At 44.7% G+C, this 461,373-nt stretch carries 441 protein-coding genes, 22 tRNA genes, 3 rRNA genes, 1 other RNA gene, 4 pseudogenes, 6 riboswitches and 2 other annotated features (1 of these 479 running past the window's edge); of the genes and pseudogenes, 337 read left to right on the forward strand and 134 right to left on the reverse strand.

Annotation, left to right across the window (positions count from 1 at the left end):
• Positions 1-1,063, reverse strand: the 5' portion of a protein-coding gene (gene rsbP / locus ACQVGS_RS03870; RefSeq protein WP_474393402.1) for a phosphoserine phosphatase RsbP. The gene continues 137 nt to the left of window position 1, outside the view; only the first 1,063 of its 1,200 coding nucleotides appear in the window; it begins with the start codon at positions 1,061-1,063; its stop codon lies beyond the left edge, outside the window.
• 29 nt (positions 1,064-1,092) lie between these two features.
• A complete protein-coding gene (locus tag ACQVGS_RS03875) occupies positions 1,093-1,905 on the reverse strand; it encodes an alpha/beta fold hydrolase (protein ID WP_095712984.1) in 813 nt (270 codons plus the stop codon).
• Positions 1,906-2,211: 306 nt separating this feature from the next.
• On the opposite strand from ACQVGS_RS03875, the gene ACQVGS_RS03880 reads away from it, so the two are divergent.
• The 9 genes from ACQVGS_RS03880 (at position 2,212) to ACQVGS_RS03920 (ending at position 11,819) form a co-directional block, all read left to right on the forward strand.
• Complete coding sequence (locus ACQVGS_RS03880; RefSeq protein WP_095712985.1) at positions 2,212-3,114, forward strand: ABC transporter ATP-binding protein; 903 nt, start codon at positions 2,212-2,214, stop codon at positions 3,112-3,114.
• Between the two features lies 1 nt (position 3,115).
• Positions 3,116-3,853: an ABC transporter permease gene (locus ACQVGS_RS03885; protein WP_024122909.1), complete on the forward strand. Its 738-nt coding sequence runs from the start codon at positions 3,116-3,118 to the stop codon at positions 3,851-3,853.
• Between the two features lie 3 nt (positions 3,854-3,856).
• Positions 3,857-4,987 carry a sensor histidine kinase gene (locus ACQVGS_RS03890; RefSeq protein WP_142396177.1) on the forward strand — a complete coding sequence of 377 codons (1,131 nt, stop codon included), beginning with the start codon at positions 3,857-3,859 and terminating at the stop codon, positions 4,985-4,987.
• Positions 4,988-5,590, forward strand: a complete 603-nt coding sequence (yvfU, locus tag ACQVGS_RS03895) for a two-component system response regulator YvfU (protein WP_024122907.1) — start codon at positions 4,988-4,990, stop codon at positions 5,588-5,590. It begins immediately after the preceding gene.
• A 433-nt stretch (positions 5,591-6,023) separates the two neighbouring features.
• Entirely contained in the window at positions 6,024-6,740 is a 717-nt protein-coding gene (lutA, locus tag ACQVGS_RS03900) for a lactate utilization iron-sulfur protein LutA (protein WP_106019580.1), read from the forward strand.
• A 27-nt stretch (positions 6,741-6,767) separates the two neighbouring features.
• A complete protein-coding gene (gene lutB, locus ACQVGS_RS03905; protein WP_188323316.1) occupies positions 6,768-8,207 on the forward strand; it encodes a lactate utilization iron-sulfur protein LutB in 1,440 nt (479 codons plus the stop codon).
• Entirely contained in the window at positions 8,207-8,929 is a 723-nt protein-coding gene (gene lutC, locus ACQVGS_RS03910; RefSeq protein ID WP_491831005.1) for a lactate utilization protein LutC, read from the forward strand. Before lutB ends, lutC begins: the two co-directional genes overlap by 1 nt.
• A gap of 106 nt (positions 8,930-9,035) precedes the next feature.
• A complete protein-coding gene (locus ACQVGS_RS03915) occupies positions 9,036-10,070 on the forward strand; it encodes a glycosyl hydrolase family 18 protein (protein ID WP_106019578.1) in 1,035 nt (344 codons plus the stop codon).
• Between the two features lie 97 nt (positions 10,071-10,167).
• Positions 10,168-10,406 (forward strand) — a binding site (T-box leader).
• Positions 10,407-10,475: 69 nt separating this feature from the next.
• The gene (locus ACQVGS_RS03920; protein ID WP_151174520.1) at positions 10,476-11,819 is read left to right on the forward strand and encodes an amino acid permease; all 1,344 of its coding nucleotides are present in this window, start codon (positions 10,476-10,478) and stop codon (positions 11,817-11,819) included.
• Between the two features lie 42 nt (positions 11,820-11,861).
• Here ACQVGS_RS03920 and ACQVGS_RS03925 read toward each other — a convergent pair whose 3' ends face one another.
• Positions 11,862-12,779 carry a DMT family transporter gene (locus ACQVGS_RS03925; protein ID WP_151174519.1) on the reverse strand — a complete coding sequence of 306 codons (918 nt, stop codon included), beginning with the start codon at positions 12,777-12,779 and terminating at the stop codon, positions 11,862-11,864.
• A 98-nt stretch (positions 12,780-12,877) separates the two neighbouring features.
• Here ACQVGS_RS03925 and ACQVGS_RS03930 point away from each other — a divergent pair, with 98 nt between their 5' ends.
• Complete coding sequence (locus tag ACQVGS_RS03930) at positions 12,878-13,759, forward strand: LysR family transcriptional regulator (RefSeq protein WP_188323313.1); 882 nt, start codon at positions 12,878-12,880, stop codon at positions 13,757-13,759.
• Between the two features lie 62 nt (positions 13,760-13,821).
• Here ACQVGS_RS03930 and ACQVGS_RS03935 read toward each other — a convergent pair whose 3' ends face one another.
• Positions 13,822-14,235 (reverse strand): hypothetical protein, encoded by a 414-nt coding sequence (locus ACQVGS_RS03935; RefSeq protein ID WP_103671304.1) that lies wholly within the window; start codon positions 14,233-14,235, stop codon positions 13,822-13,824.
• 227 nt (positions 14,236-14,462) lie between these two features.
• Between ACQVGS_RS03935 and ACQVGS_RS03940 the strand changes: the two genes are divergently transcribed.
• A complete protein-coding gene (locus tag ACQVGS_RS03940) occupies positions 14,463-15,473 on the forward strand; it encodes an LLM class flavin-dependent oxidoreductase (protein WP_188323312.1) in 1,011 nt (336 codons plus the stop codon).
• Positions 15,474-15,521: 48 nt separating this feature from the next.
• On the opposite strand, the gene araR is transcribed toward ACQVGS_RS03940, so the two are convergent.
• Positions 15,522-16,610, reverse strand: coding sequence for an arabinose utilization transcriptional regulator AraR (gene araR, locus ACQVGS_RS03945; RefSeq protein ID WP_263463498.1), 1,089 nt, complete (start codon positions 16,608-16,610; stop codon positions 15,522-15,524).
• A gap of 203 nt (positions 16,611-16,813) precedes the next feature.
• Between araR and araE the strand changes: the two genes are divergently transcribed.
• The 17 genes from araE (at position 16,814) to ACQVGS_RS04030 (ending at position 36,488) form a co-directional block, all read left to right on the forward strand.
• Complete coding sequence (araE, locus tag ACQVGS_RS03950) at positions 16,814-18,208, forward strand: arabinose-proton symporter AraE (protein WP_024122896.1); 1,395 nt, start codon at positions 16,814-16,816, stop codon at positions 18,206-18,208.
• A gap of 297 nt (positions 18,209-18,505) precedes the next feature.
• Positions 18,506-19,528: a gapA transcriptional regulator CggR gene (gene cggR / locus ACQVGS_RS03955; protein ID WP_106019573.1), complete on the forward strand. Its 1,023-nt coding sequence runs from the start codon at positions 18,506-18,508 to the stop codon at positions 19,526-19,528.
• 46 nt (positions 19,529-19,574) lie between these two features.
• Positions 19,575-20,582 carry a type I glyceraldehyde-3-phosphate dehydrogenase gene (gap, locus tag ACQVGS_RS03960; protein WP_010331916.1) on the forward strand — a complete coding sequence of 336 codons (1,008 nt, stop codon included), beginning with the start codon at positions 19,575-19,577 and terminating at the stop codon, positions 20,580-20,582.
• Positions 20,583-20,895: 313 nt separating this feature from the next.
• Complete coding sequence (locus ACQVGS_RS03965; protein ID WP_095712992.1) at positions 20,896-22,080, forward strand: phosphoglycerate kinase; 1,185 nt, start codon at positions 20,896-20,898, stop codon at positions 22,078-22,080.
• Between the two features lie 30 nt (positions 22,081-22,110).
• A complete protein-coding gene (gene tpiA, locus ACQVGS_RS03970) occupies positions 22,111-22,872 on the forward strand; it encodes a triose-phosphate isomerase (protein ID WP_010331914.1) in 762 nt (253 codons plus the stop codon).
• The gene (gene gpmI, locus ACQVGS_RS03975; RefSeq protein WP_326374207.1) at positions 22,865-24,400 is read left to right on the forward strand and encodes a 2,3-bisphosphoglycerate-independent phosphoglycerate mutase; all 1,536 of its coding nucleotides are present in this window, start codon (positions 22,865-22,867) and stop codon (positions 24,398-24,400) included. The genes tpiA and gpmI overlap by 8 nt, the downstream gene beginning before the upstream one ends.
• Before the next feature lie 27 nt (positions 24,401-24,427).
• On the forward strand, positions 24,428-25,720 hold the full coding sequence (gene eno, locus ACQVGS_RS03980) for a phosphopyruvate hydratase (RefSeq protein WP_491831012.1): 1,293 nt from the start codon (positions 24,428-24,430) through the stop codon (positions 25,718-25,720).
• A 182-nt stretch (positions 25,721-25,902) separates the two neighbouring features.
• Positions 25,903-27,180 carry a M20/M25/M40 family metallo-hydrolase gene (locus tag ACQVGS_RS03985; protein WP_101864767.1) on the forward strand — a complete coding sequence of 426 codons (1,278 nt, stop codon included), beginning with the start codon at positions 25,903-25,905 and terminating at the stop codon, positions 27,178-27,180.
• Between the two features lie 261 nt (positions 27,181-27,441).
• Positions 27,442-28,776 (forward strand): nucleotide sugar dehydrogenase, encoded by a 1,335-nt coding sequence (locus ACQVGS_RS03990; protein ID WP_106019571.1) that lies wholly within the window; start codon positions 27,442-27,444, stop codon positions 28,774-28,776.
• Positions 28,777-28,839: 63 nt separating this feature from the next.
• Positions 28,840-29,955 carry a DegT/DnrJ/EryC1/StrS family aminotransferase gene (locus ACQVGS_RS03995; RefSeq protein ID WP_491831767.1) on the forward strand — a complete coding sequence of 372 codons (1,116 nt, stop codon included), beginning with the start codon at positions 28,840-28,842 and terminating at the stop codon, positions 29,953-29,955.
• The gene (locus ACQVGS_RS04000) at positions 29,952-30,881 is read left to right on the forward strand and encodes an NAD-dependent epimerase/dehydratase family protein (RefSeq protein WP_095713000.1); all 930 of its coding nucleotides are present in this window, start codon (positions 29,952-29,954) and stop codon (positions 30,879-30,881) included. Before ACQVGS_RS03995 ends, ACQVGS_RS04000 begins: the two co-directional genes overlap by 4 nt.
• Entirely contained in the window at positions 30,847-32,088 is a 1,242-nt protein-coding gene (locus ACQVGS_RS04005; RefSeq protein WP_491831015.1) for an aminotransferase class V-fold PLP-dependent enzyme, read from the forward strand. The genes ACQVGS_RS04000 and ACQVGS_RS04005 overlap by 35 nt, the downstream gene beginning before the upstream one ends.
• A gap of 16 nt (positions 32,089-32,104) precedes the next feature.
• Positions 32,105-32,986, forward strand: a complete 882-nt coding sequence (locus ACQVGS_RS04010) for a GNAT family N-acetyltransferase (protein WP_229043962.1) — start codon at positions 32,105-32,107, stop codon at positions 32,984-32,986.
• The gene (locus ACQVGS_RS04015; protein ID WP_101859935.1) at positions 32,959-33,717 is read left to right on the forward strand and encodes a WbqC family protein; all 759 of its coding nucleotides are present in this window, start codon (positions 32,959-32,961) and stop codon (positions 33,715-33,717) included. The genes ACQVGS_RS04010 and ACQVGS_RS04015 overlap by 28 nt, the downstream gene beginning before the upstream one ends.
• Entirely contained in the window at positions 33,680-34,357 is a 678-nt protein-coding gene (locus tag ACQVGS_RS04020) for a PIG-L deacetylase family protein (RefSeq protein ID WP_151174517.1), read from the forward strand. Before ACQVGS_RS04015 ends, ACQVGS_RS04020 begins: the two co-directional genes overlap by 38 nt.
• A 3-nt stretch (positions 34,358-34,360) precedes the next feature.
• Positions 34,361-35,278, forward strand: a complete 918-nt coding sequence (locus ACQVGS_RS04025) for a TIM barrel protein (RefSeq protein WP_095713004.1) — start codon at positions 34,361-34,363, stop codon at positions 35,276-35,278.
• Positions 35,256-36,488, forward strand: a complete 1,233-nt coding sequence (locus ACQVGS_RS04030) for an MFS transporter (RefSeq protein WP_151174516.1) — start codon at positions 35,256-35,258, stop codon at positions 36,486-36,488. The genes ACQVGS_RS04025 and ACQVGS_RS04030 overlap by 23 nt, the downstream gene beginning before the upstream one ends.
• 45 nt (positions 36,489-36,533) lie before the next feature.
• Here ACQVGS_RS04030 and ACQVGS_RS04035 read toward each other — a convergent pair whose 3' ends face one another.
• Positions 36,534-37,001 carry a GNAT family N-acetyltransferase gene (locus ACQVGS_RS04035; protein WP_081638366.1) on the reverse strand — a complete coding sequence of 156 codons (468 nt, stop codon included), beginning with the start codon at positions 36,999-37,001 and terminating at the stop codon, positions 36,534-36,536.
• 126 nt (positions 37,002-37,127) lie between these two features.
• On the opposite strand from ACQVGS_RS04035, the gene ACQVGS_RS04040 reads away from it, so the two are divergent.
• Positions 37,128-38,945, forward strand: a complete 1,818-nt coding sequence (locus tag ACQVGS_RS04040) for a zinc ribbon domain-containing protein (RefSeq protein ID WP_491831019.1) — start codon at positions 37,128-37,130, stop codon at positions 38,943-38,945.
• Between the two features lie 39 nt (positions 38,946-38,984).
• Here ACQVGS_RS04040 and ACQVGS_RS04045 read toward each other — a convergent pair whose 3' ends face one another.
• The 3 genes from ACQVGS_RS04045 to opcR all read right to left on the reverse strand — a co-directional run bounded on the left by ACQVGS_RS04045 (position 38,985) and on the right by opcR (position 41,201).
• A complete protein-coding gene (locus tag ACQVGS_RS04045; protein WP_268511331.1) occupies positions 38,985-39,686 on the reverse strand; it encodes a zinc ribbon domain-containing protein in 702 nt (233 codons plus the stop codon).
• Between the two features lie 161 nt (positions 39,687-39,847).
• Positions 39,848-40,462: a PH domain-containing protein gene (locus tag ACQVGS_RS04050; RefSeq protein WP_024122878.1), complete on the reverse strand. Its 615-nt coding sequence runs from the start codon at positions 40,460-40,462 to the stop codon at positions 39,848-39,850.
• A 181-nt stretch (positions 40,463-40,643) separates the two neighbouring features.
• The gene (gene opcR, locus ACQVGS_RS04055) at positions 40,644-41,201 is read right to left on the reverse strand and encodes an opuC operon transcriptional regulator OpcR (RefSeq protein ID WP_044159138.1); all 558 of its coding nucleotides are present in this window, start codon (positions 41,199-41,201) and stop codon (positions 40,644-40,646) included.
• A gap of 262 nt (positions 41,202-41,463) precedes the next feature.
• Between opcR and opuCA the strand changes: the two genes are divergently transcribed.
• The 6 genes from opuCA (at position 41,464) to ACQVGS_RS04085 (ending at position 46,022) form a co-directional block, all read left to right on the forward strand.
• Positions 41,464-42,603 carry an osmoprotectant ABC transporter ATP-binding protein OpuCA gene (gene opuCA / locus ACQVGS_RS04060; protein ID WP_101859940.1) on the forward strand — a complete coding sequence of 380 codons (1,140 nt, stop codon included), beginning with the start codon at positions 41,464-41,466 and terminating at the stop codon, positions 42,601-42,603.
• 21 nt (positions 42,604-42,624) lie between these two features.
• Positions 42,625-43,278: a glycine betaine/carnitine/choline/choline sulfate ABC transporter permease OpuCB gene (opuCB, locus tag ACQVGS_RS04065; RefSeq protein ID WP_024122875.1), complete on the forward strand. Its 654-nt coding sequence runs from the start codon at positions 42,625-42,627 to the stop codon at positions 43,276-43,278.
• A gap of 64 nt (positions 43,279-43,342) precedes the next feature.
• Positions 43,343-44,209, forward strand: coding sequence for an osmoprotectant ABC transporter substrate-binding lipoprotein OpuCC (gene opuCC, locus ACQVGS_RS04070; protein ID WP_185848924.1), 867 nt, complete (start codon positions 43,343-43,345; stop codon positions 44,207-44,209).
• A gap of 17 nt (positions 44,210-44,226) precedes the next feature.
• Complete coding sequence (gene opuCD, locus ACQVGS_RS04075; protein ID WP_024122873.1) at positions 44,227-44,916, forward strand: glycine betaine/carnitine/choline/choline sulfate ABC transporter permease OpuCD; 690 nt, start codon at positions 44,227-44,229, stop codon at positions 44,914-44,916.
• A gap of 219 nt (positions 44,917-45,135) precedes the next feature.
• On the forward strand, positions 45,136-45,408 hold the full coding sequence (gene sdpR / locus ACQVGS_RS04080; RefSeq protein ID WP_024122872.1) for a sporulation delaying system autorepressor SdpR: 273 nt from the start codon (positions 45,136-45,138) through the stop codon (positions 45,406-45,408).
• Complete coding sequence (locus ACQVGS_RS04085; protein WP_024122871.1) at positions 45,405-46,022, forward strand: SdpI family protein; 618 nt, start codon at positions 45,405-45,407, stop codon at positions 46,020-46,022. Before sdpR ends, ACQVGS_RS04085 begins: the two co-directional genes overlap by 4 nt.
• 52 nt (positions 46,023-46,074) lie before the next feature.
• Here the strand turns inward: ACQVGS_RS04085 and sdpC are convergent, their stop codons facing one another.
• The 4 genes from sdpC to ACQVGS_RS04105 form a co-directional block, all read right to left on the reverse strand.
• Positions 46,075-46,689, reverse strand: a complete 615-nt coding sequence (gene sdpC, locus ACQVGS_RS04090) for a sporulation delaying protein SdpC (RefSeq protein ID WP_024122870.1) — start codon at positions 46,687-46,689, stop codon at positions 46,075-46,077.
• A gap of 42 nt (positions 46,690-46,731) precedes the next feature.
• Positions 46,732-47,703: a sporulation-delaying protein SdpB gene (sdpB, locus tag ACQVGS_RS04095; RefSeq protein ID WP_024122869.1), complete on the reverse strand. Its 972-nt coding sequence runs from the start codon at positions 47,701-47,703 to the stop codon at positions 46,732-46,734.
• Positions 47,700-48,179, reverse strand: a complete 480-nt coding sequence (gene sdpA / locus ACQVGS_RS04100) for a sporulation-delaying system protein SdpA (RefSeq protein WP_049809963.1) — start codon at positions 48,177-48,179, stop codon at positions 47,700-47,702. Before sdpA ends, sdpB begins: the two co-directional genes overlap by 4 nt.
• Before the next feature lie 214 nt (positions 48,180-48,393).
• Positions 48,394-48,927, reverse strand: a complete 534-nt coding sequence (locus tag ACQVGS_RS04105) for a GbsR/MarR family transcriptional regulator (protein WP_106019566.1) — start codon at positions 48,925-48,927, stop codon at positions 48,394-48,396.
• A gap of 284 nt (positions 48,928-49,211) precedes the next feature.
• On the opposite strand from ACQVGS_RS04105, the gene opuBA reads away from it, so the two are divergent.
• The 4 genes from opuBA to ACQVGS_RS04125 are packed head-to-tail and all read left to right on the forward strand — an operon-like array spanning position 49,212 to position 52,653.
• Positions 49,212-50,357, forward strand: a complete 1,146-nt coding sequence (gene opuBA / locus ACQVGS_RS04110; protein ID WP_101864778.1) for a choline ABC transporter ATP-binding protein OpuBA — start codon at positions 49,212-49,214, stop codon at positions 50,355-50,357.
• A 14-nt stretch (positions 50,358-50,371) separates the two neighbouring features.
• Complete coding sequence (locus ACQVGS_RS04115) at positions 50,372-51,025, forward strand: ABC transporter permease (protein WP_095713009.1); 654 nt, start codon at positions 50,372-50,374, stop codon at positions 51,023-51,025.
• Between the two features lie 11 nt (positions 51,026-51,036).
• Positions 51,037-51,957, forward strand: coding sequence for a choline ABC transporter substrate-binding lipoprotein OpuBC (gene opuBC, locus ACQVGS_RS04120; protein ID WP_263463500.1), 921 nt, complete (start codon positions 51,037-51,039; stop codon positions 51,955-51,957).
• 15 nt (positions 51,958-51,972) lie between these two features.
• The gene (locus ACQVGS_RS04125) at positions 51,973-52,653 is read left to right on the forward strand and encodes an ABC transporter permease (RefSeq protein ID WP_255002008.1); all 681 of its coding nucleotides are present in this window, start codon (positions 51,973-51,975) and stop codon (positions 52,651-52,653) included.
• A gap of 45 nt (positions 52,654-52,698) precedes the next feature.
• Here ACQVGS_RS04125 and ACQVGS_RS04130 read toward each other — a convergent pair whose 3' ends face one another.
• From ACQVGS_RS04130 to rghR, 4 genes are all read right to left on the reverse strand, one after another.
• Positions 52,699-54,399 (reverse strand): HAMP domain-containing methyl-accepting chemotaxis protein, encoded by a 1,701-nt coding sequence (locus ACQVGS_RS04130; RefSeq protein WP_024122862.1) that lies wholly within the window; start codon positions 54,397-54,399, stop codon positions 52,699-52,701.
• A gap of 126 nt (positions 54,400-54,525) precedes the next feature.
• Positions 54,526-54,852 (reverse strand): catDE operon transcriptional regulator CatR, encoded by a 327-nt coding sequence (catR, locus tag ACQVGS_RS04135; RefSeq protein WP_010331897.1) that lies wholly within the window; start codon positions 54,850-54,852, stop codon positions 54,526-54,528.
• 91 nt (positions 54,853-54,943) lie between these two features.
• Positions 54,944-55,363 (reverse strand): helix-turn-helix domain-containing protein, encoded by a 420-nt coding sequence (locus ACQVGS_RS04140; protein ID WP_024122861.1) that lies wholly within the window; start codon positions 55,361-55,363, stop codon positions 54,944-54,946.
• A gap of 28 nt (positions 55,364-55,391) precedes the next feature.
• Positions 55,392-55,799 (reverse strand): transcriptional repressor RghR, encoded by a 408-nt coding sequence (rghR, locus tag ACQVGS_RS04145; protein ID WP_024122860.1) that lies wholly within the window; start codon positions 55,797-55,799, stop codon positions 55,392-55,394.
• A 151-nt stretch (positions 55,800-55,950) separates the two neighbouring features.
• On the opposite strand from rghR, the gene ACQVGS_RS04150 reads away from it, so the two are divergent.
• Positions 55,951-56,184, forward strand: coding sequence for a helix-turn-helix domain-containing protein (locus tag ACQVGS_RS04150; RefSeq protein WP_024122859.1), 234 nt, complete (start codon positions 55,951-55,953; stop codon positions 56,182-56,184).
• Positions 56,185-56,227: 43 nt separating this feature from the next.
• Here ACQVGS_RS04150 and ACQVGS_RS04155 read toward each other — a convergent pair whose 3' ends face one another.
• Complete coding sequence (locus ACQVGS_RS04155; protein WP_059353555.1) at positions 56,228-56,992, reverse strand: alpha/beta fold hydrolase; 765 nt, start codon at positions 56,990-56,992, stop codon at positions 56,228-56,230.
• Positions 56,993-57,144: 152 nt separating this feature from the next.
• Here ACQVGS_RS04155 and secG point away from each other — a divergent pair, with 152 nt between their 5' ends.
• From secG to ssrA, 5 genes are all read left to right on the forward strand, one after another.
• The gene (gene secG, locus ACQVGS_RS04160) at positions 57,145-57,375 is read left to right on the forward strand and encodes a preprotein translocase subunit SecG (RefSeq protein ID WP_003220028.1); all 231 of its coding nucleotides are present in this window, start codon (positions 57,145-57,147) and stop codon (positions 57,373-57,375) included.
• A gap of 131 nt (positions 57,376-57,506) precedes the next feature.
• Positions 57,507-58,247: an alpha/beta hydrolase gene (locus tag ACQVGS_RS04165; RefSeq protein ID WP_044159124.1), complete on the forward strand. Its 741-nt coding sequence runs from the start codon at positions 57,507-57,509 to the stop codon at positions 58,245-58,247.
• A gap of 18 nt (positions 58,248-58,265) precedes the next feature.
• Positions 58,266-60,602, forward strand: coding sequence for a ribonuclease R (gene rnr, locus ACQVGS_RS04170; protein WP_254517879.1), 2,337 nt, complete (start codon positions 58,266-58,268; stop codon positions 60,600-60,602).
• A gap of 143 nt (positions 60,603-60,745) precedes the next feature.
• A complete protein-coding gene (gene smpB, locus ACQVGS_RS04175; RefSeq protein WP_010331890.1) occupies positions 60,746-61,216 on the forward strand; it encodes an SsrA-binding protein in 471 nt (156 codons plus the stop codon).
• A gap of 175 nt (positions 61,217-61,391) precedes the next feature.
• Positions 61,392-61,754, forward strand: a transfer-messenger RNA (tmRNA) gene (gene ssrA, locus ACQVGS_RS04180).
• A gap of 74 nt (positions 61,755-61,828) precedes the next feature.
• Here ssrA and ACQVGS_RS04185 read toward each other — a convergent pair.
• A pseudogene (locus tag ACQVGS_RS04185) lies at positions 61,829-62,130 on the reverse strand (site-specific integrase); the annotation flags it as partial.
• Between the two features lie 628 nt (positions 62,131-62,758).
• Entirely contained in the window at positions 62,759-62,959 is a 201-nt protein-coding gene (locus ACQVGS_RS04190; protein ID WP_024122855.1) for a hypothetical protein, read from the reverse strand.
• Between the two features lie 474 nt (positions 62,960-63,433).
• Here ACQVGS_RS04190 and ACQVGS_RS04195 point away from each other — a divergent pair, with 474 nt between their 5' ends.
• The 8 genes from ACQVGS_RS04195 to azoRB all read left to right on the forward strand — a co-directional run bounded on the left by ACQVGS_RS04195 (position 63,434) and on the right by azoRB (position 70,182).
• The gene (locus tag ACQVGS_RS04195) at positions 63,434-64,228 is read left to right on the forward strand and encodes an SDR family NAD(P)-dependent oxidoreductase (protein WP_106019561.1); all 795 of its coding nucleotides are present in this window, start codon (positions 63,434-63,436) and stop codon (positions 64,226-64,228) included.
• Between the two features lie 113 nt (positions 64,229-64,341).
• Entirely contained in the window at positions 64,342-64,896 is a 555-nt protein-coding gene (locus ACQVGS_RS04200) for a TetR/AcrR family transcriptional regulator (RefSeq protein WP_044159119.1), read from the forward strand.
• 15 nt (positions 64,897-64,911) lie between these two features.
• Positions 64,912-65,265 carry a DMT family transporter gene (locus tag ACQVGS_RS04205; RefSeq protein WP_106019560.1) on the forward strand — a complete coding sequence of 118 codons (354 nt, stop codon included), beginning with the start codon at positions 64,912-64,914 and terminating at the stop codon, positions 65,263-65,265.
• Between the two features lies 1 nt (position 65,266).
• On the forward strand, positions 65,267-65,656 hold the full coding sequence (locus tag ACQVGS_RS04210; RefSeq protein WP_095713018.1) for a YvaD family protein: 390 nt from the start codon (positions 65,267-65,269) through the stop codon (positions 65,654-65,656).
• A 94-nt stretch (positions 65,657-65,750) separates the two neighbouring features.
• Positions 65,751-66,698 (forward strand): EamA family transporter, encoded by a 948-nt coding sequence (locus ACQVGS_RS04215; RefSeq protein ID WP_106019559.1) that lies wholly within the window; start codon positions 65,751-65,753, stop codon positions 66,696-66,698.
• 6 nt (positions 66,699-66,704) lie between these two features.
• Complete coding sequence (locus ACQVGS_RS04220) at positions 66,705-67,361, forward strand: GntR family transcriptional regulator (RefSeq protein ID WP_127696471.1); 657 nt, start codon at positions 66,705-66,707, stop codon at positions 67,359-67,361.
• A 134-nt stretch (positions 67,362-67,495) separates the two neighbouring features.
• The gene (locus tag ACQVGS_RS04225; protein ID WP_400153266.1) at positions 67,496-69,394 is read left to right on the forward strand and encodes an FUSC family protein; all 1,899 of its coding nucleotides are present in this window, start codon (positions 67,496-67,498) and stop codon (positions 69,392-69,394) included.
• A 161-nt stretch (positions 69,395-69,555) separates the two neighbouring features.
• Positions 69,556-70,182 carry an FMN-dependent NADH-azoreductase AzoRB gene (azoRB, locus tag ACQVGS_RS04230; protein ID WP_101864801.1) on the forward strand — a complete coding sequence of 209 codons (627 nt, stop codon included), beginning with the start codon at positions 69,556-69,558 and terminating at the stop codon, positions 70,180-70,182.
• 34 nt (positions 70,183-70,216) lie between these two features.
• On the opposite strand, the gene ACQVGS_RS04235 is transcribed toward azoRB, so the two are convergent.
• Positions 70,217-71,263, reverse strand: a complete 1,047-nt coding sequence (locus ACQVGS_RS04235; protein WP_283912592.1) for an oxidoreductase — start codon at positions 71,261-71,263, stop codon at positions 70,217-70,219.
• Positions 71,264-71,420: 157 nt separating this feature from the next.
• Here ACQVGS_RS04235 and csoR point away from each other — a divergent pair, with 157 nt between their 5' ends.
• The 7 genes from csoR to ACQVGS_RS04270 all read left to right on the forward strand — a co-directional run bounded on the left by csoR (position 71,421) and on the right by ACQVGS_RS04270 (position 78,811).
• A complete protein-coding gene (gene csoR / locus ACQVGS_RS04240) occupies positions 71,421-71,723 on the forward strand; it encodes a copper-sensing transcriptional repressor CsoR (RefSeq protein WP_024122845.1) in 303 nt (100 codons plus the stop codon).
• A gap of 75 nt (positions 71,724-71,798) precedes the next feature.
• The gene (copZ, locus tag ACQVGS_RS04245) at positions 71,799-72,008 is read left to right on the forward strand and encodes a copper chaperone CopZ (protein WP_044159112.1); all 210 of its coding nucleotides are present in this window, start codon (positions 71,799-71,801) and stop codon (positions 72,006-72,008) included.
• Positions 72,009-72,091: 83 nt separating this feature from the next.
• On the forward strand, positions 72,092-74,503 hold the full coding sequence (gene copA / locus ACQVGS_RS04250) for a copper-exporting P-type ATPase CopA (protein WP_487446347.1): 2,412 nt from the start codon (positions 72,092-72,094) through the stop codon (positions 74,501-74,503).
• Between the two features lie 168 nt (positions 74,504-74,671).
• Positions 74,672-76,783: a heavy metal translocating P-type ATPase gene (locus ACQVGS_RS04255; RefSeq protein WP_491831035.1), complete on the forward strand. Its 2,112-nt coding sequence runs from the start codon at positions 74,672-74,674 to the stop codon at positions 76,781-76,783.
• 118 nt (positions 76,784-76,901) lie between these two features.
• The gene (gene bdbD / locus ACQVGS_RS04260) at positions 76,902-77,570 is read left to right on the forward strand and encodes a disulfide bond formation protein BdbD (protein WP_095713025.1); all 669 of its coding nucleotides are present in this window, start codon (positions 76,902-76,904) and stop codon (positions 77,568-77,570) included.
• 4 nt (positions 77,571-77,574) lie between these two features.
• Positions 77,575-77,991 (forward strand): disulfide oxidoreductase, encoded by a 417-nt coding sequence (locus ACQVGS_RS04265; protein ID WP_095713026.1) that lies wholly within the window; start codon positions 77,575-77,577, stop codon positions 77,989-77,991.
• A gap of 208 nt (positions 77,992-78,199) precedes the next feature.
• A complete protein-coding gene (locus tag ACQVGS_RS04270; protein ID WP_044159108.1) occupies positions 78,200-78,811 on the forward strand; it encodes a trimeric intracellular cation channel family protein in 612 nt (203 codons plus the stop codon).
• A 100-nt stretch (positions 78,812-78,911) separates the two neighbouring features.
• On the opposite strand, the gene ACQVGS_RS04275 is transcribed toward ACQVGS_RS04270, so the two are convergent.
• Positions 78,912-79,346 (reverse strand): hypothetical protein, encoded by a 435-nt coding sequence (locus ACQVGS_RS04275; RefSeq protein WP_024122837.1) that lies wholly within the window; start codon positions 79,344-79,346, stop codon positions 78,912-78,914.
• A 581-nt stretch (positions 79,347-79,927) separates the two neighbouring features.
• Between ACQVGS_RS04275 and helD the strand changes: the two genes are divergently transcribed.
• From helD to ACQVGS_RS04295, 4 genes are all read left to right on the forward strand, one after another.
• Positions 79,928-82,252 carry an RNA polymerase recycling motor HelD gene (gene helD, locus ACQVGS_RS04280; RefSeq protein ID WP_491831039.1) on the forward strand — a complete coding sequence of 775 codons (2,325 nt, stop codon included), beginning with the start codon at positions 79,928-79,930 and terminating at the stop codon, positions 82,250-82,252.
• Positions 82,253-82,425: 173 nt separating this feature from the next.
• Positions 82,426-84,240, forward strand: a complete 1,815-nt coding sequence (locus ACQVGS_RS04285) for an assimilatory sulfite reductase (NADPH) flavoprotein subunit (RefSeq protein ID WP_101859955.1) — start codon at positions 82,426-82,428, stop codon at positions 84,238-84,240.
• A 25-nt stretch (positions 84,241-84,265) separates the two neighbouring features.
• Positions 84,266-85,984 (forward strand): assimilatory sulfite reductase (NADPH) hemoprotein subunit, encoded by a 1,719-nt coding sequence (gene cysI, locus ACQVGS_RS04290; RefSeq protein WP_491831041.1) that lies wholly within the window; start codon positions 84,266-84,268, stop codon positions 85,982-85,984.
• A 251-nt stretch (positions 85,985-86,235) separates the two neighbouring features.
• Positions 86,236-88,248, forward strand: a complete 2,013-nt coding sequence (locus tag ACQVGS_RS04295) for a Na+/H+ antiporter (RefSeq protein ID WP_024122834.1) — start codon at positions 86,236-86,238, stop codon at positions 88,246-88,248.
• Between the two features lie 46 nt (positions 88,249-88,294).
• On the opposite strand, the gene yvgO is transcribed toward ACQVGS_RS04295, so the two are convergent.
• Entirely contained in the window at positions 88,295-88,780 is a 486-nt protein-coding gene (yvgO, locus tag ACQVGS_RS04300; protein ID WP_024122833.1) for a stress response protein YvgO, read from the reverse strand.
• A 243-nt stretch (positions 88,781-89,023) separates the two neighbouring features.
• Between yvgO and pgoN the strand changes: the two genes are divergently transcribed.
• Complete coding sequence (gene pgoN, locus ACQVGS_RS04305) at positions 89,024-89,854, forward strand: glyoxal/methylglyoxal reductase (protein ID WP_044159103.1); 831 nt, start codon at positions 89,024-89,026, stop codon at positions 89,852-89,854.
• A gap of 33 nt (positions 89,855-89,887) precedes the next feature.
• Here pgoN and modB read toward each other — a convergent pair whose 3' ends face one another.
• Positions 89,888-90,580, reverse strand: coding sequence for a molybdate ABC transporter permease subunit (modB, locus tag ACQVGS_RS04310; RefSeq protein ID WP_255001990.1), 693 nt, complete (start codon positions 90,578-90,580; stop codon positions 89,888-89,890).
• Complete coding sequence (gene modA, locus ACQVGS_RS04315) at positions 90,552-91,334, reverse strand: molybdate ABC transporter substrate-binding protein (protein WP_255001988.1); 783 nt, start codon at positions 91,332-91,334, stop codon at positions 90,552-90,554. Before modA ends, modB begins: the two co-directional genes overlap by 29 nt.
• 110 nt (positions 91,335-91,444) lie before the next feature.
• On the opposite strand from modA, the gene ACQVGS_RS04320 reads away from it, so the two are divergent.
• On the forward strand, positions 91,445-92,371 hold the full coding sequence (locus tag ACQVGS_RS04320) for a substrate-binding domain-containing protein (protein ID WP_255002630.1): 927 nt from the start codon (positions 91,445-91,447) through the stop codon (positions 92,369-92,371).
• A 26-nt stretch (positions 92,372-92,397) separates the two neighbouring features.
• Here the strand turns inward: ACQVGS_RS04320 and ACQVGS_RS04325 are convergent, their stop codons facing one another.
• The gene (locus ACQVGS_RS04325) at positions 92,398-94,254 is read right to left on the reverse strand and encodes an LTA synthase family protein (protein WP_326374553.1); all 1,857 of its coding nucleotides are present in this window, start codon (positions 94,252-94,254) and stop codon (positions 92,398-92,400) included.
• Between the two features lie 102 nt (positions 94,255-94,356).
• On the reverse strand, positions 94,357-94,839 hold the full coding sequence (locus ACQVGS_RS04330) for a metal-dependent hydrolase (RefSeq protein WP_326374554.1): 483 nt from the start codon (positions 94,837-94,839) through the stop codon (positions 94,357-94,359).
• A gap of 166 nt (positions 94,840-95,005) precedes the next feature.
• Here ACQVGS_RS04330 and sspJ point away from each other — a divergent pair, with 166 nt between their 5' ends.
• Positions 95,006-95,146 (forward strand): small acid-soluble spore protein SspJ, encoded by a 141-nt coding sequence (gene sspJ / locus ACQVGS_RS04335; protein WP_010331863.1) that lies wholly within the window; start codon positions 95,006-95,008, stop codon positions 95,144-95,146.
• A gap of 116 nt (positions 95,147-95,262) precedes the next feature.
• Positions 95,263-95,442, forward strand: a riboswitch (Lysine riboswitch).
• 104 nt (positions 95,443-95,546) lie between these two features.
• Positions 95,547-96,956: an amino acid permease gene (locus tag ACQVGS_RS04340; protein ID WP_024122826.1), complete on the forward strand. Its 1,410-nt coding sequence runs from the start codon at positions 95,547-95,549 to the stop codon at positions 96,954-96,956.
• A gap of 364 nt (positions 96,957-97,320) precedes the next feature.
• On the opposite strand, the gene ACQVGS_RS04345 is transcribed toward ACQVGS_RS04340, so the two are convergent.
• Entirely contained in the window at positions 97,321-98,268 is a 948-nt protein-coding gene (locus ACQVGS_RS04345; protein WP_024122824.1) for an iron-hydroxamate ABC transporter substrate-binding protein, read from the reverse strand.
• Between the two features lie 213 nt (positions 98,269-98,481).
• Here ACQVGS_RS04345 and ACQVGS_RS04350 point away from each other — a divergent pair, with 213 nt between their 5' ends.
• The 6 genes from ACQVGS_RS04350 to ACQVGS_RS04375 all read left to right on the forward strand — a co-directional run bounded on the left by ACQVGS_RS04350 (position 98,482) and on the right by ACQVGS_RS04375 (position 104,607).
• The gene (locus tag ACQVGS_RS04350; protein WP_369810958.1) at positions 98,482-99,522 is read left to right on the forward strand and encodes a FecCD family ABC transporter permease; all 1,041 of its coding nucleotides are present in this window, start codon (positions 98,482-98,484) and stop codon (positions 99,520-99,522) included.
• Positions 99,522-100,526: a FecCD family ABC transporter permease gene (locus tag ACQVGS_RS04355; protein WP_106019549.1), complete on the forward strand. Its 1,005-nt coding sequence runs from the start codon at positions 99,522-99,524 to the stop codon at positions 100,524-100,526. The genes ACQVGS_RS04350 and ACQVGS_RS04355 overlap by 1 nt, the downstream gene beginning before the upstream one ends.
• A 14-nt stretch (positions 100,527-100,540) precedes the next feature.
• Positions 100,541-101,350, forward strand: coding sequence for an ABC transporter ATP-binding protein (locus tag ACQVGS_RS04360; RefSeq protein WP_024122821.1), 810 nt, complete (start codon positions 100,541-100,543; stop codon positions 101,348-101,350).
• 171 nt (positions 101,351-101,521) lie between these two features.
• Complete coding sequence (locus tag ACQVGS_RS04365; RefSeq protein WP_024122820.1) at positions 101,522-102,715, forward strand: efflux RND transporter periplasmic adaptor subunit; 1,194 nt, start codon at positions 101,522-101,524, stop codon at positions 102,713-102,715.
• Complete coding sequence (locus ACQVGS_RS04370; protein WP_024122819.1) at positions 102,699-103,385, forward strand: ABC transporter ATP-binding protein; 687 nt, start codon at positions 102,699-102,701, stop codon at positions 103,383-103,385. Before ACQVGS_RS04365 ends, ACQVGS_RS04370 begins: the two co-directional genes overlap by 17 nt.
• Positions 103,378-104,607 carry an ABC transporter permease gene (locus ACQVGS_RS04375; protein WP_101859963.1) on the forward strand — a complete coding sequence of 410 codons (1,230 nt, stop codon included), beginning with the start codon at positions 103,378-103,380 and terminating at the stop codon, positions 104,605-104,607. The genes ACQVGS_RS04370 and ACQVGS_RS04375 overlap by 8 nt, the downstream gene beginning before the upstream one ends.
• Before the next feature lie 33 nt (positions 104,608-104,640).
• Here ACQVGS_RS04375 and rsiO read toward each other — a convergent pair whose 3' ends face one another.
• From rsiO to ACQVGS_RS04390, 3 genes are all read right to left on the reverse strand, one after another.
• A complete protein-coding gene (gene rsiO / locus ACQVGS_RS04380; RefSeq protein WP_101859964.1) occupies positions 104,641-105,042 on the reverse strand; it encodes an acid stress-sensitive anti sigma factor RsiO in 402 nt (133 codons plus the stop codon).
• Between the two features lie 64 nt (positions 105,043-105,106).
• The gene (gene oxdC / locus ACQVGS_RS04385; protein WP_010331853.1) at positions 105,107-106,264 is read right to left on the reverse strand and encodes an oxalate decarboxylase; all 1,158 of its coding nucleotides are present in this window, start codon (positions 106,262-106,264) and stop codon (positions 105,107-105,109) included.
• A 119-nt stretch (positions 106,265-106,383) separates the two neighbouring features.
• Positions 106,384-106,539: a YvrJ family protein gene (locus ACQVGS_RS04390; RefSeq protein ID WP_024122815.1), complete on the reverse strand. Its 156-nt coding sequence runs from the start codon at positions 106,537-106,539 to the stop codon at positions 106,384-106,386.
• 205 nt (positions 106,540-106,744) lie between these two features.
• On the opposite strand from ACQVGS_RS04390, the gene sigO reads away from it, so the two are divergent.
• The 5 genes from sigO (at position 106,745) to ACQVGS_RS04415 (ending at position 111,074) form a co-directional block, all read left to right on the forward strand.
• On the forward strand, positions 106,745-107,275 hold the full coding sequence (gene sigO / locus ACQVGS_RS04395; RefSeq protein ID WP_105954123.1) for an RNA polymerase sigma factor SigO: 531 nt from the start codon (positions 106,745-106,747) through the stop codon (positions 107,273-107,275).
• Between the two features lie 3 nt (positions 107,276-107,278).
• Positions 107,279-107,515: a sigma-O factor regulator RsoA gene (rsoA, locus tag ACQVGS_RS04400; RefSeq protein ID WP_024122813.1), complete on the forward strand. Its 237-nt coding sequence runs from the start codon at positions 107,279-107,281 to the stop codon at positions 107,513-107,515.
• Between the two features lie 152 nt (positions 107,516-107,667).
• On the forward strand, positions 107,668-108,387 hold the full coding sequence (gene yvrH / locus ACQVGS_RS04405) for a two-component system response regulator YvrH (RefSeq protein WP_024122812.1): 720 nt from the start codon (positions 107,668-107,670) through the stop codon (positions 108,385-108,387).
• The gene (gene yvrG, locus ACQVGS_RS04410; protein ID WP_491831051.1) at positions 108,384-110,126 is read left to right on the forward strand and encodes a two-component system sensor histidine kinase YvrG; all 1,743 of its coding nucleotides are present in this window, start codon (positions 108,384-108,386) and stop codon (positions 110,124-110,126) included. Before yvrH ends, yvrG begins: the two co-directional genes overlap by 4 nt.
• A 69-nt stretch (positions 110,127-110,195) precedes the next feature.
• Positions 110,196-111,074, forward strand: coding sequence for an SMP-30/gluconolactonase/LRE family protein (locus tag ACQVGS_RS04415; RefSeq protein ID WP_101864063.1), 879 nt, complete (start codon positions 110,196-110,198; stop codon positions 111,072-111,074).
• 57 nt (positions 111,075-111,131) lie between these two features.
• Here the strand turns inward: ACQVGS_RS04415 and ACQVGS_RS04420 are convergent.
• Both ACQVGS_RS04420 and ACQVGS_RS04425 read right to left on the reverse strand, forming a co-directional pair.
• A pseudogene (locus ACQVGS_RS04420) lies at positions 111,132-112,282 on the reverse strand (IS3 family transposase).
• A 117-nt stretch (positions 112,283-112,399) separates the two neighbouring features.
• Positions 112,400-113,191, reverse strand: a complete 792-nt coding sequence (locus ACQVGS_RS04425; protein WP_024122809.1) for an SDR family NAD(P)-dependent oxidoreductase — start codon at positions 113,189-113,191, stop codon at positions 112,400-112,402.
• Between the two features lie 154 nt (positions 113,192-113,345).
• Positions 113,346-113,484: riboswitch (cobalamin riboswitch) on the forward strand.
• Between the two features lie 102 nt (positions 113,485-113,586).
• Between ACQVGS_RS04425 and ACQVGS_RS04430 the strand changes: the two genes are divergently transcribed.
• The 11 genes from ACQVGS_RS04430 to liaR all read left to right on the forward strand — a co-directional run bounded on the left by ACQVGS_RS04430 (position 113,587) and on the right by liaR (position 123,625).
• Positions 113,587-114,540: an ABC transporter substrate-binding protein gene (locus ACQVGS_RS04430; RefSeq protein ID WP_491831054.1), complete on the forward strand. Its 954-nt coding sequence runs from the start codon at positions 113,587-113,589 to the stop codon at positions 114,538-114,540.
• Positions 114,503-115,564: a FecCD family ABC transporter permease gene (locus ACQVGS_RS04435; protein WP_491831056.1), complete on the forward strand. Its 1,062-nt coding sequence runs from the start codon at positions 114,503-114,505 to the stop codon at positions 115,562-115,564. The genes ACQVGS_RS04430 and ACQVGS_RS04435 overlap by 38 nt, the downstream gene beginning before the upstream one ends.
• Positions 115,561-116,901, forward strand: a complete 1,341-nt coding sequence (locus tag ACQVGS_RS04440) for an ABC transporter ATP-binding protein (protein ID WP_127696486.1) — start codon at positions 115,561-115,563, stop codon at positions 116,899-116,901. The genes ACQVGS_RS04435 and ACQVGS_RS04440 overlap by 4 nt, the downstream gene beginning before the upstream one ends.
• Before the next feature lie 22 nt (positions 116,902-116,923).
• Complete coding sequence (locus tag ACQVGS_RS04445) at positions 116,924-117,505, forward strand: cob(I)yrinic acid a,c-diamide adenosyltransferase (RefSeq protein ID WP_185848642.1); 582 nt, start codon at positions 116,924-116,926, stop codon at positions 117,503-117,505.
• 175 nt (positions 117,506-117,680) lie between these two features.
• On the forward strand, positions 117,681-118,949 hold the full coding sequence (locus ACQVGS_RS04450; protein ID WP_024122804.1) for an MFS transporter: 1,269 nt from the start codon (positions 117,681-117,683) through the stop codon (positions 118,947-118,949).
• Positions 118,950-119,110: 161 nt separating this feature from the next.
• Entirely contained in the window at positions 119,111-119,491 is a 381-nt protein-coding gene (gene liaI, locus ACQVGS_RS04455; protein WP_095714047.1) for a cell envelope stress-induced membrane anchor protein LiaI, read from the forward strand.
• A gap of 26 nt (positions 119,492-119,517) precedes the next feature.
• On the forward strand, positions 119,518-120,198 hold the full coding sequence (gene liaH, locus ACQVGS_RS04460; protein ID WP_446837948.1) for a stress responsive protein LiaH: 681 nt from the start codon (positions 119,518-119,520) through the stop codon (positions 120,196-120,198).
• A gap of 99 nt (positions 120,199-120,297) precedes the next feature.
• Positions 120,298-121,170 (forward strand): LiaG family protein, encoded by an 873-nt coding sequence (liaG, locus tag ACQVGS_RS04465; RefSeq protein ID WP_106021997.1) that lies wholly within the window; start codon positions 120,298-120,300, stop codon positions 121,168-121,170.
• A gap of 34 nt (positions 121,171-121,204) precedes the next feature.
• Positions 121,205-121,933, forward strand: coding sequence for a cell wall-active antibiotics response protein LiaF (gene liaF, locus ACQVGS_RS04470; protein ID WP_024122800.1), 729 nt, complete (start codon positions 121,205-121,207; stop codon positions 121,931-121,933).
• Entirely contained in the window at positions 121,930-123,012 is a 1,083-nt protein-coding gene (gene liaS / locus ACQVGS_RS04475; protein WP_024122799.1) for a two-component system sensor histidine kinase LiaS, read from the forward strand. Before liaF ends, liaS begins: the two co-directional genes overlap by 4 nt.
• Positions 122,990-123,625, forward strand: coding sequence for a two-component system response regulator LiaR (gene liaR / locus ACQVGS_RS04480; protein ID WP_106019536.1), 636 nt, complete (start codon positions 122,990-122,992; stop codon positions 123,623-123,625). Before liaS ends, liaR begins: the two co-directional genes overlap by 23 nt.
• Before the next feature lie 7 nt (positions 123,626-123,632).
• Here the strand turns inward: liaR and gerAC are convergent, their stop codons facing one another.
• From gerAC to gerAA, 3 genes are read right to left on the reverse strand one after another with little or no spacing between them, the layout of a single operon-like run.
• Positions 123,633-124,748, reverse strand: a complete 1,116-nt coding sequence (gerAC, locus tag ACQVGS_RS04485) for a spore germination receptor protein GerAC (protein ID WP_326374557.1) — start codon at positions 124,746-124,748, stop codon at positions 123,633-123,635.
• A complete protein-coding gene (gene gerAB / locus ACQVGS_RS04490; RefSeq protein WP_188323290.1) occupies positions 124,745-125,842 on the reverse strand; it encodes a spore germination receptor protein GerAB in 1,098 nt (365 codons plus the stop codon). Before gerAB ends, gerAC begins: the two co-directional genes overlap by 4 nt.
• Complete coding sequence (gerAA, locus tag ACQVGS_RS04495) at positions 125,811-127,259, reverse strand: spore germination receptor protein GerAA (protein WP_101859972.1); 1,449 nt, start codon at positions 127,257-127,259, stop codon at positions 125,811-125,813. The genes gerAB and gerAA overlap by 32 nt, the downstream gene beginning before the upstream one ends.
• Before the next feature lie 117 nt (positions 127,260-127,376).
• On the opposite strand from gerAA, the gene ACQVGS_RS04500 reads away from it, so the two are divergent.
• Together ACQVGS_RS04500 and fumC are read left to right on the forward strand one after the other, a co-directional pair.
• Positions 127,377-127,562, forward strand: coding sequence for a YvzF family protein (locus tag ACQVGS_RS04500; protein ID WP_010331829.1), 186 nt, complete (start codon positions 127,377-127,379; stop codon positions 127,560-127,562).
• Between the two features lie 66 nt (positions 127,563-127,628).
• Entirely contained in the window at positions 127,629-129,017 is a 1,389-nt protein-coding gene (gene fumC, locus ACQVGS_RS04505; protein WP_010331827.1) for a class II fumarate hydratase, read from the forward strand.
• Positions 129,018-129,054: 37 nt separating this feature from the next.
• On the opposite strand, the gene ACQVGS_RS04510 is transcribed toward fumC, so the two are convergent.
• The gene (locus tag ACQVGS_RS04510; protein ID WP_106019535.1) at positions 129,055-129,930 is read right to left on the reverse strand and encodes a TetR/AcrR family transcriptional regulator; all 876 of its coding nucleotides are present in this window, start codon (positions 129,928-129,930) and stop codon (positions 129,055-129,057) included.
• Positions 129,931-130,098: 168 nt separating this feature from the next.
• Between ACQVGS_RS04510 and spxO the strand changes: the two genes are divergently transcribed.
• Positions 130,099-130,263 carry an anti-adapter protein SpxO gene (gene spxO / locus ACQVGS_RS04515; RefSeq protein ID WP_003221681.1) on the forward strand — a complete coding sequence of 55 codons (165 nt, stop codon included), beginning with the start codon at positions 130,099-130,101 and terminating at the stop codon, positions 130,261-130,263.
• Positions 130,264-130,290: 27 nt separating this feature from the next.
• Here spxO and cssS read toward each other — a convergent pair whose 3' ends face one another.
• Together cssS and cssR are read right to left on the reverse strand one after the other, a co-directional pair.
• Positions 130,291-131,646 (reverse strand): two-component system sensor histidine kinase CssS, encoded by a 1,356-nt coding sequence (gene cssS / locus ACQVGS_RS04520; RefSeq protein WP_105953859.1) that lies wholly within the window; start codon positions 131,644-131,646, stop codon positions 130,291-130,293.
• On the reverse strand, positions 131,643-132,320 hold the full coding sequence (gene cssR / locus ACQVGS_RS04525) for a two-component system response regulator CssR (RefSeq protein WP_024122792.1): 678 nt from the start codon (positions 132,318-132,320) through the stop codon (positions 131,643-131,645). The genes cssS and cssR overlap by 4 nt, the downstream gene beginning before the upstream one ends.
• Before the next feature lie 275 nt (positions 132,321-132,595).
• Here cssR and ACQVGS_RS04530 point away from each other — a divergent pair, with 275 nt between their 5' ends.
• Positions 132,596-133,972: a S1C family serine protease gene (locus ACQVGS_RS04530; RefSeq protein WP_487446334.1), complete on the forward strand. Its 1,377-nt coding sequence runs from the start codon at positions 132,596-132,598 to the stop codon at positions 133,970-133,972.
• Positions 133,973-134,012: 40 nt separating this feature from the next.
• Here the strand turns inward: ACQVGS_RS04530 and mrgA are convergent, their stop codons facing one another.
• Both mrgA and ACQVGS_RS04540 read right to left on the reverse strand, forming a co-directional pair.
• Positions 134,013-134,474, reverse strand: a complete 462-nt coding sequence (gene mrgA / locus ACQVGS_RS04535) for a Dps family protein (RefSeq protein WP_024122790.1) — start codon at positions 134,472-134,474, stop codon at positions 134,013-134,015.
• 77 nt (positions 134,475-134,551) lie between these two features.
• Entirely contained in the window at positions 134,552-135,406 is an 855-nt protein-coding gene (locus ACQVGS_RS04540; protein WP_283912578.1) for an oxidoreductase, read from the reverse strand.
• A gap of 135 nt (positions 135,407-135,541) precedes the next feature.
• Between ACQVGS_RS04540 and ACQVGS_RS04545 the strand changes: the two genes are divergently transcribed.
• The 4 genes and pseudogenes from ACQVGS_RS04545 (at position 135,542) to ACQVGS_RS04560 (ending at position 139,230) form a co-directional block, all read left to right on the forward strand.
• Positions 135,542-137,326 (forward strand): M3 family oligoendopeptidase, encoded by a 1,785-nt coding sequence (locus tag ACQVGS_RS04545; RefSeq protein ID WP_263463683.1) that lies wholly within the window; start codon positions 135,542-135,544, stop codon positions 137,324-137,326.
• A 108-nt stretch (positions 137,327-137,434) separates the two neighbouring features.
• Positions 137,435-137,872 (forward strand): YusW family protein, encoded by a 438-nt coding sequence (locus ACQVGS_RS04550; protein ID WP_095714038.1) that lies wholly within the window; start codon positions 137,435-137,437, stop codon positions 137,870-137,872.
• A 214-nt stretch (positions 137,873-138,086) separates the two neighbouring features.
• A complete protein-coding gene (locus tag ACQVGS_RS04555; RefSeq protein ID WP_095714037.1) occupies positions 138,087-138,914 on the forward strand; it encodes an ABC transporter ATP-binding protein in 828 nt (275 codons plus the stop codon).
• 27 nt (positions 138,915-138,941) lie between these two features.
• Positions 138,942-139,230 (forward strand): annotated as a pseudogene (locus ACQVGS_RS04560) (YusU family protein).
• Positions 139,231-139,274: 44 nt separating this feature from the next.
• On the opposite strand, the gene ACQVGS_RS04565 reads toward ACQVGS_RS04560, so the two are convergent.
• On the reverse strand, positions 139,275-140,141 hold the full coding sequence (locus tag ACQVGS_RS04565) for a LysR family transcriptional regulator (RefSeq protein ID WP_127696491.1): 867 nt from the start codon (positions 140,139-140,141) through the stop codon (positions 139,275-139,277).
• Between the two features lie 142 nt (positions 140,142-140,283).
• Between ACQVGS_RS04565 and ACQVGS_RS04570 the strand changes: the two genes are divergently transcribed.
• Together ACQVGS_RS04570 and ACQVGS_RS04575 are read left to right on the forward strand one after the other, a co-directional pair.
• A complete protein-coding gene (locus tag ACQVGS_RS04570; protein ID WP_151174501.1) occupies positions 140,284-141,024 on the forward strand; it encodes an SDR family NAD(P)-dependent oxidoreductase in 741 nt (246 codons plus the stop codon).
• Positions 141,025-141,044: 20 nt separating this feature from the next.
• Positions 141,045-141,428: a tautomerase family protein gene (locus ACQVGS_RS04575; RefSeq protein ID WP_101859977.1), complete on the forward strand. Its 384-nt coding sequence runs from the start codon at positions 141,045-141,047 to the stop codon at positions 141,426-141,428.
• Positions 141,429-141,462: 34 nt separating this feature from the next.
• On the opposite strand, the gene mdtP is transcribed toward ACQVGS_RS04575, so the two are convergent.
• The 4 genes from mdtP to ACQVGS_RS04595 all read right to left on the reverse strand — a co-directional run bounded on the left by mdtP (position 141,463) and on the right by ACQVGS_RS04595 (position 144,312).
• Complete coding sequence (mdtP, locus tag ACQVGS_RS04580; RefSeq protein ID WP_106019528.1) at positions 141,463-143,076, reverse strand: multidrug efflux MFS transporter MdtP; 1,614 nt, start codon at positions 143,074-143,076, stop codon at positions 141,463-141,465.
• 25 nt (positions 143,077-143,101) lie between these two features.
• Positions 143,102-143,548 (reverse strand): MarR family transcriptional regulator, encoded by a 447-nt coding sequence (locus tag ACQVGS_RS04585; protein WP_024122780.1) that lies wholly within the window; start codon positions 143,546-143,548, stop codon positions 143,102-143,104.
• A 173-nt stretch (positions 143,549-143,721) separates the two neighbouring features.
• A complete protein-coding gene (locus ACQVGS_RS04590; protein WP_487446333.1) occupies positions 143,722-144,054 on the reverse strand; it encodes a spore coat protein in 333 nt (110 codons plus the stop codon).
• Positions 144,055-144,066: 12 nt separating this feature from the next.
• Positions 144,067-144,312, reverse strand: coding sequence for a hypothetical protein (locus ACQVGS_RS04595; protein ID WP_010331808.1), 246 nt, complete (start codon positions 144,310-144,312; stop codon positions 144,067-144,069).
• A 98-nt stretch (positions 144,313-144,410) separates the two neighbouring features.
• Here ACQVGS_RS04595 and ACQVGS_RS04600 point away from each other — a divergent pair, with 98 nt between their 5' ends.
• Entirely contained in the window at positions 144,411-145,319 is a 909-nt protein-coding gene (locus tag ACQVGS_RS04600; RefSeq protein ID WP_188323283.1) for a proline dehydrogenase family protein, read from the forward strand.
• A 27-nt stretch (positions 145,320-145,346) separates the two neighbouring features.
• Here the strand turns inward: ACQVGS_RS04600 and ACQVGS_RS04605 are convergent, their stop codons facing one another.
• Positions 145,347-145,490, reverse strand: coding sequence for a YuzL family protein (locus ACQVGS_RS04605; protein ID WP_010331806.1), 144 nt, complete (start codon positions 145,488-145,490; stop codon positions 145,347-145,349).
• A 175-nt stretch (positions 145,491-145,665) separates the two neighbouring features.
• Here ACQVGS_RS04605 and ACQVGS_RS04610 point away from each other — a divergent pair, with 175 nt between their 5' ends.
• The 19 genes from ACQVGS_RS04610 to sufB all read left to right on the forward strand — a co-directional run bounded on the left by ACQVGS_RS04610 (position 145,666) and on the right by sufB (position 162,664).
• A complete protein-coding gene (locus ACQVGS_RS04610; protein WP_188323281.1) occupies positions 145,666-148,035 on the forward strand; it encodes a 3-hydroxyacyl-CoA dehydrogenase/enoyl-CoA hydratase family protein in 2,370 nt (789 codons plus the stop codon).
• A gap of 10 nt (positions 148,036-148,045) precedes the next feature.
• Positions 148,046-149,221: an acetyl-CoA C-acetyltransferase gene (locus ACQVGS_RS04615; protein ID WP_106019525.1), complete on the forward strand. Its 1,176-nt coding sequence runs from the start codon at positions 148,046-148,048 to the stop codon at positions 149,219-149,221.
• 14 nt (positions 149,222-149,235) lie between these two features.
• Positions 149,236-151,020: an acyl-CoA dehydrogenase FadE gene (gene fadE, locus ACQVGS_RS04620; protein WP_127696495.1), complete on the forward strand. Its 1,785-nt coding sequence runs from the start codon at positions 149,236-149,238 to the stop codon at positions 151,018-151,020.
• A 111-nt stretch (positions 151,021-151,131) separates the two neighbouring features.
• Positions 151,132-151,488 carry an arsenate reductase family protein gene (locus tag ACQVGS_RS04625; RefSeq protein ID WP_024122775.1) on the forward strand — a complete coding sequence of 119 codons (357 nt, stop codon included), beginning with the start codon at positions 151,132-151,134 and terminating at the stop codon, positions 151,486-151,488.
• 66 nt (positions 151,489-151,554) lie between these two features.
• Positions 151,555-151,938, forward strand: a complete 384-nt coding sequence (gene gcvH / locus ACQVGS_RS04630) for a glycine cleavage system protein GcvH (RefSeq protein WP_010331800.1) — start codon at positions 151,555-151,557, stop codon at positions 151,936-151,938.
• A gap of 55 nt (positions 151,939-151,993) precedes the next feature.
• Positions 151,994-152,230, forward strand: coding sequence for a YusG family protein (locus tag ACQVGS_RS04635; RefSeq protein ID WP_010331799.1), 237 nt, complete (start codon positions 151,994-151,996; stop codon positions 152,228-152,230).
• Positions 152,231-152,307: 77 nt separating this feature from the next.
• Positions 152,308-152,661 carry a toprim domain-containing protein gene (locus ACQVGS_RS04640; RefSeq protein ID WP_255002628.1) on the forward strand — a complete coding sequence of 118 codons (354 nt, stop codon included), beginning with the start codon at positions 152,308-152,310 and terminating at the stop codon, positions 152,659-152,661.
• An 11-nt stretch (positions 152,662-152,672) separates the two neighbouring features.
• On the forward strand, positions 152,673-152,993 hold the full coding sequence (locus ACQVGS_RS04645) for a thioredoxin family protein (RefSeq protein WP_024122773.1): 321 nt from the start codon (positions 152,673-152,675) through the stop codon (positions 152,991-152,993).
• 107 nt (positions 152,994-153,100) lie between these two features.
• Positions 153,101-153,445 (forward strand): SCP2 sterol-binding domain-containing protein, encoded by a 345-nt coding sequence (locus tag ACQVGS_RS04650; protein WP_024122772.1) that lies wholly within the window; start codon positions 153,101-153,103, stop codon positions 153,443-153,445.
• Positions 153,446-153,559: 114 nt separating this feature from the next.
• Positions 153,560-153,666, forward strand: a riboswitch (SAM riboswitch).
• 105 nt (positions 153,667-153,771) lie between these two features.
• Complete coding sequence (metN, locus tag ACQVGS_RS04655; protein ID WP_105991683.1) at positions 153,772-154,797, forward strand: methionine ABC transporter ATP-binding protein MetN; 1,026 nt, start codon at positions 153,772-153,774, stop codon at positions 154,795-154,797.
• Positions 154,790-155,458 (forward strand): methionine ABC transporter permease MetP, encoded by a 669-nt coding sequence (gene metP, locus ACQVGS_RS04660; protein ID WP_010331792.1) that lies wholly within the window; start codon positions 154,790-154,792, stop codon positions 155,456-155,458. The genes metN and metP overlap by 8 nt, the downstream gene beginning before the upstream one ends.
• 13 nt (positions 155,459-155,471) lie before the next feature.
• Positions 155,472-156,293, forward strand: coding sequence for a methionine ABC transporter substrate-binding lipoprotein MetQ (metQ, locus tag ACQVGS_RS04665; RefSeq protein WP_095714027.1), 822 nt, complete (start codon positions 155,472-155,474; stop codon positions 156,291-156,293).
• A 283-nt stretch (positions 156,294-156,576) separates the two neighbouring features.
• Positions 156,577-156,954 (forward strand): carboxymuconolactone decarboxylase family protein, encoded by a 378-nt coding sequence (locus ACQVGS_RS04670; RefSeq protein WP_038954281.1) that lies wholly within the window; start codon positions 156,577-156,579, stop codon positions 156,952-156,954.
• Positions 156,955-157,146: 192 nt separating this feature from the next.
• Positions 157,147-157,299 (forward strand): YuzK family famiily protein, encoded by a 153-nt coding sequence (locus ACQVGS_RS04675; protein WP_010331789.1) that lies wholly within the window; start codon positions 157,147-157,149, stop codon positions 157,297-157,299.
• Positions 157,300-157,476: 177 nt separating this feature from the next.
• The gene (gene sufC / locus ACQVGS_RS04680) at positions 157,477-158,262 is read left to right on the forward strand and encodes a Fe-S cluster assembly ATPase SufC (protein ID WP_010331788.1); all 786 of its coding nucleotides are present in this window, start codon (positions 157,477-157,479) and stop codon (positions 158,260-158,262) included.
• Between the two features lie 17 nt (positions 158,263-158,279).
• Positions 158,280-159,593, forward strand: a complete 1,314-nt coding sequence (sufD, locus tag ACQVGS_RS04685) for a Fe-S cluster assembly protein SufD (RefSeq protein ID WP_491831076.1) — start codon at positions 158,280-158,282, stop codon at positions 159,591-159,593.
• Positions 159,593-160,813 carry a cysteine desulfurase SufS gene (sufS, locus tag ACQVGS_RS04690; RefSeq protein WP_095714025.1) on the forward strand — a complete coding sequence of 407 codons (1,221 nt, stop codon included), beginning with the start codon at positions 159,593-159,595 and terminating at the stop codon, positions 160,811-160,813. Before sufD ends, sufS begins: the two co-directional genes overlap by 1 nt.
• Positions 160,803-161,246 (forward strand): Fe-S cluster assembly sulfur transfer protein SufU, encoded by a 444-nt coding sequence (gene sufU / locus ACQVGS_RS04695; protein WP_003222809.1) that lies wholly within the window; start codon positions 160,803-160,805, stop codon positions 161,244-161,246. Before sufS ends, sufU begins: the two co-directional genes overlap by 11 nt.
• Before the next feature lie 20 nt (positions 161,247-161,266).
• Entirely contained in the window at positions 161,267-162,664 is a 1,398-nt protein-coding gene (gene sufB / locus ACQVGS_RS04700; RefSeq protein ID WP_024713611.1) for a Fe-S cluster assembly protein SufB, read from the forward strand.
• Between the two features lie 232 nt (positions 162,665-162,896).
• Here the strand turns inward: sufB and ACQVGS_RS04705 are convergent, their stop codons facing one another.
• The gene (locus tag ACQVGS_RS04705; RefSeq protein ID WP_240671123.1) at positions 162,897-163,112 is read right to left on the reverse strand and encodes a hypothetical protein; all 216 of its coding nucleotides are present in this window, start codon (positions 163,110-163,112) and stop codon (positions 162,897-162,899) included.
• 864 nt (positions 163,113-163,976) lie between these two features.
• On the opposite strand from ACQVGS_RS04705, the gene ACQVGS_RS04710 reads away from it, so the two are divergent.
• Genes ACQVGS_RS04710 through ACQVGS_RS04725 form a run of 4 tightly spaced genes read left to right on the forward strand, consistent with a single transcriptional unit; the run spans position 163,977 to position 170,499 of the window.
• Entirely contained in the window at positions 163,977-164,555 is a 579-nt protein-coding gene (locus ACQVGS_RS04710; RefSeq protein ID WP_127696496.1) for a restriction endonuclease subunit S, read from the forward strand.
• Between the two features lie 4 nt (positions 164,556-164,559).
• Entirely contained in the window at positions 164,560-167,616 is a 3,057-nt protein-coding gene (locus ACQVGS_RS04715) for a type I restriction endonuclease subunit R (RefSeq protein ID WP_127696497.1), read from the forward strand.
• Between the two features lie 42 nt (positions 167,617-167,658).
• On the forward strand, positions 167,659-168,864 hold the full coding sequence (locus ACQVGS_RS04720) for a restriction endonuclease subunit S (RefSeq protein ID WP_127696498.1): 1,206 nt from the start codon (positions 167,659-167,661) through the stop codon (positions 168,862-168,864).
• Positions 168,865-168,882: 18 nt separating this feature from the next.
• On the forward strand, positions 168,883-170,499 hold the full coding sequence (locus ACQVGS_RS04725; protein ID WP_127696499.1) for a type I restriction-modification system subunit M: 1,617 nt from the start codon (positions 168,883-168,885) through the stop codon (positions 170,497-170,499).
• 358 nt (positions 170,500-170,857) lie between these two features.
• Here ACQVGS_RS04725 and ACQVGS_RS04730 read toward each other — a convergent pair whose 3' ends face one another.
• A complete protein-coding gene (locus tag ACQVGS_RS04730) occupies positions 170,858-171,130 on the reverse strand; it encodes a hypothetical protein (protein ID WP_127696500.1) in 273 nt (90 codons plus the stop codon).
• Positions 171,130-171,279 (reverse strand): hypothetical protein, encoded by a 150-nt coding sequence (locus ACQVGS_RS04735; protein ID WP_003240873.1) that lies wholly within the window; start codon positions 171,277-171,279, stop codon positions 171,130-171,132. Before ACQVGS_RS04735 ends, ACQVGS_RS04730 begins: the two co-directional genes overlap by 1 nt.
• A 158-nt stretch (positions 171,280-171,437) precedes the next feature.
• Here ACQVGS_RS04735 and ACQVGS_RS04740 point away from each other — a divergent pair, with 158 nt between their 5' ends.
• The 7 genes from ACQVGS_RS04740 (at position 171,438) to ACQVGS_RS04770 (ending at position 178,294) form a co-directional block, all read left to right on the forward strand.
• Positions 171,438-172,556, forward strand: a complete 1,119-nt coding sequence (locus tag ACQVGS_RS04740; RefSeq protein WP_487446331.1) for an NAD(P)/FAD-dependent oxidoreductase — start codon at positions 171,438-171,440, stop codon at positions 172,554-172,556.
• A 102-nt stretch (positions 172,557-172,658) separates the two neighbouring features.
• Positions 172,659-173,033 carry a nucleotide excision repair endonuclease gene (locus ACQVGS_RS04745; protein WP_024122762.1) on the forward strand — a complete coding sequence of 125 codons (375 nt, stop codon included), beginning with the start codon at positions 172,659-172,661 and terminating at the stop codon, positions 173,031-173,033.
• Positions 173,034-173,248: 215 nt separating this feature from the next.
• Positions 173,249-174,235 carry a fructosamine deglycase FrlB gene (gene frlB, locus ACQVGS_RS04750; RefSeq protein ID WP_263463687.1) on the forward strand — a complete coding sequence of 329 codons (987 nt, stop codon included), beginning with the start codon at positions 173,249-173,251 and terminating at the stop codon, positions 174,233-174,235.
• A gap of 80 nt (positions 174,236-174,315) precedes the next feature.
• Positions 174,316-175,584: an ABC transporter substrate-binding protein gene (locus ACQVGS_RS04755; RefSeq protein WP_024122760.1), complete on the forward strand. Its 1,269-nt coding sequence runs from the start codon at positions 174,316-174,318 to the stop codon at positions 175,582-175,584.
• A gap of 57 nt (positions 175,585-175,641) precedes the next feature.
• Positions 175,642-176,520 (forward strand): carbohydrate ABC transporter permease, encoded by an 879-nt coding sequence (locus ACQVGS_RS04760; protein WP_263463688.1) that lies wholly within the window; start codon positions 175,642-175,644, stop codon positions 176,518-176,520.
• A gap of 3 nt (positions 176,521-176,523) precedes the next feature.
• Positions 176,524-177,426: a carbohydrate ABC transporter permease gene (locus ACQVGS_RS04765; protein WP_151174497.1), complete on the forward strand. Its 903-nt coding sequence runs from the start codon at positions 176,524-176,526 to the stop codon at positions 177,424-177,426.
• 13 nt (positions 177,427-177,439) lie between these two features.
• Positions 177,440-178,294, forward strand: coding sequence for a fructoselysine 6-kinase (locus ACQVGS_RS04770; protein WP_491831083.1), 855 nt, complete (start codon positions 177,440-177,442; stop codon positions 178,292-178,294).
• Between the two features lie 24 nt (positions 178,295-178,318).
• Here ACQVGS_RS04770 and frlR read toward each other — a convergent pair whose 3' ends face one another.
• A complete protein-coding gene (gene frlR, locus ACQVGS_RS04775; RefSeq protein WP_142396180.1) occupies positions 178,319-179,047 on the reverse strand; it encodes a transcriptional regulator FrlR in 729 nt (242 codons plus the stop codon).
• Between the two features lie 183 nt (positions 179,048-179,230).
• On the opposite strand from frlR, the gene ACQVGS_RS04780 reads away from it, so the two are divergent.
• Complete coding sequence (locus tag ACQVGS_RS04780; RefSeq protein WP_106019517.1) at positions 179,231-180,334, forward strand: ABC transporter ATP-binding protein; 1,104 nt, start codon at positions 179,231-179,233, stop codon at positions 180,332-180,334.
• Positions 180,335-180,367: 33 nt separating this feature from the next.
• On the opposite strand, the gene ACQVGS_RS04785 is transcribed toward ACQVGS_RS04780, so the two are convergent.
• Positions 180,368-181,234 (reverse strand): endonuclease I family protein, encoded by an 867-nt coding sequence (locus ACQVGS_RS04785; RefSeq protein ID WP_283912573.1) that lies wholly within the window; start codon positions 181,232-181,234, stop codon positions 180,368-180,370.
• Between the two features lie 456 nt (positions 181,235-181,690).
• Here ACQVGS_RS04785 and allC point away from each other — a divergent pair, with 456 nt between their 5' ends.
• Both allC and ACQVGS_RS04795 read left to right on the forward strand, forming a co-directional pair.
• Positions 181,691-182,929 (forward strand): allantoate deiminase, encoded by a 1,239-nt coding sequence (gene allC / locus ACQVGS_RS04790; RefSeq protein ID WP_487446330.1) that lies wholly within the window; start codon positions 181,691-181,693, stop codon positions 182,927-182,929.
• 16 nt (positions 182,930-182,945) lie between these two features.
• Positions 182,946-184,196: a pyridoxal-phosphate-dependent aminotransferase family protein gene (locus tag ACQVGS_RS04795; RefSeq protein WP_127696506.1), complete on the forward strand. Its 1,251-nt coding sequence runs from the start codon at positions 182,946-182,948 to the stop codon at positions 184,194-184,196.
• Positions 184,197-184,256: 60 nt separating this feature from the next.
• On the opposite strand, the gene ACQVGS_RS04800 is transcribed toward ACQVGS_RS04795, so the two are convergent.
• Positions 184,257-185,407 (reverse strand): IS3 family transposase gene (locus ACQVGS_RS04800; RefSeq protein WP_188323054.1). Its coding sequence is split into 2 segments (ribosomal slippage): positions 184,257-185,134 and positions 185,134-185,407, totalling 1,152 coding nucleotides; the frame shifts between segments, so codons are not numbered across the junction.
• Between the two features lie 295 nt (positions 185,408-185,702).
• Between ACQVGS_RS04800 and ACQVGS_RS04805 the strand changes: the two genes are divergently transcribed.
• The 5 genes from ACQVGS_RS04805 to pucE are packed head-to-tail and all read left to right on the forward strand — an operon-like array spanning position 185,703 to position 190,927.
• Positions 185,703-186,704 carry an XdhC family protein gene (locus ACQVGS_RS04805; RefSeq protein WP_151174493.1) on the forward strand — a complete coding sequence of 334 codons (1,002 nt, stop codon included), beginning with the start codon at positions 185,703-185,705 and terminating at the stop codon, positions 186,702-186,704.
• A complete protein-coding gene (pucB, locus tag ACQVGS_RS04810; protein WP_106019513.1) occupies positions 186,701-187,366 on the forward strand; it encodes a xanthine dehydrogenase accessory protein PucB in 666 nt (221 codons plus the stop codon). The genes ACQVGS_RS04805 and pucB overlap by 4 nt, the downstream gene beginning before the upstream one ends.
• Positions 187,305-188,138 carry a xanthine dehydrogenase subunit C gene (gene pucC / locus ACQVGS_RS04815; protein ID WP_400153327.1) on the forward strand — a complete coding sequence of 278 codons (834 nt, stop codon included), beginning with the start codon at positions 187,305-187,307 and terminating at the stop codon, positions 188,136-188,138. The genes pucB and pucC overlap by 62 nt, the downstream gene beginning before the upstream one ends.
• A complete protein-coding gene (gene pucD, locus ACQVGS_RS04820; protein WP_487446328.1) occupies positions 188,139-190,376 on the forward strand; it encodes a xanthine dehydrogenase subunit D in 2,238 nt (745 codons plus the stop codon).
• Entirely contained in the window at positions 190,367-190,927 is a 561-nt protein-coding gene (pucE, locus tag ACQVGS_RS04825) for a xanthine dehydrogenase subunit E (protein WP_487446327.1), read from the forward strand. The genes pucD and pucE overlap by 10 nt, the downstream gene beginning before the upstream one ends.
• Before the next feature lie 577 nt (positions 190,928-191,504).
• On the opposite strand, the gene ACQVGS_RS04830 is transcribed toward pucE, so the two are convergent.
• The 6 genes from ACQVGS_RS04830 to pucR all read right to left on the reverse strand — a co-directional run bounded on the left by ACQVGS_RS04830 (position 191,505) and on the right by pucR (position 198,105).
• Positions 191,505-191,582: a YjcZ family sporulation protein gene (locus tag ACQVGS_RS04830; RefSeq protein WP_072175780.1), complete on the reverse strand. Its 78-nt coding sequence runs from the start codon at positions 191,580-191,582 to the stop codon at positions 191,505-191,507.
• A 281-nt stretch (positions 191,583-191,863) separates the two neighbouring features.
• Positions 191,864-192,217 (reverse strand): hydroxyisourate hydrolase, encoded by a 354-nt coding sequence (gene uraH / locus ACQVGS_RS04835; protein WP_106019509.1) that lies wholly within the window; start codon positions 192,215-192,217, stop codon positions 191,864-191,866.
• Positions 192,217-193,701 (reverse strand): factor-independent urate hydroxylase, encoded by a 1,485-nt coding sequence (pucL, locus tag ACQVGS_RS04840; protein ID WP_400153332.1) that lies wholly within the window; start codon positions 193,699-193,701, stop codon positions 192,217-192,219. Before pucL ends, uraH begins: the two co-directional genes overlap by 1 nt.
• Positions 193,702-193,714: 13 nt before the next feature.
• On the reverse strand, positions 193,715-195,007 hold the full coding sequence (locus ACQVGS_RS04845; protein ID WP_400153334.1) for a nucleobase:cation symporter-2 family protein: 1,293 nt from the start codon (positions 195,005-195,007) through the stop codon (positions 193,715-193,717).
• A 6-nt stretch (positions 195,008-195,013) separates the two neighbouring features.
• On the reverse strand, positions 195,014-196,309 hold the full coding sequence (locus ACQVGS_RS04850) for a nucleobase:cation symporter-2 family protein (protein ID WP_400153662.1): 1,296 nt from the start codon (positions 196,307-196,309) through the stop codon (positions 195,014-195,016).
• A gap of 200 nt (positions 196,310-196,509) precedes the next feature.
• Positions 196,510-198,105, reverse strand: a complete 1,596-nt coding sequence (pucR, locus tag ACQVGS_RS04855) for a purine catabolism transcriptional regulator PucR (protein WP_024122741.1) — start codon at positions 198,103-198,105, stop codon at positions 196,510-196,512.
• Positions 198,106-198,285: 180 nt separating this feature from the next.
• Between pucR and ACQVGS_RS04860 the strand changes: the two genes are divergently transcribed.
• From ACQVGS_RS04860 to yunB, 7 genes are all read left to right on the forward strand, one after another.
• Positions 198,286-199,629: an allantoinase gene (locus tag ACQVGS_RS04860; protein ID WP_491831091.1), complete on the forward strand. Its 1,344-nt coding sequence runs from the start codon at positions 198,286-198,288 to the stop codon at positions 199,627-199,629.
• Positions 199,630-199,727: 98 nt separating this feature from the next.
• Positions 199,728-200,075 (forward strand): YunG family protein, encoded by a 348-nt coding sequence (locus ACQVGS_RS04865; RefSeq protein WP_106022028.1) that lies wholly within the window; start codon positions 199,728-199,730, stop codon positions 200,073-200,075.
• A gap of 37 nt (positions 200,076-200,112) precedes the next feature.
• Complete coding sequence (locus ACQVGS_RS04870) at positions 200,113-200,961, forward strand: DUF72 domain-containing protein (RefSeq protein ID WP_106019932.1); 849 nt, start codon at positions 200,113-200,115, stop codon at positions 200,959-200,961.
• Positions 200,962-200,978: 17 nt separating this feature from the next.
• Positions 200,979-201,800 (forward strand): sulfite exporter TauE/SafE family protein, encoded by an 822-nt coding sequence (locus tag ACQVGS_RS04875; RefSeq protein WP_101860000.1) that lies wholly within the window; start codon positions 200,979-200,981, stop codon positions 201,798-201,800.
• Between the two features lie 20 nt (positions 201,801-201,820).
• Complete coding sequence (locus tag ACQVGS_RS04880) at positions 201,821-203,209, forward strand: bifunctional metallophosphatase/5'-nucleotidase (protein ID WP_106022005.1); 1,389 nt, start codon at positions 201,821-201,823, stop codon at positions 203,207-203,209.
• Between the two features lie 64 nt (positions 203,210-203,273).
• Positions 203,274-203,579: a YunC family protein gene (locus ACQVGS_RS04885; protein ID WP_010331750.1), complete on the forward strand. Its 306-nt coding sequence runs from the start codon at positions 203,274-203,276 to the stop codon at positions 203,577-203,579.
• Between the two features lie 71 nt (positions 203,580-203,650).
• The gene (gene yunB / locus ACQVGS_RS04890; RefSeq protein ID WP_106019503.1) at positions 203,651-204,418 is read left to right on the forward strand and encodes a sporulation protein YunB; all 768 of its coding nucleotides are present in this window, start codon (positions 203,651-203,653) and stop codon (positions 204,416-204,418) included.
• A 27-nt stretch (positions 204,419-204,445) separates the two neighbouring features.
• Here yunB and lytH read toward each other — a convergent pair whose 3' ends face one another.
• Positions 204,446-205,426: an L-Ala--D-Glu endopeptidase gene (gene lytH / locus ACQVGS_RS04895; RefSeq protein ID WP_106019502.1), complete on the reverse strand. Its 981-nt coding sequence runs from the start codon at positions 205,424-205,426 to the stop codon at positions 204,446-204,448.
• A 237-nt stretch (positions 205,427-205,663) separates the two neighbouring features.
• Here lytH and lipA point away from each other — a divergent pair, with 237 nt between their 5' ends.
• On the forward strand, positions 205,664-206,560 hold the full coding sequence (gene lipA / locus ACQVGS_RS04900) for a lipoyl synthase (protein WP_010331747.1): 897 nt from the start codon (positions 205,664-205,666) through the stop codon (positions 206,558-206,560).
• A gap of 15 nt (positions 206,561-206,575) precedes the next feature.
• On the opposite strand, the gene ACQVGS_RS04905 is transcribed toward lipA, so the two are convergent.
• The gene (locus ACQVGS_RS04905; RefSeq protein ID WP_101864115.1) at positions 206,576-207,205 is read right to left on the reverse strand and encodes a YhcN/YlaJ family sporulation lipoprotein; all 630 of its coding nucleotides are present in this window, start codon (positions 207,203-207,205) and stop codon (positions 206,576-206,578) included.
• Positions 207,206-207,317: 112 nt separating this feature from the next.
• Here ACQVGS_RS04905 and ACQVGS_RS04910 point away from each other — a divergent pair, with 112 nt between their 5' ends.
• From ACQVGS_RS04910 to nucF, 3 genes are read left to right on the forward strand one after another with little or no spacing between them, the layout of a single operon-like run.
• Entirely contained in the window at positions 207,318-207,593 is a 276-nt protein-coding gene (locus ACQVGS_RS04910) for a YutD family protein (RefSeq protein WP_003228682.1), read from the forward strand.
• A 24-nt stretch (positions 207,594-207,617) separates the two neighbouring features.
• Positions 207,618-208,052: a DUF86 domain-containing protein gene (locus tag ACQVGS_RS04915; RefSeq protein ID WP_105953817.1), complete on the forward strand. Its 435-nt coding sequence runs from the start codon at positions 207,618-207,620 to the stop codon at positions 208,050-208,052.
• Positions 208,053-208,081: 29 nt separating this feature from the next.
• On the forward strand, positions 208,082-208,852 hold the full coding sequence (gene nucF, locus ACQVGS_RS04920) for a 5' nucleotidase NucF (protein ID WP_044158995.1): 771 nt from the start codon (positions 208,082-208,084) through the stop codon (positions 208,850-208,852).
• A 26-nt stretch (positions 208,853-208,878) separates the two neighbouring features.
• On the opposite strand, the gene ACQVGS_RS04925 is transcribed toward nucF, so the two are convergent.
• Positions 208,879-209,379, reverse strand: a complete 501-nt coding sequence (locus ACQVGS_RS04925) for a phosphatidylglycerophosphatase A family protein (RefSeq protein WP_491831773.1) — start codon at positions 209,377-209,379, stop codon at positions 208,879-208,881.
• A gap of 153 nt (positions 209,380-209,532) precedes the next feature.
• Between ACQVGS_RS04925 and cotNH the strand changes: the two genes are divergently transcribed.
• From cotNH to ACQVGS_RS04950, 5 genes are all read left to right on the forward strand, one after another.
• Positions 209,533-210,546 (forward strand): spore coat-associated protein CotNH, encoded by a 1,014-nt coding sequence (gene cotNH / locus ACQVGS_RS04930; RefSeq protein WP_400153663.1) that lies wholly within the window; start codon positions 209,533-209,535, stop codon positions 210,544-210,546.
• 204 nt (positions 210,547-210,750) lie between these two features.
• Positions 210,751-212,052: a homoserine dehydrogenase gene (locus ACQVGS_RS04935; RefSeq protein WP_044158994.1), complete on the forward strand. Its 1,302-nt coding sequence runs from the start codon at positions 210,751-210,753 to the stop codon at positions 212,050-212,052.
• Positions 212,052-213,110, forward strand: coding sequence for a threonine synthase (thrC, locus tag ACQVGS_RS04940; RefSeq protein WP_024122727.1), 1,059 nt, complete (start codon positions 212,052-212,054; stop codon positions 213,108-213,110). Before ACQVGS_RS04935 ends, thrC begins: the two co-directional genes overlap by 1 nt.
• Complete coding sequence (gene thrB / locus ACQVGS_RS04945) at positions 213,107-214,036, forward strand: homoserine kinase (RefSeq protein ID WP_101860004.1); 930 nt, start codon at positions 213,107-213,109, stop codon at positions 214,034-214,036. The genes thrC and thrB overlap by 4 nt, the downstream gene beginning before the upstream one ends.
• Positions 214,037-214,144: 108 nt before the next feature.
• A complete protein-coding gene (locus ACQVGS_RS04950) occupies positions 214,145-216,121 on the forward strand; it encodes a S9 family peptidase (RefSeq protein ID WP_106019498.1) in 1,977 nt (658 codons plus the stop codon).
• A 39-nt stretch (positions 216,122-216,160) separates the two neighbouring features.
• Here the strand turns inward: ACQVGS_RS04950 and ACQVGS_RS04955 are convergent, their stop codons facing one another.
• Positions 216,161-216,496: a NifU family protein gene (locus ACQVGS_RS04955; protein WP_174754433.1), complete on the reverse strand. Its 336-nt coding sequence runs from the start codon at positions 216,494-216,496 to the stop codon at positions 216,161-216,163.
• A 101-nt stretch (positions 216,497-216,597) separates the two neighbouring features.
• On the opposite strand from ACQVGS_RS04955, the gene ACQVGS_RS04960 reads away from it, so the two are divergent.
• Positions 216,598-216,924, forward strand: coding sequence for a YuzD family protein (locus tag ACQVGS_RS04960; protein WP_024122724.1), 327 nt, complete (start codon positions 216,598-216,600; stop codon positions 216,922-216,924).
• Between the two features lie 20 nt (positions 216,925-216,944).
• Here ACQVGS_RS04960 and ACQVGS_RS04965 read toward each other — a convergent pair whose 3' ends face one another.
• Positions 216,945-218,012 carry an NAD(P)/FAD-dependent oxidoreductase gene (locus ACQVGS_RS04965; RefSeq protein WP_024122723.1) on the reverse strand — a complete coding sequence of 356 codons (1,068 nt, stop codon included), beginning with the start codon at positions 218,010-218,012 and terminating at the stop codon, positions 216,945-216,947.
• Between the two features lie 263 nt (positions 218,013-218,275).
• Here ACQVGS_RS04965 and ACQVGS_RS04970 point away from each other — a divergent pair, with 263 nt between their 5' ends.
• From ACQVGS_RS04970 to ACQVGS_RS04985, 4 genes are all read left to right on the forward strand, one after another.
• A complete protein-coding gene (locus tag ACQVGS_RS04970) occupies positions 218,276-218,512 on the forward strand; it encodes a YuzB family protein (protein WP_010331736.1) in 237 nt (78 codons plus the stop codon).
• 136 nt (positions 218,513-218,648) lie between these two features.
• On the forward strand, positions 218,649-219,863 hold the full coding sequence (locus ACQVGS_RS04975) for a NupC/NupG family nucleoside CNT transporter (protein ID WP_103671357.1): 1,215 nt from the start codon (positions 218,649-218,651) through the stop codon (positions 219,861-219,863).
• A gap of 122 nt (positions 219,864-219,985) precedes the next feature.
• Positions 219,986-220,840, forward strand: coding sequence for a diaminopimelate epimerase (gene dapF / locus ACQVGS_RS04980; RefSeq protein WP_487446321.1), 855 nt, complete (start codon positions 219,986-219,988; stop codon positions 220,838-220,840).
• A gap of 78 nt (positions 220,841-220,918) precedes the next feature.
• A complete protein-coding gene (locus tag ACQVGS_RS04985) occupies positions 220,919-221,281 on the forward strand; it encodes a HesB/IscA family protein (RefSeq protein ID WP_010331733.1) in 363 nt (120 codons plus the stop codon).
• A 52-nt stretch (positions 221,282-221,333) separates the two neighbouring features.
• Here the strand turns inward: ACQVGS_RS04985 and guaC are convergent, their stop codons facing one another.
• Positions 221,334-222,314: a GMP reductase gene (guaC, locus tag ACQVGS_RS04990; protein ID WP_487446320.1), complete on the reverse strand. Its 981-nt coding sequence runs from the start codon at positions 222,312-222,314 to the stop codon at positions 221,334-221,336.
• Between the two features lie 279 nt (positions 222,315-222,593).
• On the opposite strand from guaC, the gene ACQVGS_RS04995 reads away from it, so the two are divergent.
• Positions 222,594-222,734, forward strand: coding sequence for a hypothetical protein (locus ACQVGS_RS04995; RefSeq protein WP_106019495.1), 141 nt, complete (start codon positions 222,594-222,596; stop codon positions 222,732-222,734).
• 40 nt (positions 222,735-222,774) lie between these two features.
• Here ACQVGS_RS04995 and yumC read toward each other — a convergent pair whose 3' ends face one another.
• Complete coding sequence (gene yumC / locus ACQVGS_RS05000) at positions 222,775-223,773, reverse strand: ferredoxin--NADP reductase 2 (protein ID WP_024122718.1); 999 nt, start codon at positions 223,771-223,773, stop codon at positions 222,775-222,777.
• A gap of 330 nt (positions 223,774-224,103) precedes the next feature.
• Here yumC and ACQVGS_RS05005 point away from each other — a divergent pair, with 330 nt between their 5' ends.
• The 4 genes from ACQVGS_RS05005 (at position 224,104) to spsC (ending at position 226,778) form a co-directional block, all read left to right on the forward strand.
• On the forward strand, positions 224,104-225,324 hold the full coding sequence (locus ACQVGS_RS05005; RefSeq protein ID WP_049809958.1) for an NAD(P)/FAD-dependent oxidoreductase: 1,221 nt from the start codon (positions 224,104-224,106) through the stop codon (positions 225,322-225,324).
• Positions 225,325-225,498: 174 nt separating this feature from the next.
• Positions 225,499-225,642: a YuiA family protein gene (locus ACQVGS_RS05010; RefSeq protein WP_024122716.1), complete on the forward strand. Its 144-nt coding sequence runs from the start codon at positions 225,499-225,501 to the stop codon at positions 225,640-225,642.
• A gap of 51 nt (positions 225,643-225,693) precedes the next feature.
• Positions 225,694-226,014, forward strand: a complete 321-nt coding sequence (locus ACQVGS_RS05015; protein ID WP_024122715.1) for a YuiB family protein — start codon at positions 225,694-225,696, stop codon at positions 226,012-226,014.
• 104 nt (positions 226,015-226,118) lie between these two features.
• Complete coding sequence (gene spsC / locus ACQVGS_RS05020; RefSeq protein WP_106019494.1) at positions 226,119-226,778, forward strand: stationary phase survival protein SpsC; 660 nt, start codon at positions 226,119-226,121, stop codon at positions 226,776-226,778.
• Positions 226,779-226,810: 32 nt separating this feature from the next.
• Here spsC and ACQVGS_RS05025 read toward each other — a convergent pair whose 3' ends face one another.
• Complete coding sequence (locus tag ACQVGS_RS05025) at positions 226,811-227,287, reverse strand: divergent PAP2 family protein (RefSeq protein ID WP_106019493.1); 477 nt, start codon at positions 227,285-227,287, stop codon at positions 226,811-226,813.
• Between the two features lie 155 nt (positions 227,288-227,442).
• Here ACQVGS_RS05025 and ACQVGS_RS05030 point away from each other — a divergent pair, with 155 nt between their 5' ends.
• Positions 227,443-228,945, forward strand: coding sequence for a leucyl aminopeptidase (locus ACQVGS_RS05030; protein WP_095713992.1), 1,503 nt, complete (start codon positions 227,443-227,445; stop codon positions 228,943-228,945).
• A gap of 144 nt (positions 228,946-229,089) precedes the next feature.
• A complete protein-coding gene (locus ACQVGS_RS05035; RefSeq protein WP_127696521.1) occupies positions 229,090-230,418 on the forward strand; it encodes a Na+/H+ antiporter family protein in 1,329 nt (442 codons plus the stop codon).
• A gap of 71 nt (positions 230,419-230,489) precedes the next feature.
• Here ACQVGS_RS05035 and ACQVGS_RS05040 read toward each other — a convergent pair whose 3' ends face one another.
• A complete protein-coding gene (locus ACQVGS_RS05040; RefSeq protein WP_024122710.1) occupies positions 230,490-231,092 on the reverse strand; it encodes a biotin transporter BioY in 603 nt (200 codons plus the stop codon).
• A gap of 100 nt (positions 231,093-231,192) precedes the next feature.
• Here ACQVGS_RS05040 and ACQVGS_RS05045 point away from each other — a divergent pair, with 100 nt between their 5' ends.
• The 8 genes from ACQVGS_RS05045 to ACQVGS_RS05080 all read left to right on the forward strand — a co-directional run bounded on the left by ACQVGS_RS05045 (position 231,193) and on the right by ACQVGS_RS05080 (position 245,050).
• Positions 231,193-231,789 (forward strand): sulfite oxidase-like oxidoreductase, encoded by a 597-nt coding sequence (locus ACQVGS_RS05045; RefSeq protein WP_095713990.1) that lies wholly within the window; start codon positions 231,193-231,195, stop codon positions 231,787-231,789.
• A gap of 212 nt (positions 231,790-232,001) precedes the next feature.
• Positions 232,002-232,865, forward strand: a complete 864-nt coding sequence (gene besA / locus ACQVGS_RS05050) for a ferri-bacillibactin esterase BesA (RefSeq protein WP_316961102.1) — start codon at positions 232,002-232,004, stop codon at positions 232,863-232,865.
• Positions 232,866-233,052: 187 nt separating this feature from the next.
• Positions 233,053-233,838 carry a 2,3-dihydro-2,3-dihydroxybenzoate dehydrogenase gene (locus tag ACQVGS_RS05055; protein ID WP_024122707.1) on the forward strand — a complete coding sequence of 262 codons (786 nt, stop codon included), beginning with the start codon at positions 233,053-233,055 and terminating at the stop codon, positions 233,836-233,838.
• Between the two features lie 25 nt (positions 233,839-233,863).
• Entirely contained in the window at positions 233,864-235,060 is a 1,197-nt protein-coding gene (dhbC, locus tag ACQVGS_RS05060; RefSeq protein WP_188323263.1) for an isochorismate synthase DhbC, read from the forward strand.
• Between the two features lie 28 nt (positions 235,061-235,088).
• The gene (locus ACQVGS_RS05065) at positions 235,089-236,708 is read left to right on the forward strand and encodes a (2,3-dihydroxybenzoyl)adenylate synthase (RefSeq protein WP_106019490.1); all 1,620 of its coding nucleotides are present in this window, start codon (positions 235,089-235,091) and stop codon (positions 236,706-236,708) included.
• 25 nt (positions 236,709-236,733) lie between these two features.
• A complete protein-coding gene (locus tag ACQVGS_RS05070) occupies positions 236,734-237,669 on the forward strand; it encodes an isochorismatase (protein WP_106019489.1) in 936 nt (311 codons plus the stop codon).
• Positions 237,670-237,687: 18 nt separating this feature from the next.
• A complete protein-coding gene (locus ACQVGS_RS05075) occupies positions 237,688-244,827 on the forward strand; it encodes an amino acid adenylation domain-containing protein (protein WP_491831106.1) in 7,140 nt (2,379 codons plus the stop codon).
• Positions 244,828-244,840: 13 nt separating this feature from the next.
• Positions 244,841-245,050 carry an MbtH family protein gene (locus ACQVGS_RS05080; protein WP_283912559.1) on the forward strand — a complete coding sequence of 70 codons (210 nt, stop codon included), beginning with the start codon at positions 244,841-244,843 and terminating at the stop codon, positions 245,048-245,050.
• A 53-nt stretch (positions 245,051-245,103) separates the two neighbouring features.
• On the opposite strand, the gene ACQVGS_RS05085 is transcribed toward ACQVGS_RS05080, so the two are convergent.
• The 3 genes from ACQVGS_RS05085 to adeR form a co-directional block, all read right to left on the reverse strand.
• Positions 245,104-245,781 carry a YukJ family protein gene (locus ACQVGS_RS05085; RefSeq protein WP_010331713.1) on the reverse strand — a complete coding sequence of 226 codons (678 nt, stop codon included), beginning with the start codon at positions 245,779-245,781 and terminating at the stop codon, positions 245,104-245,106.
• Between the two features lie 113 nt (positions 245,782-245,894).
• Positions 245,895-247,028 (reverse strand): alanine dehydrogenase, encoded by a 1,134-nt coding sequence (gene ald / locus ACQVGS_RS05090; RefSeq protein WP_283912558.1) that lies wholly within the window; start codon positions 247,026-247,028, stop codon positions 245,895-245,897.
• Between the two features lie 101 nt (positions 247,029-247,129).
• Positions 247,130-248,353 carry a sporulation transcriptional activator AdeR gene (gene adeR / locus ACQVGS_RS05095; protein WP_106019485.1) on the reverse strand — a complete coding sequence of 408 codons (1,224 nt, stop codon included), beginning with the start codon at positions 248,351-248,353 and terminating at the stop codon, positions 247,130-247,132.
• 507 nt (positions 248,354-248,860) lie between these two features.
• On the opposite strand from adeR, the gene ACQVGS_RS05100 reads away from it, so the two are divergent.
• From ACQVGS_RS05100 to ACQVGS_RS05175, 16 genes are all read left to right on the forward strand, one after another.
• Positions 248,861-249,154, forward strand: a complete 294-nt coding sequence (locus tag ACQVGS_RS05100; RefSeq protein WP_003220661.1) for a WXG100 family type VII secretion target — start codon at positions 248,861-248,863, stop codon at positions 249,152-249,154.
• 69 nt (positions 249,155-249,223) lie between these two features.
• Positions 249,224-249,463: an ESX secretion system protein YukD gene (gene yukD / locus ACQVGS_RS05105; RefSeq protein WP_010331710.1), complete on the forward strand. Its 240-nt coding sequence runs from the start codon at positions 249,224-249,226 to the stop codon at positions 249,461-249,463.
• Positions 249,464-249,477: 14 nt separating this feature from the next.
• On the forward strand, positions 249,478-250,833 hold the full coding sequence (gene essB, locus ACQVGS_RS05110) for a type VII secretion protein EssB (protein ID WP_101860017.1): 1,356 nt from the start codon (positions 249,478-249,480) through the stop codon (positions 250,831-250,833).
• Between the two features lie 60 nt (positions 250,834-250,893).
• The gene (essC, locus tag ACQVGS_RS05115) at positions 250,894-255,381 is read left to right on the forward strand and encodes a type VII secretion protein EssC (protein ID WP_106019484.1); all 4,488 of its coding nucleotides are present in this window, start codon (positions 250,894-250,896) and stop codon (positions 255,379-255,381) included.
• The gene (esaA, locus tag ACQVGS_RS05120; RefSeq protein WP_106022006.1) at positions 255,378-258,575 is read left to right on the forward strand and encodes a type VII secretion protein EsaA; all 3,198 of its coding nucleotides are present in this window, start codon (positions 255,378-255,380) and stop codon (positions 258,573-258,575) included. Before essC ends, esaA begins: the two co-directional genes overlap by 4 nt.
• A 31-nt stretch (positions 258,576-258,606) precedes the next feature.
• Positions 258,607-259,059, forward strand: a complete 453-nt coding sequence (gene essA, locus ACQVGS_RS05125; protein ID WP_082687825.1) for a type VII secretion protein EssA — start codon at positions 258,607-258,609, stop codon at positions 259,057-259,059.
• A gap of 63 nt (positions 259,060-259,122) precedes the next feature.
• Positions 259,123-259,854, forward strand: coding sequence for a (S)-benzoin forming benzil reductase (locus ACQVGS_RS05130; RefSeq protein ID WP_106019482.1), 732 nt, complete (start codon positions 259,123-259,125; stop codon positions 259,852-259,854).
• Positions 259,855-260,051: 197 nt separating this feature from the next.
• Entirely contained in the window at positions 260,052-260,582 is a 531-nt protein-coding gene (locus ACQVGS_RS05135) for an HD domain-containing protein (RefSeq protein WP_024122693.1), read from the forward strand.
• A gap of 185 nt (positions 260,583-260,767) precedes the next feature.
• On the forward strand, positions 260,768-261,004 hold the full coding sequence (locus ACQVGS_RS05140; RefSeq protein WP_024122692.1) for a YuzF family protein: 237 nt from the start codon (positions 260,768-260,770) through the stop codon (positions 261,002-261,004).
• A gap of 436 nt (positions 261,005-261,440) precedes the next feature.
• Positions 261,441-262,550, forward strand: a complete 1,110-nt coding sequence (locus ACQVGS_RS05145; protein WP_059292639.1) for an AI-2E family transporter — start codon at positions 261,441-261,443, stop codon at positions 262,548-262,550.
• 59 nt (positions 262,551-262,609) lie between these two features.
• A complete protein-coding gene (locus tag ACQVGS_RS05150) occupies positions 262,610-262,831 on the forward strand; it encodes a spore germination protein (protein WP_044158952.1) in 222 nt (73 codons plus the stop codon).
• A 73-nt stretch (positions 262,832-262,904) separates the two neighbouring features.
• A complete protein-coding gene (locus tag ACQVGS_RS05155) occupies positions 262,905-263,153 on the forward strand; it encodes a YueH family protein (RefSeq protein ID WP_024122689.1) in 249 nt (82 codons plus the stop codon).
• 109 nt (positions 263,154-263,262) lie between these two features.
• Positions 263,263-263,622: a YueI family protein gene (locus tag ACQVGS_RS05160; protein ID WP_420867036.1), complete on the forward strand. Its 360-nt coding sequence runs from the start codon at positions 263,263-263,265 to the stop codon at positions 263,620-263,622.
• A 96-nt stretch (positions 263,623-263,718) separates the two neighbouring features.
• Positions 263,719-264,270 carry a cysteine hydrolase family protein gene (locus ACQVGS_RS05165; RefSeq protein WP_106019480.1) on the forward strand — a complete coding sequence of 184 codons (552 nt, stop codon included), beginning with the start codon at positions 263,719-263,721 and terminating at the stop codon, positions 264,268-264,270.
• A gap of 15 nt (positions 264,271-264,285) precedes the next feature.
• Positions 264,286-265,755 carry a nicotinate phosphoribosyltransferase gene (locus ACQVGS_RS05170; protein ID WP_024122686.1) on the forward strand — a complete coding sequence of 490 codons (1,470 nt, stop codon included), beginning with the start codon at positions 264,286-264,288 and terminating at the stop codon, positions 265,753-265,755.
• 135 nt (positions 265,756-265,890) lie between these two features.
• Positions 265,891-267,120, forward strand: a complete 1,230-nt coding sequence (locus ACQVGS_RS05175) for an EAL and HDOD domain-containing protein (protein ID WP_127696527.1) — start codon at positions 265,891-265,893, stop codon at positions 267,118-267,120.
• On the opposite strand, the gene ACQVGS_RS05180 is transcribed toward ACQVGS_RS05175, so the two are convergent.
• A complete protein-coding gene (locus tag ACQVGS_RS05180; RefSeq protein ID WP_491831113.1) occupies positions 267,096-267,464 on the reverse strand; it encodes a YuzC family spore coat inner layer protein in 369 nt (122 codons plus the stop codon). The two genes, ACQVGS_RS05175 and ACQVGS_RS05180, sit on opposite strands and share 25 nt — an antisense overlap.
• A 460-nt stretch (positions 267,465-267,924) precedes the next feature.
• Between ACQVGS_RS05180 and degQ the strand changes: the two genes are divergently transcribed.
• From degQ to ACQVGS_RS05210, 6 genes are all read left to right on the forward strand, one after another.
• Positions 267,925-268,065, forward strand: a complete 141-nt coding sequence (gene degQ / locus ACQVGS_RS05185) for a degradation enzyme regulation protein DegQ (protein WP_024122683.1) — start codon at positions 267,925-267,927, stop codon at positions 268,063-268,065.
• 184 nt (positions 268,066-268,249) lie between these two features.
• On the forward strand, positions 268,250-269,119 hold the full coding sequence (locus ACQVGS_RS05190; protein ID WP_101864136.1) for a polyprenyl synthetase family protein: 870 nt from the start codon (positions 268,250-268,252) through the stop codon (positions 269,117-269,119).
• Positions 269,116-269,337: a competence pheromone ComX gene (comX, locus tag ACQVGS_RS05195; protein ID WP_059292642.1), complete on the forward strand. Its 222-nt coding sequence runs from the start codon at positions 269,116-269,118 to the stop codon at positions 269,335-269,337. Before ACQVGS_RS05190 ends, comX begins: the two co-directional genes overlap by 4 nt.
• Before the next feature lie 15 nt (positions 269,338-269,352).
• A complete protein-coding gene (locus tag ACQVGS_RS05200) occupies positions 269,353-271,659 on the forward strand; it encodes a sensor histidine kinase (protein WP_254517859.1) in 2,307 nt (768 codons plus the stop codon).
• 80 nt (positions 271,660-271,739) lie between these two features.
• Positions 271,740-272,384 carry a two-component system response regulator ComA gene (gene comA, locus ACQVGS_RS05205; RefSeq protein WP_024122680.1) on the forward strand — a complete coding sequence of 215 codons (645 nt, stop codon included), beginning with the start codon at positions 271,740-271,742 and terminating at the stop codon, positions 272,382-272,384.
• A gap of 17 nt (positions 272,385-272,401) precedes the next feature.
• Positions 272,402-272,782 carry a hotdog fold thioesterase gene (locus ACQVGS_RS05210; protein WP_044158943.1) on the forward strand — a complete coding sequence of 127 codons (381 nt, stop codon included), beginning with the start codon at positions 272,402-272,404 and terminating at the stop codon, positions 272,780-272,782.
• A 38-nt stretch (positions 272,783-272,820) separates the two neighbouring features.
• Here ACQVGS_RS05210 and mnhG read toward each other — a convergent pair whose 3' ends face one another.
• The 7 genes from mnhG to ACQVGS_RS05245 are packed head-to-tail and all read right to left on the reverse strand — an operon-like array spanning position 272,821 to position 278,589.
• A complete protein-coding gene (gene mnhG, locus ACQVGS_RS05215; protein ID WP_059292644.1) occupies positions 272,821-273,195 on the reverse strand; it encodes a monovalent cation/H(+) antiporter subunit G in 375 nt (124 codons plus the stop codon).
• The gene (locus ACQVGS_RS05220; protein WP_151174478.1) at positions 273,179-273,463 is read right to left on the reverse strand and encodes a Na(+)/H(+) antiporter subunit F1; all 285 of its coding nucleotides are present in this window, start codon (positions 273,461-273,463) and stop codon (positions 273,179-273,181) included. Before ACQVGS_RS05220 ends, mnhG begins: the two co-directional genes overlap by 17 nt.
• The gene (locus tag ACQVGS_RS05225; protein WP_185848675.1) at positions 273,463-273,939 is read right to left on the reverse strand and encodes a Na+/H+ antiporter subunit E; all 477 of its coding nucleotides are present in this window, start codon (positions 273,937-273,939) and stop codon (positions 273,463-273,465) included. Before ACQVGS_RS05225 ends, ACQVGS_RS05220 begins: the two co-directional genes overlap by 1 nt.
• Positions 273,940-273,944: 5 nt before the next feature.
• A complete protein-coding gene (locus ACQVGS_RS05230) occupies positions 273,945-275,426 on the reverse strand; it encodes a Na+/H+ antiporter subunit D (RefSeq protein WP_151174477.1) in 1,482 nt (493 codons plus the stop codon).
• A complete protein-coding gene (locus ACQVGS_RS05235; RefSeq protein ID WP_024122674.1) occupies positions 275,419-275,760 on the reverse strand; it encodes a Na(+)/H(+) antiporter subunit C in 342 nt (113 codons plus the stop codon). The genes ACQVGS_RS05230 and ACQVGS_RS05235 overlap by 8 nt, the downstream gene beginning before the upstream one ends.
• Positions 275,760-276,191 carry a Na(+)/H(+) antiporter subunit B gene (locus tag ACQVGS_RS05240; protein WP_255001771.1) on the reverse strand — a complete coding sequence of 144 codons (432 nt, stop codon included), beginning with the start codon at positions 276,189-276,191 and terminating at the stop codon, positions 275,760-275,762. Before ACQVGS_RS05240 ends, ACQVGS_RS05235 begins: the two co-directional genes overlap by 1 nt.
• Positions 276,184-278,589 (reverse strand): Na+/H+ antiporter subunit A, encoded by a 2,406-nt coding sequence (locus ACQVGS_RS05245; protein ID WP_491831120.1) that lies wholly within the window; start codon positions 278,587-278,589, stop codon positions 276,184-276,186. Before ACQVGS_RS05245 ends, ACQVGS_RS05240 begins: the two co-directional genes overlap by 8 nt.
• A 234-nt stretch (positions 278,590-278,823) precedes the next feature.
• Between ACQVGS_RS05245 and ACQVGS_RS05250 the strand changes: the two genes are divergently transcribed.
• On the forward strand, positions 278,824-279,039 hold the full coding sequence (locus tag ACQVGS_RS05250) for a hypothetical protein (protein WP_099043587.1): 216 nt from the start codon (positions 278,824-278,826) through the stop codon (positions 279,037-279,039).
• Positions 279,040-279,076: 37 nt separating this feature from the next.
• Here the strand turns inward: ACQVGS_RS05250 and maeN are convergent, their stop codons facing one another.
• The 7 genes from maeN to maeL form a co-directional block, all read right to left on the reverse strand.
• Positions 279,077-280,423, reverse strand: coding sequence for a sodium/malate symporter MaeN (maeN, locus tag ACQVGS_RS05255; protein ID WP_024122670.1), 1,347 nt, complete (start codon positions 280,421-280,423; stop codon positions 279,077-279,079).
• 153 nt (positions 280,424-280,576) lie between these two features.
• Positions 280,577-281,536 carry a guanosine ABC transporter permease NupQ gene (gene nupQ, locus ACQVGS_RS05260; protein ID WP_024122669.1) on the reverse strand — a complete coding sequence of 320 codons (960 nt, stop codon included), beginning with the start codon at positions 281,534-281,536 and terminating at the stop codon, positions 280,577-280,579.
• Positions 281,537-282,583: an ABC transporter permease gene (locus ACQVGS_RS05265; RefSeq protein ID WP_106019474.1), complete on the reverse strand. Its 1,047-nt coding sequence runs from the start codon at positions 282,581-282,583 to the stop codon at positions 281,537-281,539. It lies immediately after the preceding gene.
• Positions 282,576-284,108, reverse strand: coding sequence for an ABC transporter ATP-binding protein (locus tag ACQVGS_RS05270; RefSeq protein WP_106019473.1), 1,533 nt, complete (start codon positions 284,106-284,108; stop codon positions 282,576-282,578). Before ACQVGS_RS05270 ends, ACQVGS_RS05265 begins: the two co-directional genes overlap by 8 nt.
• 132 nt (positions 284,109-284,240) lie before the next feature.
• The gene (nupN, locus tag ACQVGS_RS05275; RefSeq protein ID WP_188323255.1) at positions 284,241-285,320 is read right to left on the reverse strand and encodes a guanosine ABC transporter substrate-binding protein NupN; all 1,080 of its coding nucleotides are present in this window, start codon (positions 285,318-285,320) and stop codon (positions 284,241-284,243) included.
• A gap of 471 nt (positions 285,321-285,791) precedes the next feature.
• Positions 285,792-286,499 carry a two-component system response regulator MaeM gene (gene maeM / locus ACQVGS_RS05280; protein ID WP_024122665.1) on the reverse strand — a complete coding sequence of 236 codons (708 nt, stop codon included), beginning with the start codon at positions 286,497-286,499 and terminating at the stop codon, positions 285,792-285,794.
• The gene (maeL, locus tag ACQVGS_RS05285; RefSeq protein ID WP_024122664.1) at positions 286,492-288,093 is read right to left on the reverse strand and encodes a two-component system sensor histidine kinase MaeL; all 1,602 of its coding nucleotides are present in this window, start codon (positions 288,091-288,093) and stop codon (positions 286,492-286,494) included. The genes maeM and maeL overlap by 8 nt, the downstream gene beginning before the upstream one ends.
• Positions 288,094-288,270: 177 nt before the next feature.
• Between maeL and ACQVGS_RS05290 the strand changes: the two genes are divergently transcribed.
• The gene (locus ACQVGS_RS05290; RefSeq protein WP_095713969.1) at positions 288,271-288,828 is read left to right on the forward strand and encodes a YufK family protein; all 558 of its coding nucleotides are present in this window, start codon (positions 288,271-288,273) and stop codon (positions 288,826-288,828) included.
• 17 nt (positions 288,829-288,845) lie between these two features.
• Here ACQVGS_RS05290 and ACQVGS_RS05295 read toward each other — a convergent pair whose 3' ends face one another.
• The 3 genes from ACQVGS_RS05295 to ACQVGS_RS05305 all read right to left on the reverse strand — a co-directional run bounded on the left by ACQVGS_RS05295 (position 288,846) and on the right by ACQVGS_RS05305 (position 292,455).
• Positions 288,846-289,259, reverse strand: coding sequence for a thiol-disulfide oxidoreductase DCC family protein (locus tag ACQVGS_RS05295; protein ID WP_024122662.1), 414 nt, complete (start codon positions 289,257-289,259; stop codon positions 288,846-288,848).
• Between the two features lie 20 nt (positions 289,260-289,279).
• A complete protein-coding gene (locus ACQVGS_RS05300; protein WP_024122661.1) occupies positions 289,280-291,154 on the reverse strand; it encodes a transglycosylase domain-containing protein in 1,875 nt (624 codons plus the stop codon).
• 92 nt (positions 291,155-291,246) lie between these two features.
• Entirely contained in the window at positions 291,247-292,455 is a 1,209-nt protein-coding gene (locus ACQVGS_RS05305; RefSeq protein WP_373370492.1) for a multidrug efflux MFS transporter, read from the reverse strand.
• Between ACQVGS_RS05305 and ACQVGS_RS05310 the strand changes: the two genes are divergently transcribed.
• Positions 292,358-292,561: a hypothetical protein gene (locus ACQVGS_RS05310; protein ID WP_044160312.1), complete on the forward strand. Its 204-nt coding sequence runs from the start codon at positions 292,358-292,360 to the stop codon at positions 292,559-292,561. The two genes, ACQVGS_RS05305 and ACQVGS_RS05310, sit on opposite strands and share 98 nt — an antisense overlap.
• Before the next feature lie 119 nt (positions 292,562-292,680).
• Positions 292,681-293,256, forward strand: coding sequence for a 3'-5' exonuclease KapD (gene kapD, locus ACQVGS_RS05315; protein WP_233403574.1), 576 nt, complete (start codon positions 292,681-292,683; stop codon positions 293,254-293,256).
• 26 nt (positions 293,257-293,282) lie between these two features.
• On the opposite strand, the gene kapB is transcribed toward kapD, so the two are convergent.
• The 3 genes from kapB to ACQVGS_RS05330 all read right to left on the reverse strand — a co-directional run bounded on the left by kapB (position 293,283) and on the right by ACQVGS_RS05330 (position 296,290).
• Positions 293,283-293,669: a kinase-associated lipoprotein KapB gene (kapB, locus tag ACQVGS_RS05320; RefSeq protein WP_106019470.1), complete on the reverse strand. Its 387-nt coding sequence runs from the start codon at positions 293,667-293,669 to the stop codon at positions 293,283-293,285.
• Between the two features lie 45 nt (positions 293,670-293,714).
• Entirely contained in the window at positions 293,715-295,001 is a 1,287-nt protein-coding gene (locus ACQVGS_RS05325; RefSeq protein WP_024122657.1) for an ATP-binding protein, read from the reverse strand.
• A gap of 125 nt (positions 295,002-295,126) precedes the next feature.
• Positions 295,127-296,290, reverse strand: a complete 1,164-nt coding sequence (locus tag ACQVGS_RS05330; protein ID WP_106019469.1) for a MalY/PatB family protein — start codon at positions 296,288-296,290, stop codon at positions 295,127-295,129.
• An 87-nt stretch (positions 296,291-296,377) separates the two neighbouring features.
• Between ACQVGS_RS05330 and ACQVGS_RS05335 the strand changes: the two genes are divergently transcribed.
• Positions 296,378-296,638 carry a YugE family protein gene (locus ACQVGS_RS05335; RefSeq protein ID WP_024122655.1) on the forward strand — a complete coding sequence of 87 codons (261 nt, stop codon included), beginning with the start codon at positions 296,378-296,380 and terminating at the stop codon, positions 296,636-296,638.
• A gap of 26 nt (positions 296,639-296,664) precedes the next feature.
• Here ACQVGS_RS05335 and ACQVGS_RS05340 read toward each other — a convergent pair whose 3' ends face one another.
• Positions 296,665-297,489 carry an alpha/beta fold hydrolase gene (locus tag ACQVGS_RS05340; protein ID WP_095713965.1) on the reverse strand — a complete coding sequence of 275 codons (825 nt, stop codon included), beginning with the start codon at positions 297,487-297,489 and terminating at the stop codon, positions 296,665-296,667.
• A 149-nt stretch (positions 297,490-297,638) separates the two neighbouring features.
• Between ACQVGS_RS05340 and ACQVGS_RS05345 the strand changes: the two genes are divergently transcribed.
• From ACQVGS_RS05345 to yugI, 3 genes are all read left to right on the forward strand, one after another.
• Positions 297,639-298,139, forward strand: coding sequence for an Lrp/AsnC family transcriptional regulator (locus ACQVGS_RS05345; protein ID WP_487446308.1), 501 nt, complete (start codon positions 297,639-297,641; stop codon positions 298,137-298,139).
• On the forward strand, positions 298,140-299,300 hold the full coding sequence (locus tag ACQVGS_RS05350; RefSeq protein ID WP_024122652.1) for an aminotransferase: 1,161 nt from the start codon (positions 298,140-298,142) through the stop codon (positions 299,298-299,300).
• Positions 299,301-299,502: 202 nt separating this feature from the next.
• A complete protein-coding gene (gene yugI, locus ACQVGS_RS05355; RefSeq protein WP_019259312.1) occupies positions 299,503-299,895 on the forward strand; it encodes a S1 domain-containing post-transcriptional regulator GSP13 in 393 nt (130 codons plus the stop codon).
• 46 nt (positions 299,896-299,941) lie between these two features.
• On the opposite strand, the gene ACQVGS_RS05360 is transcribed toward yugI, so the two are convergent.
• The gene (locus tag ACQVGS_RS05360; RefSeq protein WP_003220771.1) at positions 299,942-300,178 is read right to left on the reverse strand and encodes a DUF378 domain-containing protein; all 237 of its coding nucleotides are present in this window, start codon (positions 300,176-300,178) and stop codon (positions 299,942-299,944) included.
• 241 nt (positions 300,179-300,419) lie between these two features.
• On the opposite strand from ACQVGS_RS05360, the gene ACQVGS_RS05365 reads away from it, so the two are divergent.
• The 5 genes from ACQVGS_RS05365 to ACQVGS_RS05385 all read left to right on the forward strand — a co-directional run bounded on the left by ACQVGS_RS05365 (position 300,420) and on the right by ACQVGS_RS05385 (position 305,217).
• Positions 300,420-301,583, forward strand: coding sequence for an iron-containing alcohol dehydrogenase (locus ACQVGS_RS05365; protein ID WP_487446508.1), 1,164 nt, complete (start codon positions 300,420-300,422; stop codon positions 301,581-301,583).
• Positions 301,584-301,685: 102 nt separating this feature from the next.
• A complete protein-coding gene (locus ACQVGS_RS05370) occupies positions 301,686-302,858 on the forward strand; it encodes an iron-containing alcohol dehydrogenase (protein ID WP_024122650.1) in 1,173 nt (390 codons plus the stop codon).
• Positions 302,859-302,969: 111 nt separating this feature from the next.
• A complete protein-coding gene (locus ACQVGS_RS05375) occupies positions 302,970-304,322 on the forward strand; it encodes a glucose-6-phosphate isomerase (RefSeq protein ID WP_101864150.1) in 1,353 nt (450 codons plus the stop codon).
• A 58-nt stretch (positions 304,323-304,380) separates the two neighbouring features.
• Positions 304,381-304,752, forward strand: coding sequence for a hypothetical protein (locus tag ACQVGS_RS05380; RefSeq protein WP_106019929.1), 372 nt, complete (start codon positions 304,381-304,383; stop codon positions 304,750-304,752).
• A 60-nt stretch (positions 304,753-304,812) separates the two neighbouring features.
• Positions 304,813-305,217 (forward strand): YugN-like family protein, encoded by a 405-nt coding sequence (locus ACQVGS_RS05385; RefSeq protein ID WP_106019467.1) that lies wholly within the window; start codon positions 304,813-304,815, stop codon positions 305,215-305,217.
• On the opposite strand, the gene ACQVGS_RS05390 is transcribed toward ACQVGS_RS05385, so the two are convergent.
• Both ACQVGS_RS05390 and ACQVGS_RS05395 read right to left on the reverse strand, forming a co-directional pair.
• Complete coding sequence (locus tag ACQVGS_RS05390; RefSeq protein WP_024122646.1) at positions 305,214-306,200, reverse strand: potassium channel family protein; 987 nt, start codon at positions 306,198-306,200, stop codon at positions 305,214-305,216. The two genes, ACQVGS_RS05385 and ACQVGS_RS05390, sit on opposite strands and share 4 nt — an antisense overlap.
• Positions 306,197-306,451 carry a protein mistic gene (locus tag ACQVGS_RS05395; protein WP_024122645.1) on the reverse strand — a complete coding sequence of 85 codons (255 nt, stop codon included), beginning with the start codon at positions 306,449-306,451 and terminating at the stop codon, positions 306,197-306,199. The genes ACQVGS_RS05390 and ACQVGS_RS05395 overlap by 4 nt, the downstream gene beginning before the upstream one ends.
• Before the next feature lie 132 nt (positions 306,452-306,583).
• Here ACQVGS_RS05395 and ACQVGS_RS05400 point away from each other — a divergent pair, with 132 nt between their 5' ends.
• From ACQVGS_RS05400 to ACQVGS_RS05430, 7 genes are all read left to right on the forward strand, one after another.
• Positions 306,584-306,847: a YuzI family membrane protein gene (locus ACQVGS_RS05400; protein WP_106019928.1), complete on the forward strand. Its 264-nt coding sequence runs from the start codon at positions 306,584-306,586 to the stop codon at positions 306,845-306,847.
• Between the two features lie 44 nt (positions 306,848-306,891).
• Positions 306,892-307,569, forward strand: a complete 678-nt coding sequence (locus tag ACQVGS_RS05405) for a zinc metallopeptidase (RefSeq protein WP_024122643.1) — start codon at positions 306,892-306,894, stop codon at positions 307,567-307,569.
• 43 nt (positions 307,570-307,612) lie between these two features.
• Positions 307,613-308,902, forward strand: a complete 1,290-nt coding sequence (locus ACQVGS_RS05410) for a hemolysin family protein (RefSeq protein ID WP_024122642.1) — start codon at positions 307,613-307,615, stop codon at positions 308,900-308,902.
• Positions 308,903-309,087: 185 nt separating this feature from the next.
• Entirely contained in the window at positions 309,088-310,752 is a 1,665-nt protein-coding gene (locus ACQVGS_RS05415) for a glycoside hydrolase family 13 protein (RefSeq protein ID WP_106019466.1), read from the forward strand.
• 116 nt (positions 310,753-310,868) lie between these two features.
• Complete coding sequence (locus ACQVGS_RS05420; protein ID WP_103672547.1) at positions 310,869-311,267, forward strand: secondary thiamine-phosphate synthase enzyme YjbQ; 399 nt, start codon at positions 310,869-310,871, stop codon at positions 311,265-311,267.
• 14 nt (positions 311,268-311,281) lie between these two features.
• On the forward strand, positions 311,282-312,313 hold the full coding sequence (locus tag ACQVGS_RS05425; RefSeq protein ID WP_106019464.1) for a nitronate monooxygenase: 1,032 nt from the start codon (positions 311,282-311,284) through the stop codon (positions 312,311-312,313).
• Positions 312,314-312,337: 24 nt separating this feature from the next.
• Positions 312,338-312,592, forward strand: a complete 255-nt coding sequence (locus ACQVGS_RS05430; protein ID WP_024122638.1) for a protein YuzH — start codon at positions 312,338-312,340, stop codon at positions 312,590-312,592.
• Positions 312,593-312,604: 12 nt separating this feature from the next.
• Here the strand turns inward: ACQVGS_RS05430 and ACQVGS_RS05435 are convergent, their stop codons facing one another.
• The gene (locus ACQVGS_RS05435; RefSeq protein WP_106019463.1) at positions 312,605-313,342 is read right to left on the reverse strand and encodes a protein-glutamine gamma-glutamyltransferase; all 738 of its coding nucleotides are present in this window, start codon (positions 313,340-313,342) and stop codon (positions 312,605-312,607) included.
• Positions 313,343-313,496: 154 nt separating this feature from the next.
• On the opposite strand from ACQVGS_RS05435, the gene ACQVGS_RS05440 reads away from it, so the two are divergent.
• The 10 genes and pseudogenes from ACQVGS_RS05440 to rhaA all read left to right on the forward strand — a co-directional run bounded on the left by ACQVGS_RS05440 (position 313,497) and on the right by rhaA (position 327,991).
• Complete coding sequence (locus ACQVGS_RS05440; protein WP_106019462.1) at positions 313,497-315,485, forward strand: HAMP domain-containing methyl-accepting chemotaxis protein; 1,989 nt, start codon at positions 313,497-313,499, stop codon at positions 315,483-315,485.
• Positions 315,486-315,659: 174 nt separating this feature from the next.
• Positions 315,660-317,648 carry a methyl-accepting chemotaxis protein gene (locus ACQVGS_RS05445; protein WP_127696541.1) on the forward strand — a complete coding sequence of 663 codons (1,989 nt, stop codon included), beginning with the start codon at positions 315,660-315,662 and terminating at the stop codon, positions 317,646-317,648.
• 270 nt (positions 317,649-317,918) lie between these two features.
• Positions 317,919-318,767: pseudogene (locus tag ACQVGS_RS05450) on the forward strand (cache domain-containing protein); the annotation flags it as partial.
• A gap of 42 nt (positions 318,768-318,809) precedes the next feature.
• Positions 318,810-319,760 (forward strand): methyl-accepting chemotaxis protein, encoded by a 951-nt coding sequence (locus ACQVGS_RS05455; protein WP_369810968.1) that lies wholly within the window; start codon positions 318,810-318,812, stop codon positions 319,758-319,760.
• 112 nt (positions 319,761-319,872) lie between these two features.
• Positions 319,873-321,861 carry a methyl-accepting chemotaxis protein gene (locus ACQVGS_RS05460; protein ID WP_127696542.1) on the forward strand — a complete coding sequence of 663 codons (1,989 nt, stop codon included), beginning with the start codon at positions 319,873-319,875 and terminating at the stop codon, positions 321,859-321,861.
• Between the two features lie 143 nt (positions 321,862-322,004).
• Positions 322,005-324,074 (forward strand): bifunctional aldolase/short-chain dehydrogenase, encoded by a 2,070-nt coding sequence (locus ACQVGS_RS05465; protein WP_491831134.1) that lies wholly within the window; start codon positions 322,005-322,007, stop codon positions 324,072-324,074.
• Between the two features lie 57 nt (positions 324,075-324,131).
• Positions 324,132-324,917 (forward strand): DeoR/GlpR family DNA-binding transcription regulator, encoded by a 786-nt coding sequence (locus ACQVGS_RS05470; protein WP_127696544.1) that lies wholly within the window; start codon positions 324,132-324,134, stop codon positions 324,915-324,917.
• A complete protein-coding gene (rhaB, locus tag ACQVGS_RS05475) occupies positions 324,914-326,371 on the forward strand; it encodes a rhamnulokinase (protein ID WP_400153393.1) in 1,458 nt (485 codons plus the stop codon). The genes ACQVGS_RS05470 and rhaB overlap by 4 nt, the downstream gene beginning before the upstream one ends.
• A gap of 15 nt (positions 326,372-326,386) precedes the next feature.
• A complete protein-coding gene (gene rhaM, locus ACQVGS_RS05480; RefSeq protein ID WP_059292671.1) occupies positions 326,387-326,701 on the forward strand; it encodes an L-rhamnose mutarotase in 315 nt (104 codons plus the stop codon).
• 15 nt (positions 326,702-326,716) lie between these two features.
• On the forward strand, positions 326,717-327,991 hold the full coding sequence (gene rhaA / locus ACQVGS_RS05485; protein ID WP_095713953.1) for an L-rhamnose isomerase: 1,275 nt from the start codon (positions 326,717-326,719) through the stop codon (positions 327,989-327,991).
• 40 nt (positions 327,992-328,031) lie between these two features.
• Here the strand turns inward: rhaA and ACQVGS_RS05490 are convergent, their stop codons facing one another.
• Complete coding sequence (locus ACQVGS_RS05490) at positions 328,032-329,018, reverse strand: Gfo/Idh/MocA family protein (RefSeq protein WP_283912549.1); 987 nt, start codon at positions 329,016-329,018, stop codon at positions 328,032-328,034.
• Between the two features lie 180 nt (positions 329,019-329,198).
• Here ACQVGS_RS05490 and ACQVGS_RS05495 point away from each other — a divergent pair, with 180 nt between their 5' ends.
• The 3 genes from ACQVGS_RS05495 (at position 329,199) to ACQVGS_RS05505 (ending at position 331,468) form a co-directional block, all read left to right on the forward strand.
• Positions 329,199-330,365, forward strand: coding sequence for an AI-2E family transporter (locus ACQVGS_RS05495; protein ID WP_024122625.1), 1,167 nt, complete (start codon positions 329,199-329,201; stop codon positions 330,363-330,365).
• 92 nt (positions 330,366-330,457) lie between these two features.
• Positions 330,458-331,288: an undecaprenyl-diphosphate phosphatase gene (locus ACQVGS_RS05500; RefSeq protein WP_010331630.1), complete on the forward strand. Its 831-nt coding sequence runs from the start codon at positions 330,458-330,460 to the stop codon at positions 331,286-331,288.
• A gap of 107 nt (positions 331,289-331,395) precedes the next feature.
• Positions 331,396-331,468: transfer RNA gene (locus ACQVGS_RS05505), tRNA-Ala, on the forward strand.
• Between the two features lie 204 nt (positions 331,469-331,672).
• On the opposite strand, the gene cdoA is transcribed toward ACQVGS_RS05505, so the two are convergent.
• Positions 331,673-332,158, reverse strand: coding sequence for a cysteine dioxygenase (gene cdoA, locus ACQVGS_RS05510; RefSeq protein WP_106019455.1), 486 nt, complete (start codon positions 332,156-332,158; stop codon positions 331,673-331,675).
• A gap of 540 nt (positions 332,159-332,698) precedes the next feature.
• Between cdoA and ACQVGS_RS05515 the strand changes: the two genes are divergently transcribed.
• The 3 genes from ACQVGS_RS05515 to ACQVGS_RS05525 all read left to right on the forward strand — a co-directional run bounded on the left by ACQVGS_RS05515 (position 332,699) and on the right by ACQVGS_RS05525 (position 335,631).
• On the forward strand, positions 332,699-334,261 hold the full coding sequence (locus ACQVGS_RS05515) for an MFS transporter (protein WP_106019454.1): 1,563 nt from the start codon (positions 332,699-332,701) through the stop codon (positions 334,259-334,261).
• Between the two features lie 150 nt (positions 334,262-334,411).
• Positions 334,412-335,260, forward strand: coding sequence for a glucosaminidase domain-containing protein (locus tag ACQVGS_RS05520; protein WP_106019453.1), 849 nt, complete (start codon positions 334,412-334,414; stop codon positions 335,258-335,260).
• Positions 335,261-335,367: 107 nt separating this feature from the next.
• Positions 335,368-335,631, forward strand: coding sequence for a YiaA/YiaB family inner membrane protein (locus ACQVGS_RS05525; RefSeq protein WP_024122620.1), 264 nt, complete (start codon positions 335,368-335,370; stop codon positions 335,629-335,631).
• A gap of 35 nt (positions 335,632-335,666) precedes the next feature.
• Here ACQVGS_RS05525 and ktrB read toward each other — a convergent pair whose 3' ends face one another.
• The 4 genes from ktrB to gbsR all read right to left on the reverse strand — a co-directional run bounded on the left by ktrB (position 335,667) and on the right by gbsR (position 339,347).
• A complete protein-coding gene (ktrB, locus tag ACQVGS_RS05530; protein WP_106019452.1) occupies positions 335,667-337,004 on the reverse strand; it encodes a Ktr system potassium transporter KtrB in 1,338 nt (445 codons plus the stop codon).
• A 6-nt stretch (positions 337,005-337,010) separates the two neighbouring features.
• The gene (gene ktrA / locus ACQVGS_RS05535; RefSeq protein ID WP_024122619.1) at positions 337,011-337,679 is read right to left on the reverse strand and encodes a potassium uptake protein KtrA; all 669 of its coding nucleotides are present in this window, start codon (positions 337,677-337,679) and stop codon (positions 337,011-337,013) included.
• 71 nt (positions 337,680-337,750) lie between these two features.
• Positions 337,751-337,900: riboswitch (cyclic di-AMP (ydaO/yuaA leader) on the reverse strand.
• Positions 337,901-338,051: 151 nt separating this feature from the next.
• Entirely contained in the window at positions 338,052-338,597 is a 546-nt protein-coding gene (gene bslA, locus ACQVGS_RS05540; RefSeq protein WP_101864219.1) for a biofilm surface layer hydrophobin BslA, read from the reverse strand.
• Positions 338,598-338,804: 207 nt separating this feature from the next.
• Positions 338,805-339,347: a transcriptional regulator GbsR gene (gbsR, locus tag ACQVGS_RS05545; protein WP_106019451.1), complete on the reverse strand. Its 543-nt coding sequence runs from the start codon at positions 339,345-339,347 to the stop codon at positions 338,805-338,807.
• A 200-nt stretch (positions 339,348-339,547) separates the two neighbouring features.
• Here gbsR and betB point away from each other — a divergent pair, with 200 nt between their 5' ends.
• From betB to ACQVGS_RS05560, 3 genes are all read left to right on the forward strand, one after another.
• Complete coding sequence (gene betB, locus ACQVGS_RS05550; RefSeq protein WP_151174471.1) at positions 339,548-341,020, forward strand: betaine-aldehyde dehydrogenase; 1,473 nt, start codon at positions 339,548-339,550, stop codon at positions 341,018-341,020.
• 16 nt (positions 341,021-341,036) lie between these two features.
• A complete protein-coding gene (gene gbsB / locus ACQVGS_RS05555; protein ID WP_024122615.1) occupies positions 341,037-342,245 on the forward strand; it encodes a choline dehydrogenase in 1,209 nt (402 codons plus the stop codon).
• Positions 342,246-342,334: 89 nt separating this feature from the next.
• Positions 342,335-342,913, forward strand: coding sequence for an MOSC domain-containing protein (locus ACQVGS_RS05560; RefSeq protein WP_106019450.1), 579 nt, complete (start codon positions 342,335-342,337; stop codon positions 342,911-342,913).
• 5 nt (positions 342,914-342,918) lie between these two features.
• Here the strand turns inward: ACQVGS_RS05560 and ACQVGS_RS05565 are convergent, their stop codons facing one another.
• On the reverse strand, positions 342,919-343,407 hold the full coding sequence (locus tag ACQVGS_RS05565) for a DinB family protein (protein WP_106019449.1): 489 nt from the start codon (positions 343,405-343,407) through the stop codon (positions 342,919-342,921).
• Between the two features lie 168 nt (positions 343,408-343,575).
• Here ACQVGS_RS05565 and ACQVGS_RS05570 point away from each other — a divergent pair, with 168 nt between their 5' ends.
• Genes ACQVGS_RS05570 through ACQVGS_RS05580 form a run of 3 tightly spaced genes read left to right on the forward strand, consistent with a single transcriptional unit; the run spans position 343,576 to position 346,157 of the window.
• Positions 343,576-344,100, forward strand: coding sequence for an NfeD family membrane protein (locus tag ACQVGS_RS05570; protein ID WP_106019448.1), 525 nt, complete (start codon positions 343,576-343,578; stop codon positions 344,098-344,100).
• A gap of 18 nt (positions 344,101-344,118) precedes the next feature.
• Complete coding sequence (gene floT, locus ACQVGS_RS05575) at positions 344,119-345,648, forward strand: flotillin lipid rafts scaffold protein FloT (protein ID WP_059292679.1); 1,530 nt, start codon at positions 344,119-344,121, stop codon at positions 345,646-345,648.
• A gap of 26 nt (positions 345,649-345,674) precedes the next feature.
• Positions 345,675-346,157, forward strand: a complete 483-nt coding sequence (locus ACQVGS_RS05580) for a GNAT family N-acetyltransferase (RefSeq protein WP_106019447.1) — start codon at positions 345,675-345,677, stop codon at positions 346,155-346,157.
• 82 nt (positions 346,158-346,239) lie between these two features.
• Here the strand turns inward: ACQVGS_RS05580 and thiT are convergent, their stop codons facing one another.
• Positions 346,240-346,818 carry an energy-coupled thiamine transporter ThiT gene (gene thiT / locus ACQVGS_RS05585; RefSeq protein ID WP_106019446.1) on the reverse strand — a complete coding sequence of 193 codons (579 nt, stop codon included), beginning with the start codon at positions 346,816-346,818 and terminating at the stop codon, positions 346,240-346,242.
• A gap of 100 nt (positions 346,819-346,918) precedes the next feature.
• A riboswitch (TPP riboswitch) is annotated at positions 346,919-347,020 on the reverse strand.
• Between the two features lie 472 nt (positions 347,021-347,492).
• Between thiT and ACQVGS_RS05590 the strand changes: the two genes are divergently transcribed.
• The 29 genes from ACQVGS_RS05590 (at position 347,493) to glgP (ending at position 362,437) form a co-directional block, all read left to right on the forward strand.
• A 16S ribosomal RNA gene (locus ACQVGS_RS05590) occupies positions 347,493-349,042 on the forward strand.
• 169 nt (positions 349,043-349,211) lie between these two features.
• A 23S ribosomal RNA gene (locus ACQVGS_RS05595) occupies positions 349,212-352,139 on the forward strand.
• Positions 352,140-352,193: 54 nt separating this feature from the next.
• Positions 352,194-352,309 (forward strand): 5S ribosomal RNA (rrf, locus tag ACQVGS_RS05600).
• Together the 16S, 23S and 5S rRNA genes with 21 tRNA genes alongside form the textbook arrangement of a ribosomal RNA operon.
• Positions 352,310-352,331: 22 nt before the next feature.
• Positions 352,332-352,407 (forward strand) — tRNA-Val (locus ACQVGS_RS05605).
• A 31-nt stretch (positions 352,408-352,438) separates the two neighbouring features.
• Positions 352,439-352,514 (forward strand) — tRNA-Thr (locus ACQVGS_RS05610).
• Positions 352,515-352,551: 37 nt separating this feature from the next.
• A tRNA-Lys gene (locus tag ACQVGS_RS05615) sits at positions 352,552-352,627 on the forward strand.
• Positions 352,628-352,637: 10 nt separating this feature from the next.
• A tRNA-Leu gene (locus ACQVGS_RS05620) sits at positions 352,638-352,724 on the forward strand.
• Between the two features lie 5 nt (positions 352,725-352,729).
• A tRNA-Gly gene (locus ACQVGS_RS05625) sits at positions 352,730-352,804 on the forward strand.
• Positions 352,805-352,818: 14 nt separating this feature from the next.
• Positions 352,819-352,904: transfer RNA gene (locus tag ACQVGS_RS05630), tRNA-Leu, on the forward strand.
• 9 nt (positions 352,905-352,913) lie between these two features.
• A tRNA-Arg gene (locus ACQVGS_RS05635) sits at positions 352,914-352,990 on the forward strand.
• Positions 352,991-353,005: 15 nt separating this feature from the next.
• Positions 353,006-353,082: transfer RNA gene (locus ACQVGS_RS05640), tRNA-Pro, on the forward strand.
• Between the two features lie 5 nt (positions 353,083-353,087).
• Positions 353,088-353,160: transfer RNA gene (locus ACQVGS_RS05645), tRNA-Ala, on the forward strand.
• 21 nt (positions 353,161-353,181) lie between these two features.
• Positions 353,182-353,258: transfer RNA gene (locus ACQVGS_RS05650), tRNA-Met, on the forward strand.
• A 2-nt stretch (positions 353,259-353,260) separates the two neighbouring features.
• Positions 353,261-353,337: transfer RNA gene (locus ACQVGS_RS05655), tRNA-Ile, on the forward strand.
• 6 nt (positions 353,338-353,343) lie between these two features.
• Positions 353,344-353,436, forward strand: a tRNA-Ser gene (locus ACQVGS_RS05660).
• 23 nt (positions 353,437-353,459) lie between these two features.
• A tRNA-Met gene (locus ACQVGS_RS05665) sits at positions 353,460-353,536 on the forward strand.
• Positions 353,537-353,590: 54 nt separating this feature from the next.
• Positions 353,591-353,667: transfer RNA gene (locus ACQVGS_RS05670), tRNA-Asp, on the forward strand.
• 12 nt (positions 353,668-353,679) lie between these two features.
• Positions 353,680-353,755, forward strand: a tRNA-Phe gene (locus ACQVGS_RS05675).
• Positions 353,756-353,776: 21 nt separating this feature from the next.
• Positions 353,777-353,852 (forward strand) — tRNA-His (locus ACQVGS_RS05680).
• A 7-nt stretch (positions 353,853-353,859) separates the two neighbouring features.
• Positions 353,860-353,933: transfer RNA gene (locus ACQVGS_RS05685), tRNA-Gly, on the forward strand.
• Between the two features lie 15 nt (positions 353,934-353,948).
• A tRNA-Ile gene (locus tag ACQVGS_RS05690) sits at positions 353,949-354,025 on the forward strand.
• Between the two features lie 17 nt (positions 354,026-354,042).
• Positions 354,043-354,117 (forward strand) — tRNA-Asn (locus ACQVGS_RS05695).
• A 3-nt stretch (positions 354,118-354,120) separates the two neighbouring features.
• Positions 354,121-354,211, forward strand: a tRNA-Ser gene (locus tag ACQVGS_RS05700).
• Positions 354,212-354,215: 4 nt separating this feature from the next.
• Positions 354,216-354,287: transfer RNA gene (locus tag ACQVGS_RS05705), tRNA-Glu, on the forward strand.
• A gap of 237 nt (positions 354,288-354,524) precedes the next feature.
• A complete protein-coding gene (glgB, locus tag ACQVGS_RS05710) occupies positions 354,525-356,408 on the forward strand; it encodes a 1,4-alpha-glucan branching enzyme (RefSeq protein WP_487446258.1) in 1,884 nt (627 codons plus the stop codon).
• Complete coding sequence (locus ACQVGS_RS05715; protein WP_491831145.1) at positions 356,405-357,547, forward strand: glucose-1-phosphate adenylyltransferase; 1,143 nt, start codon at positions 356,405-356,407, stop codon at positions 357,545-357,547. The genes glgB and ACQVGS_RS05715 overlap by 4 nt, the downstream gene beginning before the upstream one ends.
• Positions 357,548-357,571: 24 nt before the next feature.
• Positions 357,572-358,603, forward strand: a complete 1,032-nt coding sequence (gene glgD / locus ACQVGS_RS05720; protein WP_491831147.1) for a glucose-1-phosphate adenylyltransferase subunit GlgD — start codon at positions 357,572-357,574, stop codon at positions 358,601-358,603.
• Positions 358,600-360,054, forward strand: a complete 1,455-nt coding sequence (gene glgA / locus ACQVGS_RS05725; protein WP_188323246.1) for a glycogen synthase GlgA — start codon at positions 358,600-358,602, stop codon at positions 360,052-360,054. Before glgD ends, glgA begins: the two co-directional genes overlap by 4 nt.
• Positions 360,041-362,437: a glycogen phosphorylase GlgP gene (glgP, locus tag ACQVGS_RS05730; RefSeq protein WP_491831149.1), complete on the forward strand. Its 2,397-nt coding sequence runs from the start codon at positions 360,041-360,043 to the stop codon at positions 362,435-362,437. The genes glgA and glgP overlap by 14 nt, the downstream gene beginning before the upstream one ends.
• Before the next feature lie 30 nt (positions 362,438-362,467).
• On the opposite strand, the gene ACQVGS_RS05735 is transcribed toward glgP, so the two are convergent.
• Positions 362,468-362,935 carry a TspO/MBR family protein gene (locus ACQVGS_RS05735; RefSeq protein WP_151174464.1) on the reverse strand — a complete coding sequence of 156 codons (468 nt, stop codon included), beginning with the start codon at positions 362,933-362,935 and terminating at the stop codon, positions 362,468-362,470.
• Positions 362,936-363,088: 153 nt separating this feature from the next.
• Positions 363,089-363,808 carry a yteA family sporulation protein gene (locus tag ACQVGS_RS05740; RefSeq protein WP_024122606.1) on the reverse strand — a complete coding sequence of 240 codons (720 nt, stop codon included), beginning with the start codon at positions 363,806-363,808 and terminating at the stop codon, positions 363,089-363,091.
• A gap of 291 nt (positions 363,809-364,099) precedes the next feature.
• Here ACQVGS_RS05740 and ACQVGS_RS05745 point away from each other — a divergent pair, with 291 nt between their 5' ends.
• The 10 genes from ACQVGS_RS05745 to ACQVGS_RS05790 all read left to right on the forward strand — a co-directional run bounded on the left by ACQVGS_RS05745 (position 364,100) and on the right by ACQVGS_RS05790 (position 375,742).
• Entirely contained in the window at positions 364,100-365,515 is a 1,416-nt protein-coding gene (locus ACQVGS_RS05745; RefSeq protein ID WP_106020318.1) for an isochorismate synthase, read from the forward strand.
• Positions 365,512-367,254, forward strand: a complete 1,743-nt coding sequence (menD, locus tag ACQVGS_RS05750) for a 2-succinyl-5-enolpyruvyl-6-hydroxy-3-cyclohexene-1-carboxylic-acid synthase (RefSeq protein ID WP_101863550.1) — start codon at positions 365,512-365,514, stop codon at positions 367,252-367,254. Before ACQVGS_RS05745 ends, menD begins: the two co-directional genes overlap by 4 nt.
• Positions 367,242-368,066 carry a 2-succinyl-6-hydroxy-2,4-cyclohexadiene-1-carboxylate synthase gene (gene menH, locus ACQVGS_RS05755; RefSeq protein ID WP_491831153.1) on the forward strand — a complete coding sequence of 275 codons (825 nt, stop codon included), beginning with the start codon at positions 367,242-367,244 and terminating at the stop codon, positions 368,064-368,066. Before menD ends, menH begins: the two co-directional genes overlap by 13 nt.
• Before the next feature lie 34 nt (positions 368,067-368,100).
• A complete protein-coding gene (gene menB / locus ACQVGS_RS05760) occupies positions 368,101-368,919 on the forward strand; it encodes a 1,4-dihydroxy-2-naphthoyl-CoA synthase (RefSeq protein WP_010331603.1) in 819 nt (272 codons plus the stop codon).
• A 91-nt stretch (positions 368,920-369,010) separates the two neighbouring features.
• A complete protein-coding gene (locus tag ACQVGS_RS05765) occupies positions 369,011-370,471 on the forward strand; it encodes an o-succinylbenzoate--CoA ligase (RefSeq protein WP_474393353.1) in 1,461 nt (486 codons plus the stop codon).
• Positions 370,468-371,583, forward strand: a complete 1,116-nt coding sequence (menC, locus tag ACQVGS_RS05770) for an o-succinylbenzoate synthase (RefSeq protein WP_216394984.1) — start codon at positions 370,468-370,470, stop codon at positions 371,581-371,583. The genes ACQVGS_RS05765 and menC overlap by 4 nt, the downstream gene beginning before the upstream one ends.
• 274 nt (positions 371,584-371,857) lie before the next feature.
• Positions 371,858-372,781, forward strand: coding sequence for a metal ABC transporter solute-binding protein, Zn/Mn family (locus tag ACQVGS_RS05775; RefSeq protein WP_095714582.1), 924 nt, complete (start codon positions 371,858-371,860; stop codon positions 372,779-372,781).
• 18 nt (positions 372,782-372,799) lie between these two features.
• The gene (locus ACQVGS_RS05780; RefSeq protein WP_474393351.1) at positions 372,800-373,552 is read left to right on the forward strand and encodes a metal ABC transporter ATP-binding protein; all 753 of its coding nucleotides are present in this window, start codon (positions 372,800-372,802) and stop codon (positions 373,550-373,552) included.
• Between the two features lie 5 nt (positions 373,553-373,557).
• Positions 373,558-374,865 carry a metal ABC transporter permease gene (locus tag ACQVGS_RS05785; RefSeq protein WP_491831157.1) on the forward strand — a complete coding sequence of 436 codons (1,308 nt, stop codon included), beginning with the start codon at positions 373,558-373,560 and terminating at the stop codon, positions 374,863-374,865.
• The gene (locus ACQVGS_RS05790; RefSeq protein ID WP_254517846.1) at positions 374,855-375,742 is read left to right on the forward strand and encodes a metal ABC transporter permease; all 888 of its coding nucleotides are present in this window, start codon (positions 374,855-374,857) and stop codon (positions 375,740-375,742) included. Before ACQVGS_RS05785 ends, ACQVGS_RS05790 begins: the two co-directional genes overlap by 11 nt.
• Positions 375,743-375,764: 22 nt before the next feature.
• Here ACQVGS_RS05790 and ACQVGS_RS05795 read toward each other — a convergent pair whose 3' ends face one another.
• The 3 genes from ACQVGS_RS05795 to ACQVGS_RS05805 are packed head-to-tail and all read right to left on the reverse strand — an operon-like array spanning position 375,765 to position 378,394.
• Complete coding sequence (locus ACQVGS_RS05795; protein ID WP_010331596.1) at positions 375,765-375,923, reverse strand: DUF1540 domain-containing protein; 159 nt, start codon at positions 375,921-375,923, stop codon at positions 375,765-375,767.
• A gap of 53 nt (positions 375,924-375,976) precedes the next feature.
• Positions 375,977-377,020, reverse strand: coding sequence for a cytochrome d ubiquinol oxidase subunit II (locus tag ACQVGS_RS05800; protein WP_024122596.1), 1,044 nt, complete (start codon positions 377,018-377,020; stop codon positions 375,977-375,979).
• Positions 377,021-377,062: 42 nt separating this feature from the next.
• Entirely contained in the window at positions 377,063-378,394 is a 1,332-nt protein-coding gene (locus tag ACQVGS_RS05805) for a cytochrome ubiquinol oxidase subunit I (RefSeq protein ID WP_106020311.1), read from the reverse strand.
• Positions 378,395-378,595: 201 nt separating this feature from the next.
• On the opposite strand from ACQVGS_RS05805, the gene ACQVGS_RS05810 reads away from it, so the two are divergent.
• Complete coding sequence (locus ACQVGS_RS05810) at positions 378,596-378,844, forward strand: type B 50S ribosomal protein L31 (RefSeq protein ID WP_010331593.1); 249 nt, start codon at positions 378,596-378,598, stop codon at positions 378,842-378,844.
• Positions 378,845-378,954: 110 nt separating this feature from the next.
• Positions 378,955-379,518: a beta-class carbonic anhydrase gene (locus ACQVGS_RS05815; protein WP_491831161.1), complete on the forward strand. Its 564-nt coding sequence runs from the start codon at positions 378,955-378,957 to the stop codon at positions 379,516-379,518.
• Here the strand turns inward: ACQVGS_RS05815 and yidD are convergent.
• Entirely contained in the window at positions 379,515-379,742 is a 228-nt protein-coding gene (yidD, locus tag ACQVGS_RS05820; protein ID WP_010331591.1) for a membrane protein insertion efficiency factor YidD, read from the reverse strand. The two genes, ACQVGS_RS05815 and yidD, sit on opposite strands and share 4 nt — an antisense overlap.
• A 127-nt stretch (positions 379,743-379,869) precedes the next feature.
• Here yidD and ACQVGS_RS05825 point away from each other — a divergent pair, with 127 nt between their 5' ends.
• Positions 379,870-380,343, forward strand: coding sequence for an S-ribosylhomocysteine lyase (locus ACQVGS_RS05825; RefSeq protein ID WP_010331590.1), 474 nt, complete (start codon positions 379,870-379,872; stop codon positions 380,341-380,343).
• Positions 380,344-380,464: 121 nt separating this feature from the next.
• Positions 380,465-380,878, forward strand: coding sequence for a FixH family protein (locus tag ACQVGS_RS05830; RefSeq protein ID WP_283912538.1), 414 nt, complete (start codon positions 380,465-380,467; stop codon positions 380,876-380,878).
• A gap of 23 nt (positions 380,879-380,901) precedes the next feature.
• Here ACQVGS_RS05830 and ytzI read toward each other — a convergent pair whose 3' ends face one another.
• Positions 380,902-381,051, reverse strand: a complete 150-nt coding sequence (ytzI, locus tag ACQVGS_RS05835; protein ID WP_044153683.1) for a YtzI protein — start codon at positions 381,049-381,051, stop codon at positions 380,902-380,904.
• A gap of 124 nt (positions 381,052-381,175) precedes the next feature.
• On the opposite strand from ytzI, the gene ACQVGS_RS05840 reads away from it, so the two are divergent.
• The 3 genes from ACQVGS_RS05840 to ytkD all read left to right on the forward strand — a co-directional run bounded on the left by ACQVGS_RS05840 (position 381,176) and on the right by ytkD (position 382,865).
• The gene (locus ACQVGS_RS05840) at positions 381,176-381,613 is read left to right on the forward strand and encodes a Dps family protein (RefSeq protein ID WP_010331587.1); all 438 of its coding nucleotides are present in this window, start codon (positions 381,176-381,178) and stop codon (positions 381,611-381,613) included.
• Positions 381,614-381,771: 158 nt separating this feature from the next.
• Positions 381,772-382,176: a phage holin family protein gene (locus ACQVGS_RS05845; protein ID WP_024122591.1), complete on the forward strand. Its 405-nt coding sequence runs from the start codon at positions 381,772-381,774 to the stop codon at positions 382,174-382,176.
• Positions 382,177-382,388: 212 nt separating this feature from the next.
• Complete coding sequence (gene ytkD / locus ACQVGS_RS05850) at positions 382,389-382,865, forward strand: RNA deprotection pyrophosphohydrolase (protein WP_202852646.1); 477 nt, start codon at positions 382,389-382,391, stop codon at positions 382,863-382,865.
• Positions 382,866-382,888: 23 nt separating this feature from the next.
• Here the strand turns inward: ytkD and ACQVGS_RS05855 are convergent, their stop codons facing one another.
• From ACQVGS_RS05855 to ACQVGS_RS05865, 3 genes are read right to left on the reverse strand one after another with little or no spacing between them, the layout of a single operon-like run.
• A complete protein-coding gene (locus ACQVGS_RS05855; RefSeq protein ID WP_024122589.1) occupies positions 382,889-383,701 on the reverse strand; it encodes an ABC transporter permease in 813 nt (270 codons plus the stop codon).
• Positions 383,676-384,458, reverse strand: coding sequence for an ABC transporter ATP-binding protein (locus ACQVGS_RS05860; RefSeq protein ID WP_024122588.1), 783 nt, complete (start codon positions 384,456-384,458; stop codon positions 383,676-383,678). The genes ACQVGS_RS05855 and ACQVGS_RS05860 overlap by 26 nt, the downstream gene beginning before the upstream one ends.
• A gap of 12 nt (positions 384,459-384,470) precedes the next feature.
• Positions 384,471-385,475, reverse strand: coding sequence for an ABC transporter substrate-binding protein (locus ACQVGS_RS05865; RefSeq protein WP_106020307.1), 1,005 nt, complete (start codon positions 385,473-385,475; stop codon positions 384,471-384,473).
• Between the two features lie 149 nt (positions 385,476-385,624).
• On the opposite strand from ACQVGS_RS05865, the gene ACQVGS_RS05870 reads away from it, so the two are divergent.
• Together ACQVGS_RS05870 and ACQVGS_RS05875 are read left to right on the forward strand one after the other, a co-directional pair.
• Entirely contained in the window at positions 385,625-386,398 is a 774-nt protein-coding gene (locus tag ACQVGS_RS05870) for an alpha/beta hydrolase family protein (RefSeq protein WP_024122586.1), read from the forward strand.
• Between the two features lie 51 nt (positions 386,399-386,449).
• Positions 386,450-386,692: a DUF2584 domain-containing protein gene (locus ACQVGS_RS05875; protein WP_024122585.1), complete on the forward strand. Its 243-nt coding sequence runs from the start codon at positions 386,450-386,452 to the stop codon at positions 386,690-386,692.
• Between the two features lie 39 nt (positions 386,693-386,731).
• Here the strand turns inward: ACQVGS_RS05875 and pckA are convergent, their stop codons facing one another.
• Entirely contained in the window at positions 386,732-388,315 is a 1,584-nt protein-coding gene (pckA, locus tag ACQVGS_RS05880; protein WP_487446262.1) for a phosphoenolpyruvate carboxykinase (ATP), read from the reverse strand.
• A gap of 197 nt (positions 388,316-388,512) precedes the next feature.
• A riboswitch (SAM riboswitch) is annotated at positions 388,513-388,652 on the forward strand.
• Positions 388,653-388,820: 168 nt separating this feature from the next.
• Between pckA and metK the strand changes: the two genes are divergently transcribed.
• From metK to alaP, 3 genes are all read left to right on the forward strand, one after another.
• Positions 388,821-390,023, forward strand: coding sequence for a methionine adenosyltransferase (metK, locus tag ACQVGS_RS05885; protein WP_010331578.1), 1,203 nt, complete (start codon positions 388,821-388,823; stop codon positions 390,021-390,023).
• A gap of 149 nt (positions 390,024-390,172) precedes the next feature.
• Positions 390,173-392,071, forward strand: a complete 1,899-nt coding sequence (asnB, locus tag ACQVGS_RS05890) for an asparagine synthase (glutamine-hydrolyzing) (protein WP_024122583.1) — start codon at positions 390,173-390,175, stop codon at positions 392,069-392,071.
• Between the two features lie 136 nt (positions 392,072-392,207).
• On the forward strand, positions 392,208-393,599 hold the full coding sequence (alaP, locus tag ACQVGS_RS05895) for an alanine permease AlaP (RefSeq protein WP_106020306.1): 1,392 nt from the start codon (positions 392,208-392,210) through the stop codon (positions 393,597-393,599).
• Between the two features lie 255 nt (positions 393,600-393,854).
• Here alaP and ACQVGS_RS05900 read toward each other — a convergent pair whose 3' ends face one another.
• Positions 393,855-394,370, reverse strand: coding sequence for a gamma carbonic anhydrase (locus tag ACQVGS_RS05900; protein WP_491831170.1), 516 nt, complete (start codon positions 394,368-394,370; stop codon positions 393,855-393,857).
• Positions 394,371-394,420: 50 nt separating this feature from the next.
• Here ACQVGS_RS05900 and ACQVGS_RS05905 point away from each other — a divergent pair, with 50 nt between their 5' ends.
• A complete protein-coding gene (locus ACQVGS_RS05905) occupies positions 394,421-395,200 on the forward strand; it encodes an alpha/beta hydrolase (RefSeq protein ID WP_106020304.1) in 780 nt (259 codons plus the stop codon).
• A 19-nt stretch (positions 395,201-395,219) separates the two neighbouring features.
• Positions 395,220-396,323: a tetraprenyl-beta-curcumene synthase gene (gene tbcS, locus ACQVGS_RS05910; RefSeq protein ID WP_106020351.1), complete on the forward strand. Its 1,104-nt coding sequence runs from the start codon at positions 395,220-395,222 to the stop codon at positions 396,321-396,323.
• On the opposite strand, the gene mnmM is transcribed toward tbcS, so the two are convergent.
• Entirely contained in the window at positions 396,313-396,897 is a 585-nt protein-coding gene (mnmM, locus tag ACQVGS_RS05915) for a tRNA 5-(aminomethyl)-2-thiouridylate-methyltransferase MnmM (RefSeq protein ID WP_106020303.1), read from the reverse strand. The genes tbcS and mnmM overlap by 11 nt on opposite strands.
• Positions 396,894-397,862, reverse strand: coding sequence for a tRNA modification radical SAM protein MnmL/YtqA (mnmL, locus tag ACQVGS_RS05920; RefSeq protein ID WP_106020302.1), 969 nt, complete (start codon positions 397,860-397,862; stop codon positions 396,894-396,896). Before mnmL ends, mnmM begins: the two co-directional genes overlap by 4 nt.
• A gap of 161 nt (positions 397,863-398,023) precedes the next feature.
• Here mnmL and ACQVGS_RS05925 point away from each other — a divergent pair, with 161 nt between their 5' ends.
• The 12 genes from ACQVGS_RS05925 (at position 398,024) to bceB (ending at position 408,471) form a co-directional block, all read left to right on the forward strand.
• Positions 398,024-398,296, forward strand: a complete 273-nt coding sequence (locus tag ACQVGS_RS05925; protein ID WP_010331570.1) for a YtzC family protein — start codon at positions 398,024-398,026, stop codon at positions 398,294-398,296.
• A 156-nt stretch (positions 398,297-398,452) separates the two neighbouring features.
• A complete protein-coding gene (locus tag ACQVGS_RS05930) occupies positions 398,453-398,590 on the forward strand; it encodes a hypothetical protein (RefSeq protein ID WP_491831174.1) in 138 nt (45 codons plus the stop codon).
• A 33-nt stretch (positions 398,591-398,623) separates the two neighbouring features.
• Complete coding sequence (gene ytrA, locus ACQVGS_RS05935) at positions 398,624-399,016, forward strand: GntR family transcriptional regulator YtrA (protein WP_024122575.1); 393 nt, start codon at positions 398,624-398,626, stop codon at positions 399,014-399,016.
• The gene (gene ytrB, locus ACQVGS_RS05940; protein WP_127696617.1) at positions 399,009-399,887 is read left to right on the forward strand and encodes an ABC transporter ATP-binding protein YtrB; all 879 of its coding nucleotides are present in this window, start codon (positions 399,009-399,011) and stop codon (positions 399,885-399,887) included. Before ytrA ends, ytrB begins: the two co-directional genes overlap by 8 nt.
• The gene (locus ACQVGS_RS05945; protein ID WP_127696618.1) at positions 399,881-400,867 is read left to right on the forward strand and encodes an ABC transporter permease subunit; all 987 of its coding nucleotides are present in this window, start codon (positions 399,881-399,883) and stop codon (positions 400,865-400,867) included. Before ytrB ends, ACQVGS_RS05945 begins: the two co-directional genes overlap by 7 nt.
• Before the next feature lie 31 nt (positions 400,868-400,898).
• The gene (ytrD, locus tag ACQVGS_RS05950) at positions 400,899-401,876 is read left to right on the forward strand and encodes an ABC transporter permease YtrD (RefSeq protein ID WP_127696619.1); all 978 of its coding nucleotides are present in this window, start codon (positions 400,899-400,901) and stop codon (positions 401,874-401,876) included.
• A 14-nt stretch (positions 401,877-401,890) separates the two neighbouring features.
• Positions 401,891-402,586 carry an ABC transporter ATP-binding protein YtrE gene (gene ytrE, locus ACQVGS_RS05955; RefSeq protein WP_024122571.1) on the forward strand — a complete coding sequence of 232 codons (696 nt, stop codon included), beginning with the start codon at positions 401,891-401,893 and terminating at the stop codon, positions 402,584-402,586.
• On the forward strand, positions 402,576-403,886 hold the full coding sequence (ytrF, locus tag ACQVGS_RS05960) for an ABC transporter permease YtrF (protein ID WP_188323237.1): 1,311 nt from the start codon (positions 402,576-402,578) through the stop codon (positions 403,884-403,886). Before ytrE ends, ytrF begins: the two co-directional genes overlap by 11 nt.
• A gap of 99 nt (positions 403,887-403,985) precedes the next feature.
• Positions 403,986-404,681, forward strand: a complete 696-nt coding sequence (gene bceR / locus ACQVGS_RS05965; RefSeq protein ID WP_024122569.1) for a two-component response regulator BceR — start codon at positions 403,986-403,988, stop codon at positions 404,679-404,681.
• Complete coding sequence (locus tag ACQVGS_RS05970; RefSeq protein ID WP_491831178.1) at positions 404,674-405,678, forward strand: sensor histidine kinase; 1,005 nt, start codon at positions 404,674-404,676, stop codon at positions 405,676-405,678. Before bceR ends, ACQVGS_RS05970 begins: the two co-directional genes overlap by 8 nt.
• 101 nt (positions 405,679-405,779) lie before the next feature.
• On the forward strand, positions 405,780-406,541 hold the full coding sequence (gene bceA, locus ACQVGS_RS05975) for a bacitracin ABC transporter ATP-binding protein BceA (RefSeq protein ID WP_024122567.1): 762 nt from the start codon (positions 405,780-405,782) through the stop codon (positions 406,539-406,541).
• Positions 406,531-408,471 (forward strand): bacitracin ABC transporter permease BceB, encoded by a 1,941-nt coding sequence (bceB, locus tag ACQVGS_RS05980; protein WP_106020297.1) that lies wholly within the window; start codon positions 406,531-406,533, stop codon positions 408,469-408,471. Before bceA ends, bceB begins: the two co-directional genes overlap by 11 nt.
• 36 nt (positions 408,472-408,507) lie before the next feature.
• Here bceB and ACQVGS_RS05985 read toward each other — a convergent pair whose 3' ends face one another.
• The gene (locus ACQVGS_RS05985) at positions 408,508-409,191 is read right to left on the reverse strand and encodes a sunset domain-containing protein (protein WP_254517842.1); all 684 of its coding nucleotides are present in this window, start codon (positions 409,189-409,191) and stop codon (positions 408,508-408,510) included.
• A gap of 189 nt (positions 409,192-409,380) precedes the next feature.
• Here ACQVGS_RS05985 and ACQVGS_RS05990 point away from each other — a divergent pair, with 189 nt between their 5' ends.
• A complete protein-coding gene (locus ACQVGS_RS05990) occupies positions 409,381-410,574 on the forward strand; it encodes an MDR family MFS transporter (protein ID WP_474393343.1) in 1,194 nt (397 codons plus the stop codon).
• A 30-nt stretch (positions 410,575-410,604) separates the two neighbouring features.
• Here ACQVGS_RS05990 and ytvA read toward each other — a convergent pair whose 3' ends face one another.
• The gene (ytvA, locus tag ACQVGS_RS05995) at positions 410,605-411,390 is read right to left on the reverse strand and encodes a YtvA family blue-light photoreceptor (protein WP_105990175.1); all 786 of its coding nucleotides are present in this window, start codon (positions 411,388-411,390) and stop codon (positions 410,605-410,607) included.
• Between the two features lie 402 nt (positions 411,391-411,792).
• Here ytvA and ACQVGS_RS06000 point away from each other — a divergent pair, with 402 nt between their 5' ends.
• From ACQVGS_RS06000 to ACQVGS_RS06010, 3 genes are all read left to right on the forward strand, one after another.
• Positions 411,793-412,128, forward strand: coding sequence for a DUF4257 domain-containing protein (locus ACQVGS_RS06000; protein WP_003223352.1), 336 nt, complete (start codon positions 411,793-411,795; stop codon positions 412,126-412,128).
• Positions 412,129-412,231: 103 nt separating this feature from the next.
• Positions 412,232-412,446, forward strand: a binding site (T-box leader).
• A gap of 110 nt (positions 412,447-412,556) precedes the next feature.
• The gene (gene leuS / locus ACQVGS_RS06005) at positions 412,557-414,971 is read left to right on the forward strand and encodes a leucine--tRNA ligase (protein ID WP_106020295.1); all 2,415 of its coding nucleotides are present in this window, start codon (positions 412,557-412,559) and stop codon (positions 414,969-414,971) included.
• A 116-nt stretch (positions 414,972-415,087) separates the two neighbouring features.
• Positions 415,088-415,399, forward strand: coding sequence for a rhodanese-like domain-containing protein (locus ACQVGS_RS06010; protein ID WP_024122561.1), 312 nt, complete (start codon positions 415,088-415,090; stop codon positions 415,397-415,399).
• A 24-nt stretch (positions 415,400-415,423) separates the two neighbouring features.
• On the opposite strand, the gene melA is transcribed toward ACQVGS_RS06010, so the two are convergent.
• The 5 genes from melA to ACQVGS_RS06035 are packed head-to-tail and all read right to left on the reverse strand — an operon-like array spanning position 415,424 to position 420,821.
• Positions 415,424-416,722: an alpha-galactosidase MelA gene (gene melA, locus ACQVGS_RS06015; protein ID WP_188323235.1), complete on the reverse strand. Its 1,299-nt coding sequence runs from the start codon at positions 416,720-416,722 to the stop codon at positions 415,424-415,426.
• A gap of 21 nt (positions 416,723-416,743) precedes the next feature.
• Positions 416,744-417,574, reverse strand: coding sequence for a carbohydrate ABC transporter permease (locus ACQVGS_RS06020; RefSeq protein WP_188323234.1), 831 nt, complete (start codon positions 417,572-417,574; stop codon positions 416,744-416,746).
• Complete coding sequence (locus ACQVGS_RS06025; RefSeq protein ID WP_188323233.1) at positions 417,571-418,482, reverse strand: carbohydrate ABC transporter permease; 912 nt, start codon at positions 418,480-418,482, stop codon at positions 417,571-417,573. Before ACQVGS_RS06025 ends, ACQVGS_RS06020 begins: the two co-directional genes overlap by 4 nt.
• Positions 418,475-419,752 carry an ABC transporter substrate-binding protein gene (locus tag ACQVGS_RS06030; RefSeq protein ID WP_188323232.1) on the reverse strand — a complete coding sequence of 426 codons (1,278 nt, stop codon included), beginning with the start codon at positions 419,750-419,752 and terminating at the stop codon, positions 418,475-418,477. The genes ACQVGS_RS06025 and ACQVGS_RS06030 overlap by 8 nt, the downstream gene beginning before the upstream one ends.
• A 10-nt stretch (positions 419,753-419,762) precedes the next feature.
• Positions 419,763-420,821 carry a LacI family DNA-binding transcriptional regulator gene (locus ACQVGS_RS06035; protein WP_059291799.1) on the reverse strand — a complete coding sequence of 353 codons (1,059 nt, stop codon included), beginning with the start codon at positions 420,819-420,821 and terminating at the stop codon, positions 419,763-419,765.
• A 246-nt stretch (positions 420,822-421,067) separates the two neighbouring features.
• On the opposite strand from ACQVGS_RS06035, the gene ACQVGS_RS06040 reads away from it, so the two are divergent.
• The 10 genes from ACQVGS_RS06040 to ACQVGS_RS06085 all read left to right on the forward strand — a co-directional run bounded on the left by ACQVGS_RS06040 (position 421,068) and on the right by ACQVGS_RS06085 (position 431,924).
• The gene (locus tag ACQVGS_RS06040; RefSeq protein ID WP_024122555.1) at positions 421,068-421,967 is read left to right on the forward strand and encodes a dienelactone hydrolase family protein; all 900 of its coding nucleotides are present in this window, start codon (positions 421,068-421,070) and stop codon (positions 421,965-421,967) included.
• A 266-nt stretch (positions 421,968-422,233) separates the two neighbouring features.
• Complete coding sequence (bioW, locus tag ACQVGS_RS06045) at positions 422,234-423,028, forward strand: 6-carboxyhexanoate--CoA ligase (RefSeq protein ID WP_101860091.1); 795 nt, start codon at positions 422,234-422,236, stop codon at positions 423,026-423,028.
• Positions 423,000-424,346, forward strand: coding sequence for an adenosylmethionine--8-amino-7-oxononanoate transaminase (gene bioA / locus ACQVGS_RS06050; protein ID WP_216394418.1), 1,347 nt, complete (start codon positions 423,000-423,002; stop codon positions 424,344-424,346). Before bioW ends, bioA begins: the two co-directional genes overlap by 29 nt.
• Entirely contained in the window at positions 424,336-425,508 is a 1,173-nt protein-coding gene (bioF, locus tag ACQVGS_RS06055) for an 8-amino-7-oxononanoate synthase (RefSeq protein WP_491831186.1), read from the forward strand. Before bioA ends, bioF begins: the two co-directional genes overlap by 11 nt.
• Positions 425,505-426,200 carry a dethiobiotin synthase gene (bioD, locus tag ACQVGS_RS06060; RefSeq protein ID WP_106020287.1) on the forward strand — a complete coding sequence of 232 codons (696 nt, stop codon included), beginning with the start codon at positions 425,505-425,507 and terminating at the stop codon, positions 426,198-426,200. Before bioF ends, bioD begins: the two co-directional genes overlap by 4 nt.
• A 2-nt stretch (positions 426,201-426,202) precedes the next feature.
• A complete protein-coding gene (gene bioB, locus ACQVGS_RS06065) occupies positions 426,203-427,210 on the forward strand; it encodes a biotin synthase BioB (RefSeq protein WP_106020286.1) in 1,008 nt (335 codons plus the stop codon).
• Between the two features lie 89 nt (positions 427,211-427,299).
• Positions 427,300-428,484 carry a biotin biosynthesis cytochrome P450 gene (bioI, locus tag ACQVGS_RS06070; RefSeq protein WP_491831189.1) on the forward strand — a complete coding sequence of 395 codons (1,185 nt, stop codon included), beginning with the start codon at positions 427,300-427,302 and terminating at the stop codon, positions 428,482-428,484.
• An 86-nt stretch (positions 428,485-428,570) separates the two neighbouring features.
• On the forward strand, positions 428,571-429,341 hold the full coding sequence (locus ACQVGS_RS06075; protein WP_101863524.1) for an NAD-dependent epimerase/dehydratase family protein: 771 nt from the start codon (positions 428,571-428,573) through the stop codon (positions 429,339-429,341).
• Between the two features lie 208 nt (positions 429,342-429,549).
• On the forward strand, positions 429,550-430,410 hold the full coding sequence (locus ACQVGS_RS06080; protein WP_081638357.1) for a carbohydrate ABC transporter permease: 861 nt from the start codon (positions 429,550-429,552) through the stop codon (positions 430,408-430,410).
• A 23-nt stretch (positions 430,411-430,433) separates the two neighbouring features.
• A complete protein-coding gene (locus ACQVGS_RS06085) occupies positions 430,434-431,924 on the forward strand; it encodes an extracellular solute-binding protein (protein ID WP_491831192.1) in 1,491 nt (496 codons plus the stop codon).
• A gap of 39 nt (positions 431,925-431,963) precedes the next feature.
• Here ACQVGS_RS06085 and ACQVGS_RS06090 read toward each other — a convergent pair whose 3' ends face one another.
• On the reverse strand, positions 431,964-434,279 hold the full coding sequence (locus tag ACQVGS_RS06090) for a helix-turn-helix domain-containing protein (protein WP_491831194.1): 2,316 nt from the start codon (positions 434,277-434,279) through the stop codon (positions 431,964-431,966).
• A gap of 207 nt (positions 434,280-434,486) precedes the next feature.
• Here ACQVGS_RS06090 and rmgP point away from each other — a divergent pair, with 207 nt between their 5' ends.
• From rmgP to ACQVGS_RS06120, 6 genes are all read left to right on the forward strand, one after another.
• Positions 434,487-435,452: a polygalacturonan/rhamnogalacturonan ABC transporter permease gene (gene rmgP, locus ACQVGS_RS06095; protein WP_491831196.1), complete on the forward strand. Its 966-nt coding sequence runs from the start codon at positions 434,487-434,489 to the stop codon at positions 435,450-435,452.
• Positions 435,453-435,459: 7 nt separating this feature from the next.
• Complete coding sequence (locus ACQVGS_RS06100; protein ID WP_142396191.1) at positions 435,460-436,581, forward strand: glycoside hydrolase family 88/105 protein; 1,122 nt, start codon at positions 435,460-435,462, stop codon at positions 436,579-436,581.
• A complete protein-coding gene (locus ACQVGS_RS06105; protein WP_095714544.1) occupies positions 436,578-437,081 on the forward strand; it encodes a lipoprotein YteS in 504 nt (167 codons plus the stop codon). Before ACQVGS_RS06100 ends, ACQVGS_RS06105 begins: the two co-directional genes overlap by 4 nt.
• A 12-nt stretch (positions 437,082-437,093) precedes the next feature.
• A complete protein-coding gene (locus ACQVGS_RS06110; protein ID WP_491831198.1) occupies positions 437,094-438,383 on the forward strand; it encodes a Gfo/Idh/MocA family protein in 1,290 nt (429 codons plus the stop codon).
• Positions 438,384-438,404: 21 nt separating this feature from the next.
• On the forward strand, positions 438,405-439,073 hold the full coding sequence (locus ACQVGS_RS06115; RefSeq protein ID WP_255004732.1) for a YesL family protein: 669 nt from the start codon (positions 438,405-438,407) through the stop codon (positions 439,071-439,073).
• A gap of 64 nt (positions 439,074-439,137) precedes the next feature.
• Positions 439,138-439,320: a sporulation protein Cse60 gene (locus tag ACQVGS_RS06120; RefSeq protein ID WP_003325003.1), complete on the forward strand. Its 183-nt coding sequence runs from the start codon at positions 439,138-439,140 to the stop codon at positions 439,318-439,320.
• Positions 439,321-439,363: 43 nt separating this feature from the next.
• Here the strand turns inward: ACQVGS_RS06120 and opuD are convergent, their stop codons facing one another.
• Both opuD and ACQVGS_RS06130 read right to left on the reverse strand, forming a co-directional pair.
• Positions 439,364-440,896: a glycine betaine transporter OpuD gene (opuD, locus tag ACQVGS_RS06125; protein ID WP_024122541.1), complete on the reverse strand. Its 1,533-nt coding sequence runs from the start codon at positions 440,894-440,896 to the stop codon at positions 439,364-439,366.
• Between the two features lie 193 nt (positions 440,897-441,089).
• Positions 441,090-442,352 (reverse strand): BaiN/RdsA family NAD(P)/FAD-dependent oxidoreductase, encoded by a 1,263-nt coding sequence (locus ACQVGS_RS06130; RefSeq protein WP_127696635.1) that lies wholly within the window; start codon positions 442,350-442,352, stop codon positions 441,090-441,092.
• A gap of 204 nt (positions 442,353-442,556) precedes the next feature.
• Between ACQVGS_RS06130 and murJ the strand changes: the two genes are divergently transcribed.
• Together murJ and ACQVGS_RS06140 are read left to right on the forward strand one after the other, a co-directional pair.
• Positions 442,557-444,194 carry a lipid II flippase MurJ gene (gene murJ, locus ACQVGS_RS06135; RefSeq protein ID WP_024122540.1) on the forward strand — a complete coding sequence of 546 codons (1,638 nt, stop codon included), beginning with the start codon at positions 442,557-442,559 and terminating at the stop codon, positions 444,192-444,194.
• 65 nt (positions 444,195-444,259) lie between these two features.
• Positions 444,260-444,979, forward strand: a complete 720-nt coding sequence (locus ACQVGS_RS06140) for a pseudouridine synthase (RefSeq protein WP_188323224.1) — start codon at positions 444,260-444,262, stop codon at positions 444,977-444,979.
• A 125-nt stretch (positions 444,980-445,104) separates the two neighbouring features.
• On the opposite strand, the gene ACQVGS_RS06145 is transcribed toward ACQVGS_RS06140, so the two are convergent.
• The gene (locus ACQVGS_RS06145; RefSeq protein WP_003152337.1) at positions 445,105-445,326 is read right to left on the reverse strand and encodes a DeoR family transcriptional regulator; all 222 of its coding nucleotides are present in this window, start codon (positions 445,324-445,326) and stop codon (positions 445,105-445,107) included.
• Positions 445,327-445,613: 287 nt separating this feature from the next.
• Between ACQVGS_RS06145 and ACQVGS_RS06150 the strand changes: the two genes are divergently transcribed.
• Both ACQVGS_RS06150 and ACQVGS_RS06155 read left to right on the forward strand, forming a co-directional pair.
• On the forward strand, positions 445,614-446,324 hold the full coding sequence (locus tag ACQVGS_RS06150; RefSeq protein WP_188323223.1) for an ABC transporter ATP-binding protein: 711 nt from the start codon (positions 445,614-445,616) through the stop codon (positions 446,322-446,324).
• Positions 446,321-447,478 carry an ABC transporter permease gene (locus tag ACQVGS_RS06155; RefSeq protein ID WP_491831203.1) on the forward strand — a complete coding sequence of 386 codons (1,158 nt, stop codon included), beginning with the start codon at positions 446,321-446,323 and terminating at the stop codon, positions 447,476-447,478. The genes ACQVGS_RS06150 and ACQVGS_RS06155 overlap by 4 nt, the downstream gene beginning before the upstream one ends.
• 35 nt (positions 447,479-447,513) lie before the next feature.
• Here ACQVGS_RS06155 and pbuO read toward each other — a convergent pair whose 3' ends face one another.
• Entirely contained in the window at positions 447,514-448,812 is a 1,299-nt protein-coding gene (pbuO, locus tag ACQVGS_RS06160) for a hypoxanthine/guanine permease PbuO (RefSeq protein WP_095714540.1), read from the reverse strand.
• Positions 448,813-448,908: 96 nt separating this feature from the next.
• Here pbuO and pepV point away from each other — a divergent pair, with 96 nt between their 5' ends.
• Positions 448,909-450,300 carry a dipeptidase PepV gene (pepV, locus tag ACQVGS_RS06165; RefSeq protein ID WP_491831206.1) on the forward strand — a complete coding sequence of 464 codons (1,392 nt, stop codon included), beginning with the start codon at positions 448,909-448,911 and terminating at the stop codon, positions 450,298-450,300.
• A gap of 33 nt (positions 450,301-450,333) precedes the next feature.
• On the opposite strand, the gene cysK is transcribed toward pepV, so the two are convergent.
• Positions 450,334-451,269, reverse strand: coding sequence for a cysteine synthase A (gene cysK, locus ACQVGS_RS06170; protein ID WP_029441392.1), 936 nt, complete (start codon positions 451,267-451,269; stop codon positions 450,334-450,336).
• 148 nt (positions 451,270-451,417) lie between these two features.
• On the opposite strand from cysK, the gene thpR reads away from it, so the two are divergent.
• The 5 genes from thpR to ACQVGS_RS06195 all read left to right on the forward strand — a co-directional run bounded on the left by thpR (position 451,418) and on the right by ACQVGS_RS06195 (position 457,043).
• On the forward strand, positions 451,418-451,969 hold the full coding sequence (gene thpR, locus ACQVGS_RS06175; RefSeq protein WP_127696641.1) for an RNA 2',3'-cyclic phosphodiesterase: 552 nt from the start codon (positions 451,418-451,420) through the stop codon (positions 451,967-451,969).
• Between the two features lie 23 nt (positions 451,970-451,992).
• On the forward strand, positions 451,993-452,907 hold the full coding sequence (locus tag ACQVGS_RS06180) for a hypothetical protein (RefSeq protein WP_151174451.1): 915 nt from the start codon (positions 451,993-451,995) through the stop codon (positions 452,905-452,907).
• 48 nt (positions 452,908-452,955) lie between these two features.
• Positions 452,956-453,885, forward strand: coding sequence for a YegS/Rv2252/BmrU family lipid kinase (locus tag ACQVGS_RS06185; protein ID WP_188323221.1), 930 nt, complete (start codon positions 452,956-452,958; stop codon positions 453,883-453,885).
• Positions 453,886-453,910: 25 nt separating this feature from the next.
• Positions 453,911-456,067, forward strand: a complete 2,157-nt coding sequence (gene pulA, locus ACQVGS_RS06190) for a type I pullulanase (protein ID WP_106020274.1) — start codon at positions 453,911-453,913, stop codon at positions 456,065-456,067.
• A gap of 181 nt (positions 456,068-456,248) precedes the next feature.
• Complete coding sequence (locus ACQVGS_RS06195; RefSeq protein WP_038954258.1) at positions 456,249-457,043, forward strand: phosphotransferase family protein; 795 nt, start codon at positions 456,249-456,251, stop codon at positions 457,041-457,043.
• A gap of 3 nt (positions 457,044-457,046) precedes the next feature.
• Here the strand turns inward: ACQVGS_RS06195 and ACQVGS_RS06200 are convergent, their stop codons facing one another.
• Positions 457,047-457,325, reverse strand: a complete 279-nt coding sequence (locus ACQVGS_RS06200; RefSeq protein ID WP_024122528.1) for a YtzH-like family protein — start codon at positions 457,323-457,325, stop codon at positions 457,047-457,049.
• Positions 457,326-457,533: 208 nt separating this feature from the next.
• Between ACQVGS_RS06200 and trmB the strand changes: the two genes are divergently transcribed.
• The 3 genes from trmB to ACQVGS_RS06215 all read left to right on the forward strand — a co-directional run bounded on the left by trmB (position 457,534) and on the right by ACQVGS_RS06215 (position 460,874).
• The gene (trmB, locus tag ACQVGS_RS06205; RefSeq protein WP_038954257.1) at positions 457,534-458,175 is read left to right on the forward strand and encodes a tRNA (guanosine(46)-N7)-methyltransferase TrmB; all 642 of its coding nucleotides are present in this window, start codon (positions 457,534-457,536) and stop codon (positions 458,173-458,175) included.
• Between the two features lie 70 nt (positions 458,176-458,245).
• Positions 458,246-459,091: a YtnP family quorum-quenching lactonase gene (locus ACQVGS_RS06210; protein ID WP_024122527.1), complete on the forward strand. Its 846-nt coding sequence runs from the start codon at positions 458,246-458,248 to the stop codon at positions 459,089-459,091.
• Between the two features lie 82 nt (positions 459,092-459,173).
• Positions 459,174-460,874 carry an NAD-dependent malic enzyme gene (locus ACQVGS_RS06215; RefSeq protein WP_151174447.1) on the forward strand — a complete coding sequence of 567 codons (1,701 nt, stop codon included), beginning with the start codon at positions 459,174-459,176 and terminating at the stop codon, positions 460,872-460,874.
• A gap of 54 nt (positions 460,875-460,928) precedes the next feature.
• Here the strand turns inward: ACQVGS_RS06215 and ACQVGS_RS06220 are convergent, their stop codons facing one another.
• Positions 460,929-461,246 (reverse strand): PepSY domain-containing protein, encoded by a 318-nt coding sequence (locus ACQVGS_RS06220; protein WP_010331516.1) that lies wholly within the window; start codon positions 461,244-461,246, stop codon positions 460,929-460,931.
• Positions 461,247-461,373 lie beyond the last annotated feature (127 nt).

Consider the following 461,373-nt stretch of genomic DNA (forward strand, 5'->3'; position numbering starts at 1 on the left):
CCGTCGGGTCCATCACACCGTCTGTATACAGAAGCAGCCTTCCGCCGCGTGTATAGTGAAGGCTGCTTGACTGAAACACCGCTTCTTCAAACATCCCAATCGGCGGTGCGGTTGCGTCCAGCGTTGATTGGGTTCCCTCGGCATCCTGCCATAACGCGGGCGGATGGCCCGCGTTGACATAATCAATTCTTTGCCGGTCTGTATCAATGATGAGGCAAATAGCGGTACAGTAATGCCTTGCTTTCTCGTCGTTTTGAAACAAACTGTGAAGATGGTAGTCTAGTTCCTTCATGACTTTGTCGGGACTGATCCCTTGTGTCATTAATCGCTGGAATAAAGGATGGAGGGACATCGTAACTAATGCAGAAGAAATGCCGTGTCCCATTACATCAAGGAGGATCAAGCCGTAGCGGTGCTCATCGATTTGATAAAATCCATATAAGTCGCCTGATAAGTCACTGGATGCTTTATAATACGAATCAATCTGAATTTGATCATTCAAGATCGGCTCGGTCAATGAATTTTCTTGAATCTTTCTGGCGAGTTCAAGCTCTCTTTTTGTATTCGATCTGAATTGCTGATTTTGCTTATTGATCGCAAGAAGCTCTTCTTGTTTCACCTTCAGCGTCTGCAAAGCAATTTCCAGCTCCGCATTTGCTTTCTGTTTGGCGAGCAGTGCTTCCTCAGCCGCGTTTCTGGCAATCAGCAGCTCATTTTCATATTCGTTTCGCTTCCGCATCGGAATGACAACGCATTCTGTTACAGCGGCTTCCTGATCCGCTCTCCGAACTGCGTTTACAAGGACGGGGACTTCTTCCCCATTGTTTGTTTCCAGGGAGATGTACATTTCTTCAATGTGTTGTTCAAGCTGCAAAAGCGGAACAAAATAAAGCTGATAAAAAAGCTTTGCAGGAACGGTTAAAAGAGCATTGACATGCTGGCCGATCACCTGTTCCGATTCGTAATCAAGAATCTTAAGCAAGGTGTGATTGACAGCTAAAATTGTACCCTCTTCAGATAAAGTAAGGAAACCGCATGGTGCATAATTCAATTGTTGATCCATTCAGAGGGTCACCTCTATCCCTTTCGTTCCTAAATCACGTATGCGTTCAAATAATCGCTGATCAGCTGTATTGTCTCTTCGGGATGGCTCATATGCGGGCAGTGCCCGTTGGCTTTCATCTGTATGAGTGTGCTGTAAGGGAGATGCTTTTGCATATACTCACCTACTAATGACGGTGCAATGACATCATTCGAACATTGCAGGATAAGCGAAGGCACGGTCACCTTTGGAAGATCTTTTCGATGATCTGAAAAAAACGCCGCCTTCGCGAATTGCCGTGCGATGATAGGATCAGTAGAACAAAAACGGCTTTCCAGCTCTTCCTTAATTTCTGGCCGATCCGGCTGATTCACTACGGTCGCCGCAAAAACGGTTGCCCAGCCTATGTAGTTTTTCTCCATCATATCTATTAACCCAAGGAGCTGCTCTTCCTCAAAACCCCCGTAATACTCAGGCGGATCATTTAAATAGCAAGGAGAAGGCCCCACCATAATCAGTTGTGAAAAAAGCTCGGGACGTCGTAATGATGCAAGCATGCCAATCACAGCCCCCACAGAATGCCCCACAAAAACGGCTTTTGACAGATCTAACGCTTCACAAACATCCAGAACATCCTGGGCATAGCCGTCAAGTGTGCGGTAACGAACCATATCATATGCGTGCAAATCAGAATTTCCCGCACCTACATAATCAAATAGAATCAGCTGGTATTCGTCTTCAAAGGCAGGAACTACGGCATCCCACACGCTTTGATCACACCCGAATCCAGGTGCAAATACAATTGGTGTTGTGCCGTTCCCCCTCACCTTCACATGATTCCTAGTCAAAATAGCTTGATCCATAGTCGGCTCCTTTCAGCTAAAACGACATGAAGATTAATATGTATATCATACCACTTCAAGGCGTGAATTGCGGGCTTTCTATGAAAGTAAATAGGCGTCTTGCAGAAAGAGGACATGCGGCATGGAGAGCTGGATTGATTGGAAGATGTAGCGGAAGGATTGCCTAGGGCCGGATATAATATAAAGCGGTAATATCATCTGAATGACACAAATGACATTTGTCATCTCAAATCATGACATCCCTTACTAAAATCATCTGATCCGGTATTTTACAATCAATGTAAGCAATCAGGAGGTGCTCATAAAATGAATGAGGTTGTGTCAGTAAGAAATGTCACAAAACATTTTCAGCAAAAAACAGCAGTGAAGAACATTCATTTCAGCATAGGAAAAGGAGAGATCGTGGCCATCCTTGGCCCGAATGGCGCAGGGAAGACAACAGCGATCTCTATGATGCTGGGATTGCTGAAGCCAAGTGAGGGTGAAATCAAATTATTTAACCGTCAGCCTGATGAAAAACAGGTGCGTGAAAAAATCGGTACCATGCTGCAGGAAGTAAGTGTCATGCCGGGATTAAAGGTCTGCGAAACCCTCGAGCTTATCCGCAGTTATTATCCCCATCCATTATCCATGAAAGAGCTTGTCTCACTGACAGCACTCACAAAAGAAGATTTGAAAACACCGGCAGAGAAATTATCCGGCGGACAAAAACGCCGTCTGAGCTTTGCTTTGGCACTTGCCGGCAATCCGGAGTTACTTGTATTTGATGAACCGACTGTCGGAATGGACACGACATCAAGACACCAGTTTTGGAAGACAGTGAACAGCTTGGCGGATCAAGGAAAGACCATTATTTTTTCAACTCATTATTTACAGGAAGCAGATGATGCCGCGCAGCGCATTTTGTTTTTTGCTGAAGGACGGCTTGCCGCAGACGAAACGCCGAAACAAATCAGAGCAAGGATTCAGAAGCAGTCTGTTTCCTTTAAGGTTTCATCGGATGAATCATTGGAAAAGCTCTATCGGCATCCGGAAGTAGAACGAGTGACTCAAAAGCATCAGCGAGTCAGCATTCAAACGTCAAATACTGATAAAGTGTTAGGGCTCATCTTTCAAGAAAACATCAATGCACATGATATTCGAATCGAACAAGGAACGCTCGATGAGGCATTTCGACAGCTTGCTGACGGGAACAGGGAGGCGATGTGAGATGAACATGCTGCGGAAACAGTGCATAGCTGAAATGAAAAGGGTGCTCAGGAATAAATACTTTGTGTTTTGGTCGCTTGTTATGCCGATTGCCTTTTACTATCTCTTTACAAACGTAGTGAATACCAATGTTCCTGACAAGGATGCCTGGAATGCCCATTATTTAATGTCAATGACCACCTTCAGCGTAATGGGTTCGTCTATGATGACGCTTGGAATCCGTTTGGTACAAGAACGGGCACAAGGCTGGTCAGTTTTTATCCGCATCACGCCTCTGCCGGATCATATTTATTTGGCGGCTCAGATGATCGGGCAAAGTGTCATTCATCTTTTATCTATTACTGTCATCTTTCTTGCCGGCGCCATCATAAACGGCATTGACTTGTCACCGTTTGAATGGGTCATGAGCGGGCTTTGGATTTTAATTGGGGCATTTCCGTTTTTAGCGTTAGGGACATTAATCGGTCTCATGAGAAAAGTAGAAACGGCAGCCGGGGTCAGTAATGTGCTTTACATGCTGCTGGCGATAAGCGGGGGCATGTGGATGCCGATCGAGGTCATGCCGGACATATTGAAAAACATAGGTCAATGGCTCCCGTCTTATCATTTTGGGAGCGGAGCGTGGGCTCTTGTTCAAGGCGAGCTTCCAACCTGGAAAAATATTCTGATGTTAATCGCTTATTTAGTGATCTTCATGCTACTATTTAAGTATATAAGAAGAAAACAAGAAGCGGTGTAATACATGAAACTCATAAATTCCATATTTCCAAAGCATTTCGGTTTTTTCCCTTATATCTTTTTGGTGTATACCATTATGCCGTTTCTTTCTTTATTGAGAGAATCAGGCAGCAAACAAGTGCTGGGATATGGCATGCTGCTCCTATTTGTTGTGACATATCGTCAATTGTTCGTCAGTGCGGACAGACCTTCATTTACGTATTGGTTATGCGCGCAAATGGCCATTATTTTTATTTATAGTTTGTTTTATCATATCAGCTATATTTATTTAGGCTTTTTCCCGGCAAACTTTGTAGGCTATTACCGTGAGAAAACGAAGTTCAACCGTGCTTTCTTTGGGCTTGTCTTCATGCTGATATTTCCTTGCGTGTATCATTTTCTGGCGGATTTGGCCTCGATCAGGGAGCTGTTTTCTGTTCTTCCGTTTCTGGTCATTATGCTGATTTCTCCCTTCGGAATTCGTTCCATGTTTCGAAGAATAGAGCTTGAAAAAAAGCTTGACCAAGCCAACGAACATATAAAGGAACTCACCAAAAGAGAGGAACGTGTTCGGATAGCCCGCGATCTTCATGATACACTCGGCCATACCCTCTCGCTCCTCACGTTAAAAAGCCAGCTGATTCAGCGGCTGGCGGCAGCAGATGCAGAACGGACCAAGCTTGAAGCGAAAGAAATAGAAACAAGCTCGCGTGCGGCACTCAAACAAGTTCGTGAGCTTGTAGCGGATATGAGAACGGTCACCATGACGGAGGAGCTAGCCAACATTCGGCACATTTTAAGAGCGGGTAATATTACCTTTCAATACGAAGGGGCCGAAGATTTTACAGACATATCTCCCGTCACTCAAAATATTGTCAGTATGTGTATGCGGGAGGCAGTGACAAATATCATCAAGCACAGCAAAGCGACCCATTGTGCAGTCACCATTTCTCAATATGCCGACAAAATGACCGTTCTCATAAGGGATGACGGAACAGGAGCGGTGAAGGAGAAGATGTTTGGGAATGGATTGCGGGGAATGGAAGAGCGGCTGATGTTTATTGACGGAGAGATGACTCTTTCAGACCATAACGGAACGGTGTTGACACTGACGATTCCGCTCATTAGAAAAGCAGATGATAGGAGGACGAAATAGATGATTCGTCTGTTTATTGCTGAGGATCAGCGAATGCTTTTAGGCGCTCTGGGATCCTTGCTTGACCTGGAAGAGGATATGAAGGTCATCGGACAAGCGTTAAATGGAGAAGAGGCGCTGAAAGCCATTCTCAGGCTGGAGCCGGATGTCTGCATCATGGACATTGAAATGCCGGTTCACAGCGGGCTGGAGGTTGCAGAGGAGCTAATGAAAAAAGGCTGTAAAAGCAAGGTCATTATTCTGACAACCTTTGCCCGCCCAGGATATTTTGAACGCGCCGTCAAAGCCGGCGTACACGGATATCTTTTGAAGGATGGGGAAATTGACGATCTGGCAGATGCCATACGAAAGTGTGTAAAGGGAAAACGGATGTTCAGCCCGGAATTAACCTTCAACATGATTCGTGATGAAAATCCGCTGACTGTAAGAGAACAAGAAATACTGCGGCTGGCTGCTTTAGGCAAGACAACAAAAGACATCACACTTGAACTCTATTTATCTCAAGGCACAGTCCGAAACTATATTTCAGAAATCATCCAAAAACTGAATGCGAAAAACCGGACAGAAGCGGCTAGTATTGCTGAGGAGAAAGGATGGATTTAATGAGGAACCTGGTTAATCATACATAACCAGGTTCCCTTTTATTTACATGGTTATTTTTGGTTGGTCTATTTGTCCGCAAAGCTGGTACTATACACCAGGGTTATGGGATATGTCAGGTTCAGCGTTCATCGGTGCTTTTTTGTTTGAAACCCTTTTGCGCTAATGAGGGGAGGCGCGGGTTGGATCGTCCTTCTCAGTGCTCTTTCGTTCCTTTATCTCTTTGTGAAAACATATAAGAAATACGCAGGAACATTAAAAAGCAATATCAGCCCTTTTGAACGCTCTGTCCTATGTACAGGCGTTTTTTTATTGTTGAAATCATTAGAAAATGCTTTCAATTTTGTGTCCAAATAGTGTACGATATTGGTAAAAGCTTTAACTTCAGGTCATCAGATGACCAGATCATATATTGGGGATGAGAGAGGGGTTCATCATGAAAGTCTCACTTTTTGTCACTTGTCTTGTTGATATGTTTCAAACAAACGTAGGAAAAGCAACGGTGGAGCTGCTTGAGCGGCTCGGATGTGAGGTTGATTTTCCGGAGGGGCAGATCTGCTGCGGCCAGCCGGCTTACAACAGCGGTTACGTCAATGACGCCAAAAAAGCAATGAAACGAATGATTGAAACGTTTCAGGAGTCAGATTATGTCGTCAGTCCATCCGGTTCCTGCACCACAATGTTCAGGGAGTATCCACACCTGTTTAAAAATGATCCGAAATGGGCGGATAAAGCGCAGAAGCTGGCGGATAAAACGTATGAATTAACAGATTTTATCGTCAACGTCCTTGGGGTAGAGGATGTCGGCGCGACCCTTCATAAAAAAGCGACCTTACATACGTCATGCCATATGACAAGGTTGCTCGGCGTATCGGAGGAGCCGATGAAACTGCTGAGCCATGTAAAGGGGCTTGAATTCACGTCACTTCCGGGGAAACACAACTGCTGCGGATTCGGAGGAACATTCTCTGTCAAAATGGCGCAGATTTCTGAGCAGATGGTTGATGAGAAAGTCGCATGTGTGGAGGATACGGGAGCAGAGGTGCTCATCGGCGCTGACTGCGGCTGTTTGATGAATATCGGAGGTCGGCTTGATCGTAAGGACAAGAATGTCAAAGTGATGCACATCGCCGAAGTGCTCAACAGCAGATAACACTGGATACAGAGGGGGAAAAGGATCATGGCGATGAAAATCGGTACTGACGCTTTTAAAGAGCGGGTATCACAGGGGATCGATAATGAATTTATGAGAGGCGCTGTCTCGGGTGCGCAGGAGCGTCTGCGGACGAGACGGCTGGAAGCAGCCGAAGAGCTGGGAAACTGGGAAGAATGGCGTTCGTTATCTGAGGAGATCAGACAGCATGTCCTTGAAAATCTTGATTTTTATTTGGAGCAGCTTGCATCCAATGTATCAAGCAGAGGAGGACACGTTTATTTTGCTGAGACAGCTGAAGAAGCATCCTCTTATATCCGCAGCGTGATTCAAAAGAAAAACGGCAAAAAAATCGTAAAGTCTAAATCTATGGTGACAGAAGAAATCAATCTGAATGAAGTGCTGGAGAAGGAAGGCTGCGAAGTCGTCGAAACTGACCTCGGCGAATATATTTTGCAGATTGATGATCATGACCCGCCGTCACATATTGTGGCGCCGGCTCTTCATAAAAATAAAGAGCAGATTCGCGATGTGTTTAAGGAAAGACTGGATTATAAACAGACAGAAAAACCGGAAGAGCTCGTCATGCATGCGCGCGGCATCCTTCGGAAAAAATTTCTGGAAGCCGATATCGGCATTACCGGCTGCAACTTTGCCATTGCCGACACGGGTTCAGTCAGCCTTGTAACCAATGAAGGAAACGGGCGGCTTGTCACGACATTGCCGAAAACACAAATTACTGTTATGGGAATGGAGCGCATTGTCCCGTCATTTTCCGAATTTGAAGTGCTTGTCGGCATGCTGACAAGAAGTGCTGTCGGACAGCGGCTGACGAGTTATATCACGGCCTTAACCGGCCCCAAACTGGAAGACGAAATCGACGGCCCGGAGGAATTCCATCTTGTCATTGTTGACAATGGCCGGTCCAACATTCTCGGCACCGAATTTCAGTCTGTGCTGCAATGTATCCGCTGTGCTGCCTGTATCAATGTCTGCCCTGTGTACCGCCATGTCGGCGGACACTCATACGGCTCGATTTACTCGGGGCCGATCGGGGCCGTTTTATCGCCGCTGCTCGGCGGTTATGACGATTATAAGGAGCTGCCGTACGCGTCTACACTGTGCGCGGCTTGTTCAGAAGCGTGCCCGGTCAAAATCCCGCTTCATGAGCTGCTTCTCAAGCATCGTCAGAACATCGTCGAAAAAGAAGGCAGAGCGCCGATCAGTGAAAAGCTTGCGATGAAAGCGTTCGGTCTTGGGTCTTCCTCTTTGTCGCTTTATAAAATGGGCTCAAAATGGGCGCCGGCCGCCATGACGCCTTTTACAGAGGATGACAAAATTTCAAAAGGGCCCGGCCCGCTTAAAGGCTGGACGCAAATCCGCGACTTCCCGGCACCGCATAAATCAAGATTCAGAGACTGGTTTTCAGACAGAGAAACAAGTGAACGCACGAAGGAGGAGCAGTGATGACGAAGGGAACCATTCAGAATCAAGAGAGCTTTTTAAACCGGATCGCGTCACGCCTTGGCCGAGACAGAAGAAAGGGTGGCGTGGCCGTCCCTGAGTGGGCGCATCAGCCGCAATATAAAACATTTGAAGGGTATTCGGCCGATGACTTAGTCACGGTGCTCAAAAACCATTGTGTCAAAATCCATACTGAGCTGATTGAGACGGATTCAACCGGTTTGTACGATGCCTTGCGCGAACAAGTCAGCCGGTTTTCCGGAGGGCCTGTCATCATTCCGAAGGACCCCCGGTTTGAGGCTTACGGTTTAAATAGCCTGCTCACCAAAGACTGGCCTGGTGAAGGAACGCAAGTCTGGGAATGGGATGCTGACCAAGGTGAAGAAAATATCAAAAAAGCGGAGCAAGCCAATGTGGGGATTACATTCAGTGAAATCACACTGGCCGAGTCGGGTACGGTTGTCCTTTATTCTTCAAAAGACATCGGCCGCTCTGTCAGTCTTCTGCCGACAACCTATATTGCCATTGTGCCGAAATCAAGCATAGTGCCGAGAATGACACAAGCCAGTGATATCATCCGGCAAAATATAGCTGACGGTATCACGGTTCCCTCATGCATTAACTACATTACAGGACCGAGCAACTCCGCCGACATCGAAATGGATTTGGTGGTCGGTGTTCACGGTCCGGTTAAAGCGGCTTATATTCTCGTATCTGACCGCTGATCTGAAAAAGCCCGGCAACTTATGCCGGGCTTTCTGCTTGAAAAAACTTCATTTTCCAAAAATTTAGCCGATGAGAAGAATATGACGTCAAAAAGGAGGGAACGAAATGAAAAAGTGGCTGATCATAGCTGTTTCACTAGCTATTGCGATCGTTCTGTTTATGTATACAAAAACAGAAGCAAAGGCGGCCGGTATGACATTAGGCTATACAACCGGGGATACGGCATCATACAATTCTCTTACGAAGTACCATAAATATATCAGCTCCATTGCCACTGATACGTTTGCGTTTGATAAAAACGGACGTGTGATTGGCGATGTCCCGAGCAAGCAGCTTACATACGCGAAGAAAAATAAAATCAAAACGTGGGCCGTCATTTCCAATTATAATGACGCTATTTATGATTTTGACGGAAACTTAGCGAATCGGGTCATGACTGACAAAACAGCGAGAAAACGATTCACAGACCAGCTCATTTCTTTGGCAAAAAAGCACCACTATTACGGAGTCAATATTGATTTTGAGGCAGTTAATCCGAAAGACCGTTCTGCATACTCAAGCTTCATTCAATATGTCTCACAAGCTTTGAAAAAGAAACATATCAAAACAATGGTTTCCGTTCCGGCCAAAAGTGCCGATGATAAAAACGATGACTGGAGCTGGCCGTATGATTATGCGAAAATCGGGAAATATGCCGACTATGTGCAAGTCATGACTTACGACGAACACGGCATTTGGGGCGAACCGGGCTCAGTGGCAAGCACAGGCTGGATCAAGCGCTCGCTGCAGTTTTCTGTCAAAAAAATCAAAGCAAACAAAGTGATCATGGGGGTCCCTGCGTACGGCTATGATTGGGATCTGAAAGACGGAAGCAGCAGCTCAGCGCAGGAATGGAATGACATCAAGTCCCTCATTAAGAAGCAGAAAGCAAAGCCGGCATTCAATAAAAAAACAGGTTCTATGACGTTTTCTTACACTGACAAAAAGAAACATAAACATGTCGTTTGGTATGAAAATGAAAAAACAATCGAAACAAAAAGCCGTCTGGCGAAACAATATAAAATAGCCGGTGTCTCTGTCTATGCTTTAGGACACGAATCGGAATCCTTCTGGAAGGCCATTCAGAAAGGGACAAAATAACAATTTCTTTTTTCTCGCAAGTTATTGACAGAGAAAAGAGAAGCACGTATATTATGTTAATATATTCAGATCATAAAATTTAAGTTTTTCAGAAAACTAAAACACATAGATTGGGAGCAGTAAAAGAAAGGTATCAGTACAGAGAGCTGCGGGATGGTGCGACGCAGCCTGATTCTTCTTTGAACTCGCCCGGGAGTGGTAGGACGAAACGGAATAGATTGAATATTCCCCATGTTTTAACGGCTAACCTTCGTTACAGGGTCAAAAAGCTGGATTCTTCTAGGAAGGATCAACAAGAGTGGTACCGCGGTCAGCCGAAGGCTCGTCGTCTCTTTATCTATTCGTATAGATAAGAGACGGCGGGCTTTTTTTGTTTTTGAAGACGAGAAGGAGAGGAAAAAGAGGATGAAAAAGGACAATCAGACGTTAAAACGCACGATGACGTCCCGCCATATTATGATGATGGCGCTGGGCGGTGCAATCGGAGCAGGTTTATTTAAAGGAAGCAGTTCGGCAATTGATGTGGCAGGGCCATCGGTCATTATCGCATACCTGCTCGGCGGCATTATTTTGCTGTTTATAATGCAGGGGCTCGCAGAAATGGCTGTGCGCAACCGAAACGCGAGAACCTTCCGTGATCTTGTGCAGCAGGTGTTAGGAAATTACGCTGCATATTTCTTGGACTGGATCTACTGGAAAATGTGGGTGCTTAACATTGCGGCTGAGGCTGTTGTAGCTGCGATCTTTATTCAATATTGGCTGCCGGGCTGCCCGATCTGGGTGCTGGCATTAGCAATTTCTCTTGTTGTTACGATTGTGAACTTGCTTTCTGTAAAAATCTTCGCCGAAACTGAGTATTGGCTGGCTATGATCAAGATTACCGTTATTGTTATCTTTATTTTATTAGGATTGCTGCTCTTATTTGTATCATTCGGTGATCATACAGCGGCCGGGTTTTCGAATCTGACAGAGCACGGCGGATTTTTCCCGCACGGCGGCACAGGGCTGATTACGGCGATGCTTGTCGTCATCTACTCTTACGGCGGTACAGAAATTATCGGTGTGACGCTTGCTGAAACAAAGAACCCGGAACAGGTTGTTCCGAAAGCTGTCCGCAGCACACTGACACGGATTGTCGCGTTCTACCTGCTGCCGTTTTTCATCATCGTCAGCCTGATCCCGTGGAATCAAGTGAATTCCGTTCCGGAAAGTCCTTTCGTGATGGTCTTTAAAATGGTTGGCATTCCGGGCGCGGATCATATCATGAACGCAGTCATCCTTTTGGCGATCATTTCTTCAATGAACTCAGGTTTATACGGATCGTCCCGCATTTTGTATACACAGGCAACTGACGGAAGACTGCCGCGGATCTTTTCTAAGCTTTCATCGAAAAACGTCCCGATGTTTGCGATACTGATGTGCACTTCTTCTTTATATATTGGCGTATTGATTTCTCTGTTCGCCGGAAGCCAGACATTTAATTACTTAATGGGGTCACTGGGATATACAGTCTTATTTATTTGGCTGATCATCGGATTGGCCCATTTGAAATCAAGAAAACATCAAACAGAAACACCTGCTTATTATGTCAAATGGTTCCCGTACACGACATGGTTTGCGGTTCTGGCATTACTCGCCATTCTGATCGGGGTCATCATGACAACGTCAATTGTCATTACGCTCATCACTGCGGCGATCTACCTTTTGATTACAGTTGCATATTTGGTCAAAGGACGCAAGTATCAGTAAATAAGAAAAACCCTCTTGTCACATCCGGCAAGAGGGTTTTTCTTATTGTGCGGCCTTCTCCTTTACACCAATCGACGCGGTTTTCTGTGCTTTGGATTTCGAATTCACGAGGCAGATGCTCGTGACAATCAGCAGCAGACCCGCCAAGAGGCTTAAGGTGAGCGGTTCATGCAGGAAAATGGAGCTGGCCACGATTGATATGAGCGGGATCAAAAAAGTATATGATGCGACCTTGCTTGCTTCTCCTGAACCGACAAGGGTAAAAAAGACAAGCCAGCCGAGCGCGATGACGAATACAGAGATGAACAGCAGGCTCGTGATAAAAGGAGCTGTCCATTGGATCGCGGAAAAGCTTTCTGTCCCAAAGCCGGATATCAACAGAAACACGCTTCCGATCGTCAGCTGCAAGGCGACCATCCAAATGGAATCGACGCGGCTCCCTGTTTTTTTCATATATACCGTCCCGAACGCCCAGCTGATTGCGGAACCGAGAGCGAGCAGAACCCCAATGACAGAAATATGCCCGCCAAAGCCCGCGGCACTAATGACCGCTACACCTGCAAAACCGAGGATCAGCCCGATCACTTTCATCGCAAACATCGATTCGCCAAGCCACAGCCAAGAAAACACACCCATCAGCACCGGCTGAAAGAAGACGATAGCGGAAAACAAGCCGGCTGGAAGATAATTCAGCCCGATCGTTTGCAGGCCGTAGAATAACGTAATATTTAAAAGAGCAGAAACAAGATAAATCGGCCACGTCTCTTTAAAACGCAGTTTATGAATACGCGGCAATGCGACAATCACTAATAAAAGCCCGCCGATCAGCGTCCGGATGCCCGCAAACAATAAAGGCGGCGAATAGGCGAGCGCGGCTTTCGACAGCGGCCAATTGACCCCCCACATGATAACGAGAAAGGCGAGAAGGAGCGCTGTCCGCGTTTTTGATAGCTGCTTCACTTTTGATCACTCCTTGTAGAACATTTCCATCATATGATACGGTAGAACATAAGATAAATAAAATGAATCTTTTTTATGAGGAGCATAAGTAAATTGTTATGACCATTACACAATTAAGAGTTTTCGTCAAAGTAGCTGAAACGGGGAGTTTTACAAAAGCGGGACAGGCGCTGAACATGACACAGCCGGCTGTCAGCCATGCCATTTCCGCAATTGAAGCCGAGCTTGATGTGAAACTGATCATCCGTGACCGCCGAAACGGCCTGATGCTGACGGACACGGGAAAAAAGATCTTAGTCCATATCAGAGAAGTGTTAAAAGGAATCGAAAAAGTTGAGCAGGTCGCAGCGGCAGAAAAAGGGCTTGAGCTGGGAACGATTCATATCGGCACATTTCCAACCGCTTCCGCTTATTTTATGCCAAAGCTGATCAGCGAGTTTAAACAAAGGTATCCGAAATTAGAGCTTGTTTTGCATGAAGGAACCGTAGATGAAGTCAAGGAGTGGCTTCACACGCGGATGATCGATGCCGGCATTCTTCTCTATCCGGCAAACGAGATGGAGTACATTCGGCTGAAAAAAGACAAAATGGCCGTCGTGCTCAAAGATGATCATCCGCTTTGCAGCCGTTCAGCCATTACGCTGAAAGATCTCGATCATGAACCGATAATCGTCTGTGACGGCGGCTATGAATCACCTTTTCACGATATGTTCAGGCAGGCGGGCGCTACGCTGAACGCCGCTTTTACAGTCTATAACATGAACACCTCGATCAATATGATCAGAGAAGGCTTGGGGCTGGCGATTTTATCAGAAATGTCCATGTCGGGCATGCTGCTGCCGGAGCATGTGGTGACGCGGGATCTGGACCCGCAGGTATACCGCGATGTGCAGCTTGCTGTTCCGTCGCTGAAGGAGGCTTCTTTGGCGGCTAAGCTTTTCATTGAGATGGCACAGGAACTGTTTATTGTGGGAAAATAAGAATGTTAATAAAGGAGCTCATTTTTTTGAGCTCCTTTGCTAATAGATATATATCTTAATTATTATCGATTTATCTTAAAAGTATTGGTAGTATTTGTTGCTTTAGAACCCTGAAAGGTAGCTTTAACACGATAATAGCCTGTTTTACAACCTTTTAGAGAGAATGATTTAGTTACAGATACTTTAAAAGAAAAAGTTGTTTTCTTGCATGTAGTCCATTTACTACCGGACTTTCGTTGTAAGTACAGATTTCCTTTAAATGTATGACCACCTGGATACGGTGATCCAAGAGTAAAATCAACTGTTGTTGCTTTCTTAGTGTAGTAAGAGGCATCAGTAAATCCATTTACATTTAAGTTTTGTTGATTACCAGACCAGATCCAATCAGCAGCTAAGGCTTTATTAGTGTTACCACTTGAAATTAATGTTGCTAATAAGATTACGGTGAACCCCATCAATAAAAATTTTTTAAACATATAAACTTCCTTTCATTTTATTATATTACTTATATTAACATTAGTAACATTTGGTAGCAAGAATGATTAAGAATTTTGTAATTTCTATAGAGAATTGTTCGAATTTCATCGAATCAAATTCTTTTCATCCTAAACGCAGTTGTGTTATGGTGTGATAGAAGTCCTTTCGATAAAGACATAACAGCATGAGGCTGTTTACTTATATCACAACTGCAAAGGAGAACAATATGTCTAACAACCAACGCAAAGATACCTTGCTTTCTGTCTTGAATTTATCTCCTGTTGTTCAAGGGGGAACGATAGCAGAGTCATTCCGAAACAGCATGGACTTGGCGCGCCGTGCAGAGGAGTGGGGCTATCACCGCTATTGGCTTGCAGAGCATCATAATATCGAAGGTGTCGCAAGCTCTGCCACCGCGGTTCTGATCGGCCATATAGCCGGCGGCACAAAGAAAATCCGCGTCGGTTCCGGCGGTATTATGCTTCCGAATCACTCGTCACTTGTCATCGCTGAACAATTCGGCACACTGGAAACACTGTATCCCGGACGGATTGATCTGGGGCTCGGACGTGCACCGGGAACAGACCAATTGACTGCAAGGGCGCTCCGCAGAAACATCGGCAGCGGTGAAGATTTCCCAGAACAATTAGAGGAACTGCGCAATTACTTTAAACCGTCAGGAAACGTGCGCAATCAAGTCCGCGCCATTCCGGGAGAGGGCATAGATGTGCCGATTTGGCTGCTGGGCTCAAGCGATTTTAGTGCCCGTCTTGCAGGTGAGCTGGGTCTTCCGTTTGCATTCGCTGCTCATTTCTCACCGGCGAATACGGTTCCCGCTTTGGAGCTGTACCGCAATTCCTTTACACCGTCAGAAGTGCTCGATGAACCGTATGCGATGGTCGGCGTAACGATTATCGCCGCAGATACAAACGAGAAAGCGCAGCATCTGGCTACATCGCATTACCAGCGATTCCTTGATCTTGTCCGCGGCACGCCGAACCAGCTGAAGCCGCCAGTAGAAGACATGGATCAAATCTGGAGCCCATATGAAAAGGCAATGGTTCATGAGCAGCTTAGTTCAACCATCGTCGGCGGTCCTGAAGAAGTGAAGGAAAAGCTTGAAGACTTTGTCAAAACAACTCAGGCCGATGAAATTATGGTCAACTCAGAAACCTTTGATCACGCTGACAGAATGCGTTCATTTGAAATCGTGGCTGACATTTGGAAAAACAGATAAAGGCCATAAAAAAAAGCAATGTAAAGGGGAAACCCATACATTGCTTTTTTATTCATTCAGCTTTCTTGCGGACTGGCGGATGATCAGCTCAGGCTCAAAAATGACATCTTCCTGCTTAGGCTTTTTATGCTCCAAACAGTCAATAACATATTTTGCAGCCGCTTTTCCCAGCGCAGACTTCGGGTGCTTCACAGAGGTTAATTTCACCTCGGAGATTTGTGCGAAATGGGAATCATCATACCCAACGATGGACATATCCTCAGGCACCTTGATATCCATCTCCCGAAGCATATCAATAACCTTCAGTGCAATTTCATCATTATAGCAAAGAATAGCAGTCGGCATGTTTTTGCTGTTTTTCTCCAGTGTCTCTTTTACTTTCTCCAGCAGCTTTGATTCCTTTTCTTCCGTCGTAAACGTCACAATCATATCCGGAGAAGGAAATAACTCACGCTCGCGATGCGACTGTATAAATCCGTTCATCCGTTTGACACCCTGCGTGTCATCAGCTTTAAAAATACCCATCATGTGCGTATGGCCGAGAGAGAGCAGGTGCTCGGCCGCCATCATGCCGCCTTTCACATCATCCAGAGTAAAACTCGGTGCGGCAAGCTCGGCGTATGACGCATTAATCATCGCAAAAGGAATGCCGTTTTTTTCTAAATTGAGATAGTAGCCAATATTCGGCGTTTGCAGAGCGCTTTTTGTCGGTTCTACAATCAATCCGTCAATATGCTGTGACAGCAGGTTTTCTAATCCTCTGCGTTCATTATCCGGATTGTTGTTTGTGCTTGTCAGAAGCATAGAATATCCCTGCTCGCTTAAATAAGACTCGATTCCCCTAATGATGCTCGGAAAAATATAGTCTGATATGTAGGTCGTCAGAACGCCGATCGTTTTATTGGAATGCAGCGCTGATTTAGCAGAGCGTGAAGCGACAAAGGTGCCCCCGCCTTGCACGCTGTAAAGCAGGCCTTGCGATACGAGGTCTCCAATGGCTTTACGAATGGTATGCCGGCTGACGCCAAATTGCTGCATTAACTCGTTTTCGGTAGGGATCTTTTGATCGGGCAGAATTTTGCCTTGATTAATCCATGAACTGATTTCTTCTTTTACTTGAGCATATTTTGGTAACATATCCATTCCTCCAAAATGTATACGGACAAATTTCAGTATATCACAGTGATCTATACAAGAAAACATTGACAGAAAATGCAAACGGGATTATTCTATATTTGTACGTACTAATAAACAATAATTTTCGTTAAATTTTTAAATAAGTACGTACAATTGGGACGAAAAATGTAAACGCTTTACTCAACTTTCGGGAGGGCAGAGAAATGAAGAATACTCCAACTCAATTAGAACCAAATGCTCCTGTAACAAGAAGCCATTCAATGGGATTTGTGATTTTGATATCATGCGCGGCGGGGCTTGGCGGTTTATTGTACGGCTATGACACTGCAGTTATTTCCGGTGCTATTGGTTTTCTAAAGGATTTATACAGCCTGAGTCCGTTCATGGAGGGGCTGGTGATTTCAAGCATTATGATTGGAGGAGTTGCGGGAGTCGGGGTATCCGGGTTTTTAAGCGACAGGTTCGGGCGCAGAAAAATCTTAATGACAGCGGCCCTGTTATTTGCGGTATCAGCAGTTGTTTCTGCTGTTTCACAAGACGTGTCGACCTTAATCATTGCGAGAATTATCGGAGGTTTGGGGATCGGAATGGGTTCGTCATTATCCGTCACTTATATTACGGAAGCGGCGCCGCCCGCCATACGCGGAAGTTTATCTTCCTTATATCAGCTCTTTACGATACTAGGTATTTCCGCAACGTACTTTATTAATCTCGCTGTCCAGCGCTCCGGAACATATGAATGGGGCGTGCAAACCGGATGGAGATGGATGCTCGCTTACGGAATGGTGCCATCCGTTATCTTTTTCCTTGTCCTGCTGGTCGTGCCGGAAAGTCCAAGATGGCTGGCGAAAGCAGGCAGAACAAAAGAAGCGTTATCGATTCTGACACGCATTAATGGAGAAACTGTCGCAAAAGAAGAATTGAAGAACATTGAAAACTCTTTAAAAATAGAACAAATGGGGTCACTATCACAGCTCTTCAAACCAGGTCTCAGAAAAGCGCTTATCATTGGAATCCTGCTGGCGCTCTTTAATCAAGTGATCGGCATGAACGCCATCACCTACTACGGACCGGAAATCTTTAAAATGATGGGATTCGGACAAAATGCCGGATTTGTGACAACCTGTATTGTCGGTGTCGTGGAAGTCATTTTTACCGTCATCGCAGTTTTATTGATTGATAAAGTCGGGCGCAAAAAACTGATGTCCATCGGTTCTGCTTTCATGGCTATTTTTATGATCTTAATCGGGACGTCGTTTTATTTTCAGTTAACAAGCGGATTTATGCTGATCTTCTTTATATTAGGGTTTGTCGCCGCGTTCTGTGTATCGGTTGGGCCGATCACATGGATTATGATTTCTGAAATTTTCCCGAACCATCTGCGGGCGAGAGCCGCAGGGATCGCCACCATCTTTTTATGGGGAGCAAACTGGGCGATCGGGCAGTTTGTGCCGATGATGATCAGCTCGTTCGGACTGGCCTACACGTTCTGGATCTTTGCCGTCATTAACATTCTCTGCTTCCTGTTTGTCGTCACAATCTGTCCGGAAACGAAGAATAAATCGCTCGAAGAGATTGAAAAGCTATGGATAAAATGAAAACGTTTTAAAATATGTAGCCCTTTCGATTGAGAGGGCTCTTTTATTTTGTGCGCACCATTAACGGTTTGCTGTATAAGATAGAGATATAAAGGAAAAAATATTGAATAAGAAACGCAGCTGCATGAAAACTGCGCGAATATTGTCGATGAATTGGCTCTTAACAGTTGAATAAACATTTCCACCCTGTTAAAATAATTAAAGAAAGCAGAAATGATTTTTTTTGGCTATGATGGGACGTTTTTTGTCATAGCGGGACGTTTGGTGTCCAGCAAAAAAGGAAGGAACGTTTGAGTCATGAACCAGTTAATACAAGCTCAAAAAAAATTATTGCCTGATCTTCTGCTCGTTATGCAAAAGAGGTTCGAAATCTTGCAGTATATCAGGCTGACAGAACCCATCGGCCGCAGAAGCCTGTCTGCCAGTCTCGGAATCAGCGAGCGTGTGCTGAGAGGCGAGGTTCAGTTTTTGAAGGAACAGAATCTGGTCGATATTAAAACAAACGGCATGACGCTGACAGAAGAAGGTTATGAACTGCTTTCCGTTTTAGAAGATACGATGAAAGATGTTTTAGGTTTGACGCTTTTGGAAAAGACATTAAAAGAACGTTTAAATCTAAAGGACGTCATTATTGTATCCGGAGACAGCGATCAATCCCCATGGGTCAAAAAAGAAATGGGAAGAGCGGCTGCCGCATGTATGAAAAAAAGATTTTCAGGCAAAAATATCGTCGCTGTGACCGGCGGTACGACAATTGAAGCTGTCGCCGAGATGATGACGCCGGATTCTAAAAACCGCGAGCTTTTGTTTGTGCCTGCAAGAGGCGGTTTAGGCGAAGACGTAAAAAACCAGGCGAACACCATATGCGCGCATATGGCGGAAAAGGCTTCAGGCACTTACCGGCTTTTGTTTGTTCCGGGACAGCTGTCACAAGGCGCCTATTCATCTATTATTGAAGAACCTTCTGTCAAAGAGGTGCTGAACACGATTAAATCAGCGAGTATGCTGGTTCACGGAATCGGCGAAGCTAAAACTATGGCTGAGCGGAGAAACACACCTTTAGAAGACTTAAAGAAAATAGATGATAACAACGCGGTGACAGAAGCGTTCGGCTACTATTTTAACGCGGACGGCGAAGTGGTCCATAAAGTGCATTCTGTCGGAATGCAGCTGGATGACATAGACGCCATTCCCGATATAATAGCGGTAGCGGGCGGATCATCAAAAGCCGAGGCGATCGAGGCTTACTTTAAAAAGCCGCGCAACACGGTTCTCGTCACTGACGAAGGAGCCGCAAAGAAGTTATTAAGGGATGAATAATCCCTCAATATAAATATCTCTCACTTATTTAAAGGAGGAAACAATCATGGCAGTAAAAGTCGGTATTAACGGTTTTGGTCGTATTGGACGTAACGTATTCCGCGCAGCATTAAACAATCCTGAAGTTGAGGTAGTAGCGGTTAACGATTTAACAGATGCTAACATGCTCGCTCACCTTTTACAATATGATTCTGTACACGGAAAATTAGACGCTGAGGTTTCAGTTGACGGTAACAACCTTGTTGTTAACGGTAAAACAATTGAAGTTTCTGCAGAACGCGATCCTGCTAAACTTAGCTGGGGTAAACAAGGCGTTGAAATCGTAGTTGAATCTACTGGTTTCTTCACAAAACGCGCAGACGCTGCGAAGCACTTAGAAGCTGGCGCGAAAAAAGTAATCATCTCTGCTCCTGCTAACGAAGAAGATATCACAATCGTTATGGGTGTTAACGAAGATAAATACGATGCGGCTAACCACGACGTTATCTCTAACGCATCTTGCACAACAAACTGCCTTGCGCCGTTTGCAAAAGTACTTAACGACAAATTCGGCATCAAACGCGGTATGATGACAACAGTTCACTCTTACACAAACGATCAGCAAATTCTTGATCTTCCGCACAAAGACTACCGTCGTGCGCGTGCAGCAGCTGAAAACATCATCCCAACTTCAACTGGTGCTGCTAAAGCAGTTTCTCTAGTTCTTCCTGAACTAAAAGGCAAACTGAACGGCGGAGCAATGCGTGTTCCAACTCCAAACGTTTCTTTAGTTGACTTGGTAGCTGAACTGAACCAAGAAGTAACAGCTGAAGATGTAAATGCAGCTCTTAAAGAAGCAGCTGAAGGAGATCTTAAAGGAATCCTAGGCTACAGCGAAGAGCCATTAGTTTCTGGCGACTACAACGGAAACAAAAATTCTTCTACAATCGATGCTCTTTCTACAATGGTTATGGAAGGCAGCATGGTAAAAGTAATCTCTTGGTACGATAACGAAAGCGGCTACTCTAACCGCGTTGTTGACCTTGCAGCTTACATCGCTAAAAAAGGTCTTTAATTCATAGCTGAAAAAAGGACCTGACTTGGTTCTTTTGAATAGAAGCGCTATAATGAAAGCGGACAAGGGAAGGGGACGGACTCCCTTTCCCTTTTTCCATGAAGACCGGCTTTCAGAAAACGTTCTGTGAAAGAGAAGCATCTGCGTTTTGCAGCTTTCCGGCGCCTTTGCCTGCGGCCACTGCCCTGGCTTCAGACGATCTGCCCTGTGCCGAAAAGTATGCGATCTGCCCTCGCGGAGTAATCGCTTGATCAGACGGTTTCACGTTTTTCGTGCTGCATGCAAACCATTTTGAAGGAGGATCTCCTAAAGCATGAATAAGAAAACTCTCAAAGACATCGACGTAAAAGGCAAAGTTGTATTCTGCCGCGTTGACTTTAACGTTCCAATGAAAGACGGGGAAGTAACAGACGATACACGTATCCGTGCTGCACTTCCGACAATCAAACACCTTGCAGACCAAGGCGCGAAAGTCCTTCTTGCGAGCCACTTAGGCCGCCCGAAAGGCGAAGTTGTTGAGGAGCTTCGTTTAACTCCTGTTGCTGCACGCCTCGGCGAACTGCTTGGCAAAGAAGTGAAAAAAGCGGATGAAGCATACGGTGATGCTGTAAAATCACAAATTTCCGACATGAAGGACGGAGACGTTCTTGTATTGGAAAACGTACGTTTCTACCCTGGTGAAGAGAAAAATGATCCTGAGCTTGCAAAAGCATTTGCTGAGCTTGCAGATGTATATGTGAATGACGCATTCGGTGCTGCCCACCGTGCTCATGCATCTACAGCTGGAATTGCCGAGCATCTGCCAGCGGTTGCAGGTTTCTTAATGGAAAAAGAGCTTGACGTACTCGGAAAAGCAATTTCCAACCCTGATCGTCCGTTCACTGCCATTATCGGCGGAGCGAAAGTAAAAGATAAAATCGGCGTCATCGAAAGTCTTCTTGATAAAGTAGACAACCTGATCATCGGCGGCGGTCTTGCTTACACATTCGTTAAAGCGCTTGGTTATGAGGTTGGTAAATCTCTGCTTGAAGAAGATAAAATCGAGCTTGCGAAAACATTTATGGATCGCGCGAAAGAAAAAGGCGTTAACTTCTACATGCCTGAAGATGTACTCGTTGCAGATGATTTCTCTAACGATGCAAACGTAAAAATTGTGCCGATCTCTGAAATCCCTAGTGATTTAGAAGCGATTGACATTGGTACAAAAACACGCGAAACGTATGCTGATGTAATCAAAAACAGCAAACTTGTCGTGTGGAACGGACCGATGGGCGTATTCGAAATCGACTTGTTCGCTCAAGGAACAAAAGCGGTTGCGGAAGCATTGGCAGAGGCAAAAGATACATACTCTGTCATCGGCGGAGGAGACTCTGCAGCAGCGGTTGAAAAATTCGGCCTAGCTGACAAAATGAGCCACATCTCAACAGGAGGCGGCGCATCCCTTGAGTTCATGGAAGGCAAAGAGCTTCCAGGGGTAGCTGCACTGAACGATAAATAATTTTAAAACTGCTATAAGGAAGTGGAACAGATGAGAAAACCAATTATAGCCGGTAACTGGAAAATGAACAAAACACTCGGCGAGGCTGTCAGCTTCGTTGAAGAAGTGAAATCTTCCATTCCAGCAGCAGACAAAGCGGAAGCTGTTGTTTGCGCGCCAGCGCTTTTCCTAGAAAAGCTGACTTCTGCTGTTAAAGGCACTGACCTTAAAGTCGGCGCCCAAAACATGCACTTCGAAGAAAGCGGCGCGTTCACAGGCGAAATCAGCCCGGTTGCTCTGAAAGACCTTGGCGTTGACTACTGCGTCATCGGCCACTCTGAGCGCCGTGAAATGTTCGCTGAAACTGATGAAACAGTTAACAAAAAAGCACATGCTGCTTTCAAACACGGCATTGTGCCGATCATCTGTGTTGGTGAAACGCTTGAAGAGCGCGAAGCCGGCAAAACAAATGATCTTGTGGCTGACCAAGTGAAAAAAGGCCTTGCTGGTCTTTCTGAAGAACAAGTTGCAGCTTCTGTTATTGCTTATGAGCCAATCTGGGCAATCGGAACAGGCAAATCTTCTACATCTAAAGATGCGAACGACGTGTGTGCGCATATCCGTAAAACCGTCGCTGAAAGCTTCGGCCAAGAAGCGGCAGACAAGCTTCGCATTCAATATGGCGGAAGCGTAAAGCCTGCAAACATTAAAGAATATATGGCAGAGTCCGATATTGACGGTGCTTTGGTCGGCGGCGCGAGCCTTGAGCCACAGTCATTCGTTCAATTATTGGAGGAAGGTCAATATGAGTAAAAAACCAGCTGCACTCATCATTCTTGATGGGTTCGGATTACGAAACGAAACAGTAGGGAACGCAGTCGCTTTGGCGAAAAAACCGAATTTTGACCGCTATTGGAATCAGTATCCTCATCAGACACTGACTGCTTCAGGCGAGGCTGTAGGTCTTCCTGACGGACAGATGGGGAACTCCGAAGTAGGCCACTTAAATATCGGTGCGGGCCGTATTGTGTACCAAAGCTTAACACGCGTAAATGTTGCCATTCGCGAGGGAGAGTTCGAACGCAATCAAACATTCCTTGACGCGATCTGCAACGCGAAAGAAAACGACAAAGCCCTGCATCTGTTCGGTCTATTATCAGACGGCGGCGTGCACAGCCATATCAATCATTTATTCGCGCTGTTAAAGCTTGCGAAAAAAGAAGGACTGACAAAGGTATATATCCATGGCTTCCTTGACGGCCGTGATGTAGGTCCGCAAACAGCGAAAACGTACATCAACCAGCTGAACGAACAAATCGAGGAAATCGGTGTCGGAGAAATCGCCACCATTTCCGGACGCTACTATTCAATGGACCGCGACAAACGCTGGGACCGTGTAGAAAAAGCGTACCGTGCAATGGCATACGGCGAAGGCCCGACATACCGCAGCGCACTGGATGTTGTTGATGATTCATATGCGAATGGAATCCACGATGAATTCGTTATTCCATCTGTCATCACAAAAGACAACGGTGAGCCTGTTGCGAAAATCGAAGACGGCGATTCTGTGATTTTCTATAATTTCAGACCGGACCGCGCCATCCAGATTTCCAACACGTTCACGAACAAAGACTTCCGCGATTTCGACCGCGGCGAGAATTATCCGAAAAACCTGCATTTCGTCTGCCTGACTCACTTCAGTGAAACAGTTGACGGCTATGTGGCGTTTAAACCGATAAATCTTGATAATACAGTCGGAGAAGTATTATCTCAGCAAGGATTAAAACAGCTTCGAATTGCAGAAACTGAAAAGTATCCGCACGTCACGTTCTTTATGAGCGGCGGCCGTGAAGCTGAATTCCCGGGTGAGGAGCGTATTCTTATCAACTCGCCGAAAGTCGCAACATACGACTTGAAGCCTGAAATGAGTGCGTATGAAGTGAAGGACGCGCTTGTCAAAGAAATCGAAGCTGACAAGCATGACGCGATTATCCTTAACTTCGCAAACCCAGACATGGTCGGCCACTCCGGAATGGTTGAACCTACAATTAAAGCGATTGAAGCAGTGGACGAATGCTTAGGCGAAGTCGTTGACGCGATTCTCGCTAAAGGCGGACACGCTATCATTACCGCTGATCACGGTAATGCTGATATTCTGATCACAGAATCAGGCGAACCGCACACTGCACATACGACAAATCCAGTCCCTGTAATTGTTACGAAAGAAGGCATCACGCTGCGTGAAGGCGGAATCCTAGGCGACCTTGCACCAACGTTATTAGACCTTCTCGGTGTTGAAAAACCGAAAGAAATGACTGGAACATCTTTAATTCAAAAATAAGCTGAAAATCAAAGGAGAGACAAACTCATGCCATACATTGTTGATGTTTATGCACGCGAAGTATTAGACTCCCGCGGCAACCCAACAGTTGAAGTTGAAGTATATACAGAAACAGGAGCATTCGGCCGCGCATTAGTGCCAAGCGGAGCTTCTACAGGTGAATACGAAGCAGTTGAGCTTCGTGACGGCGACAAAGACCGTTACCTTGGAAAAGGCGTGTTAACAGCTGTTAACAACGTAAACGAAATCATTTCTCCAGAGCTTCTTGGCTTTGATGTAACAGAACAAAACGCAATCGACCAGCTTTTAATCGAGCTTGACGGTACTGAAAACAAAGGCAAACTTGGTGCGAACGCAATCCTTGGCGTATCTATGGCTTGTGCACGTGCTGCTGCTGATTTCTTACAGATTCCTCTTTACCAATACCTTGGAGGATTCAACTCAAAAACGCTTCCTGTACCGATGATGAACATCGTCAACGGCGGAGAGCATGCTGACAACAACGTAGATATTCAAGAATTCATGATCATGCCAGTAGGTGCTCCTAACTTCCGTGAAGCACTTCGCATGGGCGCTCAAATCTTCCACAGCCTGAAATCAGTTCTTTCTGCTAAAGGAATGAACACAGCTGTAGGTGATGAAGGCGGATTCGCTCCAAACCTTGGTTCTAACGAAGAAGCGCTTCAAACAATCGTTGAAGCAATCGAAAAAGCCGGCTTCAAACCTGGCGAAGAAGTAAAACTTGCAATGGATGCTGCATCTTCTGAGTTCTACAACAAAGAAGACGGCAAATACCATCTGTCTGGCGAAGGCGTTGTGAAAACATCTGCTGAAATGGTTGACTGGTACGAAGAAATGGTTTCTAAATACCCAATCATCTCTATCGAAGACGGACTTGACGAAAACGACTGGGAAGGCCACAAGCTTCTTACTGAGCGTCTTGGCAAAAAAGTTCAGCTTGTTGGTGATGACCTCTTCGTTACAAACACGAAAAAACTTGATGAAGGTATCAAAAACGGCGTAGGCAACTCTATCCTGATCAAAGTAAACCAAATCGGTACATTGACTGAAACATTCGATGCGATTGAAATGGCGAAACGCGCAGGCTACACTGCTGTTATCTCTCACCGTTCTGGTGAAACTGAAGACAGCACAATCGCTGACATCGCTGTGGCAACAAACGCAGGACAAATCAAAACAGGTGCTCCGTCACGTACGGACCGTGTAGCGAAATACAACCAGCTTCTTCGCATCGAAGATCAGTTGGCTGAAACTGCTCAATACCACGGTATTAACTCTTTCTACAACTTGAATAAGTAATAAAAAGACCGCCGAGATATGTCTCGGCGGCTTTTTTTATGCAAACTTTCCTAGCTGTCATTCTTATTCTCCTTCTATATGATTACCTTGATTTGGTAATTAGTATTCATTTTATTGCTTTTTAAAGGAATCAACACAGCAGAACCGAAAAGAAAGGAGTGAATAAGAGGAGGAATGTAAGAATGAAACTGATATTAATGGCCGCAGCACTGGCCGGAAGCGTCATATGGGGAGCTTCGGCTGAACAGCTGAATGAGAAGCAGCCTCTTTCTGTGTCTGAAATGGCCCCGTTGTTTGATGAAGAGCATGCGTATGAAACCATTCATGAGCTTAGTGAAGTCATAGGTCCGAGAGAAACAGGGACAGAGAAAGAAAAAGAAGCGGCATCATACATATCGAAACGGCTTCAAGATGAGGGGTTAACTGTTCGGATTCAGCCATTTCATGTGAAAACATATTTTACTGGTTCAGTAATGGCAGGCGATCATGAATATCCAATACGCTCAGCAGATAAGAACTTTGTGGAAGATGAAGAAAAAATAGAGGCTGCCGTCTTTGACGGAGGCTATGGGTTAAACCTTGAAGTAAAAGAAGCAAAAGGAAAAATAGCCGTTATTAGAGAGGGGAAAATATCAGTATCTCAAAAAATAAAAAACGCCCAAGATGCTGGTGCGAAAGCTGTCATTATTTATAACCGCAAGACAAAACCTCTCGCGATCCGTCCGGTAAAACCAAAACACACCACAATACCGACAGCGGGAATGAAAAAAGAAGACGGAGAAGCTTTGCTGAAAGAAAAGCAGGCTGTCATTCAATTTAAGAACTATCAAAACCGCACTTCACAGAATATAATAGCGACACGCAAAGCGCAGCACACAAAACACCCGGATATTCTTTATGTAACTGCCCATTATGACACAGTTAAAGGTGCACCTGGGGCTGATGATAATGCATCAGGCACATCTGCTGTGCTGGAGATGAGTAAGCAAAGCAAGGATCTTCCTAAAAACAAAGAAATCCGTTTTATCTTATTCGGAGCTGAAGAGCTGTGGTCAGCGGGTTCCTCATATTATGTCAGTACGCTTACATCAGATGAAATCAAACACAGCCGGGCAAACTTTAACGCTGATATGATTGCGACTGACTGGAAAGAAGCCAGCCAAATGTATATAACCACTCCGGATGGCAAAAAAAATGCAAGTGTCAATTATGCAGTAAACGCTGCCCGGAAAGCACAGCTTGAAGCACCTCGCCTCACACAACTGGGATACTCGGATCACGTGTCTTTTTATGAAGCGGGCATACCTTCAGCTAATTGGATTTGGCTCAGCCCGGATACACAAGAGCCTGGTTCATGGTATCACACTGAAAATGATAATATAACACATATCAGCAAAGATAGATTGAAGGAAGCGGGGCAGCTCTTGCTATCTGCTGTAAAAGAGGCGAATATAGAATAAAAAACAGGCTTCGGCCTGTTTTTTAATTTTTCACTAAATTCTTTCAATTAAGGGAGATCCTCTCACCATTCTCCTAATAAATACCTTATCATAGGTACGTAAAATACCAATTACTAGTAAATCACAACATAATGTCCTACAAAATAAAAGGATACAAAACTCATTTACCGTTTTTTTACTTTTGTTATAATTGCAGTATCGATCGATAATTGTTTAATTTTGTAAAAATATATCCTTTTCTATCTTATAGGGGGTCCAAAAATGAATCCTGTCACACAAGAAGCTCGAAACCTAGGTCATAAGCGGCTTTTAGAATTGATTGAAACAAAACAGGCTGTTGTAGGTGTATTAGGGATGGGATATGTGGGGTTTCCTCTTGCATTGGAATGTGTCAATAAAGGATACAGCGTCATCGGCTTCGATAGGAACAGCGAAAAAGTTTCTTTGCTGAAAGACGGGCACAGCCATATTCGGGATATAGACGATAACCAATTAAAAGCGGTATTACAAACAGAGCGTTTTCAAGTGAGTGAGAATATGTCTCTCATTGAACATTGCGACATTATTGTGATATGTGTTCCGACACCTTTGAACAAAAAAGATAAAATTCCCGATCTAAGCTACATAGACAGTGCAGTTGACAGTATGTTGGCTTACGGAAGAACAAATCAGCTCTTAATTTTAGAAAGTACAACCTATCCGGGTACAACCAAACAAAAAATCGCCGATAGAATGGCAACAGGGCGGCAGGTAAACATAGGCTCAGATTTTTTTATAGCTTATTCTCCTGAACGAATTGATCCTGGGAACAGCCAATATGAAGTTGCCGATATCCCTAAAGTGGTCGGCGGAATGACCCGGAATTGTACAAAACTTGCCTCAGCGTTTTACAACACTATCGTTACAAGCATTCATCCAGTAACCTCACCTGAAGTAGCAGAAACAGCTAAACTCCTAGAGAATACCTACCGTTATGTAAATATAGCTCTCATCAATGAAATGGCACTTAATTGCCGAGAACTCGATATTGATATATGGGAAGTGATCAATGCAGCAGACACAAAGCCGTTCGGGTTTCAAAAATTCAGCCCCGGCCCTGGCGTAGGCGGCCATTGTATACCGATTGATCCTTTTTATTTTAAATGGATAGCCAATCAAAAGGGATTGCAGACAAAGCTGATTGATTTAGCTGATGAAATTAATTCTGAAATGCCGTTTTCAGTGTCCGACTATGCCATGAAGCTGGTTGATAAAGAACCGTGCAGCATTTTATTAATAGGTGCTGCTTATAAAAAAAATACCAATGATTCTCGTGAGTCTTCTGCATTTGCAATTATCGATGATCTGATGAAAAAGGGATGCACGATAGATTACTATGATCCTTTTATCAGTGAAATTCGCCTGGAAGACGGCAGCATCAAGCGCTCCGTCCCTTTCACTAAGGAGAAGATCAACCAATATGATGTCGTCATTATTCATACTGATCATGATGATATAAATTACAGCATATTGCGGGATACAGCCCCTATTATTTTCGATACCAGAAATATTTGCAGAGAAAAAATGGCTGACAATGCAAAGCTTGTCACACTATAGGAGGGAACTACCATTAGTAAACGATTTATCTCTTTTCACAGACCTGATATCACAAACGAAGAACTGGAAACTGTAGCCGAAACAATCAAGTCAGGATGGATTTCAAAAGGTCCGAAAGTGATTGAATTTGAAAAAAAGCTGGGCGAATATCTAGGCGCGGAACACGTAATCAGCTGTAATTCAGGAACAGCTGCCTTACACATGGCATTGCTTGCACTCGGTGTAGGAAAAGGCGATGAAGTTATTGTTCCAAGCTTCACGTTTTGTTCAAGTGTAAACGTCATTTTGCATGTCGGAGCAACCCCGGTTTTTGCGGACATCTGCGAGGATGATTTATGTATAGATCCGGAAGATGTTAGACAAAAGCTTTCACCGCGCACAAAAGCAGTCATTGCGGTCCATTTTGCAGGTTATCCGGCAAATTTGGATGAGCTTAGCAGCATATGCAAGGAAAATGGACTGTACTTGATTGAAGATGCCGCTCACGCGCTTGGGACAAGATATAACGGGAAGATGATCGGCACACATGGAGATGCAGTATGCTTCAGCTTTTATGCAACCAAAAATATTACGACGGGAGAAGGAGGAGCTCTTATTCTTAAGGATGAAGAGGCAGCCGAGAGAGCGAGACTGTATGGGTGGCATGGCATTACAAAAAATGCTTGGAATCGATACGGTGAAAAGGGCAGCTGGCGATATGATGTTTTACTTCCCGGCTTTAAGTACAACATGACAGATATCCAGGCTGCGCTCGGGCTCATTCAATTGAAACGTGCTGCTGAGATCCAAGAAAAACGGACAAGAATCGCAAAGTATTATGCGTCTGAGCTTACAAATCAATCAGAAAGAGCAGAACTTCCTTTGACAGACATCCCCAGCTATATCACCCACTCTTGGCATTTGTTTATTCTGCGGGTGAAAAAACGCGGGGAAATGGAGCGAGACCAGTTTATTGAAAATATGAAAGGGAAAAATATTGGCTTGAGTGTCCACTTTATCCCTGTGCATATGCATCCCTACTATAGTGAGCATTTTCCCGCAAAGCTGCCGGTAACTGAACGCATCTTTCCTGAAATTGTATCACTGCCTCTTTATAGCCAGCTATCGAAGGAAGATTGTCAATATATCGTTCAATCAATTAAAGATGTTTTATCTTTAAGCCAGGAGGTCGGACAATGAAACACATTGCTATCTTAGGTGGAGCAGGCTTTATAGGAAGTGAATTAGCCGGGTTATTACAGAATAAAGGCTATCATGCGATCATCGCTGATCAAAAAAAACCGGATTTTCAGGCGGAGTTCCGACAAACGAATATTTTAGATCGGCAATCGCTTAAGGAATCATTAAAAGGAGCAGATGCTATTGTTCATTTAGCGGCAATGGTCGGAGTAGACAGCTGCCGCAGCAATGAAGAGGACGTCATCAAGGTAAATTTTGAGGGAACGAAAAACGTAACGGAGGTATGCAAGGAGCTAGGCATCAAAACCCTTCTTTTTTCCTCCAGCTCAGAGGTATTCGGGGACTCACCCGATTATCCGTATACGGAATCGAGTAAGAAGCTCCCTAAATCTGCTTATGGAAAAGCAAAATTGAAGTCAGAGGAATATTTGAGGGAGCAGGCATCAAACTCGTTGAATGTCAGAGTTGTCCGGTACTTTAATGTATACGGCCCGAAGCAGCGGGAGGACTTTGTCATTAACAAGTTCTTCAGTTTGGCTGAATCTGGTGCAGAGCTTCCTCTTTATGGAGACGGCGGCCAAATCAGATGCTTCAGCTACATTAGTGATATCGTTAACGGAACATATCTGGCACTTCTGCATAAAGGCAGTGTTTTTGAAGATTTCAACATAGGAAACAATATGCCCATCAGCATAAAAGGGCTGGCAGAGAAAATCAACGTAATGACAGGCAGGAAGAAAGAGAATTACACCTTTAAAAAGCTGGGTGAGGATGGTGTCCGAGGTAAAGACATTGAAATTTTCAAACGTGCTCCTTCCATCGAGAAGGCAAAGCGAATGCTTGGATATGCTCCTAAAGTTCACCTTGATGAAGGCCTGAGGATGATTAAAGTTGAAAGACAAAAACAAAAACTTCCATTATCCTGAGAATCCCAAACAGATCAAGTTTCCCATTTATGCGAGGCAGCTTTCAGGCAGAAGTCTTTTCCCGGCATTCACTCATTTCATCTCAGCTAAAAAAACCAGGTTGGCAGAAAAACTGGAAAAACGCTATGGAAAGGGTATCGAATTGACTTCGAGCGGAAGTGCGGCGTTGGTGCTTGCACTGAAACTTTCCGGAGCGGAGCCTGGAAAAGAAGTTATTTTTTCTTCTTTCAGCTGTCCGAATGTAATTGATGCTGTGCTTCAATCCGGGGCTTCTCCAGTTTTCGCTAATCTGGATGATGATTTATCCTTGTCTTTTGAAGATGTGAAAAACAAAGTGACCGAGAGGACATGCGCTGTCATTTTGACGCACGTCTACGGTCGGAAGGAAAACATGAATCTTATTGAGTGGGCGAAAGCGAAGCGTATTCGTGTCATCGACGATGCTGCTCAGGCTATGTTTACAAAACAAGCCGGAACATTTGCAGGCGGTTTGGGGGATTTTGGTATCTTGAGCTTTGGAATGTCGAAGCCTCTCGGCAGTATAGGGGGCGGAGCATTAATCGCTCGGAAAGATGTGCTGGACAAAATCAGCAGGCTGCCGATGGAACAGCGAAAGCAAGTAGATGCTGATTATGATGCTTATATGAGACAGCAGCGAATGCAGGCCTTGATGAGTTCTAAGGCTCTATCTTTCTTATTCAGAAAAGCAGGTGTTCGTACTTCTTTAAAAGCGAGCAAACTTGAAGTCCTTCCGAAAAAACCTGCTACTGTCCCTTTATTGCGAATGCATCCGGTGAGACAAGCCATTATCGAATACCAGCTGTCCAAGATGGAGCGGTTGGTGAAAGACTCATCAAGAAATTTGGAGACGGCAAGATACATTTTTGCGGAGGCCGAAGAGTTATACGGGATCAAGATGATCCAGCCTCAGGCGGGAGAGAGCCTGAACTATTTGACAATCGTATTTCCTCATGAAGGCGAAAGGTACGATTGCTCCGTTTATTTAGCGGCAAAAGGCATTCAAACATGCTGGAACTACCTTCCTCTTCACCTGATTCCGCTATATCAGCCTTCACAACTTGAGGATGAAAATTCTCTTTGGAAAAGAGTTCTTTCACTGCCGTTCAAACCGCCTCTTGGTACAGAGCAGGTGAAGTATATTGCTGAAACTGTTTTAACGTATGCAAAGCAAAAGAATAAGAAATGAATGTTGGTGATATATCGTGGAAAAAACAGCATTTTCCGTAACTCCTCAAGCATGGGATCGGGCTGCTGACATATTTCAGGCTGGGTTGTTTCAAAGCTATGATTGGGGGAAGCTCATGGAAGAGCTCCCCAATACCTCGTTTCACCCCGTCAGGCTGACATCGGACGGCGGACAAGTGATATATGTTCCGGTGTTTGAGCAGAATGGCTCGCTCAGCGGTAATATGATAGGATACGGCGGCGTCATTTCAGACCGTCCAATTTCATTCGAATGGCTGCAAAGCGAAATCAAAGCATTATTTGGACAGAAACTATCGCGGCTCCTGCTTCCGCATGACCAAACCCCTTTTATCGAAGAAACGGGAGAACAATGGGAAGAGAAAACAACACATATTTTATCGCTTCCCGTTACATTTGAAGAGCTATGGACAAACTGTTCGGGAAAAGCACGGACTGCAGTCAGATATGCGGAAAAGAAAAATGTATCCGTCCGCTTAATCGGACAGGAGTCGATTCATGAGTTTTACGATTTGTATAAGGCGCATATAGCAGCTATCGGCGCAGCATATATGCTAAGCCAGGATTTTTTTCAGAGGCTGCATGAAAGCCTTGGCAGACAAGTCTTTTGGGTAGGGGCATTTCTTGAGAATGAAATGATCAGCAGCAGTATTTTTCTATATGACCATTCTCATTTCTATTATTGGCAGAATGTAAACAGCCCTGCCGGTAAAGAAACGCAGGCTTCTTATCTGTTAATGCGGAACGCTTTATCATTCGCCATCGACAAGAAGCTTCAATGGGTTGATTTTGGATATTCTCACAGTAAAGAAATTGCCAGACCGAAACGATATTGGGGAGCTGAAGAGAAACGATGTCGACATTTCACAGAAACGGAGTAAAAGTGGTAAGCGGCCATCAGTCCAGTTATCTCCCTTGGTATGGTTTTTTTGAAAAAATTCATAAATCAGATGTATTTGCGATTCACGATACAGCCCAGTTTGAGAAAAAAGGATTTCTCAATCGGAACAGGATAAAAACGTCTCAAGGCCCTACGTGGCTGACTGTTCCTCTGCAGATGAAAAATTATAAGGATATTGAGCTACGTGATATGAAAATTGATCAAGAACAAGACTGGCGAAAGAAACACTGGATGGCGATAAAAATGAATTATGCAAAGGCTCCCTATTTCGAGGAATATCAAATGTTTTTTAAAGATGTCTATCAGCAGGAATGGGAGTACCTTCACGATTTGAATATGTACATCATTGATTTTTTTCTGCGTGAACTTCGTATTTCAACGCCAATTTGCTATGTTTCGGAGCTCGAATGCCGGAATGAAAAAAAGAGTGATTTTGTGCTCGCACTTTGTAAGGAACTAGGGGCTGATCATTATTATTCAGGCAGCCAAGGATCAGACTATTTAATAGAAAGTGATTTTGATAGAAGCGGAATTACAATCGAATACCAGCAAATCAGGACAATACATTATCCGCAGTTATTCGGAGAGCACATTCCTCATCTCTCTATGCTTGATATGCTTATGAATTGCGGGGCGGATATTTCCGAAACGTTAATCAAAGGGGGACAATATAATGAAAGTAATGGTATTTGCGGCGCACCCGGACGATGAAATTATCGGCGTCGGCGGAGCTCTGGCGAAACATGTCCGTCAAGGAGACAGTGTGTCGGCTGTCATTATGGCTGAGGGAAAATCGTCCAGAAAAGAAGATTATGAAAAACCTTGTGATTCGCTCATGCAGCATTCCTATAGTGAAACGGAACAAGCGCTTAGCACGCTCGGCATAAGCGATTTTGTCAGATTAAATCTTCCTGATAACAGGCTTGATTCACTGAATTTGCTGGATGTCGTAAAAGAAGCAGAAAAACAAATTGAACGCTTTCAGCCGGATATTGTATATACACAATACGGCGGTGATATTAATATTGACCATACCGTAGTATTCAGAGCGGTGATGACGGCAACCCGCCCGCTTCCAGGTCATTCCGTAAAACAGGTCCTGGCATACGAAACATTATCCTCGACAGAGTGGAACTATTTGAATAAGGATCAATTCCACGCGAATTTCTTCATTAATATAGAAGAAGAGCTTGAACTGAAGCTGAAGGCTATGGCGTGCTACGATTCGGAGCTGAGGGATTTCCCGCATCCGCGGTCCTTGCAAGCGATTGAAAATAATGCATATGTTTGGGGAGCTAAATCCGGTTTTTCTGCAGCAGAAGCTTTTATGCTTGTGAGAGGGACGTGGTGACGGATGATTGCGCAAATACCGTTTTTCGGGTTAGACCCGAAGCAAATTGATAAAAAGTGGGTCGAAGCAGGATATGGCCTTGAAGCCAATATTTTTGACGGAAAATCGTTTGAAGCAACAGATTATGTTAAAACCTTCAAGCGGACACTTGATTACACAAAACAGCTTGAGCCGTCATTATTGACACTTCATTTTCCCACCGACAATGCGGATTATGTTCATGAAGCGCATATAAAGGACCGTCTGCTTCATTTTGCAGAGCTTGCGGATGTATATGGCGCCAAGGGGATAATTGTTCATGCCAATCAATTTATGTCCGTTGAAGAATTTCAAGGCTATGATTTAGAAGGAAACCGCAGAAAAGTCATTGAATTTTTTGCAGAGTTTGATGAAGAGCTAAAAGGAACAGATATATGGATTGGAGTCGAAAATCTGCCGATTATCGGGAATCTGGGCGAAGACTTTGACCCGATATTCATTTATCCTGAGGATTTTGAGGAACTGATTCAGCTCGGTTTAAAACATATCGGGATTACATGGGATCTGTGTCATTGGGCCATTACCTATCAGACACATTTATCATCATCACTTATGTTCAGGAATGAAAAGCTGAGATACCCTGACTTTTTTCAATTTCTTTCCTTAAAGGACAGCATTAAACATTATCATTTCAGTTCGTTTTGCCAGCTAGCCTTCCCGCATGGAGGTGTCCGCTGTTTTGAAGGGCGTCATCCCGCAGAAGGAACGATAGATGAAACATTGCTCAGACAAGCAGCAGAGATGTTAAAAGAGATACACCGCGGTGATGGCACAGGTATCGTATTTGAAGTGATGGAAGAGGATTATACACAAAGAAAAGAATCATGGAGAACATTAGAATGGTTCGGCGGTGCTTCTGATGAAGATCAAAAACGGCCGTGATTCGGCATATCGAACACCAAATTATGCCAAACTTTGGGCTGCACAAGTATTTTCTTCCGCGGCGGATGGCGTCTGGCTCATCGCGCTTCCGCTTCTTGTACTCGATTTGACCGGAAGTAAAATATTGGTCGGGGTGATTTCTTTTATCGAGCTCGTTCCCCTGACCTTCGGAATGTTTACAGGCCCCTTAATTGATTCTTTTCGAAAAAAAACCATATTGTATATGTGTAATACAGGAAGGGCAGTCATTATGATTCTCTTGGCAGTCCTTAGCGCAAATGGTTTTTTAACTGTATGGATCATCGGTGTATGCGCATTTTGTTTATCGCTACAATCGATGCTCTTTTCCCCGGCGAAAGTCGCGCTTATCCCGATACTTGTCCCTCAGAAACATCTAGATCAAGCGACATCTTTAATGAATACAAGCGAACTTATTGGTCTGATCGTCGGAAAGCTGATCAGCGGCGTTTTACTTGCGGCCATTCCGTTCGGGCTGCTGTTTTTCATTAATGGAACCGCCTTTTTTGTATCCGCTGCATTGATTGCAGTTATCCACATTTCAGAACCTGCCGGCCTAAAAAGCAAAGGGGCAGAAGCCCTTAAGACAGGATACAGAATGCTGAAAGGCAACTCATCTTGGATGACTTCTGTCGGTTATTTTTTTATCGTGAATCTTGTCATTGCCGGGTTTATTTCGGTTATGGGGCCGATTCTTGCAGTGGAACGTTTTCATGAAAACTATTCTGTGTGGTTCGCCGTCATGTATGCAATGTTTCAGGGCGGAATGCTCTTAGGTAATCTTGCTGTATTTTTTAAGTGGAATACTAAGCGGCTTGAACGGCTCTATCCCAGAACTTTAACAGCTGTCGGATTGCTCATAATGTTTTTGTTTTTTCAGCTTAGCGGGCTTGAATGTGTCATTTTTTTGATACTAGGTGTTATTATCTCGTATATTGATGTGCAAACAGTTCTGTTTTTTCAAAAGACTGTTCCGACTGAATACTTCGGAAGAATTTTCGCGCTTATTTTTTCTATTGTAAAGATGGGAGAACCTCTTTCAGCAGCTGTTTATACAGTGCTTCTTGTGTTTATGGACGCTGATTATATTTTTCTGGCTGTCGGTCTGACCCTCGTGCTGACTTTTTTCATACTGTCAGTGAGGCAGGGAATGCAACGGGATGCCGGGAAAAAAGCGAATCAGTTTTTTTAATTTCTATATGAAAGAGCTGCCGATTATCATACGGCAGCTCTTTCATTAAAGATCCAAATAAAGTCTCACCATATCACGGCATTGTATGCCGTTTTCAAAAATGTCCTCATCATAATGTCGGGTAAAGAAATCATGATCGATGGCCTGCAGGCGGAAACCGCATTTTTGATAGAGAGAAAGCTGATGAATGCTGGAATTTCCCGTGCCGATTTCAATCGTGTCCGCACCCAGCTCCTTTGCCTTTTCGATGGCGTCATGGACAAGCTGTTTGCCAAAACCCTTCTTTTGAAGAGACTCTTTTACGGCAATATTTACAATTTCAACTGTTTGCGGCCTTGTTTTTAGCAATACATAAACACCGGCAAGTTCATCACCGGCCCAAGCTGTGTAACATTCTCCTCTTTCAAGATATTCATCTACAATGTCTTTCGACGGATCGGCGAGCAGCAATAGATCGTATAATTCGTCATTTGCTTTTTCTCTTATTTGAATCCTGAGCTTTTGCACGTACATTCCACCTTTTCATATGTTTATAGAGATATTTTCATGATTTCCTCCAATTTCATACCATTCTATTATAAAATATGTAACATAGGAAATCTGTACAAAATAGTGGATAAAAAATAGGAGGAAAGTCACATGTTTTGTAAGGAATGCGGTCAAAAAAATAATGAAGGGGCCAAGTTTTGTAAAGAATGCGGCACCCCGATCGGAGGGAGCAGCAGACAGGCAAATCAAGAAACAGCAAGCACTGCTGAAACGAGGCAGGCTCCGCGAAAACCAATCCCTAAGAAAACTATCATTTTGTGGAGCAGCATTGCCGCAGCGTGCGTCATATTCTTCGCTGCATATAAAACCGGAGCGTACCTTACTTCTAAGGACAGGTTAGTCGACAAATTTGAGCAGGCTGTAAATGATGAGGATAAAGACCAAATCGCTTCGCTGCTAACACCGGCAAATGACAGGCTCAAGCTTACTAAACAAAACGTAAAGCCGTTTCTTACATATTTAAAGGATCATCCTGACAAAAAAGATGAGCTTTTTTCATCGCTGCGTGCTGAAACAGTCCAAAAGGATATTGTTTACGCGGAGAAAGACGGGAAAACTTTGCTAGTATTTGACCATTATGATTTAAAGATAGCACCTGTTTATTTTGAAGTAACCAGCAATTATAAACATACGGATCTCTATGTGAATAAAGAGGAAGCCGGATCTGTAAAGAAAGCAGATCAAGCACAAACCCTCGGACCGTACATTCCCGGCGAATATACAGTCTCAGCCAAACTGAAAAACGATGTAGTCGATCTTGTGAAAAAGGAAGACATTCAGGCGGTTGGTGACAACAGCTTTCGTGTTGATCTCTCATTGGAAGCGGATAATGTAACATTCAGCTTAGCGGACGATATTAAGGATGGAAAGGGAGATTTGCTGATTAACGGCAAATCCATCCATAAGGATCCGTTCAAATCTGTCACATACGGCCCGCTTCTGACAGACGGATCAATGACAGCTGCGGTTGAAGCGGAGTTTCCATGGGGAAAAACAAAAACAGCGGGTGTGCCGATTGATAGCAAAGAAATGGAGTTAACATTAATTCCTGACCAAGACACACAAGAAACAATCATGAATACGATTGTCAAAACGACAAAGCAATATTCCAAAGCGCTTTCTGATGGAAATACAGCTCAGATGACAGAGGCAAGTGCCAGTTGGAAAGCCGAAGTAAAAGATAACGTGGATTCGATGAAAAACACGGATTCTTACTTAAAAGATAAATATCTGGAAACAGACTTTGATTTGGATACATTTGCTCTATCCCAGAAAAATGACGGTACATGGCAGGCGTCAGTAAAAGGAAAAGAACTTCACCAGTCGGCTAATTATAATGACTATACTAAACCTGAAATGTCGGATGAGAGCCCGAGCTATGAATATCTGCTTTCATATGATAAAAAACAGAAAAAGTGGATGTTCGAAGATGCAGAATCAACTTTTGATTCTGCCGGCACAAATATAAAGAAAATAAAAAATGATCATGCAGAGACGTACACGTCAGCCTGGGCAGACTCAAAAGGCAAGAAAGCAAGCGTAAGCCCATCGGCCGGCGATGTCACGGATGAACAAGTGACATCATTTATGGTTAGTTATCTGACAAATCAATCAACCGCAGTGAATTTAAATGAATTTGCGGTCATGGAAGGCAATCTGGAAAAAGGAAGTTCATTATATAATGATCAGCAGAAATTGGTTAAGAAGCTGTACAGCGAGGGGACGACTGAAGTATTTATTGATGTAGAGGTAAAAAGCTTTAATCAAAGCGGCTCGAATATCACAATTAAAACATATGAAGAATTTGATATTACAAAATCAGGCGGCAGTACAAAGCGCAGAACATACAACTGGACCTACACCGGCGTAGTGAAAGACGGAAGAATTTATTTAACATCTATTCAATAAAAACAAACCCCCATCACCAGCAGGCGATGGGGGTGTTTTTTAAAAAAAGATATAACGGAAAATCTCTTTGATATAATGTTCGATGATGAACCGAAACGCAACGCACGTGATCAGATAAATCACAATGGTTGAGTAAATGATATCAGCTTTTCCTTTATACGAATGCTGGTAACTGCTCAGCATCGCAGGGGGAATAGCGAAGAATGCGCCGATTAAACCAATCGCTAACACGGTGAAACAAAGATCTGTATGTAATAAAAACAATAGAAGTGCAAGAATCAAAATAGCTGTAAATGGAATAAGAAACGCACCAAATCTGGAGAATGAATCTTTAAATGAGACTTGGTTTCCCGCGATTTTTAAGGAAAAAAAGATCAATGCATGCAACCCGAAAATAAAAAGGGCAAAGTAAATGGTTGGCTTTAAAAAGATTTCTGTAAAGCTCGCACTGCCGGGACCATCTGAAAAAAGAATATAAAACATCAGCGGAGTTAGTAAACTGAAAAGCACCATTGTAATGATTCCGCTGATCAGCTGTTCGCCGCCTGTTGTTTTGCACTCCTGATAAGGGCGTTTCAGAACAGCCAGAACAAATGAACCGAACTGCTTTGCTGCTTGTTTTGCAGCTTCAGCTCCCGCCTGTGCTCCTTGATTTTCGCCGGCTTGGCGTGGAAGAGGCGATCCGCATTTCTCACAAAACTTTCCGCCATCTGCTTGATGGCCGCATTGAGGACAAAACATATGATGACTCCTTTTACATGTAATATAGGGAAAATAGACTAATAATGTCATTATAAAAGAAAAAAGTAGAAAAGTAACCAATATCCAGGTAAAAAATTTTCTCCAAGATTATGTATCAGAAACAAGACACGAGCTGCCAGATGCGAACCCGTGTCTTGTTTCTAGTTATTCATATATTTTTCAAATACGTCACCGAAATCTTTAATATGGTACTGCGAGCGGACGGAAGTGACCCATGTAAACCCGAATTCGGTCAGCTCTTTGTATTGTGTTTCAATATTGACGTGCTCAGGGCGGGTATGCTGAAGGATGGTGACTGCTCGTTCCAGACTTTGCTCAGCCTGATTGATCAAAATGTCATTTTCATAGATCGTTTCAGAGATACGGAGAAGGGCTTTATACAAATCTTTCAGCTTTTCAATTTGCTCTTTATGCACATCGATGTCAAATTGTTCAGAGCCCAGCTTGAACTTGATTTCAACATCCAAATCGACCTTCCCGGCGGTTTCCAGAAAAACATCAGAGATTTTATATTGGGAATAAGGGTAGCGTTTCAGCGTTCGTTTGGAGGAAGTGGCACGTTCGCCGTCAACATGGATCAGCGCCAGATTCGTGAAGCAATATTCATCGGCTTTTGTTTTAATCAGGAAATAAATTTTTTCGTTGTCTTCATGCATGACATAGTCATCAGCATCTGTTTTGTCATAATCCTGAGGTTCGATAATTTTTCCGATATCTGATAATCCGAGTGCATCTGCTGCAATTTTCTTGAACATATAGATACATCCTTCCTATTTACATAGTCACTTCATTGTAGCATGCGGTGTTTCCGAACGGCTATAAACGTTTGCGAAGAATCAGCCTCTGGGTAAGGCCAATGTCACATGGAGGAAGTATACGATGTTCTCATGTATGATGTTTCCAATATTAATCTCATCATGTAGAAAAGCAGTTCCCTTACTTCAGGGAGCTGCTTTCAGCTGTTTTCGGCACGTATTCAAATACTTCTTCACTCTCAAAAAACTCAATTAAGCGGCTCAGCCAATCATAGTAATGAAGCCATTCTCTTAATTCATTCAGCAGCTGATTGACTTTCTCTTCGGCTTCTCGGGGAAGCTCGTCCCTTTGTAAAAGATCCGTCAGTTCCCGGTTTAATTTTTTGTACAGCACTTTGTTTTTGCTCACGACCTTTGTCCAGTTCGCCGCAAATAAAGATATGAAGGTTTGATAATAATCCTGCTCTACGTCGTAAAGATCTTTTCTTACGCCTTTTTCAAACACCTTTTCGGCAATGTTGGCATCAATCATTTCACGGACGACCTGGCTCATCCGTGTTTTGCTCATGCCTGTTGCTTCTGACAGCTCGCTTAACGTCATCGGTTTTCGATTCATATAAATAATCCCGAGCACACGCCCGACAGTAGAAGGCATTCCAAACGTATGCATGTTTTCGGCAATCTTCTCGATGAGATGCTCTTCAGCATGTTCAATGATGTCGAGAGCAGTTTTTTCCACAGCTGATCATCCCTTCAAATGGCAATTGATGGTGTCAATATATCATATTTCTGCCAGTTGTTGAAAACAGCTGTATGCGGAGGAAGCGAGAGGTATCCGGCGTAATTGTAAGAACACCCTCTCTGCCTGAGTCATAACAATAAATAATCTGTAAATAACATATAATTTCAACACATTGTAAACTTTTTATTTTACAAAGTTCAAATTATAATAAAGATTATACTTTTCAGAAAAATTAACGGAACCTGCGGAGGTGCACGGATTGCTGAAATTAGAACAAGTGTCAAAAGTATATAAAGGCGGCAAAAAAGCTGTGAACAGCATTGATTTAGATATTGCCAAGGGCGAATTTATCTGTTTTATCGGCCCGAGCGGCTGCGGAAAAACGACGACGATGAAGATGATTAATCGATTGATAGAACCGTCGTCAGGAAAGATCTTTATAGACGGAGAAAACATAATGGAACAGGACCCGGTTGAACTGCGGAGAAAAATCGGCTATGTGATTCAGCAGATCGGTTTGTTTCCCCACATGACCATTCAGCAGAACATTTCACTCGTTCCGAAACTGCTGAAATGGCCTGAAGAAAAACGGAAAGAACGGGCGAGAGAGCTGTTAAAGCTTGTTGATATGGGCCCTGAATATTTAGACCGTTATCCCCACGAGCTCAGCGGCGGACAGCAGCAAAGAATCGGCGTGCTGCGCGCACTGGCTGCGGAACCCCCTCTCATTTTAATGGATGAACCGTTCGGAGCGCTTGACCCGATCACGCGGGATTCCCTTCAGGAAGAATTTAAAAAACTGCAGAGAACGTTAAACAAAACCATCGTGTTTGTGACCCACGACATGGACGAAGCCATTAAGCTAGCTGACCGGATTGTGATTTTAAAAGCGGGTGAAATCGTTCAGGTCGGCACACCTGATGAGATTCTCAGAAATCCGGCAAATGAATTTGTAGAAGAATTTATCGGGAAAGAGCGCCTGATCCAGACAAGGCCTGAAATTGAGCGGGTTGAGCAGATGATGAACAGAATGCCTGTCACGGTTACAGCGGACAAAACGCTTTCTCAGGCCATTCAGCTGATGAGAGAAAAACGCGTCGACTCGCTGCTTGTTGTAGATGAGCAAAATGTGCTGAAGGGATACGTAGATGTTGAAATCATTGATCAAAACCGCAAAAAAGCGAGCGTTGTTGGTGATGTGTACCGCTCGGATATGTATACCGTGCAAAAAGGAGCCCTTCTCCGCGATACCGTCCGGAAAATCTTGAAGCAAGGAATTAAGTATGTTCCCGTTGTTGATGAAGAGCACCATTTAGCAGGGATTGTGACAAGAGCAAGCCTTGTGGACATCGTATATGATTCCATATGGGGCGAGGAAAACCAGCTAATGACGATCTGATCAGGGGAGGAGCTCTTACACATGAATCAAATGATGACTTTTTTACAGACGAACGGCGGAGAGCTGCTGTATAAAACAGGTGAACATTTATATATTTCTCTTATTGCTGTTGTATTGGGTATTATCGTTGCGGTGCCGCTCGGCGTTCTGCTGACCAGAATGAAAAAAGGCGCAGGCGCGGTTATAGGTGCCGTCAACATTGTGCAAACCTTGCCGAGTCTGGCGATTCTGGCATTTTTTATCCCGCTTCTCGGTGTTGGAAAAGTGCCGGCGATCGTCGCTTTATTTTTCTATTCGGTGCTTCCGATTCTGCGCAATACGTATACAGGCATTAAAGGTGTAAACAAAAATCTGCTTGAGTCAGGAAAAGGGATTGGAATGACCGGCTGGGAGCAGATCCGGCTCGTCGAGATTCCGCTGGCGATTCCGATTATTATGGCAGGCATCCGCACATCCACGATCTATTTAATCGGCTGGGCGACCCTTGCCTCATTTATTGGCGGCGGCGGTCTTGGTGATTACATTTTTATCGGACTGAACCTGTATCAGCCTGAATACATCATTGGCGGTGCTGTGCCGGTTACAATCTTAGCCATTATCATTGATTATTTGCTAGCCGTGACGGAACGAAAAGTGACACCGAAGGGATTGCAAGGGATGAAGGAAGTTTCTTAAGGAGTTGGCTGTATTGAAAACGAAAAAAATCAGATGGATCGGCGCGCTCGCTTTCGCCTTTGTCATGCTGCTGAGCGGCTGTTCTCTGCCGGGACTTGGCGGCGCCTCACAAGATACGATCAAGGTCGGGGCGCAAAGTATAACAGAATCAGAAATTTTAGCGAATATGATTGCGCAGCTTATTGAACACGATACGGATTTAAATACGGCTTTAGTCAAAAATCTCGGATCAAACTATGTTCAGCACCAGGCGATGCTCGGCGGTGACATTGACATATCCGCCACACGCTATTCTGGCACGGATTTAACGAGCACCCTCGGAATGGAGGCGGAGAAGAATCCGGAAAAAGCGCTGAACTTTGTACAGAAAGAATTTGACAAACGTTTTAAATATAAATGGTTTGATTCTTACGGGTTTGATAACACATACGCCTTTACCGTAACAAAAAAGTTTGCGGAAAAGGAGCATGTAAACACCGTGTCTGATCTGAAGAAAAACGCTTCTGAATATAAGCTGGGGGTCGACAATGCCTGGCTGAAACGGAAGGGCGACGGATATAAAGGTTTTGTCAGCACGTATGGATTTGAGTTCGGAACAACCTATCCGATGCAGATCGGACTTGTTTATGACGCAGTCAAAAACGAGAAAATGGACGCCGTTCTTGCTTATTCCACAGACGGCCGGATTAAGGCGTATGATCTCAAAATCCTAGAAGACGATAAACAGTTTTTCCCGCCGTATGACTGTTCGCCGGTGATTCCGGAAAAGGTGCTTAAGGAACATCCGGAGCTTGAAGGCATTATTGATAAACTGATCGGGAAGATTGACACGGAAACCATGCAGGAGCTCAACTACGAAGTGGACGGCAAACTGAAGGAGCCATCTGTTGTGGCAAAGGAATTTTTAGAGAAACATCATTATTTTGACTAAGAAAAGAGGCAGACCAAATGGAAGTATTACAGCAGCTTGGCACTTACTATTCGCAAAACGGCAGTTATGTGCTGCAAGAGTTTTACCGCCATTTTCTGATGTCGGTGTACGGCGTTTTGTTTGCGGCAATCGTCGGCATTCCGCTTGGCATCCTGATTGCCAGGTACAGAACATTAAGCGGCTGGGTTTTCGCCGTCACAAACGTGATTCAGACGGTGCCGGCGCTCGCCATGCTGGCCGTGCTGATGCTAGTGATGGGGCTTGGCGCGAATACGGTCATTTTATCGTTATTTCTTTATTCACTGCTGCCGATCATCAGAAATACGTACACAGGCATTGTCAGCATTGAACATGCCTATCTTGAATCCGGAAAAGCGATGGGTATGACAAAGTTTCAAGTGCTGCGGATGGTCGAGCTTCCGTTGGCGCTTTCTGTTATTATGGCCGGCCTCCGCACCGCGCTCGTCATTGCTATCGGCATTACTGCCATCGGGACATTTGTCGGCGCCGGAGGCCTTGGAGACATCATCGTCAGGGGATCAAACGCAACAAACGGGACCGCGATTATATTAGCTGGCGCGATCCCGACAGCCCTTATGGCGGTGATAGCTGATTTGGTCATGGGCTGGCTTGAACGCGCGTTAAGCCCGATTAAAAATAAAAAAAGAAACTATATTAAAGCTGAAAGAAAAACCACCTCTATTTAAATAAAACAGGGGTGGTTTTTTTAGTAAACAACCTGTGTTAGTCCCTTTAACCGATACTTTCCAGCGTTGAAGTTAGACAAGTATTTTAAAAAAATCTTCAAATATCAGATGGTTATTGCCAATTTTAAGGTTGTTTTGAGAAAAGTTTCAAGTTATAATAATAATACATTTATGCAAACATCTAAATGTCTAAATGTTTTTCGAAAAGGAGAAAACGCTATGAATAATGTTTTCAAAGCTATATCAGATCCAACTAGGAGGAGAATTTTGGATTTGTTAAAAGGAGGGGATATGACTGCGGGAGATATTGCAGAACATTTTAATATCAGTAAACCGAGTATTTCTCACCATTTGAATATTTTAAAACAGGCGGAAGTCATAGCTGACCACCGTAAAGGGCAATTTATTTATTATTCTTTAAATACCACAGTACTTCAAGACTCAATAAATTGGATGCTTAACTTTATAAATAAAGGGGATAACGATTTATGAAGAAAAATATAATTTCCATAATTATTGTTTGTTTGAGTTTCTTGACTTCAATTATATTTTATCAGTACCTTCCGGAAGAAATACCGATACAATGGTCAGGAAATAAGCCGGCTGCCTTTATATCTAAACCTCTAACACTTTTTATTATACCTATTGTTATGCTTATTTATTATCTTACTTTTTATATGTTAACCATTAAGTCAACGCAAAAAAATAAAGCATTGCTTTTTCTAGCTTCTAATAATATGTTAATCCTTTTATATATTTTACAGCTCTCAACCCTTTTAGTAAGTTTAGGATACGAACTGGATATTGATTTAATAATTGGTCTTGCTGTTGGTATCTTTTTAATTATTGGTGGAAATTCCATGCAGTTAGCAGAGCAAAACCATCTTATCGGATTGAGGACACCTTGGACATTAAAAGATGAGACTGTTTGGAAATTGGGTAATCGCTTTGCCTCTAAAGTACTTGTAGCGTGTGGTTTTATCATAGCCATTCTTTCATTTTTTACAGGGGAATATATTATTATGATTATGATTGTGTTAGTGTTGCTAGCATTAGTTATTTCAACGACTGCTTCCTATCTTTATTACAAAAAGTTAAACGGTTAACGTTAAAAAAGTGTCTTGCGGAGTAACCCGCAAGACACTTTTTTTATAATGATTATTGATGAATCAATTTTAGGGTTTTTGCAGCAGCAGCTTCTAGATCAGAATTATTATTAGAAGCTGAAGAGGAATATTTGGCAACGTATTTCCAAACTGCAGTTGTTACGGCGGCAGCGGTTTGCAATGCTACCGCGTTAACGCCTACAACATATAAATATCCAGCTGCTACACAGACGGCATAAAGCCCGCAAGATGGAGTTGCTTTATTGGTAGAGTATTTTACGTTTTGATTTTTCTTGGCATATTTTTGGATAAGTTGATCTGCTTTATTCATATTATCAATGAGTTTTTTAGGGTCTTTACTGTCAATCGATTGTTTCAATTCATCCAGATATTGTGGTTGATCTTTTTTTATAAATTTGACTACATCATTCACTAATTTTTTACCTTCTGTACTATTCGCCTCTTTTACGAGTTTAGGGTCCAAATCGCTAGAAATTAATTTACCAACCTCTCCTTGGCCAAATAAAAGTCCTCTAAAGTAATCTTCTCCAGAAAATGTATTGTTTTCTTTAGCAGATGTACTTGACTCCTTAGAGAATCCTACTAATGAAAAAACCAATATCGTCACCATGGAAACAATCAATAGCCTAAGTAATTTACTTTTCAAATTATTATACCTCCATTAAGTTATTTCTCCATTATCTAAATATTAGTTATGAAACAATTTTGTAAGGAACTTGACTGATTCACCTCCTAATCTTTTGAAATTCCTTTTTCCTTTTACGGATATATATTTAAATAAAGGAGAACACCAATTCAAATTGATATTTTGTTGTATAGGATGTAGATATATAATTAATGCAGATATCATGATTAAGCCGAAACTTACAATACCGATGCTGATTATTATCCCTATGTGAAATATTATTCCTAATATTAATGCAATTTTTTTTATTCTGATATTAGAAACTATACTTGCTGCTAAGAACAGCTCAAAAATAGTTACTAACCAAGTGATGACAACAATATAGTTGCTTTCAAGCAGTGGATTCAATAAATTAAGTTGATAATCAGGCAATCCAAAAACAGGATCAGAAAAGAAATAATAAATTGCTGTCCCTTCAGCCCACTCTTTATTTTTCAAGCGCTCTAAAGCTGCATTTAAATAGATTACAAAAACTTGAATTTTAATTATTGTCACTAAATAAAATAATACTATCTTCTTTGTGAAAGATTCATAATTGATATCTATTATTTTCCAATGATTTTGCCTTGAATCTAATAATGTAACAGGAAATAAAAGAAATGAAAGAACAGTTGCAATTTGTTCACCGCCATCAATAGTTAAAGCTGAAGTTTGAATGCTATAGCAAATATACCAGTGGAAAAAACCGGTAAATCTAGGCCTCCATCCTATAACCACTAAAGCTAATATAAAAATCATTAAGTATCTTATAACCTCAAAACTGATGCTATATTTGTTAGCAAAACAAAAGGCAGTGGGAATATAGACATTTTCACACGTGACATTATTTGCACTATAACTAAATAAAATATCAGCACTATTAAATACTAAAACTAGTAATGTTGAGAAACCAAGTAAACTTCTAGAAAGTGCATATGTATTTTTCCATGGATTATAGGTGTCAATATAACCTTCGAAACTATTTAATATTTTCATATTATTTTTACTTTTAGCACCTTTCTTTCAAAAGAGGTAGTTTGTTTAAAATCTATCCAATACCATGAGAGTGGCTTTTGTCGGTATATAAGGTACTCTCCTTTGCTAAGATGTGTATAGTCCTTGCTTTTTTTTACTTCAATAGGCTTCATTTGTCTCTCTAAATTTGTGCAGGAAGTGTTGTTTTCACATGTTTTCCAATTCTTTGGTTCGATATTCTCAACAATTTTGCCTAATTCTATTGCCTGAACTCTTCCTTCTCTTTTTATCCCGAAAAAATTATTAGGAAGTGCATTAGGTAACTTTAAATTTTCTTTTGTGTGAAACGAAATGTTTTCTTCAGTAGGGCTTTTACTATAAAAGCCAAAGCCTTGGGGAGACAATTGTTGCAAAAAATTTTTTTTAAACAGTGGATTCTGAGGTGAGATATTACTAAAGTAATAGGAAGAAAATGAAAGGAAACATATAGTCGTTATAGTTATAATTGCTCTTTTTTTGATTTGGGTTACCTCCTTTAAGCCAATCTAATCATTTCAAAAAGATTATATAATAACTAGTAAGAATAATCAACAGAAAATGGATAATAAACAAAATATTGTAAATTATATTTGGTTTTGTTTTGTGGGAAAAATTTGATATTTAAAATTTGTATTGTACGTAAAGTTCCCAATATCAATTTTGGGAACTTCTTTACGGTTTCGGCACATATTTAAAAATCTCTTCACTCTCAAAAAACTCAATCAGACGGCCGAGCCAATTGTAATAGTCGAGCCATTCCTTTAATTCCTTCAACAGCTCATTCACCTTTTCTTCCGCTTCAGGAGAAAGCTCTTCATCCAAGATACTGAGCAGCTCCCGGTTGAGTTTTTTATGCATCATTTTATTTTTGCTGACGACTTTGCTCCAAGTGGCTGTAAACAGAGTGATAAAGGTTTGGTAGTAATCCTCTTCAACATCGTATAAGTCTTTTCGCACGCCCTTTTCGAACACCTTCTCGGCGATGTTGGCATCGAGCATGTCCCGCACGACCTGGCTCATTCGCGTTTTGCTCATGCCGGTCGCTTCTGATAATTCCGTCAGCGTCATCGGCTTGCGATTCATATAAATAATGCCCAGCACACGTCCAACGGTAGAGGGCATTCCAAATGCATGCATGTTTTCCGCGATTCTTTCTATGAGGTGGTCTTCAGTCTGTTCAATTATCGTTAACGGATTTTTCTCCAACAGTTTCAATCCTTTCAGCTAACAATTCCGATGTCAATATACCACATTTTTGATGCGGCGGAAATGCTGTAATCATAGAATTTGGCAGGAAATTGGAGCAATAAGGAGATCATTACCGGTCAATACGGGTAAATCAGGGTTTACACATACTTTATAAATAATATGAACAAATTGTAAACTTTTTATTTTATAAACTTTATTCTATAATGGGAAGCATTCAATTGTCTGAAAAATTAAATACAAACTGAACGAATTGAATGAATTTAATTTTGGAGGTGCGATGTTTGCTGACATTAAAAAATGTCTCGAAAACATATAAGGGCGGCAAAAAAGCTGTGAACAGCGTGAATCTGGAAATTGAAAAAGGTGAATTTATTTGTTTTATCGGTCCAAGCGGCTGCGGAAAAACGACAACGATGAAAATGATTAACCGATTAATTGAGCCGTCAGCCGGTCAGATTTTTATTGACGGCGAGAACATGATGGAACAGGACCCGGTAGAACTCAGGCGTAAGATCGGCTATGTCATTCAGCAGATCGGACTGTTCCCCCATATGACCATTCAGCAGAACATTTCACTTGTGCCTAAGCTACTGAAATGGCCGGAGCAGCAGCGGAAAGAACGTGCGCGTGAGCTTTTAAAATTGGTTGATATGGGACCTGAATATTTAGACCGTTATCCTCATGAATTAAGCGGGGGACAGCAGCAGCGAATAGGTGTATTACGGGCACTTGCCGCGGAACCGCCGCTTATCTTAATGGATGAACCGTTTGGGGCGCTTGACCCGATTACGAGGGATTCCCTTCAGGAAGAATTTAAAAAACTGCAAAAAACCTTACATAAAACCATCGTATTTGTTACCCATGATATGGATGAAGCGATTAAGCTAGCAGACCGGATCGTCATTTTAAAAGGCGGAGAGATTGTGCAGATCGGAACGCCTGATGATATTCTGAGAAATCCGGCAAACGAATTTGTTGAGGAGTTTATCGGCAAGGAGCGCCTGATTCAGTCATCAAGTCCTGATGTTGAGCGGGTTGATCAAATTATGAGTACACACCCGGTGACTATTACGGCGGATAAAACGCTCTCTGAAGCGATCCAGCTGATGAGGCAGGAGCGTGTCGACTCGCTCCTGGTTGTAGATGACAGCCATGTTCTTCTAGGCTATGTAGATGTGGAAATCATTGATCAATGCCGGAAGAAAGCCGAGCTCGTAGGCGAGGTCCTGCATCAAGACATCTACACCGTCTTGGGCGCAACACTGCTGCGGGATACAGTACACAAAATTTTAAAACGGGGTGTAAAGTACGTGCCGGTTGTAGATGAAGACAGCCGTTTAATAGGAATTGTGACGAGAGCGAGCCTGGTTGACATTGTGTATGAGTCCATCTGGGGAGAAGAAAAACAGCTCGCAGTATTGTCATAGGGAGGTTGTCAGACATGAATCATATCATTGAATTTTTGCAAACCAACGGAGGCGAACTGCTTTACAAAACATATGAGCATATCACCATTTCTCTCATCGCCGTCATTTTAGGCGTGGCTGCCGCTGTGCCTCTTGGGATTGTGCTTACCAGAATGAAAAAAGGAGCCGGCACCATTATCGGCATTGTGAATATCATTCAGACGCTGCCCAGTCTGGCAATCCTCGCTTTCTTTATCCCGCTCTTGGGAGTCGGAAAAGTTCCGGCTATTGTGGCCTTGTTTTTCTATTCCGTTTTGCCGATCCTGCGCAACACGTATACCGGGATTCGCGGCGTTAACAAAAATCTGCTTGAATCAGGAAAAGGCATCGGGATGACGGCAGCTGAACAAATCCGCCTCGTGGAACTGCCGCTTGCCGCGCCCGTCATCATGGCGGGGATCAGAACATCCACGATTTATTTAATCGGCTGGGCGACGCTTGCATCCTTTATCGGAGGCGGCGGATTGGGTGATTATATTTTCATCGGCCTGAATTTATATCAGCCGGAATATATCATCGGAGGAGCGGTTCCCGTCACGATATTGGCGATTGTCATTGATTATGTGCTTGCGTTGACGGAACGAAAAATCACGCCTGCCGGACTGCAGGGAATGAAGGAAGTTTCATAAGGAGGCTGCTCATGAAAAGAAAACATCTTAAATGGCTGAGCGGTTTTACGCTCGCAGTAATGCTGATGCTAAGCGGCTGTTCGCTTCCCGGGCTCAGTGCCGCTTCAGACCAGACCATTAAAATCGGCGCGCAAAGCATGAGTGAATCAGAAATCATCGCAAGCATGCTTGGCCAGCTGATCGAACACCATACGGATCTAAAAACAACAACCATTAAAAATCTCGGCTCCAACGCGGTGCAGCAGCAGGCCTTAATAAACGGAGAAATCGATATTGCGGCCACAAGATATACAGGTGACGCGCTGACAGGCACGCTGAGGATGAAACCTGAAAAAGATCCGGACAAAGCGCTGGCGCTGACACAGCAGGAGTTTAAAAAAAGATACGATTTAAAATGGTATGACTCCTACGGGTTTGATAATACGTATGCCTTTACCGTCAGCAAGAAGCTTGCAGACCAATATCATTTAGAAAATGTATCAGACGTCAAAAAATGGGCGCCGCAATTAAAGCTGGGCGTCGATAATTATTGGATGAAGCTTAAAGGGAACGGCTATCAGGATTTTACGAAAACCTACGGCATGACATTCGGCGGCACGTATCCGATGCAGATCGGGCTTGTGTATGACGCGGTGAAAAGCGGAAAAATGGACATTGTCCTCGCTTACTCCACGGACGGGAGGATCAAGTCCTATGATCTCAAAATGCTAAAGGATGATAAACAATTTTTCCCTCCGTACGACTGCTCTCCTGTTGTTCCGGAACAGGTGCTTAAAGAACATCCTGAACTGGAAGGCATCATTCAGAAAATGATCGGAAAAATCGATACAGCCACGATGCAGGAGCTTAACTATGAAGTCGACGGTAACCTAAAAGAACCGTCTGTCGTTGCCAAGGAATATTTGCAAAAGCATCACTACTTCGAATCGTGAAAGGAGGATTGACCAATGAATGTACTTGAACAGTTAATGACGTATTATGCACAGAACGGCAGCTATGTAATGGAAGAGTTCGGCCGCCATTTTCTCATGTCGGCTTACGGCGTCTTGTTTGCTGCTGTCGTCGGGGTTCCGGTCGGAATCCTCATTGCGCATTTCAGCCGCTTGTCAGGATGGGTATTCGCCGTAACAAATGTCATTCAGACGATTCCGGCGCTCGCCATGCTGGCAGTCCTGATGCTTGTCATGGGGCTCGGCGCAAACACAGTGATTTTATCATTATTTCTGTATTCCCTGCTACCGATTATCCGAAACACGTACACAGGCATTGTCAGCATTGAACACGCATACTTAGAATCAGGAAAAGCGATGGGGATGACGAAATTCCAAGTTCTTCGGATGGTTGAGCTCCCGCTCGCGCTTTCTGTCATTATGGCAGGCCTTCGAACGGCTCTCGTCATCGCTATCGGCATTACAGCAATCGGCACATTTGTCGGCGCCGGCGGCCTTGGGGATATGATCGTCCGCGGGTCAAACGCCACAAACGGAACGGCGATTATTCTAGCCGGCGCGATTCCGACTGCGGTGATGGCGGTTGCGGCTGATTTGCTCATGGCTTGGGTGGAGCGGGCGTTACATCCGGTCAAGAAAAAAAGAACCAGGGTGAGACGTATTCAAACAGCTGCATAAGAACAAAAAAAGAGGCTTGGATGATTCCAGCCTCTTTTTTCTTATTTAGATTGTAAACTGATCCATTTTCTCATTAAGTTCTTTCGCCAAACGCTCAAGCTCCTCAGCATTTTGAAGCACTTGATCCATTGAATGGGCGGATTGCTCGGTAATGGAAAATGTTTCTTCAATGCCGGCGGCGGATTCTTCAGAAACGGAGGCGATATTTTCAATCGATTGGTTAATTGTGATCGATTGGTTTGTTAACTGCTTTAATCCGTCCGTTACTTCCTTAATACTGTCCGCTACATAGGTGACCGATTGCTTAATGTTCTGCATGGCCTGTCCGGTGTCAGTCAGGTTTTCAGTACCTTTTTCTACTTCGGTAAAGCTGCTTTCCAGGTACTGGATGACAGTGTTGATTTCCTGCTGTGTGCCGCCAACTATTTTAGTGATATCCTGAACGGAGTCAGATACGCCATCTGCGAGCTTTCGGACCTCCTCAGCCACAACGGCGAAGCCTTTGCCGCTTTCTCCTGCGCGGGCTGCCTCAATTGCGGCATTAAGTGACAATAAGTTCGTTTGCTCGGCAATGCCGTTGATGACCTGAACAAGCTTGTTGATGTCCTGAGAATGCTGTTCCAGCGATCTCACTTTATGAACGGCCTCCTGAACGATATGATGGATTGTTTTCATTTGCTGCACTGACGTATCCATATTTTCGTTTCCGTTTACGGCGAGTTCGAGAACGTTTTGAGACGTATCGCTGATCGTCATGCCGTGATTGTAGGCTTTATCAATGCTTTCTGTAAATTCATTCATTGATTCGGCGATTGTCACAGCGTCTTGCGCCTGCTGCTCGGAGCCTTCAGCCATTTCGTTCATCGTTTCGGTAATATGCCTGCTGCCGGTTCTTGTTTCATTCGTTGCAGTGGTCAGCACCTGTGATGAAGAAAGCACGCGGGTGGAGATTTCTTTTGAATATCCGACGATATCTCTTAAATTCCCTACCATTTTCTGAAGCGCTTCGTTCAGATCGCCGAGCTCGTCTTTTGAGGCCAGCGGCTCTATGTCATTTGACAGATTGCCTTCGGCGATCTCATTCGCAGATGACTTCATTCGAATAATCGGTTTTACAATGCTGCGATTGATATAAAGCCAAATACATATGCTGATGGCGATGGAAGCTGCCAGAAGCAAAGCCGTGTAACTGAGACCTTTATGATAAACATCCTTGGTTTCTTTCACCGCCGTGTTGCTGCCTTCTTTATTAAAGTCAACAAGTTCAGTGATTGATTTTTTCATATCCTCAAAGCTTGCTTCAGTCTGTACCAATAACCCCCTTGCTTTATCTATATCATTCGTGCGTCCGCTCTCTAAAATCTGGTTATGAATATTCGTATATGAGTTGACTTCAGTCTTGAGCTGTTCGAAAATGCTGCGTTCTTTGTCATTAGAGATTGTCTTTTCATAGTTATCAAGCTTTTCATTGATATCCTTAAGGATCTGGTTCATATCTTGGTCCAGCGTATCCATTTTATCTTTGTCTGTATAAATCAGGAAATCCTTTTCCTTAGAGGAAAGGTGCTCTGTCAAATAATTAATAGATGTAATTTCTTTAATGCCGTCTATCCATTTCGTGTTGATTTCATCTGTCTTTTTGATGATGTGCTGCATATTGAAAGCGCCTATTCCGCCTATAAGCAGATTGATGAGGATCAGTGTCAAAAATACCAGGCTGAATTTGCGGGAAATCGTCAGTCGCATTTACGTGTTCTCCTTTTAAAAAAGTGATGTGATGTACTATATATCGGCTGAGAAATTGTTTTTTCACCTGGAAATAAAAAATAAAAAACGGCTCTTCTCTCCGTGGAGATAGAACCGTTTTAGCAATTACATATGAAAGGAAGGGTCAATCCATTCAGTCGCCCATTTGGAGATTTCACCCAGAATGGGCGCTAACGCCATTCCTTTGTCGGTTAATGAATATTCGATGCGAACCGGAGTTTCGGGGATGACGTCCCGCTTAACAACTCCTTCAAGCTCAAGTTCTTTCAGCCTTTCTGACAGAACTCTGCCGCTTAGATTTGGAAGTGCTGCTTCTATTTCGCTAAATCGCTGCTGACCGTTCAACAGTTGAAAAACGATTAAAGCAACCCAGCGTTTGCTCAAGATGTCGACTGCTTTTTCAAATCTAGGACACATTTCTGATTGGTTCATACTTTTCACCTCGTCTGTCATTATTATAACGCAAATAACGAGGGAACGTATGCATGCGTGATTGATAAAATGCGGAAAGAGATGCAGAAGATTACGTGGAAGAGGAGCGTTTTTTCGCTTCGGAAGCTAAAAAATCGAAGTATTTGCTGAGATTTTCAATATCCTGCTTGGAGAGATGCCGCCATTTTTCGCTGTTAAAAAGAGACAGGTTCTCCGTTCCTCGAGTGACAGCCGTCTGATAAATCGCATAAATAGACTGATAGCTTTCCGAAGCCTCTCGAATTTCTTCAGGAAAAGCGGTAATGTGCCCTGCGGCTGCCATCAGGTTTTCGTGCGGTATTTTCAGCACCGCTGCGAGCTTTTTTATGGTCGCGGGCTTTGGTGTGCCGCGCTTGCCGTTTTCTATTTTTGAAATGGTCGCTGAGCTGATGCCCGAGTACACCGCAAGCTGGTTTACTGTCAGTTTGCGGGCGCGGCGCAGCGCCCTTAATTCCTGTCCGAATGTTGACATGATGATCGCCTCGCATTTCTGGAAAGAGTTATTGATCAGCAGATCGTTTTTTGGCTTCGTCTGAAATAAAAGAGAAATAATGATCCAGCATGAGCAAATCCTCTTTGTTGAGATACTGCCATTTTTCACTCTCAAGAAGGGCAAGATTTTTCAGGTCATAAGCCTCCGCCTTTTCAAGCAGCTGGCACTTCGTTTCATAAGGCGCTCTGGCTTCATGAATCTCTTCGATATATCCCGCTTTATACATAAGCCCTTCATAAGGAATTTTTAAGGCCTCCGCCAGTTTTTTGATGGTGGCAGGTTTAGGAACGCCGCGTTTGCCGTTTTCAATTCTGGAGATGCCGGCCGCGCTTACACCGGAATAAGTCGCCAGCTGGTTGACTGTCAGCTTTCTCTCCTCACGCAATGCCCGTAATTGTTCGCCGAAGCTTTCCATATGTCTCACCCCGTCCCTCACTGTTACTCATATTTTAGTATGTTTATTGACTAAAGGGAATAGGTGGGCTGGAAATGCATTGACAAAAGTTAACATACGCCGTAATGTAAATGTATAGAAAAAGTTTTTTCATGAACGGAAGGTGAGGAAAGTGCCAGTAGAAAAGATACAGATTAGACGTGATTATGTATTGCAGTATATGGTCAATAACGATTATTCCCTCAATCAGCTTGCGCTGGAAATCGGAGTCTCACCCGCCACACTGAGCCGTGTGCTGAATGGAGAAAGACGGCCGGGGCAGCTTGTGATCGGAAAAATGCTTCACTATTTTGACTTGAAGTTTGAGGATCTTTTTTACTATGATTTTGTTGACAAAAGTCAATAACTTAAGAACGCCTGGGGAACCAAGCGTTTTCTAAGCCTTATCATCAATGTGTCAAAACAAAACCCGTCACAAGTTCATTGCATGTTTTCCATTGTTTTGTCGGCAGCTGATGGCCCTGGTATTCCAGCCTGAAAAATTCAGCGTGGCTGCATGCTTTCCGGTAATAGCCTGCATGTGTAAAGGTCCAGTCGCGCAGGCCGCCATACATAAACAGCATCGGCATGTTAAAACGGGGCAATTGTTCAAGGCAGCTGTAGCGGAGAGAATCCCGATAATATTGATACCAATGGCCGAGGTCAGCTTTTTTCATATGACTCGTTAATAGATTTCGGAGCTGTCTGTTTTTCGTATGGCTGCTGGCGATAATTTTCATCAGCATGCCGGGACTTTTTTCAAGAAGATACATTCCCATTTTGTGAAGCTGCTGACCGGCCATGGTATGAACAGCGGGGTACGCGCCGGCCAACACCAAATGAGATACTTTGTCCGGCCGGGTGAAGCCGATGTGCTGTGCAATTAAGCTGCCGGCGGAATACCCGAATACTGCAGCCTGATCAATGTGCAAACGATCCATAAATTGCACGATCTCGTTTGCGTAATAGGAAATCGAGATTTGCTGGTCTGCATGATCGCTGTCGCCATGTCCGCTTAAATCGGGAAATATCACCCTGAAATGATCCGCCAGAAGGCGCTGATAATAAAAAACCTTGCGGCCCATGCCCGGCGGGTGAATAAAAATGATAGGGATTCCCTGTCCATATTCCTCATAATATAGATGTTTCTTATTGGCTGTGCTGATGATCGGCATTGTTGTTCTCCCTTTTCGCTCAATTCATACGAATAGGCTAACCAAAACAAAATGTCTTATCCGGTCTTTTGGCGTCTGATACGGCGTGACATGGCAAACCTTTTCATGTAAAATAGAAGTAATGTAGGCCAGTGAGTCTGGAGGTGTAAGGGATGCACGCGGTTTTGATTACCTTATTGGTTATCGTCAGTATTGCACTTATTATTGTCGTTTTGCTTCAATCCAGTAAAAGCGCCGGATTATCTGGTGCGATTTCAGGCGGAGCGGAGCAGCTCTTCGGGAAACAAAAAGCAAGAGGTCTTGATTTGATTCTGCACCGCATTACGGTTGTGCTGGCAGTCTTGTTTTTCGTGTTGACGATTGCGCTTGCTTATATCCTATAGGGCAATGTTTGTATAAGGTCTGATGTAAAGTCAGGCCTTTTTCACGTTTCTGGCTGTTATTCAGAGCGTTTTTTTCTGATCAAACTGTGGAAAACTAAAATGATCGTGCAGAAAGAAAGGGAGAAATGAGCATGAAAGTTGTGACACCAAAACCATTTACATTTAAAGGCGGAGACAAAGCGGTGCTTTTGCTGCACGGCTTTACAGGGAATACAGCGGATGTGAGAATGCTGGGACGTTATTTGAATGAACGGGGCTATACGTGCCACGCGCCTCAATATGAAGGACACGGCGTTCCGCCTGAAGAATTGGTACATACGGGGCCTGAAGACTGGTGGAAAAACGTCATGGATGGCTATGAATATTTAAAATCTGAAGGCTATGAGGACATTGCTGCCTGCGGACTGTCGCTTGGCGGGGTTTTTTCGCTGAAATTGGGTTACACTGTACCCATAAAGGGAATTGTTCCAATGTGCGCGCCAATGCATATTAAAAGCGAAGAGGTCATGTATCAGGGCGTCCTTTCCTACGCGCGCAATTACAAAAAATTCGAGGGGAAAAGCCCGGAGCAAATAGAAGAGGAAATGAAGGAATTTGAAAAAACGCCGATGAATACCCTTAAGGCGCTGCAAGACTTGATTGCCGATGTGCGAAAGAATGTCGATATGATCTATTCTCCGACATTTGTTGTGCAAGCCCGTCATGATCACATGATTAATACCGAAAGTGCCAATATTATTTACAATGAAGTGGAAACTGACGATAAACAGCTGAAATGGTATGAGGAATCAGGCCATGTTATCACGCTGGACAAGGAACGGGACATCGTACATCAAGATGTGTATGAATTTTTAGAGAAGCTGGATTGGTAACCAACAGGAGGTCGGATTATGGAAAAAGAAGCATTTATGGATAAGCTTCTCTCGTTTATGAAGGAAGAGGCGTACAAGCCTCTGACTGTTCAGGAACTTGAGGAGATGTTACAGATTACGGATGCCGAGGAATTTAAAGAGCTCGTCAAAGCGCTGGTTGCGCTGGAGGAAAAAGGGCTTATCGTGCGGACGAGAAGCGACCGCTACGGCATTCCGGAAAAAATGAATTTAATTAAAGGAAAGCTTTCTGCGCATCCGAAGGGATTTGCCTTTTTGCTGCCTGAGGATACGTCGTTAAGCGATGTGTTTATTCCCCCTAATGAGCTGAATACAGCTATGAACGGCGATATCGTAATGGTACGCCTGAATTCGCAGTCAAGCGGCTCCAGACAAGAGGGCACCGTCATTCGTATTTTAGAAAGAGCGATTCAGCGGGTAGTCGGAACCTATACAGAAACAAAAAACTTTGGTTTTGTCATTCCGGATGACAAAAAAATCACAAGCGATATCTTCATTCCTAATAGCGGGAAAAATGGCGCGGCTGAAGGGCATAAGGTGGTTGTTAAGCTGACCAGCTATCCTGAAGGCCGAATGAATGCAGAGGGTGAGATTGAATCCATTCTCGGCCATAAAAATGATCCGGGCATTGATATTTTATCAGTCATCCATAAGCACGGACTGCCGGGTGAATTCCCTGCCGATGCAATGGAACAGGCGACAAGCACGCCTGATACGATTGATGAAAAAGACCTGATAGACCGCCGTGATCTCCGTGACCAGGTCATTGTCACCATTGACGGAGCGGACGCGAAGGACTTGGATGACGCGGTTACAGTGACAAAGCTGGATGATGGCAGCTATAAGCTTGGCGTTCACATTGCCGACGTCAGCCATTACGTGACTGAAAACTCGCCGATTGACAAAGAAGCGATGGAAAGAGGAACGAGTGTGTATTTGGTTGACCGTGTGATTCCGATGATTCCGCACAGACTGTCAAACGGTATTTGTTCATTAAATCCGAAGGTTGACCGCCTGACACTTTCTTGTGAAATGACCATCAACAGTCGGGGAGAAGTCACAGAGCACGAAATCTTCCAAAGCGTCATCAAAACAACGGAAAGAATGACATATTCCGATGTGAATCAGATTCTTGTTGATGATGATGAAGAATTAAAGCAAAAATACGAACCGCTCGTGCCAATGTTCAAAGACATGGAGCGACTGGCAGAAATTCTTCGCGAAAAGCGGATGAACCGCGGCGCCGTTGATTTTGACTTTAAAGAAGCAAAGGTGCTTGTTGATGAAGAAGGCGCGGTCAAAGACGTTGTGATCAGAGAACGCTCTGTCGCCGAAAAACTGATTGAAGAATTTATGCTTGTTGCGAACGAAACCGTTGCAGAGCATTTCCATTGGATGAACGTTCCGTTTATTTACCGGATACACGAAGAGCCCAATGCTGAAAAACTGCAAAAGTTTTTAGAGTTTGTGACAACATTTGGCTATGTTGTAAAAGGAACGGCCGGAAATATTCATCCGCGCGCGCTGCAAAGCATTCTTGACGCAGTTCGTGACAGACCAGAGGAAACAGTGATTTCTACTGTCATGCTCCGTTCCATGAAGCAGGCGAAATACGACCCGCAAAGCTTGGGGCACTTCGGCCTGTCAACTGAATTCTATACCCATTTCACATCGCCGATCCGCCGTTACCCGGACTTAATCGTTCACCGTTTGATCAGAACGTACTTAATCAACGGCAAAGTCGATGAAGCGACACAGGAGAAGTGGGCTGAACGGCTTCCGGATATCGCTGAACATACTTCATCAATGGAACGCCGTGCAGTTGACGCAGAGCGTGAAACAGATGATCTGAAAAAAGCGGAATATATGCTTGATAAAATCGGTGAAGAATTTGACGGCATGATCAGCTCTGTGACAAACTTCGGGATGTTTGTCGAGCTGCCGAATACAATTGAAGGACTCGTCCACGTCAGCTTTATGACGGATGACTACTATCGCTTTGACGAGCAGCACTTTGCGATGATCGGGGAGCGAACGGGAAATGTGTTCCGCATCGGGGATGAAATTACAGTCAAAGTCGTTGACGTCAATAAAGACGAGCGCAATATTGACTTCGAAATCGTCGGTATGAAAGGCACCCCGCGCCGTCCGAGAGAAATGGACAGCCGCAGCCGAAAACGCGGAAAACCTGCCAGAAAACGCGTGTTAAGCACAAATACGCCTGTATCTCCTGCTCCTTCCGAGGAAAAAGGAGAGTGGTTCACAAAGCCGAAGAAGAAAAAGAAAAAACGCGGCTTTCAAAACGCACCGAAGCAGAAACGGAAAAAGAAGAAATAGCAGCTCAACCAGCAAATAGGGCCGCAGCGCTCTATTTGCTTTCTTTCGGAAACAGCTTTTCATTGTAGCCATGCGTGACATTTGGTAAAATAGAGCGTATCGCAAAGGTGGACAGTTTTTCCTTAGTGAGAGGAGGTTCTGGCATGCCGAAAGGGTCAGGAAAAGTATTATCACAAAATAAAAAAGCCAATCACGATTATTTTATAGAAGAAACATATGAAACAGGCATTGTATTGCAAGGAACAGAAATCAAAGCGATTCGCGCCGGCCGCGTGAACCTTAAGGATTCCTTCGCCAAAATCGAACGGGGAGAAGTATTTCTCCACAATATGCATGTCAGCCCGTATGAGCAGGGAAACCGCTATAACCACGATCCGCTCCGGACGAGAAAGCTGTTAATGCACCGCAAGGAAATTAACAAGCTGATCGGCTTAACGAAGGAAAAAGGTTATTCTCTCGTTCCGCTCAAGCTATATTTGAAAAACGGCTTTGCCAAAGTTCTTCTCGGTCTGGGTAAAGGGAAGAAAAACTATGACAAACGTGAAGATCTGAAGCGCAAGGATGCCAAGCGTGAAATTGAAAGAGCGTTCAGAGACAGTCAAAAAGGGTTCTAAAAAGCATAACGCTTGATACTGGAATCCAGCCTGTGCTATACTGATTTCACGATAAGATGACACGGTCTTTTCTTGAAGGATTTGTCAATTGAAATGAGCCGTGATCATGTTATAATAAGAATGTAGCCAGTTTGAGTGAGAGCTTGATATTTCTCCCGTATTTCCCTTATAACAAGGGGACGTTACGGATTCGACAGGGATGGATCGAGCTTGAGCTGCGAGCCGAGAGGCGATCTCGTAAACACGCACATAAATATAACTGGCAAAACTAACAGTTTTAACCAAAACGTAGCATTAGCTGCCTAATAAGCGCAGCGAGCTCTTCCTGACATTGCCTATGTGTCTGTGAAGAGCACATCCAAGTAGGCTACGCTTGCGTTCCCGTCTGAGAACGTAAGAAGAGACAAACAGACTAGCTCTCGGAAGGCCCGCCCGCAGGCAAGAAGATGAGTGAAAACACATATATGCAGGCTACGCTCGTAGACGCTTAAGTAATCGATGTTTCTGGACGTGGGTTCGACTCCCACCGTCTCCATACATACTTTGAAACCGCAGTGCTATCAAAGCTTCTAAAGCTTTCGAGGGCCCTGCGGTTACTTTTTGGTAACACTTTTAAAATTTTTCGTTTTCCATGAAGCCAATAACTTCATGTTGTGCAGACGGGTAAAGGTGACTATACCTGTTCAATGCGATGACCAATGGATTGCATTTTTTATTGATCAAGTATGATGCATGTGAAGTCTGAAGTCGTGGAGCACTATTTTTTTAACCCCTGATTTTCTAAGGTATTTTTCGTAGCGTCTATCCATTGCGCTAGTCGCTATGCTATCGTAAAAAGAACCAAAAATCCTATAATCTGATTTTACTGGCGCTGTGTTTTCAGCGCTATTTTTTATGTCTTTTAAAAGAGACAGTTACTCTATCGGCTCTATCTGAATCTGCATGTGAATTTTATCCTTAATCTCAATTATTCGGGAGATGCAATTGAGATGCTATGGGAGGTTTGTGGCTTAGTGTTAGGGGAGCTGTACACATGAAAAAGAACAAAGGAGGTTAAACAAGCTTGTAGGGGCACTGCGTACTCACTGGATTTTAGTAAATATACAGTGTTGCCTGAACTTGATTCAAAGCACCTTTACTTAAGTTAAGTGCATCTTCTAAACATCCTTGAACACTATTGATTTTGACATTCGTATAATTATATTCTTTATTCATATAATAAGCGAAAGCGATCATACCATCTCTTTGACTGTATACCCCGTCTCTTTGTCAAAAACTAAAATCTTAGTAAAGATGTACTCAACTTCTGCTAGAGATTTTTCAATTTGTTATTCAGTTAAGCCATCTAAACCGTCCTCCGAATTCAATTGGGTTGCTGAACTGCTGGTGCTATTGTCGCAATAGCAAGAAAGAAAACCGACGCTAGAAAAAACAATCTTTTCAACATGTGTGAACTCCCCCTTTTTTGAAATGGTAAAAGCAACATACATTTTTCAAAAAAAGGGTTTTAATCATAATAAGTCAAATATCGACAGAAGATTGTTACCACAAATGCAAAGCAAGAAACGAAAACGCCCATGCCAATATGCCGAACATTACAAAGAACCTAAGAAAAGTCTCATATTTTGTTAGTCTTCGTTCTCTTTTTGTTTTACCTAATCTCCAATACAGGGCGTAGCCGGAGAACAATAAAATGATTTGTCCAAATTGCGACACAGATTCTAAAAATTCTATACCATTCATTGATTTTCACCTCGTTTATTTATGAGAAAAAAATAAAGTAGACTTGCAGAGAGTCTACTTACCGCTTATCCAAAGTACCCATTTTCTTCGGTTTAAAAATTGCTAGAGGGTGAAATGGCTTGCACGTCGGTTAATAAAGTAAAGGCTTAATGCTATTGTTTTAAAATGCCATATCCTTATTCGCCCAATTTATCCATTACATATTAGTTTTATTATCGCAAATGGAAAGGGAATTTCCAATATTTATGTGAAAATTAGTAATTTGTAATATGTCTAATGGTATAAAGGAATGTCGTTTCCCTTATCCAGCAGTACCTTTTACAGGTTCTGCTTCATTTTTTTCGTATAACAGGCACCAAAAAGTGCGTACTTCCACTTGAATCCCAGCTGTTTCATACTGGTTTTACAGCAGATGTTTTACCAATCGCATTTCTGTTAATAAATAAGAGGAAACAAAAACGGAGGGATGAACGAATGAAGCTGAATTTACATGGAAAAACCGCACTGGTGACCGGCTCAACGTCGGGGATCGGCAAAGCGATTGCCGCTTCGTTGGCGGAAGAAGGCGCGGCGGTTATCATTAACGGACGCCGGGAAGAAAAAGTGAATCAGACGATAGACGATTTGAAAACACAGCATGCAGAGGCTGTGTTTTATCCGGCCGCATTTGATCTTGGAACCGAAGAAGGCTGCAATGACCTGTTTCAGGCATATCCGCAGGTTGATATTTTGGTCAATAATTTAGGGATTTTTGAACCGGCGGAGTATTTTGATATTCCCGATGATGAGTGGTTCCGATTTTTTGAAGTGAATATTATGAGCGGTGTGAGGCTCACACGCAAGTATTTACACAAAATGATAGAGAAGAAAGAAGGCCGGGTGATTTTTATTGCCAGTGAAGCGGCAATCATGCCTTCTCAGGAAATGGCCCATTACAGCGCGACGAAAACGATGCAGCTTTCCATTTCCCGCAGCTTGGCGGAGCTGGCAACAGGCACAAATGTAACGGTAAATACAGTCATGCCGGGTTCAACCTTAACAGAGGGAGTGGAAACAATGCTGAACTCTCTTTATCCTGGTGAAAACCTGACTGTTCAAGAAGCCGAGACCCGTTTTATGAAGGAAAACCGTCCGACTTCAATTATCCAAAGGCTGATCCGGCCGGAAGAAATCGCCCACTTTGTTACATTCCTAAGCAGCCCGCTGTCTTCCGCGATTAATGGCGCGGCACTTCGGGCGGACGGCGGCTTGGTCCGCAGCGTTTTTTAGAAAACCTCTCCCTTTGGGAAGAGGTTTTTTTATTGTATTGATTTCCAGAACCTGCTGTCGTATAATTTTGGTACCGAAAAAGTTTTTCTAGTACCGAAAGCGAGGTGATTGATTTGGAAAAAAGAATATTGGCGGAAACCATTCGCCTGATCAGACAGAAAGGTTTTTCATTTACAATGAACGATCTGGCGGGAGCGCTTGGAACAAGCAAGCGGACGCTTTATGCGCATTACCCGTCGAAAGATCAGCTTGCGGAGGCCGTCGTGGCGCAGTTTATCGCAGAGATGAAGCAAATGGAAAAAAGCATCTATGAAGATGAGACCCTAGATGCGCTTGAAAAGGTGAAGCAAATGCTGATCGGTCTTCCAAAGGAAATGGAGCTGCTGAACATGGGGTTATTACAAGAGCTGAAGAAATCCCATTACGATGCGTGGCTCAAATTAGACACGTTTATGAAGGAAGAATGGTCAGTTGTTATTGGATTGTTAAACGAGTGCAGGGAGCAAAAGAAGATCAGAAACATCAACATTGATTTATTGGTTCAAATGTATATAGGAAGCATCAACCAAGTATATGATCCTGATTATCCGCTCAAACATCAGTACACGACAGGAGAAGTTCTTGAATCAATCGTAGATGTATTATGTAACGGGATAACAGAAAAATGAGGAGGCTGGTGGCGCGTGCAGTGGATGTTTTTATGTTTGGCCATTTTATTTGAAGTTGCCGGAACAGTCAGTATGAAGCTTTCATCGGGTTTTACGAGGCTTCTGCCGAGTGTGCTATTGCTGTTTTTTTATGGCGGGAGTCTTTTCTTTCTGACGCTTACGCTCAAATCTATCGATGTATCTGTTGCTTACGCTGTCTGGTCGGGGATGGGCATTGTCCTGATCACAGTTGTCGGGTTTTTGTATTTTCAAGAGAATATAAGTGTCATGAAACTGATTTCAATCGGGCTGATTATTGCCGGTGTTGTGTCTTTAAACCTGATCGATCAAGGGGCGGAGCCTCAAACGGTACATAAAAGTGAGCAGTAACATGAGAGTGATGAAACTGTTCTTTCTCGTGACTGATATCGGTTTTATATTGTACTGGCTGTCTGCCGGCTTTTCATTAATGCCGGAAAGCTGGGCCTTTAAACATTATCAAGATCCGTTTATGATCGCCTGGAATTGGTCCTTTTTTCCCTTGGATATCTTAATCTCCATGACTGGTTTGTACAGCTTGTATTTGCAGCGCGTCAAAAGAGCAATATGGAGGCAGCTGGCGCTGATTTCTCTTGTGCTGACCTTCTGTTCAGGCCTTCAGGCTTTATCATTCTGGACATTTAGCGGGGATTTTGATCTTGCATGGTGGCTGTTTAATGGATACCTTTTGATTTATCCTTTATTTTTTATTCACAGACTTTTATCTAAGCAGTGCGAGTAGCACTATTTTTATTTTTTGAAAACACTTTGTTTTCTGAAAAGTAAAACGATATAATATGTAATATATTGCATATTACATGTCAGGAGGATATACGTTGGCGACTCAGAAACAACGGTTGTACGGCTTTTTAATGGTGATTGTCGGAGCTGCTTTTTGGGGATTATCGGGAACGGTTGCCCAGCATTTATTTGAAACGAGTGATGTATCGGTGGAGTGGCTTGTAACGGTGCGTTTACTGTTATCAGGCCTGTTGGTGCTGATTATTGTGTCCGCCGGTAAAAACAGGAGGGCAGTTTGGGGCATATGGAAAGATAAAAAAGCGGCTGTCCAGCTTATTGTTTTCGGGATTGCCGGCATGCTGGGTGTTCAGTATACGTTTTTAGCTTCAATCGGAACCGGAAACGCAGCGGTAGCCACGCTGCTCCAATACTTAGCGCCTGTTCTGATTATGCTGTATTTGCTTCTGACCCGAAAGAATTCATTTCAGTTTTCCGATTTTTTGGGGCTATTATTGGCTTTAACAGGCACTTTTTTGCTGCTGACGAATGGAAACATCAGCAATTTAACAGTTTCTCCTTTATCTGTTGTATGGGGTCTTCTTTCTGCTGGCGCACTTGCCTTCTATACGCTGTATTCCAGTTCTCTTTTGAAAACATGGGGGTCGGCTCTCGTCATTGGCTGGGGGATGCTGATCGGGGGCGTCGGCATGAGCTTTATTCATCCGCCTTGGGCAGTACAGGCAGAAGGCTGGACGGTTTCTGGAATTGTATCGGTGGCTTTTATTGTTATTTTCGGAACGTTATTGGGATTCTGCATGTACCTAGAAAGTTTGAAATATTTATTCCCGCAAGAAGCAAGCATGCTGGGATGCACTGAGCCGGTTGCCGCAGTAGCGTCTTCTATTCTTTGGCTTGGCGTGTCCTTTGGGTTGTTTCAAGCAGCAGGAGCGGCATGCATTTTAGTCATGATTTTTGTCCTTTCACAGAAGAAAAGTGCCGGCAAAACGGCAGCATTAAAAAACCAAACCCATATTCAGAGGTGATGCTTTGTGCCGATACCGTCCAATGCCCCAAAGCCGAAACGGCAGACTGCCAAAAAGCTTGCTTTTGAGCAAATTCAAAAGTGGATCGTGGAAGGAGTGCTTGTGCCCGGAGAAAAATTGAATGACGATGCGTTGGCCAAAGCGCTTGGCGTCAGCAGAACACCGGTCAGAGAGGCTTTGCAATTATTAGAGATGCAGGGGTTTGTTGAAATGTCTCCGGGGAAAGAAACAAGAATTTCACAGATTGAAAAAAATGATGTCTTCAAAGTCTATCCGCCGATGGCGTCTCTCCAGTCCACCGCTGCCGAATTGGCAATTGAAAACATTCATTCGTCTCATATAGAGCAGCTGACAGCCATCAATCACGAAATGAAAGCGGCAATTGACCGAAACGAAATCTATGAAGTGCTTGGCATTGATAAAGCGTTTCATGATGTGATAATTGAGGCGGCTGATAATGAATATATCAGCAATTTTACCTCAGTTCTTCACATGCATATTCTTCGGCTTGAGTATCTCTTTTTCAAGTCTCCGCAGAATTCTATTGAAGAACATAACCAAATCATTCAGGCATATAAGGAGAAAGACCGGAAAAAGGCGGCTGAGCTGACATACAGCAACTGGATCAAACCAATGCATGACATTGCGAAAAAACTTGTGTAATGAAGGCAGAGAAGATATGTCTCTGTCTTTTTTGATGAGAGCATATCCAATGAGAAGATGGGTCTGTTTCTGGGCATACTATGGCGAATAAACGGGAAGAGACCAACATCATGTCGTTAAAGAGGTTATGTAATATGAACAAGTCTTCTGATCAAAATCGAAGAACAGTGCCAAGTGCCGTCAAGGATGCCTTTCGCATTCATGCAACCCCTTTCCCATGGAAAAAGGCAATCGGGTCAGGCGTCGCTTCAGGATTTCCTGTGTTTGTCGGCGCATTGTCGGGACACACGGATTTCGGTTTGACCGCTAGCATCGGCGGCTTTGTTTTTTTATATGCAGGCGGGGAATCGTATACGAAACGTATTCTGAAGCTGCTGTTAGTTTCAATGGGGATCGCCGCATCGTTTGGATTAGGGACGCTTTTGGCAGGGACTTTTTGGAGCATGGCGGCTGTTCTGGGGCTTATCGGGGCAGCTGCAATGTTTATTTTTGGCGCGCTTGGGATACAAGGGCCAGCACCGATGTTTTTTGTCCTTGCCTTTTTGGTGAGCTCGGGTTTGCCGGCAGATCCTTCAGAAGCTCCGTTCAGAGCGGGACTGACATTTGCCGGCGGGCTTTTCGCCACAGGAATCGCCTTGATTGGCTGGATCAATAACAGGCATGGACCGGAAAATACAGTGCTGAATAGAACATACCGCCAGCTTGCATCCTGCCTTTCCGATGTCGGAACTCCTGATTTTCATAACGCGCAGCATCAGACCGTGCTGATGCTGAGAACAGCCCGTCAAACGGTGCTCGGCAAAGGGAATAGATGGAGAAAATCGCCTCATGATGAACGTTTTATCCGCTTGCTGGAAAAAGCGGATGATCTCTTCATCTCGATCATTCATTTTTCTGCCGAAACACCAAACGCAGATAAGGCGCAGATCGCAAAGGCACTTCGCCAAACTGCCGACATGCTGGGGCAATCTCGTGTTTCCGATGCGTTTCCTATTCAGGAGGATGAAGCGGAGCCAGCCCGGAAGCTGTATGAAGAAATCAACGAGGTTTTGAGTATCGCTTCAGGACAGAATGATGATCCATCGGACGCGGAGCCAAGCCGTCTGCCATCCTCCTATTACTTTCTGAGAAATGCCTTTGACTGGGAGTCACCTGTTTTGATTCGGGCATTAAAGTATGGGATTGTGCTGTTTGCGGCGGCTTTGTTTGCCAATGCTTTCGGTTTTCACCGTTCTTACTGGATTCCGCTCTCGGCAGCGGCGGTGATGCTGGGCACGACTGTTGTCTTTACGCTGCAAAGAGCCATTCAGCGTTCGGCAGGAACCGTAATTGGCGTGATGCTGGCAGGAGCGATCCTGTTCTTTAAGCCATCCGGCGTGTATATCGCTTTATGTATCACAATGCTTCAATTTCTTCTTGAAATGCTGATTGTCCGCAATTATGCTTTGGCTGTTCCTTTTCTGACCGCAAACGCGCTTGTTATCACAGAAAGCATGCATGGCGGCTTGGGGGCCGGTTATTTTATAGCGGCGAGGCTGACCGATGTGGCTGTCGGCAGCACAATTGGCCTATTGGGAACAATGCTTTTGTGGAGACGTTTTTCAGCAAAACGCCTGCCTGAATACATGAGGGAAGTGATCAGGCTGGAAGGGCAGTTTATGGAGAAACTGTTAGCCGGACAGCAAATAGACGGACATCAGCTTAGAGTGAGCTTAGTCAGGCTTCGGGATGCATATGATAAAGCACTTGGAGATTTTCCAAAAGCGAAAGCGGATTCGCTGTGGCCGGCGATCTCTGGAGTACAGCACTTAGGTTATTATTTGCTCTCGGCTCAAGCCCATCACCGCCCGTCCTCTCCGGTTTCTGAAGAAGAAATAAACCAATTGAGAGCGTTTTTTGAACAGGCTGAGCAATCAGTACTGATGAAAATGCCGCCCGCTGTTGTAGAAGTGCCGCGTTTTCCGTATTATCCGCGAATCAGCGGGGAGCTCTACACATTGTATACAGGTTTGCGAACAGCTTATGAAAAGTAAGCTGTTCGTACGGGTTTAAAAAAAATCTTTAATTCGAGATATTTTACTTGAAAGCAATTTTTATTGCACCTATAATAAGGTTTAAGAGATAAAGAATAATCATGACGCGTCTGAATGATAATAACGGATGTGTAATTTTAAAATTGAAAGGGCTGGTAAAAATGGCAAAAGTATTGTATATCACTGCTCACCCGCATGATGAAGCGACTTCTTACAGCATGGCAACCGGTAAAGCGTTCATCGAATCATACAAAGAAGCAAATCCAAATGATGAAGTTGTACATATCGACTTGTACAAAGAAAACATTCCTCACATTGATGCTGATGTATTCAGCGGCTGGGGCAAGCTCCAGTCCGGCGATGCACTTTCTGAAAACGAAAAAGAGAAAGTGGGCCGTTTAGGAGAGCTTAGCGATCAATTTGCATCAGCTGATAAATATGTGTTCGTCACACCATTATGGAACTTCTCATTCCCGCCGGTGATGAAAGCGTACCTTGATTCAGTTGCAGTAGCAGGAAAATCTTTCAAATATACTGAACAAGGTCCTATCGGCTTGTTAACTGATAAAAAAGCGATTCACATTCAAGCGCGCGGCGGCTATTATTCAGAAGGCCCTGCGGCTGAAATGGAAATGGGCCACCGCTACATCGGCATTATGATGAACTTCTTCGGCGTTCCATCCTTCGATGGCATTTTCGTAGAGGGTCATAATGCAGAGCCTGACAAAGCACAGCAAATCAAAGAAGATGCGATTGCCCGCGCAAAAGAAGCAGGAAAAACATTCTAATGAAAAAGCCTCCCCGTATAAAGGGAGGCTTTATTTATTGTTCTAACGAAATGGTCCGTTTCTCTTCACTGCTTTTCACAGCCGCTTCAATGATCCGGATGACATCAATTCCCTCTTCAGCTGTGACAGGCAGCGGCGCGCCTTCGCGTATGCTGTCTGCTATTTTGCGGTAATAGGTAAGGTAAGAGCCGTTAACTGATGGAATGGTTTCTGTTTTTTTGTTCTCGCCATGAACAGTTGTCAGCTGACCGTAAGACTCGGGATCATCCGCACCCCAGCTGTCATCCTCCGGTTTTTTCCCGGCTCTGAGGGCATCCTCCTGTCCGTCAATCCCGTATTTGATAAAGCTTGATTGCTGTCCGTGAATTTGATAACGCGGGCCGTTTGCCGGGGCGACTGATCCGGCGTATAGAATGGCTTGGAGCTTGCCGTAATCCATTGTCAGATGAAAATAATCAACGGTTTCAGCATGTTCTCTTTGAGCCATGACTTTTGCGGTTACAGCTTTAGGCATTCCGAATAAATGCAGTGCCTGGTCTATGATATGAGAGCCGAGATCATACAGCGTACCGGTGGCAGCCCCTTCTTTTTCCCGCCATCTTGCTTGAACCTCAGGTTTGTATCGGTCATAGGAGACCTGATATGTATTGATATCTTCTAGAGACCCGTCATCAATGAGTTTCTTAATTGTTAAAAAGTCATTATCCCATCGCCTGTTATGGTATACGCTTAACAAGACGCCTCGTTCGTCGGCCGCTTTTTTTAATTTCTCCCCTTCTTCAGCAGTGGCTGTCATCGGTTTTTCAATAACGACATGTTTGCCCGCCTGAATGCATGCCAATGCGTGCTCGTAGTGGAGGCCGCTCGGAGTGGTGACGATGACAAGCTCAATTGCCGGATCATTTGTCATCTCCTCAAGCTCATGCACTACTTCGGCATCAGGGAAATCACGCTTCACCTCTTCCGTTCGCGATGTCATCACCTTGCTGATATGATACTCGTCCAGAACGGCAAGCAGCGGCGCGTGAAAGACCGAGCCTGACAGTCCGTACCCTAATATCCCTACCTGTATCGTATTCACTTTTCTTCTCCCCTTTTAAAAGTGCTTTGATAAAGGTATATACCCTTATCTTCAAATGGTAAAACCTGCATAGTGAATTTTTTTGCCGCCGCAAGCTTAGACAACGGTTTGGACAATCAGTATAATGGGAATTAATATATGAAACAGAGGTGTGCGCATGGAGAAGCATAATGAACATAAAGCATTAAACCATAAAAGCTCGAAAGAAAAGGATCAAATTACAAACCGATTGAAACGGATAGAAGGCCAGGTCAGAGGCATTCAAAATATGGTGGAAAACGATCGATATTGTGTAGATATTCTTGTACAGATTTCAGCTGTTCAGGCGGCAATGCAAAAAGTGGCTCTCCACTTGCTTGAAGATCACGCCCATCATTGCGTAGCAGACGCCATCAAAAGCGGAGACGGGGACCAAGCCATTTCTGAGCTATTAGACGTATTTAAAAAATTAGCGAAATAATCATGTTTTATTATTGTAATACCCTACGGGGGTATGGTAGGATGAAAACAGATCGAATAAACAGGAGGAATTCATATGGAACAAAAAACATTGCAAGTTGAAGGCATGTCTTGTCAGCACTGCGTCAAAGCAGTTGAAACGAGTGTGGGAGAACTGGACGGGGTTAGTGCTGTTCATGTCAATCTTGAAGCGGGGAAAGTTGATGTCACGTTTGATGCCGGCAAAGTGTCAGTCAAAGACATTACGGATGCGATAGAAGACCAAGGCTATGATGTAGCCAACTGATTCACGGTATCGCGCCTTCATCAAGGCGCGATATTTCTTTCATTTTTATATACCCCCCGGGTGTATATAAAGGAGTGAGTGTATTGAGTGAACAAAAGGAAATTGCGATGCAAGTATCTGGTATGACTTGTGCGGCGTGTGCCGCCAGAATTGAAAAAGGCCTGAAGCGGATGCCTGGTGTCACGGATGCCAATGTGAATCTGGCGACGGAAACGTCAAATGTTACCTATGACCCTACTGAAACAGGAACAGAAGCAATCCAAGAAAAAATAGAAAAACTGGGTTATCACGTCGTAACGGAAAAAGCTGAGTTTGATATTGAGGGCATGACCTGTGCAGCATGCGCCAATCGGATTGAAAAGCGGCTTAGCAAATTAGAAGGCGTTACAAATGCTCCGGTGAACTTTGCTTTAGAAACTGTAACAGTTGAATACAACCCAAAAGAAGCGGCTGTCAGCGATTTTAAAGAAGTCGTTGATAAGCTCGGATATCAACTTAAGCTGAAAGGCGATGAGGATAGCGAAGCCGCTGCTTCCAAAAAGAAAGAAGAACGGCACCAAACAGCGAGACTGATCTTTTCAGCTATTCTGTCATTTCCTTTGCTGTGGGCGATGGTGAGCCATTTTACATTTACTTCGTTCATTTGGGTGCCGGATTTATTCCTCAATCCGTGGATGCAATTTGCCCTTGCGACCCCGGTGCAGTTTTTGATCGGCTGGCCGTTTTACGTCGGCGCATATAAGGCGTTCAGAAATAAAAGCGCCAATATGGATGTATTGGTTGCACTCGGAACAACGGCTGCTTATGCTTACAGTCTTTATCTTACGATTCGAAGCCTCGGTTCCCATGGGCATACTTACGGCCTTTACTATGAAACAAGCGCGATTTTGCTGACGCTCATTTTGTTAGGAAAGCTGTTTGAAACGAAGGCGAAAGGGCGCTCATCAGATGCCATTAAAAAGCTCATGAAGCTGCAAGCCAAAACAGCGGCGGTCGTAAGAGACGGACAGGAGCAAATCATCCCGATAGATGAAGTAGCTGTTGGTGATATTGTTCATGTCAAACCAGGCGAACGAATTCCTGTCGATGGAGAGGTGCTGGAAGGCCGCTCTGCTGTAGATGAATCCATGATTACAGGAGAAAGTCTTCCCGTTGACAAATCTCCCGGTGACAGCGTGACAGGAGCGACTGTGAACTCAAACGGTTTCCTGAAAATCAAGGCTGTTAACGTCGGGAAAGAAACAGCGCTTTCTCATATCATCAAAATTGTGGAGGAAGCACAAGGATCAAAAGCGCCGATCCAGCGTCTCGCCGACCAGATCTCAGGCATTTTTGTGCCGATTGTATTGGGGATCGCCGTCCTCACGTTCCTTATTTGGTATCTTTGGGCGTCTCCAGGTGATTTTGCTGAAGCGATCAGCAAGTTTATTGCGGTTCTCGTCATCGCCTGTCCATGTGCACTGGGTCTTGCCACCCCGACAAGCATTATGGCAGGATCCGGACGGGCGGCTGAATTCGGCATTCTTTTTAAAGGCGGAGAGCATTTAGAAAAAACACATCGCCTTGATACCATTGTTCTCGATAAAACCGGAACAGTGACAAACGGAAAGCCGAAGCTGACTGATGCCATTCCGGCCGATGGCTTTGAAGAAACAGAGCTGCTCCGGTTCGCAGCAGCAGCTGAGACGGGCTCGGAACACCCGCTGGGCGAAGCGATCGTTGCCGGTGTGAAAGATAAAGGGCTGGAGATACCGAAGCTCACCCATTTTGTAGCGAAAGTAGGCGCTGGTATTTCAGCCGAAGCCGGAGGCAAAACGATACTCGTCGGCACAAGACGGTTAATGGAGAGCGAACGGATTGAGCATGAGGCTCTTCTTCCTCGGATGGAGGAGCTTGAAGGAGAAGGAAAAACGGTGATGCTCGTGTCCATTGATGGAGCAGCAGCGGGACTTGTAGCGGTTGCCGACACGATAAAAGACACGTCGCGGGAGGCAGTCACCCGTCTGAAAGAGATGGGTCTGGATGTCATCATGATGACCGGGGACAATCGCAGAACGGCAGAAGCGATAGCAAAGGAAGCTGGAATTGACAGCGTCATTGCTGAGGTCCTTCCTGAGCAAAAGGCAGCGGAAATCTCCCGCCTGCAAAAAGAAGGACGCCAGACGGCAATGGTCGGTGATGGAATCAACGATGCACCCGCGCTTGCCACAGCGGATATCGGCATGGCCATTGGAACAGGCACCGACATCGCGATGGAAACAGCGGACATAACGCTCATTCGCGGCGATCTGAACAGTATTGCGGACGCCATCCGTATGAGCAGACTTACCATGAAAAACATTAAACAAAACTTATTCTGGGCACTTGGCTATAACAGTCTCGGCATTCCAGTCGCGGCCCTTGGATTTTTAGCGCCATGGATAGCGGGAGCGGCAATGGCTTTTAGCTCTGTATCTGTTGTTCTGAATGCGCTGCGTCTGCAAAAAGTAAAATAAAAACCGGTGATTTGCCGGTTTTTATTTTTCATTGACACTTTCTTGGAAAACACCATATAATAGATGTAACTATTATATGAGTATATGCTCATATATGTAATTTTGATACTCACACTCATTCATATGCTTTGATGAGGGAACCCTAAATCGGAAGGTAAGGTGAGACAAATGAAACAAGTGACGCGGGAATATGTTCTGGACGGTTTGGATTGCAGCAACTGCGCACAAAAAATCGAAAATGGCGTCAAAGGCATCAAAGGCGTTGACGGATGCGCGGTTAACTTTGCAGCAAGCACACTGACTGTCTCAGCCGATGGCAAAGAAGAACAATGGGTCACCAATAAGGTCGAGAAAAAAGTAAAATCAATTGATCCTCATGTAACAGTTCGTCCGAAACATAAAAAGAAATCAGCAGATGACGGTTATCGAAAAAGAATGATCAATATGCTGATCAGAATGGCAGCAGCGGTCCTTCTCGGAGCGGCGGCATATTTGATTCATGCCGGCCCAATGCTGGAATTTTTATTATTTTTCGCCGCCTACTTGATAATCGGAGGAGACATAGTCGTTCGAGCGGTCAAAAATATCAGCCGCGGACAAGTGTTTGATGAACATTTTTTAATGGCTCTTGCTACAATCGGCGCTTTTTTAATTCAGCAATACCCGGAAGGCGTTGCTGTGATGCTGTTTTATCAAATCGGCGAGCTGTTTCAAGGAGCCGCGGTCAGCCGTTCTAGAAAATCGATCAGTGCATTAATGGATATCAGGCCGGATTACGCCAATATGAAAATAGGAGACAGCATCAAGACCGTTTCTCCGGAGGGCGTGCAGACAGGAGATATCATTGTCGTCAACCCGGGAGAAAGCATACCGCTGGACGGAAAGGTTGTGCAGGGATCGGCGATGGTTGATACATCAGCGCTGACAGGAGAATCTGTACCAAGAAAAGCGGCAGAAGGACAAGAAGTCATGTCCGGCTTTATCAATCAAAACGGCGTTCTGCATATAGAAGTAACAAAAGGCTATCAGGATTCCGCAGTATCCAAAATATTAGATTTGGTTCAAAATGCGAGCAGCCGTAAAGCGCGGACCGAAAACTTTATCACGAAGTTTGCCAAGTATTATACACCGGCTGTCGTCATTATCGCCGCCCTGCTGGCATTTGTCCCGCCGCTGTTTATTCCTGGCGCTTTACTTTCTGATTGGGTGTACCGCGCGCTTATTTTCTTAGTCATTTCATGCCCATGCGCCCTTGTTGTCTCCATTCCGCTCGGTTTCTTCGGCGGAATCGGCGCAGCTTCGAAGGCCGGGGTGCTTGTGAAAGGAAGCAATTACTTAGAAGCCTTACATCAAGTCAAATACGCTGTGTTTGATAAAACAGGCACACTGACAAAAGGCAGCTTTGAAGTGACAGAGATCAAACCTGCGGAAGGTTTTTCAAAGGAGACTTTACTCGAAGCCGCGGCATACGCTGAGCTCCACTCTCAGCACCCGATTGCAGAATCTGTGCGGAAAGCCTATGGGAAGCCGCTTTCCCCGGACACAATCGAGTCATATGAGGAAATATCCGGGCATGGTATTTTCGCAAAGGTGAACGGAAAAGAAATCCTTGCGGGGAACAAGAAGCTGATGGAAAGAGAACAGATTGAGAGCGTCCCGGATGAAAACGCCGGTACAATTGTTCACGTGGCTATTGATCAGCGCTATGCCGGGGCGATCATCATAGCAGATGAAGTAAAGGAAGACGCAAAACAAGCGATCGCAGATTTGAAATCGCTCGGTATCAAACAGACAGTCATGCTGACGGGCGATTCAAAACAGACAGGAGAAACAGTCGGAAAACAGCTCGGCCTCGACGAGGTTTATGCGGAGCTGCTGCCGGAGGATAAAGTGGAGCGGGTAGAAGCATTGGAATCGAAGCTGCTCCCGAATGAAAAACTCATTTTTGTCGGTGACGGAATTAATGACACTCCGGTGCTTGCACGCGCGGACATTGGAGCGGCGATGGGCGGACTCGGATCAGATGCAGCTGTAGAAGCCGCGGATGTTGTGCTGATGACAGATCAGCCGTCAAAAATAGCGGAAGCGATTCGGATTGCCAAACGGACTCGGCGAATCGTGTGGCAAAACATCGGATTTGCTTTAGGTGTTAAGGCCATTTTCCTCTTACTCGGAGCGTTTGGATTTGCGACCATGTGGGAGGCGGTTTTCTCAGATGTCGGTGTTACGCTTCTCGCTGTTGCAAACGCTATGCGCGTGATGCGCCTCAAAATAAGATAATTGTCGGAGAGAATTCACTATTTCGGGCTTTTCTTATAGACGGTTGTCTTGTTAAAATAAAGAAGTGGGTCAATTGAGATCCGCTTCTTTTTTAATTTTAAAACGATGAGGTGTCGGAGTGAAAAAGAAACAGCAGTCTTCTGCGAAATTCGCGGTCATCCTTACGGTTGTCGTTGTTGTCTTGTTAGCAGCAATTGTCATCATTAATAACAAAACGGAGCAAGGCAACGAAGCAGTGTCAGGACAGCCGTCTATCAAAGGCCAGCCTGTGCTTGGCAAAAATGATGCACCGGTAACGGTAGTGGAATTCGGAGATTATAAATGTCCGTCTTGCAAGATGTTTAACAGCGACATCTTCCCTAAAATCCAAAAAGACTTTATTGACAAGGGCGATGTGAAATTTTCTTTCGTGAACGTCATGTTCCATGGAAAAGGCTCAACGTTAGCGGCTCTTGCCTCAGAGGAAGTATGGAAAGAAGATCCTGATTCTTTCTGGGCATTTCATGAAAAGCTGTTTGACAAGCAGCCGGACACAGAACAGGAATGGGTAACGCCGGCGGTTCTCGGTGATATCGCAAAAAGCACGACAAAGGTAAATCCTGATACGCTGAAGGACAATCTTGATAAGGAAACATTTGCTTCTGCAGTGGAAAAGGATTCGGACCTTAATCATAAAATGAACATAAAAGCAACGCCTACGATTTACGTTAATGATAAAGTGATCAGTGATTTTTCGGATTATGAAGAAATTAAAGAAACGATAGAAAAAGAGCTGAAAGGGAAGTAAGCGAATGAAAAATAGAATTGTTTTTTTATATGCTTCCTGGGTTGTTGCTCTTAGCGCCATGCTGGGCAGCCTGTATTTCAGTGAAATCAAAAAGTTCATCCCGTGTGAACTGTGCTGGTACCAGCGTATTCTCATGTATCCGCTCGTTCTGATTTTAGGAATCGCCACCTTTCAGGGTGACACACGCGTGAAAAAATATGTGCTGCCGATGGCGATTATCGGCGCATTTATTTCGATTATGCATTATCTGGAGCAAAAAGTGCCGGGCTTTAGCGGCATCAAGCCATGTGTAAGCGGTGTGCCTTGCTCGGGCCAATATATTAACTGGTTCGGTTTTGTGACCATTCCGTTTCTGGCCTTGATTGCTTTTATTCTGATCATCATTTTTATGTGCCTTCTAAAAGGCGAAAAATCTGAATAGGAAAAAAGCGCCCGCGAATGCAGGGCGCTTTTTTTACGGTACAAATGATAGGCACTGCCAGCGGCAGACTCAAGCTGATCGGCGTTTACTGTTTTCCCTCTACATTTATCTTTTTTTTATCATAAAAATGTTATTGATTTTAAGCTGAAGCGGTTATAAAATCTAGAGGTCGTCAGAAAATTTAACAAATATAAAGGGAGTCATCAAAATGGCTTGGGAGCTGCTCAGTGTGATCGGCATCATTGCGTTTGCGGTCAGCGGCGCAATTGTTGCAATGGAAGAAGAATATGATATTTTAGGTGTTTATATATTAGGGATTGTCACAGCTTTTGGAGGAGGAGCGATCCGCAATTTGCTGATCGGTGTTCCGGTGTCAGCATTGTGGGAGCAGGGTGCGTACTTTCAAATCGCTCTGATATCCATCACGATCGTTTTTTTGTTTCCGAAGCTGCTGCTGAAGCATTGGAACAAATGGGGAAATTTATCGGATGCGATCGGTCTTGCAGCTTTCGCTATTCAAGGCGCCCTGTACGCCGTCAAAATGGGGCATCCGCTTAGTGCCGTTATCGTGGCTGCGGTGCTGACGGGAAGCGGCGGAGGAATCATCCGAGACCTGCTTGCCGGGCGCAAGCCGCTCGTGCTGAAAGCGGAAATCTATGCGGTATGGGCGGCGCTCGGCGGTTTAATCGTCGGCTTGGGCTGGACCGGAAACTCGATCGGTTTATACGCGCTGTTTTTTGTGCTTGTCGTATGCCGCGTTTGTTCTTATATGTTTAATTGGAAGCTGCCAAACCGTTATTTTCGCTTAGATAGCCAGTAAATAAAAGAAACCTCATCCATGTCGGAGAGGTTTTTTTATTGCAGCCAGCTGGATCAAAGTCTTTTCAAATGCTGACCGCGCAGAGCAAAGTTGTTTGAAATTAATAAGTAGCCCAAAATGTATAGCTGATGGTCTTTTTAGTTCCTGTGTTAGTGAATTTGAATCTGTAATTTGTTTTGTAGCTTTTAGAAGCTTGTTTGTAACTTAAATTTGTAGAGCCTTTTTTCTTTGCATAAAAAGTTTTCACATTTTTCCAGCCTTTATTTGTCTTTTGTTGCAGAGTTGCTGTAATTTTCCCGCTGCCTGATCCGTTTGCCGTAATGTTGGCCCAAGTTCCTTGTCCTGGATAATAAATATGAAAAGTTGGCGAGTAAGTATAGTTTTTAAATGAGCCCGAATGGTAATGAGTACTCCATATTTGACCTTTTTTAACCCAATCTTTAGCTTCTGCTTTGTTGTTTACTAGGTCAATAGCCGTAAAACTTGTTACGGCTACGACGAAAGCCAGCAACATCATATATAGCTTTTTCTTCACTGAGTATTTCCTCCTAGCTTATTCTGGTTCTTTCTTCATGTTCATATCATAAACCGTGAGAAATAATGTAACATCGTCCTAATCTCCCAAATTAGAAACTTCATTTTGTTGAAATATGTCGAAATTGGATAAAAAATGACTATTTTACTGCGTCTATAGGTATGATAGCAAGGATGGTAGGCTATTGATTTTAGTTGCTATATGGATGATAAAACAGCCAGTTTAGTCACTCTTCACGTGAGATGAACTGATAAACACGGCAAAGCTCTGTGTGTTTTTAAAATGAAAAAGATATATTTTCATATGGAAGATTGAATGTTATAAGGAATCGATACTGATGAAAGAGAAGATTCGCAACCTTAAAAAGCACGTACAACAGTGAAATCTTAAAATAAAAAAAACGATTTCGAGTTGAAATCGGTTTTTTTATGCATATAAATAACCCAAACCTTGAACGATGTTGGGTGAATGTGCTATTATAAATTGTATTTGCCTGTTTTTATCATATATTAAATATATATCCAATTCTATTTTACATTATTTCTTCTTCGTTTGTCAACTATTTTCTGGAGGTGCCGTTCATGAATCAGCATGATAAGGAATGGAAAGAAGAGCAGTCAAGAATAGATGATGTACTGCAGGAGCTCGAGAATAAAGAGCGGCTTCTCGAAACGTCCGCGGGCGGATTAAAGCATGATATTATCGGATTACGAAAAAACTTCTGGGAGGATGTCACGGTTAACTTTGATGACGTCCATGAAGCGGTTGAAACGATGGCAAGCATTAAGCAGCAGGCAGAGCTGCTGTCTGATCGGGAACGGAATCACCGGCATATGGATCAGCAGCTCAAACGAATTCATCAATTAAAAGCATCGCCTTATTTCGGCCGGATTGATTTTATTGAAAACGGCGAGAAACAGGCGGAGCAGATCTATATCGGTTTAGCATCCTGTATGGATGAGCAGGAGGAACACTTTCTGATTTATGATTGGAGAGCACCGATATCAAGCCTTTACTATAATTATTCCCCAGGAAAAGCTGAATACGAGGTTCCCGGCGAAACGATAGAAGGGGAAATGGTGCTGAAGCGCCAGTTTATTATTAAAAACGGCGCTCTCAAAGCGATGTTTAATACTGATATGACGATCGGCGATGAAATGCTGCAAGAGGTATTAAGCCATCACTCTGATACACAAATGAAAAACATCGTGTCTACGATTCAGAGAGAACAAAATCAGATTATCCGAAATGAAAAAAGCAAATTTCTGATTGTGCAGGGTGCGGCAGGCAGCGGAAAAACGTCAGCAGCGCTCCAGCGTGTCGCTTATTTGTTATACAGGCACCGCGGTGTAATTGATGCCGGACAAATCGTTTTATTTTCCCCAAACTTTTTGTTTAACAGCTATGTCTCCTCTGTTTTGCCTGAATTAGGCGAAGAAAATATGGAACAGGCGACGTTTCAGGAATATATCGAGCATCGGCTTGGCCGCAAGTTTCAATGTGAAAGCCCCTTTGATCAGCTGGAATATTGCCTGACCAAAACAAAAGATGACAGTTTTCAATCAAGGCTTGCCGGAATCACGTGGAAGGCAGGCTTATCTTTTCAGCAATTTATTGATGAATACGCCAGCAGGCTGTCTTCTGAAGGAATGATCTTTAAAAATATCGTTTTCCGCGGACAAAAACTGATCACAAAGGAACAAGTCCAAGCGTATTTTTACTCGCTTGATCAAAGCCTGTCCATTCCGAACCGGATGGAACAAACGGCAAATTGGCTGCTGAGTGAGCTTAACAAGCTGGAGAAAAAGGAACGGCGAAAGGATTGGGTCGTTCAGGAAGCCGAGCTTCTCGACAAAGAGGAATATTTGGAAGTGTACAAAAAGCTGCAGGCAAAGAAACGGTTTAGTGAGAGTACATTTAACGATCATCAGAGAGAACAGCAGCTGCTTGCCGCCATGATTGTAAAAAAGGCCTTCAAACCAATTAAACAGGCGGTCAGGCAGCTGGCGTTTCTTGATGTCAAACAGCTGTATCTGCAATTGTTTTCTGACTTGGGAAGCAAAGCTCAAACAGAGGATACTGCGGCAATAGGGGAGCTGACAAGATCGGCATTTGGAGAAAATAAACTGCTCTATGAGGACGCGTCTCCATTTCTATATTTGCAGGATTTGCTAGAAGGCAGAAAGAAAAACACGCAGATCAAACATCTATTTATCGATGAAGCTCAAGATTATTCTCCATTCCAGATGGCGTATATAAGGAGTATTTTTCCGTCTGCCAGCATGACGGTGCTCGGTGATATCAATCAGTCTATTTACGCCCATGCGATAAACGGTGCAGCACGTATGGATGCCGGCTTTGAAAAAGAGCAGGCTGAGTGTGTCCGTTTAAAAAGAACGTACAGATCAACGAGACAAATTGTGGAATTGACAAAAGCGCTGCTGCAGGACGGAGCGGACATTGAGCCTTTTAACAGAGATGGGGAAATGCCCTGCGTGTTAAAAAGCGAGGGTCGCGAGGATCTTTGTCAAAAGCTTATGCGAGAAATTGGGCGACTTAGAAAAAAAGGGCATGAAACCATTGCTGTTATTTGCAAAACGGCGCAGCAGTCAAGACAGGCACACGCTCAAATAAGCGAATATACCGATATTCGGCTGATTCATAAAGAAAACCAAACGTTTCAAAAGGGAGTCTGTATTATTCCGGTTTATTTAGCGAAGGGAATTGAGTTTGACGCAGTACTTGTCTATGATGCCTCAGAAGAACAATATAGAACAGAGCACGACCGGAGGCTGCTGTACACTGCCTGCACCCGGGCCATGCACGGGCTGACCGTTTCTTCTATCGGTGAACCAAGTCCGTTTGTGAGTGCTGTGCCCCCTCATTTATATAAGAGTGCTGATTGAAAGAGAAGGGTGCCTTCTCTTTTTTCTTCATTTAAATGAGACAAAGGGGTTTTATCATTAATAATCTTAATCGTTATCATCATGTAAATATATTTTACTTGCGGTGTGTCTTCCGGTAAAGTTCAATTAGATACTATTTCGATCAGTTTATACAATTTTGTGAGGTGGATACGTTGCAACTTCAGGTAATGAACAGTCCGTTTAATCAGGAGCAGGCAGAGCTCCTTAACCGCCTTCTGCCAACCTTGACAGAATCTCAGAAAATCTGGCTGAGCGGCTATTTATCAGCGCAATCTGTTTCCGTCCTGGAAACATCGGGGGCGCCGGCTGCTGTGTCTGCGGGTGTAACGGCACCGGCCATTTCAAAAGAAGTCACCGTCCTTTACGGTTCACAGACGGGAAACGCACAAGGGCTTGCAGAGAACGCCGGCAAGCAGCTTGAGGAGCGAGGCTTTCAAGTCACCGTTTCATCCATGAGCGACTTTAAGCCGAACCAGCTCAAGAAAATTAACAATCTTCTGATTGTCGTCAGTACGCATGGCGAAGGTGAGCCGCCTGATAACGCGCTGTCGTTTCACGAATTTTTGCACGGAAGACGGGCGCCTAAGCTTGATGATCTTCGCTTTTCTGTTTTGGCGCTTGGTGACAGTTCATACGAATTCTTCTGTCAGACAGGAAAAGAATTTGATCAGCGCTTAGAAGAGCTTGGCGGGAAACGAATTTCTCCGCGCGTTGACTGTGATTTGGATTATGATGAGCCGGCTGCTGAATGGCTGGAAAGCGTATTTGAGGGCTTAAGTGAAGCCGAGGGCGGAAGCGCCGCGCCTGCGCCGGCCGCAGCGCCTCAAACTGGTGAATCTGCGTATTCAAGAACAAATCCTTTCCGGGCGGAAGTGTTAGAAAATTTAAATTTAAACGGCCGCGGATCAAATAAAGAAACACGCCATGTAGAGTTGTCTCTTGAAGGATCAGGCCTTACGTATGAACCTGGTGACAGCCTCGGCGTCTATCCGGAAAATGATCCGGTACTTGTCGATTTGCTGCTTCAGGAAATGAATTGGGACCCCGAAGAAATTGTGACGCTGAATAAGCAAGGCGATGTCCGCCCGCTGAAAGAAGCGCTGATTTCTCATTATGAAATTACTGTTCTCACAAAGCCGCTTCTTGAACAGGCTGCTCATTTGACGGGAAGCGAGGAGCTTAGAGAGCTTTTAGCACCGGGAAATGAGGGTAAAGTGAAAGCGTATATTGAAGGGCGCGATTTGCTTGATCTGATCCGGGATTATGGGCCGTTTAGTGTAACGGCGCAGGAGTTTGTATCCATTCTTCGAAAAATGCCGGCCCGCCTCTATTCAATTGCGAGCAGCTTATCCGCAAACCCGGATGAAGTGCATTTAACGATTGGTGCAGTTCGGTACGACGCGCATGGCCGCGAACGAAAAGGCGTCTGCTCAATTTTATGTGCGGAGCGTCTGCAGCCGGGAGACACACTGCCGGTTTATGTCCAGCATAATCAGAACTTCAAGCTTCCGAAGGATCCTGAAACACCGATTATCATGGTCGGCCCTGGGACAGGCGTTGCGCCGTTCCGTTCCTTTATGCAGGAGCGCGAGGAGACGGGAGCTGAAGGAAAAGCATGGATGTTCTTCGGTGATCAGCATTTTGTCACAGATTTCCTATATCAGACAGAGTGGCAGAATTGGCTGAAAGACGGCGTGCTGACAAAAATGGACGTAGCGTTCTCACGCGATACGGAAGAAAAAGTGTATGTGCAGCACCGCATGCTTGAACAGAGCGCAGAACTGTTTGAATGGCTTCAAGAAGGAGCGGCTGTTTACATTTGCGGAGATGAAAAGCACATGGCACACGATGTCCATAACACACTCTTAGAAATTATAGAAAAAGAAGGCAATATGACCCGTGAAGAAGCGGAAGTTTATCTTGCCGATATGCAGCAGCAAAAACGTTATCAGCGTGATGTATACTGATTTGACCTGAAAGGAGTTTTTCAACATGGTGACCAAAATCTTAAAAGCACCGGACGGCTCTCCAAGTGACGTCGAGCGCATTAAAGAAGAAAGCGATTATTTGCGCGGCACACTAAAAGAAGTGATGCTGGATCGGATCAGTGCGGGAATTCCGGATGATGACAACCGCCTGATGAAACACCACGGCAGTTATTTGCAGGATGACCGCGATCTCCGCAATGAACGCCAAAAACAAAAGCTTGAACCGGCTTATCAGTTCATGCTGCGCGTCCGTATGCCGGGCGGCGTATCGACGCCTGAGCAATGGCTCGTGATGGATGATCTTTCGCAGAAATACGGTAACGGCACCCTAAAGCTGACGACGCGTGAAACGTTCCAGATGCACGGGATTTTAAAATGGAACATGAAAAAAACCATTCAGACGATCCATTCGGCTCTTCTGGATACAATCGCGGCTTGCGGGGACGTAAACCGGAATGTGATGTGCGCATCGAATCCTTACCAGTCTGAAATCCATTCTGAAGTATACGAATGGTCCAAAAAATTAAGTGATGATCTCCTGCCTCGAACAAGAGCGTATCATGAAATTTGGCTTGATGAGGAAAGAGTGGCCGGCCCGCCTGACGCAGAAGAAGTCGAGCCGATGTACGGGCCGCTTTACCTGCCGCGGAAATTCAAAATCGGTATTGCGGTTCCGCCGTCAAATGACATTGACGTCTTTTCGCAGGATCTCGGATTCATTGCGATTGTGGAAGATGGCAAGCTCATCGGTTTTAACGTGGCAATCGGCGGCGGTATGGGAATGACGCACGGCGACAAAGCGACATATCCGCAGTTAGCCAAGGTAATTGGATTCTGCCGCCCTGAACAAATGTATGACGTTGCTGAAAAAACAATTACGATTCAGCGTGACTACGGAAACCGTTCCGTCCGTAAAAATGCCCGTTTCAAATACACAGTTGACCGCCTCGGTTTGGAAACAGTGAAAGAGGAATTGGAAAACCGTCTCGGCTGGAGCCTGGAAGAAGCGAAGCCGTACCATTTTGATCATAACGGCGACCGCTACGGATGGGTGGAAGGCATTGAGGATAAATGGCATTTTACGCTGTTTGTCGAAGGCGGCCGTGTGACGGATTACGAGGATTATAAGCTGATGACAGGCTTGCGTGAAATTGCTAAAGTTCATACAGGCGATTTCCGTCTGACAGCCAATCAGAACTTGATTATCGGTAATGTTCCAAGCGAGAAAAAGGATGAAATCAACGCATTAATCGATCAATACGGGTTAACTGACGGAAAGCATTATACAGCGCTGCGCCGCAGCTCTATGGCGTGTGTTGCTCTTCCGACCTGCGGATTGGCGATGGCTGAAGCAGAACGTTATTTGCCGTCCCTTTTAGATAAAGTGGATGAGATTATTGACGAAAACGGTCTTCGTGATGAGGAAATTACCATTCGCATGACAGGCTGCCCGAACGGCTGCGCCCGCCATGCGCTCGGAGAGATCGGATTTATCGGAAAGGCGCCTGGCAAATATAATATGTATCTAGGCGCTGCGTTTGACGGCAGCCGCTTAAGCAAAATGTACCGCGAAAATATCGGAGAAGAAGACATTTTGAACGAGCTGCGCGTCCTGCTTTCCCGCTATGCGAAAGAACGCGAGGAAGGTGAGCACTTCGGTGATTTCGTCATTCGCGCCGGTATCATTAAAGCGACAACTGACGGGATGAATTTTCATAATTGAGATGAGAGACAGGGGGATTGCCCTGTCTCTTTTTGATTTTGCTTTGCGGCAAAAAAGTTCACCATGAGCATATCATGAGAAAAAATACCCTAAAAAGGGTACTATAAAAGAAGACTAGTGTGGAGGAGACTCCTGCGGAATCCAGTATTGGATGTAAGGCCATCCTTTATCTTTTGCAAGCCTCAGCCTCTTCGGACAAATATTGATCAACTCATCATGCAGATACGCAGCAGATTAAGGAGGTTATGCATTTGGACATATTTTTAGTCGTCCTTGTTTTACTGGCTATTATTGCGATTTCTAACATTGTCAATCGGTTTATCCCGTTTATTCCAGTGCCTCTGATTCAGGTGGCGCTTGGGATTATTGCCGCCTCATTTCCACAGGGGCTTCATTTTGAATTAAACACGGAATTGTTTTTCGTCTTGTTTATTGCGCCTCTTCTATTTAATGATGGAAAGAGGACGCCTCGGGCGGAGCTTTGGAATTTAAGAGCTCCCATTTTATTGCTTGCACTTGGCCTTGTATTTGCGACTGTGATTGTAGGAGGATACACGATCCACTGGATGATTCCTGATATTCCGCTGGCAGCGGCCTTTGGGCTGGCAGCCATTCTTTCACCGACTGATGTTGTCGCTGTCAGCGCATTATCAGGAAGGGTGAAGATGCCGAAAGGAATTCTGCGCCTGCTTGAAGGGGAAGGGCTGATGAATGATGCATCAGGTCTGGTCGCCTTTAAATTTGCGATTGCCGCAGCGGTTACCGGGGCATTTTCACTGGCGCAAGCAGCTGTCAGCTTTGTGTTTATTTCTGTTGGCGGCCTTTTGTGCGGGGTTGTCATTTCGTTCTTGATTATCCGCTTTCGTCTATTCCTGCGCCGTCTTGGCATGCAGGATGTCACGATGCACATGCTGATTCAAATTCTGACGCCTTTTGTGATTTATTTGGCAGCGGAGGAAATCGGTGTTTCCGGCATTTTAGCCGTTGTGGCGGGCGGTATTACGCATGCGGTTGAACAGGACCGTCTCGAATCGACGATGGTGAAGCTGCAAATCGTCTCATCGAGTACGTGGAACATTATTTTATTTATTTTGAACGGTCTTGTCTTTGTCATCCTTGGCACACAGATTCCGGATGTCATTTCGGTGATTTTTAACGATACAGCGATCAGTAACATGAAAGTGATCGGCTATATTCTGGTCATTACATTTACGTTAATGCTCCTCAGGTTTCTGTGGGTGCTGTTCTTCTGGAACGGCAAGTGGTTCTTTAATAAAGATCAAACCATTTATAAGCCGGGACTTCGTTCTACATTGTTAATTTCCATTTCAGGTGTGCGGGGAGCGGTTACGCTTGCAGGTTCATTCTCCATCCCATATTTCCTGGAGGATGGCACACCGTTTCCGGAAAGAAATCTGATTCTCTTTTTAGCCGCAGGCGTCATTTTATGCACGCTTGTTATTGCCACCTTCGTGCTTCCGCTTCTGACAGAAAAAGAAGAAGAGGACGAAGAAAAAAATAAGAAGCTGCTGACGGCGAGACGCAAACTGATTAAAACGGCTCTCAAAACGATTAAAGAAGACATGAATGATACAAACAAAACGGCGTCTCTTGCGGTCATTGCCGAATACAATGAGAAAATGAAAAACCTTCGTTTTCAGCAATATACAACGTCAACCCGCATAAAAAAGTATGAACGGAAAGTCCGCGCTCAAGGGATTAAAGCCGAGCAAGAAGAACTGATGAAACTGCTGGAGCGGGGAGACATCCCGGAAGAAACGGCAAATGCTCTGCAAGAACGGTTTAATGAATTGGAAATTTTGTATGCCAACCCGTTTAAAGTCGGTTTATCAAAAACAAGGCTGAAACGTCTGATGTATTGGATTTTCTTCGGAGAACATAAAAAGCCGGAGATGTCGATTTTAAACGAAGAGGGATTAATGAGAGCAACTAGGGTTAAAACGGCTAAAGCTGCGATAGGACATTTGGAAAAGCATATACCGGAAGAACATAAGGAAGTATTTTTATCTGTCATCTCGTTTTATAAACAATTAATTTTCAGATTGGAGCACAGCCATCACGAACATAAATCGAACGCCCATTTTGAAAATCAGAAGCTGGAAGTGAAGCTGAAGGCTGTGCAGGCGATCAGAAATGAGATTCAGACGCTCTTTGAGGAGCGGGAAATTTCCCGGGACATCTCTCATGAGCTTCGCCAATATATTAATGATGTGGAAGCCGCAATGCTAGAAGGCGGCGAATAATTCCAAGAAAAAAAGCTGGCATCGGACGCCAGCTTTTTTCTATAGGTTAGGGGCGATGGAATTCGACAGTGTTGTCGTTTCGGTCGAACCAGCCTCTGAAGGCCCAGTTGATCCAGCCGCCGTCTCCTTTGTTTGTGAAGCTTCCGTCTTCAAATACCCAAATGCCGTACGTAATGCCGTCATAAACGGCCGAGCCGTAAAACTGCACACCATTTAAGTGATCTTCATACTCCTGGCTTAAGTTAAAAACCATGACGTTATATTTTTGGCCGGATGCGTAGAAGGAAGATTCCATGAGATTTTTCACAAAACCGTCCCGGTTCTGGGCTGATTTAATGGCATCTGAGATTTGGTTGGCAATCCCAAGCAAATCAAGGTTGACGTTTAAACCGACTTCTGCGGCAGCTGTTCCGGCTGTTGTTTTCTGTGAGATCTTCGGTGCGGGATTTTCCTCAGCAGAGGCAAGGGACAAAGGGGCAATTGTCAAAGCGGCGCCAAGTGCAAGAGTCATTGGGATACGAATACGTTTCAATTTGTTTCCTCCTCTATGTTTTTGTGGGCTACAGTATTCGCTTACCCTGCTCACTGTCTAAATAATCTTATAATTGATAAAATAGGAAAAAATAGTGCAAATGCGTATTGTTTACTATGAAATAAAAAACGTCCGTATGAAAAAAGAAGCAAAAAGAGGCTCTTAAGCGTATTATTGGTATCTGCTGAGAGGAATGTGAGATAATATAGACGCTTACATTTCGATGAAAGGGTGGATGTTCAAGTGGCAACAAGTTTAAAAGATACTGTAAAGCTACATAACGGAGTTGAAATGCCTTGGTTCGGTCTTGGTGTTTTTAAAGTAGAAAACGGAAGTGAAGCGACTGAATCGGTTAAAGCTGCGATTAAAAATGGCTACCGCAGCATTGATACAGCGGCTGTCTATAAAAATGAAGAAGGTGTAGGCATCGGCATTAAAGAATCCGGTGTTGCAAGAGAAGAGCTCTTCATTACATCAAAAGTATGGAATGAAGATCAGGGCTACGACACAACGCTTGCTGCCTTTGAAAAAAGCCTGGAAAGACTTCAGCTTGATTATTTAGACTTATATTTAATCCACTGGCCTGGCAAGGATAAGTATAAAGATACATGGCGCGCGCTTGAAAAGCTGTACAAAGACGGCAAAATCCGCGCGATCGGCGTCAGCAACTTTCAAGTTCATCATTTAGAAGAGCTTTTGAAAGATGCTGAAATCAAACCAATGGTGAACCAAGTTGAATTTCACCCTCGTTTGACGCAAAAAGAATTAAGAGACTACTGCAAAAAACAAGGCATCCAGCTGGAAGCATGGTCTCCGCTTATGCAGGGCCAGCTGCTTGATAACGAAGTGCTGACACAGATCGCTGAAAAATATAATAAATCTGTAGCACAAGTGATTTTGCGCTGGGATCTTCAGCATGAAGTTGTAACGATTCCAAAATCGATTAAAGAACACCGTATTATCGAAAACGCTGATATTTTTGATTTCGAATTGTCTCAAGAAGACATGGACAAGATTGATGCGTTAAATCAAGATGAACGTGTCGGTCCAAACCCCGATGAGCTTCTGTTTTAATCAAAAACTCCCCGTCTAAGTACGGGGAGTTTTTTAATGTGTTTTTTTCAGTTGAATCAAAAACAGCATCAGAAAAGAAATGACGATGATACAGACGACCCACGCCCATGCAAGTGCGTTGTTGCCGGAATCCAAAGCGACATAAATGGCTGTCGGCAGCGTTTGGGTAACACCCGGGATATTCCCGGCAAACATTAAGGTGGCGCCGAATTCACCGAGCGCCCGCGCCAGACTGAGAATGCTTCCGGTCAGCAACGATGGATACGCCAGCGGAATGGAGATATGGATAAACACCTTCCATCTGCTTGCGCCGTCTACCATTGCCGCTCCCTCTATATCGGGGTCAATATCGGAAAATCCGGTTTTGGCCGATTGATACATAAGCGGAAAAGCCACGATAGCAGAAGCAATCACAGCAGCCCACCAGGTGAAGATCACGGGCTGATGAAAGATCCATTCGATCGCTTGTCCGATGAAGCTGTGCTTTCCAAACATGACGATCAAAATAAAACCGACAACGGTGGGCGGAAGAACGAGAGGAAGCATAAAAATCGTTTCGAGTGCGGTTTTTCCGAAAAATGATGCTTGTGACATCCATGCCCCTGCCAAAGTTCCGAGAATGATCACCGCGATTCCGGCGACCGCCGCCACTTGAAAAGAAAGCATAACCGGCGTGAAAAATTCTGAAGTGCTGATGTTATTCAGCAGTAAAACCATATTTCTCAAACACTTTCATCGCTTCGTCAGTTTGCAGGTAATCGTAAAATTGCTTCGCTTCCTTATGGTGTTTCGTATCTTTTACAATTCCTAACGGGTAAACGATCGGGCTGTGTGTATCAGCTTTTGTCTCATCGACGATTTTGACTTTCTTAGAGATCAGCGCGTCTGTTTTATAAACGACACCTGCGTCTACATTGCCTGTTTCTACATATGAAAGAACCTGGCGAACGTCTTTTCCGTACACGATCTTATCTTTTACTTTGTCCCATAGAGACAGGTTTGTCAGTGATTCTTTTCCATAAGCTCCTGCCGGTACAGATTCTGGAGTCCCGAGAGCAATTTTTTCTGAATCAGTCAGATTGTCAAAGCCTGTGACTGGTGAATCTCCATCCTTAGGCACAACGAGCACAATTTCATTTCCGACTAAATGAGTGCTGTCTTTTTTAGCGATATCCCCATCATCTACAAGCTTTTGGAATTTGTCCTCAGCGGCTGAGAAGAACAGATCGGCCCCGGCTCCTTGAGAAATTTGCTTTTGCAAGGCACCTGATGAGCCAAAGTTATCTTGGATCGTAATATTGTGATGGGTTTTCTCGTAGTTCTTTTGAATTTCCTCGAGTGCATCCTGGGCACTGGCAGCTGCTGAGACAGTTAAGGTCACTTTTTTCTCTTTGTCACTTGATGATTGGCTGGCAGAGCAGCCTGCTGCAAGCAGAAAAACAGTTAATGCTGCGGTCAGAATGGAATACTTCTTAAACATGATTGCACCCCTTATAATTAGTTATATCTAATTATAACTGATTATGTTTGGGTTATGTGGGTTTTTTTACATTCTCCGAAAAGGTATAATGAAATAGGAGAGTGATGATGATGAATGAAACCTCTTCCTATACGATAGAAGAAGTTGCTGGTCTGCTGAAGGTATCAAAGCTGACCGTTTATGATTTGATTAAAAAAGGCATGATCCCTGCTTACCGTGTCGGAAGGCAGATGCGTGTCGATGAAGCAGATTTAAAGCAATATAAGGCGAACATGAGAATGTCTCAGCCTGTGTCTTCACCCGAAGAGCCGAGAAAGGCACAGGAGCCGATGCCGGAGGGAAGGCGGAATGTCGTCATCAGCGGACAGGATATATCGATGGATCTGCTCAGCAAGCATTTGGAAAATGCCATTCAAGAGACGCCGCTCCGCCAATACAAAGGCAGCTTAAACAGCCTCATTGACATGTACCAAGGCAAATGCGACATTGTCAGCCTGCATCTGTACGATGCGGAAACCGCTCAATATAATACGCCTTATGTGAAACGCATTCTGTCAGGCGAACCGTTTTGTCAGATGAATGTTGTCCTTCGCAAAGCCGGCTTATACGTTCAAAAAGGAAATCCGAAAAACATACAAAGCTGGGATGACCTGAAACGAACCGACATCCGCATCATCAACAGAGAAAAAGGATCGGGCGCAAGAGTGCTGCTTGACGAACAGCTTGGTCTGCTTGGTGTGACACCTTCAGACGTCAAGGGCTACAGTGACATTGTGACTGATCATTATGCTGTTGCCTCCCAAGTCTCGAGCGGACAGGCAGACGCGGGAATCGGGGCGCAGCACGCGGCACATATGGGAAGCGTTGATTTTATCCCGCTCATCGAGGAACAATACGACATTGTCATTTTGAAAAAACACCAGCAGCTGCTTGAAGCTGTAAAGAGCATCTTGAAATCGGAAGAATATAAGGCCAACCTGTCTCATCTTAATGGCTATCAAACGAAGCTGACAGGTAAAGTGATATACGAAACATGAAAAAAATCCCTCGTAGAGGGATTTTTTTATTGACCATAAAAACGCAGAAGGTCTCCATTTAACATTTTATCAGAGAGAGACAGCTCTTCATTTGCTTTTTCTTTATAGGGAGCGCACGCATCTTGATTTTCTAACACTTCTCCTGTTTTTTGGCTATAGCATGTATTTTTCGTATATACATAGTCGTTCGTGATAAAGCTGCCGTTTCTCAGCACGGCAAATGGCGTTCGGTTGTTTGACAGCAAATCATTGCCAAACTGAATATCACCTTTTGTATCAATTCCGAGCAGGTGCATCAGAGTCGGCCTGACGTCAACCTGTCCTCCGGCATCGGAGATTGTTTCCGGGTTTTGATCAGTGATTCCAGGAATATGAATGATAAACGGCACCCGCTGAAGCTGGACGGTGTCATATGGCGTAATTTCACTTTTTCCTAAAAACTCAGCCAGGGCTTTATTATGGGCTTCTGATATGCCGTAATGATCTCCCATAAAGACAATCATCGAGTTTTCGTATAAGCCTTCATCCTTGAGCTTTTTGATAAAATGCTTCAGTGCTTCATCCTCATAGCGAACCGTCGTCACATAGCGGTTTAACAGGTCGCTGCTTGAATCATATTCATCAATCAGCTGATCCTTTTCATCAATTTCAAACGGAAAATGGTTCGTCAATGTGATGAAATTGCTGTAGAACGGCTTCGGCAGGCTTTTCAGTTTAGCAGCTGACTGTTCCAGAAATTCCTTATCCTTTAATCCCCAGCTTGTTGAGGTTTCAGGAGTCACATGGAACTCATCGACATCAAAAAAGCGGTCAATCCCAAACGTTTCATACATCACATCTCTGTTCCAAAATGTTTTATGATTGGCGTGAAAGACGGCTGAATAATAATCATTCTGCTTGAGTGATTTGTACATCGTATGAAATTGATGGTCACTTTTCGTAAAAAAGACGGCGCCGCTTAGGGAAGGGTATAGAGAGTTAGCGACGATAAATTCCGAATCAGACGTTTTGCCTTGCTCTGTTTGCTGATAAAAATGATCAAAGGAATAGCTCTTTTTCATCAGGTCATTCATAAACGGGGTAATTTCTTTTCCGTTTACCTTTTCATTCAGAACAAAGCTTTGAGTCGATTCAAGCGTCACAAAAATCACATTCCGTCCCTTTGCCAGTCCGAACTTGCTTGGATCAGGCTTGCTGTAGTCAGCCTCAGTGTAGTTTTTGATTGTAGAGAGGCTGTCTTCATCGGCAAATGCCTTCGCACTCATATTGACAGTCTGAGAAATGGTATCGTAGATGTGGAACTGAAACAGGCCAATACTTTTGACGAGCACTTCCCGGTCGAAGGAATGTGCCAATAGCTTCGGCTGTTCAATTTCTGCAAGTCCCAGCGTACATATAAGAATCCCGCAGGAAGCGGCATAGTACCGCTTGACCGTACGGGGGTTCGCTTTCGACTCGGGACTCTTCTCTTTTCTGGAAAGCAGCAGAAGAAAAGCCAAATCCGCAAACAGAGCGATGAACAAAGGATTGAACAGTTCTTTTACACTGCTGCCCATATCGCTCATGTTGCTGGCCTGAAACAAAACCGGGATGGTAATAAAATCGATATAAAAGCCGTAAAAAATCGTGTTGGAGATCAAAATGGCAGTCAGAACCAAATTGGCAATCAGCAAAAAGATGCGCTGCTTGCTGCCTTTTAAAAGCAGGCCAATCCCAAATAGAGGGAGTATGAAGCTAAGCGGATTGATCAGCAGAATCAGCTCCTGCAATAGAGAGTCGATCTGCAAATCAAAACCCAGTTTATAGATCACATAAGTTTTGATCCACATGAATAAGATGGATAAACTTAAAAAACGCTGATTGTGAAAAAAGGTTCCTTTCATCAATTTATAACTCCTCACGTTTTCTTGAACATCTGCCATGAGATGCTTCTTATGTAAAACCTACTAAAAACAGTCTTCTTAGACAAGCTTCAGCACTCGTGTTTAAAACATGCGCCCATGGAACAGCATATAAAAATAATAGCATGACGCTATTGTCAGACCGGCCAACACAAGCTGTTCGGAAAAACTGCCTGTCTTCATATACAACGGCAGCCGTATGCGAATGGTTGAAGGGAATAACAATTTGATGCCATTCACTGTCCAGGCATCCAGAACCAAGTGGCTTGCCATTCCGATCATCAGCCCTGCTGATATGTTTTTATCTGGAATATATGTGGCTGTGATAAAAAACATGATGAGCAGAAACAGCAGGCTGTGTGTAAAGGTGCGGTGGCCAAATACGGAACTGACAATTTTCGATAAGATAGGAAATTTTCTTCCGATTTTACTTTGCGTGTGGCAGATGTCGGGAATTAATGCGCCAACCGCGCCGGACGCCGCCATGAGTACTGGGTCAAATCCATAATAATAAGCCGCTGCGGTACAAGAAGCGATGCCTCCCATGATGTGTGTTTTTCCTGTCATTTCCCCGCTTCTCCTTTATCTTTTGCAAAAATCTCTGAATTACAAATATATCAAGAGAATGTATGTTTGAGCAACAGAACTTTGGCCGATAAAAAAATGAGCCGCATAATTTCCTGAGAAAAAGGCATCTTAAAGATGTACCTATTTTCTAAAAGAGGTGATACGAATGGCTTTCTTTAATAAAGATAAAGGTAAACGTTCTGAAAAAGAAAAAAACGTAATCCAAGGAGCTCTTGAGGATGCCGGTTCAGCTCTTAAAGATGATCCGCTTCAAGAAGCTGTGCAAAAAAAGAAAAATAATCGCTAACCGCATGCGGATAGGGCTTGGCTCTATCCGCATTTTCCATCTGTTCCCTTTGACAGATCATTCTTTCTTTGATAACCTTCTGGGAGTAACTGAATAAATAAATCCTCACTCTTTCTCAGTGAGGTAGAGGTTGCGCGGATGATGAGTCACACATGCCAGGCTGACAGGAGCTGTTAAACATGTGTAAAAGGCATCAGCGCCGAAGTGTGGAGAAAGCCGATCCTTTTCTATGCTGGGACTGTATCTGAATAAGTGCAGGACTGCCGCGTGCTTTTTCGCGGAGGGCTATCCGGAGATCAAGGGTGTGTGTTTCTTTAAGCATGGACTTTTGTTCAGGCTTTTTTTGTGTTTACATGATCTCGGGTTCTGGTCCGTACAAAGAATCATTGGAGGTACTGGAATGGAACAGACAAAAAAATGGGGTTTTTGGTTATTAACGGCGTTTGTCGTTGGAAATATGGTTGGATCGGGGATTTTCTCCCTGCCAAGTTCGCTTGCTTCGATTGCAAGTCCGCTTGGCGCTACGTCCGCCTGGCTTTTGACAGGTGCGGGCGTGTTGATGATTGCGCTTGTCTTCGGGCACTTGTCTATTCGCAAGCCTGAGCTGACAGCGGGGCCGCAAAGTTATGCGAGAGCGCTGTTTTCTGATCCAAAAAAAGGGAACGCTGCCGGATTCACAATGGTGTGGGGCTACTGGGTGGCCAGCTGGATCAGTAACGTGGCGATTATCACAAGTCTAGCCGGTTACTTGACTTCGTTTTTCCCAATTTTAGTTGATAAACGTGTACTGTTTGCTGTCGGCAGCCAAGAGGTAACACTCGGCCAATTGCTGACGTTTGCTGTATGTACGATTTTGCTCTGGGGAACGCACACGATTCTTGTTGCAAGCATTAACGGTGCTAGTAAATTAAACTTTATCACAACGTTTTCAAAAGTATTAGGTTTTGTTTTCTTTATCATTGCCGGATTGTTTGTGTTTCAAACGACATTATTCGATCATTTTTATTTTCCGATTCAAGGTGAGAACGGCACAAGCATTGGCATCGGCGGACAGGTTCACAACGCCGCCATTTCTACTCTATGGGCGTTTGTCGGAATTGAATCAGCAGTGATCTTGTCTGGACGCGCGCGTACTCAGCGTGATGTGAAACGTGCGACCATCACAGGTTTGTTGATCGCGTTAAGCATTTACATTATTGTCACATTGATCACAATGGGGGTTCTGCCGCACGATAAGCTTGTCGGATCTGAAAAACCGTTCGTTGATGTGCTGTATGCGATTGTCGGAAACGCAGGAAGCGTGATTATGGCGCTACTGGCGATTCTTTGCTTATTCGGAACGATGCTCGGCTGGATTTTGCTTGGCTCTGAGGTTCCGTACCAAGCTGCTAAAGCAGGAGATTTTCCGGCGGTCTTTGCGAAAACAAATAAAAAAGGAAGCCCGGTTATTTCTTTGATCATTACAAATGTGATGTCACAGGTCTTCATATTCTCTGTTATTTCCCGGACAATAAGTGACGCATTTACGTTTTTAACGACAGCGGCAACCCTTGCGTATTTAATTCCGTATTTAGTGTCTGCGATTTACAGCCTGAAGCTTGTTATAAAAGGCGAAACGTATGATCAGCTGAAAGGTTCCCGGGTAAAAGACGGATTGATCGCGATTTTAGCGTGTGTATACTCATTGTTTGTTATCGTAACAGGCACAGCGGATTTAACGACATTTATTCTCGGTATCGGTTTGTTCTTTGTCGGTCTGGCAATTTATCCGTTTGTGATAAAGAAATTCTCTAAAGAAAAACAAGCATAAAAAAAGACACCTGACAATGCAGTCAGGTGTCTTTTTTATAAAAACGTTATTTCTCCTGTTATAAGTCCCATACACAAAATAGCGGACAGGAACGCTGTCAGTGATAGGACATTCGAATATGCAAAAAACGCTTTTTCCGTTTCTTCAGAAAATGAAACAAAGCCAGCACTTAAATAAAAACGAGAAGCACATGAGAAAAAGGCTTTCCGATATAAAGACCGTTGAAAAAACTTACGGCGATGATGATGCAGCTTAATATGAATTGAGAAAGAAAATATGCGATGTGGTTCAATATGAGTTGCTCCGTCCTGTCGGATTCTTTGCAATATAGAAAAGAGCCGCAGATCAGTGCGGCTCTCTTTGTTTATTTTGTTAAGCTTTTCGTGATAAACTTCAGCTGTCCTTCTAGTGAAATCGGGTCTGAGAAATAGAAGCCGATCGGGTCAATTTTATAGACATGATCATTTTTGACAGCATCGAGGTTTTTCCAAATGGAACTGTCAAATACGCCGCCATCGTCTCCGCCTGATTGCCATGGACCCGCGAAAATGTAATCTCCGGCGAAGTCAGGGAGCTTTTCTAAAGAAATGCTGGTATACCCTGGGCCTTGGTCAATCGCTTTTTCCTTTGTCAGCTTTGTGGCCTGTAAACCAAGATCTTTGTAGACGATGCTTCCGCCTCTTCCGAAATCTTTACCGAATACATAAATGTCTTTGCCGTTTGTTTGCATAATAGAAACTGTTTTGTCACCAATGACTTTTTGAATTTTTGTTTTGGCTGCCGCGACTTTTTTGTCCCACTCGGCAAGCCACTTCTCCGCTTTATCTTCCGTTCCTGTCATTTTTGCGAATTCTTTAAACTGTTCGATGTTATCGAGTTTATCGTATTTCACCGCAACAGTCGGCGCGATTTTTTCGAGCTTTTTAATATCGGCGCCTTGTGTAGTCCAAACGATGATCAGGTCAGGCTTTAAATCAATCACTTTTTCAACAGAAGTGCCGTCTCCGATATTTGTGACACCATCGGTTTTACCTTTGTAGTAAGGGTTTTTAAATACATTTTCAGGTGCACCGACGACGTTGATGCCCAGTGTTTTGAAGTCTCCGTAGTAGCCGTCAGCCATGACAACCACCCGTTTAGGATGTTTGGGAATTTTTACATTTCCGTTTTCAGCCTTGTATGTAACGGTTTCTTCGTCTTTTGAATCAGAGGAAGAGCCTTTGCTTTCTGAGTGATTTCCGCAGGCTGCCAGCGCTGCAATCAATAAAAGAGCAAAAAAAGCGGCACCAAGCTTCTTGTATGTATGGGTCATATCTCATACCTTCTTTCCAAATAAATAGATGATAAAGAGAATCATTATCACCTGTGATTATATCATCACAAGTGCCAGTTGACACGATATTTTTGCATTCATATTCTCATTTTTATCAAAACGCTCTATTAAATCAGCAGAAAAAAGTGATATACTGAAACAGCAATTGATAATCATTATCATTATCGAAAGGAAGTACGGCTGTTGAGTCACATGAAAAATAAACAGATGATATCAGATGAAGAAATTCAATGGACATCCCGGTCGTTTGGTGCGGTCATTGTGCTTGTTGCGGGGGTATGTTTATTATGCTTCGGCGCGATGCTGTCCATTTCTCTCGGTGCTGCGGATATCCATTTACGGACTGTGTGGGACGCCATCTTTCATTTCCAGCCAAATGAAACCTCACACCAAATTATACACGATCTTCGGCTGCCAAGAACGGCTGCTGCCGCGCTTGTCGGCGCATTGTTAGCCGTGTCTGGGGCGATCATGCAGGGCATGACGAGAAACCCATTGGCGGAGCCTTCTATTATGGGGATAACATCGGGCTCTGCTTTTGCTATTTCGATTGCGTTTGCTTTTTTTCCAGGACTTTCTGCCTTCGGGCTTGTGCTGTGGTCCTTTGCGGGCGCCGGACTGGGGGCATCGACGGTATTGGGCATCGGCATGTTTTCCAGGGGCGGTCTCACGCCTGTAAAGCTTGCTCTTGCCGGAACGGCCGTCAGTTATTTCTTTACGGGCATTTCAACCGCAATTGCGCTCCGTTTTGATGTAGCACAGGATGTCAGCTTTTGGTACGCAGGCGGGGTAGCGGGTGTGAAATGGTCAGGCGTTCAGCTGCTGGTTATTGCAGGAGCTGTCGGTTTGACGTTTGCGTTTATCATTGCCCGGTCTGTGACGGTGTTAAGCCTCGGTGACGATCTGGCGAAGGGGCTTGGGCAATATACATCAGCGGTGAAACTGGTTGGCATGCTTGTCGTTGTGGTGTTGACGGGAGCTGCTGTTTCCATTGCCGGCACTATCGCGTTTATCGGACTGATCATTCCTCATATCACAAGGTTTTTGGTAGGGGTTGATTATCGGTGGATTATTCCTTGCTCGGCGGTGCTTGGCGCTGTTTTGCTTGTTTTTGCTGACATTGCGGCCAGACTCGTGAACGCGCCGTTTGAAACGCCTGTCGGCGCGCTGACCTCTCTCATCGGTGTTCCCTTTTTCTTTTATTTGGCACGTCGTGAAAGGAGAGGGCTGTAATGAAAACGAAAAAACCTCTTGTTGTGATAGCAGTGACTTTTCTGCTGATCATGTTTGTCTTTTTTATCAGTCTGAATCTGGGTGTCATTAAAATTGCCCCATTGCAAACGCTCAAGGTCTTTTTCGGCCAAGGAACGGCGCGGGATGAGCTTGTCTTATTTGAGTTCAGGCTGCCGCGAATAATTTTGTCGCTGCTTGTCGGGGCGGGTATTGCTGTTGCCGGAGCCATTTTGCAAAGCGTGTCTCAAAATGATTTGGCTGAACCGGGTATTCTCGGGATTAACGCCGGGGGTTCGCTTGCTGTTGTGCTCTTTATTTACTTTTTTCAAGGGTCAGCATCAGATCTCGGCTTTTTAGGGACGTTTATGCTGCCGTTCAGCGCTCTGGCAGGCGCGTTCCTCGCCGCGTTTCTCATTTATCTTCTGGCTTGGAAAAAAGGTGTGACTCCGATTCGGCTGATCCTAGTCGGAATCGGTGTAAATGCCGGATTTAATGCCCTTTTGCTTATTTTTCAGCTCAAAATGGACCCGCATGACTTTATGCAGGCTGCAGTTTGGATATCAGGCTCGATATGGGGGGCCAATTGGAACATGATCTGGGCGGTACTCCCCTGGATTGTGATTTTGCTTCCTTTTACTTTATATAAAGCACGCTATCTGAACATTTTACAGCTGGGAGACCAATTAGCGACCGGACTTGGCACTGCTGTTGAAAAGGAAAGACGGATTCTCCTTCTGGCAGCGGTCGCTCTTGCCGCATCCTGTGTGGCAGCTGCAGGAGGCATCGCGTTCCTCGGATTAATCGCACCGCATGTGGCAAGGAGGCTTACCGGTCCCCGCCACCAGACGCTTATACCGGTTTCCGCCTTTATCGGCGCGTTTCTGTTTCTTCTGGCTGATACGCTGGCGAGAAATGTATTGGCACCGTCAGAAATTCCGGTCGGACTTGTCATCTCCGTTTTAGGTGCGCCTTACTTTATTTATTTATTGATGAAATCGAATTGAGGAGGGGACCGAACTTGAATTCATTATCAACGGAACAGCTTGGGATCGGTTATGGCGACAGGCTGATTGTAGAAGATTTAAATATATCCATTCCTAAAGGAAAAATAACAACCTTAATTGGGCCGAATGGCTGCGGAAAGTCAACGATATTAAAAACGATGTCCAGAATTATGCGCTCACATCAAGGTGCCGTTTACTTAAACGGCAATGCGATTCATAAAATGTCTACTAAGGACATTGCGAAGGATATGGCCATTCTGCCGCAGACGCCTGAGGCTCCGAGCGGTTTAACGGTGTACGAATTGGTGTCGTACGGCAGATTTCCGCATCAATCAGGCTTCGGCAGATTAAATGATGAAGACCGCCGCATCATCAAATGGGCACTCGAAGAAACCGGCATGGCGGAATACCATGAGCGTCCGATTGAGGCATTGTCAGGCGGACAGCGTCAGCGCGTGTGGATTGCGATGGCGCTTGCACAAGGGACAGAGCTGCTTTTGCTTGACGAGCCTACAACATATCTCGATCTCGCACATCAGCTCGAAATCCTGCAGCTGCTTGACAGACTGAACAAGGAGCAAGGACGGACGATTTTAATGGTGATTCATGATCTGAATCACGCGGCCCGTTTTTCCCATTATATGATTGCGCTCAAAAAAGGCACGGTCATCAAGGAAGGGACCGCACTGGAGGTCATGACGCCGGATATTTTGAAGCGGGTATTCCAGATTGATGCCGAAATCGTCACTGATCCTCGTACAAATAAACCAGTATGCTTAACCTACGACCTGATTAAAACTGAAAAACAGCTTGTTTCTGTGTAAGAAAAATCCCGGCATGACGCCGGGATTTTTTATTTTTAACCACAAAAATATAATTTTTCTTGCTAATTCCAGATTTTGAAGAAAAAGATTGAAAGTCTATTTGAATTAATAGATAATATTGGTTAGAATGTTTCGAAAATATTACGAAGATTACAGAAAGAGGAGATCATTGTGTCCAAGAAGAAAAAATGGCTTATTGCCGGTTCGATATGTGCCGGTGTGCTCGTACTGGCGGGGATCGGTGCCGGCGGTTTTTACTTTTTTACTCACATGAACCAAGTTGCCGTATCATCGGAGCCTTATGCTGAATCGGTCGCAGTGTATATGGGCGGTGAATCTGAATCTGCCCAATCGTTTTCGGGAAAAGTTGAGCCAGAGAAACAGCAAAAAGTATACATAGATTCAGAGAAAGGAAGCATTAAAAAAACGTACGTCAAAGAAGGCGATAAGGTTAAAAAAGGCGATAAGCTTTTCGAGTACGAGGGCGAGGATCATTCTGACGAAATTGAGCAAAGCAATTTACAAACCGAAATGACAAACCTTCAAATCAGCCGCTTGCAAAAATCAATAGCAGAAACTGAGAAGAAGCTAAAGACAGCCGGAAAAGACGAGAAAGCACAGCTTCAAGACGAGCTTGACCAGGCCAATTTTGATTTAAAGACAAGCCAGCTTGAACTGAAGCAGCACCAAAAAGAACTGGCTGCACTTACGAAAAACAAAGGTTCAAATGTGATCACAAGCAAGCATGACGGTATCGTTCAAAGCGTCAATCAGGATATTGCGGACGGCGCAACGGGTGATCAGGCAGCAGGCCCGTATATCCAAATCGTTTCAACGGGCAAATACCTTGTGAAAAGCCAAATCAACGAGCTGTTAATGGACACGATTAAAAAAGGCAGCAAAGTCAGAGTTACGCTGAAAACAGGCGGTGAAGGCGAGTGGAAAGGCAAGATTACTTCAATCGGCAAGCTTCCTGCTGGAACAGGCGAGGGGGAAGAGTCAGAAAGTTATGCTGAAGAGGAAATGAATCCCCAATCCTCTAACTATCCTTTCACTGTTTTATTGGACAGCCATAAGGGCCTTGAAGTCGGCTATCATGTCAATATTGAAGTCATGAGTGACGAAGCAGATGCGAATACCATTAAGCTGCCGTCCGACATGATTATCCAGGATGATGGCGAACCATACGTTTGGAAGACGGATGAGGAGCAGAAAGCGGTTAAACAGCCTGTTGAAATCGGGGAGACAGACGAAAGTGACATGGTCGAAATCAAAAGCGGCCTGACACCGGAAGATTATGTGATCTATCCTGATCCCGCGGTCAAGGAAGGAAAGCAGGTTACAGTCAATGCTGACACTGAATAATATTTCTAAATCGTACAAGCTGGGCAAAGAAGAGGTGCCGATCTTAAAGCATATTAATCTCACCGTCAAAGCTGGTGAATTTCTGGCCATTATGGGGCCGTCCGGTTCAGGGAAGTCTACGTTAATGAATATTATAGGCTGTTTGGACAGGCCGACCTCCGGAACCTATATGCTGGACCAAATGGATGTATTAAAAGGGAAAGACGGTGCTTTGGCTGACATTCGCAACGAATCGATCGGGTTTGTGTTTCAAACCTTTCATTTGCTGCCGCGCCTTACCGCACTGCAAAATGTCGAGCTGCCGATGATTTACAATAAGGTAAAGAAAAAAGAAAGAAGGCAAAGAGCCTATGAAGCTCTTGAAAAGGTTGGTTTGAAAGATAGGATCTCTTACAAGCCGCCAAAGCTGTCCGGCGGACAAAAGCAGCGGGTGGCGATTGCCAGAGCCCTTGTCAATCAGCCTCGGTTTATTCTGGCAGATGAACCGACCGGGGCGCTTGATACAAAATCAAGTGAACAAATTTTGTCGCTGTTTTCACAATTGCATCAGGAAGGCACAACGATCATTATGATTACCCATGACCCGGACGTCGCCAGAAAAGCCGACAGAACCGTGTTTATCAGAGACGGAGAATTAGTGTTAGACGAGAGAGGGATTAGCCATGCTTGAACATATTCGGATCTCCTTTCAATCTATTTTTTCACATAAGCTGAGGTCGATTCTTACGATGCTTGGTGTCATTATCGGTATAGCGGCGATCATTGCGATCGTCTCTATGCTGAAAGGCCAAAGCGAGCAATTAAAGCAAAGCATGATCGGCATGGGAAATAACGCGATTAATGTTGTGTACCAGCCAACAGGCGGGGAGGAGGAAGGCGGTTATCAGGAGGTTTCTTACACGTCCGCACCCCCTGTATCTGAAGAGACCATTAAGGCAATAAAATCAGACCCGGTTGTAAAAGGATTATCTTTATATTACTTGTCCGAAGGCGCCACCGTTTTTCACTTAACGAACGTTTCTTATCCTCAAGTGTACGGAGTGGATGCTGATTATTTCAATATGTTCCCGATCAGCATCACTGAGGGGAGAAAGCTGGCGGAAAAAGAATTAAACAGCACACACCAAGTGGTTATGATCAATGAGGCCGCAAGAGATGAGCTGTTTCCTGACGGTGACGCTCTGCACAAAAACATTGAGATGAACGGTGTGCCGTTCCGGGTTGCCGGTGTTTTTCATGAAAAGAAACAGGAAGAAAGCATGTTTGATGGCGACTATGCGAATCCGGTTTTATATGTGCCGAAAAAAGTGTGGCCGCTTATTGAAGGATTCGACGCGCCGACACAGATTGCGGTGCAGGCAGACTCTTCTGAGCATATCCAAGAAGCCGGTGTAATGGCCGCGGACCTTCTAAATCAAGGACTGTCAGATGCTGATTTGGAAAAAGCGGAGTACAGCGTGATGGATCTTCAGGAGGTCGCTCAGGAAGTGGAGTCCTTTAACCAGTCATTTGCTCTGCTGCTTGGCGGAATTGCAAGCATCTCACTTTTGGTCGGAGGCATCGGTGTCATGAACATTATGCTTGTTTCAGTGACGGAGCGAACGCGGGAAATCGGAATTAAGAAGGCGCTCGGTGCCAAGCGGCGCGTGATTTTATTTCAATTTTTAACAGAGGCCGTCGTGCTGACAAGTATTGGCGGAATTCTCGGTGTGCTGGCGGGCTTTGGCATCGCTAAACTTATCACGGTGATCTTTCCGATGCCTTTTATCATCTCCGTTCCGGCAGTTATCGGAGCACTCATTTTCTCAATGGCAGTCGGCATTATTTTCGGCTTGCTGCCGTCCATTAAGGCATCGAAGCTTCAGCCTGTTGACGCGCTTCGATATGAATAAAAAGAACGCATCCAATCGGATGGCGTTCTTTTTTTATTTGGGCAGTGCTGAATTGCATTTATCCAAAATAAGAAAAACGGCTGCGAGGATCATTTCTTCTGTGGTTGACAGCCAAATGTTATGAATCATTTGATCTGCCGTATAAGCGGTCATCCATAAAAACAGCAGCTGGACGGTGCCGGCCATAAGGATAAAAGCTCGTTTTCCAGTCTTAAAAAACGTAAAACTATGTATCATCAGCCGTTCAAAAGGTTCAAAGCATAGTCCGAGCACAAGAAATAACATAGCAAAAAGCAGGACATGAGCAGCTGATCGGTAGCTCGTTCCCGCCAAAGAAAAGACACAGAGAATGATTGTAAAATAGCAAAATAACACAGCCGCCGCTGCCAGCACATACTGTACGGCCTGCCGTAATAAATACTTTTGATGTATCACTGGTTCAGCTCCTTATCAGCGCTTGCAGAGAGAGAACGAGCGCTCTCTGCAAGCTGCCAGTTTTTTATTTACTGCTTTTCTTTTTCACAACCGGATGCTTTTCTTTTGAAAGGACATCCGTAAACTCTTTGCCTAAGTCAAGGTGTTCTTGGACGAAGGTTTCAGGAAGCATTGCGAGCCATTGGTTTAAAGACACATCAGCATAATGGTCATCTTTAAAGATTTCTAAAAAGACGAGCGGTTCATCGCCGAGGTTTTCTACGTAGTGGCCCATCGCAAATGGAACATAACCGACATCACCGGCTTGATAGTTAAAGGTTCTCGCATGGCCGTCAGCAGCAAAAACGGTCATTCTCGCTTTACCGGAGATGTAATATTGCCATTCATGCGTATTCGGATGCCAGTGAAGTTCTCTCATGGCGCCTGGTTCCACGGTTACAAGCGCGGATGCAATGGTTTTAGACACTGTAAAGTTTGTCGAATCCGCAATGTACACCTTTCCTCCTTCTGATGCAATCGGCTCCTGTTCAAGAAGGCGGTACGTAAACGGATAAGGCACTTCGCCGTACGGCCCTTCCACAATGTCATCTTTTAAACAGCCGGGCACAGGTTTTTCAAATATATATTTTTCTTTGCCCGGCAAATTGGCGATTTCTTCTTCTGTTACGCCAAAATTAGCGGCAATCACTTCTTTAGGGGTGTGGGCAAGCCAGTCTGTCAGCTGGAACGTGCTGTTTTCAGAGAATGACCCGTCGTCAAACACGAGCAGGAACTCTGCCCCTTCTTCAAGCGCTTGAATCGAGTGCGGCAGGCCTGACGGGAAGTACCATAAATCTCCTTCGCCTACATCATCAATAAAGCTGCGGCCCTTTTCATCCACAATCGTGACGCGTGCTTTCCCGTAGATCATATAAGCCCACTCTGCTTCCTTATGCCAATGAAGCTCTCGAATGGCGCCAGGCTTCAGCCGCATATTAACAGAAGCCAGGTTTTCTGAAATCGGCAGCTCACGTACGGTAACTTCACGGGCGTACCCGCCTTTTTCCAAACGGTTATGAGTATCTGAGAAAGAAAACTTCATATTTTCAACGGTGCCATGATCGGTTTCCGGCGGTACGAGCATATCGGGATTCTGCCGGTCCCTTTCAATATTACGCGGGATTTTCACTGTCGCTCCCTTATCTCCTCTGATTGGCTGGGGAATGTCGTTTTGTTTTTTCATTTTCCTGTCTCCTCCTTAAAAATAATTGTGGCGCAGAAAGAGAATGTGAAAGGCCTTTCGTTTTCCCTTCTGTCTTGTTAAGTGAAAAAAACCGATGAAAAGTCAACTTCGATACAAAATTAATGTTTCGCTTTCTGATCTTTCAGCTCTGTCATCAGTTCAATGAGCTGATCGAATTTTTTCTCGAAACGGGTCAGCAGGTACATCGCGATCAGTGCCGGGAACCCGAGATTGCTGATCTGCTTGACGACTTCCTCTATAAAAACCTGATCCATGAAAAACACCTCCCTCCTTTTTGTGCAGTCATGTAAGTAAGTGAAGGGAATCCAAGAAATCGTAAACCATGACTGGAAGGTTTGCTTCAGCAAGCGCTAGTCTGAAAGTAGTAGTTTACTTTTTTTTGCTTTCCTTCATTTAATTTAGTAGGGAGGCGGTTTGATGGACTATCAAGGTCTGTTGCGATCGAAATGTAAGGAGATTATGAAGCATCCCATCGTGAAGCATTTTTTGAGCAACCCTCAGCATTACCGTTTGTTCAAAAATGTAATGGAAAACCCGAATGAAAAGGATGCAAAATCGTTGGACGAGCAATTCAAGCAATTTTATAAAGAGATTCGCATCGTCAAGTATATGAATTCAATGATTCGGATTTTTTCCATCGATTTTGATAAGCGGGTTCGCAAAAATCAAAAACGGTATCCGCTGACGGTTGATCATCCGGAAGCAGGAGAACGACTTCCTTCCGAAACGGGAAGTGACGCGTTTGAGGAATTTTTAGACCTGCAGGATGATTTGAGCCAGCATGTCCAGGATTATCAGCTTTATCAAGCGATCCAGAAGCTGACTGACAAACAAAAAAGCGTGCTGACAAAAGTCTATCTTCACGGTGCCACGATGCAGGAAATCGCTGATTCATTAGGTGAGTCCCGGCAAAATATCTCTAATATTCATAAAAAGGGATTAGAAAATATCAGGAAGCAGCTAGAGGCGCAAAAAAAGGGGGAAAAGTAAACTGTGAGCGGCCAGTTTGAACATAATAGGAATAAAGATGAAATGTACGACATTGAGCATCTGATTGCATGCTTTTCACCGATGATCAGAAAAAAACTCAGCAATACGTCCTATCAAGAAAGAGAAGATTTGGAGCAGGAGCTGAAAATCAAAATGTTTGAAAAGGCTGATATGCTTCTGTGTCAGGATGTTCCGGGATTTTGGGAGTTTATTCTGTACATGGTAGACGAGAACTCATAACGATACCTCATTCTAAGAAAAACGGGAACATTTTGCAGGTTCCCGTTTCCTGCTGTTCACCCCCGTCAAGAGCCCTCCTATTCAAAAATGTACCAAAAAGAAACGATATAATGATAAGATGAAAAAAAACAGTGACAGAAAGGAACATAAAAGTGGAAAATGCGTCAATTTTAATCGTAGACGATGAGAAAGCGATTGTGGATATGATCAAACGCGTTCTCGAAAAAGAAGGTTATCGACATATACTGGATGCGGCAAGTGCAGAGGAAGCCATTCCGGTCGTCAAGACAAATAAGGTTGATTTAATCGTATTGGATGTCATGATGGGCGGAATGACCGGTTTTGAGGCGTGCACATTAATCAGGGAGTATTCAGACGCCCCGATTTTTTTCCTGACGGCGAGATCATCGGACGCTGACAAATTATCGGGTTTTGCGGTCGGAGCTGATGATTATATTACAAAACCATTTAATCCGCTGGAATTAGCCGCGCGGATCAGAGCGCATTTAAAGCGTACGTATCAGTCGAATGCAGCTGAATCAAACAAAACCTATACATATGATTACTTTACATTTTCTCCGCAAAATGCCGAGCTGATTGTGGGCGGGGAAACTGTAGCCTGTTCGGCTCAGCTTTTGCAGCTGCTTCAGTATTTTTGCGAACATCCCAATGTGGTGCTTTCTAAAGATCAAATTTATGAAAAAGTATGGGGCTATCCTTCGTACGGAGATAACAATACCGTCATGGTTCATATCCGTAAGCTCCGGGAAAAAATTGAGCGTGACCCGAGCAATCCGGAATATATCGTAACCGTTCGCGGTCTCGGATACCGTTTTATCCCGAGTCCAGAAGGAAACGGAAAGCGCCCATGAGGTTAAGGTGGAAGTTTCTGTTTCACTTTTTCGGGCAGATGCTGATTGTTATCCTTCTTCTTTCGATCATGCTTGTGGCTTCCTTTTTCTATTTAGACGCGCGATTCAGCGATGCGGAATCCAATTCAGGGCTGACAAAGGCAACGACTGACACGCTTGAGGCGTATCTCGATGTAAACGAAGACGGGTCATGGGAAGTGGACGACTTTCTGAAGAAATCTGTTGATAAACAGCACGGATGGATGCAAATCATTGATTCTAATGGGAAAACGGATTATTCCTACAGCGTGCCGAAAGACGTGCCCGGCACCTACACCAAGAAGGAGCTTTTGTCTATTTATAAAAGCAAGAAGCTTGATAACTATAAGCTGAATTATTGGGCAATCAATATTGAAGACAAGTCGTACCTCCTCTTGTTCGGCTGGAAATCAAAGAGCGAACAGCTGCTGACTTCCATTGAAAGCCGTGAACCCTCCATCGACTCTTTGTCACAATATAAGTCCAGTACAATTGACTATATTAAGCGTGAAAAAGGAGCCGTGTATCTGTTAGACAGAAACGGGAACATACTCGACAGCATTAACAGCAAGAAAAGCGAAAGAAAAACGATGAACCAGCTGGAGCTTCTCAAATACAGCTCTAAACCATGGAACTATAAACGGGAGATTTCTGTTAAATTCCTCGATCAAAACAGGTGGATGGTCGCTTCGGTGCCAAACCCTGTCTATATTACTGACCAGGAGTTTAATAAATCGTTTCTGAGGGTTGTCCTGAAAGCAATGTTTCTGATTATGGGCGTTCTGATTCTTTATATATTCTGGATGACTGCCTGGTATATGTTCAGATTCGGCTTGCCGATTTTTCATACAATCAAATGGCTTGTCAATCTATCAAAAGGGAAGCTTGAAGAACCGAAAAACCGTAAAGGGCGCCCTGTCAGTAAAAACAAAAAGGGAAAAATCAAACAGCCGTACCGCTTCTTCGGTGAGATATTTGAATCTATGGATCAGCTGACTGAAACGCTGAGACAGGATAAGACAAACAGAGAAAAAATCCAGGCGACACGGGAAGAATGGATCGCCGGTTTGTCTCATGATTTAAAAACACCCCTCAGCAGCATTTACGGTTATAGCATGATGCTTGAATCGAAGCAATATGACTGGTCTCCTGATGAAGTGAAAGAAATGGGACAGGTTGTCAGAGAGAAATCGGAATACATGTCAAAGCTGATCGAGGACTTAAATTTAACGTATCGTCTGAAAAATGACGCTCTGCCGATGGAGAGAAAGCTCACGAACCTCATTCCGTTTTTTAAAAATGTCATTGAGGACTTCAAGAAAAATCCGTTTTCTGAAGGATATGATATTTCATTTGTATCAAGAGAAGAGCATATTGAATTTGCGCTGGATGAAGCCTGGTTCAGACGCATTCTGGAAAATCTGCTCGGAAATGCTGTGAAGCACAACGATAAAGGAACAGCGATCCAGGTGATTCTTGAACAGACAAAAAATCATATTTCATTGAAGGTCAAAGACAATGGAAAAGGAATGGATGAGGAAACGATTACCCATTTATTTAACCGTTATTACAGAGGAACCAATACGAAAGATCCGGCTGCCGGGACGGGGCTTGGACTGGCGATTGCCAAAGAGCTGGTGCACCTGCATAACGGAACGATTCACGTCAACAGCAGGATCAATATTGGCTCCGTCATTACCATCCTTTTCAAAAAAGAATAAGGCGTGTGGTTTGGACACCTCTTTGCCGGGAATAACAATATATAGACTGAAGCTAAAGAGGTGTTACACATGGATGCAATATTAGAAGCAGACACTAGGGCAGTAATCGGTGAAGGTCCGTTATGGGATGAAGAAAACGGCCGTCTATACTGGGTTGATATTTTAGGAAGCGAGCTCCATATTTTCGATCCTAAAGAAAAAATCAATCGTTCGGTCAAATTTACATCCTTTGTGACGGCGCTTGCGAAATATTCAAAGGATGAGCTGATCATGACGATGAAAGACGGTTTTTACCTGTATCATCTTCATGATGACAGTCTTGAAAAAATCAAACAGCCGAAGGATATGCATGAGAGCCTTCGATTTAACGACGCCAAATGTGATCCGTACGGAAGGCTTTGGGCAGGAACGACGAGCATGGAGGGCGAACAAAAACAAGCCTCGCTTTACCGTTTGGACACAGATGGCAGCCTTGTCAAAATGAAAGATCAAGTTTCAACCTCGAACGGTTTGGATTGGGATCGCGAACGCAGCTTGATGTACTACATTGACACGCCGACGCAGGAGATTGTGTGCTATCAATACGATCCCGAAAGCGGAAACGTCTCAAACCCAGAAACCGTCTACCGTTTTGAAAAATCGGATGGACTGCCGGATGGTATGACAATTGATCAAAACGGCATGCTGTGGGTGGCGCTGTTTGGCGGGAGCCGTGTGGTTCACATTGATCCTTTTCAGAAAAAAGAAATTGGTTCAATAAGTGTTCCGGCCAAATATGTCACGTGCTGTGCGTTCGGCGGCCAGGATATGAAAACCCTTTACATCACAACGGCTACTGAACAAATGACCGAAACAGAAAGATATGAACAGCCTCATGCGGGCGGATTGTTTTCAGCCAAACTTGAAACGGGCGGATACCAGCCGGTTCCATTCGCTGGGGAGTTATAAAAAAAACGCATCCGAAAGGGACTGACCCCTGTTTTTGAGACAGGGATCAAAACACTTTTATACAGCCAATTGCCGATAGCTTATCGGTGATTGGCTGTTTAGTTTCGTTTGAATACGAATGTTGTTATAATAATAAATGTATTCTTTGACAGTGCGTTCTACGATGGCGGTCGTGGTTCGATCAATGCTGTTAAGATAGAACGTTTCAGACTTTAGTGAGGAATGAAACGATTCGATGGAGGCATTATCAGCGGGCGTCCCTTTGCGGGACATGCTCATGGTAATGCCTTTTGTTTTAACAGCTTTCTGATACTCATAAGATGTATACACAGATCCTTGGTCACTATGTAACACGCAGTTCTGAGGCAGTGTTGGCAGCTGATCAAGTGTGTTTAAGACAAAGTCTGTGTCCTGCTTATCTCCAATCGTGAAAGCAATTACTTCTCCATTGTATACATCCAATATACTGGAAAGATACAATTGTTTCTGTCCATAAGGCAAATACGTGATATCCGTTACTAGTTTTTCAAGAGGATGATCGGACTGAAAGTTCCGATCTAATATATTATCAACCACGGCATATGGCTGCCCATTCTTCTTGCGCTTTTTCACCTTAACCCGGCACTGCCACTGATTTTTCTGCATGATACGCTGAACCGTTTTATGGTTAATACGCATTTCCTTTTTTAATATAGCTGTAATTTTTCGATATCCATATCGATACTTGTGCTCTCGGCACAACGTGCCGATTTGTTTTTCAAAATGGCGCTTGGGATGATCTTTCATCAGGTTCTTCTTCCAACGATAATAAGACGCTCGTGAGATACCTAAATGAACACAGATATTCTGTACGGTCATTGTGCCGTGCAATACTTCTACAAGTTAGACTGACGTTTGGCTATCAACTTCCTTTCCAATTCGTTGTACTTTTTTAAAACTTCATTTTGTTGTCTCAGATAACGGTTCTCTGCCTGCAGTTTCTCTAATTCGGAAGAATACTCCGGACCTTTTCCGTAAGTGTATTGCTTACCAACAGGCTGTTCAAATCGATGTGTATCCCCAGCTTTATGCCATCTAACCCATGTCTGAACCTGCGTCTTATTCCTGATATTCAATTCCTGCATGATCTCTTTCATAGGCACGCCTGCCAATCTCATTTCTACAGCCTTCTGTTTGACTTCAATCGGATAACTCATTCTTGTTCCCATACAAAAAACACCTCCAAGTCTTATTTCGGATAACAACTATCCGTTTTCAAACTTGAAGGTGTTTTTTATTTGTCTCATCTTATGGGGTCAGTCCCGAAAACGGATGCGTTTTTGTATTTAAAGTGAACGGATAATTCCGCCTTCCACACGCTGTGCCGTGCCGTTAATGGCAGATGCAGCGTCAGATGCGAGGAATACAATTGTGCTCGCGACTTCTTCGGCTGTTGCGTATCTTTGAATGAGTGAAGTCGGCTCATTCACTTTAAAATAGTCTTTCACAAATGTATCTGTATCCTGGCCGGCTGCCTTTGCGGCGCCCTCCATATAGGAAGCAACGCCTTCTGTCCAAGTAGGACCCGGAAGCACTGAATTAACCGTAACCTTTGTGCCCTTTGTCATTTCAGCCATTCCTCTGGACAGGCTGATCAGCGCTGTTTTGGTCATTGAATAAGGAATCATAGTCGGAAGCGGTTTGACGCCTGCTTCACTTGCGATATTCAAAATGCGGCCGCTGTTTTTGGCAAGCATCTTTGGAAGGAAGTGACGGCTTGTCCGAACAGCGCTCATCACGTTTACTTCAAAATATTGATTCCATTCTTCATCCGTTACCTCGGCGAAATCCTTCACTTCAAAGAAACCGAGATTGTTGACAAGAACATCTATATCACCGATCTGCTTCACTTTTTCAAGAAAAGCTGCTGCTTCATCCGGTTTTGATAAGTCGGCGGCTGCTCCATGCACCGTTCCATATGAAGAAAGCTCTTCAACCGTGCGATCGACTGTCTCTTGTTTTCGGCCATTGACTATAACGGCTGCACCTTCTTGCAAAAAGCTTTTCGCTGCGGCTTTCCCGATGCCGGAAGTTGAGCCTGTGATTAAGACAAGCTTGTCTTTTAGCTGTAAGTCCATAAGAATCATTCCTTTTTTATTGATCATGCTACTTAGTATACAAGATGAAATTTAGTGTTTACGAGAATTTTGCTTCCATACATGCAGCGGCGGAAAAGTCATTCATACTGCATATACAAGCCTGTCAGCCATATAGTATAATAACTCCGAAAAAGGATACGAATGTCAAACAGGTGCCGGTACGTGAAAATAGCCGGCTTAATAGGGAAACCGGTAAAAGCCGGTGCGGTCCCGCCACTGTAATTGGCCTTTGCGCCAAGAGCCAGGATACCTGCCTGTTTGATAAACACGAAGTCTGCGAGGACAGATGATGTGTAAACAATAGGCTTTTTTGTTGTTTACAGCGTCTTTACCATCGTAGAGATGCTTTTTTAGTTCATTTAGGAGGAAAGGATATGAAAAAATTAGCCGGAATATGGACGGCGCTACTGCTGACCGCCATTATGATTTCAGGCTGCGGCAATGCGGCAGGTGAGAAGGATTCCAATGCGAAGCAAAAGACAGCTGCGTCTGAAGCGTTCCCTGTCACAATTGATGATGCGTCAAACCAGAATGTTACCATCAAAAAGGAGCCGAAAAAAATTGTTTCGTTAATGCCGAGCAACACGGAAATTACATATGCTCTCGGACTCGGTGACAAAGTGGTCGGCGTCACCACAAACGATACATATCCAAAGGAAGTCAAACAGGTTGAGAAGGTTGGGGATATGAATGTAAACGTCGAGAAAGTCATTACTCTTAAACCTGATCTCGTTCTCGCTCATGAATCTTCCATGTCAGCCTCAGCAGATGCCATCAAGCAGCTGAAGGACGCTGGCATTGCTGTGCTGACTGTCAATGATGCACAATCATTCGCAGAGGTATACAAATCAATCGAAATGATCGGTGAAGCTGCCGGAGCTGAGAAAAAAGCGGGCCAACTGGTCAACAGCATGAAATCAGACCTGCATGAGATTAAAGAAAAAGCGAAATCCATTTCAAAAGACGAGGAAAAAAGCGTCTTTATTGAGGTTTCGCCTGATCCTGACATTTACACAACCGGAAAAGACACGTTTATGAATGAAATGCTGAATGTCATCCATGCTAAAAACGCTGCAGCGGATCAAAAAGGCTGGGTGCAAATGACAGACGAGGCCATCGTAAAGCTGAATCCAGACGCCATTGTCACAACGGACGGTGTAAAAGCGGATGCGGTGGAAAAACGCGATGGCTGGAGCGGAATCAATGCTGTGAAACATCATCGCGTTTATGATGTTGATCCTGATCTCGTCACACGTTCAGGTCCGCGTCTGATCGAAGGGGTCGAAGAACTTGCGGAAAGCATCTACCCGGATACGTTTAAAGAATAATCGTTTTGCTGCTTATAGCATCAGTTTCTTATTTTTAGCTGCCAGTATCATATTGGGCATTTCCTGCGGCAGTCTGCAAATTCCGATATCCGCCATCTTTCATATCTTTTGGCATGAAGGTTTTGGCGGCTCTGCCGGCACCTATGATCCAATGTATACAAATATTATGATGAATATCAGACTGCCGAGAGTCGTGCTGGCCGCCCTTGTGGGGGCGGCTCTTTCTATCGCAGGGGCTGCTTTTCAGGGGCTTTTGAAAAATCCGCTCGCTGATCCGTATACGCTCGGTGTTTCGTCCGGTGCTTCCGTCGGGGCGGTTTCAACCTTATTTTTTGGACTGCAATTCCCCGTCATCGGAGGCTTTACACTGCCGGTTGTAAGTGTAGCAGCAGCGCTTGTCACGATTGTGGCTGTTCTTTCGTTCAGCCGCCTCGTTCACGCTTCGATGTCTGTCTCTACGCTTATTCTGACCGGTGTCATCATCAATTCATTTTTGGGCGCATTTATTTCTCTCATCATTGCTCTGACAGGTGATAATTTGCTGCCGATTGTGCATTGGCTGCTTGGCAGCGTCTCGATGAGAGGCTGGAGCTACGTTGCCCTGTTTCTCCCGTTTTTTCTTTTAGGAACCGTGATCCTGATCATAAACGGAAGAGAACTCAACGTGATGACCTATGGAGAGGAGAAAGCAAGGCTTCTCGGGGTCAGCGTCCAGCACAGAAAAATGATGATTTTAATTGCAGGGTCACTGCTGACAGGCAGCGCTGTGGCTGTATCCGGCACCATTGGCTTTGTCGGGCTTGTGATTCCGCATATCACAAGATTGCTGTGGGGAACGGATCACCGGCATTTATTGCCGCTGTCTGCCTTGCTTGGCGCGGGATTTCTCGTTTTGGCCGATCTGCTTTCGAGAACAATGATTGAACCGGTTGAACTGCCGATCGGCATTATTACAGCCTTAGCGGGAGCTCCTGTTTTCGCTCTGATTTTAATTCGGCAGCATCGCGGGGGGAGAAGCTTATGATCAAGGCAGAGGGGCTGTCGGGAGGTTACGGAGGCAGCCGGCTGATTAAAAATATCAGTTTAACAGTGAAGAAGGGAGAATTTCTTGGCATTCTCGGACCGAACGGGAGCGGAAAAACAACACTGCTTCACTTGCTGACAGGAACACTTCCGGCAATAGAAGGCTCCGTTTGTCTGGCTGGCAAACCACTCACTGAATATAAACCGAAGAAACTGGCGCAAATGATGGCAGTTCTGCCGCAAAAAACAGAACAAGCCTTTAGCTTCACTGTCAAAGAAACCGTATCCTTCGGCAGATATCCATTTCAAAAAGGGCTGTTCAGCCAGCAGACTGAAGAGGATGAAGCCATTATTCGGAATGCGATGGAACAAACAGGGGTACTCGCTTTCGCTGAGAAATCGATTCGTGATCTAAGCGGGGGCGAACAGCAGCGGGTTTATTTGGCTCAAGCACTGGCGCAGCAGCCGCGCATTTTATTTTTAGACGAACCGACTAATTTTCTGGATTTGGCCTATCAAAAAGAACTGCTCGATCTTATCAAGCGCCTGACGAGAGAAAATGGGCTGACTGCTGTCAGTGTTTTTCACGATCTGAACATCGCTAGCCTGTACTGTGATGAAATCGTCTTTATAAAAAACGGAACAGCCGGACCTAAGCAAAAACCGGAAACCGCCATCACAGAAGAGCACATTAAGGCGTTGTATAACACGAAAGTCAGCACTTTCATCCATCATCAATTGCCTAAACCGCTTATTGCAATTCAGCCTGAAAACAGCGACCTAAAGCAGCAGGCGATTCCGTTTGAAACTTTGCTGCAAGTGCGGCGCGACGAGATCCTCTTGCAAACGGAAATCCCGCTCCGCACGCTGGCTTCTGCTCCTGTCGGTTCAGGCTTTTCTTGGAACCGGACGTTTCTCCATAAACGGCTGCCTGCCCAGTCTGATCAAAAAGAGGAGCTTTCAGCCTATTTATCTGAAAACGGCTTTTATCCGCAGGAAACCTGTGCGATGGCCTCCTCCGGCAGACTTGACCGGCTTGTGTGCCGTACGTTTGAAGACGAAGAGCTGTCGGTATGTATTTGTGTCATGTCCGGCTTTTCGATATGGATTTTGATCAACGGCTTTGCGACAGACCAATTCTTTGTCAAGGCTGTCATGCGGGCGGAAGCTGAGCGGATGAAAGTGCTGGGCGGTGAACAGGATGAACATGGAGAAATCCTCGTTGCAGCGACACAAACTGAAGAGACATCTTCAGAAACCATAGAAAAACGGCTGAATCAATTGATTAGTTTTGGGACTGCTGAATGTGTGCGGGAGGCTGCGGACCTGCTTGAATAAGTCTGTAAAGGAGACAGATATGATGAAACTATATACAAAAACAGGCGATAACGGGCAAACAAGTTTAATCGGAGGCAGAACAGACAAGGACAGCCTCCGAGTAGAAAGCTACGGCACGATTGATGAGCTGAACAGTTTTGTCGGACTGGCTTTGGCTGAGCTTTCCGGGAAGCGTGGCTTTGAGGATCTAACGGCCGAGCTGCTCAACATTCAGCACGAGCTCTTTGACTGCGGGGGCGATCTGGCAATCATCACAGAAAAAAGAGACTATAAATTGAAGGAAGAATCCGTCTCCTTTTTAGAAATGCGCATTGACGCCTATACAGAAGAGGCACCTGACCTAAAGAGATTTATTCTTCCGGGCGGATCAAAGGCCGCTTCGCTTCTCCATGTGGCGCGCACCATTACAAGGCGGGCGGAACGCCAAGTGGTGGCGCTGATGAAAACGGAAGAGGTCCATGAAATGGTGCTCCGTTATCTCAATCGATTGTCCGACTATTTCTTTGCCGCAGCACGGGCTGTCAATGTGAGAAGCGGTATTGACGATGTGGAGTATGAAAGAAGCGCTATTGTGTTTCGCGATCGAAACAGCAGCGGATCATAAAAAACATTATTGAAAGCTGGCATTTTCAGTACATGCCGGCTTTTTATTTTTTTCATTTTGTCAATTTCCCTTTTTACGACAAAAAATGAACCTTATGAATTATTGACTGAAAAATGGAAAAATGAGATATTGTAACAAATTGATGTAAAAAATAGGCAGTGGGGGGCTCTGATAGATGGTGAGACTCATTGAAAGTGATAGCGTCTGGAAGAGAAATTTTAACTTTCTTTTTTTCTCAAGAATAGTCAAGATTTCCGGCGATATGTTCGCATTTAATTCGATATTATGGTTTTTAATTTTTGACGGTGAAGGTGCGATCGGAACTGCTTTATTGATTGCTGTCACCTTTTTGCCGGAAGCCGTTTTAGCACCTGTGACGGGTCCTTTCATGAAGCAGAATACATTGAAATTCTGGATGTACTTTTCAGACCTGACAAGAGCCGCGGTTGTTTTAATCATTCCGATCTGCCATTTCGGCGGATTCTCTCCGCTGTGGTTTGTTATGACTCTTATGATTGTGCATTCAGCTACTGGCGCTGCCTACAATCCTGCTTCCATTGCTTTAATCCCTCAAATTGTAGATGAAAAGGGCATTCAAAAAGCAAATGCTGTGCTGCAGTCGTCCGCCCAAATTGTCCGGCTTGGAGCTGTGACACTATGCGGCGCTCTCCTTACGTTTATCAGTCCTTCATATACAATGCTTATGGCTCTCGTACTTTATCTTATTTCTGGTTTTCTTGTTCTCTTTATCAAATACACTGCTGTTGAAACAAAATCGGAATCAGCGGCCGTTGCACAGAGAGGTACATATTTTGGCAGACTGAAACGCGGTTTTGTCCTTGTCAGAAAACACCAAATCTTATATCCGCTCGCTATCTATTGTATTTTTATGAATTTCGCGGCAGCCCCTTGGGAAGCGCTCTCCGCTGTGTATGTTGCGGAGGATTTAAACGGACAGCCGATTGTATATTCGCTATTAAAAGCCACCACCGCAATAGGCGCGTTTTTATTGGGATTTGTTCTGACAAAAGTAAAAGTAAACAAGTACGGACTGCTCTTCGTAACGGCAGGCATTATTGAAGGGTTCGCATTCTTTATTACCGGAATGAATACCTTTTTGCCGCTCGTCTTTTTCGCCGCCTTTACTTTTGGCGCTGCAGTCAGTGCGATCAATGTTCCCGAGTATACGATTATACAGACATCTGTCGATAGCGAGGACCAGCCGCAAGTTTATGCCGTCATACATATGATCTCAAATATTTCGATTCCGGCCGGCGCTGTCATTTGCGGATATGCAGCAAATGCTTTTGGTTCAGGAAATGTGATCGCTGCCGGGGGAGTTGTGGAAATTATCGCGGGTATCGGAATCCTTCTGTTTACAAAGCTGGCCAAAGCAGAACAATCCGATTTGGTAAAAGAAAGGGAAGCAAGTGTTCATCTGTAAAGGTTTTTGAAGAAGCCATGCCTCGTGCATGGCTTTTTTTATGCCGCTGGGTCCGGTGCTGTCTACGACTCTGGTCTTATCCAAAAATCAATCTCTGATTCGTTTTGCTCATCTGCTGTTTTGTATAAGATGAAGACAAGGAAAACGAAAGGAGGATCTGCATGAAGATCAACAAGAAAACGATAGGCGGATTCTTATTAATTGTATTTGGAATCTCCGTCTTTTTTGGGGGAGGCAGCTTCGGATTTATGATTCCGCTTGTGATCGGAGGCTTGCTGACATACGCGGGAATCAAAAGATTCGCAGCGGGCAAAACCATCACAGGCATCATCTTGGGCGGAATCGGGGCGATGATGCTCATTTGCTCACTGCCGTTTCTCGTCGGAATTGCGCTCGCAGCCGCTATGGTGTATTACGGCTGGAAACTGATGAAAAACGGATCCGCGGAAAGCGATGTGTCAGGCTTTGACCCTGAGCCAGCTTCTGCCGGCTACCAGTCTCATTTTGATGACGAATGGGAAAATTTCTTAAAGAAAAAATAACACATGATATGAGGAGGAATAACGGTATGGTATTAAAAAGAATGAGAGATATGTTTGTTGCGTCAGTTCATGAAGGCTTGGATAAACTGGAGAACCCTAAGGTGATGCTGAATCAATACGTTCGTGATATGGAAAGCGATATTGCAAAAGCAAAACAAACGATCGTCAAACAGCATACGATTGCCTTTCAATTTAAGAAAAAATATGAAGAAGCAAATGAAGTGGCTGGAAAGCGTAAGAATCAAGCTCAGCTCGCTTTTGATGCCGGTGAAGAAGAGCTTGCGAAAAAAGCGCTGACAGAAATGAAGTATTTAGAGGGAAAGGCAGCAGAGCACAAAGCTTCCTACGAACAGGCAAGCAGCCAGCTGGCTGAGCTGAAAGAACAGCTGGCCACACTTGAAACAAGGCTTCAGGACGTAAAGGATAAAAAACAGGCGCTGATTGCCCGGGCAAACGCCGCAAAAGCAAAAGAGCATATGAACGCGACATTCGACAAAATTGACAGTGAAAGCGCGTATCGTGAATTTCTGCGGATTGAAAACCGAATTGAGGAAATGGAAATCCGTGCTGATTATTCGAAATCAGCGCAGGCCGGCACAGAATCGAGCCGAAGTGAATTTGCAGGTGAAGTAGAAGCTGAAATCGAAAAGATGCGGGAACTCTCATTGAAAAAATCAGATCAAACATCACATGCAGCAAATGAATAAGCGGGACAGGGAAGGGTTTTCGTCAAGTCCTTCCCTTCCGCACGTATCAATTCACAGGCTTTTCCTTTATAATAGAATGAATGAGAAGGATGAAAACAAATGAAAAAAATGCTTGGCAAACTGCTGATCATTGCCGGTATTCTTGTTTTTTCCGCAGTTGTTATCAAAGACGTGCTTGCTGAAGGTCTTTCATTCATAAACGGCACTGAAGCTGATTCAGCCAGTGCTTCACCGCATGAGATCGAAAGCGTAATCATTGAATCGGATCACAAGAATGTGAAGATCATAGCGGAAGAGCGTAATGACATATCAGCAAACATCTCAGGTGACTCTGGGAAATTGTTTGTGGCTGAAAAGAGAAGAAAGCTGGAGCTGACGGCAAAGGAAAAAGAATTTCAATTTTTGAATGGATTTCATCGCTCTTCCCTTGTCGTCCGCATTCCATATACGTACAAAGGCGGTTTGGTTGTGAGAACATCAAGCGGCGACGTGTCTGTAGCCGGTAACAAACACCTCACGCTTTCCGAGCTGAACGCAGCATCTGCAAGCGGAAATATGGACGTAACGGGTATCCGCCTCCAGGAGCTGAAGATGAAGGGTTCTTCCGGGGATGTGTCGATATCAAATACAGACGCTAAAACAGCCGGCATCCGGTTAACTTCAGGCGACGCAAACTTGGACGGTGTTTCAGGCTCACTTGATGTACGGATGACATCAGGAAACTTTCGTGCGGATTTAGAAAAGGTAGCAGGCTCTTCAGCTGTCACATTAACGAGCGGTGATGTGTATCTGGAGCTTCCCGAAAACGGCAGTTTCAAAGTTAATGCGGCTTCAGAGAGCGGAAGCGTCAGCTCGGCGTATCCATTTGCTGATACAGCACATAAAGATCATCATCAAATCACAGGCTCACATGGAAGCGGCCAGCATCTAGTCGATATTAAAACAGACAGCGGGGATGTAGCGATACAGTAGCATCTGGCAGAAGAAAGGAGGCGGAACAACCAGAATGACAAAAAAACAGCTTCTCGGACTTATGATTGCTTTATTTGGCATCAGTATGTTTTTGCAAATTATCGGAATAGGCGATCTGCTGTTTTGGCCGCTCTTTTTTCTGATTGCCGGCTATTTTTTAAAAAAGTACTCCCGTGACTGGCTTGGGTCCGTCATGTATATCTTTGCCGCTTTCTTATTTTTAAAAAATCTGTTCAGCATCACCTTTAACTTATTTGGCTACGCGTTTGCCGCATTTTTAATCTACGCCGGCTACCGGCTTGTGAAAGGAAAGCCAATTTTTGAACCGAGTGAGAAGCCTATCGACTTAACGAAAAAAGAAAAACAGTCCGAGCCTCCTAAAGATGTGAAACACCCTGACATGCGAAGCTTTTTTATCGGCGAGCTGCTGATGATGAAGCAGCCGTTTGATCTGAATGATTTAAATGTATCGGGTTTTATCGGCGATGTGAAAATCGACTTGTCAAAAGCGATGATTCCGGAGGGAGAGAGCACGATCGTCATCAGCGGAGTGATCGGAAACGTTGATATTTATGTTCCATCAGACCTTGAAGTGGCTGTCAGCTCGTCTGTTTTTATCGGCGACATTAATCTGATCGGATCGAAGAAAAGCGGATTAGGCACAAAGGTATACGCCGCGTCTTCTGATTTCAGCGAGTCCAAACGCCGGGTAAAGGTATCCGTCTCCCTATTTATCGGTGATGTGGATGTGAAATACGTATGAGAAAAAAACTGCTTGCCAGTCTCCAGTGGCGCGCCATTCGCATGACAACGGGAATCAGTCTGCTCCTTTTTGTCTGCTTGATTTCTTTTATGATGGTTTACTATCGGCTCGATCCGTTTGTGCTGCTGTCGTCAAGCTGGTTCGGGATTCCGTTTATCCTGATTTTGGTGCTGATCAGCCTTACGATCGGTTTTGCGTCAGGCTACATGTACGGCAACCGGCTGAAAACAAGGGTCGATACATTGATCGAATCGATTTTAACATTTGAAAACGGTAACTTCGCTTATCGTATACCGCCGCTCGGGGACGATGAAATTGGGCTTGCAGCCGATCAGCTGAATGAAATGGCGAAGCGGGTTGAACTTCAAGTCGCTTCCCTGCAAAAGCTTTCAAATGAACGGGCTGAATGGCAGGTGCAAATGAAGAAATCAGTCATTACAGAAGAACGCCAGCGATTGGCAAGAGACCTGCACGATGCTGTCAGCCAGCAGCTCTTTGCGATATCCATGATGACCTCCGCCGTATTAGAACACGTAAAAGATACGGATGATAAAACTGTGAAACGGATCAAGATGGTAGAGCACATGGCGGGAGAAGCCCAAAATGAAATGAGGGCGCTGCTGCTCCATTTAAGGCCAGTGACGCTCGAAGGGAAAGGGCTGAAGGAGGGTCTTACGGAGCTTTTGGACGAGTTCCGGAAAAAACAGCCGCTTGATATCGAGTGGGACATACAGGATACACCGATTTCCAAAGGAGTAGAGGATCATTTATTCAGGATCGTACAGGAGGCCCTTTCGAATGTATTCAGGCATTCAAAAGCCTCAAAAGTATCCGTAATCCTCGGTGCAAAGAACAATCAGCTGCGGCTGAAGGTCATTGATAACGGAAAAGGATTTAAGATGGACCAGGTAAAAGCGTCATCCTATGGCTTGAATTCGATGAAAGAACGTGCAAGCGAAATCGGCGGAGTTGCCGAGGTAATTTCGGTTGAAGGAAAAGGCACACAAATCGAAGTAAAGGTCCCGATTTTCCCGGAAGAAAAAGGAGAGAACGAACGTGATTCGAGTATTGTTGATTGATGATCATGAAATGGTCAGAATGGGGCTCGCCGCTTTTTTGGAAGCACAGCCCGATATTGATGTCATCGGCGAAGCATCTGATGGCAGCGAGGGTGTACAGCTTGCTGTTGAATTAAAGCCTGATGTGATTTTAATGGATCTTGTCATGGAAGGCATGGACGGCATTGAAGCGACAAAGCAAATTTGCCAGAAGCTTTCCGATCCGAAAATTATTGTGCTCACAAGCTTCATTGATGATGACAAAGTGTACCCGGTCATTGAAGCGGGAGCGCTCAGCTACTTATTAAAAACGTCAAAAGCGGCCGAAATCGCTGATGCGATCCGTGCCGCAAGCAAGGGAGAGCCAAAGCTTGAATCAAAAGTGGCGGGGAAAGTATTATCCCGGCTGCGCCACTCAGGGGAAAACGCGCACCCGCATGAATCCCTCACGAAACGGGAGCTTGAGATTCTCTGTCTGATTGCAGAAGGAAAAACAAATAAAGAAATTGGGGAGGAGCTGTTTATCACGATCAAAACAGTCAAAACCCACATCACCAATATTTTATCAAAGCTGGATGTCAGCGACCGGACACAGGCAGCCGTCTACGCACACCGCAATCACCTCGTAAAATAGGCGTCCGTTATTTGGACGCGCCCTTCGTTCCGAAGTCTCTGACGACCACATTGACATGATATTCTATTTCCGCATTGCTGAAATAATCATCCCATTTGTTTGAGATCTTTTTCCATTTCTGAGGATAATGGATTCTGACTTCGTTTCCCAGTCCGGTCACGTCTGTTTTGATCTCTTTCTGCAGCGTGCCCTTAATAAATGCTGTGACTGTGTCTTCTAATCGTTTTTCGACTGTTCTTTCAATATCTTTGATATATGAATCCATAAACGAATCTTCATCAGGATTCCAGTCCTCGGATAAACGCCCTTCAATATTGCGTGTGACGGTGAATGTAAACTTTCCGTCCTTGTAGGATGTCTTGACCTTTCGATTGCTGGAATACACTTCGTAAGAAAAAAGATAGCCATTACGTCTCAAATCAATGACGCCGCCTTTGACCGCGCCGGTAAATAAGTTAATATTTTGAACTTCACCCGGTGTTAAATTTCTGCTCCATAACTTATCTTTTATGATAGCAGCTCCGTTTATTGCGAGTTTGCCGTTTTCTACACCGACATGGGGAATGAGGAACGAATCGTCAGAGGTCAAGTGTTCTGAAATCTCCCCCAATGTAACAGGCTCCATCATTCTGATGGTGACCTTGTCATTCTCTGTCAGATCATAAATCACATTGGATGCGGGCTCGCCTTGATCATTCATTTTAAATATGTCCTTCGGGCGTCCATCGGTGACAAACACATACGAACTCCGCCTTGTCCCGTTGTCTCTGACAAATTGATTAATGATCGAGTCCATTCCAATATCAGCAAGCACGTCCTTGGAAAATAAAATGAGACGTAAATGCTGGGAAAATGTAGGATTGTGCTTTAATGCCGACGTTCTCATCATTTGATGAACCGTTTCACCCTTTGTGACAGCAATCTGTGTCGGATCAGATGAAGAGCCTTCCTTTGAACTGATTTTTTTCGGCACAAGAATCTGCTGGGTCAGTTCTAAATTATGATCATCCGGCTTGTCTAAGCCTACTCCGATCACCAAGCTTAATTCTTCGATATTCTTGCTGTCCCAGCATCCGGACAGCAAAAGGGTGCATATGAAAATACATAAAATCCGGATTTTCATTTTGCTGTAATCCTCCTTTTGACAGCTACAATGAAAAAGAGAATGAAGGGAAGTAAAAACACGCAGACGAAAATGTATCCGAGATAATCGCTATACATCATGACCTGATTGGCGTCATCCGGCCACAAAGAAAAATAATAGACAGCCGCGCCAATGAGAACCATGCTTTTTTTAGTCGATAATCCAAACGTCTTCTTCAGCCCGTTAGCGGCAAAATACCCGTAAATGACAAACGTTGTGAAAAATTGAATAATCCAAACGACTAGCAAAAACGATTCAAACCGTTCAATGAATATGCCTTTCAGCTCAAAAGACTGAAAGAGAGAAATGGTCGGCCAGATCAGCGTTTTCACCTCAGGAGCTGTCAAAGCCCCGACAACGATTATATACGTCAGGATATATAAAATAATCGGAATCAGAAATCCGATAGCCGCGTATCTGAATGTGTATTTCTTTTTCTTCATATGTTCAGGAAGAAACAGCATCACTTCCATTCCTAAAAAAGAGATGGAAACGACAGTTAGGGAGTTCGCGATCGGTCCCAATCCTTCACCTAAAACAGGGCGCAAATTATTGATGTCAAAAATTTTAAAACTGATCCCAAACACTATCAGCAAAATAATAATCGTAACCGTTAAATAAAAGGGAAACAGCCGCGAAACATCACTTAGCCCCCCAATGATTAAATAGATGCCGCAGCAGATAAACGTTAAAATAATGATCTGAATCGGCGTTCTCTCCAACAGGAAAAACTTCACCATTTCAGCCATCGCCCTGGTTTCAAAACTGGCCACGCCGATAAAATAGCAGGAGATCAAAAGCCCGATGATGCTGCCAATCCATTTCCCAAGGCCTTCCCGCAAATACTCAAACAGTGAGGGATATTGATGTTTTTTCTGAATGAGCGTGTTTAAATAAATGAAAAAAATAAAAATGACACCTTCTAAGATCAGCACAATCCAGCCGTCAGGAGTATTACCCTTAGTGGTCAGCGCTCGGGGCAATGTTAAAAGACCGGCACCGAGCATTGTATTTGCAACAACAGAAATACCTTGAAAGGTATTAAGTTTGAGTGGAGTCTGTTTTTGGCTCATTTGGATTATTCGCCTCTTTTGGTTTGTTTTTAATTGGGAGACGGATAATGGAATCCTCTGTATTTTTCAGGCTGAAAAATCCATTTGGTGAAAAATATGGAGATCCAAAGCTCGTTTGTCTCGTAAGGTGCGTATAAATGACCAGCATAAATAAAATAATCCCGTACAGCCCGAGTATTGCGGCGGAAAACATCGAAATAAAACGCAGCACCCGGAAAGACAGCCCCATTCCGTATTGGGGAACGGTAAAGGATGCAAGGGCAATGACACTGACGACAATCACCATAATCGAACTGACGAGATTCGCTTCTACCGCCGCTTGTCCGATGACGACACCCCCGACGAGGCCGATCGTCTGGCCAAGTGGGTTGGGAAGACGTAGCCCGGCTTCTCTTAGCAGCTCGATCGTCACTTCCATCAGCAAGGCTTCAAATATCGGAGGAAACGGCACGTTTTCCCTGTTTGCTGAAATTGTGACGGCGAGCGCGGTCGGCAAGAGCCCTTGATGGAATGACACGAGTGCGATATAAATCGATGACAAAAACAAGGTGATGAATATAGAAGCAAAACGCAGCGACCGGATGAGGGATGCCGAGATCCAGCGTTCGTAGTAATCATCCGGAGATTGCATCAGTACACCGAGTGAAACCGGCACCAAAAGCACAAATGGGGAACTGTCCACCAAAATCGCAACCCGGCCGTTGAACAGGGCGGACGACACTTTATCGGGCCTTTCCGTATTTTGAATTTGCGGAAACGGCGAGTATTTATTATCTTCAATAAGTTCTTCAAGCGTTCCGCTGTCCTGGATATCCTCCAGTTTGATATTGTTAAGCCGCGCTTTTACTTCTTTCACAACGGACTTTTTTGCTTTGCCTTCAATGTACATCATCGCCGCCGGCTTCAGTTTGTTATCGCCAATCATGATTTTTTTGGTAATGAGTTTCGGATGAGAGGTCCTTTGCCTGATCAGAGCAAGATTTGTATCGATATCCTCCACAAACGCAACCTTTGGTCCGCGAACCACTTTTTCAGTTGTCGGCTCTGTCAGGCTTCTTGTTTGTTTCTTTCCTGTGGACAGGATATAGGCTTTGTTGAGTCCATTAACAAACACCGCGCAATTGCCGCTGAGAATTTCCTTAACCGTTTTTTCGGACGTTTCTACTGGCCTTGCGTCAATTTGGTCGAGGCGTTTTTTGACCTGGTCAATCGTGAGTGTCTCCTCATCCTTGATTAAGGTTTTGATCGATTCCAAAACCTTCTGCTGGTCATTCAATTCACTAAAGTAGAGATAATAAAAAACAAGTCCGTTCGCCAGCATTTTTTTATTTTTCACCAGATCATCGTTTTCTTTTAATTTTGGAAGCACCAATGCTAAATTATCGTGTATATATTCCTTAAATTCTGTTTGTTCCAACGAGGTCACCTCTTGTCCAAAACCTTAGTAGAGGTTATCTTTTCCTGTTAAAAAAATGATATACTGTGTTACAGTATTTTATGGCAGAAGTTTTTTTATGAAAGCGGAGGATATGAAGTGGCACAGGTAAGACTTGCAGGAAAACAAGAAGAAATAGAACAGCTCATTAAATCATTTGAAAAGCATTACGATGTCTCTTATACATCGAGGGAGTACGGACGAACGAATCCGAAGTACAAATATTCAAAGGACTCCCGAGTATATCTTGAATTAAAATTAAAATCTGCCAAGATCGAAAAATAAAAAGGATTTTTTATATCACTGGCGAATTTGATCTATTGAAGCAACCGTTATGGAGGGATACATAAAATGGACTACAGAATTGAAAGAGACACCATGGGAGAAGTAAAAGTTCCTGCTGATAAATTTTGGGGCGCCCAAACACAGCGAAGCAAGGAGAACTTCAAGATTGGTTCTGAAAAAATGCCGATGCGTGTTGTGAAGGCGTTTGCAATATTGAAACGCAGCACGGCGATCGCTAATAAACGCCTGGGCAATCTAGATGCGGAAAAAGCGGAAGCCATTGCAGCAGTTTGTGATGATGTGCTCAAAGGCAAATACGATGATAACTTCCCGCTTGTTGTATGGCAGACCGGAAGCGGCACACAAAGCAACATGAACATGAACGAAGTGGTGGCCAATCGTGCGACTGCATTATTAAAAGAAAAGAACTCTGATCAAACGATTCATCCAAACGATGACGTTAACCGCAGCCAAAGCTCAAACGATACGTTCCCGACAGCGATGCACGTTGCTGCCGTTTTATCTGTCTATGAACAGCTTGTGCCTGCGCTTGATCAGCTTCGCAATACGTTAGACGAAAAAGCGAAAGCATACAATGATATTGTGAAAATCGGACGTACGCATCTTCAGGATGCCACACCTCTGACTCTTGGACAGGAAATCAGCGGATGGGTGCACATGCTCGATCGTTCGAAGGAAATGATTTTAGAAGCGACAGACAAAATGCGCGCGCTTGCAATCGGAGGTACAGCTGTCGGAACAGGAATCAATGCTCACCCGGAATTTGGAGAGCTTGTTTCAGAGGAGATCACGAAACTGACAGGTCAAACGTTTAACAGCTCGTCGAATAAATTCCATGCGCTGACAAGCCATGACGAAATCACATATGCACACGGCGCTTTAAAAGCTCTTGCCGCTGATTTAATGAAAATCGCAAACGATGTCAGATGGCTTGCGAGCGGGCCTCGCTGCGGCATCGGGGAGATTGTCATTCCTGAAAATGAGCCTGGCAGCTCCATTATGCCTGGAAAAGTGAACCCGACACAAAGTGAAGCACTGACGATGATCGCAGCGCAAATTATGGGGAACGATGCGACAATCGGCTTTGCCGCAAGTCAGGGGAACTTTGAACTAAACGTATTTAAACCTGTGATCATTTACAACTTCCTGCAATCCGTGCAGCTGCTGAGTGACGGAATGAACTCCTTCCATGATAAGTGTGCTGTCGGTATCGAGCCAAATAAAGAAACGATTCAGGAAAACTTGTCGAATTCTTTAATGCTGGTTACGGCGCTGAATCCGCATATCGGATATGAAAATGCCGCAAAAATTGCCAAGCTTGCCCATAAAGAGGGATTGACGCTGAAAGAAGCGGCTTTGAAGCTTGAATTGCTGACAGAGGAACAATTTAACGAAATGGTGAAACCGGAAGATATGGTAAAACCAAAGGCGTAATAGAGAAAAAACGGCTGCTTGTAAAGCAGCCGTTCTTCTAAATATATTGCTGTTTCAAGAGATATGTAAGCTGCTCGGCATCCTCTGCGAGAGCTTCCGACTCCATCAGATTATGGATCATTCCTTTTATGATCACCAGCTTCGGTGTTTTTTTCTTCATTTCTGCTTCAAGTATGTCCAAGCTCTCCGATAATTCAAAAGAGGAGTTTGTATTCAAGTTTTTTATTTTTTCACGAAGGCTTTTCACAATCGATTCAGTCAGCGGGTCAGGCCGTCCGTGAGACAGGGGCCCGAATAAAGAGCTTGCTTCTTCTAATGTAATGAAAGGCTCATCGTTTCGTTCAGACATGCCTTTGACCATATCATCAATTCGGTTAATAACGATATCTGCTAATTGATCCGGCTTCACAGTATACCCGAGCAAAATCATGCATTCCAGGTAAATCTGGCTGATTCCTTCTATTAGAAAACAAAGCTCCGCTGTATAAGGTTCAGCTTTCTCTCCATATATGTTTAACAGACTGTCAATGTGAAATTGAAGGGAAGTCTGGCGGATTTTTTTCGCGCATTGCTCTACTTCATCCGTATAAGGCAGAGAACCTTCCTTCATCTGCATTGTAATAAAGTCTTTGTGTTCAAGGATGTTTTCATAGAACACGGTAAGCTGCTTGCGGTAAGCTGTTCTGGGGCTGTCGCCTTTCGTTTTAATATTTAAAATACGGGTAAACGTTTTATCATAATAGTAATTCAGCATAGACAATAGCAGCGCTTCTTTAGAAGGAAAATAAATATAAAAAGCGCCTTTAGAAATTTTGCATGCTTTGGCAATTTCCTGAACCGATGTTGAGTTATATCCTTTTTGGGCAAACAGTTTAATGGCTGTTTCAATAATCAGCTTCTCTTTTTCCTTCAAATGGTTCCACCCTTTCGGAGCCTGAGGCCTACATAGGATATGACCATATAGTCATACCGTACGTTATAAATTTAACCTTATTGTAACTTGTTTTTTTATCATGTATTATTTATATTATAAATTGAGATGACCGAACGGTCAAAGCTCAAGCGAAAGGGTGAATCTGAAATGAGAGAATTGGACGAAATGATCAGCCGCTTGCGAAACAGAGGAATTAAAGTGGAAAAAGTCAAATATCCGAAGCAGACGTTGTCAGAGAAAAAATGGGTTCATCAATGCAAACAGCCGCTCAAAACAAATTACAGAGATTTTAACGGCTATTCTTTCACATAAAAAATAGACTGCAAAAACATCTACAGTCTATTTTGGCACTGCTATGCGGTATGTTACACCCGTTTTGTCATTTTCAATTGAGATAGACGCCTTATGAAGAGTTAAAATACGTTTTACGATGCTGAGCCCAATGCCGAATTCGCCTTTCTTCCCTTTATTAAAAGGCTCATAAAGGCTGGAAAGCATCTCATCTTCAATATGCGGTCCGTCATTTTTAATGGTGATAAAGATATTCCGATCATCTTGTTTCATGATGATTTCAATCTTTGTTGCGGCATAGCGGATTTGATTTTCCAGTATGTTCTCCAGAAGCTTGTTCCATTGCTCGGGATCACCAGGCATGAGAATGTCTTCTTCTACATCAATTCCCCATGATAATTCTTTTCGCGCCCATTTCAGTCTTTCAATGACTTCTTCTGTCACTTCCATAATACTGAATGTTTCATGTTGTACTTTTTGCTTAGATAAGTAATCGAGCTTTGTTAAATATAATAAATCTTTTATTTTTTTCTCCAGCTTAAGGGCTTCGCCTTCAATGACATCTACTGTATTTTCAAGATCTCCTTTAGGAAAAATCCCATCTTTGATGGACTGGGTATATCCCCTGATCACCATAACCGGCGTTTTTAAATCGTGAGAAATATTTTGTAAAAGGGTTCTTTCTGTTTCATCCTTTTGCACGAGCTTTTGGCGCATCTCTTCGATGGTATGGCCCAATTTGCCGATTTCATCTTTCCGATCCACTATGACAGGATCATCCCAATCCTGTTCTGAAATCCGTTTGACGTGCTTTTCAAACGAAACGAGAGGCCTTGATAAATATTTCGCAAGCCAAATCGCCGGAATCCAGCTTAATAAAATGACAACCGCTATAATAAACAGCAGCTGTTTGAACAGGGTGAAGGCCAGATCGTCCCGATAAGAATCAAGTGCATAGGACAGCATCATGGCGGATTGCCCGTTGACGGAAAGTCCCTTCTTAATGACAAAAAACACTTTTTCGCCATTAATTTCAGCGCTGTATCGTTTCTTTTTGGCTTCCTGTTTATCAGCCAGCTGGTATACCTTATGGATAAAATCAGACGACAGGATTCGTAAATCCTTGTCTGACGAAGCCGCTTCATTTTCGGGCAGAAGCACGTGCTGTACAGAGCGCACGGTCGTCGGCGCCGTGGCTTCCTCACTGTAATAGCGCCTTTCGATTGAACCAGGCAGGCGGTACTCAGTCAGAACATGCTGTTCATTTTCAATGGTGGTGTACGTTTCATTGGTGAAAAAATCACGCAGCGTGTTTGAAAATAAAACAAGCAATAAAATCGATATGGCTAACAGGATGCCGGAGATAACAACCCATATTTGAAACGAGAGCGGCTTGTTTTTCATGATGTCATCATCCTGTAGCCAAACCCGTAAATGGTCTCCACTTTGAGTTCAGGCATCTTTTTACGCAGCCTCCGGACAAGATCATCAACAACGCGGTCAGTTCCAAAGTAATCATGTCCCCATACCTTGACGAGAATATCCTCACGGGAATATGGATGTCCTTTATGATGGATAAATAAGAGGAGGAGATCAAATTCCTTCGACGTTAAATTAATCAAATTGCCGTTTTCATCATAGACCTCACGGGCGTCTTCCGCGACCCGATAGGAGGAGACGACGGTTTCGTTTTTTTGTGCGGCCGGCGCTTCCTTATAGACAAGCTGCAATAGTTTTTGCACACGTATAATCAGTTCCCGCGGGAGAAATGGTTTTGAAATATAGTCATTGCTTCCAAGCTCTAACCCAAGCACTCTGTCAATATCGGCGTCTCGTGCGGAAATAAAAATGACCGGCACGTCAGGGTCTTTCTCTTTGATTTCTTTTATTAATGTATAGCCGTCAGTATCCGGCAGCATGATATCGAGAATCCACAGGTGGGGAGACGGCGTCATTTTTTTTCTGGCGTCTTCGCCTTTCGTAAAAGATGTAATGTTCCAGCCCTCATTCTCTAAATACTTCGTCAGCAATTCATTCAGATTATCCTCATCCTCAACTAGATAAATGGTATATGACAAGGCTCTTCACATCCTTTCAACGTCATTATAAACTAGTTTTAACATACGGCAGGCAATTTTCATAATTTCACATATTCTTTTCATTTTTATCCCACAATGTTTGTTTATGATGTGTATAAGGGAAGAAAGGAAAAGAAAAGAGCGGGGAAGATGTAGGATGATCAAACATATTCTATTTTGGTGCTTTGCTTTTCTCCTCATTATTGGGACAATTGAACTTGTACATGCGATGAATATGTAACGATAAACGAAAACCGAATAAGGAGTGTATGCATATGGATTACAGACGTGATGACCAGAACGGAGAACAACACACAGAACCTTCACATACAGAAAAAATGAAAACAGAAAACCGGAAGCTGATTGAGCATCCTGAACAAGAATTGCTTGATCCGCTTCATTCTGATGAAGCGGGACGAAAAGAAACGGCTTCCGCTTTAGAAATGGAGAAGAAAGAAACAGCTGTAAAAAAAGAGAAGAAGCGGAGAGCCGCATGGCTGAGCCCGATTTTAGGCGGGATCATCGGCGGCGGACTGATGCTCGGCATCGCGCCTTATTTGCCGTCTGACCATAATCAGACGACCGAGACGGCTTCCGCAAATAAACAGGTGCAATCAGACAACTTTACAACGACACCTGTGACAAACGCGACCAACGTGGCTGATATGGTAGAGGACTTAGAGCCGACAATTGTCGGAATCTCAAATATCCAAACCTCTCAAAATAACACATTCGGCACAGAAGGCAGCTCCGGCTCAGAAAGTGAAAGCGGAACGGGGTCAGGGGTCATTTTCAAAAAAGACAATAACAAAGCATATATCATTACAAACAACCACGTGGTGGAAGGAGCGAATAAGCTGACTGTTACTCTGTACAATGGTAAAACGGAGACAGCCAAGCTTGTGGGAAGCGATACAATTACAGATTTGGCTGTTTTGGAAATCAGCGGCAAGAACGTCAAAAAAGTGGCGAGTTTCGGTGACTCTTCGCAGCTGCGCACAGGTGAAAAAGTCATCGCCATCGGTAACCCGCTCGGCCAGCAGTTCTCCGGAACAGTGACACAAGGGATCATCAGCGGACTTAATCGGACGATTGATGTCGATACGACTCAAGGTACGGTTGAGATGAATGTGCTGCAAACAGACGCGGCAATCAATCCGGGGAACAGCGGCGGCCCGTTAATCAATTCAAACGGCCAAGTGATCGGTATCAACAGTTTGAAAGTAAGTGAAAACGGGGTTGAGTCACTCGGTTTTGCGATTCCAAGCAACGATGTAGAGCCAATTGTTGACCAGCTTCTTGAAAACGGAAAAGTGGAACGTCCATTCTTAGGCGTGCAAATGATTGATATGTCACAAGTTCCTGAAACGTACCAGGAAAACACACTTGGCCTGTTTGGCGATCAATTGAGCAAAGGTGTCTACGTCAAAGAAGTTCAATCCAATTCACCGGCGGCTAAAGCAGGAATGAAATCTGAGGATGTGATTGTCAAATTAAACGGCAAAGATATCCAAAGCAGTGCGGATATCCGTCAAATCCTATATAAAGATTTAAAAGTCGGAGATAAAACAACAATTCAAGTGATACGAAACGGAAAAACGAAAAACCTGAACGTGACACTGACCAAGCAGACAGAAAGCCTCAGCAGCTAAATAGCAAAAAAAGCTGAACCCGAAGAGGGTTCAGCTTTTTTTAGCCTAAATAAGAGGAAAGCATCCACACTTGTTTTTCGACTTCATCGATTAATCCGACAAACAAGTCTGCTGTCGCATTGTCTTGATTTTCTTCCGCAAGGCCGATGACGAATTTAGACTCGCTGCTGATTTGTTTGTAGTCGTTCACCAAAGCTTGGACCATTTCTGAAGCTGACGTTTCGTTTCCGCCGTCTGTGATAGATGCTTGCTCAGTGTATTCTTTCAAAGTGGCAACAGGCTGTCCTCCGATAGCCAGCAGGCGCTCAGCAATCGTATCCACAGTTTCCGCCGCGTGGTCATACAGTTCTTCAAATTTTTCATGCAATGTAAAGAAGTGAGGTCCTTTTACATACCAATGAAAACGGTGCAGCTTGGAGTATAGAAGAAACCAGTTTGATAATTGGGTGTTCATTGAATTCTCAACTAATGTCAGGTTTGTTTTTGCGTTTTCGGTTTTCATAATCTTACGTCCTCCTTGTGATCTGTTAATTTAATTATACCACGTATTAATTAAAAATCAATACTAAATTATAATAATTATAATTTAGATCGACTGAATAGTTTTTTCTTCAGGATAGACTCCCATGCGGACCAAGGAAAAAGCGCTCGGAATAACAGGGTGAGCTTGACGCCTTTTCCGATCGGATAACGCAATTTCTTTAAACGCTGTTTCATCGCTAATTGATAAATGAGGTCGGCAACCTCTTGGGGATCTCCGCTTTCATCGGCATTTTTTTCAACATAAGAAAGGATCTTTTTATAGTATTGATGATAAGCTGAATCGTCAGCCGGCACAGTCATGTGATTCGATAACGATGTTGACCAGATCGATGTTTTGTATGAGCCTGGCTCGATCAGAGCGGTTTCAATGCAGAAAGGAAGCAGCTCCAGACGCAGGCTTTCTGAAAACCCCTCCAATGCATACTTGGAAGAGGCGTAAGGCGACAATGCGGGAAATCCGGTTAAACCGCTGATACTGCTTACGTTTATAATCTTTGCCCCGCTATGCTTTCGTATGTAAGGAAGGACGGTTTTTGTGACATTGATTAATCCGAAAACGTTCGTTTCAAATTGCTTTCTGAAATGCTCCATCGGCACATCCTCGATAAATCCTCCGTAAGCTGTCCCCGCATTGTTGACGAGTAAATCAATTGGGGCATACGCACTTATGGTTTTTCCAAAGGCTTCGATCGAGTGTTCATCAGTGACATCGAGAGCGGTGATGTGAATGGAGTCAGCTACATGATGTTTTGCTGCTAAACCGCGCAGCTGTTCCGCTTTCTCGGGCTGCCTTGCTGTGGCAATGACGAAAAATGACTGAGCCAGTTTGACTGCTGCCAGCAGACCGAAACCGCTAGACGCTCCTGTAACGATAGCTATTTTTTTATTCATTTTCCATATCCTCCTGTTCGGCGCTACAGCTATTGTACAATGATGCACAGAGAATGACGCCTATAAAAGAAATTTTTATACTATAATTCAGAATTGTTCTATAATAAAATCAAATAAGTAAAGGGGTTTTGAGGCATGGGATTGCAAGGGGTAAACAAAACATGGGATCTGGACTCGTTTTTTAAAGGCGGGAGCCAGTCAGAAGAATTCAAGGGATATATTGAACAGCTGTCACAAAGCCTGCGTGCATTTCAAGACATGACAGATGCATTTGAGGCGCCAGAAACATCTAATGATGCTGGAAGGCTGACCGCATTGCTTGATGCATTTGAACAAAATTCGGTAAAGCTGCAGCAGGCCGGTGCTTTTGTCTCTTGTCTTCAGGCACAGAACATTAGCGATCAGAAAGCGAATGAACATAAATCATTCATGCATCAGCTAGTCGCAGATTTTCAGTCTTCCCTTGTCACATTGGATCATAAACTTGTGGAGATTGATCAAGGCGTGTGGGAAGAATTGCTCAAAACACCTGGACTGCGAGAGGTATCATACATATTAAATGAAAGAAGAGAACGGGTTGCGGAAAAGCTCAGCCCAGACAAAGAAAAACTGATTGGAAGCCTTGCGGTTGACGGTTATCATGCCTGGGATGATTTATATCATATCGTTGTCGGAAAAATGACCATTCCGTTTGAGGAAAAACAATTATCTGTCGGACAGGCGGAAAACATGATGTCTTCTCAGGACCGTGATGTCAGAAAAACCGTTTTTGAACGCACCAATCAAGCTTGGGAGCGGGAACAGGATATTTTCAGCAGCACGCTGAATCATTTGGCGGGGTTCCGGCTGGAAACCTACAAAGCGAGAGGATGGGAGGACGTTCTGAAGGAGCCGCTGCAAATCAACCGGATGAAAAAAGAAACGCTGGATACGATGTGGCAGGTCATTACTGAAAATAAGCAGCCGTTCGTTCAGTTTCTCAACCGGAAAGCATCCATGCTTGGACTCGAAAAGCTCAATTGGTATGACGTTGAGGCACCGATTGGGTCTGCCGGGAAGGAATATTCATACGATGAAGCCGCAAACTTAATTGTCAGCCAATTTTCTACGTTCGGCCGAAAGTTGTCCGCTTTTACAGAAAAGGCGTTCCGTGACCGCTGGATTGAAGCCGAGGACAGAAGCGGAAAAAGAGTCGGCGGCTTTTGCACGAGCTTTCCGGACAGCGGGGAATCCCGTATCTTCATGACGTTTTCCGGCAGTGCCTCGAACGTTTCAACGCTTGCCCATGAACTCGGGCATGCCTTTCATCAGGAATCGATGCTCAATGTAAGGCCGTTAAATCGATCCTACGCCATGAACGTAGCGGAAACTGCCTCAACTTTTGCGGAAATGATTGTGGCAGACGCGACTGTCAATCAGGCGGAAACAAAGGAAGAAAAGCTTGTGCTTCTGGAGGATAAAGTGCAAAGAAGCGTTGCTTTCTTTATGAATATCCATGCGAGGTTTTTATTTGAAACGAGATTTTACGAGGAACGAAAGCGGGGAATTGTGCCGGCGGACCGTTTAAACGAGCTGATGGAAGAAGCGCAAAAAGAAGCGTTCTGCGGCGCTTTAGGCGAGTATCATCCGCTATTCTGGGCGTCAAAGCTCCACTTTCATATTACGAGAGTGCCGTTTTATAATTACCCTTATACGTTCGGCTATCTGTTTTCTCTCGGTATTTACGCTCTGGCGCTTGAAGAAAAAAACACGTTTGAAGAGAAATATATAGCGCTATTGCGTGATACGGCATCCATGACCGTAGAAGATTTAGCGATGAAGCATTTAGGCGCAGACATCACGAAGAGAGACTTTTGGGAAAATGCCATCAAGCTGGCAGTGCAGGACGCCGAAGCCTTTTTGCAAATGACTGAATCATAAAGGAAAGCCGGGCGCTGAAGCCCGGCTTTTTCTGCTCTTTTCTCTGAATGAGGATTCCATCCCTTGGACATACCTAAAAGAAATGGAATTCTACAGGGGGGAACCATTATGCATTTGATCAGAGCGGCGGGGGCCGTTTGTCTCGCAGTTGTTCTGATTGCGGGCTGCCGTCTCAATGAAGAACAGCAGCAAGCAGAAGGAGAAAATACGGCAGTTACTCATATGAAATCTGTTCCTTACAGCAATTTCTCGCTTCGCGTCAGCTATGGTGACGGTGAGCATAATCGCTATGAAGGGATATACGAAAAAAACGGAACTCATGAAACAGCAGAAATACAAGATAAGCTCTCAGGCATCAATCAAGAGGGAGAAGAAGCGCTGGATGAGATGAAAATGATTCTGAGCGAGCTATCCGTGACAGATCAAATGGCTGAAAAGGAAGTGATTCACAGTGTGCTGGCGGCTTTTAACCTTGACAGCCACTATGATCATATCGACTTAAAACTGAAGCTTAAGAACGGCGCTGTCAGAGAAATTAAAAAATAATCATGTGCTGAAAAACCCATAACCGCCATTTTTGACCAGAAAACTAATTGAAAATGATTTTCAAAGTCACTGTTTTCTGCTACAATGAGGGTATATGACCATATCAGAGACTGAATATTGTATCACTTGCATTGATGACAATTTACTTACATGCATGTCTATATAAAACGTGCGATACATAGAGCTGCTAAAAAGCCAGCAAAAAGGAGCGGTTATGGGTATGAGTGCAATTTCTACAGAAACGCTGAGCTTAGGGTACGGGGATGCCGTTATTATTGATGAACTGAATTTAACGATTCCAAAAGGTGAAATTACCGTATTTATCGGCAGCAACGGCTGCGGAAAATCGACACTTTTACGTTCGTTGGCGCGGCTGATGAAGCCGAGAGGCGGTTCTGTGCTATTGGAAGGAAGAGCGATCGCCAAGCTTCCGACAAAGGAAGTCGCAAAGGAGCTTGCCATCCTGCCGCAGGGGCCTTCTGCTCCGGAGGGACTGACGGTGCATCAGCTTGTCAAGCAGGGAAGATATCCTTATCAAAACTGGCTGAAACAGTGGTCAAAAGAGGATGAGGCAGCTGTTGAGAGAGCGCTTAAAGCCACAAAGCTGGAAGAGATGGCTGACCGCGCCGTCGATTCCTTATCAGGCGGGCAGCGCCAGCGGGCTTGGATTGCGATGACGCTTGCCCAGGAAACGGATATTATACTTCTGGATGAACCGACAACGTATTTGGATATGACGCATCAAATAGAAATTCTTGATTTGCTGTTTGAGCTGAATGAGAAGGAACAGCGGACGATCGTCATGGTGCTCCATGATTTGAATTTAGCGTGCCGCTACGCACATCACCTTGTGGCTATTAAAGATAAACAGATTTACGCTGAAGGCCGTCCGGAAGAGGTCATTACTTGTGATCTGGTGCAAAATGTGTTTTCTATGAACTGTCAGGTCACACAGGACCCGCTGTTCGGAACGCCTCTTTGCATTCCTCATGGCCGGGGCAGATGCATTGTCCGGGAAGCGGCTTTCACATCACATGGATAAATAACACGGCTAAAGGAGCTTTCATCAATGAGAAAGCTCCTTGCTGTTTTTTTGAAAGGAAGATGTATAAATGGAACAAAAACTGCAAGAACAGCTGGATGGATTGTTGGAGAAATATACTGAGCTTCTGCTTGGTGAATCAAACAATGAGCTAAAAGAAGACGTGAAGCAGTGGATCTTGTACACGCATATCGCCAAAAGCATGCCTCCGCTCGCTAAGCATTGGAATACTACATATCCTGACGCAAAGCAGGGCATGAAAGACATCATACAGCATATCAAACAGTTAAACGAAGAGCATCGAAACAAAGAATAGGCTAAAAAGCAGTCTGCCGCTCATGAACGGCAGACTGCTTTTTGTTATGTGGCTGTTTCATTTGGTGCGAAGGAATCCATAAAGGTGCGCAGCGCGCTGCTGATAAACGAATCCTTCCGGAAAATAAACTCCGTTTTCATCTGTCTGAGAGGTTCAGGGAGCGTGTACAATCGGATCGAACCTTCAGACTCGTGTTTTTGTACAACAGTCCGCGGCAGCAATGAGATGCCAAGGCCCGCTGTTACCCCGCCTATAATCGCTTCAAGTGTGCCGAACTCCATAATCACCGGCTGTGTGACGCCGACGGAGTGCAGCCATTTTTCAAGGGTATCTCGGTACGAACAGCCTGTGCTGTAAACGAGAATCGGCTTTGTGATCGCTTCTTCTGCACAGGACACAGAAGAAGCGGACACGACTACGGGCTCCTCCTCAAATGCGGGGAAGGACTGAAGCTCAGGATGATTGCATTCACAGCCGATAAACGCTCCATCGAGTTCATACCGAAGAACTTTATCGATTAAAAATTGTGTATGCCCTGTTGTTAAAGACAGCTGTACGTTTGGATACTCTTCATAATACGAAGCAAGCAGTTTTGGGAGCCTGACTGCGGCGGCTGTCTGAGTGGAACCGATCATCAGCTGTCCGCTCGGCTCAGTTGAGGAAGAGAGCGCTTGGGACGCCTCATCCAGCAGCCCGATAATTTTATCCGTATAATCCAGCAGAAGCTTTCCGCTAGAAGAGAGTATCATCCCTCGATTATGGCGCAAAAAAAGGGTGGTGCCGAGCTCAGCTTCCAATTGCTGAATTCTGGCCGTCACATTTGACTGCACGTAACCAAGCAGCAGTGCGGCTTTCGTAATTGTGCCTTCACGGGCTACCATTTGAAACACACGCAGATCTCCGCTTTCCATGTTGAATCCCCCGTTCTTTTGATATCAATCTAAATGATATCGAGTATCTTTAACAATCATTATACGTAACACCAAACCTCCATTACAATAGAATCAGCAGTTTAGATTTCAAAATATATACAAACAACAAGGAGTGGCGGCAATGGATCTTAAAAACAAAACAGCTCTCGTCACTGGGGGCGGCACGGGAATAGGAAGAGCAGCATGCATTGAATTAGCGAAACGCGGAGCGATTGTTGCGGTGAATTATTCACGCTCGCAAGCTCAGGCGGAGGAAACAGCAGAAATCATCAAAAGCGAGGGCGGGCAGGCCGTTGCTATCCAAGCCGATGTGTCCAAAAACAGTGAAGTGCAGGACATGGTTCAAGCGATAGTAAAGCAATACGGCACGATTGACGTTTTAATCAACAACGCAAGTATTACACGGCATATTCCAATGAGTGATCTCGACGCCGCGACAGAGGACGTATGGGACGAGTTGTATGCAGTCAATGTCAAAGGAATGTTTTTTTGCGCGAGAGCAGCGGCTCCTTTCATGAAAAAAAGCAAGGCTGGGGCGATCGTTAATATCGGCAGTATCGCGGGGTCAACCGGGGCGGGCTCTTCTATGCCTTACGCTGTGTCAAAAGCAGCGGTGCACGGCCTGACAAAATCATTGGCACACGCTTTGGCGCCAGAAATCAGAGTGTGCGGTGTCGCACCCGGAGCTGTCGCGACAAGATGGTGGGCGGGGCGTGAAGAAAAAATGAAAAACATGAGCGGCACTTTGCTGTTGCAGCGAATTGCTGAAGCGAGTGATGTGGCACGGCTGATTTGTTCCGTGCTTGAACAGGAATCCCTGACAGGACAAATCATCACGATTGACAGCGGCCAGACGATGTAAAGAAAGGAGCGGCGTGAGAGATGCCATTTGTACAGATTCATTTACGAGCGGGGAGAAGCAAAGAATGGCTTCAAAAACTGAGCAGAGCCATTCACCAGTCTATGATCGAAGAAATCAATGTACCGGCTGATGATTACTTTCAAGTGATCCGGCAATACCAAAAAAGCGAATTTTTTTATGATCCGTCTTATTTACAGGTAGAGCGTACAGATGAACTGATTTACATCCAATTTACATTGAAAGATTCAAGAACAACAGAACAGAAAAAATCGTTTTACCATTCAGTGGCAAGCCGGATTCATTCGGAGCTCAGTGTAAGAAAAGAAGATGTGTTTATCATACTGGCCGGAAATCAGGATGAGGATTGGTCCTTCGGAAACGGAAGGGCCCAGATGATCGAATAAAAAAGCCCCGCGGTTATGTCCGCGGGGCGCTCTATTAATGAGAAGGGGATTCAACGGCTTGTGCCGCTTTTTCCTTTTGTTCATCCGTTTTCTTATTCGAAAGCTTAATAGGCTTTAAGAATAAGGTAAATACAGCTCCGACTGCGATAAAGATCAGGCCTGTATAAAACACGCTGTGGAGCGAATCCATCAACGATGTTTTTAATATCGGCATAATATGGGATGAGAAAGCCGCAGGGATTTGTTTAATTGCGTCCGGGCTGAACAGTGATTGCAGCAGCCCTTGCGGATTTGTGTCAATCATGCCCTTTAATTGAGATGCAAAGGCGTTTGCCTGTGCCGGGAGCGAGTCTAAATATGGAACCAGTTTATCAGTCAGCAAGCTTCCGGATCTGGCATTCATTACAGCGCCCAGCATGGTAATGCCGAATGTGCCCCCGATAGAACGGAAGAATTGGCTGGAAGAGGTGACGACCCCAAGCTCCTCTTTCGAAAAGCTTTCCTGTAAAGCCAGCGTCAGAATCGGCATAACAAGACCCATTCCAAGACCGATAATGGCCATATAGGATGTTGCGACAAGTTTGCTCGTGTCTAAATCCAAAGTGGTTAACAGAAGGAATCCGCCAGCCATAATCAGCATGCCTGTTATGATTTGCGGTTTAATTCCTATTTTGTAAACAAGCTGGCCGCCGATAATGCTTGTGATGATCATTGAGATCATCATCGGTGTCATAATGGTGCCTGATTCAGATGCGCTTACACCGACAATTCCCTGCATAAAGAAAGGAACAAACGTAATCGCGCCAAACATTCCGATACTCATAAAAAAGCCGATCAGGTTCAAAAACGTAAATGTTCTATTTTTAAATAGATACATTGGAAGGATCGGTTCTTTCGCTTTCGATTCAACAATAATAAAGCTCACAATTCCGATCAGTGCGAGCGCGAACAAGCCGAGAATCTGCCATGAACCCCATGCGTAATCTTTCCCGCCGAAGCTTAGGGCGAGAAGAAGGCTGACAACCCCGACAATCATTGTGAAAATACCGGCGATATCAAAGTTGATCGGACCGGTCTGCTTACGGCCCTGCAATCCTCTGGCAATAAAAATAACTGCGATAATTCCAACAGGAAGGTTAATGTAAAAAACCCATTTCCAGTTTAATGAATCAACGATCCAGCCGCCGATTTGCGGCCCGATAACAGAGGCAAGCCCGTAAATGGCTCCAAAGACCCCTTGGAATTTGGCACGCTGTTTCCCTGTAAATAAGTCACCAATGACAATCATGGCCATCGGCATCATAATACCTCCGCCAATTCCCTGCAAACCGCGGAAAATAATCAATTCTGTCATATTGTTGGCCATTCCGCACAGAGCTGAAGCAGCCATAAAAATAAGCAACCCTGATACATAGACGATCCGGCGCCCCAATAAGTCCGCTAATTTACCGGCAATCGGCACGACCGTTGTTGATGTTAACAAATACGCCGTAGTCAGCCAGGTCATCATGCTCAAACCGCCAAGATCTCCGACGATTTTCGGCATGGCAGTTCCGACAATGGTACCGTCAAGGGCTGAGAAAAACATGGCAATGATTAAGCCTGTTATTAATAAAGTCCGTTTTGATTGTTTTCCTTCATTACTCATTTCATCCGTTTCCTCTTTTCCTATTTTACTTTTCATTGGTTTCGGCAGCGGCTTGTGCCAGCTTTTTCGTCATATGCGCTGCCTGCAGCAGTTCCTCTTCGGTCAGGTAGGAAAGGTATCGTGCCATTATGGCTTTTCTGCCCGCCAAAACGTCCTCGAACTTTCTGTCTCCTTCATCGGTAAGGCTGATATTAATGACTCGCCTGTCTTGGGTATTGTGTTTTCTGACGATCAGATTTTTTTGTTCAAGGCGGTCTGCCATTAACGTTACCGCGCTTGGCTTGACCTCCATCCGTTCGGCAATTTCAGAAATTTTAAGGCTGCCATTCTTTTTTAAGCTTGCGAGCACAAACAGCTGCGCGGGGGTAATCCCCTGTTTCTCCATGCTATCCAGCATTTCAGGCTGTATCTTTTGAAAGAGCGCCTGAAGCGATAATTGAATATCAGACATTAACTGATCCGCACTCTTCATCTTCATTTCTCCTCTTTAATATAATCCGTGTTTATATTTAATGTATTGAAATAGTTAATGCTTATTAAATATAAATAAGCGTTAATAAAAAGTCAACTGATTTTACACACAAAAAAAGGATAGATGCCAGTAAAGCACATCATACCCTTTTTGCGGATCTGATTGATGGAACTTTATTGCTGATAAGGAGACTGCTGCTGAATGGTTTGCTGGAACTTTTTATAGGATTGCTGCAGCTTTTGGGCGTCTTCTGCTTCAACAGTATACCATCCGTATTGGAACATGAGATCATACAGTTTTCTTTGCGCTTTTTGTGACTCATCAAAAATGGATTGAATATCCTGATAGAGAGATTCATGGCTGAACTCATGCAGAGCAGTGCAATACGCAGTGGTCATGTATTTTTCCGTTGTCAAAAGTTCATTGACGAAATCTCTGTCATTCATTTCTGATGTAGTCGGCACAGGTGTTTGCGGGTTGCCGATTTTCTGATTTTGCTGATTCATTTTGGCGCCTCCTTATTGGATATAGCCGGACTGCTGCTGTCCTGGCTGCAGGTGCTTTAATATTCTTTGATAGTGATCGTGATGCATATGTCCGACGCGGTCTAGTTCTTGTTTTAATGTTTGATCCTGGCACTGCTGCGCCATAAAATGCGCTTTTTTCATCGCGAGCAGATTCCAGTTCAGCATGTCATTCAGATACAAATGATCCTTTGTTGAAATGACAGAGGGCGGCATTTGAGATTGCTGCTGATTGTTCATTGTAATCCTCCTTTGCGTTCTATTCGTTTTATGTTTCCTTCAGTATGGGAGTTATATACAGGTGTTTTGAAGAAGGCTGTATCGTCAGGAGGAATTGGATGTTGAGACATATATTTTTATTCTTATCACAAAATAAAACGCTCACTAAACTTGCCAAAGCATACGGATCACGGCTGGGGGCGCGGAGATTTGTCGCGGGGGACACGATTGAATCGGCTGTTCGGACCATTAAAAAGCTGAATCGATCCGGTTTGTGCACAACCATTGATTATTTAGGCGAGTATGCGGCTACACAAAAAGAAGCGAGTCGAGTCGCAGAGGAATGCAAGAAGGCGATTCAAGCGATTGCCGAACACCGGTTAGATTCCGAGCTTTCCCTTAAGCTGACGTCACTGGGGCTCGATATTTCAGAAGAGCTGACCGTTTCACATTTGCGTGACATTTTATCTGCTGCGAAGGAAAATGACGTGGCTGTGACGATTGATATGGAGGACTACTCACATTATGAACAGACGCTTGCCATCTACAGGCAGTGCAAGCAGGAATTTGACATGCTGGGTACGGTGATACAGGCGTATCTTTACCGGGCTGCAGAAGATATCCGAAAGCTGCACGATCTGAAGCCGAATCTCAGACTTGTCAAAGGCGCTTACAAGGAATCTGCGGCCGTTGCATTCCCTGATAAAAAAGGAACAGACCTTCACTTTCAGAGCTTGATTAAACTTCATCTGCTGAGCGGGAACTATACTGCCGTCGCTACACATGATGATGACATTATTGCGTTTACGAAGAAACTCGTTGCCGAGCATCAAATCCCGCTGTCACAATTCGAGTTTCAAATGCTTTACGGGATTAGGCCGGAGCGGCAGAAGGAACTCGTGAAGGAAGGGTACAAGATGCGTGTATATGTCCCGTATGGAACCGACTGGTTTAGCTACTTTATGAGAAGAATCGCCGAAAGACCCGCAAATGCGGCTTTTGTGTTAAAAGGGATTTTCAAAAAGTGAAAGCAGCCGCGAACCGCAGCTGCATTGTTATTGTTCCATGTTGTGTTTCTTATACTGCTGATTTTGGCTTGTCCGTTTTCCGCCGCCGTAATGCTGTGTCGGACCGGCATCTCCTTTCACGCTCGCCGCGCTTACTGCTGCTGAAGACGGGTTCTTTTTCTCTCGCACCATTCCCTTCACCTCCGGGTTTAAGTTTCCCGTCTTCTATCTGCTTCATACAAAAAAATAACAAATTAGCTATTGAAGTCGAAACAAAAATCTTTTATGATGAAAGAAGAAACGAGTTTCCATTTTTTTTGACCAAAAAATGAATGATTATTCATTCAACGTTCAAGGGGGATGTCTCATGCACAAACACATTCAAAAAGCAGCCGTTTTAGGATCGGGGGTTATGGGTTCCGGTATTGCTGCGCATTTGGCTAACAACGGAATTCCGGTCCTGCTGCTTGATATTGTGCCGAACGATTTAACAAAGGAAGAGGAGAAAAAGGGGCTGACGAAGGAAAGTCCGGAGGTGCGCAGCAGGCTGAGCAGATCTGCGGTGAAAAAGCTGCTGAAACAAAAGCCCGCCCCTCTTACGTCAGCACAAAACACCGCTTATATTACTCCCGGCAATTTAGAAGATGATGTCGAGAAGCTGAAGGAAGCTGATTGGATTATTGAGGTCGTTGTCGAAAATCTTGAGGTCAAAAAGAAGATTTTCTCTCTCGTGGATGAGCATCGGAAACCGGGCAGCATCGTCTCGAGCAACACGTCCGGCATCTCAGTGCAGGCGATGGCTGAAGGCAGGTCTGAAGATTTTAAAGCTCATTTTCTCGGAACGCATTTTTTTAACCCGGCGCGATATTTAAAGCTGCTGGAGATCATTCCGATTAAGGAGACTGATCCTGACATCCTGGCGTTTATGACATCCTTCGGTGAAAATGTCCTCGGCAAAGGCGTGGTCACAGCTAAGGACACACCAAATTTTATCGCAAACCGAATCGGGACATACGGACTTCTCATTACGGTTCAAGAAATGCTGAAAGGCGGCTATCAGGTCGGAGAAGTCGATTCCATCACAGGCCCGCTGATCGGAAGACCGAAAAGCGCAACCTTCAGAACGCTGGATGTTGTCGGCCTCGACACTTTTGCCCACGTTGCCCGAAACGTGTATGACAAAGCAGAGGGAGACGAAAAAGAAGTATTTCGCCTGCCTGACTTCATGAATAACATGCTGCAAAAAGGCTGGATCGGAAGCAAATCCGGTCAAGGCTTTTATAAAAAAGAAGGAAAAACGATTTATGAGCTTGATCCGATGACGCTTACTTACGGAGAACGGTCAAAGATGAAAACGCCGGCTCTTGAAGCGGCAAAGCAAGCTAAAGGGACAAAAGCTAAAATGAAAGCGCTTATTTATTCAGAAGACAGGGCTGGCCAGCTGCTGTGGAATGTCACGTCGCAAACGCTGCTTTACTCAGCCCAGCTTCTCGGAGAAATCGCCGACGATATTCATGCAATTGACCAAGCCATGAAATGGGGATTCGGCTGGGAACTGGGGCCATTCGAAATCTGGGACGCAATCGGTGTCAGACAGTCGGCGGAAAAGCTTGAACAGCTTGGAGCGGAGATTCCCGGCTGGATAAAAGATATGCTGGACAAAGGGAATGAGACCTTCTACATCAGAGAAAACGGAACAGTGCTTTATTACGAAAGCGGCGAATACAGAGCTGTAAAAGAAAACAAGAAACGAATCCATTTACAGTCAGTTAAAGAAACAAACGGCGTCATTGCGAAAAACAGCGGAGCGAGCTTGATCGATCTTGGTGACGATGTAGCGCTTCTGGAATTTCACTCGAAAAGCAATGCCATCGGGCTCGACATCATTCAAATGATCAACAAAGCATTGGAAGAAACAGAGCGGAATTACAAAGGGCTTGTCATCGGCAATCAAGGAAAAAATTTCTGCGTGGGCGCCAATCTTGCCATGATCTTAATGGAAGTACAGGATGACAACTTTATGGAAGTTGATTTGGTGATACGGCGTTTTCAAGAGACAATGATGAACATCAAATACAGTGCGAAACCTGTTGTTGCAGCTCCATTTGGCATGACGCTCGGCGGAGGGACGGAAGTGTGTCTCCCTGCTGCACGAATACAAGCGGCAAGCGAAGCCTATATGGGACTTGTAGAATCAGGAGTCGGCCTTATCCCTGGCGGAGGGGGCAATAAAGAGCTGTACATCAATCATCTTCGCCGCGGTCTTGATCCGATGAATGCGGCCATGAAAACATTTGAAACGATCGCAATGGCTAAGGTGTCAACTTCCGCCCAAGAGGCTCGGGAACTGAACATTTTAAAAGAGGCTGACCGTATCAGCACTAACCAGGATCACCTCCTGTACGATGCAAAGCAGTTAGCCGCCTCTTTATACGATACCGGCTGGCGGCCGCCTGTAAAAGAAAAGGTCAAGGTGGCGGGGGAAACAGGTTATGCCGCGCTTCTGCTCGGTGCAGAGCAAATGAAGCTGTCCGGCTACCTATCTGAGCATGATATGAAAATCGCTAAAAAGCTCGCTTTTGTGATTGCCGGCGGAAAAGTGCCGTTCGGAACAGAGGTGGATGAAGAGTATTTATTGGAAATTGAGAGAGAAGCGTTTTTAAGTCTGGCAGGCGAGGCGAAATCTCAAGCGAGAATGCAGCATATGCTGGTGAAAGGCAAACCTTTACGGAACTAGGAGGGAGTTTATGAAAGAGGCAGTTATTGTGGCAGGAGCAAGAACACCGGTAGGGAAAGCGAAAAAAGGTTCATTGGCCACCGTTCGCCCGGATGATTTGGGAGCCATTTGCGTGAAAGAAACGCTGAAACGAGCAGGCGGCTATGAGGGCAATATTGACGATTTAATTATTGGCTGTGCAACACCTGAAGCAGAACAGGGGCTCAATATGGCGAGAAATATCGGCGCGCTTGCGGGTCTGCCATATACGGTGCCGGCGATTACGGTCAACCGCTACTGTTCCTCAGGTCTTCAGTCCATCGCATATGCGGCAGAAAAAATTATGCTTGGCGCCTACGATACGGCCATTGCAGGCGGAGCGGAATCTATGTCACAGGTTCCGATGATGGGGCATGTGACCCGTCCGAACCTCGCATTAGCCGAGAAAGCGCCGGAGTATTACATGAGCATGGGACACACAGCAGAACAGGTTGCGAAAAAATACGGCGTTTCCCGTGAAGATCAGGATGCTTTTGCCGTGCGCAGCCACCAGAAAGCTGCCAAAGCCCTTGCAGAGGGGAAATTTAAAGATGAAATTGTCCCTGTCGAAGTCAAGGTGACAGAAATCGGCGAAAACCATAAGCCGCAGGTAAAACATACTGTTTTTTCTCAGGATGAAGGTGTCCGCCCGCAAACGACCACAGACATTTTAAGCACATTACGCCCGGCCTTTTCCGTTGACGGGACAGTCACTGCCGGAAATTCCTCGCAAACAAGTGACGGGGCGGCGGCTGTCATGCTGATGGATCGCGAAAAAGCGGATGCGCTTGGTTTGGCGCCGCTTGTCAAATTCCGTTCCTTTGCAGTTGGCGGGGTGCCGCCGGAAGTCATGGGCATCGGGCCCGTGGAAGCCATTCCGCGCGCACTGAAGCTTGCCGGGCTTCAATTGCAGGACATCGGGCTGTTCGAACTGAACGAAGCGTTTGCATCACAAGCCATCCAAGTCATCAGGGAGCTGGGGATTGATGAGGAGAAAGTGAATGTCAACGGGGGCGCTATCGCACTCGGGCACCCGCTTGGATGTACGGGCACAAAGCTGACACTCTCACTGATTCATGAAATGAAACGGAGAAACGAGCAATTTGGAGTCGTCACAATGTGTATCGGCGGCGGGATGGGAGCAGCCGGCGTATTTGAATTATGCTAAAGGGGGAAAAACAAATGACGAAAAAAACGGCTGAAGTACTAAAAGGCGGCGGCTTCTTAATCGAGGATGTCACATATGATCAGATGTATACACCGGAGGATTTCACCGACGAGCATAAAATGATTGCGAAAACAACGGAGGATTACATTGAGCAGGACGTTCTGCCGCATATAGATGAAATTGAGAACCATCAATTTGAACATTCCGTCCGGCTTTTGAAGAAAGCGGGAGAACTAGGGCTTCTCGGAGCCGATGTTCCCGAGGAATACGGCGGGCTGGGCCTTGATAAAATCAGCTCGGCGCTGATCACTGAAAAATTTTCGCGTGCGGGAAGCTTTTCACTTTCTTACGGTGCACATGTCGGCATCGGTTCCTTGCCGATCGTATTCTTCGGAACGGAAGAGCAAAAGAAAAAATATCTCCCTGATCTGGCTTCTGGGGAAAAGATCGCTGCGTACGCACTGACTGAGCCGGGTTCCGGATCTGATGCGTTAGGCGCAAAAACGACAGCGGTGCTGAATGAAGCTGGAACGCATTACGTATTAACCGGAGAAAAACAGTGGATTACCAACTCAGCTTTTGCCGATGTCTTTGTCGTTTACGCCAAAGTGGACGGCGAAAAGTTTTCCGCTTTTATTGTAGAAAAAGATTTTCGGGGCGTATCAACCGGACCTGAAGAAAAGAAAATGGGAATTAAAGGGTCATCGACGAGAACCCTTATTTTGGATCAGGCTGAGGTGCCGAAGGAAAACCTTCTTGGAGAAATCGGCAAAGGGCATGTCATCGCTTTTAATATTTTAAATATCGGCCGCTACAAGCTGGCAGTAGGAACGATCGGCGCGTCCAAACGGGTGATCGAGCTGTCTGCAGCTTACGCAAATCAGCGCCGCCAATTTAAAACGCCGATCGCAGGCTTTTCGCTGACCCAGGAAAAAATCGCGACGATGGCATCAAGACTGTATGCGATGGAAAGCTCTGTGTACAGAACTGTCGGACTGTTTGAAGACAATATGAGCCAGTTTACAGCTGAAGACCTAAAGGACGGAAGACAAATTGCGAAGTCCATTGCCGAATACGCCATTGAATGCTCTCTCAACAAGGTGTTTGGCTCTGAAACGCTTGATTATATTGTCGATGAAGGCGTGCAAATCCACGGCGGCTACGGATTTATGCAGGAGTATGAGGTGGAAAGAGCCTATCGGGATTCCAGGATCAACCGGATTTTCGAAGGAACAAATGAAATTAACCGGTTAATCGTGCCAAGCACGTTTCTGAAGAAAGCGATGAAAGGCGAGCTGCCTCTTTTTGAAAAGGCACAGGCGCTTCAAGAAGAACTCATGATGCTTATGCCTGAGGAGCCGGGCACCGGCGTATTAGAGCAAGAGAAATATATCGTCAAGCAAGCCAAAAAAATCGCCCTGTTCGCCGCGGGCCTTGCCGCGCAAAAATACGGAAAAGCGATCGACCGCGAACAAGAAATCCTCGTAAACATTGCTGATATTGTCAGCAATGTATATGCAATGGAATCAGCCGTGCTCAGAACGGAAAAGGCCATTGCCGCGCAAGGAAGCGATAAAGCAGCGCAAAAGCTGCTGTACACAGAAATTTTCGTTCAAGAAGCCTTTAACGAAATTGAAGCCCATGCGAAAGAATCTTTACTAGCAATGGAAGAAGGGGATTCTCTCCGTATGATGCTCTCGGCTCTCCGCAAGCTGACACGCGTGACGCCTAAAAATGTCATTCGGAAAAAACGTGAAGCGGCAGCGGGTGTGTTCGAGGCAGAAAAATATATTGTCTGAGTCCCAAGGAGCTCCGCTCATCCGGAGCTCTTTTTTTATGAAGCACTGTTTTAGGTTTTTAAAACAAACTGTGTTAAAATAACCTCGATTATTTTATTGAGGGGGAAGAAGATGTCGTTAACTTTTTACTGGTACCCTAAATGCGGAACGTGCCGCAAAGCGAAAAAATGGCTTGAAGAACACGGAAAAGAAATCAACGAAATACATATTGCAGAACAGCCTCCAAGCAAAGAGGAGCTAAAATCGCTTTATGAAAAAAGCGGGCTGGATTTAAAGAAATTCTTCAACACAAGCGGCATGAAATACCGTGAACTGAATCTGAAGGAAAAACTGTATCATATGTCAGAAGACGAACAGCTTGAACTGCTGGCTTCAGACGGAATGCTGATCAAGCGCCCGCTCACAACAGACGGCGAAAAAGTGACAGTCGGCTTTAAAGAAGATCAATTTGAAGAAAACTGGTCATGATGTAAATTTTTTTCGAAAAGTGTGGTATCTTCTTATTGTAGTGCTGTAAAAAATGGAGGGATTCAATTGAGCATACCTAAAGATTTGCGTTACTCAGAAGAACACGAGTGGGTAAAAGTTGAAGGAGAAAAAGCCAAAATCGGCATTACCCATTTTGCCCAATCCGAGCTCGGAGATATCGTGTTTGTTGAGCTTCCTGAAGTCGGCGCTGAAATTAAAGCGGACGAGCCTTTCGGAAGTGTAGAATCCGTAAAAACGGTATCTGAGCTTTACGCACCGATTAACGGAACTGTAGTGGAAGTAAACGAAGATCTTGATGACAGCCCGGAGTTCGTCAACGAATCTCCGTATGAAAAAGCATGGATGATCGTCGTTGAACCGTCTGATGCGTCTGAAATTGAAAAACTAATGACAGCAGAGCAATACGAAGAGATGACACAGCAAGACTAAAACCGGATAGCTGAGCAGGCAATTGGATACGCTAACGCTATGGGAGGTGTCCAATATGGCTTTCAGCAAACAAAAGCTCGATGTCACCAATGATGTGACAGGCCGCTTTCAAAATGGCCGGCTCTCGTTATATCATGAAGATGAGATGATCGGCCAAATGACAGGCATGAATGAATATGAGCTTAAGTCCGGTTTTACCTATGAAAATGAAAAGTTTTATAAGACAGCCGACGTGGTTTCAGGAGACGATCAGAAATATGTGGATTGTGACTACGAAAGCGGCTGGTGTTAATGTTGGCGGTGAATTTCACTGCCTTCTTTTACAATCTGAACGTTTCAAATTTGACGCGGCAGGTGAAGCAGATGAACATGGACGAGCTGGGAAAAGTCTTGATTGTTGAAGGGAAATCAGATAAAGAAAAGATTGAAAGCGTCCTGAATGAGCCAGTGCGCATTCTCTGCACAAACGGAACAATCAGCCAGCTGAAGCTGGAGGAATTGGCTGACGAGCTTTACGAGAAGGACGTCTATATTTTGGTTGATGCCGATGAATCGGGCGAGAAATTGAGAAAACAGCTGAAAAGGGAATTTAATGAAGCCTTCCATATACATATCGACAAAGCCTATAAGGAAGTCGCGGCGGCGCCCAGACACCATATAGCATCTGTATTGCTGAGCGCAAATCTGAATGTCCATACGATTTTTCTTGAAAGAAAGACCTGAGGTGTTATAGCATGAAAGAACTCCAAGAACAAGAACTTGAACACATTACTGATGATGTGTATCTCCTATATTTATATACTCCGTTTTGCGGGACCTGCCAGCTGGCAAGCAAAATGCTGACAGTCGTCGAAGAAATGCTTCCGTCTGTCGCCTTCTATAAAAATAATCTCAACTATTCACCGGCGTTTGCTAAAGCATATCAAATTGAAAGCGTCCCTTGTTTTCTGCTGTTTAAGGGCGGGAAAGTAATTGAAAGAGGGTATGCGTTTCATTCCGTTTCTTACTTATATGAGCTGATCAAACAAAAATCATCTTCTGCATCTCATTTATGACATTTTTCTCGGCGCATTCCAATGAAATTGTCGTTCGTTTTATAAAGGGGTTCTTGCGCTGAGGAGAGAAATGTGTATGTATGACCAACAAATAGGAGGTTGTACAAATGGAGAAAGCGGAAGTTTTAGAAGATGATTACCAGCATCTGTTTTTAAAACCCCTTTTGAACACTTCAACATTGCTCATTACCTTCCAAGGAGAAACAGAAGCCTTAACCGTCTCAATAAACGAACAAGGGGAAATGAAAAAGATTTCTCCGCCCCACACGTCCAACCTGACCTTTTATGGAAACCAAACAGAAATCATTGATCTTTTGCATGGAGACATTTCCCTTCAGCACCTGATCCAGAGCGGAAGCCTAAAGGTAAAGGGTTCATTCAGAGCGCTGTTAAAGCTGGAAGCCATTCTGTGGCTGACTAATGGTTTTTTTCAGAGGATTCTAAAGAATTGAAAAATAGTAAATTATTATAATAGTAAAAGTTGACATCATTTATTTTATTGACATTTTATCATTCGCCATGCTATTCTACATTAAGAATTTCCGGACGAAAAAGACTATATATTTCTCTTATCAAGAGAGGTGGAGGGAAGTGCCCTATGAAGCCCGGCAACCATCAACACTGTTGAAATGGTGCCAATTCACACGAAGCGTTCAGCTTTGAAAGATGAGAGAAAGGCGTTTTATATAAGCCTTTCTGCTCAAGTATGCAGAAAGGCTTTTCTTTTGCAGAAAAAACCGGAAGATTTCTTAGAATAGTGTTAAGGCAGGTGATCGCTTTGATCAATCTTCAGGATGTTTCAAAAGTGTATAAGTCGAAACATGGAGATGTCAATGCTGTCCAAAATGTCTCGCTTTCCATAAAAAAAGGTGAGATTTTTGGAATTATAGGATATAGCGGAGCTGGTAAAAGTTCCTTAATCCGTCTGCTGAACGGACTTGAGAAACCGAGCTCAGGAATCGTGGAAGTGGCGGGAACAAAGATTAATGAAGTAAACGGACGCAATTTAAGAAAAGCACGCCATGAAATCAGTATGATTTTCCAGCATTTCAATTTGCTCTGGTCGCGAACTGTCAGAGATAACATCCTGTTTCCTTTAGAAATTGCCGGGGTGAAAAAAAGCGAGCGGATCAAGCGTGCCAATGAACTGATTAAACTGGTAGGTTTAGAAGGAAAAGAAAAATCTTACCCATCCCAGCTGAGCGGAGGACAAAAGCAGCGGGTCGGAATCGCCAGAGCGCTCGCAAACAATCCGAAGGTTCTCCTTTGTGATGAAGCGACATCAGCTTTAGATCCGCAAACAACTGATTCAATCTTGGATCTTTTGTCCGATATTAATGAAAGACTCGGTTTGACGATTGTGCTGATCACACACGAAATGCATGTCATCCGCAAAATCTGCAACAGAGTCGCTGTCATGGAAAACGGAAAGGTTGTTGAAGAAGGAGAAGTTCTCGATGTCTTCAAGAATCCGAAGGAAGAAATGACAAAACGATTTGTCCAGCAGGTGACTGAGCCTGAAGAAACAAAAGAAACGCTTCAGCATCTTCTTGACGAAAAAGCGTCAGGAACAACGGTTCAGCTCACATTTGTCGGCGAAGCGGCTGAACAGCCTCTGATTACAGAGATGATCAGAAACTTCAATGTCAGTGTCAATATTCTGCAAGGGAAGATCTCGCAGACGAAGGACGGAGCATACGGTTCATTGTTCATCCATATTGACGGTGACGAGGAAGAAGTGCAAAACGTGATCCGGTTTATTAATGACAAACAGGTGAAAGCAGAGGTGATCACGAATGTTTGAAAAATACTTCCCGAACGTTGATGTAACTGAATTATGGAACGCGACATACGAGACGCTTTATATGACGCTGATCTCTTTGGTTTTTGCCTTTGTCATCGGGGTGATCCTCGGTCTGCTGCTCTTTCTCACAAGCAAAGGGAGCCTCTGGCAGAACAAAGCGGTCAACACTGTGATTGCGGCCATTGTCAATGTATTCAGGTCTATTCCGTTCCTCATTTTAATTATTTTATTACTAGGTTTTACGAAGTTTTTAGTCGGCACCATCTTAGGGCCGAACGCGGCACTGCCGGCGTTAGTCATCGGCTCAGCCCCGTTTTACGCGCGGCTTGCTGAAATTGCGCTGCGCGAAGTGGATAAAGGCGTCATCGAAGCTGCGAAATCAATGGGAGCCAAAACATCAACGATTATTTTCAAAGTGCTGCTTCCGGAATCCATGCCGGCCCTTATTTCTGGGATCACGGTTACGGCCATCGCTTTGATCGGCTCAACGGCAATTGCGGGCGCCATCGGTTCAGGAGGCCTTGGAAACCTTGCATATGTAGAAGGATATCAGTCTAATAATACTGATGTGACCTTCGTTGCTACTGTATTTATTTTAATCATCGTTTTCATTATTCAAATGATCGGTGATGTCATAACAAATATAATAGACAAACGATAAGGGAGGATTTACATTGAAAAAGCTATTTTTAGGTGCATTACTGCTTGTATTTGCAGGAGTTATGGCTGCCTGCGGTTCTAATAACGCTGAATCCGGCAAGAAAGAAATTGTTGTTGCAGCTACAAAAACACCGCATGCAGAAATTTTAAAAGAAGCTGAACCATTGTTAAAAGAAAAAGGCTACACACTGAAAGTGAAAGTGCTTAGTGATTACAAAATGTACAACAAAGCCTTAGCTGATAAAGAAGTGGATGCGAACTTCTTCCAGCACATTCCTTACCTTGAGCAAGAAATGAAAGAAAACAAAGATTATAAACTTGTGAATGCCGGCGCGATTCACTTAGAGCCATTCGGTATTTATTCTAAAAAATACAAATCATTAAAAGATCTTCCCGACGGTGCGACAATTATCCTGACAAATAACGTCGCTGAACAAGGCCGTATGCTTGCAATGCTTGAGAATGCAGGATTAATTACACTTGATTCCAAAGTGGAGACAGTCGATGCAACACTGAAAGACATTAAGAAAAACCCGAAAAACCTTCAGTTCAAAAAAGTAGCGCCTGAATTAACGGCAAAAGCATATGAAAACAAAGAAGGAGACGCGGCCTTCATCAATGTGAACTACGCGATCCAAAATAAATTAAATCCTAAAAAAGACGCGATTGAAGTGGAATCAACAAAAGATAACCCTTACGCCAATATCATTGCAGTGAGAGATGGCGAAGAGGATTCTGCAAAAATCAAAGCGCTGATGGAAGTTCTTCACTCTAAAAAGATCAAAGACTTCATCGATAAAAAATATGACGGAGCTGTGCTTCCTGTATCTGAATAAGACTGAAACCCCGGATGAGAAATCCGGGGTTCAATTATTGACAAAGCCCTAAAACGATATTCGTTTTAGGGCTTTGTCATCTTTTCGGCGTGATTGAAAACCCTTGAAGTCTAGGAAGACCGAGCATTGGAGCGGAGCGAATGCTATAATTCGTGAGCACCAACGCGCAGGTCTGACAACGAATGCGAGGGTTTGCTGACCCGCTGAAACCCCGGATAAGAAATCCGGGGTTTTTTGGGTATTTTCCTTAAAGCTGTTCATAATAAAAAGGAATGTTAAACAGATGGAGGGATTTTCTTTGAATCAAGATAGAGGAAGCATGCAGGACGCGCTAAAACAATATAAACAAAGTTTAGGCACATTTGAACAGAAGATGCCGATGATGGGAAGAAAGTTTAACGAATTTACCGAACAATGCTTTGCAGCTAATTCACTAACAGAAAGAGAAAAACAGCTGATTGCACTGGGGATCGCCATCAATGCTCAGGACGAATATTGCATGATCTATCACACAAAAGGCTGTCTTGACCAAGGAGCGACGGAAGAAAACATTCTTGAAGCTGTCAGTGTGGCGGCGGCATTCGGAGGCGGAGCTGCCCTAAGCCAAGGTGTGACAGTTGTCCAGCAGTGCATAGAGGAATTTGGAAACACTACGCATTAGAAGAAGGAATATTCCGAAAATCGATTCTCATTTCAACTCAAAGGGTCCTTTCGTCTCATCCGTTGTTATATCAAGCCATATCCATTTTGCAGCGCCGGTCGCAGAGCTGATACAATAGTAGTAAATAAATGAAGGGATTGATTCATTATTTGCAGCAGCCAGGACAGACTGGACCTCGATTATACGTCAGAAATGGAAAAAGCGATGCAGCTGTCGCATGGAATCGGGTACGAGGAATACGGACGCCGGCTGGATACAAGAATGGAAGTTGAGCGGCAGAGAGAGCTTGAATATAAAAAATGCAAGCGGTATTCTGCGGAGCTTAATGAGAAAATCGGTCTTTAAAAAAAGGGTGGGAATCCACTCTTTTTCTTTTTCAATTGCTTTAATAAAGTGCTGAACTTTGTTAAACTTGAGAAATGTGCAAGGCACGATAAAAAGTTGTATTTACTTTTCATTTGTTATAAAATTAGAATGAGAATAAAATGAGAATAATGATTATATATTTTTGGAGGTATAGATATGGCTGCTTCAACATTAACGATCAAAGATCTTCACGTTGAAATCGAAGGGAAAGAGATCTTAAAAGGGGTAAACCTTGAAATAAAAGGCGGAGAGTTCCACGCCGTAATGGGACCGAACGGTACTGGTAAATCAACTCTGTCAGCTGCTATTATGGGGCATCCTAAATATGAAGTCACGAAAGGCAGCATCACGCTTGACGGCAAAGATGTACTGGAAATGGAAGTGGACGAGCGTGCGCAGGCAGGTTTGTTCCTTGCAATGCAGTACCCAAGTGAAATCAGCGGTGTGACAAATGCCGACTTCCTTCGTTCTGCGATCAACGCGCGCAGAGAAGAAGGCGATGAAATTTCTCTTATGAAATTCATCCGCAAAATGGACGAAAACATGGAGTTCTTAGAAATGGACCCTGAAATGGCTCAGCGCTACCTCAACGAAGGATTCTCAGGCGGGGAGAAAAAACGCAACGAAATCCTTCAGCTGATGATGATTGAACCGAAAATCGCCATCCTTGATGAAATCGACTCAGGTCTTGATATTGACGCTCTGAAAGTTGTATCAAAAGGGATCAACAAAATGCGCAGCGAAAGCTTTGGCTGCCTGATGATCACTCACTATCAGCGTCTGTTAAACTACATCACTCCTGATGTGGTTCACGTTATGATGCAAGGCCGCGTTGTAAAATCCGGCGGTGCAGAGCTTGCACAGCGTCTTGAAGCAGAAGGTTATGACTGGATCAAAAAAGAACTTGGCATTGAAGACGAAACTGTAGGCCAAGAAGCGTAAGCGTTAGGGGGATTAATATGACACTAGATACAAAACTATCCGTAGATCAGGAGTATCTCAAAAGCTTTTCCGAAAAGCATCAAGAACCTGCCTGGCTGAAAAACCTGCGCTTACAGGCTCTTGAACAAGCTGAGGATCTGCCGATGCCGAAGCCTGACAAAACAAAAATCACAAACTGGAACTTCACGAACTTCGCGAAGCATACAGTTGATAATGAGCCGCTTTCTTCATTAGAAGATTTGACTGATGAAGCAAAAGCGCTGATCGATGTCGAAAACGAAGATAAAACGTTATATGTACAGCGTGATCAGACGCCTGCATACCTTTCTCTTTCTCAGGAATTGAAAGACAAAGGCGTCATCTTTACTGATATTTTGACTGCTGCCCGCGAGCACAGCGACTTAGTGGAGAAATACTTTATGAAAGACGGCGTGAAGGTTGATGAGCATAAATTAACTGCACTTCACGCAGCTCTTGTTAACGGAGGGGCATTCCTCTATGTTCCGAAAAATGTTCAGGTGGAGACGCCGGTTCAGGCTGTTTATGTCCACGAAAGCAACGATACAGCTCTATTCAACCACGTATTGATTGTGGCGGAAGACCATAGCTCAGTAACGTATGTAGAAAACTACATCAGCACGGTCAACCCGAAAGATGCTGTATTCAATATTATCAGTGAGGTTATCACAGGTGATAATGCCAGTGTGACATACGGTGCGGTGGATACTCTGTCTTCCGGCGTGACAACTTATGTCAATCGCCGCGGTGCTGCGCGCGGACGCGACAGCAAAATCGAGTGGGCTCTCGGCCTCATGAACGATGGCGACACCATTTCCGAAAACACAACAAACCTTTACGGTGACGGCACTTACGGCGACACGAAAACGGTTGTTGTCGGAAGAGGAGAGCAAACAGAAAACTTCACGACACAAATCATTCATTTCGGTAAAGCTTCTGAAGGATATATCTTGAAGCACGGTGTGATGAAGGATTCCGCTTCTTCTATCTTTAACGGAATCGGCAAAATCGAACATGGCGCTTCTAAAGCGAATGCGGAACAGGAATCCCGTGTGCTGATGCTCAGCGAAAAAGCGCGCGGAGACGCAAACCCTATTCTTTTAATTGACGAAGACGATGTAACTGCAGGACATGCGGCATCTGTCGGCCGTGTGGACCCTATTCAGCTTTACTACCTGATGAGCCGCGGGATTGCGAAAGAAGAAGCAGAACGCTTAATCATCTATGGATTCCTTGCGCCGGTAGTTAACGAACTTCCGATTGAAGGCGTTAAGAAACAATTGGTTTCTGTAATCGAAAGGAAAGTGAAATAATGAATATCACAGATATTCGTGAACAGTTCCCGATCCTTCATCAGCAAGTGAACGGACATGATCTCGTTTATCTCGACAGCGCGGCGACTTCCCAGAAGCCGCGTGCTGTCATTGAAACACTGGATAAGTATTATAACCAATACAATTCCAATGTTCACCGGGGCGTCCATACGCTTGGAACCAGAGCGACAGACGGTTATGAAGGAGCGCGTGAAAAAGTCCGCAAGTTTATTAACGCGAAGTCAATGGCTGAGATTATTTTCACAAAAGGCACGACCACATCACTGAACATGGTGGCGCTAAGCTATGCGCGCGCCAACCTCAAACCGGGTGATGAAGTGGTCATCACCTATATGGAGCATCATGCGAATATCATTCCGTGGCAGCAGGCTGTCAAAGCGACTGGCGCCACATTAAAATATATTCCGCTGCAGGAAGACGGCACGATTTCATTAGATGACGTCAGAGCAACGGTCACAAGCAATACAAAGATTGTTGCGGTATCTCATGTGTCTAACGTTCTCGGCACGATCAACCCGATAAAAGAAATGGCGAAAATCGCTCATGACAATGGTGCTGTCATTGTGGTGGACGGTGCACAAAGCGCGCCCCACATGAAAATTGACGTGCAGGATCTCGATTGCGACTTCTTTGCGCTTTCTTCCCACAAAATGTGCGGCCCTACCGGAGTAGGTGTGCTGTACGGAAAGAAAGCCCTGCTGGAAAACATGGAGCCTGCCGAATTCGGCGGTGAAATGATCGACTTTGTCGGGCTTTATGAATCAACTTGGAAAGAGCTTCCGTGGAAATTCGAAGCGGGTACTCCGATTATTGCTGGAGCAATCGGTCTCGGTGCCGCAATTGATTTTCTCGAAGAAATCGGTCTTGATGAGATTTCCCGCCACGAGCACAAGCTTGCAGCTTATGCGCTTGAACGCTTCCGTCAGCTTGACGGCGTGACGGTTTACGGACCGGAAGAGCGTGCCGGGCTGATCACATTTAACCTTGATGATGTTCATCCGCACGATGTGGCAACCGTACTTGATGCGGAAGGGATTGCTGTCAGAGCGGGTCACCATTGCGCCCAGCCGCTGATGAAATGGCTGGATGTAACTGCTACTGCGAGAGCAAGCTTTTATCTGTATAATACAGAGGAAGAGATTGATAAGCTTGTGGAAGCTCTTCAAAAGACAAAGGAGTATTTTACAAATGTCTTTTAATGCAAACTTAGATACATTGTACAGACAAGTGATTATGGATCATTACAAAAACCCTCGCAACAAAGGGGTTTTGAATGACAGCATCGTCGTGGATATGAACAATCCGACATGCGGCGACCGTATCAGACTGACAATGAAGCTTGACGGAGACATCGTGGAAGATGCGAAATTTGAAGGGGAAGGCTGTTCCATTTCAATGGCATCCGCTTCGATGATGACTCAGGCGATTAAAGGGAAAGATATTGAAACAGCCCTTTCCATGTCTAAGATTTTCTCAGATATGATGCAAGGGAAAGAATATGATGATTCTATAGATCTGGGTGATATTGAAGCCCTTCAAGGCGTTTCAAAATTCCCGGCCCGTATTAAATGTGCAACCCTGTCATGGAAGGCACTTGAAAAAGGAGTCGCTAAAGAAGAGGGCGGCAATTAAAAGGATTGGAGTGAAAATGGATGGCTAAAAAAATGCCTGATATTGGTGAATACAAATATGGTTTTCACGACAAGGACGTTTCCATTTTCCGTTCAGAGCGCGGATTGACAAAAGAAATCGTAGAAGAAATTTCTCGCATGAAAGAAGAGCCTCAATGGATGCTTGATTTCCGCTTGAAATCACTTGAACATTTCTACAACATGCCAATGCCACAATGGGGCGGAGATCTAAACTCACTGAACTTTGACGAAATTACGTACTACGTAAAACCGTCTGAGCGTTCAGAGCGTTCTTGGGATGAAGTTCCTGAAGAAATTAAGCAAACATTCGACAAGCTCGGGATTCCTGAAGCTGAACAAAAATACCTTGCGGGTGTTTCTGCTCAGTACGAATCAGAGGTTGTATACCACAACATGAAAGAAGATCTTGAAGCGCAAGGCATCGTCTTTAAAGATACAGACAGCGCGCTGAAAGAAAATGAAGATATTTTCCGTGAGCACTGGGCAAAAGTGATTCCGCCGACTGATAACAAGTTTGCGGCGCTGAACTCAGCTGTTTGGTCCGGCGGATCTTTCATCTATGTGCCAAAAGGCGTGAAGGTTGAGACACCGCTTCAAGCTTACTTCCGTATCAACTCTGAAAACATGGGTCAGTTCGAACGTACACTGATCATCGTTGACGAAGAAGCAAGCGTGCATTACGTTGAGGGCTGTACGGCACCTGTTTACACAACAAACTCTCTTCACAGTGCGGTTGTTGAAATCATCGTGAAAAAAGGCGGCTACTGCCGTTATACAACGATCCAAAACTGGGCGAACAACGTTTACAACCTTGTAACGAAGCGTACGATCTGTGAAGAAAACGCAACGATGGAATGGATCGACGGCAACATCGGTTCTAAACTGACAATGAAATATCCTGCTTGTATCCTAAAAGGCGAAGGCGCGCGCGGTATGACGCTTTCTATCGCTCTTGCGGGTAAAGGCCAGCATCAGGATGCGGGTGCGAAAATGATTCACCTTGCACCAAACACATCATCCACAATCGTATCAAAATCGATCTCTAAACAAGGCGGGAAAGTAACCTACCGCGGAATTGTCCACTTCGGACGTAAAGCGGAAGGCGCCCGTTCCAACATCGAGTGTGATACGCTCATTATGGATAACAAATCAACATCAGATACAATTCCTTACAATGAAATCTTAAATGATAACATTTCATTGGAGCACGAAGCGAAAGTGTCTAAAGTATCTGAAGAACAGCTCTTCTACTTGATGAGCCGCGGTATTTCCGAAGAAGAAGCGACTGAAATGATCGTAATGGGCTTCATCGAGCCATTCACAAAAGAGCTTCCAATGGAATACGCAGTTGAAATGAACCGTTTGATTAAATTCGAAATGGAAGGTTCAATCGGTTAATATCGAGAAAACCTTTATATATTGCGGGTTTGAGGGATTTTATATCGTGCCAACTTGGTGGCGTGCCAAATTCGTGCCAAGTTGACCTTATCTTTTAGTGTAGGAGGCGAACTTTTGAAGTTCGTCTTCTTCTATTTTTTCTGTGATATCTAGATAAGTGTCCGCTGTTGTTTTGATGGTTTTATGCTCCAAGCGATGTAATTTTTAAAATTGCTTCAAGCTGAACAAAGGTTCATTCCTTTACATTTGCTTTTTTATCCTCAAGCCGATTTTTCACAACTTCATCAAAAAGCATATTGCGATCATTTATTGTTTGTCCATAATATTTTCTTTCTTCAACTTTTGCTGCTTCTATTGCTGCTTCCTTTTTTGTAAGGCTTACTAATTTTCCATCCTTGTGTACCTCTGCCTGCCATTTTCCACTGGCTAACTTTCTGAAGTTTGCCATGACGCCTTTTCCCCTTTCAATCCTTTAAAGCAATTTCGATAAGGCCCTTAATTTTGATTTTTCTTCTGTTGTCAGAAGCCTGTCCTTAAAAAATAGTGGATCATTAGAATCTAATAAATGATCAAGTTTCAATCGTTCGTCTCTAACTCGTAGCATGACCGTTGTTCAAACTTTTCAGGTAATTTCTGTATATGCTCAATAATATCTTCTGTTATTTCACCTTGCATAGTTATATTTAAATTCATATATCCTGCTGCTTTCATCAAACCCTCGTATGGAACTTCTAAGCTTTTTTAATACTTCAATTGATGGTTAATCACGTTTCCCACCTTTTTATTAACACAAAATAGTCTAGGATATGATGTTAAACCACCTTATTATTCATTTTTATCCATATAATGGTGAAATCCAAAAAATACGGCTTGTTTTAAGTGAACAAAGCTACATCAATCATCAATAATTCAGTTTTAACAATCAGCACACCTGTCATGAGGAGACAGTCATATTGCTGACGAAAATATGATAGTTGAACCCTTGGAATCGCTTATGGTGTGATTTCAAGGGTTTTGTTTGTTTTGTGGGATTTGAGATTAATCATGAGTAATTTGGTTTTAGCGGTTTGATGTCGTTTGTGGAAACAAAATAACGTTGAATAGGGGATACATTTTTGCAATGATGGTTTAACAAGTTGGTGCGGAAGAGTGAAGAAACAAGGATATAAAATAGTTTCAGCAGGCATTTTTTAAAGTAATAATGAAATATATAAATATTTCATATTATCATTGACGAAGCAAACTCGATGTGTTTTAATATGTAATATATAAATATTTCAAAAAATAATTTCTGTGATTAGGGGCGATTTATTTGGAGAAAAGAAAATTAAATGAATTCGTAACATTCGTTCCTGGTATTAATCCAACAAGAGCACAAAAGCAGTTTGAAACTCAAAAAATAAATTATTATGACCAAGCGTCTTTTGAAGCTGATTATAATCGTGAGGACGTAGCAGTTGAAGAAGAGGCAAAACCTTTATTTCAAAATAACCTATCGTTAAATGAAGGTGATGTTGTTATCAGTAACTCATTACAGCTAGCAACAATTGTCGGTAAAAATAATGTTGGTAAAGTGTTGTCTCTAAACTTTACCAAAATAGAGTTTGATATCGAACGACTTGATGAGGGATATTTTCTTTATTTGTTTAATGCTTACAAAGATGTAAAGCGACAAAAAGAAAGGGAGTTACAGGGGAGTGGCCCTATTCTAAGAATTCCGCTTCGTGCTCTTGGGGAAATTATCATTCCTGTTGCTCCGATCGAGGAACAGAAGAAAATAGGCGCTATATACGTAGAAACACTGAAGCTACAAAATAAGTTAAACATATATGCGGACTTGATTGAGCAGTTTTCGAGCTCAATAATAGAAGAAACATTAAAGGGGAAATAATCAAATGAAAAGTCAATCGGAATTAGAATTTGAAAATGAAGTTATCGATTATTTGACCAAAATCGGTGGAGTAAAACAATGGGAATACAAAAAGGACATCAAAACAACCGAACAACTCTGGGATAACTTTAAAGTAATCCTAGAACAAAACAATAGCGCTCGTTTAGATGAACCCTTGTCTGTCACTGAATTTAACCAGGTGAAGAAAATCATCACTAGTATCGAATCACCTTACCATGCCGGACAGTTTTTGTATGGCGTTAATGGTGTTTCTGAAATTGAAGTCGACCTTGACAATGGTAAGCATGTGTTTTTGACCGTATTCGACCAAGCTCAAGTGGGCGGAGGGAACACTGTTTATCAAGTGGTGAATCAAATTAAACGGCCAAAAGTAGTTGATGGTAAGCCGAATCGCAGGTTTGACGTGACATTGCTTATTAATGGTTTGCCGATTATTCAAATCGAATTAAAGAAAGCACTTCACAGCGCTACAGAATCTTTAAATCAGATGGAACAGTATATTGCTGAAAAACAATTAAGCGGTATCTTTTCAACTTTGCAGATTTTAATCGCGATGACACCGTTTGATATACGTTATATGGCAAATACCCCACTTCAAAACTTTAACCGAGCTTTTGCTTTCAACTGGCAAAACGAAGATGATGCTCGTCCTATTCGTTCATGGAGGACGTTTGCGGATAAGGTGTTGTCCATTCCAATGGCTCATGATTTGGCAACACGCTACATGGTACTTGATGGTACAAAAAACAAAGAAAGTATTAAAGTCATGCGTCCTTATCAAGTCTATGCCACAAAGCGTGTGCTTGATAAAGTTAGAAAGTTTGACTTTAGCTATGATGATGGTAAATTAGGATACATTTGGCACACAACAGGCTCAGGTAAAACAATCACAAGTTTTAAGACAGCGTGGCTTGCAAGCCGTTTATCTAATGTAGATAAAGTTATCTTCTTGGTTGACCGGATCGCGCTTACCAACCAAACAGCTGATGCTTATAAAGCCTATGATCCTGTTGCTGGTTTTGAAGGAAAAACTGGTGTGGTGGGTGACACAGCCAATATCTCAGACCTTCATCGCAAACTAACGAAGAAAAGCGACAAGAACATCATTGTGACAAGTATCCAAAAAATGTCGCGTTATGTAGCGCGGGACAGCTTCAAGCCACTTAATGAAAATATTCTTTTTATCGTGGATGAAGCCCACCGATCAACTGGTAATGGTACCGAAAATGAAGGGATGCTTGAAACGATTCGAAAAGCAATTCCTAATTCTGCTTGGATTGGTTATACTGGTACACCAAAATTCCCGGAAACACGAGAAATCTTTGGAGAACTATTACATGCATATACCATTAAAGAAGCGATTGCGGATAAAAATGTCTTAGGGTTTAACGTTGAATTTAAGGAAACAATCGAGGCTCCCGAAGATCCTACCGAAGATGATATTGATGATAATGTTCGTGGAAGTGTTTACGACTATAGTCCAGAACATGTGAAGTTAGTAGTGAAAGACATCTTTGATAATTGGAAGAAACGTTCAAATGATCGCAAATATAATGCCTTATTTACAGTCCATGTAGGAGGTAACAAAGCAAGTACACCAAGAGCGATGGAATACTTCGATAAGTTTGCGGAAGAGAATGCGAATCGTCCAGCAGATAAACGATTAAAAGTTGCGGTGAGTTTCTCGGCAGATACATCCAATAGTATTCATCAACTGAAAACGAACGAAAACTTACACAGAGCCATCAAAGCCTATAACGCAATGTTTGGCACAGCTTTTGATATGACGACAGTTAAAGCCTACACAGAAGACTTAGCACGACGTTTGAACAAGACAGCTGATGATGGCAACTATTTAGATTTGGTCATTGTTGTGGATCAACTTTTGACCGGTTTTGATGCTCCTGAGATGAATACGCTCTATATTGACCGAACACTTAAAGGTGGGAACTTGATTCAGGCATACTCACGTACAAATCGAATACATAACGTTGTCGATAAGCCTTGGGGAAATGTCGTGAATTATCGTTGGCCGGAGCAAAACGAGTATGAAATGAATAAGGCTTTTGCTATTTATTCAAATCGTGCATCTGCCGACGAACAACTTTCACTTGAAGAATTGAAGAAAGGCAACGAAGAGTCTGGTATCACTTCCAAACCATTTAGCAAGGTCCAAGCTGAGATGCAAGAAGTCATCAAGAAGCTTTCCACACTCACAGACGATTTTATACAATTACCACCAAGTGAAAAAGCACAGGATGAAGTCTTTGAGAATCTGAAAGAGTATAATCGTTTATTGAGTCAGTTGAAACAATATACCGTAGATGATGACCAAAATCCTATTTCTGCCTATGATAATCCTGAAGAGTTCTATGAACGTTTAGGTATTACTGAAGAGCAGGAAGTCATTTTAACAACTGTCATTGCTGGTGAGTTGAAAGAACGACGTGCGAAGCGAGAAGACATTGATATTTCGCAGGTTAATCTCTCTATGGTTCATATTCACGATGTGACCATCAACTATGATTTTTTGATTGATTTGATCGCCCGGATGGCTGACGAAGTTCATGCGAACGAAATGTCGAAAGCGGAAAGTACACGTGATGAAATCCAAGTTGAAATCGCCAAGTCTGACAATGAAAAAGAAAAATCTAAGGTGAGTCATTTTGTATCTAAGATTTTCTCAAAAGAGTTTGAATTTGATCATTATCCAGCACCTCGAAGTGTTGAAAAAATGAACCAAGCTATGGATAAAGCACAAAAGGATACGAATATCCGACTTGTAACGAATTTCATCCGTACTTGGGGGCTTGATAATAGCACAAAGCCTAAAGAACTTGAAAACTTGATTAAGAAACACCGATTAGGTCAAGAGGATATGGATAAACAAGGGGAGTTAACCGCAATTATGAATGACGCAAGAGCTGATTATAAAGAAATTGCAGCTGAAAAGATTGCAGAATTAACTTGGGTGCGATACCGAATTGAATTTCGTAAGGCATTTTACGAAATGGCTGACGAAATTAAGAAGGGAGAATAGTCAAGTGATAAAATTATGCAGACTACAAAAAGGAGATCAGAAATGAGCGATAAAATAACAAATTCACCCCAATTTAGATTCGCAGGATATACTGACGCTTGGGAACAACGTAAGTTGGGAGAGGTTTACACGGAAAGAAACGAAAGAGGTAATAATTCTTTACCAATTCTTTCGGTTTCAATTCATCACGGTATTTCAAAAGGTGAATTAGACAGCAGTTCATTGGGTAAGGTAGTTCGCAGAAGTGAAGATAAATCCTTGTATAAAAGTGTGCACTCCGGCGATCTAGTATTCAACATGATGCGTGCCTGGCAAGGAGCAATCGGCGTAGCAAAAATAGAAGGAATGGTAAGCCCTGCCTATATTACAGCCATTCCTAATGAAAAATTATTTCCGCCATTTATGAATTATTGCTTACGGCGACATGAAATAATTAACCAGATAAATAATTTTTCTTATGGAGTCACGGATTTCAGAAAAAGGCTGTATTGGGATTCGTTTTCCAAAGTTTCGTGTTTTATTCCTTCTGTTCCTGAACAAATCAAAATCAATTTGTTCTTCAATCACCTCGACAACCTCATCACCCTTCATCAGCGTAAGTTAGAACTGTTGAAAGATATGAAAAAAGGCCTGCTTCAAAAAATGTTTCCGAAAGATGGAGCCAATGTTCCTGAAATTCGCTTTGTAGGATTTACTGATGCTTGGGAACAGCGTGAGGTCGGAGAATTCCTTGAAGAAAGCAAAATTAAAGGTTCGGATGGATCAGTTGCAAAAAAATTAACAGTTAAGCTTTGGAGAAAAGGAATAGTTCTAAAAGAAGAAATATATAAAGGAAGCATAGCCACTCAATATTACATTAGAAAATCAGGACAATTTATGTACGGGAAATTAGATTTTTTAAATCAAGCATTTGGTATTGTCCCAGATGAATTAGACGGCTACGAATCAACATTAGACTCTCCAGCATTTGATTTTAAAAATGATTTAAATCCTAATTTCTTTTTAGAATATGTAGCTTTAGAACGATTTTATAAATATCAAGGAAATATAGCTAATGGGTCTAGAAAAGCAAAACGTATTCATGTAGAGACTTTTTTTAGAATGCCAATACCTATTCCTAGTTATGAAGAACAACAAAAAATAGGTTCATTTTTCAAACAACTAGACGATACCATTACGCTTCATCAGCATGAGTTAAATTCGCTGAAAGATTTAAAGAAATCACTGCTTCAAAAAATGTTTGTATAAGAAAAGGAGATTATATAAATGAGTAATGCAAAAGATATTACATCAAAACTATGGGGAATGGCTAACAAACTGCGTGGGACAATGGATGCAAGTGAGTATAAGAACTATATTTTACCATTTATGTTCTATCGCTACTTATCGGAAAATCAGGATGAATACTTAAAAATCAATGGTTTGGAAGAGTTCTACGAAGTGACAGATGACACTGAAAAAGAAGACTACCTTGAAGAAATCAGCAAGGGTATCGGATATGCGATTGACCCAGCTTACACTTGGGACAAAATCGTATCAAAAATCGAAAATCACAAAATCAAAGCTAGTGACTTTCAAGATATGTTTGACTCATTCAATACAAATGCCAAACGTAACGCAGTCGCAGAAGCGGACTTTGCTAATGTATTTTCAGATGTTAATCTTGGGGACACACGTCTTGGCTCAAGTACAAACGAACGTGCAAAGGCTTTGAATGATATCGTGTTGATGATTAACGAGTTTACTTTCAAAGACGATTCAGGCCGTGACATTTTGGGTGACGTTTACGAGTATTTGATTGGGCAATTTGCTGCCAATGCTGGTAAAAAAGGCGGGGAATTTTATACACCTCATGAAGTTAGTCAAATCCTGGCAAAAATTGCAACTGATGATGCAGATGGTACTGGCGGTCAATTCCGTGTTTATGACCCTACAATGGGCTCGGGTTCACTTCTTTTAACAGTCCAAAAAGAATTACCAAATGGTGATGAAGAAGGAAGTGTTGAGTTTTACGGGCAAGAGTTGAATACGACGACTTATAACTTAGCTCGCATGAACTTGATGATGCATGGTGTTAACTATCGCAATATGGAGTTGAAACGCGCAGACACACTTGATGCTGACTGGCCATTCGCTGAAAAAGATGGCACACAAATTCCTTTGAAGTTTGACGCCGTCGTATCAAACCCCCCATATTCCCATAAATGGGATACAAAAGACGTTGATCGAGAAAAAGATACACGTTTCAAGGGTTATGGTGTAGCACCTGCATCTAAAGCAGATTATGCTTTTGTTCTTCATGGACTGTACCATTTAGATAAAGCAGGAACAATGGCTATCGTGTTGCCGCATGGGGTACTATTCCGAGGTGCCTCTGAAGGTAAAATCCGCAAAAATATCATAGACAATAATCTATTAGATACTGTTATTGGATTGCCAGCTAACTTGTTCTACGGCACAAGCATCCCAACCTGTGTGCTGGTATTCAAAGGTCGTGAAGTTCGCAAGAGTAAAGATATTTTGTTTATCGATGCTTCAAATGAGTTTAAAAAAGGAAAGAACCAAAACAAACTCTCTCCTGAAAACATCGACAAAATTATTGAAACTTACCGTAACCGTAAAGACGTTGAGAAATATGCTCATGTGGCATCTTTGGATGAAATCAAAGAAAATGATTACAATTTGAACATTCCACGGTATGTGGACACGTTTGAAGAAGAAGAAGTTATTCCACTTTCACAAGTGGCTCAAGAGTTGACAGAAGTAAAAGCTGATATTACGAATTCATATGATAAATTGTTTGAACTTTTGAACGAGTTGAATGGGACAACCGATGAAGCCAAAGAAGAACTGAGTAAATTTATCAGTCTTTTAGGTAAATAATAGTGTTAGAAAAGAGCTAAGGAGGATTTAAACCTTGGCTCTTTTCACAAACACTTGGGAACAGCGTAAGTTGGGGGACTTAGCTGATATTGTATACGGCTTCAGCACATGCCAAATTCGTACGATACTCATGCCAACTTGATATTATAATCCATTTTAAACCATTTGAAGAAATGGCTATATATCAAAGGTTTAAGCGGTTTTGTTGTAAATCAGTCCATCCCATTTCGAGCAAATTTAATCAAGTTCGAAATGGAAGGTTCAATCGGTTAATTTTTTATAAAATGGACGTGACTGGTTTTCAGTTGCGTCCTTTTTGTATGCAGAAGAAAACCGCAGGCCGAGGGGCCCGCGGTTTCTACTCTTCATTCTCCTGATTGATGACTTGCTTTACATTGTTGCCATTGTGATATCCATTGTTCATCTCTCGTAATTGCGTATAGGCCATGTCGAATTCCTCTTTTGACATCTGCTTTGCGGCTAATGCAGAGCATAAAATGGCAAAGGCAATCGGCATTGTGTCAATGTGAATATCAATATGGACTTCCGAATTGCCGCTGTTTTCAATAACAGAGCCATTTTTGGGCATTTCCGCAGCATGTCTGTTGATAGGAATGATATTCTCGTTCATTACTCTTCTCCGTCTTGAGACTGTGCCTGTGCCTGATCCTGATCTGTATTCACGTTGACTACGACTTTTGCATTGCCGCTGTTTTCAACTTTAGCAACTGATACATTGCGCTTTTGGTTTTCTTCATTTTCATGACGATTTTCGCTCATGGTATCATCCTTTCTCTATTGATAGTGACAGGATATTCAATAGGAGAGTGAAGAGATTGGACGAACTTCGCGGTTTTTCCACATTGGGGCTAAAGGTCGAAGGAAAGCACTCTATTTGGTAAAATGAATAGATATTATAAAAGAAAAGGTGTTTGCATATGAAGTCTTACATCATCGTCGGCGCAGGCATACTAGGTGCGTCGACGGCTTATCATCTCGCAAAATCAGGAGCCCGGGTTACGGTGATTGACCGGAATGAACCGGGACAAGCGACTGACGCGGCGGCGGGAATCGTCTGTCCTTGGCTGTCGCAGCGCCGCAATCAGGATTGGTATCAGCTCGCTAAGGGCGGAGCGCGATATTATAATGGTTTAATCAAGCAACTGGAAGAGGACGGAGAAACAGACACCGGATACAAGCGTGTCGGTGCGATCAGCATTCACACTGATGCAGTGAAGCTCGATAAGATGGAGGAGCGGGCGTATAAGAGACGCGAGGATGCGCCGGAAATCGGTGACATCACTCGTTTGTCCGCAAGTGAAACGAAAAAGCTGTTTCCCATTTTAGCTGATGGCTATGAATCGGTTCATATCAGCGGCGCCGCTCGTGTGAACGGGAGGGCGCTATGCCGGTCGCTTTTAAACGCTGCCGAGAAACATGGTGCAGTCATTGTAAAAGGAAACGCGTCCTTGCTTTTTGGGAACGGAAGAGTCACCGGTGTCCAAACAGACAAGCAGCAGTTTGAGGCTGATAATGTGATCGTGACTGGAGGGGCATGGGCCAATGAATTGATGAAGCCTCTGGGCATTCATTTTCAAGTGTCCTTTCAGAAGGCGCAGATTATGCATTTTGAAATCTCTGGCGCAGATACCGGATCGTGGCCGGTGGTGATGCCGCCGAATGACCAGTATATTCTGTCCTTTGATGACGGCAGAATTGTAGCAGGCGCCACCCATGAAAATGAGGCCGATCTTAAAGACCTGCGTGTGACAGCAGGGGGACAGCATGAAGTCTTGAGCAAAGCACTTGCCGCAGCGCCGGGGCTTGCTGACAGCACAGTCATTGAAACAAGAGTGGGCTTCAGACCGTTTACACCGGGGTTTCTGCCAGTGGTGGGTGCCGTGCCGAATGTTCAAGGACTTTACGCCGCTAACGGTTTAGGCGCGTCGGGACTAACGATGGGACCGTTTCTCGGTTCAGAGCTCTCAAAGCTAGTTCTCGGACAGCCGACAGAAATAGACCTTAGCCCTTATGATCTTGCCGGAGCGCTTGCATAATAATGAAAGGCATGACAAACAAATATAATAAAGCTGTTCTAGCTTTTCTTTCCTGTCTGTGTTAGCATTTATCTTTAATGAAAAAGAGGACGTGAACTGATTTTGATAAAAATTGATATACCAGCACCGAATGTGACGATCACCGAACGGCAGCAGTCAGCCAATCATAACGAACCGAAAATAAAGGCGATTCACGGGTTCATTGACTTTCACCAGATACCCAGGGATAAAGGCGGCATCTTCATGTTTTACAACATTCACGATGAGCTGCTGTTTGTCGGTAAAGCCAGAAAGTTAAGACAGAGAATTAAAAAGCATTTTGAAGACACTGTCTCACCGATCAAAAATCACAGAGACGAAGTTTATAAAATTGAAGTATGTGTAGTTGAAGATCCAATGGAAAGAGAAATTTACGAAACCTATATCATCAATACACAGCACTCGAAGTATAATATAGACAAGGTATTTTTTAAATAAGAAGTCAGTCTGCGGATTGAGCAGTGAAGCCAGAGCTTGTGTTAAGTTCTGGCTTTTTGATTTGGCATTTTTCTACACGCAGATCCTTTGTCTATCATCCGATTAAATTGTTGAGAAATTTCAGAAAATGATATTGACAATCCAAGCTGCGGACTTTAATATAACAATATATAATGTTATATAACGTTATATAATAAAAACGAGGAGTGAAGGATTTGAGTCAGGTCACAGCAAAAGTTAATCGTGAGGTTCAAGCTTTCTTGCAGGATTTGAAAGGAAAAACCATCGACCATGTATTCTTTGTCGCATGCGGAGGGTCTTCGGCCATTATGTATCCGAGTAAATATGTGTTTGACAGGGAGTCAAAATCAATCAGCTCTGACCTTTACAGCTCTAATGAATTTATTCAGCGAAACCCTGTTCAGCTTGGTGAAAAGTCTCTTGTCATTTTGTGCTCGCATTCGGGAAATACCCCGGAAACGGTAAAAGCCGCTGCATTTGCGAGAAGCAAAGGCGCGCTTACGATTGCAATGACGTATAAGCCGGAGTCTCCTTTAGCACAGGAAGCGCAATATGTCGCCCAATATGACTGGGGTGATGAGGCGCAGGCGATCAATACGAACTATGGCGTTCTATATCAAATCGTTTTCGGCGCTTTGCAGGTATTAGAAAACAATACGACATTTGAACAAGCAATAGAAGGTTTAGATCAATTGCAGGCTGTGTATGATGAAGCCCTTAAGCAAGAAGCAGACAACGCACAGCAATTTGCAAAAGCACATGAAAAAGAAAGCATCATTTATACTATGGCAAGCGGTGCAAACTACGGTGTCGCTTACTCCTACAGCATCTGCATTCTCATGGAAATGCAATGGATTCATTCCCACGCCATTCATGCCGGAGAATATTTTCACGGACCGTTTGAAATTATTGATGAATCCGTGCCGTTTATCATCCTGCTCGGTTTAGATGAAACAAGGCCTCTTGAAGAGCGGGCGCTTACCTTCTCGAAAAAATATGGCAAAAAGCTGACTGTGCTCGATGCCGCATCTTACGACTTCACTGCAATTGACGATTCAGTAAAAGGCTACCTTGCTCCGCTTGTTCTTAACCGTGTGCTGAGAAGCTATGCGGACGCTTTGGCAGAAGCAAGAAATCATCCTTTATCTCATAGAAGATACATGTGGAAAGTTGAGTATTGATCTGAAAAAGAGGAACCATTATGCATTAGACTATAATGTTATATAACATTATAGTCTAATGTCCAGAGGAGGCCAACCCTTTGAAGAAAATGTTTTTATTTTTGATCATTGCAGCTGTCAGTATGCTCACCATTGCGGGCTGTTCGAGCCAGAGCAGTTCAGCGGATGGAAAGGTGACATTGAAATTTTTCCACAGATGGCCGAAGGAGCCGGAAAAAAGGTATTTTGAAGAGGTTGTAAAGGAATTTGAAAAAGAGCATCCGGATATCGACATTCAAACTGAAGCGGTTTTGAATGACTCCTATAAAGATAAAATTAAAGTTATGCTGGGAACCAGCAGCCCTCCTGATATTTACTTCTCATGGAGTGACGAGTTTGCTTTTAAATTTATCAGAGGAAATAAAGCACTTGATCTCTCGTCCTACTACAAAGATGATACAGATTGGTCATCGCAGCTCGTTCAATCGCAAGTTACACCATTTACGTATGAAAACAAACAATATGGCGTGCCGTGGCAAATGGACGCTAAATCATTTTTCTATAATAAAGATATTTTTAAAAAGCTCAATTTAGAGCCCCCGGCGACTTGGGATGAGCTCATCGATGTCTCCAAGAAGCTGAAAGAAAATGGCTATACGCCGATCAGTTTCGGAACAAAAGCACCTTGGACAATCTCACATTATATCGGCACGCTGAATCAGCGGATGGTCGATGAAAAAACAAGAGAAAAGGATTATAACGCCAAAACGGGTGAATTTACCGATGAAGGCTATGTGAAAGCACTTGAAAAGCTGCAGGAACTGATGCCGTACTTCAATAAACATGTAAATTCCGTCGACCATGAATATGTGAGACAGCAATTTAAGAGCGGAAAGTCGGCGATGATATATGCGGAAACGGCTGAAATCAAACTGGTTGAGCCAGTGAATCTAGGGATGTTCTCATTCCCTGAAATCAGCGGGCAAAAAGGATCTTCAGAAGCGTTAACGGGGGCGCCTGAAGGATTTATGATTTCTTCGAAAACAAAACATCCGAAGGAAGCAGTGGAATTTTTGCAATTTCTGACGTCGAAAAAAATGGGTGAAAAGCTCGTTAAAGACGTTGGCAAATACAGTGCGGTGCAAGGAACGGCAACCGAAGAAAATTCTACAGCCATTCAGCGTGAAGCCGTTCAGCATATCGTAGATGCCAAATCAATGGTTCCGTGGTTCGATATGGATGTTGATGTTGAAATCGCAGATGTGTACTTAACAAGCGTCCAGCAAATGCTTGGCGGCGACATGACACCGGAGCAGGTCATGAAAGCTGTCCAAAAAGCAGCCAAGCAAGTGAAGGCGTCAGCTGAATAAATCAAAGAAAAGGTGAAGCGACGCACCTTTTCTTTTTATAAAGGAGATGAGTTATCCTTGGTCAACCAAAATAGAATAATCCCCTATTTGTTTTTACTGCCGGCTCTTGTTTTTCTACTTTTCGTTTATATCCCGATTTTTGAGAATGTCTTTCTCAGTCTGTTTCAATGGAGCTCTTTTTCTCCGGAAAAAACGTTTATCGGATTGAAGAACTATGTTGAATTATTTCGTGATCCTGTCTTTTATCAAGCCCTCACGAATAACGTGCTCTACGCAGTGATCTCAATTGTATGCCAGGTGTTTGGCGGTTTGATTTTGGCGGCGGTGCTTGAGGATAAGCTGGTCAGAAAATGGTCGCCTTTTTTTCGTACCGTTTTCTTTTTGCCGGTTGTCATCTCAATGACGGTTATCGCGCTTTTATTTGATTTTATTTACAACCCTGAGACGGGGCTTTTGAATCAGCTGCTTCAGGCAATCGGGCTGGATCAGCTGACGAGGGCATGGCTCGGGGAGGACAGCACGGCTATGCTTTCTGTCATCTTTGTATCGCAGTGGCAGTCTGTCGGTTATATTGCGATGCTGTATATTGTGTCGATTCAAAAAATATCGGATGAACTGTATGAAGCGGCGCGTCTTGACGGTGCGGGGAAAATTCAGCAGTTTTTTCACATTACCATTCCCCAGACGAAAGAGATGTCTTTTGTTGCGGTGGTGATGACGCTGACAGGCGCTTTTACAGTGTTTAACGAGCCGTACATTTTGACAGGCGGCGGACCGGGAAACGCTTCTGAGGTATTAAGTACATTCTTATATAAAAGTGCCTTTACAAAGGATATGATGGGCTATGCTTCAGCGATTGCCACTGTTGTGTTACTCATTACGCTTGCTTTGTCGCTCATGCAAATGAAGTTCTTTAAAACCGGAAAGGAGGATTAACAGATGCTGCCTCAAAAGAAGACAGATTCGTTTAGATTAGAGCCTGTGCCTGACCGGCACATCGAGGTGAAAAGAAAGCCGAGGCGAAAATGGTATATCGGAGAAACGTCTGTATGGGTTTTTCTGTTTCTTTATCTAATCGCGATTGCTTATCCGCTTTTATGGATGGTCATGAGCGCCTTTAAAAGCTCGGATGATATTTTTGAGAACAGCTGGTCGCTGCCGTCTTCGTGGCATCCGGAGAACTTTGTGTCCGCCTGGAATCAGGGGATTTCTTCTTATTTTATGAACAGTGTGATCGTGACGGCGCTGACATGTGTGATTACTGTTTTTATCAGCGCATGGGCGGCGTACGCGCTTTCGAGGTTCGAGTTTAAAGGAAGAGGGTTCTTTTTGGTGCTTTGTCTTGGCGGTTTGATGCTGACGCCTCAGGTCAGTCTTGTGCCGCTTTATTCCATTATTCAGTCGCTGGGGCTTTACAATACGTATTGGGCTTTGATTTTGCCTTATGCGGCTTATCGGATTCCATTCACCATCATTTTAATCCGCTCTTATTTTCTTTCTATTTCTAAAGAATTGGAAGAGGCGGCTTATTTAGATGGGTGTACGAGTTTCGGAGTATTTTTCAGAATTTTCTTACCAATGAGTGTACCGATTTTAGTGACGTCGGGTATTCTGACAGCTTACCATACGTGGAATGAGTTTATGTTTGCGATTATTTTCATAGATGACGAGAATTTGCGGACCATTCCGGCGGGACTGATGCAGTTCCGAGATGCACTGCAGACGGATTGGGGCGTCTTGCTGGCGGGATTAACGATTTCTGCCGCGCCGATTATTATTCTATTTTTATTTATGCAGAAATATTTTGTCCGCGGGATTGCAAGCGGAAGCGTAAAAGGATAAAGGAGGAAGCACAATGAAATTAATTGCTGTTGGAGACAACGTTGTAGACTACTATCAGGATCAAGAAACATTCTATCCGGGAGGAAATGCCTTAAATGTCTCAGTGCTTGCAAAACGGCTCGGGCATGAGTCTTCTTATATCGGAATCGTCGGCAATGACGAAGCCGCGGCTCATCTGCTGAATGTGCTGAAATTAGAAAAGGTCAACGCTGATTTTATTCGCCAGGCGCATGGGGAAAACGGAATGGCAATCGTTACCCTTGATGAACAGGGGGACCGGATCTTTGTCCGATCGAATAAGGGCGGCATTCAGTCGCGTCTCCGTCTTGTGTTTCAGGAAAAGGACTTATCTTTTATCAGCGGGCATGATCTGCTGCATACCAGTGTGTACAGCAGGCTTGAGAACGATTTGCCGCAGCTGTGCGGGCTGATCCCGGTCTCTTTTGATTTTTCAACAAATCGAGAGGATGAGTATTTGAAAAAGGTCTGTCCTTATGTGACGTATGCGTTCTTTTCAGGAAGCGATTTGAGTGAGACGGAGTGCGGCCAGCTTGCCAAAAAGGCACATGAGTACGGAGCAAAAATCGTTTGCATGACCCGCGGCGGGCAAGGGGCGATCCTGTCTGCGGGGGACCGAATCTACCATCAGCCGATTGTGGAAGCTGATATAATAGATACACTCGGAGCGGGAGATTCATTTATCGCGGGATTTTTGACTGCGTTTTGTGAGAAGCAGGATATGACGAACGCTTTGCGCCAAGGAGCGGAAACAGCTGCGAAAACATGCGGAGTGTACGGGGCATTTGGCTATGGCTATCCCTATCGCCTGGAGGAAGGGGGAAGCAGTGAAAAAACGAGAATACTATAAGCAGTGTCTCGTTTTTTATGCCTGTCATGTGTAGGGACTGTTGATTGTAAATGTGACACGGTTTGTGTGCATCAAAAACAGTGAGCAGTAGATCGGCTGATCGTTTGAGGTAAATGCGGTTTTATCGATTTCAAACAGCGCATCCCCGATATCGCAATCTAAGTATTTGCTTTCCTCCTGCTGGGCATAGACAACATTTAATAGTTTTGTATTGTGAGTGGGAACAACTTGGTATTGCTGCTTTAAAATATCATGCATAGATACACCGTCAGCAATAAACGTATTGATGGCAGGAAACATGTCCAGCGGGTAATGCGTGATCTCAAAGGTGAGCGGCTGATCATCGTTATATAAAATCCGTTTTAATTCAACGACAGGGCACTCGGGATTGATCTGAAGCTTTTCGGCGATCGGTTTCGATGCTGGAATGATTTCATGGGACAGAACCTGATGCTTCGGTTTTTTCCCGGTTGATTCCATAAATTCCGAGTAGCCGTTTACTGCGATCAGCTCTCTCTTCAATTTAGGGCTTTTAACGAACGTTCCTTTTCCCTGCTGCCTGATCAGATAGCCTTCTTCGACCAGATCGAGAATGGCTTTTCTGACGGTAATGCGGCTGACATTATACTTGCTGCAAAGCTCGTTTTCTGTGGGCAGCTTGGCAGCCGGGGAATACAAGCCCTTTTTAATGTCATCTGTTATGATTTGTTTTAGCTGAATGTATAAAGGTGTTGAACTTCCGTTGTTTAACAAGGGGTAGCCTCCTTTTAAGCTATTATTTATATTATAATGTATTATGACGTTATAATACAAATTTGCGTTTTTTGTTTTAGAAATATAGCAAATATGGGAATCGATTACTCTAAAAATAACAGAAAGACCGAGTTGTTTCCAGTGACGAAATAACGGAGAAAAAAAGACGGAGGGAGTTTTCTGATGGCTTCATTAACATTTGAACATGTCAAAAAATCATATCATTCACAATTAACGGTGAAGGACTTTGATTTAGATGTAAAAGATAAAGAGCTTTTGGTGCTGGTGGGGCCGTCAGGCTGCGGCAAATCGACAACCCTGCGGATGGTGGCTGGGCTGGAAAGCATTTCGGAAGGAAGCCTCTTCATCGATGGGGAACGGGTCAATGATCTTCCGCCGAAGGAGCGTGATATCGCGATGGTGTTCCAAAACTATGCGCTGTATCCGCATATGACTGTTTTCGATAACATGGCATTTGGACTGAAGCTCAGAAAAATGCCGAAACAAGAAATTGCCGAGCGGGTGCATGCAGCTGCAAACATTTTGGAGATTGAGCATTTGCTGAAGAGAAAACCGAAGGCACTTTCCGGCGGCCAGCGGCAAAGGGTGGCGCTTGGCAGATCAATTGTGCGGGAACCAAAGGTCTTTTTAATGGATGAACCGCTTTCTAATCTGGATGCGAAGCTGAGAGTGACGATGCGGACAGAAATCAGCAAGCTTCACCAGCGGCTGGAAGCAACCATTCTCTATGTCACCCATGATCAGACTGAAGCGATGACGATGGGCGATCGGATTGTCGTCATGAATGAAGGTAAAATTCAGCAAGTGGCCAAGCCTCATGATATCTATCATTATCCGGCAAACCTGTTCGTGGCCGGGTTTATTGGCTCTCCCGGAATGAACTTTTTCAAAGGCATGATTGAAGAGCAGCATGGCGAGCTGTTTTTTACAAATCCTTCGATCCGGCTTCATATTCCTGAAGAAAAGGCAAAACGGCTGAAGGAAAAAGGCTATGCCGGACAACCGATGACACTCGGTGTACGGCCGGAGCACATCGCACAAATGACTGGAAATGACCGGCTGTTTGATTCTGTGTTTAAAGCGACGGTGGAAGTGAATGAAAATTTGGGATCTGAGCTGATTGTGCATGTCAGCGCCGGGAACGAGCGGCTCACGGTTCGCCTGGATGGCGGCAATCGAATCTCCGCGGGCGATACAATTCAGCTGGCGGTGAAAATGGATCACGCCGTCTTTTTCGATGCTGAAACGGAACAGGCTGTGTATTAGAAAAGGTGCTCCCTTCGGGGGAGCACCTTTTTCTTACGGCCAAATGTCGTCTGCCCATTCAGGGTGATCGATAAATGGATTTCGGTTGTGCTGATATTTTTCATAAATGATTTCATTTCTTTTTCTTTCGCGGGCATCAACAGGGTCCTGCCTATTCCATTCAAGCAAGGCGGATTGTTTTCCATGATAAGGAGCAGAGCCGTTTCCTGTCCTATCATTGAGCTCAAGGTCAGGGTAGCCGTCATCTCCTTCGTAACGGACAGCCATGTAAAACAGCATGCGGGCGACATCGCCTTTCACATCATCGCGGGGCTCCCAAGAATCTCCGTCATAATAATTTCCGGGTGCTTTCGCATACTCGTTGCCGCCGTTGTCAAAGTCCATGTTGCCTCTGGCGCTGTTTACTTGGACGTCTGCTGGACGCAAGTGATGAATATCAGTGCCGGGCCCTTTGCTTGTACCAAAATCGCCATGGGATTTCGCCCAGACATGCTCCCGGTTCCAGTCCCCGACATTGCCGCCGTTCAGGTTTTTCGAACGGGATTCATTCGTATAGAGCAGGATGACGTTATTCGGATTGGCCGGATCTGCATCTGTTTCTTTCAGCGCGTTCCATACCTCGCTGTAAGACAGCATCGTATGTCCGCTAATGATGCGGTGCAGCGCGCTTTTTAACGCCTCTCCGCTTTTTCCTTCAGCACCTTCATAATAGGTGTCTGTGTCGTCGTATGGTGCCGCGGGAGAGACTAATGAGAGAATATCCCCGGAGGCTGCGGAAGAAGTAGCTGCACGGCCATTCAGGTTCAATCCGGTTTGCGCGCTTGCTGAAGCAGAGGGCGCAAACCATCCGGAAATCAGTAATACACAGACGAGCGGCAGAAACCTTGCTTTTTTTGTCATCACTTGCCCTCCTTTAGATCAGATCATGTCTATTATCTAAAATTGAGATAAAGGTTAGAAGTGTCATTTCGTATATTTTTTATTAAATTTGTAAATTAGTAACTTTGGAGGAGGCGGAACTCTATTGTTCCGGGAGCTTTAGTCCGCGTTATTGCTCCCGCTGAGTTTTGGCAAGCTCTGTTCCTTGATCGAGTGCTGCTTCACTGAAAGCATTGCCTTCCCGTGTTTTTCGCTAGTTCATACAATAAATCTTTAGAACCACTTTTTCCTCTCGCTGTTTTTTTAATCCATCGCTGCCTATTGACTCTCTTCCTTACTGGCTGCTATTCCTAAAATGGAATGGCAGGCTGGTTATTATGACCAAAAAACAAATGTTTTTTTGGTTTATGTGCTGATGAACTATACGTCTTCCTCCCACTATAATGAAGTCACCATAACGGCCAGAGGAGGAAGCACATGGAAAAGCAGAGGCTTTCAGTAGAAAGCGGCATCGCTGATTACATCGATTGGCTTGCCCAATTCGGTGCGTCTGCTGATGGCGGAGTGACGAGACTTTTGTACACCAAGGAGTGGATGGACGCGCAGCTCGCCGTGAAAGAGAAGATGTCGGCATTTGGGCTTGACGCCAGATTTGACGACGTCGGCAATGTCTTTGGAAGGCTTCAGGGCACCCAGTCTCCGGATGAAGTGATTTTAGCCGGCTCACATATCGATACGGTGATCAATGGGGGAAAGTATGACGGCTCATATGGCGTGCTTGCGGCAATGCTTGCTTTAAAGCAGCTCAAAGAAACATACGGAGCGCCGAAAAAAACGCTTGAGGCCGTGTCTTTATGTGAGGAAGAGGGCAGCCGTTTTCCGATGACATACTGGGGATCAGGGAATATGATGGGTGCTTTGTCATTGAAGCATGCGGAAGTACCGAGAGACGGATCAGGTGTTTCATTACAAGAGGCGATGCATGACAACGGTTTTGGCAGAGGCGTGTATCCGTCAGCGCACAGGACAGATATCAACGCTTTTATTGAAATTCACATTGAACAAGGACAGACGCTTGAAATGTCAGGACGAGATCTCGGTGTGGTGACAAGTATAGTCGGGCAGAGGAGATATCTGATTACGCTTGAGGGAGAATGCAACCACGCAGGGACCACCTCCATGAAGTGGCGCAAGGACCCGCTCGCAGCCAGCAGCCGAGTGATTCATGAACTGCTGTTTCGCGCTGAAGAACAGCCGGATGAGCTTCGTCTGACATGCGGAAAAATGACGGTGCAGCCCAATGTGGCCAATGTCATACCTGGCCGGGTGCAGTTTTCAATCGATATTCGACATCAAAATCAGCATGTTCTGGAGCATTTTCATGAAGAAATGACTGCTGTCATCAACGGCATTTGTAACAAAAAAGGGATTCACGCCATGATTGATGAATATATGCGGATAGAGCCTGTGCCGATGGACGAAACGCTTTCTGCCAAGGCTCTTGAGACAGCGGCAGAAAACGGTATCAGCTGTGAAGAAATGGTGAGCGGGGCAGGGCATGATGCGCAAATGATCGGAAGGAGCTGCCCCGCTTGTATGCTGTTTGTGCCGAGCAGAGGCGGCATCAGCCATTCGCCGAAGGAGTTTACTTCTGCACGTCAGCTTGAGATCGGCGTCCGCACATTGACTAATATATTATACAAACTGGCTTACTGATGAAGGAGGAATGGCTGTGTCAGGCAGAAAAGAATTATGTACACCATTAAGAACGATTATGACACCGGGGCCTGTAGAGGTCGATCCGCGTGTATTAAGAGTGATGAGCACGCCGGTTGTCGGCCAATTTGATCCGGCGTTTACCGATATCATGAATGAAACGATGGAGATGCTCCGAGAATTATTTCAAACGAAAAATCGCTGGGCGTATCCGATTGACGGCACCTCCCGGGCGGGAATCGAAGCGGTGTTAGCGAGTGTCATTGAACCGGGAGATGACGTGCTTATTCCGATATACGGACGCTTTGGCTTTTTGCTGACTGAAATCGCTGAGCGGTACGGGGCGAATGTTCATACGATTGAGTGTGAGTGGGGAACGGTTTTTGACCCTGACGCTATTATACGGGAAATGAAAAAAGTGAAGCCGAAAATTGTGGCGATGGTGCACGGGGAAACATCAACTGGCCGAATCCATCCGCTGAAAGCGATTGGAGAAGCGTGCCGTGCTTGGGATGCACTGTTTATTGTCGATGCGGTAGCGACAATTGGGGGCTGCGAGGTGAAAGTGGATGAATGGAACATTGACGCAGCTATCGGCGGCACGCAAAAGTGTTTGTCTGTTCCGTCGGGGATGGCGCCGATTACATATAATGAACGGGTGGCGGACATCATTGCGGCGCGCAAAAAGGTGGAACGCGGAATTGCGACTCAGGCAGACAAGGCGCCGATTACCGGGAATCGTCCGATCACCAGCAATTATTTTGATTTGAGCCAGCTTGAGGATTATTGGAGCGAACGGCGGCTCAATCATCATACAGAAGCGACGACGATGCTTTATGCCTTGCGTGAGGGCGTTAGACTGGTGCTTGATGAAGGTCTCGAAGCACGTTTCGAGCGGCATCAATACCATGAGGCCGCATTAATAGCCGGGATTAAGGCGATGGGGCTGAAGCTGTTTGGGGATGAGAGCTGCAAAATGCCTGTTGTCACCTGTGTGCAAATCCCGGACGGCATGGACGGAGAGTCGGTCCGCCATATGCTTTTGGCACAGTTCGGAATCGAAATCGCCAGCTCATTCGGCCCTTTAGCCGGGAAGATTTGGAGAATTGGTACGATGGGCTACAGCTGCAGAAGAGAAAACGTACTGTTTGTCCTTGCCGGATTAGAAGCTGTGCTCCTCAGACACGGCGCTGTGATCGAAGCGGGAAAAGCGCTTCAGGCCGCGCTTGATGTATATGAAAATGCTAAGAGCCAGGCAGCGATTTAAAGAAAAAGCTTGCGGAATTGGGACTGACCCCCGTTTTTGAGACAGGGATCAAAACACCTTTTATACAGCCAATTGCCGATAGCTTATCGGTGATTGGCTGTTTAGTTTCGTTTGAATACGAATGTTGTTATAATAATAAATGTATTCTTTGACAGTGCGTTCTACGATGGCGGTCGTGGTTCGATCAATGCTGTTAAGATAGAACGTTTCAGACTTTAGTGAGGAATGAAACGATTCGATGGAGGCATTATCAGCGGGCGTCCCTTTGCGGGACATGCTCATGGTAATGCCTTTTGTTTTAACAGCTTTCTGATACTCATAAGATGTATACACAGATCCTTGGTCACTATGTAACACGCAGTTCTGAGGCAGTGTTGGCAGCTGATCAAGTGTGTTTAAGACAAAGTCTGTGTCCTGCTTATCTCCAATCGTGAAAGCAATTACTTCTCCATTGTATACATCCAATATACTGGAAAGATACAATTGTTTCTGTCCATAAGGCAAATACGTGATATCCGTTACTAGTTTTTCAAGAGGATGATCGGACTGAAAGTTCCGATCTAATATATTATCAACCACGGCATATGGCTGCCCATTCTTCTTGCGCTTTTTCACCTTAACCCGGCACTGCCACTGATTTTTCTGCATGATACGCTGAACCGTTTTATGGTTAATACGCATTTCCTTTTTTAATATAGCTGTAATTTTTCGATATCCATATCGATACTTGTGCTCTCGGCACAACGTGCCGATTTGTTTTTCCAAATGGCGCTTGGGATGATCTTTCATCAGGTTCTTCTTCCAACGATAATAAGACGCTCGTGAGATACCTAAATGAACACAGATATTCTGTACGGTCATTGTGCCGTGCAATACTTCTACAAGTTCGACTGACGTTTGGCTATCAACTTCCTTTCCAATTCGTTGTACTTTTTTAAAACTTCATTTCGTTGTCTCAGATAACGGTTCTCTGCCTGCAGTTTCTCTAATTCGGAAGAATACTCCGGACCTTTTCCGTAAGTGTATTGCTTACCAACAGGCTGTTCAAATCGATGTGTATCCCCAGCTTTATGCCATCTAACCCATGTCTGAACCTGCGTCTTATTCTTGATATTCAATTCCTGCATGATCGCTTTCATAGGCACGCCTGCCAATCTCATTTCTACAGCCTTCTGTTTGACTTCAATCGGATAACTCATTCTTGTTCCCATACAAAAAACACCTCCAAGTCTTATTTCGGATAACAACTATCCGTTTTCAAACTTGAAGGTGTTTTTTATTTGTCTCATCTTATGGGGTCAGTCCCATTCCGCAGGCTTTTTTCATTTTCGCTCATTCTCCAATCTGATTTTCTCCGTTTGACTCTTTTTACAAATCCGTTTTCTCTGTGTTGCATTTTCTGACGGAGCATGAGTCACTTTTTCTTTTTTCATCTATTCTTTATACAAGGCACCTATAAAATGACGTTTTATTTCTTACAGCAATTTTTGAAAGGGGGATGCGGCATTGGAGTATTTTTACACGATTTTAGATGCGCTTCTGGAAGATCAGGATGAAGCTGTGCTGGCGACCATTGTACAAGTCGAAGGCTCTGCATATCGAAAAGCGGGCGCCACCATGCTCTTTAAGAAAAACGGAGAAAGAATCGGCTTGCTGAGCGGCGGGTGTCTGGAAGAGGATATATCCGAAAGAATCGGTGAACTCGGCGATCAGCTGACGACAGCGCTTATATCCTATGACATGCGGGCTGAAGACGATCTTTCGTGGGGCATGGGAGTCGGCTGCAATGGCGTTATTCATATCTATGCGGAACGAATCTCTCAGGAAAAAAAGCGGCACTATGAAAGAGTAAGAGACTGCCTTCATTCAGGAAAAGCCGTAACAGCCGTTACACAGATTGAATCCTCACAGGCAGGGCGTTATTTGTTTTTGTCAGAGAACGGGTATTTTGGGCACTGGCCGGATGTGCCGCTTCGAGATATTCAACGCACCGCTTCAGCGCTTCATGTACCGCATTTTGATCCATCATCAAACATTTTTTTTCAGCGTATTGAGCCGAAGCCGCGTCTCATTCTGTTTGGGGCGGGACAAGATATGATACCGCTCGCCAATTTGGCGGCTGAGACCGGTTTTTCTGTCATTGTGACAGATTGGCGGCCTGCGTATTGCACAGCCTCTCTTTTTCCAAAAGCAGATCAGCTGATCACTGCCTTTCCGGAGCAGATGCTGAGTGAATTTGAATTTTCGCCTCAGGATTTCGCTGTTGTGGCGACTCACCATTTTCAGCACGATCAAGTCATCGTTGAATCCTTATTTTCTCGAGACCTTCATTATATCGGGCTTCTAGGCTCTGAAAACCGCACGAAACGGCTGCTGAATGGAAAACAGCCGCCCGCGCATTTTTACAGTCCGGTCGGGTTGAAAATCGGCGCGGAAGGCCCAGAGGAAATTGCCGTCAGCATCGTTGCGGAAATCCTTCAAACGCGAAAACGGCTGGCGGTTACATGAGCATTATCGGTGTATTTTTGGCGGCCGGAAAAAGCGAGAGAATGGGCACAAACAAGCTGGCATTGCCGCTAAAAGGAGAAACGATCGGATCGGCTTCATTAAAAACAGCTCTATTATCCCGTCTTGACCATGTGCTGATTGTCGAGAGGACAGAAAATGCTTCACTTGAGTGGATCGGGGAGCAATATCAAGCACCGCCTTTTCTGGATCGCTGGAGTTTGCATGTCTGTAAAGAGGCGGAAAAGGGCCAAGGGCATTCCGTCAGCACCGGGGTGAGAATAGCGGAAAGCATGGGGGCAGACGGGGTCGTCATTCTGTTGGGTGACCAGCCGCAGCTTTCTGTCGATCATGTAAATGCCCTGATATCAAGGGCTCATGAAATGTTTGCCGTGTCAGCATCTTTGCGTACGCTCAGTCCGCCTATTTATTTCTCATCCGCCTGTTTTCCATATGTAAAGGAGTTAAAGGGAGATGAGGGTGCCCGCAGGCTGCTGAAAAACGGACAGCTTGGCACTGGAGCGGTGCTGGCAGTGAAAGCGTGCGAGGAACTGGAAGATATTGATACGCCGGAGGAATATGACACTGTCAGGAGGCGAATACATGAACGGACAAGTGACACAAGCGCGAATGAACATTCAATTATGGAAGCCGGAAGCGCTTGATGAGGCATTTTCTCTTTTGGAGCAGCTTGCGCCAGATGTGTGTGCAGCATCGGGCAGCACGCTGCTCCAGCTCCAATGGGACAAAGGAATTCTTCCGAAAACGCATCTCATCAGCCTTGAAGGCATTGATGAGATGAAAGGCATTACCGCTGACGGCACCCATGTGTCGATCGGGGCGCTCACCACGCTGAATGAATGCAGAAAAAACAGCCTCATCAAGCGGGATCTGGCTTGCTTATGTGATGCAGTTTCTGCTGTTGCAGCGCCGGGAATCCGAAGCCGGGCCACAATTGGCGGCAACATAGCGAGTAAAATAGGGGATTTGATTCCGCTTCTGCTTGTGCTTGATGCGGAGCTTATCGTTTATCAGAAGGAGCTTGTCAGGCTGCCGCTTGCTGAATGGATCTCCAGTGAAAAGTACTCACATGGAATCGTGACGCGTGTGATCATCCCGCATCATGATGGAGATCGTGTGTTTTTCCGCAAGCTGGGAAGGCGGCAGGCATTTACCGGAGCGGTTGCTGTGGCGGCAGGACGTTTACTGAAAGACAGTGACATTCGCCTCGCAGCGGGTCATGCCGATATCAGGCCGAAAAGATTAATAGAAAGCGAGGCGAAATGGATGGATCCTGAATGGGAGGCGCACGAGCTGTACGAAACACTTATCAAGGAGCTGCCGTTTTCAGCCGATGCTTTCGTGTCAGCGGCATACAGAAAAAAAGCGGCTGCCAACGTCATCATGTCCGAGCTGATGTTTGAGGGAGGGGAATAAATGAGCGTAAGCAAACCATCAAGAATAAGGCCAGATGGAAGGGAAAAGGTCACGGGTGAATTGAAGTATATGACTGATCTCACTTTTCCGGGGATGCTGTATGGCAAAATTCTGAGAAGCGCTTATCCTCATGCGGAAATCGTGTCGATTTGCACAAAAAAGGCTGAAGAAATGGAAGGTGTGCGAGCGGTTGTCACCCATAAGGACGTTCCAGGTTTCAACCGTTTTGGGATTGTCATCCCTGACCAGCCGGTTCTATGCGAGGATAGAGTGCGTTATGTCGGAGATGCAGTGGCGGCCGTCGCAGCAGAAACGGAAGACATAGCCGAAGCCGCGCTGGACCTGATTCACGTGGTGTACAGGGAGCTGGAGGTCATTGATTCTCCGGAAAAAGCGCTCCGACCAGATGCGTATATGCTGCACCCGGACGGGAACATCCTTCATCGCGCGTTTTTCTCGCACGGCGATGTAGAAGCGGGATTCCAATCGTGTCACACTATCCTTGAAGAAACCTACGAACTGCCGCGGCAGATGCATACGTATATGGAAACGGAAGGGGGTGTAGCTGCTCCGGAACGTGACGGGGGTTTTACGATGTACGCTGGCACTCAGCACGGCTACAAGGACCGTTTTCAGCTTGCCCGCATTTTTGGTATTCCTGAAGAGAAAATTCGGGTTGTGTCGAGTCCGATGGGCGGCTCATTTGGCGGAAAGGATGAGCTGAATATTCAGCCGTATGCCGCGCTTTTAGCCCGTAAAAGCGGATGCCCGGTCAAAATTCATCAGACGAGACAGGAATCTGTACGCTCAGGAATCAAGCGCCACCCGATGAAAATTTCGATCAAAACAGGGGCTGATCAAACAGGAAACCTTCTGGCTCATGATGTGAAAATCATTGCCGATACAGGCGCTTACGCCACGCTGGGACCGGCAGTTCTGGATTTTTCTGTTGAGCATGCCGCGGGTCCGTACCGAATTCCGAATATCCGCACTGAAGGGATCTCTGTGTTTACGAACAACGGGGTGGCGGGAGAATTCCGAGGCTTTGGCGGCAATCAAATTACATTTGCGCTTGAAACCCATCTTGATCGCCTCAGCAGCATGCTCCGCATCGACCCACTGGAACTGCGAAGAAAAAATATCAGAAAACCGCATGACCCGGGGCCGCTTGAGCATCGGATTGCGCCCACTGACGGAGCGGCGCAGGTGTTGAACGTCATTTCTGCATCTCCTATTCTCAAAAGAAAACATCAGACGTCTCGTTATAAACGAAGAGGTGTTGGAGCCGCGATTACCATGCACGGGGGCGGGCTTGGCTATGGCCGGATGGATGCCGCAGGAGGGCGCCTTTCCCTTTCAAGTGACGGCAAAATCACGGCTTCATTTGGATTTGAAGAGTGCGGGCAGGGCATACTCGCCGCGATTGAACATATTGTCACCGAAGAGCTGGGCTGTGCGGCGGAGGATATTTCCATTATCATCGGGGATACAGCAAAAGTGCCAAAGTCAGGCTCCTCCACAGCATCCCGCGGCACGAGCATGGTGTGGCACGCGATCCAGCGTTTGAAGAAACCGTTTCTAGCTCAGCTGAAAAAACGTGCCGCACAATTGGTCCCGTGTTTGCCTGAACAACTCATTCTCAGCGCTGGGGGGCTGCGGATGCATAATACAAAGGAGCTGGCGGTGAACTATAAGGAATTGGCAGAAAAAGGCCCTTTGACTGAGGAAACAGCATTCGATTTTCCGACAACGCCTGATCCTGTGGTCGGCGGCCATTTTCTCTACTCATTTGGAGCGGCTGCAGTTGAGGTGGAGGTTGATCTATTAACAGGCGATGTCAGAGTGATAGATTGTGAGCACGCCATTGCGGCAGGTCCGGTTGTCAGTCCGCAGGGCTATCGTGGACAAATCGAAGGCGGCGCTGCTATGGCGCTCGGCTATACGCTGATGGAGGAAGCAAAAATGACGGACGGCCGTTACACGGCGGTGAATTTGGATCAGTATGTAATACCGGGAATCAAAGATGTTCCGGCAATGAAACTGACCGCGATAGAAGAGCTGATGGATGGTGACTCATATGGCCCGCGCGGTGTCGGAGAAATAGGAACGATCGCCATCACCCCGGCGATTGTAAAGGCGGTACATGATGCCGTCGGCTGCTGGGTGAACAAGCTGCCGATTTCGCGTGAAGAGCTGCTTGATGAAATAGACAGAAAGGGGATAAAGCAATGGACGTAAAAGAAGCAGGATCTTTCTCTGCAAGAAAGCAGCGATTCCGAATGAAAGTGAATGGAATAGAGCAGGAGGTTGATGCGGTTCCTACAGCTCGCTTGATTGACCTTCTCCGGACAGAATTCCAGCTGACCGGAACTAAGGTTTCCTGCGGAATCGGCCGTTGCGGAGCATGTTCTGTCCTGCTAGACGGCAAGCTCGCCAATGCGTGTATGACCATGGCATACCAAGCGGACGGCCATTCGATCACAACCATTGAGGGGCTTCAAAAAAAAGAACTGGATATCTGCCAAACCGCTTTCCTGGAGGAAGGAGGCTTCCAATGCGGATATTGCACACCAGGGATAACGATTGCGCTCAAAGCTCTGTTTCAGGAAAACCCGCAACCTACTGACGAAGATATTGAAGAAGGTCTGGCGGGCAATTTGTGCCGGTGTACCGGTTATGGAGGGATTATGCGGTCGGCTTGCAGGATTAGAAAAGAGGTAGCAAGTGGGAAAAGGGAGTCATTGGACTTTTCCCGCAGCTACGGCAAAGCACCGGATATAAAAAAATAAGCGAATCGATAAAGGATAAACTTCAATTACAGATCGTGAAGATGAAATACCTCTTCTCCCTTTACTTTTTGCCTAGTTGTGTTTGATACTAGAAATGGGTAATGTTACAAATTAAGGAAAGAGGGAGAAGAGATGATGAATAACTTAAATTGGTGGAAAATACTTTTACTAACCTTTCTTTGTTCCCTGATTTTTTCTGTCGTCCTTGTCACTGTTCAACGGATTGACTTAATACTCAATCCACCGGAAGTACCTGTTAAATCGATTGAAAAAATAAAATAATTCATTTTGGAGAAAAGGGAATGAAAAAAATTTTTTGTAGGTGCGGAAGAAATCGATCCGATAGAAACTAACAAATCCGTTAACAAGCGTTTCTAAATGGTGGGATTAATTGAAGAGCGTGATCAAGACGCGGCCGCGTTGTGGGAAAACATCTCGCTCTCATCTCATATTGTAATGGAGGACGAGGATTTGTAGCGAGTGTTATATTTCCCTGCTCAAAACCTTGTCGCTATAGCAAAACAAACGCCATAAAGAATTCTTATGGCGTCTGACGGATATGGGGTAAGGTGAGTTCTTAATAGCCACCGAAGAAAGAAGTGCCAACGATGATTAATAGGATGAATAGCACCACGATCAAAGGGAATGACCTCATAACTTCACCTCCCTTAAAAGAGGATAGTACATGATATGCTGATGGAGATAACTTGATAGTGATACTAGTTTAATTGATTTTAAATTTTTTTTAGTCTAAGTAGAAATAGAGAACGATAAATTTAATATTTAAAAACAAACTCGAACTCTCAAATACGAGGTCCGGATGTGGCATAATTCGCAGGAATCCTCTCACAATAGGGAGGGTCTTTTATTTATGCAGTGATCCAGCAACCCCTAAACATTTGCGGAGCCCGCCTCACCAGCGGGCGGGCTCTTTTCTTAACTCCCCCTATACACCTGATAACCAAACGGCGACAGCAAAAGCGGGATATGATAATCAGCTTCCGGATCAGAAAGATGGAAACGAACTGTTACAATCGTTAAGAACGGCTCAGCCGTGTTCGCTTTCTTTCCCGCAAAGTAATCCCCCGCATGGAACTCCATCACATACTCCCCGGACTTCAGCTCTTCTCCCGCAAGGAGCGGAGCATCGACTCGGCCGTCCTTATTCGTAAAAGCCCCTTTGATAAGAATAAGACTTTTGTCTTCGCACAGCCGCTTCAATTCGATTTTTACGTTTGCCGCGGGTTTGCCGCAGGTTAAATCCAAGATATGCGTTGTCAGCTTTCCCATCAGGCATTCAGGCTCCCTAATGCTTCCCCGGCTTTCCGTTTTTCTTTCTCGGCGTCTTCTCTCGTCACGGTGAACCGCTGGAAACCGAATGGCGGGCGCGGTTCTGTGTAGACTTTTCCTTTTGTGCCCGGAATCTCTTCGACGACTGTATCCCATGTGTGATTTTGAGATTGGAAGCTGACATGCGCGAGCTGCGGGAATCTCGTTAATATTCTGCATCCGATATGATAGATTAAGTTTTGAATGGAGGGCGTTTCGAGCTCGTGAAATACAGTGCTCGCTAAGTCACGGATTTGTTCAGCCGCCACGTAACGGGCGGGATCGGCGGCGTATGCATCTTCCGCATGTTCATAACGCCAGCTGATGTTTAAATAGACAAAGAGCGGACGATTGCCATCTTCAGGAAGAGTCGTATATTCGTCTCTGATAAAGCCGACGAAGGAGTTTCCGCTCACTTTGACAAGCTGGAGATCCGTGATTTCGCTGTATTGCTCCTTCAGCGTTATCGTATCCCCCATTCGTTCTGCTTTCAGCACCGACCGAGCGCGTTCATTGCGCGATCTTCTGAAGACAAGCTGGCTTATACCGAGCTCTTCATCCTCGTATGCAGGCATCGCTACAAACGGAATGTCTTCACCTGTCAGAGTGATCGTATCCATATGAGAATAGGTGTCTAAAAATCTGTGAGCCACATAATGCAAAAAGCCCTCGGTGGTTGTTCCCTCATAGGAAGCGAGGTGGCGCTGAATAAAGTTTTTCATCGAATCCGTAGCCACGATAAGCGTATTATCTCCGTCTGTAAATGACGGCAAAAAGGCATCTCCGCCAATTTCGCATGTCACATCAATGCCGACAACTGTATTGGTTCTGCCCGTAAAAGAAGACTCTGGGATTTGATTTATGCCTGTGAGCGGTTTTAAAAACGTTCGGTATGCAAACACATTTCCTTTGCCGTAAGACATGGTTCTTTTCATTTGAATCGCTCCTTTTTCTGTAATGATGTCCTCTAAACGAAAGCGGGCGATGCGGTATATTTCCTCAAGAGCCTGCTGGAATTCTGTTTCTGGTTTGTTCTTCAGCCTTGTCAGCAGAGCTTGGCGGATCTCCTGTTTCGTTTTTTCCTTTACCGCTAAAATAAAAGGAAAACCGAAGTTATGATAGTAGTCTTCATTTCGTTTGAGAAATTCCTCGTATTCCTGCTGTTCAAGCTTACTGAGCCCTGCGTTTTGCTGCTCTTTTAAAGAGGAAGCGCTCATTGGTTTCTTGGTGCCGAGGCGAGGGTGCTTGCAGATGAGCTCAAGCTGTGTCTTGCGATCCGCAGCTTTGACCAAGCGGGACATTTTTTGATGCAAATCAGAAAGGGAGGAAAACGGGCGGAGTGCCGCGGCCTCCTCCGCAATCCATGCAGAGTGCTCGAAAATAGATCCAAGTGTGTCAGTCAGTGTTTGTCTATCCATTTGATTCAGGTCGTCAATCGTGAACATGAGCCATCACCCTTTACGTATTTATTTCCGCGCTATGGGGCCGTTTGAATTGATAAAAAGCGTTCAGTGCGATCGCGGTTAAGCTGCCAATGACAATGCCGCTTCCGGTCAACACGGAAGCTGCTCCCGGAAGAGATGAAAACAAAGCGGGCACCGTCGTGGCGCCAAGCCCTAAGCTGACAGAAGAAGCAATGATCAGCAGATTGCCTTGTGATTCAAAATCGACGCTGGAAAGCATTTTAATACCGTAAGAAATGACCATGCCGAACATGACAATCATCGCACCGCCGAGCACTCCATTCGGGATCACGGTCGTCAATGCCGCGGCTTTTGGAATCAGGCCGACTGCCATCAGCATAAACCCGGTGATGGCGATGACATTGACACTTTTCATTTTTGAAAGCTGAACGATACCGACATTTTGCGAGAAAGCTGTATACGGAAACGCGTTAAACATGCCGCCAAGCACAATCGCAAGCCCCTCCGCCCGGTAGCCTTTCTCAAGATCTTTTTCTGTTAGTTTCCGGTTTGTCATATCGGATAGAGCAAAGTAAACACCCGTTGATTCAACAAGGCTGACAATCGCAACCAATAGCATGGTGAGAATGGCAGGCAGCTCAAAGGTTGGCGTGCCGAAATAAAATATAGAAGGAATATGAACCCAGGATGCCTCCGCGACCTCAGAAAAATCGACTTTTCCCATAAAGAAAGCGGCTGCCGTTCCAGCTGCAAGGCCGAGCAAAATCGCAATGGAGCGGATAAACCCTCTAAAGAAATAAAACAGCACTAAAATAAAGGCTGTAACGGCAAAGCCAAGGAGCACGTTGCCTAGTGAGCCGAAGTCTTTGCTGCCTTCGCCGCCGGCCAGGTTATTCATCGCCGTCGGAATCAGGCTGATGCCGATAATCATAACGACTGAGCCGGTTACGACCGGCGGGAAAAAACGGACAAGCTTCCCGAAGAAGCCCGCGGCTAAAACGACAATCAGCCCGGCTGCGATAATCGAACCGTAAATCGCTGAGACACCGTATGTGCTGCCAATAGAAATCATCGGGCCGACTGCAGTAAACGTACAGCCGAGCACAACAGGAAGGCCGATGCCGAAATAGCGGTTTTTCCAGAGCTGTAACAGAGTCGCAGCCCCGCACATAAACAAATCAATGGCAATTAAATACGTCAGCTGACCCGCATTGAGCCCGATCGCAGCTCCGACGACCAGAGGGACGAGAATGGCTCCCGCGTACATCGCCAGCATATGCTGAAGCCCAAGCATCAAAAGCTGAAATGAATGATGCTGTTCCTTCATCTCTATTTACACCTCTTTTTCTAAAACAAGTGTGTTTTCTAATACAGGCTGTTTTTCCTTCTGAACGGTTTTTTCCTTTCTGTCGCGCAAACTGAAGAATAGGTTTAAAAAGATCGCAGTCAGGCTTCCTGTGATCATGCCGTCACTGACCAGAATGCGGATCGGAGCGGGAAACTCTGTGAAAATCGCCGGTACTGTGCTGGCGCCGATACCGAGTGCGAAAGAGCAGGCGATGGTCAGCAGATGATATTGGTTTTTCAGATCCACTGTACTGAGCATTTTTACTCCGGAGGCGATAACCATGCCGAACATGACAACGGTTGCGCCGCCGAGCACAGCCGCGGGAACGGAGGAAGCAAGAGCGGCAACCTTAGGAATCAGCCCGAGGAAAAGAAGGATACAGCCCGCGGTGACGACGACATTTCTCGTTTTCACCTTTGTCAGCTGCAATAATCCGGCGTTTTGTGCAAATGTATTATAGGGAAAGGCGTTGAACAGCCCGCCTATCATAATGGCGATCCCCTCTGCCCGGTAGCCTTTGACCAGATCTTTTTCGGTTAGGGGCCGGCCGCATATCTTTCCGATGGCGTAAAAAACGCCGGTTGATTCAACGATAATGACAATTCCGACGATCAGCATCGTGATGATCGGACCGATTTCAAAAGATGGAGCGCCGAAGTAAAACGGCTTCGGGATTTGAAAGAAAGGGGCTTCAGATACAGATGAAAAGCTGACCTTGCCCATGACGGCAGCCGCCGCAGTACCCGCAGCAATCCCGATCAGAACGGAAAGCGTTCGGGCAAACCCTTTGAGAAAGCGGTTGAGGACTAAGATCAGGATAAGGACGCTGACAGAAAGAAGAAGGTTTTCGAGCGAACCGTATTCGGGATTGGCGCTGCCGTTTACTTTTTCTCCGCCAGCCATATTTTTCACACCTGTCGGAACAAGAGAAAGACCAATCAAGGTCACAACAGTTCCTGTTACGACAGGAGGGAATAACACGGTCAGCTTGCCGAAGAAACGGGCACACAAGAAGATCAAGACACCGGCTGCAATGATTGAACCGTAAATCGCTGAAATGCCGTAATTTGCACCAATTGCAATCATCGGGGTGACGGCCACAAACGAGCTGCCGAGCATGACGGGAAGGCCGATGCCGATGTACGCTCCTCGCCAGGTCTGCAAAAGCGTTGCGGCTCCGCATGTTAACAGGTCAATCGCCAATAGGTAGGACAGCTGTTCCGACGTTACATTCAGCGCTCTGCCGACAAGCAGAGGCACCAAAATCGCACCTGCGTACATGGCCAGCACATGCTGCAGGCCAAGAGTGAACACCGCAAACGGTTTTTGTTTCACTATAGCTCCTCCTTTTACATGTGAACTTTAGTAACATGATAGCGTGCCGTTTGCGGGATGTCATTGGATACAGTAGCTGAAAAATAGGAGCGTTATTGCTGAAAGTAACGAAAAGCCATTTCTTTTGTAACACCATGTGACAAATGCTAGCTAATCAGCCGCTGCATCCGCAAGGCAAGCCGCAACCGCATTGTCGTTTCGGGATCTTTTAAGCTTTTGCCCAGTAATTCTTCACATTTTTCGAGGCGGTAGATGACCGTATTGCGATGCACGTACAAACGTTTTGCCGTCTCGGAAATCTGGCAGTGTGTCTCTAGATAGACAGACAGTGTATGAAGCAGGCTTTGATCCTCCTGCTGCTTTTCAGCCAGGCTTTGAAGAGTGGAATTGTAAAATTTCTTCAAATCCTCAACCGGAAGCAGGCGGAGCAACTCAGGTACATCTTTCGCGTGATACACTTGGATAAACTCCGTGCTTCTTGATAAATGCCCTGATTGGAGAGCGTCAGACGCTTCTGTGAAAGCGTCCGGGACATCGATCAGCTTTTGGCAAATGTTGCTGATGCCAAAGGACAATGTCCGTTTAAATTGGTTTTTAACCTGTGCCTGAAACTGTTCTAAAAAGCTGATCACCGAAGCGTGCATTTCACTCCAGCTGTCTGTCGCCTCGATCAGCAGAATGCCGACATTTCCTTTAATAAAGAGGTGAGGCGGAAACGGGAAGGCAGACAATTCGCCTTCAAGAAATTCAAATACGCTGTCAGAGGCCAGCTGATTTTCAGTAAAGCTGATCGATCTGTCATTCCGGTCGAGCTTTCCGGCGATGCACATATATTTTTGATCCCAGCGGAGCTTAAATTCTTTTGCCCGGTTTTTGATTTCGTCGTCTGAAGAGAACGACCGCTCGATAAAATTACTGAAAAACTCATTCCGCGCCCGCCGGCTGTATTGCTTCAGCGCGTTTTCCTTCAGCAGCTCAAAGGAAATCACGTTCGCAGCCTGTTCAATGGTGAGAATCAATCCTTTATCAGCGGCTTGGACCATTTCCGGTATAAGCAGGTAGCCGCAGCTTTTTTCGTGATTATAGATAGGAAGGACAGAATATGTTTTCTGATTTGAGATCGAAGAAAAACAAGTGAAAAACGGCCCGGACACGGTGTGCAGCGTGCTTTTGAGCTTTTCGGTTTCAAATGAAATCTGATGAGATGCAGAAAGCATTTTGGCATGCTGGTCAAGGAGCAGCACGGGAAGATGAAGGAGGTCTGATACCTTTTTGAGCAGAGATTGCAATCCCTTGCCGCTCATAATGTGGTTTGTGAATTTCTTATGTGCGTAAATGGCTTGCTGAAGCTCGTTTGAACGCATATCAAGAATATGGCTCAGCGTGGCGTTGACAATGTCTCCGAGGCGTATATGCTCAGGGAGCTCGATGATCGGAAACGCGTGTGAATCGGCGAGGTCAATGATTTCTTTCGGGATATCCTCCAGGTACCGTTTTGTTTTAATGCCGAGACCGGCACAGCCGCGTTTTGCCATTTGCCGAATCAGCTCTGATAACTGGTGAGGATTGTCCTTCAGGTGATACGCGGTGGTGACGAGCAGCTCGTCTTTATGCAGAAAATCCGCGATATCAGGAGCATCCATCATGTTGACATGCTGAACCTCTCTTTCTCCCCCTGCTTTGCCCGCAATTAAAACTGCATTTTCGTAAGCCGGTATTTTCATCACATCAAAAATATTCATAGCTCATTCTCCTTTTTTCACAAAAAGTAACCATTGGTTAAGATGAATAAATTTCATTATTAATTCTAGCTGTTTTGCTGATGTAATACGATCATAGTAACAGTAAAATGTTGAAAATAGACTGATTGTGTTACATAAACTGACATAAAAATTCATCATCCTTACAGGGGAGGGTTCAGTATGGCTTACGATTTAGTAATAAAAGGAGCAAAGGCAGTCACGCCGGATGGTGTTAAAGAAGCTGATATTGCAATGAAAAACGGGACAATTGCCAAGATCGGTTCTGCAATTGAAGCAGAGGGGGCACCAGTTGTGGAGGCTAGCGGGCAATATATTTTTCCGGGTTCGATCGATTGCCATGTTCATTTCAACGAACCGGGCAGAGAGGATTGGGAAGGGTTTGAAACAGGCTCACAGATGATGGCTGCAGGCGGCTGCACCACTTATTTTGATATGCCGCTGAACTGCATTCCATCCACGGTGACGGCTGAAAACATTCTCGCAAAAGCTGAAATCGGCAGGCAAAAATCGGCGGTGGATTTTGCGTTATGGGGCGGCCTTGTGCCCGGTCATATTGATGACATACATCCGATGGCTGAAGCGGGTGCGATAGGATTTAAAGCATTTTTATCAAAATCAGGCACAGAGGAGTTTCGCTCTGTTGATGAACGGACCTTGCTCAAAGGCATGAAAGAAATCGCGGCCGCAGGAAAAATCCTTGCTCTTCACGCAGAAAGCGATGCGATCACAAGCTTTTTGCAGATGGAATGGGCGAATAAAGGGAAAGTGAATGCAGATGCATACGCGGCCTCCCGCCCGGAGGAAGCCGAAGCTGAAGCGGTGTATCGCACGATTCAGTATGCGAAAGTGACGGGCTGTCCGGTTCATTTTGTCCATATCAGCACGGTGAAAGCGGTTCGGCTGATCAGAGAGGCGAAACGGGAAGGGCTTGATGTTTCGGTCGAAACATGCCCGCATTATGTTTTGTTCAGCCATGACGATTTACGCGAAAGGGGTTCTGTCGCAAAATGCGCCCCTCCGCTCAGATCGCAGCCATCAAAAGAGGCGTTAATTGATACGCTGATCGCGGGGGATATTGACATGGTGTCCTCGGACCACTCCCCCTGCCGTCCTTCTCTGAAGCGGGAGGATAATATGTTTTTGTCATGGGGCGGAATCAGCGGCGGTCAGTTTACTTTATTGGCCATGCTTGAACTGGCCCTTGAGCGGGACATTCCATTTGAAACCATTGCTGAATGGACAGCGGGGGCACCCGCGAAGCGATTCGGCCTTCAGCAAAAAGGGAGGCTTGAAGAGGGGCGGGACGCGGATTACGTTCTCGTCAGCATGGAGCCGTACACAGTCACAACAGAAACGATGTTTGCAAAACATAAGCAGAGCATTTATGAAGGACATACTTTCCCCTGCCGCATCTCGGCCACCTACAGCAGAGGACGGAGCGTGTACAGTGATGGGGAGAAAGCAGACAGCGGAATTGAGGGAGCATTGGTCGTTCCTTCGTAAGCCCGGCAGATTGAATTCTGCCGGTTTTTTTATGTCAGTGACTTTGGTTTTTAAAAATCAATCATGATGGTATCTTTTTAAAAAGGGGGCTTTCGATGATGGAACACATCAAACACATACTAAATCAATCATGGTCGCTGCATACGAGTTCCAAATGGACGAAAGAATGCCCGGCATGCGGGCAATGCGGCGTGACGGCATTGGTGATACAGGAGCAATTCGGGGGCGATATTTTCAAAACAAAGATCGGTGGGAGCTGGCATTTTTATAACAGCATAAATGGGGCTGTGTATGACTTTACGAGTGAACAGTTTCAGGAGCCTATTGAGTACCAAAATATCCCTTCCTCAAGAGAGGAGGCGTTTTTGGATACCAATGAGGAACAATATCAGCATCTGCGCTCAGCGTTTTTCCGCAATATGAACAGCATTTCCGAGGAAACCTGAAAACGCGTGTGATAAACTGGAAGAGAGGTGAATGATTGTGATTTATATCGGACTGACGGGATGGGGGGATCATGACAGCATTTATCCGCCGAAAACGGCCAGCCAGAAAAAATTGCAGGCCTATTCCTCCCATTTTCCGATCGTGGAATTAGACGCGAGCTTTTACGCGATTCAGCCGGCGCGCAACAATGAAAAGTGGGTGAAGGAAACACCGGAAACCTTCCAATTTATCATTAAAGCGTATCAGGGCATGACGGGGCATCAGCGCGGCGACATTCCGTTTGACTCCAAAGAGGAGATGTTTGATGCTTTTAAGCTGTCCTTAACACCATATTTACATAGCAATAAGCTCGCCATGGTGCTGTTTCAATTTCCGCCGTGGTTTGACTGCAAGAAAGAAAATGTCGCTTATTTAAGATGGTGCAAAAATCAAATGGGCGATATTCCTTGCGCGCTTGAGTTCAGAAACCGCTCCTGGTTTTCGCCGCCATTTTATGAGCAGACGCTTTCCTTTATGAAAGCGGAAGGCTGGATTCACAGCGTATGTGATGAACCGCAAATCGGCGATGGAAGCGTCCCGACTGTGTTGCGGGCGACCGATGAAAACAAAACGCTCGTCAGGTTTCACGGACGCAATAAGCAGGGCTGGATGAAGCCTGATGGCGGGAAAAACTGGCGTGAGGTCAGATATTTATACCGCTATAACAAACAGGAGCTGGAAGACTGGAAAAAGCATCTGAACGCATTGCAGCAGCAGTGTAAAGATGTATTTGTCCTGTTCAACAACAATTCCGGCGGAGACGCCGCGGATAACGGCAAGCAGATGCTTGAACTGCTTGATATCGAGTACTCCGGACTTTCTCCGAGACAGCTCGATTTATTTTAGAAAAGAGGTTTTGATTGATGTCGTTTGTGATTTTGATCGTACTGGGATTTATTGCGGGTACGGTAGGAAGTTTGATTGGACTCGGCGGCGGGATTGTCATCGTTCCGGCCATGATGTTTTTAAGCGCGGTGACGCCGTATTTTCAGGATGTGACGCCGCAGGTCGCCATCGGGACTTCGCTTCTGGTCATTATTTTTACGGGTCTTTCCTCAACTTTGGCTTATATTAAATATAAAACGGTTGATTATAAAAGCGGGCTCATTTTCTTTATCGGTTCAGGTCCCGGCAGCATTATTGGGGCTTACGTGTCAAAGCTTTTTAATTCAAACTCGTTTTCCATTTGGTTTGGCATATTTATGATTCTTATTTCATTATCCTTAATGCTGAAAGCGAAGGCGCGGCCGGTAAACAAAGAGCACAGAGGAATAATACGGACTTTTCAGGATGATGCCGGAGAGCCCTATACTTACTCATATCAGGCGCCTGTCGGGATTGCCATCGCCTTTGTTGTCGGCTTTTTAGGCGGGCTCTTTGGAATAGGCGGCGGCTCGCTGATGGTTCCGGCCATGATGCTGCTATTTCTGTTCCCGCCAAAGGTTGCGGTGGCAACGTCCATGTTCATTATTTTCCTATCTTCTATGACAGGATCTGTTTCACATATCATGTCCGGGCATGTGAATTGGCTGTACGCCCTCGCGCTTGTGCCCGGCGCTTGGTTCGGCGGAAGGCTTGGCGCCGCCATCAACCGAAAAATGCAGACGAAAACGATCGTTATGATTATGCGGATCGTATTAATTTTGATCGGCTGCCAGCTCATTTATGAAGGCATTTTCAGCTGAACGATTAGGGAGAGAATGATATGAAAGAGAAGCTCCGCTTATATCACACAAATGATTTGCACAGCCATTTTGAAAATTGGCCAAAAATAACAGATTATATTGAGCAAAAAAGAAAAGAACATCAGTTGCACAGCGAAGAGACGCTCGTTTTTGATATTGGTGATCATATTGATCGTTTTCATTTTGTGACAGAGGCCACATTCGGAAAAGCCAATGTAGACCTCTTAAACCGTCTTCAAATTGATGGAGCGGCTATCGGCAATAACGAGGGGATTACCCTTCCTCATGAAGAACTTGCTTCTTTATATGATCATGCCGATTTTCCCGTTATCGTCTCTAATCTGTATGACAAAAACGGAAACCGCCCGTCCTGGGCGGTTCCTTACCATATCAAAACCTTGAGAAACGGCATGACCATTGCTTTGTTAGGTGTAACGGTGCCGTATTATCCCGTATATGACAAGCTGGAATGGACTGTTACTGATGCGCTCGAAAGTATAAAAGAAACCATACAGGAAGTGAAAGGACAAGCTGATATCATCGTTCTCCTGTCGCATTTGGGAATTCTTGACGATCAAGCGGTTGCTGAAGCGGTTCCGGAGATTGACGTTATCCTCGAGTCTCATACTCACCATCTGCTTGAAAATGGACAGATGGTCAACGGCGTATTGCTTGCCAGCGCTGAGAAATACGGAAACTATGTCGGCTGTGTAGACATCACGATGGACACTGAAAAGCGAAAAATCATCAGCAAAACAGCGTCTGTTCAAAACATGGCTGAATGGACAGGGGAATCGGCGGAAACCAAAGCATTTCTTGAGGAAAAAGAACGTGAAGCCGAGGAAAAGCTGTCCGTTGCCGTTGCGGAGCTTGCGCAAGATGCTGAAGTCAAGTGGTTTGAAGAATCCGATCTGCCTTTACTTTTGGCATATGCGTTAAAGGAATGGTGCGGAGCCGACATCAGCATGGTGAATTCCGGCGTCATCCTCGGACCGCTTAAAGCCGGCCCGGTGACCAAACTTGACCTGCACCGCATCTGCCCTCACCCCATCAACCCGGTTACTGTCCGCCTGACGGGAGAGGAACTGAAGGAAACGATTGTTCATGCCGCTTCGGAACAGATGGAGCAGCTTCGAATTAAAGGATTGGGCTTCCGGGGAGAAGTGATGGGGAAAATGGTGTACGCGGGTGTCGATGTCGAAACAAAACGGCTGGACGATGGGATGACGCACGTCACCCGGATTACGCTGAACGGAGATGACATAGATAAAAATAAACAATACGCTGTGGCCGTGCTTGACATGTTTACGCTCGGCAGGCTGTTTCCAATCATCCGCGACGCCGAGGTAAAAGAATATTTCATGCCGGAATTTTTGCGGGATCTGCTTGCCTGGAAGCTTGCACAATAAGGAGGTCAGCCCACAACAAGCCGTGCCCTTCATCATAAAGTGATGAAGGAAGGGAGTGGTTGACGTGGTAAATCTGACACCGATTATGATCGAAGGACAGCCTTTTACAGCTGTGACAGTAAAGCTTCCAAAAACAAATTTCATGGCAGTCTCCAATGATCACGGATACATTATGTGCGGCGCGCTTGATGTGGCGCTGCTGAATGAAAAATTAAAGGAGCGTGGAATTGTGGCGGGACGGGCGGTTGGTGTGCGAACCATTGACCAGCTGTTAGACGCCCCTTTAGAATCCGTCACATATGCCGCAGAAGATCTTGGCATTCATGCCGGCATGAGCGGCAGAGAAGCGCTTTTAAAAATGGTGAAATAAAATAAATTGGCCCGGCTATTACTATGTCCCCCCTTACAAGCATACATTGTGATATGTAAGGGGGGATTTTCTTGCTAAGATATCGCGGCCCTCTTCGCAAGAGAGGACCTTTGCCTTTCCGGTACGTGCTGCTGCTGTCACTCGTATTTTTTATCATATCAACAACAGTCAGCCTTTGGATTATCAACGGCTCTATTAAACCGGTATTAATGAGCATCGGTGAAATGGAAACGAAGCGTGTGGCAACAGAGGTGATTCAGGATTCGATTGAGGATTATATGTCTGACAGCGAAAATATGAAAGATATGTTTCAAATGAATTCTGATGAAAACGGAAATTTAACGACAATCGATTTTAATACACAGATTATAAACAGTGTGAAAACAAAGGTGACAAAGCAGCTTCAGTCTCATCTGAAAGAGATGGAAACCCACACCGGACACAGCGGTGCCAGTGAAAATATTATGATCAACATCCCATTGGGACAGGTGACAGGAAACAGCCTTCTTGGAAACCTCGGCCCGAAAATCCCGGTCCGGTTCAATTTAATCGGTGACGCCTTTACGGACGTCAAAACAAAAATAAAGCCATACGGCATTAATAACGCACTTATTGATATCAGCATCTTCGTAGAAATTAAAGTGAAGGTCATCATCCCGTTCGCAAGCAAAACGGCCGTGGTCACCAATAATGTTCCTGTATCAATTAAAGCAGTGCAGGGCGAAGTGCCGCAATTTTATAACGGAAGCGGCGGTTCAGGTGTTACGCCTTCTGTCCAGCTTCCAAGCAGCAAAGAAGAAGACAGCCATGATTCAAAAAATGAAAAAAACAGCAAATAAAGCCGCCTTTTCATGAGGCGGCTTTCGTCATTTCTTTTTCTTGTACTCATAGCGCTCCCACGCTCTCAAATGTGGATAAGGATCAAACGACCATTCAGTTTTTCCATTATCCTTATACATGCCATAGTGCAGGTGCGGTGGAAATTTTCCGGCTGTGCCAGGCGGGCCGTATCCTGAGCTGCCCACTGACCCGATCACTTGGCCGGGCTCGACGATCTGCCCTGTTTTAATGCCCTTTGCAAACCCATTGAGATGGGCGAAATAATGATACGTATTGTTAATATCTCTGATGCCGATTCTCCATCCTCCAAAGCGGTTCCAGCCTTTCATTTCAATGACGCCGTAACAGGTGGATTTAACAGGAAGGCCATAGTGGGCAAAGAGATCTGTTCCTTCATGAATCCGCCTTCCCCCAAAGCCGCGGGCGTCTCCCCACGTGCTGCGGTAGCTGTAATCCGTTCTGATCGGAAGCGGAAACGCATGCTCGCCCAAATCAATATGACCGTAAGCCTTAAACAGCTTCATGAACTCGGATATGATTCCCACCGTTTGATCACGGCGGTAATAATTCCAGAGCCCGATGCGGATATTCTCTTCATCTGTGCCGTACGACAGCAGATATTGTGCGAATGTATACAGAATGTCTTCATCATTGCTGACCTCGGCTTTCCCGTCGCCGTCACCGTCCATTCCGATTCCGTCAAACACTTTTATGCTTAACGGCGCATCGTCTTTCGGATTCGGATTTTCTGGTCCGCTCCAGATCTCGTCCGGTACATAGATGCTGATGATTCCCGTTTTGTCAGGCAGATCCTTTCTGTTGCTCCGCACATTCTCCTCGTATTGATCAACAGCGGCGAGCGCGTACCAAGGAATCTGCGTCACAGCCTCGACTTTATGATATAATCCCATCCGTTTAGAAAGCACCGGATCTGAAAGCTCTTTTCCAGACGCAAAAGGTTCAAATGCAAACAAAAGGAGAAGAAGGGCAGATAACACAACTTTCACAAAATAATCTCCTTTCAATATTGAATACACATAGTTTGCGGCAACCCGGCGAGAAAATGTCAGTAATCATCTTCCCTTGTCGAGAAATTTTTCCTATGTTAAAGTGTCTAAAGAAAAGACTTTCTTTAGTTAGAAAAACATTATTTTTGTTGCAGAAATGAAAAAACTGCACCTATCTCGTTTTCAGAATGTTTCGTGTCAGAAATTGAGTATATTGGATATTGGAGATGATGGGAATTGGCAAAGAAAGACGAACACCTCAGAAAGCCCGAATGGCTCAAAATCAAATTAAATACAAATGAAAATTATACAGGACTCAAAAAACTCATGCGGGAAAACAATCTGCACACCGTATGTGAAGAAGCAAAATGTCCGAATATTCATGAATGCTGGGCAGTAAGACGTACAGCGACATTTATGATCTTAGGATCTGTTTGTACGAGAGCGTGCCGTTTCTGCGCCGTCAAAACGGGCCTTCCGACTGAGCTTGACCTGCAAGAGCCGGAACGCGTAGCAGATTCCGTCGCTCTGATGAATCTGAAACACGCGGTTATCACAGCTGTTGCGCGTGATGACCAAAAAGACGGCGGTGCGGGTATTTTTGCGGAAACTGTCCGTGCAATCCGCAGAAAAAGCCCGTTCACAACAATTGAGGTGCTTCCGTCAGATATGGGCGGAAACTATGATAACTTAAAAACGTTAATGGATACGCGCCCTGATATCCTGAATCACAATATCGAAACGGTTCGCCGCTTGACTCCAAGAGTCCGCGCGCGTGCGACATACGACCGTTCATTGGAATTTTTGCGCCGCGCGAAAGAAATGCAGCCTGACATCCCGACAAAATCAAGCATCATGATCGGACTCGGTGAAACGAAAGAAGAAATTATCGAAGTGATGGACGACCTCTTGGCAAACAATGTTGATATTATGGCAATCGGCCAATACCTGCAGCCGTCGAAGAAGCACTTAAAAGTCCAAAAATATTATCACCCTGATGAATTTGCAGAATTGAAGGAAATCGCGATGCAAAAAGGCTTCAGCCACTGTGAAGCCGGTCCGCTTGTCCGTTCCTCCTACCATGCGGATGAACAGGTTAACGAAGCATCTAAAAAACGCCAAGCGCAAGCATAATGCCAAAACGCCAGATCATCTGGCGTTTTTGTCATTCCTATTCGTTTCCTTGTCCTGGCGTGTTTCTCCATTGGCATTTTCGTTTTCCGAGACAGGGCTTCCTTGCGGGGAGGTTTTCATTTCTTGTATCGTCCCCGACATGATGTCTCTGACATCTCTTGAACCGGAACCGAGATTGCTGTAATTTTTGATGGCCTGCATGTGATTCGGATTGTCGGAAATGTACACATGATAGTAACGCGGAATCACCGAAACCGCCGTTTTTTTCACTTGATCAGCTGTCAGCTCACGGTTTTTCGAATCGGTTTTGTACACGACAAGCGCTTCTTGGTCAGTGACAAGCGCTGCGGCATCTTGAATATGAGGGAGCTGAACCGTTAAGCTTGATATAATGTGAGCGGTTTCTTCACGGTCTGGCGCCGGTGTCTCCTGCTGTTCGCCGTCAAATTGTTCTTTTTGATAGCGGACATAACCAAACTGTTCATTCTCATCATGCCTGTTAAAAGCTTCATTGCGGTCAGATACATGAATGGGCCTGGTTTCATTTTGATGCTGGGCATTCTGCTCAGCGTTATTGAATCCTGCGCCTCCGCATCCGGATAAAAGCCCGGTCATCAGGCAGAGGCTGACAGCAGTTCGTTTCATTTGTAATCCCTCCTTATGTGTAGGGTAGCCAAATCACACGAATTATTCTTTAGCAATTGATGGGGACGGGGCAATGAATTATGATAGGAATGAGTGAAAAAGAGGTGAGATCATGATTCTTATTCAAAATGCCGAATTTGAGCTGGTGCACAATTTCAAAGACGGCTTCAACGAAGAGGCTTTTAAAGCCCGTTATTCCGATATTTTAAATAAATACGATTACATTGTGGGAGACTGGGGATACGGCCAGCTCAGGCTCAAGGGCTTCTTTGACGACCAGAATCAAAAGGCGACCTTTGAAACGAAAATCAGCACATTGGACGAATACATTTACGAATACTGTAATTTCGGCTGTGCGTATTTTGTCTTAAAACGGATCAGAAAATAACCATTACACAAAGGGGATGCTGTCATGTATTTTGTTGACAGAAACAAGATAGAGCATACACTCGGGTTCTTCGAGCGTCAGCTGGCGCTGTTTCATTCGCAAACAGACTGGAAATCCGAAATCGAGGGGCTCGCGCTTGAACGCATCGGCCACCTGTTAATCGAATGCATTCTCGATACAGGAAATGACATGATTGACGGTTTTATTATGCGGGACCCGGGCAGCTATGATGATATCATGGACATACTGGTTGATGAAAAAGTCGTAACGGAAGAAGAGGGGGCAGAGCTGAAGCAATTGATTGCGTATCGAAAAACATTGGTTCAGCAATACCAGCTCGCTGACAGTGCAGAGCTTTACAAGCTGATCACCGCGCATCTAGCGGTCCTTCAAGTCTTTCCGAAACGAATCAGAAGCTACTTGGAAACAGAGCTGGGCCCTGTTTCCGCGTTTAAATAACGACAGGAAAGCCACAGGAGTGTTTAAAAATGAAAACATATAAAGGATATTTAATTGATTTAGACGGAACGATGTACAACGGCACAGAAAAAATCGAGGAAGCTTGTGAATTTGTCAGAACGCTGAAAGACCGCGGCATTCCTTATCTTTTTGTGACAAACAACTCTTCCCGCACACCGAAGCAGGTGGCGGACAAGCTGGTCTCTTTTGACATTCCGGCAACAGAGGAGCAGGTTTTTACGACAAGCATGGCGACTGCCCAGCATATCGCCCAGCAGAAAAAAGACGCGTCTGTGTATGTGATCGGGGAAGAAGGAATTCGCCAGGCGATTGAAGAAAATGGCCTGACCTTTGCAGAGGAAGATGCGGACTTTGTTGTTGTAGGGATTGACCGCGGGATTACATACGAAAAACTTGCCGTCGGCTGCCTCGCAATCAGAAATGGCGCCCGCTTTATTTCCACAAACGGTGACATTGCCATACCGACTGAAAGAGGCCTCCTGCCGGGCAACGGTTCACTGACCTCTGTGTTAACCGTATCCACAGGCGTGCAGCCGGTATTTATCGGCAAGCCGGAATCCATCATCATGGAGCAGGCGATGCGTGTTCTCGGCACTGATGTATCCGAAACACTTATGGTCGGCGACAACTACGCGACTGACATTATGGCAGGCATTAATGCAGGGATGGATACGCTGCTTGTCCACACAGGCGTAACGAAAAGAGAGCATATGACAGACGATATGGAAAAACCGACTCACGCTATTGATTCTCTGACTGAGTGGATTCAACATATATAAAAAAGGGCGCCCCAAAAGGGTGCCCTTTATTCTGTATGCCGCGCGCGGTGTGCAAGCCTGCTGGAGGCCGCAGCGGAAATGGCGCCGACAATGTCATCAAGAAATGTATGGCATTCGCCGGTTGATTTATCATTTAAACGGCCGAGGATACCGGGTTTTTCTTTGTCGATGTAGCCATAGTTTGTAAACCCGATGGACCCGTAAATATTCACGATGGAAAATGCCAGAACTTCATCTACTCCATATAGGCTTTCATCTATCTCCAGCATCGTTTGCAGCGGTTCAGACAGTTTTTTCTGCTCAGCAAGAACGTCCAATTCAATGCCCGTTAAAATCGCGTTTTGCACCTCACGCTTTGCGAGGACCCGATTCACATTCAACGTGCATTCATCCATGGTTAAATCCGGATGATATTTTTTCTGCAGAAAAAAGACAAGCTCGGCAATATCGGATACCTCAACGCCGCGCTCCTTCATCTGTTCTCTTGCTTTGGCTTCCATCTGACTGATTTGTTCTTTATCTGACATCAACTTCACCCAATCTTTTTTTACTAGTTTATACAAAACGTACGAGATGTTTACGACTTTTTCTTGCTCCTTTGTCGGATTAAAATATGTATTCATAATTCCGCCTGTGTATGACTACGATGTGATGAGCCCTAATTCAACAGGCAGGTGATCATTGTGAAAGGCACAATAAAAGAAAAATACGGCATTCATATCAGGCAGCTTTCAATGTATCAGCATACGTATCAATGCTTTCAAACACCGAATTCCTTCTTTTTGATTGTTCCCGTTTCCCATTTTTCAGATGAGGAGCTGGCGGAGCTTTATTACATGAGTCAGTATTTACAAGAACAAAGTGACCCATACGTTTCCGTTTTTATCTTTACAAAAGAAGGCGAGCTGACCTTTGAACATGAAGGAAAAACGTATGCCCTGCTGAAGGCGGCTCCTCCTTTTTCAAACCGGGCATTTTCCATAGGGACAGAACTGGCTGAGTTTCATCGAAAGGGCAGAGGATACCCGTACGAAGTGAAGGAGGCCGGAAGAATCGGGCAGTGGAAAGACCTGTGGGGAAAACGCATTGATCAGCTTGAAGCGTTTTGGCAGCGAAAGGTTCATACCCCTCCGCACGAGCCCTTTGATAAAAAAATGATTGAATCGTTTCCATATTTTTTAGGACTGTCAGAAAACGCAATTCAATATTTAGTCGATACTGAGCTCGATGACAAACCGCAAGCGGCTGATTCAGGAACAATATGCCATCAGAGGATGGAAAGAAATACGTGGTCTTCTGAATCCCTTATCAGGATTCCGGCTGACTGGGTATTTGACCACGCTGCACGCGATTTAGCCGAATATATGAGACACACATTTTTGCATCATCGTGATGATTTTAACCGGCAGGGCTTTCGCTTTTTGCAGGAATACGAGCAAATCACACCGCTGTCTTCATTTTCGAAACGTCTTTTGTACAGCCGTCTCCTTTTTCCGCTTCATTATTATGAAATCGTGGAAGGCTACTATATTTCTTCAGAATCGGAAAAGCACTATTATGAAGAGCAGCTCGACTACATTCTCAGCGATTCGGGCTATGAACAATTTCTGAATGCCGTCCAGGAGTTTATGAACATGAGAGCGCAGAACATTTTTGTTCCCCCTGTCAGCTGGCTCGGAAAGGGCGGCTTGTAAGGAAGGAGAAAATCTGACAAAAATAATTAGAAAATAAAGAATCTTGTCATATCAATTGGTTAAGCGTTTACATTCGCAAAATTCAGCAGATTGTTGTCTTGTCAAAACAGAAATGGGCTTATATAATATTTGTAACTTATATGTCTGTGTTGAGTTAACAATTGTCTCTCTTGAGAGGACAATCCGAAGAAGGGTGGAGTTTTTTTGAAAGCAATTCGTGTAGGGCTTTTAGGCTTAGGTACCGTCGGAAGCGGTGTCGTTAAAATTATTCAAGACCATCAGGATAAGCTGATGCATCAGGTTGGCTGTCCAATTACAATAAAAAAAGTGCTTGTGAAAGATGTAGAGAAAAAAAGAGAAGTAGATTTGCCGAAGGAAGTGCTCACGACAGAAGTATATGATGTGATCGACGATCCAGATGTTGATGTCATCATCGAGGTGATCGGCGGTGTTGAGCAGACAAAGCAATATTTGCTTGACGCTTTGAGATCGAAAAAACACGTTGTCACGGCAAACAAAGATTTAATGGCCGTGTACGGTTCTGAACTGCTAGCTGAAGCAAAGGAAAATGGCTGTGATATTTACTTCGAAGCCAGCGTTGCCGGCGGGATTCCAATTCTTCGCACATTAGAGGAAGGCCTCTCATCAGACAGGATTACTAAAATGATGGGAATCGTAAACGGAACAACGAACTTTATCTTAACCAAAATGATTAAAGAGAAAAGCCCTTACGAGGAAGTGCTTAAGGAAGCGCAGGATCTCGGGTTTGCCGAAGCTGACCCGACTTCAGATGTGGAAGGGCTCGACGCCGCACGGAAAATGGCAATATTGGCGCGTCTCGGCTTCTCAATGAACGTCGATCTGGAAGATGTCAAAGTGAAGGGGATCTCCCAGATTACAGACGAGGATATCAGCTTCAGCAAACGCCTCGGCTACACAATGAAGCTGATCGGAATTGCCCAGCGTGACGGCAGCAAAATTGAAGTCAGCGTTCAGCCGACGCTGCTTCCAGATCACCATCCGCTTTCTGCCGTGCATAATGAATATAACGCCGTCTACGTGTATGGCGAAGCTGTCGGAGAGACGATGTTCTATGGCCCGGGAGCGGGAAGCATGCCGACAGCCACATCAGTTGTGTCTGACCTGGTTGCTGTCATGAAAAACATGCGTCTCGGCGTAACCGGCAACAGCTTTGTTGCGCCGCAATATGAGAAAAACATGAAGTCGCCGTCCGATATTTATGCACAGCAATTTTTGAGAATTCACGTGAAGGATGAGGTAGGCTCATTCTCGAAAATCACGTCTGTGTTCTCAGAACGGGGCGTCAGCTTTGAAAAAATTCTTCAGCTGCCGATTAAGGGGCATGATGAGTTAGCAGAAATCGTCATCGTCACACACCACACATCAGAAGCTGATTTCAGTGATATCCTGCAAAACTTAAATGATTTGGAAGTCGTTCAAGAAGTCAAAAGCACATATCGTGTAGAAGGGAACGGTTGGAGCTAATGTGGAAAGGACTTATCCATCAATATAAAGAGTTTTTACCTGTAACGGATCAAACACCGGCGCTTACGTTACATGAAGGCAATACGCCGCTCATTCATTTGCCGAAGCTGTCTGAACAGCTCGGGATTGAGCTCCATGTCAAAACAGAAGGCGTAAACCCTACTGGATCTTTTAAAGACCGCGGGATGGTCATGGCGGTGGCAAAGGCGAAAGAAGAAGGCAACGACACGATTATGTGCGCGTCAACCGGAAATACATCAGCGGCTGCGGCTGCTTATGCAGCCCGCGCCGATATGAAATGTATTGTCATCATCCCGAACGGGAAAATCGCGTTTGGCAAGCTCGCTCAAGCAGTCATGTACGGAGCTGAAATCATTGCGATCGACGGCAACTTTGACGATGCCCTTAAAATTGTCCGTTCAATTTGTGAAAAATCACCGATCGCGCTTGTCAACTCGGTCAACCCTTACCGCATCGAAGGCCAAAAAACAGCTGCCTTTGAAGTATGCGAACAGCTGGGCGAAGCACCGGACGTTTTGGCGATCCCGGTCGGAAACGCGGGAAACATCACAGCGTACTGGAAGGGCTTCAAAGAATATCATGAGAAAAACGGCACTGGCCTTCCGAAAATGCGCGGTTTTGAAGCGGAAGGTGCAGCTGCGATCGTCCGCAACGAAGTCATTGAAAACCCAGAAACAGTGGCAACAGCGATTCGTATCGGAAACCCGGCAAGCTGGGATAAAGCTGTAAAAGCGGCTGAGGAGTCCAATGGGAAAATTGACGAAGTCACTGACGATGAAATTCTTCATGCGTATCAGCTGATTGCCCGTGAAGAAGGCGTGTTTGCAGAACCGGGCTCCTGCGCATCTATTGCAGGTGTGCTGAAACAAGTAAAATCCGGAGAAATTCCGAAAGGCAGCAAGGTTGTGGCTGTGTTAACAGGGAACGGGCTGAAAGACCCGAACACAGCGGTCGACATTTCTGAAATGAAGCCGGTCACCCTGCCGACTGATGAAGACAGCATCCTCGAATACTTAAAAGGAGCGGCCCGTGTATGAACGATGCCGACATGCTGTTCTCTGTCACTGTTCCAGGAAGCACGGCTAACCTAGGCCCCGGCTTTGATTCAGTCGGAATGGCGCTCAGCAGGTATTTAAAGCTGACCGTCTTTGAAAGCGATCAATGGTCTTTTGAAGCTGAAACAGAAACAGTCGCCGGAATCCCGGCGGGTACAGATAATATGATCTATCAAGTGGCGAAACGGACGGCAGATATGTACGGAAAAGCAATGCCTCCTGCACATGTGAAAGTGTGGAGCGATATCCCGCTTGCACGCGGTCTTGGCAGCAGTGCTGCGGCCATAGTGGCGGCTATAGAACTGGCAGACGAATTATGCGGTTTACAGCTCTCCGAAGCAGACAAGCTGCATTTAGCCAGCCTTGAAGAAGGACATCCGGACAATGCAGGCGCTTCTCTCGTCGGCGGGCTTGTGATCGGACTGCATGAAGACGACGAGACGCAAATGATCCGCGTGCCGGATGCCGACATTGATGTTGTGGTTGTCATTCCTTTTTACGAGGTGCTGACAAGAGACGCGCGGGACGTGCTCCCGGCAGAGTTTCCATATGCGGACGCTGTAAAAGCCAGCGCCGTCAGCAACATTCTCATCGCGGCGATCATGTCAAAGGATTGGCCGCTCGTCGGAAAAATCATGAAAAAGGATATGTTCCATCAGCCGTATCGGGCGATGCTTGTCCCGGAATTGTCTAAAGTGGAGCATGTTGCCGAGATGAAAGGCGCTTATGGAACTGCCCTCAGCGGAGCGGGCCCGACGATTCTCGTCATGACCGAAAAAGGAAAAGGAGAAGCGCTGAAAGAGCAGCTCGCACTTCATTTCCCGCATTGTGAAGTCGACGCTTTGACCGTTCCGAAAGAGGGAAGTATAATAGAGCGAAATCCTTTCTATCAAGTGAAAAGTGTATAGTTCATTCCAAGCGTTCCTCAGTGTCAGCGGAGGACGCTTTTTTTCTTCCTGATATAAAGGGATTTTTATTTAGAAAAACGAAATACATGTAAAAAGGAGGAGATTGATATGAAAAAGCTGATGACCGCCGAAGATATGACAGCCATTGTCTCGGTGACAGACCCTCAATACGCCCCGGACGGCAAGCGTGCGGCTTATGTGAAGTCACAAGCAAACAAAGAGAAAGATTCATATACTTCAAATATATGGGTATATGATGCGGAAAGCGGCGCGTCCATTCCTTGGACACATGGAGAAAAGCGGAACACTAATCCTAGATGGTCTCCTGACGGACGCCAGATTGCGTTTGTTTCTGACCGTGATGGCGATGTGTCTCAGCTTTATATAATGAGCGCTGAAGGCGGTGAGGCAAAAAAACTGACTGATATTCCGTATGGCGTGTCTCAGCCGGTATGGTCTCCGGATGGAGAGTCAGTGCTTGTCACGGTCAGCCTGGGAGATGAAGAAAGTGTTTATGATCAAGAGAAAACGGAACCCGACAGCTTTGAACCGGTTGAAGTGCATGGTTTAGCCTATAAACGGGATGGAAAAGGGCTGACGAGAGGCGCGTATGCGCAGCTTGTGCTTGTCAGCGTGAAGTCTGGTGAGGTAAAACAGCTGACTAATGAAAAAGCTGACCACTTCGATCCGGCTTTTTCTCCTGACGGCAAATCTCTCGTTTTTTCGGCTAATTTGACTGAAACGGATGATGCCAGCAAGCCGCACGATGTCTGCATGGTATCGCTGGAGACTGAAGATCTCAAGCTGATTACCTCTCATCGCGGCTCATTCGGACCCAGCTCTTTTTCGCCGGACGGAAGGTACCTTGCTTTGCTTGGGCATGAACAGGAATATCGGAATGCAACGCTAGAAAAAGCGTGGCTTTATGATATAGAGCTAGACCGCCTTACGTGTCTCACTGATATGCTGGACGTTCACTTAGCGGATGCGTTGATTGGAGACTCACTGATAGGAGGAGCTGAACAGCGCCCGGTTTGGACAAAAGACAGTCAAGGGTTTTATGTCATCGGCACAGAACAAGGCAGCACGGGAATCTATTATGTTTCTATAGAAGGACTCGTATATCCGATTCGGTTAGAAAAAGAATATATCAACAGCTTTTCCATTCATCCTGACGAACAAAGCTTTATTGCCAGTGTGACAAAGCCTGGCAGACCTAGTGAGCTATACAGCATTCCGCTTGGACAGGAAGAAAAACGGCTGACTGATGCGAATGACAAATTTGTTGACGAGCACCTCATTTCGTTACCTGAAGACATTCAATATGTGACAGAAGACGGAATGACGGTGAACGGCTGGCTGATGAAACCTGCTCATGCTGCAGAGGGCAAAAACTATCCGCTTATTCTCAATATACACGGCGGTCCGCATATGCTGTACGGGCATACATATTTTCACGAATTTCAGGTGCTGGCGGCGAAAGGATATGCAGTGGTTTATGTAAATCCAAGAGGAAGCCATGGCTACGGACAGGAATTTGTGAACGCAGTCAGAGGGGATTACGGCGGAAAAGACTATCAGGACGTGATGCAGGCAGTGGATGAGGCGATCAAAAGAGACCCGCAGATAGATGCCGAGCGGATAGGGGTCACAGGCGGAAGCTACGGAGGCTTTATGACCAACTGGATCGTGGGGCAGACAAATCGTTTTAAAGCAGCTGTCACTCAGCGTTCGATTTCAAACTGGCTCAGCTTTCACGGCGTTAGTGATATCGGCTATTTTTTCACGGACTGGCAGCTTGAGCATGACATGTTTACCGATACAGAAAAACTGTGGGACCGTTCCCCTTTAAAATATGCGGCAAACGTGGAGACGCCCCTTTTAATTCTTCATGGCGAACGTGATGACCGGTGCCCGATTGAACAGGCTGAACAGCTTTTTATCGCCTTGAAAAAAATGGACAAGGAAACCGTGCTGGTCCGTTTTCCGAAAGCGTCGCATAATTTGTCACGCAGCGGACACCCGGGACAGCGGATCAAGCGCCTGGCCTATATAAGCTCATGGTTTGACCAATATCTCTCATAAAAAAAGCCAGGCTGATCAAATATCAGCCTGGCTGCTTTATTAAAAGACTTGTTCTACTTCAATTACACCAGGCACTTCTTCAAGAAGAGCGCGTTCAATTCCGGCTTTCAGCGTAATTGTTGAACTTGGGCAGCTGCCGCACGCGCCTAGAAGACGAAGCTTAACAATACCTTCATCAACGTCTACAAGCTCACAGTCACCGCCGTCACGAAGTAAAAACGGACGAAGTTTGTCCAGTACTTCCTGCACCTGTTCTTTCATTTCAACTTCAGTCATGACATTCGCTCCTTTCGTCGTCATAAAACCATTATATTCAGTGTAACAATAAAAATCTATTGTTTGGTTTGCAGAATTGCTCCCATTATTATAGCACATTCAGACTTGAACACAAAAACGGTTTTTTTCTATAAAAACGTCTTTTGTCTCTGTATACTTAATAGAAAGAATGTAATGCAGAGAAATGGGGGCACTTATCAATGACCAAAACAGTCATGCTCAGCGTATATGGGGCAGAAACCGTTTGTGCAAGCTGTGTCAATATGCCGACGGCTAAAGATACATATGAATGGCTTGAGGCTGCGCTGAAAAGAAAATATCCGAATCAGCCTTTTGAAATCCAATACATCGACATTTACGAGCCGCCTGACGTCGAAAACGTAAAACAGCTTGCGGAAAAAATCAGAAATGACGAATATTTTTATCCGCTCGTCCTCGTAGAAAATAAAATTGTCGGAGAAGGCAATCCGAAATTGAAGGATGTATATGAGGAAATGGAGAGATACGGTTATACAGAAAACCGCTGACTTCATCAGCGGTTCTGCTATTATCCGTTATGGTGTTTGTACATCCACAGCAAGCCGGATTTCAGCAAACGCGGAACACGGCCGATCAGCGGCCGGTCAGCAACAAGTCCGAAGCCGGCTTTTTTTCCGAGTGAACCTAAAACGCCTTTCAGCTTAAACTGAGGCATTGATTCAGGAAGGGCTTCACCATTCCAGCGTTTTTGCAATATTTGGACAATCTGTTCAGCTTGAGCTTCTGCCAGCTGGGCACTCGGTGCGTGAGGAAGGCTGGCACAATCTCCGACAACGTACAGATGTTCATCACCCGGGACATTGTGATGAGGGGTTAACACGACACGGCCTTGTGCGTCCTTTTCCACATCCAAGTCTCTGACGACTTTATTCGGCTGTATGCCGGCTGTCCATACGATGGCGTCTGCGGAAATTGCGTCATCGTGGTTATACACAACGCCTTCTTCTACTCTTGTGATATTTGCCCTGTTAATAATGCGGACACCGTGCTCTTCGAACCATTTTTGCACATATTTGCTCAAACGCTCGGGAAAGCTTGATAAAATGAGATCTCCGCGGTCAAACAAAATAATGTTCAGATCGTCACGGCTTTCTCTTAATTCACTTGCAAGTTCAACGCCGCTAAGGCCTGCTCCGACAATGGCAACAGTCGCTTCGGCGCATAAGTTGTTCAGCTTTTGATAGGTTTCGCGGGACTGATCGATGGTTTGAATGCTGTAGGTGAATTCGGGCGCTCCCGGCACGTTATGATATTTATCCTCGCAGCCGAGCCCGATCACTGCGTCATCGTAAGAAATCGGTTCGCGGTCATGAAACAGCACTTGTTTTTGTGCAATATCAATTGATGAAATATCGCCGTACTCGACATCCAGGCGAGGGTGCTCTGGGAACGTCACTCTGATATGGTGGTCAGAAATTGTGCCTGCGGCAAGGGCATAATATTCTGTTTTTAAGCAGTGATAAGGATTTCTGTCAATTAACGTGATTGAAACATCATGAGGCAGCTGGTTGGGCAATAAGCGATGAAGAACACGCATGTTTCCGTAACCTCCGCCGATCAAGACCAATTTTTTCATTTGAATTCCCCTTTAACCCGAAGAGTATGATAGACACATTGATGAAAAATACGAACTTTGTAAAATAACATCTAGAATTATATCGAATTTGATCTAAAATCACAATATTAGTTTCAAAATAACCTACAAATTAGCCTTAAAATGCAAATTAGTAAAACGTTATTGCAGGAATGATATGTTACGATAATAAATTTTAATGCGTTCGTTGTCTTTGACGAATAGTGAAAAATTCGCGATAATGTTCATATGTGAGGTGAAACCGCATGAATCCAATGATTGAATTTTGTGTCAGCAATCTGGCTCACGGCTCTCAGGAAGCCCGAGCGATTTTAGAGAAAGATCCGAATCTGGATGTTCTTGAATACGGCTGTTTAAGCTATTGCGGGAAATGTATGGAATCACTATTCGCTCTAGTAAACGGAGAAGTCGTTACGGGTGAAACACCTGCTGAGCTTGTTGAGAATATATATACATTTATTGAAGAAAACCCAATGTTTTGAAGAAAAGGGCCTGTCTCAGGCCCTTTTTTATTTTGCGGTACAAAAGTACTGAAAAAATGTGTAGACATCAAAAAATATTATTGTTATCGTATAAAAGATTTGTTTTAAATAAATTTTAAGAGGTGTAGGTGTATTCATGAATGTTCTTTGGGGACTGCTCGGCGCAGTTGGGATAATCGCCATCGCGTTTTTATTTTCAGAAAAGAAAAGCAATATTAGAATAAGAACCGTCATCGTTGGTTTATGTATACAGGTGGCGTTTGGATACATCGTGTTGAAATGGGAAGCGGGACGCGCTGTTTTTTTATGGTTTTCAAGCCGTGTACAGCTTCTGATTGATTATGCGAATGAAGGCATCAGTTTCATATTTGGGCCGCTTTTAAAAGTCGGCGACAGCCCGGCGTTTGCATTAAGTGTACTGCCTGTTATCATTTTCTTCTCAGCACTGATCGCAGTTTTATATCATTTAAAAATCATGCAGCTCATTTTCCGTGTGATCGGCGGCGGATTGTCGAAGCTTCTTGGGACAAGCAAAACGGAATCTCTTGCGGCTGCTGCTAATATTTTTGTAGGGCAATCGGAATCTCCGTTAGTGATCAGGCCCCTCATTGCAGGACTGACGCGCTCTGAACTGTTTACAATTATGACGAGCGGTCTATCGGCTGTTGCGGGTTCAACTTTGTTTGGCTACGCCCTTCTCGGTATTCCGATTGAATACTTGCTCGCGGCGAGCTTCATGGCTGCTCCTGCGGGTCTGGTTTTCGGAAAATTACTCATTCCTGAAACGGAAACGCCGCAAACAGTAAAAGGCGATTTCAAAATGGATGAAGGCGAAGGAGCGGCCAATGTGATTGACGCAGCTGCAAAGGGTGCGTCAACAGGTCTGCAAATTGCGCTGAACGTTGGGGCGATGCTGCTTGCATTTGTCGCATTAATCGCCGTGGTCAACGGTATTCTCGGCGGTGTTTTCGGCTTGTTCGGTTTAAAAGATGTCACATTAGAATCTATCCTCGGCTATGTGTTTTCTCCAATCGCCTTTATGATTGGTGTGCCATGGCATGAAGCCTTGCATGCCGGAAGCTTTATCGGCCAGAAATTGGTGCTGAATGAGTTTGTCGCTTATTCTAACTTCGGTCCGCACATCGGCGAGTTTTCTAAAAAAACCGCTACGATTATCAGTTTTGCGTTATGCGGATTCGCAAATTTCTCTTCGATTGCGATTATGCTCGGTACGCTTGGCGGTTTAGCGCCAAGCCGCCGCTCAGATATCGCACGCCTCGGGTTAAAGGCTGTTCTGGCGGGAACATTAGCCAATCTGCTGAGCGCGGCTATTGCCGGCATGTTCATATAAAAGATAAAAGCTCCTTGCGTCATTGCAAGGAGCTTTTATGTATGAAAAACGGGGGATAATTGTATTGTGTCCGTTTATAATAGCTTTTATACTAAGAAAAAGAGAAAAAGTTGGAGGCATCTATGAACTCATTTCGATTTACCAAAATGCACGGACTTGGAAACAGCTATATATACGTGAATCAATTTGAAGAACAACTGCCGGAAGAACAACTGTCTGAAATAGCGGTTCAAGTGTCTTCCGTTTATACAGGGATCGGCTCCGACGGTATGATCCTCATATGTCCTTCAGATCAAGCACCTGTCAAAATGCGGATTTTTAATAATGACGGGTCTGAAGGGAAAAACTGCGGCAACGGCCTGCGCTGCGTTGCAAAATACGCGTATGAGCATAAGCTGGTTGAGGAAACATCTTTTCTGATTGAAACCCTCTCCGGGCTTGTAAAAGCGGAAGTTCAAGCTGAAAACGGAAAAGTGAATGTTGTCACTGTCGATATGGGTGAACCGCGTCTGACAAAAGCCGAGCTTCCGATGCTTGGCGGCGGTGAGGAGCAAACCATTAATGAAACAATGACATTTGGCGAAGCTGAACTAAAAGGCACCGCGGTTTCCATGGGCAATCCGCATATCGTTTTTCCGATTGCCGATATTGAACAGGCACCGCTGACGACACTGGGACCGGTGATTGAAAAAGATCCAAGATTTCCGGAAGGTGTGAATGTCGAGTTTGTGGAAACCGTGAATGAGCATGAACTGCACTTCCGCGTGTGGGAACGGGGATCAGGCATCACACAGGCTTGCGGAACAGGCGCTTGTGCAGCGGCTGTCGCATCTGTTTTAACCGGCGTATCAAGACGAAATGAAGACATTACGGTTCATTTAGCGGGCGGAGATTTGGTCATTAATTGGAAAGAGAACGGCCATGTGATGATGACAGGTCCAGCAGAGACTGTTTGTGAGGGCGTCTATTTTTTATAAAACAGCTAGTTTGAGAAATGAGCCGATCAAGTTTATAATAAAAGACAACATCCGGTTTCTAAAAGGAGGTTCACATTAATGAGCAACCCTGTAACAATTACAGAAGCAGCAGCTTTGCATATAAAAGATATGATGAAAGAGCATGAAGAAGAAAACGCGTTTCTGCGTGTCGGCGTTAAAGGCGGCGGCTGCAGCGGTCTTTCATACGGAATGGGCTTTGAGCATGAAAAAAGCGAAGCAGACAGTATGTTTGAGGAGCACGGCATTACTGTTCTCGTTGACAAAGAAAGCCTTGATATCATGAACGGCACTATTATAGACTTTAAGCAATCCATGCTTGGCGGCGGTTTTACCATCGATAATCCAAACGCCATCGCCTCATGCGGCTGCGGGTCTTCTTTCAGGACAGCGACGAATGCAGGTAAACCAGAAGAGTGCTAATAATAGAAAAAGCCAAGTCAAGCGGCGAGCCGCTGACTTGGCTTTTTTTATTTTAATACTTATCTCCATTAAAAATCGAATTCTTCACAATGACATAATCCACATTGCGGATAGCCTCCAGCTTAGTTCCGCCAGCATAAGAAATAGAAGATTGAAGATCCTGTTCCATTTCAATCAGCGTATCCATGATTGCGCCTTTATGCTCTACGTGCATTTTTTTGCCTTCGACATTTTTCTTTTCGCCTTTTTGATATTCAGAGGCTGAGCCAAAGTATTCTTTGTAGAGCTTTCCGTCTTTTTCAATGGTTTGTCCCGGTGATTCCTCGTGTCCTGCAAATAGTGAACCGATCATGACCATGGTGGCGCCGAATCGAATTGATTTTGCGATGTCGCCATGGGTGCGGATTCCGCCATCCGCGATAATCGGTTTGCTGGCGGCTTTTGCGCACCAGCGCAGCGCGGCTAATTGCCATCCGCCTGTGCCGAAACCGGTTTTAATTTTCGTTATACATACTTTTCCCGGTCCGATGCCGACTTTTGTGGCATCCGCTCCGGCATTTTCGAGCTCTCTGACCGCTTCCGGTGTTCCGACATTTCCCGCGATGACAAAGCTGTCCGGAAGATGTTTTTTGAGGTGCTGAATCATCTCAATGACGGCATTGGAATGTCCGTGAGCGATGTCGATGGTCACGTATTCAGGGATCAGATTTTCTTCTGCCAGGTGACGGACAAATACATACTCCTCATCTTTGACCCCAACGCTGATAGAAGAGAATAGGCCGCGTGCGTTCATGTCCTTTATAAAGTCAATCCGTTTTTCAGGTTCAAAGCGGTGCATCACATAAAAGTAGCCGTTTTCGGCTAATGAAACCGCAAGTTTCTCATCTATAATCGTCTGCATATTGGCAGGAACGACGGGCAATTTAAATGTACGTCCGCCTAAACGTACGGATGTATCACATTCAGAACGGCTGTTCACAATGCATTTTGCAGGAATTAGCTGAATATCTTCGTAATCAAACACATTTTCCATAGAATCCACTCCTAAATACGAATATTTATAATGAATATATACCAAATGTTCGCCTTGTATAATGTACTCTGTTTTAGGGAGGATGTCAAACGATTTATCTGATGATGGATGTGATTCAGGTGCGGAAGCTTGTCATTCACGATGAGTTTGGGTATCATAGTCTTAACGAATGGTCTCATAGAGCGGATGATAAAACGCTAATATATAAGTTCAGCACAGCTTGGTCCTTCTGCACCAGGCTTTCTTTATGACATGGACATGTGAAAGGAGCGAATGGAGATGACTCAAAACGAAGAACAAACACCGAAGTCTCAAAAGATCCAAGACCGCATTATCATGGCCACGATCTGGATTGTAGCAGCCCTTGTGATTGCGCTGGTTATCGGAACTGCGATGAATTATATAAATATCTTTAAATAAAAAAGGAGCTGTGTCATCTTGACACAAACTCCTTTTTTTATTATTTATTTTCAAAAAGACTTGTAGAGTGCAGAGGCTGTACGCGAGCTTTCGGGTCCATGTAAGCTTTCGCGTTGTTAACAGCTGTCGGTGCTTCGCCGAAGCCGCTTGCGATCAGGTTGACTTTTCCTTCGTATGTGCAAATGTCACCTGCTGCGAAGAAGCCTTCGATATTTGTTTCCATCGTTGATTTGACGACAATGGAATTTTTCTCAATTTCAAGTCCCCAGTTTTTAATCGGTCCAAGAGATGAGACGAAGCCGTAGTTGACAATTAAGTCATCGATTTCTAAAATCTCTTTGCGCTCGCCTTTCACTTCCTCAAGCACAAGCTGCTCGATTTTGTCTTCTCCGATGAGCTCTGTCGGAACAAATGGAGTCAGGACATTCACTTTAGATGCGTGAAGGTTTTCCACACTGTGCTCATGCGCGCGGAATTTATCGCGGCGGTGAACGATGGAAACTTCTTTTGCGATTGGCTCAAGCATAAGCGCCCAGTCAACCGCTGAATCTCCTCCGCCCAGAATCGCAACGCGTCTGCCGGCGAATTTTTGTAAATCATCAACGAAGTAGTGAAGGTTTTTGCCTTCGTATTGTTCGGCTGTTTCAAGCTCGAGCTTTCTTGGTTTGAATGCGCCGTTTCCTGCAGTGATGATGACCGTTTTAGAGTAATGGGTTTCTTCGTTTGTCACAAGCTTAAACACGCCGTCTGCTTGTTTTTCAACAGATTCAACCGCTTGCTCTAAACAAATGGTTTGGTCGAATTTCGCCATTTGCTCTTTTAAGTTGTTCACTAGCTCTTGGGCGCGGATTTTCGGGAATCCTGCTACGTCATATATATATTTCTCAGGGTACAGGGCACTAAGCTGTCCGCCAAGCTGAGGCAGGCTTTCGATAATTTTGACGCTTGCCTGTCTCATGCCTCCGTAAAAAGCGGTGAATAAGCCGACCGGTCCCCCGCCTATAATTGTAATATCATAAACCTTTGTATCCTCTCGCATACGAAAATTGCCTCCTAAATGAAAATTGTTATTAATTATACCATATTGCTCTTAAAATTGACGAGTCAGCAGAAAAATTTGCGAGTGCATTGTATGCGCATTCATTCTTGATCATATGCCCGCGGGCCGATACGATAAGAAAAAAATGAATTCATCTTTTTTCTGAATGTTTCATGAACCAGCCGGATACACATGATAGTAGTGCTATGGGTGTGGACTTCACAAAAAACTTTTCAATATATTTCATAAAATCCTGCCAATAAGCTGAAGATAACACAAATGATGATTTTTATATGCGTCTAACAGCAAAAAAAAGAGAAGGTGGATGTGATGGCATTGAATAAGCCCAAAATCGTGATTTTAGGTGCAGGTTATGGCGGATTGATGACAGTGACAAGGCTGACGAAGCATGTCGGTCCGAATGATGCTGATATTACGCTTGTGAATAAACACAATTATCATTACGAAACGACATGGATGCACGAAGCGAGCGCCGGTACGCTCCATCATGACCGCTGCCGTTATCAGATAAAAGATGTAATCAACCAGTCACGTGTCAATTTTGTACAGGATACCGTGAAGGCAATCAAAATAGACGAGAAGAAAGTTGTGCTTGCCAATGGAGAGCTGCAGTACGATTATTTAGTTATCGGCCTCGGAGCGGTACCTGAAACGTTCGGCATTAAAGGCTTAAAAGAATTTGCGTTTCCGATCGCCAATATCAATACATCTCGAGTGCTTCGGGAACATATTGAGCTGCAATTTGCGACTTACAACATCGAAGCTGAAAAAAGGCCGGACAGGTTAACAATCGTTGTCGGGGGAGCCGGGTTTACGGGTATTGAATTTCTTGGCGAACTGGCTGCCCGCGTGCCGGAGCTCTGCAAGGAGTATGACGTTGACAGAAGCCTTGTACGCATTATCTGCGTAGAAGCAGCGCCGACCGTATTGCCGGGCTTTGATCCCGAGCTTGTCGATTATGCTGTTCACTATCTTGAGGAGAATGGCGTTGAGTTTAAAATCGGCACGGCGGTTCAAGAGTGTACCTCAGAAGGAGTCACAGTCGGCAAAAAAGATGAGGAGCCCGAGCAAATCAAATCGCAAACGGTGGTGTGGGCGGCAGGTGTCCGCGGACATCCGATTGTGGAAGAAGCCGGCTTTGAAAATATGCGCGGCCGGGTGAAAGTCAATCCTGATCTTCGCGCGCCCGGACATGACAACGTGTTTATTCTCGGCGACAGCTCGCTGTTTATCAATGAAGACACTGACCGTCCTTATCCGCCGACCGCCCAAATCGCGATGCAGCAAGGGACTACGGTCGCTAAAAACATTGCAAAACTCATTAAGGGCGGCGAGCTTGAAGAATTCAAACCTGATATAAAAGGAACGGTGGCTTCTCTCGGCGAGCATAATGCGGTCGGAGTCGTGTACGGAAGAAAACTGAAAGGCACGCCGGCTTCTTTTATGAAAAAAGTCATCGATAACCGTTCGCTGTTTTTAATCGGCGGACTCGGACTCACACTGAAAAAAGGCAAGTTTAAGTTTTTCTAAAAACCCGCTCTCCGCGGGTTTTGTTTTATTAAAAAACGCCAAAATAAAAAGAGAACAAGAGGAAAATAAAAATGTTTCCGCTTACATCAAAAGATTTGTCACATGATCTGACTTTATCATTGACAGCTTGGTATGATATTATTATCTGAAAATTAAGAAAAAGGTGATGCTAAGATGAAAACCGCAACGACAACCGCTTCACAGGCATGCCCGTTTTGCTCAGGGAAAGGGTATTTTCAATTAATCCTCGGCGGTTCAGAAACTTGTCCGTCATGTCAGGGGACAGGTAAAGACAGTCATTCATTTTCCAGCCGTTGACTTTTTAAAAGCCCCCGCGGTACACTAAAAGTAACGCAGGGGGTGGGGGTTTTGATTAGTCTGCCAGTCGTTATCATCTCAATTGTTTTATTTTTTGTTTTGTTTTTTGGAATCGGTTTCTTATTAAACATGCTGCTGAGAATGTCCTGGATTATGGCTGTGATTTATCCGATTGTATGCCTTTTTATAATCAGCAAGGAAAAGCTGATCAGCTATATCCAATCGCCAGGCGAATCCTTTGCCAGCCTGTTTCAGAGAATCGTATCGTTAGCTGCTGCAGATGTATTGATTTTAGCCAGCGGTCTGGCCGGCGCCATTGTCTCAGGCATAGCGATCAACATGCTCAGAAAAAGAGGATATCAGATGTTTTAATGCCGCTTTCTTTCTAAAGAAAGCTTTTTTTTGTGCCTTCAGCGCATTCACCGTTTTGAATATTGCTCCCGCTATTTGGGAACAATGATTCGGAGGAGAGGTGAATAATGTTGAAAATGATCAGACATTTGCTGATGGCCTGTTTATTTCTGCTCGCGTTTGCCACGACATATTTAGCCATATCAGGAGTAGAGGCGAAGGACTTATCAAAATGGGTACAAGAAAATAATGAGAAGCACTCGAAGAATACAGGGCTGACATTAAAAGCATTGCAGCAGAAAAACGAAAAAACGATGTCCGCTGCAGCCAAAGCAAAAGACAAACCATTGGAAGAAGCCTTTGACTGGAACCAGTATCCAGCGCGAAAAGTAACGGCTACAGGCTATACAGCGGGAGTCGAATCGACGGGTAAAAAACCTGGTGATCCATTATACGGGCTTACATATTCAGGTGTTAAAGTGAAAAGAGATTTATACTCTACGGTTGCCGCCGATCCATCCGTTTTTCCGATCGGCACCATTTTATTCATCCCGAACTATGGTTTGGGCGTCGTTGCGGACACAGGATCGGCCATCAAGGGAAACCGCATTGATCTGTACTTTGAAACCGTTCATGATGTCTACAATGAATGGGGCAAAAAAACCCTGGACGTGTATGTTATTAAGAAGGGGACCGGAAAAGTCACTGAGGATGAACTGGTAAAGCTTAATGAAACAAAATCATTGCAGGTGTTCAGAAATCAATACAAAACAGTGAAAGAATAAAACGCTCCAGCTGCGGCTGAAGCGTTATTTTTTTACAGAAAAAAGTATGCCAGTGCCAGTGTTAATAAAATTCCTGTCAATCCGCCAAAAAAGACCTCGATTGGCTGATGGCCGAGAAGCTCTTTCAGCTTTTTTTGTTTTTCTTTCTCTTCGGCTTTCGGGAAATCTTTTGCTTCATTCACAAAACGGTTAAAATCAATCACAAGTTTATTAATGACTGTTGCCTGCTCGCCGGCATGACGTCTGACACCGGTTGCGTCAAACATGGTAATGACGGCGAAAATGGCTGAAACCGCAAAGAGAGAGGAACCTAATCCATGCTCTAAGGCTACGCCGGTAGAGAGCGCCGTAACAGCTGCGGAGTGGGAACTTGGCATGCCGCCTGTGCTTGTTACCAGCGACCAGTCCAGTTTTCTGGATACGATAAATTGTATCGGCACTTTAATGACTTGTGCAAAGATGATGGCAACAAGGCTTGATAATAAAGGGAAATTCATAAAAAGTTCCATAGGCGACATCCTTTCTATATAAAAATCTTTCGTGTTACAAATGAAAAAAGCAGGTCTTTGTCTGTTGTTTGATAAAATAAATGTAAGGAAAGAATGTTTTTCCTATTATACCATTGTTCATTACAAATACCCATTACGTTAGGAGTGTAAGCCTTATGTTTTATGCGGTTCAACAATTAGAGCATACTGAAACCCTAGTGGTCGGACTTTTTCAAAAAAGCCAGCTGACAGGCAAAGCAAAGGAAATTGATGAAAAACTGGAAGGCCATCTGACTCAGCTTCTGAAAGACGGTGATGTCTCTGCCAAACGGAATCAAGTATCAAAAGTATTCCCTCCGTCCTCCGCTGGTATGAAACGTATTTATTTCGTCGGTTTGGGAAGAGAGGCGAATTATTCATTTGAAGAGGCGAAGGAAAGCTTTGCCCATGTTTTTCAAGCCATTCATAAAGACAGAAAACAAGAGGCTGCCGTACTGCTTGACACATTTATTTGTGAAGAAGTTCCCGCAGCGGATGCCGCTCACGCATTAGCTGAGAGCTGCCTGCTTGCTTCTTATGAGGTGCAGGATTATAAGCACAAATCAAATGAGCCGGATAAACAGCTTGAATCCATCTATGCCGTCACAGATGAAGATACACAAGAAGTGCAGGCCGGTCTTCTTGTCGGCCGGGCATACGGGCAGGGCACAAATTCGGCGAGAACGCTTGTTAATATGCCGGGAAATATGCTGACAGCAACTGACTTGGCTTCTTATGCGTCCGAGCTTGCGGCGAAGTATGATTTTGAGTGTGAAATATTGGAGAAATCGGATATGGAAGAGCTCGGTATGGGCGCAATCCTTGCGGTAAACCAAGGCTCTGCCGAACCGCCCAAAATGATTGTCTTGAAGTATCAGGGCAAAAAGGAATGGGAAAACGTTATCGGGCTTGTCGGAAAAGGAATTACCTTTGACACAGGCGGTTACTCTATTAAAACGAAAACAGGAATTGTCGGCATGAAATCCGATATGGGAGGAGCGGCAGCGGTCCTTGGCGCAATGGAAACGATCGGCGAGCTTCGTCCGGAGCAAAATGTGCTGGCTGTCATTCCGTCAACCGACAACATGGTTTCAGGCGGAGCGATGAAGCCTGACGATGTCATCGTGTCATTAAGCGGAAAAACAATTGAAATCCTTAACACGGATGCAGAAGGAAGGCTTGTGCTTGCAGACGGCCTTACATATGCAAAACAGCATGGCGCGTCTGTACTTGTTGATGTGGCAACGCTCACCGGCGGCGTTGTTGTGGCATTGGGCACAGAAACAACCGGCGCCATGACAAATAACGAGAGCTTTTATCAGCGGGTGGCTGAAGCTGCGGAAGAGTGCGGTGAGGCCATCTGGCAGCTGCCGATTACAGAAAAGGATAAAAAACGTGTGAAAAACAGCCAAATGGCGGATTTAAACAATTCACCGGGACGGGAAGGCCATGCCATTATGGCAGGAACGTTTCTAGGTGAGTTTGCTGAAACGACTCCTTGGGTCCATCTTGATATTGCAGGCACAGCAACTTCAAGTAAAGCAAGCTGCTTCGGTCCGTCCGGTGCAACCGGCGTCATGGCAAGAACACTGGCTACGCTGGCAGAAAGATTCACAGCGGAAGAAGACGCAAAAGCATAATAAATATAGCCCTGCTGCGATTTCGCGGCAGGGTTTTTTTCTCCAAAATCTTTAGTTGACTAAAGTATCATGAATATGATACGATACGTTCGTACTTTATTTATCTACTACATTAGCAAACTAAAGGATTTTTGGAGGGGTATCATGAATGCAGTCGTTATCGCAGTGCTGCTTATGCTTGTCTTAAGTCTTCTGCGTGTCAATATAGTTATTGCTTTAATCATAGGTGCTTTGGCCGGCGGCTTAACAGGAGGACTCGGCCTGGGTGAAACGGTTAAAGCCTTTACAGAAGGGCTCGGCGGAAATGCCACCGTTGCAGTCAGCTACGCTATGCTTGGTGCGTTTGCTGCGGCTTTAACGAAAACAGGTCTTCCGGATGCTATGGTGGAAGCTTCTGTGAAATTAATTGGAAACAAAGAAGATACTCGAAAAAAGGCACTGTCTAAAGTGCTTATCGTACTGATTATTTTAATCGTAGCTTGTTTTTCACAAAACGTGGTACCGGTTCACATCGCATTTATTCCTGTGCTGATACCGCCGCTTTTGAAAATCTTTAATGAGCTTGAAATGGACCGCAGGCTGATTGCGTGTGTGATTACGTTCGGCTTAACGGCTCCTTATATTGTACTGCCTGTTGGCTTCGGCCAGATATTCCAAGGCATGCTGAAGGACAACATGGCCGATGCGGGTTTAAACGTTCCGCTTGGCGATATCCCGTACGCGCTGATTATACCGGTTGCAGGCATGGTTGTCGGTTTGATTTTATCGGTAATCGTTTATCGCAAACCAAAAGTGTATGAAACAAAAGAAATTTCAGGTGTAAAAGCATCTCCATATACGAAAAAAAGCTTGGGAATCGCGGTCCTCGCCATTTTAGTGTCACTCGGCGTCCAGCTTTATTTATCGCAGACATTGGGAGTAGAAGGGATGATTATGGGGGCGCTGGCCGGCCTGATTATCCTGTTTGTCAGCGGTGTAATGAAACGTGACGAAGCGGATTCATTGATTACTGACGGTATGGTATTAATGGCCTTTATCGGATTTGTTATGCTTGTTGCAGCCGGTTTCTCAAATGTATTGACAAAAACCGGAGATGTCGAGTCATTGGTCAAAACATCAGCTGGTATTATCGGGCACAGTCAGTCGCTGGGTGCATTGCTGATGCTGCTGGTCGGCCTGTTGATTACAATGGGAATCGGCTCATCTTTTGCAACGATTCCGGTGATCACAACGATCTTTGTGCCTCTATGTATGCAGCTCGGATTCAGCCCGATGGCAACGATTGCGATTATCGGAGCGGCTGCCGCGCTTGGCGACGCCGGTTCACCTGCCAGCGACAGTACACTTGGCCCGACTTCAGGTCTGAGTGCGGACGGACAGCATCACCACATTTGGGACACTTGTGTGCCGACATTTATCTTTTATAACATTCCGCTTGTTATTTTTGGCTGGATTGCGGCCCTTGTCTTATAGAAAAAAGGCTCTCCTTAACGGGAGAGCCTTTTTTGTTTATCATTTCAAAAAACCGTCCATCGGAACGGTTTTTAAGTGGACGATATTTGATGTCTGTTAAAGCCGGTTGCTTTATGAATAGAGCGGTAGATCGCAGGTGCGATAAACGTCAGCAGCACAGCCAGTGCCGTGTCTTTTACCATAAACCAAGTCATAAAGCCCCAAGCCGTGCCGTAGCTCACCGGTGTATGAATCCACAGCTTCAGCGCAAGATACATATAGGTGGTGCCGATGATATACATAATGGCCGTTCCGATAAGAGAAGCAATCAGAAAACGGATTTTACTTGGCTGAATTTTGCGTTCTAATAACCATCCAGCTGCGAATGCTGCAGGAATATATGAGATAATGAAGCCGCCGCTTTTACCTGCAAATGGTGCGAAGCCCGCGGAAAACTGAGCGAACACTGGTGCCCCGGCCAATCCGACAAGCGCATATACAAGCATCGCGATAGCAGCGCGTTTGCTGCCGAGAAGCAAAGCCGCCAAGAGGCAGAAAAACGGCTGCATCGACAGCGGAATGCCGGCAACTTGCAAAAAGGGCGCGACTGATGTAATGTTGGCGCCGACAGCCATAAGTGCGGCGAACATGCCGATCAGCGCCATATCACCCGCACGAAGTTTAGGTTGTTTCATCGTTGTTCCCCCTTAGGTTTACATACACAATCATAGAATAATAAAGATCTGAATGATTGTCAACATAAATATAATTTAGGTTAACAAAAGGAGGATTTGCATGTATTTCGGAAAAATAAAACAGGCAGATCAGTCAGGAAGAGTGCCGCCCAATCAAAATGTGACGACTTCGTTTCCTGTGCTTCATACGGGGAACGTTCCGTATTATGAGGATATGACAAAGTGGAATCTGCAAGTATACGGATTGGTTGATCACCCGATGCTTTTAAGCTTTGAAGATATAAAAGCCTTTCCTCAGTGCGAATCAGAAAATGACATTCATTGCGTGACAGGCTGGTCGCGGCTTGATAACGTTTGGCAGGGGGTAAGGACAAGGGATATTGCGGAGAAAGCCGGGGTAAAAGAAGAGGCGGGCTATGTCATTTTACACGCGGAAGAGGGCTGGACGACAAATCTGCCGCTCGATGACTTTTTGGCTGAAACATCACTGCTCGCTTATGCGCATAACGGCGAACCTTTAACGCCTGAACACGGCTTCCCGCTGCGAGGGGTGTTTCCTCATTTGTATTTTTGGAAAAGCGCTAAGTGGCTGCGCGGCATCCAATTTACGAAAGAAAATCATCCTGGTTTTTGGGAGCAGAACGGCTATCATATGAGAGGCGACCCTTGGCAGAATCAGAGATTTACATGGGATTAAGGTTCTAGTAAACGTAGGATAATCAGCATCTTTTTCAGGATTTTATTTCCATATTGCTAGTCATCAGGTACCTTATTTAGATAAGGTGCCCTTTTTATTAAGGAAAAAGTTGACTTTGTTTGCCAGAAAACCTATTATTTGAGTTGTCTAGTTGATAGTGAAAATCATTATCATAAATGCAGCCAGTTTTAAGGAGAGGAATGTCGTACTGCATGAAAAAAACAGATGGGGCTAAAGGCGGGACCTACAACGCATTTACCATTCCGGGAACGGAAGTGCGTAAAATGTCTTCACGCAATGGCAGCCGCGGCTATCAGATCTTTATCTCAAAACCGAGCACAGAGCCGCCGCCTTCTGGTTATCCGGTTATTTATCTGCTCGATGCTAATTCTATCTTCGGTACAATGTCGGAAACTGTTCGAGTGCAGGGGCGCCGTCCTGAGAAAACAGGGGTGATTCCCGCTGTAATTGTCGGTATTGGCTATGACACAACAGAACCGTTTTCTTCTGCGCGCCACCGGGATTTTACAATGCCTACGTCTTACTCGGAGCTGCCGGTAAGGCCTGACGGCAAAGAATGGCCGGCGCATGGAGGAGCGGGGGACTTTTTAAGGTTTATTGAGGAGGACCTCAAACCGGAGATTGAACAAGATTATGAGATTGACAGAAACAGACAAACGATCTTTGGTCACTCTCTTGGCGGGCTCTTCGTTTTGCAGGTGCTCTTAACGAAACCGGATGCATTCCAAACGTATATCGCGGGCAGTCCGTCCATTCATTGGAATAAACCATTTATTGAAAAGGAAACTGAGCGTTTCGTTTCCTGTTTAAAGAAAAACGATCAGCCTGTCAATCTTCTGCTTGCGGCAGGAGAATTGGAAAAGCATCATAAATGCCGAATGAACGATAACGCGAAGGAGCTTTACGAGCGGCTGTCTACTTTGACTGACCAAGGCGTACGGACAGAATTTTGCGAGTTTTCAGGAGAAGGACATATTTCGGTTCTTCCTGTTTTGGTCAGCAGGGCATTGCGTTTCGCGCTTCACCCTGACGGCCCGCACATATCAATGAGCTGAGAATTGTCTCAGCTCCCATATTTGTCACAAAAATTATATTTGACTGTCGGATGACATAAGGATATGATTATTTTTATAATTGATAATGATAATCATTATCAATCGATTGTGATTAATGGTAAGGTGAAGCAGTCTTTTTCGCAAAATGTCATTTTTGGCGTTACAAGCGAAGAAAGGAAATGATGAAATGAATGTAAGAGGTATAGAAGGCAAGATCGCATTGATTACAGGGGCTGCCCAAGGAATAGGTGAAGCTGTTGCGCGGACGCTTGCCGGTCAGGGGGCGCACATTGCTGCGGTTGATTACAATCCAGAAAAGCTTGAAAAAGTCGTGAACAGCCTCAAAGCCGAGGGATGTCATGCCGAAGCCTTTCCGGCGGATGTGAGAGACAGTGCGGCGATTGACGATATCACGGCTCGAATCGAACGTGACATGGGCCCGATTGACATATTGGTGAACGTAGCGGGTGTGCTTCGGCCAGGGCTGATTCATTCTCTCAGTGATGAGGAATGGGAGGCCACTTTCTCAGTGAATTCAACTGGTGTTTTTAACGCGTCGCGCTCAGTCAGCAAATATATGATGAACCGCAGATCCGGTTCGATTGTAACAGTAGGATCAAATGCAGCCGGTGTGCCAAGGACATCTATGGCGGCATACGCCTCATCAAAGGCAGCAGCCGTGATGTTTACAAAGTGCCTTGGCCTTGAGCTTGCAGAATACAACATTCGCTGCAATATTGTTTCTCCCGGATCAACGGAAACAGACATGCAGTGGTCCTTATGGGCTGATGAAAATGGAGCAGAGCAAGTCATCAAAGGATCGCTTAATACATTTAAAACGGGAATTCCGCTCAAAAAACTGGCCCAGCCTTCGGATATTGCTGATGCCGTGCTCTTTTTGGTTTCTGAGCAGGCAGGCCATATTACGATGCACAATTTATGTGTAGATGGCGGCGCGACCTTAGGCGTATAACTTAACTCAAAGGAGGTTTATGAAGATGTTGGAACAAAACGTTATATCTGAAACAAAGGCGGAGCATTTGCTTCGTGATTATCAGCCGGGCACTTTTTTCCTGGCTTCCCCTCACCGTGTGCTGCTTGGAAAAGGAATAAGTGAAACCGTGCCGGATGCAGACGGCCAAAACCAATTAGAAACCTTATCCGGCCGCATTGCTGAGGCGCTTAACAAAGCAAAGCAATCGGGGCAAAGCCGTGCGGTTGTTGTGGGAGCTGTTCCATTTGATCATTTGAAATCGCCCCGGCTCGTCGTTCCGGAGGAGGTACGGTGGTCGGGACCGCTTCAATTCGATCGTGCCAACATCGAACAGCAGCGGGAACATACATATCACATACAGCCTGTTCCTGCACCGGAGGACTATAAAAAAGGTGTAGAACAAGGATTGGCAAGCATTGCTGACGGCACACTCAGCAAAATTGTCCTGTCCAGATCGCTGCATCTGACATCATCTGAAGCGATACAAACGGGAGAACTGCTTCACCATCTGGCGCGGCATAATACACATGGTTATACTTTTGCAGCCGATGTATCCGGCCAAGATGATTCATCTTCCCATCGGACACTACTCGGTGCAAGTCCGGAGCTTCTCGTTTCGAGAATGGGAACTCAGGTGGTATCCAATCCGTTAGCGGGCTCTAGACCTCGCAGTGATGATCCTGTTGAGGACCAGCGCCGGGCCGATGAATTGCTTTCCTCCGCAAAGGATCTTCATGAGCATGCTGTTGTGGCTGATGCGGTTGCCGCCGGGCTGCGGCCTTTTTGCCGGACGCTGGACGTTCCGGAAAAGCCTTCGCTGATCCAAACGGAGACGATGTGGCATTTGTCCAGTGTCATTAAAGGAGAGCTTTCTGATCCGACTGTAACCGCGCTGGAACTAGCCGCCGCGCTTCATCCTACGCCGGCAGTCTGCGGAACACCGACTGGCCTTGCAAGAGAAGCCATCCGGGAAATTGAACCTTTTGACCGCGGTTTCTTCACCGGCATGGTAGGCTGGTGTGACGATGCAGGCGATGGCGAATGGATCGTTACGATTCGCTGTGCAGAGGCTGAAGAACGTTCACTTCGTCTTTTTGCCGGGGCCGGTGTTGTAGCCGGATCAAAAGCAGAGGACGAGCTCCAGGAGACATCCGCAAAGTTCCGGACAATGCTTCGGGCAATGGGTGTCAATCACATATGATCAGAAATAAATGCAGGAGGGAAACAGCATGCTGAATGGATTTACGCCGTGGCCCAAGGAGTTTGCGGAAAAGTACCGGGAGAACGGGTGCTGGGCCGGTGAGACTTTTGGAGACATGTTAAGAGACCGGGCTGCCAAACATGGCGATCGTATCGCGATTACATGCGGGGACACCCATTGGAGCTATCAAGAGCTTGACACAAGGGCTGACCGTCTGGCAGCCGGATTGCAGAAGCTCGGTATTAAACAAATGGATCGTGTAGTGGTGCAGCTGCCGAATATCGCGGAGTTTTTTGAAGTCATCTTTGCGCTTTTTCGGCTGGGAGCGCTCCCGGTTTTTGCATTGCCCTCGCATCGAAGCAGTGAGATTACATATTTTTGCGAGTTTGCTGAAGCGGAGGCTTATATCATCCCCGATTCTCATTCGGGATTTGACTACCGCACACTTGCCAGACAGGTTCAAAGCAAGCTGCCGTCCTTGAAACACGTCATTGTCTCAGGTGAGGCGGAGGAATTCCAGCCGCTTGAGGCATTGCATACAGAACCTGGCGAGCTGCCTGAAGTAAAATCTTCGGATGTGGCGTTTCTCCAGCTTTCTGGCGGAAGCACCGGCTTATCGAAACTGATACCGCGAACCCACGATGACTATATATACAGCCTGCGGATGAGTGCGGAGGTTTGCTGGCTTGATCACAGCACTGTGTACTTGGCCGCATTGCCGATGGCGCACAATTATCCGCTGAGCTCACCCGGGGTGCTAGGCGTATTATACGCTGGAGGAAAAGTGGTTTTATCTCCTTCTCCGAGTCCGGACGACTCGTTCCCTTTGATTGAACGGGAACAGGTGACAATAACAGCTCTTGTCCCGCCGCTTGCAATGGTATGGATGGACGCTGCTTCCTCACGAGATGACGATTTATCAAGCCTTCAAGTGCTGCAGGTAGGCGGCGCGAAATTCAGCGCTGAAGCCGCGCGCAAAGTGAAATCTGTATTCGGCTGCACCTTGCAGCAGGTCTTCGGAATGGCAGAAGGGCTCGTTAATTATACAAGGCTTGATGACCTGGAGGAAATTATTGTTAATACCCAAGGTAAGCCGATGTCTTCTTACGATGAAATACGTGTGTGGGATGACCAGGACCGTGACGTGAAACCTGGTGAAACGGGGCACCTGCTGACACGGGGACCGTATACGATCCGGGGATACTATAAGGCTGATGAGCACAATTCGGCTTCGTTTACCGAGGACGGCTTTTACCGCACTGGCGATCTAGTGAGACTGACACCCGACGGTTATGTTGTCGTGGAAGGACGGGCAAAGGATCAAATCAACCGCGGCGGAGAAAAAGTGGCGGCTGAAGAGGTTGAAAATCATCTTCTGGCGCATCCGGCTGTGCATGATGCGGCAATGGTCTCAATGCCTGACCAATTTCTTGGTGAAAGATCATGTGTTTTCATTATTCCCCGGGATCAAGCGCCGAAAGCCGCAGAACTCAAAGCTTTTCTAAGAGAGCGCGGGCTTGCAGCATATAAAATTCCAGACCGGATCGAATTTGTTGAGTCCTTCCCGCAGACAGGGGTAGGAAAGGTAAGTAAAAAGGCGCTTCGCGAAGCGATCGCCGAAAAACTTCTTGCAGGTTCAAAAAAATAGAAACGATTTGAAAGGGAGTGTTCAAATGGCTATTCCTGCCATTCAGCCGTATCAAATGCCGACAGCGTCTGATATGCCAACAAACAAAGTATCATGGGTGCCTGATCCAAATCGGGCAGTCTTCTTAATACACGATATGCAGAACTATTTTGTCGACGCGTTTACAGCAGGAGCGTCTCCGGTAACAGAGCTTTCAGCAAATATACGCAAGCTGAAGGATCAATGTGTTCAGCTCGGGATACCTGTTGTCTACACAGCGCAGCCCGGCAGTCAAAATCCGGAGGACCGGGCATTGCTGACTGATTTTTGGGGCCCTGGATTAAGCAGCGGTCCTTACGAGGAAAAAATTGTGGCCGAGCTTGCACCGGAAGACGATGATCTCGTATTGACAAAATGGAGATACAGCGCATTTAAGAGAACGAATCTGCTTGAGATCATGCGTGAACAGGGGCGCGATCAGCTGATCATCTCCGGGATTTATGCTCATATTGGCTGTCTCGTTACAGCATGTGAAGCGTTTATGGAGGATATCGAAGCATTTTTTGTTGCTGATGCAGTTGCGGACTTTTCTCGGGACAAGCATAAAATGGCCCTTGACTATGCGGCTGGGCGCTGTGCGTTTACGCTGATGACCGACAGCTTGCTTGATCAGCTGAAACATACGCCTTCTGCGGCTCAAAAGCCATCAGAAAAAGCTGAAAAACATGTATTTACCTGCGAGAGTATCCGAACACAAATTGCTGAGCTTCTTCAAGAATCGCCTGATGACATTGCAGAAAATGAAGACTTACTGAATAGGGGACTTGATTCTGTAAGGATCATGACATTAGTTGAACAATGGCGCCGTGAAGGAGCCGAGGTGACATTCGTCGAACTGGCTGAACGGCCGACAATAGAAGAATGGCAGAAATTGCTTTCAATCCGCATTGAGAGAGTGCTGCCAAACGCGGACTATTTATAAAAGGAGGTAAAAAAACGGATGCCTGATACAAAAGATCTTCAATATTCTTTAACCGGAGCGCAAACCGGTATTTGGTTTGCTCAGCAGCTTGATCCGGATAATCCAATCTACAATACAGCCGAATATATAGAAATCAACGGCCCAATCGACATTTCTCTTTTTGAAGAAGCTTTACGGCACGTGATAAAAGAAGCGGAATCACTTCATGTCCGCTTTGGTGAAGATATGGACGGGCCTTGGCAGATGATGAATCCATCACCGGATGTACAGCTCCAAGTCATTGACGTCAGCTCTGAGCCTGATCCGGAAAAGACAGCTTTAAACTGGATGAAAGCTGATTTGGCAAAGCCGGTCGATTTACAGCATGACCTATTGTTCCGCGAAGCTTTGTTTAAAGCCGGGCCTCAGCGTTTCTTTTGGTATCAGCGCATTCACCATATTGCGATCGACGGCTTTGGGTTTTCTCTAATCGCCCAGCGGGTTGCACATGCTTATACTGCACTTGCAGGAGGGCGGTCCGCTGATGATCGTTCCTTCGGCTCTTTGCAGGATATTTTGGAGGAGGACGCAGCGTACCGCTCGTCTGAAACATATGAAGAGGATCGGCAATTCTGGCTGAATCGTTTTGCGGACAAGCCTGAAGTTGTCAGTTTAGCAGAACGGGCGCCGAGAACCTCAAAAAGCTTTCTGCGCCAGACTGCTTATTTGCCGCCTTCAGATGTAAACGCGCTGAAAGAGGCGGCGCGCTATTACGCCGGAAGCTGGCATGAAGTCGTGATTGCGGTATCAGCTGCTTATGTGCACCGTATGACCGGCTCTGAGGATGTTGTGCTCGGACTGCCTATGATGGGACGGATGGGATCGGCATCCCTGAATGTTCCGGCTATGGTGATGAATCTTCTCCCGCTGAGGCTGTCTGTGAGTCCTTCGATGAGCTTTTCTGAGCTTGTGCTGCAAATTTCCCGGGAAATCCGCAGTATCCGGCAGCATCATAAATACCGCCATGAGGAACTGCGGCGGGACCTGAAACTAATAGGAGAAAATCATAGATTATTTGGCCCGCAAATTAATCTTATGCCTTTCGATTACGGTCTCGACTTTGCCGGAGCCCGGGGAACGACGCACAATCTGTCAGCCGGTCCTGTTGATGATTTGTCGATAAATGTCTATGACAGAACAGACGGAAGCGGGCTGCGAATTGATGTGGATGCCAATCCTGAAGTATACAGTGAGTCAGAAATAAAGGTCCATCAGCAGCGGATCTTACAGCTTTTACAAACGGCGTCAGCCGGTGAGGACATGCTGATTGGGCAAATGGAATTTCTTTTGCCTGCAGAAAAAGCACGGGTCATAAGCGAATGGAATCAGACAGCAAAATCCGAGCAGCTGCTCAGCCTTCCGGATATGTTTCAGGAGCAGGCTGACCGTTCCCCTGAACGTATCGCCCTGATTTGCGATCACAGTCAATTAAGCTATCAAGAGCTGAATGAACAAGCAAACCGCCTCGCGCATCTTTTGATAGAAAAAGGGCTTGGGTCGGAGCAGTTTGTCGCCTTGGCCCTGCCGCGGTCTTCCGAAATGGTAGCTGCAATGCTGGCCGTACTAAAGACTGGTGCTGCTTATCTTCCGCTTGATCCGGAGTTTCCTGCTGACAGAATTTCATACATGCTGAAGGATGCAAAGCCATCATGCATTATAACGACTGAGGAAATTGCAGATACTCTGCCTGACGATCTAACGGCACCGCAGCTTGTGCTGGATCTGCCTGTGACAAAAGAGATTGTGAAGCGTTATTCTGCTGACAATCCAAATGTACATGTATCTCTTGCTCATCCGGCGTATATTATTTATACATCGGGATCAACAGGAAGGCCAAAGGGTGTTGTTGTCACGCTGAAAAGTTTAAGTAATTTTCTGCTGTCTATGCAGGAGACATTTTCTCTCAATGAACAAGACAGGCTGCTGGCTGTGACGACTGTCGCTTTTGATATTTCTGCTTTAGAATTATTCCTCCCGCTTATCAGCGGAGCGAGTATTGTTGTTGCTCAAAAAGAAACAACCCGTGAGCCGCAGGCATTAGCTAAAATGATTGAATATTTTGATATAACAATTATGCAGGCAACGCCGACCCTGTGGCATGCGTTGGTCACAAACGAACCTGAGAAACTTCGGGAGCTCAGGGTGCTTGTCGGGGGAGAGGCGCTTCCAAGCGGGCTTTTGGAGGCCTTGCACGCGCTTGATTGTCCAGTGACTAATTTATACGGTCCTACTGAAACAACCATTTGGTCTGCGGCAGCTTTTCTCGAAAAAGGAGTACAGGGTGTGCCTCCGATCGGAAAGCCGATTTGGAATACGCAGGTATATGTGCTCGATAATAGTTTGCAGCCCGTTCCGCCAGGCATTGTTGGAGAGCTCTATATTGCGGGAACCGGATTGGCCCGCGGATATTTAGGGCGCCCTGATTTAACGGCGGAGCGCTTTGTTGCTGATCCGTACGGACCGCCGGGCACACGAATGTACCGAACCGGAGATCAGGCCCGCTGGCGTGCGGATGGGTCTCTGGATTACATCGGGCGTGCCGATCATCAAATCAAGATTCGCGGTTTCCGCATTGAGCTTGGAGAAATTGATGCCGTGCTTGCTAAACATCCGCAAATGAAACAGGCTGCGGTTGTCGTTCGAGAGGACCAGCCGGGAGATAAACGATTGGTGGCGTATCTGGTCGTTTCTTCAGCTCTAGATATTGCTGAGCTTCGCCGTTATGTCGGTGCCAGTCTGCCTGATTATATGGTGCCTGCGGCATTTGTGGAGATCGATGAACTGCCATTAACACCAAACGGCAAGCTTGACCGGAAAGCATTGCCGGCACCTGATTTTGGGGCGTCTGTCACTGATCGGGGACCGCGAACGCCTCAAGAAGAGATACTGTGTGATCTGTTTGCGGAGGTTCTAGGTCTTGCACGCGTAGGCATCGATGACAGTTTCTTCGAGCTGGGCGGCCATTCTCTCCTTGCTGCCCGTTTGATGAGCCGTATTCGTGAGACGATGGGAGCTGAGCTGGGCATCGCCAAGCTCTTTGACGAACCGACAGTTGCCGGACTTGCTGCACATCTTGATCAGGCGCAGAGTGTCCGTCCCGCTTTGCAAAGAGCTGAACGTCCTGAGAACATTCCGCTTTCTTTTGCACAGCGCCGGCTATGGTTCCTCCATTGTCTGGAAGGGCCAAGTCCTACATATAATATCCCGGTTGCCGTCCGTCTTTCAGGTGAACTGAACCAAGAAGCACTGCAAGCGGCCCTATATGATCTCATCAGCCGCCATGAAAGCCTTCGGACCATTTTCCCTGAATCACAGGGGACATCTTATCAGCGCATTTTGGACGCCGATCAAGCCCGTCCTGATTTATATGTTACAGAAATGAAGAAAGAGGAGCTTTCTGAGAGGCTTGCCGATGCTGCTCGCTACAGCTTTGACCTTGCAGCTGAGCCTGCTTTCCGGGCCGAGCTTTTTGTTATCGGTCCCGACGAGTACGTGCTGCTGCTCCTCGTGCACCATATTGTCGGAGACGGATGGTCATTGACTCCTCTGACTCGTGATCTGGCTGCTGCTTATACCGCCCGCTGTCACGGGAGAGCTCCCGAATGGACACCGCTTGCTGTGCAGTATGCGGATTATGCGCTCTGGCAGCAAAGTCTGCTCGGAAGCGAGCATGATCCAGACAGTTTGATTGCCGGTCAGCTTGCTTTCTGGAAAGATAGACTGAAAGATTTGCCCGATCAGCTCGAACTGCCAACCGATTATTCACGACCTGCTGAGCCGAGTCATCAAGGAGATACAATCCATTTCCATATAGACTCAGAGCTTCACAGCCGATTGCTGGAGCTGGCCCGTGCCAATAGAGTAAGTCTGTTTATGGTGCTTCAATCAGGACTTGCCGCCTTGCTGACAAGGCTCGGAGCTGGAACTGATATTCCGATTGGAAGCCCGATTGCGGGGCGGAATGACGATGCGCTTAGTGATCTTGTGGGACTGTTTATCAATACATTGGTGCTCAGAACAGACACCTCTGGTGATCCGAGTTTCCGTGAGCTTCTTGACAGAGTGCGGGAAGTGAATCTGGCAGCCTATGAAAATCAGGATTTGCCGTTTGAGAGACTTGTAGAGGTGCTCAATCCTGCTCGCTCCCGGGCCACGCATCCATTATTCCAAGTCATGCTCGCGTTCCAGAACACACCTGACGCAGAGCTGAGCCTGCCTGGTACAGAAAGCAGCCTGCGCATTCACAGCGTAGGATCTGCCAAATTTGATTTAACATTAGAAATCAGTGAAAGCCGTCTTGATGACGGGACACCAAATGGACTGGAAGGACTGCTTGAGTACAGCACCGATCTATTTAAACGGGAAACTGTTCAAGCCCTTGCTGATCGCCTTCTGCGGCTGCTTGAGGCTGCCGAGGCTGATCCTGATCAGGAAATCGGAAGACTGGATATTCTTGCACCAGAGGAACGCAGTATCACGGTAACGGATTGGCAAAGTGTTTCTGAAAAGATTCCGCAAGCGTGTCTTCCGGAGCTGTTTGAGAAGCAAGCTGCGCTGAGCCCTGATTCCATTGCAGTCGTTTATGAAGATAAAGCGATGAGCTATATGGAGCTGAATGAAAGGGCGAACCGGCTTGCCAGGCTGCTGATCAGCAAAGGCGTCGGACCGGAGCAATTTGTGGCATTAGCTTTGCCTCGCTCATTGGATATGACTGTTAGCCTGTTAGCGGTACTAAAAGCGGGAGCTGCATACCTGCCGCTTGATCCGGACTATCCGGCTGACCGAATCGCTTTTATGCTGAGCGATGCGCGGCCTGCGTTTATCATCACGAGCTCACAGGCGGAAAATCAAATCCCGCCTGCAGAAAATGTGCAGAACATTGTGCTGGATGATCCGGAATTACGCGAGAAACTAAAAACATACAGCCCTTTGAATCCGGATAATACGGACAGGATTCGCCCGCTGTCACCTTACAGCACGGCTTATGTTATTTATACATCCGGATCAACAGGCGTTCCAAAAGGCGTCATGATTCCTCACCAAAATGTGACGAGGTTATTTGGAGCGACCGATCACTGGTTCCATTTCGGTTCAGACGACGTGTGGACAATGTTCCATTCCTACGCGTTTGACTTTTCTGTTTGGGAGATTTGGGGACCTTTGCTGCACGGCGGCCGCCTTGTTATCGTGCCTCATGACATCAGCAGATCTCCGGAAGCGTTTCTGCGTCTGCTGGTAAAAGAGGGTGTGACCGTTTTGAACCAGACACCATCAGCGTTCTATCAGTTTATGCAGGCGGAAAGGGAGCAGCCTGATCTCGGACAGGCGCTCAGCCTTCGATATGTTGTTTTTGGCGGAGAAGCGCTTGAACTCAGCCGTTTAGAGGATTGGTATCATCGCCACCCTGAACAGACGCCGAAACTGATCAATATGTATGGTATTACTGAAACAACAGTGCACGTCAGCTATATCGAATTAGACCGGAATATTGCAGCTTTACGAGCAAACAGCCTGATCGGCTGCGGAATTCCCGATCTTGGGGTGTATGTGCTGGATGAGCGTTTACAGCCGGTTCCGCCGGGTGTGGCTGGAGAACTGTATGTGTCAGGCGCCGGATTGGCCCGAGGCTATTTAGGACGGCCCGGTTTAACGGCGGAACGCTTCATCGCTGACCCGTTCGGGCCTCCGGGCACACGGATGTACCGCACGGGAGATGTAGCCCGCAGGCGTGCTGACGGTTCTCTCGATTATGTCGGCCGTGCCGATCATCAAGTGAAAATCCGGGGCTTCCGGATTGAACTGGGAGAAATTGAAGCTGCGCTTGTTCAGCATTCACAGCTGGAAGATGCGGCAGTGATCGTTCGTGAGGACCAGCCGGGAGATAAACGTTTGGCAGCTTATGTCATACCTTCCTCGGAAGAAACGTTTGATACGGCGGAACTGCGCAGGTATGCTGCTGAAAGACTGCCAGATTACATGGTGCCTTCAGCCTTTGTGACGATGAAAGAATTGCCGCTGACGCCGAATGGAAAGCTTGACCGTAAAGCGCTGCCTGCTCCAGATTTTGCTGCTGCGGTGACAGGTCGCGGGCCGAGAACCCCGCAAGAAGAAATCCTTTGTGACTTGTTTATGGAAGTGCTTCATTTGCCGCGTGTCGGTATTGATGACCGTTTCTTCGATTTGGGCGGACATTCCCTGCTCGCAGTTCAGCTGATGAGCCGCATACGTGAAGCGCTCGGGGTTGAACTCAGCATTGGCAATCTATTTGAAGCGCCGACTGTGGCAGGGCTTGCTGAAAGACTGGAGATGGGCTCAAGCCAAAGCGCTCTTGATGTTTTGCTGCCGCTCCGAACAAGCGGAGACCGTCTTCCGTTGTTTTGCGTACATCCGGCGGGCGGACTTAGCTGGTGTTATGCCGGACTGATGACATCTTTAGGAACAGATTATCCCATCTATGGACTGCAAGCACGGGGAATTGGACAGCAGGAGGCGCTTCCGAAAACACTCGATGACATGGCTGCCGACTATATAGAACAGATTCGGACGATCCAGCCGAAAGGGCCGTACCATTTGCTTGGCTGGTCCTTAGGCGGAAATGTCGTTCAAGCAATGGCAACACAGCTGCAAAAGCAAGGGGAAGACGTTTCTCTATTGGTTATGCTGGACGCCTACCCAAACCACTTCCTTCCTATAAAAGAGGCACCGGATGATGAGGAAGCGCTTATTGCCCTCCTCGCGTTAGGCGGGTACGACCCAGACAGCTTAGGAGATAAACCGCTTGATTTTGAAACAGCTATTGAGATTCTGCGGCGAGACGGAAGCGCACTTGCCAGTCTGGACGAATCGGTCATTTTGAATCTAAAGAATACGTACGTCAATTCTGTCGGCATTTTAGGTTCATATGCACCGAAAACCTTCCGTGGAAATGTTCTGTTTTTCAGATCAACTATCATTCCTGAATGGTTTGACCCAATTGAACCTGATTCGTGGAAGCCTTATATTGACGGACAAATTGAACAAATCGACATTGACTGCCGCCATAAAGATCTCTGTCAGCCGGAACCGCTCGCAGTCATCGGCCGGGTTCTGGCGGCTAAATTGGAAGAAATGAATCAATAAAGGAGGAAAAGCAATGGCAAATCCTTTTGAAAATGCGGATGGCATATACCTTGTTCTCATCAATGAAGAGGGCCAATATTCCTTGTGGCCCGGCTTTGTCGATGTGCCGAGCGGCTGGACAGTCGTTCATGAACAAAAAGGGCGTGAGGCTTGTCTGGACTACATCCAATCGCATTGGAGCGATATGAGGCCGAACAGCCTAAAGCCTGTCGAAAATGTCTAAATGCATTGACGGTAAAAAAAAAGAGACTGCAGCAGGCAGTCTCTTTTTCTATCTTACGCAGACGTTTGGGTATGATCGCAATCTCTGACCGGGTTCCCGTTTTCATCCGTACACCATGACTGGGATAAGAACGCCAAAAACACAGCCGCCCACTGATCGGCAAATTGAATCAGAATACCTCCGTCATGCCAAGAGCCGTTGTCTTTTTTCCAGCGGGTATCCAGTGCATTGCCTTGATTCATGTGGATATTGTGCATACCGTTTGTCGGGGTAAAGCCGAATATTTTATCTGCCGCCTGTTCAGGTCCAAATTTTGATCCAAATATATAAACCGGCGCTTTCTCTTCTTTCGCTTTCTTCATATACGTTTCAATAAAGTCATTTAAATCATTATCAGGCCCCGTGATTTCATGAGGCAAAGGCTTCATTTCCCGTGAATCAAAAAGATTGCCCCGCACATAATCCAGGGCTACTTCACGATTTTCGTCATTGATCTTCGTATATCCATACGGCATGTTCGGAAGAATGGTAATTGAGCTCGAATCAAACTGATCATCAGCTAAATACAATACTTCTGATTCCTCGGAACTGGACATGACATTGATGGCGCACCTGTAATACGTATTCTCTTCACCGAGCATCTTCACTTGGAAATGAGGACTGTCATCATCTGTTTCCCGCTTCATATCTAAGACAACGCCTTTTAACACGCCATATTGCTGAACAGCCATATGAATCCTCCTTTATGATCAAGTTCTTCGTTTTAATTCGAGACATCATTTCCATTTTCCTTTTTAAAAGATAAAAAAAGCCTGCAGAAATTTTTCTGCAAGCTCCATATGAATTAAGCGCCCGCCACTGATTCATCCTGTAAGGCTTTCTCGGCAGGGACATATTCGTATCCTAAATCTTTGGCAACCGCCTCATAGGTCACGTGGCCGTTTGCTGTGTTTAATCCCGCTCTTAGTGCCGCATTGTCCGCGAGAGCTTGTGCTGCCCCTTTGTTTGCGATTTGCAGCGCGTATGGAACCGTGACGTTCGTTAAAGCAATTGTTGAAGTGCGAGGCACCGCGCCCGGCATGTTCGCAACAGCATAGTGAACGACGCCGTGTTTTTCATATGTCGGCTGATCGTGTGTCGTAATGTGGTCGACAGTTTCGACGATGCCGCCTTGGTCAATTGCAACGTCCACAATCACTGAACCAAGCTTCATTTGTTTCACCATTTCCTCTGTGACAAGCGTCGGAGCTTTAGCACCAGGGATTAACACGGCGCAAATGAGAAGATCCGCTTCGGCTACCGAGTCGGCGATATTGACCGGGTTAGAAATTAACGTTTTAATTTGATGGCCGAATATATCATCAAGCTGACGCAGGCGATCCGCGTTTAAGTCGATGATTGTCACATCCGCACCCAGGCCGACAGCCATTTTCGCCGCGTTGGTTCCGACTACACCCCCACCGATAATGGTTACCTTTCCGCGGGCAACGCCAGGCACTCCGGCAAGGAGGATTCCTTTTCCGCCTTTAGGTTTCTCCAGGAACTGCGCGCCGATTTGCGCTGCCATTCTGCCTGCCACCTCGGACATCGGTGTAAGCAGAGGCAATGTCCGTCCCTCACTTACCGTTTCATACGCGATCGCTGTGACGCCTTTATCCTTCAGTGCCTGTGCAAGCTCCGGTTCAGCCGCTAAGTGGAGGTAAGTAAACAGTACAAGCCCTTTCCGGAAGTATGCATATTCTTCCGGAAGCGGTTCTTTGACCTTCATGACCATTTCAGCGTCCCAGACCTGTTTCGGATCAGCAATGATTTCCGCTCCTGCTGACTCATAAGCTTCATTTTCAAAGCCGCTTCCAAGGCCTGCGCCTGATTCAACCAGCACGCGGTGACCGTTTGAAACGAGCTGTGAAACGCCCCCAGGCGTCAATGCGACACGGTTTTCATTGTTTTTTATCTCTTTAGGAACCCCAATGATCATATCTATTTCCTCCCGTATATGTGATATGTTCAGTGTAGCTTGATTTTTTGGAAAATTCTTTGTTTGAAAAAGAAAATAAAAAAACAAGGGTTTGTGAAATTTCACAAACCCTTGTTTCGAAGTTTGATATCCAAATATATAGTAAACTTTTGATTCACATTTTTTAAATCGATCTCAGCGATCTGGCTGATTCGCTTCAGCCGGTAATTCAATGTATTAACGTGAATATTCAAGACCTTAGAGGCGGTATTCACATTGCTGTCGGCTTCAATAAAACGTTCGAGCGTTTCGACCATATTGGACTGGTGATCCCGGTCGTACTGCTCGAGTTTTGAAAGGGAGTAGTTGAAATATCCCGTTTGCTTCCGTTTCTCATCTAACACGTCCAAGTATTGATAGATGCCTAATTCTGAAAAACTGAAAAGATGCTTGGTTTCTTCAGCAAACCGTTCCTTTGCTTTTAATACGGACAATGCTTCCTGGTATGAACGGCAGACAAACGAAATGGAGTTGTATATTCCGCCAATTGCAATAGAAGCATCCTCTATTTTATAACGTTCCCTCAGCTGCCTTTGCGTGCTGAAAGCGAACTGTTTTAAATCTTGAAAAGGACGATCCGTTTTTGGCGCGGTTAAAATGATAAGTTCATTGGAATCAACGGTTGTCAGCAGAGCATGAACCTGCTGGGTCGTTTCCTGCAGATAATGAAGCTGCTGTTCTGTTTTTTCGGTCAGCTCGCCGTTTACCCGGATGATCATCACGGAAAATTCAGAGGGAACGACCATTCCAAGCTTGTTAAACCCATCCGTCATGTCCTGTTCTTGATAGATGTGTCCGGTCAGCATTTTCCAGAAAAATTCTTGGCTGCGCTCCTCATTTTTCGTTTTTCGGATTTGGAGCTTAAGCAGCTTGTTTCTGACTGCATTAGCCGCCATTTTTAATGTCAGCAGATCATCATCCGACAGTGTTTTTTGAATTTCAAGCGCCCAAATAAAACCCAGCACTTGGTTGTTCTTCCAAATCGAAATCGCGACGCGGTTGCTTAGTCCGACTTCGTCAATTTCCTTCACTCTGATCGGCTGGTCCGTTTTTAGCAGTGAGGGAATCGTCCCGTCTTTCCACAATTTATTAATAACCTTCTCCGGCACTCTTCTGCCAATGATCGTAGACGTCCGTGCAGGATCAGTACAATCGCTGTGGGTGCTGTAGGCTAGCAGTTTGTGGTTCACATCTTCAATGGTGATCGGACATTGCAGCACTTCACTGATATGATCAGCCACATCTTCCAGTCTGTCAAAACTGTATTTAAACGGATCCTTTGGCATGGTCATCATTATCCCTACTTTTCCATCCTTTTATTCTTTGTTCTCTTTGACATCAAATCGTCTTGCTTTTATTATGATTGTTCTTGTTTGTGAAAATCAACAACAAAGAATGACAGTATAATAGAAGAGAAAAACACTTTTTAAATATAATGAGATACATATTCTGTCTTGGGCGGTGAACAGGCTGATGAATATTTCTGAAAAACTGAACCTTTCAGAGATGGTGCTGTAGCATCAAATTTTCTGAAAGGTTTTTTTTGGGAGTTAGAGAATCATTTGGGCCTTTTGGATTATTTGGAGAAGGCGGAGCGGATTGAGAAAATAAACCTATTTGTTTAACAAAATATGTAATTTTTAAGAGGTGAGAGGTAAACCATTGGACTCATTTTGTAAAATTAAAACATATTTGTTTGACTGTGCCGAAAAACTGTTTTTATAATAATTACGTTCTAAAAATAAGTGAATTAGCCCATATTTAGGCTGATGGCACAGGAGGTAATGAGGAATATGGCAGGATTAATTCGTGTCACACCCGAAGAGCTAAGAGCGATGGCGAAGCAATATGGCGTTGAAAGCCAAGAAGTATTAAATCAGGTTGATCGTTTAAACCGAATGATCTCTGATTTAAAAAGCATGTGGGAAGGTGCTTCTAGCGAAGCGTTCGCAGATCAATACGAGCAGCTCAAACCTTCATTTATCAAAATGTCAGATTTGCTTCAAGATGTAAACCAGCAGCTTGATCAAACAGCAAATACTCTTGAGTCTACTGACCAAGACATCGCAAATCAAATCCGCGGATAACAGTATGAAAGGGAAGGAGCGCCTGATTCACCAGAAGACGGCGCTCTTTCTATGTAAGGGTGAATGAACATGTATATTGATATTACGATAGATTTGAAACATTATAACGGAAGTGTCTTTGATCTCAGATTGTCAGATTACCACCCGGTGAAAAAAGTCATTGACATCGCTTGGCAGGCCCAAAGCGTTTCCATACCTCCGCGCGAAGGGCACTGGATCAGAGTGGTCAATAAGGATACGGTGTTTTCCGGAGAATGCAAGCTATCTGATTGCGGCATTACAAGCGGAGACCGGCTTGAAATATTATGAAAGGATCTGGTTGAATGTCAGGTGAACAAACATCATATTTAGAAAACCAATTAGAAGCTGCTTCTCAGAAAACGGAAGACGGCTATACATTTACCTTTCAACGGGAAAAAATAAAGCTTCTGGACGGTCTCGAAGCGAACGTGATCAAGGATGTAAATCCATCTTTTCATAAAGAGATCGATGTGACGGAAGACGAAGTGATCATCACAATCCAACCTCCTCCCTCCTATAAAGAATTTCGCTTGATAAAAGCTAAAGATAAAAAAAGCAAATGGCAGTTTGCCTATCAGCTTGTTCAGTCTGTACAGCAGCACAAGTTATCAAGGCTGCATTTGATTGTGGCCCCGGAAAACATTGTATTCGATAAAGGGCTGACCCCATATTTTCTTCATTACGGCGTAAAAGAAAGCATTCCGCCTTACGAGCATGATGAGGAAAGAGTCTGGCAGGAGCTGAAAGCCGCAGCGGCTTTGGCAGTCGACGGCGCTTTTGCATTTGAGGACTATTTGAAATTCAATGAAACGCTGACATTCTCTCCGGAGGCAAAAGCGATATTGGACGCGAAGTCCTATGATGAACTGCTCGAGCTGATTCAGACACATATCGATGAGCTCGAAGCCAAAGCAAAAACATACATACATATCCCGAAAAAGAAATGGAACATTCAAAGATATATCGGCCTGGGACTCATTGTGTTGCTTGTGCCGGCTCTGATTTATTCGATGTATGCCTTATTTTTCGCGCAGCCGAAGCATCAGGCGATTGTGGAAAGCAACCGCGCTTTCTTGAACAAGCAGTACAGCGGGGTCATCAACACGCTGGCTAAATATGATGCGGAAAGCCTGCCTGAATCAGTGCAGTATCAGCTTGCAATGTCTTATGTTGAGGTTGAAAAATTAGGCGACACTCAAAAGAAACAAATTGAAAATAATCTGGTCACGCTGCAATCAGATCCACAGCACTTTCTTTATTGGATAGACATAGGGAGAGGCGAGAATAAAGAAGCCATTAGTATCGGAAGAAAGCTGGAGTATAACCCGTATATAGGGCTGGGCCTGATCCGATATAAGGCTGAGATATTAGCAGATGACAGTATGAAAGATGATGAAAAGCAAAAAGAATTGGATACGGTACAAAGCGAGATCGACCAAATTACCAAACAAATGAAAGAACAAAAAGAAGAAGCGATAACAGACACGGCAGAAACTGATACAGCCAGCCAAGCCGCTGAAGAACAATCAGATAAAGAAAAGCAGCAAGCTGAAGAGAAAGCGGCAGAAGAAAAGGCCGCAGCCGAGGAAAAAGCGAAAAAAGAAGAACAAGAGAAAAAAGAGAAAGAAAAGAAAGATGAGAAAAAAGATGACAAATAAAGTGAAACATGAAGTTCAGGTCATCGCACGCCGTATTTCGGCCGTTAGGGGGTTCGCCATTTGAGTCTATTATGGGTTTTCTATCAGCAAAACGTCCAAAAACTAAAACTGTCTGATCTCCCGGCGTCCCAGCCGGTGACCATAGGGCCTGATGTGAAGGATTCCATTACGATCGGCACCATTCCGTTTGAGAACGGAGTAATTTCTCTTCAAAGGAAGGAACCCAGCGGACAGTACGATGTTTTCCTGGGAAATGATTGCCTGGGCAGTCTTGAAACTGATACATCATTTTCTCTTCAAACGGATCAGCAGGATATACGTCTGTTTTTAATTGCCGGCAAACCTGAAAAATCCGTTTATTTTACAGGAAACAGAGACGAAATGACATGTTCCTCAGAAAAGACAGATGCAGATATCTATCTGAACCCGAATGATTTTGCTTTTGCGGAGCAAAGCACATTTTCATTACTGCATATCGGCGAGAAATGGTCGATTATCCCAAAAAGCGGAAATGTGTTCTTGAACGGAGAGAAGGTAATAGGTGCTGCACCGCTCAAGCCGGGGGATGAAATATTCTGGAACTTTACGCAAATGAGAGTAACTGAACAAGACCTCTTAGAAATCGTTCATTACACACCGCTTGAAACAGTGTTAACCAAAACGGTCAAACCAAGCACAGAAATGCAGAAGAAATATCCCCAGTACAGAAGAACGCCGCGGATGGTGTACGATTTGCCAGATGACCGTGTGTCCTTCAGTTTTCCCTCTCAGGAGAGCGATCAAACCAATAGAGGGCTGTGGCTCGTCATTCTGCCTCCGCTTGTGATGCTGATCGTGATGGGGGTTGTCGCGATCATCCAGCCGCGAGGCATATTTATACTCGTATCACTGGCAATGTTTATGATGACCCTTATTACCTCGACCGTTCAATATTTCCGGGATAAAAACCAGCGGAAAAAACGCGAGGAAAAGCGGGAGCGCGTGTATAAGCTTTACTTAGATAATAAGAGAAAAGAGCTTCAGGCGCTTGCTGAAAAGCAAAAGCAGGTTCTTGACTTTCATTTTCCTTCTTTTGAACAAATGAAATACTTAACAAGTGAAATCAGTGACCGAATTTGGGAAAAATCGCTCGAAAGCAAGGATTATCTCCAGGTTCGGCTCGGGACCGGAACAGTTCCTGCAAGCTATGAAATCAATATGAGCGGCGGAGACTTGGCGAACCGTGATATTGATGACCTTATGGAGAAATCGCAGCACATGCAGCGTGTCTATAAGGACATTCGCAATGCGCCGGTTACGGTCGATTTGGCGGAGGGGCCGATGGGTCTTGTCGGGAAATCGCAGATTGTTAAGAATGAGATTCACCAGCTGATCGGCCAGCTTTCGTTTTTCAACAGCTATCACGATTTGCGCTTCGTCTTTATTTTTCATGAAGAGGAGTATAAAGACTGGGAGTGGATGAAGTGGCTTCCGCAATTTCAAATGCCCCATATTTATGCGAAAGGCTTTATTTATAATGAACAAACGCGTGACCAGCTCCTGTCCTCACTTTATGAATTGATCAGAGAGCGCGATCTCGAAGATGACAAAGAAAAACTGCAGTTTAAACCGCATTTTGTATTTGTCATTACGAATCAGCAGCTGATTTCAGAGCACGTCATTCTTGAATATTTAGAAGGGCAGCATGAGCAGCTGGGCATCTCTACAATTGTCGCCGCGGAAACAAAGGAAAGTTTATCAGAAAACATTACGACCCTTGTCCGCTATATCAACGAAAATGAAGGCGACATTTTAATACAAAAGAAAAAAGCAGTAAGAATTCCGTTCCGGCTCGATCATCATCAGCGCGAGGACAACGAACGGTTTTCACGCACGCTTCGCACGCTGAATCACCAGGTGGGCATTACGAACTCCATTCCGGAAATGGTCTCGTTCTTGGAGCTTTTCCATGCGAAGGAAGTAAAAGAAATCGGAATCCAGCAAAGGTGGCTGACGAGTGAATCGTCGAAGTCGCTGTCGGTGCCGATCGGCTATAAAGGGAAGGATGACATTGTGCATTTGAACCTTCACGAAAAAGCCCACGGTCCGCACGGTTTGCTTGCGGGGACGACAGGTTCGGGGAAAAGTGAATTTCTCCAGACCTACATCTTGTCACTTGCGGTGCATTTTCACCCGCATGAAGCGGCTTTCTTATTAATTGACTATAAAGGCGGAGGAATGGCGCAGCCGTTCCGCAATATTCCCCACCTGCTTGGCACGATCACCAATATTGAAGGCAGTCAAAACTTCAGTATGCGTGCGCTCGCTTCGATTAAAAGCGAGCTGAAAAAAAGGCAACGTCTGTTTGATCAATATCAAGTCAATCACATCAATGACTATACAAAGCTGTACAAGCAGGGGAAAGCAGAAGTAGCAATGCCGCACTTATTCTTAATTTCTGATGAGTTTGCAGAGCTGAAAAGCGAAGAGCCTGATTTTATCAGAGAGCTTGTCAGTGCTGCACGTATCGGCCGAAGCCTTGGCGTACATTTGATTTTGGCGACACAGAAGCCGGGCGGTATCATCGACGACCAAATCTGGAGTAACTCGCGCTTTAAAGTAGCGCTTAAAGTTCAGGATGCCACCGATAGTAAAGAGATTTTGAAAAACAGCGATGCCGCGAACATCACGGTTACCGGACGCGGTTATTTGCAGGTCGGAAACAATGAAGTGTACGAGCTGTTCCAATCCGCCTGGAGCGGGGCCCCTTACTTAGAGGAAGTTTACGGAACAGAGGATGAAATCGCGATTGTCACGGATACCGGCCTGATACCGCTTTCTGAGGTCGACACGGAAGAAATGGCGAAAAAAGAGGTTCAGTCAGAAATCGAAGCAGTGGTTGACGAAATCGAACGCATTCAAGAGGAAATGGGAATCGAGAAGCTGCCGAGCCCTTGGCTGCCGCCGCTTGCGGAACGTATCCCGCGCACCCTTTTCCCATCAGAAGAAAAGGACCATTTCCACTTTGCTTATGTTGATGAACCTGATCTGCAAAGACAGGCGCCGATTGCTTATAAAATGATGGAAGACGGAAATATCGGCATTTTCGGCTCCTCAGGCTATGGGAAATCGATTGCAGCGGCAACATTCCTGATGAGTTTTGCAGACGTCTACACGCCTGAAGAGCTTCATGTCTATATCTTTGATTTCGGGAACGGAACGCTCCTGCCATTAGCGAAGCTGCCGCACACGGCGGATTACTTCCTGATGGATCAGTCGAGAAAAATTGAAAAGTTCATGATCCGGATCAAAGAGGAAATCGACCGCCGAAAACGTCTGTTCCGTGAAAAAGAAATCAGCCATATCAAAATGTACAATGCGCTGAGCGAAGAAGAGCTTCCATTCATTTTCATCACAATCGACAACTTTGATATCGTCAAGGATGAGATGCATGAGCTTGAATCGGAATTTGTCCAGCTTTCCAGAGACGGACAAAGCTTGGGGATTTACTTTATGCTGACGGCAACGCGCGTAAATGCCGTCCGCCAGTCGCTCTTGAACAACCTGAAAACAAAGGTTGTCCATTATCTGATGGATCAATCTGAGGGATATTCCATTTACGGACGGCCGAAGTTCAGCCTTGAGCCGATCCCGGGGCGCGTGATCATTCAAAAAGAAGAGCTTTATTTCGCCCAAATGTTCCTGCCTGTTGAAGCAGAGGATGATATCGGCATGTTCAACGAGCTGAAAGCAGAAGTGCAGGTTCTTCAGGATCGCTATGCTTCACTTCAGCAGCCGGCTCCGATTCCGATGCTGCCGGAAAGCCTGTCGACGAGAGAGTTTTCTCTCCGCTTCAAGCTGGAACGCAAGCCTTTATCTGTCCCGATCGGGCTTCATGAAGAAACCGTCAGCCCGGTGTACTTTGACTTGGCTAAGCACAAGCATTGCCTGATATTAGGGCAGACACAGCGAGGAAAAACAAACGTCTTAAAAGTGATGCTTGAGCATCTGCTTGATGATGAAACGGAAATGATCGGTTTGTTTGACTCGATCGACCGCGGTTTATCCAAATATGCAAAAGAAACAGATGTCGCATACATGGAAACAAAAGATGATATTGAGCAGTGGATTGAAACAGCAGAAGACATTTTTAAAACAAGAGAAGCAATGTATGTAGAAGCCGTTCGCCAGGGAGACGCACAAAGCCTGCGATTCTCTCAAGTGGTTCTGATGATTGACGGAATTACGAGATTCCAGCAGACGATCGATACGAGAATTCAAGACCGCTTGGCGAACTTTATGAAATCTTACGCGCATCTTGGCTTCAGCTTTATTCCGGCAGGCAATCACAGTGAGTTCTCCAAAGGCTATGATTCCCTGACGACTGAGATGAAGCAAATCAGACACGCTATCCTGCTGATGAAAAAATCTGAACAAAATGTCATTCCTCTTCCGTACCAAAGACAGGAGCCGGAGATTCAGCCGGGCTTCGGATATGTTGTGGAAAACGGGAAGGAGCAAAAAGTTCAAATTCCTTTATGTTCTGCTGAAAGGGAGAGTGCTAGATGACAGAACAACGAAAAAACTTAATCAAGTTAATATCCGCCGTCATCATTATTTTGCTGCTGCCGGTTTTGTTTTTCCGGTTCATCGGGGAAGATCCGGCGAAAAAAGCAGCCAATTCCACGCGGCAAATCGCAGTGGTGAATGAAGACACAGGCGTATTGAGTGATGAGGTGAAAGCGGACGATGAAGATGATCAATCCGCCCAGTTCGGTAAGGAAGTAGCTGCCGTTCTGGGGGAACGTCCTGATTATTCTTGGACGGTCGTGAACCGAAGTGCAGCGGAAACAGGCCTGAAATCGAAAAAATACGATGCGATCGTCTACATTCCCTCAGATTTCTCAAAAAATATTTTGAGCTACGACAAAGAGCGTCCTCAAAAAGCCACGCTTGAGTTCAGCATTCAAGATAACCTGAATGCGGTCAACAAAGAAAAAGTGCAGCGTGAGCTTGAAGATGCCCAAAAAACAATGAACAAAAAAATGTCGGCCTTATATTGGAACTTTGTCTCACAAAAAGTGGACAATATCAGAGGAGAGTTTGACAAAATCGTCAATAAAGAATCTGAATTCCAAAATGTCATGTACAATTTCTACAAACCAAGCTCTAACGATTTAGCAGGTGAAATCAAACGCCAGAAAGACCTAATCGATGAGCTGAAGAAATCAATGAATGAAGCCCAAGGCACGACAAAAGAAAAAGCTTCGACAGCGGAGGAAGCAAAAAACACCCTGAAAGACTTCGTTGATACTGTGGAACGATACAAAGAATATCAAGAAAATCAAAAGAAGCTGCTATTGGCAGCCCAGGATTCAACTCAGCAGCAAATCCAGACAGGATTGGATGCCATTTCAGCACAGCAAAAGGCCAATCAGTTCAGCGAGCAGATGAGCGGACTGACAACTGGGATCAGCCAAGTGAAAACACAGCTTGGACAAACCAGCACAGTTCTGGCAGCCGCCCAGCAAATCAGGGAAGGCCAAGTGCCTCAGCAGGAACTTGGTATGGCGAAGATACAAAGCGATTTAATTAATCAATACCAGGCCGCATCAAGACAGACAGCATTAAACCAGGTTTATAAACTTTTAATTGAAACACGTGAATATCTCACTGATGAGCCACCCCCAGATAATTCATCTGATGGGGATAACCAAGATAATCAAGACAACTCAAACGATAAAGACCCAAAAGAAGACCCTGAAGAACTGAAAATTGATCTGGAAAAACAGCGTGAAGAATTAAAAACCATCGCTGCTGACATTCAGGATATTTCAAACAATCTGAAGGAGCCTGAAAAAGAGGACGCGAAGCCAGAGGATCCGGGAACAGACAAACCATCGACTGAAAACCCAAACAATCCCGATGACGGAAGTAACACAAATCCTGATGATACAAAGGGAGACACCGGGACTGACGGACAAACGGACGGCAATAATCAGGATCAAGACCAGCAGCAGGGAACAGACGGTCAGGAGCAGAACGGAAATGCCTCCAATGGTGAGTCAGACAGCGGACAAACCGAAACGGGCACATCTGCCGAACAGACTGCTTCATCTGACTCAGCCCTTCAATTTATCCAGCTGGCAAACGAAGACGAAGACACGACTCAGCCTGGAAATGAAGATCAACCAGGAAACGACGACATTTCTGATATCGCAAAAGCGAAAGAACAGCTCAGCAAAGCGTCAGAACGAATTAAGCAAATCGAAGAAGAGCTCAAAGAAAAAGAAACTGCTTATAATGAAGAGCTGAAAAAGAAATTAGAAGAACTAGAAGAGCAAATGGATGGTCTTAATGATGAAATTGAAGACCTGAAAGGCAAAGTGAAAGAGCTAGAAGGTAAACTTGAAAATCTTGAAGCGAAACGGAAGCGAGAACTTGAAGGTATTTATAGAGATATGTATAATGCCATTCGAGAACTTGAAAATAAAGATCAGCTCACATTTACAAATGCAATCTATATAAATAAAGAAAATATAGATACAGCAATGAGATACTATAAATTTCTATCAGTATATGATTCAGTATTATCCGGAACCATAGATAGCACTGCAAAAACTGATGCGATTAACGGCCAGCAGGGCAACGTCAAATCAGTCCTAGCCATCAAACCGGAAGAATCAGCAAGCTGGGAAGATCTCAAAAACAACACGATGCAAACCGATGAAGACATCGACAATTTCATCAATGGCATGACCGAGTTTGCAGACAACTACGGCAGCTATATCCGTGATTCTCAAGCCGGTGTTCTCGATGAACTGACGAAAATCTCTGAGAGTGCGTCTAAAGCGTCAGAACAGCTTGTAACCGGCGCGGCGCAGGAATCTGCAACGTTCAATAATGATGGCCTGTCAGGCACAATGGCACTGAGCGTGCAAGATACGGTCGGCCAGGAAGTGCTGCAAATGTCAGACATGATGGGTTCATTATCGGAACGCCAGTCAGGCATTATTGATTACACAACCAACATGCAGCAAAGCGTAAATGATGTACAGACGAAAGCTGACACATTAAACAACAACTGGGGTAAAAATGTTGCTTCCACGAAGCTTGTACGCAGTGACGTATACGGCATTCTGGGCAATACATTAGTAGATGGCCAAAACAACGGCTATGTATATGATTATTTGGCAAATCCGCTTAAAATCAGCGGTCAGGTTCCGGAAGAAAAAATTCAGACGGTGCCGCCGGTTGTCATCCTGGTTATTATTTTGATCAGCAGTCTGTTAATCGGATATTTCAGCTCGTATTATCAAAATGCGCCGCTGCTCGTCAAAGGAGCGCTTTTCGGAATTCTGAATATCCTTGTCGGCTTGATGATCAGCTTGTTCGGTTTGAATATTTATTCACTGCCGGACGATCAGACGATTAAGTGGTCTGTGTTTACGATTTTATTGCTGGTCGCAAGCTCTGCCTTTATCCGGGCGGCATTCCGGTTCGGGTCAATTCCTGGATGGGTTGCTTCAGCGGCAATGATTTTATTCTATGTTGCGCCGCTTATTGATTTAATTATGCCAAACTTCACATTTGAAGATCCGGTGTCGAAGGTATATATCGACATCCAGTACGGAACAGGGCATTTGTTTACAATGGGAATATCGGTTCTGCTGATCATTACGTTGATTGCAGCGGCTCTGCCGCTTGTCATTCGCTTGATAGCAGAAAAAACAGCGGAAAGCGATGAAACGTATGAAGCGTAATCGCAGCTTGGAAAAGGGGATCATGATGTGTATGCTCTCCTTTTCCCTTTTCATACCCTCTGCCGCTGCTGCCGAAACCGAAGAAAATACGGATGTCGCGCCAAACCAATATGAAAAGAAAGATATTGAAATCGATACGAATTATTTGCATGAAGATTCTTCCTATGAGGAGAAAACAGAACTGCCTGAGGAGCAAAAGGATATTACCTTTGATAAGCCGAAGGATCGGGACGCCGAGCTGATAAAGGATTTGTTTACATCAACAGATGCCGAGGGCTCCAACACCATCGCGGCTCAATCTAAACAGCTTGGGATTACATTTGCCGAGAAACCGATCACAAAAGCGTCATCAACGGAAATGAAAGAAAAAGGTTCATCTTCACTCCTGCTTCCGATCATCTATATCGTGCTGATTCTGCTCGGGATCGCAGGCATTGTTTTTCTCATACCAAAGGTTATCGTGCAGGAAAATAAAAAGGCGTAAGCGCCCGCGCTTGTTTTGCATAAAAGCGGTTCGTACAATAAGAACGGAAGGAGGAGGTTTCCAATGGAACTTTATATCATCACCGGAGCGTCAAAAGGACTGGGGAAAGCCATTGCATTACAGGCTCTGGAAAAAGGCCATGAAGTCCATGCTCTGTCCAGAACAACAACAGATGTTTCTCATGAGAAACTGACACAGCACCAGATCGACCTGATCAATCTCACAGAGGCTGAGCAGCAATTCAAAACATTGCTTTCATCCATCAATCCGGCTGATTATTCAGCCATCACACTGATCAATAATGCCGGAATGGTGACGCCGATCAAACGCGCCGGAGAAGCGTCTCTTGAAGAGCTGCAGCACCATTATCAGCTTAATCTGACAGCGCCCGTGCTCTTGAGCCAGCTGTTTACAAAACAGTTTGCTGCTTTCAGCGGAAGAAAAACAATCGTAAATATTACCTCTGGCGCGGCCAAAAACCCATACAAGGGGTGGAGCGCGTATTGCAGCTCAAAAGCCGGACTTGATATGTTTACGAGAACGTTCGGATTTGAACAGGAGGATGAAGAACTGCCGGTGAACATGATTTCTTTCTCACCGGGTGTCATGGACACTGACATGCAGGCCGTCATCCGTTCATCATCGAAAAAGGATTTCCACGATATCGAGCGGTTTCGGAAATTGAATGAAACAGGAAGCCTTCGCAGTCCGGCCTTTATTGCCGGCACGCTGCTTTCTTTATTAGAGACAGGCGCGGAAAACGGGCGCATATATGATATTAAAGAGTTTTTGTAGAGCAGAGTGAATCTGCTCTTTTTTTATATAAAAAGGCGATAACTTAAGCATGCCGGAGTCCGGCTGCATATACTGACTGAAACTCTGCTTTTAGGGTATAACAAACATGAAAAGTAAACAAAAATGATATGACATAAGAATTGAGTTTCTCTGCAAATTATGTTAGGATTCTAAAAATATCTAAAGGAGGGGTTTCCATGAGAAAGGTTACATTAATGGATGTCTTCGCCCATCCAATTGCACAAAAATATTTACAGCGTTCCGGCGTGGCTCATGCGATTGCCTGCGCCTATCATGCATACAGGCTGTCTGTAAAGGCTGATATCAGCCCTGATTTAGCCGCAAAAGCGGCATTGCTGCATGACATCGGACATTATGAATGGTATACAGACGGAAAATGGGATTATGAGAAATACAGAAGGAATGACATCCATGCCATTAAAGGGGCGGAACGGGCGCATAAGCTCTTGATTCGTCTTGGTGAAGAACCGAAAGCGGCAAAAGAGATTGCTCTTGCCATATTGCTTCATACCGATTCCTATCTGCCTGAAGGTGAACTCGATAAAAATACGCTGCAGCAGATTGTCAAAAAAGCGGACGAACTTGATGAAGAACCTGGCGGCCACCATCATTACCGACAAATTGACGAAGCAACCGCACTGAAAAAAATAGAAAAACTGGACCGATTAATCGACCAAGCCCAGTCTTCTATAAAAAAGCCTGTATAGGTCCCGCCTGTATTCGGAACAGCGTCCGCTTTCTTCGCTGTCTCCGTTTCATCACCATTTCCTTACACCCGCGTGAATCACACTCCCCAATCGTCTCCGCATCCCCTGGTGTTATCCTGTAAGCCTGTGTCATTATCCTTAACCGTGGCATAAGCTGAGATAAAACATATAAAGGGGATTGAAGTATGGCCAACCAAGGTAGTCCGCAACTGGTCTCATTAGTCGATCCTTATGTCTATCAGACCATCAAAAAGCTCATCGGCTCAAAATTCATTATCCAGACAGTACGAGATACGGTCAGAGGCAGACTGATTGATGTAAAACCGGACCATATCATCATTGAAGCAGCCCGAAATTCTGTTTTTTTTATCAGTATCCAGCACATGGTTTCCGTCACGCCAGATTACAGTGAACGGGTGTAACAATGCTTGCGCTTGAAAAATAGGCGTACACAGGGACGTCCTATTTTTCAGTTAAGCGCTATAAAAACGCTCCGTCATAAATTGTGCCGCCAAGATCAAAGCCGGAGCGGTCATCTGAAATAAAGCGTAAACAACAACCGAAGTGATACCCGCCCGCATCCTTTACATATAAACGGGGCTTCCCGGCAAACGGAGCACAGCGCCGCTGCCTCTCAGTCATTCTATCGTTTTGATTCACATCAAGCAGGATAAAATCTAAACGTTAAGCTAGTCCACAAGTACATAAATCAGTGCGGCGTCCCTGCCGTATGTCACAGCCTGCATAATCAACAGCCCATTCACTGATTAAGAGTTCTGATATCAGTTCATTTTTGTTACAATGATGGGGTGCAAGTTCTTTTATCTGATAGACAAAGAAAAACTAGGAGGAACAAGCTTGTTGAAATCAAAAGTCCATTTTTGGACATTGCAAATTTTATTTGTTTTGCTGATTATTTTCGTAGCAACAAAAGTTTCATTTGTGTTTCAGCCGTTTATCGTGTTTATCTCGACATTGTTTTTCCCGATGCTGATTGCCGGAATTCTGTATTTTATTTTTAATCCGGTCGTCCGACTGCTTGAGAAAAAAATGCCGCGGACATTATCGATTCTGCTCATCTATTTAGCATTTATCGGCTTGCTAGCCTTTGTTTCTGCGGCAGTCGGGCCTGTCATTACATCGCAGGTGACCGGGCTGTTTAACAATCTTCCTGAATATATAAAACAGATTCAGGCATTGACAAAGGATTTATCTCACTCTCAGTGGTTTACCTGGATGATGACACAGGATTATGTATCCATATCAAAAATTGAGCAGTCTCTGACAAGCTTTCTCCAAAACCTGCCGCAAAATATTACATCCAGTTTATCGGCGGTGTTTGGTGTCGTGACAAATATCACACTTGTCATTATCACTGTTCCGTTTATCCTCTTTTATATGCTGAAGGATGGACACCGCTTTCCGCACCTGGCAGTCAAAATTCTTCCGGCTTCTTACCGGACAGAAGGTCTAAAGATCTTTAAGGATTTATCCGACACACTCGCTGCGTATTTTCAGGGACAGCTGTTAATCTGTCTTTTTGTAGGGACAGCGTGCTTTATCGGATACTTGATTACCGGGCTGCCATATGCGCTGATTCTTGGAATTGTCATGGCCATTACAAATATCATTCCTTATGTCGGGCCTTTTCTCGGCGCTGCGCCGGCTGTTATTATCGGCTTTATGGATTCACCAGCCAAAGCGCTTTTTGCGATCATTGTGGTTGTGATCGTTCAGCAGCTCGACGGAAATCTGCTTTCTCCGCTCGTTATCGGAAAACGTTTGAATACGCACCCGCTTACCATCATTTTGCTGTTGATTGGAGCAGGAAGCTTCGGCGGCATTCTCGGCATGATTTTAGCTGTGCCGGTGTATGCGGTAGTCAAGGCATTTTTCTTGAATATCGTGCGGCTGATCAAGCTGCGCCAGCGGTCACGCCTTGAAGAAAACGAACGTCCCGCTGAATAGGCGGGCACCATTGGCTCCTTTCCGCATATGATGCTGTAAATCAGTGCGGAGGTGGGGAAATGCCTGCGATTGTAGGGCCGATATATATTATGTCTATATCAGGTGATGCTGCGGCCAGCTTTGGAGATGTGTTTGCGATTGCGCCGAAAAGCGTCGATCACACAGGTGCTGGGTCTGGCACATTTCAGCTGGGGGATTTTGTGAAGATCAATAACGAATATAGTAAAACAATTTTAAACGATGCCGATATCATTGATGATACCGTTTCGTTTAACGGGTAACAGCCTTTTCTAGAGAGGCTGTTGCTTTTTTATTGTATAATATGGATAGTCTTTTAGTTAGCGAGGTCATGTTATGAAAATCAGAAAAGCAAATATCAGCACACAAACAGGAATGATCACTGATGTATATCTGCATGAAAACAGAAAAGAGCTGCATACGCTAGTAGCCGTTCCGCAGCTGGAGTGGAGCACGATTATTTCATACGAGGAAGAAAAATCATCGCTGCCTGAACGGCTGGAGGCTTCTTTACGCCGGCATACAGAGGACGAGCCTGCTGGTGAGCTGGCAAAAAAAATCATTCACTGGGTAACGGAAATGTAACAGCCCTTGAAAGTTTAGCCCCCGCAGGATCAGGCGATAATGAAGACAAACAAGACGGGAGGACGAGCTTTTGAGTGATGAAACGCTGGATCTCTATTTACAGCAAGGAATGTACGGGCCGCTGGAAACAAAACCAGATGAGCGCCATTTGTTTTTAGGCTCATTGCGGGAAAGAGTGCTTTTGGCACTGACGAAAGGGCAGGTGCTCAGAAGCAAACCGTATCACGAAGCGGAGCAAGCGTTTAAACGCAATAAAAATATATCTCTTCTTATCAATGGAGAGCTTCAATATCAGTCTTATTCACCTTATGTAAAAATGGCGAACCGAAACGGAGTGCCTTTTAAAGTCGTATCTGATCTTCAGTTTCATACGCCTTTAGGCCTTATCATTGCGGCGGACAGTGCGGTAAATCATGAATCTATATATATTCAGGACGACATTTTTAACCGGTCGGTGCTGAAATCTTAAGAGACAAACGGACCGTTTGTCTTTTTATTCATGGCAATTCCCTTACAACGGGAGATAAGATATAATGTTCTCATACTGATGGCGGGGAGGCCGGCTATGAAAAAAGCACTTATTTGTATTGATTATACGAATGATTTTGTGGCGAGTGATGGAAAATTGACCTGCGGGGAGCCCGGCAGAATGATTGAAGAGGCGATCGTCAATTTGACAGAAAACTTTATCACAAACGGTGATTACGTCGTATTTGCAGTAGATTCTCACAATGAAGGGGATCAATATCACCCTGAAACCCGTCTGTTCCCACCGCATAATATTAAGGGTACGGAAGGAAAAGACCTGTACGGAAAGCTTTTGCCTCTATATCAGAAACATGCACATGATCATAATGTATATTACATGGAAAAAACGAGATATTCTGCTTTTGCGGGTACTGATTTAGAACTGAAACTCAGAGAGCGGCAGATTGACGAGCTGCATTTAGCCGGCGTCTGCACAGATATCTGTGTCTTGCATACAGCGGTTGATGCATACAACAAAGGTTTCCGGATTGTTGTGCATAAACAGGCTGTTGCCAGCTTTAATCAGGAGGGGCATACGTGGGCTCTTTCCCATTTTGCAAACAGCATCGGAGCGCAAGTGGCAGAGTAAGGAAGGGGAAAAACAGTGTTAGAGTACGGTTTTAAAGATGACAGCCTGTCATTACATACAGACCTTTATCAAATCAATATGGCGGAAACTTACTGGAGAGACGGCATTCATGAAAAGAAAGCGATTTTTGAGCTTTTTTTCAGAAAGCTTCCGTTTGAGAATGGCTATGCGGTTTTTGCGGGCTTGGAAAAAGCCATTGAATATCTGGAAAACTTCAAATTTACCGATAGTGACCTGACTTATTTACGAGATGAGCTTGGCTACCATGAAGATTTTATTGATTATTTGAGTGGTTTATCTTTTACAGGTTCTCTTTATTCCATGAAAGAAGGAGAGCTGGTTTTTAACAATGAGCCGATTATGAGGGTGGAAGCTCCCCTTGTAGAAGCGCAGCTTATTGAAACAGCTTTGCTTAACATTGTGAATTACCAAACATTAATCGCGACAAAAGCAGCGCGCATCAAAGGCGTCATTGGCGATGAAATTGCACTTGAATTCGGAACAAGACGGGCGCATGAAATGGATGCGGCTATGTGGGGAGCGAGAGCAGCGTTAATTGGCGGCTTCAGCGCGACAAGCAATGTAAGAGCCGGAAAGCGCTTTAATATCCCGGTATCAGGAACACATGCACATGCGCTTGTGCAGGCCTACCGCGATGAATATACAGCGTTCAAAAAATACGCGGAAACGCATAAGGATTGCGTCTTCTTAGTCGACACGTATGATACGCTCCGTTCAGGCATGCCGAATGCGATTAAAGTGGCCAAGGAATTCGGAGACCGCATCAACTTCATTGGCATCCGCCTGGATAGCGGCGATTTGGCGTACCTGTCAAAAAAAGCCCGGAAAATGCTTGATGAAGCAGGGTTTACAGACGCGAAAGTCATTGCATCGAGTGACTTGGATGAGCATACCATTATGAATTTAAAGGCTCAGGGAGCGCGCATAGATGTCTGGGGTGTCGGCACGAAGTTGATTACAGCTTATGACCAGCCGGCTCTCGGCGCGGTTTATAAGCTCGTCTCCATCGAAGAAAACGGAGAAATGGTCGACACGATCAAAATTTCATCCAACCCTGACAAAGTGACGACACCTGGCAGAAAGAAAGTGTACCGGATTATTAATCAGTTAAATCATCATTCTGAAGGAGATTACATTGCGCTTTATGACGAGCAGGTGAATGACCAGAAGCGGCTGAGAATGTTCCACCCGGTTCATACCTTCATCAGCAAATTCGTCACGAATTTCTATGCGAAGGATCTTCACGAGCTGATTTTTGAAAAAGGCATCCTATGCTACCAGAACCCTGAGATTTCTGACATTCAGCAATATGTACAAGACAACCTCAGCCTTCTGTGGGAGGAATATAAGAGAATCAGCAAACCTGAAGAATACCCGGTTGATTTAAGCGAGGACTGCTGGAGCAACAAAATGCAGCGGATCCATGAAGTGAAAAGCAGACTGGAAGAAGAGCTCGAAGAATAAAGCAAACTGGCCTTTCGTTCGCGAAGAGGCCAGTTTTTTTGTGGGAATAATATTTTTCATGTTTAGACAAATTTCGTCAAATTATTTGATATACTTAGGGTGGAAAGCCGCGTGTTTTGTAAGGAGGATAAATCAATGAGGGTGTTTGTTGCAAGACAGCCTATATTTAATAGAAAAGAACAGGTTGTCGCTTATGAACTTTTATATAGAGAGAGCGAAGAGAATGTGTATTCCGCTGCAGACGGCGATCAGGCTACAACAGATTTGGTGATTAACAGCTTTTTAAACATCGGAATCGAGAAGCTGACGGAAGGAAAACGCTGTTTTGTCAATTTCACTGAAAGCCTGATGTTTTCGGATCTCCCCACCTCCTTCAATCCAAAACAGCTTGTGATTGAAATCCTTGAAGATATACCGATCACTCCGGCTCTCGTCTCAAGGTGCAGAGAGCTGAAAAAAATGGGGTATACGCTGGCACTCGATGATTTTTACGCGATAAACCCGAAAAATGAAAAATTATTGGAAAAGCTCATGAGCTATATTGATATATTGAAAGTTGATTTTCTTAAAACCACCCGATTGGAACGCCGAAACATTTTGCAAACCTACAGCTATTGCGGCCTGATTTTTTTAGCTGAGAAAGTAGAAACACGCAAAGAATATGAACAAGCGGCGCAAGATGGCTTTCAGTTATTTCAAGGCTACTTTTTCAGCGAACCGCGTATCATCAGCGGCCATGATCTGTCGACCCATTTTTATTCTTACTATGAATTGCTCAACGAATTAAGCAAAGAGCAGCCTAACATCCAGCGTGTAACTGAGTACATAGAACGGGATTTATCGCTGTCATATCAAATTTTAAAATTCTTAAACTCTTCCCATAGCCGCTTAACCCAAAAGATCGACAGCATTAAGCAGGCTATCATGCTTCTTGGGTTTAACGAAATCAAACGGTGGATATACATCCTTTCCTTTAAGGATTTAAGCAGAAAAGGGAATTCGAGCAAACACGAAATTATAAAAATTTCTTTAATGAGAGCAAAGCTATGTGAACTGTTGGCAAGAAAAACAGCGCGCCCGCAGCCGGCCTCGTATATGCTGATCGGGATGTTTTCTCTCATAGACACCCTTTTGCACAGAGAAATAGAAGAGATTATTCAAGAATTGCCTTTAATAGATGAAGTCGGTCAAGCGTTATTAGGTCATCAAAATGACTATTACCAAATGCTTGAGCTTGTGAAGTTAATCGAAACCAACAATTGGGACTCTTGCGGAGAATTAGCAAAAGAATTGGACAAGGAAGAAGCGTACGACTGTTATTTGGAAGCCTTGGAGTGGTGTCATAAGCTCATGGGCGAAAAGTAATTGCGGTCTTCTGACCACCGCAACGCCAAGGTGATTCGGCTTTGCATGCTGATCAGGCTGATGTATATGCCATCGGGATTAAAGACCGAATCAACATCATGCCGGACGCCTGTCTGTTTGATCAGACGTTTTACTGTCTGTTTATCTGACTGCTCCGCTGCGGTCATGATGCGGCGCGAAAGCTCCTGTGACCCCGCAATGCGCCTAAGTACAAGCTGAGCATCAGCGAGCAGCCCGGCGGCATCCTGTGCGGAACGGATAAAGGTTTCTGTATTGGCGGCAGGAGCGGGCGGGCGGCGTATGTCGTACGGATAGACGCAGAACCAAGGATAAGGATATCTCATGCAAGCACCTCGCAAAAAGGGGATATGTCTATATGTATAGGTCACTCAGGTGCTGGATATGACAAAGCGAAAAGGCCACAACTTTGCGTTGCGGTCTTTTCGGTGTTTGTCGGTCACGATACGCCAAGAATCGCATATTGAATTTTGAAAAAGCGGAGAGGGGGACTATAGTCTTACATTGTGAAACAGATAAACACAATAAAAACAAGGGAATTAAGAATCTTTCTCAATTTCATCCGAAATCACCGTTTTTCCGAATAGAGAAATAGTCCTGTTCTTATTGTGATTCCTTTGAGCAAAAGGACCTATTGATATTTGCGGTGTCACGCAGGATCTTTTTGTATACTTTTCGGTGAAAAATAAGCCGAAACCAGATACACTATTAGTAACAGATCAAATACCTAGGACTCGTTCACCATACACAATTCATTGATCTTTCAAAAAAAGGAGTGTGGAAACGATGGAAAAGAAACTTGAAGAAGTAAAACAATTATTATTCCGACTCGAACTTGATATTAAAGAAACGACAGATTCATTACGAAACATTAACAAAAGCATTGATCAGCTCGATAAATACACATACGCAATGAAAATTTCGTAAAAAAGACTTGGAAACAAGTCTTTTTTTTCGTTCTACCCATACAATAAATGGATAAAGTATTATATGATTGTTAAAAAACGAAAAACCTGCTGTCCTTTAAATGTCCCATTTAGTAAAATGGAATGGGAAGGGGGAAGTTGTTATTGAGCAGATATGTTTAGATTCTGTCCGGATCAAGGAGAAAATGAAGGAGATTGTACATGAAAATATTTCAAATGAAGACTTAAAAACAAAACTTATTTCTTTTATTGAAGAAAAAAAACAATTTTCATTCGCAGAATTAGCTTATCATCATTACATAGCATTTGACGGAAAAGATGTTACAGCAATTGAGTTGTTGGCTTCTGGTATAGAACTTTTAATTTTATCTGCTGACATTTTTGACGATATAGAGGATAAGGATAATCTTCAGGCTTCTTGGATGAAAATAGATCCTTCGATAGTGATTAACGCAGCTACCGCACTTTATACATTAAGTTTGCAAGTGATAAGTTTAGTTTCTAACAATCCACAACATTTAAGTCTGACTTTACAATATTCACTTCAATCTTTACAAGGGCAACATGCAGATTTAAATGTAACAAGCTCTTCAGAATCAGAGTTTATTGAAATGATTAAACTTAAGTCAGGTTCTCTTGTAACATTGCCTAATGTTCTTGGTGTATATTTGGCAACTGGTGAATTTAATGAAACAGTCGATGAGTATTCACATTATTTGGGCATAGTCGAGCAAATTGCAAATGATCACCATGGGTTATATTATCCTGACAATAATGATTTAAAAACTAGACACAATCTTGCCTTCTACTATCTTAAAAATAAATATAACCAATCATCGATTGACTTATTAAATTTTTATGCGCAAGAAAATAATCAGATAAATAATATGGACGAATTGAAAAAGAAGCTACGAGAATCAGGTGTAATACAATATTTGAATGTTATTAAAAATATAGCATTGGAAAACTTTAAAGAATCATTCAAAAAACTGAAATTAGATGAACAAAGAAAGAATAAACTATTTGTACAATTATTAAGGGGGAATTTAAATTGAAACATATTGATAAAATTATAAGCCATCTAGCAAACAACCCGGAAGCTTTTGATCAATTTAAGAATGGGAACTTAACCTTACTAAATATAAATGAAAAAGAAAAGAAAGCAATATTATATGCGTTTGAAGAAGGAGAGGCACCGAGAACAAGCAACTGGCCCCCAATAGAAGCTATCAGTAATTTTTTTGAGGATGATAAAAGAAAAAGTTTTATTTAATTATGGGATGATGAGATGCACATAAATAATAACGTCTATAAATATTTGTCTCTAGCTTTTATCATTTTAAGTTTTGTTTATGTGATCTACCTCTCTTATATTTCTGTTTTTAATATCTTTGTAGGTGCAGATGTGAAGATTAATGAACAGGGTAAGTTAGAGGTTACCAAAGTTGTGGATTATGAATATTATTCAGGTGTAAAAAAAGGTGACATCATTCTTGAAGTGAATGGGCAAAAAGGAAGCGAAATCCAGTTAGAGAGCGGAAGATTGGTCAACGTAGAAAGCTTAACTGTTGAGAGAGATAATAAATCATTTCATTTACAAAATGTAAGCCTAATAAGTGAAGAAAATTTATTTATGTATCTCATTCCACTCATATCTTATTCAATCTGTTTATTTTGTATATTTTTTGTTTACAGAATAAATAAAGTAAGAAAATCATCTTCTGCTTTTGTTTTAATCTTATTTTTGTTATTTGTATCAGTAGCATATGTAAGTGCCTGCGGGGCAAGAAGAGGTGAAGAGGTTAGCACTTACCTGCTTGTCCTTACTTTAGTAAGTTGTCCAATTTTATATATACATTTCATATATAAATACTTTGCGGAATTGGGCACTAAGTTATTCAAAAAGAAGATTTTAATCATAATGTATATACTTCCACTCGTAAACCTGTTACTAGAAGCTGTTTTGAGTAATAGATTAAATTCTTCGGCTTTTTTGTCTAACTTGAACTTGATTTCCTTTTTTGTCCTAGTCCTTACTGTATCTATCCTTATCCATCAAGGGATTAGAAAAATCAAACAAAATGAGCAAAAGTCAATTTTAAAAATCCTTGCTTATATAAATATCCTGTCTTTTAGTCCCTTTATTATCTTTTTTGTTATTCCCTATGTGTTGTTTGATAAGTATCTTTCACCCTTTAGTTTGGCAGCTTTTACACTTGTTATACCTTTTTCTTTAGTGTATCAATTTATGACAAATAGACTTTATAATATTGACTTTGTTGTAGGACGGCTTAAATACTATGGATTTTTAGCCATTACACCTACTGTTATTGTGGTCACCATATTTAATTACATTCAAAAACCAGAAGATAACTTTTACTACGTTAAACTAACATTTGTAATATATTTGCTTATGTTTGCTGTCTTTTACTTTAAAGAGATCATTGATTTTCGTTTCAAGTTGAAAAGATTTACAGAGAAATTTAATTATCAAGATGGAATTTTTAAATTTACTCAGTTAATTAAGCAAGCATCATCGGTAGATCAAGTACTTAATCACTTTAAAAATACAATCCTAGAAGTATTAAACATAGATAATGCTTGTGTGTATGATAATTCTAAAGGGGAAATTAACCTCCTTAGTAAGAATAACTTTAAAGATCTGACTTATAAAAATCATGAGCAATATGTGAAAAACTTTTCTGGTGATATCGGTAAAATTAAAGAGTTTAAACAAGGTTTTATTATTAAAATAGGTGAACGAGGAGACAGATCATTTTTAGTACTCTGTTTCTCAAGTTATAATACTTTTAAATTAACAAGAGATGAAATTGCATGGCTTCAAACATTAGCGTTCTATACAAATGTCTCATTGGAAAACGTTATGAAAATTGAAGAATTGATGGTGCATCTTAAGGATTTAAAACAACAGGAATCCAACCCGGTATGGCTCAAAAAACTCATGTACACGATCGAAGAAAAACAACGCTCTGATCTCGCCCGCGATCTCCACGATTCAGTTCTTCAGGATTTGATTTCATTAAAACGGCAGTGTGAGCTGTTTTTGGCTGATTTTAAGAAGGATGATGATCCATGCCGTGAAGAGGTGCAGGACAAGCTCGTGCAGATGAATGAGCAGATGTCTGATGTGATTTCGATGACGAGAGAGACGTGTCATGAATTGCGGCCGCAGCTTTTGTATGATTTGGGACTGGTGAAGGCGTTGTCCAAGCTGGTGGCGCAGCAGCAGGAGCGGGTTCCGTTTCATATCCGCTTAAATACCGGCAGATTTACGGCGTCGCTTGATTTGGATTCGCAGCTGAATTTGTACCGGATCATTCAAGAGTTTTTATCAAATGCAGTGAAACACTCTCAGGCGACGGAAGTGCTTATCATGCTGATCAGTATTCAGAACAAAATTGTTCTTCATTATGAGGACGATGGTGTCGGATTTGATCTGGAGAAAAATAACGAACATTCCATGAGTATGGGTCTTTCTGGCATTAAGGAGCGAGTCAGGGCTTTAGATGGACGCCTCCGAATCGAAACAAGTGAAGGAAAGGGCTTTAAGGCCGATATTGAAATGGAATTGTAATGGTTTTATAACGTAAACGACTTGGCAGAAGCCAAGTCTTTTTTATAAAATGGAAATGAGTGAGTAAAAGGGAGGAAAACATGAAAAAGATACTAGTGATTGATGACCATCCGGCTGTCATGGAAGGCACCAAGACAATTTTGGAAACGGATTCGAATTTGTCTGTTGATTGTCTCAGTCCTGAACCCAGCGAACAGTTCATACACCAGCATGATTTCTCATCATATGATCTCATCTTAATGGATTTGAACTTAGGCGGCGATGTCAATGGGATGGAGCTTTCTAAACAGATTTTACAAGAGAATCCTCATTGTAAAATTATCGTATATACCGGTTATGAGGTCGAGGATTATTTTGAGGAAGCGATTCGTGCGGGTCTGCACGGCGCCATCAGCAAAACCGAATCAAAGGAAAAGATCACCCAATACATATATCACGTGCTCAACGGAGACATTTTAGTCGATTTCGCTTACTTTAAACAGCTGATGACTCAGCAAAAAACAAAGCCGGCCCCTTCCTCTCAAAAAGAACAAGATGTGCTCACACCAAGAGAATGCCTGATTCTTCAAGAAGTTGAAAAAGGTTTTACCAACCAAGAAATAGCAGATGCGCTTCATTTAAGCAAGCGGTCCATCGAATACAGCCTGACGTCGATTTTCAACAAGCTTAATGTCGGTTCCCGGACGGAAGCGGTGTTGATTGCAAAATCAGACGGTGTGCTTTAAATAAGGGAGTTAAAACTATGGATATGAAACATACATTGCTTGGCGCGCTGGGAATTGAAATTGTAGAAAGCACAGCGGAACGCTGCGTGGCAGTGATGCCGGTGGATCACCGGACCGTCCAGCCCTTTGGTTATTTGCATGGAGGCGCTTCAGTGGCTCTTGCGGAAACTGCGGCGAGTGTGGGTGCCCAGCATCTAATCGATTCTCGTACACAAGCTTGTGTCGGTTTGGAGATTAACGCCAATCATCTGAAATCTGTCAAGGAAGGAACGGTAAAGGCGGTAGCCGAGCCCGTTCATAAAGGCAGAACGACCATTGTGTATCAGATTCACATTTATGACGAGCAAGAGAGGCTGATCTGTATATCCAGATGCACGCTGGCTGTCATCACAAAATAAAAAAACAGCCGGAACTCTGCCTGTCCGGCTGCTCATTTTTATAGGTAAGAATCCTCTTTTCGTTTAATCACAAAGTTTCTGATTCCGTTATAGTCATCCTGTACACTTCTTTCATCCAGCTTGACGCCAGAGTTGTACGCAGCTCGGCAGATCAAGTGTCCCCCGACCGGCGTCGTAATAAAGATAAAGAAAATCCCGAGCAGAATTTTTGCTGATATCTCTCCTGTTATAAACCACAAAAAGAAGAAGACACCGAGCAAAATCATATTTACCCCTAATGTTGAGCCTTTAGAAGCAGCGTGAGAGCGTGTGTACATATCGGGAAGGCGAAGCGTCCCGAAGGAAGCCGCAAGACAGATTAGCGCCCCCATTAAGATAAATATCGCCACTGCTATTTTAGCGATCACGATCATTTTCGATAATCTCTCCTTTCTCTAAGAACTTAGAAAACGCAATGGTTCCGATAAAAGACAAAATACCTAGCAATAATATGATATCAAGAAAAATACTCGTATTCAGCAGGATGGAGACAAGCGCTGTCATCGCTATCAGATTAATGCCGATTGCATCCAGAGCCACAACCCGGTCAGGAACAGTCGGCCCTTTGATGACACGAACGACATACAACAGGGTGGACACCGCTATAATGCCGAGCGCGATTTGAAGGATTAACGTAAACATCAGCGGCTCACCTCCTGTATGGCTTTTTCAAATGACTCACGAATATCAAAAATCGCTTTTTCCGCATCCTCAATATCCATCGCGTGAATATAGAGAATGGTCCGGTCATCGGAAATATCCATGACCAATGTTCCCGGCGTTAATGTAATAAGCAGTGAAAGCAGGGTAATTTCCCAATCCTTTGTCAGCTCTGTTTTAAATGCGAATATGCCTGGCTTGATATCCAGTTTTGGCGACAGGACTGTTTTCAGCACACTGACGTTGGCAAGGTATAATTCCCTTATAAAGATCAAAAAAAGTTTGATAATCGAAAACGTTTTCCATAGATAAAACGGATGAGCAAGGAAGCGCCGGAAGAAGAAGAGAGAGATCATTCCCAGGATAAAGCCTGTGATGAATCCGGCGGCGCTTGCGTCATTGCTCAGGAACATCCAGCAAAAAGCGAGAAACACATTTAATAAAATTTGAAATGCCATGCGATCTACTCCTTCAAAACAGCTTCAATATATTTTTCCGGATTCAGCAAAGTCTCGGCCGCTTGATCAACGTACGGTGACACCCATTCTGTACCCAATCCGAAGAGAAGAGACAGCAAGAGAAAAATAGCTGCCGGATATAGAAGCCCTTTAGCTGTTCTAAGATTTTGCTTCGGTGTTTCTTTTTCTTCGCCCCAAAACGCATGGATAAAGATTCTTAACACGGAATACAGGACGAGCAGGCTTGAAAGCAGGATCAGCATGGAAATCGTAAATTCACCTTCAGCGAAGCCGCCTTCTGCAATTTTAAATTTGCCTACAAATCCGCTGAGAGGCGGGATGCCGGCAAGAGATACAGCCGACATGAAGAACATCCATCCAAGAACGGGGTATCGTTTGATCAGCCCGCCCATTCGTTGCAGGCTTGCTGTTCCTGTCAAAGCGATCAGCGTGCCTGCCAGCATAAATAATGCGCCTTTAATCAGCATGTCGTGAATCAGGTAGTAAATCGCACCTTGAATGGATGCGGGCGTTTGAACTGCAACACCGAACAAAATAACGCCGACAGCGGTAATAATGTTATAGATCACGATTTTCATGACATTCTGATAGGCAAGTGAACCGATGACACCGAAGATGACAGTGAGAGCCGCGAGCCATATCATCAGCTGGTGGGTAAACGCTGTATCGTGAATGAAAATCAGTGTGAACACTCTTGTGATCGCATATAATCCGACCTTTGTCAGCAAGGCGCCGAACAATGCGGAGATGGCTGCCGGCGGCGCGTAATAAGAGCCGGGAAGCCAAAAGTAGAGAGGGAAGATCCCGCCCTTCATACCAAACACGATGAGTAACAGGACACCGATTACAGTAATCAGCCCAGTTTGTCCGGATTCGCTGATTCTCACACTTAAATCCGCCATGTTTAATGTGCCGGTCACAGCGTATAAAAAGCCGACGCCGATGACAAACAATGCTGATGACACGATATTAAACACAATGTATTTAAGCGATTCCCGCAGCTGAATTTTTGTGCCGCCTAATACAATCAGCATATAAGAAGCGATAAGCAGAAGCTCGAAAAATACGTACATATTAAATAAATCGCCTGTTAAAAACGCTCCGCTTACACCAGCCAGCAAAAACTGCACGCCGGAATAATAAAAGGCACGTTCCCGTTTTTCACCGATAGAACGGAAGGAATAAAGCACAACCAATAATCCGATGACTGCCGTGGTGAAAACAAGCAGGCTGGCAAATTGATCTGCAACAAGCACAATTCCGTAGGGGGCTTTCCAGCCGCCCAAACTCAGTGTCTGAATGCCGTTTGTAAAAACAGTCTGTACGAGTAAAACGCTGATCACAATCCCGAGTGCGGATGCCGCAGTGCTGAAGATCCGCATGAGCATGATGTGTTTGTTCATGAAAATCAGCAGAATGGCGGACAGGAGCGGGATCAGAATTGGCAATATAACAAAATTATTCATGTTGATCATTTCCCCTCATTTGATCCATATCGTCCGATTTCAATTCCTGATAGGCCCGAAACGCCATGACGAGGATGAAGGATGTAACTCCAAATGAAATGACAATAGCTGTCAAAATCAGGGCTTGCGGAAGCGGATCGACAAATGACTTGGCATGCTCGCTCAAAATCGGAGCGGCGCCTTTTTTTAATCCTCCCATAGTTAACAGCATTAAATGAACGCCGTGGCTCAAAAGCGCTGTTCCGATAATGACCCGAAGCAGGCTTTTAGACAGCAGCAAATACGTAGCAGCCATAAAAATAATACCGGCTGTAACAGCCATTAAGATTTCCATTATTCTTCCTCTCCAATCGTTTGAATAATGGTCATCGTAATGCCTACGACAACAAGATAAACACCTAAATCAAAAAGCGTCGCCGTGGCGAGCTCCGTTTTCCCTAAAATCGGCAGATGAAAGTAACCGAATGTGTGGGTTAAGAAGGGCGCTCCGAAGACAAAAGAGCCAACGCCTGTTAAGACAGCGAGCAGCAGACCGGCTCCCGCGACGTAAATGAAATTAATCGGCAAAATGGAACGCACGGTTTTTAAATCATAAGCCAAGAGCAATAGAACGATGGAAGAGGACGTGATCAGCCCGCCGACAAAGCCTCCTCCAGGGGCGTTATGCCCCGATAAAAATAAATAGAAAGAGAAAAGCAAAATGATAAAGGATACAAGCTTTGTCACGGTTTGAAGAATCAAGTCATTTGTTTTTTGTTCATTCACCGCTTTTCCCCTCCTCTTTTACTTTTGTTTTAATCATGCTGAAGATGCCGAGAGCGGCAATCGTTAATACCGTAATTTCAAACATTGTATCAAAGCCCCTGAAGTCAACGAGGATGACATTGACGACATTATCCCCTCCGCCAAGATCGTGGCTGTGCTTTGTAAAGAAGGAGGCGATACTGTCTTTTGTCCGCTGGCTTGAGGATGCAATACCGAGCAGGGTGACAATAATGCCGACTCCTAAAGCAATGATAAAGTTTGTCATTCGGAACGTTCTCGTTTTCTTTTTCAGCCGCAGTTTCGGCAAATGATAAAAACAAAGCAGAAACAGGGCGACGGAAATCGTCTCAATGACCAGCTGGGTCAAAGCCAAATCGGGCGCTCTGAAAATAACAAAAAACAATGCAAGCGTATAACCGACAACACCAAGTGAAATAATCGCCGTCAGTCTGGATCGGGCGAATACAGTCGCCGCTGTCGCGCTGATCATGACAAGTGTCAGAATCATTTCGTATATGCCGATTTTCGCCATACCCTCAGTTGTAAAGGAAAATCCGCCTTTCAAAACCAGAGCCCCGCTCATCAGAATGATAAATCCAGCGAAGATATACAGAAGATAATCCCGCAAAAATCCGGTCATATATTGTTTTGTCACTCGATAAGAGCCTTTTTCCATGATGATCAGGAGCTTCTCGTATAACCGATTGAGCGTGAGTTTCGATGGAAACAGCTTATAGATCCCTTTCCACTTGTTTATCGTCAAGTATCCGATCGTACCGACAGCGATAATGCCCAGTGTCATCAGAACTTCAGCTGTAAACCCGTGCCACTGCGAAATATGAACATGAAACTTCTCATGGCTGTCCAGCAGTGTCGGATAGATTGAATTCATCGCAGGCTCTATCAAGCTGTAGGACAATATATTCGGGAAAAAGAAGAGACTGACAGCGAGCGCAACAAGAATGACAGGTGATACGAGCATTCCAATCGGCGCTTCATGAGCCTGTTTTTCGAGTTTTTCAGGCTGATAATTGCCTTTAAATGTTTTAAACAGCAGTTTCATGCTGTAGATAAATGTAAACACACTTCCTGCCCAAGCGAGGACAGGGAACAGCGCTCCCCACGTCTGGACGTTGAACAAATCGACATGTGTCACACGAAGCATGCTGGTGAAAAACATTTCTTTACTCAAAAATCCGTTAAACGGCGGGAGACCAGCCATTGAAAATGTGCCAATCAAGGAAATCGTAAATGTAATCGGCATGATCGCCATCAGTCCGCCGAGCTTTCTGACGTCCCGCGTGCCTGTTTCATGATCAATGATGCCGACTGCCATAAACAAGCTTCCTTTAAAGGTAGCATGATTGATGAGATGGAAAATGGCAGCCATGGCGGCAACTGTGTAATATTCTGTATGGCCGTAATGCAGGGCTGCAGCACTGACACCAAGCATCGAGATGATCATGCCGAGCTGGCTGACGGTTGAAAACGCCAAAATGGATTTTAAGTCGGTTTGTTTGACGGCATGGAATGAACCCCAAACCATGGTGAAAATCCCGACGAGAGAAACAATCCAAAACCACTGAGCTGAAAAGGCGAAAATAGGGCTGAATCTTGCAATCACATAAATTCCCGCTTTGACCATCGTGGCTGAATGGAGATACGCGCTGACGGGTGTCGGCGCTTCCATGGCGTCAGGCAGCCAAATGTAAAAAGGAAACTGGGCGGACTTTGTAAATGCGCCTAGTAAAATCAAAATCATCGCCGGAATAAATAGATCATGGCCGGCAATCAACTGAACCTGATTGATCATTTCTCTGATACTGAATGAATCTGTGATCAGATAAAGAAGAATGAATCCTCCCAGCATACACAGTCCGCCGCTTACCGTAATCAAGAGCGATTTTGCGGCGCCGTAGCGAGATTTTTCACGCTTGTACCAATATCCAATCAGCAAAAAGGACGAAAGGCTGGTAAGCTCCCAAAACATGTAGAGAACCATGACGTTGTCAACAAGAACAACACCGAGCATAGCGCCCATGAACATTAATAAATAGACATAAAAAGGCCCAAGCTGTTCTTTTTCTTTCGATAAATAAAAAATACTGTAAAGAGTGACCAACGAGCCGATCCCTGTTATCAGTAAGGCGAATAGCAGTCCGAGACCGTCTACATAAACGGTAAAGTTAATGCCTAATGAAGGAATCCACTCCAATACCGATCGTAATGTTTCTCCCGACTGAGTCATTCTGATCATTGGAAGAAAGTATATAAACAGCAAGACGGGCAGGATCAGAACAAACCAGCCCGTATGCACTCTTTTTGCGTATTTTGCCAGAAAGGGAATGATAAAAGCAAATACAAAAGGCGATAAAATAGCAAAATGTAAGAGCTGCAAAGACAAGACCTCCTTTTCTTTAATTGAAACCGGTTCTATGTATAAATAATTAGAATATACGGTCAAACGACCCAGTCCAAATTATATCGCACTTTTTTGGAAGCCGCCATGCTTCAACCTGCCGCGAATGAATTTTACAAGTTCTTTTGACCTTAAAATAAGTTTAACAAAAATCAGGTCATTTGTATATTTAAAATCGCTCCTGATCAAGCTGTATGTAAGGAGCTGATCATGGTGAAGAGAAAGGTCCTTATGTGCTCAGGTTTATTCTGCTCGATATGTGCAGGGGCATTCATGCTGAATCAATATGACGGCCGTGCCCGTGTGGCAGACAATGATGATTGGGAACTGTATTTATTGGAGCACCACCTGTCAACTAAAATGAGTGAGGCGGAATCTAAGGATAGGCCGTTTGGGCCCAGGGAGTATATGCGGATTGTGAACAAATAAAAAAAGAGTTCCGTCTAAGACGGAACTCTTTTTTTGATTATGAAGTGAAAAAGCGAAGTAAAATCGTCGCGCAAATGACAGTTCCAGCTCCGCCGAGGCGTGTAGAAATTTGGGCGAATGGCATAAGGCCCATTCTTCCTGAAGCGGACAAAATGGCGACATCTCCCGTTCCGCCGAGACCGCTGTGACAGCAGGTAACGATTGCGGATTCAACAGGGTACATGTTCATCAGCTTGCCTACAAAATATCCGGAAGAAATCATGGCAACGACAACTGAAATACAAATGATGACAAACGGAATAGAAATCACAGACGCCACGTCATCTAAAGGGATAAAGAGAATCCCGAGGCCTACCATAAGCGGCCATGTAAAGCTTGATGAAATAAACTTATAAAGCTGGTACGCGCCATCCTCCATTTTTTTCGGAAGGATATTTGCATATTTGATTGCAGCTGCTGAAATAATCATTAAAATAGCGCCCGGGATGAAGATGAATTTCTCCAGTAAACCGCCGAAAATAAAAAACGTACAAGCGAGCAGGACTCCGGCTCCCATCAGTTTAAAGTCAATTTTAGCTTCAGCCTCTTTTTGATTGAAAATATCGTTCGCTTTCTTAGATTTAACGAGACGCCCATTGCCGTTTAGGTCAGGACGTTTTTCGCCCAGTTTTTTCATTAAAGCAGCACAGATAATAGCAAAAACGTTTCCAATGATAGCGGCAGGAACCAGCTGCGACACATACACATCAGCGGAAGACCCCAATATTTGCGAATAAGCAATCGAGAGCGGCAAAATTCCTTCACCTATTCCCCCGGCAATAATCGGCACAACGACAAAGAAAAAGGAATCATAGGCACTGTAGCCGAAGATGAATCCGACGAGCACGCCGGCCGCAACCGCCGCAATTGTGCCCGCTACTAAAGGAACGAACATTCTGATGAATCCCTGTATTAAAACAGTTCTGTTCATTCCAAGAATGCTTCCTACAACAAGACAAGCGATATAGAAATAAAGAAAGTTAGACGTTTTCATTAAATTGGTTACAGCATCTAATGATGATGGATTCAACACATTATAAAAAACTAAAAAAGATGGCACAAACAAAGATAAAATAGCAGGACCGCCAATATCCTTTAAAATCGGAATCCGCTGGCCGATATCGCCAAGAAAGACACCTAAAATCATAATGATGGCAAAACCGCCCAGCATGTTTGCAGGCAGCTCGTTGTAATAGGCCGCAAGAATAATAATGACAGCTAATGCTGTATATAATGGGAGAGGAATCACGCCGATTTCCCAAGTCCATATTTTCTTAAACAGGCTTTTCTCCTGTGTGTCTTTGTGCTCAGGTAAAACTTCCTCTGTTTTGTGAATTGCTCCCATTGTCATACACCCCCATGTATTGTTTGTTACAGTCTACAAGAAAGCGCTAACAAAGGATATTTTTTTAAGTTAAATAATTAATAAACAACTAAATTAATTAGGTATTTTGGAGCAGAAAAAATCCCTGAGAAGCCGCTTCCCAGGGAGATGTGGTTACCGTTTTCCTTTGATATAAGGCACACCATTTGCTTTTGGCGCATCTGCGCGTCCGATAAAGCCGGTTAAGGCGAGAATGGTTAATACGTAAGGGGCAATCAGCATATATACATTCGGTATGTCCTTAAAAAGAGGGAGCAGTGAGCCGATAATGCTTAAGCTTTGCGCGAATCCGAAAAACAGGGCAGCGCCGAGTGCGCCGATCGGATGCCATTTTCCGAATACAAGGGCGGCGAGTGCGATAAAGCCTTGCCCGGAAATGGTAGAGTGCGTAAAGTCGAGGGCAATCGTTGACGCATATACGCCGCCCCCGAGGCCGCCGAACAATCCGCTGATCATCACGCCGATATAGCGCATTTTGTAAACATTGATCCCCATAGTATCGGCCGCCATCGGATGTTCTCCGACGGAGCGAATACGGAGGCCGAACGGGGTTTTAAACAAGATAAACCACGAAATAAAGGCCAGGACAATTGCGAGAATAGACGTATAATAGACATCTGAAAAGAAGATTTTTCCCAATACGGGGATGTCGCTCAAGCCGGGAATACTTGTTTTATAAAAAGGCTCGGGAATTTTGTCAGTTTGCGCTTTTCCGTAAATCAGCTTTACGATAAATAAAGTAGCCCCAAGCGCCAGCATATTAATGGCGACGCCGCTGACTGTCTGATCAGCGCGAAACGATATCGCCGCTGCCGCATGAATCAGTGAAAACAGCGCGCCGGCTGCCATAGCGGCAATGAGCGAAAGCCAAGGTGCTGCGGCTCCCAATTCAGGGCCTAAAAATAAATTGAATAAAACACTGGTGAATGCTCCGATAATCATAAGGCCTTCAAGGCCGATATTGACGACGCCTGATCTCTCGGAAAATACGCCGCCGAGAGCGGTTAAAATAAGCGGGGCTGCGTATACGAGTGTGGCAGGGACAATGATTGATACAATCTGCAGAAAGTCCACTTATTTCGCCCCCTTTTTCTTCAATTTATCCGCGACAAAACGAATGGCATAGCTTGAAGCAACAAACAGAATGATAATGGCAATCACAATATCGACAACCTCAGAAGGTACGCCTGATTCAATCGGCATATTTAATGCCCCGATTTTGAGGCCGCCAAGCAATGCTGCCGCAAGCACAACACCGACCGCAGTGTTCCCGCCCAGAAGAGCGACGGCAATACCGTCAAAGCCGACGCCGGTAAATGCGCCTTTGACAGCTGCATATTCAAATGTTCCCAGACCTTCCATGGCACCTGCAAGGCCTGCAAAAGCTCCTGAAATGAGCATGGAGGTCATAATATTCTTCCGCACGCTCATACCGGCGTACTGGGACGCGTGCTGATTGAATCCGACTGCCCGAAGCTCAAAGCCTTTCGTTGTTTTGTTAATCATAAACCACATAACAACAGCTGCGAGAAGGGCGATGACGATCCCCCAGTGAAGCCTTGAATAATCCGTAATCTGCTCAAGAAACGGCGAGCGCAGTGAGGCCGATTCGTGAATTTTTTCCGTCTTATCCTGATTGTCTGTCAGGACTTTTGAAATCAAATAATTGGTCGTATGCAGCGCGATATAATTCATCATAATGGTGACAATGACCTCATGAACATAGAACCGTGCTTTTAAAAAGCCGGGAATAAATCCCCATAAACCGCCTGCTGCAGCCGCTGTGATCAGTGCAAGCGGCATATGAATATATGCCGGTCCGTCAAACGCCGTTCCGACCCAAACGGCAGCTGTCCAGCCCACTAGCAGCTGTCCCTCTACCCCGATATTGAAAAGCCCGGTTCGGAACGCGAAAGCAACAGCTAATCCAGATAAAATATAAGGTGTAATCTGCCGGACGGTTTCCCCGATGTAATAGATTTCTCCAAATATCCCATTCCATAAAGCGGAATAGCCGCTGATCACACTGTATCCGCTCGCAAGCATAATTAGTGCGCCAGCCAGCAAGCCGAGCATGATTGCAATGAGCGGCACGAGTAAATGAGAGAGTCGTTTAACCATTTGCTTTCCCCGCTTCCTTTTGCGTGCTTCCCGCCATCAAGAGGCCGAGCTCTTGCTCAGTCGTATCCAGCGGATTGACGCTGGATATGATGCTGCCTTCAAAAATGACGGCGATTCTGTCACTGAGATTCATGATTTCATCCAGCTCAAACGATAGAAGAAGAACGGCTTTTCCGGCATCACGCTGTTCAATGAGTTTTTTATGGACAAATTCAATCGCTCCCACATCAAGGCCGCGAGTCGGCTGGGCGGCGATTAACAAGTCAGGATTTCGGTCAATTTCCCTTCCGATAATTGCTTTTTGCTGGTTTCCGCCTGACAATGCCCGCGCGTGTGTATATTCATCGGGGGTTCTGACATCGTACTCGCTGATCAGGCTGCGTGCTTTCTTATACATTTCGCCTTTATGTAAAACACCGAATGCTGAATAAGGCTTTTTGTAATAGCTTTGGAGCACGATATTCTCACCGATCGGAAAATCCAAAACGAGGCCGTGTTTATGGCGGTCCTGTGGAATATGCCCGATTCCGGATTCCGTTACTTTTCTCGGCGTCAGGTTTTGTATCTGTTTTCCGTTTAAGGAAATGGTTCCAGACTCCGTTTTTCGGAGTCCTGTAATCGCTTCAATCAGCTCTGACTGTCCGTTTCCGTCAACGCCGGCTATGCCGACAATTTCTCCGGCATTGACAGAAAGCGATAAATTCCTTACAGCTTCTACTCCGCGAGTATCTTTTACAGTGATTCTGTCAATCGCCAGCACTTCAGATCCCGGCTGAGCCGCTTTTTTTTCTGTTTTGAACGATACCTCGCGGCCGACCATCAGACTGGCGAGCTCGTCTTGATTTGTATCCCGGACATCCAGTGATTTGATGCCTTTTCCTTTGCGGATAATGGTAACGCGGTCACAAACCTCCATGATTTCTTTCAGTTTATGGGTAATTAAAATAATTGATTTTCCCTCATTGACGAGGTTCTTCATGATTTGAATGAGCTCTTTGATTTCATGAGGCGTCAGCACAGCTGTCGGTTCATCAAAAATCAGAATGTCAGCCCCGCGGTAGAGGGTTTTTAAAATTTCTGCACGCTGCTGCATGCCGACGGATATGTCAGCTACTTTTGCCTCAGGATTAATTTGAAGTCCGTATCGGTCGGAAATGTCCTGAACCTCTCGGACAGCCCGTTTTCGGTCAATCCGCCCGAGCTTTTTCGGCTCCTTCCCGAGAATAATGTTTTCAGCAACTGTAAATGTATCGACAAGCATAAAATGCTGATGCACCATGCCGATTCCGAGATCATTCGCTTTGTTCGGGCTGTTGATGTGCACCTTCTCACCGCGGACCCGAATTTCCCCCTTTTCTGGCTGATACAGCCCGAAAAGGACGTTCATCAAAGTTGATTTGCCCGCTCCGTTTTCACCGAGCAGCGCGTGGATTTCGCCTTTTTTGACCTGAAGATTAATGTTGTCATTTGCGACGATACCGGGAAACTCCTTGCGTATATTGAGCATTTCAATGACATATTCCACAGAATTGACCGCTCCTTTTTTCAAGATGCTTTTAAATAAGAGGCTGGCAATAGAAAAGCCGCAAGGACATGTGCAGCTTTGCTCTGAAAGAAAAACAAGGGATAAGGGCTCTTCTCCTTATCCCCGCGATTCTTATTCAGCTTTGAAATTTTTCAGCTCTTTCTCTGTTCCCGGCACTTCTAATCCGTCGATGATTTTTTTCTTCCAATCATCAACTGCTTTGATTACATCATCCGATAGGTTTTGTTTAGAGGAAGAAATGCCGACTCCGTCTTGATCAAGTCCGTATGTAAGCGTTTCTCCGCCGGGGAATTTGCCTTCGCTTGCTTTCTTTGTTAAATCTTCAACTGCTGTATCAACCTTTTTGACCATGGAAGTAAGGGTGACGTTATCGTCTGTTCCTTCTACTTGGCCTTCTGCGTATTGATCTTTATCGACTCCGATCACCCAAACATCACGCTTCGGGTCTTCTTTTTTCAGGTTCTTGGCTTCTGTAAAGACACCTGTGCCGGTGGCGCCTGCGGAGTGGTAAATCACATCAACGCCTGACTTATACATGCTCTCGGCGGTTGCTTTTCCAACGTCCGCTTTATCGAATCCGCCCGCATACTTCACCTGGACAGTTGCGTCAGGTTTTACGGCCTGAACCCCTGCACGGAAGCCGACTTCGAATTTTTTGATTAATTCGGATTCCATGCCGCCCACAAATCCGATTTTTCCTGATTTGCTTGTTAAAGCTGCGGCCACTCCGACGAGAAATGAGCCTTCCTGCTCTTTAAACGTAATGCTTGCGACGTTGTCTTTATCGACGACTGCGTCAATAATCGCAAAGTTTGTATTTTTGCGCTGATCGGCGATTTCACTGATTGAATCTTCCATCAAATAACCAACGCCATAGATCAAGTCGAAATTCTCACGCGCTAATTTATTTAAGTTTGTTGTATAATCTGCATCTGATTTAGATTGCAGGTAGTCGTATCCGTTTTTTCCTTTTTTCAGGCCATTATCTTTACCGAAGGCTTGGATGCCTTCCCATGCTGATTGGTTAAAGGATTTGTCATCAACCCCGCCAATGTCGGTGACCATCGCCACACTGAATTTGTTTTTGCCCTCACTGTTTCCGCTGCTTTTTTCGCTGTTTCCGCATGCTCCTAAAATGGTGCCCGCTGCGATTACAAGTGACATCGCCAATCCGATTTTGCGTTTATTCAAGATATAACCCCCCAGAAAAATTTGGCCTAAGCTGATCCGGTCAGTCATGAGATGGGATGCCTCACTCAATTCTTAGAATCGATAAAATTTTCAGATAATAACAATTAGAATGAGCTGAGACAGTTCTGATCTTCCCTTAGTAAGTGTGGTGTGAGTGTTTCCTTCGAAAGGCGGGGAAGAGAAGGATGTTGAAGGTGTTCCGGACGGAAAACCGTGACATCTCTTTCTGAAGTGTGACTTATGACTTAGTCTAGGGATCAACTAACCACTCATAATTTATCATTTTACTTACAAGAAATAAATAGAATTACGCATTATTTTTTAAAAAATAAGTATTTTTAGAATTATATACTCAAATATACAAAAAAGTCCTTTATTATTCTTGTATAGCTTATTGGCGAAAGGTTCAAGCACCTTGGCAAGAGATGTGACAGAAAAAAACGCACTGCTCGACATGAACAGTGCGTTTTTTTATAAATATTGCTTAATTCCGTTAAGGTTGCCTGTATTGACATTGTACTGAAACACTGGTCTTCCGATCGTTCCGTACGCCATTTCGACATTCAGAACCTGTATATCTTCAAGAAATTTTAAGTATTTTCGGATGGATACTTGAGATATTTCAGTATGATTTGCCAGGTCTTCTGTCGTAAAGGACTCGTTTTCAAAGGATTGAATGCTGGACCAAATCAGCTTCAGCGTGCTTTTTGTCAGCCCTTTTGGCAGGTGCACTTTTTCTGTCGCTTCCTTCTTATGAAACAGTTCCGCGTCCAATTCTTTTTGGCTCATGTTTCGATGGGTGGAATACACTTTTTGTTTTCGTCTGTAATCAGAAAGGGCAGTCTGAAAACGTTCAAATTCAAACGGTTTGATTAAGTAATCCACAGCTCCGTAACGAAGTGTTTTTTTGATGACGTCCAGCTCGCTTGCCGCAGAGATGACAATCACGTCAACCGCTTCATTTTGGGCTCTCAATTCCGTCAGCAGCTCAAGCCCGTTTTTGCCCGGCATATAAATATCAAGCAAAATGAGATCGATGTGATGCTCTCCTAAAATATGCAGAGCGCTTTGAAAGGAAGAGGCGATTCCTTTCAGCTGAAAGCCTTCTATTTGGCTTAAATATCGTTTATTTAATTCACCCACCATGGGGTCATCTTCAACTATTAGTACATTAATCATGGTTTTCCTCCTTCGGTTCGTACGGGATGCGAAGACTGAATGTGGTTCCTTCATTTTTTTCGCTGGTGATAATCATTTGGCCCTTTAAATTCTCCATGCTTTGCTGGGTGAAATAAAGGCCGAATCCCCGGTTTTTGCCCTTTGTTGAATAGCCTTGTTCGAATACCTTGACTTGGTCTTCTTCGGACATGCCGGCTCCTGTATCGGTAATTTCGATGTCCAATATCTTGTCATGAAAACGCATGGACATCGTGATTTGTTTTTTCGGCATATTGGCAACAGCGTCCAAGGCGTTGTTGATGAGATTTCCGATAATCGTAATCAGTTCATGAATGACTGAAGGATCTGCTGCGTTTGGAATAACCCCGCTGCATTCAATATCGAGATTTGCGCCCTGCTCTCGTATGTAGCTCTGTTTTCCCAACAGAAATCCGGCCAGCACGGAGCTTTTGACATCATTTATGATTTCACTCGTTTCTGATTTTTGCTGAATGGCAATATCTTTAATATAATCTCCAAGATCGTCATACTCTTTCAGCTGGACGAGACCTAGTATCACATGCAGTTTGTTCATAAATTCATGAGACTGCGCTCTCAGTGCGTTTGCATACATTTTAACACCGGAAAGCTGTTCAGCTAAATGTTTTACCTCGGTTTTGTCCCGGAATGTCGCAATCGCTCCGACGGTTTGTCCTTTCAGCTGGATGGGCACTTCATTAAATACAAGCTCTAATCCGTTAATGCGCACATCTCTGTCTTGAAGAGGTTTTCGGGTCTCAATGACATTTTTCAGACGGCTCTTCGGCAGGATGTCATTGACATCCTGATCGACGGGATTTGTTTCTATGCCCATTTTAATGAAAAGGCGCTTTGCTTCGGCATTGGCAAGCTTGATTTTACCGTGTTCATCGACAGCGAGTATGCCTTCTTTCGTTGATTCAAGCATGGCGCTCCGTTCTTGAAGAAGTGTCGCGATTTCATACGGTTCAAGTCCGTACATGATATTTTTCACCGTGCGTGCGACGATAACAGCTCCGATGACGCCGACGAATATACTGACGCAAATAATAAAATAGAGCGGCCGTAAGCTGTGGCTGATGACTTCGTCAATTTCATTCACTGTGATGCCGACCGCAACGGCTCCGACTTGTTTTCCATTCTTAGCGTAGACAGGCACGAACGCTCTCTGCGATTTCCCAAGCGTGCCTGAGGCAGTGCTGATATGGACATGTCCTTTTAATACTTCGGCTTCATCCCCGCCCCTGAATTTTTTTCCGATTTTGCTGTGGTCCGGATGGGTTCTGCGAATGCCGTTCATATCCATGACAACGACAAATTCTGTGCCGGTAATTTTCTGGACGTCCAGCGTGTAGCTGAGCAGTTCCTTCTGGTTTTTTCCGCTCTCCAAAGCGGAGGCAGTAATCGGTGCGTCGGCAACCATTTCAGCCGTTTGCAGCGCTGTGTCTCTTTCCTGATCACGTATCCTTTTAGAGGTTTGGGCACCGACGGTAAAAAAGGTGATGAGCAGTGCGATTAACACGACGATACAGACAAATATGGTGAGTCTGGTTTGCAGTTTTAATGTTTTTTTCATATAAAACTTCCTTACGTTTTATGATTCCTGCGTACTACTTTACTCTCAAAATGCCGCTTTGTGAAGATTTGGGACCGTAATTCGTAAAAAGGAGAAAAAATGGAATAATTTATCTTGTCAATGTGTTTTAAGTCCTCCATAATAAATGAGGTAGATTACAGAAAGGGACTTTTTTATATGAAAAATACTTATTTGACAGGATACTTTCCGCTGATTGCGATCCTGCTTTTTAGTTCGTCTTTATCCATTTCAACTTCACTCTATGCATTGAAGATGCTGTCTTCATTTGGAATGTACGATGGGATGCTCGATTACTTCTCTGAGAAAGGAATCAGACTTGCGTTATTTGCGGCCTTTGCACTTTTATATTTTATGGTTCTGTCCGCTCTGAAATTAATTGCAAATACCGTGACTGAGCTGTCACTGCTGTTTTTCGCAAATGATCCGGAAGGAAAAAACCTGAAAACAGTCAGAATGGGCTCTATCATATATTTAGGCGGCGGGATCTTATCCTTTGTGCTATTGCAAAATGTCATCTGGATTGTGATCTGGTTTGCAGTTGTTACACTTGCTTACTTTGTGTTCGTTGTTTACCGGATTTATTCAACACTTTCTATCATGTCATTGGTCGGATTCATTCTGTTGGAACTGCTGTTTTGGTTTACATTTGTTATCGGTATTCTGTTCATATTTATCAAGCTTTATAATAGCATAATGGCTAGCTTACCTGTGTAAGCTAGCCATTTTTTCGTTTATGGTAAAAATCTATTTTTTATAGAAGGGGAGGGGAGCATACATTCATTTTTTTTGCCGAACCACTTATAGCGGTTTTTGGCAATAAAAGAATAGAGTATATCTCTGACAGGTTTCGGCACTGCAAAAAACAGGACGAAGAGCCGCCATGGGCCCCGCAGATGCCTGAAAACCTTTATGGCTGCAGTTGACTTAGTGTAAACCTGGCCGTCTTCAATAAAGACAAAGCTGTCAAAATGCTCAGTCGGAAGCCCGCTTTTTTTCAGCAGGCTCTGTCCTGTTTCCGATTGAAGCGATGCAAATGAAATCAAACCGTTTGGATCACGCTTTATGATAAATTGAACGGCACCGTTGCATAAGTTGCACACACCGTCAAACAGCAATACGCGATTTGGAATTTGTTTTGATGTCACTGCAGATCTCCTCCGATTCTTTAATAAGCTGCCTGCAGCGTTCCTTTCCAGATGGAAAGCTGAGGGCTGATACTGTGAAGGTATTCAACGCTGCTCGGTGTATCTTTTCCAACCCAGACACCCATTGTGTAAGTATCAGTCAGGCCGACGAACCACATATCATGATAATCATTTGAGGTTCCCGTTTTACCGCCGATATAAGGCGCTTTGAAATATGCTTTTTTCCCTGTCCCGCTTTTGACAACGGAAGACATCAGTTTTTTCAGCTGCATGTTTGTGCGGACGCTGAATATCTGTGTCGCTTTGTCATTCCATTTATAAATCGTTTTTCCTTTTAAATCCGTCACTTTTGTAATCGCGTGGCTCGGCGAGTAGCTTCCGCTGTTGCCGAATGTTGTATACGCCTTTGTCATCTCAAGAGGCGTCATGCCGTGTGTAAATCCGCCAAGCGCCGCCGGCAGAAGATAGTCGCTGTTGACAAGCTTTGAAAAATGATACGGCTCAATATAGCTGAATGCTTTTTGGATGCCAACACGGTCCAGCATTCTGATGGCCGGTGTATTATACGAGTTTTTAAACGCTGTATCGAGCGTTACTGTGCCGTATGTGCGGTTATTGTAGTTTTGCGGACAGTAGTCCCTGCTGCAAAATTTGCCGGCATCAATTGTGCTGCTTGCCGTCGCACCTGTCTGTTCAATATAAGGTCCGTAATCGAGAAGCGGCTTAATGGATGATCCTGGCTGTCTGTATGCTTGGTAGGCACGGTTAAAATCATACTTATGATAGTTTTTGCCGCCGGATAGAGCGACAACTTGATGCGTCTGGTGATTAATCACAGCCGCTCCGCCCTGTACGCCCGCATACGGAAGCTTCGAATTCATTTGTGCCACGACTTGATTTTGCATGTACGGATCAAGTGCGGTATAAATTTTTACGCCGTCTTTCAGAAGTGTGCTGACTCTGGCGGACAGCTCGTTTTCTATCTTGTCTTTTTGTTTTCCTGACGCTTTTTGAAGACGCTTATCAAAGCCTTCAGATTCAGACACTAGTTGAGTGAATTCATCATTTACGTAGGAAACGTAGTCCGGATATTTGTCTTCTTTCTCTTCGACATCCAGTTTGATTTTTTGTTTTACGGCTTTTTTCAGCTCTTTGTCCGTAATGACTCCGGCATTTTTTAACCCTTTAAGCAAGCGTTCTTGACGGCTTTTCGTGTAGTCAAAATGCTTGAGAGGATCATATAATGTAGGGTTATTAGGTATAGCGCAAATAAAAGCCATTTCTCCCAGTGTGAGAGATTTCAGCGGTTTGCTGAAATAGAATTCAGCAGCTGATCCGACGCCATAAACGCCGTTATTAAAATAAATCGTATTTAGGTAGGCTTCAAGAATCTCATTTTTCGTATACTTTTTCTCAAGCTGATAGGAGTACGCGAGCTCAGTCAGTTTGCGGCTGAAGGAGCGCTCGTGGCTCAAATACAAGTTTCTTGTAAGCTGCTGTGTGATGGTGCTGGCCCCCTGGTCAATCTTTTTGTCCTTCACGTTGGAAGCGGCCGCCCGCACCATCCCCATAAAGTCAAAGCCTTTATGTTCGTAAAAATGGCGGTCCTCGGAAGTTAAAAATATCTGTTTGACTTCTTCGGGAATCTTCTTGAAGGGAACCAGCACACGGTTCTCATCATCGCTGACGATTTCCGAGACCAGAGATCCGTCCCTGTCGTACATGTAGCTGTTCTGAACTAGGCTGATCTCTTTCAAATCAATATTCTTATCAAGCACCTGATCCAGGGACTTCATTTGTTTTACTTCTTTTCCGGAAGCGATAACTGTAAATGCAAACAATGGGATTATGCAAAGGAGCAAAATCCATCCGATAATTTTTCGTAACATGGTCACTCTCTTTTCTCCTAAATTCTAGCCATATCGTACCATTCTTTTGAGTTTACGAGAAGGTTAAATTTAGAAGACTCCTCAATTTTTGCTGAGAATCAGCTTGCTTTGGCATACGATTCTTTTTGGAATTTCTTCATGATCCAAAGCAGGCAGGCACCTGCGAAAAAGAGAAATGCTGTGACATAAAAGGCTGCAGAGATATTGAAGTGACTCGATATAATACCGCCGAGAAGAGGTCCGAGAACGTTTCCTAAAAAGCGAAAGCTGACATTGTAGCCGAGGACCTCTCCCTGGATGGAGCCGGGAGCCTGAACGCGGATTGCCGCTGTGATGCATGGCAGAAGGCCGCCCATTGCCATCCCGAATAAAAACCTGAAAACTAGCAGCACACTGAATGAAGAAGCGAGTGCCTGCGGAATAAAAAATAAAGAGGCGGCGATTAAAAGCCCGATTAAGATGCGGCGGTGGCCGTAGCGGTCTCCTAAATCTCCCCATTTTCTTGCCAGAAGCAAACTGCCGAGTCCGGTTGCCGAAAATGCCATGCCGGAGAAAAAGGCCAGATTGTCAGATCCATGCAGCTCGTTTACATATAAAGCGAGCAACGGCTGGATACTGAAATTTCCTGTTTGAATCAGCATGGTTAACAGCATCATGACCCAAAGCGCGGGCTGGTGAAAAATATAGGAGAGCACTTCTTTTCTCGTATAAGACTGACGTTTATTTATCTTCTCTGTGAGCGGCTGTTCTTTGACCCCGAATAACACGAGAAGAACGGCTGAGAAAATCACAAAGGATGTGATAAAAAAGGTATACGTAAAGCCGAAGTGGTCAGCAAGAACGCCTCCCAAAAGCGGGCCGAACAAGCTTCCGGACACTTGCCCCATTTGGAGCGTGCCAAGCGTTTTGCCGGCTGAGCTTTTAGGCGTCTGCGCGGAAATCATTGCAAGGGATGTCGGGATAAATCCGGTTACAAGCCCCATTGCCATACGCAGAAAAAACAATTGATAAACCGACGTGACAAAGCCCATTAATAAAATGCTGACGGCAATGCCGGTTCCGGTTGTCAAAAGGATTTTCTTGTAACCGCGTTTGTCTCCGAACCGCCCCCAGAATGGGGATACCAAAAAAGCCATTAAAAATGTAATGCCGAACACATAACCGCTCCACCTTTGCACAAAGCTGTTGGAAAAGGTGCTGAGCGTCTCAATATACAAGGAGAGAAAAGGGACGATCATCGTTGTGCTGGCTGATACAAAGAAATTCGCCAGCCACACAATGACAAAGTTTTTCTTGCGGATAGAAATAACATCACCTTCTTATTATTTCGGGTTCCTTACTAATTATAAAGAAACAGTGCACCATTTAAAAGAAACAATGCGGCTGGGAAAATTCATTATTTTTAGAAAATGAAGAAATGAAGAGAAGGAGAATTGATATACTATAAAGATAGCATTCTTCTGATCGGAGGAAAGGCAGGTGTAAAAATAGTGGAGGCAGGCAACTTACTCATTATTGATTTCGAATTTACGATGCCCGAAGGAAAATACAGTCCGCAAAATTTTTTTCCGGAAATCATTGAAGCAGGAATTGTAAAGTCGGTTAATGGTGAAGTAGTTGAGACGTTTTCGAGTTATATCAGGCCGAAAAAATTCCCCAAGCTGACGAAACGCTGCAGATCATTTTTAAACATTACGCAAAACCAGGTAGATGAGGGGATGAGGTTCGAGGACTTTATCCGTAAATTAAATGAGCTTGATCCTGAAAAAAATTGCACGATCATCACATGGGGAAACATGGATATGAAAGTGCTGAAGCAAAATTGTATGTTTAACCATATTCCTTTCCCTTTTAAAGGGGAGATGAGAGATTTATCGCTTGAATATAAAAACTTTTTTGGAGACCGGACACTGACCGGCTTGTGGAAGGCCGCGGAAGAGTACGGAGATAAAGGAACCGGCACCCATCATAAGGCGCTTGACGATGCTCTTACAGCCTATAAGCTTTTTAAGCTTGTCGAGCAGGATAAGCAGTATCTTGAAAAACCAAAACCGCCGACAATCGGCGAGAGGATTGATTTATCTGAACTGTTCCGGCGCGCCACATAAAAAACCCAATCTTTTGTCAGACTGGGTTATGGCCGAGTGAAGTATTCTTTTTCTAAAACGTCCAGATTATTCAGGGAGCGCTTTGCCCATTCTGAATCATCTCCGGCCAGTTTGGCTCTCAGCTGTGCAACCGCTTCCCGCAAAGACTCGTTATAATCCGGCACTTCACTGTCATAGGGCTTCACCATATGATGAGGGATATTGGTCTGTTCGCCGAAAGCGAGCGCTCTTCTCTCATGGAAAAACGGCACATCTGCCTGTTTTGGATTGTGAAGGTCTCCTTGAGCGGGATGGGTAAGAACCGCCTTGATTTTGACTAAATAATGCTGCGGTCTGCAATCTGTTATTTCTCCTATGTATACACCTGTTTTGTAAAACCCTTTTACGATAGAGCCTTTCTCAAATGTACTCATCTGTTATCACCTCGCATTCATTCTATAAAAGTTCCAATTGATTTGCTAGTGAGGAAGGTCGGCAGGAAGCTTGATCGTCACAATGGTTCCTCTTTGAAAGCTGCTGCTGAACGAAATGGTTCCGTGATGATGTTCAATGATGGAAAACGTCACAGTCAGTCCAAGTCCCGTTCCGTTCGTTTTTAAAGAGTAATAAGGTTCACCCAGCTTCTGCATTTGGTGATCCGTCATGCCGACACCGTTATCTGAGATTTTGATTACGATCATATGGCCGCTTCTTTTGGCTGAAACTTGGATGACCCCTTTACCCGGGGGAACGGCTTCAATGCTGTTTTTCATGAGGTTGATCACAGCCTGCTTCAGCTTTGTTGCATCCCCGTATACCAAAAGGTCCGGCTCGGCGTCCGCCTCTACTGTCACAGATTTGTAATTGGCATACGAAATCATGAGGGAGCTCGTCTCTCTGATAAGAGAAGATAAATCAAAAATCTCTTTTTCATATAATTGCTGTTTGGCGATATCAAGATAATTTGTAATAATGCCCTGAGCCCGGTCAAGCTCTGACAGCACAAGCTTTTTATAATCCGCACTGGATTTGTTTTGAAAGGATTCATCATTAAAAAGCAGCTGGACAAATCCCCGGACAACTGTCAGCGGATTTCTAACTTCATGAGCCACACTTGCCGCAAGTTCACTCACAATCTCCATTTTTTCCGAATGAATAAGCTGGGAACGCAGGGCGATATTTTCTGCGATGCTTTCTATAATATAAATGCTTAAAAGAAGAACGATGCAGCGGAACAAACCCGATACAGCTGCCTCATAATATAAGGATTCTGAATTTTGAAAATTTAAAATATTCACGGCGGAAAAAACCAAGATGGAGGCGAAAAATAAGAAGATCTCCAAGCAACCGATGAATAAAGACAGCAGCAGTTTTCTCGCTTTGGACATGAATGGCCACTTTTTTTGAAGCAAAATTGGGATGATGATATGAAAAGGCAGCAAAGTGAAAACAAAAATGGCGGAAGGCTCAAAAAACAGCAGTTCAAAACATAAGACGGATGCGGCGACTGTTAGCCCGGAAGCAGTGTTTATGTAAAATAAACAAATGATGACAGGAATGATTTGAAGACCGTATTGGATGTAGTCCATTTCCTGTATAGGGAAGATAATGCATAAAACGGAGGCGCCGCATGCAAATAACGTGACCAATCCGTTGTTGATTTTTGGTACAAGGATTGACGGTTTTCCAAGCCAAAACACTTGGTAAAGAAGAATGGGAAACAAAATAAAGCAAATATGCAGGAGATAGTCTTTTAGAATTTCCATTCGAGTGAAATCCTTTCGTATAAAATATGAATCTATTATAACACTTATCATTAGAAGTAAAATACAAAATTTCTTTATAAAGAACGCCTTTACGATTGATGCGTAAAGGCGTTTGTGACGAATATTTACTCCAACGCTGTTTTTATCCGGCGCAGTCCGTCCTGCAAGGTTGCCAGAGGGCACCCTGCATTCAAACGCATAAATCCTTCTCCGCCAGGGCCGTATTTCTTGCCGGGCTCCAAAATAATTTTCCCTTTGTGCAGCATCTTTTGCTGCAGCTCTGCATCAGACAGGCCGTATGCGCGGAAATCGAGCCAGATCAGGTAAGACGCATCAGGCTTCATCATCTTGACATTCGGGAGCTCGCTGGTCAAAAAGGCTGCCGCCTCATCCATATTTTTCTCAAGATAAGATATCAGTTCATCAAGCCACGGCCCGCCATTTGAGTAAGCGGCTTCGATTGCGCTCACGGCAAACGCGTTTAATCCGCCTAAACCGTTTCGCTGCAGGCTTGCTGAAAATTTGGCGCGCTTCAGCCGGTCTGGAATAATAATTGCTGACGCCTGCAAACCCGCGATGTTAAACGTTTTGCTCGGTGCTGCGCAAGTCACAGAAATCTCAGCGAAATCGTCAGAAAGAGAGGCGAACGGTGTATGGGTATTTCCGTAGAGCATCAAATCGGAATGAATTTCATCTGAAACGACTGTAACGCCGTGTTCCAGGCATAATTCGCCGAGCTTCAGCAAATCTTCCCGGCCCCAGGCACGCCCTGAAGGATTATGCGGATTGCATAAAATAAACATTTTGACGCTCGGATCACTGATTTTTGTCTCCAAATCTTCAAAATCCATTACATATGTTCCGTCTTTTTCTTTAAGCGGATTATGTAAAATACGCCGGCCGTTTTTCTCAATCATATGGTAAAAAGGCGTGTAGACAGGGGATTGGACAATCACTTGATCCTTTGGTTCTGTAAAAGCCTGAACCGCCATGCCCAAAGCTGTGACCACACCGGGACTGAATGTAATGCTTTCCGGGTTCACCTTCCAGCTGTGCCGGTTATGCATCCATGCACACACTGCATCTTTTGTTTTCTGATCTGGAGCTGTATATCCGAAAATCCCTTGTTCTAGGCGCTGTTTTAATGCTTCTGTTATGGCTTCCGGCGCACGAAAATCCATATCCGCCACCCACATCGGTAGTGCGTCTGTCACGCCGAACAATTCGCCTGTCTTGTCCCATTTGACGGATTGGGTGCCGAGGCGCTGTTCTTGTTTATCAAAATTCATTCTGTTCCACCTCTTATGTATGTTTATTTTTCTTAGCGTAACTATGATAAAATAGATCTGCAAATTTTATTATAAGCGGTGATGAAAATGGAAGAAAGTCAAGCGGTCAGGGAAATGATCAATGTCATTGCCAAATGGGACCCGTTTAAATATGGTGAAGATTTTTATGAAACGGAGGCTGTTGATGTCGTACAGGCCGTCTATGATGAAGACGATCCTGAAGTGTTAGCGAAAAGCATACAGCATATTTTCGAAGCTTCTTTTGAACAAACACTTCCGATCGACAGCTGCCGGAATGTGGCTGGCCAGCTTCTGTTCATTAAAGACAGCAGCTCTTGCACGCCTTGAAAAAACCGGTATACAAACCGGTTTTTTTATTCTGTGATAAACTCTGCAATTCGTTCGGAAACGAATTCAGGGCGTTCCTCCGGCACCAAATGCCCTGTTTCCCGCAATGAATACAGTTTGGAATCCGGCAGGTCACGGTGCAGGCGTTCGCCGATTTTCAACGGAACCACCTTGTCCTCCTCGCCCCAAATCAATAAAGCGGGTTTGTTGATTTTTTTCAATTCCTCACACTGTAAATCTCCTTCTCTGTGCCGGATGAACCTCGTCATTGCTTTGAAAATCTGTTCATCTTGAAAAGGTTTGCCGTAGCCGTCAATCATCGCCTCGTCTATCAGCGATTTGTTGTGAACGACATTTAATAAGTTTTTCATCACGCCTTCTTTGGAAAGCCAGCGTTTGATATAAAGATGAAAATATGGGAGGTGAGTCCCGAAGATAATCGTCGGGTGCGAGCGTTTTAAATAACCTGAACTGCAAAGAAGCACAATCTTCGAGAAGAGCTCAGGCTTTAATAGAGCAGCCGACAGCGATATCTGTCCTCCCATCGAATGCCCGACAAGCGCCGCCTGTTTGACTTGCAAGTGCTCCAGGAGTCCGATGATAAGCATGGCGAGGTTTTGATAGGTATATATAAATGTCCTTGATTTTTCTGATTGGCCGAAAGGAGGCAAATCGAGCGCGATGATGTCATACTGGTCCCGAAGCAAGGGGATTAATTTTCTGAAGCTGAAAGCAGAAGATAAAAAACCGTGTACGCAGACAATTGTTTGTTTGCCTGGATTTTGATAGTGCTCATAATATACATGTACTCCTCCGACTTTAACACGCCTTATTGGTGTAACCGCCTCCATTTTGCCGTCACTCCCTTCATAGGATGTCCTGTATTATGCCCTGAAATTGTAAGTTCTAGCGGAAGTTTCTCCTCGTTTTTTCTTAGCATTCGTCAAAAAACGTGATATAATGTCATGAGATTTCTTGACATTGCAAAGGTGTGAATTGAATGAAATTGACCGAGAAAGAAACAGAAATATTAGAAATTTTAGACGAAAACAGCCGCGCTGATCTAGAAACAATCGCAAAGATGGCCGGTATCCCTGTAAATGAAGTAAGAGCGATCATTGACAAATTGGAAAAAGAAAAGGTTATTATCGATTATTCCGCTATGATCGACTGGCGGAAGGTGGACGGCCATGAAGGCGTGACAGCCATGATTGATGTTAAAGTCACTCCGAAGCGCGGAGTCGGTTTTGACGAAGTGGCGGAGCGGATTTACCGATTCCAGGAGGTAGAATCAGTCTACCTGATGTCAGGCGCATACGACCTGTCTGTCGTGATCCGCGGCAATTCAATGTCTGACGTTGCGCGTTTCGTATCTGATAAACTGTCAACTCTTGATTCAGTTGTGTCTACGACAACACATTTTATCCTGAAAAAATACAAGCATGACGGCAAAGTATTTGAAACGGGAGACGACGACAAAAGAATCGTGGTGTCACCGTAAATGACTTCTTATTTATCCGATTATGTACAACAAATAAAACCATCCGGCATCCGCAGATTCTTTGATTTGGCGGCAACGATGGAAGGGGTTATTTCTTTAGGAGTCGGAGAACCTGACTTTGTAACGGCTTGGAATGTCCGTGAAGCAAGCATTCTTTCCCTTGAACAAGGGTATACGTCATATACCGCTAATGCAGGTTTATACTCATTGCGGGAGGAAATCAGCCGTTATGTCAGTAGCCGGTTTGGTCTTACATACTCTCCTGACGATGAACTGATAGTGACGGTAGGGGCGAGTCAGGCTTTGGATATTGCGATCCGCGCCATTGTAAATCCCGGTGAGGAAGTGATTATTCCTGAGCCGTGTTTTGTGGCGTATGAATCGCTTGTGTCTTTGACAGGCGGCGTCCCTGTTCATGTCCATACGACGGCTGATAAAGGTTTTAAAGCAACTGCTGAGGATTTTGAAGCGGCAGTGACCGAAAAAACAAAGGCTATTCTCATTTGTTCGCCTTCGAATCCGACCGGCTCGGTTTACTCAAAGAAGGAGTTACATGAAATTGCTGAGTTTGCCAAAACACATGATTTGATCGTACTGAGCGACGAGATTTACGCGGAACTGACATACGATGAGGAATTTACAAGTATAGCAGCATTCCCGGGGATGAAAGAGCGGACGGTTGTCATTTCGGGATTTTCAAAGGCGTTTGCCATGACAGGCTGGAGACTCGGTTTTGCCGCGGCGCCTTCAGAAATTCGCAACGCGATGCTTAAAATCCACCAGTATGCGATGATGTGCGCGCCTGCAATGGCGCAATATGCAGCGCTTGAAGGATTAAAAAACGGAATAGAAGACGTAGAAAAGATGAAAAAGAGCTACCGAAGAAGACGTAATTTGTTTGTCGAAACGCTAAATGAAATCGGTCTCAGCTGCCACCATCCGAGCGGTGCTTTCTATGCTTTCCCATCCATCAAAAGCACTGGGATGAGCTCAGAACAGTTTGCCGAGGAGCTCCTGATGCAGGAAAAAGTAGCCGTTGTTCCCGGTAATGTGTTTGGGCCGAGCGGAGAAGGATATATCCGCTGTTCGTATGCGACATCAATTGAACAGCTGCAAGAAGCATTGGTCAGAATGAAGCGCTTCTTACACAAAACAACATAAAAAAAGATACGAACCTTTTGTTCGCATCCAATAAAAGGGGGAATACTAGAAAGCCTTTGGTATTTGCAGTATGCCCTCTTTTTGATATGCTTAAACCTGATATCATATTAAAAAAAGTTTCCTTTGCGGAAATGAGACATGTATGATATAATTTTAAATTGCGTATAAACAGATATTTAATTTAACTTAGGAGTTGTTATGAATGGCAGCAAAATTTGAAGTGGGCAGTGTTTACACTGGTAAAGTTACAGGATTACAAGCGTATGGTGCGTTTGTTGCATTAGATGAAGAAACTCAAGGTTTAGTACACATTTCTGAAGTGACTCACGGTTTCGTAAAAGACATCAACGAGCACCTTTCAGTTGGCGACGAAGTACAAGTAAAAGTACTTGCTGTTGATGAAGAAAAAGGAAAAATCAGCCTTTCTATTCGTGCGACACAAGCTGCGCCTGAGAAAAAAGAAAGCAAACCAAGAAAACCTAAAGCTGCGCAAGTAAGCGAAGAAGCTTCTGCACCACAAGGTTTCAACACATTAAAAGATAAGCTTGAAGAGTGGATTGAAATGTCCAACCGTAAAGACCTTATCAAAAAATAAGCATGAAAAAAGCACCGGACAGGAATGTTCGGTGCTTTTTTTTATCCTATCGCATTTCAGGATTTGCTGCCTCTTCACGTGATCTTTCCTCGTTTGGTTTAAACAGCAGACCGAGGTTGATTAAGCCGGCGATTCCGACAAGACCGTAAATAATACGGGAAAGAGCTGACCCTTGGCCGCCGAAGATGGCCGCTACTAAATCAAATTGGAAAAATCCGATCAGTCCCCAGTTAATAGCGCCAATGATTGTTAATACAAGGCAAATTCTCTGAATTGTACTCATGTTTTGCAACCTCCTCCATGAATTATTAAAACAGTTATAGATTGTGACAAAATGGAGAATCTATACATGCATTCTCCATATTGAGAGTAGCCGGACGAAACGGCCCAAACTCAGCTTGTATCTGTTTCTTTCCCAGCATCTTGCAAATGAAAACTGCCCGATACGCTGAAAACGGAAAGAGCTGATTGCTTTACATGGAGCGCAGGCATTCTGCATAATGAAAATCTAAGGAGGAGATGTCATGCAAAACTTTACATATTGGAATCCGACGAAATTAATTTTCGGCCGCGGAGAAGTTGAAAAACTCCCGGAGGAACTGAAACCTTACGGAAAAAATGTATTGTTAGTCTACGGAGGCGGAAGCATTAAACGCAGCGGCCTTTATGATCAAGTGATGGAACAGCTGAATAAAGCCGGTGTCACGGTGCATGAATTAGCAGGCGTAGAGCCGAACCCGCGTGTGTCGACTGTTAATAAAGGTGTTGCGATCTGCAAAGAAAACAACATTGATTTCTTATTGGCTGTCGGCGGCGGAAGTGTCATCGACTGTACAAAGGCGATTGCTGCGGGGGCAAAGTATGATGGTGATGCGTGGGATATCGTAACGAAAAAACACCAGCCGAAGGAAGCTTTACCGTTCGGAACTGTATTGACTCTCGCCGCAACTGGCTCTGAAATGAACGCAGGTTCAGTTATTACCAACTGGGAAACAAAAGAGAAATATGGCTGGGGCAGCCCGCTCGTGTTCCCTAAATTCTCTATTTTGGACCCAGTGAACACATTTACTGTTCCTAAAAACCACACGATCTACGGAATGGTTGATATGATGAGCCACGTGTTTGAACAATACTTCCACCATGTATCAAACACACCTTACCAGGATCGCATGTGCGAATCTCTTTTACGCACAGTCATCGAAACAGCGCCTAAGCTGATCAATGATCTTGAAAATTACGAACTGCGTGAAACGATTCTTTATACAGGGACAATCGCTTTAAACGGTATGCTGTCAATGGGCGCAAGAGGGGATTGGGCAACTCATAATATCGAACATGCCGTTTCAGCCGTTTACGATATTCCGCATGCCGGCGGACTTGCGATTCTCTTCCCGAACTGGATGAGACATACATTATCAGAAAACCCGGCCCGCATGAAGCAGCTTGCGGTGCGTGTGTTTGATGTAGATGAAGCTGGAAAATCAGATGAGGAAATCGCGCTGGAAGGCATCGACAAGCTGTCTGCTTTCTGGACAAGCCTAGGCGCTCCAAACCGTCTGGCTGACTACGATATAAATGACGAACAGCTCGGCACAATTGCCGACAAGGCAATGGCCAACGGTACGTTCGGCCAGTTTAAATCACTTAACAAAGAAGATGTACTCGCTATTTTAAAAGCATCTCTATAACAAAAGGGGGAAATAGCCGATCCGGCTGCTTCCCTTTTTCTTTGGACTTATGTTACAATTGTTAATCTGTTTTTTGATACAGCAATATTTGGAGGTTTTACAATGGAAAATTTTACTTATTATAACCCGACGAAGCTGATCTTCGGAAAAGGCCAGCTTGAACAATTAAGAAAAGAATTAAAGCAATACGGTAAAAATGTTCTGCTTGTCTACGGAGGCGGAAGCATTAAACGTAATGGCCTTTATGACCAAGTAACAGGCATATTAAAAGAAGAAGGCGCCGCTGTCTATGAACTGCCAGGGGTAGAGCCGAACCCGCGTCTTGCAACTGTGGAAAAAGGCATTGACCTATGCAGACAGCATGATATTGATTTTCTGCTTGCTGTGGGCGGCGGAAGTGTCATTGACTGCACAAAAGCGATCGCTGCGGGAGTAAAATACGACGGAGACGCTTGGGACATTTTCAGCAAAAAAGTAACAGCCGAAGATGCACTGCCGTTCGGTACCGTTCTAACCCTTGCTGCTACAGGTTCTGAAATGAACCCTGACTCTGTGATTACAAACTGGGAAACAAACGAGAAATTTGTATGGGGAAGCAATGTAACTCATCCGCGGTTCTCGATTTTAGACCCTGAAAATACGTTTACAGTGCCTGAAAATCAAACGGTTTACGGTATGGTTGACATGATGAGCCACGTGTTTGAACAATACTTCCATAATGTCGAAAACACACCGCTGCAAGACAGAATGTGCTTTGCCGTTCTGCAGACGGTAATCGAAACAGCTCCAAAACTATTGGAGGATCTGGAAAATTACAAACATCGTGAAACGATTTTATATGCTGGCACAATCGCTCTGAATGGCACGCTTCAAATGGGCTACTTCGGCGACTGGGCTTCTCACACTATGGAGCATGCCGTATCAGCTGTTTACGATATTCCGCATGCCGGCGGACTCGCGATCCTGTTCCCGAACTGGATGAGATACACGCTTGATACAAATGTCGGCCGCTTTAAAAACCTTATGCTCAATATGTTTGACATTGATACAGAAGGCAAAACGGATAAAGAAATCGTGCTTGAAGGAATCGACAAGCTGTCTGCGTTCTGGACAAGTCTGGGTGCGCCTTCTCGTTTATCCGACTATGATATCGGAGAGGAAAAACTGGAACTGATTGCTGATATCGCAGCCAAAGAAATGGAGCATGGCGGCTTCGGCAACTTCCAAAAACTGAACAAAGATGACGTGCTTGCCATCCTTCGCGCGTCACTCTGATTTCTAAGGACGGAATGCAGTCATTCCGTCCTTTCTTCTTGACTTGATTTCACAGATAAGTTCATATAAAGTGAAAGATGAAAACATTATACCGTTATGGAGGGACAAGCAATGACGCATGTACGCTTTGACTACTCAAAAGCGTTGACTTTCTTCAACGAACATGAACTTACATATTTGCGCGACTTTGTAAAAACAGCACACCATAATATTCATGAAAAAACAGGCGCGGGCAGCGATTTTCTAGGCTGGGTGGACCTCCCTGAACATTATGATAAAGAAGAATTTGCGCGCATTAAAAAAAGCGCGGAAAAAATCAAATCTGACTCTGATGTATTGCTTGTTGTCGGTATCGGAGGTTCTTACCTCGGCGCGCGGGCAGCGATTGAAGCGCTTAATCACGCGTTTTACAATACACTGCCGAAAGCAAAACGAGGCAATCCGCAAGTCATTTTCATCGGAAACAACATCAGTTCATCTTATATGAGAGATGTCATGGATCTTCTCGAAGATGTTGACTTCTCCATTAACGTCATCTCTAAATCAGGTACAACAACTGAACCTGCAATCGCTTTCCGTATTTTCCGCAAGCTTCTTGAAGAGAAATACGGCAAGGAAGAAGCGAAAGCGCGGATTTACGCGACAACTGATAAAGAGCGCGGCGCGTTAAAAACACTTTCTAACGAAGAAGGCTTCGAATCATTTGTCATTCCTGATGATGTCGGCGGCCGTTATTCTGTCTTAACAGCCGTTGGTCTCCTGCCGATTGCTGTCAGCGGCGTCAACATTGACGACATGATGAAAGGCGCATTTGATGCGAGCAAGGATTTTGCCACATCAGAATTGGAAGAAAACCCTGCATACCAGTATGCGGTCGTTCGCAATGTGCTTTACAATAAAGGCAAAACGATTGAAATGCTAATCAACTATGAGCCGGCGCTTCAATATTTTGCGGAGTGGTGGAAGCAGCTGTTCGGCGAAAGTGAAGGCAAAGACGAGAAGGGCATTTATCCTTCTTCTGCCAACTATTCAACAGACCTTCACTCATTAGGACAGTACGTACAGGAAGGCCGCAGAGACTTGTTCGAAACGGTGCTGAATGTCGAAAAACCTAAACACGAGCTGACGATCGAAGAAGCCGATAACGATCTTGACGGCTTAAACTATTTAGCCGGAAAAACTGTAGACTTCGTTAACAAAAAAGCATTCCAAGGTACAATGCTGGCTCATACAGACGGAAATGTTCCGAACTTAATCGTCAACATTCCAGAGCTGAATGCATATACTTTTGGATATCTTGTTTATTTCTTTGAAAAAGCCTGCGCGATGAGCGGTTATCTCCTCGGCGTCAATCCTTTTGACCAGCCTGGAGTAGAAGCATATAAAGTCAATATGTTTGCATTGCTTGGCAAACCTGGCTTTGAAGAGAAAAAAGCTGAGCTTGAAAAACGTCTCGAAGATTAATGTACGAAAGCTGACTGGCATTTGCCGGTCGGCTTTTTATAAAATCAGAAAGGTGCTGATGTTCATGAAACAAGTGGTCAAACATCTCATCATTGCGGGTTTTTCTGCAGCTGTTTTAGTTATTCTCATATCCTTTGATGCCGTGAATATAGAGTTTTCTTCCAACCTTGGCGGCACACTCTCACACTTTTTTATCCACACCTTTCTTCTGATCGGGCTGCCGCTTGCCATTTTTACCGATGCGGTGCACCATTTTCTGAAATTGAAGCGATCTCACACCCTTTTAACAAAGTTAGGACTCTATACAGCTGTTGTATATGTTTCATGGGAATCTGCGGCGGGGATTGCTGCAGCGATGACTGTTTACTTCTTAATTGAATGCGCTTTCTTTTCGGTTGGCCGTGCAAAGGAAAAAACGGTTTCCATGTAATAAGCCTCTGAATGAAGTCTTGTTCTGCGGGACAGGATAAACGAAAAAAGGGGCAGTTTGATGATTACGATACCTTCCGCGATAGATGGACAGCCTTTCTTGCTTCAAGAGCTGGAACAAGTCATGAAGCCGCTCGGTTATGTGATAAACGGCGGCTGGGAGTACGACCACGGCTATTTTGATTATAAAATTGATGATAGAGACGGATATTTATTTTTAAGAATTCCCGTCAATGCCATACAAGGCAGTCTGGATGAACGCGGGGCAGCTGTCCGTATCGGAACTCCGTTTATGCTGAGGCAGGTGTTCCAGCCAGGCCTTGATGATCATGCTGAAGGAGGGCCGTTTCAATCGCTGTTTAATCAATTTTCTGAGCCCGAGAGACGGGACGCAGAGATTGATCCGGCGTATTTGGATATCGGCGCCTCCCTTGTCAAAGAGCTGGAGGATGTTTTGTTGGGTTAAAGCGCAAGGAATTGATCCGTTTCAAGCACTTTATATGAAAGAGGAGGGGTAATCATAGGCCCTTCCTCTTTTTGTATGCCGATAATAGTGGTGTTGTGATCAAGAAAATAGAGGACGCATGTTTTATAAGCGGCACCATGCAGTTCAGAAGGAACCGAAATCAGCCTCACTTTTTTATCGAGTGTCAGCTCGATTAAGCTTTGCGGTTTAGACAGCTGCAATTTGACCCGGTAATGTTCCAGCATCACGCGGCTTAAGAGCTGAGACGTCCCGATAATTTTATTAGCGCCCGCCCGTTCTGCATTGGTGACAAAGCGGTCTGTCAGAATTTCGACAATACAGTATGCCAGCGGATTCAATCCTTTGACTGATAACAGAATCAGCACCGACAGCATATCCGCTTCCGCTTCACTTTTATATTGGTCGGCAGTGACCATAACTGTGTCCGCCTCAGTAATATTGGCTCGTTTCAGCGTTTCATCATCAGCGGCGTGTCCGCGTATGAAATGGACATTTTCAATGAGCGGCCCTTCTTTTAACGATTCATCAATCAGAACGACTGTCTTGGAGGGCGCCGCCAGCTGAAGCTCTCTCAAAAGGCGATTTGATTTTTCATTCCAGCCGATAATAATCACATGGCCCCGTCCTTTGTAAGCGACCTTTCCCTCTATGTAGCGGTGCTGTTTACTGAAAGCGGCAGCGGATAAGGTGGCAAAGTAAGCAGTGACAAAGCTTGCGCCGATGAATATCAGCAGCATTCCGGCTGCTTGACCAAGCGGCGTGTGCGGCACATAGTCTCCGTAGCCCACTGTTGAGATGGTAACCACGGCCCACCAAATACCTTCGAAGACGGAAGTAAACTGCTCGGGCTCAAGTAAATAAATGATTTGTCCGAACAAAAGAATCAGAAAAAGAATGATCAGCCCGATTCGGATAAATAACGGCCATCTCAGCCAAGAAATAAAGATCCGGTTTGACTTCATTCTTTTTCCCCTTCTTCAGATAATGAAATAGATAAAATCTGTTTAATAATCGTATTCAGCTTCTCATTTAGCTTTTCCTGACCGTACAGGTCGCGGGCCTGCTTCATGAGATCAGCTGTATCGTCTTCAAGCTGAATGAGCGGTTCGTCGATTTCGGATTCATTATAAAACTGGATAAATACGTCCAGCCCTTCATTCATTCGGTCAATCGCTGTACTCAGCTGTTCCTTTTCCTCGCTCGTCACTTTCATGTTCATCACACCCGTGCTCTTTTTATAACAGTATGTCCCACTTCCGGCATTGTTTTTCAAAAAATGAACAAAACATATAAAACCGGATTTCTCCATAAACTAAAATAAATAGGCGAAAAAAGGATGGAACAGATGACGATCATTCAAAGAACCGTCGTGGTTTTGATCGGTACCCAGCTTGCGGCATCCGCAGTGATTTTGTTTATTTTCGACTTGAATTCGTATAATCACTTCTCCGATAGCTTCTCATGGCAACATTTTTTGAAAGAGCTGATTGGAGGCTTTTCTTTTTATTTGTTTTCGGCCGGCTTGTTCCTTTTGCTTATCGGAATATGTGCGCCTAGACGGAAGAAGAAGCGCTTTTCTGTACACGAGAAAGAAAACTCATTAAAATAATCGTAATAAAGAAACATACGATCTTTAAAAAAGGATGATGAAACATGCTGTTTATATTTTTAACAATAGCCGCATTGGGATTGTCGTTTTGGGCACAATTTAAAGTAAAGAGCAACTTTGAAAAATATTCAAAAGTGGAAGCCTCAAGCGGTCGAACAGGGGCAGAAACGGCAAGACGGATTCTAGATATCAACGGTCTTTACGACGTGCCGGTCGAACCGGTAAGAGGCGCTTTAACAGACCATTACGACCCGACAAGACGGGTGGTGCGTTTATCTGAGCCGGTCTATTATGGCCGCTCAATTTCCGCCATCTCCGTAGCTTCCCATGAAGTCGGACATGCCTTGCAGCATCAGGAGTCATATGGTGCGCTTGTGCTGAGACATAAAATTTTCCCAGTCGTGAATTTTGCATCCGGTGTAGCTCCTTTGCTTTTCTTAGGAGGCATGCTTCTCGGCAGCCTGAATTTGATCGGGCTTGGCATCATTCTGTTTTCAGCCGCTGTCTTTTTCCAGCTGATCACACTGCCTGTCGAATTCAATGCAAGTTCACGCGCGAAGCAAATTATTGTGTCAGAAGGATTCATCCGGAACAATGAAGAGAATGGGGTAAATAAAGTGCTGAGCGCCGCCGCCTTAACGTATGTGGCCGCCGCCCTGGTTTCCCTGTTTGAACTTCTTCGCTTTGTGATGATCTTCTTAAACGGTCGTAATGAGAATTAACGTTAAGGAGGTGGCCCCTTACCATTTATGGTAAGGGCTTTTTTTGCTTATATTACAATTGATCGCCATTTTTGTTTTGATTGGCATTACGGCTGTTTTCGTTGCAGCCGAATTTGCAATCGTCAAAATCAGAGGTTCAAAAATCAATCAGCTCATCGAAAGCGGAGACAGCCGGGCGCTTGCCGCACATAAAATCATCTCCAATCTTGACGAGTATTTATCAGCCTGCCAGCTCGGGATTACAATTACAGCCCTCGGCCTTGGATGGCTTGGTGAACCGACATTTGAACGCATTCTTCATCCCTTATTTACAGCGGCAGGCATACCGGAACCGTTTAACCACATTGTCACATTTGTAATTGCATTTATCATCGTCACTTTTTTGCATGTGGTAATGGGTGAGCTTGCGCCGAAAACGGTTTCCATTCAAAAGGCTGAAGCTGTCAGTTTATGGATTGCAAAGCCGCTGATCTGGTTTTATAAAATCACATATCCGTTTATCAAAGCATTGAACGGCTCTGCAAGTTTTCTTGTGAAATTGTTTGGCTTTCATTCAGTCAAGGAGCATGAGGTTGTCATCAGCGAGGAGGAACTGAGGCTGATCCTGTCAGAAAGCTATGAAAAAGGGGAAATCAACCAGTCTGAATTTCGCTATGTGAATAAGATTTTTGAATTCGACAACCGCGTGGCAAGAGAAATTATGATTCCGCGAACAGAAATCGCTGTCATCTCTCTGGAGCAGTCGCTTGAAGAAGCGATTCATCTCATCATTAACGAACGGTATACACGGTATCCTGTCATCAAAGAAGATAAGGATCATATTTTAGGGATTATCAACAGCAAAGATATGTTTAAAGCGTATTTTCTCGGCCAGCCGATTAAGCTGAAGCAAATTATGAGACCTGTCATCAGGGTCATTGAAAGCATTCCTGTCCAGCAGCTTTTAATCCGCATGCAGAAGGAACGGATTCATATGGCGATTCTCGTAGATGAATACGGGGGAACGGCGGGGCTTGTCACTGTCGAGGATATTATCGAAGAAATTGTCGGGGAAATCCGTGATGAATATGATCAGGATGAAACGCCGCATATTTTGAAAAAAGGCGAGCACCATTATGTGATGGATGGCAAAGCGCTAATAGATGAAGTGAACGACCTGCTCGACATTGCCATTGAGAATGAAGAAATTGATACGATTGCAGGCTGGCTTCTGACGCAAAAAATGGAGCTGGAAGCAGGAGATGTGATACAGGCGGAGGGCTGCGAGTTTAAAATCCTCGACGCTGAAGACCATCACATTCGATTTGTCGAAATCAAAAAAACAGAGTTTTAATCAAAAACAGCCGGGCTGGATCGCGGCTGTTTTTTGAGCTCAAAGAAAATCAGGACCAGAGGCTTCTGAAAAATTGATCAGTCTCTTGTCATCGGCAAGAGGCTTTTTTTCTGAAAAAATGAATGCTTCAAAGGCTTTTTTCTACATAAGATATAAAAACCGCACACGCAGGAAGGAGTGGCTGTATGAAAAAGGCTTGGTGGAAGGAAGCGGTGGTCTACCAAATTTATCCCCGCAGCTTCAAGGATTCAAACAGCGATGGAATCGGGGATATTCAAGGAATCAGGTCCAAGCTTCCGTACATAAAAGAACTTGGTGCCGATGTGATTTGGATTTGTCCTTTGTACGACTCACCTAATGCGGATAACGGCTATGATATAAGAGATTACAAAAACATATTGAGCGATTTCGGCACAATGGCAGATTTCGATCAGCTGCTTCATGATATTCATGAGCTTGGCATGAAGCTCATTATGGATCTTGTCGTGAATCATACAAGTGATGAACATCCATGGTTCATTGAATCACGTGCATCTTTACAATCCCAAAAACGCGACTGGTATATTTGGAAGGACGGGAAAGACGGAAAAGAGCCAAACAATTGGGAAAGCATTTTCGGAGGATCGGCTTGGCAGTATGATCAGCAGACAAGCCAGTATTATCTCCACCTTTTTGATAAAAAGCAGCCAGACCTGAACTGGGAAAATCAAGAGGTAAGAAACGCCGTTTATGACATGGTCAATTGGTGGCTCGATAAAGGCATAGACGGATTTCGGGTGGATGCCATTTCTCATATTAAGAAAAAAGAAGGGCTGCCTGATCTGCCGAATCCGAAAGGGCTGTCCTATGTTCCTTCTTTTCCTTATCATATGAATGCTGAGGGCATATTGGATTTTTTAACAGAGCTGAAGGAAAACACATTTTCCCGCTACCCGATCATGACGGTCGGAGAGGCAAACGGTGTCGCGGCAAAGGAGGCGGCTGAGTGGGCGGGGGAGGAATCCGGCATTTTCAGCATGATTTTTCAATTTGAACATCTCGGCCTGTGGGATATAGAGATCAATGAAAGCATCGATATCGCTGCATTCAAACGGATTTTAACAGAGTGGCAGAACAGTTTGGAAGGAATCGGCTGGAACGCTTTGTTTATGGAAAACCATGATCAGCCCCGTTCTGTTTCTGTATGGGGAAACGACGGGAATTCCTTAAAGGAAAGTGCAAAAGCACTCGCCGTTGTTTATTTTCTGATGAAAGGCACGCCGTTTATTTATCAGGGACAGGAAATCGGCATGACCAATGTGGCGTTTCCTTCGATTGAGGATTATGATGATGTCGCGATGAAGCGGCTGTATGACATAGAGACCGCAAAAGGCGCTTCTCACGAGGAAGTGATGAAGATTGTCTGGAAACAGGGAAGAGACAATTCGCGAACACCAATGCAATGGAATGCATCTCCTCACGCTGGGTTTTCCGATGCCAAGCCATGGATTGGGGTAAATGACAATTACACATGGCTGAACGCCGAGGCGCAAATAAACGATAACACATCTGTCTATCACTTTTACAAAAACTTGATCAAACTCCGCCAAACATATGATGTATTTATTTATGGCCAATACGAGCTGATTTTGCCGGAAGATCAGCAAATCTTTGCATACCTTCGCAAAAATGAGAGCCAAACTGCGCTCATTGCGGCAAATCTGACGGGTGCGCCGGCGTTCTGCAGATATCCCGCATTGCCGTTATCTTCTGACAAACTCCTATTGTCGAATATGGAAACAGAACCGCACAAGCATACGACATCACTGCTGTTAAAACCTTATGAAGCCAGAGTATATCTATGGCAATAAAACTCCAGAAACAAGCTGGAGTTTTTGTTTTCTTCAGGTTTATGAGCCTGATTTAACAGGAAAAAAAGAACACAGAACGAATATGCAAAGAGAAGGGGAAGTGAAAGGAGAAACAAATGCTGAAAACTCTGCAAATCAAAACAAACAATAGAGATGAAATGGTTGAAATCACTCACGAGGTGGAAGCGTTTCTTCAAGAAACAGGAGTGGCAAGAGGGGCAGCGGTGATTTACTGTCCGCATACGACGGCGGGCATTACAATTAATGAAAATGCCGATCCCGATGTGAAAAGAGATATGCTCCGAAGATTTGATGAGATGTATCCATGGGACCATGAGCTGGACCGCCATATGGAAGGCAATACAGCTGCACATATGAAGTCCAGTACGGTAGGCGCTTCACAGCATGTCATCATTGAAAACGGGCGTCTCATTCTCGGGACGTGGCAAGGTATTTATTTCTGCGAATTTGATGGTCCGCGTCATCGAACTTGCCATATCAAAATCATGGAATAACAGGAGGTGCTTCTATGACTCAATGGATGAAAGCACTATCATTATCAAAGCCTGTCATTCAGGCGCCGATGGCAGGCGGCCTGGTCACACCCCGACTGGCAGCCGCTGTGTCGAATGAAGGCGCGCTCGGAAGTCTCGCTTCCGGATATCTCAGTCCAGCTACGCTTGAAAAACAAATCATCGAGATGCAGGAATTGACCAGCAGCGCTTTTCAGGTAAATGTGTTTGTGCCGGAAAAAAGGAAGGCACCGGACGATAAAAGGGTTCACACATGGAAACAAAACATTCCGTTTGCGGAACAGGCGGCTGCTTTTCCTTTAGAGGAGGAAGAGTGGGAGGATTTTCATAAAAAAATAAATCTGATTCTTACATACAATGTAAGAGCCTGTTCATTTACGTTCGGCATTCCGCCTGATGAAAGCATTCATTTATTAAAGAAAAATGGCTGCTGTCTTATCGGAACGGCTACTTCGCCGCAAGAAGCCGTCCTGCTGGAAGAGCGCGGAATGGATATCATCGTGCTGCAAGGCAGTGAAGCAGGCGGCCACCGCGGTTCTTTTCTGCCGGTCAGCGGAGAGTCTTCTATTGGCTTAATGTCACTGGTCCCCCAAGCTGCAGACGCTGTTTCAGTACCCGTGATTGCGGCAGGCGGAATTGCAGACCGCCGCGGCGTCCAAGCGGCTCACTGTCTCGGAGCGCAAGGTGTACAGGTCGGGACCCCATTTCTTATGTGTGAGGAAAGCAAAGCCTCTGAAACGTACAGACAGGAATTAAAAGAAGCGCATGGAACAGACACGCGCCTTACCGCATTGTTTTCGGGGAAGCCTGCAAGGGGTATAGTCAACCAATGGATGAAAGAGCAACAAGCTGAAGAGGCAAATACACTTCCTTATCCATTGCAAAACACGTTAACAAAACCAATGAGAAAACATGCCGCCGCAGCCAAAGATTCCGGTCACATGTCTCTGTGGGCGGGGCAATCAGTCGGATTGCTCAATGGGCCCTCTGACGTGAAAACGCTGATAGCTGAGCTTTGCCAATCGTAACGTAACTAACAGAGGTGACAGACGATGAACATTCTTCAATATTCTTATAAAAAGAAAGGGAAAATTGAGTTTGTATTTGAAGACTGGCCTCATTCAAAAGTTACAATGGCTCCCATCAAAGGGTATTATTTTGTCCGGTTTATCAAGTGGAGCAGCCAAGATCCCATCGTGACGAGAAATGACCTTGAAAAAATGGAATGGGCTGCGAACCAGTATGTCGGCACAGCCCCTTTCTATCGAAAACGAAAAGCATTTGAAACCCCATCGTCCCCAAAATAGATGGTGGGGTTTTTAGCGGGTGATCGGATAGAGTGACGGAATATCAAGTCTGGTCGCTTGTGAAAGGAGATAAGCTGACTGTACGGCTCCTTTTCGTCTGAAAGAATTCAGCTTATCAATAATTTGCTGAGCGTTTAAAATTCCCAGGCCGTGAGCAAAATATTTGTCCTTTTCTAATAAAATCACATTTTCGCCTCTCCACTGCGCTTTCTGCGGATCAAATTCAGGATTTTTAAAATACAAACAGTCTCCAAGGAAAAAGTGATGTCCCGTTTCCGTATATATCGGCAATTTCTCATAATGCCAGTCATATAAAATAATTCTGTCAAAGGCTGCGTCGAATTTTTCTTCTCCGATGGTTTTAAGCAATGCTAAGTAATAAATCACAACGATTGCCGTCGCGCATTCAAACGCATAAAACGGGCCGTTTTCTGCAATATCCCGAATCGCCTTTGAAGGCGGCATTTTATACTTAAGCTCCAGAGCCCCTTCCGGTGAAACCCGCCAATACGCTGTATTCCCGTATGTTTTTACAAAGGTGGCGAACTTCGCCCCGCTTTTATGCAGCGCTTTTGCCGATTCAACAATGTTCATGCGCAAATGAAGCTCAAACATCAGTTCAGCGATCGAATGATAATCAAACTGAACGGGTGTAGCAATCATTTCTTTTAGCAGCGGATTCAGGTTTTTGTCTATTTGCCAGTTTTCAATGTCTTGGGGACGGAGCCATTGCCCGGATACAATAATCATCTGAAGCCCCCCTTGTTTTTTATAAACTATGCACAAGGCTTGTGCAATGAAAGCTAAAAAGACAGAGAAATGTTGAAAAGGAAACTTCTTCTATTTTAAAAACTTTTTAAAGCAGCCGATATATACTGTATCAAACCTGAAGGAGAAGCTGGATATGAAGACTTTTATCAATTGGCTGACAAAACCGTCTATTTCTAGAAAACTAATTATTTCATTTGTTGTGATTTTAATTATTCCGATTCTTATATTGGAATTCAGTTCTTATCGCTCAGCAAGCGGAAAACTGGATCAGGAGATCATGGGAAATGCGAAAAATAGTGTCGATTCATTTAATACAACCGTTACAAATGATATAGGAGCAAAAGCGAAAGGCATCAGCTTTTTCAGTAAATCACTGAAAAGCTCCGCGTTTAAAGGAAAATCCAAACAGGAAGAGCTTAAGGCCAAGTTTTCGCAATATGTTTCCATTAACCAAGACGTAGCCAGAATTTACGGAGGGGCAGAAAACGGCACATATGTACAGGCACCGAAAGAAAAATTGCCGGATGGCTACGATCCGAGAAAACGTTCTTGGTACCAGGATGCAATGAAGGCCGGCGGTGAAATCGTAGTGACCGATCCTTATGTGGCAGCCAGCGACGGAAGCATGGTCATTACCATTGCTCAGGAATTGAAGGATGGTTCAGGCGTCGTCGCCATGGATATCACAATTGATAAACTGTTAGAACAGTTGAAACAAATTAAAGTCGGAAAAGAGGGCTATGCTTTCATCGCGACGAAAAACAAAACATATGTTGCCCATCAAAACCATAAGGCTGGTGAAAAGCTGTCTGGCGACTGGGTTGCCAAAATGTATGACAAGGACAGCGGCGAGCTGCAGTACACCCTGAATCATGAAGATAAAAAGATGACATATACGACAAATCAACTGACTGGCTGGAAAATTGCCGGCACCATGTATATGAGTGAAATCAAGGAATCCTCAAAATCTGTCCTGACAACAGGCATGATCGTGCTGATTGCTTCAATACTGGCAGGCGGGATGTTAATCCTGTTTATCGTTGGTTCGATCACAAAACCGTTAAAACGTCTGGTTCAATCATCAAAAATGATCAGCAGCGGAGATCTGACAGAAACCATCGAGATCCGTTCGAAAGATGAACTGGGCGAGCTTGGCGAAAGCTTCAATGAAATGGGACAATCCTTGCGTTCGCTTATCAGCGCCATTCAAGACTCGGTTAATAATGTTGCCGCATCATCCGAACAGCTGACTGCATCCGCCGGGCAAACGAGCAAGGCGACGGAGCATATTACAATGGCAATTGAGCAGTTCTCAAACGGAAACGAAGAGCAGAGCGAAAAAGTGGAGTCCAGCTCTCATCAGCTGAACATGATGAATGAAGGGCTCCAGCAAGTCTCACAAACATCATCAGACATTACGAAAGCGTCTATCCAATCAACGGAAATCGCGGGTACAGGCGAGAAGTTTGTCCAGCAGACAGTCGGGCAGATGAATTCAATTAATGAGTCGGTTCAGCAGGCTGAAGCAGTGGTGAAAGGGTTAGAAGAAAAATCAAAAGATATCACGAGTATTTTACGAGTCATCAATGGGATTGCTGATCAAACAAACCTGCTGGCATTAAATGCAGCCATTGAAGCGGCGCGGGCCGGGGAATCTGGACGAGGCTTCTCTGTTGTAGCGGAGGAAGTGCGTAAACTGGCCGTTCAATCTGCAGATTCATCTAAAGAAATCGAAAATCTGATCCAGGAAATCGTTGCAGAAATCGAAACTTCTCTTCACATGTTTAAAGCCGTTAATCAAGAAGTGCAATCAGGGCTAGTTGTCACAGACAATACAAAGGAAAGCTTTCAAAGTATTTTCAGCATGACAAATGAGATTGCAGACAAATTGCAGACGATGAATACAACCGTAGAACAGCTGTCAGGCCGTTCAGAGCATGTATCGGCAGCGGTGAGCGGAATTGCCGATGTTTCAAGAGAAAGCTCGGCAAGCATTCAAGACATTGCTGCATCGGCCGAGGAGCAGCTTGCTTCTATGGAAGAAATCAGTTCATCAGCCACGACCCTGGCGCAGATGGCAGAAGAGCTCCGTGATCTGACAAAGAAATTTAAAATTGAATAAGAGCAAAAAACAGCGCTTATGAAGCGCTGTTTTTCTGTATAAGAAATAATAAAAAAGACCTGTCTAAATCGGTGAGTTTTGAACTATTTTTCATTTTTTCCTTCATTTTCAATGTAAGATAAAGGAATATCAGCCGATATAATTTGTAAATTATTGAAAGAAGGTTCAAGAGGAATGAAAAAAACACTCACCACCATTCGCAGATCATCAATTGCCAGGAGACTCATTATTTCTTTCCTGCTGATCTTAATTGTCCCGATTACGGCACTATCGGTAAGCGCTTATCAATCAGCTGTTGCATCTCTTGACATACAGATGACACAAAGCGCAAAGGAAAACGTTCAAATATTAGATAACATTATTGATGGCAAAATCAAAACGACTGAAAAAAGCCTCGCGTTTTTCAGCGATTGGGCGACAGCAGACAAGTTGAAAGACAAGAAAAAAACGGAGATCAAACAAGAATTTAAACAATTTATTCAAATGAATGACAATGTCGCTGCGGTGTTTTCAAGCAGCAAAGACGGGACATTCACACGCTATCCGCACGCAGACATGCCGAGTGACTTTAATGCTTTAGAACGTGACTGGTACACAGAAGCCATGGATAATAAAGGAAAGACAATTGTGACCGAACCTTACGAATCCATTTCATCAGGAAAAATGGTTGTCACCATTGCGCGCCAGACAAAGGATGGATCAGGCGTTGTCGCCATGGATATGAAAATCGATGACCTTGTGGCAACAGCAAAAGAAATCAGTATTGGCAAAGAAGGCTATGCCTTTATCCTCAGCCAAAATAAAGAAGTCATTGCCTACTCCGGTGAAAAAGCGGGTACGCAGTTAGAAGGGGAGTGGATAGACAAACTTTACAAAGACAAAAGCGGCGACTTTGAATATACGCACAAAGGAAAGAAGAAGAAAATGGCGTTCGCCACAAGCGAAACAACAGGCTGGAAAATCAGCGGCACGATGTATGCCGACGAGATCCATGATGCCGCAAGCAGGGTTCTTGTTATGGCATCAGTTGTTCTTGCCATTGCCATTGCAGCCGGAATAACGGCGATTTATTTTGTCATCCGGTCGATTACAAGGCCTTTGAAACGCATCGTTGCGTCAGCTGAAAAAATCAGCAAAGGCGATTTAACAGAAACGATAGAAATCAAATCAAAAGACGAACTCGGGGTTCTGAGCCAAAGCTTCAACAATATGGCGCACTCTCTCCGCTCGCTGATCTACGGCATTAAAGAATCTGTAGAACATGTCGCCTCATCGTCAGAAGAGCTGACAGCTTCCGCAGATCAGACAAGCAAGGCCACTGAACACATTACAATGGCGATCGAACAATTTTCAAACGGAAGCGAAAACCAGAGCGACCGAATCGAGACGACAACAGAACAAATTAACGAAATGAACGACGGACTTGCTGAGCTGGCCCGGGCGGCGGCAGTCATTACAGAAACCTCTGCAGACTCCACCGAAGTGTCAAGCGCAGGGGAAACACTCGTTCAGAGAACAGCCGGCCAAATGAATACGATTGATCATTCTGTGAAAGAAGCGGAGCAAGTGGTCAAAGGCCTGGAAATCAAATCAAAGGATATCACAAATATTTTACGTGTTATCAACGGCATCGCAGATCAAACCAATCTTTTAGCATTAAATGCCGCCATTGAAGCGGCCAGAGCAGGCGAGTACGGACGAGGCTTTTCTGTGGTCGCTGAAGAAGTGAGAAAACTTGCGGTACAGTCGGCAGATTCAGCAAAGGAAATTGAATCGCTGATCAGTGAAATCGTAAAAGAAATTCATACATCATTAAACGTGCTTCAATCCGTAAATAAAGAAGTGGAAACAGGTCTGGTCATGACAGACGAAACAAAACAAAGCTTTAAACATATATCAAAAATGACGAATCAAATTGCCGCAGAATTGCAAAACATGAATGCAACGGTTGAACAGCTGTCGGCAGGGTCTCAGGAAATTTCCGCTGCTTCTATAGATATCGCCGCTATTTCTAAAGAAAGTTCAGACGGCATTCAAGATATCGCCGCTTCAGCCGAGGAACAGCTTGCCTCCATGGAAGAAATCAGCTCATCGGCGCAGACGCTTGAAAAAATGTCCGAAGAGCTGCGAGATTTGACAAAACGATTTAAATTGGATGATTAATAGGTCTAAATAACTAATTTTAAATAGGGATTTAGTTATTTTTCTTGAATTTCTTCTTTTTTAATGTATATATTTACCCATTTTCAGCCGATATGAAGGGTAGCATAAAAAAGGAGAAATGAACTGATGAAAAAAATACTCCAACTAATTAAACAGAGATCAATTACACGGAAGCTTCTGGTTTCCTTTCTATCGATTCTCATCATACCGGTTGCCATAGTAGCGGCGATTGCTTATGGATCTGCCAGCAGCTCGCTCGACAGACAGATGATGGGAAGCGCCTTAGAAAATGTACAGCAACTAAACGAAATCATTAACACCAGCATCGGAGAAAAAGAAAACAGCGCCGAATACTTCAGCGAATGGCTGACACAAAAGAAATATAAAGCAAAGAGCAATGCCAGCATTGAAGAGAAATTCTCACAATATATTAAAATCAATAAAGATGTGGAATCTATTTATACAAGTGACAAAGACGGGCGCTTTACCCGTTACCCGGATCTGCCGATGCCAAGCGATTATAATCCCGTTGAACGGGACTGGTACAAAAAAGCGGTTGCCAATAATGGCAAAGCCGTCATAACAGATCCATACAAAACAGCATCTACGAACACAATGGTTGTGACAATTGCCCAGCAGACAAAAGACGGATCAGGCGTTATCGCAATCAACATGACGATCGATAACCTGCTGAAAACGACCAAACAAGTGAACATCGGCAAAGAAGGCTATGCTTTTATTATGACGAAAGACAAAAAGGTCGTTGCGCATCCTGATGAGGCTTCAGGAACCGAATTGAAAGGCGACTGGCTTGAACAGATGCTGTCTGCCGATAAAGGCGATTTTCAATACAGCATGAACGGCGATAAGAAAAAAATGGCCTTTGATACGAACAAGCTAACGGGATGGAAGATAGGCGGAACGATGTATCTGGACGAGATTCATGATGCGGCTAAGCCTGTGCTTCACCTCGCATTAATTGTCCTGATTGCAGCCATTCTCGTTGGTATCATCGTGATGACATTGGTTATTCGATCAATCACGACACCGCTGAAACAGCTTGTCAGTTCATCTAAGCGGATCAGTGAGGGAGATTTAACGGAAACGATTGATATCCGTTCAAAAGATGAACTGGGCGAACTGGGCAAAAGCTTTAACAATATGGCGTCTTCACTTCGCTCTCTCATACACGCCATTCAGGATTCGGTAGACAATGTTGCCGCTTCCTCCGAGGAATTGACGGCATCTGCCGCGCAAACAAGCAAGGCGACCGAGCATATCACATTGGCAATAGAACAATTTTCAAACGGCAATGAAAAACAAAATGAAAACATCGAAACAGCGGCGGAGCATATTTATCAGATGAATGACGGATTGACGAATATGGCTCAAGCTTCTGAAGTCATTACAGATTCATCTGTTCAATCGACAGAAATCGCGAGTGCGGGCGGACAGCTTGTTCATCAGACTGTCGGCCAAATGAACGTGATAGACAAGTCGGTGAAAGAAGCGGAACAAGTTGTTCGCGGATTGGAAACCAAATCAAAAGACATCACAAACATTCTGCGCGTGATTAACGGTATTGCTGACCAGACGAACCTGCTTGCACTAAACGCTGCCATTGAAGCGGCGCGCGCAGGCGAATACGGGCGCGGCTTCTCCGTCGTAGCGGAAGAAGTCAGAAAACTGGCTGTACAGTCCGCTGATTCAGCTAAAGAGATTGAAGCGCTCATCATTGAAATCGTGAAAGAAATCAACACATCTCTCGGCATGTTCCAGTCTGTGAACCAAGAGGTGCAAACAGGCCTTGACATCACAGATCAAACAGAGACAAGCTTTAAACGAATCTCTGAAATGACAAACCAGATAGCCGGAGAACTGCAAAACATGAGTGCGACGGTTCAGCAGCTTTCTGCCAGCTCTGAAGAGGTATCGGGAGCGTCTGAGCATATTGCATCGATTTCAAAAGAAAGCTCAGCCCACATTCAAGATATCGCGGCATCAGCCGAAGAGCAGCTTGCTTCTATGGAAGAAATCAGCTCATCAGCAGAAACACTTTCAAGCATGGCTGAAGAGCTTCGCGATATGACAAAACGATTCAAAATCGAATAATGAGTCAAAACACCCAAGGTTCTGCGCTTGGGTGTTTTTTTTAGTTTTTTTATTAAAGCTTTTATCCTAGCTTGACGATATTATTTTTAGCTTAAAGGAGGAATTATCGAGAATGGGAAAATTCATACATTGGATCAAACAGCCATCAATCAGCAAACCGCTTATCGCTGCGTTTCTGACAGTGCTCATTTTGCCGATTGGGGTATTAGCATATTTCAGTTATCAATCAGCTTGGAACGCACTGGACAGGGAACTTACGAATAGTGCAATAGGAAACGTTGAAGAACTCAACAGCACACTTGAAAACAAATTGAAAAATAAAGTAAAAGCAATTGATTATTACAGCGAGACAATTGATAAAGACATATTACAAGGCAAAAACAAAACCTTACTGAATGAAAAATTTAAACAGTACACGACACTAAATGCCGATGTAGGAGCAATCTATGCGGCTTCAGAAAATAAAAAGCTCTACAAATATCCGGAAAGCGGCGTTCCTAAAGGTTTCGATCCGACAGAACGTGACTGGTACAAACAGGCTGTTGCGAAAAAAGGACAGGCTGTATTCTCAGAGCCGTATACTGACGAAGCGACAGGAGATATCGTTGTTACGATTTCCAAACAATTAAAAGATGGCTCAGGGGTCATAGCGCTTGATTTAAATCTGGATGAAGTGCTGGCAGCTTCACAGAGAATAAAAATCGGTAAAAACGGCTTTGCATTTATTACAACAGGCAACAAAAAATATATCGCCCATCCGACGATTAAGCCTGGAACAACTGGATCCGGCGACTGGACAAAAGAGGTATATTCAAAAGCAGACGGTTCATTTCAATATACCTTCGAAGGCAAAGAAAAGAAAATGGCATTTACGACAAATAAATTGACAGGGTGGAAAATCGCGGGTACGTACTTTGTCAGTGAATTGCAAGATGCTTCAAGTCCGGTACTGAACACTGCCGTTATCATTCTATGTGTGTCAATTGTGATCGGCGGCATACTCATTCTCTTTATTATACGCGCCATCACCAAACCGTTAAGAAAACTGGTTTTAACATCTGCGAAAATCAGCAGCGGAGATTTAACGGAAGTGATTGATATTCAGTCGAAAAATGAGTTTGGCCAGCTAGGAGAAAGCTTTAACGAGATGTCTGAATCATTGCGTTCTGTCATCGGTGTTATTCAAACGTCTGTAGAAAATGTGGCATCATCTTCTGAAGAACTGACGGCAAGTGCAGCCCAAACGAGTAAGGCGACTGAACACATTACGCTGGCAATCGAACAGTTTTCAAATGGCAACGAGGCGCAAAGCGAGAAATTGGAAACAAGCTCAGATCATCTTTCTCAAATGAACCACGGCATATCAAAAGTGGCTCAGGCTTCATCAACCATTACGAAGTCTTCAATCCAGTCCTCTGAGGCAGCCGGAAGCGGAGAAAAACTGGTAGAGCACACAGTCGGCCAAATGAAGACAATCGATGAATCGGTTCAAAAAGCCGAAGCAGTTGTCAAAGGCCTTGAAACAAAATCTCAGGACATTACCAGCATCTTAAATGTAATCAATGGCATTGCCGATCAAACGAACTTGTTGGCTTTAAATGCAGCAATTGAGGCAGCCAGAGCCGGAGAATACGGCAGAGGCTTCTCTGTTGTAGCGGAAGAGGTCAGAAAACTTGCTGTGCAATCAGCACATTCTGCGAAGGAAATTGAAGGATTAATTCAAGAGATTGTCAGAGAAATCAGCACGTCGCTCTCTATGTTCCAATCCGTGAATCATGAAGTTAAAGAAGGCTTGCAAATTACAGACCAAACAGCTGAAAGCTTTAAGCAAATCTACGAGATGACATCGCAAATATCCGGTGAATTACAAAATCTGAATGCAACGGTTGAACAGCTGTCAGTCGGATCACAGGAAGTATCAAGTGCGGTTGAGGAAATTTCCGAAGTAGCGAAAGAAAGCTCAGCGGGCATTCAAGATATCGCAGCTTCGGCGGAAGAGCAGCTTGCGTCTATGGAGGAAATCAGTTCTTCAGCTGAAACATTGGCGAACATGGCGGAAGAACTTCAAGACATTACGAAAAAATTTAAAATTGAATCTTAATAGAAAAAGAAAGCGGCATATCTTTGCTGCTTTCTTTTTTTGTTTCTTGATAAAAACAAAAATAAACAAAAGGTATTCAAAAACAAACAAACATCATATATAATGAAAGCGGATACAAATAAAAGGGACGGAGGAAGATGAAAATGGTGAAACATGTATGGGAATCAGAACATGCCGCCCAGCTGCCAAAGGGTGTTGAAGAATTGGTGTATCGGTCCAATTTAATCGGAGCAGACCGCACTGTATGCAACTGGGGCGGCGGCAATACGTCGATGAAAACAACGGAGAAGGATTTCAGAGGCCGCGAAACAGAAGTGATGTGGGTAAAAGGAAGCGGCTCAGACTTGGCAACAATGAAAGCGCATAACTTTACCGGCCTGAGATTAGATGACATCCGTCCGCTGATTGAAAGAGACCAGATGTCAGATGAAGAAATGGTAGATTACTTGTCTCATTGTATGATAGACAGCAAACATCCCCGCCCTTCCATTGAAACACTCTTACACGCATTTTTGCCATACAATCATGTTGACCATACCCATCCGGATACAATTATCAGCATTTGCTGCGCTGATAATGGAAAACAAATTGCCGAAGATATTTATGGCAGCCGGTTTGTATGGGTGCCATACGTTCGCCCGGGATTTACTCTGTCTAAAATGATCGCAGACGGCGTGGCAAACAATCCAAATGCCGAGCTTGTCTTAATGGAAAAACACGGCTTAGTCACTTGGGGAGATACGTCAGAGAAGTGTTATGAGAAAACGATCTCCATTATTCAAGAAGCTGAGCAGTACATTCATGAACGCATCAACCAAAAACAGCGATTCGGCGGCAGGCGATACGAGTCACTGCCAGCAGATAAGCGGAAACAAATTCTGGCGGGTATCATGCCTGTTATCCGAGGAGCTGTAAGCGATGAAAAGAAAATGATCCTCTCCTATGACGATCATGAAGAGGTATTAGAATTTGTAAACAGCGTGCAAGTGCCGGAGCTTTCTCAAATTGGCGCTGCGTGTCCGGATCACCTCGTTCATACAAAGCGTGTCCCGCTGTACATTGAATGGAATCCGGAAACGCAAGATGCTCAGGAGCTGGAGGATCTTCTGAAGTCAGGGATCGAGCGCTTCAAAGCAGAGTATCAAGCTTACTTTGCACGCAATCAGCAGGAAGGGGATCAAATCTTTGAATCAGCGCCGCGTGTCATATTGATTCCTGGCATTGGAATGGTCAATACGGGAAAAAGCCTTGCCATGTCAAAAGTTAGCGGTGCTTTATACCAGAGAGCTATTGCTGTAATGAAAGGCTCTGCCTCACTCGGACGATTTGTTTCATTAAACGAAAATGAATCCTATCATGTTGAATACTGGCCGCTGGAATTATATAAACTCACGCTGGCCCCGCCGGAAGCAGAATTTTCTCGAAAAGTAGCATTGATAACAGGTGGCGCCGGCGGAATCGGAAGTGCAGCCTGCCGGCACTTTGCAGCAGAAGGCGGACACGTGATCGCGGCTGACCTGAATGTAGAAGGCGCACAAAAAATTGCCGAGGAAATAAACGAAACGTACGGAGAAGGACGCGCAATGGCTGTCAAAATGGATGTGACAAATGAAGATGAGGTACAGTCTGCCTTTGAACAAGCAGCGCTTACCTACGGCGGCATTGACATTGTCGTTAATAATGCCGGGCTGGCAACATCAAGCCCTTTTGACGAAACAAGTCTAAAAGAATGGAATCTCAATATCAATGTATTGGGAACCGGCTATTTTCTCGTGGCCCGCGAAGCGTTTAAGCAAATGAAACAGCAAAACATAGGTGGAAGCATGGTGTTTGTGGGATCGAAAAACGCTGTCTATGCGGGAAAAAACGCTTCAGCCTACAGTTCGGTAAAAGCACTTGAAACCCATTTGGCTCGATGTATTGCAGCAGAAGGAGGAGAATACGGCATTCGTGTAAACTCAGTTTTGCCTGACGCGGTTCTCCAAGGCTCAGCGATTTGGGGGTCAAGCTGGCGGGAGGAACGGGCTGCGGCATATGGAATAGAGCCGGATCAGCTAGAGGAACATTATCGGAAACGCACAACGCTTTTGGTTAATATTTACCCGCAGGATATTGCCGAATCAATCTCGTTTTTGGCTTCTTCTAAAGCTGAAAAGACGACAGGGTGTATGATTACAGTAGACGGCGGCGTCCCGGCAGCTTTTACGCGTTAGAAGTATGCTATGATTTGGGAAAAGCAAGACGGATATTAATGAGGAAGGACGTTACCGATGTTAATAGCAGAACGGCAGAAAAAAATAGTCGAACTAGTGAATAAGCGTTTAAGCATCCGCGTATCAGAATTGAGTGACATATTTTCTGTCACAGAAGAAACGATTCGGCGGGACCTTGAGAAGCTTGAGAAAGAGCATAAGCTGAGCCGCAGCCACGGAGGTGCGGTCAGCATTCAGCAGCAGGAGTCGGAAATTCATTTTTCTGAACGTGAAATTACAAATGTAATAGAGAAAAAAGCCATTGCTCATGAAGCGGCCAAATATGTAAAAAGCGGTGACCGAATCATTCTCGATGCAAGCACCACCGCTTGGTACATGGCGAAAATACTCCCTGATATTGAGCTCACCGTCATTACAAACTCAATGAAGGCAGCCATTGAACTGAGCAAAAAACAAAAGATATCAGTTATTTCAACAGGCGGTATCTTGCTGACAAAATCATTATCATTTGCGGGACCGTTAGCTGAGCGTTCACTTGAAACCTATCATGTAAATAAAACCTTTCTGTCCTGCCAAGGGTTTGATATGGAACATGGAATGAGCGACTCAAATGAGTGGCAGGCACTGCTTAAAATACGGATGATTGAAAGATCTGATCAGACCATTTTGATGGCCGATTCAAGCAAATGGGGGAACCGCGAGTTTTCACATATCGCCTCTTTGCAGGATGTCAGCTGCATCATTACCGATTCTAGACTTGATCCGGTATCAGTAAAAGCCCTTGAAGAAAAGAATGTGAAAGTGACAGCCGTCCCCCTTCCTAAAGAAAGGGTGAAAGGATGATATATGCTGCTGTTGATATAGGGGCATCAAGCGGGAGAGTCATAATAGGCGAACTCCAGGAAGGAAAGCTTGCAGTACAAGAGATTCACCGATTCGCAAACGGCTTCATGCAAAGAGACGGACATGGCTATTGGGATATTGATCATTTGCTAGAGCAAATCCTGCAAGGGCTGCAAAAGGTGAAAGCCCTTGGCTATGACTGCTGCACCGTCGGCATTGATACATGGGCCGTTGATTACGTCTTGCTGGATGAGAAAGGCAGCCGCTTACGAGAAGTCATATCATACCGGGATAAAAGAACAGAGAACACAATGGAGAAGCTTGCGCAAACGATATCAAAAGAAACAATCTATCAAAAAACAGGCATTCAGTTTCTGCCTTTTAACACAATCTATCAATTATATGAAGAAGACCAGGAGCTGCTGAGAAAAACAGAGCAGATTTTAATGGTGCCGGATTATTTAGGCTATTGCTTAACCGGCAAAGCAGCAGCGGAAATCACAAATGCGTCCACGACACAGCTCTTAAACGCCTTAACCGGAAAGTTTGATCCCGAATTGCTCGAAGCCGTGTCTGTTAAGGAACAGCAATTTCCGCCGCTGACTGAACCGGGACAGGAACTCGGCAAGCTAAGAAATGATTGGTTTCCAGGCTATGATCTGCCGGCTTGCAGGGTGGTTACCGTCGCAACGCATGATACTGCTTCAGCTGTCCTCGCCGCACCAGGCATAAACAATGATTGGGCGTATATCAGCAGCGGAACATGGTCGCTAATCGGAATTGAGAACGAAACGCCGATTATAAATAAACTCGCATTGAAAAACAATTATACCAATGAACGCGGCGCAAACAACACCATTCGTTTCCTGAAAAACATCATTGGCATGTGGATGATACAAGAAGTCCGGAAACAATTACGAGAAGATTACAATTTTCAGCAACTGGCAGAAGAAGCTGGAAAAACAAAACCGTTTCAGCAGTTTATCAACTTAAATGATGATCGTTTTCTGTATCCGAACGACATGATAAAGGAAATACAACATTATTGCAGAGAAACCTTCCAACAGATTCCTCACACCGCAGGCGAACTTGCCTGCTGTATCTACAGCAATTTAGCCATCATCTATGCGATAGCCATCTCAGAACTAGAAACCATTACAGGGAAAAACATTCAACAGCTTCATATTATTGGAGGAGGCGCCCAAAACGACTTCTTAAATCAATTAACCGCTGATATGAGCGGAAAAACGGTATACGCCGGACCTGCTGAGGCGACAGCCATCGGAAATCTGCTGATGCAAATGATTGCTGCCAAAGAAATAAAGGACGTAAACCAGGCCCGCAAGACCGTCAGAAACTCCTTTCCCATTAAAGTGTTTATCCCTAAAGATACTGACAGAAGCGCCATCATTCAGTCCTATCATCAAACTGTTTTGAAAGCGCTATCTAAATAAAAAGAGGTGATCAGCTTGAAAAGAAAAGCGAGTATCATGTTCGTCCATAAAGATAAATTCAAGGAATACAAACAGAGGCATGATGACATTTGGCCAGAAATGGCGGAAGCGCTTAAAGCCCATGGGGCGCATCACTATTCTATTTTTTTAGACGAAGAGACAGGCCGGTTATTTGCTTATTTAGAGATAGAGGATGAGGAAAAGTGGAAGAAGATGGCGGACACAGAGGTGTGCCGCAGATGGTGGAAATCAATGGCGCCATTAATGAAAACAAACGCCGATGACAGTCCCGTTTCAATCGATCTGAAGGAAGTCTTTTATTTCGAATAATAGGGAGAGAGCCGTATGACGATAAAAGCGAATTATGACAGCGCAAAACAAGAATATGAAAAATGGGGAATTGATGTTGAAGCTGTGTTCCGGCAATTGCAGCAAGTTCCGATCTCAATCCACTGCTGGCAGGGTGATGACATTGAAGGGTTTGAAGTGAATAAGGGCGAGCTTTCCGGCGGCATTGACGTCACAGGCAATTATCCCGGAAAAGCGCAAACCCCGGAAGAATTAAGAAGAGATTTGGAGAAAGCTCTATCTCTCATCCCGGGAAAGCATCGTGTAAACCTGCACGCTATATACGCAGAAACAAACGGAGAAGTTGTAGAACGTGATCAGCTGAAGCCGCATCACTTTGAAAATTGGGTGAAGTGGGCAAAGGGTCTTGGTATCGGATTAGATTTCAATCCGACACTGTTTTCACATGAGAAAGCGGATGACGGGCTTACACTCGCACACCCTGATCCATCCATCCGGGAGTTTTGGATTCATCACTGCATCGCGTGCCGCCGCATCGGAGCTTATTTCGGCAAAGAATTAGGCACGCCTTGCCTGACTAATATTTGGATTCCGGACGGCTATAAGGATATTCCGAGTGACAGGCTGACGCCGCGCAAAAGATTAAAAGAATCATTGGATCGGATATTCCGCGAGGAAATCAGTGAAGATTACAATGTTGATTCGGTCGAGAGCAAGCTGTTCGGACTTGGATCAGAATCATATGTCGTCGGGTCTCATGAGTTTTATTTAGCCTATGCTTTAACGAACCATAAGTTATGCTTGCTCGATACGGGACATTTCCATCCGACAGAAACGGTATCAAACAAGATCTCGGCGATGCTGCTTTACACAGACAAACTTGCCTTGCACGTATCCCGGCCCGTTCGCTGGGACAGTGACCATGTCGTGATGTTAGATGATGAATTGAGAGAAATCGCCCTTGAGATCGTCCGTAATCAGGCATTAGAGAAAGTCGCCATCGGTCTGGATTTTTTCGATGCCAGCATTAACCGTGTCGCCGCTTGGACTATCGGAACGAGAAATATGATGAAAGCTTTAATGTACGCTTTGCTTCTTCCGAATGACCATTTAAAACAATTGCAGGATGAGGGGCGCTTTACAGAAAGGCTGGCGCTGATGGAGGAATTTAAAACCTATCCTTTCGGTGCCATCTGGGATTATTACTGTGAGCAAATGGGAGTGCCGGTAAAAGAGGCTTGGCTTGATGATATCAAAGAATATGAACAAAACGTGCTTTTCAAAAGGCAGGCATCCTCACCGATCGTTTAAAAAAATCCGCCCGCGTGCAACATGCCGCGGGCGGATTTTTTTAGGCTTGATCAGCAGGGTACACAATACCCATCTGTTTTCTTGCTTCCTCCATGATGTTAGCAGTGATCAAGGAGCGTTCATATGTATTTTCTTCAGATTCCTGTTTCTTCTCTTTCACGAGGGAAACAAATTCAGCCGCTTCGTAAAACATTGCCGGTTTAGGATCAGAGAGCGAAATGTTTTCCAAGCGGCCGTCACGATAGCGGATTTCCACTCGTTCAGGACGATGGATCGTATCCAATACAATTGTCCCGTCTTCTCCTTGGATTTCAGCAGGCGCGTAGGAAGTTGAGATTTTAGAATGCATCAGTACGGCCTCAAACCCGTCATATGAGAGAATGACGGTACCTTCTCCATCAACGCCGGAAGATAAAGTGTATCCGTTCGCTTTCACGGCTTTCGGCTCTCCAAACAGCACAACGGCAGGGTAAATACAATAGATGCCGATATCCATCAATGAGCCGTTAGACAGCTCAGGCTGAAACGCGTTCAAAACAGTTCCGTTTCTAAACGCATCATACCTTGAAGAGTACTGACAGTAGCTTGCGGTAAATCTGCGGATTGTGCCGATTTTGTGGAAGTGTTTTTTCAGCTCTTTAAAATTAGGCAGGAATGTGGTCTTCATTGCTTCCATGAGGACAACACCATTCGCTCTGGCCGCTGAAATCATCTCTTCTGTTTCTCTGGTATTTGAAGCAAGCGGTTTCTCGCATAGCACATGTTTGCCATGTTTCATAAAGAGGATCGCCTGCTCCTTGTGAAGAGCATTCGGGCTGGCGAGATATACAGCATCAAAGCCATCGCTTGCCGCCATTTCCTGAAGGTCGGAGAAGGTATGTGCAGCCCCATGCCGAGAGGCAAACTCAGCGGCGCGTTCAGGTGTTCTTGAATAAACGGCTGTGAGCTGGAAATCTTCAACTTCTGAAGCTGCTTCTAGAAAGCGGTCTGTAATCCAGTTGGTTCCTACTATTGCAAATCGTATCACGCATATCGCTCCTTTTGTATGATATAGCTAAATTATAGCTTAAAAAGATGAAAAGCACATGATAGATCAAATCACATTTTTTAGATAAGGAAGTTTTTCCAGCAATTAGCGGTTTTTATTTTTCATTATAGGTACGATAGTGTACAATTTACTTAAACTATGTATGACGGAGGAACGATAGTGGAGACGTTGCAAACATGGAGCGGCAGATTCAAGCGATTCTTCTTGGACAACAAGTTTGTTTTATTCCTGCTTGTTCTGCTGCTGATTGGTTTAAATATTCTCGTATTTACAAAAACATCATTTATTTTCACCCCGATCATTGTTCTGCTCAAAACGATATCGCTTCCGATTATTTTAACAGGCATTGTTTTTTATCTGTTAAACCCTGTCGTTGATTTCCTTGAGAGAAGAAGAATCAGAAGAATCTATTCCATTTTGCTGTTATATCTGTTGATTATCGGGCTGATCACGATCACAATCGTGTCGATTATCCCCTTTTTAAAAGAGCAAATTATGAGTTTGATTGACAACATCCCGAGATATGTGGATGTTGTTGAGAATCAGACAAAAGAACTGATCGGCAGTAACTTTGTCAATCAGGCGCAGCAAACGATGAACATTAATATATCTGATCTCGCGACAAAGGTGTCAGATCAGGCAGCGACGATTGTAAACAGCACCTTTACCGGCGTTGGGAATTTTATCGGCGCCTTAACTGAGATTATCATTTCGATCGTGACAGTTCCATTTATTCTTTTCTATCTGTTAAAGGACGGAAAGAAATTGCCGATCTACATACTGAAGTTTGTGCCGACACAATTAAAAGAGCAGACATACACAGTCTTAAGCGAAATGAATCATCGGCTAAGTTCTTATATCAGAGGACAGATCATTGTCAGCTTCTGCATTGGATTTTTGCTGTTTATCGGCTATTTGATCATCGGACTGGATTACGCTTCGCTACTTGCCGTTATTGCGGCTTGTACAAGCATCGTGCCGTATTTAGGTCCGACAATCGCCATTACGCCTGCGATCATTATCGCTATTGTGACATCGCCTCTGATGCTGCTCAAGCTTGTGATCGTCTGGACAATTGTTCAGCTTATTGAAGGGAAACTGATCTCCCCGCAAATTATGGGGAAAAACCTTCATATCCACCCAATCACCATTATTTTTCTGCTGTTAACCGCCGGCAAGCTGTTTGGTGTTATCGGAATTATTCTTGCGATTCCGGGCTATGCGGTTGCCAAAGTCATTACGACACATTTATTTGACTGGTTTAAAATGCAGTCGCATCTATACGATGAAGAAAAAAATGAAAATGCAAAGAGTCATAAAGCATAAATTTCATTTATAGTTATATAAGACGGGCTTTCCATTTATGGAAGGCTCCCGTTATGTAAAAAAATAAATGTCTAATGGGGAGAATTAAAATCATGACTCTATGGGAATTGTTTGTAGCTGCTATTTTAGGAATCGTAGAAGGATTAACAGAGTACGCACCGGTTTCTTCGACAGGACATATGATTATAGTAGACGATATCTGGCTTAAATCAGGCAGTCTCATGTCTGAAGAAGCAGCCAACTCATTTAAAGTTGTCATTCAGCTTGGCTCTATTTTAGCGGTTGCGATTGTGTTTAAAGACAGGATTTTGAATTTGCTTGGCTTGAAAAAAAATATCACGAGTGACCAAGAGCATGGTCACAAATTAAGCATTGCCCAAATCGCAGTAGGGCTTGTGCCCGCCGCGGTTCTCGGCTTTTTGTTTGAGGATTATATTGATGAATATTTATTTTCAGTCCGCACCGTGGCCATTGGCTTAATTGCCGGGGCAGTTTTAATGCTTGCAGCCGATTGGATTAATAAACGGAAAGAAACGACAGACACCCTAGACCGTATTTCATATAAGCAGGCAATCGGCGTCGGTTTATTCCAATGTCTTGCCCTTTGGCCGGGTTTCTCACGCTCCGGCTCAACGATTTCCGGGGGCGTTATTCTCGGGTTGAATCACCGTGCGGCAGCCGATTTCACATTTATTATGGCAATGCCGATTATGATGGGAGCCAGCACCTTAAGCCTAGTGAAACATTGGGACAGCTTAAGCTCCGATTTAATGCCGTTTTTTATCGTCGGCTTTATCTGTGCCTTTGTTGTCGCGCTGTTTGTAGTCCGTTTCTTCCTAAGACTGATTAACAAAATCAAACTCGTTCCGTTTGCAATCTACCGAATCATTCTCGGCGTGATTTTACTTTTGTTTATGATGTAAATCGAAAAATAAGGCTCCGGAAAGGGCCTTATTTTTTTCTGTCAATTAGAAAGGAACAGCTTGTTTTTCAAAAAAAAATCATCTATAATAAACATGACGTTACATACGGGGCCATAGCTCAGCTGGGAGAGCGCTACGCTGGCAGCGTAGAGGTCAGGGGTTCGAGCCCCCTTGGCTCCATACCTGTAAACCCTTATTCTATAAGGGTTTTTTTGTTTTTAATAGATAGGATTCATTCGCTGAACCCTTCTGTTGATCCGAAATCATATGTCCTCAGGAGCATTTCATAAACCAATGATAAAGTCAGATATTCCTTCATTAGGCTCCTGCGTTTGAAAAATGACATATAACAAACTAATCAAGTAAAGTAGTTCAGGCTATAAATCATGAATTTTCCAATACACCACTTTGTTCTTCAAAGACCGTCATGTCTTCCAAAGGGGGTGAGTAAACATGAAGAGACACCATTCGTTCGGAAGTCGGATTGGACATTTTGTGAATTAAACCTTTGGTTGATATAAGACATTCTCCTTTGTGGACAAAATATGAATTGGAGAGTTCTGTATGATCGCCGGTTGAGCGATAAATAGAATTAAGAAGTTTTCCTTCTAACACCATTGCACTACCAATGGATTGACCATGATCGTGGACTGCTGTCTCCTTGTTTGGGGGAATGTTAATCACGATAATTTCTAATTCATTGTTTCTATAGATGGCATTTCGGCCGTAAGCGTACTGGTCTGGTTCCTTTATATATGGTTGACTCAATTCTGCCGCGTTTGGAATTTGTTTTAAAGAAGCTGCCAAATCTTTAACCGATGGATTTTTCAAGCCGCCAAAAATTTCTTCGATACACTTATACAGTTCCATTCGTTTTTACCTCCCGGATCATTTAAAATTGCCTGGCATTGGTATTTCGCAGATTAGTTCATGATATTTACCCATAGACAATTTAGAGGCGGCAAACGCCTAGTGAACACAAAAAAATGTGCGGTCAACATGTTGTTCTTATCACCAACTTATTCGGGTTGATTAGTTTGAATTTTGATGAAAACAGTGAATTGAAAGGTGCCGTCATTACCCAAGCGAAGACCGATAGGATTACTTTTAAAACGGCCTGCTTTAAATCGCTTGAGGGAGCAGGCAGGGACTCATAAGTCACGATATCGGGCAAAAGCCGTTCAGGTGTTTGTTTTGTGCTTGAAATTTGCGCCATTGACAAAACACAATCGGTTTGGAATAATGTTTGAGTATATGCTCATTTTTTCACATATTATCATAAAATAATATCATTTCCCATGATGGGGAGAGAATCCGAATGAAAGCTAATGGCATACAAAATCTATTAGCTTCTTTTGTTTTCAAAAAATGATGTGTTTCGTATGTATTCATATAGGAAGGAATGACAACATGAAGACAAAACACTATTGGGTGATTTCTTTGCTCGCTGTTTTAGCGGTCGGGCCGGGATTGATGTCTAACACGGCATTGTCGTCAGTTCAAGGCCTTGTTCAGAAGACGGTTGGAACAAGTGACTTCACATCAGTAAATCCAATATTGATCGGCAATATGGCCTTCGCTTTATTAGTTCCGGCAGGACCGCTGCTAAGGAAAAAATTCGGTGCCCGTCCGATCTATCTGGCTTCATTACCCGTTTTTATACTTGGCTCACTGCTCTTCGCATTTTCAAGCGATATTGCCTGGATGGCGGCAGGACGCTTTTTACAGGGAGCGGCTACAGGTGTTATGCTGATGATTATGATTCCGATGCTAGTCCTGTCATTTCCGATTGACCGGCGGAATTACGCACTACTGGTGCTTATCGGCGGGTTCTATGGCTCTGTTATTATCGGTTCGATTTTAGGAACGATCGCGTTGAGCTACGGCCACTGGAGATGGCTGTTTTTTACCTTTGGCACATTGTCTTTGCTCGGCGTCGCAGTGAGTTATTTCTTTCTCTATGATGAGCACCATGGGGGATCAGAAAAGGAACAGTCATCACTCGACAGAGCAGGGATCATTTTATCTGTATGCGTGGCCGCAGCCTCAGCGTTTACATTCATTTTTCTGCAAAAATGGGGCTTTTCATCAGGTTATGTACGGGCTGGTTTTGGGGTTGCTTTATGTTTGCTCCTCATTCTGTTATTTGTAGAATATAAGGTGAAAAACCCTTTCATCTCTATTAAACAGATGCTGCTGCCTAAACCTGTGCTCGGTTTATTTATCATAGCGGCAGGAACGATTACGGTAGCTGTCAGTCTGGCAGCTTTTCAAGGCTTGCTTCGTCAAATGTATGATATATCCCGAGATCATCTCATTCTTTTAAACATGACTCTATTGATTGGAGTGGCCATCGCAGCTATTGCGAGTGCTCTGTTATATGATAAAGTCGGACCAGGGATGCTGGGGATTATAGGTTCTCTCATTCTCGTTTTTGTGAATTTTCAATGGCTTCATATGCAGTATCAATCGTCTCTCTATGTGTTTGCGGCGCTGTTCATCATGCTGGCAGCAGGAACCGGCCTGACGGTCGCAGCAGGACTAATGGGAGCCGCTATGGGCGGCCCGCTTCCTGATCTGGTCAAAAGAATGACAGCTGTTCAGTTTTTAAGATTGTTTGTCTATATGGGTGTGCCTATCCTGATCGGCTATTTCACGAAAAAGGATGCTGCCAGACAAAACGGATCGATGCAGGATTCTATGATGACTGCCTATCATGATCTTTTTTTGATTTCTTTTATCCTGAGCGTGCTGCTCGTTTGTTTATCGTTTTGTATGAACGCCACCGGAATGGGGCACAAACTGGCTCATAAGCCTCATGATAAAGGAAAATCCGCTTCGGAAAAACCGGCTGTTTCTGCACATGGACTGACAAAGGCTGCCGTAAAATCTCATAAAGTCATACATGATCAAGAATATCGTGATGCGCTCAGACATTTTAAACAGCACAGTCTTACAAAAATAGATACATGATCACTGCCTTTCCCTTGATGGGAAAGGCTTTTTGTGTGTTCTCTCTCAAACTTTATCCCTAAAGAATTGAAAAATATTAGAAGTACAAGTAAAATTCTTAAAGGTAGATTCTTTTACACTCGTAATCTTTTAAATCGAAGGAAGGTTTTCATGGCCCGTAAAAAACTGAAAAAACGTAGACTCTTCATTTCTCTATTTTTCGTTGTATCGATTCCGCTAGCCTTGTTTGTTTTAGCGACAACTCTTTCAAAGCCAATTGAAACATCCAAAGAACCTGAAGAAATTGATGAACAGCAAGTATTTATTGACAGCCTTTCCGGACATGCTCAAATTTTATATGAAAAATATCATGTCCTTCCCAGCATAACGATAGCTCAGGCCATACTCGAATCTGACTGGGGAAACAGCGAGCTTGCCTCTAAAGCCAACAACCTGTTTGGCGTAAAAGGAAATTATAAAGGACATCACGTTACCATGGATACAGATGAATTTGAAAAAGGGGAAAGAAAAACGATTCGCGCGAAATTCCGCAAATACAGCACGTTTTTTGAATCAATGGATGATCACGCCAAATTATTTGTCCAAGGCACATCGTGGAATAAAAAGAAGTATAAGCCGGTGCTTGAAGCTGAGGATTATAAAGAAGCAGCAGGCGCTCTTCAAACATCAGGCTATGCCACAGATCCGGAATATGCTGACAAAATCAGCGCCATTGTGGAAAAGTACGATTTAGATGAATACGATGAGGTGAATCCATCTCTGAAATCTGTGGATTTAAAAGGCTCCATCAAAGACAGCGCCGTTCAAGATGTATGGTCTAAGCCTTCTACTGATGATCAATCCATTAAGCTGACCTCTGCGCAATCTTACGTTGGCAAGGATATAAAGGTTGTATCTAAAAAACAGAAAGGCCAGTCCACATGGTACCAATTCCAAGTCAATAATAAACTGGTCGGCTGGATTGATGACTCAGCTGTTGAAATAAAGGAAGCAACCTGAGCCGTTTTTCCTGGTATTTTTATTTTTTTGTTCCATTCAGGGGAATTTGAGGTATAATATTCCACGGAAGTTATCACTTAATAACTATGCTTCAGGAGGGAACAAAGGTGCAGAAATATAGACGGAGAAACACGGTTGCCTTTACTGTATTAGCTTATTTCACTTTTTTTGCGGGAGTATTTTTGTTTTGTATCGGACTCTATAACGCTGATAATCTCGAACTCAATGAAAAAGGCTACTACATTGCAGTGATGATCCTTGTAGCGGTCGGCGCGATCCTTACACAAAAAGTGACGCGTGATAACGCAGAAGATAATGATATCATCGCGGAGCAGGAAAAAAGACAAAGTCAATCTCATATTGAATCATAAAAAATCCGGCATGTAATATGCCGGATTTTTTTACATTACCCAGTAAACACCTCACCGTCAGGGTAACGAATATTTGATTTTTCTGTTTTAGCAAATGAAAAAACAAACGTCAACGGACCGATTCTTCCGATGAACATAATCGCAATAATGATACATTTCCCCGCTGTTGTCAGTTCGGGTGTCAGCCCCATTGTCAGTCCGACCGTTCCGAAAGCTGAAAAAGTTTCAAAAACAACCTGTATAAACGGCGCTTGTTCTGTAATGGTCAAGGCGAAAATCCCTATAAAGACGATGAACAAACTGATAACACTGACTGCTAAGGCCTTAATAATGATCGGATATTTTATGGTCCGGCGGAAAATAACAGTTTCTTTATGCCCTCTTAAATAAGTGATGACAGACATCAAAATCACAAGAAAAGTAGTCAGCTTAATACCGCTCGCCGTTGAAGCGCTGCCCGCTCCGATAAACATCAACAGCAGGACAAATACAATGGTGCCTTCTCTCATGCTGCCAAAATCCACAGAGTTAAAGCCCGCGGTTCTCGGCGTCACTGCCTGAAAATACGAAGCCCACAGTTTATCTGGCAAATGCAAGGAACCAAGCGTGCCGGGGTTGCTGTACTCTAAAATAAAGATAATCAGTGTGGCAGCAATATTCAAAACGAACGTTCCCGCTAGCATCAGTTTTGTATGTAATGAAAAGGCTTTGAAACGCCGATTTTTCAGGATGTCAAATAGCACCGTAAACCCGATGCCCCCTGTGATAAATAAGATAGTAATGACAAGATTGACTGCAGGATCACCAACGTAGCTCATTAAATTATCCGGCCATAAAGAAAAACCGGCATTGTTAAAAGCCGATATTGCATGAAACACGCTGGCAAACAATCCGGATGCCCAGCCATACTGGGGCACAAGCCGGATGGATAAGATCAGGGCGGCGATCAATTCGATACTGATTGAAAATAGAAACAGGACTTTGACAAGGCCTATCACGCCGCCGATTGTCGGCTGGTTTAAGGCTTCCCGGACCAGCATTCGTTCTTTCAATCCGATTTTTTTTCCTAAAATCATGACGATCAGAACAGCAAATGTCATAAAGCCAAGCCCGCCGACTTGAATCAGACCCATGATGACAGTTTGCCCGAACACCGTAAATTCTGTCCCAGTGTCAACAACTGCAAGCCCGGTAACAGTTGTAGCAGAAGCCGCTGTAAAAAGGGCATCTATCCATGACAACGGCTTCGCAGTAGAAATCGGGAGCTTTAACAAAAGAGAGCCAATAATAATAGTAAGAAAAAAACCAATCGCAAGCACTTGCGGGGGAGAAAAACGAACCCACTTGATTACAGTTTCCTTATGAAGTCCCACCTTTGTCTACATCCCTTCGTTTTCGAAGCGTTTAATATCCTTTTTGTGACCCATCATCACCAGGCAGTCTTGTTCGTAAATCACCTCTTCCGGTGCAGGAGAAAGGCGAACATCTCCATTATGTTTAATTGCCAGGATGGTACATCCGTACTTCGCTCTAACATTCAGATCATGAATGGATTTGGAATTCAGCTTTCGTGTTGCCAGCAGCTCAACAATACTGTAATCATCAGATAAGTCGATATAATTCAAGACATTTTCATCAGAGAGACTTTGTGCGATTTTGACGCCCATATCCTTTTCCGGATGAATAATGCGGTCGGCGCCGATTTTTTCCAGCACCTTATGGTGATAATAATTTTGAGCTTTCACCCAAATATTTGGAATGTGAAGCTCTTTTAATAGCAAAGTGGTCAGTGTGCTGGCTTGAATATTAGCCCCTATAGCCACGACCACATATTCAAAATTACGAATTCCCAGTGAAAGCAATTCGTTTTCTTCAGTGGCATTGGCAATGACCGCATGGGTTGCGTAGGAAGCGAAGGCATTGACCTTTTCTTCGTTAATATCAATAGCAAGGACCTCATGGCCCATTCTGTGCAGCTCTTTGCAAATGCTTCCGCCGAACCGTCCAAGCCCGATTACTGCAAATTGCTTGTTTTTTATTCTTCCCAATGTTCAAGACTCCCTTAATAAAATTAGCGTTTTGAAGTAAAAAAGACCATTACAAAGAATGGTCAAAATAGACCTCCTCTCTGTATACGCCTACGAGGTTAGCTGTCGGATTAGGGATTCAGAGTACCCCTTCTTACTAAGTAAGATTCACCCCAAGGCCGTTTTGTGAAACAGCCAATCATTGGTTTCCCCGTTCGTGTTTGATTAAGCGGTAAAAGAGACTTTATGAAATTGAACACTCAAGAATTTACTCCTGTTTCTAGTGTTTGTCAATTTAAATTTAATACAAGTGAAAAGGTAACTGGAAATAGAGGGAAAAGGGAGAGGAAAAGGAGTCAAAAAAAAGACCGGCGTTAAGCCGGCCCTCTGTGATTATTTACAGCCGCATGGCTGAGTCGGAGGTGTGCTGCGCTTAGCCACTTCGATGCTGGCTTCCGCGTAAAATTTATTTCCGATGCTCAGTGATTTGTTCTCTGCACGGAAAGTATATGTACCAGCGGCAGGAAGCGTTTTGTTATTCAGTTTTAACTTGAATTCACCAGCGCCTAATAAATCAAGAGCCAGAGGTACCCTTACTGTTTTACCGTTATTGAGGATCTGTGTTTCGCGCAATGCATTTCCGTTCATCGTATCTTTTGTATTTGCTGTAAATCCGCTTGGCAATGTAAATTCCATCACGCCAAGGCTGAGAAGCGTGTTTGGACGGTATGTCAATTCGATATCAGAGAAAGACCATTCTGTTTTGCTCGCTCCTTTAATTGTTGCAAACAATGAAGCTGTTGATTGGGCTCTCATCGTAGACTCAGTATGAGCAGAAGATGACTTAGATTCAGCTGCAAAAGAAGCTGAAGGTGCAGAAACGAGTAAACCGAGACTTAATACACTGATGGCCAAAGAAGATAATAACTTGCGTTTCATAACAAAAATTCCCCCTAATAAGTGATAAAGATTAAAGGCCTGCCTCTGCTTTCCACCTCCTCTTAAAGGCCAAATACAAATTTTACCTACATAAAATTACCATCAAATAAAATGGAAGTAAATGGGGTGTTTTTCCCGTATTTTTCAAATTTGTAGTAAATATAGCGGAAAAACAAAAAAACGTCCGGTTTTCCAGACGTTTTTCGATTATTTTGTTTCAATTGGTATAAATTTAAAGATCTCTCCGCTCTGCACCGATTCAGCGAGACGTTTCAGCCAATCGTAGTAGGCTTTAGAACTTTCCAGCTGCTCGTATAAACGCTGCGCTTCATTCTTCGTTTCCTCATTGAGTTCTTCCTTATGCAATATCTCTTGTAAATCAGCCTGAGCCTCCTCAATTGCTGATACATTCACCTGAACTTCCCGTTCCCATTTTGGCGGAAAGAAATTTGTGAAAAATTTAAAGAAATCTTTTTCGGCTACAAATGTGTGCTTGCGGATGCCACGGTGAAATGTCTTTTTCACGACATTTAAATCCTGAAGCTTTTTGACACCTGTGCTCATGCTGGGCTTGCTCATTTGCAGCTCCTCCCGCATTTCGTCAAGCGTCATTTCGTCCCGCATGTACATCGTTCCATATAATATCCCGACACTTCGGGTAATTCCGTAAAGATCCATTGTTTCAGCAATGGAGTCAATAACAAGATCCCGTGCCTGTTCTATAGCTGCAAATTCTGGATTTTCATCCATACTGACCCTCTTTTCCTTTAGAAAATTAAATTTGTTAAGTCATTTCTTTATGTTCTTTATCTTAACGAAACCTAGAGAAAAGTCAAAACGAAAAATCATAATTAGGGCTTTGACAGTTTAAAAACCTTATGTTAGATTAAGGTTGTTAAAAACATTAAATTTTTATTTAACAAACTTTATTTTCGTCAAGGAGGGCTTATATGAGTCAAACATTATACATTGACGGTGAATGGATCAGTGCCGAAAAAGGGCAGGTCCGCAGTATTATTAATCCATTTAATCAAGAAGAAATCGCAACAGTTAGCGAGGGCGGGCGTGAGGATGCCGTTAAAGCAATCGCTGCTGCACGAAGAGCTTTTGACGCAGGAGAGTGGCCTTCTCTTTCAGGGCTTGAACGCGGAAAAACAGTTCTGAAAATTGCGGAATTAATCAGACGCGATCTAGACGAGCTGGCTGAGCTCGAATCCCTTGATACAGGAAAAACGCTTGAGGAAAGCAAAGCCGATATGGACGATATCGCCAATGTTTTTCAGTATTATGCTGGTCTGGCAGATAAAGATGGAGGAGAGATCATCTCATCTCCAATTCCTGATTCGGAAAGTAAAATCATCAGGGAGCCAATTGGCGTATGCGGACAAATCACGCCGTGGAATTATCCGCTTCTGCAAGCAAGCTGGAAAATCGCCCCGGCTTTAGCGGCAGGCAATACAATTGTCATGAAGCCGAGTGAGATCACACCGCTGACGACAATCAAAGTCTTTAAGCTGATGGAGGAAGCCGGAGTTCCAAAAGGTGTCGCAAACCTTGTGTTGGGACCGGGCGCCACAGTGGGTGACGAGCTTGCTGTAAACAAAGATGTTGACTTAATTTCGTTTACAGGCGGAATTGAAACAGGCAAAAAAATCATGCGGGCGGCAAGCGGCAACGTTAAAAAAATTGCGCTTGAGCTTGGAGGGAAAAATCCAAATATCGTCTTTAAAGATGCAGACCTGGAAGTCGCGGTTGATCAGGCGCTAAACGCCGTATTTTTCCACGCCGGCCAAGTATGCTCCGCCGGGTCCCGATTGCTTGTAGAAGAAGATATTCATGATCGATTTTTAGCAGAGCTTGTCAAGCGGGCGAAACGCATTAAACTCGGAAACGGTTTTCACGAAGAGACAGAAAGCGGTCCGCTTATCTCCGCGGAGCATAGAGAAAAGGTTGAAAAATATGTAGAGATCGGACTGGAAGAAGGGGCAAAACTGGAGACTGGCGGCAAACGTCCGGAAGATCCAGCACTTCAAAACGGTTTTTTCTATGAACCTACCATTTTTTCAAACTGTAAATCTGACATGAGAATTGTTCAGGAAGAAGTATTTGGGCCAGTATTAACTGTCGAAACATTCAGTTCTGAAGAAGAAGTAATTTCACTGGCGAATGATACGATTTACGGATTGGCCGGAGCTGTATGGTCGAAAGATATTGAAAAGTGTGAACGTGTAGCAGCCCATTTGAGAATGGGAACAGTTTGGATTAACGATTTCCATCCGTACTTTGCGCAGGCGCCATGGGGCGGCTATAAGCAATCCGGATTCGGACGGGAACTTGGAAAAATAGGGCTTGAAGAGTACACAGAAGTCAAACATGTCTATCGCAACACAAAACCGGCAGCGGTTAATTGGTTCAATTCATAAGAGGGGGAGATTGATGATGACATTAAATATGAAAGTAGAAAGCATGCATAAATTTCACACATTTGAAATTCCGACTGTGATTAAGCACGGAATTGGCGCCATCAACCACGTAGGAAAAGAAGTAGCTGGACTGGGTGTTTCAAAAGCATTGCTTGTTACAGACCCTGGAATTTATAAAGCCGGCGTCGCAGATCCTGTCATCGAGTCATTAAAAGGGGCAGGCATTGAAGTGGTGCTCTTTAATAAAGTTGAGCCAAACCCTCCTGTACGGCTTGTAAATGAAGGTTCTGAGCTTTACAAAAAAGAGAACTGCAACGGCTTGGTGGCAGTCGGAGGCGGAAGCTCCATGGATACAGCGAAGGCCATCGGGGTAGAAGCGACTCACGAGGGAAGCGTACTTGATTATGAAGCAGCCGAAGGAAAGAAACCGCTGGAGAACCGCATTCCTCCGCTTACGACAATTCCGACAACGGCTGGAACAGGCTCAGAGGTGACGCAATGGGCGGTTATTACAGATGAAGAAAGAGAATTCAAATTTAACACAGGCGGTCCGCTGATTGCTGCGCATTTGACTGTGATTGACCCAGAGCTTCACGTCTCAATGCCGCCGCACGTAACAGCAATGACGGGGATTGATGCTCTTGCTCACGCCATTGAGTGCTACACAATGAAATTTGCGCAGCCGATTACAGACGCAGTGGCGTTGATGGCGATTGAATATGCCGCTCACTACATTAAGAGAGCATTTGCTGACGGAGAAGATCTCGAAGCCAGATACGGAATGGCGCAAGCTGCTATGCTTGCCGGTCTTTCTTACGGCAGTGAATCAGCGGGTGCTGCTCACGCCATGAGCCAAACACTCGGCGGTATCATCCCTGTCGCTCACGGCCAATGTGTAGCGGCAATGATGGGCCCTGTTATGGAATACAACTGGAAGGGCTATCCGGAGAAATTTGCCCGTATCGCAAAAGCGTTCGGCATTGATACAAGCAATATGACAACAGAAGAAGCTGCAAAAGCATCTGTCAACTGGATGTACGATCTTGTGAAAGAGTTAGAAGTACCGACTTTAGAAGAACAAGGGGTATCGCCGGACATGATCGAGCGCTTGTCAAAAGAAGCAATGAAAGATCCGCAAACCTTCGGAAATCCTAGAGATTTAAATGAGAAAGCATATAACTGGATCTACAAGCGCTGCTTTAATCTTACGCCAAAAACTGTATAATGCGATGATCCCGCTCCTTTACAGAGCGGGATTTTTTTGGATAATTGAACATAAGTGACAATCCTAGAGATGAAGGACGGTGCAAGCTTATGTGGAAACGCATGACCGCAAAAACGGAAGGCTTATATGTTGCAGATACAGAAAGCTTTGTAACAAAACAAATGGACAAGCTCGATTTTGATTATGGCGGCATTCCCGGCGACTTACATTTCGGCCTGACAAAAAAAGCTGGGGCCCGAGAGCCAATGTTTTCAAGAGGAACAGAAATTTTTAACCGCAGACAAATTTCAATTGTTTCAACAGAAGAATGTGACGAAATTGCTTTGAAAATGGGAGTCCCGCGTATTTTTCCCGAATGGCTCGGTGCAAATGTTGCAATTAGCGGTATACCTGATTTCACAACATTAAAAGAAGGAAGCCGGCTTATATTTCCGAGCGGCGCCGCTTTACTGTGTGAGGGAGAAAATGATCCATGTATCCAGCCGGGTGAAGTCATCCAGTCTTATTATCCGGACAAGCCAAAGCTTGCACCGGCTTTTGTCCGCCATGCGTTGGGGATAAGGGGCATTGTATGTATTGTCGAGAGACCCGGTGCCGTGTATGCGGGTGACGAAATAATCGTTCATTCATACCAGCGGAACATCAAACAAAAAGCAGAAAGAGTCTGAATAAATCAGACTCTTTCTATTTTCTCTTTAATTTCTTTGATCTGGCTGAGGTGGCGTTTTTCGTGATGGCCGATAAATTCGATCCATTGTCTGACGGTCAGCTCTTGAAACAAGGGATGCGGCAATACTCTCTCAAAATCTTCTTCTTTAAGAGAGGCAATAACAGCTGTCAGCTGCTCCCTTACAACATCAAGCTCCCGTTTCATTTGGCTGCCTGAAATAAAATCATGATCCGGTTCAAGATGGGCCGGCGCTTTCCGTTTATTGCTTCTATCCTGTGCGGCCGTAAGCGGTTTTTCCTCAATCTCCTTAACAGGCGCTTCCTTTACTCGTTCTTTCAGCATGTTTTGGGCGGTCATATCAATTTTCTTCAAATGATCAAGAACTTCCCGTATACTCCATTCATCAGAAGAAGGCTTCTGATTCAGCCTTTCATCGGAAAGTCCTTTTACTTCATTCCATGTTTCTAATCTGGCTTCATTAAAGATACTCATCATATCTCCTCCTGAAAAAACATTACCATATATAAGAGCATTTATCATTTATAAAGTGCTTCGCGGGGAAGCATTTATCGAAAAATTTTGAAACCTTTTCCTCTGTATCTCGTATAAAAGGTAACGACGGCCGTCGGTTAAAGTAGCAGCTTAGAAAGGATGAGAAAATTGGAGTTATACGGTATTCCTGTCCAAACGATTTACCTTTACACCCTTATCATAGCCGGAAGCCTCACGCTGCTATTTTTATTTTTCGGAGATGTGTTTGAAGGGCTGTCCGAAGCTATTCCGTTATTACACCCGACATTGGTGCTCTCATTTTTCACATTTTTCTCCGCATCTGGATATATAGGCGAAACAGTTTTCCCCCTCTCCAGCCTGATTATTGCTCTAATATCCTGTCTTCTTTCGGTGCTGCTGGTGATATTGCTCCATTTATTTGTGCTTGTCCCTTTATCATCGGCAGAAGAATCATTGACTTATCGGGAAGAGGATCTTAGAGGCAGACTCGGAAAAGTCATAACCGCTGTTCCGGTTGATGGATTTGGAGAAGTACTGATTGAAGGGATAGGCGGTACGATTTCAAAATCAGCGATCAGCTTTGAAAATGAACAGATCAGTTACGGAACAGTCGTCTTAGTTGTGGATGTCAAAAAAGGAGTTCTTTCAGTTACTCCGCATGAACCTTTATAAAATAAGGAGGAATGTCATATGACAATGCCGATTATCATCGTCATCGCAGTTGTATTCTTTTTACTCATCGCACTTATAGCGGTATTTATTACAAAATATCGTACGGCAGGGCCTGATGAAGCGTTAATTGTTACAGGAAGTTATCTTGGAAATAAAAATGTTCACGTTGATGAGGGAGGCAACCGCCTGAAGATTGTTCGCGGAGGAGGAACCTTTGTTCTTCCGGTTTTTCAGCAGGCTGAGCCGCTAAGTCTGTTATCAAGCAAACTCGATGTATCGACACCTGAAGTGTATACCGAGCAAGGTGTGCCTGTAATGGCAGACGGAACTGCAATTATTAAAATCGGCGGCTCTATTGGAGAAATCGCCACAGCAGCCGAACAATTTTTAGGAAAGTCAAAAGAAGACCGTGAGCAGGAGGCCCGTGAGGTACTGGAAGGCCACCTCCGTTCCATTCTCGGGTCTATGACAGTAGAAGAAATTTATAAAAACCGCGAAAAATTCTCTCAAGAAGTGCAGCGTGTCGCTTCACAGGATCTTGCGAAGATGGGTCTTGTGATTGTCTCCTTTACCATTAAAGATGTCCGTGATAAAAACGGCTATCTTGAATCACTAGGTAAACCGAGAATTGCGCAGGTAAAACGTGATGCTGACATTGCAACCGCAGAGGCCGATAAAGAAACAAGAATTAAGAGGGCGGAAGCCGATAAAGAAGCCAAAAAATCAGAGCTTGAACGAGCGACGGAAATTGCTGAAGCTGAAAAAATCAATCAGCTTAAAATGGCTGAATACCGGCGAGATCAAGATACAGCAAAAGCCAACGCTGACCAGGCATACGATTTGGAAACAGCCAAAGCACGCCAGCAGGTGACTGAGCAGGAAATGCAGGTCAAGATTATAGAACGCCAAAAACAAATTGAATTAGAAGAAAAAGAAATTCTCCGCCGTGAACGCCAGTATGATTCTGAAGTGAAGAAAAAAGCCGATGCAGACCGCTATTCAGTTGAGCAATCTGCCGCTGCTGAAAAAGCCAAACAGCTAGCCCAAGCCGATGCCAAGAAATACAGCATAGAAGCGATGGCGAAGGCTGAAGCTGAAAGGGTCAGAATTGACGGCCTTGCAAAAGCAGAAGCTGAAAAAGCAAAAGGTGAGACAGAGGCTGAGGTTATTCGCTTAAAAGGTCTTGCGGAAGCGGAAGCGAAAGAAAAAATTGCCGCTGCCTTTGAGCAGTACGGTCAGGCTGCGATTTTCGATATGATTGTCAAAATGCTTCCGGAATACGCGAAACAGGTATCAGCACCGCTTTCAAATATTGATAAGATCACCGTTGTTGATACAGGAGGAAACGGTGATTCAAGCGGCGCCAACAAAGTCACAAGCTATGCGACAAATTTAATGTCCAGTCTGCAAGAAAGCTTAAAAGCGTCTTCGGGAATCGACGTAAAAGAAATGATTGAGAACTTTTCAGGAAAAGGCAACATCAAACAGAGCATCAACGAACTGACAAATGAATTAAAAGAAACAAAACCTGTTCAAAAATCTGAATAACCATTGCGGAAAGGATTAGAGAATGAATGGTGACTATAAGAGAAGCACGACTAGATGATATAAAGGCAATCGCAAAAGTGCATGTTGACAGCTGGGTGACAACATACAGCGGCATTGTCTCCGCTGAATACTTAAATGGTTTGAACTACAAGGATTTTGAAGCCAAATGGAAAAGCCGTTCATTAAAGGGGGTTTTTGTGGCAGAAGATGAAAAAGGCTCGGTATTCGGCTTTGCATCTTTTGGTTCAATTCGTTCAGAGCAGAAAGGCTATGACGGAGAGTTGTATGCCATTTACCTTTTAAAAGAAAAACAGCGGCAAGGTGCAGGCAGAGCGCTTTTGACAAAGGATACAGATTTTTTGCTTGATCAGGGCTTTACGAGCATGTTTGTTTGGGTCGTAGAAGAGAATCCTTCGATTAATTTTTATCAGTCGATTTCACCTGAAAGAGCAGCCGAGGATAGTTTTGAAATCGCAGGAGAAAGCATGAAAGAAATAGGATTCGGCTGACCGGATCTTGCTTCATTAAAAAATCTGCTTAACGGAAGATAAAAAACAACCCCCAGCGGAACGGCCGCTGGGGGTTGTTAGATTAAGCCTTTTCGGTTTTCAGCAAGCGCGGAGCTGTCATGAACAATAAACAAAGGGCAATCGCACAGATGATGAATGACGGAATCATATAAGTAGCATTATAAGTTAATGAGTAGAGCCATACCGGCGTTCCTTTTGGTGCAAAGCTGCCGAAAAATACAGCCCCTGAAATCACGTGTGCAGCATAACGCAGAAAACTGCCGATAAAAACTGCGCAAATAATTGATACGATCAATTTCCCTTTTGCTTTTGATAAGGCGGATTTGCGGACAGCGGAAGCGAAAAAGCCGCTTATGCCGACAGCGGCGAACGCTGCCATGTAATCAAGCAACAGCTGAACAGGGTGCTGAAGAAATAGATTTCCGATCGCAATTTGAACGAGACCTGTCAATAGACCGGTTGTAAGCCCCGCTTTAACTCCCCAGCGAAAAGAAATCAAAAAAATCGGAATCATCATGATGGATACCGACCCTCCTTGAGGCATACGGAGGAACATTCCGGAAACGATGTCTAAAATGACAGCAGCAGCAGTCATGATTGCAATTTCAATAAGACGTACCAGTTGTCTTGATTGAGCCATAAAAATCCCCTTCCATCGATAGACAATCCAAAAGGACAACAAAAAAGCAGCACGCGGAAGGATGAGGAAAGTTCCACGCACTGCTTTACAATCTGCAATTCATTTGACTTTGCCACATCCCTACGCCAGCGTTAACTAACAGGTTCAAAGGGTCAGAACGAAACCGCTCACTCTCAGCTTTTATGCTCCCCTTGTGGTCATCGGATATTTAGTTCGTTTCTACTATACAAGAAAAAGGTTAAAACAACAAGATGACATTGCCTGTAGTAAATGTTCTTTAATAGATAAATGTTTTATAAAGCATTACAAGTTAGATAGAATAAAGAAAGATTACAGTTTTATTGTTTTATAGATTTTTTTAAAAAACTATTGCAATAAATAATTATAGGTGTTATATTATTAAACGTCGCTGATGAACAGCAGACAAAACAAGAAGCTTTAAACAACTTTTAAAAAAGTTGTTGACAATTAAGAAGCTGAGTGTTATATTGGTAAAGTTGCTTCATTGAGAGCGGTGATGATCTTTGAAAACTAAACAAGACAAAACGTACCTGTTAATTCAAGTTTTATTATAAATCGCACAGCAATGTGCGTAGTCAGTCAAACTGAGGTCTGCACGATGCAGATCACGCAGATGTTGCCACAGGATGTGGTGAACTTAATCTGCGATCCATTTATCGGAGAGTTTGATCCTGGCTCAGGACGAACGCTGGCGGCGTGCCTAATACATGCAAGTCGAGCGGACAGATGGGAGCTTGCTCCCTGATGTTAGCGGCGGACGGGTGAGTAACACGTGGGTAACCTGCCTGTAAGACTGGGATAACTCCGGGAAACCGGGGCTAATACCGGATGCTTGTTTGAACCGCATGGTTCAAACATAAAAGGTGGCTTCGGCTACCACTTACAGATGGACCCGCGGCGCATTAGCTAGTTGGTGAGGTAATGGCTCACCAAGGCAACGATGCGTAGCCGACCTGAGAGGGTGATCGGCCACACTGGGACTGAGACACGGCCCAGACTCCTACGGGAGGCAGCAGTAGGGAATCTTCCGCAATGGACGAAAGTCTGACGGAGCAACGCCGCGTGAGTGATGAAGGTTTTCGGATCGTAAAGCTCTGTTGTTAGGGAAGAACAAGTACCGTTCGAATAGGGCGGTACCTTGACGGTACCTAACCAGAAAGCCACGGCTAACTACGTGCCAGCAGCCGCGGTAATACGTAGGTGGCAAGCGTTGTCCGGAATTATTGGGCGTAAAGGGCTCGCAGGCGGTTCCTTAAGTCTGATGTGAAAGCCCCCGGCTCAACCGGGGAGGGTCATTGGAAACTGGGGAACTTGAGTGCAGAAGAGGAGAGTGGAATTCCACGTGTAGCGGTGAAATGCGTAGAGATGTGGAGGAACACCAGTGGCGAAGGCGACTTTCTGGTCTGTAACTGACGCTGAGGAGCGAAAGCGTGGGGAGCGAACAGGATTAGATACCCTGGTAGTCCACGCCGTAAACGATGAGTGCTAAGTGTTAGGGGGTTTCCGCCCCTTAGTGCTGCAGCTAACGCATTAAGCACTCCGCCTGGGGAGTACGGTCGCAAGACTGAAACTCAAAGGAATTGACGGGGGCCCGCACAAGCGGTGGAGCATGTGGTTTAATTCGAAGCAACGCGAAGAACCTTACCAGGTCTTGACATCCTCTGACAATCCTAGAGATAGGACGTCCCCTTCGGGGGCAGAGTGACAGGTGGTGCATGGTTGTCGTCAGCTCGTGTCGTGAGATGTTGGGTTAAGTCCCGCAACGAGCGCAACCCTTGATCTTAGTTGCCAGCATTCAGTTGGGCACTCTAAGGTGACTGCCGGTGACAAACCGGAGGAAGGTGGGGATGACGTCAAATCATCATGCCCCTTATGACCTGGGCTACACACGTGCTACAATGGACAGAACAAAGGGCAGCGAAACCGCGAGGTTAAGCCAATCCCACAAATCTGTTCTCAGTTCGGATCGCAGTCTGCAACTCGACTGCGTGAAGCTGGAATCGCTAGTAATCGCGGATCAGCATGCCGCGGTGAATACGTTCCCGGGCCTTGTACACACCGCCCGTCACACCACGAGAGTTTGTAACACCCGAAGTCGGTGAGGTAACCTTTATGGAGCCAGCCGCCGAAGGTGGGACAGATGATTGGGGTGAAGTCGTAACAAGGTAGCCGTATCGGAAGGTGCGGCTGGATCACCTCCTTTCTAAGGATATTTACGGAATATAAGACCTTGGGTCTTATAAACAGAACGTTCCCTGTCTTGTTTAGTTTTGAAGGATCATTCCTTCGAAACGTGTTCTTTGAAAACTAGATAACAGTAGACATCACATTCAATTAGTAACACAAGATATCACATAGTGATTCTTTTTAACGGTTAAGTTAGAAAGGGCGCACGGTGGATGCCTTGGCACTAGGAGCCGATGAAGGACGGGACGAACACCGATATGCTTCGGGGAGCTGTAAGCAAGCTTTGATCCGGAGATTTCCGAATGGGGAAACCCACCACTCGTAATGGAGTGGTATCCATATCTGAATCCATAGGATATGAGAAGGCAGACCCGGGGAACTGAAACATCTAAGTACCCGGAGGAAGAGAAAGCAAATGCGATTCCCTGAGTAGCGGCGAGCGAAACGGGATTAGCCCAAACCAAGAGGCTTGCCTCTTGGGGTTGTAGGACACTCTATACGGAGTTACAAAGGAACGAGGTAGATGAAGAGGTCTGGAAAGGCCCGCCATAGGAGGTAACAGCCCTGTAGTCAAAACTTCGTTCTCTCCAGAGTGGATCCTGAGTACGGCGGAACACGTGAAATTCCGTCGGAATCCGGGAGGACCATCTCCCAAGGCTAAATACTCCCTAGTGACCGATAGTGAACCAGTACCGTGAGGGAAAGGTGAAAAGCACCCCGGAAGGGGAGTGAAAGAGATCCTGAAACCGTGTGCCTACAAGTAGTCAGAGCCCGTTAATGGGTGATGGCGTGCCTTTTGTAGAATGAACCGGCGAGTTACGATCCCGTGCAAGGTTAAGCAGAAGATGCGGAGCCGCAGCGAAAGCGAGTCTGAATAGGGCGCATGAGTACGTGGTCGTAGACCCGAAACCAGGTGATCTACCCATGTCCAGGGTGAAGTTCAGGTAACACTGAATGGAGGCCCGAACCCACGCACGTTGAAAAGTGCGGGGATGAGGTGTGGGTAGGGGTGAAATGCCAATCGAACCTGGAGATAGCTGGTTCTCTCCGAAATAGCTTTAGGGCTAGCCTCAAGGTAAGAGTCTTGGAGGTAGAGCACTGATTGGACTAGGGGCCCCTACCGGGTTACCGAATTCAGTCAAACTCCGAATGCCAATGACTTATCCTTGGGAGTCAGACTGCGAGTGATAAGATCCGTAGTCGAAAGGGAAACAGCCCAGACCGCCAGCTAAGGTCCCAAAGTATACGTTAAGTGGAAAAGGATGTGGAGTTGCTTAGACAACCAGGATGTTGGCTTAGAAGCAGCCACCATTTAAAGAGTGCGTAATAGCTCACTGGTCGAGTGACTCTGCGCCGAAAATGTACCGGGGCTAAACGTATCACCGAAGCTGCGGACTGTTCTTCGAACAGTGGTAGGAGAGCGTTCTAAGGGCTGTGAAGCCAGACCGGAAGGACTGGTGGAGCGCTTAGAAGTGAGAATGCCGGTATGAGTAGCGAAAGAGGGGTGAGAATCCCCTCCACCGAATGCCTAAGGTTTCCTGAGGAAGGCTCGTCCGCTCAGGGTTAGTCGGGACCTAAGCCGAGGCCGAAAGGCGTAGGCGATGGACAACAGGTTGATATTCCTGTACCACCTCCTCACCATTTGAGCAATGGGGGGACGCAGGAGGATAGGGTAAGCGCGGTATTGGATATCCGCGTCCAAGCAGTTAGGCTGGGAAATAGGCAAATCCGTTTCCCATAAGGCTGAGCTGTGATGGCGAGCGAAATATAGTAGCGAAGTTCCTGATTCCACACTGCCAAGAAAAGCCTCTAGCGAGGTGAGAGGTGCCCGTACCGCAAACCGACACAGGTAGGCGAGGAGAGAATCCTAAGGTGATCGAGAGAACTCTCGTTAAGGAACTCGGCAAAATGACCCCGTAACTTCGGGAGAAGGGGTGCTCTGTTAGGGTGCAAGCCCGAGAGAGCCGCAGTGAATAGGCCCAGGCGACTGTTTAGCAAAAACACAGGTCTCTGCGAAGCCGTAAGGCGAAGTATAGGGGCTGACGCCTGCCCGGTGCTGGAAGGTTAAGAGGAGCGCTTAGCGTAAGCGAAGGTGCGAATTGAAGCCCCAGTAAACGGCGGCCGTAACTATAACGGTCCTAAGGTAGCGAAATTCCTTGTCGGGTAAGTTCCGACCCGCACGAAAGGCGCAACGATCTGGGCACTGTCTCAACGAGAGACTCGGTGAAATTATAGTACCTGTGAAGATGCAGGTTACCCGTGACAGGACGGAAAGACCCCGTGGAGCTTTACTGCAGCCTGATATTGAATGTTGGTACAGCTTGTACAGGATAGGTAGGAGCCTTGGAAACCGGAGCGCCAGCTTCGGTGGAGGCATCGGTGGGATACTACCCTGGCTGTATTGACCTTCTAACCCGCCGCCCTTATCGGGCGGGGAGACAGTGTCAGGTGGGCAGTTTGACTGGGGCGGTCGCCTCCTAAAAGGTAACGGAGGCGCCCAAAGGTTCCCTCAGAATGGTTGGAAATCATTCGCAGAGTGTAAAGGCACAAGGGAGCTTGACTGCGAGACCTACAAGTCGAGCAGGGACGAAAGTCGGGCTTAGTGATCCGGTGGTTCCGCATGGAAGGGCCATCGCTCAACGGATAAAAGCTACCCCGGGGATAACAGGCTTATCTCCCCCAAGAGTCCACATCGACGGGGAGGTTTGGCACCTCGATGTCGGCTCATCGCATCCTGGGGCTGTAGTCGGTCCCAAGGGTTGGGCTGTTCGCCCATTAAAGCGGTACGCGAGCTGGGTTCAGAACGTCGTGAGACAGTTCGGTCCCTATCCGTCGCGGGCGCAGGAAATTTGAGAGGAGCTGTCCTTAGTACGAGAGGACCGGGATGGACGCACCGCTGGTGTACCAGTTGTTCTGCCAAGGGCATCGCTGGGTAGCTATGTGCGGACGGGATAAGTGCTGAAAGCATCTAAGCATGAAGCCCCCCTCAAGATGAGATTTCCCATTCCGCAAGGAAGTAAGATCCCTGAAAGATGATCAGGTTGATAGGTCTGAGGTGGAAGTGTGGCGACACATGGAGCTGACAGATACTAATCGATCGAGGACTTAACCTAATTTCTAATGATGTTACACCTGTTATCTAGTTTTGAGAGAACACTCTCAAATTGTTTGGTGGCGATAGCGAAGAGGTCACACCCGTTCCCATGCCGAACACGGAAGTTAAGCTCTTCAGCGCCGATGGTAGTCGGGGGTTTCCCCCTGTGAGAGTAGGACGCCGCCAAGCAATTGCACGTTAGTGCAATTATGGAGGATTAGCTCAGCTGGGAGAGCATCTGCCTTACAAGCAGAGGGTCGGCGGTTCGAGCCCGTCATCCTCCACCATTCTTACTATACATAATATGTTTACATATGAGCCGGTGTAGCTCAATTGGTAGAGCAACTGACTTGTAATCAGTAGGTTGGGGGTTCAAGTCCTCTTGCCGGCACCACTTTTATATGATATAATATTCAAGTCTCTTGTAAGAAGAGCCATTAGCTCAGTTGGTAGAGCATCTGACTTTTAATCAGAGGGTCGAAGGTTCGAGTCCTTCATGGCTCACCATTTATATGTTGCGGATGTGGCGGAATTGGCAGACGCGCTAGAATCAGGCTCTAGTGTCTTTACAGACGTGGGGGTTCAAGTCCCTTCATCCGCACCATTTCTGCGGAAGTAGTTCAGTGGTAGAACACCACCTTGCCAAGGTGGGGGTCGCGGGTTCGAATCCCGTCTTCCGCTCCAACTATACCATCCACGCCGGGGTGGTGGAATTGGCAGACACACAGGACTTAAAATCCTGCGGTAGGTGACTACCGTGCCGGTTCAAGTCCGGCCCTCGGCATTATAATTTGCGCCCGTAGCTCAATTGGATAGAGCGTTTGACTACGGATCAAAAGGTTAGGGGTTCGACTCCTCTCGGGCGCGCCATGATCTACATGAAATCGGGAAGTAGCTCAGCTTGGTAGAGCACATGGTTTGGGACCATGGGGTCGCAGGTTCGAATCCTGTCTTCCCGACCATTCTTGGGGCCTTAGCTCAGCTGGGAGAGCGCCTGCTTTGCACGCAGGAGGTCAGCGGTTCGATCCCGCTAGGCTCCACTTGATTTCAATATATGATTTGGCGGTGTAGCTCAGCTGGCTAGAGCGTACGGTTCATACCCGTGAGGTCGGGGGTTCGATCCCCTCCGCCGCTACCAAAGGACCTTTAGCTCAGTTGGTTAGAGCAGACGGCTCATAACCGTCCGGTCGTAGGTTCGAGTCCTACAAGGTCCACCACAATACGGAGGAATACCCAAGTCTGGCTGAAGGGATCGGTCTTGAAAACCGACAGGGGTGTCAAAGCCCGCGGGGGTTCGAATCCCTCTTCCTCCGCCATATATATTCTTGCATTTTATCATCGCGGGGTGGAGCAGTTCGGTAGCTCGTCGGGCTCATAACCCGAAGGTCGCAGGTTCAAATCCTGCCCCCGCAACCAAACAAATATATCCTTTTAAATAAGGAGCGCCCGATGGGTGCAACTAATTAAAATGGTCCGGTAGTTCAGTTGGTTAGAATGCCTGCCTGTCACGCAGGAGGTCGCGGGTTCGAGTCCCGTCCGGACCGCCATTTAAATAATAAGGCTCGGTAGCTCAGTTGGTAGAGCAACGGACTGAAAATCCGTGTGTCGGCGGTTCGATTCCGTCCCGAGCCACCATTTACAAATATATATATTTTGGCGGTTGTGGCGAAGTGGTTAACGCACCAGATTGTGGCTCTGGCATTCGTGGGTTCGATTCCCATCAATCGCCCCAAAAAATTGCGGGTGTAGTTTAGTGGTAAAACCTCAGCCTTCCAAGCTGATGTCGTGGGTTCGATTCCCATCACCCGCTCCATTTCTATATCGTCATGGGCCTGTAGCTCAGCTGGTTAGAGCGCACGCCTGATAAGCGTGAGGTCGATGGTTCGAGTCCATTCAGGCCCACCATACCATGACTTTTACGTTCCACAGTAGCTCAGTGGTAGAGCTATCGGCTGTTAACCGATCGGTCGCAGGTTCGAATCCTGCCTGTGGAGCCATATGGAGAAGTACTCAAGTGGCTGAAGAGGCGCCCCTGCTAAGGGTGTAGGTCGTGTAAGCGGCGCGAGGGTTCAAATCCCTCCTTCTCCGCCATGACGGCCCGTTGGTCAAGCGGTTAAGACACCGCCCTTTCACGGCGGTAACACGGGTTCGAATCCCGTACGGGTCATCCTGAAACCTTGCATATCCTGCAAGGTTTTTTTGTTTTCTAAAACTATATGATATGCGTCTGATTTTGTTTTTTATTCTATATCAAATTTACAACAAAAAACTCCATATCTTTTGTTTTTCTTCAGAAAATGAAGTTTTATGTCAATAAATATAAGCGCTTTCTAGAAAGGGCTTTTTTTTATTTCTACGAATAAATAATATAAATGAAAACTATGATGTCAGAAAGGATGATTACATGGCCGCTGCCAGCCCAACAGCACATGATGTTTATCTTTTTCACGAAGGCAGTCTGTTTAAAAGCTATCAGCTGTTTGGCTCGCATTATAGCGAGCTGAATGGCCAAAGCGGGTATGAATTTTGTGTGTGGGCGCCTCATGCGTCAGAAGTTCGAGTGGCTGGAGATTTTAACAGCTGGTCAGGTGAGCTTCATGTTATGCAGAAAGTTAATGATCATGGCATTTGGACGTTATTTGTTCCAGGTTTGAAAGAAAAGGAACGATATAAGTATGAAATCGTGACAAATAGCGGTGAGACCATGCTGAAGGCAGACCCGTATGCTTTTTATTCAGAAGTAAGACCGAATACGGCGTCTCTTACTTACGATCTTGCAGGGTACAGCTGGCATGATCAAAAGTGGCAGAAGAAGCAGAAAGCTAAAACGATATATGAAAAGCCGGTTTTTATTTATGAGCTTCATCTTGGTTCATGGAAGAAGCATCCCGATGGCACGCTTTACTCCTATGAAGAATTAGGCCAGTTTCTTATTCCTTATATCAAAGAGCAGGGATTTACCCATATCGAGCTGCTGCCCGTTTATGAACATCCTTATGATCGCTCTTGGGGTTATCAAGCAACGGGGTATTACAGCCCGACAAGCCGATTTGGCACGCCTCATGATTTGATGAGGTTTGTTGATGAATGCCATCAGGCAAACATCGGCGTCATACTTGATTGGGTCCCCGGACATTTTTGTAAAGATTCGCATGGGCTTTATATGTTTGATGGAGCGCCTCTTTACGAATATCAAAAAGAGCGTCACAGGGAGAACTGGCTGTGGGGCACCGCTAACTTTGATTTAGGAAAACCGGAAGTTCATAGTTTTTTAATTTCTAATGCGTTGTACTGGGCGGAATTCTATCATATAGATGGTTTTAGGGTCGATGCCGTTGCTAATATGCTGTATTGGCCAAATCAGGATGAACGCCATACGAATCTCTATGCAGTTGAATTTTTAAAAAAGCTAAATCAAACAATGCGGGAGGCATATCCGCATGTCATGATGATAGCGGAAGATTCCACCGAATGGCCTCAAGTAACAGGTTCTGTTGAGGAAGGGGGACTCGGCTTTCATTTTAAATGGAATATGGGCTGGATGAATGATGTGCTGAAATATATGGAGACGCCTGCTGAACAAAGGCGGCACTGCCATCAGCTTGTGTCTTTTTCCTTGCTTTATGCGTTTAGTGAACATTTTGTATTGCCATTTTCTCATGACGAAGTCGTCTATGGAAAAAAATCACTTCTTCATAAAATGCCTGGCGACTATTGGCAGAAATTTGCCCAATATCGGCTTTTACTCGGTTATATGACGGCTCATCCCGGAAAAAAACTCATTTTTATGGGATCAGAATTTGCCCAATTCGATGAATGGAAAGATACAGAACAGCTTGATTGGTTTTTGAACTCCTTCCCCATGCATCAAAAAGCAAGTGTTTTTACCCAAGATCTTCTCCGCTTTTATCAAAAAAGCAAAATCCTTTATGAAAATGACCATCGTGCTCAGTCATTTGAATGGATTGATGTCCACAATGAGGAGCAATCAATCTTTTCTTTTATTCGGTATGGCAGACGGCACGGTGAGGCGCTTATCATCTTATGTAATTTTACACCCTCGGTCTATCATCAATATGATGTTGGCGTTCCCTTTCTTACCCAATATATCGAAGTGTTGAACAGTGACAATGAAAAATATGGGGGCTCAGGTCAATTGAATAAAAAGCCGTTGGCAGCCAAAGCTGGAGCTGTTCATCACAAACCGTGCTATATCACAATGACAATCCCCCCTTATGGCATTTCGATTATGCGGGCGGTGAAAAAAAGAGGAGAGATAAATGAATGAAAAAACAATGTGTGGCTATGCTCCTTGCCGGCGGGAAGGGCAGCCGTCTCAGCGGATTAACAAAAAACATGGCAAAACCGGCCGTATCTTTTGGGGGAAAATACAGGATTATTGATTTTACGCTTAGCAACTGTTCGAATTCAGGCATAGACACAGTAGGCATCTTAACGCAATATCAGCCGCTGGAGCTGAATTCCTATATTGGCATTGGCAGTGCATGGGATCTTGACAGGCACAATGGCGGCGTTACGGTATTGCCTCCTTATGCCGAGTCATCCGAAGTGAAATGGTATAAAGGGACGGCAAGCGCAATTTATGAAAATCTCAATTACCTGAACCAGTACGATCCTGAGTATGTGCTGATCTTATCAGGCGATCACATTTATAAAATGGACTACGGCAAAATGCTTGATTTTCATATTGAAAAGAAAGCGGATGTGACCATCTCCGTGATTGAAGTAGGATGGGAAGAAGCGAGCCGGTTCGGCATCATGAAGACAAATGAAGACGGGATAATCACACATTTTGATGAAAAGCCTAAATTTCCAAAGAGCAATTTGGCATCCATGGGTATTTATATTTTCAATTGGGCGCTCTTGAAGCAATACCTTGAGATGGATGACCGGAATCCGTATTCAAGCCATGACTTCGGCAAAGACATCATTCCTTTGCTTTTGGAGGAGAAAAAGAAGCTTTCCGCTTATCCGTTTAAAGGATATTGGAAGGATGTCGGCACGGTGCAGAGCTTATGGGAAGCCAATATGGATTTGCTGAAAGACCAGTCTGAGCTAAGGCTGTTTGAACGCAATTGGAAGATTTACTCTGTCAATCCGAATCAGCCTCCGCAATTTATTTCGCCTGAGGCGCAGGTTCATGACTCACTTGTGAATGAGGGGTGTGTTGTTTATGGGAATGTGTCTCACTCCGTTCTATTTCAAGGTGTCACCGTCGGTAAGCACGCAACGGTCAAGCGTTCAGTGATTATGCCGGATGTGACAATCGGTGAGCATGTCGTGATTGAGAATGCTATCGTGCCCAAGGGCTTAGTGCTTCCGGATGGCGCAGTGATTAAATCTGAAAAAGACATTCAGGAGGTACTGCTTGTTTCGGAGGAATTTGTAGAGAAAGAATTGATTTAATGACTGAAGAGGAGGCAGAATCAGTTGATCAATAATCAAATGTTAGGTGTTATAGATGAAACCACATATAAGCATTCTCTTCAGGATTTAACCGCACAGCGGTCGCTTGGTGCGATTCCTTTTGCTGGCAGATACCGTTTGATAGATTTTATGCTGTCCAATATGGTGAATGCGGACATTAGGAGTGTGGCGATTTTTCCGAAATATCGCTACCGGTCTCTTATGGATCATCTTGGAGCAGGGAAGGAATGGGATTTGCACCGAAAAAAGGACGGCCTCTTTTTTTTTCCGTCACCGCATTTGCATGATGAGTATAATGAATTCGGTTCATTTCGCCAGTTTTCTGATCATCTTGATTACTTTCATAGAAGCACACAGCAATATGCCGTCATCACCAACAGCCATACTGTGTGCAACATTCAATTTCAATACGTGCTGAAAAGACATCAGGAGGCGGGCTGTGACATTACCGAGGTCTTTCAGGACGGTCAGTCGCTGCAAATCTATATCATGTCTTCTGAACTCTTGAAGGATCTGATCTACGGACATATTGAAAAAGGATACAGAACCATTCAGGAGGTTGTTGAAAAGGAAGCCTCCGCATTGACCATCTGCCCATATGAATATTCGGGGTATACAGCTGTTATTGATTCTGTAGAAAAGTATTATACCCACAGTATGGAGCTTATTCAGCCGCGTTTTTGGCAGCAGGTGTTTTTGCCTCAGCAGCCGATTTATACAAAAGTGAAGGATGAGCCCCCCACGAAATACGGGAAGAACAGCACTGTTAGAAATTCTTTAGTGGCAAACGGCTGTGTGCTTGAGGGAGAGGTCGAAAACTGCATTTTGTTCAGGGCGGTGCATGTCGGGAAAGGCACAAAACTGAAAAACTGCATTATTATGCAAAAAACGCAGATTGGTGAGGATTGTTTGCTGGAGCAGGTGATTGCTGATAAAGATGTCAAAATCGGCAATACAACTGAAGCTGCGGGAACGGAGGAGCAGCCGCTCGTATTAAAAAAAGGTTTGGTGCAAGGAGAGCTGATGAATTCTTGAAGGTGTTATTTGCTGTCTCAGAATGTATCCCGTTTGTAAAATCAGGAGGCCTGGCCGATGTGGCCGGCGCGCTGCCCAAAGTGCTTTCTCGTCTTGGGAACGACGTAGCGGTGATCATGCCGAAATACAGTCAAATTCCTGATCCTTGGAAAAAGCGTATGAAGAAAACAGCTGAATGTACGGTTGCTGTTGGCTGGCGTCAGCAATATTGCGGGATTGAACATTTGGCTGAAGATGGTGTGAATTATTATTTTATCGACAATAAATATTATTTCTCAAGGGATTCCCTGTACGGGCATTTTGACGATGGGGAGCGGTTTGCTTATTTTTCAAGAGCTGCGCTGGAAGCGGCAGAAGCAGTGAGTTTTCAAGCCGATATCATTCATACTCATGACTGGCATACAGCGATGGTCAATTACTTGTTGAAAGAGGAATACAGCAAGCGCCCTTTTTATAAGCAGATGAAAAGTGTGCTCACGATCCATAACTTGCAGTTTCAAGGTATATTCCCGCCTGAGGTGACACATGACTTGCTCGGTCTGGACATGAGTCATTTTCATTATGAGAGATTAGAATGCAATGGATTTGTTAATTTTATGAAAGCAGGGATTCTCGCTGCTGATCATGTAACAACGGTGAGCCCGACTTATAGAAATGAAATCTTAACGCCGTATTACGGCGAGCAGCTTGAGCCAGTTTTGCAGCATAGAGAAAAAGATTTAACAGGGATCTTAAACGGTATTGATGACTCTTTCTATCAGACAGAGAGCGATCCGTATATTGAGATGCATTACGATCCTGAACGTCTTGATTTAAAGGAAGAAAATAAAACGAAGCTCCAGCGGCGGATGGGCCTTCCGGAACGAAAAGATATTCCGCTGATCAGTATGGTAACAAGGCTGACCAAACAGAAGGGGCTTGATCTTGTTAAGAGAATGATGCACGAGCTGCTGGAGGAGAGAGACATACAGCTGATTGTGCTCGGTACGGGGGAACGGGAATTTGAGGACTACTTCCGGTACATTGAATTTGCATTTCACGATAAATGCAGGGCGTATATTGGGTTTGATGAGCCGCTTGCCCATCAGATTTATGCGGGCTCGGATTTGTTTCTGATGCCGTCGAAATTTGAGCCGTGCGGCCTGGGGCAGATGATCGCGCTTCAATATGGCGCTATTCCGATTGTCAGAGAAACAGGCGGGCTCTATGACACTGTCCGTTCCTACCGGGAGGAAGAGGGCACAGGCAACGGTTTTACGTTCTCAGCCTTTAATGCTCACGATCTGAAATTTACGATCGAGAGGGCGCTGTCGTTTTATCGCCAAAAGGATGTATGGAAGAGCATCATGAAGACCGCAATGAATGCAGATTACAGCTGGAAACAATCAGCCAAACAGTATCAGCGCATTTTCGAGCATGTGACAAGGAGTGGACGGGATGTTCTCGAGTAAAGAACGCTTTGTAGCCTTATTTTTAAAGCGTCTGGAAATGACGTGCGGGAAAAGCTTTAAGGACTCTTCCAGGCTTGATCAATATAAAACCTTAGGCAATATGATCAGAGAGTACATCAGCGCTGATTGGATCCAGACAAATGAAAGAAGCAGGTCCAATTCCGGAAAGCAGACATACTATTTGTCGATTGAATTTCTTCTCGGACAGCTCCTTGAACAAAATTTAATGAATCTCGGTATTCGGGATGTAGTGGAAGCGGGTCTGAAAGAGATCGGCATCAGTTTAGACGAGATCCTTTATATGGAGAGTGATGCAGGGCTTGGGAATGGAGGTCTGGGGCGATTGGCAGCTTGTTTCTTAGATTCTCTGGCTTCGTTAAACTTGCCTGGGCATGGGATGGGGATTCGCTATAAGCATGGTTTATTTGAACAAAAAATTGTTGACGGGCATCAGGTTGAGCTGCCTGAGCAATGGCTGAAAAACGGAAATGTGTGGGAAGTAAGAAATGCTGATCAAGCGGTTGACGTGCCGTTTTGGGGCGAGGTGCATATGACTGAAAAAAACGGCCGTCTGCATTTTCGTCATGAGCAAGCAACAATCATTACCGCCGTTCCTTATGATATCCCGATCATCGGATACGATACGGGCACAGTCAACACATTAAGACTTTGGAACGCCGAACCTTATGCGCATTATCATGGCGGCAATATTTTGTCTTATAAACGGGAAACAGAAGCTGTATCTGAATTTTTATACCCTGATGACACGCATGACGAGGGTAAGATATTACGGCTGAAGCAGCAGTATTTTTTAGTATGTGCAAGTTTAAAAAGCATTGTGAACAATTACCGCAAAACGAATCAATCATTATATGGTCTGCATAAAAAAGTAAGCATTCATATTAATGACACCCATCCTGCACTTGCTGTGCCTGAACTGATGCGGATTTTGCTTGATGAAGAAAACATGAGCTGGGAAGATGCCTGGCATATCACGGTACATACAATTTCCTATACGAATCATACGACACTGTCAGAAGCGCTTGAAAAATGGCCGATTCATTTATTTAAGCCGTTGCTCCCGCGAATGTATATGATTATTGAAGAGATTAATGAGAGGTTTTGCAGAGCGGTTTGGGAGAAGTATCCCGGTGACTGGAAAAGGATAGAGGATATGGCGATTACGGCGCACGGAGTTGTCAAAATGGCTCATCTCGCAATAGTGGGAAGCTACAGTGTAAACGGAGTTGCCAAAATTCATTCCGACATTCTAAAGGAACGAGAGATGCGTCATTTTCATTTGATGTTTCCGAATCGGTTTAACAATAAAACAAATGGAATTGCCCATAGGCGCTGGCTGTTAAAAGCCAATCCCGGCTTGTCTGCGATGATAACGGATGCGATAGGCGATGAATGGATAAAACAGCCTGAATCCTTGATTCGGCTGGAACCATACGCTACTGATCCCGCTTTTATTGAGCAGTTCCAAAACAACAAAAGCAGAAAAAAGCAAGAGCTTGCTGATCTGATTTTTTGCACGGCCGGAGTGGCTGTAAATCCGGACAGCATATTTGACGTACAGGTGAAACGGCTTCATGCGTATAAACGGCAGCTGCTGAATGTTCTTCATATTATGTATTTGTATAACCGCCTGAAGGAGGATTCGGGATTTTCTATTTATCCGCAAACCTTTATTTTCGGAGCAAAGGCTTCACCAAGCTATCATTACGCGAAGAAAATTATTAAACTGATTCATTCCGTTGCGGAGAAAGTAAATTATGACCCGGCGGTGAGGCAGCTGCTCAAGGTCGTTTTTTTAGAAAATTACAGGGTCTCTATGGCGGAGCAGATTTTTCCGGCATCAGATGTAAGTGAACAAATTTCGACTGCAAGCAAGGAAGCGTCCGGTACAGGAAATATGAAGTTTATGATGAATGGCGCGCTGACAATCGGCACGCATGACGGGGCGAATATTGAAATGCTGCAACGGGTCGGAGCTGATTGTGTTTACACTTTTGGTTTGAAAGCGGATGACGTTCTTTCCTACCAGGAAAACGGAGGCTACAGATCAAGGGAGTATTATCAGCATGACCGCAGAATCAGGCAGGTAGCAGATCAGCTGATCAACGGTTTTTTTGAAGGTGAAGCCGATGAATTTGAATCCATCTATGATTCGCTGCTGCCGCATAATGACGAGTATTTTGTATTGAAGGATTTCAGTTCATACGCGGATGCCCAGGAGCGTATTCAAGCCGATTATCAAGATCGGCGAAAGTGGTCAGAGCGTTCGATTTTAAACATTGCCCATTCAGGTTATTTTTCAAGCGACCGGACGATTCACGAATATGCGAAACACATTTGGAGAATTAAGCCGATGATGTAAAAAAGCCGCTGTTTGAGCGGCTTTTTTTGTTCAAAGATTCATTGAATAGATCGTAAAGGATAAGACAGTTGCAAAGGCACTCCATAAAAAATAAGGCACAAGAAGCCAGCTTGCGGCCCTGCTGTATACTTTTGCAATGATGATTACAACCAGCGCTGTTATGGCGACAAGCAGGCAGTCAATGGATGAGGCAAGGAGATTCTTTTGCGTAAACTGAAAATAACTGAATGCCTGATTAAGCACATAATTGATCAAAAACGCCAGCCAAAAGCTTTTGGCTTTTTTAAATGAACATTTGGCAAAAACAATGGCAGCTGAAAGAGAAATCAGTGCAAACAGGACGGCCCAGATGATGCCGATCGTTGACCCGCTTGGCGTCCAGTCTGGCTTTTTCAGTGAATGATACCAACTTTGGTCGATCGGAAATAGAAAGTCTGCGGCTGAAAACAGTGCGTATGTAATGATAAAAACTACGATTGCGCCGAACATCTTTTTCATATATTTCCCTCCGGTATGTATTTATTTTACATGTAGGTTTACCCTTTATCTTGGATAGATCAAACCCCTGATATGCGGGAGAGATAATGTAGAGAGCCGCTGTAATGCGGTCATTTATGAAAACACAAAAGAGAACCCCCTTTGCCTGGGGGTTCAATCTGCATGGAGATCGCCAAACGTCGTCATGATGCCTTCTTCATCCAGCTCTTCCTCATAACGTTCATGTGCCCTGCTTGGATACACTGTAATTTCTTTGCCTGTAATATCTGTGGCAATGAAATTCTCATATGATTCTGTATTGCCGATATTTTCTTCGGCATTCATCGTCATATCATCATAGCTGAGCGGCGGATTTTCCATGTCTTGCGGTGTTTCTGAGTTTCCGTATTTTTCAACGTCCTGGTAGGAATCTTCACTGTCGTAAGGCGCTCTGATTTCTTCATCATCGTCAAATTCAAATTGCCCGAAGGGTGTTTCTTCTTCGATCGGACGGTCTTTGGAAACAACATCCTGTGATGAATATTCCGCGAGCGTTGTAGCAGTCGGAAGCGCTTCTAGGCGTTCATAAGGAATTTCCTTTCCGCTGACCTCACAAATCCCGTACGTGCCGTTTTCTATCGCCTTCAATGAATGCTCAATGTCACGGAGATGCTCCCGTTCATGCAAATCAAGAGCAATGTCTTTTTCGCGCTCATAAAGCTCTGTCGCCTGATCGCCTGGGTGATTGTCATAAGCAGAAAGCTCACCCCACGAATCATATGGAAAAGCGGAATTGAGCTGAAAATGGTCATTGTCTTTGAAGCGGTTCAATATATCTTCTTTCGTTTGTTCAAGTTCCTTTTTTAAATGCTGAAGCTGTTCGTTTGTAAGCAATATGATCGCCTCGTTTCTCTGTAATGCATACCTTTAGTATGGACAGATCGCCTGAGAACTTTCATAAATCCCTTGTGGAGGAATATAGGAGATTTTCCTTATATGGTAAGCGGATACAAGCTTTGCTATCAGTGGAGAAAGAAATTTAAGGTTTGTTTCTTTTTCATTTCTGCAATTAGGTTTATAATAGGTAAGGCAGGCCATTTGGACTGCATGATCTGTGTATTTGACACAATGTAGACACAGGTGTAAGGTATTAAAAGCATTTTAAGAATTATGGAGGAATGTCTCATGGTGACAACGGTGCAGCGTACGTTCCGAAAGGAAGTTCTACATGCATTACATAAAGCCAAAGAAGTCAACCATGCTGTCTTAATAAGCTATTCGAGACAAATTGAGTCTCTTGACCCTCTATCATTTTTCAATTACGGAGCAAAAAAATATACAGGCAATCGATTTTTTTGGTCAGAACCTGAAAGTGAATTGACAATAGTCGGTCTTGGCAAAGAAGCTGTTTTCCAGACGAATCAAAAAAACGACGAGCGGTATCGCGAGGTTTTTGAACAATGGGAGCGCTTTAAAAAGACGGCTTTTCATATTTATGAAGAAGAAAAGCTGCAGCATTCTGCAGTGGGACCTGTCTTATTCGGAGGCTTTTCCTTTGACCCTTACGAAGAAAGAGGTACTCAATGGGACCATTTCTCGGAAGGGGATTTCTTTGTGCCTTCGCTTATGCTGACAATGTCTGCTGACGGTTCGTTTTTAACAGTCAACAGATGGGTCAGCGGAGAAGATGATGCAGAAGCTGTTTTGGAAGGCTTAAAAGCTTTTGCAGCGGAATTTATGGTCCCCGATTTAAATCAAGAAGATCAGGCTGTGATGACAGCATCTCAGGAGCTGGATAAGTCTGATTGGCTAAAAGCAATCGAAACGGCAACAAGCCAAATTAAAGAGAATCAATATGATAAAGTGGTTCTTGCCAGAGAGCTGCTGCTCACGTTTGACGGTCCGGTCAAAATGGAACCGGTGCTTAAAACGCTTTTGACCGATCAGCAGACAAGCTATGTTTTTGCAATTGAACAAGAAGGCAAAACCTTTGTCGGCGCATCCCCGGAAAGACTGATCAAAAGAGATGGCAACACTGTCATGTCTACTTGTCTGGCAGGTTCCGTAAAGCGCGGCTCCGATGAAGAAGAAGACCGCCGCATCGGCCTTGAATTATTAAACGATGAGAAAAATCTGCTGGAGCATGACATTGTTGTAGGCATGATTCATAACGCTTTTGTATCAAGCTGTTCTGACGTTGAAAAGCCTGACGAACCTGTATTGTACAAAACGAAAAGCGTCCAGCACTTATTTACGCCGATTGTCGGACAGCTTCACGCGTCTGCTTCGCTTTTTGACTTAATTGAGAAACTGCATCCCACACCGGCGCTTGGGGGAGCACCTCAGAAAAAAGCTGTAGAAGTGATCAGAGAGATCGAACCGATGTCCCGCGGCTGGTATGCGGCTCCTGTCGGCTGGATTGACAGTCAGGATAACGGAGAATTTGCTGTTGCCATCCGTTCAGGGCTGATTGAAGGCAGCACAGCACGCCTGTTTGCCGGGTGCGGCATTGTGGAAGACTCTGAACCGCAATCGGAATACGAAGAAACACAGATTAAATTAAAGCCGATGATCTCTGCACTGGGAGGTGAGAGACGTTGACAGTGAACCCGATTACTCATTACATCGGAAGCTTTATTGATGAATTCGCTCTTTCCGGAATTACGGACGCTGTTGTTTGTCCGGGCTCAAGATCTACACCGCTGGCAATTCTAGCTGCCGCGCATCCGGATATCAACGTCCATATCCAAATCGATGAAAGATCTGCCGGATTTTTTGCATTAGGGCTGGCAAAAGCACAGCAGCGTCCCGTGCTTCTGATTTGCACATCAGGAACAGCCGCGGCCAACTTTTATCCGGCTGTGATTGAAGCCCATTATTCAAGAGTACCGATTATAGTGTTAACTGCTGATCGGCCGCACGAGCTGCGTGAAGTAGGCGCACCGCAGGCCATTAATCAGCACTTCTTATTCGGTAACTTTGTTAAGTTTTTCACAGACTCTGCTCTTCCCGAAGAGTCGCCGCATATGCTGAGATATATCCGAACGCTGGCAGGCCGTGCCGCCGGGGAAGCGCAAAAGCGTCCAATGGGGCCTGTGCACGTGAATGTACCTCTTCGTGAGCCGCTGATGCCTGACCTTTCTGATCAGCCGTTTGAAAGAATGAGAACTGGGCGTCACGTGTCAGTGAAAACGGGTACGCAATCCGTGGACCGGGACTCTCTGTCTGACGTGGCTATGATATTGAAAGAGGCCGAAAAAGGCATGATTGTCTGCGGGGAACTCCACAGTGATGCTGATCAGCAAAAAATTGTGGAGCTGTCAAAAGCGCTGCATTATCCAATTTTAGCTGACCCGCTGTCTAACCTGCGGAACGGCGTCCATGATAAAAGCACCGTTATAGATGCGTATGACTCATTTTTGAAAGATGATGAGCTGAAGTCAGCACTGCGGCCTGATGTCGTGATCCGTTTCGGACCGATGCCTGTTTCAAAGCCGGTTTTTTTGTGGCTGAAGGATGACCCGGCCATTCAGCAGATTGTGATTGATGAGGATGGCGGCTGGAGAGACCCGACACAGGCAAGCGCACATATGATTCACTGCAGCCCGTCTAGTTTTGCCGACGCGATCATGGCTGAACATACTGGAATGGATCGAACATCGGAATGGATGGAAAAATGGCAGATCGTGAATCAGCGTTTCCGTGAATATCTGCAAACGGTCAGCAGTGAAGAGGTTTCATTTGAGGGCAACCTCTATCGAATCCTCCAGCATCTTGTGCCTGAAAATAGCTCGCTGTTTGTCGGAAACAGCATGCCAATCAGGGATGTCGATACGTTTTTCGAAAATCAGGACCGCAATTTCCGTATCTATTCAAACCGTGGCGCAAATGGGATTGATGGTGTTGTCTCTTCTGCCATGGGTGTTTGTGAAGGAACAAAAGCACCTGTGACACTCGTGATCGGGGATTTGTCTTTTTATCATGATTTAAACGGGCTGCTGGCGGCTAAAAAACTGGGCATTCCGCTTACTGTGATCCTCGTGAACAATGACGGCGGAGGGATTTTTTCATTTTTGCCGCAGGCATCTGAAAAGACACACTTTGAAGATTTGTTCGGCACGCCGACGGGGCTCGATTTCAAGCATGCGGCTGAGCTTTACGGGGGCACGTATTCATGCCCGGCTTCGTGGGATGAGTTTAAAGCATCATACGCACCGCAGGCTGACAAGCCCGGCCTTCACATTATAGAAATCAAGACTGATCGCCAATCAAGAGTTCAGCTTCATCGTGATATGCTGAATGAGGCTGTGCGGGAAGTGAAAAAACAATGGGAACTGTAAACATAACTGTTGCAGACGGCGTCCGCTATGCTGTGACAGATGATCGGCCGAATGCTTCTGATGTCATAGTCTGTCTGCACGGGTTTACCGGCAGCAAACAATCCTGGACCTTTCTGGACCAGTTGCTGCCTGATTCCCGTGTCATCAAAATTGATTGCTTAGGGCACGGAGAAAGTGATGCCCCGCTGAATGGAAAAAGGTATAGCACGAGCCGGCAAGTTTCAGACCTTGCCGAAATATTTGATCATTTAAAACTTCACAAAGTGAAACTTATTGGTTATTCTATGGGGGGAAGGCTTGCATATTCCTTTGCCAGCACATACCCCGAACGGATATCAGCGCTTGTGCTCGAAAGCACGACACCCGGCCTTAAAACCCTCGGGGAACGGAAAGAACGAATCTTGCGGGATCGGAAGCTTGCCGATTTTATTTTGCGTGACGGGATCAAAGCCTTTGTGGACTATTGGGAAGGCATCCCTTTGTTTTCAACGCAGCAGCGGCTTGCTGAAGGCGTTCGGCAAAGGATACGGTCGGGCCGTCTTAGAAACAATAACATTGGACTGGCCAACAGTTTAATCGGTATGGGCACCGGTTCACAGCCTTCCTGGTGGAGCCGGTTAAAAGATATTGCGGCGCCTGTGCTTCTCATCTGCGGAGAATGGGACGAAAAGTTTTGCGCCATTAATCAAGAGGTGCATAAGAAGCTTCCATCTAGTAGAATAGAGATTGTTCCTGAAGCAGGCCATACAGTGCATGTGGAACAGCCGCGTTTTTTTGGTAAAATAGTGAGTGGGTTTTTAACAAACTTATAACTCGTTCATATGGAAAAATAGAGGAGGTCATATCATGGCTGTAGAATGGAAAACTGAACGTACATACGATGAAATACTGTATGAAACGTATAATGGTATTGCAAAAATAACTATCAACCGCCCTGAGGTACATAATGCGTTTACCCCTAAGACGGTTGCTGAAATGATTGATGCATTTGCTCGCGCGAGAGATGATCAAAACATCGGCGTTATCGTGCTTGCCGGTGCCGGAGACAAAGCGTTTTGTTCTGGCGGAGACCAAAAAGTGCGAGGACACGGCGGTTATGTAGGCGACGACCAAATTCCGCGTTTAAACGTATTGGATCTTCAGCGTTTAATCCGCGTCATTCCGAAACCTGTTGTTGCGATGGTATCCGGATATGCGATCGGCGGAGGACACGTGCTTCACATCGTATGTGACTTGACAATCGCTGCCGACAATGCGATTTTCGGACAAACCGGCCCTAAAGTGGGAAGCTTTGACGCAGGATACGGTTCAGGCTACCTGGCTCGAATCGTAGGACATAAAAAAGCCCGTGAAATCTGGTACCTGTGCCGTCAGTACAACGCGCAGGAAGCGCTGGATATGGGACTTGTCAACACAGTTGTTCCTTTGGAACAGCTTGAAGAAGAAACGATTAAATGGTGTGAAGAAATGCTTGAGAAAAGCCCGACCGCACTTCGTTTTCTTAAAGCTGCGTTTAACGCGGACACAGACGGACTTGCTGGAATTCAGCAGTTTGCAGGGGATGCAACCCTTCTTTACTACACAACTGATGAAGCAAAAGAAGGCCGTGATTCCTTTAAGGAAAAACGCAAACCGGATTTCGGTCAATTCCCGCGTTTTCCGTGATCAGCAGATACGTATGAAACGAACAGCTTGAGCCATTGCGGTCCAAGCTGTTTTCTTTTCAATAAAGTAATTTTACCTCGGAGATGATGACATGCTGACAGAACAGCCCAACTGGCTCCTGCAACGGGCACAGCTAACACCTGAGAGAATCGCTCTCATTTATGGAGATCAAACCGTGACATTTGCTGCATTATTTGCCGCATCCAAACGAATGGCGTCCCAGCTTTCCGCTCATTCTTTTCGAAAAGGGGACACCGCGGCTCTTCTGCTCGGAAACCGGGCGGAGATGGTATATGCCGTACACGCGTGCTTTTTGCTCGGCGTAAAAGCGGTGCTGCTCAATACAAAGCTGTCTAAACATGAAAGGCTGTTCCAGCTGGAGGATTCCGGCGCCCGCTTTTTACTGACGGATGAAAGTTTTGACATGCAGGATTATGAGCATATGGTTGAAACCGTTAATGTGGATGAACTGGTAAAAGAAGATGCACAGGATATTGAAATTGAGCCATACATGCAAATGGACGCAACGGCGACTCTCATGTATACCTCCGGGACAACCGGCAAGCCCAAGGGAGTTCAGCAAACGTTTGGAAATCATTATTTCAGTGCGGTGTCTTCTGCTCTTAATTTGGGTATAACAGAACAAGACCGCTGGCTTATCACGCTGCCGCTCTTTCATATCAGCGGACTGTCCGCATTATTTAAATCTGTGATTTACGGAATGACGGTCGTGCTTCACCAGCGTTTTTCCGTAAGTGATGTATTGGATTCTATCGACAGGCATCAAGTTACGATTATTTCTGCGGTGCAGACAATGCTGGCAAGTCTTTTAGCAGAAATAAGCTGCTGCCCGTCATCCCTCAGATGCATCCTGCTCGGCGGAGGTCCTGCGCCGCTTCCTTTGCTGGAAGAATGCCGAGAGAAAGGCTTCCCCGTCTTTCAATCATACGGAATGACGGAGACGTGCTCACAAATCGTTACTCTCTCGCCGGAATTCAGTATGGAAAAGCTCGGATCAGCAGGAAAACCGCTGTTTTCATGCGAAATCAAAATTGAGCGGGACGGAAAAGCGTGTGAGCCGTTTGAACACGGTGAAATTATGGTGAAAGGCCCGAATGTCATGAAAAGCTATTTCAACCGGGAAAGCGCAAATAAAGCATCCTTTCAAAATGGCTGGCTGAAAACAGGCGATCTCGGTTATTTGGACAGTGAAGGGTTTTTATATGTATTAGACAGGCGATCAGATCTTATCATTTCAGGCGGAGAAAATATTTATCCCGCTGAAGTGGAGTCTGTGCTGCTTTCTCATCCGGCTGTTGCAGAAGCCGGCGTTTCAGGCGCGGAGGACATAAAATGGGGAAAAGTGCCTCATGCTTATCTTGTGCTCCATCAGCCTGTCAGCGCTGAAGAACTGACCGTTTTTTGCAAAGAACGATTGGCGAAATATAAAGTTCCGGCAAAATTCTTTGTATTAGACCGCCTGCCGCGCAATGCGTCGAATAAGCTATTGCGAAATCAGCTGAAGGATGCGCGTAAAGGAGAACTGTTATGATCGAAATAGAAAAAATTACGCTTTATCATTTGAGCATGAATCTAAAAAAACCGTTCAAAAACAGTATTGAGACGCTTCAGGAGCGCAAATTTTTGATTGTAGAAGCCATCGATATATCCGGAGTTACAGGATGGGGAGAAGTGTCTGCATTCTCCTCACCATGGTACACCGAGGAAACGATTGGCACTTGTCTGCATATGCTGAAGGATTTTTTTATTCCTAATGTCGTCGGACGTGAATTCAGCCACCCTTCTGAAGTGCCGGACAGCTTGGCGCGCTATAAAGGTAACAGGATGGCAAAAGCGGGGCTTGAATCGGCTGTTTGGGATATTTATGCAAAAAAGAAGGGGATTTCTCTTGCGGAGGCATTAGGAGGGACAAGAGACAAAGTCCCTGCCGGGGTCGTTGTCAGCTTAGCGCCTCTTGAGGATATGCTGAAAGAAATTGATGCTTATCAAAAAGAAGGCTATCAAAGAATAAAAATTAAAATTCAGCCAGGACAAGATGTGGAACTGGTAAAAGCCATCCGCAGCCGATTCCCTGGCATCCCGCTTATGGCTGATGCGAATTCCTCTTATGAACTCAAGGATATCAGCCGCTTAAAGGAGCTTGACGAATATCATTTAATGATGATTGAACAGCCGCTCCAAGCTGATGATATTGTTGATCACCGCCACTTGCAGAAGCATATGAAAACGGCGATTTGCCTTGACGAAAGCATTTGCTCAGCTGATGACGCGAGACGGGCGATTGAGCTGGGAAGCTGCAAAGTAATTAATATCAAGCCTTCTCGTGTCGGCGGATTGACGGAAGCTCTGAAAATCCATGATCTGTGCAAGGAGCACAATATGCCGGTTTGGTGCGGAGGAATGCTGGAGACTGGCATTTCAAGAGCGCAAAACGTGGCGCTGGCTTCCTTGCCCCAATTTACGATACCGGGCGATATTTCGTCATCTTCAAGGTATTGGGATGAGGATATTGTGACCCCTGATATCCGTATCGATAACGGATTTATTTCTGTGTCGAAACAGCCTGGTTTAGGGGTTGAAGTAAATCAGGAAATAATGCGAAAATATGTGACCAAAATGGATGTTTTCACACAGCATGGATGAGAAAAAGGCATTTTATCAATTTGAGAGAATGTGAGTGTGCTGTTAGAGTAAAAGCGTTGAATACATCCCTTCTCGTTTGACCGGCTGCTGAACCAGCCGGTTTTTTTATGTGAAAATATCTTGACAGAAATGGACAAACGCGATATTTTTGCACTAAGGAAACTTTTTGTCCTATATAAACAAAACATGCTTTTGTCTAATTAAATGTCACATGTCTAAGAAAACACAACATAAGATAAAACAACAGGACATCGATGACAAAGAGGAGGAACAAATGAAAAAAAGAGGACTGATAGCGGCATTGATCCTTGCATGCCTTGCTTTAACGGGTTGTGGATCAGAGTCTTCCGGTAAAAGCTCTGATCAGCGGCTGCAAGTGACGGCAACGACTTCCCAAATTGCAGACGCGGCTGAAAAAGTCGGCGGAAAGCATGTTAAGGTCACTTCTTTAATGGGACCGGGAGTAGACCCGCACCTTTACAAAGCGTCACAAGGTGATACGAGAAAATTGACATCAGCAGACGTTGTACTGTACAGCGGCTTGCATCTCGAAGGGAAGATGGAAGACATTCTCCGTAAAATAGGTGAACAAAAACAAGCGGCGGCGGTTGCCGAAGCGATTCCGAAAAGCAAGCTTATTTCTGCGGAAAAAGGGAAGATGTATGACCCTCACGTCTGGTTCAGCATCCCATTATGGATTTACGCAATTGATGAAATCGAAGAGCAATTCAGCAAAGCGATGCCTGAGCATGCGGATGATTTTAAGAAAAACGCAAAAGAGTACAAAGATAATTTGCAATATTTAGATAAATGGGCTCGTCAGGAGGTTGCGAACATTCCGGAGAAAAGCCGTGTGCTTGTAACCGCTCATGATGCGTTTGCGTATTTTGGGAAAGAGTATGGATTTAAAGTGGAAGGCCTGCAGGGGCTCAGCACAGATTCAGATTATGGCTTAAAGGATGTACAGGACCTGGTTGAGCTTTTGGCAGAAAAACAAATTAAGGCTGTTTTTGTAGAAAGCAGCGTGTCTGAAAAATCAATTAATGCCGTGGTGGAAGGGGCTAAAGAAAAAGGCCATTCGGTGTCAATCGGCGGTCAGCTCTATTCGGATGCAATGGGTGAAAAGGGGACAAAAGAAGGCACATACGAAGGCATGTTCCGCCATAATATCAACACGATTACCGAAGCGCTTAAATAAGGAATAGGGGTGAAAGAAATGTTTCCTGTTGAGCTGGAAAATGTAACAGTCGCTTATGATAAAAAGCCCGTTCTGCAAGAGATTTCGCTGCAGGTGCCGGAGGGGAAATTAATCGGTATTATCGGCCCGAACGGCGCTGGAAAGTCCACTTTGATCAAAACGATTCTCGGTCTTGTGCCCCGTGCCTCAGGAGACATCTCCATTTACGGCGAAACTTATAAACAACAGCGGACAAGAATCGGATATGTGCCGCAGCGAGGTTCGGTTGATTGGGATTTTCCTACCAGCGCTCTCGATGTCGTGCTGATGGGAAGGTATGGCCGAATCGGCTTGCTGAAAAGACCGAAAAAGGCAGACGCGGAAATGGCTGAAGCGGCTTTGGAAAAAGTCGGCATGCTCGATTATGCGAACAGGCAGATCAGCCAGCTGTCAGGGGGCCAGCAGCAGCGGGTATTCCTTGCCCGGGCACTCTGCCAGGACGCCGACATTTACTTTATGGATGAACCGTTTGCCGGCGTGGATGCAGCGACGGAGCGGGCAATCATGACTCTTTTGGCGGAGCTTAAGGATAAGGGCGAAACCGTACTTGTCGTCCACCATGACCTGCAAACCGCCGAAGACTATTTCGATTGGATATTGCTGCTTCATTTAAGGAAAATCGCCTTCGGACCGGCGGAGGAAGTGTTTACGATTGAAAACCTTCAAAAAACGTATGGAGGAAGGCTGACATTTCTAAAAGATAAAGTGCTGGCAGAAGGTAATAAGGGGTGAGCGCATTGATAGAAAGTTTGTGGCTGCAGCTCCAGCATCCGAATACACAGTGGGTGTTGGCCGGGACGCTTTTGCTCGGCGCAGCAAGCGGCGTGTTGGGGAGCTTTGTGCTGCTTAGAAAACAAAGTTTAATCGGAGATGCGATGGCCCATTCTGCCCTGCCGGGTGTGTGTCTCGCTTTTCTGTTCACCGGAGAAAAATCGCTCCCTTTCTTTTTGCTCGGCGCAGCGCTTGCAGGGCTTCTCGGAACGTGGATGATTCAGCTGATACCGCGGCTGTCAAAAACAAAAGAGGACTCGGCAATTGGGATCGTTCTCTCTGTGTTCTTTGGCGTCGGTATTATACTGCTGACATATATTCAGCAGCTGGGGTCGGGAAGCCAAAGCGGACTTGATTCCTTTCTGTTCGGCCAGGCTGCTTCATTAGTCAGACAGGATATCATTCTTATTGCGGGAGTATCCGCCGTTTTATTGCTGCTTTGTACTGTCTTTTTTAAGGAATTTAAAATCATCACCTTTGATATCGCATTTGCAAAGGGATTGGGATTGCCGGTACGTTTTTTAAACGGACTTTTGGCCTGTCTTATTGTCTGCGCTGTTGTGATAGGGCTTCAAACTGTAGGTGTCATCTTAATGGCAGCTATGCTCATTACACCCGCGATTGCCGCAAGATATTGGACCGAGCGTTTAACGGGCATGATCGTGATTGCCGGGATGACAGGCGGGATCAGCGGCGTGTCCGGAACATTGCTGAGTACAACAATGGAGGGCATGGCGACGGGGCCTTTGATGATTTTATCGGCAACGATCATTTTTCTTTTTTCGATGATTTGTGCACCTAAGCGGGGACTGGCTGCTAAAGGGATAAGATTAATAAGGCTGCGTAGAAAAACAAACCGGGAGCAGGTGCTTCTGACGATTTTTGAGCAGTATGAACATAATGAAATATATGTAACGGAGGAAAGTATACGAAAGAAAAGGCGGCTTTCACCTTCATCATGTCATAAAGTTTTCGATGATTTGGAAAAAGAGCGGTGCGTTGTGCGGATTGAAAACGGGGTTTGGAAAGTGACACAGGCTGGGATAGAAAAAGGTTATCTGACGGCTTTAAAATATCGGATGTATGAAATGTACCTCATGCATGAAATGGTTATAGAAAAAGCAGGTGCGGATCAGGATGATTTTGTGCCGGACCGATTGCCGGAGGCTACAAAAGATGGGCTTCTTTCACTTTTGAAGCTGCATGGCAGGATGCCTGAGCTCCGTCAGCCATACCCTGAAATCGAGAAGGGGAAGATTGCCAATGAGCTTTGAAGCGTGGATTATAGTGACGGGCATACTAGTAGGTGTCAGCTGTGCGTTGATCGGAACATTTCTTGTATTAAGGAGAATGGCAATGCTGGCCGATGCCATCAGCCATACTGTTTTGCTTGGAATTGTTGGTGCTTTTCTTGTGACAAAAAGCCTTGACGGGATTCCTATGTTCATCGGTGCAGCCGTGTCGGGACTGTTAACGGCATTTTTGGTACAGCTTCTTCACAGCAAAGGGGTTCAATCAGATGCCGCCATAGGCGTTGTTTTTACCTCCTTATTTGCAGTTGGTGTCATTTTGTTATCAGTATATGGAGCGAATGTCCATCTCGATATTGAACATTCATTAATGGGAGAAATCGCTTTTGTGCCATGGAATACGATCACGGTATTCGGAGTGGACATCGGGCCAAAAGCGTTTTGGATGCTGGTTGTTGTGCTGCTTTTCAATATAACGATGGTCAGTGTGTGTTATAAGGAGTTCAAAATTTCTTCGTTTGATCCGCAAATGGCTTTGGCCATCGGAATACCGGTCATGCTGATTCATTACCTCCAGATGGGGATGCTGTCGCTTACGACCGTTGCCTCCTTTGATTCGGTCGGCGCCATATTGGTTGTGGCGATGCTGATTGTTCCGCCTGCTGCCGGCCATCTATTAACGGACCGGCTGCTTTATATGCTGATTATCAGCGCGGTGATCGGAGGGCTGTCAGCTCTATTGGGCTATATCTGCGCAACATGGCTAAATGTTTCCATCTCCGGAGCGATGGCGGCAATGACAGGAGTTTTTTATGCAGGTGCCTTTTTATTTTCGCCGTCAAACGGAGTGATGACGAAAAAGATAAGAATGCTCAAAACAGAAAAAGAAAGAGCTGTCTGATGCCAGCTCTTTCTTTTGATTTTTACAAATCTTGCGGTTTAAACGTTTTGCAGTCTGTTTCCCGGCTGTTTTCGGCAGTCTCGCCAGTATGGCTGACAACATAAATGGCATCGGCTGTGCATCTGTTGCCTTTGTCCCAATAAGAACAGTTGTTGACCTCGCATAGGATTTTCTGGTCCATGCCATCCCCTCCTTATAAAGGTTCAAGCTTAGTATAGCCGGAGGGCTTGGGCCCTATTCTTCCTGCTGGCGGATATACCGTTTATCCTTCATAAACAGCTTCCAGAAGAAGTAGAAGCCTGGGAACAGGATAATGAATGCAACGATATATGTCATAAACAGCGCTCTGAACGTGGCGGGCTCGGTGAAACCGGACATGATCGTCACGTCCGGATAAATCATATAAGGGAGGTGGGCGCGGCCGTACGCGTAGCTTGCCAGGAAATACTGTATCGCAATCGCGACAAGCGCCAGTCTGGGTTTCCCAATCTTTTTGCCGAAGCTTTTGTTAGGCAGAAAAAGAGCTATGCCTGCGATGATGAATGTAATAAACGACGCAATAATCCAGGAAAAATCATTCATCATTCCAGTATAAAGCCAGTTTGCTTCATTCCGCATCGTCAGCATAATGCATACGGCAAATAGGAGCGAAATCGGGCCGGTGATTAAGGCGCTTTTTCTGTACGCCGTGTAGGCGTCCTGTTCCTCAGCCACATTCGAAACATCCGCCAGCAGCAGGGAGGATAAAAATAAAGTGCTTAAAATCGCAAACCCTATAAATGAATAGGCGTTTGGGCTTGTCAAAATGGTAGACATATTCAAGCTGTATACGCCGTCTGTGTTTTCGATAAATCCACCGTGTGTCACCGGGAGAACCAAAATCAGAACAGCGGGAATAATAAAACCGGAGATGCCGGAAATATATCTGAGCAATTTCCTTTCCTTCGCTGTGTTTGAAAAAACGAGAAATCCGCTTCGGATTGCTAAAAGCAATAAAATAATGCTGCCGGGAATTAATAAAACCGTTCCGAGCACAAACGTCGCACCTGGAAAAAAGCTGAAAAGCGCAACGACGATGGCCACGATAAAGACGTTAGTGACCTCCCAAGTCGGCGACAGAAAGCGGTTTGCGATATCAGTCGCCTTCATATGCTCCTTATTTAAATAGATCATAGACCAAAATCCCGCTCCGAAATCCATTGTGGCCATGACGGCGTAAATAAACACAAAACCCCAAATAATTGAGATGGCGATCAGAGCGTCAGTTGAAATGTCCATTTGTTGATCTTCCTTCCATTTAGTTTCCTGCTTGCGAAGCTATTAAGACTCCGCCGTATTTAAATCCTCATCCACAGGGTGCTTTTTGAAATAGTAAAGCAGCACATAAACGACAGCTGCGCCCAACACGGCGTAAACAAATGTGAAAAACAGAAAGAGCACACCGATCGAGCCTGTCGTCGTGACGACATCTGATGTTTTCAGCAGATGATAGATGACCCACGGCTGTCTCCCCGTACAAGCAAAAATCCAGCCGAATTCAATTCCGATAATGCTGAGAGGACCGGCCGTCATGAAAATCAACAGCAGCCAGGTTGGAAAACGATCTTTCTTTAATACTTTTCTCCAGACGACACCGATAATGGAATAAAGAATGAGCAGCATTCCGACACCGACCATCGCATTAAATAACGTGTGGATAAAAAGCGGCGGCCATTCGTCTCTCGGAAACGCATTTAATCCTTTTACAACAGTGTCAAAACTGTTGGCTGCCAAAAAGCTTAATGCCCACGGAATCTCGATTGCCCATTTCACTTTTTCCTCTTCCGGATCGGTAAATCCGCCGATTGCAAGCGGGGCATGGGATCTTGTTTCAAACAGGCCCTCTGCTCCGGCGAGTTTTTCCGGCTGATATTCATGCAGCATCTGTGCTGATTCGTGGCCGTTTAAGGCTGTTATCAATGAAAAGATACCGCCGATCGTCAGCGCGAGCAGCAGGGCCTTCCGGTGAAAGCGATAGACGTTTTCTTTTTTTCTCGACCGGATCATTTTGTATGCGGCAACAGAAGCAACGATAAAGGCTCCTGTCATGAACGCAGACAGAACGACATGGCCGGCGGTTACAAAAAAGCTTGGGTTAAAAAACGCGGCCCACGGATCAACATCAGTTATTTTTCCGTTTATAATTTTAAATCCGGCCGGGGTTCCTTCAAAGGCATGGACATTCGTGATCAGAATGGCAGACGCCGCGGCCCCGATCAGCACAAAGACAACAGCGATAATCCTCATGATCGGCGATAAGCGGTCTGCGGCATATACATAAATCGACATAAATAGGGCTTCGATAAAAAAAGCGTAGATTTCAATTTGGAATGGCAGGGACATGACCCGGCCGATGACTTCCATAAAACCCGGCCATAAAAGCGCGAGCTGAGTACCGGCAATGGTTCCGGTCGGAATGGCGACCCCCAGCAAAACAGCCTGTGCTTTTGTCCATCTCTTCGCCATGATGGCATAATGGTCATCCTTCGTTTTTTGATAGATCAATTCAGCTATTAAAATCATGAGCGGCAGACCGACTCCCAAGGTTGCGAAAATGATATGAAAGCCCATTGTCGTACCAAAAAGACTCCTAGCCAATACTAAATCATCCACAATAATAAACCACCTTTCTCAAAACGATCTGTATGTAATATGGGTTTATTATTTGCTTCCTCGGTTAGATTATTCTTCCTGTTCTTAAAAGCATGAGGTTTATGAAGCGAAAGATCGGGAAACCTGTAAGGAGATTGACAAAATGTTTGTTAGGATATAAAATAAAACGTAATTATTACGATTTAATAAGGAGAGATAGACATGAAGGAAGGAATTCATCCGAAGAATCACAAAGTAATATTTCAGGATGTAAACAGCGGATACCGCTTTTTGAGCAGGTCTACCAAAACATCGGAAGAAACAGCGGAGTGGGAAGATGGAAACACATATCCGGTTATTAAAGTAGAGGTAAGCTCAGATACTCATCCGTTTTATACAGGCCGCCAGAAATTCAATGAAAAAGGCGGAAGAGTCGAGCAGTTCAACAAAAGATATAACATGGGAAAATGAGGCAGCCGCAGGGCTTGCCTTTTTTTCTGGCCTCAACATCTTGCCGATAGGATGACGAAAGGCAGAGGCTGTGATATATTGAAGAAAAAAGACCGGAAAGGAATACCGCTATGAGTCTTCTAAATGATATTCTTGACTTTAATAAAACTTTTATTGAACAAAAAGATTATGAAAAGTATCAGACATCAAAATTCCCAGATAAAAAAATGGCGATTCTTTCTTGCATGGACACTCGTTTGGTTGAATTGCTGCCGCATGCGATGAATATGCGAAACGGTGACATCAAAATTATAAAGAGTGCCGGTGCGCTTGTTACACACCCTTTCGGAAGCATTATGAGAAGTTTACTGGTTGCAGTGTACGAGCTGAACGCAGATGAAGTCTGTGTAATCGGACACCACGATTGCGGTATGAGCAAAATCAGCAGTGAAAGCATGCTTAATAGAATAAAGGAAAGAGGAATTTCGGAAGAACGCATCGAAACATTGAAGTACTCCGGAGTTGACTTTGACCAATGGTTTAAAAGCTTCGATTCAGTGGAAGCGAGCGTAAAAGACAGCGTGGACGTCATTAAACATCATCCGCTGTTCCCGGAAACTGTGCCTGTCCATGGTTTAGTCATTGATCCTGAGACAGGAAAACTGGATGTTGTCGTAAACGGCTATAACGCTTAATCTTTGCGCTTTTTTTCAGGGACGGGGTCGACTCCGCCCGGATGAAATGGATGGCATTTCAAAATCCGTATGAGAGTCAGCCATCCGCCTTTAAGGGCGCCGTGCGTTTTAATGGCTTCGATTCCATATTGTGAACAAGTCGGATAAAAGCGGCATGTTGGCGGCGTCAGCGGCGAGATGAATTTTTGGTACCCTCTGATCAGAGCAATAAATATGGTTTTCATGTGTCTTCAGCAACCTTTCTGATGCAAGTATAAAAAAAATAACGCGGTTTGAAAAGTTATTCGATAATTCTTATCGGAAAGGTATGTTATAATAAAAATACATTTTTAAAAAAGGGAGAGTGCCATTATGCCTTCAGTAGAAAGTTTTGAACTTGACCATAATGCGGTTGTTGCCCCATACGTAAGACATTGCGGTGTGCATAAAGTAGGAACAGACGGTGTTGTAAATAAATTTGATATTCGTTTTTGCCAGCCGAATAAACAGGCGATGAAGCCTGATACGATCCATACACTTGAGCATTTGCTAGCATTTACGATTCGCACTCATGCTGAGAAATATGATCATTTTGATATTATTGATATTTCGCCAATGGGCTGCCAAACCGGCTACTATCTTGTTGTCAGCGGAGAGCCGACTCCTGCGGAAATCGTTGACTTGCTTGAAGACACAATGAAGGAAGCTGTAGAAATTACCGAAATTCCGGCTGCCAATGAAAAGCAGTGCGGCCAGGCGAAGCTTCATGACCTGGAAGGCGCAAAACGTTTGATGCGTTTCTGGCTGTCACAGGATAAAGAAGAATTGCTAAAAGTATTTGGCTAAATAGAAAAAAGACCTTTTTGCCCGAAAGCAAAAAGGTCTTTTTTGTGACGTTACAGATTTTGTATACCATTTGCTGTAAGCGTTTGCTACTATTGAGGTAAACGACGAAAAGGGTGATGGAATGAAAAAGATGGTCGCTGCAGTACTTTTTTCTGCTGTTTTTTTACTAAACGGGTGCGGATCTGAGGCGAATAAAGCACATACAGCAGCTGAGACGCCTGAGGTATTAGATGTAAAACTCACCGGACCGGAAAAAGTGAAGCCGGGAGAGAATGCTGCTTATGAAGCGGCGGTTTCTTACGGAGATGAAGCGGTGACAGATGCTGATGAAGTGGAGTTTGAGGTATGGAAAGACGGAGAAAAAAACGACAGCAAGATGTTTAAAGCCAAACAGGAAGATGGCGTATATCGATTTGAGACAGAGTTTAAGGAAGATGGCGTATACATTGTGCAATCTCATGTCACTGCAAAAAAACAGCACAGCATGCCGACCTTAAAAGTCCAAGTCGGAGACGCCGATGCTGCCACCAAGTAACCTGAAGAAGATCAATCACACCATCATTGACCTTTTGGGTCTGAACCGGGAGCATTTCCTTCTTGAGGAGGGTCAATCGTGTGTTTTACATTATAGGCTTTTACAGTCGTCCAAACACTTACGAGCAAAACAGCCAGCACAATCAAAATACTTATCGTGATGAGAAGCGTCATGATTCCACCTCCCGTTTTCAATAATTGTAACATAGTGGAAGACATTGTGACAGACGGGTAAAATAAAGGTTTTAGCGTACGATATGAAGGGTATACACCTAATATAAACAAGGAGGAAGATAATATGTCAGAACAATTGATTCAAGCCGTGAACAAACAAGTAGCCAACTGGACAGTCATGTATGTGAAACTACATAATTATCACTGGTATGTAAAAGGGAAAGATTTCTTTACACTGCATGAAAAATTTGAAGAGCTTTATAACGAGACAGCAACTTATATTGATGATTTGGCAGAGCGTCTTTTGGCTTTGAACGGAAAACCGATCGCGACAATGAAAGAATCTTTGGAAACAGCTTCTGTAAAAGAAGCGAACGGAAACGAGACAGCAGAACAAATGGTTCAGAGTGTGTATGATGATTTTACAGTCATCGCGGAAGAACTGAAAAGCGGCATGGACTTAGCTGATGAAGTCGGAGACGAAACAACAGGGGACATGCTTCTTGCCATTCACCAAAATATTGAAAAACATAACTGGATGCTGAAAGCTTACCTTGGATAATAGAAAAGAAAGACCGGATATCTTTGAAGATGTCCGGTTTTTATTTTGCCTCGCAAAAATAGGCGACAACTAGTCCATTTTTCTGAAAAATCCAATCCGTTCGGCGTGCTTTCCATAGAATATGGTAAGGCCGTTTCTGTGAAAGGATGTTGGGATAAATGGATAGAGACTTTGGCATCTTTTCGTTTTTTGCAGTCAGCGTTTCAGCAGCGGGGTTTTTCTTCGGAGGTTTTCAGTACTCACTCCTCATTCTGCTGTCTCTTATGGCAATTGAATTTATCAGTACGACCTTGAAGGAAACGATTATTCACAAACTGGCGTTCAAGAAGGTTTTTGCCCGTTTCGTCAAAAAATTAGTTACGTTGGCTCTGATCTCTGTCTGCCACTTTTTTGACCAGCTGCTGAATACACAGGGATCAATACGTGACTTGGCCATTATGTTTTATATTCTTTATGAATCTGTGCAAATTGTCGTGACAGCCAGCTCTCTCGGTATACCTGTTCCGGAAATGCTTGTGGATCTATTAGAAACGTTAAAAAATAAATTCAGGCGCAAACCGTAACTTTTATCTGTTCGCGGGTCATAATAAAGCCCAGAGCGTCAGTCATTTACATTTTGACAAGAGCTGCGGCCAAAAGCTGTACGAGCTGGTCTATCGTTTCAGATCCGGATGGCGTGCTGGGTTTCCCTTATTTTTTGATAAAAAGCTTCCGAAGAAACGTAACTGTGGTATGATGTATGGAAGATAGCTAGGAACGGATTTGAGGGATAAACATGTACGAGTTTAAAGATTATTATCAGAATACTGTTCAGCTCTCCTTTGACAATCAGCCCTTTTCGGACAGCCCGAAGCATGTCTGGGTCATCTGCCGTTTTGGTGACAAATGGCTTTTGACAGAACATGAGGACAGAGGCTTTGAGTTTCCGGGCGGGAAAGTGGAACCGATGGAGTGCGCGGAAGAGGCGGCGCTTCGAGAAGTAAAGGAAGAAACAGGGGCGAGAGTGAAAAGCCTCAAGTATCTCGGACAGTATAAAGTTCTCGGAAAAGAAAAGGTTATTGTGAAGAATATATATTTTGCAGATATAGAGAAACTTGAAAAGCAAAGCGATTACTTTGAAACGAAAGGGCCGGTTCTGTTTCATGAACTTCCGGAAAACTTGCCCCGTAATAAAAAATTCAGCTTTATTATGAAGGATTCTGTGCTTCCCATCAGTTTGAAAAAACTGAAAGAAGCGGGATGGATCAAGTAAAAACCCGGCGGATAGCCGGGTTTTTATGTTCTGCCCTTCGTCCATTTCTTTTCTAACAGTTCTACGCCCTGATACATCAGGGTGGCAAATACAGCAATAATCAACAGGCTTAAGAAGACGAGTGTAAAATTGAAGACTTGGAATCCGTAAATAATCATGTATCCTAATCCGACCTTTGAAACAAGAAACTCGCCTACGATGACACCGACCCACGATAAACCGACGTTTACCTTCAGGGTTGAAATAATAGCGGGCGAAGATGCGGGAAGAATCGCTTCTTTAAAAATAACCCACTTGTTTGCGCCGAATGTTTTCATTACTTTAATATAGTTTTCATCCACCTCTTGAAAGGCGGTATAAACGACGATGGTTGTGATGATGACACTGATGACCGCTCCCATCGCGATGATGCTGACAAAGCCGGGACCGAGCGCAACAATCAGAATAGGTCCGAGCGCCACTTTCGGCATCGCATTTAAAATGACCAGATATGGATCTAATATCCTGGCAAGCCGATTGGACCACCATAACAACGCGGCAAGACACGTGCCAAGGAAAGTCCCCAGCAAAAAGCCAAGCACGGTCTCAAATAAAGTAACCCCGATATGCGACAGCAATGAGCCGTCAGCAACCTTTTCAATCAGTAAACGCCATACGGCTGACGGCGAGCTGAAGATCAGAGGATCAATCCAGCTCTGTCTGCTTGCGATTTCCCATCCGGAGAAAAAGAGGATAAATATCGCAAGCTGAAAAGAATGCACATTCCATTTCTCTTTTTTCTGTTTAAATTGAAATTGCTCATGAAGCAGATCAATTGTTTCTTTGCTGTTTCTCAAGAGAATTCAGCTCCTTCCATATCGTTTGAAACAGCGTCTGGAAGGATGGCTCCTGACGGGCGTCAAAAGGCATCATCGCAGCCAATTCTCTAGGGATTGTAAAAATTTGATGAATGGTGCCCGGCTGATTAGAAAATAAAAAGATGGTATCACTCATCGCAATCGCTTCCCCTATATCATGAGTGACAAGCACCGCTGTTTTTTGATACTCCTTTAATGTGCGGAAAACGAGGTTTTCCAAAGACAGCTTCGTTTGAAAATCAAGCGCGGAAAATGGCTCATCCAGTAAAAGCAGACTTGGGTTTGGGGCAAGAGTTCTTGCAAGCGCAGCCCGCTGCCTCATCCCGCCTGACAGCTCCTTAGGATATTTCTTTTCAACATCAACGAGACCCAGATCCGGCAAAAGACCAAGTGCTGCGGCCTTGTTTTCTTCAGTAAGCGTGTCGGCAATTTTTAAACCGAGGAGCACATTTTCCTCAATGGATTTCCAGGGAAATAAGTAATCCTGCTGAAGCATGTAGCCAATGTTATGTTCTTTTTGATTCGGCTCGCGGCCTTCAATCAGAACTCTGCCTTCCGAAGGTTCAATCAAGCCTGCAATTATGGAAAGCAGTGTTGTTTTTCCGCAGCCGCTCGGACCGAGAAATGAGATGAAATCGCCTTTTTCGGCATCAAAATGAATGTCCTGTACGGCGGTTGTTTTTTCTTTAATAGAAAAATAAGTATGGGTTACATGGTCGACATGTAAAAAAGACATAGATGGCGCCTCCTATTTTTCCGAGGTGACTTTTTCGGCGATGTGTTTGTTCACAAGCTGACTGTATGGTATATGCTTTGGCAGTTCACCCGACTGATCCATAATCGTTTGGAGCAGTTCCCATTCTTTTTCGTTGAGGAGCGGGTCCGGAGAATACGAATTTTGTTTTTTGTAGCGTTCAATGGACGTTTCGATGACATCTGGATCGGTATCGTCAAATTCATTTTTAATCGCTTCTGTGATGTCCTTCGCTGAGTGGTTTTCCACCCACTGCTGCGCTTTATAAATAGCTCTCGTGAATTTGACGGCTGTATTCTCGTTTTTCTTTAAATAGCTTTGTTTTGCCATAAAAGTTGTATAAGGAACCTGGCCTGATTCTTCTCCGAACGAAGCAACGATGTGGCCGATGCCTTCTTTCTCAAAGAGTGAAGCAGTCGGTTCAAAAAGCTGGACATACTCACCGGTTCCAGAAGCAAAGGCATTGGATATATTGGCGAAGTCTATGTTTTGGATGAGTTCAATATCCTTATGCGGATCAATGTGATGTTGGTTCAGCACATACTCGCCGACCATTTGCGGCATACCGCCTTTTCTCTGGCCGAGAAAAGTCTTTCCTTTCAGCTGATCCCAGCTGAAATTTTCGGCATCTTCTCTTGCGACAAGGAACGTTCCGTCTGTCTGAGTCAGCTGTGCGAAGTTAATGACAGGGTCTTTAGCCCCTTGCGATTCGACATAAATGGATGTTTCTGATCCGACAAGAGCAATGTCCGAGCCGTTTGAAAGAAGCGAAGTCATCGTTTTATCACCGCCCCAGGTCGTATTGACGTCGACATCAAGGCCTTCATCCTTGAAAAATCCTTTAGATTCTGCAACATATAAAGGTGCATAAAAAATGGAATGGGTCACTTCGGCTACTTTTACTTTCGTGAGTGTAGCTTCCTGCTTGCAAGCGCTCAGGGCAATGATGAGAAACACACTGCAAACGCAGAAACAGCCCAGCCTTAACCATTTGTTCACATGACAACCTCCTTATTTAGCATCAAGTTAATATCCTTTTTTGCTTTACATATCGTATGATGGGTATAAAAATGTGTGAATGCCTAATCCGGGTTGCAGGATTTATTTTTAAAGGCAGGAAAGAATAAAGAAAAAAGGAGGCGGGAGCATTGATTGTTGAGAAAAGAAGATTTCCGTCGCCGAGCCGGCATGTGCGTTTGTTTACCATCTGCTACCTTTCAAATGGCTTAAAAGTGAAAGGGCTGCTGGCGGAGCCGGCGGCACCTGGGCAATATGACGGATTTTTATATTTGCGCGGCGGTATTAAAAGTGTTGGAATGGTCAGACCGGGCCGAATTATCCAGTTTGCGTCCCAAGGATTTGTTGTATTTGCCCCCTTTTACAGAGGGAACCAGGGAGGGGAGGGCAACGAGGATTTTGCAGGAGAAGACAGAGAGGATGCTTTTTCCGCTTTTCGCCTGCTCCAGCAGCATCCGCAAGTGAAAAAGAACAGAATTCATATTTTCGGTTTCTCCAGAGGCGGCATAATGGGAATGCTTACTGCGATTGAAATGGGACGGCATGCGGCTTCATTCGTTTCGTGGGGAGGCGTCAGTGATATGATTCTTACATATGAAGAGCGGCAGGATTTACGAAGAATGATGAAAAGAGTGATTGGGGGAACGCCGAAAAAGGTGCCTGACGAATACAAATGGCGAACGCCTTTTGACCAAGTGAACAAAATTGAGGCACCCGTTTTATTAATTCACGGAGAAAAAGATCAAAACGTTTCCATTCAGCATTCGTATTTATTTGAGGAGAAATTAAAACAGCTGCACAAGCCTGTAGAGACGTGGTACTACAGTACATTCACACATTATTTTCCGCCGAAGGAAAACCGGCGTATTGTGCGGCAGCTCACGCAGTGGATGAAAAACCGCTGACGGTGAAATATGTTATGATATAGAAAAAAGAGAACGAAAGGGGATTTCAATTTGGGAATGCCTGTTGAATTTAATACATTGATTGTGACAAAAGGAAAAGAAGTTCGCATAGATGAAAATATATTCAGATTAGAGAAAGACGGGTATCGCATTTATCCAATGGAGATTCCGATGGATGTCAGCAAAACAAAGTTTGGTGAAAAGTCAGGCACAGCCGAAGTGCAGAAGCTTGAATGGACAGACGGGCGGACAATCATTACGTACAAGCTGACTTCTTTGCATACAGTCAATTAAAACAAGCCAAGAGCTTAATTGCTCTTGGCTTTTGCTTTTTTAAACGAGAGGCCCGCCAGCTTGCGCGATGGCATCTGTATTTGTGAACTTTTTGAAGTTTTCTTTGAATTCGTTTGCCAGATACACAGCCTTTTCTCTGTATTCCTCTTTGTTATTCCACGTGTTTTCCGGCTGAAGGATATGATCGGGAACACCCGGAACATGAACCGGGATGTGCAGGCCGAAAATATCGTCAGTGGTCATTTGCACATTTTCTAATTTGCCTTCAATCGCTGCTTTTACCATCGCCCGTGTGTATGAAAGCTTCATGCGTTCGCCTGTGCCGTAGCCGCCGCCGGTCCAGCCGGTGTTGACCAAGTAAACGTCTGCGCAGTGTTCGTCGATTTTCTTGCCGAGCATTTCCGCATATACATGAGCCGGGAGCGGAAGGAACGGTGAACCGAAGCATGTGGAGAATGTCGTCTCAGGAGACGTGACGCCGCGTTCGGTTCCGGCTAGTTTACTCGTATAACCGCTTAAGAAGTGGTACATAGCCTGCTCCTTCGTCAGCTTGCTGATTGGCGGCAGAACGCCGAATGCATCAGCCGTCAGAAATACAATCGCTGACGGGTGGCCCGCAATGCTCGGAGAGACAATGTTGTCGATCATATGAATCGGGTAAGCGGCACGTGTGTTTTCTGTATAGAAGGAATCATCGTAATTGGCTTCACGCGTATCTTCATCTACAACAACATTTTCGAGAACGGATCCAAACCGAATCGCTTTAAAAATCTGCGGTTCCTTTTCTTCGCTTAAATGAATGCACTTGGCATAGCATCCGCCTTCGATATTGAAGACACCAGTATCCGACCAGCCGTGTTCATCATCACCGATCAGTTTCCGGTCAGCATCCGCCGAAAGGGTGGTCTTTCCTGTTCCCGACAGGCCGAAGAAAAGCGCGACATCGCCTTTTTCACCGACATTGGCGGAGCAATGCATGGATAAAATATCTCGCTCAGGCAGCAGGAAATTCATGATGGAGAAAATCGATTTTTTCATTTCTCCGGCATACTCCGTTCCGCCGATTAAAATCGTGCGCTTTTCGAAAGAAACAATAATAAAGGTTTCTGAATGTGTGCCGTCTGTTTTTGGGTCCGCTTTGAAATGCGGAGCGGAAAGAATGGTAAACGGCTGTTCGACTGTTTTTTTATCATTGTCTTCAGGACGGATAAACAGCTGTCTGGCAAATAAATTGTGCCATGCAAATTCATTAACGACCGTGATCGGCAGTCTGTATTTTTCATCAGCACCGGCAAATCCTTCGAAAACAAACAGCTCATCACGTTGTTTCAGATAGCTGACAACTTTTGTGTATAGCCGGTCAAATGCTTCCTCGGAAATAGGCTGATTCACCGGACCCCAATCAATCTTACTCTTTGTGCTTGCTTCTTCTACAATAAATTTATCCTTCGGCGAACGTCCCGTGTAAGCGCCTGTGGTCGCCCGGACGGCACCCGTCGATGTCAAAATGCCTTCGTTGCGGGAAAGTACTTTTTCTGTAAGCTGAGCTGCAGATAAATTATGCTGCACATTAGGACTTGTTAATAAGGCTTGCAAATCAGCGGTTAAATCAACTGAGTTCATAAGAAACCTTCCTTTATCATTTTATTTGTGTTTTGCTAATTGTGAATTAGTATAACATATATTTTCAAATAGTCTATACTATTTATCGTTTTTTGTGTGTGCATTTCCATTGTTTTCCGCAATAAAGGCGTCTATTTCTCCTGATTCATATTGACATTGCAAACCCTTTTACGATAAGATATTTCATTGAGCGGATACTCTTATCCCGAGCTGGCGGAGGGACAGGCCCTATGAAGCCCAGCAACCGGTTTCTCTATTATTCATTATGTTCAAATTGTGTGAGACAACCAAGGTGCTAACCTGATGCAAGGTTGAATGATTCCTTGAGCGATAAGAGTGAAAGGCACAAAGACCAAACCCTTTCCTCGAACGGAAAAGGTTTTTTTATTTCATAAATATGCCAATTAACATCTCTAATATAAACGTAACATTGTATAAGAGGGAGCGAGTTCCGTATCATATATATAAGGTCTTTCGGGAGGCCTTGTGCAGGAGGAAGCAAATCATGAGTAAAAATCGTCGTTTATTTACATCAGAATCTGTTACGGAGGGGCATCCGGATAAAATCTGTGACCAGATTTCTGACAGCATTTTAGATGAAATTTTAAAGAAAGACCCTAACGCGCGTGTTGCTTGTGAAACGTCTGTGACAACTGGTTTGGTTCTTGTCAGCGGAGAAATCACAACTTCTACGTATGTTGACATTCCAAAAACGGTTCGTGAAACGATTAAAGAAATCGGATACACACGTGCAAAATACGGATTTGATGCGGAAACTTGTGCAGTTTTAACATCAATTGACGAGCAGTCTGCTGATATTGCGATGGGTGTAGACCAAGCGCTTGAAGCCCGTGAAGGCACAATGAGCGACGAAGAAATTGAAGCAATCGGAGCGGGTGACCAAGGTTTAATGTTCGGTTATGCGTGCAACGAAACGAAAGAGCTCATGCCTCTTCCGATTTCACTTGCTCATAAATTAGCCCGTCGCTTGAGTGAAGTGCGTAAAGAAGATGTTCTTCCTTACCTTCGCCCTGACGGCAAAACACAGGTAACGGTTGAGTATGATGAAAATAACAAACCTGTCCGCATTGACGCGATTGTTATTTCAACTCAGCACCACCCTGAAATTACGCTTGAGCAAATTCAGCGCAACATTAAAGAACATGTCATCAATCCGGTTGTTCCTGAAGAATTAATTGATGAAGAAACAAAATACTTCATTAACCCTACAGGCCGTTTCGTCATCGGAGGACCTCAAGGGGATGCGGGGCTTACAGGACGTAAAATCATCGTTGATACGTACGGCGGCTACGCACGTCACGGCGGCGGCGCGTTCTCTGGTAAAGATGCGACGAAAGTAGACCGTTCAGCTGCTTATGCTGCAAGATACGTTGCGAAAAACATCGTTGCGGCTGAGCTTGCAGATTCTTGTGAAGTGCAGCTTGCTTACGCGATCGGTGTTGCACAGCCTGTGTCTATCTCAATCAACACATTCGGTTCCGGAAAAGCTTCGGAGGAAAAACTGATTGAAGTTGTGCGCAATAACTTTGATTTACGACCTGCCGGCATTATCAAAATGCTTGATTTACGCCGTCCGATCTACAAACAGACTGCTGCGTACGGCCACTTTGGACGCCACGATGTTGACCTTCCGTGGGAGCGTACAGACAAAGCGGAACAGCTGCGTAAAGAAGCGTTAGGAGAATAATTTTATAGCCGCTTACTGGTTAAGCGGCTTTCCCTTTTTTATCGATGTATCCATGTTTATTTTTTTACATAACTGTGAAACCAAACACTGTTCACAGCGTCTATAAATAGGGGTTCAATGATGACAATTTTAAATATGGAGGCAATACTATGTGTGGATTTGTCGGGGTTTTTAACAAGCATCCGTTAACTCAAACCGCTGATCAAGAAGAACTAATCAAACAAATGAACCAAATGATCGTTCACCGCGGTCCTGACAGTGATGGATATTACCATGATGAGCACGTTGGATTCGGATTCAGACGGCTCAGTATTATTGATGTGGAAAATGGCGGACAGCCTTTATCATATGAAGATGAAAAATATTGGATTATTTTTAACGGGGAAATCTATAACTATATCGAACTGAGAGAAGAGCTTGAAGCAAAGGGATATACTTTCAACACAGATTCTGACACAGAGGTTCTTCTTGCGACTTACCGTCACTATAAAGAAGAAGCGGCTTCCAAGCTGCGCGGCATGTTTGCCTTTCTGATTTGGAATAAAAACGATCATGTTCTTTATGGAGCAAGAGATCCATTCGGCATTAAGCCGTTGTATTACACAACGATCAATGATCAGGTTTATTTTGCCTCAGAGAGAAAAAGTTTAATGGCAGCCCAAAATGATATTGAAATAGATAAAGAAGCATTACAGCAGTATATGTCTTTCCAATTCGTTCCTGAGCCAAGTACGCTTGATATTGATGTGAAAAAAGTAGAGCCGGGTTCTCAGTTTACAATCCGTCCTGACGGTGATATCACATTCAAAACGTATTTCAAGGCGCGCTTCCAGCCTGTTCAGACGGAAGAAGATAAACTTGTCAAAGAAGTCAGAGACGCTATCTATGACTCTGTAAACGTTCATATGAGAAGTGATGTGCCTGTCGGTTCATTCCTATCAGGCGGAATCGATTCTTCGTTTATTGTATCCGTTGCGAAAGAATTTCATCCAAACCTGAAAACATTTTCTGTCGGATTTGAACAGCAGGGCTTCAGTGAAGTTGATGTAGCGAAAGAAACTGCCGCTGCACTGGGCATTGAAAATATCAGCAAAGTCATTTCACCTGAAGAATACATGAACGAGCTTCCTAAAATCGTATGGCACTTTGATGATCCGCTTGCAGACCCGGCTGCGATTCCATTGTATTTCGTGGCGAAAGAAGCGAAAAAACACGTAACGGTTGCGTTATCTGGCGAAGGTGCGGACGAGCTGTTCGGCGGATACAACATCTACCGTGAACCGCTTTCTCTTAAACCGTTTGAACGCATTCCGTCCGGCTTGAAAAAGATGCTTCTGCACGTAGCGGCGGTTATGCCTGAGGGAATGAGAGGAAAGAGCCTGCTTGAGCGCGGCTGCACTCCGCTTCCGGAGCGTTATATCGGCAACGCGAAGATCTTTGAAGAATCCGTGAAGAAACAGCTGCTGAAGCACTATGATCCGAGCCTTTCGTATCGCGATGTGACGAAGCCTTACTTTACAGAAAGCAGCTCATACAGCGATATTAACAAAATGCAGTATGTCGATATCCACACTTGGATGCGAGGCGACATTTTGCTAAAAGCGGATAAAATGACGATGGCGAATTCTTTGGAATTGCGTGTGCCGTTCCTTGATAAAGTCGTATTTGACGTTGCGTCTAAAATTCCTGATGAATTGAAAACAAAGAACGGTACGACAAAGTATCTCCTTCGCAAAGCTGCTGAAGGCATTGTGCCGGATCATGTATTGAACCGCAAAAAGCTCGGTTTCCCTGTACCGATCCGTCATTGGCTGAAAAACGAAATGAACGAATGGGTGCGCAGCATTATTCAGGAAAGCCAAACGGACGCTTATATCCATAAGGATTACGTTCTTCAGCTTCTTGAAGACCATTGTGCCGACAAGGCTGATAACAGCCGTAAAATTTGGACAGTGCTCATCTTTATGATCTGGCACAGCATCAATATCGAAAAACGGTATATGCCTGAAGAGCTGAGCCATCAGCCTAAAGAAGTCATCTTTGTCTAACAGATAAGGCTTTCGATTCGTCGAAAGCCTTGTTATTATACCAGTATTTCTCCATCATCATTGATTACCCTGCACATTCGTGTGAAATATTCAGAAAAATGATGTAATGATATTTTTTTCTAGGGGAGAAGGGAACATGCAAAAACAAAAACAAGAATTGCATCGCGGTCTGGAAGAAAGGCATATTTCTTTGATGTCTTTAGGGGCTGCCATAGGAGTGGGACTTTTCCTTGGCTCTGCATCAGCTATTCAATTAGCAGGGCCGGGTATTTTGGTGGCATATGCCTGCAGCGGCCTGGTTATGTTTTTTATTATGAGGGCGCTTGGGGAAATGGCGATTCAAAAGCCGGTCGCGGGCTCCTTCAGCAGGTATGCGCGTGACTACTTAGGTCCGCTTGCAGGCTACTTAACCGGGTGGAATTACTGGTTCTTATGGGTTGTAACCTGTATGGCGGAAATCACCGCTGTCGGAATTTATATGGGATACTGGTTTTCGGATGTGCCCAATTGGATTTGGGCATTGTCGGCGCTGGTGATTATGACTGGTGTCAATTTCCTGGCCGTAAAGGCGTATGGAGAGCTGGAGTTTTGGTTCGCATTGATTAAAATTGTCGCGATCCTTTCTATGATTGCTGTCGGTTTATTAATGATTATTGCAGGCGTCGGCAATGGAGGCATTGCGACTGGCATCAGCAACTTGTGGAGCAACGGCGGATTTTTTCCTCATGGAATAAAAGGGGTTTTATTGTCACTTCAAATGGTGATGTTCGCGTATTTAGGCATTGAGATGATAGGGGTGACGGCCGGCGAAGTCAAAAATCCGCAAAAGTCATTAGCAAAAGCGATTGATACGGTATTTTGGCGTATCCTGATTTTTTACGTCGGTGCTTTATTTGTTATCATGTCCATTTATCCATGGCAGGAAATCGGATCGCAAGGAAGCCCTTTTGTACTCACGTTTGAAAAAGTGGGGATTCCATATGCGGCAGGCATCATTAACTTTGTCGTTCTGACGGCAGCGCTGTCTTCTTGCAACAGCGGCATATTCAGCACCGGACGTATGCTCTTTAACTTAGCGGAGCAGAGCGAGGCGCCAAAAGCATACGGTAAGCTGACCAAAGGCGGCATTCCGGGTAAAGCCGTACTGGCTTCTGCGGGTGCGTTATTAGTCGGTGTGCTGTTAAACTATGTCGTGCCTGCGAAGGTATTTACTTGGGTCACAAGCATTGCGACGTTCGGGGCGATTTGGACGTGGGCGATCATCTTGCTTTCTCAGATCAAATATCGTAAAGGCATGCAGCCAAAGGATCAAAAGCAATTAAAATACAAAATGCCTTTTTACCCGTTCACGTCATATTTATCTTTGGCCTTTTTAGCATTTGTCATTATTCTGATGGCTTATAGCCCGGAAACAAGAGTCGCCGTAATTGTCGGTCCGATTTGGTTTCTGATTTTGATAGCCGTTTATTATGGCAAAGGCTTTCATAAGAAAAACGCAGCTGTGTCAACTGAACAACAGATCAGCTGACAAAAAGAGCTCCCGGAGGGCTCTTTTTTGTTTAAGTAAAGCTGCTCATAGAGAGCAGAGAATAGGAATATGTTTTTTGCAGAGACTGCTTACAGTGGCGTCTTGTTTTTTATGATAAGATAAAAGTCACATGTTCATTTTTACATGTGAACGTTTTATGGAAAATTAAAAACCCGAACTGCATTTGGTTCGGGTCAGCGATGGTTATCGCTTAAATAATATTTTGAAAAATGGTAAAGTAAAACGAAGCTGGTCTTACATTTGCTGAAGTGATTTATAATATTGACCCTTTGCTACATATTCAGACCGTATTCTCTGCATGTCTTTTCGGTCTTCATCCGTCAAAGGACGGATGACTTTTGCCGGGCGGCCGAAGGCTAGATGGCCTGGCGGAATGATTTTCCCCGGCGGAACAAGGCTGCCGGCACCGATAAATGCGCCTTCACCGACTTCGGCTCCGTCTAAAATGATTGAACCCATGCCGATTAAGGCGTTCTTGCGGATCACGGCGCTATGGAGTGTAACCTGGTGGCCTATCGTGGCGTCATCTTCAATGAGAAGAGTCCGGTTCGGGCTTTGATGGAGGCAGCTTAAATCCTGGATATTGACTCTGTTACCAATTCTGGTCGGGGCTACATCTCCTCTTATGACAACTGAGAACCAAATACTGGACTGTTCCCCGATGACCACATCACCGGTAATTGTTGCATTATCGGCTACAAAAGCCGTTGGATGGATTTCTGGCGTGTATTCCTTATAAGGGTAAATCATATATCTTTCATCCTTCTTTCTCTATTTAATTTTTGTATGAGGTGAACCGCATGTGGACCTGGAAAGCAGACAGACCTGTGGCAGTGATTGTTATGATCCACGGGGCAAGTGAACATCATGGACGGTATAAATGGCTGAGTGAAATGTGGAGATCTTCGGGTTATCACGTTGTAATGGGTGATCTGCCGGGACAAGGGACAACCACCCGGGCCAGGGGGCATATTCACTCATTTCAAGAATACATTGATGAAGTAGATACTTGGATAGATAAAGCGCGAACCTTTGAACTGCCTGTTTTTCTTCTCGGCCACAGCATGGGCGGCCTGATTGCGATTGAATGGTTTAAACAGCAGAGAAACCCCCGCATTACGGGAATTATTTTATCATCACCGTGTCTCGGGCTGCAAATTAAAGTCAATAAAGTGCTTGATCTTGCATCAAAGGGGCTGAATGTCATTGCTCCGTCGCTTAAAGTTGATTCAGGATTATCGATTGATATGGCGACACGCAACGAAGATGTCATCGAAGCAGGCCAGAACGATCCCCTTTTTGTGACGAAGGTTTCTGTCAGATGGTACAGAGAGCTGTTAAAAACTCTTGAGTCTGCCATGGTGCCGACAGAGGCTTTTCTGAGGGTGCCGCTTTTAGTCATGCAGGCCGGAGATGACAAGCTGGTCGATAAAACGAAGGTCATCAAGTGGTTTTCAGGGGTTGCTTCCCACAATAAGTCATATAGGGAATGGGAAGGGCTTTATCATGAAATATTTAATGAACCGGAAAGAGAAGACGTTTTTAAAGCCGCAAGAGCATTTACTGATCAATATATTTGAACTAGGGGGGGTGCATGTGTTGACAGTACCGGAACATCCTTTTGGACTGATGGCAAAAGTATATCGTGATATTTTTCCGCTCGTTCATCAAGAGCTGAACATATGGAAGCAAAAATCAGAAGCAATTAAAAACAGTGAATTAAAAGCACAGGCAACCGCAAGTATTCGAGATAAAACGTTTCACTGCGAAGGCGGCGGCATATTGGCCTTATTGTCAGGAAATCATAAGCAGAAATGTGTTGAGTTCATCATCGCATACCAAACGATCAGCGATTACCTGGACAATTTGTGCGACCGCAGCACATCACTTGACCCGGAAGATTTTCGAATGCTTCACACCTCTATGCAGGACGCATTGACAGTGGGAGCTGAACCGCAAAATTATTATCAATTCAGGGACGAGCAGGATGACAGCGGATATTTGCAGGAATTGGTGAAAACGTGCCAGCGAGTCCTCGGTTCTATTGAACACTACGACATGATTAAACCTTATCTGCTTGAGCTTTGCGGCTATTATTGCGATTTGCAGGTGCATAAGCACGTTGTTGAGCATGAGCGTGTCCCGCGCCTTGAAAAGTGGTTTACCCAATATGAATCAGAGCTTCCCGAGATGGAATGGTATGAATTCTCAGCTTGTGCAGGCTCCACGCTGGGCATTTTCTGTCTTGTCGCATATTCGTTTCAGCCCGATTTTACTGAAAGCACCGCAAAAAAAATCCGCAACAGTTATTTTCCTTACATACAAGGTCTTCATATTCTGCTTGATTATTTGATTGACCAGGAGGAGGACTTGCTTGAAGGGGACTTGAATTTCTGCTCGTATTATCAGTCGCATGAAGAAATGATGAATCGGCTGCAGCACTTTATTCAGAAAGCCGATGAACATCTGCACGGCATTCCGCACGAAAACTTCCACCGCTTAATCAACCGCGGCTTGCTGGGTGTCTATTTGTCTGATGATAAAGTGGCGGGCCAAAAGGAAATGGGCCGGCTCGCGAAAAAGCTGATCAAAGCAAGCGGAAAAACCTCCTTTTTCTTTTATATCAACGGCAGAGCCTACAGAAAGTTTCAAAAAATGGCCTGGATGAAAAACTCAAAGAAAAAAGCTCAAATCATTTGCTGATTTGAGCTTTTTTTTCGATAGCAATAATAAACGGCGGGTCATTTTGCTGATTGATAAATCCGTATGTTAAGACACGGGCTGTTTGCTGATCCAAGTCCCGGCAGAAGTCGAGCACATCGTTTTTTTCAGCTTTGCCTTCCGGGTGGCCGTGATAGACGACCAAAACAATCAGGCCTTCATCTTTCATGATGCTGAGAAGCTGTTCAATTGCTTGAATCGTTGAATTGCCGTTTGTCGTAATCGATTTGTCCCCGCCTGGCAGATAGCCGAGGTTAAACACAGCGGCCGCCACTTTGCCGTGTGTTTCCTGCGGAAGTGATTCAGCAATTTTGTCATGGCTTTTATGAAATAAAGTTGTCCGGTTTTGATAGGTGTCACCGAGCCGCTCCTTCGTATTGGCCACTGCTGATTCTTGTATATCAAATGCGTATACATGGCCGTTTTCACCGATAAGCTCAGCTAAAAACAGGGTGTCGTGCCCGTTCCCCATTGTGGCGTCAACAACGATGTCTCCATCCCCTGCGGCCATTTTTAGCAGCTCTTTACTGTAGGGAAGAATTTTTTTCAGGATCATAAGGCCGATTCCTCCTGAAGACGCTGAAAGAACTTACCTTGGTAGCTGCCGCGGTTTTCAAGTTCTTTATTGATAGCGCCAAGCACTTCCCATTTGTTCACACTCCACATTGGCCCAATCATCAATTCAATCGGCCCGTCACCAGTGATACGGTGTACAATCATTTCTGGCGGGATGATTTCAAGCTGGTCACAGACGAGCTGCACATAATCGTCTTGAGAGAGAAATTCCAGCTTTCCTTTTTCGTATTGCTTCACCATCGGCGTGCCCTTTAGCAGGTGAAGCAAATGGATTTTAATACCCTGGACGTCCAAATCTGCCACTGCTTTTGCCGTTTCCATCATCATATCGCGGTCTTCCAGAGGAAGTCCGTTGATTATATGCGAGCAGACGCGTATGCCGTGTTTTCTTAGCTTATTCACACCTTCAATGTAGCAGTCAAAGTCATGTGCCCGGTTGATCAGAAGAGCTGTGCGTTCGTGAACTGTCTGAAGCCCGAGCTCTACCCAAAGATATGTGCGTTCATTCAGTTCTGCCAAATACTCAACTACATCATCCGGCAGGCAGTCCGGACGTGTGGCGATTGAAAGGCCGACCACATCGTCGAGCGCGAGAACAGACTCAAATTTCTCTCGCAGCACGTCAACAGGAGCATGCGTATTGGTGAAAGCCTGGAAATAAGCGATATATTTCCCGTCCTTCCATTTTTCGTGCATGCGGTTTTTAATGTCGTGGAATTGCGTCATTAAATCATCGGCCCGGTTTCCTGCAAAATCACCGGATCCCGCAGCGCTGCAAAAGGTACAGCCGCCGTGAGCGACAGTGCCGTCCCGGTTCGGGCAGTCGAAGCCGCCGTCAAGCGCTACTTTAAATACCTTATGCCCGAAATGATCTCTGAGATGATAATTTAATGTATGATAGCGTTTTTCCGTATTTGAATAAGGAAAAGGATTGTTCTGAATCACGATTAATGTGCCTCCTTGCGTACAATTGCATCCTAAAATTGTAGCACGCATTTCATATGAGAACAAATGAATATCGACCATAAATTTCTTTATTGAATCGTGTCGGATGAGGCTACACTATGGATGATGGATTGTTTCCATTACCAAGAGGAGGGGTTACTGTGGCAACAAGACAATCAGTAGATGAACATCTCCAACAATGTATGCAGGCGTATGATTATGCCGAAGAACAGCTGAAAATCGCTTCTAAACAAGAGCATTATAACGACCAAGAATACAGTGATGCGCAAATGCAGATTGAAAATGCGGTAAATGCCTTGAATAAACTATGGCTGTCATCAAATGATCAGCAGAGAGAACAGCTGTACAGAATGAGACTTCAGCTTCAAGCTTTGCAAAATAATATGATCTTGCAGCACCCTCTTGATGTGTAAGAAACGGACCCTTTTGATAAGGGTCTGTTTTTTTTGTAAAAAAAGGATTGACTTTGCACAGTAAAGTATTTATTGTATTAAGTGTACTAATTGAAGTAATACACTATAGACACTGATGAAACAGTCATTTATATATTGAAATTAAGGGAGGCAGTTATGAAACATAAAAAACAAAACAAACGTAACGTGCCAATGCTGGTCGCGGCATCTGTGATCGCTTGTTCTTTTTTTCTTGTACTCGTTATGATCGGTTTTGAATGGCAAAAAAGTATAATTGATCAGTTTTATCTATAAAAGGTTCAGATCGTATAGAAAGTAGGGAAGTAAATGATTCAAATCGATCCAAGAAGCTCAACGCCCATTTACGAACAAATTATTCAGCAAATGAAAGAGCTTTGTTTGAAAGGGATCATGAAGCCTGGTGATAAGCTTCCTTCTGTCAGAGAATTGGCGACGATCATTATTGCGAATCCGAATACTGTCAGCAAAGCGTACAAAGAGCTTGAGCGAGAGGGTATTATTGAAACGCTGCGTGGCAGAGGGACCTATATATCGGAAAATGCAAAAACGACACTGGTTGAAGGGAAGATGACGATGATTAAAGAGCAACTCAAACAGCTCATCATCGATGCACATTATGCGGGGGTTGAGCTGGATAAACTGCAAGAATGGATAAAAGAAATCAGCGCTGATGTGAAAGGGGGCAAGAGCGATGATTGAATTAAGACAGCTGTCAAAAACGATTGACGGAAATCAAGTATTAAAAGATGTTTCATTAACAATTAAAAAAGGAGAAATCTTCGGGCTGCTCGGCCGCAATGGGTCAGGCAAAACGACAATGCTTCGCTTAATCCAGCAAATCATTTTCGCCGACAGCGGGACGATTTTGTTTGACGGCGTAGAAATCAAAAAGCATCCGAAGGTCAAACAGAATATCATCTACATGCCTGTTCAAAATCCTTTTTACGACAAGTATACATACAAGCAGCTAGTCGATATCCTAAGAAGAATTTATCCGAAATTTGATGTCACGTACGCGAATGAGCTGATGAACAGATATGAAATTCCGGAAACGAAAAAATACCGCGAGCTGTCGACAGGTTTGAAAAAACAGCTGTCGCTCGTTCTGTCATTTGCGGCGAGACCGGCGCTGATTCTCCTTGATGAGCCCACGGACGGCATTGACGCGGTGACAAGACATGATGTGCTGCAGCTGATGGTTGATGAAGTGGCTGAGCGTGATACGAGCATTCTGATCACCTCCCATCGCCTTGAGGACATTGAACGGATGTGCAACCGAATCGGTTTTCTCGAAGATAACAGACTGACGAATGTGATGGATCTTGATGAGCTAAAAGAAGAATACATCAAAATTCAAATGGCGTTTGATACAGATGTCAATTTGGCTATCAGAGAGCAAAACATTCCGATGCTCGATCAGGCCGGTGTGTTTTACACGGTGCTGATCCCGAAAAGCGATGAGAAGAACAAGAGCTTTTTAAGAGAGCTGAAGCCAAAAGTGTGGAATGAGCTTCCTGTCAACCTAGAAGAAGTATTCATTGCGAAGTTTGGAGGGAAGCGGAGATGGTAGACCGAGGTCTCCTCTATCGAGAGTGGAAGCAGAATCAAGTGGTGATTGTGTTAAGTATTGTGTTTTTGGTGCTGGCAAATCCTTTAACGATTTATCACTCATATTCTTTAAACGAGTCATGCCTAGCACATTCAGATCCAAAACTGTGTGCATTTTTTGTAGATTACCACATAGACAGCATGATTCAAATCAATTGGGTGATAGGGATTATACTGGCAGTATGTTTGGTCGGGCTTGAACGTTCGAGAGGTACGATGGACTTTTTGTTAGGTCTTCCATATAAAAGAAGCCAAATTTTTCAAACGAAATTTTGGCTAGGCGCAGTTGTCCTTGTGCTTTCGCAATTAGTCGGATTTTTATTAGCATGGCTGCTGATTCTTTTCTTAAAACCTGAACAAGTAAACTTTTTTGAACATGGAAGCATCGGTGTTATGATCACCAGCATTATGTTTTACTCATTAGTAATGGCCGCTGGGACGTTAACTGGAAACGCTTTTGCTCAGTTGTTGACAGCTTTTGCAACTTCTGTATTGCCATATTTGATTATCGTTTTGCCTTTTTCAAATATAGAGATTATCTCAGGGATTCAAATTTGGAAAATGTTACCCAATGTTGAATATTACTTCGATTTTGAAAATAATTTGATGGACTTTTCCCCGATTGCTTATGTGGATTCAAGTTGGGTGGCGGAAAGTAAATACTTATTACTAATCCCTGCAGTGATGAGTATTCTCTTTTATTTCATTGGCTATATAAGTTTTATAAAACATCATAATGAGCGTAATGGATACTTTTTCTTATGGAAAACATTAGATCGACCTATCCAAATCCTTGTCATCGTGTTAGGAATCCTGGGTTTTGGTATAGTGGGGCATTCTGCTGGTGAATCCATAGCGGGTTACATTATCGGAATGATTATCGGAGGAATTGTCGGATTTTTGATCAGTTATTTTTCCATCTTTAAAAAAGTAAGACATTAAGATAACGGCTTAAAGTTTGGAGGGAAGTAAAATGCCGGATTCCGGTCTGCTTTATAAGGAGTGGAAACAAAATAAAGTCGCCTTAGTTATCACCATTTTGGTTTTTATACTAGGTAATCCTTTATCGATTTTAAATATGTATCTTACCTATCAAGGCTGTGTTACTGGAAAAGAAAATTGGGTCGGCCCCTGCGTATTCAGCGTTGATTATTTAAACAGCACATTTATCTCAGTATTTTGGATTTGGGGTGTGGTTTTGGCGGTCAGCCAGCTTGGGATTGAACGGAGCAAGGGCTACTTTGACTTTACATTAAGCCTTCCTTATACACGGGGGCAGATATTTAATGCGAAGTTCCTCACCGGCGGAATGGTTATTGTGATACCGCAACTCATAGGTTATGTTTTATCAGTTTTGCTGATTTTGTTTTTGAAGCCTGATCAGGCCGTTTATTTTCACAACTACAGCTTGGGAATGATCATTGTTAGCATGCTGGCTTATTCTTTGGTTATGGCTGGAGGAGCTTTGACAGGCAATATTTTTGCACAGCTGCTGGTCTCATTTACTGTCACCATCTTGCCTTTTTTAGTGATTACCCTTCCTGCGATTAATATGGATATCCTCTTTGGCGGGAGAGCGAGATTTCTAGATTACCCTATACCTGAATGGATGCAGTATATATTTCCGATCACATATGTTATTCCAAACTGGGTTGAAGATTCACCGAATTATTTAGTGATTCCGGCTGTCATGAGCATTATTTTTTACCTCATCGGGTACATCAGCTTCGTCAAACTGTCAAATGAACGAAACGGATATTTCTTTTTGTGGAAAGCATTGGATCGTCCGGTGCAAGTGATCGTCATTATCATTGGCATTTTGGGCTTCGGCTACTTTGGATTTGCTACAAGCGAGAGCTTTGCCGGCTATCTCCTTGGCATGGCTGCAGGTGCCTTGGTTGGTTTCTTCATTAGTTATTTTGCGATTTATAAAAAAATAAAACAGTTGTAAGGGAGAGAGAACATATGATAGATGTTCAGCATATCGACCATTCTTTCACGATCGGAAAAAAGGGCCGTGAGAATGAAGTTCCAGTATTGAAGGATGTCTCATTGAATGTGGCGAAAGGAGAAATCGCCTGTATCGTCGGACGAAGCGGGTCGGGGAAGTCAACGCTTCTGAATTTGATTTCAGGCTACATCTCACCGACAAAAGGGCGTATTGTGATTAACGGAACTGATGTCACGGGCTTTAATGAAAAGGAATGGGCGCAGTTCCGCCTTGAACACTTTGGGTTTATTTTTCAAAGCTTTCAGCTCATCCCGGGCTTAACGACGTATGAAAATGTCGAAATGCCGCTGGCGCTAAAAGGGATCAAACCGTCTGAGCGCAAGAAAAAGGTACAGGACATGCTGAAACGCGTCGGTCTTGAAAACCATGCTGCTCACTATCCTAATGAACTGTCAGGCGGCCAGCAGCAGCGTGTCAGCATTGCGAGAGCGCTGATTTTAAATCCGTCGATTATTTTAGCGGATGAGCCAACGGGAAGCCTTGATTCAGAAACGGAACAGGAAGTGCTGGAATTGATTCAGCAGCTGAACCGTGAGCGGGGCATTACATTTGTGATTATTACCCATGACGATGAAGTGGCTTCAATCGGACACTCAAAATTCCAGCTGCATGACGGTGTGTTAAAAGGAGGTATTACCGTTGAGATTTAAGGATCAGGTTCATTTTATCAGAAGAAATATGAAGAAAAACAGGCTCCGCGTCTTTATGACAATTCTTGCGACAACAATGGCGTGTGCGTTTTTGGTTGTGCTGTCGTCTGTAGGATTTGGGATTCAAAAGACAATCACAGATATGACGATGAGCCAGCAAATTGTGACTAAAGTCAGTGTAATGGGCAAGGAAGGGGATAAGCCTATTAAAAAAGCTGATTTAGAGAAGTATGATCATGTAAGGTCAGTTGTAGAAAGAACGCAAGTGTATGAGCCAAACAAAGCAACTTTAGGCAATCGCACAAATGAAAGCTCTAATCTTATCTTTACCAATATGAACGATGAATTAAAGGCCAATATGGAATTAGAAAAAGGAAGAGTCGCAAAGTCGGAAAATGAAATCGTAGTAGGATACGACTTTGCAAAGAGATTATTGACGAAAAAAGAATCTGAAGCATATAACAAAAAAATCGAAGAAGCAAAAGGAAACCCCGAAGATATAGAAGAACCAAAGGGCTACACGAAAGACATCCTGAACAAAACGATCGAATTAAGTGTATCAAAAACAGATCCTAAAACAGGGGATGTTACGAAAACAAAAACATATGACTTTAAAATTGTCGGTATTACAAAAAAACCATCTCAAGATTGGATGGAGGATTCAAACATCTTCATTAGTGATCAGTTCAAGAAGGACTTTTCGGAATTTTTGGACTTCAAGGGCGGGAATGTTGAAAAAAATGTGGGCGTTTTTGCTGATAAATTTGAGAATGTGGAACAGCTGACAAATGATCTGACAGATGACGGATACTATGTCACATCAGTTACTACCGAGCTTGAAGGAGCCAACACCTTCTTCATGGTCTTCAAAATCGGCCTGATCTTTGTCGGATGTATCGCGGTTATCATTTCAGCCATTGGAATATTTAACACGATGACGATGGCGGTTACAGAAAGAACGCAGGAGATCGGCATTATGAAAGCGATTGGGGCAAGTCCGTCTATCATTCGCCGAATGTTCTTGATGGAAAGTGCGTATATCGGAATTTTAGGCTGTGTGATCGGGATAATCATTTCTTACGGCGTGAGCTACCTTGTCAACCTGGCCGTTCCGATGATTCTCGCGGCGACAGGCGGAGGCGAAGCGGGCGATCTGAATTATACGTTTTCTTATATTCCGCTCAGCCTTGTCATCATTGCGGTTGTGATTTGCGGCGGTGTCGCTGTGATCTCGGGTATGAACCCAGCCCGAAAAGCAACAAAAACCAACGTGCTGACAGCATTAAGAAGAGAATTGTAATCAGAAAAAGCCGGCTGAACCAGCCGGCTTTTCTGTATAGCGCATCAACAAGATTTGCTATACACTTGACTTAAAAAAGGAAAAAGTGCGGTGAGTCCATTGTTTAAACTTTTGCTGATAGAAGATGATAAATCGCTGTTTCATGAAATCAAGGAGCGCTTAACGGGATGGTCCTATGATGTATACGGCATACAGGATTTCAGCCAAGTAATGCAGGAATTTGCGTCAATCAAACCTGATTGCGTCATTATTGATGTTCAGCTCCCTAAATTTGACGGGTTTCATTGGTGCCGGCTGATCCGTTCCCGGTCAAATGTTCCGATTCTCTTTTTATCCTCTCGTGACCACCCTGCTGATATGGTCATGTCGATGCAGCTGGGAGCGGATGACTTTATTCAAAAGCCGTTTCATTTTGATGTGCTGATTGCGAAAATCCAAGCGATTTTCCGGCGCGTGCATCATTATAATACGGAGCCGAGCACGATCAAAACATGGTGCGGGGCTGCCATAGACGCAGAGCAGAACCTCGTCAGCAATAACGAAGGCTCTGTTGAACTGACTAAAAATGAAATGTTCATTCTAAAACAGCTAATAGAACAAAAAAACAAGATCGTCAGCCGGGAAGAGCTGATCAGAAGCTTGTGGAATGATGAGCGTTTTGTCAGCGATAATACACTGACCGTCAATGTCAACCGCCTGCGGAAAAAATTGGATGAACTGCAGCTTGGAACATATATCGAGACGAAGGTCGGCCAAGGCTACATGGCGAAGGAAGAGGATCATTTCTATGATTAAAGCATTCCTCATCGAAAGACGAAGCTGGATTGCCGCATTTTTGCTGCAGCAAATTCTGATTTTGCTGATAGCCTTTGTTGATCCGTCTATTCCATTTAAAAATGTTCTTTATATTGTTTATTTGTGTGTCTTGATCTTTGTTGTGTTTGTTATCATCCGTTTTCGGAAAGAAATCGCATTCTATAAAAGCCTCGAAGAATGGGAAAATAATCTTGATGTCACAGCCATAAGTGAACCGGAGACGCCGTTTGAAGAGATGATTGAAAAAAGCATCACCGGACAAACGGAACAATTGAAGCAATCTGCATTGCAGAATCGCTTGGCATTAGAAAATGAAAAAGATGAACTGATGGCGTGGATACATGAGGTCAAAACGCCATTAACAGCGCTGCATTTAATCATCGATCGGATGGAAGACCCATCATTAAAATCCCAGCTATCGTATGAGTGGCTGCGCATCCATCTGCTTCTTGATCAGCAGCTTCATCAAAAGCGCATGTCCTTTATCGAAAATGATCTGTCTTTAGAGATGATCAAGCTTAAGCCCTTGATTATCAAAGAGATCAGAGACTTGCAATCGTGGTGTATACAGAAAGGAATCGGTTTTGACATTCAGCTGGAGGCAGAGGAAGTCTTGAGCGATGCGAAATGGCTGGCCTTTATCATCAGGCAGCTGCTGACCAACGCCGTAAAATACAGTGAAGCCGCTGATATTGTGATCAACAGCTATGAAAAAGACGAACGGAAGGTTCTTGAGGTGAAAGATTTTGGACGGGGCATTGACAGGAAAGATGTCTCACGGATTTTTGATAAAGGGTTTACATCCACAACCGATCGTCATAATCAGTCTTCTACGGGCATGGGGCTGTATCTGGCGAAGAGAGCCGCAGGACCGTTGCTGATCGATATCAATGTGCATTCAGAGCTTGGGGATGGAACAACCTTTACCTTAACCTTTCCGAAACGAAATCAATTCGAACGTGTCATTAGCGTGTGACGAAAATGTCACATGCTTTTCTTTTTTGTTCGCTTAATCGAAGGAAAAGCCCGTCAATCCTTTTTATAATAACATTATCCAATATAAAGGAGACTACGGAAATGATGATTTTAGAAGCGAATAAAATTCGAAAAAGCTATGGTAACAAGCTAAATAAACAGGAAGTGCTGAAGGGCATCGATATTCACATTGAAAAGGGCGAATTCGTCAGTATTATGGGTGCTTCAGGATCGGGCAAAACGACTTTGCTTAACGTTCTGTCCTCGATTGATAAGGTAAGCCACGGAACGATCAACATTAACGGAAACGAAATGACGTCCTTGAAGGAAAAGCAGCTGGCTGAATTTAGAAAACAGCACTTAGGCTTTATCTTTCAAGATTACAATTTGTTAGACACATTAACAGTGAAAGAAAATATCCTTCTGCCGTTATCGATCACGAAAATATCAAAAAAGGAAGCAAACCGCAAGTTTGAGGAAGTGGCGAAGGAATTGGGTATTTATGAATTGCGGGATAAGTACCCGAATGAAATTTCCGGCGGCCAGAAGCAGAGAACATCCGCCGGGAGAGCGTTTATTCATGACCCGAGCATTATTTTCGCTGATGAGCCGACCGGCGCGCTCGATTCAAAATCAGCCTCTGATCTATTAAACAAGCTGAGCCAGCTCAATCAAAAACGCAGCGCCACAATTATTATGGTTACCCATGATCCCGTTGCAGCGAGCTACTGCGGCAGAGTCATTTTTATTAAGGATGGCCTGATGTATACGCAGCTGAATAAAGGAGGCCAAGACAGGCAGACGTTTTTCCAGGATATCATGAAAACACAAGGCGTGTTAGGCGGGGTGCAGCATGAACATTAATCAGCTCATACTGCGAAATCTGAAAAAGAATATCAGGAATTATTACCTCTATGTGTTTGCTTTGATCTTTAGTGTGGCGCTTTATTTCGCATTTGTCACACTCCAATATGACCCGGCCATTAATGAAGTAAAAGCTTCCATTAAAGGCGCCGCGGCTATTAAAACCGCTTCAATTTTGCTTGTGGCTGTTGTATCAATCTTTATTTTGTACGCCAATACCATTTTTATTAAAAGACGGAGTAAAGAGATCGGGCTGTTTCAATTAATCGGAATGACAAAGCACAAAATCTTTCGAATCTTAAGTGCGGAAAACATCATGCTGTATTTCGGCTCGTTAGCCATCGGGGTTTTTGCCGGATTTTCAATCTCAAAGCTTGTGCTCATGATCTTGTTCAAAATCGTCGATGTCAAAGCTGATGCGAAACTGCATTTTTCTGAGCAAGCCTTGGTTCAAACAATCATTGTGTTCTGCGGCATTTACCTTTTGATTATGATCATGAATTATACGTTTATCAAAAAACAAAGCATTTTATCTTTGTTTAAAGTAACGTCTTCCACTGAGGATAAAGTGAAGAGAATCTCTTTTTTCCAGATGCTGATCGGGGCGCTGGGCATCGTGTTGATTTTAACGGGATACTACGTGTCTTCCGAGCTGTTTAGCGGAAAATTCAAGACCATAAACGAACTGTTTTTCGCAATGAGTCTTATCTTAGGTTCCGTCATTATCGGGACGTTTCTCTTTTATAAAGGATCGGTTACGTTTATCTCGAACATCATTCGGAAAAGCAAGGGCGGCTACTTGAATATCTCAGAGGTTCTGTCACTGTCATCGATTATGTTCAGAATGAAATCGAACGCTTTGCTTCTGACAATTATCACAACCGTTTCAGCGCTCGCCATCGGGCTGTTATCCCTTGCTTATATTTCGTATTACTCGGCAGAAAAGACTGCTGAACAAAATGTAGCGGCGGATTTTTCATTCATGAATGAGAAAGATGCCAAACGATTTGAAAGCAGTTTGAGTGAAAATAACTTGTCGTACGTCAAAAAAGAAATGCCTGTCCTGCAATCGTCATTTGATCTCACAAATATCATGGATGGAACTTCGAAAGAGATGCAGAGCGATCCCAGCAACACACAGCTCGCTGTTGTTAGCGATAAAGATGTAAAAGGAGTCGATGTGGCGGCTGGGGAAGCGGTTTTCTCAGGATATACTGACTTGCTGCAAAAGATAATGGTTTTAAAAGACTCCGGCAGCATTAAAGTCAAAAGCAAGAATGAGACAAAATCATTACACTATAAAGGATTAAGAGAAGAGTTTCTTGTATCCTACACGTTTACAAGCGGGGGAATGCCCGCAGTCATAGTGGATGACAACCTGTTTAAACAGCTGAATAAAGATAAAGACCCTCGCATTCAGCTGGCGCAATCTGAATTTATCGGCATCAATATGAAACATGGAGATCAGCTTGAAAAAGCAAATGAGCTCTTTCAAAAGGTCAACAAGAAAGATCTACATTTATCAAGGCTGGATACAAGTATTGCGCAAAAATCTCTTTTTGGTATGGTCATGTTCATCGTTGGTTTCTTAGGATTAACATTTCTCATCACATCGGGGTGTATCCTTTACTTTAAACAAATGGGTGAAAGTGAAGAAGAAAAACCGAATTATACCATCCTAAGAAAACTCGGTTTTACACAGGGCGACCTGCTGAAGGGGATACGCATCAAACAAATGTATAACTTCGGCATTCCATTGGTGATCGGCCTCTTTCACAGTTACTTTGCCGTACAATCCGGCTGGTTCTTATTCGGATCAGAGGTATGGTCGCCGATGATTATGGTGATGGTGTTATATACTGCACTCTATTCTATTTTCGGTATTCTGTCGGTTCTTTATTATAAAAAGGTGATTAAGTCGGCATTGTAAAACAGTAAAAGCTCCAGAGAACTGGAGCTTTTTTGTTTATCGTTTCGGCGCCCGATACCCGGCTGCCTCAGCCTCTTCAACTGAACAAAACATTTCAGCTGGGTCTGTCGTCCGGTCATAGTATGTACTGCCCGGCGTATGATAAATGCCGTTTTTGCTGCCTTTGATAAGACAGCCTTCTGCTGTATCAGCCGAGCTGGTTTCGTTGCTTTTATTTGTGCTGGTTGAAGAATGTTCGCTGTTTTCTTTTGTGCTGGCTGTTCGGTTTTGTGCCTCTTTTAATTGCTTTTCAAGTTTTGTTTTATCTTGTTGAAGGGCTTCATTTTCAGCTTTTAATGATTTCTGAGTCTTTTTTAGTTCACTATTTTCTTTCTCCAGCTGCTTGAGCTTGTCTTGATCTTTTGTGTCGTCTTTCAGTTTCTTTGCTTCAGAGCTGATGGCTTCATACTCTTTCTCAAGTGCTTCATGCTCTTGTTTAAGACTTTTATATTCAGTGTTTAGTGCTGAATATTTTTTATCAGCATTTGCTGCGGCAGCGTCAGGTTCTGTCAAAGCTGCTCCGGTGAAGAGCAGAATGAGGCCTCCAATGAAAAGCGGCCAAAAGAGTTTTTTAGAGAATCGTTTTTCTTTTTTTAGCACATATCTGACGAGATGGTACACTCCATAGCCAAGCGAAAAGAGAAATGCAAAAAAACCGAGGGATGCGAATGCCATTTCCATGAAATTTACCCCTTTTTCTATTTATTTTACAATTTTCGAACAATATTTGTTAGATTTTTTCACACTCATCTGTTGAAAAATATGAGATAGACAGATAGAATGAATGTGCTATGATAACTGGATTCGTACGGAGCCTGTTGAGGTTTCCGTTTTTTCATGAGCTTTTATAGATAAGAAAGGGGGATCAGTATGCCGCGCGCATTGAAAATTTTAGTGATAGGGATGTTTATTAATGTGACGGGTGCATCCTTTTTATGGCCGCTTAACACGATCTATATTCATAATCATTTAGGAAAGTCATTAACGGTCGCGGGGATTGTCCTTATGCTGAATTCCGGCGCCAGTGTGGCAGGGAATTTATGCGGCGGGTTTTTGTTTGATAAAATCGGCGGGTTCAAATCCATCATGCTCGGAATTGCGATTACGTTAACAAGTCTGGTGGGTCTCGTCTTTTTTCATGATTGGCCGTTTTATATTGTGCTGCTTACGATTGTCGGGTTTGGTTCGGGTGTTGTTTTTCCGGCCAGTTACGCAATGGCTGGATCAGTGTGGCCTGAAGGGGGAAGAAGGGCATTTAATGCGATCTATGTCGCGCAAAACGCAGGTGTTGCCGTCGGTTCTGCGCTTGGCGGCGTGGTGGCGTCTTTCTCGTTTTCATACGTATTTTTGGCGAATGCCGCGCTGTATGTGGTCTTTTTCTTTATCGTATATTTCGGATTTCGAAACATTCAGACGAAGGATGTGCCTCAAACGTCTGTGCTTGATTATGACGCTGTAAGCAGCAAAGCGAAATTTACGGCTCTGGTCATATTGAGCAGCGGGTATGTGCTCGGATGGCTGGCATATTCTCAATGGTCTACCACCATTGCATCGTACACGCAAAGCATCGGAATGTCTCTTTCTTTATATAGTGTGCTGTGGACGATTAACGGAATTTTAATTGTGGTTGGACAGCCGCTTGTCAGCTTTTTTGTGAAAAAATGGGCTGAGTCGCTGAAAGCACAAATGATCATTGGTTTTGTCATTTTTATTGTGTCTTACAGCATGCTGCTGACTGCGAAGCAATTTCCAATGTTTCTGGCTGCCATGGTGATCTTGACCATCGGGGAAATGCTTGTTTGGCCTGCCGTGCCGACGATTGCCAACCAGCTTGCGCCTAAAGGGAAAGAAGGATTTTATCAAGGGTTTGTGAACAGCGCTGCGACAGGTGGCAGAATGATAGGGCCTTTGTTCGGAGGAGTGCTCGTCGATCATTCCGGCATTCACGCTCTTGTTTTATCACTTTTGGTTTTGCTTATGATCAGCATAGCCACGACGATTTTATACGACAAACGGTTAAAATCAGCTGATAAAGCGAATAAGCAAGCTTCAGTTTCTTCATAAGAAAGATCCCGCCGGATGAGCGGGATCTTTTTACATAATCGGAAGCACGTTCACGGCATCCTTTACATTAGAATATGTTTTCAGCGATGAGAAATTGGCATCCAGTTTATTCATTTTCATAGCCAATTCGGGCTTAATGCCGGTAATGATTAATTCGGTACCGGTCAATTTCAGCAAATGGCTCAGCTTGAAAATCTGGTCGGCGGTTTGTTCATTTACTTGGGCCAATCCTGATAAATCAATGATCAAATAATCATCTTTGGATGTTGATAAGATATTCGTCAATGTGCTGACGATGGAATTAAATCGCTCCTCTGTCAGGTTGCCGACTAGCGGAAGAGCCGAAATGCCGTTGCGAATCGGCACAATAGGAGTTGAAAGTGCAGTAATTTCTGTGAGGGAATCCTCGAGAAGCTTTTCATACTCTTTTTGCTTGGTGATGTCTTTTTGAATTCCGACAAAATAGGTTTTGTCTTCTATTTCCAGCGGATCAATATTTAACTCATTCCAGAACATCGTTCCGTCTTTTTTGTAGTTTTGAATCTGAACTGTAACCGGTTCTTTATTTTGTAAACCGGCTCTGATGTTGTCCACTTCACCAGCGTCTGTATCTTTCCCCTGTAAGAAGCGGCAGTTCTTTCCTAAAATTTCCTCGGCCTCATAGCCGGTCATTTGAACAAAGCCTTGGTTTACGTAGACAATCGGATTATCTTCAAGTGAAGGATCTGTAATCACTACACCGACTCGCGCGTGATCAAGCGCTTTTTTGATGATGTCCAGCTGTCCTTTTATTCCGAATGATTGAAAACTAGCCATATAATTCCCCCTTAGTCCGCCAGCTTGCTATGCGAAAGCCTGATATTCCCCTTTTTTTAATGAATTCTACAGTAACCGTAGCACAACACATGTTCTGATTCAAGCAAGCGCAGTTTGTTGTTTGTCATTAGGGCTTGTCCTCGTATACACTAAAAATAAGAACAGAGTTTGAACATATGAACGGAAAGGTTTCTACATGCTAAATAGGTGACTAGGTCAATGTCACTGGGTGAAAAATGAATCCAATGCATCAAGCTTACCGATCATGTGTTCACATATAATGGAAGAAACAAGCTTTTTTCAGATTTGCCAGTATGTAGATATCGAAAATCATCGGAATCGTTTAAGGGGGCTGGATGGCCTGAAGTCGCTTTACGAAATAAGGGCTTTAGGAAGGTGATGATGAAGATGCTGCATCAGGTATTAATTGCTTGTGTAATTGGAGGAATCATGGGGATTCTCGGTCATGTGAAAAAGAGAGGCAGACTGGAGAAACCTAGGATGACGAAGCGGTTTATCTATCTTGGATTTTTGGAAGATTGGTTTATCGGCATGACGGCTTCCATTTTACTTGTACTATCCGCTGACCCCGATTCAGGAATTCAACTTGTCATCTTATCCATTATCTCAGGCTACGGCGGTGAAGCTGTTCTCAGAAGCTTTGATTTTGTAAGAGAAATGAACAGCGGCGGCGAACCGGCCGAGTCGAAACGTCAAACCAAAACTCCACCAGAATAATTGTCCTCAATCTTCGCCCGTTCAGGGTACATTCCCATTGTATACAAACCTGCTTGCACTTATGAACAGAATTCTATAAAATACAGTTAAGATTACGGTTGCGATAAGAACAATGAAGAGGAGCAGTAAGAAGCAGATATTGTTTCAGAGAGTTGACGGCTGGTGAAAGTCAATCAAGTTTGTTTCCGAACTCACCTCCGAGTTGCAGCGGTGAAAAGCCGCTGACGCATAACTGCGTTAAAAGTATCAAGTGAGTGCGGCGTCTGCCGCGCTAACGAGGGTGGTACCGCGGGAAAACGAAAGTCTCTCGTCCCTTTTAGGGATGAGGGAGTTTTTTTTAGTTTGGGAATATTCTGAATATAATTGTCCCTTTCCCGTCAATACTTGAACCATAAAACGCCGTATTCAATCAGAAGGAGGTTTTTACTTTGAGTTTTCAGCACAAAGAGATAGAAAAGAAATGGCAAAATTATTGGCTGGAAAACAAAACATTTGCCACTCTTGATCATAATGAGAAACAAAAATTTTACGCGCTGGACATGTTTCCTTATCCGTCTGGAGCGGGTCTGCACGTCGGACACCCTGAAGGCTATACAGCAACGGATATCCTCTCCCGCATGAAGCGCATGCAGGGGTATGACGTTCTTCATCCGATGGGCTGGGACGCATTCGGTCTGCCGGCTGAGCAATACGCTCTCGACACCGGGAATGACCCGGCAGTGTTTACGAAGCAGAATATTGATAATTTCCGCCGCCAAATTCAGGCGCTCGGTTTTTCATATGATTGGGATCGTGAAATCAACACGACAGATCCTGAATACTATAAATGGACACAATGGATTTTCTTAAAGCTTTATGAAAAGGGCCTTGCTTACGTTGATGAGGTGCCAGTAAACTGGTGCCCTGCACTCGGTACGGTTCTTGCCAACGAAGAAGTCATCGACGGAAAGAGTGAACGCGGCGGCCATCCGGTCGAAAGACGCCCGATGAAGCAGTGGATGCTGAAAATCACAGCTTATGCGGACAGGCTTCTTGATGACTTGGAAGAGCTTGATTGGCCGGAAAGCATTAAAGACATGCAGCGCAACTGGATCGGCCGTTCTGAAGGTGCGCACGTTCATTTTGGCATAGACGGACATGATGAATCATTTACGGTGTTTACAACAAGACCTGATACATTGTTTGGCGCTACATACACTGTACTTGCTCCGGAGCATGCATTGGTAGAAAAAATCACAGCTGCTGAGCAAAAAGAAGCTGTCGAAGCTTATATCAAAGAAATTCAATCAAAGAGTGACCTTGAGCGCACGGATCTCGCGAAAACAAAGACAGGCGTCTTCACGGGAGCTTATGCGATCAATCCTGTAAACGATGAAAAACTGCCGATCTGGATCGCAGATTACGTTCTTGCTTCATACGGAACTGGTGCAGTCATGGCTGTTCCCGGTCACGATGAGCGTGATTTTGAATTCGCCAACACATTCGGCCTTCAAGTCAAGGAAGTCGTGAAAGGCGGAAATGTTGAAGAAGAAGCGTACACAGGCGACGGCGAGCATGTGAACTCTGACTTCCTGAACGGGCTTAATAAACAGGAAGCGATTGAAAAAATGATCGCTTGGCTGGAAGAAACGAAAAACGGCGAAAAGAAAGTCACTTACCGTCTGCGCGACTGGCTCTTCAGCCGCCAGCGCTACTGGGGCGAGCCGATACCGATCATTCATTGGGAGGACGGAACGTCAACAGCTGTGCCGGAGGAAGAACTGCCGCTGATTTTGCCGAAAACAAACGAAATCAAACCGAGCGGCACCGGCGAATCACCGCTTGCGAACATTAAAGAGTGGGTTGAAGTCACAGACCCTGAAACAGGGAAAAAAGGAAGAAGAGAAACGAATACAATGCCGCAGTGGGCGGGAAGCTGCTGGTATTTCTTGCGCTACATTGATCCGCACAATCCGGATCAGCTGGCATCACCTGAGAAAATGGAAAAATGGCTTCCGGTTGATATGTATATCGGCGGCGCGGAGCATGCTGTGCTTCACCTTCTGTATGCCCGTTTCTGGCACAAGTTCCTTTATGATATCGGGGTAGTGCCGACGAAAGAACCGTTCCAAAAGCTGTATAACCAAGGAATGATTCTCGGTGAAAACAACGAGAAAATGAGTAAGTCAAAAGGGAACGTTGTCAACCCTGATGAAATCGTTGCCTCTCACGGCGCTGATACGCTGAGATTGTACGAAATGTTCATGGGACCGCTTGATGCTTCAATTGCCTGGTCTGAATCAGGCTTAGACGGCGCACGCCGCTTCCTTGACCGCGTATGGCGCTTGTTTGTTGAAGACAGCGGTGAGCTTAATGGCAAAATCGTTGAAGGCGCCGGTGAAACATTGGAGCGCGTCTATCATGAAACAGTCATGAAAGTGACAGACCACTATGAGGGCCTGCGTTTTAACACAGGTATTTCTCAGCTGATGGTCTTTATCAATGAAGCCTACAAAGCGTCAGAGCTGCCGAAGGAATATATGGAAGGTTTTGTGAAGCTTCTTTCTCCTATCGCGCCTCACCTCGCGGAAGAGCTGTGGGAAAAATTAGGCCATAGCGGTACGATTGCATATGAGGCTTGGCCTGTATATGATGAAGCAAAACTTGTTGACGACGAAGTTGAAATCGTTGTTCAGCTGAACGGAAAAGTGAAAGCGAAACTACAGGTTCCTGCAGATGCGACGAAGGAACAGCTCGAACAGCTTGCTCAAGCAGATGAAAAGGTCAAAGAGCAGCTTGAAGGCAAAACCATTCGTAAAATCATCGCGGTGCCGGGCAAGCTTGTCAATATTGTGGCAAACTAATCCTGAAAAAATCCCCTTTGTCAAAAAGGGGATTTTTTTCATCAGTCTCAAAATAGCAATCGTCCAGCTGACTTTGATATACTGAACATGATTATTGGTGAATAGGAGTGTTTTCTTTGGAAATAAAAGAAATCAGCACAGCTGCTTTGCAAGAAAAAATCGAGGCGGATGAAGAATTGTATTTGATTGATGTCAGAGAAGATGAAGAGGTTGCGGAAGGCATGATCCCGCAAGCGGTTCATATTCGCATGGGGGATATTCCTGAAAAAATGGACACCCTCGATAAAGACAAAGAGTACACTTTTATCTGCCGATCAGGGATGCGCAGCATGAATGTCTGCAGGTATTTGGATGAGCAAGGCTTTAAAACAGTCAACGTAGAAGGCGGCATGATGGCCTGGGAAGGCGAAACGAAACCGAAAAACTAGGGGAGAGATCACCCCTAGTTTTTTTTATTTGTATGCTGGAAGCCAATCGCCGTGCGCTTCAAATAAATCATCACACATAGAAATAATGTCATTGATGGACAGCTCCGCACTTGTATGCGGGTCAAGCATGGCTGCCTGGTAAACAGTTTCTTTTTTTCGTGTAACAGCAGCTTCAATGGTCATCAGCTGTGTGTTGATATTCGTTCTGTTTAACGCTGCGAGCTGCTCAGGAAGTTCTCCGGCAAAGCACGGGGTTATTTTTTTTCTGTCGGCGACGCATGTCACTTCAACTACCGCTTTGGAAGGAAGGTTTGTGATGAGTCCGGTATTTAAGACGTTTCCTCCGAAGGTGAACGGCTGATTCGTTTCCATTGCTTCTATTATTCTTGAGCCATATTCCTTTGAGCGTTTATGGGTGAGGTTTTTATTGTTAACAATGTCATCCCTCATTTTCTCCCAATCTTCTATCTGTTTCACGCATCTTCTTGGATATTCGTCCAGCGGGATCTGCAGCTCGTTGATCAATTCAGGATAATTCCGCTTAATAAAATAAGGATGGTATTCTGCGTTGTGCTCTGATGATTCCGTGACGTAATAACCGAACTTATCCATCAATTCAAATCGCACCATGTCATGATGCTTTGTTTTTTGCTTTTCTCTCGCTCTCTTTTTGATTTCGGGATATAAATCAGCGCCGTCCTTTTTCACTTCCAACAGCCATGCCATATGATTGATGCCTGCGATTCGTTCTTCAATCCCGTCGTGCTCCATACCGAGAGATCTAAATAAATCTCTTGTGCACACTTGGACGCTGTGGCAGAGCCCGATCGTTTTCACATCCGTATAGCGAAGCATAGCGCCAGTCAGGGAGGCCATTGGGTTTGTATAGTTTAAAAACCAAGCGTCGGGACACATTTCCTCAATATCTCTTGCGATATCAAATAACACGGGGATTGTCCTGAGTGATCTGAATATCCCGCCGATGCCCGCTGTGTCGGCAATCGTCTGCCGCAATCCGTATCGTTTAGGAATCTCAAAATCGATGACTGTGCTTGGTTTATAGCCTCCGACCTGAATGGCATTAATCACATAGCCCGCTTGCTGCAAAGCCAGTTTTCTGTCGTCATAGCTGTTGATAACCACGCTCGGATTATAGCGGTCTCTCAAATTTTCGAGCATAAGCTGAGATTCCTGCAAGCGTTTTGGGTCAATGTCGTAAAGCGCAAATTCAAATCCATTTAACGCCTCCGTTAACAAGCAGTCCCCTAAAACATTTTTTGCGAAAATTGTGCTCCCTGCACCGATAAATGTGATTTTTTTCATGTCGGTTCCTCCTTTATTTCATTATCCTTTTACCGCGCCTGATGATAGCCCGGCAATAAAGTATTTTTGCAGCGCCAGAAACAGAATGACCATCGGCAGCATTGCCATGATGGCAGCCGCGGCGACCAAATGCAGATTGTTGGCGTTTTCTCCGAAAAACCCGGCCATTGCGACAGTAAGTGTCTGCACCTTCTGATCCTGTAAAAAGAAAATCGCAAATTGATAGTCATTCCATATAAAGACACAGGAAATAATACAGATGGTGGCAGTGATCGGCTTCAGCAAAGGAAATACGATCGTAAAAAAGATTTTCAGCATTCCCGCTCCATCCATTCTTGCCGCTTCTTCAAGCTCTTTTGGAATGGTTGAACGGATAAACCCGGAATACAAAAACACGGTTAATGGCATATACGCCGCTGTATTGATCAAAATGGCGACTGCGTGTGTATTGACCATGCCGGCGTCCACAACCATTCTGTACAAAGGCACCATGGACGTTAACGGAGGGATGATCATAATTGAAATCAGCAGCGCGAAAACGGCTTTATTCAGCTTGGTTTCCCGCCGGGCAAGAGGGTAGGCGGCCAGTGAGCCGAATATGATTAACAACAATGCCGAAACGCCTGTGATGATGATTGTGTTGATAAACGAGTTGCCAAGTGAAGCGCGCTCCCATGCCTCAGAAAAATTTTGAAAGGAAATATCAGCTGGAAACAGCCATTTGGAACTGTAATCTCCTTTTGCTTTCAATGAAGTGGTCAGCAGAATGTAAAAAGGAATGAAATGCGCACAGGCTATAATGGCAGCGAGAAGTGTAATAAACCGCAGTTTGTTTGAGCGGGCGGCTCTCATGACATTTCCGTCTCCTTTCTTTTAAAGTACGCAAGCGCGCAAAAGCTGATGATCAAAATGACAAATGCCATAAATATGCCTTGTGTCGCAGCATAGCCGGCATCCTGCCGTTTAAAATACAGGTCATACATAAACGTTGACATGGATTGCGACGCGTTTCCGGGTCCGCCTGCAGTGAGCGCAATTATCACGTCAAACAGCTTTAAGCCTCCGATAATGTTGATGACCATATTGATCGTGATCGAGGGCATTAACAGCGGCAGGGTGATGCCGAAAAACTGCTGGCCCCGTGTCGCGCCATCCATTTCCGCTGCTTCGTAGTAATCTTTTGGAATGCTTTGCAGGCCTGCCAAATAGACAATCATGGCGATGCCGACATATTGGTACGTGTTAATCATGACGATGATCCATGGGTTCGAAGACGGACTGGCGAGCGCGTTGATCGGGGTGATGCCGAAAACGCCAAGCAGGTCATTAAGCGCACCTCCGTCATATGAAAAGAAAAAGTACCAAATGTAGCCCATAATGAGCGGACTGATCATAACCGGCAAATACACAATGGTTCTTGTTATCGCTTTCATTTTTATGCTTTGATTTAGCAGCAGGGCGTACAGAAGACCAATAACGTTTTGAAAAAAGGTACTGCCGAGTCCGTATAGCAGCGTGTTTTTTAAGATATGCCATGTGTCCGGATCAGCAAACAGCCTTTCATACTGAGCGAAACCGACCCACTGATAAACCTGAGAAAATCCGTTCCAGTTTGTGAAGGTGATAAAAGCGCCTTTTACAAACGGATAAATCATGAAGATCAAAACGGAGAGCAGAGCCGGAATATACATCCACCAAAGTGAGGATTGTTTTTTCGGCTTGACCTGTTTCATAAGAACATCTCTTGCGATCTCACTCATTGTTTTCAGCTCCCTGTGTTCCAGATTGCTCCCGGAGTCGTTTATATTCTCTTCCCAGCTTTTTAGAAATCTCGTTGGGTGTCAAAATGTCTGCCGCAAGCTCTTGGCCGACCGTTCCCATCACATCCCACATCCCGTTCGGCAGGTACAATCGGTCGAAATAGGGCTCGACTTTCATATTCTGATAATGCTGATAGTCTTTGGCATAGAAAATATCAGCTTTTACATTGGTCAGCCCTGAAGGAAGCGATGTGGCTTCAGCCATTTCTTTCGCATGGGCGGGACGAGCCATAAAGGCGATAAATTGCTTTGCTTCCTTTAAATGAGGCGAGTCTTTCCATGCTGCCAGTGTATAGCGCTCGCCGCCAATCCATATCGGGTCATCACCGGAGTGTATAGCTGGTGTCGGGATAATCCCAACCTTTACATTCGGATTAATTTGGGCGACGTCTTGACCAAGAGTGCCGCCCTGCATGGTAAAAGCGATTTTATTTTGAGCCATTAATTCAATGAGCTGTGATTTTTTTGCTGTTACGGCATCGATATTGATGAGTTTTTCTTTCTGCATTTGTTTGAGGGTATCTGAAAGATAAGTAAATTTGCTCCAATTGAAGGTGCCGTCAATGAGCTGTTTCTTTTCATTATGGGCAGGATCTGTGATGAGAAGAGGTGTTGCGAATTGGTCATAATATTGGGCGAAAGAGCTTTTATCATATCCGGCGAACCAGAAAGGAACGATTTCTCCATTGCTTTTTTCTTTAATCGTTCTCAGTGCTTTTATAAAGTCATCCATCGTTTCCGGCGGATCAATGCCGAAACGGTCTAACATATTGCGGTTGTACGCCAGGCCGTCCTTTGCTTGGTTGATCGGATATGCGTATACCTTTCCGCTTTTGTTTTTAAGGATGCTGTTTAAATTTGGATCAAGATTCTGAGTCCAGTCCATATCCCGGAGATCGGCTGTATACTCCCCGTACCTGATTTTCCCCCAGCCATGAGTATCAAAGAGATCAGGCAGATCATTGGCGGCCATTCTGACACGCATCATATTTTCATAGTCATTGCCTGGGAAATGAATGCTGACGCGAATGCCGCTTTCCTTTTCGAACGCTGCGGCTAGTTTTCTGAATGTGTTTCTTTCACTGTCTGTTGACATCGTAGAATAAATGGTTAACGTCTTTTTGCCTGTATCTGCAGCGCTTTCTTCAAATGAGCATCCCGGCATAATCAGCAGAATAAGAGAGAGAAATAAAACAAATATGTGTTTCATCTTTTCCTCCTTATGATCTTGATGAACGTTTGTCTTGCGTCACCTCCTTAGCTGTATATCCGCAGCTTTGCCTGATGATCAGTGTTGTCGGCAGGGTGACTTGATGAGGAATTGTTCGGCCGTTAAAGCGGTCGAGAAGCTGTTTTACGCCTGTTCGGCCCATTTCCTCTGTATGCACTTTCACGGTGGTTAAAGGTGTGCTTGCAAACTCGGCCTCTTCAATGCCGTTAAAGCTGACAATGGCTGTATCCCGCGGCACATGCAGATCGGCTTCCTGAAGTGCTTTCAATGCGCCGATGGCCATAGAATCACTTGCGATAAAAAAGGCTTCAGGCAGCTTGCCTTGAGTGATGGCTTTTTTCATCAGACGATAGCCCTCGCGCATGCTGTAATCGCCGACCAGGACGTGTTCAGGCTGAGGATGGGCGGACTGCAAAAAGGCAGTCTGGCGTTTGTCCTCAATTGTTCTGCGAATGCTTTGGCCGTCCCTCAGTGTATGCTCCTTCTCCTGCCCGCCGATATAGCCTAATCGTTGGTAACCTAAATCGAAAAGGTGATCAATTGCCTGGCGTGCGGCGGCTTCAAAATCAATCCCAATCGAGTCGTATATCTGCGGATCGGGAGAATGATTGATAAATACGGCATGCTCCAATCGGCCGCTGATATGTTGAACGGCTTCGTCATGGACACGGCCGATAACAATGATACCGTCTAATTCCCGAAAAATATGCTCCTGGAAGGAACCGAGATGGATGGAGTTTGTAATGAAAATTTCCTGTTCAAAGCATTCTTTTTCAATTCCTTTGCGAATAGAAGAAAAATAAGGATCCTGCCGTTCTTCATCGGGAGATAAGCAGCTCAGCACCCCGATAAGCGGCTGGGCGCGCTGTTTTTGTCCGCGGGCTTTTCGGCGTTTAGCGACAGTTTGATAGCCTAGCTCTTCAGCGATACTGATCACTCTTTGTCTCGTTTCACCAGCCACAGAAAGCGAATGATCTTCATTTAAAATTCTCGAAACAGTAGCATTTGAAACGTTCGCTTTTAAGGCGATATCTTTTATACGAACCATGGTTACTCCCTTTCATTTGAATGAGATTTACTAAAACAAAAGAAATATTTTACTCATACGTTTTTGATAAATTGATACTATCATATGAAAGTAAGCGGTTACAATAATGAATTTCAGAATATTTTGTTATATTTAGTAAAAGTTTAGTAAACTACGATTTTTGTTTCTATATACTGTGTGAAAAATAAAGGGAATAACAAATCCGTCTCGTACATTGAAGATAAGCGAAAAAGGAAGGGTGATGGGATGAGTAACGAAAAAAGAGAGCTGCTGTTTCGATTGCTTGGTGATTTGCCTGATCGGAAGCATACGGGGGCGGAAACGCTGCGTATTGAGGAAAAAGAGGGATATATAATTGAAACGCTGCTGCTTGATATAAATGGGCTTGAAAAGGTGCCTGCATATTTTGTGAAGCCGAAAGCCGCAAAAGGACGGTGCCCTGTTATATTATTTCAGCATTCGCATGGCGGGCAGTATGAACGGGGAAAAAGTGAACTGCTTGAGGGAGCGGATTATTTGAAAGCGCCTTCTTTTGCTCGGGAGCTGACTTCTCTCGGATATGGCGTATTGGCAATCGACCATTGGGGATTTGGAGACAGACGGGGAAAATCAGAAAGCGAGATTTTTAAAGAGATGCTTCTGACGGGCAGGGTGATGTGGGGCATGATGATGTACGACAGTATAAGAGCCATTGATTATGTGCAGAGCCGTCCTGATATTCAGCCTGACAGAATCGGAACGATCGGCATGTCTATGGGGGGCTTGATGGCTTGGTGGACAGCGGCGCTTGATGAACGGATTAAGGCATGTGCGGATTTATGCAGTCAGGTTGACCATCATGTACTGATTGAAACACAGAACCTTGACCGGCATGGCTTTTATTATTACGTTCCGTCGCTTGCAAAGCACTTCTCGGCATCAGATATCCAAAGCCTGATCGCACCGCGCCCGCATCTTAGTCTTGCCGGCATACATGATCGGTTAACACCCGCTGAGGGAGTGAACAAAATCGAAAAAGAATTAACAGCTTTGTATGCTGAAAAAGGGGCTTCTGATTGTTACCGTATGGTGCGCTCCGCTTCAGGGCATTTTGAAACAGCTATGATGAGGCATGAAGCTCTGCAGTTTTTGAAAAAGTGGCTGTGACATGAAAAAGGGCAGGCTTTACGTGTTTTTCTGAAATGGTTCTAAACAGGTAAGGAGGCGAGCATCTGCCCGTCTCTTCTTTTTCTAGTGGAAATACAGTTATCAGGAATATACATGATAAATAGATTTTGTTTATGAGGAAATGGCGTTCTGATATTGACAGAATTGTGTATACATAATAGTATTCTATTTGTTAACCTATATTTATAAATGGTTAACAAATAGAATACTTTCTTCTGTAATCAAAGCTGAAAGGGCGAGAAGGTATGCAAGAAGAAACATTTTACAGTGTCAGAATGAGAGCTTCTATGAATGGGTCTCACGAAGATGGAGGAAAGCATATATCCGGCGGAGAACGGCTCATCACGTTCGATAATATGAAACGTACGGTGAATGCCTTATTAGAAAAAGGGTTATCTCACTCTAGAGGAAAACCGGATTTTATGCAAATTCAATTTGAAGAGGTTCATGAGCCGGTTAAGAAGATTCATCCATTACCAATGAAGACAAATGAAGTAGAATCCCCGGAAGAGGGACAAAGTCTTGCCCGATTCTTATTGGGGAAAGCGGGTGTTCCAAGAAAAGTGATTGAAAAAGCATATCAACAAATGTCTGAATGGTCAGGTATCAGGGGAGCAGTGGTGTTTGATATTCACACTGGCGAACGAATTGATCAAACACACGATAAAGGTGTACGGGTGTCCAGAATGGATTGGCCGGACGCCAATTTTGAAAATTGGGCGTTCCGCAATAACATGCCGTCCAATTCAAGAATAAAAGAGGCCCTTGCACTTGCTTCGAAGGTGAGTGAGCATCCGGCAACCGTTGCAGAATTATGCTGGTCAGATGACCCTGATTACATAACAGGCTACGTCGCGGGTAAAAAATTGGGCTATCAGCGCATTACAGCAATGAAAGAATACGGGACTGAAGAGGGCTGCCGAATCTTTTTTGCTGACGGCTCTGTAAATGTAAACACATACATAAATGATCTCCAGAAGAAGCCTATTTTAATAGAGTGGGAGGAAGATGATGACTCAAGATTTGATAGAAAAAAGTAAAAAACATCTTTGGCTGCCTTTTACTCAAATGAAAGACTATGATGAACATCCCTTGATCATCGAAAGCGGCAACGGAATCAAAGTAAAAGACATAAACGGCAAGGAATATTATGACGGCTTTTCTTCCGTTTGGCTTAATGTGCATGGGCACCGCAAAAAGGAATTAGATGAGGCCATCATAAAACAGCTTGGCAAAATTGCTCACTCCACATTATTGGGCATGACCAACGTCCCGGCGACTGAACTTGCCGAGACATTAACCGAGATCAGTCCGGAGAAGCTGACGCGTGTTTTTTATTCGGACAGCGGTGCAGAAGCGATGGAAATTGCTCTAAAAATGGCGTTTCAATATTGGAAGAACATCGGAAAGCCTGAGAAACAAAAATTTATCGCAATGAAAAATGGGTATCACGGCGATACGATCGGTGCCGTCAGTGTCGGTTCAATTGAACTGTTCCACCACGTCTATGGCCCGTTAATGTTTGATAGTTATAAAGCTCCGATCCCTTATGTATACCGCTCTGAAAGCGGCGATCCTGTGCAGAGCCGTGATGAGTGTCTCTATGCGCTTGAACAGCTGCTGAAGGAACACCATCACGAAATTGCAGCACTTTCGATTGAATCAATGGTTCAAGGAGCATCCGGCATGATTGTGATGCCGGCAGGATACTTGGCAGGTGTGCGCGAGCTTTGTACAGCTTACGATGTCTTAATGATTGTTGATGAAGTTGCCACTGGTTTTGGGCGTACGGGGAAAATGTTTGCATGTGAGCACGAAAATGTTCAGCCTGATCTAATGGCTGCCGGCAAAGGCATTACAGGAGGCTATTTGCCGATAGCTGTCACTTTTGCCACCGAAGACATCTACCATGCATTCTACGATGATTACAAAGAACAAAAAACCTTTTTCCACGGTCACTCCTATACAGGAAATCAGCTTGGCTGTGCGGTTGCTCTTGAAAACCTGAGATTATTTGAATCTGAAAACATCGTTGAACAAGTCGCGCAAAAAAGTAAAAAGCTCCATTTACTTCTTCAAGACCTGCATGCACTTCCTCACGTTGGGGATATTCGGCAGCTCGGCTTTATGTGCGGCGCAGAGCTTGTTCAGTCAAAGGAAACCAAACGGCCTTATCCTGCTGATCGGCGAGTGGGGTACAAAGTTTCTTTGAAAATGAGAGAGCTCGGGATGCTGACGAGACCGCTCGGCGATGTAATTGCATTTCTGCCTCCGCTTGCCAGCACAGCTGAAGAGCTCGAAGCAATGGTGTCTATTATGAAAGAAGCGATCCAAGAGGTAACCAGCCTTGAGCATTGACAGCTGGTTAAGCCGCCGGTTAGACAAAGCGAAGGGAGCCGGCGTATACCGTACACTGCGAACAATGAATGGGCCTCCAATTCCGGAGGTGACGATTGATGGCAAAAATCAAACGGTCTGGTCGTCAAACAATTATTTAGGTCTCGCAAACCATAACCGCTTGATCTCTGCAGCTCAAGAAGCACTGCAGCAATTTGGAGCAGGAAGCACCGGCTCGCGTTTAACGACGGGCAATTCGATCTGGCAAGAAAAACTCGAAAAAAAGATTGCCGGCTTTAAACGGACAGAAGCGGCTTTACTGTTTTCAAGCGGCTATTTAGCCAATGTCGGTGTCCTTTCTTCGTTACCTGAAAAAGGGGACGTCATTTTAAGTGATCAATTAAATCATGCAAGTATCATCGATGGCTGCCGCCTGTCTAAGGCTGATACGGTCATTTATCGCCATATCGAAATGGCTGATCTTGAAGAAAAACTGAAAGAAACACAGCGGTACCAGCGCCGTTTTATCGTAACAGACGGGGTATTCAGCATGGATGGCACGATTGCCCCTCTTGATCAGATCATCTCTCTTGCTAAAAGCTGCAATGCTTACGTGATCGTTGATGATGCGCATGCAACAGGTGTTTTGGGAGAATCAGGAGGAGGGACGAGTGAACATTTCGGTGTTTGTCCTGACATTGTCATCGGCACGTTAAGCAAAGCTGCCGGAGCGGAAGGGGGATTCGCTGCAGGTTCAGCGGTATTCATCGACTTTCTGCTGAACCATGCCAGAACGTTTATCTTTCAAACTGCTATTCCGCCGGCAAGCTGTGCAGCTGCCCATGAGGCGTTAGACATCATGGAGGCCAGCAAGGAAAAACGGCAGCTTTTATATTCTTATATCCAGATGATCAAAACGAATCTGAAGCACATGGGCTATGTGGTGAAGGGGCATCATACACCGATTATTCCGGTGGTCATCGGCGATACCCGAAAAACGGTCACGTTTGCTGAAAAACTGCAGGACAAAGGAATCTATGCCCCTGCCATTCGTCCGCCGACCGTTGCGCCAGGAGAAAGCCGTATCCGATTAACCATCACTGCTGGGCACAGTATGAGGGATATTGATCATTTGCTGGAAGCATTTCGTTCAATCGGAAAGGAGCTGAACATCATTCCATGAGAGGTTTTTTTGTAACCGGAACAGATACAGAAGTGGGGAAAACGGTGATATCCTGCGGTCTTGCAGCCTTATTGCGGGAAAATAAGATGGATGTCGGAGTATTTAAACCATTTTTAAGCGGGATCTCCCCTCATCATCCAGAGAGTGACACAAGCCTGCTGAAAGAGATGTCGCAAACGAGTCTTTCACATGAAGAGATTACGCCTTTTGCATTCAAAGAGCCGCTAGCTCCATACGTTGCAGGAAAGCTGGAGGGCAAGGCTGTCAAAATGCAAGAAGTCTTACGCCATTGGGAGCGGATAAGAGAAAAACATGGATGCTTCATCGTAGAAGGTGCGGGCGGGATTTCTGTGCCATTAGGAGAGGATTTTTTAGTCAGTCATGTCATAAAAGCGTTACAGCTTCCAGTGATTATTGTGGCCCGCCCTCATCTTGGAACGATTAATCACACCTTTTTAACTGTTCAATATGCCAAAAGCATGGGCCTTCCAATCGCCGGAATCGTCATCAATGGAATCAGTGATTCTCCTGATCATGATGAAAAAACCAATCCTGAAATGATTGAGAGCCTATGCGGTGTGCCGCTATTAGGAGTGACGCCAAAGCTGATAAACACAACAAAAGAAACGATACAGAATATGGTGAAGGACCATATAGATTTATCATTACTGATCAATCGAGTGGGGGCATGAAAATGAATCAATGGATGGAACTTGCAGACCGGGTGCTGGGCGGAGCAGAGGTGACCAACGAAGAGGCGCTTTCGATATTAAACTGTCCAGATGAAGACATCTTGCTTTTGATGCATGGAGCTTTTCACATCAGAAAACGGTTTTATGGAAAAAAAGTAAAGCTCAATATGATTATGAATGCAAAATCAGGGCTCTGTCCGGAAAATTGCGGCTATTGTTCCCAGTCTGCCATTTCGAAAGCGCCGATTGAGAGTTACCGGATGGTGAATAAGAAAACCCTTCTGGAAGGCGCAAAGCGGGCGCATGATTTGAACATAGGTACATATTGTATCGTGGCAAGCGGCAGGGGGCCGTCCAACAGAGAAGTGGATCAGGTCGTAGAAGCGGTACAGGAAATAAAAGATACGTATGGACTGAAAGTTTGTGCGTGTCTCGGATTGCTAAAGCCGGAGCAGGCGAAACGGCTGAAAGAAGCCGGAGTAGACCGCTATAATCATAATGTCAATACATCACAGAGAAATCATTCAAATATTACCACGTCACATACGTACGAGGACAGGGTCAATACGGTTGAGATTGCAAAAACCTCCGGCATGTCTCCATGTTCAGGCGCCATTATCGGGATGAAGGAAACGAAACGGGATGTCATCGATATCGCACAAAGCTTGAAGGCCCTTGACGCTGATTCCATTCCGGTGAATTTTTTGCATGCAATTGACGGCACACCATTAGAAGGCGTAAATGAATTAAACCCGCTGTATTGCTTAAAAGTGCTGGCGCTGTTCCGTTATATCAATCCGTCAAAAGAAATCCGCATTTCTGGTGGAAGAGAGGTCAATCTCCGCTCATTGCAGCCATTGGGGCTGTATGCCGCCAACTCCATCTTTGTCGGAGATTATTTAACGACTTCCGGACAGGAGGAGACGGAGGATCATAAAATGCTGAGTGATTTAGGATTTGAAGTAGAATCGGTCGAAGAAATGAAAGCCAGTTTAAGTGCAAATAGCTGAAAGCAAGAATAGAAGCAATCGGTGTCATGTCGATTGCTTTTATTTTTATAGAGTCAAAATGATGATGTCAGAATCATGAGAGGGAGCATATGACAATTCCAATTTCACTTACACCTTCTGCGTTTTTTAAAAACCCTTATCCTTATTACGACACATTACGTTCTGCACACCCTTTATATAAAGGGAATGTTTTGAAGTATCCAGGCTGGTATGTCACGGGATATGAGGAAGCGGCAGCAATTCTGAAAGATACCAGATTCAGAACACGTGTCCCGCTGCCTGAGACCTCCATAAAATATAAGGATTTGAATCATGTCCAGAAGCAGATGATGCTGTTTCAGAATCAGCCTGATCATAGGCGCCTGCGTATGCCGGTCAGCGGGGTATTTACTCCGAGAATGACAGAGGGCTATCGCCCATTTATAAATGAAACTGTCCATCAGTTGCTTGATCAAGTGCAAGGGGAAAAAAAGATGGAGCTGATTTCTAACCTTGCTTTTCCTTTGGCAAGCAGCATTATAGCTAAGATCATAGGTGTGCCGGCAGAAGGAAGGGATCAATTTAAAGAGTGGGCGTCAAGCCTTGTTCAAACGATTGATTTTACCCGATCAAGAAAGGTGTTAACAGATGGCAATCAGATCACTGTAAGGATGAGGGGGTATTTTAGAGAGCTCATTCAAAAACGGAAACAAAAACCGCAGCATGACGTGATCAGCATGCTGCTGAAGGAAGGACAGGCTGGTAAGCTGACGGAGGAGGAAGTGGCATCAACATGTATATTGCTGGCGATCGCAGGACATGAAACAACAGTAAATCTCATCAGCAACTCAATTCTTTGTCTGCTGCAGCATCGAGAACAGCTTTTGCAGCTCAAAGAAAACCCAGCCCTGATTCATACCGCAGTTGAGGAATGTTTACGCTATGAAAGCCCCACACAAATGACAGCCCGTGTTGCGTCAGAAGATATTGAAATGAATGGCGTAACGATTCGACAAGGGGAGCATGTCTATATTCTGCTGGGGGCTGCCAATCGAGACCCAAAAGTATTCGCGCATGCCAATGAGTTCGATATCACCAGAAGCCCTAATCCCCATCTTTCATTCGGACAGGGCCACCATATTTGTATAGGTTCCTCACTGGCACGGCTAGAAGCACAAATTGCAATTAACACTCTTCTGCAGCGCATGCCCGGCCTGCAGCTCGCTGTTTCTGAAGTGCGATACCGGAAGCTAATTGGTTTTAGAGCGCTTATGGAGCTGCCGGTTATTTTTTAATGAAGGCTAAAGGAAGCCATGTGAATGCTGAAAACGTGTCGTCCCCGGCGAAAATGGGCAATCTATAAAAAAAGGGGAGTGAACATATGAGAAAAGTGCTGATCGCCGGCGGAAATGGTGTGATTGGGAGGATATTGGCTAAAGGGCTTATGTCTGAGTACGAGGTGACGGTGCTGGATAAAGACCGTTACGAGGGCTTAGCACCCGCTATTCAGGCAGACGCGTCAAACTATGAGGATCTATTGAAAAAGATTCCGAGAGATACAGACGTGATCGTGAACTTACTCGCTGTCAAAATCAAATACGATGTCATGGACACAGCTGAATTTGAAAAAATGACGGATATTTTTTATAGAGCAAGCTACTATTTGTGCCGCGCGGCAGCAGAGCTCGGCATCCCAAAGGTTGTTTTCGCCAGCAGCAATCATGTGACAGATGTGTACGAAAAAGACGGGCGTTCGCTCTTAGGGCGGGAAATCACAACCGACGATTATCCGCTGTCAAAAAATCTATATGGCGTCCTAAAGCTGACCTCGGAACATATCGGCCACCTGTTTTATCTGGAAAATAAGCTCTCTGTCATCAACCTTCGAATCGGAACGGTCGTCACAGATGAAATGGATACACTGCATGAGAACGACCGGACGAAAAAAACGCTTCTTTCCCACCCGGACTTGCTGTCGATTTTTAAAGCAGCCATTGAAACGAATATCCGTTACGGCACTTATTACGCCGTCTCTGACAATCCCGGCAAGCCGTGGTCGATAGAATCCGCGGTTCAGGAGCTTGGGTTTGCGCCTCAAATTAATACCGCTGAGCTTCTGAAAGAGGAAGAGAACGGCAATAACAGAGCATAATCATTTTCTAAGATTATGCTCTTTTTCTTTTATGATCGGTTTCAAGCCAGTTCCGATGCCGCCGGGCAAGGGACAGTGTTCAAATGATTATAGACATGGCAATCGCATATTTGCTACATTTTAGACACGATATCGTCACATGCTGCAGCTCGTTTATTAAAAAAATGATAACGCTTACAAAAAGGGGGTGGGAACGATCGCACATTCACTGAAAAATCGCCTGTTTGATATTTTGATTTACGGATTTTTGCTGATGTTCGCTTTAATATGCGTACTTCCGTTTATTCATGTCATTGCGGCATCCTTTGCCACAGTAGAGGAAGTGGTTTCGAAAAAATTCATTTTAATACCGACCACTTTTTCGCTCGATGCCTATCGTTACATTTTTTCGACAGATATTATCTATAAAAGCTTGCTCGTTTCTGTGTTTGTGACAGTTGTAGGCACGGCGGTCAGCATGTTTCTTTCTTCATTGATGGCTTACGGTTTATCCCGCCGCGACTTAATTGGGCGGCAGCCGCTCATGTTTCTCGTCGTATTTACGATGCTCTTCAGCGGCGGAATGATTCCGACTTTCCTTGTGGTCAAATCGCTTGGATTGCTCGATTCTTACTGGGCCCTTATTTTGCCGACAGCGATTAATGCCTTTAACTTGATCATTCTGAAAAACTTCTTTCAAAACATCCCGGCGAGCCTGGAAGAGTCCGCAAAAATTGACGGCTGCAATGACTTGGGGATTTTCTTCAAAATTGTGCTGCCGCTGTCTCTTCCAGCGATCGCAACGATTTCACTGTTTTATGCGGTGACGTACTGGAATACGTATATGACGGCGATCTTGTACTTAAATGATTCAGCTAAGTGGCCGATTCAGGTGCTTTTGCGCCAAATCGTTATTGTCTCAAGCGGGGTACAAGGGGATATGTCGGAAATGGGCTCGGGCAGCCCGCCGCCTGAGCAAACGATCAAAATGGCAGTAATAGTCGTAGCGACCATTCCGGTTCTGCTGGTCTATCCATTTATTCAAAAGCATTTTGCAAAAGGGGCTTTGCTGGGGTCTGTCAAAGGATAAAGAATATGAAACGGAGGGATATCATGGGAAACAAATGGAGGGTGCTTCTGATTGTGCTTGTATTTGCTCTCGGAGGAGTTCTGGCGGGCTGTAAAGGAGCTGATCAATCATCAGGCAAGGCGGACTCGGATTCAAAGGTAAAGCTGTCTATGATGGCGATTTTGTATCACCAGCAGCCGCCGAAAGACAGGGCGATCAAAGAAATTGAGAAGCTGACAAATACAGAACTGGACATCACGTGGGTTCCTGATGCGGTAAAAGAAGACAGACTGAATGCGGCGCTTGCAGCCGGCAATCTCCCGCAAATCGTGACGATTCAAGACATTAAAAATTCGTCTGTGATGAATGCCTTCAGATCGGGAATGTTCTGGGAAATCGGCGATTATATCAAAGATTATCCGAATTTAAACAAGATGAATAAACTCATTAATAAAAATGTCACAATCGATGGCAAGCTTTACGGGATATACAGAGAGCGTCCCCTCTCGAGACAAGGCATCGTCATTCGGAAGGACTGGCTGGACAATTTGAATTTGAAAACGCCGGAAACGCTGGATGATCTTTATGAAGTTGCCAAAGCGTTTACAGAGAACGACCCGGACAAGGATGGAAAAGATGATACATTCGGATTGACTGACCGAAATGATCTGATTTACGGCGCTTTTAAGACGCTTGGCTCATATGAAGGCATGCCGACAGACTGGAAGGAATCAAACGGCACATTTACGCCTGATTTCATGATGAAAGAATACAAAGACACGATGGATTACATGAAAAAACTGCGTGATAACGGCTACATGAATAAAGACTTTCCGGTCACAAGCAAAACCCAGCAGCAGGAGCTGTTTTCTCAAGGAAAAGCCGGCATTTATATCGGGAATATGGTGGATGCTGTCAATTTGCGTGACAATGCTTCCGATAAATCAATGGAGCTGGAGATCATCAACCGCATAAAAGGCCCTGACGGAAAAGAGCGTGTATGGGCGTCAGGAGGGCATAACGGTGTATTTGCTTTTCCGAAAACGAGTGTGAAATCAGAAGCCGAGCTGAAACGGATCTTGGCGTTCTTTGACCGAATAGCCGAAGAGGACGTCTACAGCCTGATGACATACGGCATTGACGGGGTTCATTACAATAAAGGAAAAGGCAAAACATTCACAAGAAAAGAAAGCCAGGTAAAAGATTGGCAGACTGATATTCAGCCGCTGTCCGCCTTAATCGCCATTGATAAAGCCTACTTAAAAAACACCGGTGATCCGCTACGGACAGCGTACGAGGAGCTGACGGAAGACAATGAAAACATCATCGTCTCCAATCCGGCAGAGAGCTTGTATTCCGCCGCGGAGTCTGAGCGCGGAGATGAACTGAAAAAAATGATAGACGATGCCACCTATAAATATATGATCGGAGAAATTACAGAAAGCCAGTTTGATAAAGAAGTTGAAAAATGGGAAACAAGCGGAGGAAAGCAGATTATTCAGGAATACGAGGAAGCGTTTAAAAAAACAAAGTAATATTGAAAAAACCCAAAACGCACTAGCGGTTTTGGGTTTTTATATGCTTCTTTTTTGCTGGCGGTAGTTGCCCGGTGTGATGCCTTCCAGCTTTTTAAAGGATCTGATAAAGTTTTGCGAGTTTTTGTATTTGAGCTTTTCAGCTATGTCTTTCACCGCCATGTCGGATTCAGCCAGCCAGCTTTTTGCCATATGGTGGCGGTAATTCGAGACATACTCGCTGAATGAAATGCCCATTTCTTTTTTGAAAATACTGCTTAAGTAGTTTGGGTTGTAATGCAGCCTGCGGGCAATTTCGTCCAGCGTTAAATCGGATTCAAACTCATGGTGGATGATATGGATTATGTTGTCGGAAATATTCTTGTACTGTGCATCGGCCCGGGCATTTACTTTGTCTGTCATCGGATCAATGAATTCTTGCTTCAGCCAGTTTTCAGTATCCTCGAATGTCTTCAGCTCAAAAATTTGGTCATACAGCATTTTGTTTTCTTCAAGCTCAAATAGTTCAATTCCGAGTACATGCATCAGTTCAATGACATGATTCAGAAAACGGGCGATTGCGATCTGAAATTGGTACGGGTTGGTGTTGTGTGTAAAAATCGACTGTAAAATCGCGTGCAGGCATTTGTCTGCTTTCTCCTTGTCACCGGCTTTTACAGCATCGAACAGCTCATGCTGAAGCTGCTTCGGAAAATGGGTTTTGAACGTTTTTTTCTGATCCAGGTCTTCATAAAAGATTATCGATTTGTTTTCTGCTTTCAGCCGGTATTTTAACGCTTCTAAGCCTTCCGCATAAGCGTTTTTCGCCATTGCTAATGCATCAAACGGCTGGCTGACGCCGATGCTGACAGACAGGTGCAGCTCAGCTTCAACTGTATCCTGAATCATCCGGGCGATATCATTCAGCTCGGCCATAAATGCCTCTTTTGTCCCGCTTTCATTCATCAATATGGTTGCCTGCTGTTTATCGACTACCGCTGGTGCGAGGTGTTTTTCCGCGGGGATGTTCCGCTCAATCAGGCTGTTGACGGCAAACAACAGCAGATCCATATCTTTTTTCTCATACGGTGTCTGATTCAGCGTGTCAATTTGGAGCACCAGCAGGGCGAGGTGACGCCAATTTTGTTTTAAGCCGAGGCTTTCAAAGCGGTTATTGACCTCCTCATCCGTCAGTTTTCCAAGCATAAGTCTGACCATAAAATATTGCTGAAGATGAGTGGCCTGCTGCCTCATTGTTTCTTCAAGATCGTCATTTCTGTTTTTGAGCTGCTTGAAGCTTTGCTCGATTAATTCAAACTCGTTTTGATGAGGCTGTTTTTCTGGAAAGGCTCCGTGCCGCGCAAACGATTCATAAAGCAGCCGGATCGGCTTATAAAAATGACGGGAGCCCAGCCAAGAGAATAACAATGAAAGCGCTAACAAAATGAAACATACCGTAAAGGTGATCCAGCCGATCGACTTGGCTTCTTTTTTTAGTTCGGGCAGGGAAACGAGAGAAAAATAAGTCCACGTGTTATAGTCTGATTTTTGATAGGTCACTTTATAATGAATGCGGTCAATGGCTGTTTCAAACTGGCCGCTTTTGGAGCTTTGCGCCAGCATTTTTTTGACAAAATCGTCGTTCTGAAGAGAATCGCCTATATCAGACAGGTTGTTGTGAAGGATGATACGGCCTTTTTCATCAATGATAAACACGCTGTTTGCGTTTGAATAATCAGGCATATTTTTAACGAGTGAACAGCTTGGGATGCTTGCGGCTGCCAGTCCCTTCGTGTTTGTGCTGTTCAGCGGGAGCTGCTTAATCAAATTGATATTATACCGGCAGCTTTCTGAAGCGCCTTCCTTTGTGGAGATCAAACGGTTGTTTTTTTCCAGCGTCCAATAGGACCGGCTCGCTTTGTTTTTCGAATACGCCTCGGCTGCTTCATGAAGGGAGTCCGTATTCATGCGGTACAAACCGGAATTGTTCATGTACCAGTTTTTCATATAGCTGACAAGCGTCATGTTGGACAAATCGGTATCAAAGCTTTGCAAATAGTTGAGCTCTTGGTTCACTTGGTCATAGATTTGAAATTGGTCAGAGTGCAAAGGCTCGGACAGTGTGCGGAGGAGAGGCGGCGAACTCACATAGTGGGTTAAAGAATGATCGACGGTTTTTAGGATGTGCTCGATGCTTAGCTGGGTCTGCTGGAGTGTGTCGAGTTTTTCCTCCGAAACGTTGGAGATGGCCGTTTTCTGAGAGTGCTCGTACGAAAACAAACCGACCAAAATGACGGGAATGGTGCTGAGTAAACAAAAAAACGTGATGAGTTTGTAATAAAACTTGTATTGGCTTCTTTTCATAAAACCCCCCATTTCATAACACCTTAATACAATTAATCCAAAGATTGATAGATATTGTCAATAATCATTTTCTAATATCGGTGTCTTTTTTTCAGATAGAGAGGCAAAACCCTTGATGACAAAGGGCTCAGGCAGAATGTGATCATATGATTGTAGACGGACTTTTGCACGCTGCGCTACAGTGAAAACAAGAACCCGTGAAAGGAGGCTTTGAAAAAGATGAAAACAGCAGAAGCGCAAGCGCCGGCTGTAGACGCAGTCATGTTTAAAAAAGAAAAAAGAAAGCGCTTACTAAATAAGCTGCTGCAGCAAAAGTTTTTGTACTTTATGATTTTGCCGGGATGTATTTATTTTTTGCTTTTTAAATATGTTCCAATGTGGGGAATCGTGATTGCGTTTCAGGATTATCAGCCGTTTCTCGGCATTTGGGGCAGCGAGTGGGTCGGGCTGAAGCATTTTATCAGGCTGTTTACAGAGCCTACATTTTTTGTCCTGTTAAAAAATACGCTCGTGCTCTTTGCCTTGAATCTGGTCATTTTTTTTCCGGTGCCGATTTTATTAGCGCTTCTTCTAAACGAAGTGCGGATCGCACTCTTTAAAAAATTCGTTCAGACGCTGATTTATATTCCGCACTTTATGTCCTGGGTCATTGTTGTATCGCTGTCATTTGTGCTTTTGACAGTAGACGGGGGCCTGATTAATGAACTGATTACGTTTTTTGGCGGTGAAAAAATCAATTTTCTGCTGAATGAAGAATGGTTCCGTCCGCTGTATATTCTGCAGGTCATCTGGAGAGAAGCGGGCTGGTCAACGATCATCTACCTGGCCGCAATGACGGCGGTTGATCCTCAGCTTTATGAAGCGGCGAAAATGGACGGAGCGGGACGGCTGCGGCAAATGTGGCATATTACGCTGCCGGCTATCAAAAGCGTCATCGTCGTTTTGCTGATTTTAAAAATTGGGGACACGCTGGAGCTTGGCTTTGAGCATGTATATTTGCTGTTAAACGCCACAAACAGGGAAGTCGCGGAAATTTTTGATACGTACGTTTATACTGCAGGGCTGAAACAGGGCCAATTCAGCTACAGTACAGCGGTCGGCGTATTTAAAGCGGCGGTCGGGCTGATTTTGGTCATGCTTGCGAATCGTTTGGCGAAGAAATTTGGCGAGGAAGGAATCTATTAAGAAAGGGATGGTATCAATGGATCAATCAATCGCTGTAAAGTCGCCTCTTACGTATGCGGAGGCATTGGCAGAAACGATTATGAACACGTATACAGTTGAAGAGCTGCCGCCTGCAAACCGCTGGCACTATCATCAGGGCGTTTTCTTATGCGGGGTTTTGCGTCTTTGGGAAGCAACCGGACAGAAACGGTACTTTGATTATGCGAAATCTTATGCGGATCTCCTAATTGATGATTACGGCAATCTATTATTTAAAAGAGACGAACTCGACGCGATTCAGGCGGGCCTTATTCTTTTTCCTTTATACGAAAAGACGAAGGATGAACGCTATGTAAAAGCGGCAACAAGGCTGCGGGGCTTATACGGAACGCTGAACCGAACGTCAGAGCAGGGGTTCTGGCATAAGGACGGCTATCCATATCAAATGTGGCTTGACGGTTTATATATGGGCGGGCCGTTTGCACTGAAATATGCCAATTTGAAGCACGAGCCGGAGCTGTTTGACATGGTTGTGCTTCAGGAAGGCCTGATGAGAAAGCATACGAAGGATCCAAAGACCGGACTCTTCTATCATGCGTGGGATGAAGCGAAAAAAATGCCTTGGGCCAGTCAAGAGACAGGCTGCTCTCCGGAGTTTTGGGCGCGTTCAATCGGCTGGTACGTCATGTCACTCGCAGACATGATTGAAGAGCTGCCTGAGAAGCACCCAACCCGTCATGTCTGGAAAAAAACACTTCAGGACATGCTCGAAAGCATCTGCCGCTACCAAGACAAGGAAACAGGATTATGGTATCAGATCGTTGACAAGGGCGACAGATCTGACAACTGGCTGGAAAGCTCGGGATCGAGCCTGTATATGTATGCCATCGCTAAAGGAATCAATAAAGGATATCTCGACAGATCCTATAAAACGTCTTTGTTAAAAGCGTATCAAGGGCTGATTCAGCATAAAACTGAAACAACAAAAGACGGCGCGTTTCTCGTCAAAGACATATGTGTCGGAACGTCGGCAGGATTTTATGATTATTATGTCAGCCGGGAACGGAGCACAAACGACCTTCACGGGGCGGGAGCGTTTATTTTGGCGATGACAGAATTGGAAGCGCTTCTCGGGTCAGACGAAAAATGAAAAGATCTCTATGTGCGGCTGTATGTGTGATCGTCTCGTTGCTGTTTTTGGCTTCGTGCTCAAGCAGACCGGACGGCATTCATGTCATCCTGTTTTCAGATATGCAGGCAGGCGTACAGGATAACATAAAAGAGGCCGCTGAAAAGAAGGCAGGCAGGGCAGAAATTTTTCCCGCTTTGCCGGAAAAGCTGCTGACTGAAATTACGGCTCGCGAGGGTGACGTCTTTATCGTGCCTGAAGACTTGTTTGCAGCTTACGATGATCCGGAAAATTTTCAGCCGTTAGACGGATTGTCACTGAAACATTCATCGCCCTATACAGCCGTAAATCAAAAAACGGGAGAAAAAACAGTCTATGCCGTTCTGATTGAGAAAGGGGAAAAACAGCTGAACGGCTATTCTTTTCGGCTGAATCGAAATATGGCGGCGTTTATCCCTGTATACTCCGAAAAAACAGAGGAAGCGCTGCAGCTGATTTCCCAATTAACAGAAGTCCGATAGGGGTGGGGACCATTGAAAAGCATCGTCATTTGCGGATTAAGCAGCAGAGCCCTCAGCATGTTTATCAAACCGCTGCTCAAACAGTTTTCATCCATTTATGAAATTACGGGATTGCTGGATGCCGATCCGAAACGATTCGCCGTCTGCAAAGAGGCATTTCCGGAGCTTGCACAAGTACCGGAGTATAAAGAAGAAGATTTTGATAATATGATGAGCGTTTCGAAGCCAGACATTGTGATTGTGACGGGAAGGGATGACACCCATGTTACCTATATATTGAGAAGCCTTCAGTGGGATACGGATGTCATAACGGAAAAACCGATGGTGACGACGGTGCAGGATGCAAAGCGGGTGCTTGAGGCAGAAGCGAAAAGCAAAGGGAAGGTTACTGTCGCGTTTAATTACCGCTACAGCCCGTATCATCGGAAAATCAAAGAAATGATTTTAGAAGGAAAAATAGGAAGGGTCACGTCTGTTGATTTGAATTGGTATATTGATACCTATCACGGCGCCAGCTATTTTAAACGCTGGAACCGATCCAGGGAATTTTCCGGCGGCCTTTCTGTCCATAAATCCACACATCATTTCGATCTGGTGAATTGGTGGCTCGGCCAAAACCCGGCGGAGGTATTTGCTTACGGCGAGTTGAATTACTACGGGCCGGACAGTGAGTGGAATCCGCTGCGGGAAGAAGACGGGCGTTTTTGCGGCACATGCCGGGTCAAAGAGAAATGCCATTACTATGCGAGATGGCACCCCCGTGCCTCTAAAGCTTCTGTAAAGGATGATCATCTCAAGGCGGATGCAGACCAGTCAAGCTTATATACCGCATATCGCCCTGACGCGTGCATTTTTGACGAGGAGATCGACATTGAGGATACGTATGTGGCGGCTGTCAAATATGACGGCGGTGCGCTTTTAAGCTACTCGATCACATTTTCCGCTCCGTACGAAGGCTACCGCCTTACGATAAACGGCACAAAAGGACGCATTGAATCAAATGAATTCCATGAGCCTTCCAGAATTCCGTTTGCTTTTCCCGAACAGACGATTGAGTATTATCCGCTTTTTGAATCGAAGCAAACCATTCAAGTCGTCAAAAACGAGGGAGGACACGGCGGAGGTGATCCGCTTTTGCTTGCTGATCTATTTATAGGCAAAGATCCGCTGTGCCAGTATGACATTTTGGCCGGGGCCGAAGCCGGAGCCTATTCTATCGCGCTCGGTGAGGGAATATGGCGCTCCGTTGTTGGAAAGAAACCAATTGATATTAAACAGCTTTTTCATATGCAAAATGTATAAAAGTGAAGAGGAGGGGCTTTCGTGGAACATGACGGATCAATGGCACGGGTGCTGCGTTTTTGCGAGTGGATCATGAGGTTTGCGTATACCAATTTGCTTTGGCTGCTTTTTACAATCCTCGGTCTCGGAGTGTTCGGTGTCATGCCCGCGACTGCCGCTTTATTCGCTGTTATGCGAAAATGGATTCAGGGTCAGGATCACGTTCCGGTGCTGCCGACATTTTGGCGGGAATACAAAGCTGAATTTCTCCGTTCCAATCTGATCGGTGCTGTACTGGTGTTAATCGGTTTGATCATTTATATCGATTTGGCCTTTATTTACCCAAGCCACTTTTTATTGCATATCCTGCGCTTTGCTATTATGATATTTGGCTTTCTGTTTGTATCAATGCTTTTTTATGTGTTTCCGCTGCTCGTCCACTTTGATTGGAAAAAGCGCCTGTATTTTAAGTTTTCCCTCTTGCTGAGTGTGGCGTACTTACAATATACCCTCGTCATGCTTGCGCTGACGGTCGCGCTCTTCTTCCTGCTGGCTTATCTGCCGGGAATTGTCCCTTTTTTCAGCGTCAGTCTCATCAGCTACTGCCACATGAGGATCGCTTATGCCGTTCTGGTGAAGCTGGAGCAGCAGGACCATGAACCGGCAAAGAAACATCCTGCACCAGAAGCTTTTTATCCGGAGACGAGGTAAACATTTTCTCTATCATATATTGATTCCAAACGGAATAGATTGATAGAGAAAGGAGAGCGGATAAATGCTGAAGGTGGCAGTGTTTGATGAAGAGCATGAAAAAGATTTGCAAACGGAGATCAATTCATTTTTAAAAGGAATATCGGAAGAGCAGCTGGTTGATATCAAATATACGGTTTCAGCGGCATGTGACCCTGAAGGCGAGCAGCTCTACTGTTTTTCCGCACTCATTTTATATCGAAAATAAAAAAAGATCTTCCCGCGGACTGCGGAAAGATCTTTTTTTATGGTTAAGCCTTTTTCACTCTTGGGCTTCTTGGTTTCTGGAATTTCTCTGCTGCTCTAATTTCTTTTCGTTCTCTTGCCAATGCTTTATAAAGGGCAGCAATCATGAGCAAGATAACAATTGAAAATGGCAGTGCCGCCAGAATCGCTGTGTTTTGCAAAGCGGCAAGTCCGCCGGAATACAAGAGCGCAGCTGCCATAGCAGACTGAATGATGCCCCAGCTGAGTTTGACTGAGTTAGCCGGGTTTAATGAACCGTATGTCGTCTGCATACCAAGGACAAATGTCGCTGAATCAGCTGATGTAATAAAGAACACGGCGATCAGGATCAATGCCAGGATAGACGTGATCATTGTCAGCGGATAGTGATCCAGTGTTCCGAACAGCATCGTTTCGGAAGACTGCTTCGCCACATTAAAGATACCTTTTTGCTGAAGGTCCATTGCGGAAACACCGAAAATGGAGAACCATAGGAAAGCCAAAATACATGGTGCCACCAGGACGCCGATCAAAAATTCACGGATTGTCCGGCCTCGGGATACACGAGCGATGAAAATGCCGACAAATGGAGACCAGGAAATCCACCATGCCCAATAGAAAATCGTCCAGCCGTTGATCCATTCACGTTTGCCTGGATCGTTCGGCGCCAGTCTGAAGCTCATTTGAACAATGTTTTGAATATACTGCCCAATTGAATCTGTAAGTGAGTTCATGATCAAAACGGTAGGTCCGACAACCAGCATAAACAGCATCAGCAATCCGGCTAGCACCATATTGGTGTTGCTTAAATACTTAATGCCTTTTCCGAGTCCGCTCCAAGCCGATAGTAAAAAGAGCACTGTTACAATAACAATCAAAATCAATTGAACGATAAAATGATTCGGAATACCGAATAGGTAATTCAATCCGCCGTTAATTTGAGTTGCGCCGATCCCCAGACTCGTTGCAACGCCGACAACTGTAGCGAAAACAGCGATACAGTCAATCAGTTTACCGATCGGGCCGTTTACTTTATCGCCGAGAATCGGAGTCAGTGTGCTGCTGATTAATCCAGGCGCGTCTTTGCGGAATTGAAAATATGCGATACATAATGCCACGACGGCATAAATGGCCCAAGCGTGCAGTCCCCAGTGGAAAAACGTGTACCGGAGCGCATCTCTGAAGGCTTGGGGGGTTTCTGTTTCACCTGATGGAGAGCTAATTGCGTAATGGCTGATCGGTTCAGCCGCACCATAGAATACTAAGCCGATTCCCATGCCTGCACTGAACAGCATGGCAAACCAAGATAATAACCCGAATTCCGGTTTTTCATCCGGTTTCCCCAGTTTAATTTTTCCAATCGGGCTGACAATTAAAAAGAGACAGAACCCGACAAACAAAGAGACAACTAATAGATAATACCAACCAAATGAATCTGTTATAAACGATTGTGCCGATTGAGACACGTTTTGCAGGCTGTCAGGAGAAATAACGCCCCACAAAACGGCTGCGGCTGTGATGACAATCACAATCCAAAATACACTAGATATATTCTTCAAACATTCTCACCCTCTGACTTTTTTGTGTACGCCTATATCTTCCTCGCAGGCTTAGTATGGTCGTACGATGGCAGATCATTCCTTCCTGTAAATTACCCCGCAATCAGGTGAAACAAAACAAATCTCACCCTAACATTTTTGCGGGAAATTTTCAAATGCCCGGCATGCTGTAAGAGTTTGAAAAGTCTAATGTTTACGTACGGGAAAAGCGTCCGGCATTCAGTCCGGCGAGTCTGCCTGTGACGAGCGCAGATGTGATATTGTATCCGCCTGTATAACCGTGAATATCTAAGATTTCGCCGCAAAAATACAGGCCGTCCATTTTTTTAGACGCCATCTTTTTCGGGTCAATCTCCTTCACCGATACACCGCCTCCTGTGACAAACGCTTTGTCTAGAGACAGCGTGCCGTTTGCGAGAACGGTAAATTGCTTGCAGTCTTTGACAAATTGTCTGAAAGGCTCCTTCGGCAGCTCAGAAAATGATATGTTCGGTGAAATGCCGTTTTTTTCAAGCAGGAAAAGAAGGTAGCGCTCCTGCATCCAAGGCTTCAGCACATTTTTTAACGCTTTTTTCGGCGCGTCTTTCAGCTCCTTGTGCATCTTTTGGAATAGCGTTTCTTCATTGATATCCGGAAACAAATCAATTCTGACGGGCACTTCCGGCTGTTTTTTCAGCTCTTTCACGATAAACTGGCTGCACCTGAGTATGGCGGGGCCTGAGAGGCCGAAATGAGTGAACAGCATGTCCATCTTATGTGTGATAATGGCTTTGCCTTTTTTGTTTAATACACTGACGGCGACACCTCTGAGCGATAAACCCTGCAGTGTTTTTTTCTTAATAAACGGCTCGGCAGATGTGACGGGCACCTCTGTCGGGAACAGCTCTGTTATTGTGTGGCCTGCGGCTTCGGCCCATTCATAGCCATCACCCGTGCTGCCGGTATGGGGAACGCTTTTTCCGCCAACCGCGATAATGACTGCCTGACTATGAATCATTTCGCCATTATTCGTCACAATGCCTGCCGTATGTCCATCTTCATATGTAACAGATTTGATTTTTTCGTTCGTTCTGATCGTCACACGCAGCTGTTTCAGCCTGTTTAACAGGGCGTCGACAACACTTTGCGCTTTGTCTGTCACTGGAAACATCCGGCCGTGATCCTCTTCCTTCAATTTGATCCCGAGATTTTCAAAAAACTTGATAATATCTTCATTATTAAATTCAGAAAACGCACTGTATAAAAAACGGCCGTTGCCGGGGATGTGCTTAATAATTTCTTCGACAGGAAGGCGGTTTGTCACATTGCAGCGGCCGCCTCCGGATATGGCAAGTTTACGGCCTAACTTATTTCCTTTATCTATTAACAAAACATCAGCACCCTGTTCTCCGGCTGCAATGGCAGCCATCAGACCTGAAGGGCCTCCGCCGATTACAATTACGTCATACTGCTTCATCTTTATCATCAACTTTCTTTTTACATTTCGTGTGCGGAACGCTGTCCGCAGTACTATTATAGCGAAAGACAGGTTCTGCTTAAACGTATTTTGCCGCAAACTTGCATTGTTCCTGAGATTGCTTTTGTATTTATTACCGTCTATATGCCCAGTTGTGTTAAAATAGAAAAGTTGAATCTTCGTAGAAAATGGTGATGAAGAAACATGTCAAGCAAACTGTTAAGAGGCACGTTTGTGTTAACGCTCGGTACATATATTTCACGGATACTGGGAATGGTTTATTTAATTCCTTTCAGCATCATGGTCGGAGCGACAGGCGGTGCGTTATTTCAATACGGATACAATCAATACACTTTATTTTTGAACATTGCCACAATGGGCTTTCCGGCCGCCGTTTCTAAATTTGTTTCCAAATATAATTCCAAAGGGGATTATGAAACAAGCAGAAAAATGCTGAAGGCGGGCATGTCGGTTATGCTTGTAACGGGAATGATTGCCTTTTTCATACTATATTTATCTGCTCCGTTTTTTGCGGAAATATCGCTTGGGGGCAAAGATAATAACGGTTTGACGATTGATCATGTCGTATATGTCATCCGCATGGTCAGCTTAGCGCTTTTAGTCGTGCCGATTATGAGTCTTGTGCGCGGATTTTTCCAAGGTCACCAAATGATGGGGCCGACGGCTGTCTCTCAAGTTGTTGAGCAGATTGTCCGCATCATCTTTTTATTGAGTGCGACCTTCTTGATTTTGAAAGTCTTAAACGGCGGCCTTGTGATCGCTGTCGGTTATGCAACCTTTGCAGCTCTGATCGGTGCCTTCGGCGGGCTGATCGTATTGTATATTTATTGGAACAAACGAAAAGGCAATCTGCTGGCGATGATGCCTAATACGGGGCCGACAGCAGATTTAAGCTACAAGAAAATGTTTTTCGAGCTCTTCAGCTATGCCGCTCCCTACGTGTTTGTCGGACTAGCTATCCCTTTGTATAACTATATTGATACAAATACGTTTAACAAAGCCATGATTGAAGCGGGGCATCAAGCTATCAGTCAGGATATGATGGCCATTCTGACACTTTACGTGCAGAAGCTCGTGATGATCCCGGTTTCTCTTGCGACGGCATTCGGACTGACCTTAATTCCGACGATCACAGAATCGTTTACAAGCAGAAACTACAAGCTGTTAAATCAGCAGATCAACCAGTCGATGCAGACGATCCTGTTTTTAATTATTCCGGCTGTTGTCGGTATATCGGTATTAGCAGGCCCTGTGTACACGTTCTTTTACGGATCAGAGAGCCTTCATCCTGAATTGGGGAAAGACATCCTGTTTTGGTATTCGCCAGTTGCGATCTTGTTCTCTTTGTTTACTGTCAACGCCGCCATATTGCAGGGCATCAATAAGCAAAAATTTGCGGTTGCCAGTCTTGTGATCGGTGTCGTGATCAAACTTGTGCTGAATGTCCCGCTGATTAAGCTGATGCAGGCTGACGGAGCTATTTTAGCTACGGCACTCGGGTATACAGCTTCACTTATATACGGATTTATCATGATCAAACGGCATGCCGGCTATTCGTATAAAATATTAGTGAAACGGGGCGTTCTGATGCTGCTCTTGTCAGCAGTGATGGCGATAGCCGTTAAAATCGTCCAGTGGGTGTTAAGCTTTTTCATCTCCTACGAGGATGGCCAGCTGCATGCTGCGATCGTCGTGCTGATTGCGGCTGTGGTCGGCGGAGCTGTCTACCTGTATTGCGCTTATCGTTTAGGGTTTTTACAGAAAATATTCGGCCGCCGTTTACCGGGGTTCTTAAAGAAAGGCAGACATGCCGCTGATTAACAGAATATGTTGAAACAGAGGGCTCGCTTGATGCGGGCTTTCTTTTATAGGAAGGAGAGATTGGCATGAGACTAGATAAGCTGCTTGCCAACAGCGGGTATGGTTCGAGAAAAGAGGTCAAATCGATTGTGAAAGCGGGAGCCGTCATGGTCGACGGAAAGCCGGCAAAAGATGTCAAGGCGCACGTGGACCCTGATGCGCAGGAGGTGACCGTTTATGGCGAGCCGATTGATTACCGCGAGTTTATTTATATCATGATGAATAAACCGCAGGGCGTGCTGTCAGCGACTGAGGACAGCCGGCAAAAGACAGTGGTCGATTTGCTGACGCCGGATGAACTTAGATTCGAGCCGTTTCCTGCCGGCCGGCTTGATAAGGATACAGAAGGATTTCTGCTGCTGACAAATGACGGTCAGCTCGCTCACCGGCTGCTATCGCCGAAAAAGCATGTTCCGAAAACGTATGAGGTCCACTTAAAGTCGCAAATTTCGCCAGAAGACATCAACAGCTTAGAGACTGGGGTATTTATTGAAGGCGGCTACAAAACAAAGCCGGCACAAGCAGAAATAAAGGCAAACGATAAAGGGCATACCGTGATATACCTGACGATAACAGAAGGGAAATATCATCAAGTCAAACAGATGGCAAATGCTGTCGGCAATGAAGTCATTTATCTGAAGCGGCTCTCAATGGGACGCGTATCCTTGGATCCTGCTCTGGAGCCGGGAGAATACCGTGAGCTTACAGAAGAAGAACTTGAAAGGCTGAACGAGCCGCAAGCATGAAAAAATCCCGCATCACACATGCGGGATTTTTTATTATATATAAGCACACAAAAACAAGGCTAAGAACGTTTCTCGCCCTGTATCTATCAGGCCGCTCACAGGGCGGCCCTATGTAATTTTTAATGTTATGAGGTAATCTTTACTTTCTTTCTCGTTGTCTCCCATTTGCCACGGCTTGGACTATGAACAAGATCATTATATGCTAACACATTTAAGTCTCTTTGAATCGTTCTAGGTGTAATGCCGAATTCGTCAACCAGTTCCTGTGTTGTCACAAGGCCTTTCTCTTGAATAAACATGTAAACTGATTTGATTCGAGTTAGCATACGGTTTGTTGAAGGTTTCAAAAAACCACTCCCTATCATAAGATCGGATGGACTTGACTAACCACAACTCACGACTATCAACTGTGTACGAAATAGCAACTAAGGCAGACATCTGTAATATTTAAATAATTCGCCTTCATTATACACGATTTCGCCGCGGTGAATCTAGGAATAAGTATGATAAATTTTTTCCAATTTGAGTTTGGCCGCCATCCTTGTTGGATTACTATGTATTTCAGCACAATATTATTATGGATAAAGAAACTTTTTTTATTCTGATTCGTATGTGATTTGGGGGGTGAGTGAGATTGAGAATGTTGTTGGAAGCATCGATAGAGCAAGCAGGGTATACAAGCCGAAAAAAAGTGCTCACCGATGTTTTATTGGAAGTCAGAGAAGGGGAGCTTGTCGGGTTGATTGGAGCGAACGGCGCTGGAAAAAGTACTGCCATCAAGGCGATACTCGGCCTCTCGCAAGACTTTAAAGGGACTATCGCTTGGAATGATTGCTCGTTTGCTTATATTCCGGAGCACCCGTCCTTTTATGAGGAATTAACGCTGTGGGAGCATCTCGACCTGATCAGCACTTTGCACGGCATTGGTCAGAGTGAATTCGAATACCGGGCCCAAAGTCTTCTTGAAACATTTTCGCTTGATCATGTCATGCATGAGCTGCCGGTGACGTTTTCGAAGGGCATGCAGCAAAAGCTGATGCTGATTCAGGCCTTTCTTTCTAAGCCTGATATGTATGTGATTGATGAACCGTTTATCGGCCTTGACCCGATATCGACAAAACGCTTTGTGGACATGCTGAAGGCTGAGAAAGATAGAGGAGCCGGCATTCTCATGTGCACACACGTACTTGATACCGCGGAAAAAATCTGCGACCGGTTTTACATGATTGATAAAGGTTTTTTGTTTCTTCAGGGAACGTTAAAAGATATTCAAGAGCAGACAGGGTTAGACGGGCAGTCATTGCTTGACTGTTTTTATACGGCGATTCAAGGAGAAAAAGCATGAACGGACGGTCTCTCTTTTTTCGAAGGTGGCTGGATTTTTACCGATATCAGTTTAAGGTGCTGCATGCTGTCATTGATTGGACGGTTGCGCTCTACATTGTCCTGCCGGCGCTTGCTTTTGTGATTTATCAGTATGTGGAGTGGACGAATGGAAACGGCCTTCTTTACGAGTGGTCTGAGAGAGTCGAATGGAGATGGTTATACGCTGTCGGTATACTGATTGTTTGCACAGGCTCCATCCATACTTTTTTACTGGAAGCGGACCAGGTGTTTTTGCTGCAAAAGAAAGCGATCATTCGCCAGATGAAACAATACGCATTGGTGTATTCTTTATTGTTCACGTTCGCCAAATGGCTGTTGCTCTTTTTTCTTTTTCTTCCCTTTATCATTGATTCTGTTCGCGTCACGATTCCAGAAAGCGCTGCTCTATTGATCTATGCATTCGGTCTTCATACGCTCTTTTTATCCTTGAAGCAGGACAGGGTCAGAAAACCAAGATCTATTTGGAGACAGATTGCAGACTATTTTCTCAAGGCTGTGCTTTTGGCGTGTTCTTTTCTCATGATTACCTTTACTGAGTGGCACTTGCTCTCGCTTGCCGGTGTTTTGTTTTTTATTTTTGCTTTCATACGCAGTTTGAAAAAGACGGCTTCATTTTCGGCTTTTGAGGCAGAGGTGCTTGAGGAGAAAAAAATCAGGCTCACTCTTGCAGGTCTTGTAATGATGACGAGCCAAGATGTGAGAATGCCGAGAGTAAAGGACAGGATGAGGAGAAAACCACTATTATTCCGGAATTCAAAAAGGATATTTAAGAAACGGACAATGTATACAATTTATAAAGAATTGTTTTTTAAAGTCATGCTGAGGAATGGGGAGTATGCGAGGCACTTGTATATGCTTTTGTCGGCTTTTACGGTTTTAACAGTCGTTTCCCCGATCTTTCTTAAGGTGATTGCGCTGCTGGTTTATACAGGTGTTTGCCGTTATGTGCTTTCGCTTATTTTTGACAAAGTGATGGATGCGCCGATCTTAACTGGGGCTGATAAGGAAAGTGATGAATATTACCGGGCCAGAAAAAGCTGTGTGAACACGCTGCACTATGCTTGTGTTGCCTGCTGCTTTTTGGCGGCTGCTATCTCTTTTTTGGTGAAATAAAAACCCAAACGGATGCCGTTTGGGTTTTCTGTATGTTATAGAATAAATAGCTGGATGAAAAACAGAACGGCAAATACGAGGACGAGAGGATGAATGTCTCTCCATTTCCCCCGTGCTGCTTTCACAATCGGATACGAAATAAAGCCAAGCGCAATTCCTGTGGAAATGCTTGATGTAAGAGGCATGGTCAGAACAACGAGAAATGCCGGAAATGCTTCGTCCATCTCCTTCCAGTTAATATTCGACACCGAGCCCATCATCAGGCTGCCGACAATAATCAAAGCCGGAGAAGTGATGGCGGATATGCCGGATAAGGCGCTGACAAGCGGACTGAAAAACATCGAAGCTGCAAACAATACCGCGACAGTTAAAGACGTAAGACCTGTTCTTCCCCCGGCTGCGACGCCAGCTGAAGACTCGACAAACGCGGTTGTCGGACTTGTTCCGAATACAGCACCGACTGTGGTCGCCGTTGAATCAGCAAGCAGCGCTTTACGCGCGTTCGGGAGCTTGTTGTTTTTCATCAATCCGGCTTGCTCGGCCACACCGATCATCGTACCGGTCGTATCAAAAATCGTTACCAGCAGAAATGAAAAGACGACAGCGTACAGGCCGTGATGGATCACATCGCCAAAAGCGGAGAACGGATTTGAAATAATCAATCCCTCAGGCAAATGCGGAAAAGACATAAAGCCTTTAGGAAAATGCAGCTGGCCGGTAAAAAACGCGATCAAAGCGGTAGCTGCCATTCCGATAAATAACGCTCCGCTTACATTCAGCACCATCAGGATCACACTGATCAATAAGCCGATCAGCGTCAAGATAACCGCTGGCGAATGAAGGTTGCCGAGTGTGACCAGATTTGATTTATCAGCCGTAATAATTCCCGCCTGCCGTAAACCGATAAACGCAATAAAAAGTCCGATCCCTGTTGTGATGCCGTATTTTAAATTGTTTGGAATCGCTTCTATCAGTTGTTTTCTTAAAGGCGTTAACGATAGAATAATGAAGAGAACCCCTGCTGTGAATACTGCGCTGAAAGCTGTTGCGTAGGTGATGCCGCCGCCGCTTGCGCCTACAACGTGATAGGCTAAGTAAGCGTTTAAGCCCATGCCGGGCGCAATGGCAATCGGATAATTTGCAGCCAGGGCCATCCACAGCGTTCCGACAATGGAGGCGATAATCGTTGCGGTAAAGACCTGGTCAAAAGGAACTCCGGCATTCGCTAAAATGACCGGATTCACCACTACAATATAGACCATTGTAAAAAAGGTCGTCAATCCAGCTATGATTTCTTGTTTAATCGATGTTTGCTGCTCTTTTAGATGAAACATAGTAACCTCCAATTACGAACGTTTTAACAAAACACCATTAATATTATTCGTTTTATTTAGTTTTTGCAAGTGATTTATTGCAGAAAGGAGATCATTATGAACTGGGAAGTCGAAGTGATCAGAAAAAAAGATGAATTGATTCGCGATACGCAGGAATTCTTGAGAATCAACAGTGTAATGGACGAAACAACAGCCGGGCCCGGCAAACCATTCGGAGAAGGGGTAAATGCCAGCTTGACCTCTTTGCTTGAGCTTGGAGAAAAAGAAGGATTTTCCGTAAAAAATCTTGACGGGTTCGCCGGTCATATCGAATGGGGCGAGGGTGAAGACATTGTCGGCGTTCTTTGCCATGTTGATGTTGTACCGCCCGGAGACGGCTGGACAAGTGATCCGTTTTCAGCGGACATCCGAAACGGACGGATTTATGCAAGGGGCGCCATTGACGACAAAGGTCCGACGATGGCGGCGTTCTACGCGCTGAAAATCGTCAAAGACATGAATCTGCCGCTTTCTAAACGTGTCAGAATCATTATCGGAACAGATGAAGAAAGTGATTGGAGATGTGTGGAGCATTATTTCAAGCACGAAGAAATGCCGACTCTCGGTTTTGCGCCAGATGCTGACTTCCCGATTATTAACGCGGAAAAAGGGATTATTGATGCATCACTGCTCATCCCGCACCATACAAATAAAGCCGCTTCAGAAACAGTTCTTGCCTCGTTTACATCAGGTCTTCGCTTAAACATGGTGCCAGACGCTGCGGAAGCCGTTCTCGAAGGATCAAATATAGAAGAGGTTCTTGCCTCATTTCAAGACATGCTCCGCGCGACGGTTCAAAAAGGTGCAGCTGAGATTGAGAACGGTCAGCTGATATTGCGCATGCACGGACTTTCCTGCCATGCGATGGAACCGAACAATGGAGTGAATGCCGGCATCAAACTGGCAGAATTTTTGCGCCAGACTGAGCTGGATGAAGCAGGACAGCGTTTTGTTCAAGTCGTGACAGACAAATTTTCAGATGATACGAGAGGAAAGAAGCTGAATATTGACTGTGAGGATGACATTAGCGGAGAGCTGACATTAAATGTCGGAACACTGCGCTATACAGAAGGGCAAGGAGGCGAGCTCGGAATCAATATCCGCTATCCTGTAACAGCGGAAAGCAAAATGATCCGCGATGCATTTGAAAGCGCAAGCGAATTTGAGCTTGGAGAATTTAAAGACAGCAAGCCCCATCATGTATCAGCAGACCATCCGCTAGTCAAAACGCTGCAAAAGGTATATGAAGGCCAATTGGGCAAAAAAGCTGATTTAATTTCAATCGGCGGGGGAACTTACGCGAGATCTTTGGAGGCCGGCGTTGCATTCGGACCGCTGTTCCCCGGACGTCCCGACAGTGCGCATCAAAAGGACGAATATATTGAAATTGATGACCTCCTCAGAGCGACTGCGTTATATGCGCAGGCCATCTACGAACTTGCAAAATAAAAGGACCGGCTTCTTCTGAAGCCAGTCCTTTTTTTACACAAATGACCATAAATCAGTTGATAAATAACGTTCTCCGGTATCAGCTGTCATACAGACAACGACTTGATCAGGAGAGAGACGTTTGGCGGCTTCAATCGCCGCGAAGCAGGCAGCGCCTGAAGAAGGCCCGACGAGAATTCCTTCCTCCGCAGCAAGGCGTCTGGTTGTCGTATAAGCATCCTCATCAGTGATTTTGATAATTTCATCATATACATCTTGATTTAAAACTGGAGGAATGAAGCCTGGGCTTGTCCCAACCAGCTTATGCGCACCCGGTTTTCCGCCTGATAATACCGGAGACCCCGCAGGCTCGACAACATGAACCAAAATATCCGGGAAAAGTTCTTTTAGCGCTTCGCCGGTTCCTGTAATGGTCCCGCCAGTACCGGAAGAAGCTACAAAAGCGCCTAGCGGTTTTCCGATTTCTTTTATTGCCCGGGCAATTTCCAGAGCAGTTGTTTTTCGATGCGCGTCAGGATTTGCGGTATTATCAAACTGCATCGGAATGAAGCTGTTCGGAATTTGTTCGGCAAGCTCCTTTGCTTTTTTAATGCTGCCCGGCATTCTTTCCGATCCGGGAGTTAACACAACCTCTGCACCATAGGCTTTGAGGAGGTTGATCCGCTCCTTCGTCATTGTATCCGGCATTACTAAAATCGCTTTATAGCCGCGGGCCGCCGCATTCATGGCGAGTCCGATTCCGGTATTTCCGCTGGTTGGCTCAATGATAACTGAGCCAGGCTTGAGTAAGCCGTTTTGTTCTGCTTCTATGATCATATTGTAAGCGGCTCTGTCTTTCACACTGCCGCTTGGATTGAAAAATTCAAGTTTTAAATAGACTTGTGCTGCGTTTTCCGGCTGAAGCCGATTCAATCTCACAAGCGGTGTATCTCCTATAAGATCAGAAGTGTTTTCAACGATTTTCAACATTGTCATTCCTTTCTGAATAAAACAAGTGTCATATAATATCCTAACATAATAAACGGTTGCGCGAGAGTGTTTTCATATGCGGTTCCTCTATTCGCGCAGCCTCTTTATTGATAAAATAATAGCAGTCAAAGAAGGGAGTGTCAGACGGATGTCAGATATCCGGCCTCATTATTTCATCGGCGTGCCCATTCCGCCGGAAATTGCAAATCCGATTTACCAGGCTGCGAAAAGCGAGCCGGCGCTCACGTTTCAAAAATGGGTGCACCCGCTTGACTACCATATCACGTTAATTTTTCTCGGTGCGGCGGACGAAGCGCAAATCAAGCAGCTTGAAAGCTCGCTTGCCGAGATAGCTGTTGATGCCAATCCGTTTACAATTGAGTTTGACAAAATAGATGTGTTCGGAGACCGCAGGCAGCCGCGCGTGTTACATTTGGAGCCGAAGAAGAATACGGCGCTCGAAACACTGCGGGAGCATACAAAACAAGCTGTTCTTCAAGCAGGCTTTAAAGTGGAAAAGAGAGCGTATCATCCCCATATGACGCTGGCAAGAAAATGGACAGGCCAAAAGGGATTTCCGGCGCAGGTCCCGTTTAAAAGCGGTGAGGTTTCAACGGCTATTGAACGATTTTCACTTTTTCAGACACACTTAAATCAATCACCAAAATATGAGGAAAAATACAAATTTTATTTAACTTAATTCATGCGGAGTGGAGAAACAAAATGGCACAAATCATCAAAATACATGATTATATATCGAGATATGAACTTGATCCGTACCATTATATGAATCAGTTTATACGGCTGAAAAAAGAGCGCTGGATTTCATTATTAGAAGCAGCGGAGCGCCAGCATGAAGAAAGACAAGCCAGTGCTGAACAGCCGGAACCGGTGCAGAAACGAAAAAAATTTTCATTGAAAAGAAGAAAAGAAGAGATAGAAGCCGATATACAAGAAGAGAGACACCAATGGTTTGAGGAAGAAGACGATCTGAACGTAAGGCTGCCGAAGAGCAGGATGGCGCTTGCTTCCTTTTATAAAAGACATTTATATGAATTTCAGCTCAAATGGGCAAGCTCTACTCTTTCCGAGATGTCAAATCTGTCAAACCAGGTGAAGCAGGACCGCATTTTGCGTTTTCTGGCCCAGCAGCTTCCTGATTCTTATTTTATTATGTATAAGCCTGTGCTCAAAATTCAGCAGGCGGCAGTAGAATTAAGCATAGTGATCATTTCACCTCTTGACATTTTTTGCGTTTCTTTTATAGAGGCAGAGGAAGACAGTGTGTACATAGGATCTAAACATCGTTTTTGGGAGAAGAAAACAGGCTCTCAGACTGAATCGGTATTAAATCCGGCGTTGAGTCTGTTTCGGACGGGATCTGTGGTGTCGAAGATCGTAAAGGAAAAAGGCGCTGATATTCCAGTCTCGAAATTACTCCTGAGCAGAACGTCATACATTGATTACCCCGAACCGCCGTACGGTCTGGAAATAGTGGACAAACGGGGCTTGGCGGACTGGATGGAGAGGCAGAAGAAAAACACTGCTCCGATAAAACATCATCAATTAAAGGCTGCAAAAGCTTTGTTGTCTTATTGCCTGTCAGACTCCTATCGCAGACAGGAGTGGCTGGAGTAAAGCAGAACGATTTGAGCGGTTTTCTCATAACATAAGCAGGTGAGAAAGATGAGCCAATGGTTTTTTATTATTAATCCGGCAGCAGGGCATCGAAAAGGCCTGCGTGTTTGGAAGTCGATACAAAAGGAATTACTGAAACGAAAGATTGAGCACCGCTCATTTTTAACTGAACATCCGGGACACGCCGAGGTTCTCGCCCGGCAGATTTCAACGATTCAGGAACATAAGCTGAAACGCCTGATCGTTATCGGCGGAGACGGAACGATGCACGAAGTCGTCAACGGGCTGAAAGATGTTGACGATATCGAACTGAGTTTTGTGCCGGCTGGCGCGTACAATGATTTTTCCAGAGGATTCTCCATTAAGAAAATAGATCTGATTCAGGAAATCAGACAGCTGAAGCGTCCGTTAACGCGAACGTTTCATTTAGGAAGCATTAATTTGCTTCAGGATAAATCGCAGGTTCTTTATTTTTTGAATCATATCGGAATCGGTTTTGACGCATATGTCAATAAGAAGGCGATGGAATTTCCATTAAAACGGGCGATCCATTTTCTGCGCCTCCGCTTTCTTGTCTATCCGCTTTCCCATTTGTACGCGTCGGCTACCTTTAAGCCGTTTTCGTTGGCCTGTACAATTGAAGGAGAGACACAGGAATTTCATCATGTCTGGTTTGCGGTCGTCTCCAATCATCCGTTTTATGGAGGCGGCATGAGGGCAGCCCCGCTTGCGAATCCGCGCGAACAGGCATTTGATATCATCATTGTTGAGAATCTGCCGTTTTTGAAAAAGTATTGGTTTTTATGCTTGATGACATTTGGAAAACACACCAAAATGGACGGCGTGACGATGTTTAAAGCGAAAGACATTACGTTTTACACGAAGGACAAAATTCCGTTCCATGCTGACGGAGAAATCATGGGTACAACCCCATTCCGTCTGGCATCGAGTCCCTCACCCTTACGGATCAAAACATAAACGTTTTTGGAGGAGAGAGATTCTGATGGTCTGTATCCAACGCAGCTTTGAAGCGTATGCCGATGAAATGAATATCATTACGGTTCTGATTCCTGCTGATCAAAAAGATACCTTTACGCCGCCTTTTCAGCTTGAGACAGATACAGCGGAAATTCCTCTGACAGTCAGTCAGGAATGGCAAATAGAAGGGAAATACAAGTATGTATGTGTAGCTGAACAGCCGGTGGCTTTCGGAAAAACGCATCATGTCAAAGCATCTGGCGGCGGAAAAACGGATCTCCAAATCGGGGCGGTTGTCAGGACGGATGCGTTTGATGCTGCATTTTATTATGACGGAGAGCTCGGAGCTGTTTACGCTTCGGATTATACTGAATTTAAGGTATGGGCGCCTGCTGCGACGTCAGCTGCCGTCAAGCTGTCACATCCCGAAAAAAGCGGTTACACGCTTCAAATGACAAGAATGGAAAATGGAGTATACGCCGTTACAGTGGCTGGAGATCTGCACGGTTATGAGTATGTGTACCGGATTTGCAACAATTTAGAATGGACAGAAACGGTTGATCCGTATGCAAAAGCTGTGACGGTCAACGGAGAGAAGGGTGTCGTGCTGCGCCCTGATCAAGCAAATTCGGCTCCTTCGTTTACACCATTTTCAGCCCCAGTTGATGCCATTATTTATGAGATGCACATCCGAGACTTCTCCATTCATGAAAACAGCGGTACGAAGAACAAAGGGAAATATGCGGCGCTTGCTGAAACGGACACCAAAACGAAAAATGGCAGTTCTACAGGACTTTCTTATTTAAAAGAGCTTGGCGTTACGCATATAGAGCTTTTACCGCTAAACGATTATGCCGGAGTTGATGAAGAAAACCCGCTTGCCGCCTATAATTGGGGCTATAATCCGCTTCATTTTTTCGCCCCGGAGGGAAGCTATTCCTCCAATCCTCACGACCCTCAGACAAGAAACACAGAAGTAAAACAAATGATTCACACCCTGCATCAGCATGGCCTGCGTGTCATTCTGGATGTTGTTTATAACCATGTATACCAAAGAGAGCACTCGCCCTTTGAAAAAACGGTGCCCGGTTATTTCTTCCGGCATGATCAATTCGGAATGCCTTCGAATGGCACCGGCGTAGGGAATGACATCGCCTCAGAAAGGCGGATGGCAAGGAAATTCATTACGGATTGCGTCATGTATTGGCTGAAGGAATACGATGTCGACGGCTTCCGCTTTGATCTGCTCGGCATTTTAGATATTGAAACGGTTCTTCATATGAAAGAAAAAGCATCTGAGGTAAAGTCCGGAATCCTTCTCTTTGGGGAAGGCTGGGATTTGGCAACACCGCTGCCGCCTGAACAGAAAGCGACATTGGCGAATGCATCGAAAATGCCGGGCGTCGGTTTTTTTAATGATTCGTTTCGTGACGCTGTTAAAGGGAATACCTTTCATATCGCGGCGGCGGGTTTTGCCCTTGGGAACGGCGAAAAAACGGAAACAGTCATGCACGGGATTGCCGGATCTTCCGGATGGAAAGAGACAGCCCCGCTTGTGTCTGCGCCGAGCCAGTCCATCAATTATGTCGAGTCGCATGACAACCACACATTTTGGGATAAAATGAGCCTCGCGCTTCCTCAAGAAAGTGAGAGCCGAAAAAGAAGCAGGCAAAAGCTGGCGTCTGCAATCATTCTGCTGGCCCAGGGAGTGCCGTTTATTCACAGCGGACAGGAATTTTTCCGGACGAAGCAGGGGGTGGAAAACAGCTATCAATCCAGTGACAGCATCAACCAGCTGGACTGGTCGCGGCGTGAAACATTCAAGCAGGATGTTGACTATGTCCGCAGGCTGATTTCGCTCAGAAAAGCGCATCCGGCATTCCGGCTTACGTCATCAGCCGATATTCAGCGCTGCCTTGAATGTCTGGCTCTCAAAGAGCACCTTATTGTATACCGGCTGTTTAACCTCGGCGCAATCGACGAATGGGAAGAAATCATTGTGATCCATCATGCCAGCCCCGATTCTGTTACATGGCAGCTGCCGAAAGATAAGGCTTACCGCCTTCTATGTGATACTGACGGGTTTCGTGCTGATCATGGAGAAATCAAGAAAGCGGTTGCTGTAAACGGCATCGGAACGGTTATCTTATATTTAGCACGAGATCTTACGAGTTTTGCTTGACGAAGTTTGTGCTATAGCGCTAAAATTTAAAAGACGGCTATTGATTAGCATATGAGACTCTCAATAGCTGTCTTTTTTATTTTTCATACGATTCGTACGAAAAAGGCATTCGCTGGATAGACTGAAGACGAATTGGCCTTTATTCTAAAATATTTTAAGAAATGATGGGTTGAACATTGATATGAACTGGTTGGGACAATTACTAGGTAGCGATTGGGAGATCTTCCCCGCCGGAGGAGCTACAGGAGATGCATATTATGCGAAACATAACGGGCAGCAGCTTTTTTTAAAACGTAATAGCTCACCTTTTTTAGCTGTTTTATCCGCCGAAGGCATTGTTCCTAAGCTGGTTTGGACAAAACGGATGGAGAATGGGGACGTCATAACGGCCCAGCACTGGATGACCGGCAGAGAGCTGAAGCCGAAAGACATGAGCGGACGGTCCGTTGCTGAATTGCTTCGTAAAATACACACATCAAAAGCCTTGCTGGACATGCTGAAGAGACTTGGAAAGGAACCGCTGAATCCAGGGACTCTGCTGTCTCAGCTTAAACAGGCTGTATTTGCTGTGCAGCAATCTTCGCCGCTGATTCAAGAAGGGATTAAGTATTTAGAGGATCATCTGCATGAAGTGCATTTCGGTGAGAAAGTCGTTTGCCATTGTGATGTCAATCATAATAACTGGTTATTGTCTGAAGACAACCAGCTGTATTTAATTGACTGGGACGGCGCCATGATCGCTGATCCGGCGATGGATCTGGGGCCATTGCTGTACCACTACGTCGAAAAGCCAGCTTGGGAGAGCTGGCTGGGCATGTACGGTATTGAGTTAACGGACGGCCTTCGGTTAAGAATGGCATGGTATGTGCTATCTGAAACAATCACTTTCATTGCCTGGCATAAATCCAAAGGAAACGATAAAGAATTCCATGATGCAATGGAAGAACTGCATATGCTGATGAAGCGAATTGTTTAATAATCAGGAATACGAATCCATTTCCTCTACCCATTGAGACAAGCTGCTCTGATGCTCTTGTATGTGTGAGTCGATAGATTTGGATGATATTCCTGATTGGCTGTATCGGTACACATCTTCCAGCACGTTTTTTAAGTGTGAATCGAGCTCGGTGTTTGCCATCAGCGATTTAATCACACGTTCAAGCTGTTCGTACTCTGCGACGGTTCCGCAGCAGTCTAATTGATGGTCAGTCAAAATGTCCTTCAATAGATCAACTTGATTCTCGTAATTTAAACCCATAAAACGGTACACATCCCTTCAGTATCTTACGGGTTAAATTGTTCAAAACAGTATGGTTTTATGCATGAGACACGAGTGTTCCGACAGATGGGAACCTCTTTTTTTATGTGATCTGCTCTAAAAAGGCACACCTTCAAAAACAAGCTTGCGGGTCTTTTTAATTCATGGTATGTTGTTAGTCGAAATAATAGATAGAGGTGTCAATCATATGAGAATGCGCCACAAGCCTTGGGCTGATGACTTTTTGGCTGAAAACGCAGATATTGCCATCAGCAATCCTGCTGATTATAAAGGAAAATGGAATACAGTGTTTGGCAACAGCAATCCGATCCATATCGAGGTCGGTACAGGAAAAGGGCAATTTATTTCCGGGATGGCCAAACAAAATCCTGACATTAATTATATTGGTATTGAGTTATTTAAAAGCGTAATTGTGACAGCTGTCCAGAAAGTAAAAGATAGCGAAGTGCCGAATGTAAAGCTTTTGAATATAGACGCTGACACGCTGACAGACGTGTTTGAGCCGGGTGAAGTCAAACGGGTGTACTTGAACTTTTCTGATCCTTGGCCGAAAAACCGCCACGAAAAACGCCGTCTGACGTATTCCCATTTTCTCAAGAAATATGAAGAAGTGATGGGGAAAGGCGGAGCAATTCATTTTAAAACAGACAACCGCGGCCTGTTTGAGTACTCGCTGAAAAGCTTCTCGGAATACGGTCTGCTGCTGACATATGTCAGTCTTGATCTGCATAACAGTGATATGGAAGATAACATCATGACAGAATATGAAGAAAAATTCTCAGCACTCGGCCAGCCGATCTATCGGGCTGAAGTTGAATGGAGAGCGTAAAACAGACTCTGACACAGGAGTCTGTTTTTTTTATGCGCTGTTTGCTACGATGATGACAGGGGGGATGAAAATGGAAACGATGAAAATTGGAAACACGACGTTAACTTGGCTTGACGGAGGGGTGACTCACATGGACGGAGGAGCCATGTTCGGTGTTGTTCCAAAGCCGTTATGGTCAAAAAAATACCCAGTCAATGAAAAAAACCAGATTGAACTAAGGACAGATCCAATTCTTATTCAAAAAGACGGGCTGAACGTGATCGTCGATGCCGGTATCGGGTCCGGAAAGCTGACTGAGAAACAAAAAAGAAACTACGGTGTGACCCAAGAATCCAATGTGAAAACATCATTAGCAGCGCTCGGGTTAACGGTTGAAGATATCCACGTGATCGCCATGACACACCTTCATTTTGACCATGCGTGCGGATTGACGGAATACGAAGGAGATAAACTGGTGCCAGTTTTTCCAAATGCCGTTATTTATACTTCATCTGTTGAATGGAATGAAATGCGCCATCCGAATATCAGATCGAAAAATACCTACTGGAAAGAAAACTGGGAGGCGGTTGCCGGCCAAGTGAAGACCTTTGAAGACACTTGCACGATAACAGAGGGGGTTACACTGCATCATACCGGGGGCCACAGTGACGGCCACTGTGTTCTTGTATGTGAGGATGCGGGTGAAACCGCGGTACATATGGCGGATTTGATGCCGACACACGCCCACCGCAATCCATTATGGGTGCTGGCTTATGATGATTATCCGATGACCTCTATACCGCAAAAGCAAAAGTGGCAGGCGTATGCAGCGGAAAAAGACGCATGGTTTATTTTTTATCATGATGCCGAATATCGCGCACTAAAATGGGACGGGGACGAAAGAATGACAGAATCACTCAAACGAAAGAAACAATAGCATATTTTCATGTTTACCCTGCATGATTTCCGGCTAATAAAGCAAACCTAGTACTAATTATGCTCAGAAAGGAAGAGGCAGGGTGAAACAATTTGAAGTAACGAACGAAGGAGAAATTCAGACAACATTAAGAGGCCTTGAAGTACTCTCTGTTCCTTTTTTGAACAAAGGAGTAGCTTTTACAACAGAGGAAAGAAAAGCGCTCGGATTGAATGGCTTTTTGCCGCCGAAGGTATTGACCATTGATGAACAGGCAAAAAGAGCGTACGAACAGTTTTCCTCACAGCCTGATGATTTAAGTAAAAACGTTTATTTGACAGCGCTGCACGATCGAAATGAAACGCTGTTTTACCGTTTGTTAAATGACCACTTAGGGGAAATGCTCCCGATTGTATACACGCCGACAGTAGGTACGGCCATTCAGAGATACAGCCATGAATACAGGAAGCCGAGAGGGCTCTATCTGTCCATCGATGACCCGGAAGGCATGAGAGAGGCCTTTAAACAGTTTAAAGACAAAAGTGATGCCATCGATTTAATTGTCGCAACCGATGCTGAAGGGATTTTAGGAATCGGAGACTGGGGAGTCGGCGGTATCGCGATATCAATTGGCAAGCTTGCGGTATACACGGCCGCTGCCGGAATTGATCCGAGCAGAGTGCTGGCTGTCGTTTTGGATGCGGGCACAAATCAAGAGAGCCTCTTGAACGATCCGCTTTATGTCGGCAATCAGCATTCCAGAGTGCGCGGTGAACGCTATGACCAATTTATTGATGAATATGTCTCACTTGCAAGAGAGACATTCCCGAATGCATTGCTCCACTGGGAGGATTTCGGAGCGAAAAATGCACGCAGCATCTTGAAACGCTATAAAGATAAAATATGTACGTTTAATGATGATATACAAGGCACAGGCGCTGTTTCACTGGCGGCAGTTTTATCCTGTGCAAAAGCATCAAAAGTCCCGCTGAAGGATCACAGAGTCGTGATATTCGGAGCGGGGACGGCAGGAATCGGAATTGCTGAACAGCTGCGGGAAGCATTAGTGCGCGAGGGGCTGAGTGAGGAAGAATCATACCAGCGATTCTGGTGCATAGACCGAAACGGGCTGTTAACAGATGATATGGATCAGCTTCTCGATTTCCAAAAGCCTTATGCCCGTTCGGCTGATGAAGTGAAGGATTATCAGCGTAACGGAGAAGGAGGGGGCATTGATCTCCTTGAAGTGGTCCGGCAGGCGAAACCGACGATCCTGATCGGAACATCTACGGTTTCCGGTGCCTTTACTGAAGAAATTGTAAAAGAAATGGCGTCACACGTAAAACGTCCGGCGATTTTGCCGATGTCGAATCCGACGACTCTTTCCGAAGCAAAACCGCAAGATTTAATTGAATGGACGGAAGGCCGTGCGCTGATTACGACAGGAAGCCCGTTCCCGCCAGTGGAATATAACGGTGTAACGTACCATATTGGCCAAGCAAACAACGCGCTTGTTTTCCCTGGTCTCGGGCTTGGAACGATTGTCACCAAATCAAAATTAATAACCGATGGCATGTTTGAAGCATGTGCCCGCGCGATCGCAAGTATGGTCAATGTCGGAGTGCCTGGCGCGCCGATGCTTCCGAAGGTGGAGGATTTACGGACTGTATCGGCAACGGTTGCAGTTGAAGTCGCTAAAACCGCCATTAAGGAAGGCGTGGCCACTGAAGAGCCTGAGGACATCATTCAGGCTGTGCAGAACGCGATGTGGTATCCGGTATACAAACCAATTCGCGCGATATAATATAAAAAAGAGCCGCTGCATGGGCAGCGGCTCCTATTTTACGCTTGTCCGGTGTTAAGACGCGATTGTATCGATGACATCTACAATTCTCCCCGTTTTCGCATCCACCATCACTTCATATTGCTCTAGTTCTCCGAAAGCTGACCGTGTAACACCGGTCTTGTAAACCTGCACGGTTTCTCCATTCACATTGTAGGGCTCCGGCTGGGTGTAGATCCATGATCCATCAATCGGCCCCCGCTGTTTAAAAGCGGATTTTACGATACGAAGCGCTCTTTCTGAAGAAATATAAGGCTTCATCACATATTGCTTCACAACAACAGCCGTACAAATTCCAAGTCCTGCTCCTAAAAGAAGATGACGCAATTTCAAAATAAAGCACCTCCTGATTGATCATACTTCCATTATACAGAAACCGCCAAATCCTGTTAAGCGATACGCGGCTCATTGAGCAGATTCAATCAGAGTGCTTGGAAAACAGAATTTTTTCTAATAAAAT

The organism is Bacillus sp. SD127, from assembly GCF_058566445.1.

Excerpts from the sequence above, each read along its gene's own strand:
- ACQVGS_RS05045 (WP_095713990.1), top strand. The coding sequence starts at position 231,193 with ATGTATTTCGGAAAAATAAAACAGGCAGATCAGTCAGGAAGAGTGCCG.
- ACQVGS_RS04845 (WP_400153334.1), bottom strand. The coding sequence starts at position 195,007 with ATGAAGGAACAGCATCATTCATTTCAGCTTTTGATGCTTGGGCTTCAG.
- ACQVGS_RS05395 (WP_024122645.1), bottom strand. The coding sequence starts at position 306,451 with ATGAAAGTGACGAGCGAGGAAAAGGAACAGCTGAGTACAGCGATTGAC.
- ytzI (WP_044153683.1), bottom strand. The coding sequence starts at position 381,051 with ATGACGCTTCTCATCACGATAAGTATTTTGATTGTGCTGGCTGTTTTG.
- ACQVGS_RS05930 (WP_491831174.1), top strand. The coding sequence starts at position 398,453 with ATGAAACATAAAAAACAAAACAAACGTAACGTGCCAATGCTGGTCGCG.
- ACQVGS_RS05070 (WP_106019489.1), top strand. The coding sequence starts at position 236,734 with ATGGCTATTCCTGCCATTCAGCCGTATCAAATGCCGACAGCGTCTGAT.
- bceB (WP_106020297.1), top strand. The coding sequence starts at position 406,531 with ATGAACATTAATCAGCTCATACTGCGAAATCTGAAAAAGAATATCAGG.
- ACQVGS_RS05445 (WP_127696541.1), top strand. The coding sequence starts at position 315,660 with ATGAAAAAAACACTCACCACCATTCGCAGATCATCAATTGCCAGGAGA.
- ACQVGS_RS04595 (WP_010331808.1), bottom strand. The coding sequence starts at position 144,312 with ATGAACAATCAGCAGCAATCTCAAATGCCGCCCTCTGTCATTTCAACA.
- ACQVGS_RS05055 (WP_024122707.1), top strand. The coding sequence starts at position 233,053 with ATGAATGTAAGAGGTATAGAAGGCAAGATCGCATTGATTACAGGGGCT.
- rnr (WP_254517879.1), top strand. The coding sequence starts at position 58,266 with ATGGAAAAAGAAGCATTTATGGATAAGCTTCTCTCGTTTATGAAGGAA.
- pepV (WP_491831206.1), top strand. The coding sequence starts at position 448,909 with ATGAACTGGGAAGTCGAAGTGATCAGAAAAAAAGATGAATTGATTCGC.
- ACQVGS_RS03880 (WP_095712985.1), top strand. The coding sequence starts at position 2,212 with ATGAATGAGGTTGTGTCAGTAAGAAATGTCACAAAACATTTTCAGCAA.
- metP (WP_010331792.1), top strand. The coding sequence starts at position 154,790 with ATGTTTGAAAAATACTTCCCGAACGTTGATGTAACTGAATTATGGAAC.
- araE (WP_024122896.1), top strand. The coding sequence starts at position 16,814 with ATGAAGAATACTCCAACTCAATTAGAACCAAATGCTCCTGTAACAAGA.
- ACQVGS_RS05560 (WP_106019450.1), top strand. The coding sequence starts at position 342,335 with ATGTGGAAACGCATGACCGCAAAAACGGAAGGCTTATATGTTGCAGAT.
- csoR (WP_024122845.1), top strand. The coding sequence starts at position 71,421 with ATGGAGAAGCATAATGAACATAAAGCATTAAACCATAAAAGCTCGAAA.
- ACQVGS_RS05440 (WP_106019462.1), top strand. The coding sequence starts at position 313,497 with ATGAAGACTTTTATCAATTGGCTGACAAAACCGTCTATTTCTAGAAAA.
- ACQVGS_RS04445 (WP_185848642.1), top strand. The coding sequence starts at position 116,924 with ATGAAACTATATACAAAAACAGGCGATAACGGGCAAACAAGTTTAATC.
- ACQVGS_RS05210 (WP_044158943.1), top strand. The coding sequence starts at position 272,402 with ATGGATATGAAACATACATTGCTTGGCGCGCTGGGAATTGAAATTGTA.
- ACQVGS_RS05085 (WP_010331713.1), bottom strand. The coding sequence starts at position 245,781 with ATGGCTGTTCAGCAATATGGCGTGTTAAAAGGCGTTGTCTTAGATATG.
- ACQVGS_RS05190 (WP_101864136.1), top strand. The coding sequence starts at position 268,250 with ATGAAGGAGATTGTACATGAAAATATTTCAAATGAAGACTTAAAAACA.
- ACQVGS_RS04165 (WP_044159124.1), top strand. The coding sequence starts at position 57,507 with ATGAAAGTTGTGACACCAAAACCATTTACATTTAAAGGCGGAGACAAA.
- ACQVGS_RS04960 (WP_024122724.1), top strand. The coding sequence starts at position 216,598 with ATGACCAAAACAGTCATGCTCAGCGTATATGGGGCAGAAACCGTTTGT.
- ACQVGS_RS05860 (WP_024122588.1), bottom strand. The coding sequence starts at position 384,458 with ATGTCTTTTTTACATGTCGACCATGTAACCCATACTTATTTTTCTATT.
- pucL (WP_400153332.1), bottom strand. The coding sequence starts at position 193,701 with ATGTTCACGATTGACGACCTGAATCAAATGGATAGACAAACACTGACT.
- essA (WP_082687825.1), top strand. The coding sequence starts at position 258,607 with ATGCTCTCCTTTTCCCTTTTCATACCCTCTGCCGCTGCTGCCGAAACC.
- liaH (WP_446837948.1), top strand. The coding sequence starts at position 119,518 with ATGGTATTAAAAAGAATGAGAGATATGTTTGTTGCGTCAGTTCATGAA.
- sufS (WP_095714025.1), top strand. The coding sequence starts at position 159,593 with ATGAATATCACAGATATTCGTGAACAGTTCCCGATCCTTCATCAGCAA.
- ACQVGS_RS05825 (WP_010331590.1), top strand. The coding sequence starts at position 379,870 with ATGCCTTCAGTAGAAAGTTTTGAACTTGACCATAATGCGGTTGTTGCC.
- liaI (WP_095714047.1), top strand. The coding sequence starts at position 119,111 with ATGAAGATCAACAAGAAAACGATAGGCGGATTCTTATTAATTGTATTT.
- ACQVGS_RS04905 (WP_101864115.1), bottom strand. The coding sequence starts at position 207,205 with ATGAAACGAACTGCTGTCAGCCTCTGCCTGATGACCGGGCTTTTATCC.
- ytrD (WP_127696619.1), top strand. The coding sequence starts at position 400,899 with ATGCCGGATTCCGGTCTGCTTTATAAGGAGTGGAAACAAAATAAAGTC.
- ACQVGS_RS04585 (WP_024122780.1), bottom strand. The coding sequence starts at position 143,548 with ATGAAGAGTGCGGATCAGTTAATGTCTGATATTCAATTATCGCTTCAG.
- ytrB (WP_127696617.1), top strand. The coding sequence starts at position 399,009 with ATGATTGAATTAAGACAGCTGTCAAAAACGATTGACGGAAATCAAGTA.
- ACQVGS_RS04540 (WP_283912578.1), bottom strand. The coding sequence starts at position 135,406 with ATGAATAAAAAAATAGCTATCGTTACAGGAGCGTCTAGCGGTTTCGGT.
- ACQVGS_RS05840 (WP_010331587.1), top strand. The coding sequence starts at position 381,176 with ATGTCAGAACAATTGATTCAAGCCGTGAACAAACAAGTAGCCAACTGG.
- ACQVGS_RS05775 (WP_095714582.1), top strand. The coding sequence starts at position 371,858 with ATGAAAAAAAGAGGACTGATAGCGGCATTGATCCTTGCATGCCTTGCT.
- ACQVGS_RS04865 (WP_106022028.1), top strand. The coding sequence starts at position 199,728 with ATGGAACACATCAAACACATACTAAATCAATCATGGTCGCTGCATACG.
- ACQVGS_RS04965 (WP_024122723.1), bottom strand. The coding sequence starts at position 218,012 with ATGAAAAAATTGGTCTTGATCGGCGGAGGTTACGGAAACATGCGTGTT.
- ACQVGS_RS05080 (WP_283912559.1), top strand. The coding sequence starts at position 244,841 with ATGGCAAATCCTTTTGAAAATGCGGATGGCATATACCTTGTTCTCATC.
- ACQVGS_RS05565 (WP_106019449.1), bottom strand. The coding sequence starts at position 343,407 with ATGAGTATCTTTAATGAAGCCAGATTAGAAACATGGAATGAAGTAAAA.
- ACQVGS_RS04325 (WP_326374553.1), bottom strand. The coding sequence starts at position 94,254 with ATGAAAGGAACCTTTTTTCACAATCAGCGTTTTTTAAGTTTATCCATC.
- bceA (WP_024122567.1), top strand. The coding sequence starts at position 405,780 with ATGATGATTTTAGAAGCGAATAAAATTCGAAAAAGCTATGGTAACAAG.
- ACQVGS_RS05765 (WP_474393353.1), top strand. The coding sequence starts at position 369,011 with ATGCTGACAGAACAGCCCAACTGGCTCCTGCAACGGGCACAGCTAACA.
- ACQVGS_RS05970 (WP_491831178.1), top strand. The coding sequence starts at position 404,674 with ATGATTAAAGCATTCCTCATCGAAAGACGAAGCTGGATTGCCGCATTT.
- ACQVGS_RS05415 (WP_106019466.1), top strand. The coding sequence starts at position 309,088 with ATGAAAAAGGCTTGGTGGAAGGAAGCGGTGGTCTACCAAATTTATCCC.
- ACQVGS_RS05140 (WP_024122692.1), top strand. The coding sequence starts at position 260,768 with ATGGCCAACCAAGGTAGTCCGCAACTGGTCTCATTAGTCGATCCTTAT.
- menB (WP_010331603.1), top strand. The coding sequence starts at position 368,101 with ATGGCTGTAGAATGGAAAACTGAACGTACATACGATGAAATACTGTAT.
- ACQVGS_RS05180 (WP_491831113.1), bottom strand. The coding sequence starts at position 267,464 with ATGAGATATCCTTATCCTTGGTTCTGCGTCTATCCGTACGACATACGC.
- ACQVGS_RS03920 (WP_151174520.1), top strand. The coding sequence starts at position 10,476 with ATGAAAAAGGACAATCAGACGTTAAAACGCACGATGACGTCCCGCCAT.
- ACQVGS_RS03985 (WP_101864767.1), top strand. The coding sequence starts at position 25,903 with ATGAAACTGATATTAATGGCCGCAGCACTGGCCGGAAGCGTCATATGG.
- ACQVGS_RS04925 (WP_491831773.1), bottom strand. The coding sequence starts at position 209,379 with ATGTCAGATAAAGAACAAATCAGTCAGATGGAAGCCAAAGCAAGAGAA.
- ACQVGS_RS04725 (WP_127696499.1), top strand. The coding sequence starts at position 168,883 with ATGAGTAATGCAAAAGATATTACATCAAAACTATGGGGAATGGCTAAC.
- ACQVGS_RS05520 (WP_106019453.1), top strand. The coding sequence starts at position 334,412 with ATGGCCCGTAAAAAACTGAAAAAACGTAGACTCTTCATTTCTCTATTT.
- ACQVGS_RS04770 (WP_491831083.1), top strand. The coding sequence starts at position 177,440 with ATGAAATTAATTGCTGTTGGAGACAACGTTGTAGACTACTATCAGGAT.
- ACQVGS_RS06085 (WP_491831192.1), top strand. The coding sequence starts at position 430,434 with ATGGGAAACAAATGGAGGGTGCTTCTGATTGTGCTTGTATTTGCTCTC.
- ACQVGS_RS05460 (WP_127696542.1), top strand. The coding sequence starts at position 319,873 with ATGGGAAAATTCATACATTGGATCAAACAGCCATCAATCAGCAAACCG.
- ACQVGS_RS05160 (WP_420867036.1), top strand. The coding sequence starts at position 263,263 with ATGTACGGGCCGCTGGAAACAAAACCAGATGAGCGCCATTTGTTTTTA.
- ACQVGS_RS04645 (WP_024122773.1), top strand. The coding sequence starts at position 152,673 with ATGAAAGAACTCCAAGAACAAGAACTTGAACACATTACTGATGATGTG.
- pulA (WP_106020274.1), top strand. The coding sequence starts at position 453,911 with ATGGTCTGTATCCAACGCAGCTTTGAAGCGTATGCCGATGAAATGAAT.
- ACQVGS_RS06020 (WP_188323234.1), bottom strand. The coding sequence starts at position 417,574 with ATGAGAGCCGCCCGCTCAAACAAACTGCGGTTTATTACACTTCTCGCT.
- ACQVGS_RS04045 (WP_268511331.1), bottom strand. The coding sequence starts at position 39,686 with ATGTTTTGTCCTCAATGCGGCCATCAAGCAGATGGCGGAAAGTTTTGT.
- ACQVGS_RS05405 (WP_024122643.1), top strand. The coding sequence starts at position 306,892 with ATGCTGTTTATATTTTTAACAATAGCCGCATTGGGATTGTCGTTTTGG.
- sufU (WP_003222809.1), top strand. The coding sequence starts at position 160,803 with ATGTCTTTTAATGCAAACTTAGATACATTGTACAGACAAGTGATTATG.
- ACQVGS_RS04740 (WP_487446331.1), top strand. The coding sequence starts at position 171,438 with ATGAAGTCTTACATCATCGTCGGCGCAGGCATACTAGGTGCGTCGACG.
- liaS (WP_024122799.1), top strand. The coding sequence starts at position 121,930 with ATGAGAAAAAAACTGCTTGCCAGTCTCCAGTGGCGCGCCATTCGCATG.
- ACQVGS_RS05100 (WP_003220661.1), top strand. The coding sequence starts at position 248,861 with ATGGCAGGATTAATTCGTGTCACACCCGAAGAGCTAAGAGCGATGGCG.
- ACQVGS_RS05745 (WP_106020318.1), top strand. The coding sequence starts at position 364,100 with ATGGTGACAACGGTGCAGCGTACGTTCCGAAAGGAAGTTCTACATGCA.
- dapF (WP_487446321.1), top strand. The coding sequence starts at position 219,986 with ATGAACTCATTTCGATTTACCAAAATGCACGGACTTGGAAACAGCTAT.
- helD (WP_491831039.1), top strand. The coding sequence starts at position 79,928 with ATGAATCAGCATGATAAGGAATGGAAAGAAGAGCAGTCAAGAATAGAT.
- ACQVGS_RS05370 (WP_024122650.1), top strand. The coding sequence starts at position 301,686 with ATGGAAAATTTTACTTATTATAACCCGACGAAGCTGATCTTCGGAAAA.
- opuBC (WP_263463500.1), top strand. The coding sequence starts at position 51,037 with ATGAAAAGAAAACATCTTAAATGGCTGAGCGGTTTTACGCTCGCAGTA.
- ACQVGS_RS04330 (WP_326374554.1), bottom strand. The coding sequence starts at position 94,839 with ATGACAGGAAAAACACACATCATGGGAGGCATCGCTTCTTGTACCGCA.
- ACQVGS_RS04270 (WP_044159108.1), top strand. The coding sequence starts at position 78,200 with ATGGCTTGGGAGCTGCTCAGTGTGATCGGCATCATTGCGTTTGCGGTC.
- ACQVGS_RS04000 (WP_095713000.1), top strand. The coding sequence starts at position 29,952 with ATGAAACACATTGCTATCTTAGGTGGAGCAGGCTTTATAGGAAGTGAA.
- ACQVGS_RS06180 (WP_151174451.1), top strand. The coding sequence starts at position 451,993 with ATGGCACAAATCATCAAAATACATGATTATATATCGAGATATGAACTT.
- gap (WP_010331916.1), top strand. The coding sequence starts at position 19,575 with ATGGCAGTAAAAGTCGGTATTAACGGTTTTGGTCGTATTGGACGTAAC.
- ACQVGS_RS04780 (WP_106019517.1), top strand. The coding sequence starts at position 179,231 with ATGGCTTCATTAACATTTGAACATGTCAAAAAATCATATCATTCACAA.
- yumC (WP_024122718.1), bottom strand. The coding sequence starts at position 223,773 with ATGCGAGAGGATACAAAGGTTTATGATATTACAATTATAGGCGGGGGA.
- menC (WP_216394984.1), top strand. The coding sequence starts at position 370,468 with ATGATCGAAATAGAAAAAATTACGCTTTATCATTTGAGCATGAATCTA.
- ACQVGS_RS04040 (WP_491831019.1), top strand. The coding sequence starts at position 37,128 with ATGTTTTGTAAGGAATGCGGTCAAAAAAATAATGAAGGGGCCAAGTTT.
- ACQVGS_RS04950 (WP_106019498.1), top strand. The coding sequence starts at position 214,145 with ATGAAAAAGCTGATGACCGCCGAAGATATGACAGCCATTGTCTCGGTG.
- gbsB (WP_024122615.1), top strand. The coding sequence starts at position 341,037 with ATGACATTAAATATGAAAGTAGAAAGCATGCATAAATTTCACACATTT.
- lutC (WP_491831005.1), top strand. The coding sequence starts at position 8,207 with ATGACGAAGGGAACCATTCAGAATCAAGAGAGCTTTTTAAACCGGATC.
- yugI (WP_019259312.1), top strand. The coding sequence starts at position 299,503 with ATGGCAGCAAAATTTGAAGTGGGCAGTGTTTACACTGGTAAAGTTACA.
- yvrG (WP_491831051.1), top strand. The coding sequence starts at position 108,384 with ATGAGGTTAAGGTGGAAGTTTCTGTTTCACTTTTTCGGGCAGATGCTG.
- mdtP (WP_106019528.1), bottom strand. The coding sequence starts at position 143,076 with ATGAGTAATGAAGGAAAACAATCAAAACGGACTTTATTAATAACAGGC.
- ACQVGS_RS05945 (WP_127696618.1), top strand. The coding sequence starts at position 399,881 with ATGGTAGACCGAGGTCTCCTCTATCGAGAGTGGAAGCAGAATCAAGTG.
- cysI (WP_491831041.1), top strand. The coding sequence starts at position 84,266 with ATGGTGACCAAAATCTTAAAAGCACCGGACGGCTCTCCAAGTGACGTC.
- ACQVGS_RS06100 (WP_142396191.1), top strand. The coding sequence starts at position 435,460 with ATGGTATCAATGGATCAATCAATCGCTGTAAAGTCGCCTCTTACGTAT.
- kapB (WP_106019470.1), bottom strand. The coding sequence starts at position 293,669 with ATGAGTACATTTGAGAAAGGCTCTATCGTAAAAGGGTTTTACAAAACA.
- ACQVGS_RS05200 (WP_254517859.1), top strand. The coding sequence starts at position 269,353 with ATGCACATAAATAATAACGTCTATAAATATTTGTCTCTAGCTTTTATC.
- dhbC (WP_188323263.1), top strand. The coding sequence starts at position 233,864 with ATGTTGGAACAAAACGTTATATCTGAAACAAAGGCGGAGCATTTGCTT.
- ACQVGS_RS05360 (WP_003220771.1), bottom strand. The coding sequence starts at position 300,178 with ATGAGTACAATTCAGAGAATTTGCCTTGTATTAACAATCATTGGCGCT.
- opuCD (WP_024122873.1), top strand. The coding sequence starts at position 44,227 with ATGGAAGTATTACAGCAGCTTGGCACTTACTATTCGCAAAACGGCAGT.
- ACQVGS_RS04265 (WP_095713026.1), top strand. The coding sequence starts at position 77,575 with ATGAAAAATAGAATTGTTTTTTTATATGCTTCCTGGGTTGTTGCTCTT.
- pucD (WP_487446328.1), top strand. The coding sequence starts at position 188,139 with ATGAGCGTAAGCAAACCATCAAGAATAAGGCCAGATGGAAGGGAAAAG.
- rghR (WP_024122860.1), bottom strand. The coding sequence starts at position 55,799 with ATGGAAAGCTTCGGCGAACAATTACGGGCATTGCGTGAGGAGAGAAAG.
- gerAC (WP_326374557.1), bottom strand. The coding sequence starts at position 124,748 with ATGAAAATCCGGATTTTATGTATTTTCATATGCACCCTTTTGCTGTCC.
- ACQVGS_RS04320 (WP_255002630.1), top strand. The coding sequence starts at position 91,445 with ATGAATGAAACCTCTTCCTATACGATAGAAGAAGTTGCTGGTCTGCTG.
- smpB (WP_010331890.1), top strand. The coding sequence starts at position 60,746 with ATGCCGAAAGGGTCAGGAAAAGTATTATCACAAAATAAAAAAGCCAAT.
- ACQVGS_RS06075 (WP_101863524.1), top strand. The coding sequence starts at position 428,571 with ATGAGAAAAGTGCTGATCGCCGGCGGAAATGGTGTGATTGGGAGGATA.
- ACQVGS_RS04735 (WP_003240873.1), bottom strand. The coding sequence starts at position 171,279 with ATGAGCGAAAATCGTCATGAAAATGAAGAAAACCAAAAGCGCAATGTA.
- ACQVGS_RS05325 (WP_024122657.1), bottom strand. The coding sequence starts at position 295,001 with ATGGAAATTCTAAAAGACTATCTCCTGCATATTTGCTTTATTTTGTTT.
- bioA (WP_216394418.1), top strand. The coding sequence starts at position 423,000 with ATGACTCAAGATTTGATAGAAAAAAGTAAAAAACATCTTTGGCTGCCT.
- pucB (WP_106019513.1), top strand. The coding sequence starts at position 186,701 with ATGAGCATTATCGGTGTATTTTTGGCGGCCGGAAAAAGCGAGAGAATG.
- ACQVGS_RS04955 (WP_174754433.1), bottom strand. The coding sequence starts at position 216,496 with ATGTGCTATAATAATGGGAGCAATTCTGCAAACCAAACAATAGATTTT.
- ACQVGS_RS06140 (WP_188323224.1), top strand. The coding sequence starts at position 444,260 with ATGAGACTAGATAAGCTGCTTGCCAACAGCGGGTATGGTTCGAGAAAA.
- sufC (WP_010331788.1), top strand. The coding sequence starts at position 157,477 with ATGGCTGCTTCAACATTAACGATCAAAGATCTTCACGTTGAAATCGAA.
- ACQVGS_RS05230 (WP_151174477.1), bottom strand. The coding sequence starts at position 275,426 with ATGAATAATTTTGTTATATTGCCAATTCTGATCCCGCTCCTGTCCGCC.
- gerAB (WP_188323290.1), bottom strand. The coding sequence starts at position 125,842 with ATGAGCCAAAAACAGACTCCACTCAAACTTAATACCTTTCAAGGTATT.
- metK (WP_010331578.1), top strand. The coding sequence starts at position 388,821 with ATGAGTAAAAATCGTCGTTTATTTACATCAGAATCTGTTACGGAGGGG.
- bioD (WP_106020287.1), top strand. The coding sequence starts at position 425,505 with ATGAGAGGTTTTTTTGTAACCGGAACAGATACAGAAGTGGGGAAAACG.
- degQ (WP_024122683.1), top strand. The coding sequence starts at position 267,925 with ATGGAAAAGAAACTTGAAGAAGTAAAACAATTATTATTCCGACTCGAA.
- ACQVGS_RS04430 (WP_491831054.1), top strand. The coding sequence starts at position 113,587 with ATGAAAAAATTAGCCGGAATATGGACGGCGCTACTGCTGACCGCCATT.
- pckA (WP_487446262.1), bottom strand. The coding sequence starts at position 388,315 with ATGAACTCAGTTGATTTAACCGCTGATTTGCAAGCCTTATTAACAAGT.
- ACQVGS_RS05455 (WP_369810968.1), top strand. The coding sequence starts at position 318,810 with ATGGCGTCTTCACTTCGCTCTCTCATACACGCCATTCAGGATTCGGTA.
- ACQVGS_RS04425 (WP_024122809.1), bottom strand. The coding sequence starts at position 113,191 with ATGGACTTACAGCTAAAAGACAAGCTTGTCTTAATCACAGGCTCAACT.
- ACQVGS_RS05780 (WP_474393351.1), top strand. The coding sequence starts at position 372,800 with ATGTTTCCTGTTGAGCTGGAAAATGTAACAGTCGCTTATGATAAAAAG.
- bioI (WP_491831189.1), top strand. The coding sequence starts at position 427,300 with ATGACAATTCCAATTTCACTTACACCTTCTGCGTTTTTTAAAAACCCT.
- ACQVGS_RS04565 (WP_127696491.1), bottom strand. The coding sequence starts at position 140,141 with ATGGAAAGCGGAGATCTGCGTGTGTTTCAAATGGTAGCCCGTGAAGGC.
- ACQVGS_RS05225 (WP_185848675.1), bottom strand. The coding sequence starts at position 273,939 with ATGGCATTTCAAATTTTATTAAATGTGTTTCTCGCTTTTTGCTGGATG.
- ACQVGS_RS04715 (WP_127696497.1), top strand. The coding sequence starts at position 164,560 with ATGAAAAGTCAATCGGAATTAGAATTTGAAAATGAAGTTATCGATTAT.
- modA (WP_255001988.1), bottom strand. The coding sequence starts at position 91,334 with ATGTTTAAGAAGTATTCCATTCTGACCGCAGCATTAACTGTTTTTCTG.
- maeN (WP_024122670.1), bottom strand. The coding sequence starts at position 280,423 with ATGGGAGCAATTCACAAAACAGAGGAAGTTTTACCTGAGCACAAAGAC.
- catR (WP_010331897.1), bottom strand. The coding sequence starts at position 54,852 with ATGAACCAATCAGAAATGTGTCCTAGATTTGAAAAAGCAGTCGACATC.
- ACQVGS_RS04155 (WP_059353555.1), bottom strand. The coding sequence starts at position 56,992 with ATGCCGATCATCAGCACAGCCAATAAGAAACATCTATATTATGAGGAA.
- ACQVGS_RS04130 (WP_024122862.1), bottom strand. The coding sequence starts at position 54,399 with ATGCGACTGACGATTTCCCGCAAATTCAGCCTGGTATTTTTGACACTG.
- ACQVGS_RS04050 (WP_024122878.1), bottom strand. The coding sequence starts at position 40,462 with ATGTTCAAGAAAATTGCAGCAGATGCACTCGGATTATCAGATATCGGA.
- ACQVGS_RS05420 (WP_103672547.1), top strand. The coding sequence starts at position 310,869 with ATGCTGAAAACTCTGCAAATCAAAACAAACAATAGAGATGAAATGGTT.
- mnhG (WP_059292644.1), bottom strand. The coding sequence starts at position 273,195 with ATGATCGTGATCGCTAAAATAGCAGTGGCGATATTTATCTTAATGGGG.
- ACQVGS_RS05340 (WP_095713965.1), bottom strand. The coding sequence starts at position 297,489 with ATGGAGGCGGTTACACCAATAAGGCGTGTTAAAGTCGGAGGAGTACAT.
- ACQVGS_RS05380 (WP_106019929.1), top strand. The coding sequence starts at position 304,381 with ATGTTCATGAAACAAGTGGTCAAACATCTCATCATTGCGGGTTTTTCT.
- allC (WP_487446330.1), top strand. The coding sequence starts at position 181,691 with ATGGAAAAGCAGAGGCTTTCAGTAGAAAGCGGCATCGCTGATTACATC.
- ACQVGS_RS04020 (WP_151174517.1), top strand. The coding sequence starts at position 33,680 with ATGAAAGTAATGGTATTTGCGGCGCACCCGGACGATGAAATTATCGGC.
- ACQVGS_RS04915 (WP_105953817.1), top strand. The coding sequence starts at position 207,618 with ATGTATTTTGTTGACAGAAACAAGATAGAGCATACACTCGGGTTCTTC.
- pucE (WP_487446327.1), top strand. The coding sequence starts at position 190,367 with ATGGACGTAAAAGAAGCAGGATCTTTCTCTGCAAGAAAGCAGCGATTC.
- gpmI (WP_326374207.1), top strand. The coding sequence starts at position 22,865 with ATGAGTAAAAAACCAGCTGCACTCATCATTCTTGATGGGTTCGGATTA.
- ACQVGS_RS03885 (WP_024122909.1), top strand. The coding sequence starts at position 3,116 with ATGAACATGCTGCGGAAACAGTGCATAGCTGAAATGAAAAGGGTGCTC.
- ACQVGS_RS04340 (WP_024122826.1), top strand. The coding sequence starts at position 95,547 with ATGGAACAGACAAAAAAATGGGGTTTTTGGTTATTAACGGCGTTTGTC.
- ACQVGS_RS04590 (WP_487446333.1), bottom strand. The coding sequence starts at position 144,054 with ATGAATCAGCAAAATCAGAAAATCGGCAACCCGCAAACACCTGTGCCG.
- secG (WP_003220028.1), top strand. The coding sequence starts at position 57,145 with ATGCACGCGGTTTTGATTACCTTATTGGTTATCGTCAGTATTGCACTT.
- bioW (WP_101860091.1), top strand. The coding sequence starts at position 422,234 with ATGCAAGAAGAAACATTTTACAGTGTCAGAATGAGAGCTTCTATGAAT.
- ACQVGS_RS04730 (WP_127696500.1), bottom strand. The coding sequence starts at position 171,130 with ATGAACGAGAATATCATTCCTATCAACAGACATGCTGCGGAAATGCCC.
- ACQVGS_RS03890 (WP_142396177.1), top strand. The coding sequence starts at position 3,857 with ATGAAACTCATAAATTCCATATTTCCAAAGCATTTCGGTTTTTTCCCT.
- oxdC (WP_010331853.1), bottom strand. The coding sequence starts at position 106,264 with ATGAAAAAACAAAACGACATTCCCCAGCCAATCAGAGGAGATAAGGGA.
- sufD (WP_491831076.1), top strand. The coding sequence starts at position 158,280 with ATGACACTAGATACAAAACTATCCGTAGATCAGGAGTATCTCAAAAGC.
- ACQVGS_RS04115 (WP_095713009.1), top strand. The coding sequence starts at position 50,372 with ATGAATCATATCATTGAATTTTTGCAAACCAACGGAGGCGAACTGCTT.
- rmgP (WP_491831196.1), top strand. The coding sequence starts at position 434,487 with ATGAAAACAGCAGAAGCGCAAGCGCCGGCTGTAGACGCAGTCATGTTT.
- ACQVGS_RS05905 (WP_106020304.1), top strand. The coding sequence starts at position 394,421 with ATGTGGACCTGGAAAGCAGACAGACCTGTGGCAGTGATTGTTATGATC.
- ACQVGS_RS04625 (WP_024122775.1), top strand. The coding sequence starts at position 151,132 with ATGTCGTTAACTTTTTACTGGTACCCTAAATGCGGAACGTGCCGCAAA.
- ACQVGS_RS04550 (WP_095714038.1), top strand. The coding sequence starts at position 137,435 with ATGCATTTGATCAGAGCGGCGGGGGCCGTTTGTCTCGCAGTTGTTCTG.
- ACQVGS_RS04785 (WP_283912573.1), bottom strand. The coding sequence starts at position 181,234 with ATGACAAAAAAAGCAAGGTTTCTGCCGCTCGTCTGTGTATTACTGATT.
- ACQVGS_RS05815 (WP_491831161.1), top strand. The coding sequence starts at position 378,955 with ATGAGTCTTCTAAATGATATTCTTGACTTTAATAAAACTTTTATTGAA.
- ACQVGS_RS05035 (WP_127696521.1), top strand. The coding sequence starts at position 229,090 with ATGAATGCAGTCGTTATCGCAGTGCTGCTTATGCTTGTCTTAAGTCTT.
- rhaA (WP_095713953.1), top strand. The coding sequence starts at position 326,717 with ATGACGATAAAAGCGAATTATGACAGCGCAAAACAAGAATATGAAAAA.
- thiT (WP_106019446.1), bottom strand. The coding sequence starts at position 346,818 with ATGGCTCAATCAAGACAACTGGTACGTCTTATTGAAATTGCAATCATG.
- ACQVGS_RS04615 (WP_106019525.1), top strand. The coding sequence starts at position 148,046 with ATGAAAGAGGCAGTTATTGTGGCAGGAGCAAGAACACCGGTAGGGAAA.
- bslA (WP_101864219.1), bottom strand. The coding sequence starts at position 338,597 with ATGAAACGCAAGTTATTATCTTCTTTGGCCATCAGTGTATTAAGTCTC.
- maeL (WP_024122664.1), bottom strand. The coding sequence starts at position 288,093 with ATGAAAAAAACATTAAAACTGCAAACCAGACTCACCATATTTGTCTGT.
- ACQVGS_RS04880 (WP_106022005.1), top strand. The coding sequence starts at position 201,821 with ATGAAAGAGAAGCTCCGCTTATATCACACAAATGATTTGCACAGCCAT.
- ACQVGS_RS05580 (WP_106019447.1), top strand. The coding sequence starts at position 345,675 with ATGGTGACTATAAGAGAAGCACGACTAGATGATATAAAGGCAATCGCA.
- lutA (WP_106019580.1), top strand. The coding sequence starts at position 6,024 with ATGAAAGTCTCACTTTTTGTCACTTGTCTTGTTGATATGTTTCAAACA.
- ACQVGS_RS04375 (WP_101859963.1), top strand. The coding sequence starts at position 103,378 with ATGCTTGAACATATTCGGATCTCCTTTCAATCTATTTTTTCACATAAG.
- ACQVGS_RS05435 (WP_106019463.1), bottom strand. The coding sequence starts at position 313,342 with ATGATTATTGTATCCGGGCAATGGCTCCGTCCCCAAGACATTGAAAAC.
- ACQVGS_RS04610 (WP_188323281.1), top strand. The coding sequence starts at position 145,666 with ATGCACAAACACATTCAAAAAGCAGCCGTTTTAGGATCGGGGGTTATG.
- spxO (WP_003221681.1), top strand. The coding sequence starts at position 130,099 with ATGAGAGAATTGGACGAAATGATCAGCCGCTTGCGAAACAGAGGAATT.
- ACQVGS_RS04850 (WP_400153662.1), bottom strand. The coding sequence starts at position 196,309 with ATGTACGCAGGTGCGATTTTGGTGCCTCTGCTTGTCGGCAGAGCGCTG.
- ACQVGS_RS03930 (WP_188323313.1), top strand. The coding sequence starts at position 12,878 with ATGACCATTACACAATTAAGAGTTTTCGTCAAAGTAGCTGAAACGGGG.
- ACQVGS_RS04015 (WP_101859935.1), top strand. The coding sequence starts at position 32,959 with ATGTCGACATTTCACAGAAACGGAGTAAAAGTGGTAAGCGGCCATCAG.
- ytvA (WP_105990175.1), bottom strand. The coding sequence starts at position 411,390 with ATGGCTAGTTTTCAATCATTCGGAATAAAAGGACAGCTGGACATCATC.
- ACQVGS_RS05390 (WP_024122646.1), bottom strand. The coding sequence starts at position 306,200 with ATGAAGTCAAACCGGATCTTTATTTCTTGGCTGAGATGGCCGTTATTT.
- ACQVGS_RS05845 (WP_024122591.1), top strand. The coding sequence starts at position 381,772 with ATGGATAGAGACTTTGGCATCTTTTCGTTTTTTGCAGTCAGCGTTTCA.
- sspJ (WP_010331863.1), top strand. The coding sequence starts at position 95,006 with ATGGCTTTCTTTAATAAAGATAAAGGTAAACGTTCTGAAAAAGAAAAA.
- ACQVGS_RS05025 (WP_106019493.1), bottom strand. The coding sequence starts at position 227,287 with ATGGAACTTTTTATGAATTTCCCTTTATTATCAAGCCTTGTTGCCATC.
- tpiA (WP_010331914.1), top strand. The coding sequence starts at position 22,111 with ATGAGAAAACCAATTATAGCCGGTAACTGGAAAATGAACAAAACACTC.
- bioB (WP_106020286.1), top strand. The coding sequence starts at position 426,203 with ATGAATCAATGGATGGAACTTGCAGACCGGGTGCTGGGCGGAGCAGAG.
- ACQVGS_RS04030 (WP_151174516.1), top strand. The coding sequence starts at position 35,256 with ATGAAGATCAAAAACGGCCGTGATTCGGCATATCGAACACCAAATTAT.
- ACQVGS_RS04705 (WP_240671123.1), bottom strand. The coding sequence starts at position 163,112 with ATGGCAAACTTCAGAAAGTTAGCCAGTGGAAAATGGCAGGCAGAGGTA.
- guaC (WP_487446320.1), bottom strand. The coding sequence starts at position 222,314 with ATGGAAAATGTGTTTGATTACGAAGATATTCAGCTAATTCCTGCAAAA.
- ACQVGS_RS05265 (WP_106019474.1), bottom strand. The coding sequence starts at position 282,583 with ATGGTTAAACGACTCTCTCATTTACTCGTGCCGCTCATTGCAATCATG.
- ACQVGS_RS04545 (WP_263463683.1), top strand. The coding sequence starts at position 135,542 with ATGGGATTGCAAGGGGTAAACAAAACATGGGATCTGGACTCGTTTTTT.
- ACQVGS_RS05500 (WP_010331630.1), top strand. The coding sequence starts at position 330,458 with ATGACTCTATGGGAATTGTTTGTAGCTGCTATTTTAGGAATCGTAGAA.
- araR (WP_263463498.1), bottom strand. The coding sequence starts at position 16,610 with ATGTTACCAAAATATGCTCAAGTAAAAGAAGAAATCAGTTCATGGATT.
- betB (WP_151174471.1), top strand. The coding sequence starts at position 339,548 with ATGAGTCAAACATTATACATTGACGGTGAATGGATCAGTGCCGAAAAA.
- ACQVGS_RS05465 (WP_491831134.1), top strand. The coding sequence starts at position 322,005 with ATGGTGAAACATGTATGGGAATCAGAACATGCCGCCCAGCTGCCAAAG.
- ACQVGS_RS05220 (WP_151174478.1), bottom strand. The coding sequence starts at position 273,463 with ATGTTTACGTTAATCCTTCAAATCGCGCTCGGCATTATAGCGGTGTCC.
- ACQVGS_RS05065 (WP_106019490.1), top strand. The coding sequence starts at position 235,089 with ATGCTGAATGGATTTACGCCGTGGCCCAAGGAGTTTGCGGAAAAGTAC.
- ACQVGS_RS05985 (WP_254517842.1), bottom strand. The coding sequence starts at position 409,191 with ATGGAAATGGCATTCGCATCCCTCGGTTTTTTTGCATTTCTCTTTTCG.
- ACQVGS_RS04035 (WP_081638366.1), bottom strand. The coding sequence starts at position 37,001 with ATGTACGTGCAAAAGCTCAGGATTCAAATAAGAGAAAAAGCAAATGAC.
- ACQVGS_RS05430 (WP_024122638.1), top strand. The coding sequence starts at position 312,338 with ATGAACATTCTTCAATATTCTTATAAAAAGAAAGGGAAAATTGAGTTT.
- fadE (WP_127696495.1), top strand. The coding sequence starts at position 149,236 with ATGACGAAAAAAACGGCTGAAGTACTAAAAGGCGGCGGCTTCTTAATC.
- ACQVGS_RS05040 (WP_024122710.1), bottom strand. The coding sequence starts at position 231,092 with ATGAAACAACCTAAACTTCGTGCGGGTGATATGGCGCTGATCGGCATG.
- esaA (WP_106022006.1), top strand. The coding sequence starts at position 255,378 with ATGACAGAACAACGAAAAAACTTAATCAAGTTAATATCCGCCGTCATC.
- yukD (WP_010331710.1), top strand. The coding sequence starts at position 249,224 with ATGTATATTGATATTACGATAGATTTGAAACATTATAACGGAAGTGTC.
- yidD (WP_010331591.1), bottom strand. The coding sequence starts at position 379,742 with ATGAAAACCATATTTATTGCTCTGATCAGAGGGTACCAAAAATTCATC.
- ACQVGS_RS06195 (WP_038954258.1), top strand. The coding sequence starts at position 456,249 with ATGAACTGGTTGGGACAATTACTAGGTAGCGATTGGGAGATCTTCCCC.
- opuCC (WP_185848924.1), top strand. The coding sequence starts at position 43,343 with ATGCTGCTGAGCGGCTGTTCTCTGCCGGGACTTGGCGGCGCCTCACAA.
- melA (WP_188323235.1), bottom strand. The coding sequence starts at position 416,722 with ATGAAAAAAATCACATTTATCGGTGCAGGGAGCACAATTTTCGCAAAA.
- ACQVGS_RS04830 (WP_072175780.1), bottom strand. The coding sequence starts at position 191,582 with ATGAGGTCATTCCCTTTGATCGTGGTGCTATTCATCCTATTAATCATC.
- ACQVGS_RS05800 (WP_024122596.1), bottom strand. The coding sequence starts at position 377,020 with ATGGACATTTCAACTGACGCTCTGATCGCCATCTCAATTATTTGGGGT.
- ACQVGS_RS04765 (WP_151174497.1), top strand. The coding sequence starts at position 176,524 with ATGCTGCCTCAAAAGAAGACAGATTCGTTTAGATTAGAGCCTGTGCCT.
- ACQVGS_RS04975 (WP_103671357.1), top strand. The coding sequence starts at position 218,649 with ATGAATGTTCTTTGGGGACTGCTCGGCGCAGTTGGGATAATCGCCATC.
- ACQVGS_RS04195 (WP_106019561.1), top strand. The coding sequence starts at position 63,434 with ATGAAGCTGAATTTACATGGAAAAACCGCACTGGTGACCGGCTCAACG.
- ACQVGS_RS04875 (WP_101860000.1), top strand. The coding sequence starts at position 200,979 with ATGTCGTTTGTGATTTTGATCGTACTGGGATTTATTGCGGGTACGGTA.
- ACQVGS_RS04720 (WP_127696498.1), top strand. The coding sequence starts at position 167,659 with ATGAGCGATAAAATAACAAATTCACCCCAATTTAGATTCGCAGGATAT.
- ACQVGS_RS05900 (WP_491831170.1), bottom strand. The coding sequence starts at position 394,370 with ATGATTTACCCTTATAAGGAATACACGCCAGAAATCCATCCAACGGCT.
- ACQVGS_RS04345 (WP_024122824.1), bottom strand. The coding sequence starts at position 98,268 with ATGACCCATACATACAAGAAGCTTGGTGCCGCTTTTTTTGCTCTTTTA.
- ACQVGS_RS05990 (WP_474393343.1), top strand. The coding sequence starts at position 409,381 with ATGCCGCGCGCATTGAAAATTTTAGTGATAGGGATGTTTATTAATGTG.
- yvfU (WP_024122907.1), top strand. The coding sequence starts at position 4,988 with ATGATTCGTCTGTTTATTGCTGAGGATCAGCGAATGCTTTTAGGCGCT.
- liaF (WP_024122800.1), top strand. The coding sequence starts at position 121,205 with ATGACAAAAAAACAGCTTCTCGGACTTATGATTGCTTTATTTGGCATC.
- ACQVGS_RS04555 (WP_095714037.1), top strand. The coding sequence starts at position 138,087 with ATGGGTATGAGTGCAATTTCTACAGAAACGCTGAGCTTAGGGTACGGG.
- ACQVGS_RS04640 (WP_255002628.1), top strand. The coding sequence starts at position 152,308 with ATGGACGAGCTGGGAAAAGTCTTGATTGTTGAAGGGAAATCAGATAAA.
- ACQVGS_RS05795 (WP_010331596.1), bottom strand. The coding sequence starts at position 375,923 with ATGGACCAGAAAATCCTATGCGAGGTCAACAACTGTTCTTATTGGGAC.
- trmB (WP_038954257.1), top strand. The coding sequence starts at position 457,534 with ATGAGAATGCGCCACAAGCCTTGGGCTGATGACTTTTTGGCTGAAAAC.
- ACQVGS_RS03940 (WP_188323312.1), top strand. The coding sequence starts at position 14,463 with ATGTCTAACAACCAACGCAAAGATACCTTGCTTTCTGTCTTGAATTTA.
- ACQVGS_RS04415 (WP_101864063.1), top strand. The coding sequence starts at position 110,196 with ATGGATGCAATATTAGAAGCAGACACTAGGGCAGTAATCGGTGAAGGT.
- alaP (WP_106020306.1), top strand. The coding sequence starts at position 392,208 with ATGCAAAAACAAAAACAAGAATTGCATCGCGGTCTGGAAGAAAGGCAT.
- ytrA (WP_024122575.1), top strand. The coding sequence starts at position 398,624 with ATGATTCAAATCGATCCAAGAAGCTCAACGCCCATTTACGAACAAATT.
- ACQVGS_RS04210 (WP_095713018.1), top strand. The coding sequence starts at position 65,267 with ATGAGAGTGATGAAACTGTTCTTTCTCGTGACTGATATCGGTTTTATA.
- ACQVGS_RS04390 (WP_024122815.1), bottom strand. The coding sequence starts at position 106,539 with ATGGATCAGGTTTTTATAGAGGAAGTCGTCAAGCAGATCAGCAATCTC.
- thrC (WP_024122727.1), top strand. The coding sequence starts at position 212,052 with ATGTGGAAAGGACTTATCCATCAATATAAAGAGTTTTTACCTGTAACG.
- ACQVGS_RS06035 (WP_059291799.1), bottom strand. The coding sequence starts at position 420,821 with ATGGTTCGTATAAAAGATATCGCCTTAAAAGCGAACGTTTCAAATGCT.
- ACQVGS_RS06120 (WP_003325003.1), top strand. The coding sequence starts at position 439,138 with ATGCTGAAGGTGGCAGTGTTTGATGAAGAGCATGAAAAAGATTTGCAA.
- ald (WP_283912558.1), bottom strand. The coding sequence starts at position 247,028 with ATGATCATTGGGGTTCCTAAAGAGATAAAAAACAATGAAAACCGTGTC.
- uraH (WP_106019509.1), bottom strand. The coding sequence starts at position 192,217 with ATGGGAAAGCTGACAACGCATATCTTGGATTTAACCTGCGGCAAACCC.
- glgB (WP_487446258.1), top strand. The coding sequence starts at position 354,525 with ATGGCCGCTGCCAGCCCAACAGCACATGATGTTTATCTTTTTCACGAA.
- ACQVGS_RS04570 (WP_151174501.1), top strand. The coding sequence starts at position 140,284 with ATGGATCTTAAAAACAAAACAGCTCTCGTCACTGGGGGCGGCACGGGA.
- murJ (WP_024122540.1), top strand. The coding sequence starts at position 442,557 with ATGTCAAGCAAACTGTTAAGAGGCACGTTTGTGTTAACGCTCGGTACA.
- ACQVGS_RS06000 (WP_003223352.1), top strand. The coding sequence starts at position 411,793 with ATGAAGATGCTGCATCAGGTATTAATTGCTTGTGTAATTGGAGGAATC.
- ACQVGS_RS05470 (WP_127696544.1), top strand. The coding sequence starts at position 324,132 with ATGTTAATAGCAGAACGGCAGAAAAAAATAGTCGAACTAGTGAATAAG.
- asnB (WP_024122583.1), top strand. The coding sequence starts at position 390,173 with ATGTGTGGATTTGTCGGGGTTTTTAACAAGCATCCGTTAACTCAAACC.
- ACQVGS_RS04995 (WP_106019495.1), top strand. The coding sequence starts at position 222,594 with ATGACTCAAAACGAAGAACAAACACCGAAGTCTCAAAAGATCCAAGAC.
- ACQVGS_RS05135 (WP_024122693.1), top strand. The coding sequence starts at position 260,052 with ATGAGAAAGGTTACATTAATGGATGTCTTCGCCCATCCAATTGCACAA.
- ACQVGS_RS06130 (WP_127696635.1), bottom strand. The coding sequence starts at position 442,352 with ATGAAGCAGTATGACGTAATTGTAATCGGCGGAGGCCCTTCAGGTCTG.
- ACQVGS_RS03990 (WP_106019571.1), top strand. The coding sequence starts at position 27,442 with ATGAATCCTGTCACACAAGAAGCTCGAAACCTAGGTCATAAGCGGCTT.
- ACQVGS_RS04910 (WP_003228682.1), top strand. The coding sequence starts at position 207,318 with ATGATTCTTATTCAAAATGCCGAATTTGAGCTGGTGCACAATTTCAAA.
- essB (WP_101860017.1), top strand. The coding sequence starts at position 249,478 with ATGTCAGGTGAACAAACATCATATTTAGAAAACCAATTAGAAGCTGCT.
- ACQVGS_RS03875 (WP_095712984.1), bottom strand. The coding sequence starts at position 1,905 with ATGGATCAAGCTATTTTGACTAGGAATCATGTGAAGGTGAGGGGGAAC.
- ACQVGS_RS05235 (WP_024122674.1), bottom strand. The coding sequence starts at position 275,760 with ATGGAAATCTTAATGGCTGTTACAGCCGGTATTATTTTTATGGCTGCT.
- besA (WP_316961102.1), top strand. The coding sequence starts at position 232,002 with ATGAAAAAAACAGATGGGGCTAAAGGCGGGACCTACAACGCATTTACC.
- ACQVGS_RS05075 (WP_491831106.1), top strand. The coding sequence starts at position 237,688 with ATGCCTGATACAAAAGATCTTCAATATTCTTTAACCGGAGCGCAAACC.
- ACQVGS_RS05010 (WP_024122716.1), top strand. The coding sequence starts at position 225,499 with ATGAAAACCGCAACGACAACCGCTTCACAGGCATGCCCGTTTTGCTCA.
- ACQVGS_RS06200 (WP_024122528.1), bottom strand. The coding sequence starts at position 457,325 with ATGGGTTTAAATTACGAGAATCAAGTTGATCTATTGAAGGACATTTTG.
- copZ (WP_044159112.1), top strand. The coding sequence starts at position 71,799 with ATGGAACAAAAAACATTGCAAGTTGAAGGCATGTCTTGTCAGCACTGC.
- ACQVGS_RS04675 (WP_010331789.1), top strand. The coding sequence starts at position 157,147 with ATGGAAAAAGCGATGCAGCTGTCGCATGGAATCGGGTACGAGGAATAC.
- ACQVGS_RS05830 (WP_283912538.1), top strand. The coding sequence starts at position 380,465 with ATGAAAAAGATGGTCGCTGCAGTACTTTTTTCTGCTGTTTTTTTACTA.
- ACQVGS_RS04140 (WP_024122861.1), bottom strand. The coding sequence starts at position 55,363 with ATGTCAACATTCGGACAGGAATTAAGGGCGCTGCGCCGCGCCCGCAAA.
- menH (WP_491831153.1), top strand. The coding sequence starts at position 367,242 with ATGGGAACTGTAAACATAACTGTTGCAGACGGCGTCCGCTATGCTGTG.
- ytkD (WP_202852646.1), top strand. The coding sequence starts at position 382,389 with ATGTACGAGTTTAAAGATTATTATCAGAATACTGTTCAGCTCTCCTTT.
- liaG (WP_106021997.1), top strand. The coding sequence starts at position 120,298 with ATGAAAAAAATGCTTGGCAAACTGCTGATCATTGCCGGTATTCTTGTT.
- kapD (WP_233403574.1), top strand. The coding sequence starts at position 292,681 with ATGCCCGAAGGAAAATACAGTCCGCAAAATTTTTTTCCGGAAATCATT.
- ACQVGS_RS06040 (WP_024122555.1), top strand. The coding sequence starts at position 421,068 with ATGAGTAACGAAAAAAGAGAGCTGCTGTTTCGATTGCTTGGTGATTTG.
- ACQVGS_RS06090 (WP_491831194.1), bottom strand. The coding sequence starts at position 434,279 with ATGGGGGGTTTTATGAAAAGAAGCCAATACAAGTTTTATTACAAACTC.
- ACQVGS_RS04650 (WP_024122772.1), top strand. The coding sequence starts at position 153,101 with ATGGAGAAAGCGGAAGTTTTAGAAGATGATTACCAGCATCTGTTTTTA.
- ACQVGS_RS04085 (WP_024122871.1), top strand. The coding sequence starts at position 45,405 with ATGAAGAAAAATATAATTTCCATAATTATTGTTTGTTTGAGTTTCTTG.
- mnmM (WP_106020303.1), bottom strand. The coding sequence starts at position 396,897 with ATGATCCTGAAAAAAATTCTTCCCTACAGTAAAGAGCTGCTAAAAATG.
- ACQVGS_RS04450 (WP_024122804.1), top strand. The coding sequence starts at position 117,681 with ATGGTGAGACTCATTGAAAGTGATAGCGTCTGGAAGAGAAATTTTAAC.
- cggR (WP_106019573.1), top strand. The coding sequence starts at position 18,506 with ATGAACCAGTTAATACAAGCTCAAAAAAAATTATTGCCTGATCTTCTG.
- ACQVGS_RS05165 (WP_106019480.1), top strand. The coding sequence starts at position 263,719 with ATGAAAAAAGCACTTATTTGTATTGATTATACGAATGATTTTGTGGCG.
- ACQVGS_RS06030 (WP_188323232.1), bottom strand. The coding sequence starts at position 419,752 with ATGAAACACATATTTGTTTTATTTCTCTCTCTTATTCTGCTGATTATG.
- opuCB (WP_024122875.1), top strand. The coding sequence starts at position 42,625 with ATGAATCAAATGATGACTTTTTTACAGACGAACGGCGGAGAGCTGCTG.
- ACQVGS_RS05345 (WP_487446308.1), top strand. The coding sequence starts at position 297,639 with ATGAAATTGACCGAGAAAGAAACAGAAATATTAGAAATTTTAGACGAA.
- ACQVGS_RS05385 (WP_106019467.1), top strand. The coding sequence starts at position 304,813 with ATGATTACGATACCTTCCGCGATAGATGGACAGCCTTTCTTGCTTCAA.
- ACQVGS_RS04255 (WP_491831035.1), top strand. The coding sequence starts at position 74,672 with ATGAAACAAGTGACGCGGGAATATGTTCTGGACGGTTTGGATTGCAGC.
- ACQVGS_RS06210 (WP_024122527.1), top strand. The coding sequence starts at position 458,246 with ATGGAAACGATGAAAATTGGAAACACGACGTTAACTTGGCTTGACGGA.
- thpR (WP_127696641.1), top strand. The coding sequence starts at position 451,418 with ATGTCAGATATCCGGCCTCATTATTTCATCGGCGTGCCCATTCCGCCG.
- sigO (WP_105954123.1), top strand. The coding sequence starts at position 106,745 with ATGAAGCATCCCATCGTGAAGCATTTTTTGAGCAACCCTCAGCATTAC.
- ACQVGS_RS05375 (WP_101864150.1), top strand. The coding sequence starts at position 302,970 with ATGACGCATGTACGCTTTGACTACTCAAAAGCGTTGACTTTCTTCAAC.
- ACQVGS_RS04355 (WP_106019549.1), top strand. The coding sequence starts at position 99,522 with ATGAAAACGAAAAAACCTCTTGTTGTGATAGCAGTGACTTTTCTGCTG.
- ACQVGS_RS06155 (WP_491831203.1), top strand. The coding sequence starts at position 446,321 with ATGAACGGACGGTCTCTCTTTTTTCGAAGGTGGCTGGATTTTTACCGA.
- ACQVGS_RS05175 (WP_127696527.1), top strand. The coding sequence starts at position 265,891 with ATGAGGGTGTTTGTTGCAAGACAGCCTATATTTAATAGAAAAGAACAG.
- ACQVGS_RS05715 (WP_491831145.1), top strand. The coding sequence starts at position 356,405 with ATGAAAAAACAATGTGTGGCTATGCTCCTTGCCGGCGGGAAGGGCAGC.
- ACQVGS_RS05515 (WP_106019454.1), top strand. The coding sequence starts at position 332,699 with ATGAAGACAAAACACTATTGGGTGATTTCTTTGCTCGCTGTTTTAGCG.
- ACQVGS_RS04225 (WP_400153266.1), top strand. The coding sequence starts at position 67,496 with ATGAACAAGTCTTCTGATCAAAATCGAAGAACAGTGCCAAGTGCCGTC.
- cysK (WP_029441392.1), bottom strand. The coding sequence starts at position 451,269 with ATGTTGAAAATCGTTGAAAACACTTCTGATCTTATAGGAGATACACCG.
- eno (WP_491831012.1), top strand. The coding sequence starts at position 24,428 with ATGCCATACATTGTTGATGTTTATGCACGCGAAGTATTAGACTCCCGC.
- ACQVGS_RS04575 (WP_101859977.1), top strand. The coding sequence starts at position 141,045 with ATGCCATTTGTACAGATTCATTTACGAGCGGGGAGAAGCAAAGAATGG.
- ACQVGS_RS03935 (WP_103671304.1), bottom strand. The coding sequence starts at position 14,235 with ATGTTTAAAAAATTTTTATTGATGGGGTTCACCGTAATCTTATTAGCA.
- ACQVGS_RS04605 (WP_010331806.1), bottom strand. The coding sequence starts at position 145,490 with ATGGTGCGAGAGAAAAAGAACCCGTCTTCAGCAGCAGTAAGCGCGGCG.
- ACQVGS_RS05330 (WP_106019469.1), bottom strand. The coding sequence starts at position 296,290 with ATGAATTTTGATAAACAAGAACAGCGCCTCGGCACCCAATCCGTCAAA.
- cdoA (WP_106019455.1), bottom strand. The coding sequence starts at position 332,158 with ATGGAACTGTATAAGTGTATCGAAGAAATTTTTGGCGGCTTGAAAAAT.
- ACQVGS_RS05790 (WP_254517846.1), top strand. The coding sequence starts at position 374,855 with ATGAGCTTTGAAGCGTGGATTATAGTGACGGGCATACTAGTAGGTGTC.
- sufB (WP_024713611.1), top strand. The coding sequence starts at position 161,267 with ATGGCTAAAAAAATGCCTGATATTGGTGAATACAAATATGGTTTTCAC.
- ACQVGS_RS04860 (WP_491831091.1), top strand. The coding sequence starts at position 198,286 with ATGGCTTACGATTTAGTAATAAAAGGAGCAAAGGCAGTCACGCCGGAT.
- ACQVGS_RS05810 (WP_010331593.1), top strand. The coding sequence starts at position 378,596 with ATGAAGGAAGGAATTCATCCGAAGAATCACAAAGTAATATTTCAGGAT.
- ACQVGS_RS05150 (WP_044158952.1), top strand. The coding sequence starts at position 262,610 with ATGCCTGCGATTGTAGGGCCGATATATATTATGTCTATATCAGGTGAT.
- fumC (WP_010331827.1), top strand. The coding sequence starts at position 127,629 with ATGGACTACAGAATTGAAAGAGACACCATGGGAGAAGTAAAAGTTCCT.
- cssS (WP_105953859.1), bottom strand. The coding sequence starts at position 131,646 with ATGAAAAACAAGCCGCTCTCGTTTCAAATATGGGTTGTTATCTCCGGC.
- ACQVGS_RS06025 (WP_188323233.1), bottom strand. The coding sequence starts at position 418,482 with ATGAGTGAGATCGCAAGAGATGTTCTTATGAAACAGGTCAAGCCGAAA.
- sdpR (WP_024122872.1), top strand. The coding sequence starts at position 45,136 with ATGAATAATGTTTTCAAAGCTATATCAGATCCAACTAGGAGGAGAATT.
- ACQVGS_RS05350 (WP_024122652.1), top strand. The coding sequence starts at position 298,140 with ATGACTTCTTATTTATCCGATTATGTACAACAAATAAAACCATCCGGC.
- ACQVGS_RS04190 (WP_024122855.1), bottom strand. The coding sequence starts at position 62,959 with ATGAATGGTATAGAATTTTTAGAATCTGTGTCGCAATTTGGACAAATC.
- ytrE (WP_024122571.1), top strand. The coding sequence starts at position 401,891 with ATGATAGATGTTCAGCATATCGACCATTCTTTCACGATCGGAAAAAAG.
- floT (WP_059292679.1), top strand. The coding sequence starts at position 344,119 with ATGACAATGCCGATTATCATCGTCATCGCAGTTGTATTCTTTTTACTC.
- ACQVGS_RS04970 (WP_010331736.1), top strand. The coding sequence starts at position 218,276 with ATGAATCCAATGATTGAATTTTGTGTCAGCAATCTGGCTCACGGCTCT.
- ACQVGS_RS05130 (WP_106019482.1), top strand. The coding sequence starts at position 259,123 with ATGGAACTTTATATCATCACCGGAGCGTCAAAAGGACTGGGGAAAGCC.
- ACQVGS_RS06185 (WP_188323221.1), top strand. The coding sequence starts at position 452,956 with ATGAGCCAATGGTTTTTTATTATTAATCCGGCAGCAGGGCATCGAAAA.
- pbuO (WP_095714540.1), bottom strand. The coding sequence starts at position 448,812 with ATGTTTCATCTAAAAGAGCAGCAAACATCGATTAAACAAGAAATCATA.
- pucC (WP_400153327.1), top strand. The coding sequence starts at position 187,305 with ATGAACGGACAAGTGACACAAGCGCGAATGAACATTCAATTATGGAAG.
- maeM (WP_024122665.1), bottom strand. The coding sequence starts at position 286,499 with ATGATTAATGTACTAATAGTTGAAGATGACCCCATGGTGGGTGAATTA.
- ACQVGS_RS04350 (WP_369810958.1), top strand. The coding sequence starts at position 98,482 with ATGAAAAATAAACAGATGATATCAGATGAAGAAATTCAATGGACATCC.
- ACQVGS_RS04440 (WP_127696486.1), top strand. The coding sequence starts at position 115,561 with ATGATCAAGGCAGAGGGGCTGTCGGGAGGTTACGGAGGCAGCCGGCTG.
- nucF (WP_044158995.1), top strand. The coding sequence starts at position 208,082 with ATGAAAACATATAAAGGATATTTAATTGATTTAGACGGAACGATGTAC.
- ACQVGS_RS05155 (WP_024122689.1), top strand. The coding sequence starts at position 262,905 with ATGAAAATCAGAAAAGCAAATATCAGCACACAAACAGGAATGATCACT.
- lutB (WP_188323316.1), top strand. The coding sequence starts at position 6,768 with ATGGCGATGAAAATCGGTACTGACGCTTTTAAAGAGCGGGTATCACAG.
- ACQVGS_RS05400 (WP_106019928.1), top strand. The coding sequence starts at position 306,584 with ATGACGATCATTCAAAGAACCGTCGTGGTTTTGATCGGTACCCAGCTT.
- ACQVGS_RS04125 (WP_255002008.1), top strand. The coding sequence starts at position 51,973 with ATGAATGTACTTGAACAGTTAATGACGTATTATGCACAGAACGGCAGC.
- ACQVGS_RS04530 (WP_487446334.1), top strand. The coding sequence starts at position 132,596 with ATGGATTACAGACGTGATGACCAGAACGGAGAACAACACACAGAACCT.
- ACQVGS_RS04635 (WP_010331799.1), top strand. The coding sequence starts at position 151,994 with ATGGCTTTCAGCAAACAAAAGCTCGATGTCACCAATGATGTGACAGGC.
- ACQVGS_RS04025 (WP_095713004.1), top strand. The coding sequence starts at position 34,361 with ATGATTGCGCAAATACCGTTTTTCGGGTTAGACCCGAAGCAAATTGAT.
- comA (WP_024122680.1), top strand. The coding sequence starts at position 271,740 with ATGAAAAAGATACTAGTGATTGATGACCATCCGGCTGTCATGGAAGGC.
- ACQVGS_RS05335 (WP_024122655.1), top strand. The coding sequence starts at position 296,378 with ATGGAAGAAAGTCAAGCGGTCAGGGAAATGATCAATGTCATTGCCAAA.
- rhaB (WP_400153393.1), top strand. The coding sequence starts at position 324,914 with ATGATATATGCTGCTGTTGATATAGGGGCATCAAGCGGGAGAGTCATA.
- ACQVGS_RS05290 (WP_095713969.1), top strand. The coding sequence starts at position 288,271 with ATGAAAAATACTTATTTGACAGGATACTTTCCGCTGATTGCGATCCTG.
- ACQVGS_RS05365 (WP_487446508.1), top strand. The coding sequence starts at position 300,420 with ATGCAAAACTTTACATATTGGAATCCGACGAAATTAATTTTCGGCCGC.
- ACQVGS_RS03965 (WP_095712992.1), top strand. The coding sequence starts at position 20,896 with ATGAATAAGAAAACTCTCAAAGACATCGACGTAAAAGGCAAAGTTGTA.
- sdpB (WP_024122869.1), bottom strand. The coding sequence starts at position 47,703 with ATGAAAATATTAAATAGTTTCGAAGGTTATATTGACACCTATAATCCA.
- ACQVGS_RS04600 (WP_188323283.1), top strand. The coding sequence starts at position 144,411 with ATGTTGAGACATATATTTTTATTCTTATCACAAAATAAAACGCTCACT.
- mrgA (WP_024122790.1), bottom strand. The coding sequence starts at position 134,474 with ATGAAAACCGAAAACGCAAAAACAAACCTGACATTAGTTGAGAATTCA.
- ACQVGS_RS05425 (WP_106019464.1), top strand. The coding sequence starts at position 311,282 with ATGACTCAATGGATGAAAGCACTATCATTATCAAAGCCTGTCATTCAG.
- ACQVGS_RS05005 (WP_049809958.1), top strand. The coding sequence starts at position 224,104 with ATGGCATTGAATAAGCCCAAAATCGTGATTTTAGGTGCAGGTTATGGC.
- ACQVGS_RS05030 (WP_095713992.1), top strand. The coding sequence starts at position 227,443 with ATGTTTTATGCGGTTCAACAATTAGAGCATACTGAAACCCTAGTGGTC.
- ACQVGS_RS05735 (WP_151174464.1), bottom strand. The coding sequence starts at position 362,935 with ATGAAAAAGATGTTCGGCGCAATCGTAGTTTTTATCATTACATACGCA.
- ACQVGS_RS04370 (WP_024122819.1), top strand. The coding sequence starts at position 102,699 with ATGCTGACACTGAATAATATTTCTAAATCGTACAAGCTGGGCAAAGAA.
- thrB (WP_101860004.1), top strand. The coding sequence starts at position 213,107 with ATGAACGATGCCGACATGCTGTTCTCTGTCACTGTTCCAGGAAGCACG.
- azoRB (WP_101864801.1), top strand. The coding sequence starts at position 69,556 with ATGGCAAAAGTATTGTATATCACTGCTCACCCGCATGATGAAGCGACT.
- ACQVGS_RS04670 (WP_038954281.1), top strand. The coding sequence starts at position 156,577 with ATGGAGGGATTTTCTTTGAATCAAGATAGAGGAAGCATGCAGGACGCG.
- ACQVGS_RS06105 (WP_095714544.1), top strand. The coding sequence starts at position 436,578 with ATGAAAAGATCTCTATGTGCGGCTGTATGTGTGATCGTCTCGTTGCTG.
- gbsR (WP_106019451.1), bottom strand. The coding sequence starts at position 339,347 with ATGGATGAAAATCCAGAATTTGCAGCTATAGAACAGGCACGGGATCTT.
- ACQVGS_RS03915 (WP_106019578.1), top strand. The coding sequence starts at position 9,036 with ATGAAAAAGTGGCTGATCATAGCTGTTTCACTAGCTATTGCGATCGTT.
- adeR (WP_106019485.1), bottom strand. The coding sequence starts at position 248,353 with ATGCCAAAGGATCCGTTTAAATACAGTTTTGACAGACTGGAAGATGTG.
- glgP (WP_491831149.1), top strand. The coding sequence starts at position 360,041 with ATGTTCTCGAGTAAAGAACGCTTTGTAGCCTTATTTTTAAAGCGTCTG.
- pucR (WP_024122741.1), bottom strand. The coding sequence starts at position 198,105 with ATGAATATTTTTGATGTGATGAAAATACCGGCTTACGAAAATGCAGTT.
- ACQVGS_RS04985 (WP_010331733.1), top strand. The coding sequence starts at position 220,919 with ATGAGCAACCCTGTAACAATTACAGAAGCAGCAGCTTTGCATATAAAA.